Raw genomic sequence first — 438,566 nt, 5'->3', positions numbered from 1 at the left:
GGTCAACCGCGTGACCGGCGGTCGGTCCGCCATCGAAACCTCGTACGTCACCCGCGACGAGATTCAGGACATGATTCAGACCGGCGAGCGCGAGGGCGTCATCGAGGAGGACGAACGCGAGATGCTCCAGCGTATCTTCCGGTTCAACAACACCATCGCCAAGGAAGTCATGACGCCTCGCCTCGACATGACCGCCGTTCCGCAGGATTCGAGCATCGACGAGGCCATCGAAACCCTCGTCCAGTCGGGCCACGAGCGCGTTCCCGTCTACGAGGGGAGCTTGGACAACGTCATCGGCATCGTCACGGTGCGTGACCTCGTGCGCGAGAAGAACTACGGCGAGACGATGCCGGACGGGTTGAAACTGAGCAACCTGATTCAGCCGACGCTTCACGTCCCCGAGAGCAAGAACGTGGACGAACTGCTGACCGAAATGCGGGAAAACCGGATGCAGATGGTCATCGTCATCGACGAGTTCGGGACGACGGAAGGCCTCGTCACGATGGAAGACATGGTCGAGGAGATCGTCGGCGAAATCCTCGACGGCGAGGAGGAAGAGCCCATAGAGCGCATCGACGAGGACACCGTCATCGTTCGCGGCGAGGTCAACATCGACGAAGTGAACGAGGCCATGGATATCGAACTCCCCGAGGGTGAGGAGTTCGAAACCATCGCCGGGTTCATCTTCAACCGTGCGGGCAGATTAGTGGAAGAGGGTGAAGACATCGACTACGAGGGGGTTCGACTCCACGTCGAACAGGTCGAAAACACTCGTATCATGAAAGCCAGACTCACCCGATTGGACGAGGAGACGGAACCGAATACGGTGGAAAAGAGCGTCGAATCCGGCGCGGAATAACGGTCGCTCGTCGGGTTTCGTTCCGTATAAAAATGACCTCGTACGGTCGGATGGCGGGTCGAATTACTCGACGGGCGTGACTTCTTCTTCCACCCTCTCTTCTTCCGCGTGGTCGAACTGTCCTTCACCGAGCGCGATGAGGAACGTGCCGATGAGGTCGAGGGGCAACGTGAAGAACGTTACCAACCCGAGCACGCCTGCGGTCATACTTCCGTACCAGTTACGACCTCTGAACGCCGACGCGCCGCCCGCGAACTCGATAACCGAGAACACGAGGATGACACCGCCGGCGACTCCGGCGGCGAGACCACCCAAACCGAGGAGTGGTACGCCAGCGCCAGTGATGAGCAGTCCGAGGCCGACGATGGCACCGATGACCCCTGCTAACATCAGCAGGAAGCCACCCGCTTTGTACGTTCGTGGGGTGTAGGTTTCCTCACGCTCAACTATTCGTTCCGTTGTTGCCATACTGTTTCCCCCGAGTAGACGAAGGTGATGTTTTCACTTATCGCCGTCGTCCGTTCTAGAAATTGGATTCTTTCTGACTCGGTACTCGTCCGGTTACTTTTCCCTGACAAAGTACGATTTCGTAAACGAACGTCGTACTTTTGCCGATAAGGCGTCTATCCCGAGGGGAGGTGAATCGATGGTGAACATTCCACATTTACGCTTCCTAGACGACGACGAACAGGAAGAGAGAGCACATCCGCTTGGTATCCGAACGCTCCGAAAATCCGGGGGGGTCGGTTGTCGTCACTATTCCGCCGGACGTCATGGACCTCGTCAACATGGACGTCGATGACGACGTCGTCGTCCACGCCACGTCCGACTCCATTACACTGACGAAACTCCCGAAGCAGGAGTAGCGATTTTACTTTCCGGCGGTAATCGAGCGTTGAACGCCGAACCGTGAATGAGAACTGTTAATAGCGCGCCATCGTCATTCAATGTCATGAAGGGAATTTATATAATAATCGTCTGCTGGCTCGTGTTCTCGCTCGTCGGCACGACGTTCCTATACTGGCACGATTCCACGCAGCGCCTCACCGAGTGGTGAGTTGCTATCGACGAGTCATAGCGCAGCCTAGCGGTTCGTCTTCGAATCTCTCTGACCGTCCGACGACGGATGAAATACGATCAGTTTAAAAGGAAACGTTCGTCTCCATCCCGTCGGTGGCGTCGTCCAACCCGTCCTGTTGGATATCACTTGTCATCCTATCGGATATCTCTCGGTCCTGTAGGATGTTCTCGAACTCGTTGACGTATTGCTGATTCACCGCCCGTGCTTCGGCCTTCGCTTCGATAACACGCCTGTAGCGCCGAACGGTCGCCTCCTCCACACCGAGTTCCTTGGCGCAGTCGGCCGTCGTCGCGTCCCTTCTGACGAGCGTTCGAAGCGCCTCGATTTCGAACGGCGCTTCGGTGTCCGACATCCGGAAGAGGTGGAGGTCGATTCGGGCACTGCTGACGGTTTCTTCGAGGGATTTGTCCCCGAGCTCGCCGGCGGTTTCGATGTCCTCGTCTCCGGCGTAGAACCCGCGCACGACCGTCGTCAATTCCTCGTCGCTGAGCCTCGTGTCGAACCCGTAACGCTCGCGCATCTCGGCCACGACGCCGAGCAACTGCTCTTCGACTTTCTCCTCCGTGCCGAGTGACCCGTGCGTTTCCTCCTGTCTTTCTGTGACTGCCTCTTCGTCCGTCATATCGAGGAACATGTCACGGAGCTCCTCGGTCTTCTTATTCATAGCGCGTACCTGATGCTCGGTACATATAAAAACCTGTTGGGCAGCGCGTGAAGTTTCGTTCCGTTGGCTGAAACAAGCAGCGCCGTCAACCGAAGTTATCATGGCGGTTGACGAGCGACCCTATTTCATGTCCACCGAAACTGGGTCGGTCGAACTGGTCGGCGAGCAAACCGTCGGGAACATCGCGCGAACAGCGCTGTTCGCCGCCATCGTCGGCGCGTTCGCACAGGTCTCGTTCCCGAATCCGCTCGCTCCGGCGATTCCGGTCACGCTTCAAGTACTCGGCGTCTTCCTCGCGGGTATCTTCCTCGGACCGCTCTGGGGGTCCGCGTCGCTCGTCCTCTATCTCGTCGCGGGTGCTGTCGGCGCACCGGTCTTCGCCGGTGGCTCCGCCGGATTGGTCGATGTCGTGGGTGGCCTCACCAGTGGGTACCTCCTCTCGTACCCCTTCGCCGTGTTCGCCATCGGCGCTATCGTCCACGACGGACTGACGCTCCACGACCCGAAACGGGCCGGCGTTTTCCGCCTCGTCGGCGGAATGGTCGTCGGAACGGCCATCATCTACGCCTTCGGGACCGTCGGGTTCTCCTACTTCGGCAACTACGCGCTCGCCGAGGCGTTCACCCTCTCGGCGGTGGCGTTCATCCCCTTCGAGGCGTTCAAAATCGCCGCCGCGGTCGGCATCGTCCGGAGTGACCGCGTCACGGCGGAATGATAACGACGCGAAACCTCGTCCACCGGTTCGGTGACGCGGCGGCGCTCGGCGGCATCTCGATTACGATTCCGGACGGGGAGTTCGTCGTGATTTCCGGGCCGAACGGGAGCGGGAAGACGACGCTCGTCCGGCATTTCAACGGCCTCCTCACGCCCGACGAAGGGACCGTGTTGGTCGACGAAACGCCGGTCGAAGACGACCTCGTGACCGCACGGACCCGCGTCGGAATGGTATTTCAACACCCGCGAGACACCTTCGTCTCCGCGACTGTCGGTGCGGACGTGGCGTTCGGCCCGGAGAACCTCGGGCTTCCCCGGGACGAAATCGACCGTCGCGTCGAAACGTCGCTGTCCGCGGTCGGAATGGCGAATCGCCGCGACGCCCGCATCGACACGCTCTCGGGCGGGGAGTGCCAGCGCGTCGCCATCGCGGGGGCGCTAGCGATGGAACCCGACCATCTCGTACTCGACGAACCGTTCACCGGACTGGACGGCCCGGCCCGGGAGTCGGTGGTGTCACACCTCGAAACGCTCTCGCAGGAGGGAACCGGCATCATCGTCGTGACCCACGACTTGCGGGACGTCTGGTCGCTCGCTGACCGGACAATCGCGCTTCGTGACGGAGAAATCGTGGTCGATGGGTCTCCGGGGGAAACGGCATCCGAACTCGTACGCCTCGGAATCGAGACGCCATGACGCTGGCCTACCGCTCGCAGGGAGCGTTCGTCGAACGACTCGACCCGCGCGTGAAACTCCTGTTTCAGGCGGTCTTCGCGGCCGTCGCGCTCGCGAAGACGACTCCCGTTGGACTCGCCTTGTTGACGTTGGTCGTCGCCGTGGCTCTCGTGGGGGCGGCCACGTCGCCGCTCTGGGTGCTCCGTGAGTTCAAGTATCTGTTTCCCTTCCTCGTCGGCGGTCCCGCCTTCGCCGCGTTCACGCTCGGTCCGCCGTGGGTGGTTCCGGTGGACGCCCTCGCACCCGCGTTGGCGAGCTATCGCGTCCTCCTCGTTCTCTGTGTCAGCGCGGCCTACGTCCGAACGACGCCGGTTCGGGAGTCGCGCGCGGCGATTCAATGGCTCGTCCCCGGGCGAGTCGGTCAGTTCTTAGGCATGGGCGTCGCCTTCGTCTTCCGCTTTCTTCCGGTTCTGCAGGCCGATTTACGTGCGATTCGGAACGCCATGGCCGCCCGTCTCGGCGACGAGCGTCCGCTCACCGACCGGATGGAGGTAGTCGGCGCGGCGGGACTGTCGCGGGCGTTCGACCGCGCCGACACGTTCTCGCTCGCGCTCCGCGCCCGCTGTTTCGCGTGGAACCCGACCCTCCCTCGTCTTGCGGTTTCGAGCGCGGACGTTCTCGCCGTGATTTTGGTCGCGGCTCTTCTCGGTTGGACGCTCGTGTAAACTACAAACCGATTTTTCATTCTCGCACGACGGCGGCGGGTGAGGTGGGTGGCAAGATTTAAGCAAGTCGTCTCCTCCTGATAAAACATGGCAATCTTCGCGCTCGCGGAGGCGGCGGGTCCGACGCGCCCGACGTTCTGGAGGATCGGTCTGATGGGTGAGGCGATATTCTACTTCCTCGCCATCGTGACCGTCCTCTTTTTCGTCTACGGCGTCTACAACCGCTTCGCGAGATACACCGACGGTGAAACGGATTGGTTCGACCGGTTGGACGACCTCCCGGGACGGGTGACGCGTGCGGCGAAAATCGTCATCACGAACGAAAAGCAGTTCAACCGCGATTTGTACGGCGGCTTGATGCACTCGTTCATCCTCTGGGGCTTTCTCACCTTGCTCATCGGGACGACGATTCTCGCCATCGACATGGACGGCTACCGGAAGTTCACCCACTACTTCCTCGGCGGCGAGAAATCGTTCTTCGTCGGGTACTTCTACCTCTCGTACTCGCTCGTGATGGACGCGATGGGACTGCTGTTCGTCGTCGGCGTCTCGATGGCGCTCTACCGGCGCTACTGGGTCCGCAACGAGCGCCTCTGGGGCAAGCACACGGGCCGCGAGGACGACCTGTTCATCTGGACCCTGTTCCTCCTCGGCGTCGGCGGCTACCTGACCGAAGGCGTGCGCATCCTCGGCACCAGCACGGTCCGAAACGTGGACTTCGAGACGGTGAGCTTCGTCGGATGGTTCGTCAAGGACCTGCTCTCGATGGCGGGCGTCACTCCCGAGATGGCGATGACGTGGTATCCCGTCACCTGGTGGGCACACGCCCTCGTCGCGCTCGTCTTTATCGCGGCGATTCCGTACGCCAAACCGTTCCACATGCTGTCGTCGTACGCCAACGTCGTCACCCGCGACGAAAAGGCGGGTAAACGCCTGCCGGGCGTTCCCTCCGACGCCAGTCCCGACGAAATCGGCGCGAGTTCCATCGACGACTTCTCGTGGAAACAGTTGCTCGACCAGGACGCCTGTACGAAGTGCGGCCGCTGTTCGTCCGTCTGTCCCGCGAAGGCGTCAGGTCGTCCGCTCGACCCGCGCGACGTGATTCTCGACCTGAAACAGTATCGCGAAAATCTGGACGCCGGTGTGACCGACGAGAAACCCATCATCGCGGATGGGGGTTCCAGCGTCATCGACAGCGAGACGATGGAGTCCTGTATGGCCTGCATGGCCTGCATGGACGCCTGTCCGGTCGAAATCGAACACCTCACCTCGTTCACGGAGATGAACCGTCGCCTGACCGAATCCGGCCAGATGGACGTCAACGTGCAGGACGCGATGATGAACGTCTTCCAGAACGGCAACGCGTTCGGCGACCCCGAGCGACGCCGTCCCGAGTGGACCGAGGAACTCGATTTCGAGATTCCCGACGCCCGCGACGAGGACGTGGAGTTCCTCTGGTACGTCGGCGACTATCCGTCCTACGACGAGCGAAACCGCCGCGTCGCCCGTTCTTTGGCGACCATCTTCCACGAGACGGACGTCTCCTACGGCATCCTCTACGAAGAGGAACGGAACGACGGCAACGACGTGCGCCGCGTCGGCGAGGAGGGCCTGTACGAGATGCTGGTCGAGGACAACGTGGCCGCCTTCGAGGAGTGCGATTACGACAAAATCGTCTGCACCGACCCGCACAGCTACAACACGTTCAAAAACGAGTACCCGGAGATGGACGAGGACTTCGACTCCCCGGTCTACCACTACACGCAGGTCGTGGAGGAACTGTTCCAGTCCGGCCGCATGGGCCTCTCGGGCACCGAACTCGACTACACCGTCACGTACCACGACCCGTGCCACCTCGGCCGCTACAACGACGAGTACGAGGCCCCCCGCGAAATCGTCAAAGGAACCGGCTGTACGCTGGACGAGATGCCGCGCAACCGCGCCAACTCCTTCTGCTGTGGCGGCGGCGGCGGCGGCCTCTGGATGGATTTCGAGGAGACCTCCAAACCGAGCGAGGAGCGCATCCGCGAAGCCCTCGAAGACACCGACGCCGCGAGCGGCGTCGAGAAGTTCGTCGTCGCCTGCCCGATGTGCATGACGATGTACGAGGACGGCCGGAAGACCGGCGGCTACGAGGACGACATCGAAATCGTGGACGTGGCCGAACTGGTCGTGGAAGCGCTGGGCGCTGAAGAGAAAATCACAGTCTCGAACTGAGTTCTCTATTTTTGATTTCGGTTTCGCTCGTCAGTCTCCCGACAACCAGCAGGCCGCACAACCAACAGGACGCGCGGCGAGAGCGAGGTTGCCTCGCAACCTCGCTTGAGCGCCCGGGGAGGTATGGGGACCCGAGGACGGGCGGCCGTGCGGTTCCGGCCGCCCGTCCGCACGCGGTGCGGTCGTGTTCCCTAGTGACTGTCGTCCCGATGCTACAGTTCAATGACTCTCGAATCTCATCCCGGAGAACTCCGACCCCCGACGAACCCCGACTATTTCTTCTTCGGAGAACATTGGAACACTAACAACTATGCGAAGTGAATCCCATTGTGCGAGCGATGAATTCCTTCCTCGTCGGCTTCGCGGCGTTTAGCTTCGTCGCGCAACTCGTCATGCTCTACGGTAGGTATGTCCAAGGTGCACCCCGAATCTCCCTCGTTACGGGGGTCGGGTACGCGTTCTTCTGGGCGTACCTCGCCGTCACGGAGTTCTTCGAACTGGAGTTCGCCACCGCTGGGTTGGCGGTCTTGCTCGTGATTCTCCTCCCGCTCACGGTGGTTAGCGTTCGTCGTCAACGTCGAGACAACAGAACGCGGTCCGCCTGAACATCGACCCTAGTCTACTTTTCCGCCTTCTCCTCCCGCGCCGCACCGACGGCGCGCGCTATCAGACCGGCTTGTCCGCCCGCCACGAACCCCGCGTCGATGTTCACGACCGAGAGGACGGTACACGACTGCAACATTCCCGAGAGTGCGGCCTCGCCGCCGCTCGCGTGCCCGTAGCCGTTCGACACCGGCAGGCCGATGACGGGCGTGTCCACGAGACCGGCAATGACCGTCGGAAGCGCGCCCTCGCGTCCGGCGGCGACGACGAGGGCGTCCGCCGAGCGGAGGGCGTCCACCTCGTCCAGCACGCGGACCAATGACGCGACGCCCACGTCGTGTAGCTCCTCGACGGTCGCGCCCATCTCCGATGCGATGACCGCGGCCTCCCCGGCGGGAATCGCGTCGCTCGTCCCCGCACTGACGATGCCGACCGTCGCGTTCACCTCGGGCGGTTCGAAGGTTTCGGCATGGGCGACGAGGACGTTCGCTCGGGTTCGGACTCGGACCTTCGCGTCCGGGTGGTCCCCGTCGAGTCGCCGCTGTACCGCTTCGACGTGGTCGTCGTCGGTCCGCGTGACCACCGCTCTGCCCGCGGTTTCGACGGCCGTGGTCGCGAGTTCCGCGACTTCGCCCGGCGTCTTTCCGTCGGCGAGTATCGCCTCCGGGACGCCACGACGCCGCTCGCGGGCGGCGTCGAACCGCCCGGCCTCGTTCGTTGCGTATCCAGACAACATCGCTTCCGCTTCGGCGACGCTGGTTTCCCCGTTCGCCACCGATTCTAGTAGTTCGCGCATATTCACCACTCTGTGGCCCTCCTACTCCGGTCTATCGTCTGCGGCCTCTCGACTTTACTCCACTTAAAGCTTTTGGCGCGCCCGACAGAGTAGGTCACATTCTTCTACTCGTGGCTGTTGACCGCATAATTTGGGAAGCTTTATTAAGCGGGCTACGGAACGTCAATCCTGTATGGCAGACCTTATTGTCAAAGCGGCTGTGAAAGAAGCGCTCGACGACAAAAACGTTGCCTCGGACTTCTACGACGCACTTGACGTCGAAGTCGAGGAACTCCTCGAGGACGCTGCACGACGCGCAGAAGAGAACGACCGAAAGACGGTCCAGCCGCGCGACCTGTAAAAACGGAACACCCTTCATTCATTTATTTCGCCGCCCAGCGACGGCGTTCCTCGTAGTACCAGTTCAGTGAACCGACACGGCTTGACGAGGAGAGCGCCGGCGTTCTACGGCCGTCTCACTTCGACGCCGTCCTCGTGGCCGACGTGTACCTCGTCGGCCATCCCGACGAACAGTCCGTGTTCGACCACACCCGGAACCGCGGAGAGGGCCGAAGCGAGGTCCGCGGGCGCGCTTATCTCCCCGAACGCACAGTCGAGGACGAGGTTGCCGTTGTCGGTTACGACCGGTCCGTCCTTTCGCTCCGCTTCGCGTAGAACCGCTTCGCCGCCCAAACGACGAATATCGCCCGCTACTGCCGTCCGTGCGGCGGGCAGCACTTCCACCGGAACCGGACGGTCTAGTCGCTCGGCGGCCTTGCTCGGGTCCACCACGACGAGGAACCGGTCCGCCGCGCCGTCCACGATTTTCTCCCGTGCGTGCGCCGCGCCACCGCCCTTTATCAGGTCGCCGTCCGCGAACTGGTCCGCGCCGTCGATGGCGACGTCGATTCCCGACACCGAATCGAGGTCCGCGAGCGGAACCCCCGATTCCCGTGCTAGTTGCCGCGACTGGAAGGACGTCGGAACGCCGCTGATATCGAGTCCCGAATCGACCATCCGACCGAGCGCCCGAATCGCGTGGGCCGTCGTGCTTCCCGTTCCAAGTCCGACCACCATTCCGTCTTCGACCCTGCTCGCCGCGCTCTCACCCGCGTTCCGTTTCGCCTCGTCGCTGCCACCCGTCGTTTTCATGTTCGTGGCAATCGGCGCGCCCCGCAAAAAGGTTCCTAGCCCGTCGGCGCGTGACCTTCCCGTTAAATAAACTGTACGTTCGAACCCATAGTTACAGGCTCGTTTCCTCGCTATGCTCATCCGGATGTGGTTTCCCACATTCCGAGGATGGGATTCGGTTCCCCTCGTACGCCTTTCGCCCGAGTCAGTCTTCGAACGGGAGAACATCGGGTTCCTCGACGACTACTCACCAGTGGTAGTCGGCTTTCGGATGTCGCCGTCCGTATCCTTCCGTCCACATCGCCGCACCCGTCATCAACCGTCGTTTTTTGCACCTCCCAATAGCACTATCCCCCTCGGTCGCGTACCCCCGGCCATGACACGCGAACAATTAGTTCACGCGGCAGAGGAACTGAAACAGGCCAGCGCGGACACCTCCGGCGAGGTAAAAGAACGACTCGAATCGCAGGCCGACACGCTTCACTCGCTCGCGGAGGCCGACCACGGCCCGGACCACGGCCGACTCGACCGAATCATGCACGCCCTTTCGGAACTCAAAGGCGACGTGGACGAGGAAACCGCAGGACGCATCGAGAGCGCCTACGACCACGTGAAAGCCCACCGCGAAACGGTCAGCGGCGTTTGAAAAACGTTCAGCAGACCGGTTTCGGGTTGACGCCCATCGACTCCAACGATTCGGTGTATTCGTCGTAGGCGGCGGTGATCGCTCCTACGGCCGCCTCTTTTGCGGTTTCCCATTCTTCGTCCGAATCACAGCGCTCGCCGAGGAGCGCGAGCGCGTCGTCCAACTGGTCGCCGAGGTCGCCCTTCAGGTCGCGGAACAACTGGGCCGTCTTGGGGTCGGCCTGCCCCGTGAAGAAGCCAGTCATCTGCTCTTTGGACTTCTCGCTCGCCAGCGTGCGCCCGACGAATCCGCCGAGGCGTGCAATGGTGTCGTCCAGTCCGCGGAGGTACTCGTGGAGCGCGGGAACGTCCCCCATTTCGTGGTCGTCCACCTTCCCGGAAACCCGTTCGTAGTGGCCGTTCTCGACCTCCGCGATGTCCGCGAACAACTCGCTCGCGTCCGAATCGTCCTCGTCGTCGGCCCATCCCTCGAACGTCCGTGCGGCGGCGTGTTCCGAATCCGCGGCGGCGCGGAACACCTCGTCGGCGTCCATCTCGCCGCCGGTCGCGGCGTAGAGCGATTTCGAGGAGCCGAGACGGGAGAGGGCGGTTTCGTTTTCTTTGCGAACGGCTTCGAGAAAGTCCTCCGTATCCATGCGCCACGGTACGAAGCCATCCGGCTTGTAATCACCGACGGCGGAAAACATCGGTTCGGTGAATCGAGATTGAAAGCGGCCGTCAGGACATCTCGTCCAACGGGACGAAGGCGTCCGCGTCGGCGGTTATCCAGCTCGCCATGCGTTCGAGGCGGGTGGCTTCCGCCGGGTAAATCGTACATCTGTTCGGTTCCCCGTCGTACTCGACCACGACGGACGACAGTTCGAAGGACTGGGAGGCGGCGACGTTCTGTTCCGGTTCGGACGGTCTGTCGACGGTATGGAAATGGCCGGTCATTGTGTCCTCGTTGGGCGTCCCGACGACGCCATACTATTGAGATTCGACCCGCTCTCAATAATCCCTGCTAGTTGTTCTCAATAGCACTCCGGAGCGATGAGTATCTCCGGACTGATGGGGATGTCACTGTAGCGGGACGGACTCCTTCGAAGAAAACTGGCGTCGGTGTTTCCGTCGCCGGGGTTAGTTTCCGGTCTCGATAGGCGCGTCCACGAGGTTGCCCCATTCGGTCCACGACCCGTCGTAGTTGACGACGTTGTCGTAGCCGAGGAGTTCCGACAGTGCGAACCACGCGATGGACGAGCGCTCGCCGATACGGCAGTAGGCGACGACCTCTTGGTCGTTCGTGACGCCCTCGCTCTCGTACAGGTCACGGAGTTCGTCGGCCGTCTTGAACGTCCCGTCGTCGTTCACCGTGGCCGCCCACGAGATGTTCGATGCACCGGGGACGTGGCCGCCGCGCTGGGCCGTCTCCTGCAGTCCAGGGGGCGCGAGGATTTCGCCACTGTACTCCTCGGGCGAGCGGACGTCCACGAGCGGAACGCCGCGGTCGATGGCCTTCTCCACGTCGTCGCGGTAGGCACGAATGCCCTCGAACGGGCCACGGGCGTCGTACTCGACTTCGGGGTACGACGGTTCCTCGTCCGTCGTCGGGTAGTCGTTGTCGAGCCAATAGTCGCGTCCGCCGTCGAGGAGTTTCACGTTCTCGTGGCCGTAGTACTTGAACTGCCAGTACGTGTAGGCGGCGAACCAGTTGGAGTTGTCACCGTACAGAACGACGGTGGTGTCCTCGCCGATGCCGTGGCTGCCGAGCAGGTCCTCGAAGTCGTCCTTTTCGAGGATGTCACGCGTGGTCTGGTCCTGGAGTTGCGTCTCCCAGTTGAAGCCGACTGCACCCGGCGCGTGGGCGTCGTCGTAGGCTTCCGTGTCCACGTCGACCTCTACGAGTCGATAGTCCGATTCGTCGCTCTGGAACTCGTCGAGGTGGTCTTCGACCCACTCCGCGCTGACGAGAACGTCCTTAGCGTAGTCACTGTCGCTCATGCACGTTCTTCTTTCTACGCTCGGGTTATATTCTTGTTACTGCCGGAAGGTTCCGCCTTCTGTCGAGCTTCCCGGCAAGAATCTCCGCAAAACGGTGGCGAATCGTCCGGTTCCCCGTCACGAGTGGCCGACCGACCGGGCACATCCACCAAAAACCGGCAACATATTCCGGTAGCTCCAGTCGCACGCCGGATTCGACGGAACCCGGATGGCTAAGACGCTGGAATCGCTATCGGGCACCAATGCACGAGAACGTCGTCGTTTCGGCCGATTGGCTCGCCGAACGACTGGACGAGGTACGGGTCGTGGACGTCCGCGACGCGTGGGAGTACGACGGAATCGGCCACCTCCCCGGTGCGGTCAACATCCCGTTCGACACGTTCCGGTCGTCCGACGCGGACGACGCCGGAATGCTCCCCGGCGTCGAGACGTGGGAGGGACTCCTCGGGAACGCCGGCATCGACGAGGAGGATACCATCGTCGCCTACGACGACATGCACGGTGTGTTCGCGGCGCGATTTCTCGTTACCGCGGAACTGTACGGTCACGAACGCCTCCATCTCCTCGACGGCGACTTCAGTTCGTGGCAACGCGACCACGAGACGACGACCGACACACCGTCCCCCGACGCGGTTTCCTATTCGACCCGTAAGCCGGACAGCACTCCACTCGTCGGGCGCGAGGACGTCGAAGACGCGATAGACGACCCGGACACCGTGTTGGTCGACACCCGCGACCCCGAGGAGTTCGCCGAGGGCCACCTCCCCGGTGCGGTCAACGTCGATTGGCTCGACCTCGTGGACGACGAGACGCGCGGCGTCAAATCCCCCGACGAACTCCGGGAAATCCTCGAATCGAACGGCGTTACCCCCGACAAACACGTCGTCCTCTACTGTAATACCGCCCGACGAATCAGTCACACCTACATCGTTCTCACCTCGCTCGGCTACGACGACCTCGGCTTTTACGAGGGGAGCCTCACCGAGTGGACCGCGAACGACGGTGAACTCGAACGGGAGTAGTCTGTTTTCGAAGGAGTATTTCTTCCGCCACTTTTCGCCGTTCATGTCGAGCAACCCGTCAAAAGAAGCCCGGAACGGAGTAAAGTGATCGGCCGTTCCCTCCTCGGTAACGGCCGTGGAAGCCGCTGTAACGGCCACTACCCTTCGGTATCGCTTACGCCCGTGCGGTGAGCAGAGATTGCACGTCTGACCCTAACGGCGATAGTTTTCCATTGGCCGCCGAAACAGTCGCGGCCATTTATCTTCGGTTCCGGCCTATAGCCTGTCACCCCGGGAGGGGGGAAAAGGATGACTGAAAGAGAACAACAAGACGCAGAAAATGTCGAATCGAATGAACGTCGCTCGTTCATGAAGAAAGGTGCGCTCGCGACGGGCGCACTCGCGTTGGGATTAGGCAGTGCCGGCACCGCGGCGGCGCAGTCCAGCAACGTGCTGGTTTACACCTACGACTACCACCCGAACGTGCAGTTCCGGGTCGTGAACTCGTTGGAAGCGGCGACGACAGTCCGCCTCCTCGAACGACCCGGTGGCGGCAACGTGCCGGAGATCAGCCAGCCGGACGACTACGACGGCTACATCATCCGCTATCTCCTCGGTGGCGATGGCGGTGGTGGGCAGGGTTCGATCACCACGTTCATGTTCAAACAAGGTGGCCAGTCACTGAGCCAGGGCGACACGCGGCGGTTCAGCGAGGATGGGTCCATCTTCAGCAGCGAACTCAACCTGCTGAGCACCAACCTCAGAAGCTGATCGGTTCGACTGTATTGGGGGGTAACAACGACGCGATTCCGCACCCATTTTTCGGCCGTCGAAACACCGATGTCGACAGTAGAGTTACGGACGCCACGACCGATTTCGATACCTCGAACGAATACATGAGAGACGCATTCAATACGGAGACGCCGCCATCGGAGAGCATTTTCACCGAGTTCGACGCCTCCGTCCGCTCGCTGGTCGCCGCTCGACCGTCCGGAACCGTACTGGTGTTCACCCGTGATTTCTATCCGAACGTCCCGTTTCGAATCGTCTCCCAACTGCCGGCATCCATCACGGTGACCATCCTCGACGAACCGTCCGACGACGTCCAGGTGATTTCACAACCTGACGAGTACAACGGCTACGTCATCACCTACGAGTTCTACGAGACGCCCATCTTCGTCTTTCTGTTCTCCCGCCAGTATCTCCCGACGGGGACTCGGTTCCGGTTCAGCGACGATGCCACGTATTTCAGTGCCAATTTAGACCTTCTCGAAGTGTCCGTGGCGAGTAGGGGATAGCGGCCACTCCGAACGCTTCAGAGAGGAGACCGATTCCGATTTCGTATAGCATCATCTGATTTATTTGGAATTTCGCTCGTTCTCATCGTTTCGACGATTTCTGTGTTCCCCACACATCACGGCCGTTAAGTATCACCGACTACAACCACCGAGTAATGAAACGACGAACCTTCCTTTCGGTGGGCGCGACGGCGGTTGCCGGTCTCGCCGGTTGTTCGGGGAACTCCGAAGACTCCGGGAGTCCCGATTCGACTACGACCGGCGGTCCCGCCGCGAAGACGACGGCGCAAACCGAACTGAGCGGCACGCTGAACGTCGCAACGTACAGCGCGCTCGTCGACGCACCGAGTTCGTCTCCCGGCGCATGGTTGAAAAAGGAGTTCGAGAAGGAGTACCCGAAAGCCACCCTGCAGTGGCAAACGCCCGAAAACGAGGTCAACTACTACATCCAGCGGAAGGCACAGGGCGTCGGCATCGACGCGGACGTGTACGTCGGGTTGAACGTGGACCAACTCATCACCATCGACGACAAACTCGGCGGCAAGCAGTTGTTCGCGCCCATCGCGGACTCCCTCTCGAACTACGGCCACGTCAAGGAGGGACTGACGTTCGACCCGGAGAAACGGGCCGTTCCGTACGATACGGGCTACGTCAGCCTCGTCTACGACGAAACGAAGGTCGATGACCCCGGCACGTTCGACGCGCTGACGAAACCGAAGTTCGAGGGGACACTGTTGACCGAAAACGCCCAGCAGGCCGCGACGGGACGGGCATTCCTCCTCTGGACGATTCACCAGATGGGCGAGAAGAACTACCTCGACTACTGGAAGCGACTCTCGAACAACGACGTGCAGATTCTCGGGTCGTGGGACGCCGCCTACACCGCCTTCTCGAACGGCGAGCGACCCATCGTCGTCTCCTACTCCACCGATCAGGTGTACGCCCACCGCGAAGGGACGAACCTGAAGAAACACCAAGTCGGCTTCCTGAACGGACAGGGCTATGCCAACCCCGAAGGGATGGCGAAGTTCGCGGGCACGGACAACTCGAAACTCGCCGACGCCTTCCTCAACTTCATGCTCTCGAAGAAGGCCCAGTCGAAGATTCCGACGCTCAACGTCTCGTTCCCGTCGACGGACTGGGCAGAACCGGGCGCGGAGTTCGAGAAGTACGCCAAAGCACCCGAGCAACCCGTTACCTACTCCTACGACCAACTCAAGGGCAACGTGGAGGGATGGGTTGATGAGTGGGCGCGTCAGATTGCGAGCAAGTAGATGAAACCCGGGCGCTGGCTCGAACGACACTCGCTCGCCCTCCTCGGCATCGTCACCAGCGCCCTGCTCGGCGTCCTGTTCTACTACCCCGTCGCAATCGTTTTCGCCGACGCGGGTGGCCTGAACGCCTTCCGCGACGTACTCACCGACCGGTTTTACATTTTCGACATCTTCGGCTTCACGGCGTATCAGGCCCTGCTTTCGACGATTGCCAGCGTCGCTCTCGGTCTGCCGGGTGCGTACATCCTCACCCGCTACGAGTTCCCCGGTCGGCGCACGGTCCGATCGCTGACCATCCTCCCGTTCGTCATGCCGTCCATCCTCGTCGCCATCGGGTTCGTGGCGATGTTCGGCCAGAACGGTCTGTTCAACGACGTGGTCGGGGTCGTCGGCCTTGGCCCATACTCGCTGCTCTACAACCTCCCGGCGATCGTCGTCGCCCACGCTTTCTACAACGCGCCGCTCGTCGCCCGCGTGACGAACGCGGCGTGGGAGAGCGTCGACGCGCGAGAAGTCGAAACCGCTCGAAGCCTCGGCGCTGGTCGGTTTCGAGCGTTCCGCGACGTGCTCGTCCCGCAACTCCTCCCCGCGGTTCTCACGGGTGCGCTCCTCACGTTCATCTTCACGTTCATGTCGTTCCCCATCGTGCTCGCGCTGGGCGGATTCCAGTTCCAGACCGTCGAGGTGTGGGTGTACGCGCTCGTCCAGCGACTCGACTACTCCGAGGCGGCGGTCCTCGCCGTCCTCGAAACAACCCTGTCGCTCGCCTTGACCTACGGATATCTCCGATACGAGGCCCGGCAAAGCGCCGTCTCGCGTGCCAGCAGGCCCCTCTCTCGCAAACGTCTCTTTTCGGGTGACGGCACCCTCGCCGGAACGCTCGAACGCGCCGGAGTCGCGGCCTACCTTCTCGTCGTCATCGTCCTCTTTCTCGGACCGCTCGTCAGCACCGTCCTCGAAAGCGTCACCGGCCCGTCCGGGTTCACCCTGCGCTACTACGAGTTCCTCGTCACGCGGCAGGTGTCCGGCGCGTCGTTCCAGACGAAACCCGGCGTCGCAGTTCGGAACTCGTTGATTTTCGGCGTCGGAACCCTCCTCGTCGCGCTCCCGATGGGCGTCGTCATCTCGGTGCTGACGCGGGCAGGGAAGAGCAGACTCGTGGAGGCCGTGGCGATGGCCCCGCTCGCCGTGAGCGGCGTCATGGTCGGCTTGGGGATGCTCCGCGGACTCGTCTTCGGAATTCCTATCTCGGGAACCAGAATACAGGTCGGCGGAGCGGTGGCAATCGTCGCCGCGCACGCCGTCGCGGCCTATCCGTTCGTCACGCGCAACGTCTCGCCCATGCTCGCCAGAATCGACCGACGAACCGTCGAGTCGGCACGGGCGCTCGGCGCGACCCGCGTCCGTACGTTGGTCGATATCGAACTGCCGCTGGTGGCGGTCGGACTCGCCGCCGGGGCCGCCTTCGCCTTCGCCATCAGCATCGGCGAGTTCGACTCGACAGTTATTCTTGCCACCGGCAGTAGCAGTTACACGATGCCGGTCGCAGTCGAACGCTTCCTCGGCAAGCAAACCCTCGGGCCAGCGACGGCGATGGGGACCGTCCTCCTCGTCGTCACCGCCGTCAGTTTCGTCGTCATCGACCGCCTCGGCGGGAGGTGGGAGGGTGGTTGAACTCCGCCTCGACGGCGTCCGCAAGGAGTACGACGGCTTGACAGCCTTGAAGGACGTGTCGTTTCACGTCGCCGACGGCGAGTTCTTCACCCTCGTCGGTCCCTCGGGATGCGGGAAGACGACGACGCTCCGAACCGTCGCCGGGTTCGAGGACCTCACCGCCGGTACGGTTCGATTCGCCGACCGCGAGATGGCGGGCGTCCCGCCGGAAGACCGCGGCGTCGGACTCGTGTTCCAGAACTACGCGCTGTTCCCGCACATGTCCGTCGCGGAAAACGTCGGCTACGGCCTCCGGTTCCGCGACCCACCCGGTTCGGTGACGGACGAGGAGCGCGTCCTCGAACTCCTCGAACTGGTCGGCTTGGCCGGATTCGAGGACCGCGACCCGGACGAGTTGTCCGGCGGCCAGCAACAGCGGGTCGCCCTCGCACGCGCCCTCGCTCCCGGTCCCGACGTCCTCCTGTTGGACGAACCGATGAGCGCGCTGGACGCCCGCCTCCGTGACGACCTGCGAACACAAGTTTCCCGAATCCAGTCCGAACTCGGAATCACGACGGTGTACGTCACGCACGACCAAGAGGAAGCCCTCGCCATCAGTGACCGCGTGGCCGTCATGAACGACGGGAAAATCGAGCAGGTCGGTCGTCCCGAGGACGTGTACCGCAGACCGGAATCGCGCTTCGTCGCGGAGTTCGTCGGCGAGAACAACGTCTTCTCGGGCGAGACTCGTGCACACGAAACGAGAGGGTCCCGCGTCGCCGTCCGCGACCACGAGTACCTCCTTCCCGGTTCGACGGCGGAGTCGGTGACGTTCTGCGTGCGCCCCGAAGCGCTCCGACTGGACGGCGGCGAGAACTCGTTTTCGGCGACCGTCGAGAACGTCGAGTTCCTCGGCGAGGCGTTTCGCGTCCACCTCGACTGGGACGGGAAACCGGTTACGCTCCGCGTTCCCGAGGCACCGGAGGACGAGCGGGTTCGCGTCGGCTTCGGCCCCGAAGACGTTCACGTCATCGACGGCGGAACGGCCGAACTCGTCGAACAGCGGTAAAAAAAGACTGATTGTTGAGTCGTTACTCGGCGCGGAATTCGACGGTTCTCGTTCCGCTCGCGCCGCGGTCGTCCGTGACGCGGAGCGTAACCTCGATGCTCGCGCAGTTCGGCACCGTCACGTTCGCCGTCGTTCCCGTCGTCTCGAACTCGCCGTCACCGTCGAGGTCCCATTCGTATGAGACGATGTGACCGTCGTCGTCGGTCGAGTTCGACGCGTCGAGGGAGACGGTTTCGCCGCCCTCGAACACGGTGTCCTCGGCGTTCGGCGGTTGCGTCGTTATCACTGCGTTCGGCGCGGAGTTCTGCTCGTAGAGCGAGTCGTTCGCCAACCGCTCTTCCGAGGTCGGCATCTCGTCGCTCGCGGTGAGGACGAAGAGTTCGCCCCTGGGCGAGTACGTCTCGTCGTCGCTGGTCCACGCGAACACGTCGCCGTTCGCGACGGCGAGTCCGCGGACCATCTCGTCGTTCGTGTACCGCGGGACCGCGTAACTCCAACTCTCCGTGCCGGAGTCCGCGTCCAGCGAGTACACGACGCTGCTCGAATACACCGTTCCGATGAGCTTCGAGGGGTGCGTTCCGTATCCGTAACCGGAATCGTTCTCCCACGCGTCTTGGCTCGCGTACTCGCCACCGACGTAGACCTGCCCGTCCGCGACGGTGGGCGGTCCTTGGATGTCGGCGGCGGTTTCGAAGCGCCAGACCTCGTCGCCGGTCTGGGCGTCGTAGGCATGGACGGCACCCATCTCTTCGCTGTTCTTCGGTTCGTCACGGTCGTAATTGTCGTCCGTGCCGACGTACACCGTGCCGTTATCGACGGCTGGCGCGGTGATGCGGTCGACGCTGCTGTCCGACAGGCTGTGTTCGGCGGTCTTCGTCCACAGGACGCTGCCGTCGTCGGCCGACAGGGCGTACACCGTGTCGGGATTGGCAGTCAGGTAGACGACGTCGTTCGAAACGGCGTATCCCGAAACGTCGCGTCTATCGGCCGGAGACGAGACGCTCCACTGCTCGTTGCCCGTTTCGGCATCTAACGCCGTCACGTCGCTACCGAGCGCGTAGACGGTTCCGTCCGCGACGCTCAACGAACCGCTCACGTTCGATGCCGTCCAGAGGGTCGTCCCGCTGTCGGGGTCGACCGCTTCGACGCCATCGTCCGTCGTGACGTAGAGGCGACCGTCGGCGTACACCGGTCCACTACCGCTGTCCCGGTGCCACTTCGTCTCGCCCGTCTTCGCGTCGAGGGCGAACAGGCCGCCCGTTCCGCCCTCGCCGTTCCGATACTGCTCTTCGGCCACGGAGGCGCTGACGAATACGGTATCGCCGACGACGACGGGTGCGTCGTAGACGGCACCGAGGTCGGTCCGTTGCCAGAGGAGGCCGCCGGTCGTCGCGTTGGAAGCGACGAGTTGGCCGTTCTCCTGATTGTAATCGCTGTACGTCCTCGACCCGACGTACACCGTGTCGTCGTGGACGACCGCGCCGTTTGCACCGCTCACGTCGCGGTTCCACACTTCGTCCGCGTACTGCCCGCTCGGTCCGGCGTTGTCCGTCGAACCGGTTCGGGCGGGGTCGTTGCGGACCTGCGACCAGTCGTCGTCGGCTAGTCCGGTTCGGGTGGGCGAACAGTCCGTCGTCAGCGTCACCGTCGTCGTGTCGGTGTTGCTGTCGTCGTCCGTCACTCGGAGCGTCACGGTGCGCTCGCCACACCAATCGGTCGTCACGTCGGCGGTTTCGCCGCTACGCTCGTAGGAGCCATCGCCGTCGATGTCCCACTTCGTGGAGACGATTTCGCCGTCACGGTCGCCCGACGTCGAGGCGTTCAGCGTGACCTGTGCACCCCAACCGAAGGTGATGCTTCCTGCCTCTTCTGGAGCAGTCGTGATCTGTGCGACCGGCTTTTCGTCGTTGGCCTGCGGTTCGTCGTCGGCCAGTCGGTGACGGTCGTCCGGTCGCTCGTCGCTCGCGTTGAGCGCGTAGAAGTCGTTCAGCCCATCCTGCGGATACACGTACTGGTCCTGCGTCCAGACGTAGAGGTGGCCGTTCGCGGGAACGGTGGCTCGGACGGCGTAGTTGCCGCCGTCCTCGCCCATCGCGTAGCTCCAGCGCGCCGAACCGTCGTTCCGGTTCAGGGCGTACACGGTTTGCGAGGAGTAGATGGAATCGGTACCTTCCGACGGGTTGCCGTCGATGTTCTCCTCGGCGTCGTACTGTGACGGGTAGTCGCCACCGACGTACACCGTGTCGGCGGTGACGGTGGGCGCGCTATCGACGTCCATCGCGGTTTCGAAGCGCCACTGCTGCTGTCCGTCCTGCGCGTCGAGGGAATGAACCGTTCCGACTTCCTGTCCGTCGCTTTCGTCGTTCGTGTAGTCGTCGTCGGTGGCGACGTACACGTGTCCGTCCGCGATTGCGGGTGCGGTGACGGTATCCGGTTCGCTGTCATCGACGCCGTTGTCGAGTTGCTCGTGCCAACGCTGGGTACCGTCGTCCGCCGCGAACGAGTACACCTCGCTCGGCTGTACGGTCCAGTAGACAGCGCCGTTCGTGACCGCCAGACCGGACGGCTTCGAATCGGCATCGTTCGTCCACTCGCGCGACCAATCGGTCGTGTTCAGGGCGATGAGTTCGCCGGAGTACGTGGAGTTGTACTCCCACTCACCGTCGACCTTCGTTCGGGTCATCGTCCGCTTGCGGACGGACAGGTAGGCGGTGTCGCCGACGACCGCGTAGTCCTCTATCCGGTTGTACACGCTCACGTTCGGCGACTCGTCGCCATCGGCGTCGAGTTCGAAGCTATCCGCCGTCTGCCCCGTTTCGGCGTCGATGGCGTAGATGGTGGTCCCGCTGTGGGCGTACACCGTGTCGCCGACCACCGTGGGCGTTCCCGTCCACGTCTTCGTCTCGTTGTTTCGCCACTTCGTCTCGCCGGTATCCGCATCGAGCGCGAACAGACCGGGCGTGCCGCTCTCGTTCAGGACGTTGTCGGTGTCGGTCACGCCGTCGGCGGTGACGTACACCGTCCCGTTGGCGAACGCGGGTGACTCGTCGACACCGCCGAGGTCGGTCCGGTTCCACCGAACCTCCCCCGTCTGTGCGTCGTAGGCGACGACCTTTCCGTTCCGCCGGTTGTACTCGTCGAACGTTTCGACGCCGAGATAGACCGTGTCACCCTCGACGACGGCACCGCTCGGTCGTCCGTCGGGGGTGACCGACCAGTCCGTACCGGCGTACGGGCCGCTCGGCCCGGTTCCGGTCGTTGCACCTGTTCGTCCCGAGTTTGCGCGATTGGCGGTCCAATCGCCGTCCGTTACCGTCGGCGACGATTTGGCGAAGCTCAGTGCGGCCCCGCCGAGCGTAATCGTCGAGACGACGAGAAGCCCCGTGAGGAGCAGGCTCAGAGAGGTTCGTCTGCTGTTCTTTCGTTTCATATTTCTGCGCTCATGTACTCTATTTGCCTCCTGTGTCCGTCTCCCGTGCACCGATTCGCATCGGCGTGACGGAATAGAGAAGAGGCTACGTGATTACTATACGTCGAATAAACGTCTAATTCAGCGTTTAGAAGCGAACTAAATTACATTTCACTTGATTTTAGCTGACACGACGTAACCGGACTCGTGCCCCTGTTCTTCGCCGAAAATAATCATTTAAAAACAATTAAAACCGACAACTACTGCGAAAAATCGAAAGTCTCCCGTTTCGCGTTATCTATTCGTAGTATCCGTCGTCCGGGTGTCGTACGTTCCTCTGGTATTGGTATCGTACGTTCCGTACGTTCCCTCGGTAGTTCCCCTATTGGTGGTTCCTCCGTTATACGTCCCCCCCGTCGTCCGGGTATTGTACGTTCCGCCCGAGGTTCCGGTGTTGTTCGTCCCCTGCGTCGTTCCCGTTCCACCCGAGGTTCCGGTGAACGTTCCGCCACCACCGAACTGCCCCGACCTGTCGATGTTTCCGTTCATGCTCTCGGGGTGATACCGGCAGCGGTACCGTCGAATTCGGTCGGTCGGTTTGAAGGTGAACGACCGGGTTTCCCCCTGCGTCGACGACGACCCGGTTCGGTAGAGTACCTGTCCGTTCTCGCCGTTTTTCTGGCCGATTATCTGGAACTCGTGTTCCTCTCCGTCGAGATTTATCCAGGTGACTTTGTACCGTTCGGTGGGGAGGAATCCGAGCGTCGGGTTCCGTCCCCCTTCGATGGCTTTGGGAGCCAATCCGAGCCAATGGCCGACCCGCGCGCCGAGGATGATGTTCCGTTGATTTTCCTGTCCCCCGTTTCCACCGGACTGATTCGCCTGGTCCGTCGTGCTCGATGCGTTCGACGTTTCGACCCTGTCCGTCGTGTACGTCCCCGAATCGGTGGTATCCTGTGCAGTCGTCAACCGTCCGAGAACGCCGAGTCCAGTCAGCGCACCCGCCGCTTTCAGCAGTGTTCGGCGCTGTGATTTGGGTGTTCCTGTCATATGTTCCTCCGGGCGTGGAACACCTCCTCGACGCAAAAAGCGCGCACACCGTTCGTGCCGACAATTCGAACTTATACGCTCGAAACGGTCGTTATTCTCGCTCAGTCGCCGTCCCAGAACCGCTCCAAGCCGAACGAGAGCATGTCCGGACTGACCGGTTGGAACTCCTCGCGCTCCGTCTCCGGGAAGAACTCACGAACGCTGTCCCACGATTCGCGGGCGTAGCGACTGTCGACCAACACGCGAATCCCGCGTTCGTCCGACCCACGGATGACCCTGCCGAGCGCCTGCCGGGCCTTCCTGACCGCTGGGACGGTCAGCGCGTAGGTGAACCCGTCGCCGAACTTCCGCTCGTAGGCGGTTCGCACGGCACGCGTCCGCGGACTCGCAGTGTTGATGATGGGGACTCCACAGACGACCGCCGCGCGGAGTCGGTCCCCGCGATAATCGACGCCCTCCGTCAGCGTCCCGCGAAGGCTCGTTACGAGTACTTTCTCCTCGCCGCCGAAGAACTCGTCTTTCAAATCCTCCGTCGCCTCGTCCGCGCTACTCTCGTCCAACAGTACCGGTTTGTCCACGACGCTCCGAAGGTGTTCCGCGGCCCACGTTGCTTCCGCATAGTTCGGCATGCCGACGAGGACGTTGCCCGGCGAGCGCGCCACATCCCGAATCGCGTCGGCGTACACCTGTCGCGCTCGCGTTTCCTCGCCCGGCGCACCCCGGTTGTCGTACGTGAATTTCGGGGCGTCCACCGCGAAACTCTCGCGGTTCGATTCGGGGAAGTTCAGGCCGTAGGTCCGCTCCACGACCGGCCTGCCGTCGTTTTCGAGATGTCCGAGGCCGGACACCTCCTCGAAGATTTCGAGCGGTTCCAGCGTCGCGCTCATCAGGATACCGCCGCCGAACTCGCCGAGTTGCTCGCCGATTGCGTCGCTCGGGACGCAGTTCTGCATGGCGAGTTGGACGTTGTAGGCCCGCCGCCACGAGTCGTTCGGTTCGCGGTCGTTCCACGTCCGTTCGAGAATGATTTCGCGGAAGTACTCCTCGTGGTCGTTGCGATACCACTCGCCGAGGACGCGGCCCGCCGGAAGCGCGGCGCGTTCGCTGTCCTCCTCCTCGGCCTCGTTGAGGATTCGCGCGACGATTGCCCCGACCGCCTCCGCACGTGCCCACGTTCCGCCGTCGTATCCGGCGTCTTCCGCCCACTTCGAAATCTCGTCCGGTTGGGGGACGGTCGGGTCGCGGAGCGGTATCTCCTCGTCCGGCAGGTCGGTGAGGTTCGCCTTCCAGCCGCGATGTTCGCGCTCCAGATGGGCCGTCACGCGCCGGTCGAGTTCGTCGCGCAAATCGCGGATGAAGTCCCGCGTGTCCTCCAACTCGCGGAGCGTGACGTTCGCGTCTTCGAGTTCCGTCCGGACCAAGTCCGCGTCGGCGGTGGTCTGTTTCGAGTCCCGGTCGTCGAACTTGACGGGTTGGATGATGCGCGTCAGTTCGGACTCGGCGTCTCGGAGCGTCGAATCGCCGACGGACTGGCTCACGAGGTCGCGGACGCGCGGTTCCAGCATGTGCGCTTCGTCGCAGACGAGAAACGTGGAGTCGTCCACGAGCGCGCCCGTGAACGTCGCCGTGGTCACCGGGTCGAAGGCGTGATAGTAGTTGCCCACGACGACCTCGACGTGGCCGAGGAGCGCCCCCATCATCGAGTGCGGGCAGGTCCCCCACTGGACGGAGTTGGCGACGAGGTCGGCGGGTTCGATGAGGCCCATGCTCTCGAAATCGAATGGAACGGCTTCGATGGGGTCGCCGTCCTCCGGCATGTCGTCCAAGAACTGCGCGTAGAACGGACAGTACTCCACGTCGCTGTACTCGGGCATGTGGGGCGGGTACGGCGTCGGTTCGTCCGCCGTTTCGAGGAAGGACGCGCCGCTTCGCTGCGTGCCCGAATCGGCCAATCCCGTCTGCTGACTTCGGGCTTGGGACGCGAGGTTCTGTGCCGTCACCGCTCCGCCCTCGCCGGTCAGGTCGCGGGTTCGTTCCCGGAGTCCCTCACAGCGGTCGTAGACGTTCCCATCGTCGATGTTCCCCGCGTTCTCCCTGCTGTAGGGGCACACGTCGGCCTTCCCGACGAGCGTCATCGCGGAGATGGGCTTCCAGTCGTCGGGGAGGTTCGCGTTGATTGTCTTCAGGTCGGTTTCGAACTGGCGGAGTTGCTGTTTGACGCTCGTGAGGACGAACACGCGCTCGTACTGGCTGTCCGGGTCGCGGACGAGGTCCAGTCCCGCCGTCAGCGCCAGCATGGTCTTGCCAGTCCCACAGGCACCTTCGATGACCGTGAAGCCGTCGTCGCGGGCGGTTTCGATGGCCGTCTCGATACCGTCCCGCTGCTCGTCGTATGGGGCGTTGTGTCCGAATATCGTCCGCCAGTCCGGCATCATTCTGTCTCTGTCTCCCCCCTGCTTAGGGCTGTTGACCTGAGGTGGTCCCGTCTCGGTATTTAAACCTGAGCACGCGGCGAAAGTGATAGCGGGAAAAGGGGTGAATTGGTGTGCGTGGATAGCGACGCGACGACCTTAGCCGAGAAGTAGGCCGACCCCGATGACGGTGAGGACGATGCCCATTACCCGCGTCCACAGTACTTTCCATTCCGCCGGTTCGACTTCCGATGAGCGTCGTTTGCTTCCGATGGCGTCCATCTGTTCCTGAAATCGCGCGAATCCGTACGGTTTTGCGACCTGTGCGATACCGATGAGGGCGATGAGGAGTCCGAGTGGATTTCCCATACGTACCCCCCGGTTCGTGCTCTCCGGTAAATTCTTTGTGGAGATTTGACGTTTGTACCTACCTCCCGTTCCCGGCGTGCCCGACCGAGGACGGAGCGTTTACCCGCCGCGAGCAAGTACGCCACGGTATGACCGACTTCGAAACCACGGAGGCCGACTGGCGCGACGAACTCCTCGCCACCCGCGAGGAGAAGGACGATTTCTTCGGCAGTCACCCGCAGTCACCTATCCCGCCGGGAGAACGCGAGGAGTTCGACGGCCTGTCGTACTTCGACCCGGACGCGAAGTATCGCGTGACGGCGACGGTGGAGGCACACGACGACCCGGAACCGGTCGAACTCGAAACGACGGCGGGGCCGTCACAGCGCTACCTGCGAACCGTGACGCTTCACTTCGAGGTGAACGGCGAGGAAACCTCGCTCGCGGTGTACCAGCAGGACGGCCAGGACTCGCTGTTCGTTCCGTTCCGGGACAAGACGACGGGCCAGCAGAGCTACGAGAACGGGCGCTATCTCGAACTTCATCCCGACCGCGACCTGACCGACGGCGAGGAAGTCGTCGTGGACTTCAACCTCGCGTACTCCCCGTTTTGTGCCTACAGCGAAACGTTCTCGTGTCCGCTCCCACCCGAGGAGAACTGGCTCGACGTGCTGATTCCCGCCGGCGAGAAGACGTGGGACGACCACTGAAGCGCTGTCACTCTCCAGTAGAAATCGAGGGGTTCCAAACTGGCTTTTGGATTCCCAAAAGGAATATTTTCATATGCCATCGAACGGTGTCAGTATAACAGGTTGTTCTTGCTTCCCAAAACAAATTTTAGCTATTCACGAATTTGGGTCGGATTTTGGAAAACATATTTATGCATTCTCCCCGAAGAACTGCATGCCGACGAGGCAGTCGTCGGCTGACAGCATGCCAAACTGTGACCACTGTGGCGCGCACGTCTCCGAACGATTTGCGCGCGTCTTCGCTGACGAATACGGTTACATCCGCGCTTGCCCTGCCTGCTCGGCGAACGCCGGTATCGCCGAGGTGGCACGAGAGCGTGCGCAATGAGTATAGCCCACTGTGGCTGAAGGGGCGGAACCGACAGGACAAAGACGAACCACGCGAAGCCTGTCAGGTGTGACCGAACACTGGGTCTACGTCGTCGAATGCAGTGACGACACTTTTTACACCGGATACACGACCGACGTTGCCCGCCGGGTGGCCGAACACGACGCGGGAGACGGAGCGAAATACACCCGCGGTAGAACACCCGTTACGCTGTGCCACACCGAGCGATTCGACTCGAAATCGGCCGCCATGTCCCGCGAATACGAGATCAAACAGCTCCGGCGCGCGCAAAAGGAACGCCTCATCGACTGAGAGCTTTCGAGACCGGTTTCAGTCGTCCGCCGCCGCTTCCGCTTCGGATTCGTTCGCTTCCGACGACGTCACGTCGGGGTCGAGGAAGGCGTACTTGACCGCCTGCGTCCCGAGTTTTCGCACCCGCTCCTCCAAATCCTCGTCCACGAACTCGCCGTCCTCGAACTGCTCGTAGGCCTTGCGAATACCGACCTGGTGCGGGAGCACCCATCCGTGAACGCCCCGAACCGTGATTCGCATGTGGTCGAGCGTGCTTCCGTAGGACCCGCCGCCGGCGACGGCGAGGAGGCCGACGGTGGTGTCCTCGAATTCGTCGAAGCTACAGTAGTCGTGGACGTTGCGGAAGGCGGACGTGTACGACCCGTGGTAGACCGGACTGCCGAGGATGACCGAATCCGCGTTCCGAATCTTCCGTTTGATTTCCACCGCCGCTTCCGGTTCTTCCTCGTCCGGGTCGAAGATGGGGAGGTCGTACTTCCGAACGTCGATGAGTTCCGTCTCGGCCCCCGCTTCTTCCGCGGCATCGAGGACGTGCTTCAACGCTGTTCGTGTGTGACTTCCGTCGCGCATGCTACCGCATACCGCGACGACTGTCGGCTTGGATTGCATTATTGACCTCGTTGGGGACGAGTACGTTTAACGGGCTTGCTCCGTCCCCGACGTCGTTGCTCCCGTCTGAACAGTCTCTTTTCCCAACAGTGGAACGGAAACGATACCCTTCTATTCCGTCGTTACATCATGGATTGAAGGGTCGGTTGTGGTTACACACCGTTCCCGAAAGCGCGCTTTGGTTGGTGTTTTGCCATCTTCTGTGCGACAGTCGCACACGGTGGTTTTTTCGACCCCGACGATGACGAACGATGTATGGATACCCCGATTTCGTTCGGAACCGACGGCTGGCGAGCGACCCTCGACGAGTTCACGTCGCCGCGGGTGCAGATCGTAGGCCAAGCGGTTTCCGACTACCTCCGCGAAGTCGAAGACCGGGCGGGAGAGACGGTCGCAGTCAGCTACGACGCTCGCGAAACGTCGCGCGGTTTCGCGGAAGACCTCTGTCGCGTCCTCGCCGCGAACGGGTTCGACGTCATCATCCCCGAGCGTGACACGCCGACGCCGATTCTCGCGTGGACGCTCGTGGACCGCGACCTCGCGGGGGGACTGATGATAACCGCCTCGCACAACCCGCCCGAGTACAACGGCGTGAAGTTCATCCCGTCCGACGGTGCGCCCGCCCTCCCCGAAGTAACCGACGAAATCATGGCCCGCCTCGCCGAACCCGACCCGCTGCCGGAATCGGAACACGGCCGGGTCAGTGAGGAAGACCTCGTCGCCCCGTACGCCGACCACGCCTTCGACCTCGTCGACGCCGATTTCGAGGACCTCTCGGTCGTCTACGACGCCATGCACGGGAGCGGCCGCGGCGTCACCGACGAACTCCTCGAACAGGCCGGTGCGACCGTCGACTGTATCCGCTGTGAGCGGGACCCCGAGTTCGGCGGGTCGTCGCCGGAACCGAGCGAGGAGAACCTTCAGGAACTGATCTCGGCGGTCGAGGACGGCGATGCGGACATCGGCATCGCGAACGACGGCGACGCCGACCGAATCGCGGTCGTCACCCCGGAACGCGGCTTCCTGGACGAGAACCTGTTTTTCGCCGCACTGTACGAATATCTCCTCGAAGACGAGTCGGGGTCGGCGATTCGAACCGTCTCGACCACGTTCCTCATCGACCGTATCGCCGACGCACACGGCGAAGAGGTTCACGAAACGCCGGTCGGGTTCAAGTGGGTCGCACAGGCCATTGCGAAACACGACGCCCTCGTCGGCGGCGAGGAGAGCGGCGGGTTCACGATTCGCGGCCACATCCGCGAGAAGGACGGCGTCCTCATGGCGCTCCTCGCCGCCGCAATCGCGGACGAACGCCCATTCGACGAGCGGGTGGACGACCTGCTCGCCGAGTTCGGCGAGATTAACCAGAGCAAGACCAGCCTCGACTGCCCGGACGCGGAAAAGGAGCGCGTTCTCTCCGACCTCGAAGCCGAACTGCCCGACGAGGTCGCGGGCCACGACGTGGCCGACGTGGTGACGAAGGACGGCTTCAAAATCCTCCTCGACGACGGGTCGTGGCTGCTCGTCCGCCCGAGCGGTACCGAACCGAAGATGCGAATCTACGCCGAGGGCGAGAGCGACGAGCGGGTCGCTGACCTGCTCGCCGCCGGGACGGAACTGGTCGAACCGATAATTTAGATTTTCGGAACCGCAAAACGGCTCTCGAAACCGTATTTTGGAAAACGTTCGTCCATTCCTGTCGACTCGCACCACTCTCAACCGAACGACAGCACGTCGCCGGGATTGAAGTAGTACAGCGCGGCCAATCCGATGCCGAAAACCGCCACTAACAGGCTCAACAACTCGCCCGTCGCCCCGTCGAATCCGTCAGCGAGCGCGTAGTAGGCCATCGCCAGCGAGAATCCGATCCAGATGAGCGAGAGACGGCGGCGTTTCGTCTCGTCCATGGTCGCCGTTGGCGAACTCGCGGTATCAGTCTTCGCTTTCGAACCGTCCCCACAACCGACCTTCCCCTTCGGTTTCCCCGTTCGTCTTTCCCCCATCTCCCTTTCCACGCTCCTCGATGTCGAATCCCAACGACTCGTAGAACGGCCGCACTCTCGGCGCGAAATCGGCCGTCAGCACGCCCTCGCGTTCGACGGCGGCGGCGACGAGTTCGCTCCCGATTCCCTGCCCCCGTCGCGCCCGTCGCACCGCGATTGCGTCGATGTGCGTGGGTTGATTTTCGCCGTCCAGCACCGCCGCACCGAGCAGTCTTCCTTCTTCTCCGACCACTAACACGTTCCCCGTCTCGATTCTTCCCTCGACTTCGCCTGCGTCGATTTCGAGCATCGCGCCGTTCACGATTCGTAACACGGTCAGGCGGTCTGCCGCTGTCGCGGGGCGAACGGTCATCCGCCCTTGATGAGCCGGAGGATTTTCACGTGGTCCGTGTCGACGGGTTGGTCCTCCGGCACGGGCCGCCCGTCAACCATTACGGACACCTCGTGTGGACTCAAGCCCACCTCCGACACCAAGTCGGCGTAGGTTTGGTCCTCCACGTCGAACTCGTGGCTCCCCTCGCCGACCACCTCGACGGTTACGTTCATTGCTGTGCCTTACCGTTCTCGGTCCTTCAGCGTATCGAAGCGACGGAAATAGTATCTCAGTCCGCTGGCGTCTCCTCGTCGGTTTCCCTGCGCGTCGTTTCGGCGTACTCCGGCGTACTCCGCCGTCCGCGGTACCGCGACCGGAGCGCCATCGCCAGCGCGCCGAGTCCCAAGAGGAGGACGACCAACTGAACGATGCCGCCGACTATCGGAATCCGGTCGAGAGCCGAGATGACGAACACGCCGAGCAGCAGGCTGAGCCAGCGACTGGCCTCTCCCGCGAGCGAGAGCAACCAGACGCCGACGATGAACGACCCGTACACGCCCGCGACCCAGAGGAAGACGGCGAAGAGGAGCGCCCCGATAATCGAGATGGGGATTCCGATGAGCGTCACGGCGAAGACGATGAGAACGATGGGAACGAGTATGAGCAGGAGCACGCCGACGCCGATGGAGAACAGCGGGTTGTCCCGTCCCTTGTCCGCCACGCCGTCCGAAAAGGTCGGGAACACCGCCAACAGCAGTACGCCCAACAGGAGGTTCACGAAGAAGCCGTAAATCACGCCGACCCATCCGGGTACGCTCGGCACGGACGCCGGACCGGCGCTGTTCAGTGACTCGTCTTGTCGAACCGTCCCGCCGACGGTCGCGCCCTGCTCCCGGTTGAACGTCCCGACGTCGTAGACGAGGTTGCCGCCGACGTTCGCCGTGTCGGCGAGCGTGAGCGTCTCGGTCGACACGCGGGCGTTCCCCTCGACGGTCCCCGCGATGAGCGTGTACCCGGACGACCCCTCGAGCGACTGCCCGACGGTGGCCGACCGAGCGATGACGAGGTTTCCGGTCTGTGCGTCCACGTTCCCGGTGACGGTTCCCTCGATTCGGACGTTTCCGGCGAACGCCGACACGTCGCCGTTGACGGTACCGCCTTGGGCGATGAGGACGTTTCCGCTGAAGGCGTTCAAGTCGCCGTTCACGGTCCCGCGGATTACGACGGTGCCGCCGGTCGCGGTGAGACCGCCGCGGACGGTTTCTCCCTGCCCGACGACGATGGACCCGCCGGTACGTGTCTGTTCTGCCGCCGCCGTCGCGGGCGCGACGGCGAGCAAGAGTATCATCAGAAGGATACCCACGTGTGCGCGCATGGCCCGTCTGTCGGCGTCCGGGCGAATAGTAATTGAGTCGTTGTGCCGGAGAATCGTGCGTTGTTCGTCGGAATCGACGGCCTAATCGAATCGCTTCGATTTCGAAAACCGAATACCCCGAGCGCGGAGTCTCGGGGAGTTTAAGGACGATAGGTTCCTCTGCTGGACCATGAGCGAGGCCGACGCGGAAACCGTCCCCGGACGTGGAACCATCTGGGTCGAGAAGTACCGGCCCCAAACCCTCGATGACGTGGCAGGCCACGACGACATCACGGCTCGACTGCAGAGCTACATCGAGCAGAACGACCTGCCCAACCTGCTGTTCTCCGGACAGGCCGGAATCGGGAAGACGACCTGTGCGGTCGCCATCGCCAAGGAGTTGTACGGCGATAGCTGGCGGAGCCACTTCCTCGAACTGAACGCCTCCGACGAGCGCGGTATCGACGTGGTGCGCGACCAAATAAAGAACTTCGCCCGCCACGACCCCGGCCAAGTGGAGTTCCAAGTCATCTTCCTGGACGAGGCCGACTCCCTGACGAGCGACGCACAGGCCGCCCTCCGTCGGACGATGGAGCAGTTCTCGGACAAGACGCGCTTCATCATGTCGTGTAACTACTCCTCGAAGATCATCGACCCCATCCAGTCGCGGTGTGCGGTGTTCCGCTTCGGTCCGATTCCCGACGACGCGGTGGCCGAGTACGTCCGCTACGTCGCCGACGAGGAGGGAATCGAAACGACCGACGACGGCATCGAAGCGCTGGTCTACGCCGCCGACGGGGACATGCGAAAAGCCATCAACGCCCTGCAAGCCGCCGCCGTCATGGGCGAGCAAGTGGACGAGGAGAGCGTCTTCGTCATCACGAGCACCGCTCGCCCCGAGGACATCAAGGAGATGGTCAGACACGCCATCGACGGCGACTTCACACGCGCGCGGTCCATCCTCGACGAACTCCTCACCGAGCGCGGGATGGCGGGCGGGGACATCATCGACCAACTCCACCGCTCCATTTGGGAGTTCGATTTGGACGACGAGGACGCGGTGCGCGTCCTCGAACGCGTCGGCGAGGCCGACTTCCGCATCACCGAAGGCGCGAACGAGCGCGTGCAACTCGAAGCGATGTTGGCGTCGCTGGCGCTCGACTGACCGGAACGATAATTCGTCGTCGCTCACTACGTCCCCACATGACCCTCCGACGGCGAACCCTCCTCGCTGGAACGGCGCTCTTTCTGTCCGGATGTGCTGGCCTCAGTGGCGGCAGTAACGATACTACGACCACGGCGAACTCGAAATCGAAAACGCTCGACGACTCTCCCGCCGCACAGGGCATCGAGAAGCAGCCCACGCTCGGTCCGAAACCCGGAACCGGGGGCAAAACCATGATAGCGTTCGAGGACCCGTCGTGTCACTACTGCGGGCAGTTCGAGCGCGACACGTTCCCGAAAATCGAGGCGAACTACATCGATTCCGAGAAACTCTCGTTCGTCTCCAGATTCTCCGTCGCGCCGATTCAGCCGTGGGGGACGCCCGCCGCGGAGGCGCTCGAAGCCACCTACGACCGAAAGAAGTCCGCGTTCTGGACGCTCAAAGAACACTACTTCGCCGAACAGGACACCTTCTCGGAATCGAACGTCCTCTCGAAGACCGAATCCTTCCTCGAATCGAACACGGACGTGGACGCGGCGGCCGTCGTGGACGACGCGAAAAATGAGGCGTACAAAGCGGCGCTCTCGAAGGACCAACAGGCGGCGTCCGCGGCAGGGGTGGAAGGCGTCCCGTCCTTCTTCGTCTTCGACGGCGAGACGCTCTCCGCGAGCATAACGGGTGCACAACCGTACTCCGTCTTCGAGAAGGCGCTCGGAGAGTAACCTTTCGTCGCTGTCGTGTCATCTTCCGATTAAAAAATCCACTGATGGTTTCAGTCGGATTTTTTACGTCTCGGTACAGTCTCCCGGGTATGGCGCACACAGTCCCCACGAGTGCTGCTCTCCAATTCGAACGAGCGCGACCGGAGGTGAATCGATGAGACCTGCCATCGAAACCGACGGGTTGACCAAGCGCTTCGACGACACGACGGTCGTCTCGAACCTCCAACTGACCGTCCCGTCCGAGTCCGTTTACGGCTTTCTCGGCCCGAACGGCGCGGGGAAGACCACGACGATGCGAATGCTGACGACGCTGACGCCGCCGACGAGCGGTACCGCCCGCGTCGCCGGTCACTCCATTGCCGACCGGGACGCCGTCGTTCCGCATATCGGCTACATGCCCGAGGAACCGCCGTTGTACGACGAACTCACGGCTCACGAGCAGTTGCGGTACATCGCCGGGCTTCGCAACGTCGAGGCCGACGACCGAATCGAAGCCCTCCTCGACCGATTCGACCTCCTCGACGACGCGGACGAGCGCGTCGGCACCTACTCGAAGGGGATGAAACAGAAGACGGCACTGATTCAGACCATCCTCCACGAACCCGAGGTCGTCTTTTTGGACGAACCCACCTCCGGCCTCGACCCGCGTGCGGCCCGCACCGTGCGCGAACTCATCTCCGAACTCACCGCCGACGGCATGACTGTCTTCCTCTCGACGCACATCCTTCCCGTCGTGGAAGAACTCGCGGATACGGTCGGCGTGCTGTACGACGGGTCGCTCGTCGCCGAGGACTCGCCGGAGCGACTCACCCACCGCGCGGAGGAAGAACAGACGCTCGAAGACGTGTTCCTCGACGTGACGAGCGAGGAACCCGCCGCGGCGCCGGTGGAGCAATGAACTGGACTCCCGGACGGAGCGCTCGAATCGCTCGCATGGAGTATCGCCGGAGCGTCCGCGCCATCGGCAAGAAGCCGGTGCAGATGCTCGCGTTCGGGCTGTTCGCCCTCGTCTTCATGGGCGTACCCACCGTTGCCGGGTCCTACTTCGCGTACAAGTTCGGCGGGGAACTCGCGACGACGGACCTCCCGCTGCTAGATTTCGCACGCGGCGGCCTCGCCGTCTGGTGGCTCATGATAACCGTGATGCTGACCTCGCGCGTCGTCGGGAAGACCGGCCGAATCGACCAGGAGGCAGGCATGTTGACGACCGTTCCCGCGCGAGACGTGGTCGGCGGCTTGCTCGGCGCGGAGTTCGCCCGCGTGGCGTCCATCGCGGCGATTCCCATCGTAGCGATAACGACGGCGTTGAGCATCGCACTCGGCACGCCGCTCCCGCTCGTTACCGTCGTTCTCGCCCTCCTCGGATTGCTCGCGACGGCCTTGCTCACGGGCCACATCCTCGGCCTGCTCATCAAACTCGCCCTCGAACGGTCGGAAGTCCTCGCCCAGTACAAATCCGTCTTGGCGGTCCTCGCGTTCGTCGCCTACATGGCCGTGGTCATGTCCAACACGCTCGGAACGGTCATGACCTCGCTTTCCGGAATGCTCCAGAACGCCCCGACGGCGTGGTTCGGCGACCTCCTCGTCTTCGGGATTCCCGGCGCGTCACCGCCGCTTGCGCGGGTCGTTGGCGCGATTGGCCTCGTCGCCGTCGGCCTACCGGTTCTGTTCGTGTTCGACGTTCGATTGGCGACCCGACTCTGGTACGGCGACCGGGTGCAACCCGAGAACAAGCAGTACGAATCCAGCGAGTCGAACGCCGACTTCCTCGAAGGTATCGCGTCCCGACCGACGCGCTCCGTGGTCGCCAACGTCTGGCGACGAACGAAACGCTCTCCGATTCGCCTCCTCTACGTCGTCTATCCGGTGTTCTTGGTCACCGGGCCGATACAGGAAGCTATCCAAGTGGGATATGTCACGAGGACGCTCCCGGTCGTCATCTCCCTGTACGGCGCGTGGGCCATCGGCGGCGCGACGCTCAATCCTCTCGGCGACGAGGGGGCCATGCTGCCAGTAACGCTCACCTCAAGCATCCGCGGCAAGGAGTTCGTCGTGGGACACGTCCTCTCGGTGACCATCGTCGGTCTCCCCATCGTCGTCCTCGCCACCGCGCTCACCGGATTCCTGAGTCCGCTCGAATCGGCACGGTGGCTCTCGTTGACCGCGCTTAGCGTCCTCCTCGGACTCGCGGGGGCCGTCGTCGCCATCGGTATCGGAACAACCTTCCCGCGGTTCGGCGAGGTCAACGTCACCAAGAGTCGGACGGCCGTCGTGCCGAGCAAGACGGCGTTCGCGACCTACTCGCTCGCGGTGCTCCTCGGCTACGGCGGTGCCGTCACCGCCATCACGCCCGGAACGGCGGCGTCCGTTTCCAGCATGTTCGAGTTCGTAACCGGCGTTCTCGGATACGCAATAATCATCTCTCCGCCTACCGTCAAACTCATCGGCGGCGCCATCGCGGTGCTCCTCGGCGTCGTCGCGCCGCCGCTCGCCTATCTCTACTCCGTCCGTCGCTTCGAAAGCTACACGCTCGGTGGCGATGATTCGGACAATTTCCTCTTCGAGTTCGTCGGCGAGTTGCTGTAACTCTCGGCCCGTTCTCCGTTCGATTCGGTATCGCCGTCCTTTGCGTTAGAAGGGAAAGACGCTTCTTTCGCTTCTCCCGGCCTGAACGTCCTTGCGGAACTGTTTTACGCACCGATGGGCGAAGAACTACCAAGAATGAGCCAACTTGAGGAGGAGTATCGCCTCGATTATTTCGAGGAAAACGGCTTCGTGCGAAAGGAATGCTCCGAGTGTGGAGCACACTTCTGGACGCGCGACCACGACCGAAAGACGTGCGGGGAACCGCCCTGCGAGGAGTACGGGTTCATCGACAACCCGAGTTTCGACGAGACGTACTCGTTGACGGAGATGCGGGAAGCGTTCCTGTCCTTCTTCGAAGACCACGACCACCAGCGAATCGACCCGTATCCGGTGGCGGCGAACCGCTGGCGGGACGACATGCTGCTCACCATCGCCTCCATCGCCGACTTCCAACCGTTGGTCACGTCGGGTGAGACACCACCGCCGGCCAACCCGCTGACCATCAGCCAGCCTTGCATCCGGATGCAGGACATCGACAACGTCGGGAAGACCGGTCGGCACACGATGGCCTTCGAGATGATGGCCCACCACGCGTTCAACGCCCGGAAAGACATCGACGACCCCGAGCAGTACGCGTACGAGGGTGAAGTGTACTGGAAAGACCAGACGGTCGCATACTGCGACGAGTTCTTCGAGTCGATGGGCGCGAACCCCGAAGAAGTCATCTATATCGAGGACCCGTGGGTCGGCGGCGGCAACGCCGGACCCGCTATCGAAGTCATCTACCGAGGTGTCGAACTCGCCACGCTCGTCTTCATGTCGATGGAACAGGACCCCGAGGGCGAGTACGAGATGAAGGACGGCAACCGCTACAGTCCGATGGACACGTACATCGTGGACACCGGATACGGGCTCGAACGGTGGACGTGGGTGTCTCAAGGAACGCCGACGGTGTACGAGGCGGTCTATCCCGACATGATAGACTTCCTCAAGGAGAACGCCGGCATCGAGCACTCCGAGGAGGAGAAGGAACTCGTTCACCGTGCCTCGAAGCTCGCGGGGCACATGGACATCGACGAAGCCGAGGACATGGAGGCCGCCCGCGACAACATCGCGGACAAAATCGGCGTCTCGACGGCGGAACTCGTCGAACTGTTGGAGCCGCTCGAAGCGATTTACGCCATCGCCGACCACTGCCGGACGCTCGCCTACATGTTCGGCGACGGCATCGTCCCGAGCAACGTCGCGACCGGGTATCTCGCCCGGATGGTGCTCCGACGGACCAAGCGCCTCTCCGACACCGCCGGTGTCGATGCGCCGTTGGACGAACTCGTGGACATGCAGGCCGAGCGGCTCGGCTACGAGAACCGCGACACCATCCGCGACATCGTTCGGACGGAGGTCGAAAAGTACCGCGAGACGCTCGAACAGGGCGGCCGCCGCGTTCGCCGCCTCGCAAAACAGCACGCCGAGGAGGGCAAACCCATCCCGACCGAGACGCTCGTGGAGTTGTACGACTCCCACGGCCTGCAACCGGACATGGTCGAGGAGATAGCCGACGAGTTCGGTGCCTCGGTTTCGGTCCCGGACGACTTCTACAGCCTCGTCGCCGAACGTCACGACAGCGGAGAGGCCTTCGAAGAGGAAGAATCGGAAGACGACCGATTCATCGACCTGCCGAAGACCGAACGCCTCTACTACGAGGACCAGTACCGGACCGACTTCGAGGCCGTCGTCCTCGACGTGTTCGACCGCGAGGAGGGCTACGACGTCGTCCTCGACCAGACGATGTTCTACCCCGAAGGCGGTGGCCAACCCGGCGACCACGGGTCGCTTTCGACCGACGAGAAGACGGTGCAGGTCACGGATACGCAAATCGAGAACGGCGTCGTCCTCCACCACACCGACGAATCCGTCGACAAGGGAGCCATCGTCCGCGGGAAAATCGATGCCCAACGCCGCCGCAGGCTGATGCGCCACCACACGGCGACCCACATCGTCGTCCACGCGGCCCGACAGGTACTCGGCGACCACATCCGACAGGCCGGTGCCCAGAAGGGAACCGACAGTTCGCGCATCGACGTTCGTCACTACGAACGCATCGACCGCGAGACGGCCAAACAAATCGAACTGCTGGCGAACGAAATCGTCATGGAGAACACGACGGTCCAGCAGGAGTGGCCCAACCGACACGAGGCCGAAGAGGAGTTCGGGTTCGACCTCTATCAGGGCGGAATTCCCGGCGGGACGAACATTCGACTCATCCACGTCGCCGAGGACGTACAGGCCTGCGGTGGAACCCACGTTCGCCGCACGGGCGACATCGGGTGCATCAAACTCCTGAACACCGAGCGCGTGCAAGACGGGGTCGAACGACTCACCTTCGCCGCCGGCGACGCCGCCATCGAGGCGACACAGGAGACGGAGGACTACCTCCGGACCGCCGCCGACACGCTCTCCGTTTCGCCTGCCGAGGTACCCGAGACGGCAGAGCGCTTCTTCGAGGAGTGGAAGGCTCAAGGCAAACAGATAGATGACCTGAAAGAGCAACTCGCCGAGGCCCGCGCCAGCGGTGCGGGCGGCGGCGAGGAAATCGAGATAGGTGACACGACGGCCGTCATTCAGCGCATCGACACGGACATGGAGGAACTCCGTGCTACGGCCAACGCGATGGCCGAGGACGGTAAAATCGCCGTCATCGGCAGCGGCGCTGACGGCGCGCAGTTCGTCGTCGCCATTCCGGACGATTCGTCGGTGAACGCCGGTGCCGTCGTCGGCGAACTCGCCTCCTTCGTCGGCGGTGGCGGCGGCGGCCCCGCCGACTTCGCACAGGGCGGTGGTCCCGACGCGGACAAATTAGACGAAGCGTTGGAGAACGCTCCCGACGTGCTGAAGCAGGTCGAGAACGCCTGAGCGTCGACTTCTGAACTTGCCTCGTTTTCGCGTATTTCGGACTCCGGAGCGACGGCTCCGATTTTCGCCGGCTCGGACCGACAGCACGGACCTCCAAGAGGAGGCCAGAATTAATAAAAAACAACTACAGAATAACAACACCTATTAACAAGATGTTCTAGATTGTTAAAACGGCATGGACACGATATCACGACGCGGGATGCTAGCAGCGACAGGAGCGGGAATGGCAGGACTCGCGGGCTGTACCCTCGGAAAAAGCGATGAAACGGAGGCTCTCGACATCGGTTGGGTGCCGATATACTCGAACATCCAACATTTCGTGATGACCGAACGCGGGTACTACGACGAACTCGACGCGGAACTCTCGACGACGGAGTTCTCGTCCGGTCCCGCCGCCGTGAAGGCGTTCGCTGCCGGTGATCTCGACATCGGCTTCTTCGGCGTCACGCCCGCGATGGTTCTCACCGACAAGGGTGTGGACGCCGATGTTCTCGTGGCGAACTCACGGAACGGGTTCAAAATGGTTGCAACCGACGATTTCGCCGACCGATACGACGACGAGGGTGCGGCCGCGTTTCGGTCGTACACGGACGAGAACGGTTCGAAACCGGTCTGGGGAACCGCACCTGACGGTTCCGTTCCCGATATCATCACCCGCTATTGGCTCGAAAAACACCTGAAGGCTGGACGAACGACGGAAGTGGTGAGCAAGCCGAAAGTCCCACCCGCAAAAGCACCGCAGGCGGGCCGCTCAGATGATATTACCGGGACGACCGTTCAGGAACCGTATGCAACTCTCGTCGGGGAGTTGAGCGGCTATCGGGAGGTCGAATGGTCCGGAGACGTTCTCCCGAACCATCCCGTCACCGTCGCGTTCGTCTCGAACGGCGTTTCGGACCCGTTGAAGCGAAGATTCGTCGAGCAGCACGTTCGGGCGACGGATGCGGTCCACGACGACCCGCAGCGTGCGGCGGCGGACGCCGCGACCGTTCTCGACCTCGATACGGACCTCGCCGAGCGTGCGATGCGGTCGAAGGCGTCGGACTTCCTTTCGAACCCGCACGAAATCACGTCACAATCCGTAACGATGTCGAAATTCGTCGCCGAGGTCGGCAACATCGGCGGGGAGATGAGCGCGACCGAACTGTTCGACGTTTCGGTGTACGAGGACGTGGCATGAGCCTCGGAACGAGTCCGTCTCGGAACGTGGGACGTCTGTCCAGTTCGACGAGAGTCGGTCGGGTCACTGCGGGAACGCTGGGCGTCGTCGGTTTTCTCGGCATTTGGTCCGGTCTCGCGGCGCTCGTTCGGCCGGAGTACCTCCTCCCGGGACCGATTCCGGTACTGTCTGCACTCGTAATCGAGTTCGCTACCGACGCCCCGTTCACGGTCCCGATAGCGAGTTCGTCCGTTACGTTGCCACGGGCGTTGGCGCGACTCGTCCAGACGTCGTTGCATCTCGTTCCCGGCTTAGTTATCGGTGCGGTCGTGGGGAACGCAGCCGGTCTCTTCGTGGGCTACTCGCCGCGAATAGACGCCATCGCGACCCCCGCCATCCGGATACTCCGCCCGATTCCGGAACTCGCGTGGATCGCCTTCGCTATCGTCTGGTTCGGAATCGGCCACGCGGGTGCGGCGTTCATCGTCGCCATCGGCGCACTGTGGATCAACTACTACGGCGCGTACTCGGGCGTCCACGGCGTTCGTGACGGGTACAAGGAAGTCGCAGCCAGCCTCGGGGTCCGAACACACGTCGGCATGCTCCGGCACGTCGTCCTTCCCGCCGCGTCACCGTCGATAGTCAACGGCTTTCGAACGAGCATCGGTCGATGTCTCATGATCGTCGTCGGCGCGGAACTGTTCGGCGCACCCGGCGTCGGGTACGAAATCATCAACGCGTCCAACAACCTCGACATGGCGCGAAGCATGGCTTACATGCTTCTCATCAGCGCCGTCTACATCTGCGTGGACACGGGGTATGCGAAGATGGAAGCGAGGTGGTTCGCATGGCGTCTCTGAACGAAAACGATGAATCGATCGCCGAGACGCTCGCAATCGAGGTCGACGGCGTATCGAAACGGTACGACAGTCACACGACCGTCGAGGCCCTCCGGGACGTATCACTGACAGTCACGGACGGTGAGTTCGTCTGTCTTGTCGGGCCGTCTGGATGTGGCAAGACGACGCTCTTCCGTCTCGTCGCCGGACTCGAAGCGCCAACGAACGGAGAGATTCTGGTGTCCGGCGCTCGGGTTTCGGGACCGGGGGTCGACCGCGGAATGGTGTTTCAGGAGTACAACCTCTTCCCGTGGAAGACGGTCGAGGACAACATCCGGTTCGGTCTGGACCGCCCCGCCTGCGACTGTTCGGATTGTGAGGCCCGGGTCGCGGAACTCGTCGATTTGGTCGGGTTGTCCGGTTTCGAGGATGCCTACCCGAAGGAGCTTTCCGGTGGAATGAAACAGCGCGTCGCCGTCGCCCGCGCGCTCGCTGTCGACCCCGAAATCCTCCTGCTAGACGAACCGTTCGGGAGTATAGACGCACAGACGCGCGACCGACTACAACGCGAACTGCTCGACATCTGGCAAAGAACCGGAAAGACCGTGTTGTTCGTGACTCACGAAATCGAGGAGGCCGTCACGCTCGCCGACCGAATCGTCGTCTTCGGGCGCGACCCCGGACACGTCGTTACGACTATCGATGTCGACGTGGAGCGACCGCGCGAGCGAACGAACCGGGAATTCGTGGCCACTGTCGAGCGGATTCGAAAACGAATCGAATAACCGGGGCGTTCCGGACGCTTCGGACCTTCGGCTGTGGACTCCCCGTATCGCCTCCGATGACTCTCACCGCATCACCCACTGTTCGGTGGTCTTCGGGAGACGCCGCCGGGACCGATGGACCTCCCACGTTCCGGTAGCAGCGATAGAACGGCCCCGCACCCAGAGATAAATCACATACTGCGATATAGAATCGGCCACGTTCGGAAACGACGGGTTCGATATCGATGCGAACGCTGGCTTCCCACGGGAAATTCCTGATAGCTCTCACGACCGACTGGATTCGGTCAGAACGCGTTGAGGACGACGAACGAGAGGTACAGTTGCCCGATACCGGCTACTATCATCAGTCCGCCCGCGACGCGTTCCAAGGCGTACGAATACTTGCCCAGCTCGCGCCACCAGTCGACGCCCGCCGCCATCAGTAGCGTCACGCCGCAGAGCGGAATCACGACGCCCAACGCGTAGCTTCCGAACGAGAGGACGCGCCCGGAAAACGGGAGCGTCAGCGTCTGGGCGACGACACCGAGGAAGACCGGTGCGACGCACCCCGCCGCCGCGAGAGCGTACCCGCCGCCGAAGAGGGCGAATCCGGTCGTCGATGCGGGGCGTGCCGGGAGCGGGACGCGAATCGTGGGCTGTTTTCCCGCGACGACGAGCAGTCCGACGACGAGGAGAACGACGCCCGCGATGGGTTCGAACCACGTGAGATACCGGACGAGTTCCTGTCCCACCACGAAGACGGAGAGTCCGACCGCGCCGAGTGTGACGAGCGCACCGACTGCGGCACCGATAGCGGGCAGCAGCGCCGACGAAACCGTCTCGTCGTCCCGCTGTTGCAGGTAGTAGCCGATGTAGCCGGGGAGCAGCGGAAAGGCACACGGTGCGAAGAAGGTGGCTATCCCCGCACTCGCCGCGAATGCTATCGTGGGCAGGAGCGTGGAAGCACTCATCTCTTTTCCGCCGCGGCGATTTGCGTGCGAAGCGCGTCGATGCCCGCCACGCCGTGATGCGTCCACGTGACCGTTCCGTCCGGTGCCGCGACGCCGACGAACGGGAGTCCGCCCGCGTTCAGCGCGGCCATCACCGACGAGTTCGGGTCCAGTCCGAGGGTCCAGTTTCCGTCGTTTTTCGCCCACCACGAGCGGACGTCTTCCTTCGTCAGCGTGCCGCCGATTCGCTCGTTCGTGATGGAGACGAAGCGGACTTTCCCGTCGTACTCCTCGTGCAGTTTCGTGAGGGCCGTCATCTGCTTCTTACACGGGGTACACCACGTGGCGAAGAGGTCGATGACGGTGACGGTTTCGGGAACCGGCACCTGCACCGTTCCGTCCGTCGACCCCCGTGCGCGCATCGTCTCGACGCGTTTCGGCAGTCCGTCGTCCTCGGAGAGGCCGTTCAACGCGACCCACGCGCTCCCGCCGGTGATTCCCAATCCCGCGAGTCCGGTGAGGAGGCGGCGTCGGTTCATTTGCGGACGGTTTCGAGGTCGTCGATTATCTGTTGTTGCTTCGGCGACTGGCCCCGATATGCCCGTTCAACGTAGCCCTTCCCGTTGACGAGTATGATGAGCGCGGAGTGGGTGAACATGTACTTGTCCTTCGATTGCTTCTTCGTCGGTTCGAAATGGACGCCGAACTTATCGGTAATGATGCTTTTCGCCCTCGCTTTCGACTTCGGCCGGAGGAAGTTCCAGTCTCCCACGGACAGGTCCACGTTCATCTTCTCCGCGTACGCCTGCAACTGCTCGGCGTCGTCGCGCTGGGGGTCGAACGTCACGGGAAGGAAGGTCACGTCGTTCTCGTACCCGTTCTGTGACGCGTGGGTCTGGACGTTGCGGAGCGTCGAGATGAGTACCGGACAGATGGTCTTGCAGTGGGTGTAGAAGAACGTAAGGACGCTCGGCGTTTCGACGTCCCGAAGCGAGACGGTCCGGTTTTCGAGCGGTGCGGGAATCGTCACGTCCGGGACCTTTTGGCCCCACGCCGGATACGGGAGGTCCGAACTGCTGACTTCCCTGTCGGGTTCGTCGAGCGCCACGTTCGGGTTCGAGTCGCCGAACGACCCCAAACAACCGGCCGCTGTGACCACCGCTCCCGTCGCCGCAACGGAACGGAGGTACGTCCGTCGATGCATGTTCGACGGTTGCGACGGAAGTAGCAAAGGCAGTCTGGTTCAATCATCGAAGGTCGGTGTGATTTTCCGACCCGTTTGGTGTACTTCTACGACTGAGACAAATCCGACACAAACGTGGCGTAGACGGGAGCTATTACGCGTTCGCGCTGGTCGCCCGTTTGATCACGACCAAGGCGATACCGGTCAGCACGAGGTCGAGGGCGATGAGGATGGCGATGGACGGCAGAATCGTGTCCCACTCCCAGCCGGTGATGACGAGCGCCCGTGCAGCATCGACACCGTAGGTGATGGGATTGACGGCGCTGATGTACTGAATCCACTGCGGCAGTCGGTCCACCGGGAGGAACGCACTGGAGACGAACAACAGCGGGAGTTGCAGGAAGTTCACGGCGATGATGGTCGATTCCGTGTCGCCGGTTTGAATGCCGACCACGTTCGAGAGCGCCGTGAACCAGATCGAAAACAGGATGCCGATGAACATCAGTGCGAGGACGCCGAGGAACCCCGTGGCGATGTTCGCACCGAGCAGTATACCGACGACGACGACGATGATGATCTGAACGCAGATGCGGGCGACTTCGGCGAGGGTCTTCCCCAAAAACACGGCACTGCGGTTCATCGGCGAGACGAGCGCCTTGGCGAACATCCCCGTCTCGATGTCGTTGACCAGGCCGATGCCGGAACTCGCCGCCGCGACGAGCGACACCTGAATGATGATGGCTGGAAGGAGGAAACTGATGTACTTGATGTCCCCACTGGGTCCGCCGATAGCGCCGCCGGTGACTTGGCCGAACACCTGCGAGAACAGCACGAGGAAGATGAGCGGTTGCACGATGGACGAGGTGACGATGAACGGATTTCGAATCGACTTGAGGAGCCACCGGCGCATGTTCACCCACGTGTCGCCGAGGAAGCCGTTGCCCGGCGCGAGCTTCTGGTCCCCGCTCGTTCCCGCGTCGGCACTCATGCGACCACCTCCGTGTCCGACTCGGCTTCCTCCTCTTCGACGCCTTCGCCGGTGACCGCGAGGAACACGTCGTCGAGCGTCGGCGACCGGACGTCGAAGCCGTCGACCTCGACGCCCGCATCACGAAGTTCGGCGAAATACTCCGCCCCGTGCGTTCGAATCGTCGTCGCACCGACCGAAATTCCGGTGTTCGTCTCGGTCACGACGGCATCGTGGAACACGTCGCCCGATTCGGCGAGACGTGTCGCCACGTCCACGTCCGACGGCGCGATTTCGAGTTCGAGGATGTCGCCGCCGACCTCGTTTTTGAGTTCGTTCGGGGAACCGGTCAGCGCGATTTTACCGTCCTTGATGAGTGAAATGCGGTCACAGAGTTGGTCTGCCTCCTCCAAGTACTGTGTCGTCAGGAACACGGTGGTTCCCTCGCGGTTTATCTCGCGGAAGTAGTCCCAGAGTCGGTTTCGCGCCTTGGGGTCCAATCCCGTCGTCGGTTCGTCGAGGAAAACGACCGGCGGTCGGTGGACCAACGCGGTAACGGCGTCGAGTCGTTTCTTCATCCCGCCGGAGAACGTCTTCGCCGACTTGTCGGCCACGTCTAACAGGTCGGCGAGGTCGAGGAGTTCGTCGGCGCGTTCGGCGCGCTCGTCCTTCGGAATGCCGTAGGCGGCCGCCATGTACTCGACGTTCTCGCGCGCGGTCAACTCCTCGTCGATGCTCGTCTCCTGTGCCATGTACCCCACGGAGCGACGCACGCTCTTCGGGTCGTCTCCGACGTCGTAGCCGTTTACCGTGACGGACCCGTCGGTCGGTCGCAACAACGTCACGAGCGTCCTGATGGTCGTCGTCTTTCCGGCACCGTTCGGGCCGAGGAAGCCGAAGAACTCGCCTTTCGGGACGCGAAGGTCGACACCGTCTACCGCTTTCGTGCCGTCGGGATAGACGACGCGAACGCCGTCCGCGCGGATGGCTTCGCTCATCGTTCTCTCCCGTTCGGACTCTCTGCCACCAGTGACGTGACGAAATGCCAGAACATACACCTTGCTTTCGTTTCTGTAGCCATATACTATCGAGTTGGTAGTCTCGTATCTACTACGAAATCTGTAGCGTTGGCTCCCAGCGACCGTCACTCCTCACCGTCGAGGTCGTGGACGGAGGCCCATTCGTAGAGGTGGATGAACACGGGCGCGAGGTCGTCGGCCGCGGCCGTGGGTTCATACTCGACTCGCGGCGGAATCTCATCGTACGACCGTCGCGTCAACAATCCCGCCTCCGTGAGTTCCGAGAGGCGTTTGGAGAGCGTCGTCGGCGACACGTCGAGGTGGTCTTCGAGGTCGCTGAACCGCAGCGGCTCGTCGCTCCACGAGAACGTGTGGAGGACGGGAAGTGCGTAGGCGCGACCGAGGAGCGTGAACAGTTCCGTGATGGTTTCCTTTTCCGCCGTCTCTCCGTACTCGTCGAGGTTAGCGCGATACTGCCGTCCGCGTTCGAGGACCGCTTCCGGGTCGGGGAAGTCGTCGTCGCTCATGGGGTACACTTCGCATTCTGTAGTAATAGCGTTCTCGCCGTTTTGTCCCGAAATCGGAGAACTCAGTTTTTCGCTCATTGTTGTGAGTCGGAAACTCGCCACAATCCCGGGAATTCTCACATTTGATATAGCGAAATTCGATTTATTCTTTGCATCCGCGGCTTCCGTACTCGAACGCATAAAACGGGATAGAAGGCCACGAGACGGCTGGAGAATCGGTATTTCGCTTCGATTCTCCGTCAGTGTAAGCCCGAGAACCGACGTCGCCGTTTTCGCCACCGTGTCCGTCGTCCCCTCGGGTGCGTACACGCCCAACCGCCACTGGGTTCGCTGGGAGGCTTGCAGACCCTGTACCAAGGCGACTGGTCCGCCAAACGCCGTATCTCGCCGTTGACGACGACGCGACTGGGCGATTCGGGGATGTTCGGTTCGCCGGGATGTCGAGGAGGGCGTGTTCCGGTTCATTCCCGTCGTCGAATCCGAAACGGATGCTTTGAAACGCTCGAATACCCTACGTACCACCAAGAATGCCGGTTGTCGAAAACGACGGAATTTCGCTCTACTACGAAACGGACGGCCCGACGGGTCACGACACGGTGGCGTTCATCGGGGACGTCGCGTTTGGTGCATGGCAGTGGGGCTGGCAACACGCCGCCGTGGCCGGCCCGTTCGAATCGTTAGTGTGGGACATTCGAGGCACGGGGCGCTCGTCCGCGCCGGACGGCCCGTATTCCGTCGCGGAACTGGCGGGCGATTTGGAGGCGGTGTTGGCCGACCACGGGGTCCGAAAAGCGCATCTCGTCGGCGCGGGACTGGGCGGGATGGTCGCGCTCCAGTACGCGAAGCAGTTCTCGCGCGCGAAGACGCTGACGCTTATCGGCACCGCGGCGAGCGGGTCCCGAATCGCCCCGGACGTTGAGGAACGACTGCTCGCCGAGAAGACGCCCGACGCGCTGTACGAATCGCTTCGCCCCGTGGTAAGCGAGGCGGTCTTCGTCGACGGACTGGATGAGGTGGTGGAGTGGCGACTCGCGGACGACGCCGACCTTTCGGCCCAACGCGCCCAGTTCGCGGCGATGGAGGGCTTCGACGTGAGCGACAGTCTGTACGAAATCACGACGCCGACGCTGGTGATTCACGGGACCGACGACCGCGTGGTTCCTGTCGATGCGGGGAAATCACTAGCCGACGGGTTGCCGCGCGGAGAACTACGGACGTTCGACGGAGCACCGCATCTCGTCCACGTCGAGCGGTCGAAGACGGTCAACGACGAACTGCTCGACGTTCTGGCCACGAACGCGGAGAAAACGTTCGATTGATTCGCGCACTTCGAAATCGAACCGTTCGTACGCTTCTATAGGCTACACATCTCGGACGAATCGTTTGCGGCTACCCGTCCCGGCACTTCTGGCATGCGCCGTTCTCGACGTAGACGCTAAGGGTCTTTCGTCCACACTGGTCACACTCGACGAGCACCTCCTCCGGGTCGGGATCGTTCTCACTCACTGTTCGTCACCTCGTTCACGACATTGCAGCGCTTGCACATCAAACTATTTTATATGTCCCGATACGTGACCGAAGTTAATCGCCATCAGTGCCCGCCGCCCGAACGGCTAACCTCGTGCACGTCGCAGACGAGATATGTCACTCCTCTCGGCGCGAAACGCGGATCGCTGGGGGAATCGGACGGCCATCGTGGACGAGGACGAACGGGTTTCATACGCCGAACTCGACGCGCGTATCAGGTCGATGGCGGGACGACTCGCGGCGCTCGGTATCGAACCGGGCGATTCGGTCGCCCTCGTCTCGCGGAATCGCGTGGAGTCAGTAGTTTCCATGCTCGCCGTATGGCGTGTCGGCGGCGTGTTCGCGCCTGTCTCCCACCGACTGACGCCCGCCACCGTCTCGCGGCCGATAGACCGAATCGACCCGGACCTCGTGCTGTTCGAGTCGGCACAGCGTGACCTCGTTCGGGAGTTCGACGCCCGCTCGTTCGAGGAGGTCGAACACGTCTCACCAACCGGCTTTCACCCGGTCGAGCGAGAGGACGGGGAAGCCGCTCTCCTCGTCCATATCGAAGACGGTACGCGGGTCGTCGAACTGTCGAAACGGGCCGTCGAGTGGAACTGTCGCATCGCGACCGCAGGTTGGGGACTCGGCAGGGACGACTGTACTATCGCTCTGTGGCCGTTGTCGCGTCCGGACTGCTTGCTCGGATTCGCGCTCCCGCTTCTCACCGTCGGCGGCCGCGTCGTGATTCGGCGCGCGTTCGACCCGGACGACGCCTCGACCGCAATCCAGGAACACGGCGTGACCTGTCTCGTCGCCGGTCCGACCGAGTTCCGAGAATTAGCCGACGCCGGTTTCGACGGGATTCCGTCGGCGCTCGAATGGATGGCCGCTCGTGGTCGCGTCCCGCCGGACGTTCGGGAGGCGTTTCCGATTCCCCTTCTCCCCGTCTACGGCCGCGCGGAAACCGGCGTCAACGTCCTCCGCGGGACGCCGGTTTCGGGCGCGGTGGCGTCCCCGTTTCCGAACTGTGCGGTTCGAATCGATGGGGACGACGTGGGTGAGATAGACGAGGCGAACGACGGGGACGACGGAATCGAGATGGGCAAACTCCTCGTTCGGAGTCCGGCGACGGCGACCGGCTATCTCGACGGCGAGGCGTTCGGCGATTGGGTACCGTTGGAGGGAATCTTTCGACGCGAATCGAACGACACGCGTGGGTATCTTCTCGTCGGCAACGGTGGCGATTCGTCCGAGGACGGGAAGCGGCGTCCGCGTATCCATCCGCGGGCGGTCGAAACCGTACTCGAATCACATCCCGGCGTGCAGGAGGTCGGCATCGTCGAAACCGTCTCCGAAACGGGTGGAACGGTATCGAAGGCGTTGGTCGTCGGCGACGTGTCCCCGGGCCGGCTCCGCGAGTTCGCGGAGGAACGACTCGCGCCGTACGAGGTTCCGCGGGCCATCGAACCGGTTCCGTCGCTTCCGCGGCGTCCGACGGGCGAACTCGACCGTGCGGCGCTGCGCGAGCGTTTCGTGACACGGAGTTGAGTGATTGACTCGACAGAGAGAAATCACGTGACTCCGTGTCATCGGCGTCGAAATCCCCTGTAGCGAAACGCATTTTACGCTTCGGATTACTAGTGTCACCCGAATGAATCGGCTCAGAATCGCATTTTTGAACGCTTCACACGGCGACGAAAGCACGCGGCGAAACTTCCGCCGCGAACTCGATGCGGACCTCGTAGAGTTCGACGCGACCGAACATCATCTCCCCGACAGCTTCGACTTCGACGCGGCGGTCATTTCCGGTTCGCGGGCGTCGGTATACTGGGACGAAAGTTGGATTCCCCCCCTCAAATCGTGGGTCGGCGACGCCGTCGAAACCGGCATGCCGATGCTGGGTATCTGCTACGGGCATCAACTGCTCGCCGACGTTCTCGGCGGCGACGTTCGTGACATGGGCGAGTACGAAATCGGCTACCGAGCGGTCGAGCATTCCGGCGACTCGGTGCTGTTCGAGGGAATCGACCGTCGGTTTACCGCGTTTACCACCCACTCCGACGAAGTGGCGGAGCTCCCGCCGGGCGCGAAACCGATCGCGGAAAACGACTACTCCAATCACGGTTTCCGAAAGGGAGACGTGTTCGGCGTCCAGTTCCACCCCGAGTACGATACGAAGACGGCGGAGAAAGTCACCCGCGGTAAAGACCTCGCGAAAGAGCGTCTCCAAGCGGTTTTGGACGGCATCAACGAGGACAACTACACGGCCGCGTGCGAGGCGAAAGCGGTGTTCGAGAACTTCACCGACTACGTCCGTACGGCACAGGACCCCGCCGCGGACTGACACGATTTTCCGATAGGGTGATAAATAACCTGAATACTGAACCACCAGAGTCACCCTTGTAGGACGAGTGGTTTCACTCCATGGCAGACCAGACGACAAACGACGACGGTGGCTCATCACGCGCCACCGCATCGCCTGCTGGGCCGAGTGCCGACGTCCCTCCGCTGTCACAGGACGCCCTCTTCGATGCCCTTTCGTCCCGTCGAAGCCGATACATCCTTCACGACTTGCGGTCCGAAGACACGCCGGTCACGCTCGACGAACTCGTCGACACCGTCGCCGCGTGGGAGACGGACAAATCCATCGACCTCGTCTCGGACGAACACCGCCGCAACGTCCTCATGTCGCTGCAACACACGCAGCTCCCGAAACTGGCGATGGCCGGACTCGTCCAGTACGACGACGAGCGGAAACTCGTCGATGCGGGAATTCACTCCGACCAAGCCGACGCCTACCTCGACATCGCGGTTGCGCGGGACGGCGCGGTTCCGACGCCGGAGTAATGCAATTTTGCCGATAGCGTGAAATCGTTCGGTAGCGGCGCGTACGGCGTGAACCGTTCGTTTCGGTCCCGTCGAGTGTAGTTTTTTGTCGTTCGGTTCCCCGGAGTAGGAGGGCTTTTTATCGTTCCCTTCGGAGGGTTTTGCATGCTCGATTATCTGGAATTGGAAGCCGACCTCGGACAGGAAGAGCGGATGGTCCGGGACACCGCCCGTGAGTTCGTCGAAGAACACGTGAAACCCGACATCGGGGAACATTACGAAGCGGGAACGTTTCCCGAAGACATCATCCCCGAGATGGGTGAACTCGGGTTTTACGCGCCCAACCTCGATGGCTACGGCCTGCCGAACCTGAGCGAAACGGCGTACGGCCTGTTGATGCAGGAACTCGAAGCCTGCGACTCCGGCCTGCGCTCGATGGCGAGCGTACAGGGCGCGCTCGTGATGTATCCGATTCACGCCTTCGGGTCCGAAGCACAGAAGGAGCGTTGGCTTCCCGACCTCGGCGAGGGGAAGGCGGTCGGCTGTTTCGGACTGACGGAACCCGAACACGGGTCGGACCCGTCGGCGATGGAGACCTACGCGGAAAAGGAGGGCGACGAGTACGTCCTCAACGGCTCGAAGACGTGGATAACGAACTCCCCGATTTCGGACGTTGCGGTCGTCTGGGCGCGCGACCGCTCCGCCGAGGACTCGCCGGTTCGCGGCTTCCTCGTGGAGACCGACCGCGACGGCGTGACGACGAACGAAATCCACGACAAACTATCGCTTCGTGCCTCCATCACGGGCGAAATCAGCCTCCAGAACGTCACCGTTCCCGAGGACGCCGTCCTGCCGGGCGTCTCCGGCATGAAGGGGCCGCTCTCCTGTCTCACGCAGGCTCGCTACGGCATCGCGTGGGGTGCGGTCGGTGCGGCCCGCGACTGCTTCGAGACGGCCCGCCAGTACGCGACCGACCGCGAGCAGTTCGGCGGTCCCATCGCGCGGTTCCAACTCCAGCAGGGGAAACTGGCCGAGATGGCGACCGAAATCACCACGGCCCAACTGCTGGCCCACCGCCTCGCCGAGTTGAAAGAGCGCGGCGACATGCGACCCCAGCACGTCTCGATGGCGAAACGGAACAACGTCAGCATGGCCCGCGACCAGTCCCGCGTCGCCCGCGAGATGCTCGGCGGCAACGGCATCACGACGGACTACCCGCCGATGCGCCACATGGCGAACATGGAGACGGTGTACACCTACGAGGGGACCCACGACATCCACACGCTCGTCCTCGGGCAGGATTTGACGGGTATCGCCGCCTTCGAGTGAGCGGAGTTCTCGTGAGTGACGAAGGAATGAACGAGAGCACGGAAGAACGGTGTTCTTCCGGAGCGACGAGGGCTTGCGGGAACTTTGTTCCCGCAACGTTCGGGTAGTACCAATTTATTCGGTCCTCCTCGATGCGCTTCGCGCATCTCGTCGAACCGCTCGCAAAAATCTACGCTAAAAAGGCCGACGGTTCACTTCGTTTCGCCGTCGGTGAACCGCGCTCACTGCGTTCGCGCGGATGCTCGATTTTGAAGTTTGATCCGTCTTCGGAATTGGCGGCTCTTTCACCGGTCGAAGTATACGACTTTTCACCACGCACTCTGTCGTTGCAGGTAGAGAAACAGCAGACCGACGAGGAAGAATGCGACGAGCAATGCGATGACTCCGCCCAATGTAGCGATGAGGCTCTGGGGATCTTCAGCAGTGGTCATGAAGGTCCCGAAAACGGTCAGGCAGAGGGCCGTACCTAAGATGATTCGAAAGTCCGTCAACGTAATTTCGGTCATTACCGGTCCGTTCGTCCTCCTTTTTATTTATCAATTCTTCCTCGACGGCATCGATTCTCAGCGGACGGAACGAACCGAATCGCCGTCAACCACGATTTTATGCTCTCGCCCCACAATCGCCTTGCATGAACGGAACGGGCGAAATCGAGGCGATTCACGTCGTCGATGAATCGGCGGGCCAAACGGAGGATATCGAGGCTGTCGAAGCGGTAGAAGGTGCGGGACTCCGTGGTGACCGTCACTTCGACCCAGACACCTCGGGGAACGACATCACGCTCATCGAGGCCGAGGCGCTCGACGCCATCGAGGCGGAGGCCGGAATCGCGCTCGAATCCGGTGAACATCGACGGAACGTGACGACGCGGAACGCGGCGCTGAACCATCTCGTCGGCGAACGATTCCGCGTCGGTGAGGCGGTCTGTGAGGGCGTCGAACTCTGTGAACCTTGTTCGCATTTGGAATCGCTGACCGAAGACGGAACGCTCTCGGCGCTCGTCCACCGGGGCGGGCTCCGGGCCAGTATCGTCGAATCCGGCGAGATTCGGGTCGGCGACGGCATCGAGCAACTGTCCTGAGGGGCCTAGCGGCTGAGGAGTTTACCCCACCACGCCCTGTGGTCGGCATTCCATCGGTACACCGGTTCGCGGATTCGGGCGCGGGTCGATTCGGGAAGGTATCGAAAGAGGGCGATGGCGTGTCGGGAGGGGTCGTCGAGTCGCGCGAGTACTTCTTCCATCGCCGCGCCACAGGAGTACACTCGCTCGCGGGTGAGGAGGTGTGCACATTCCTCGAAATTCGCGGGCAGGCGGGCGCGCTGGTCCGGCGTGAGGTCCGAGAAGCCGACGAGTTCGAACTCGCCGTGGTCGTCCGCGTACTCCGCGACCCACGTACAGAATCCGCAATCGTCGTCGTAGACGAGACGCGGTGGCGCTGTTTCCATGACTCTCCGTTGGTTCCTCGTTCGAATACGAGTTCCGACGAACACTCTTTTCCCGACACATATGTCAGCAATCCACATGCAATAGCTCCGAACGCTTACCTGATATCTCAGTAAACGAATGACTTCCCGAGTCTTTATTTACATGGTCGTATATAAATTACCCATGCGCCGTAGAAGATTTCTGCTGGCGTCTGGAACAACACTCGCTGGGGGGGCCTTGGCGGGGTGTACCGGTTCCGGGCCGAAGAACGGTGGGAACGGGGATGATTCGAACGAAAAACAGACGGAGGGGTCGAAACCGTCGAAGAAAACGACCTCGGGTGGAAAAGACGGGGGTGATGGAAAAGCGACCGTCGACGGTTTCCAACTCGTCGAGGCCAACGTGCCCAACGAAGTCACCATGGGTCAGGAGTTCGTGCTCTCGCTGACCCTCAAGAACGTCGGCGACAAGAAGAAGGCGTTCACATCGCCGGTTCAGGTGGACGGTAACGCGCCGGGTTCACAGCAAACTGGGCAGTTGAAAACCGATAAAATAGCGCCCGGAGAGACGACGAAGTGGTCCACCAAACTCACGTATCCGTACGTGGCGACGGTCAAATACCGTATCGAGAAGCTGAAAAAGACGTTCACTATCGACATCGTCGGCGAGGAACTCTCGCTCGGCCAGACGTTCCTCAGTCCGACGGAAGTGGCCGTGACGATACAGGACATCACCCTTACCGACCACTATCGATACGAGACGGGCAGTGGTGGGTCCGAGACGGCGGAAGCGAGCGATGGGAAACAGTGGGCTTTCGTCACCGTCAAAGCCGAGAACAAGTTCCGCATGAAACAGACCCTTCCGAAGGGCGAGCAGATTCACTTGTTCGTCGGTGGCGACAAGGTTTCGGCGGCGGACATCGCAAAGGAGGACGGAAAGTACAAAGTCAACCGGTTCGGCGACCGAAGCGTCGCGTCCGGTGAAAGTCTATCAGGGTGGCTCGCATACGAACTCGCCGCCGATAAGACGGTGGACGATTTGACCGTCGAGTGGAAAGGCAGCGACGGCAACGGGTCGTGGTGGGCACGCTGGAACAGTAACTAGTTCCACGCGGCTCCGTCCGGGTCCACGAGTCGCTCTTCACGGTCGATGGCGGCTATCTTCGCCATGTCCTCCTCGTCCAATTCGGGGGCCGAGAGGTTCTCTCGGAGGTGACTCTCACCCGTGGCTTTCGGGATGGGAACGACGTTCTCCAGCCCTTGCAACCACGCGATGCTGATCTGTGTCGGCGTCGCGTCGTACTTCGCCGCGATATCGCGGAGTTCGGGAACGTCGTCGGCATCGCCCTGCATGATGGGTGCGTAAGCGACCAACGTGATGTCGTGTTCCCTCGCATAGTCGTGCAGTTCGTCCTGTTGAAGCAGCGGATGCATCTCGACCTGATTGGCGGTGATGGGTGCGTCGAGTAGCTCACGCGCCTCGTCGAGTAGTTCGGGCGTGAAGTTGCTCACGGCGACGTTGCGGGCCGTTCCCTCGTCGTACAGCGTGTCGAACGCCGGGAGGGTGTCCGCCGCGTCGTAGGCTTTCATCGGCCAGTGGACGTAGAGCAGGTCCACGTAGTCGGTACCGAGTCTGTCGAGGCTTTCTTCCGTACTGGAAAGCACGTCGTCGTGTGCGAGGTTGTCCGGGAGGACTTTCGTGGCGAGAAAGACTTCCTCGCGCGGGACGTCTGCGTCGGCGATTCCGTCACCGACCCCCGATTCGTTGTCGTACATCTGTGCGGTGTCGATGTGTCGATAGCCGAGCGAGAGCGCGGTCCGTACCGTCTCCGCACACTGGTCACGGTCTTCGTTGCCGGACGTTCCCAGGCCGGGCGATGGAATCTCCGTCATGGACCTGAAAATGGAGGCAAAAGCGAAAAAGGTCGGTATCGCGGAAGCGTTGGCTGATTCATGTACCGTTCGTCCCGTACCCGCGTTCCACTGGAAACGATGGGGGTTGTCGGCATGGCACCAATCCTCACGTCTGACATGTGTCTGCCGCTTGGCGCGCACCCTCGGAAAATCCCCTTTCGTGTCAGGGTTTCGGACGCAGTGTGGGGGTTTGTGAATCCTTCTCGAACCCCTCCATTTCCGGTGGAAAAGTTACATGGTGGTTTTGGAGGAGTTGCGCTCCGCACGAAACCGCTATCGGTAGGCGCAGGGGACTGTTTCCGGTGGAACTCCGGAAAGGGAGTCGGGCGTTCGATAGTCGCCATCGATGACGGAGGCTCCCCCACAGCGTCACCTGCAACACGACGGTTTCGAACCACGTGTCGTGCATCTTCTCGACGCTTTCCGCGCCGGGGTGGCCGCTCTCCGCGTTTCAATCCATCGTCCCGGTGACGGTATCGCAGGTGAGACAGTACACTTCGATTTCGTCTTTTTCGTCTCCCATCCGCATCCAGTGTTGGGTTTGCTCGCCGCATTCGGGACAGTCGCGGAGGAGTTCGCCGTCCTCGCTTTCGCCCGGTGCACCGAGGGCGAGAGCGACGACGCGCTCCTCGCCTTCGTTTTTCCCTCGTTGATAGTCGCCAGGTGCGAAGCGAACGAGTTCGCCCGCTTCGACCACCACGTCGTCGCCCTTCGTCTCGAACGTCGTCGTGCCGGATTGGACGTAGAAGACCTCCTCTTGGTCGAAGTGCGTGTGCAGTCCGGGAGAGAAGGTATCGCCGGGCGCGAGTTCGTAGTAGTTGATAGCCATATTCTCGGTGTCGAGGGCGTCGCCGACGGGTCGGGTCAAGTCGGCCGAACTCATGTGTCCGTCGACGTCGTCGATGGTTACTTTCTCCATACGTGCCGCTCGTCGGCCCATCGGAAAAATCTCTTCCCTAACGTGAACGCAATCAGTCGAAACGGCCGGTTTCCGCTCCGCAGTTGAGACAGTAGGTAACGAGTTCCTCCCTGCTGTCCGCCATCTCGATCTCGTTCTGCGTCCGTTCTCCGCACTCCTCGCAGCGACGGTACATCTCCACGTTCTCGGTGTCCCGTGGTGCGCCTAACGCGAGGGCGACGACACGTTCCTCGCCCTCGTTGACGCCGCGCTGGAACTCGTCGGGTGCGAAGCGAATCAGTTCGCCCGCTGAAACGACGACGTCCCCGTCCTCCGTCTCGAACGTCGTCGTGCCGGATTGGACGTAGAAGACCTCCTCTTGGTCGGCGTGTGCGTGATAGCCGAACGCGAAACTCTCGCCCGGTGCGAGTTCGTAGTAGTTGATGGCGAGGTTGTCCGCACCGAGTGCCTTCGAAATCGGCCGTCGAACGTCGGCCGCACTCATTTGACCGTCGACGTCATCGACGTTAACTTTCTCCATGGGGTCCCTTCACAGGTGATACCGTAAAACCCCCGCCGATGAATGGTGGTATTTAAAACCATCGCCGAGCGAAAAACCCACACGGCGTTTTCGGGGCCTCTCCCGCGTGTTTTTAGCCCAACCTAAAAATCTTAGACGAGGCAAAAGATTAAGTAAGGTACCGAGATTTAAGTACTGGTTTCGCGTCCACTCCGATAGGTGAGAGACCATGGCTATTGACCCACAATTTCACGAAAACCGCGAAAAGGTAGACGACCACGAGGGCCACGACGTGTGGGGTCCGGTGGACGAACCGGACAAGCTCGGCATCCACGGCACCCACGTCGCAGTGGACTTCGACCTCTGTATCGCTGACGGGGCCTGCCTCGAAGACTGTCCGGTCGACGTCTTCGAATGGGTAGACACGCCGGGCCACCCCGAGAGCGAGGAGAAGGCAGACCCCGCCAACGAAGCGCAGTGTATCGACTGCATGCTCTGTGTGGACGTTTGCCCGGTCGATGCCATCGACGTCGACGCAGGCCGCGCCTGAGTAAGCGAAAATCCTCCTTTGTGTTATCCGCGCGTTATTTATATATCGGTCTACAAGTAGTTGTATGAATCCCCGAAGCTCTCCAATGCCCGCGAGGTGGAGGCAGTCGTGAGCCCCACCATCGGGCGAAAAGAGGACGACGTCCTCGACCTCGATTTGGACGAAGCGGAAACCCCGTTCGACCCCGCGGACGTTCTCGGAACGGAACACGAAGGCGATACGCTCACCGTCTATACGGTGAACGGCGGCGGTGCGTCCCTCGTTTTGTCCGCCAGTGAGGATACCCGTCAGCGTCCCGTTTCGGTAGACGAGGGGGAGTTGACGACACTGGTCAGAACGGGCCTTTCCTACCTCTTTCGGGACGGTATCCGAACCGTGCGCGTCCGGGCAGACTCGGAGTCGGTTACAGACGCGCTGTCGGTACTCGGCACTGCTTCCCTCTATCAGTACGACGAACTACGGTTCACGGCGAGTAGCGGGAACTAGTTTCCCTCTCCGCCGTCGCCCCCGTCCACACCATCTATACCGTCTATGTCGAGTTCGCTCTGCAGCTTTTGCATCACGTCCGAATCCGACAGCGATTCGAACTGCTCCCGAAAATGGGTGTCGCAGAGGCCGACCTGTACGCCACCCACTTCCGGTGCGAACGTCGCTTCTCGGGTACAGTAATGACACCGCATGGAACGGTGTACGGTTTCCACGGAATTGAACCCACCGCTCTCCGACGCCGTCGATGTCAAAGCGTCACCACGCTTCTGAAATGCCGATACTCCTCCTTCGAAAGTCCGGCCTTTCCAAGGAAGTCCTCGTGGGCGTCGCTCCCGCCCGTCGGCACGAGGTTGTGGTCGGCGACCGCCCGTTCTATCGGCCGCGTATCCACTTCACGACCGTAGGGATAGTATCTCTCGACGGCGTCCAACTCGCTCGTCAGCGCGAGCGCCGATGTGGGGTCGTCGTAGCGGTACGGATGGGCTAATCCGACGAGGCCGCTCGCGCCCGAGAGGAGGTCCACGCCGCGCTCGAAACTCGGCACGTCACGGGCGACGTAACACGGTTTTCCCGCGCCGATGAGGTTCTCGAATGCGCCGGAAAAGTCGTACTCCGTCTCCGGGTGTGCGGCGATGGCACGGGCAATGTGCGGTCGTCCCAACCCCTCGCGCGATTCGAGGTCGAGGGAGATCCCGAGGCGCGCCTCCACGCAGTCGATTATGGTCTGTCCGCGCTCCTTGCGGTCGGTCTGCAATCGTTCCAGTTCGTCGGCGAGTTCGGGCGTCGGGTAGACGCCGTAGCCGAGGAGGTCCACGTGCTGTCCGTCGGGCGCTTCGACCCGGAGTTCGATTCCGTGGACGACAGTGATTCCGTCCACGACGGATACCGGGGTCGGGAGGTCGGGATGCAGCCGGTCGTGGTCGGTGATGGCGACGACCGAGACGCCCGCCGACCGGGCGGCCGACGGAACTTCGGAAAGTTCCATCGACCCGTCGGAGTTGGTCGTGTGGACGTGAAGGTCCGCGAAAACGCTCATACCCCACGTCGGTTATCTCGAACGAAGGTGTTTGTGGTTCGACCGCGAATTTTGCCGGCCGGGACGGCGACTACGGAGAGAACTATACTGATTGTACATCCTTATATTCGACCCTACTCCTTGGCGGCAAAGTTTATAATGATCTTTGAGGAATGATGGTTTGTAATGACGCTCAAGCAAGCAAGCGAACTCCTCGAATCGCACCAGTATCCGGCCGACACGGAGCAGTTGATCGCATCTCACGGCGACTACGTTATCGACCTTCCGAACGGAACCGAAACGCTCGAAGAAGTGCTCGCACGGGTCGGAAACGAGACGTACGATTCGTCACAACAAGCCCAAGAGGCGATGTACAACGGCCTCAGCAGCAAGGCCATCGGCCGCCGTCACTACAGCGACCGCGACCCGACGACGATGGGGACGTTCGGTCCCGACCAGATCTCCTTCTGACCCATCAAACCCATTCGAGGGCCCCGTTCAGCGAGAGCGGGACCGACCCCTTCTCGTAGGCTTCGATGTTCCCGGACGGACGGGCACGGAAGACGACCGCCGGTCGGTGGCGGACGCCGGGTTGTTCGCCGACGACGGCGGCCCACTCGTCGTCCCTGAAGCCGGTGCAATCGACGAACAGCACAGCGCCGCCGCCGTGTTCGCTCAACTGCCCGTTCGTCTTCGTCTCCGCCGTCTCGCGCACCGCCGCGACGGGCGTGTCGGCGGCCCGCCGCGTCGGCGGCCGTGGGCGCGTCACTTCGACCAGCGACGATTGGTCGCCGTTGGGCGGGTCGGCGCGGAAGTCGAGCGAGTGACCGGTCGTCACTTCGATTTCGGGTTCGACGCCGTATCCGGCGTCGGTCAGCACCTTCGCCACGGTGAATTCACTCATCGTGGAACTCATCCGGTTCTCGTCGAAATACTCGCTCGTCCCGAGTTTCGAGGCCATCGTGTACCGATAATTGTCCAACGCGCCGGTACTGAGGAACCGTTCGTAGAACGAGAGCGCCTCGTCCCGTGTCGCGTCGGGAAAACCTGCCGCGTACTTGCGGAAGAACGCCCGTGAGGTCTCACGCCCGTCCTTCGAGAAGAAAACGGGAAGGAAGAACCACGAGAGATAGTCGTATTCGGCCAGCCACGGCGATTCGACGGTCAGATCTGCGAGGAGTTCGCGCTGACTCCACCGCGCGATGGGGTACGGAACCTCGTCGAAGGTGAACTTGTTCGTTCGCCACAGTGCGGGGGGCGTCTCGGTGTTGCCGAGCCAATAGGCGAGTTCGTCGTTCCAGAGGAACAGCGCTACGTCGCCGTTGTCCATCTCGAACCGTCGGGCCTCGAAGCCGTTCGGTTCCACGTAATGGGGTGTCGTCGAACGCGCCCCGAGGTTCGAATCGAGGTGCGAGTACAACTCCGTCGTTATGCGGTCGTCGTCCCACCGCTCCGTAGAGCGGCGAAAGCGGAGCGGGCTTGCCACGGAGGAACCTAGTAACCGAGAATGTTTACGTGTTATGCACCTCTCGGGTCGTCTCCGACCGTCGTCACCTTCCATCCCCGTCGTTTTCCCCATCGACTCGCTCGGTCCGTTTTTCCTGCTTCCCCCTTGCGTCTGACGATGGTACATCGTGAACGAATAATGTGATTATCCGTTACATTAATAACCAGGCCACGCCAAGGTATGAGTGTGGTTGTCATGTCAATGGGTGCCTATGACGAAGAAGAACACGAACGCCGTGAGCGGAAGAACAGTACCGTCGATACGACCTTCGATGACGTACGGTCGGATTATCACGGAACTGTCGAGTACGACTCCGGCGATTCTGCCGAAGATTTGCTCAAGCAGTTCGAGAAGATGAAGTCCGAGTAGCACGACCCTTCTTCGCGGCGAGTTTACCAACCGGGAGTCCCCGGTGCACCGAAGTCCGTTTCGACCTGTTCTGCGGTCGATGAGTCCGGAACGTCAGATTCGGTTCGCGCCATCGCCTCCCACTGGCGAATCGACCGACCGACCCACGAGTCAGCGCCCCGCGCCGTCTCCAGGACGGATTCGTACGTCTCGTCGTCGATGGTCGTCGTGCCGGGTCGATTAGCGACAGCTGTGGCGACGAACCGAAATCGGTCGTCGTCGGTCAACTCGTCGGCGAGTAACCGTTCCACGAGTCCTACCAACTCACCGGGGTCGGGATGGACGAACACCTTTTCTCCGATGGCTTGCGGCCCGAGCAGCAGCCCGGAGAGCGTTCGAGGCGGTTCGTCGTCCACTAACCGATTCCCGTCGAACGCCGTTTCGACCCGTTCGCACTCGGTTTCCTGTTCCAATTTGAGATTGTGGCCGGGATACTCCGCGCACTCCATGGGATACAACTCGTCGCCGTGAATCCGACACTGGAGCGTTTCCGGGTCGAGGAAGGCACAGGTCGGAAGCCATCTCGGCTCCCCCGTTTCGAACGGTTCGACCGGTTTGGGTGGCTTCCGAAGGCCGAGAAAGAACGCCGGATTTCCCTCGATGGCGGCCAGCGTCACGCCGTCCACTTCCGGTCCGGATTCGTCCCGCCAGAGACGCGGCGTCAGCGCGTCGGCGAGTCCCGCCTCGACGAACGCCTGCACTTCCTCACGCACGAGCGGAACGAAGTTGTACGCCGTGTCGAGCGGTTTTCGCGGTCCACGTCGTTCGTGGTCCGTGGCTTCGGGAGCGATGTCGCGCCAGTCGATACAACAGCCAGCACACCCCTCACAGTTCACCTCCATACCGACCGAAGTACGGTCGTCGGTCGCATAAACCGTCTGGTGGAACTATCTTACTTCACGACGAAACCCACGTATGGTGACCGACACGGTACGCGTCTGGTTGGTCGAACGGACGTACTCGGACGACGAACAGAACCTCATCATCCTCGTCTACGCGACGCCCGACGGGTCGCGTTACTTCCGAAAGGAGCGTGCGCTCCCGAGTTTCACGGGAACAGCGCGGGAAACCACCGCCGCGCTCGACGTTCCGGCGGACCAATTGGGAACGGTCGAGGACGAGGAAACCCGCGACCGATACGCGACGGAAGCCGACCGCATGGCGACCGAATACGAACCCACCGAAGCCGTGTGAACGATTGTGTAATGGAGAGATATATTGAGCAAATACATGAATATATGGGCCAACAAAGAATAAAAATATACAAAAGAATGCAATAATTTATATCCTACCAGCGGTCTGTTTCAACCGATGCGAAGACGAACGTTCATGTCCGCGCTCGCGGCAGCGACCGCAACGGGACCGATAACTGCAACCCTCAGCTCCGACGTACGCGCCGCTTCGGGCGATATTTCGCCGCTCGAATGTCACTCGACGTCGAGCTTTCTCGACGGCACGGGTGGCGAACTGACCGACAGTTCCGTCGTCGCGGTGTGGGCGGAAGACACCGCCACGAACCACGACGCCGATTCGAACGGCGACGCGACCCTCTACAGCAGCGGAACGCCGATTCCGCTGGTCGTCTCCGACTCGAACGTCGTCGCGTTCGGTTCGATGCTCGTCGAGGACGAGACGAACTGGCAACGGGGCAACGAGGAGTTCGTCCTCAACGCGTGGGACGCCGAACTCGGCGGTTCGGGCACCGTTCTCTTCGACGAGGGCCACGGCCAGTACTACGACCTCGCGTCGTTCTCGAAGTTCGAGAGCTACGCCGAGAACAACGGCTACACGGTGACGGCGACGTCCTCCCTCTCGGCGGACCTCGGAAGCGCGGACGCGGCGGTCATCACGTCTCCCGCGACGGCGTTCTCCTCCTCGGAACTCGCCGATCTCCAGAACTTCGTTTCCGGCGGTGGGGTGTTGTTCGTCCACGACCAGTCGGACTACAACGACAACGATACCACGGCCAATCTGAACGACTTCGCCAGTTCCCTCGGCCTCCCGTTCCGGTTCAACGACGACGAGGTGCTCGACGCCTCGAACAACGGCGGCGCGGACTACAAACCGCTCACGAGCCAGTTCAACACGGCCTTCGACTACTTCACCGACCGCGAAGGGCTCGGGTTAGACAAGAGCAAGACCTACACCGTCGACGTCACCAAGGTTGCGGACGGCGACACGGCGACGGTGGAGTTCTCGGACGGTTCGACCGAGAGCATCCGAATCCTCGGCATCGACACACCTGAGAAGGCGGCGAACAGTTCCGCCGAGCGGATTCAGGAGTGGGAGGGCATCGAGACGCTGAGCTATCTCCAGACGTGGGGCTCGAACGCCACCGACTTCGGGAAGAACGAGCTAAGCGGTGCGACCGTCGAACTCTCGTTCGACCGGAACGAACCGCTTCGGGACACCTACGGCCGCGTCCTCGGCTACCTCCACTACGACGCGACGGGCGACGGTTCCCGCGACGACTTCTACAACCTCCGCGCCGTCGAAACCGGTCACGCCCGCGTGTACGGGTCCGGTTCCTCATACCACGACGACATCTGGCGTGCCGAGGACACCGCACGGTCGAACGGCACCGGCGTGTGGGGCCAGAGCGACCCCGACGCCTCCTCGGAGATCCGTAACCGTGCAGTGGACGACCTGTTCCTCCCGCAAGCCGCCAGCGTCAAGACCGCCTCGGGTGGCGTGAGCGATTCCCGCGTCCCGATTTATGCGGAAAGCACCGCCACACAGTCCGGCGGCTACGCCTACGGCGGCGACATCCCGCTCGCGGCGGTCGACGAGTCCGCCAACGTCGCCGTAGTCGGTAGCCCGCTCATCGACGAGAGCTACGAGAGTTCCGAGGGCTTCGCCGTCGATACGTCGGGCTACGAGAACTTCGCCTTCCTCACGAACCTCATCGACTACGTGAGCGACCGCAGCGGCGATGTCCTCATCGACGGCGGTCACGGCCAGTTCGACGCGAGCTACGCCGTCTCGAACGACGACGCGGCGTACTACCAGCGCTACCTCGAAGGCGTGGACCTCTCGTTCGACCAGGCGAACGAACTCGACACGTTCGACCTCTCGCGCTGGCAGGCCATCGTGGTCACCACCCCCGCCGACGCGTTCACGCAAGCCGAAATCGACGCGCTCTCCTCGTTCGTCGCGGACGGCGGCGCTGTCGTCCTCGTCGGTGCTGGCACGGCACCGTCGGATGCCCGCACCAACCTCAATGACCTCGCGTCCGCGCTCGGTACCGACCTCCGAATCAACGGCGACCACGTTACCGACGGCACGAACAACGTCAACGGCGACTCCGGAATCCCGACGACGACCGTCTTCGATACGTCCTTCCCGCTGTTCGACGCCTACGACGGTTCGACCGGCGGCAGTGGCAGCGGTGACATCTCCATCGTCCAAATCCACGAGGACGCATCGGGTAACGACAACGACAACCTCAACGACGAGTACGTCGTCTTCGAGAACTCCGGAACCGGTTCCATCGACCTCTCCGGGTGGACCGTCGAGGACGAGGTGTCCCACACCTACGCATTCCCAAGCGGGTTCACGCTCGACGCCGGTGCGCAGGTGACGCTCCACACCGGTACCGGTTCGGACACGAGTTCCGACCTCTACTGGGGGAACACCGGGTCCGCGGTCTGGAACAACGGCGGCGACACGGTGTCTGTCTACGACGATAGCGACGCGCTCTACACGAGCAAGTCGTACTGAAGCGTCCGCTTCGTTTCGATGTTTTATATTTGAGACGTTCGGGAGCGACTGCCCTGATTTTGACGGGAACGGCCGCTGCTGGACGGAAATCGATGTATGCTATGACTCTGACATATATCGAATAGTGCTATATCGAACGAAACGTTTCGACTCACGGCTGATACCGCTTCGGAACGGCGTACGGGTCGGAGGTCCGTGTTACTCCTCGTTTCGGTCCGATGGGACCGTCACATCGAACACCGCTGGGTCGGCATTCGCGACAGCGGGGAGTTGCCGGAGTCGCGGTCGCACGAGAACGTACAGCCCCGTGAACCCGAAGCCAAATGCGGCTATCCCCATGGTCGTCGTCGTTCCTACCACTGCGGCGACGACGCCGCCGATGAGCGACCCGAGCGGCAGCGTGGCTCCGGAAGCCGTCCCCTTGATGGAGGACACGCGACCGAGGAGGTCGGACGGAAACATGGTCTGGTTCAGCGTCGCCATGAGTACGCCGTTGATGCCCGCGGGTATCCACGCGAGTCCGAAGAGGACGACGGTGAGCGCGGGCGACTGCACGTACACCGCGGCGAACCAGCAGCACGCGGCCACCGAGTTGCCGACGAGCAACAACCGGCCGTACGCGACGCCTTCGAAATAGGGGGCGACGAGCGACCCGACGAGTCGCCCGATGCCGAGCGCACCGAGCAGCAGGCCGTAGACGGCGGGGCCACCCAGCGAGTCGCCGAACGCCGGGAGGATTGCCAGCGTCACACCGGTCGCCAGGTTGGCCACCGCCGTCGTGAGTATCAGTTCGACGAAGACGGTTCCCCGGAGAACGTCGCTCCCCGCTCGCAGGTCGTCGATGTACGACCCGAGTATCGACCCGTCGGTTCGCTCCGATTCTCTCTTCGCCGTGTCATTCGGGACCGCGACACCGGCGAACAACAGTCCCGCGACGGCGAACGTTGCCGAGTCAAACAGGAACAGCGTCGTCGCGCCGAAGACGGCGATGAACGCGCCGCCGAGCGCGTCGAACACCATGTCGAGTCCGAGCGTGACGGTTGCGAGCGCGGAGTTCGCCCTCGATAGCCGCGAATCGGCCACGATTCGCGGGACGAGCGTCGTCTGCATCGGTGACATCAGTAGCGTTGCCAGCGTCAGTATCGGAACCACGGCGAGCAGAACGCCGACGCTCATCCATCCCGTCACCACGGCGAACGGGAGGACGAGAACGACGACGCCCTGCAAAACCTGTGACCCCACGAGCACGGGTTTGAGCGGGAATCGGTCGACTATCGGTCCGGCGAGTATCTGCAAGAGCCACGGGAGCAACAACAGCGAGTTCGCGATTCCCGTGAGAACCGTCGAACCGCTGAGTTCGAAGACGAGCCAGAGGACGGCGACGGTGTAGAGGCTGTCCCCGGCGTTCGTCACGAACTCCCCGGTGAAGAACCGCCGAAAATCGCGGTTCCGCCACAGCGATGGCACTTTTCCGTCCGCGTCGGTGGTGGTCATTCCTGGCCACCTCTGGCGGTCGTTATTCGTGGTTGGAGCGGTTCGTGGGACCGCGAGCGATGCGTCTGTCGTTCGAAGGGCGATGCGTGGACCGGCGAGTCACGGCCGTGTGTCGGCGACTCAGTTACTGTCGGCATATGCGTGTGTGTTCGGTCGAGAAATTGCGGCTACAGAACGTAGCGGAACGAAACCCGAGTGCTGCGGCTATCGGGCCCGCTCCGAGGCGGGGGGAACGAGCGGGTCGAACACAGGACGACGCGCAAGCCGTGGAATCATAGAACGGTTCGTTCCGAAACGTGTGCGGTAGTGTATTTAGTTCTGACGGAGGTATGACATGCCGTCACGGACCGCTACTCGCCCATTCGACCATTTTCCAGGCCAACCTCTCCGAACATTCTTTCCCCGTGAGCAACCAACCGACACCAATGACGACCGACAAGTGCGACGGTTGTGGGGCGGACGTGCCGATTGCGGGCGGTATCGCCAATCTCTGGAGTTCGAACCCACAGACGACGGGCGGGATGACGTTGGAGTTCGAGGACGGAAGCGAACACTTCCTCTGCTATGCCTGTATCGAGGAGTTACCGGACTATCCCTCGGGGGCGGACGTGGCGACGCTCAGAGCCGACGAGTAACCGAGTGAGGACCGAGCGGAAAACTGGACACAATATTGACGCTTGTCCGGCCCTTGACTAGGGTAGGATGCGGGGTAGTCGAATCGGGTCGGTCTGGGGGATTTCGGTCCTCGTCGATATCAGCCTCCTGTTGGCGCTTCCCGTCGTCGGGTGGTGGGTTCAGCGCGGCGTCTCGGTCCGCGTGTGGATAGACGTTCTCACGGAAATCTCGCCACACACGGTCCGATATTCGGCCATCGACACCGGGCTGACCCCGTGGTTGGTCGGCGCGGTGGTGTTCTTCGGCTTCTTGGCGAGCCTCCTCGTTCACGATTTGGTGCAGACGTGGCTGGCCCGCCGATACGGGGTCGAGACGCGCTACATCATGCTCTGGGTGTTCGGTAGCCTCTCGCAGTTCGATTACAGCCCGCGGTACTTCGAACGGGAAACACGAATCGCTCTCGCCGGACTGCTGACCAGTGCGCTTCTCACCGGCCTCTTCACGGCGGTCCTGTGGGCCATCCCGGGCGACCCGCAGGTCGTGGTGGTATCGGTGGGTCTGTTGGCCATGTTCAACGGCGTCGTTTGGCTCGTCAACCTGTTTCCCATCTTCCCCTTCGACGGCGCACTCTTGCTTCGGTCCCTTCTCCGTAGGGTCACTTCGACCATGCTGGCGACGCGAATCGTCAGCATCCTCGGGCAGGTCGTCGCGGTGGTCGTAATCTTCTACGCCGCGTTCGTCCTCGAACACCTTCTCTTCGGCCTCGTCGCGGTGTTCTTTTTCTTCTCGGCGATGGACGAACGGCAGTTCGTCAGAAATCGGCTGTTTCTCGCCGATACGTCCGTCTCGGAGTTCGTCCGACACAGGGAATCGTGCGTCCCGTCGAAGACGTTGGTGGACGACTTTCTGGTCGAGGAACGACTCGACCTGAGCGACGAGCGGGCGTTTCCAATCTGTGACGGGGACGGCACGCCGCTCGGCGTCCTCACGACCGACGCGTTACGGTCGTGGACGGACCGAACGGGTGTCTCGGCGACGACGAACGTCGGAAAACTCGTTTCGGAAGACGTCGCCTCGATTCCCGAAGACGAAACCGCTCTCACGGCGTACCTGCTGTTTCGAGACGGGACGAAGTACGTTCTCGTCTCGTATCGCGACGATATCGGCGTGCTGACGGCGTCGGAGTTCCTCCACATGCTCGGCGTTCGCCAGCAGATAGCGGGTGTCAATCTACGAAGGCTCCCGTAGGTCTCTTTTCCCGACCGCCTCCGTTCTCCGTCCCGCGAGACCGGCGGGTTTTACGACCCTCCTTCCCGTTTTACCAACAGTGAACCCCGAGCGGATTTTTGACGAGTTCCCCGCGCCTTCCTTTCGTGGCAACCAGCAGGAGGCGCTCGCCGACGTTCGGTCGGCGTTCGAGGGAGACAACGACGTGGTGTTGGTCCGGGCACCGACGGGGAGCGGCAAGTCCCTGCTCGCTCGGGCGATTGCGGGATGTGCTCGACGCGTAGACGAGGCGGACCCGAGCGATTCGACCGGCGCGTACTACACGACGCCGCAGGTGTCGCAGTTGGACGACGTGGCCGAGGAACCCCTCCTCGACGACCTCAAAATCATCCGCGGGAAGCGAAACTACTCCTGTATCCTGCCCGGCGAACACGACACGCCGGTCAACCGAGCGCCCTGCGCTCGGGAGAAAGGGTACGACTGTTCGGTGAAACATCGGTGTCCGTACTTCTCCGACCGAGCCATCGCCAGCAATCGGGAAATCGCGGCGATGACGCTGGCGTACTTCATGCGGACCGCCGGGTCGGAGGTGTTCCGCAAGCGGGACGTGGTGGTCATCGACGAGGCGCACGGACTCGCCGAGTGGGCCGAGATGTACGCGGCCATCGACCTGAATCCCCGGACGGTGCCCATCTGGGACGACCTGAAGGTGCCCGAAATCAGCGGCCTCGACAGGGCGGTGGAGTACGCCGAGCGACTCGCGGGGACCTGCAAACGACGGAAGGACGACCTCGTCGCGCAACCGGAACTCACTCCCGGCGAGGTGGCCCGACGGGACCGGTTTCAGGAACTCGTCTCCGAGTTGGACTGGTTCGTGGACGACTACCGCGACACGGACAGCGCGACGGAGTGGGTGGTGGACCAACCGGACGGCGCGGGCGGACCGATTACTATCAAGCCGATGAACCCCGAGCGCTACCTCGCCCACACCGTCTGGGACCGGGGCAACACGTTCGCGCTCCTCTCGGCGACGATTCTGAACAAGGAGGCGTTCTGCCGGCAGGTCGGTCTCGACCCGGACCGTGTCGCCCTCGTGGACGTGGGTCACACCTTTCCGGTCGAAAACCGACCGCTGTACGACGTGACGCAGGGGAAGATGACCTACGAACACCGCGAGGAGACGCTCCCCAAAATCGCGCGAACCGTCGTCAGAATCATGCAGGAACACCCCGACGAGAAGGGAATCGTTCACGCCCACTCCTATCACATCCAGAAAAATCTCGCGGAGCGACTGGAGGCGTTCGGCGTCGGCGGACGGGTGCGTGCCCACGGCCGGGACTCCCGCGACGCCGACCTCGATTCGTGGAAAGCCACCGACGACCCCGACGTGTTCCTCTCGGTCAAGATGGAGGAAGCGCTGGATTTGAAAGGTGACCTCGCCCGCTGGCAGGTGCTCTGCAAAGCGCCGTTCTTGAACACGAGCGACTCGCGGGTCGCCCACCGACTCGAACACGGGCAGTGGGCGTGGTACTACCGCGCCGCGCTTCGCACCGTCATTCAGGCCTGCGGGCGGGTGATTCGTGCGCCCGACGATTACGGCGCGACGTATCTCACCGATTCGAGCCTCCTTCAACTGTTCGACCGCGCTCGAACCGATATGCCCGACTGGTTCGCGGAGCAGGTGGACCGAATGGCCTATCCCGAGTTACCCGAGTTCGACCCGCGTTCGGCGGGCGGTTCCGGCGGGAGCATCGGCCACGGTAGCACCCGGCAGTTCGACGGTAACGGCGGTGGCAACAGCGGACGGAACGATTCGTCCGATGGAAACGAGACGGGTGATTCCGATTCCGGGTCGAACTCGCAGCGGAACTCCCGCTCGCGCCGTTCCCGGAAGAAGAGTCCCATGGCGGACGTGTGGGACACGGAATAATTTCCACGAAGTCCATCGAACGGCTCAGATGAGCGTGACGGTGTAGGCGACTGCCGAACTCAGCATCAGCAGGACGAAGAACAGCGAAATCAACTTTTGTCTGTCCATACGTGACCGAACGGTTCATCTTTAATAGGTTTTTCCCACGACAGTTCGACCCGCTCCACACGACGCGTTACTCAGTCCACTCGCGCATCGACCACGACGTGCCACACGCCCTCGCTGTGGCTCTTGACGCGGCGTCTGTCGAGGAGTTCGACCTCGCGTCCGCGTTCGCGGGCCGCCGATTCGAGCCGTGAAACCGGACGCTCCCACAGTCGGTTTTCGGGCGTCGTCTCGTGCATGTGGACGACTCCGCCGGGTTCGAGGGCGTTCAACGCCGTGTCCAGATACTCGTGGGCGTCGTAGTAGCCCATGACGACGCGCTCCACGCTCACGTCCGTCATCTCCCGGCAGTCGGCGCGGTAGGCGTCTATGCGGTGGGGAACGTCGTTCAGCATGGCGTTCTCCACGAGATACTTGAACGACGCCGGGTTGCGCTCGACGGCCGTCACCTGCGCCCCGGCGCGGGCCATCGGGAGCGTGAAATAGCCGATTCCGGCGAACATGTCGAAGACGCGTTCGTCCGGCGAGACGACGTCGCCCATCCGTGACCGCTCGCGCTGGTTGCCGGGCGCGAACATCACTTCACGGAGGTCGAGGGCGTACTTCGTCCCGTGTTCGGTGTGGACGGTTTCGGTGTCGCTCGACCCCGCGATGACGGTCACGTCAGGTTCCCGGTGTTCGCCGGAAATCCCGCCGCGGGCGAGGACGGTTTCGGCTTCCCCGTGAAGGGCGAGGAGTTCCTCGCCGACCTCCTCGGGACGCGGGCAGTCGTCGCACTGGACGAGAATCACGTCCCCGATGACGGCCCACGACTTCGGGGAACGGTCGATTTCGTCGTCCGTCCAGCCGCGTTCCCGGAGCAGTGATTCGAGGTCGGTGTGTCGGAACTCCGGGTCGGACTGTTCGACTACCCTCTCGAACCCCGTTTCGGTCGGTCGTGCAGTCACGGGCAGTTCGACCAGTTCGTCGTCGTGTTCGCGGACCTTCCGGGAGGCGTCGTAGACGCCGTCCGCTTCCAGTTCCGCGATGGTGTCCTCGGCGCGAGGTTTCGCCACGAGGACGGCGAGGTTACGCATCCGGGACCACGTACAGGCCCGTCCGACTCTTGAACACCGGGACCGTCTCCGCGTCCTCGTCCATGTAGGACGGTTTGGCGATCGTCTCGGTCTGGTAGGTCTCCGGATCCAGCACCTGTACCGCGCGTTCGTCCGTCACCGCGACGAGCGTCGTCTCCTCCGCGTCGTCGACGGTGCCCAACTTGCGGGCGTCGGCGGCGTCTTCGTTTCCGAACCGCGCCTCGTACTCCTCGCCGGTGGTAATCCGTCGGCCCTTCAGGTTTCCTTGCACGCTCCTGACGAGGACCGGTCCGTCGTCGTCCGGGTCGATGATGTCGCCGGGTGTGAACGGCGGCAGACGGACGGCGTAGGTCACGCGATACACTCCGTTGCCGTCCTCGTCCTCCGTGACGAGGGTTTCCGCATCGGAAAAGCTCCCGCCGAACTCCTCGACCAGTTTGCTCGAAATCTTCTTGCCGATGTTGGTGGTCGAGACTTTGATGTTCAGGCCGTCGGGCGTCTCGTCCATCTCGGTGACGAAGGCGTTTCTGTCGCCCGTGGCCTCCATGTCCGTGACGATTTCGTTGGCGATTTCGCGGGCGCGCTTCTCCTCTTCCGGCGTCGGCGTCCGGTCCACGCCGCGCACCTGCACGATGCTCGCGTAGTAGTCCCCCGCGATTCGTCCACAGCGGGTACACGTCTGGCGGGCGATCATCACGGGCACCATGATTTCCTCCTCGATGAGCGTGTCACGGACGACGCCGGAGAAGTAACAGTGCATTCGAATCGTGTTCGGGTCTATCTGTTCGGGTTCCACCTGCCACGACACGTCGCGGGCATCGACGTGGACGGCGAGCGCTTCGCTCACTTCCTCGATGGCGATGTCGGTGTAGTCTCGCGCGCCCACGTCCACCCAGCGTCGACCGCGGTACACCGCACCGCACTGTGCACACACCCGGACTTCGATTCGCTCCGGCGCGTCCACGAGGTCGAACCGGTCGAAGTAACACGAATCACAGAGCTTTCGCTCGCGTGGGGAGGCGGAGGTCGGATAGTCCCGGTCCGTGATATCGACCTCGATGGGGTCGCCACAGTTCGGGCAGAATTCTCCAGAGTCGGTCATTGACGGTTCTATGTCGTTCTCGCTTTTAAGCCTGTAGAAGGCTCACGACAGGACGTACTCGTCCTCATTGACGGAATCGCGCCACGAATGTGTCGGCGTCCACCCGAGCATCGACTCGGCTTTCTCGGTCGAAAGTGCCGAATCCGACCCCGAGATGGTACTGCGTTCCGGAACCCCGCCGAAGAACTCGGTCAGGGCGTCTTCGATGGGTTCGTCGAGGTAGTTGTCCGCCGCCGAGACGATGAACGGTTCGTGTCCGTCGAAGTCCACCGTGATGGCTCGCTCGATTGCCGTCACGACGTCTCGAACGTCCACGTACGACCAGAAGTTCCCCGCACCGGTTGCGAGGTTGTCCCGCGCGTCGAGACAGTCGTACTCCGAGGGGAACTGCACCCACGACCCCCGAATCGAGGCGACGGGGACGCCGTATCGTCGGGCGACCATCGCTCCTATCTGCTCGCCGACGGCCTTCGAGGTTCCGTACGGGTCCTGCGGCCGAAGCGGGTGTTCCTCGTCCAACGGAAGATACTCGGGAAGGGTCGGCTCCCCCGCGAGCTGGAAGCCGTAGGCGCTCTCGTTCGACGCCCACGCGATGCGGGCGTTCGCCCGTCCCGCGGCCGTGAGGACGTTGTAGGCCCCGATGACGTTGTTCTCGAAGATTCGCATCCCGCTGTGGCGTTCCGGTGACGGCAGCGTCGCCCAGTGGACGACCGCGTCGGGATTTTCCGTCGAAATCGCTTCCGCTGTTTCGACCTGTTCGGTCAAATCCGCCGCGCGAAAGGAAATTCCTCGATATCCCCCAAGCTCCCAGTTCGACCGCGAGAGACTGATACAAGTAACGTCCCACCCCGTCTCGGCGAGGTGTTTGGCGAGCCAGCAACCGGTCCGGTCGAGGCGGCCGGCTAAGACGACCGTGCCGGTCATCGAGGTACCCTCGCCGGTTCAAACGAGAACATACTCGCTTTAATCCGTCTCCGGGCGTAAGCGTTCTGGCCTCAACGAGACTGAATATCTCTCCTTTGTGTCATAGAACGAGTGACGAATAAAAAGGCACGACTCCGATTGCTACTCATTCACATGGGTCAACGAATCTTTAAACGGTCGGAATCCCTAGACTGAAGTATGAAATGGAAGGCAGATTGGGGACTTCGAGCCCGGATGGGCCTGACGATGTTCCTCCTGTTCGCACTGTACATCGTGTTCATTGGTCTGTTGTCGCTTACGAAGCTCGGATTCTCGTTCATAATCCTGATAATGGCGGCCTTCTCGATAGGCCAGTTCTTCTTCAGCGATAAACTGGCGCTGTGGAGTATGGGTGCCCACGAGGTGAGCGAAGACGAGTATCCGGACCTCCACGCGACCATCGGTCGGCTCTGCCAGCAGGCCGACCTGCCGAAACCGAAGGTCGCGGTCGCTGATACGCGCGTGCCGAACGCCTTTGCGACTGGACGGTCCCAGAAGAACTCCGCCGTCTGCGTGACGAGCGGGCTCCTTCAGACGCTGAATCAGGAGGAATTGGAGGGCGTGTTAGCCCACGAACTCGCCCACGTCAAGAACCGCGACGTGATGGTGATGACCATCGCGTCGTTCCTCTCGACCATCGCGTTCCTCGTCGTTCGCTGGGGCTGGCTGTTCAGCGGTGGCCGCGACAGCCGGGGTAACAACCAAGTTCCCGTCTTCGTCGCCATCCTCGCGTCGCTCGCGGTGTGGATAATCAGCTACTTCCTCATCCGCGCGCTCTCGCGCTACCGCGAGTTCGCCGCCGACCGCGGTGGGGCGTCGATTACGGGCAAGCCGTCCGCGCTCGCGTCGGCCCTGCTGACCATCGACGGCGGGATGGACAGGGTTCCGAAGGAGGACTTGCGCGAGCAGTCGGAGATGAACGCGTTCTTCATCATTCCCGCGAAGGCCGGGTTCATCAGCAAGCTGTTCAGCACGCACCCGAGCACCGAAGCGCGGGTCGAGCGACTCCGCGACATGGAACGCGAGATGGAGTCGTACTGACGCTACGAGTGACGCTACGGCGTCTTGATGTAGGCGTACCCTTTTTTCGCCTGTAGTTTCGTGAGTTCACCGACACCCGCGGGAACGACTTCGACGCCGGAGAGGAGGTCTTCTTTCGCGTAGTTGAGTTTGTTCATGCTGTTGTGACACGCCTTGAACTTCACGCCCTCCTTCGCGAGCGATTTCACCGTTTCCGCTTCGGTGGAGTCGGTCGTGAGAAGCTTGACGCCCACGCCGTTCGCGACGAGCGCGATGGTTTCCGTGTCCGTCGAGTCGTCGTTCAACAAGTTGGCGACGTTCGCCACTGCGTGTTTCTGATAGTCGTCCCCTTCGCTGAAGTGAAATACTGAACTCATCGTGGTCTCCGTGGGTTCTTCCGTCTCCGTGGTTTCGTCGTCCGTCTCGGTCGTCGTCTCCGTCGACGTCTCGGTTTCCGTCGTGGTGGCAGTGCCCTCGCTCTCGGCGGGCATGTTCGAACACCCCGCGAGTGCGACGGCGGTGCCGGCACCTGCCAGTTCGAGAAACCGGCGTCGGGAATGCGTTCCCATCGGTTTTACGAACGGTTCGAATACTCTTTATTAACTGCCACATAAGCATCGCCTCCCTTTTTCCGCTCCGACTCCGTACACCTCGGTATGGGACTATTCGACGGCATCCGGGAGGTACTCGGCATCCGCGCCGAGACGGACGCGGGGCGCGCGGCCGACCCGGAGGACCTCTTCGGGATGAGTACGGCCTACGTCACGATGGAAGCCGACCTCGGTTACGAGTCGGTCGGGCAGGCCGCCCTGTGTTTTTCCGAGGTCGATAGCACCGACTTTCAGGACGCGGTCGACGAAGTGCACGCCATCCTCGAAGCGGGAAAGGAGGAAACTGGAACCGAGGCGACCGCGCACGTGGACAGTCACGGCTACTCGTGGTTCGTCCTCGAGGACGACGACCCGGAGGACCTCGTAACGAGCGTCCACTTCGCGGCGGACACGTTCGTCGAGCAGGGCTACGGGTCGCGCCTCCTCGCCGCGATTTTCGGCTTCGAACGCGACGGGAACTACGTCTACTGGCTGTACTCGTTTCGTCGCGGGGCTTACTATCCGTTCGCACCGCAGCGGGGACACGAGCGCGACTCCGCCGCCGAGTTCAAACTCCGAAGCAACATGGACGGGGAACTCGAAATAGAATCCGACGAGCAGTACTGGTATCCGCTCTGGCCCGATTCCTCCCACAACCATCCGTGGGAGTAGTTCACTCACTCATTCTTCTTCGTATCTAAAGGCTTCCCTTCCGATTCGTGTCCCCCGACGCCACCCCTCATTTTCACTTTCACTCCGCTGTTAACGGGGGTTTATATGATGACGGGAACAAGGCAGGAGTACGATGGCAGACGTAGACCTCGAAGCACTCCCCGGCGTCGGTCCAGCAACGGCAGAAAAACTCAACGAAGCGGGATTCGATTCCTATCAGAGTCTCGCGGTTGCGAGTCCCGGCGAACTCAGCAACACCGCGGACGTCGGCGAGAGCACGTCCGCCGACATCATTCAGGCCGCCCGAAAGGAGGCCGATATCGGCGGGTTCGAAACCGGCTCACAGGTGCTCGAACGGCGCGAGCGAATCGGCAAGCTCAGCTGGCAGATAGACGAGGTGGACGAACTCCTCGGCGGCGGCGTCGAGACACAGTCCATCACTGAAGTGTACGGTGAGTTCGGCTCGGGGAAGTCCCAGATCACCCATCAGCTTTCCGTGAACGTCCAGTTGCCGCCCGAGCAGGGCGGCCTGCACGGTAGCGTCATCTTCATCGACTCCGAAGACACGTTCCGTCCCGAGCGTATCGACGACATGGTTCGCGGCCTGCCGGAAGAGGCCATTCAGGCCACGATGGACGACCGCGAAATCGAGGGCTCGCCGGACGACGACGAGGCGATGGACGAACTCATCGCCGACATCCTCGACAAGATTCACGTCGCCAAAGCGTTCAACTCCAACCACCAGATGCTCCTCGCGGAGAAGGCACAGGAACTCGCCGGCGAACACGAGGACGGCGATTGGCCCGTCCGACTGGTCTGTATCGACAGCCTCACGGCCCACTTCCGCGCCGAGTACGTCGGCCGTGGACAACTCGCCACTCGCCAGCAGAAACTCAACAAACACCTGCACGACATCGACAAGGTCGGCAACCTGTACAACACCGCGGTCGTGGTGACGAACCAGGTTTCGTCCAACCCCGACTCGTTCTTCGGCGACCCGACCCAGCCTATCGGTGGGAACATTCTCGGCCACAAGTCGACGTTCCGCATGTACCTCCGCAAATCGAAGGGTGACAAGCGTATCGTTCGACTCGTGGACGCGCCGAACCTCGCGGACGGCGAAGCGGTCATGCGTGTCCAGGACGGCGGTCTGAAGCCGGAATAGACGAACCGCACCCCGCGATTCTACCACCGATATTTTGTTCTCTCGATGGTGGCTTCCAAAAAATGCGGATGGCGTCTACTGGGTTCGTTCCTCGCCTTGCGAGCGGTTCCCCGGTTCGGCTAGCTCCCGTGGACTCCCCCCATCGGCAGATTCCTCCGATATCGTCTCCGCTTCGGACCCGTCCATACGGTAGCCGACGATGGCCGTCGCAAGCGACCCGACGATGGCGGTGTAGGCACCGTACGCGAAGTCTATCGACACCGCGTCCTGGAATATGTTGCCCTGCATCTGTGTGTTGTACTGGTCGATAGAATCGTATATGTTCGCCGTCGTCCCGAGAACGATCAGGAGGAGGAGGATTCCGCCGACTAGCCACGCCAACCGCTCCTGTCGTTTCTCCAGGAACAGGGTCGAAATCGCGATTCCGACGGCGAGAGCGAACATGAAGATACCCGTATCCATCTTCATTCCCGTGACCTGTGCGCTGAACAGCCCCGAAACGCTCACCCATGGAAGGAAGAGCGACGAGGCGACGAGGCCGGGCCATACCATTCGCAGTTCGGCTGATTCTCGCAACTGTTCGGCCGTGATTTCGTCGTTTGCCATCCTTCAGAACTCCTGAGCGGAAACGGGACGCGTTTTCACTCATCCGTGATGAGTCGGACAGGTTATATATACCTTCGAGATAGTAGGGCGGGATTTCGATACCTTTCTTCGCTGTGGCTGTTCGGTTCGATATCGGCGCGGAAAATCGGATTCGAACGAATCGAAAAAGTCACCGACATCGACGGACGTGGTTGGTTATTCGGTCGTCGTCTGCCCGTCGTCCTTCTCGCCCTCGTAAATCTCCGCTCCGTCTTGGACGATCTTCTCGGCCAACACCGCGCATTTGACACGCATCGGGCTGATTTCGACGCCGAGCATGTCGATAACGTCGTCGCGGTCCATTGCCTCCACCTCGTCGAGCGTCATGCCGGGAAGCTTCTGCGAGAGCATGCTGGCGCTCGCTTGGCTGATGGCACAGCCGTCGCCGCGGAACGCGACCCGTTCGATGGTTTCGCCGTCGTCTTCGAGGGAAACGTCGAACTCCAGTTCGTCGCCACAGGACGGATTGACCCCCTCGTGGCTGAACTGGGCGTCGGCCAACTCCCCGTAGTTTCGCGGGTTCCGATAATGGTCGAGAATCTGCTGCCGGTACATGTCCGAACCCATGCTCATAGTTGAATCCGAATAGGACGGAGCCACCTAAAAGGATTCCGACGATTCGGCCCCTGTCGCTGTCGTGAGACCGTGCTTCTCGGCGTCCAACTCGTCGGCCTTCGCGATGTTCCGAAGTAGTGGATGTGCGAGCCAACAGAACGCGATGCACAGGAATCCGAACCCCGCAGTCGTCATGACAGGGGTGGTCCCGAGGGCGTCCCCGCCGATACCGCCGAGGAGGGACCCGAGCGGCATCGCGCCGACGGACGCGCTCGAAAGGACCGACGAGACGCGGCCCATGAGGTCCTCGGGGACGACGGACTGTATCATCGCTGCGAAGATGACGTTCGTCGCGCCGACCGGAATCCACGCGAGGAAGAACAGGGCCATCGTCGCCGGAAACCAGCCGATGAGGACCGCGGCGAGCCACGTGATACCGCTGAAGACGAACCCGCCGATGCTCAGTTTGGCGAGCGAAAACCGCTTGAGCGGCGTCGCGGCGAGCGACCCGACGAGCATTCCGCCGACCACCGTAGCGAGGAGGAACCCGTACGCGTCCGACCCGCCGTTGGCCTGCGCGTAGGCGGGCAGCACCGCGAGGGTGCTGCCGATGGTGGCGTTGACGACGAGACTCCCGGCGAGTACCCAGACCAGTACCGACCCACGGACGTACCTGATTCCGTCGAAAAGTTGAGTGCGGTACTCCTCGATGGCGGCGCTGAGCCCATCGGTTTGGGCGATATCGGTATCCGTCTCCATATCGGACTCGGATTCGGATTCGGATTCAGTTTCGGCGGGTGGGATTCGAACGGCGAGGAAGACGAGCGTCGCGGCGAGGAAGGTCACGGAATCGAGGACGTAGAGCGCGATCGCGCCGACCAGCGCGACGACGATGCCGCCGAGCGCGGTGAAGGCGAAATCGACGCCTTGGTAGGCGAAGGAGAACGCCGAGTTGGCCTCCACGAGGTCGTCTTTCTCGACGACGCGGGGGAGGGCGGCCTGCTGTGCCGGGTAGACGAACTGGTTGATGAGCGAGAGCAGGGGCATCACGACGAGGACGACCCAGACGGAGAGCCAGCCCATCACGTACGCGACGGGAACGCAGAGGACGAGAAGACCCTCTGCGACCTGCGTGGCGACGAGAATCCGCCGGAGTTGCCAGCGGTCCACCAACGGTCCGGCGAGGAACTGGAGCGTCTGTGGAAGCATGGTGAGAAAACCCGCAAGACCCGTGTAAAACGACGACCCGCCGAGTTCGAAGGCGAGCCACATGGCCGCGACGGCGTAGGCGCTGTCTCCGGCGTTCGTTATCAACCGACCGACAAACAGACGACGGAACGTTCGATTCCTGAATAGAGAGCGCATGAAACGAGACAGGAGCGACGGACGGATATATGATTCCAGAACTACATTTCTGTTGTCGGAACGACCGAAATCATGTTCTGTTGGAAATCTGATTCATTCGACGGTGACGGTCAACTCCTCATCGACTGTTAGCGTGAGTTCGTCGCCGTCGAGCGTGACCGTGCACGCCGCTACCAGCGGCGATTCGGAGAGTATCGTGGCGTTCTCCGGGCGGGGCCATTCGAGTTCCCACAGGGAGTCTTTGGTGAGGTCGATACCGTGGTCGTAGTGGAACGCGACGATCGCTGGATGTTGCAAGAGGTACGTTCCGACGTTACCGGTCGCATAATCCCCGCAGCGCTCACAGCGAAACTCGATGCCCACCTCCTGTTCGTCGTCGAAGTACTCGGACTCGGTGGTGAGCGACCCGACCGTTTTCCCCGAGCAGTTCAGGCAGACGCCGTCCGCCATCAGCGAAAACACGTTGCGGAGCCACCGCTCGAACGTCCGTCGCAACTCCGACTCGTCGCGCCCTTCGAACGCGCCCGGCGGCAACCCGAACGTCGAGCGGTTCCGCTCGCACGTTTCACAGCGAACCGTGACCGTCTCCTCTTCGTACTCCGCAATGAGTTCCGTTCCGCAGTCGGGACAGTGTGCGTCGAGTTCGAACGTCTCGGCTTCGGCGCGCTGGGTGTAGGTCCCCGAGAAAATCGCGCCCATGATTCGGAACCCAGCGTAGGTGAGTTCGTACTTCTCCTCCTTTCCCCGGACGAACAGACCGACCAGCTTGTTCAGATGGTAGTTGAACTGCCCGCTGTCTCGAATCCCCACTCTGTCGTGCAGTTCCGAGAACGAAAGCGGGTCGTCTGCGTCCCACAGAGCTTGAATGATCTCGATTCGCGTGTCGTTACCGAGGAGGGAGAAGGCGTCTTCGGGGGACAAATCCCGCTCGTCCGCGTTCATGCCCGGTGATGGACGGGACGTGTGAAATAGCTTTCAACACGTGTCCGTCTCCCGACTCGACGGTGGACGCTTCAGCAGTCGCCCGCGGCCTCGCCCTCGAACCGCTCGATGAACGTCTCGACGAACTCCCGGCGTTCCTCGGCCAATCGTCTCCCCGGGTCGGTGTACATCCGACCCGGGAGTCGGAGTATCTTCTTGTGAAAGTGGTTCATCGCGGTTGCCCCTGCTCGTGTCCCGTCGGCATCGAGGGGTAGTTCGGGGTCATGCAGGGATTGGCCGTGTTCGCCGCTGTAGCAGAAGTTGCGCGCGATTCCGACCGCACCGAGCGCGTCGAGGTTGTCGGCATCGGAGAGCAGTTTCGCGTCCAGCGTCTCGGCGTCCACGTCGTTCGAGAACCGATGTGCTCGGATGCAGTGCTGGATTGCGCCGATTTCCGCGTCCGTCACGTCGAACTCGCTCCCGCCGAGGAGGCGGGCCGCTTCCTCCGCGCCCCACTCGGCGTGGTCGTCGATTTCGCCGCGGTCCTCGCGTCCGCGGCCGATGTCGTGCAGCCACACCGCGGAAAACAGGATTCGCTCGTCGTGGTCGTACTCCTCGGCGAGCGTTTCGGCGAGGGCGGCCACCCGCTGAACGTGATGCCAGTCGTGAGCGGGTGCGACGTTTTCGAAATACTCCTCGGCATGCGGGCGGATTTCGTCCGGAAGGGTTCGCGGCGACATGCGGTTTCGGAGGTGTTTCGATGGGTTCGTTAAAAGCGATGTGACGGACGACTTCGATGGCGAAACTGACTGATTCGTACCTCCCTTCGTTTGGGTGTGTTCTCTGTCGTGGCGTCCGTGACTTCGACTGCTAGGGTCCATACCGCAACCGCATGTGGACGGGTCGCGCGAGTTGCGCGACCCGTCCTCGACGTCCCCTGACCTCCCCGGGTACGCAGACACCTGCACCGACCGCTGGCACAGGTGTCCGCTTCGCGCGTCCAGAAATCAGATGCGTCGCTCTCGGCTGATTGTGTTCGAAACCGCTCGAAAAACGAAATCGACGCCGCTTACTGGGCGAACAACTGTCGGGCGTCGTCCACGGCGTCGACGAGTTTGTCGATTTCCTCGCGGGTGTTGTAGATGTAGAAGGAGGCCCGCGCGGAGGCCGCGATGCCGAGTTTGTCGTGGAGCGGTTGCGTGCAGTGGTCGCCCGCACGAATGGCTACCGCGTGGTCGTTGAGGATGCTGGAGAGGTCGTGGGCGTGGACGCCGTCCACGTTGAACGAGACGAGTCCGCCGCGGTCGTCGCCCGGCGGGCCGTAAATCTCCACGTCGCCCTCCTCGGTCAGACGGTCGTAGGCGTACTCGGCGAGTTGTTCCTCGTGGCGCTGGACGCGCTCCATGCCGATGTCCTCCAAGTAGTCCACGGCGGCCGCGAGTCCGATTCCCTGCGCGATGTTCGGCGTTCCGGCCTCGAACTTCCACGGCAGGTCCTCCCACGTCGAGTCGTCGTAGGTGACCTTCCGAATCATGTCGCCGCCGAAGAGGTACGGTTCCATCCCGTCGAGGATGTGTTCCTTGCCGTACAGCCCGCCGATACCGGTCGGGCCGACCATCTTGTGACCCGAGAAGGCGTAGAAGTCGGCGTCGATGGCTTGCACGTCCACCGGGCGGTTCGGGACCGCCTGTGCGCCGTCCACGAAGATGTAGGCGTCGTGGTCGTGTGCGATGTCCGCGAGTTCGCCGACGGGGTTCGTCGTCCCGAGCGTGTTCGAGACGTGGACGACGCTAACCATCTTCGTGTCGTCCGTAATGAGCTCCTCTGCGGCTTCCATGTCGAGGTAGCCGTCCTCGGTCACGGGGATGTACTTCACGTCCGCGCCGGTCTTCTTCCCGAGTTGCTGCCACGTCACGAGCGACGCGTGGTGTTCCATCTCGGAGAGGACGACTTCGTCGCCGGGGCCGAGTTCGTTGAGGCCCCACGCGTAGGCGACGAGGTTCTCGGATTCGGTCGTGTTCTTCGTGAACACCATCTCCTCGCGTCCGTTCGCGCCGATGAACTCGGCAAGTTTGTCGTGGGCCTCCTCGTAGGCGATGGAGGCCTCCTGACTCAACTGGTGGATGCCGCGGTGGACGTTCGCGTTGTAGTTCCGGTAGTAGTCGCTGATGCTCTCGATGACGGCTTCCGGCGTCTGCGTGGTCGCCGCGTTATCGAGGTACACCACTTGATTCCCGTTGAACTCCCGCTGGAGGATGGGGAACTCCTCGCGGATACGCGCCACGTCCAGCGCGTCGGATTGTTGTGGCTCCATTGTGTACGAATTGGGTTTCGAGTGGGAACACTTCTTCGGTCTAGAAGAACGGAAACGGAAATCGATTACGACCGGGCAATGCGGATTAAGGACCTTCGACCCCTCGTTTTCGGTATGGTCTCCAAACGACGACTCGGCGCGAGCATGATCTTTCTCGCCCTCGCGTTCGTCGGCGTCTTTCACGCGTTCGTCGCCGTCGCCTTCCACACCGGACTGCTGACCGTCGCTATCGGAACGATAGTCGGGTCGTTGCTGTGTCTGGTCGCGGTGAACGTCCCGGCGTACCTCGACTGATTATACTCGCAAGAACTGTGCGTGCCGGGTCGAATCCAGTTCGAGCACGTTCGCTTCGTCCACGAACCCGGCGTCGACTGCCAGTGCCACGGCGTCGGCACCGACGATGTTCGCCACGTCCGCACGGTTGAGGCTGTTGACGACTTCGTCCTCGTCGACCTCGTCGCCGCCGTAGAACTCCTCCGTGACGGTGAACGTCAACTCGTCCGTCTCGAACGTCTCCCCGAGCACGTCGGTGTCACAGACCGCGACCAACAGGCCCTCTCCGGTGTCGCGCTCCTTGAGTATCATTCCTGAATCAGTTCTTCCTCCGCCTCCCGACGCATCTCTTCTGCCTCCTCGGCGAGCTTCTCCGCCTCTTCGTCCTCACCCAGTTCTTCCAATGCACGGGCCTTCTCCTCGATGACCTGTGCGTTCCGGAAGCCGAGGCGGATCGCGTTGTCGAAGCAGTTCACGGCGTCCTCCACGAGGCCGCGTTCGAGGAGGAAGAAGCCGCGGTTGAACCACGCCTGCGGGAATCGCTGGTCGATTTCGACGGCACGCTCGGAGTGTTCGAGCGCCTGCTCCGTTCGTCCTGACTCCCAGAGCGCGTAGGCGAGGTTCGTCTCCGCCGTCGCTGCGTGTTCGCTGTCGTCGTCGATGTGGAGCGATTCGCGGTACGCGCCGATGGCCGCGTCCCACTCTTCGAGTTCGGCGTGGGCGACGCCCTTGTTGGTCCACGCTTCCTGTGCGTCGAGGGAATCCTCGTCGGCGAACTGGGCCGCCCGCTCGAACGTCTCGGTCGCCTGTTCGAAGCGGTTTATCTGCATGTAGCTCAAGCCGACTTCCATGAGGTCGGCGACGGACACCCTGTCCCGTGGAATCGCCTGCTGGTCGAGGAGGTCGGTGACGACACGGGAGTCGACCGGGTCCACCTCGTCCGGGTTCACTTCGAGTTCGGGTGGGTCCAGGTCGAACTCGTCGTACGGGTCGCCGAAGCCTTCTCCCTCGGAGAACTTGTGACTTCGCTCGTCGGTCATTACCCGCCGATTGGAGCGGCGCACTGTTAAGGTCTGCGCACGTGACCCGTCGAGTCCATTCGTTTCGAAATACCCAAAAACCGCCCGAAGAAGCTCCTACATCAGGATTTCGTTCGTCGGTTGCTGATAAAGGCGGTTTTCGTCGTGTCAGTCTGGACTACCAACCTTTATAAACCTTAAATACGTCATTTAAGTCGCGCTATGACCGACCCCAAGGAAACCATCAACATTGAAAACGTGGTCGCCTCGACGGGCATCGGGCAGGAACTCGACCTTCAAAGTGTCGCTATGGACTTGGAGGGCGCGGATTACGACCCCGAGCAGTTCCCCGGTCTCGTCTACCGTACCCAGAATCCCAAATCGGCCGCACTTATCTTCCGCTCCGGCAAAATCGTCTGTACCGGCGCGAAGAGCACCGCGGACGTACACGAGAGCCTCGAAATCGTCTTCGACAAGCTTCGTGAGCTGAACATTCAGGTCAACGACGACCCCGAAATCGTCGTCCAGAACATCGTCACGAGCGCGGACCTCGGACGCAACCTGAACCTCAACGCCATCGCCATCGGTCTCGGTCTGGAGAACATCGAGTACGAACCCGAGCAGTTCCCCGGCCTCGTCTACCGTCTCGACGAACCCGAAGTCGTCGCTCTTCTGTTCGGCTCCGGCAAACTCGTCATCACCGGCGGCAAGAAGCCCGAGGACGCCGAACAGGCCGTCGATAAAATCACCGACCGCCTCGAAGAACTCGGTCTGCTGGAATAACGTCTCCTCTCTTCCCTTTCGCGGTTTTCGACCCCGGAGTAACATCGCCATACACAAGCCGATTCGCTCCCGAACCACGGGTATGGCACTGCTGGGTGACTTGACGCCGCTCGTCGGAACGTACCTCCTGCTGGCGGGTTTCCTCTCGGTGACGGGGTTCATCGCCGCGCGAAACGTCCTCGGGAGCATCCCGTTCAGGCGTGCCCTCGTCATCGGGCCGCCGATAGCCGCCCTGCCGTTTCTCCTTCAACAGTACTTCCCGCCGCTCGTGATTCTCATCGCGCTCGCGCTGGACCTCTCGCTCTTCCACGTCGTCTTCCGCCTGAAGTGGCGCACCGCCGGGTTCGTCACCTTCATCCATATCGTCGTCACCATGCTCGGCGGCATCGTCATCGGCGGATTGGCGTATCTCATCTCCATCGGGCCGCCGTCGCCGCAGTAACCTCCCCGAGAAAGCATTTATCCTCGACCTTCCTCCCAAACGGTATGGACCTCCCCCGCCGTTTCGAACAGGTCGGCATCGTCGTCGGGAGCGTGCTGCTGCTGACGCTTCCGTTCTCCTATCTTCCGATGTTCTTCTCCAGCACCCCCGTTTGGCAGGCCCTCCTCGTCACGTACGTGCCGGGACTCGTCATCGGTGTTCTCGTCGCGCTCGATATCTTCCCTGTCTCGTACGGACAGGTCTGGCTGTTCTCTATCGTCTGTTGGCCGACGACTATCCTTCTCTGGGGGGTTCTCGAAGTCGGAAACGCTTGGGAACCGACTGCGTTTGGCGCGTGGGTCGTCGCCCTTCTCGTAGGCGCAGTCGTCGCGTGGGCGAAGCCGAAAATCCGGTTCCGACGGAGCGGGGCGTAGATGGGGGAACTCGCCGAAGAGATGGGGAAATTCGCCGACCTTTTCTGGTATTACGTCGGTGCTGGTGCGGTGTTTACCTCACTACTCTTCATCGGACCCGGAGGTGGATACGGTAGTTCGCTGTACGACCTCTCGCTCGGAGCGACGATTCTGATGACCTGCCTCTGTCTGTACTATCGTCCGGAAAAACCGAAACGTGTCGCGCTGTTCGGTTGGTTGACACTCATCGGAACCGCGGTTCTCGGCATCCTCACCGGTACCGACGGCGTTCGAGCGCCCGTTCCGACGCTCGCAAAGTGGGTCGTCGCCATGCTGTTCGCGTTCCTCGTCGTGCGGTTCCATCTCGACCGAAAAATCCCCGCGGCCGTCACCTAACGCTCGTATCGGACGAAATCCAATTCCTTGCGCTCGTCGCGCTCGACTTCCGTCCACTCCTCCGGGTCCCACTCGGGAAAGCGGGTGTCGCCGTCGTATTCCTCGTGAATTTCGGTGAGCAACAGTTCGTCGGCGTGTGGCAGGAACTGCTCGTACACCGTCGCGCCGCCGGTGACGAACGCGACGTCGTCCAGTTCTGCCACCGTCTCCATCGCTTCCTCGACGCTGTGGACGAGAACGACTTCTTCGGGCAGGTCAGGGTTCGACCGACTCAGGACGACGTTCGTCCGTCCCGGAAGTGGTCCGTCGAGTTGCCCCGCGATGCTCTCGTAGGTCGTCCGACCCATGATGACCGGATGGCCCATCGTGATTTCCTTGAAGCGGCGCATGTCCTCCGGGTAGTGCCACGGCATGCCGCCGTCGCGGCCGATGACGCCGTTCTCGGCGACCGCTGCAATGCAGACGAAGCGGGTCATTCTGCCACGCTGAATTTGATACCGGGATGGGCGTCGTATTCCCGGAGCGCGATGTCGTCGTAGGTCAACTCGTCGATGGAATCCGCCATAATCTCGATTTCGGGACGGGATTTCGGGGTGCGCGAGAGTTGGGTCAGGAGGCCCGGAACGTGGTCCATCGCCTCCGTCTCCTCCTCGGGGGCTTCGGATTCGAGCCATTCACGGACCTCCTCGTACTCCGATTTTTCGGTGACGTCGGCGAGACGCGTCCGGAGTTCTTCGATGTTGTCGCGGTACCACTCGCCGCGTTCGCCTTCGCCGCAGTAGACGTGTGCGTCCACGATGGTATGGGCGAACTTCCCGACCTCGAATCCGGTCTGGCGAGCGAGCACCGTCGCCATGAGGGCGTAGGCCGCGATGTTGAACGGAATTCCGAGCGCCACGTCACCCGAGCGCTGGGTGAGATGGAGGTTGAGGGTGTCGCCCTGCACGTTCACGACGAAGGTGTAGTGACACGGTGGAAGCGTCGAGACGGTCGCGTTCGCAGGGTGCCACGCGGAGACGACGAAGCGACGGGAGTTCGGATTCTCGTTCAGGCCGTCGATGACGTACCGAATCTGGTCGAACGTTCCGTCCTCGTTCAGCCACCGGTGGCCCGCATCGGGCCACGATTCGCCCGGTAGCCCTTCCTTCGGAACGGGGAACCGTCGCCAGAATCGGCCGTAGGCCGTGTCGAGGTTGCCGTCCTCGTCGGCCCACTCGTCCCAGATGCCGGTCTTTTCGCGGAGGTTTCGGACGTGTTCCTCGCCGGAGAGATACCAGAGGAGTTCGTGGAGCATCGAGTCCCAGCGAAACCCGTCCATTTGCTTCGTGGTCAGGAGCGGGAACCCCTCGCGCAGGTCCACCTCGTAGTGTTGGCTGAAGGTCGAAATCGTGTCCACGCCGGTTCGATTGGGCTTGTACGTCCCGTCCCGGAGGACGTCCTCGACGAGTCCGAGATACTGCTTCATGGGTGGGTGTTCCCACTCAACGATATATAAAAGACCCTCTCGATGACTCGGTTTCCAGTCTGTCAGTCAGACAACACGACCACGTATCGCGTCAGCGACCGATGGACGCGACGCTCGAACTCGTCTTCAACGTTCCATCCCGCGTCCCTCGCTTCGCCCCCCCACGAGCGGTCGCCGACGACGACGGCGCGGGATGCGACCCGGCGCGCCTCGGCGAGCGCACCCGACACGAGGTCGTCGAGGTCGAGATTGGCTATCTTCGACTGGCGACCGTACGGCGCGTCGAACACCACGCCGTCGATGGCGTCGTCCGCGAGCGGCAGGTGGGTCGCGTCGCCGCGAACCGTGGCCGCGTCGGCGTCCGGTGCGTAGTGGGCGAGGTTCCTCGCTGCACCGCGGACCATCTTGTCCTGTGCGTCGGCCCCGAGCGGTCGGGCACCGACCAGCGCCGCCTCGATGAGGACGCCGCCGGTCCCGCACATCGGGTCGAGAATCGTCGTCCCCTCCTTCGCTCCCGCGATGTTCACCAGCGCGCGGGCGAGGAGCGGGTCCATGCTCCCCGGTTGGAAGAACGGCCGGTCGGTCGGCCTGCGCGTCCCGTAGTCGCGCACGCTCTCGGTTGCGGTCCACCCCAGCGCGCAGAAATCCTCGGAGAACGTCGCCCGGAGTTCGTGGTCGGGGTCGTCCAAATCGACCGCGAAGCCGCGGTCCACGAGGACCTGCCCCAACTCGCGCTCGGCCTGCTGGGTGCTGATATCGGCCGTCTCGCGTACCGTCCGCGCACGCACCGCGACCGTCCCTTCGCGGTCTATCGGCGCGGCGGAAAGCAGCATCTGAGCGCTCGTCACGTCGGCGTCCGTCGTCCCGACGAGTTCGTTCGCCCGGTGGGTGTATGCGAGGTTGGAAACGCGCTCCGTGATAGTCGCCGCCCGCGCGAGACCGGGCGCGAGGAGTTCGACCCCGGTCGCCGCGCTCGCCGCTTCGCACGCCGCGAATTCGTCGTCTTGTCCGCCGAGTTCCAGTACGTACACGAGTGATATCTCCGTCGTCCGGTTTCGTTCGAGGGGAGTAGTGCCGTCGTCTTGGGGATTCCGAATCGCGCGTCGAAACAGTCCGTCTCTTTGTACTGATTTGGTGCCGTTTCCGAAATCGTGACCGCTACCACTCACTCGACGGTATTTTCACGATTGTCACGACCCCCTTTGACGTCGATTCTGTGACCCAACTGCTAGGGACCATGACCGCAACCGCATGCGGGAGGGCGGTCGGAACCGCACGACCACCCTCCCTCCGCGTCCCCCTGCCTCCCCGGGCACGGGAACGATTCGCGCCGACCGCGCGAATCGTTCGCCATCGCGCGTCCCGAAAGCGGTCGTGTCGCCACTCGCGGTCGAGAGTGCGAAAAAATCCGAGGTCGATTACTCCTCTTCTTCTTCGTCGCCGAGAAGCCGTTCGACCATCCGTTCGGGGTCGAACTGCTCGATGTCGTCGTAGCCCTGTCCGGTTCCGAGGAACAGGATGGGTTTGCCCGTGACGTGGGAGATGGAAATCGCGGCACCGCCCTTCGAGTCCGCGTCGGCCTTCGTCAGAATCGTGCCGTCGATTTCGGCGGCGTCGTCGAACTCCTTCGCGCGCTGGACCGCGTCCTGTCCGGCCACGGCCTCGTCAACGAAGAGGGTCATGTCCGGGTCCACGACGCGTCCTATCTTCTCCAACTGGTCCATCAGGCCCTCGCTGGTGTGCAGGCGACCCGCGGTGTCGCCCAACACGATGTCGATGTCGTGGGCGTCGGCGTACTCCACCGCGTCGTAGATGACGGCGGCGGGGTCGCCGCCCTGTTCGTGGGCGATGAGTTTCGTGTCGAGCGTGTCCGCGTGCTCTCGAATCTGCTGGTTCGCGCCGGCACGGTAGGTGTCGCCGTTCGCCATCACCGAGGAGTAGCCGCGCTCCTCGAAGTACCGCGATAGCTTGGCGATGCTCGTCGTCTTCCCGACGCCGTTGACGCCGGTGAAGATGATGACGAGCGGTTTGTCGGCCTCGGCGACGCGCTGGTCGAAGTCGAACTGCCCGACGCTGATGATCGACAGCAGGGAGTCACGCAGTGCGTCTTCGACGACGTCACCCGTCTCGGCGTTGAACTTGCGGGTCGCGCCGACCAGGTCGTTGCGGATGCCTTCCAGCATCTCGCCGGCAACGCTCATCTCCACGTCGCTTTCGAGGAGCGCCATTTCGAGTTCCCAGAGCGGGTCCTCGACGTCCTGCTCCTCGATGACGATTTCACCGCGGGCGAACGACTTCGCCTTCTGTGCGAATCCGCCGCGCCCGCTGTCGGCCTCTTCGTCCTCCAAATCGGAGTCGTCGTCGGCTGTCTTCGTTTCTGCCGGCTCGGACTCCGGTTCGGTTTTCGTTTCCGTCTCGGTCTTCGCGGGTTCCGCTTCGTTCGTCTCCTCGACCGCTTCAGCCTCGGCATCGTCGGCCTCTTCGGCCTTCTCCTCGGTCGTCTCTTCGACGTCCTTACGGAACCCGCTCAGCTTATCCTTCAGACTGTCGAACATCGGCGGTTACTCGTCCTCGTCTTCCTGCTGTTGCATCTGCTGCATCTGCTGTTGCATCTGCTGTTGTTGCATCTGCTGTGCCTGCTGCTCCAACTGGTCGCTTTCCGCTTCGACCTCGCCGATCTCCTCCTGCAGGTCGGCGATCTGGTCGTCTAAAAGGTCTTTGCGGCTCTTGAGCGAGGCGACCGCGCCCTCTTGGTCGCGCTCCGCGGCGTAGCCGCCGCCGAGTTCGACGACGATTTCGTCGATGTCTTCGACGTTCGCGCGGATGTACGCGCCGCCGCCGAGCGGAACTTGCACGGTGGAATCGGTGTCGATCGTTTCGATGGCCTCGATGGCTTCATCGACTTCGCCCTTCTCGTCGCGCAGGTCTTCGACTTCGCCGTTCAGTTCTTCCTTCTCGGCTTCCAACTGCTGGAGCTGCTGTTGCATCTGCTGCATCTGCTGATTGCCGCCGCCCATCATTGTGCTCCACGCTCCGTTCCGCGAGTAATCGTGCTCATGTCCACACCTGCGTGAGCGAGCGGGAAGAATGTTGCTAACTCGGACCGAAAACGCAACGAGTCGAAAATCAGTCGATGTAGCCCAGTGCGTCCTCGATACGGCCGAGTTCGGGGCCGGTCGTCTTCTCTCCAACTACGTAGCCGTGGGCGTTGGCGAGGAGTCCCGACCCGACCAGCGGCCCGCCGTAATTGATGGTGCCGATGTCGGCCGGGACGTCGAGGATTTCCTCGATGGCATCGAGTTCCGAGTCGGTGGCTTTCGGGTGGCAGAGAACGCCCCTGTTCGTCGCCACACCGGCCGTTCCGACCGTTTGAACGCCTGCGATGGTGCCCCGTTCGACCGGAACGTCGAGTCCGTCCGAAACCGCTTGCACGGCCTCCCGAGGGAGGTCCGGGTGGACGTATGCTCCGGTGTCGTTCGCGAGAACGACGTTGCCGGCGGCGTTGATGCGCCCCGGGAACTCCGTGAGTGGAACGTCCACGATGTTCTCGATTCGCTCGCGCTCGTGGTCAGTGGTGCGGCTGCTTACGAGCAGTCCGTTTTCGTTGCCCACCACGAGCGCGCCGACGGTGGATGACCCACCGAGCGTCGTTCCGACGACGTCGACTTCCAACTCGTCGCCGAGGGAGTCGAGGAGTTCGTCGTCCAAATCCGGGCGGACGAGGAGATACTCGTCAGTCACACGTGCGAAGACGCCGATGTACGCCGAGCCGTTGAACGCGGTACGAAGCACCGCTCTACTCTTCGTACTCCGCCTCGACGACGGACTCGCCCTCTTCTTCGAAGCGGGCGGCGTGAACACGGAGCTTTCGCGGCGGGTTCTTCCGACCGCGCGACCAGATAACCTCGTTGATGGAGGGGTCGAGACGCACGTCGTCCTCGTCCACCTTGAAGTGCTGGGCGAGGTGCCCGCGCACCAGTTTCATCGCCTTGTTCGCTCGTTTGTGCTTTGCCTCTGCCGTCACGTCTCGGAGCGGAACCGTCACGACTCGCTCCTCGAAATCACTTGCGCTCATTATTCGTCAGTGTCGCTACGCCGCCAGCTGCGGCGCTTCGGGTTTCGCATTACGTCGCGATCCGTCTTCATGATGACCCACGCCGGGATGCGGCTGTTCTGCCGTTCCAGCTTGGCCAGTCGCTTCTTCTTGGCCTTCGACTTCTTGCCCATAGTGGTTGCCACTTTTCCGCCGTCGCATAAAATCTTGTTCCTTTCAAACGGCCTCACAGGGGGAACGCCGCGACGGTCGAATAGCTCGGGCCGTCCGCGCCGAGTTCGCTTTTCGTCAATCGAATCTCCTCGACCTCCATTCTCCCGACCGTCGGTTCGAGTTCGCGGACGTTCCGCTGAACGAGTTCCTTCCCGCCCGCGTGTTGCATTCTGGCGATGGTGACGTGCGGAACGAAGTCGTTGTCGTCGGGCGAGAAGTCGAGGTCATACAAGCGTGATTCGACGGCATCGTTGAGGAGCGTCATCTCTTCCGCGCCATCCCCCACGCCGACCCACAGGACCCGGATGTACTCCGTATTCGGGAACACGCCCACGCCTTCGATTTCCGCGTCGAAGGGACCGAAGTCGATGTCGTCCTCGACGGCCGCTCGGAGCGCGTCCTCGATTGCGGGCAGACGGTCTTCGTCCACATCGCCGAGGAACGAGAGCGTGACGTGGGCCTGTATTGGGTTCGTAAACGAGAGGCCGTCGGCGTCGCGGAACCGGTCTTGGACGCCTTCGACGCTCTCCGCGAGGTCGTCGGGCAGGTCGATGCTCACGAACAGTCGCATACGAGACCCTTCGTCGGCAGCGGGCTTGAACGTTGACGCCCGATAACGGGACCAACTCCGCAACGGGATGGACCCCCGTTGTAGGGGAAGAGGATTTATGCGCTCCATTTCCTATCACTCACACGTGGACTCCCCGTTCAGCGTTCTCGGACTCGATTCGGATGCCGATGACGAGAAAGTCGTCGAGGCCTACCGACGACGAATAAAGGAAGCCCACCCGGACCACGGTGGGTCTCACCGCGAGTTTCAGCGGGTTCGAGCGGCGTATCAAGCGATTCAGAGGGGAGACGTCGGTGACGAGGGTGACGAGGAAGCTGCCGACACCGAGGACGCCGAGGAGCGAGCGCGAGACCGCAGACCGGAGTATCCGGTGGTCGAGTTCCTCAACTACGAAGTTATCGACGATTACGGGTGGAGCGTGGACGACGATAGACTGTTCAACAAGGCCGCCGCGGTGGGACTCGACGAGGAAGATTTCGGAGAGTTTCGCGTCCGTCCCAACGAAACCCTTCTCGAAGCGGCCGAAAACAGGGGATACGAGTGGCCCTTCGCCTGCCGCGGCGGTGCTTGTGCGAACTGTGCGGTGGCGGTCGTCGAAGGCGAGATGAGTATGCCTTCGAACCACGTCCTCTCATCCGAGATGATGGACCGCGGGATTCGACTCTCCTGTCTCGGCGCACCCATCACGGACCACATGAAGGTCATCTACAACATCAAACACCTACCGGGCTTGGACGAACTCCGATTGCCGCCCCAGCAGTTCGGGCAGGCGCGGTCCAGCGACTGACGCCGACGGACTAGAAAAAGGCTTTAAACGACTACGAACCCAAGGAAGCACAACGATGGTGCTCGACAATCTCGGCAGCTCTCTTCGCGGCTCACTCGACAAACTGAGTGGGAAATCACGCGTCAGCGAAGACGATGTCGAGGAAATTGTAAAGGAAATTCAGCGTTCGCTTCTCCAAGCCGACGTGGACGTGAGTCTCGTCATGGACCTCTCCTCGTCCATCAAGGAGCGCGCGCTGGAGGAAGAACCGCCGGGCGGGACGACGGCCCGCGACCACGTCCTCAGTATCGTCTACGAGGAACTCGTCGGCCTCGTCGGCGAGAGTACGGAAATCCCGCTCGAAAACCAGACCATCCTCCTCGCCGGGCTGCAGGGTTCGGGGAAGACGACCACCTCCGCCAAGATGGCGTGGTGGTTCTCGAAGAAGGGACTTCGTCCCGCCGTCATCCAGACGGACACCTTCCGGCCCGGTGCCTACGACCAGGCGAAGGAGATGTGTTCCCGCGCGGAAGTCGACTTCTACGGCGACCCCGACAACGAGGACCCCGTGGACATCGCGCGGAAAGGTCTCGAAGAGACGGCCGACGCCGACATCCACATCGTGGACACGGCGGGTCGCCACGCGCTCGAAGACGACCTCATCGACGAAATCGAGGAAATCGAGTCGGTCGTGGACCCCGACCGGAACCTGCTGGTCCTCGACGCCGCAATCGGACAGGGTGCGAAGGACCAAGCCCAGCAGTTCGACGAGTCCATCGGCATCGACGGTGTCGTCATCACGAAACTCGACGGGACGGCGAAAGGTGGCGGTGCCCTGACAGCGGTCAACGAGACGGATTCGTCCATCGCCTTCCTCGGGTCCGGTGAGACGGTCCAAGACGTGGAACGGTTCGAGCCGAACGGCTTCATCTCGCGCCTGCTCGGGATGGGCGACCTGAAACAGCTCACCGAGCGCGTCGAGCGCGCCATGTCCGAGACGGAGGAAGAAGAGGACTGGGACCCCGAGGACATGATGAAGGGTCAGTTCACCCTGGACGACATGCGCCATCAGATGAACGCGATGAACAAGATGGGGCCGCTCGACCAGGTCATGGACATGATTCCCGGCTTCGGTGGCGGAATCATGGACGAACTGCCGGACGACGCGATGGACGTGACGAAAGACCGGATGCGGAGTTTCGAGATCATCATGGACTCGATGACGGACAAGGAACTCGAAAACCCGCGCTCCATCGGCGCGAGCCAGATTCGCCGCATCGCTCGCGGGAGCGGGCAGGACGAGGAGCGAATCCGCGAACTCCTCCAGCAGCACAAGATGATGGCCCAGACGCTCAAACAGTTCCAGGGAATGGGACAGGGCGGCGACATGGAGCGGATGATGAAGAAGATGCAGGGCGGCGGCGGTGGCGGCGGTGGCGGTATGGGCGGCATGGGTCCGTTCGGATAGCCGTTTTTCCATTCGATTCAGTCGGATACCACGTCCCGCCGCAAGTGAAACCGCAACACACCGCTTTTTTGTCCCGTGGCCACCTCCACAGCAATAGATGACCGTCCGGGAAGTCGCTGCCGAGGCATACCGAGAGGCCCTCCCCGCGCTTGCGGCGAGCATGGTGGGCGGGCTGTTCGCCGGTGTCGTCCTCGGCGGGATGCGCGCCGAACTCCGCCAAATTGCGGGGTTGTTGGTTCTCGTCCCTGCGCTACTGGCTACCCGCGGGAACGTCTACGGGTCGCTCGGCGCGCGCCTCGCGTCCGGTCTCCATCAGGGGTTGGTCGAACCGTCGTTCGTCCCGGACGACGAACGGGTGTGGGCGGCAATCGTGGCCTCGCTGGCGAACGGCATCCTCGCCAGCCTGTTCGCGTCGGTGGTCGCGTTCGTGGTCCTGAAAGCCCTCTCGGACTCCGTCGCGCCGCTCCCGACCCTCCTCGCAATCGCGCTCATCGCAGGGTTGCTGTCGGGCGTAGCGCTGACGGTGGCCGTCGTCCTCGTCGTCTTTGCGGGGTATCGCCGCGGGCAGAACCCGGACACGCTCGTCGGCCCGCTCGTGACGACGACGGGCGACGTGTTCGGCATCTCGTTTCTCCTGCTTGCTGTCCGAATCGTCGTCGCACTCGGGGGCGGCTAGATGCCGACGCGTTGGACGGTTCGGTCCATCATGCGGGCGATGCTCCCGGTGTTGCTCGTGCTCACGACGGTCGAAATCGGGAGCGGACTCGTCCTCGGGTCGTTCGAGAGTACCCTGTTACAGTATCCGACGCTCCTCGCCTTGGTGCCCGTGACCATCGGAACGGCGGGTAACCTCGGGAGCATCCTCGCCGCACGACTCTCCACCGCGTTTCACCTCGGAACACTCTCGTTCGGACGTGAAGACGAGGTACTTACCGGAAACGCCGTCGCCACGATTCTCCTCGCGGTCACGATTTTCCCGGTGGTCGGATTCGGTGCGTGGACGCTGACGTGGCTCATCGGCGGGACGAAGCTCGGGCTACCCATCGTGGTCCTCGTCTCGCTGGTCAGTGGCATCGTGTTGGCGTTCGTCGCCATTCTCGTGACGCTCGTCGCCACGTACGTCGCCTATCGCTTCGAACTCGACCCCGACGACGTCGTGATTCCGGTCGTGACGAACGCCTGTGACGTACTGGGCGTCATCGTCCTGTTCGTCGTGGTGCAACTGATAGTGTAAAAGTGCCCGCTTACCGCTCGTTGCCGGTGTCTATCGGTTTCCCGTCCTCCGTCGGCGGTGCGACGTAATCCACGAACTCCTCGACGGTCGGGTCGTCGACCTGCATACGAACGTGGAGTTCGCCGAGTTCGTCGGGGTTGCCGACGGCGAAATTGACCACGCCCTGAAACGCGGCCTGCTTTTTCAGGTCGAACGAGAGCGTGTTCCCCTCCCGTCCCGAGAAGAACTCGCCTCGCGCCGTGTCGAGGATTTCCCGTCGGTGGAGGAGTTCGGAGAAGTGTTCGACGCTGTGGGCTTCGGCGACGAGTTTCTCCCCGCCCGACTTCACCTCCGCACCGGGGAAGACGTTCTCGATTGCGTCTTCGATTCGTGCCGCTATCTCCGTGTCGTTTACCGGTGCCGTGATTCGGATATCGACGCTGTAAATCATGAGTTCTCCTCCGCTTCGACGTTCTCGAGCCCCGACCGTCCCGTTTCGAGGAGGGCGCGAATCCGCCGACGAAATCCGTCGAGCGTTCCGGTGTTGTCGATGACGGCGTCGGACCGCGCCATCGCCCGGTCGAGACCGAACCCGAGTTCCCGCTCGTCGCGCTCTCGCAATCGCGCCTCGTCGGCGTCGGAGTGGTCGCGCCCGCGCTCGCTCAATCGGTCCGCACGAACGTCGAACGGCGCTTCGATGCTCACCAGCACGAAATCGTCGCCGAAGGCGTCCTCGAACCGTTCGACCTCGACGCCCGAGCGAATCCCGTCGACGAGGACGGTGTCGCTCGCCGTCAGTGCCTCGTCTATCTGCGGGAGTGACGCCTGTGCGATGGCGTCCGGGCCGTTCTCCTCCCGGAGCGCTTTGGCGATTTCGCCGTGGTGTTTCGCCGGGTCGAGACCACGCTCGCGACACGCCGCGCGGATGACGTCGCCCATCGTGACGACCGGGATGTCCATCTCCTCGGCGACGGTGGCGGCCTCGCCCTTGCCGCTCCCCGGAAGACCGACGGTTCCGATTACTCGCATCGGTTTGATTTTCTCGTGAACCGTGCTTAAGGGCTGTGTTTGCGGGGAAGAATCCCACCTTCTTATGAAGGTTCACCGATAATGCTGTACCGAGGGCACGTAGCTCAGTCTGGATAGAGCGTCGGACTTCTAATCCGACGGCCGTGGGTTCGAATCCCATCGTGCTCGCTCGACTTCGCTTACGCTCGTCTCGCTCACACGATGTAGTCACCCTCGCTACCCTCGCGTGACTCCCATCGTGCTCGTCAACCTTTTGCTGTGCTCAGTCGTTTTACTCCTTCGCTGGCAAAACGTTGATGAAAAGCACCGGAAGACGTTCCTGCTCACTCGCTCACGGCGTTGCCGTTCGCAGCGAGGCGCGGAGCGCCTCGCTTTTCGTTGCGCGGGCATGCAACTTCCGAGCCATTCGTTCGCACGGGAAGACAAACCGCGTCTTCCCTGCCCTCGTTCGTTTCACTCACGAAGACACTGCGTCACCCCCTCCGGGGGTTCCTTGGCCTGCTCGCTTACGCTCGCGGTTCTACTACTAGCATACACCGCACCGCCACCGAAGACGAGCGACGAGCACAGGATTCGAATTAGGAAAGTCGTATAATAAGGAAGCAGCTGAAGGAAATGACTCGGAACCTCACTCCGACGGCTTGTGTGCCTTGAGCGAGAAGGTGAGCGGGTAATCCTCGTCGGGAATCTCCCAGTGACCGTCCGGTCGCTCGCGCATCCGCCCCGGGAGCTGCTCGAAGGAGGAAAACGGGTGTTCGCGGAGTTCGTCGACGACGACCCCGGCGTCGACGAGCGCCGTGACGATTTCCCCCAGCGAGTGTGACCACTCGTGAGTGACCGTGTTGTCGACTTCGGCCCCGAAATCGGCGTACGTTCCCTCCTCGTCGAACGTCAGCGGGTCGTCCGAGAAGTACGGCCATTCCGAACGGATAGTCCCGTCATCGTCGACGTCGAGGTCCATGAAGACGTGACTCATCGGATGGAGTTCGGCGATGAAGAACCGTCCGCCCGGTTCGAGGAACGTCGCCACGACCTCCGCCCACGCTTCCACGTCCGGTAGCCAGTTCAACACTCCGTACGACGTGAAGACGACGTCGAATTGCTCGTCGAGAACGTCGGGCAGGTCGTACACGTCCGACTCGATAAACGTCGCTCTGTCGTCGAGTCCGACCTCCGAAGCGAGGGTTCGTGCGGTTCCGATGGCCGTCGCCGAGAAGTCGACCCCAACCGCCCGCCGTGCACCCTCGCGCACCCACGACAGCGTGTCCATACCGAAGTGACACTGGAGGTGTAGTATCGTTCGTCCGGTGACGTCCCCGACCCCTCCCCGTTCGAGCCAATCGAGGGTCGTCTTCCCGTCGCGGAACCTGTCGACGTCGTAGTATCCCGTCTCGGGATGGAGTTCGGCGAGTTCGTCCCAGTGGACGCGATTGTCGTCCATTCGATTCTCGTCGGTCATACCTCTCCTGTCGAAGTCCCGTCGAATAACCGTTCCGAAGGCTCGCACGCCGATATCTGCATACGAACAGGTTTCCCGTCGAAGTCAACGCGAAAGCCCATCATGGAAAAAGCAGGTCACGAAGTGGGAAGGAGGCCGGGAGGGCTATCCGTCGCGATGTCGTGTACTAGCCGAGCATGGAGTACGAAATCACGAACCAGCCAGCGTTCGCCGAACTCGTACTGACACTGGACGCGGACGAGGAGGTTCAGGCCGAGTCGGGGTCGCTGGTCAGCCATTCGGCGACGGTGGGCGTGCCCTCGGATACGACACCGTCGCTCGAACGTTCGGTTTCCGGCGGGGAGGCGGCGTTTTCGACCACGTTCGCCGCGGACAACCCCGGAACGGTCAGGCTCGCGCCGCCGTTTCCGGGCGACATCTTTCACTACGAACTCCGGGACGAGACGCTGTACGTTCAGTCGTGTTCGTTTCTCGCGGCGGAACCCGGCATCGACTTCGACGCGCCGTTTGACGAGGAAGGGACCTTCGTGGAGTGCTCCGGCGACTTCCTTCTCGAACTCTCGGGGGCGGGGCTCGCGTTCCTCTCCAGTTACGGGGCCGTCTCGGTGGTCAGCCTCGACCCCGGTGAGACGTACCTCGTGGACACGGGTCACGTCGTCGCGTTCGAAGGGTCAGTGGACTTCGACGTGACGCGGGCCGATAGTGTCCAGTCGCCCACGGGCGGCGGCGATGGTCTCCTCTGTGAACTCGAAGGGCCGGGGACGATTTGGACGCAGTCTCGAAGTCCGGTAGCGCTCCTCAGATGGTCTCTCCCCAACGTATCGAACGATGAGTGAGTCCGACTGCCTGTTCGAAATTCTCCGCGGGTCGACGGGTAGATAACAGGTGGTTGATGACAAGTGGCGGAATTTGCGCCGCGCACGACGCTTATTTATGGGGAGGTAGAACGGGTGAGTATGCGAGAGGATTTTCTCCTACTCAACCCGGGTCCGGTACCCCTCGCGCGCGACGTTCGACAAGTGATGAGCGAGCCAATGGTGTCACACCGCTCCGCGGAGTTCGAGTCGGTGTACGAGGACGCCCAAGACGGTCTCGATTACGTCTTCGAACGCTCTTCGCTCGACGGAACGCCGACGACGAGCGGCGGTACCAGCCTCATCTTCAACGGGACGGCGACGATGGCGATGGAGGCCGCCGTCGCCAACCTCGCCGGTGAAGACGACGAAGTGGTCGCCGTCGCGAACGGCAAGTTCGGGCGGCGGTTCAAGCGAATCGCCGACCGGCACGCGGACGTGACGCCGGTTACGTCCGAATGGGGTCATCCCATCGACCCCGAGGCTGTCGCCGAAGCGGTCACCGACGACACGAAAGTCGTGACGATAGTTCACAACGAGACGAGTACGGGACTGTTAAATCCCGTCGCCGAAGTCGGCGAAATCGCGGCGGAACACGACGCCTACTTCGTCGTGGATGGCGTGACGTCCCTCGGCGGCGACGAGTTCCTCGTGGACGAGTGGAACGTCGACGTAGCGGTGACGGATGCCCAGAAGGCCCTCGCGGCCCCGCCGGGAACGAGCGCGATGTACGCGACGCCTCGCGCACAGGAGGCCTTCGACGGCGAGAACGCGCCGTTCTACGAGGATTTGGACTGGCACCTCCGCAAGGCCGATTCCCACCAGACGCCGTTCACCAGCGCCGTACCGCTGTTCCGCGGCCTCGCGCTCGCCGTCGGCCACATCGAGGAGGAGGGAATGCCGGAACGCATCGCACGCCACCGCCGACAGTCCGCCGCGTTCCGGTCGGCGTTCACCGCGATGGGACTGTCGATGTTCCCCGAGCGAAACGACGCCTCGGAGTACTCGAACACGCTCACGGCGATTGCGCTCCCCGTCGGCGTCCGGGAGAACCCGGACGACTTCTTCGACGCCGTGGTCGAACGCGGAGCGAGCATCAGCGGCGGACAGGCCCACCTCGGCGGCGAAATCTTCCGCGTGAGCAACATGGGCAACCTCTCGTCGGAACAGGTCCTGCGCGGTGTTCGCACCATCGGCGAGGCCTTCCTCGACGTCGGCGAGAACGTGGACTTGGAGGCCGGAATGGCCGCCGCCCGCGAACAGTTGCGATAACGACGGGGGACGCAGGTCGGTTTTTTGAGAAGGAGCAGGGAGTAGCGTTCGGAGTTCCCTCAGCGGTGTCTCTATTCGTCCGGGAACGGAACCTCGACGAGGTCGCCGTCGTCGGGGGCGAAGACCTCGCCCTCGAACTCCTCGCGGGCCTCCGTCAGGTGCGCGGAGACGTTTCCGGCGTAGCGCGAGGAGACGTGGGTGATGGCGAGGCGGGCCGCACCGGCGCGGCGGGCGACGTTCGCGGCCTGTCTCGCGGTCGAGTGGGCGGTCTTCTTCGCGCGGTCCTTCCGGTCGTCGGCGAACGTCGCGTCGTGGACGAGCAGGTCGGCGTTTTCGGCGGCGGAAACGACCTGCTCGGTGGGGCGGGTGTCGCCGGTGTAGACGAACCGGCGGCCGGGTCGCGGTTCGCCGACGACCTGCTCGGGGCGGACGACGGAACCGTCGTCGAGTTCGACGGGGTCCCCGGCGTGGAGTTGCTGGAACTTCGGACCGACGGGGACGCCGAGTTCCTCCGCCCGTTCGCGATCGAAGCGACCCTTCCGCTCGTCCTCGACCAGCGCGTAGCCGACGGAGTTCGCGTCGTGGTCCGTGCGGAAGGCGCGGACCTCGTACTCGTCGCGGCGGACGGCGACCTCGCCGGGTGCGACCTCCGTGATGTGGACGGGGAACGACGGTTGGTGGCCCGCCGTGCGAACGAGCGCGTCGATGTCGCCCCCGGTTCCACGCGGCGTGTAAATCATGAGCGGGTCGTCACGGTCGTTGAAATCCCACGTCTGAATCAGGCCGGGAATTCCGAGGATGTGGTCGCCGTGGAGGTGCGTGATGAAGAGGTCGGAGACGGTGAACCCGGTTCCGAAGCGCATCATCTGGCGCTGGGTTCCCTCTCCGGCGTCGAAGAGCAGGCGGTCACCTTCCCGGTTGACGAGGATAGAACTCGGGTTTCGTTCCGTCGTCGGCACTGCCCCACTGGTTCCGAGGAAGGTAACGCGCATCGACATCTACTCGCAAATCGAAGGCCGACGATTAAACAGCCTTCGAAAGCGTCGCTGGCGCGCTCGGAAACTGGCTGTTGTTTTTCTCGTCGTTGGACGGACCAATGCGAGAAGGAGCGACCTAACCCGTCGAATCGGCGTCTTAACTCGTGAACGGTGGACGCCGTTTATCGGTCGTCTCGTCGTCAAATCGTTCGCGGAATGGGAGAGATATGACACGAATCCCGAGAACAGTGAGTGCCGTACTCGTGTCCCTTCTCGTCGTCTTCGCCGGCGGTGTTGCGACATCGCTAGCGACGTCGGGCGGAGGGGGGTCGAATACGGCACCTGAAACGCAGGTTACGGGCCTGAACGATGTGACGCAGATGAACACATCGGAGGCAAACGTAACGATAGACGACCAACAAAGTGACGGCGAGACGCTCGTCATCTCGTCCGTGACCATGCAAGAGGGTGGCTTCGTCGCCATCCACGACCAGAGCCTGCTCGACGGGAACGTCGTCGGCAGCGTGTTGGGCAACTCCGTATATCTCGAACCAGGGACGCACGAGAACGTCAGCGTGACGCTCGCGCGCCCCATCAACGACACGGAGACGCTCATCGCGATGCCGCACATGGACACGAATTCGAACGGCGTCTACGACTTCGTTATCGGAAACGGCACCGTTGACGGACCGTACACCGCAAACGGCGAAGTCGTCGTCGACGACGCGCAGATTTCGGTGGGCCAGCAGGGTCCCACGATGGGCAACGAGACGAATCAGACGGGACAGCAGTTCGTGTTCCGTATCGAATCGCTCTCCATCGCCGAGTGGTCGTTCGTGGTTGGTGACAGTACCCAACCCGACCGCACCGAAGTCGTGAGCGGTATCGACTTGAAAGACGAGACGGTTCACGTCAACACGACCGCGCTGCTCCAGAACGGGTCGGCGTCGGACGTCGTCCAGCGTGGGCCGGACATCTCACAGAGCGACGTGAATGACGTCGCGGACCAAGCCAACGCGGCTTCGACGGGCGACCTCGATACCGTCCGCGTGGTACTCCGCGACATCACGATTCAGAACACGACGTTCATCGTGGACGCGCCGCAGAACGTGAGCCTTCCCGACCTCCCGCACATGCCGGGAGAACCGGGTGTTCCCGAACAACCGACGATGTCGAATCTGGACGCGAACGTCACGTTCGACAACCAAACCAGTGACGGACAGACAGTGACGGTCGATTCCGTCACCATGTCCGAGGGTGGTTTCGTCACCATCCACGATTCGAGTCTCCTCGACGGCAACGTCGTCGGGAGCGTCGTCGGTACGTCGGAGTACCTCGAACCGGGAACGCACGAGAACGTCAGCGTGACGCTCAACGAGCCGCTGACCGAGAGCCAGACGCTCATCGCGATGTCGCACCTCGACACCAACGACAATCAGGTGTACGACTTCGTGACGTCGGGCGGCAGCGCGGACCTGCCGTACGTGGTGGACAACAACATCGTCGTCGACCCGGCGTACGTGACCGTCGAGGGCGGTGGCGGTGCGACGACGACCACGACGGAGACACCGACGACCACGTCAACGACGACGGCAGCGCCCACGACGGGCACGTCGACCACGACGCAGGTCGGTGGCGGTGGAGCGGCCACGTCCACCACGTCGACGACCGGAACGACCACGACGAGCGGTTGTGGCTGTGCGAACACCACCACGGCGGCCGAAACGACGACGCAATCGACGAGTACGACCCAAACCACGACTGCGCAGGGCACGACGGCAGAGGGTACGACTACGACGACACAAGCCGGAAACGCCAACGTGGAGAACGTCAGCGACCTCGGACCGTCGTTCTCGGTGAGCAACCTCGAAGCACCGTCGAACGCGACGGTCGGTGACACGATATCCGTGAGCGCGACCATCACCAACCCGACCAGCCAGCAACTCACGCAACCCGTGGACTTCCGGTTGGCGGGGACGGTGGTTCAGCGCCAGAACGTTACGTTGGACGCCGACCAGAGTACGACCGTTACCTTCGAGGTTCCCACGACCGGTGTTGCACCCGGGACGTACCCGCACGGCGTGTACGCCCGTAACTTCGGTCAGATAGCGACGATAACGGTCGAGGCCGGTGAAAACGCGACGACTACGACGGCGACGACCCAAGCCGGAACCACGACGAGTGCAGAGACGACGAGTGCAGGAACCACGACGGTCGCATCGCAGACGACGACCGCCGAAAATGCGACGCAAGCGGAAACGACGACGGCCGGAGCTGCGACGACCCAAGCCGGAACAACGACCAGTGCTGGTAACGCGACGACCCATGCCGAAACGATGACGAGCGCCGGAAACGAGACGACCCAAGCCGGAACCGCGACGAGCGCAGGAACCGACACGACGAACGCGAGTGTCGTCGTCTCGGTTCTCGACGCATTCGGGGACCTCGTATAACGTCCTCTGTCGTTTCTTTCGACGGGCGCGTTCATCAGCCGCTTTTTTCGCCGCGATACAACCGACCGATTCTTGTCCGACGACTCCCTACCGATTCCCAATGGAGTCGCCGCTGTGGACCGAAACGCATGCGCCTGCCCTCGCCGACCTGCCCCAACCGGAGGTACGCGACTATCTGGAGCGGGCGGTGAACGAGCCGATAAACCTCGTCCTTCACGGCCCGGAGGGAAGCGGGAAAACCGCCGCCGTGCGCGCATTGGCTCGCGAGGCACACGACGACCCGGACAACGACCTCGTGGAGATCAACGTCGCGGACTTCTTCGACCGGACGAAAAAGGAAATTCGGGACGACCCCCGGTTTTCCAACTTCCTGCAGGGTCAGACCGAGTTCTCCAAACAGTACCGACAGGGATCGGGCAAGAAGAAGTACAAGCGCAACTGGTCGAAACGCGAGATGATAAACCATATCCTCAAGGAGTACGCCGGTTACGCGCCGTCGACGGGGTCGTACAAGACCATCGTCCTCGACAACGCCGAATCCATCCGCGAGGACTTCCAGCAGGCGCTCCGTCGCGTGATGGAGCAGTACCACGAGACCACGCAGTTCGTCATCACCACGCGTCAGCCGACGAAACTCATTCCGCCCATCAAGTCCCGCTGTTTCCCCGTCTCGATGCGCAAGCCGACCGGCGGGGAAATCGAGGCCATTCTCCGGTCGATTTTAGACGAGGAGGAAGTCGAATACGACGACGGCGGGATTCAGCTCATCTCGGGGTACGTGAAAGGCGACGTGCGGAGGGCCATCCTATACGCACAACTGCTGTACGAACAGGAGGGCCGCGTTCACAGCGAGGATTACGAGGTCATCCGCGAGTTCGGCATCAGCGGGCGTATCGGCGACATGCTCGACAAGGCAGAACGCGGCGATTTCAACGACGCCCGCAAGGATTTGGACGACCTGCTCGTGGACGACGGCTACAGCGGCGAGGAGGTACTCGAAGCCATCATGGAGGCGTTCCGGCAGAACCGCTATTCCGGCGACGAACTGGCCGAACTGGTCGTCCTCGCGGCGGAAATCGACATGGACTTGGCAGGTGGAACGAGCGACCGGTTACAGATTTCGCACCTGCTGGCCGAGTTGGGCGCGTAGAAATTGGGTCGTTCTCTCCTCTTCTCGTTCCCTCTTTTTCCCGTCCTCTCTTTTTTCCGTCGTTCTCTACGTGTTTCCGGACGCGCCAAGCGATCGCAAAATAGCCGTCGGAACGGACGGGTCGTCAGTCCACGAGGCGTTCGATTTCGGTCACGAGGATGCCGCTGGCACCGAGTCCCTTGACCTCGTTGATGGTCTCGAACACGTCCCGCTCGTCGACGACGGTATGGACGGCGACCTTGCCGTTCCCCGCGATGTCCATGACGGTCGGTCCGCCGAGGCCGGGAATCACTTCCCGAATCTCGTCGAGTTTGTCCTCGGGGGCGTTCATCATGAGGTAGCGTTTGCCCTCGGCCGAGATGACCGACTGGAGCGCCATCGTGACCTGTTCGACCTTGTCGTCGCCGACCACGTCCTCGCGGGCGAACAGCCGAACCGAACTCGACAGCACCTCGTCGATGATGCCGAGGCGGTTGACCTTCAGCGTCGTCCCGGTGCTCGTGATGTCGATGATGGCGTCGGCCATGTCGACGTGCGGGGTGAGTTCCGTGGCACCCGATACCTCCACGATTTCGGGCGACACCTCGGTTTCGGCGAAGTACTGCTTCGCGACGTTCGGGAACTCCGTGGCGACCGTTTTGCCCGCGAGGTCGGCCACCTCCTTGATGTCTCCCTCCTCGGGTGCGGCCAGCACGAGACGGCACTGACCGTAGCCCAAATCGAGGATATCGGAGACGTTGCCGGGGTTCGCCTCTCGCATCTGGTCGAGACCAGTGATGCCGATGTCGGCGGCACCGTCGCTCACGTACTCCGGGATGTCGGCGGCCCGGGCGAACAACAGCGTCACGTCCGGGTCGACGGTGCTCGCGTACAGTTTGCGGTCCGCACCGTCTACGACATGCAGCCCGGCGTGTTCGAGCAATTCCATCGACGGGTCGTGCAACCTGCCCTTGTTAGGGACCGCGATTCGCATTATCTCGGCTTCGGTCGGCCAGACGGATTACTCTTGCTTTCCCGGTTCAAACTGCAAATTGTGCCATACCGTACCGTATCACGGGGGAATCCAGCAGAGTCATGCGAGGGGGCGAACTATTTCGCCCCATGACGACGCTCGAAATTTCCGGTGGGCAGGTACTGCGACCGGACATGACCGTCGAACGCGCGGACGTGCTGGTGGATCAGGACGACGGAACGATTCTCTCCGTCGGTGACGTCGCGGACGCGGACGAGACGCTGGACGCGAGCGACGGCCTCGTGATTCCGGGATTCGTAAACGCACACTGCCACGCCGCGATGACGCTCCTTCGCGGGTATGCGGACGACAAGCCGCTCGAAACGTGGCTCCGGGAGTCCGTGTGGCCCGTCGAGGCCGCTTTGACGCCCGAGGACGTGCGTGCCGGAACCGAACTCGGCATGCTGGAGATGATCAAATCGGGGACCACGGGCTTCGCGGACATGTACTTCGAAGTGGATCAAGTCGCCGAGGCGGTCGAGGAAGCGGGGCTTCGCGCTCGAATCGGCCACGGCGTGGTCACGATTGGAAAGGACGAGGAGGCCGCCCGCGAGGACTTTCGGACGAGCCTCGACATCGCCGCGGAGTTCGACGGCGCGGCGGACGGGCGAATCACGACGGCCGTGATGCCCCACAGCCTCACGACGGTCGGCGAGGAGTATTTAGACGAGTTCGTCCCCGAAGCGCGCGAGGCGGGCGTCCCGCTCCACTACCACGCGAACGAAACGCGGGACGAGGTCGCCCCCATCGTCGATGAACGGGGGAAACGACCGCTCGAATACGCCCGAGAGAAGGACATGACCGACTCGTCGGATTTCGTCGCACACGGCGTCCACGTCAACACGACCGAAATCGACCTGCTGGCGGAGACGGGCACCGCGGTCGTCCACTGCCCCGCCTCGAACATGAAACTCGCCAGCGGGATGGCCCCGGTACAGGCGATGTTGGACGCGGGTATCACGGTCGGACTCGGGACGGACGGCGCGGCGTCGAACAACGACCTCGACATGTTCGGCGAAACACGGGACGCGGCCATGCTCGGGAAACTCGCCGCGAACGACGCCAGCGCGGTCCCCGCCGAGTCGGTCGTGGAGATGGCGACCCGCGGAAGCGCGACGGCGCTCGGGTTCGACAGCGGCCGAATCGAGGAGGGCGCGAACGCCGACCTCGCCGTCGTCGACCTGTCCGCGGCCCACCTCGTCCCCCACCACGACCTCGTGAGTCACCTCGCCTACGCCGCGCGCGGAAGCGACGTGAGACATACGATTTGTGACGGGGCGATTCTCATGGCGGACCGCGAGGTACTGACGTTGGACGAGGAATCGGTTCGTGAGACTGCCGAGGAGAAGGCACACGAACTGGTCGAGCGCGCGATGGAGTGAGTTTGGCCGAGCGCTTCTCGATGTTTCTGGCGACTCGATAGCGACGAATCAGTCAGGATAGTGGAAAGTTTTATCGACATAGAGTAAAGAACACTTTCCATGGAAACCGCGGACGAACGCACACTCGAAATCGGGCGGCGAAGTTCGCAGACGGCTTTTATCGCGCTATCAGCGTTGCTACTGTCCGTCGTGGTCACCCACATCTACCAGCACGGCCTCGAAGACTTTCAGACGGTCCGATTCGAATTTCTCGCGTTCCTGCTCGGGCAGGTCGTCTACTTCGGGTCGGGGCAGTACTACGAGCGTGTGATGTGACGATGGAAAACGACCTCAAAATCAGACGCGCCAAGGCGGACCTCACACAAGCCGACCTCGCAGATGTGGTCGATGTTTCCCGTCAGACCATCAACGCCATCGAAGGTGGCCGGTACGACCCGAGTCTCGAACTCGCGTTTCGACTGGCGGGCTACTTCGACTGCACTATCGAGGACATCTTCGACCCGCCGAACAGCGACTGACCGTCGACTGCTGATTCCCTTCGGTACCGTTTTGAACGCCCTCGCCAATCTCGAAGGTATGGGAACCTATCCACCGATAAGCGAGCAGTTGGACGATTTGGAGTCCGCTCGCGTCGAGGGGCACCGCAAGATGGACTGGGCGCGCCAGCACATGCCGATAATGACGACGATTCAGGAGGAGTTCGTCGCCGACAAGCCGCTTTCCGGCCAGCGCATCGGCATGGCGATGCACGTCGAGGCGAAGACCGCAGTCCTCGTGGAGACGCTCGCGGAGGGTGGCGCCGAAGTCGCCGTCACCGGGTGCAATCCGCTCTCGACCCACGACGACGTGAGCGCCGCACTGGACGAACACCCGAACATCACCTGCTACGCGAAGCGCGGCGTGGACGACGAGGGTTACTACGAGGCCATCGAGTCCGTCATCGACCTCGAACCCACCATCACGGTGGACGACGGCATGGACATGGTCGCGGCCATCCACGAGGACCATCCCGAACTCATCGAAACCGTCGTCGGTGGCTGTGAGGAGACGACGACCGGCGTCCACCGACTCCGTGCGATGGACGAGGACGGCGCGCTCGATTACCCCGTCTTCGCCGTCAACGACACGCCGATGAAGCGCCTGTTCGACAACGTTCACGGCACGGGCGAGTCGTCGCTGGCGACCATCGCCATGACGACCAACCTCTCGTGGGCCGGGAAGAACGTCGTCGTGGGCGGCTACGGCTACTGTGGCAAGGGCGTCGCGAAGAAGGCGGCGGGCCAGAACGCGAACGTAATCGTCACGGAAGTCGAACCGCGCCGCGCGCTCGAAGCCCACATGGAGGGCTACGACGTGATGCCGATGGCCGAGGCCGCCGAAGTCGGCGACGTGTTCATCACGACGACGGGCAACCGCGACGTCATCACGAAAGAGCACTTCGAGGTCATGAAGGACGGCGTCCTCCTTGCCAACGCGGGACACTTCGACGTGGAGGTCAACCTCGACGACCTTTCGGACCTCGCGGTCGCCGAACGCGACGCCCGCGACGGCGTCCACGAGTACGAGATGGAGGACGGCCGCCGACTCAACGTCATCGCTGAAGGCCGCCTCGTCAACCTCGCCGCGCCCATCGCGCTGGGCCACCCCGTCGAGGTCATGGACCAGAGCTTCGGCGTGCAGTCGGCCTGTGTCCGCGAGATGGTCGAGAACGGCGAGAAATACGATGCAGGCGTCCACGAGGTCCCGGACGAACTCGACAGGGAAATCGCGGAAATCAAACTCGACGCGGACGGCGTCGAGTTCGACTCGCTCACGGACGAGCAGGAAGAGTACATGGGTAGCTGGCAGCACGGGACGTAGTCGGGTTCGTTCGGACTCCGAACTCCCGTACCCATCGGCAGCGGGTTCTGTGCGAGACAGTCCCCGACCAAACGTTTTCTTCTCTACGGACTAACAGGAGACCATGAGTCTCGACCACGTCGCGCCGGGCAACGACGAGGAGGAGGCGTATCTCGACGCGCTCTCGATGGCCTGTGACCACTACGACGTCGACGCCGAGTCGAAGTACGTCCACTTCTCGAACCCGGCGGTTCGGGTTCACTACCTGACCGCGGGCGACGGCCCGCCGCTCGTCCTCCTGCACGGCCTCGGTAGCACCTCGGCCGTCTGGCTGCCGCTCTTCGACGCGCTCACCGACCACTTCACCGTGATTGCTCCCGACCGCCCCGGGAGAGGTCTCTCGACGCCGACGGACTACCGCGAGACGGACCTCCGGACGTTCGGCGTCGAGTACGTCGTGGACCTGCTGGACGAACTCGGAATCGAGAAGACGAGGGTCGTGGGCAATTCGCTCGGCGGATTTCAGGCGCTCGCGCTCGCCAGCGACCGTCCGAACCGCGTGGAACGGCTCTGTCTCGTCGGCGCGCCCGCCGGTCTCTCACGGAGCGTCCCGTTCGGTTTCCGACTGTTCGACGTGCCGAAACTCGGTCGCTGGCTGTTCGACTACTCGGAGGCGACGACGGTGGCGGACGCTCGAAAGACGAACCGCCAGATGAATGTCGAGGACGATTCGGCGCTCCCCGACTGCTACTTCGGTCCCGAGATTCGAACCGAGACGGTCCCCGGCCAGCGCGAGAGCCTCTGGTCGCTGTTGGAGTCGCTCGGGTCGATTCGCGGAATGGCCCCCCGGTTCGACCTCCGGAACGACCTCCCGACCGAAGTTCCGACGCGGTTCGTCTGGGGGACCGAAGACTACTTCTGGAAACCGGCGGTCGGCCGTCCCGTCGTGGGCGAGATGGAGAACGCCGACATGGTAGTGCTGGACGGCTACGGTCATGTCCCGTGGCTGGAACCGGGTGACGCCGCCGAAGAAGCGACCGTGACGTTTCTGACCGACGACGAGACCTGAACCTTCGCCAGTTCACCTTCACCGCGCTATCGGCCGTTTTATTGCCCGCCACCGCCGACCATCGACCGAACACATGGCGAATCGGAAAGGCGACAGACGGGAGCGCGAACTCGTCAACAGACTGGACGACACGGGATTCGCGGTCATGCGCGCTCCCGCCAGCGGGGGTGCGACCCAGCGCGAACTGCCGGACGTACTGGCCGGGAACAGGAACGTTTTCTACGCCATCGAGGCGAAATCGAGTGCGGGGGACCCGATATATCTCACGGGGGAGGAAGTCGAAGCGTTGGTCTACTTCTCGCAGAACTTCGGCGCGAAACCGAAGATCGGCGTTCGGTTCGACCGGGAGGCCTGGTACTTCTTCCACCCCGCCGATGTCCACCAGACGAAGGGCGGGAACTATCGGGTGAAGAAGGAAACCGCGCTGGAGGAGGGCGAGACGATGGACGACTTGTGGGCGGAAGACGACGGGGTGGAGTCGAAACACAGCGTCTCGGACGTTCTCCACGCGGTCGAACAGGGCGTCCTCTCGGTGGACGAGGCGACGGAGATTCTGGAGTAGCCGTCGCTCCGCGATTCACTTCCTCCGCGAAAAATCGGTTCGACTACTCCGTTTCCCGAAAGTCGGTCAGTTCCGACTGGTCGCCCGGACGCTCGGCCCGCTGAAGTCGCGAGCGCGGGAACGAGTAGCGCCGCACGTGTCGTGGTTCGACCTGTTCTGGTCGAAGCCCCGACGGAATCGGGTAGAGTACTTCGACGACCGGGTCGTCCGCCGGGTAGCCCTCGTTCGTCGGGTACGCCGCGACGGTGCAGTCGCGGCCCGGGACCTCGACTTGGTCGGCCCGGTGGTCGGTCATCCCGACGACGACTAACAGGTCGCCGGTCGCGCGGTCCATCACGGGCTCGCCGGGACGGAGTTCGCAGTGTTCACAGAAGTGTGGCCCCGTGGCCGCCGTCTTCTCGTCCACGAAGATGACGGACTGACAGCGGGCACACTCGACTGCTTCCTTTCCCGGGGGCGGGACGCGACCCTCGTTGATTTCGATTGCGACCCGACGGAGGTGCTTACACCGAACGCCCCGCATCATGTGGTCGGGGCAGGTACAGCGCCCGCCGAGCAGGTCCACGAAGTACGTGTTGTCGCTCTGGCTTTCGACTTCGTACAGTCCGCCACCGAGCGGCGTGACGGACATACGCTCCGCTCTGGCGCGTTGCGAGCGAGGATTCGTCTCCTCGGTCTCTGCCAGCGGAGCCAGCGATACTTTTCCGGAAGCGGCTGTGTCTATCATGGGTGCTTCCTCCGACGTGAAACCGAACGACGAAAATCGGCTCGTACCGGCCACTCTACTGCGGTTTCGACGTATTACGGTACGCACCGAGCGACCCTAAGGCTTTCACCTGTCAACGCAAGTCCCGTCTTTTCTCGCCCCGCGAAACGACGGTAATGGCTCGTTTCCGTGTCGCGGGAACGTTCCCGCCCTTCGGGAACCTTCTATGCCGTTCACGTTCGTGCCGATTTGCCGCTAATACGGACTCGTCCCCATGAACGTGGGAAAAAATCGGACGGCAACTTCGAAGCGGAGAACTTTTGACGCAACCCCGGAAAACGAAGAGCATGAATCTCGAGGACGACACGGTTCGCGACATCGTCGTCTCCGTCGTGTCGGTCGGCGTCTTTATCGTAGCGATGTTTGTCGTGGGCTCGCAGTTCGAAAGCGGCGGAATCACCGGTACTGGCGCGCTCGAAATGGTCGGCGTCATCACGCTCTTCGTCCTCGTCATGACGGGCGTCGGCTTCTGGCTGGCGAATCAGCACTGACGTTCGAACCTGCTCGTGCTAATCGCATCAACTCCCGCTGGTCATACCGATATCTACCGGTCGCGCCAATCCGTCACGGTCCCGTTTTCGTCCAGTGCGTCCTCGTAGTAAACGAGCGGATGCGTCACGGTCTCACAGCGCTGGTCCTTGTTGACGCAGTCATCGTACGCTTGGAGCGTCGCACAGCTCGGCGGCGCGAACTGCGCCGTCCGTTCGTCTCGGAGTCGTTCGATTCTGGCGCGCAGACGGTCCCCGCGTCCCGACGACCGAACCTCACAGAGCGAGAGGATTTCGTCCGCGTCGAGCCCGATGCTGGTGAGAAACGAAACTAACGTGAACTCGGAGTGGGCGGGAAGCGTCTCTGCGTCACGAGCCCGCGAGAGAAGCGCCGTCATGCACGGCGGGAACAACTCCGGGGCCAGCGTGTCGATGTCGTGCGAGAAGTCGGCGTCGGTAAACGACGATTCCAGTTCCGAGAGTTCGTCGGCGAGTTCCTCGCCGATTTCGTCGGGGACGGGAAGCGGGAGGTCAGCGGCGATGCGCGTCTCCACTGCCGTCCGAAGCAGTTCGTGAAGTTCCGCCTGTGAGACGACCACGATGCCGTCTTCGAGTTGGCGCGCGACGAGTCGCCACTCGTCCCCGAACTCACCGACGAGCGAGATGTAGGTCGAAACGGCGACGCCGAACCCGTCCTCCCGCGTCGTGATGTCCTTGGCGAGTTCGAAATCGGCGAGAAACGCATCGAGCGTCAGCGACGCTCCTTTCGTACTCTTCAGCCCGTCGTCCGGCGTCTCGAAGTCGGCGGTGAACCGTTCGTAGGCCGTCGTCGCCTCTGCGTTGGCGTACTTTTCGACCGCACCCGGTGCGTCGAGGAGCGAGACCAACATTCGGGCGATGGGATAGGAGAGCACCTCCGCCGTCGTCGCCCACCGCCGGCCGTCGTCCGGCGCGCGCACGGTTCCGTCGAGGAGTGCTCGTCGCACGCGCTCCACGCCGCGTTCGACTGCCGGGTGGCGGTCGCCCTCCCCCGCGATGACTTCCGCGAGGTCGAGGTTCGCGTCCCGAACCGCCTCACGAGCGGACGCGAGAAACGGGTATCGGGCGTGGAGCGAGTTCATTAATCGACCTTACGAGCGATGCCCGATAAACGCGACGGTCGACGGTAACGGGGGATTTCCATCGTCCGTCGACTGGAAATCCCGCATTTCCTCGATTCGGTCGAATCCAATCACCTATTACCGACGCGTGAGAAACGGGTTTCGTGCCACGCTTCGCATATCCGTGCCCCGACTGTCGAACCACGACGAACCTTCACGGCCCGGACTGTCGGTTCGACGGCGAGCCGTGGACGGACATCGAAAAAGCGTACACGGACATCATCGCCGTGCTTTCGGCCGACTCGTTGACCGAGGAGGAACTCCGCGAGGCGGTTCACGGACGCTGGGACGCCACCCACGTCGCGGCGCTCGACCGGCTTCGTCACGAAAAGCGAGTCGTCGAGAGCGACGGTGCACTGCGCCTCCTCACCGCCGACGAGTTCCGCGAAACCGTCTCCGAGCCGAGTTTCGAGCCGATGAGTACGATTTACGAGAAAGGGAGCGTGCCCGGATGTCACGACAACGCCGTCTTCGCCATGATCGCTTGGTACGAGATGGTCGGCCTGTCGTGGCCGGAGACGCGCGAGAACGTCGTCGAATGGCTCCACAAGAGCGGTACGTGGGGCCGCGGCGGCTTCGAGGAGTCCACGCCCGAGGAATTAGCCGAAAGCAAACGACACGTCTACGAGGCGGGCTACGGGTGGAAAGAGAAAGCGCAGTCGGCGAAAGCGGTCATCGACCGAAACTTGTAGAATCGAGATCCGACGTCCGTCAGTCGCTCTGGATGCGCGGTGCGAGCATGTACGTCACTTGGCCCTTTCCTTCCGCGATTTCGAAGTGAAGTTTGACGGGGAACTCCTCGCCGAGGTCGATGCTCACTTCGCTGTCTTTCGGAATCGCCTTGTTCATATCCTTCAGGTAGTCGAGGCTGAACAGGGAGTGTGCGGGGCCGACCGCGAGGTCGATGAGGTCGTCGCGGTCGAGTTTCAGGTCGACATTGTCCGTGTCGCCCTCGGCTTCGACGTAGAAGACTTCGTCGTCCTCGTTCACGCCGAGCGCGATGTGGTCGGACACCATGTCGGCGGCCTTGACCGCTCGATTGATGTCGGAGCCTTCGACGACGATGGTCGCGGAGAGGTCGAGGTCCGGGATGTCGGGTTCCTGGCGGATGGAATCGGGGTCGATGAGCGCGAGGGTGTACTCCAACCCGTCGATTTTGATATGGAGTTTGCGCGTTTCCTCGTCCAATTCCATCTCGATGAGTTGGTCGGAACTCGCCATACCCGCGATGCTTTCGAGGCGGTCGAGGTTGACGCCGAGAACGCCGCCGTCCGCTTCGTAGGATTCGAACGCTTCGGCGTCGAGTTGAAGGTCCACCATCCCGACGTTGGCCGGGTCGACCGCTTTGATGGTGAGGCCATCCTCCTCGAGGTGGATTTTGGATTCATCCACAAGAACGCCCACGGAATCAATCGTCGTCCGGAGCGTATCCGCGCTCACGATAGCCTTGAACATGTTGATGGTGGCTATGAAAGGCTGGCATAAAAAGTCACCCGTTCGCGCGCGCGACGCACAGTGGCGACAGTCCCCGAGTGACGCCCTCACACCGGTCCTTTCTTTTCTCTAACACTCATGATAATATACAATAATTTGATAAACTTTTTACGATAGAAGATTCTTTGAACAAATATGTCGCAGGAGTGGCGGCCGGAAGAGTACACGCTCGACGAAGACGACCCTCGATGGGGAATCTGCAACTACTGTAACAAGAAGGTCTTCGTCGGTGGAAAGAACAAATCCGACCTCGTTCGCCATGAGACCGAGTGTGAGTACCGGGACGGGTAGTGTCCGTCGGTCACCATCATTTTTCACCCGACAGAAACCGCCGGGACGCCGAACGAAGGGCGTAAACATCCGCATAGACTACCGTCTCCCAACGAATGGCCCGTAAAGACCACTATTACAACAAATCCAAGCAGCAAGGCTACCGCTCGCGAGCGGCCTACAAACTCAAGCAGTTGGACGAATCCGCACACCTCCTCCACGAGGGCGAGACCGTCGTGGACCTCGGGGCCGCCCCCGGCGGTTGGCTTCAAGTCGCCGCCGAGGAGGTCGGTGATGATGGAACCGTCATCGGCGTGGACCTCCAGCGAATCAAGGACATCGACGGCGTCGAAACCATCCGCGGCGACATGACGGAGGAAGACACCCAGCAGGAAGTCATCGACGTCGCGGGGTCCGCCGACGTCGTCCTCTCGGACATGGCACCGAACATGACCGGCGAGTACAGCCTCGACCACGCTCGCTCGGTCTATCTTGCCCGGCAGGCGTTCGAGACGGCGCTCTCCCTGCTCGATTCGGGCGGCGACTTCGTCGTCAAGGTGTTTCAGGGACCGGACCTGAACGACCTGCGCGACGACATGGAACCGGAGTTCGAGTACGTTCGAACCATGAGTCCCGACGCCTCGCGTGACGAGTCCTCCGAGGTCTACCTCGTCGCTCGGAAACGCCTCACCGCGCCCGTCAGACCCGGCGACACCCTCGAAGTGACCATCGAAGGTGTGGGAAGCGAGGGCGACGGCGTGGCGAAAGTCGAGGAGTACACGCTGTTCGTTCCGAACACCGAGGAGGGTGAGACGGTCGAAATCCGCGTCGACGACGTGAAGCCGAAGTTCGGCTTCGCACAGCGACTGGACCGAGACTGAAGTCCGCGTTCAGTCCGCGGAACTCGGCACTCGACCCGCGGACGTCTGCGACCGCAGGAACCCGACGACGGCGTAGACGAACGGCGTGTCGAGGAGCGCAACGAGCAGTTTGAAGACGTACTGGCCGACGACGAGCGAGAGGATGACGTTCGTCGGGAGTTGCGGCCCGATACCGACGAACCGCGGCAGCGCGAAGAACGCGACGCCGACGAAGATGACGGTGTCGATGGCCTGACTGCTCGCCGTCGAACCGATGTTGCGCGCCCAGAGGTGGTCGCCGTCGGTGAGGTCACGGATTTTGTGGAAGACGATGACGTCCCAGTTCTGGCTGACGACGTACGCACAGAGGCTCCCGACGACGATGTTCGTGCTCGCGCTGAGGACGGTCCGGAACTTTCCGGGGTCCACGCTGGACTGTGCGGCGGGCGCTTCGATGGTGGACCAGACGAGCACCAGCATGACGAATATCATGACGAAGGCGACGTTCACGAGCCGCTGGGCCGCCTTTCGCCCGTACACCTCGGCGTAGCAGTCGGAGGCGAAGAAGGTCAACGCGTAGGCCAGCGCCGCCCCCGGAAGAATGAGCGCGTCGCCCGTAATCGGCAGGGTAAGTGGAATGGTGAACTGAAGCACCTTCGCCGCCGTGAGTTGTGCCGTCACGAGCGCCGTCACGAACAGCGCGGTGAGGACGAGTTGACCGGTGGCGAGCGCGGAATGCGGTTCCCTTCTCCCTTCAGTCATCTTCGAGTCTCCCGTGGCGTTCGTCTATCTCGTCGAGGATGTCGAGCATCTTCCGAACCGACGCCCGAATCGCCTCGCTCCTGTTGACGAACTTGCCGTCGTCACCGACGTGGTCGTCCAAATCGGCGAGAAGTTCGTCGGGGACTTCGACGCTTATCTTGGTCATACCGGGATATTCCGCGAAGAATACTTAAGCCCAACGTCAGGCGCGTCGTCCGCCGAGGGTTCCCAGCCAGAGGACGCCGAGTCCGAAGACGTAGGCGACGGCGACCGGGATGGCGACGAGGAACATCGTGTAGAGGCTGTCGGGCGTCACCAGCGCGGCGACGGCGAAGATGCCGATGACGGCACCGCGCCAGTATTCGAACATCGACTCGAACGTGACGATGCCCGCCCAGTGGAACAGGAACATCGTGACCGGCACGTCGGCGAGGAGACCGATTCCCACCGTCGTGAGGAACACGAGCCAGAAGAACGCCTTCACCCGGTAGTAGATGAGCATGTGGGCGTCGTGGGCGTCGACGACGAGCCACGAGATGATGTTCGGGGCGACGATGGTGTAACCGATGTAGCTCCCGGCGATGAGGCCGACGAACAGCGTCGCGCCCCACAGGAAGAACACGTTGCGGTTCCCCCTGACGAGTTTGCGCTCCTTCATCGCGGGCCAACTGTAGTAGAGCACCATCGGGAGTATCGACACGGCGGCGAGCAACGTACTTATCTTCACCTCGAAGATGAGCGCCTCGACCGGGTGCAGGGTGACGACGTTGAGCTGTTGGCCGTTCGCCAGTATCGACTGGGGGACGCGACTCGTGAAGTCCTGGTTGATGTAGCCGATACCGCCGTTGTAGAGGTAGACGAAGACGCCCGCGAGGACGAGCATGAACACGCCGACGATGCGGAACAGCTTCGACGTGAGGCTCTGGAGGATGAACGCGAAGTCGTAGTAGTAGCCGCCGATGTCGTCCTCCGTCGTCTCGTCCTCGGTGAACGCGTTCGTCATGCCCGCGGCGGTACGTTGGAGGACGTTGCCGTCCTCTTGGGTCTCTTTCGGCTCTTGGGCCACGTCCTCGGCGAGGGGTGTGCCGTCTTCGTCCTCCCGGATTTCGGCGTCCTCCTCGGTCTCCTCTTCTTCCTCCGGGTTCGCTTCGTCGAAGCGGTCGAAGATGGCCTGTGCCTTCTCGGGTTGGTCCGCCTCCATCGCGGCGCGGGCGTAGTTGAGCGACTCGCCCTCGTCCATCTCGGCGAACACTTCGGGCGGGGCGGCCCGGACACCTGCGGCGTCGAGTTCACCGATGTCGATTGCGGCGGGTGCGCCACTTTCCTGCCCGACTCCGGCGTTCGCTTCGAGCGACACGAAGAGGTAGTAGAGAGCGGCGAGGACGAGCGCGACGAATCCGACGGCTCCCGCGACGAGGAAAATCGCCGTTCCGCGCGGCATGCCGACTATCTGTTCGACGGGCGAAAGCGCCGCGGGTCGGTACTCCGCCGGAAACGCCGGAAGGAGTTGGCTGTTTACGTAACTGACGCCCGCTCGGGTGAAGAATAGATACGTCACGCCGCCCGCGATGAGCGCGATACCGAGGAGGTAGTTCCACCGCTCAGCCACCGACCGTCTGATGCTTATCTCGCTACTGCCGCGTTTGATGGTGACGAGTATCTTCGACAGATAGAGGCTGAACGCGTAGAGGATGACGAGCGGAATCGCCCACATGACCTGCGTGAACGGGTCCGGCGGGGACGCGACTGCGCCGAAGACGAAGATGATGAGGATGGCGTAGCGCCACTTGTCACGGAACGTCTCGTATTTCACGATGCCCGAGTAGCTCAGCCCGCTCATGATGAGCGGCAGTTCCGCGGCCAGACCGAACGAAAGCGAGATGATGAGGACGAACTCGGTCCACTGGACGATACCGTACTTCGGACTCAAGTTCGCCTGCACCGCGTTCTTGGCGAGGAACTGGAACATCAGCGGGAGATAGACGGAGTACCCGTAGGCGAGTCCGCCGAGGAACAGCGCCACCGCGAGGACGACGAGGGGAACGATTTTCCAGTATGAGATGGAGAATTCGGGATACCATTCGCGCTCCCGAATCGAATCCCGACCGAGATAGAGGAGAACGGGGATGGCGAAAACCACGCCGGAGAACATCGCTATCTTCGCTTGGAGGAGGATGACGTCGAACGGCGTCACCGCGACGATTTCGACGTGTCGCATCACCTGCCGTGACATGCTGGCGGTCGTCACGTCGCGCAGGAACGGCCACACCTTCCACGACATGGCGTAAAACGTGCCGATGAAGCCGATGACGAATACGATGAAGACCTTCTGAAGGTGTGTCTGTGCCGTCGAAAGCATCGCTCCGATGGTTTCACGCCCGGAAGCGACGGTGTTGGCGGTATCCTCGTCGATGAGACTGTTCCCCGAGGTAGACATTGCTTGCGGATGGTAACCTCCTGCCAGTTATCAATCTTCCCGTCTCGCAAGATGAAGAAAGCCTATAATAACTCGGCTGCTTATCCTCGGGTGAATGGGCGAAGAATCGGATGCGACGTCAGGCAGTAATATCTCGAACGTTCCGGCGTCGGACGAAGCGCCGGAGCCGCCGGATGAGGACCTGTACACGCCTGAGGACCCGGAGCCAGCAGTGGAGCGGCCGAGCCAGCCGACGGAGGACGAGGAGATGCCGCTCGCCGACCACGTGGAGGAGATGATAAAGCGGCTCGCCATCGTCCTCGTCGTCGCGGGAGCCGTCAGTCTCCTCACGCTGCCTGCTGCTGACCACGTCATCAACTTCCTCTGGAATCAGATACTGCCGGTCCAGAAGGCCCGCCCGCGGCTCTACGCCCCGCTGGCGCTCGTCATGACGAAACTCAAGGTCGCCAGCCTCGCGGGCCTCATCATCGCGCTCCCCGTCATGGTGTATCAGACGTACCTCTTCATGCGTCCCGGACTCTACCCCCACGAACGTCGCTACTATCTCGCAGCGGTGCCGACGAGTCTCGTCCTTGCCTTCATTGGCGTCAGTTTCGCCTACTTCCTCATCCTCCCCGCCATCTTCACCTACTTCCTGTCGTACTCTCAGCAGGCGAACGTCGCCATCGCGTTCGGCCTGACGAAGACGTTCAATCTCATTCTGATGATGATGGGCGTCTTGGCCGTCGTGTTCCAGATTCCGCTCCTCATCATGCTCGCCATCATGATGGGCTTGACGACGCGCCAGTGGATGGCGAACCGTCGGCTGTACTTCTGGGGCGGGTTCGCCGGGTTCGCGTTCCTGTTCAGCCCCGACCCGACCGGTATGGCCCCGTTCCTCGTCGCAATCACGATGGTCGGCCTGTTCGAAGGGACGCTGCTCCTCCTCAAATGGACGGGCAAGTGACGGTTTAGGATCGTTCTCGCGTCGTCCCCGACCTCTCGGAATCACGAAACGGTACCTTTCGATATTCGTAACCGGGTTATAACTAAGGGAGTCAGTATCCAGTGTGGATGTAGCGTTCGTACCTGCCCTTAGCTCGCGTGCCAGCAGCTACAGACCGCAGTTCGCGTGCCAGCAGACTGCCACCCTTTGGGTGCGAACGCCCGACGCTCTTTCTACTGACTTCCCGTCGGATAGTCGGTACTGAACACGTCCTCGACTAGCGGTTCGTTCGAGTTCGAGTCGGATGATTGTTCGTTATCCGACCCGTGCGTCTCGTCCTCCGCTTGTTCGCGGGTCGTTCCTCCCCGCTCACTATTCGATGCCCGCTCGTCTGCCGACTCGCGTGCATCGCTTTCCGGACTCACGCTCCCAGTCCGATAGCCGTGCAAATCGAGCGTGACGTGGTCGAACCCGAGTTCCGTTAGGTGGTCCCGAGCGGCGCGAACGAACTCCTCGTCCAACGCTCGGGGCAGTTCGTCCTCGCCGATTTCGATGCGCGCCAGTCCGTCGTGGTCCCGCACCCGGAACTGTGTGAACCCCCACTGACGGAGCACCGTCTCGGCCTGTTCGATACGTGAGAGACGCTCCTCGGTTACTTCCAGCCCGGTCGGGATGCGCGAGGAGAGGCAGGCCATCGCGGGCTTGTCGGCGACGGAGAGGTCGTATCGCTCCGCGATTTCGCGGACCTCCGCTTTTGAGATGCCGTGCTGGAGGAGCGGCGAGTAGGCGTCCAGTTCCTCGACGGCCCGGAGTCCGGGGCGGTGGCCCGCCGACACGTCGTCGGCGTTCGTCCCGTCGCAGACGACCCCGATACCCAGTTCGGCCGCCCGGTCGAACATCGCACCGAGTCGCATCGTCCGGCAGTGGTAACACCGGTCGTCGTCGTTCTCGACGAAGTTCGGGTCGTCCAACTCGCTGAACTCGGCGATGACGTGGCGAATCCCTATTTCGTCGGCGACCCGTTTTGCGTCCCCGAGTTCGGCCTCGGGCAGTGTTTCGCTCTTCGCGGTACACGCGACGGCGTCGTCGCCCAGCGCGTCGTGTGCGATGGCGGCGACGACGCTCGAATCGACTCCGCCGCTGAACGCGATGAGAACGCCCTCACGCGCCGCGAGGTCCGCCTTCGCGGCGGCCAGTTTCTCCGAAAGGGTTGACATACCTCGTGGTTGTTGCGAGCGGGCAAAAGTGCCTCGTCCCGACGGAGGACCTCATCGTCCGTCGAGTTCGTCTCTCCCGACGCGCGTCGGGAACGTTTTTTATGTATGACGCAATATCACGGAGCGAATGGACCTTGAGGCGGTACCCGGCGTCGGCGCGAAGACCGCGGACGCGCTCGCGGAGCTCGATGACGCCGAGCGAGCGCTGGAAACCGGCGACGTCGCCACGCTGGCACGAGCGCCGGGCATCACGGAAGGGCGGGCCGCCGCCATCGCGCGCGGTGCCATCAGGATTCGACACGACGACGACGGCGGCTTTCTCGCCACCGACAGGGCGCGGGAGTTGTACCGCGACGCCCTCTCGCTCGTGAAAACGCGGGCCGTCACGACGTACGCCGAAAAGCGCCTCGAAACGCTGTACCCCAGTTCGTCCGCGTCTCGAATCGAGGAGGTACACGAGTTCACCCGCCGGGCGATGGAGCGCACGCCGACGGCCGCGGTTCGGGAGGCGCTGGCGGGCGTCGAACCGCTCTCTGCTCCCCGAGGCGTTCGCGTCACCGACCGCTGTTTGGCGACGACCGACGCCGAACGGTACGCGAAAGCGCGCGAAGTGATTCCAGAACTGCCGGTCGAAGTGGTGGAGGACACCCGGGAACTGGCGGAACTCGCGCGCGGCTACTCCACCGTCGTCGCGCTCGACGAGGCGTTCACGGGCGTCGCATTGGACGGCGACGTTCGCGTCGAACCCGACGCGCTCGAAACGCCGGCGGAACTCGTCCCCGAACGCCCTCTCGCCTTCTTCGCCGGGAACCGAGCGACGTTGCTCGCCGCCGCGGAAGTGCACCGCGTCGCGGGACTCGACGCGCCGCTCGACATCGACGGGTTGGAGTCCGCACTCGCTCGCGTCACCGCCGATGGCGGCGTGACGGGCGACGAGGAACTCGCTCGGTTGACGGACGCGGTGTCCGATTTGGACGCCGCCGTCTCGATGGCGGAGAACGTCGCCAACGACCGACTCCGCGAGGCGATTCGGGAGCGCGACGTGACCATCGAGGGTTCGGACCTGCTCTCGCTGGTCGAACGCGGTGCGGGCGTGGATTCGCTCCTCTCGCGCGAGTTGGGGGACGAGTACGACGCGGCAATCGCCGCCGCCCGCGAGCAGTTAATCGAGACGTTAGCGCTGGACGTCGGGGAGTCCGAAGTCGCTCGGCAGGCGTTTCCCGACGACCCGACGTTCCCCGTCGAACACGACGAGAGCGTGGTTTCGCGGCTTCGCGAGCAATTAGAGGCCGAAAAGTCACGGCGGGCGGCGCGACACAAGCGCGAACTCGCGCGCGAACTCGCGGACGAACGCGAGGCGGCGACGGAACTCGTTCGCGCCGCGCTCGAACTGGATGTCGAACTCGCCATCGCGCGGTTTGCCCGCGATTTCGAGTGCGTCATGCCCGAGTTCGAGGGGGACGGGTTCGACATCGCGGGCGGACGCTCGCCTCTCCTCGACGTGGTGTTCTCCGCGGTCGAACCGGTGGATTACGGCGTCTCGGGCGTGGCCCTCCTCTCAGGGGTCAACAGCGGCGGAAAGACGTCGACGCTCGACCTCGTGGCGCTCGTGGTCATCCTCGCCCACATGGGCCTGCCGGTGCCCGCGGAAGCGGTTCGTCTGCGGCGATTCGAGGAACTCCACTATCACGGCAAAACGCAGGGCACACTCGACGCGGGCGCGTTCGAGAGCACGCTCCGGGAGTTCGCGTCCCTCGCGGACGGGCAGGCGGGTCGCCTCGTTCTCGTGGACGAACTCGAAAGCATCACCGAACCCGGTGCGAGCGCGAAAATCATCGCGGGGATTTTAGAGGAGTTGAGTGAACGCGACGTGACCGGTGTGTTCGTCTCCCACCTCGCCGACGAAATTAGGGACGTGGCGGACAGCGCCGTGGCGGTGGACGGAATCGAGGCCACGGGATTGGTCGACGGCGAATTAGTGGTCGAACGTTCACCGGTGAAAGACCACCTCGCCCGTTCGACGCCGGAACTCATCGTGGAGAAATTAGCCGACGGCGGCGAAAACGGCTTCTACGAGCGGTTGCTGGAGAAGTTCGAGTAGCGGCGTTTCGGCGGATGTGTGGCGTGCCGAGCCGGTTCGGTGTTCGAAACGTTTTTTACCGACAATATCCCGCATGAGTTATGTCCTCCTCCCGCGTTTTCTGGCTCTCGTTCGGGATATTCGGTCTTAGCTCAGCGGCCAGATGGGTCGTCGAATACGGTTCCGAGTCCCAAAGCACGGTTTCGCTTATCGGCGGTGCTTCCGCGGCCGGGATAACGCTAATCGCTATCTACGGAACGCTCCGACCTGACGATGCGGGGGGTCCCGGAGCCAGCAGTCCGGTGACTTACTGCGCCGTTTTGGCCGCGGTACTGTCCGTCGCCAGTCTCCCGATTACGGTGCGTTAATCGACTGAATTCCGTCGGTTTCCACCGACTGCCGCCCTTCGAACAGCCAGAACCGTTACTTACGATGCTGTCGTTCGCGTTTGTGCCCCGACGCGGGGGAGGAGAGATTCAACATGGCACAACAGTTCGAATGCACACAAGTGGATTGTGAGTTTATGGTACGGGCGAACGACGAGCAAGAAATCGTCGATATGGTGCAGGAACACGCCCGAGAAAAACACGGTATGTCGATGGACCGGAACGACGTGCAAGGTGCGATAGAGCAACGCTAATCGCTCACGCGTCGTTTCTCGGCTCTTTTGTCGCTGGCGAAGGATTAAGTACCTACGGGAGCGTGGTGAAAGTGATGGCAGACGACCCCGAGGAGGGGATGTTGTCGTGGGACGAGTCGGTGTTCCGCGAGGAACACGTCTTCGAAATCGACTACGTTCCGGAGACGTTCAAACACCGCGAATCCCAGACACAGAGTCTCCAATACGCGCTTCGGCCAGCAGTCCGCGGGTCGCGCCCGCTCAACGTCATGGCGCGCGGTCCGCCGGGGACTGGCAAGACGACGTCGGTTCAGAAGCTCTTCGACGAACTCTCGGCTCAAACCGACGTTCGGACGGTTCGCGTCAACTGTCAGGTGGACTCGACGCGATACGCCATTTTCTCGCGCATCTTCGAGGGGATATTCGACTACGAACCGCCGTCCAGCGGCATCTCGTTCAAGAAGTTGTTCCGCCAAATCACGGACAAACTGGTCGAGGAAAATGAGGTCCTCGTCGTCGCGTTAGACGACGTGAACTACCTGTTCTACGAGGGTGAAGCCTCCGATACGCTCTACTCGCTCCTTCGTGCCCACGAGGCACACAGCGGGGCGAAAATCGGCGTCATCGTCATCTCCTCCGACCTCAACCTCGACGTCATCGAGGAGCTGGACACTCGCGTTCAGAGCGTCTTCAGACCCGAGGACGTGTACTTCCCGGTGTACGACCGGGAGGAAATCGTCAGCATCCTCGGCGAGCGCGTCAAACGCGGTTTCCACGAGGGCGTCATCGGCCGGGAGGTGCTGGAACGTGTCGCCGAACTCACTACCGAGAGCGGCGACCTTCGCGTCGGCATCGACCTCCTGCGACGGGCGGGCCTGAACGCCGAGATGCGCGCCAGCCGAACCGTGAGTTTGCAGGACGTGGAGGACGCTTACGAGAAGTCCAAGTTCGTCCACCTCTCCCACAGCCTGCACGCCTTGAGCGACAACGAAGTCGCGCTCGTCCGCGTCATCGCCGAACACGACGGCGAACAGGCGGGCGAGGTGTACGACGTGTTCCACGAGGAGACCGATTTGGGCTACACGCGTTACTCGGAAATCATCAACAAACTCGACCAACTCGGCATCATCGACGCCACCTACACCAACGTCGACGGCCGCGGGCGGTCGCGGTCGCTGTCGCTTCGATACGACCCCGAAGCCGTGTTGGCGCGGTTGGACGACTGAGAATCGTCTAATCGGCGCTTTTTTCGATGTGTTTCGACCGTCGTACAATCGTCGGTTATCACGCAAGCGACCTTCTCAAGTACCTCGAATCCCTACGAAAGATACCATGAGCGACACCCAGTCCGGCCCGCTTCGACCGGACAACCCGGACGCCGAAACAGAGTTCCGAGTCGACGCGCCGTTCGACCCCGCGGGGGACCAACCCGAGGCCATCGAGCAGTTGGCCGAGGGCTTTGCCGACGGGATGGAAAAACAGACCCTGTTAGGCGTCACGGGGTCGGGGAAGACGAACACGGTTTCGTGGACGATGGAGGAAGTCCAGAAACCGACGCTCGTCATCGCGCACAACAAGACGCTGGCGGCGCAGTTGTACGAGGAGTTCCGGAACCTCTTCCCGGACAACGCGGTGGAGTACTTCGTCTCCTACTACGACTACTACCAACCCGAAGCGTACGTCGAACAGACGGACACCTACATCGACAAGGACGCGTCCATCAACGAGGAAATCGACCGCCTCCGTCACTCCGCGACGCGCTCCCTGTTGACTCGGGACGACGTCATCGTGGTGGCGTCGGTGTCGTCTATTTACGGTTTGGGTGACCCGCAAAACTACGAGGACATGCGCCTCCGATTGGAAGTCGGCCAGACCATCGAACGCGACGAACTCCTCGCCCGTCTCGTGGACCTGAACTACGACCGGAACGATATGGACTTCACGCAGGGGACGTTCCGCGTTCGGGGCGACACCGTGGAAATCTTCCCGATGTACGGACGGTACGCGGTTCGGGTCGAACTCTGGGGCGACGAAATCGACCGGATGGTGAAGATAGACCCGCTCGAAGGCGAGGTGAAGTCACAGGAACCCGCCGTGCTGGTCCACCCGGCGGAACACTACTCGATTCCGGAGGAGACGATGGCCGAAGCCATCGCCGAAATCGAGTCCGATTTGGAGCGTCGAATCCGCTATTTCGAGCGAAACGGGGACCTGGTGGCCGCTCAGCGAATCGAGGAGCGAACCACCTTCGACCTCGAAATGATGAAGGAGGCGGGCTACTGTTCCGGCATCGAGAACTACTCGGTGTACTTCTCCGACCGCGACGTCGGCGACGCGCCGTACACCCTCCTCGATTACTTTCCCGACGACTTCCTCTGTGTCATCGACGAATCACACCAGACGGTGCCCCAGATTCGCGGCCAGTTCGCGGGCGACAAGTCGCGCAAGGACTCGCTCGTCGAAAACGGGTTCCGACTTCCGACGGCCTACGACAACCGCCCGCTCACGTTCGAGGAGTTCGAGGAGAAGAGCGCGAAGACGCTCTACATCTCCGCGACGCCTGCCGATTACGAACGCGAGGAGAGCGAACAGATCGTGGAGCAGATCGTTCGCCCGACACACCTCGTGGACCCGAAGGTGGAAGTCGCCGATGCCTCGGGCCAAATAGACGACTTGATGGCCCGAATCGACGGCCGAATCGAACGCGACGAGCGCGTCCTCGTCACGACGCTGACGAAGCGGATGGCGGAAGACCTGACCGAGTATTTAGAGGAGGCCGGTGTCGCCGTCGAGTACATGCACGACGAGACTGACACGCTCGAACGCCACGAACTCGTTCGGGGACTCCGATTGGGCGAGTTCGACGTACTCGTCGGCATCAACCTCCTCCGTGAAGGGTTGGACATCCCCGAGGTGTCGATGGTCGCCATCCTCGACGCCGACCAGCAGGGCTTCCTTCGCTCTGAAACCGCACTCGTCCAGACGATGGGCCGTGCGGCCCGCAACGTCAACGGGGAGGTAATCCTCTACGCCGACGAGGTGACGGACGCGATGGACGACGCGATGGACGAAACGCAGCGCAGACGGCGGATTCAACGGGAGTTCAACGAGGAACACGGCTTCGAACCACGGACCATCGAAAAGGCCGTCTCGGAGGCGAACTTGCCGGGGAGCAAGACCGACACCGGCGGCGTCACTCGAAACGCGCCGGAGACGGACGAGGAGGCGCTCGAACAGATAACGCAACTCGAAGACCGGATGGAGGAGGCGGCCAACAATCTGGAGTTCGAACTCGCCGCCGACATCCGCGACAGGATTCGGGACTTGCGCGAGGAGTTCGACGTGGGGACGGAAATCGGCGGGGTCGAACCCGAGTTGGACGAGTTCTGACCGGGGATTTCCGTCCCTTTCGTCTTCTCGTTTCTCGGCACTCGGAAGAAATCGACTTTTTCGGACGTTTTCACGCTTTGACGAGTCCGCGTCGAGCGACCTTCGGTAGAATCAGTTCGATTCGGGGTCGACTTCCGCACCGACTTGCGGAATTTCGTCCACGTCGTTGTCGAGTTCGGAAAGGGTTTCCTCGATGTCGTCCAATCCGAGCAGTTCTCTGGTTTCGGGGTCGAAATCGTTCGATTCGAGGACCTCCTCGTCTTCACGCACGTCGCTGCCGGTGAGGTGTTTGCCGTAGCGGCCGACGAGCGAGGAGAGTTCTTGCGGCAGGACGAACGTCGTGGATTCTCCCTCGCCGATGCTTTGGAGCGTCTCCATGCCTTTCTCGATGATGGCGCGTTCGCCCATCGATTGGGCGGACCGCGCACGAAGCACGGTTGAAACGGCATCACCCTGCGCTTCGAGAATCTGGCTCTGCTTTTCACCTTGCGCGCGGATGATGTTCGAGGACTTGTCACCCTCCGCCTTTTCGATGGCACCGCGACGCTCCCCCTGTGCTTCGAGAATCATGGCGCGGCGTCTCCGCTCCGCACTGGTCTGTTGCTCCATCGCGCCGGTGACGGCCTGACTCGGCATCACTTCGCGAACCTCGACGCTCTCGACGCGGACGCCCCAGTCGTCCGTCGGCGGGTCGATTTCCTTGCGGATTCGCGTGTTGATGACGTCTCGCCGACTCAGCGTCTCGTCCAATTTCATGTCGCCGATGACGGCGCGGAGGGTGGTCTGCCCGAGGTTCGAGACGGCGCGTTCGTAGTTGTCGACGCCGAGAAACGCCCGTTCGGGGTCCATGACGCGAACGTACAGGACGGCGTCCGCGATGACAGGCGAGTTGTCCTGCGTGATGGCTTCCTGTTTCGGCACGTCGAACACCCGCGTTCGCATGTCGAAGCGCCGCGTGGCGCTCACGAACGGCGGAATGAAGTGAATGCCGGGGTCGAGGAGACGGCGGTACTCGCCGAACACGGTCAGGGCGCGTTTTTCGTACGGGCCGACGATTTCCACGGCGCTGTTGACGGTTACTATCGCGAGGGCGAGCAGGAGGAGTCCCGCTATCGCCGCCGGGTCGAGGAACGGAAGGGCGAGGACGAAGAACACGGCGAAACCGATAGCGAAGAGGGCCTTCCCCGCGCCCACTCCCGCCGTCGTCTTGCCGAGGGTGTAGAACGGGTTATCCATGCTATTGGATTGTCGTTCAGTTCGCATAACAGTTCCCCACCACGAACGTTTCGCTGTCGAGAAATATAATCCGTTTCGGATTATATAAAATCCGTTGTAGAAGACAGAGTTAAATCGAGATGCGGTGAAGCTTCGCTCGCAATGATAGTCGTGGAAAACAGACTGTTCGTGGCCGAGGGGTACGCCGACCAGTTCGTGGAGCGATTCCGAGACAGTATGGGGAAAGTGGAGTCCCAACCGGGGTTCGTCAAGTTCGAACTGCTGACGCCCGCCAACGCAGACACGGATTCCTACATCTCTCAAACGTACTGGGAGTCCATGGCGGATTTCGAGGCGTGGACCGACACGGAAGCGTTCGAGGACGCACATTCGGACCACCCGCCGAAGGAGATGTTCACCGCACCTCACGAACTGGAAGTTCACGAGGTCGCGTTCGAACGGGCGGGCGAGTAGTCGCGCGGTCGGGACTCACAGTCGAGCGTTGGTGCGTGCTCACCACACCAACGCTCGACTTACAACCGACGGCGTAACGCCGCCACCGTCTTCTCGCCGACGCCGTCCACGTCCCGCAGTTCGTCGTCGGAGGCGGCGCGAATCCCCGCCAAACTCCCGAACCGGCGGAACAGTTTCCGTCTCATCTGCGGGCCGACGCCGGACACGTCGTCGAGTTCCGTCGAAACGTCGTCACGGAGCGTCTGGTGATACTGCACCGCGAAGCGGTGTGCTTCGTCGCGCACCCGCTGGAGGACGTGGAGGTGGGGCGCGTCGTTCGGCCAGTTGTAGGTTCCGGTGGGTGTAATCACGATTTCCTCGGCCTTGGCGAGTCCGACGGCGGGCACGTCCCACCCGGCCTCCTCCAGCGCTTCACGGGCGGCGGCGAGTTGTCCCTCCCCGCCGTCGATGAGGAGCAAGTCGGGGTCGGGTCGTTCGTCCCGTCCTTCGACCGCCCGCGTCGCACGCCAACGGACGAGGTCGTGCATGTTCGCGTAGTCGTCGTTCTTCTCGGTCAGTTTCTTCCGACGATAGTCGCTCTTCTCGGGCGACCCGCCGACGAGGACGACGTTGCTGCCGACCACCGAGGAGCCCTGTGCGTGGCTCACGTCGAACCCCTCGATTCGTTCGGCCGAGTCTAACGAAAGCGCGTCCGCGAGCGCCCTGAGTTCGTCCGGGTTGCCCGCGCCGCGGCGGGCGTTTTTCAGCGCCAAGTCCACGAGCGTCGCCTCCCGGCCCGCACCCGGTACGCGAACCGCGACCCCTTCGGCTTCCAACCAGTCGAGGACGTCGGTGTCGTCGGGCCGTTCGGAGAGCAGGAGCGCGTCCGGCAACTCGCGCTCGGCGTAGAACTGCGGGACGAACCCGCCGAGGACCGCCGCCGCGTCGTCGCCGTCCGGAACCGAGAGCGAGTGGTGGTCGCGGTCCACGAGTTGCCCCCGCTCGCTGTGCAACCGGGCTACCGTCGCACGTTCTCCTTCGACCGCGGCGCCGAGTACGTCCACGGTTCGCTCGTCCGTCGGCGAGGAAATCGCTCCCGCCTCCCCGCCGTGGAACGATTCGACGGCTTCCAACCGGTCGCGGAGGTTGGCCGCGCGTTCGAACTCCCGGTTTTGGGCTGCGTCCTCCATCTCGCGTCGGAGCGGCGCGGTCAGCACACCGTCCTCGCCGCCCAAGAATCGCTCGACGCTTTCCACGTCGCCGAGATACGCCGCCTCGCCGATTTCCCCCGTACACGGCGCGGTGCAGAGGCCGATGTCGTAGTCGAGACACGGCCGGTCGCGGTTCGCGAACTTGTGGTCCGAACAGCCACGGATGCCGTAGGTCTCCCGGAGTGCCTTGACGACGGTTTCGACCGTCGATTTGTTCGTAAACGGGCCGAACACCGTCGCCCCGGCGCGGTCCGGGTCACGGGTGATTTCGATTCGCGGGAACTCGTGGCCGGTCACTTGTACTAACGGGTAGGATTTGTCGTCCTTCAGGCGGACGTTGTACCGTGGCTGGTAGCGTTTGATGAGGTTCGCTTCCAACAGGAGCGCCTGTGTCTCCGTGTCCGTGACCGCGAAATCCAGCGCGTCGACGCGTTCGACCATCCGCCCGATACGGTTGCTCCGCGGGTCGGCGTACGACCGAACCCGTGACCGAAGGTCGACGGCTTTTCCGACGTAGCGAACCGTCTCGCCTTCCAAGAACTGATACACGCCGGGTTCGCGCGGTAACTCGCTTGCACGCTCCCGAACGGTGGCCGCGTCCATCGATTTCGACTAGTCGGCGCTCGGCTTTGAACTTGTCCCTACCGCCGCTCGAATTCGACGCGCGGCGTCTTCGGCTTCAGAGGCATCGACGGGGATTCGTATCGGGTCACGCCCCGCACGTTCGATTATCAACTCCTCCGAGCGCGTTATGAAGTAGAGAACGGCGAAGACGAGGGCGACGAGCACCAACGTGCCCCCTACGGGAAGCAGAATGCTCGCAAGCAGGGAGAACGCGCTCACCATGGTTCCGACCATCTGTTGGATGGCGAGAAGGGCCTGTTGATTGGCCGACTTCGCGTTATCAAATGCGGTGAGCAGGCCGCTGCTGTTGAGGAGGTACCCACACCCCACGAGAAGCAGGCCGTAGACGAAGCTCTTGACGCTCCACGAGCGGTAATCCGGACGACCGGCGGCTTGGACGCGTGCGTCGAGGACGTTCGGTCGGTCCTCGTGATCGAATCGTCTCTCACCCCCTTCGGGCATGAACGCGAGCAGACGATGGCTCGTCACCGCGATTCGTGCGCCCTCCAACTCGATTTCCTCTTCGATTTCCTCGCCCGCAAAGAGCATGTCGAGCAAACGGTCGTCCGACGCCTGTGACAGCGGGGACTGTTCCATCGTTTACCGGGACAATCACTGCGATAAATAAGGTTGCGGCTACGGGCTCGCTCGCCAGATACAAATCCGATACCCGCGAACGCACCGACATGGACGACGTGCGAGTGTGGCTGGTCGAGCGGACGTACAACGACCGCGACCTGCTGACTTTGGTGTACGCGACACCCGACGGGGAGCAGTACCTCAGGAAGGAGCGCGCGGGACGTCTCGGCGGCGAGACGACCGCCGCTATCGAAGTCGATGCCGAACGACTAGCACCCGTCACCGACGACACGGAGCGGGAGCGATACGCCGCCGAAGCGACGCGGATAATGGAAAAACGTGAACCAAGTGACACCGTGTAGCACGGAACAACAGTGCTATAAGCGCGTTGGCGAAACCCGAAACCATGACCGCCATCCGACTCGACGGCGTGACGAAGCGGTACGGTGACGTCACCGCCGTCAACGACCTCTCCCTCGACGTCGAAGCGGGGGAGGTGTTCGGCTTTCTCGGCCCGAACGGCGCGGGGAAATCGACGACTATCGACCTCCTTCTCGACTTCGTTCGGCCGACGAGCGGGTCCGTGACCGTCCTCGGCCGCGACGCCCGAGCGGAAAGCGTCGCCATCCGGGACAGGACCGGCGTCCTTCCGGAGGGCTTTTCGGTCTACCGTCGCCTGACTGGCAGACAACACCTCGAATTCGCCATCGAAGCCAAGGACGCGGATGACGACCCGGACGCGCTCCTCGACAGGGTTTCGCTCCTCGACGCCGCCGACCGGAAGGCGGGGGGCTACTCGAAGGGAATGGCCCAACGCCTCGGACTCGCGATGGCGCTCGTCGGCGACCCCGACCTGCTCATCCTCGACGAACCGACGACCGGACTCGACCCGAACGGCGCGCTCGCGATGCGGGAAATCATCCGCGAGGAGCGGGACAGGGGGGCGACCGTGTTCTTCTCCAGCCACCTTCTCGGACAAGTCGAAGCCGTCTGTGACCGCGTGGGAATCCTCCGCGACGGCGAACTCGTCGCCGAAGATTCCATCGACGGGCTTCGTCGGAATCTCGGCAGCGACGGAACCTTCCGAATCCGAACCGCCTCGCTTTCCCCGGCGGCGGTCCAGCAGGTCCGCGACATCGACGGCGTGGCGAGCGTCGAACGGGACGGCGACACGCTGTTCGTAACCTGCGGAACGGGGGACAAGACCACGGTCATCACCACGCTCGAAGCCGCCGGAGCGACCGTCGAGGACTTCGGCACCGAGGAGACGTCGCTCGAAGACCTGTTCATGGCCTACACGCAGGACGGGGTGGCACAATGACGTGGCAGTCCGTCGCTCGCAAGGATTTCCGCGACTCGCTTCGGTCTCGGTGGTTATGGGTACTGACGGCGCTGTTCGTCGTGGTGTTCGCCGTCCCGCCGATTTTCGCTTTCCTCATCGAGCGCGGGTCCGGAAGCGGGGCCGCCGGGCAGAACACCGACCAATACCTCTACCTGATGAAGCAGGGAACCGCCATTCTCATCCCGCTCATTTCCATCGTCATCGGCTACACCGCCATCACCGGCGAACGGGAGTCGGGGACGCTCAAACTCATGCTCTCGCTTCCGCACTCCCGCGAGGACGTGGTGTTCGGGAAGGTACTCGGTCGGAGCAGCGTCGTCGGTATCGCCACCCTCCTTGGTTTCGCCGTCGCCGCGGTCATCCTCCTGTTGACCAGCCTTCAGTTCAGACTCGTCAACTACCTCCTCTTCGCACTCCTCACCGTCCTCCTCGGCCTCGTGTTCGTCGGCCTCTCGGTCGGAATCTCCGCGGCCGCGAAGACCGGCCGCCGCGCGATGGTCACGGCGGTCACGTTCTACTTCGCCTTCCTCGTCTTCTGGAGCGGCCTCGCCAATCGCTTCGCCAGTTTCCTCGGGTCGTCCGCCGGCGTAGGGACCGCCGGACAGGTGAAGACCGTCCTCCTCATCAGACTGCTCAACCCGATAACCGCGTATAAAACGTTAGTCGATACTCTGCTCCTCCCGAGCCAGTTCAACGCACGGGTCGTGCTGTTCAACCGACTCTACCAAAGCGCCGTCGCCAACGTGCTCGGCAAGCCCCTCCCGATTTACTTCAGCGACGCCTTCGTGGTCGTCTATCTCCTCTTCTGGCTGTTCGTCCCCGTCGCGGTCGGGTACTCGGTTTTCGAGCGGACCGACCTCTAACCGTCGATTCCCTCCTCCGCGAGCAGGGACCAGAACTCCGATTCGTCGAGTATCGGCACGTCGTTTTCCTCCGCGTCGTTCGGCTTCGACTGTCCCGGATTTTCCCCGACGACGAGGTAATCCGTGTTGCCCGAGACGCTCCCCGTCGCGTTCGCGCCGTGACGCTCCACGAGCGCCGAGATGTCCGACCGCGGTTCGGAAAGCGACCCCGTGAACACGAACGTCAACCCGTCGAGTTCGTCACCGCCCGGCGTTTCCTCCCGCTCGGGTTCGACGTGTTCCAACAGGTCCTCGACGACCGACCGGTTACGCTCGGAGTCGAAGAACTCCCGAATCCCGGCGGCGACTTTCGGACCGATGTCCGGGACGGATTCGAGTTCGTCGGGGCTCGCGCCCATCAGGTCCCGCATGGAGTCGAAGTGGCGTGCCAACTCGTGGGCCGTCTCGGTTCCCACACGGGGGATGCCGATTGCCGAGAGGAAATCCCCGAGCGAGGGTCGTCTCGTGTCCTCGATTTCGCCGAGCAAGTTCTCCGCGCTCTTCTCTCCCCATCCCTCCAGTTCAAGCAACTCCTCTTCGTTCAGTTCGTAGAGGTCGGGTAGAGAGTCGACGAGGGCCGCGTCGATGAGTTGATCCACCCGCTCCTCGCCCAATCCGTCTATGTCGAGGCCGTCGTCGCTCCCGTAGTACGCCACCGCTTGCCGAAGTTGTGCCTCGCAGGCTACTCCTCCTGTGCAGTAGGCGATGGGGCCGTCGCGCTCGACCGGACTTCCACAGACCGGGCACTCCTCGGGGAGTTCGTAGTGACCCTCGCTGTGCTTTTCGACGACTTCCGAGACGTAAGGAATCACGTCCCCAGCGCGTTTTATCCGTACCTCGTCGCCGATATTGATGTCCTTCTCCGCGATTTCGTCGGGGTTGTGAAGGCTGGCACGCGAGACGGTTACACCGCCGACATCGACGGGTTCGAGGAGCGCGACGGGGGTGAGCCGTCCCGTCCGTCCCACCTGCACCGTCACGTCCATAATCGTCGTCCGCTCGGTGCGCGCCGGGAACTTGTAGGCGTACGCCCAGCGATACGAACGCGCGGTCATTCCGAGTTCCTCGCATTTCGCCCGGTCGTTCACCTTAATGACCACGCCGTCGATTTCGTAGTTTAGCTCCTCGCGTTCGGCCATCAACACGTCACGGTACTCGATACAGTCTTCGATGCCGTCCACGAGTTCCGTGCGGTCGTTCACTTTCAAACCGAACTCCGGCAGCGCCTCGTATTCGGACCAATGGGTCGGGAATTCGCCGCTCGAATCCAGCACGTCGTAGAAGAAACAATCGAGCGGGCGCTCGGCCGTCACCGATGGGTCAAGTTGTCGCAGCGACCCCGCCGCCGCGTTTCGCGGGTTGGCGAACAGGTCCTCGCCTCGCTCGACCCGCTCGCGGTTGAATTCGGTAAACGCGTCCAACGGGAGATACACCTCGCCGCGAACCGCGAGATAGTCGGGGTAGTCGCCGCGGAGATGGTGCGGGACGCTCGGGATCGTACGAACGTTCTCAGTCACGTCCTCACCGGTTTCGCCGTCGCCGCGGGTCGCGGCCCGAACGTACTCGCCCTCCTGGTAGACGACTTCCAGCGATAACCCGTCGAACTTCGGGTCACAGACGTACTCGACGTCGCTGAGTGTCCGCCGAACTCGTTCGTCGAACCCCCGGACGTCCTCCGCTTCGCCGCTCGACTCGATGGAGAGCATCGGCGCGACGTGTTCCACCGTGTCGAGTTCGTCCAGTGGTTCACCCCCGACCCGGCGGGTCGGGCTATCTGGCGTTTGAATGTCGAAGGCCTCCTCCAACGCTTGGAGTCGCGTAAAGAGTTCGTCGTACGTCCGGTCGCCGATTCGCGGGTCGTTTTCGACGTAGTAGCGGTAGTCGTGGTGGCGAATCGCCTCCCGAAGCAGCGCTGCCTGCTCGCTCGCTTTGGCTTCATCCATCTCCGCCACCGGTTCGAAATCGGTCTCCGGTTCCTCGACGTACGGGTTCTCGTCCGGGCTCACCTCTGCCATCGTTCGGGCATTGTTCGTCGCCCGGTAAATACCTCGGTACCTCCACTGCACGGAAAGTGAAGCCTGCAGTAGCAACCCCAGTTCTCACATTGCTCCTCGTTGGAACGATGGCTGATGACGGACTACAGCGTTCACGAACCGACGTTCAGTGGAACGACCGACGACGAGTGGAACGCTCCCGAGGAGAAGGATTTCGACACCGACGACCTGTCGGACATCGCCAGTCATTTCGTCCTCTCTTCGTCCGGCTTCGACGACCCGGAACGGTACGAGGACCTGAACCTCCCGGTCGTCGGACCGGACGGAAAGTTGAACGAGAACGCCATCCAAACCGCCTACAGCGGCGGCCACAGTGTCGAGTAGGTGGACGGCATCGACGACGACACGAAGTCGGATGCAAAGGACATCCTCTCGGACCTTGCAGACGATTTCGACGACCTCGATTTGGACGACTGAGCGGCCTGTCGGGTACCACCCCCCTGTCCAAGGAATCCAGTGTGAAGCTAAGTGCCACGGAAGTGGCGAGGCATGCGAACCGACCGGCTCGTCATCTCTCGAAGTGACCGTTTTCGGGAGCGTCGTTACAGCAACTCGGCGACGTTCTCGATGGCGTTCCGGCAGAACGGACAGCGATAATTCGTCGAGAATCCGCTGGACTGGGCGACGGTTCTCGTTTCCAGTTCGTGGAACCCGATGTTCCGCCGGCAATCCGGACAGGACACTTTTGACACGATTGTTGCTTTTCGACCGTACCCACTTAACTCCACGGGGCCGAAACAACTATATAGTAGATTCCGCCGTGCGTTGTAGCATGTACACCGTTGAGCGGGGTTTTCCGATATCCGTCCAGAGGGGTCTAAATGGCGCTTTTCGGCCGTTACTCGTGAATCACCGGTCGGTAAACGAATGCGAACAGGTGGCACGGTCGGCTTCGCGCGAGGGGGCGTCACACTCCCGCCTCGACCACTCACGCGACGATTGTCAGGTCACGCCGGGGTTGCTCCCGGCATGGTATATAAACGCTCGCCGTCCGCTCCTCGTAGAAACCTGCACTAAAAACATCCATCCGGTCCCGGTGTTTCCTCGCGGAATTATCCCTCGAACCCGTCCTCAAATCGGAAGGTACCGTTTCGCTGAACGACTTCCCCGTCGACTTCGATGAACGAATCCTCGCTCATGTCCACGATGATGTCCACGTGGACCGCGCTCTCGTTCGGTTTCCGATCGTCGGGAACGCAGATGTCGTAGGCCATGCCGACGGCGAGGTGGACGGTGTCGCCCATCTTCTCGTCGAAGAGCATGTTGTAGGTGAACCGGTCGATGTCGCGGTTCATTCCGATGCCGAGCTCGCCGAGTCGTCGTGCGCCATCGTCGGTATCGAGGACGCCGGCGAGGACCTCCTCGTTCTTCTCGGCGCTGAAATCGACGACCTCGCCGTTCTCGAACTTCAGCCAGACGTTCTCGACGATGTTGCCTTGGTGGACGAGCGGTTTGTCGAACAGCACCTCTCCCTCGACGGAATCGGGGACCGGTGCAGTGAACACCTCTCCGCCGGGGAGGTTGTTCTTCCCCTCGTCGTTGATGGTCTTCATGCCTTCGACGGACATCGTGAGGTCCGTCGTGTCGCCCGAGACGATACGGACTTCGTCGGCGGGGTCGAGGAGTTCGACCATCTGTCCCTGGAACTCGCGCTGTTCGTCCCAATCCTTGTTCATCGCGCTGTAGACGAACTCCTCGTAGGATTCCGTACTCATCTCGGCGAGTTGCGCGCTTCCGGGAGAAGGATACTGGGTGAGACACCAACGCGACGAGAGGATTTCCTGCTGTATGGGCTGATACGCCTGATTGTACGCCGCGTGCGTCTCGGCGTCCACGTCGCTCATGTCGGAGGCGTTCTCGTGTGCACGGATGTGGACGATGGCGTCCGCGGCCTCGAACAGCGCGCGCTCGTGTTCGGGCGTTTCGAGGTCGTCCGGGTCGATGGAGCGCAGGAACGCCGCTCGTTTCCTGTCCCGCCGACCGGCGGTGACGAGCGGGAACGCACCGCGTTTTCCGAGGAGTTCCGAGAGTGCGACCGCGAGGTCGTCCGTCCCCGACGGTGCGCGAACGACGACCGTATCGCCCGCTTCGATGTCGAGGGAATGGTCAACTATCGTCTCGGCGTGGTCCCGAATTCGGTGGTCCATGGTGGAAAATTTCGCCGATACTGGGTACCACTTTCGATGTGATTTCTTCGGGGATACTCTGCTCCTACCCACGACTATTTGTCCGGCGGTGCGAAAGGAGCGGACATGCTAGACTTGCGGAGCGACACGGTAACGAAACCGAACGAAGAGATGCGAAACGCGGCCAGCGAGGCCGACGTCGGTGACGACGTGTATGGCGAAGACCCGACGATAAACGAGTTGGAAGCGACAGCGGCCGAACTGATGGGAATGGAGGCGGGCCTCTACGTGCCGACGGGGACGATGGGCAACCAAATCGCGGCACGCGTTCATACGGACCGAGGGCAGGAAATACTGGTCGAACGCGAGAGCCACATCTACAAGTGGGAACTCGGCGGATTGGCCCAACACTCGGCGCTTCAGGTGCGAACCCTCGACGGCGGCAAGCGCGGAATTCCGACGCCCGAGCAGGTTCGCGACGGCTACGTCGAGGAGGACGCTCACCGACCCGGAACCGGCCTGTTGACGCTCGAAAACACGCACAACAGTAAGGGCGGCGTCGCAATCGCCCCCGAGAAAATCGACGCAGCGGCGGAAGCGGCCCACGACCTCGGCCTTCCGGTCCACCTCGACGGTGCCCGCGTGTGCAACGCCGCGGTGGCGCTAGACGTACCGCCGTCCCGAATCACCGAGAACGTCGATTCCGTGATGTTCTGTCTTTCCAAAGGGCTGGGTGCACCCGTCGGGTCGATGCTCGCCGGGGACGAGGAGTTCATCGCGCGTGCCCGGCGGGTTCGAAAACTGCTCGGCGGCGGGATGCGACAGGTGGGCGTGCTGGGAGCGCCGGGTCTGCTCGCATTGGAGAACGTCTCCCGACTCGAAGAGGACCACGAAAATGCCCGCGTTCTCGCGGAACTCCTCGCCGACGTGGACGGCCTCACGGTCCAGTCCCCCGAGACGAACATCGTCCTCGTGGACACCGAGGATGCGGGACTCTCCGCAGCGGAACTCCTCGACGCATGCGAAGAACGCGACGTTGTAGGGTCGGAGTTCGGTACGTACGTCGTCCGGTTTTGTACTCACTGGAACGTGGACCGGGAGGACGTGGAGACGGCGGCGAGACGGGTTCGAGACGCGCTGTAACCCTCCAAAAGCATTTACCGTCGGAATCTGCACACAGGTGTATGCAAACGACCGACTACCTCTTGCTTGGGATTTTATTGACTATTTTTGGCGGAACCGCGTTCCTCGGCCACGCCGTTCTCTCCTACGAATGGGCAGTGACGACTATGTGGCTCGGACTCCTCGTCGGCGTCGGCGGGACTATTCTCGACGAATTCGTATCGACTGGCCCATAGCCGCAACACTGACAAATTTTCAATAAATAGCTATCGCTGACCCTTCTGCATCCCTTCCTGAAACCCCGTCAGCGTCCGTCGAATGAAGAGGTAGACGAAGAAGACGAAGGCAAGCATAATGACGAGAAGCGCGACGAACAGCGGGTCGTTCAGCGTGTTCCCGATGATTCCGAGTGGTTCCATACCACGTCTATCAGTTCACGAACCAAATTCGTTTCGCCGTTCTAGTGACAAAGTTGATTGACGAGCGGATTCATATGCACAATAATGGCCGACCTCTTGCCCTCCAGTTCCGACGTGGAACCCCCTTCGGGTGGGACTCCCCGAGTGCTCGGAGTGGACAGTGACGACGCCGACGATCTGCTCGGCGCGCTCTCGTCCGACACGGCGCGCAGCCTCCTCTCCGAACTGCACGACCAACCCGCGACGGCGTCCGAACTGAGCGAGCGTGCCGACACGTCGCTTCAGAACGCCCAGTACCACCTGAAAAAGCTGGAAGACGCGGACCTCATCTCCCCTGTCGATACCATCTACTCCGAGAAAGGCCGCGAGATGACGGTGTACGCCCCGTCCGACGGCCCGCTCATCCTCTTCGCCGGCAAGGAAGAACAGACGTCCGGACTGAAGGACATCCTCTCACGCGTCCTCGGGGTCGCCGTCCTCCTCGGACTCATCAGCGCCGCGATTCAGTACGCCGTCTCCGAAGGCCTCTTACGAATCGGCGAGAAGGCCACCGAATCGTCCGGCGGCGGAGGGATGGGGACGTTTTCGACCGAATCGACGGCCACGACAGCGGACGCCACGGGCAACGTTCTGGCGACGATTCCACCGGGCGTGTTGTTCTTCGCGGGCGGTCTGCTCGTTCTCGCGCTCGGTGCGGGGTGGGTGTATTTCGCGCGAAATCGATAACTAAAACGCTTTTTTGAGCTTACGGAGGGTACATTATGTCGCACCGCATAGGATGAAGTGGAGCCGCCCTGCTTCGGCCCTCCCCCGATACGCCATCAACTTTCCAGCCCTTCAACGGGGAACTCCTCCACGATTTCCCCATCCCGATCGTACACCCTCCCAGCGAAGCCCTTCACGGTCGATTCGAGTTCGATGTGCGTGGGCCGATGTCCCCGCGGTCGTGCGTGGCTCCCCGGGTTCAACAACAACACCTCACCGGCTTGCTCGACGAGGTATCGGTGCGTGTGCCCGGACACCACCACGTCCGCTCCCCGCTCCCTCCCGAACAGTTCGAGCCCCGTGTTTCCGCCCCGTCGCCGATGCGTGAGCGCGAACCGAACCCCGTTCTCCTCGAACGTTCGCGCTGCCGGAAGACGGTCCGCGACCGTTTCAGTTGCGTTGTTGCCCCGAACTGCTACCAACCGCGAGCTTTCGGCTTCGAACGCATCGAGCGCCGCCGCCGTCGTGAAGTCGCCCGCGTGGACGACGAGGTCCGCGTTCCGAACGGCGTCGAGGGTCCGCCCGGTCAACTCGTGGCCCGTCGCGCTATGCGTATCCGAAACTATCGTTATCACGGTCCGACGTTGGAAGCCACTCGGTTTCCCTCTTGCGTCGTATCACGTCGTCCGCTAGCTCAGCACGTACACCACTGAACTGCCGTCCTCCATTCCGTCGCTCCGTCGTAAGGACTTTGACACCTCCTCGCCGCTAGTGACATAATGGCGAATAGCAAGTCCGTCGTGATTGCTGCCCTCATCGCAAACGCGGCGATTGCCGTGTTGAAGTTCTTCGGTTTCGTCCTCACCCAGAGTCCGGCCATGCTCTCCGAGACGTTTCACTCCATCTCCGACACCGGAAACCAGGTGTTTCTCCTCATCGGTATCTGGTTCGGCGGGCGGAAACCGACCCGCGCCCATCCCTTCGGCTACGGTAAGGCACAGTTCTTCTATAGCTTTCTGGTCAGCGTCCTCCTCTTCGGCATCGCCGGATGGGAGAGCGCGAAACACGGCTACGAGGCGCTGGTCCACCACGAGACGGTCAGTGGTGAGGCGGTTCACCTCCTCGGACAGGCGTTCCCGCCGGTTTACGTGAACTACGCCGTCCTCATCGGGGCCATGATGTTCGAGGGCTACGCCTTCAGCAAAGCGTACCGGTCCACCAAGCTCGAAATCGACCGCCGGAACTGGAGCGGGTTCCGCGAGGCGTTCCACAAGACGAGCGACGTTTCGACGCTCACGGCGCTCACCGAGGACACGGTTTCGGTCAGCGGTGCCGGGTTGGCACTGTTCGGCATCTGGCTGTCGCAAGTCACCGGCAACCCGATTTTCGACGCTGCTGCGGCACTCCTCATCGGGATTCTATTGATGGGGTCCGCAATCGCGCTGGCGTGGGAGAACAAACGCCTCCTCCTCGGCGAGAGCCTCCCGAAAGAGGAAGAGGACCTCCTCAGGTCGAAGTTGGACGGGTGGAACGGCGTCACCGAAATCATCGACTTCCGAACGGTCTACTTCGGCCCCAACCGCATCATCGTCACCGCCGACGTGGCCTTCGACCCGACGCTCGACACCGGCGAAATCGACGAACACATCACCGACATCGAAAACGAACTGTTCGAAACCAACGAGAGCGTAAAGAAGGTGTACATCGAACCGGAAGTGCAGGAAACGGCATCGGAATCGGTGGTCTAGCCCCGCTCGAAAACGGTCCGCTTCGGGTGGAAAAACACGCGTTTCTCTCACGTAGGCAAGGGTTTTTGAACCAAGCCGCGAATATCCCGTATCGTGTCCACGACGAACGAGTACATGCGGTTCTTCCCGTACGACGCCCCCTACGACAATCAACAGGAGGCGATGGACCGCATCTACAACGGACTTTCACGCGGACAGGACGTACTCTTCGAAGGCGCGTGTGGGACGGGAAAGACGCTCTCCTCGCTCGTTCCCGCACTGGAGTTCGCGCGCGAGGAGGACAAGACGGTCGTCATCACGACCAACGTCCACCAGCAGATGCGCCAGTTCGTCACGGAAGCGCGCGAGATAACGCGCAAGGAACCGCTTCGAGCCGTCGTCTTTCGGGGGAAGGGGTCGATGTGCCACATCGACGTCGATTATCAGGAGTGTCAGGTGCTGCGGGACAACACCTACGAAGTCGTCGACAAGGAACGCGACAAACGGGAACTCGAACAGCGCCAGAGCGAACTGCTCGAAGACATGCAGGAAGGCGATTCGACCGCCGCCGAGGCCCGCAGCGCGGTGATGGACGAACTCGACCAGATTCAGGACGAGGTCGAGAATCTGAAAGAGAAGAACGTCTGTGAGCACTACTACAACAACCTCACGGGGAACACCGAGGAGTTCTACCAGTGGCTCTACGACGGGGTTCGGACGCCCGACGACATCTACGAGTACGCCGAGCAACAGGGGATGTGCGGCTACGAACTCCTGAAGGACGGAATGGAGGGCGTGGATTTGGTCGTCTGCAACTACCATCACCTCCTCGACCCGATGATACGCGAACAGTTCTTCCGGTGGTTGGGCCGCGACCCGGAAGACGTCATCACCATCTTCGACGAAGCACACAACATCGAGGGGACCGCTCGGGACCACGCCTCGCGCACGTTGACCGAGAACACCGTCGACAGCGCGCTGGACGAACTGCAAGAGAGTGACGACTTCCGGAGCGAGGCGGGATTCAACGTCCTCGCCGCGTTCCAGCGCGCGCTGAAAGCAACCTACGAGGACTCCTTCGGGTTCGGCGAGCGCGAAGCGGTCGCCGAGAATTGGCAGGACGTGGCCGTCGCCAACGAGAACAAACGCGACGACCTCACCCTCAACTTCCTGCAGGAGTACTCCGGGACGGGAATCGATGCGGAGTTGGACGACGCGCTCTCGCTCGGCAAGGAACTCGACCAGAAGTACGAGGACGCGTACAAGGAGGGCGACGCGACGACGCGAAAAGAGTGCCAGACGTTGCAGGCCGCGGCGTTCGTCAAATCCTATATGGACGAGGGGGCCGAACTCGGCCAGTATCCGGTCGTCGCGGTTCGACGCGACGAAGGGACTGACCAAGTGTACGGACGAGCGGAGCTGTACACCTGCATCCCGCGCGAGGTGACACAGGCCCTGTTCGACGAGGTGTACGCGACGGTGCTGATGAGCGCGACGCTTCGACCGTTCGACGTGCTGTCGGACGTGTTGGGACTCTCGGAACCCGTCTCCTTGGCTTACGGACTCCAGTTTCCCGAGGAGAACCGTCGGACCTTCGCGGCCGAAACCCCGGCGCTGTTCGCCAGCGAACGAAGCAACCCGGAGACGCAGGAAATCATCGCCGACGCGTTGGCCGACGCGGTCCGGTTCACCGCCGGAAATACGCTCGTCTTCTTCCCGAGTTACGCCGAGGCGGAACGCTATCGTGACCTCGTGGGAAGTCGAGTCGATTCGAACGTGTACTTCGATGAGGCTGGGACTCCAGTGGAGGAACTCCGCCAACGGTTCACATCGGACGACAACGGCGTCCTCTTCACCTCGCTGTGGGGGACGTTAGCCGAGGGCGTCAGCTTCGACGGTGACGACGCCCGAACCGTCGTCGTTGTCGGCGTCCCGTACCCGCATCTCGACGACCGGATGGACGCGGTGCAGGACGCCTACGACACGGTGTTCTCGGACCGCTCCGGACGGAATTCGGGATGGGACTACGCCGTGGAGATTCCGACGATTCGGAAGACCCGGCAGGCGCTCGGGCGGGTGATTCGCTCGCCGGAGGACTTCGGCGTCCGCATCCTCCTCGACAAACGTTACACCGAAAAGAGCGTCCGGGAGATGGGAAAGTACAGCGTCCGGGAGACGTTCCCGCCCGAGGAACGCGAGGAGACCATCGACATCGCACCCGGGAAACTCAAGTTCGCCATGCTGAATTTCTTCAGGGACAACGATGCGTGGAACGGCGAACCACCACAGCCATAGCGGGCAGGAAAATCAGGCCGGGAGCGAGAGCCTCGCGGCGGTTTCGTCGTACTTCGCGTCCCACAGATGGAGTTCCGTGACGGTCCACGAAATCGGGTCGATGTCCCGTTCTGCGAGTTGCCGCGCCGTCTCGACGCTCCCGCCTCGCGCCAGCGTGACGTGCGGGACGTACTCCTCGCCTTCCAACCCCTCGATGGTTCCGAACTCCTCGGTCAGTTCGCGGTGGAGACGTTGCAGGCCGGGGCTGTCGATGGCGAGGTAGACCACGGGACCGTCGCCACGGGTCGGCGTTTCGAAGCAGTCGATGCCCGAAATTCGCGCCTCGAACGCGGGCGTTCCGACGAGCGCGGTCCGAACCCGCATTTCCAATCGGTCGTAGTTCTCGTCGTTCCCGAAGCGCTTGACGACGAGCGTCTGCTGGTCACGGAAGGTGTCGAATCCGTAGAGCGCCGGGCGAAGGTCTTCGGCAAGTCGGGCGACGTCGCCGGGAACCGGTACGTTGAGGCTGAACACTGTTCGGTTCGAGAAGGGGGCAGAATATGAGCGTGGCGTTTGCAGTAGGTTCGTCGTCAATCAGTTCGGGACGAACCGTTGTAGGCGCTAGCAGACCAGTCTTCGGTTTTGAAACCGACCGAGACAGACCGGTTGGTGAGTGATATCGTCGGTTCGCTCGTTGGTGGCTGATTCACTGCTATCGCTCCGTCTGCAGTGAACTGTCCATTTCTATTCTCTTCGAGGTCATGAACGGATAGATACGCAACGGCACCCGGTTCGAGTGGTTTGGAAAGTTCGACGTCACCAAACGTGTGGGCCGAACGGTTGAACAAACTGAATCGGGCGGTCGTTCCCGCGGGAACGACCGTTCCTCCGTCGTGTTCGATGGCGATGATATTGGACTCGGATTCGGATTTTACTGAGATGTGCGGAACGTTGTTGACCCAGTTCGGTTTTGCCGGTGGGGATTCCACCTCGGAAAATCGGTATGAGAAATCGACCGCAGTGGGGCGACTACCTGTCGTTTTGAGAGTTCCAGAGAGTTCGTGAACGAGTCCCCGCTCGTCTACGAACACGGTCGCAGAAAGTGATTTCACATCGGGAAGTTCGGTGTGGGTACTCGCTCTGTACCGATACAGTTTCGTCCCGTTTCGAACCGTCGTCCCGTTCCACGTGAAATCCGAGTTCGAGAGGATTTGGCTCATCCGATTGTTGTTCTCGACAGTCTCCATAACTGAATTCGAGAGGTTGGTCGTGGAACGGTACCGGGTCCCCTCCCGTGTCGGGACGTAATACGTCGCGGTAGCATTCGACACGTAGACCTTGTACGAACCACCCATGCCGATGAATCCGGGTGTATCGCCCCGTTGATCCACGAGAAGTCGCCCGTCCCCGATGTGCGCAACGAGGGACGAATTTGCCCACTTCGGTGGGCCAGTGCTCTGGTTCGGTCGAATACGAACCTTCTTCCGATAGTTCGTCCCGTCGAGTACCGCCTCGTGTGCGGAGAGCATTCGTTCGGCGTCGAATATCCACTGTCCGTTCGCGCCGGGCGGCGGCGAGAGCGAAGCGGACGAAGTCGTGGTCGGTGCCTCCCGAGTGGACCCGGAATCGGACCACGGGAGGAATCCCGCACAACCGGACGAGAGCACGAGGAGGACCAACAGGAGGGAGGGCAGTCGTCTCATTCCTTCGACTTCATGCTGAAACATAATAAATTACGGTTGCCGGAAACGAACTGCTGGCAATCGTTGCCGTCCCGAAAGGCTTTAAGAGGTGAGGAACAGAAGGGTTCGATAATGTCACGGACTCGCGGCACCGGGGTCGTCCCTTCGGTGAGCGACGAGTCCGTCCGCAACTCCTTCTGCGTGCGACGACGACCGGGGCTTCTCCAGTCCCAATAATACCTATTCCACCTCGACCCGTCGTTCGTTCAAAGCTCACTCATGTGTGATTAACTCGTCTTTAGTCTATCTTCTGCCTTTATTTCTCAGAAACTTGAGAAGAATTTAAGTACCTGTAGCCCCTGGCGATTCGTACAATGAAAACGGTTGCACTCGCCTTCTCGGGCGGACTCGACACGACAGTATGCGTCCCACTCCTCGAAGAGGAGTACGGCTACGACGAAGTTATCGGCGTCACTGTCGACGTGGGTCAACCCGAAGAGGAGTTTGCAGAAGCGGAGGAAACTGCGGAGGCATTGGATTTGGACCACTACGTCGTGGACGCCAAGGACGCGTTCGCGGAGCAGTGTCTCGACGCGGTGAAGGCCAACGCAACGTATCAGAGCTATCCTCTCGGCACCGCACTCGCCCGTCCCGTCATCGCGGAGGCGATTCTCGACGTGGCGAAGGAAAACGACTGTGACGCCGTCGCTCACGGCTGTACGGGCAAAGGAAACGACCAGTTGCGCTTCGAGGCGGTCTGGCGTGCCTCCGACTTGGAGGTCATCGCTCCCGTGCGCGAGATGGGGTTGACACGCGAATGGGAGATGGGCTACGCCGACGAACACGACCTGCCGGTCGAGGGTGGCAACGAGGGCGTCTGGAGCATCGACACGAACCTCTGGAGCCGCTCCGTCGAAGGTGGCAATCTCGAAGACCCCGGCTACGTCCCGCCGGAGGACATCTATGAGTGGACGGAACAGCCGAGCGCCGAAACCGAACTCGTCGAAATCGAGTTCGAGGAAGGAAAACCGGTCGCCGTCGACGGCGAATCGATGGACGCGGTGTCGCTCATCGAATATCTGAACGAACTCGCCGGGAAACACGGCGTCGGCCGCACCGACCTGATGGAAGACCGCATGCTCGGCCTGAAGGTGCGCGAGAACTACGAGCACCCCGCCGCGACGACGCTCCTGAACGCCCACGAGGCGCTCGAAGGCTTGGTGCTGACGAAGGAAGAGCGCTCGTTCAAGACGGGAATCGACCAGCAGTGGGCCGAGAAGGCCTACGAGGGCCTCCTCTCCGCGCCGCTCGTGGACGCCCTCGACGGCTTCATCGACACCACGCAGGAGAAAGTGACCGGCACGGTCACCATCAAGTTCGAAGGTGGACAGGCCCGTGCGGTCGCCCGCGAGAGCGAACACGCCGTTTACTCCGAGGACGCCGCCTCGTTCAACACCGAGACGGTCGGCAAAATCAAGCAGGACGACGCGACGGGCGTCGCGAAATACCACGGCTATCAGGCACGCATCGCGAACGATGAGTGAGGGCGACGGCGCGGGGAACGGAAGCGAAATCGACAGCGGAAGTGGCGACGGCGACGTCGTTCGCGGCGACCGCTTCAGCGGCGGTCCCGCCCGCGGGTTCCTCTCGTCGCTCGCAGCGGACCGGCGCATCTTCGAGGCGGATCTCGAAATCGACCGCGCACACGTCGTGATGCTGGCCGAACAGGGCATCATCGGAGACGAGGTTGCGGGCGAACTCCTCACCGCGCTGAACGTGGTCGAGGTCGACGGTCACGACTCCCTGCCCGAAGGTGAGGACGTCCACGCGGCCATCGAAACGGCCGTCGTCGGACAGGTCGGCCACGAGGGCGGGAAGATGCACACCGCCCGCAGTCGCAACGACGAAGTGGCGACCTGCATCCGCTACCGCCTCCGCGAGGACGTTCTCTCGCTCGTGGAAACGACGATTGTGCTCCGCTCGGCCCTGCTCAACGCAGCGGAATCGCACGCCGAGACGGTGATGCCGGGATACACGCACCTACAACCCGCACAACCGACGACCGTCGGGCATTTCCTCTCTTCCTACGAGCAGGCCGTCGCCCGCGATACGGCCCGCTTACTCGACGCCTACGGAAGAATCAACCAGTGTCCGCTCGGCGCGGCGGCGTTCGCGGGAACTCCCTTCGACGTGAACCGCGAGCGCGTGGCCGAACTCCTCGGATTCGACGGCGTCCTCGAGAACTCGATGGACGCGGTTTCGACCCGCGATTTCCTCGTCGAGACGGTCGCGGCGGCGGCGAACCTAGCCACGACAGTCTCCGGCGTGTCCGAGGACCTCGTGATTTACTCGAACCGCGGCTTCGTGGAACTCTCGGACGACTACGCGTCCACGTCGTCCATCATGCCGCAGAAGAAGAACCCGGACACGCTGGAACTCGCCCGCGCGGTTGCAGGCGACGCTCACTCCGGACTGTCGGGACTGCTCACGACGCTGAAGGGGCTTCCCCGCGCGTACAACCGCGACCTGCAACGCGCGACCCCCCACGCGTGGGACGCCATCGACGCCGTGACCGATGCGACGGAAGTCGCGGCTGGCGCGGTGGCGACTGCGACGTGGAACGAGGGCGTGCTCGCGGACGCGGCCGAGGAAGGGTTCTCCACCGCGACGGGTGTCGCCGACCTGCTGGCGATGTGCGGTGTCCCGTTTCGCACGGCCCACGAGGTCGTTGCGACGGCGGGCGAGGCGGACTACGACGCCCTCGATTCGGCGGCGGAAGACGTGCTCGGCGCACCGCTCTCGGAGTTCGTCGCGTCCGAAGAGGTCGAATCGGCGCTCGATGCGGAAACGAGCGTCGCCATGCGCGATTCGGTCGGCGGCCCGGCGAGCGACTCGCTGGCGTCCGCGTTGGCCGACGCCGAGGCGACGCTCGTCGCCGACGAGGCCGCGGTCGATGAACTGGAAGAATCGCTCGAAACGGCCGGAAAAACGCTCCAGACGGAGGTAAACGAGTATGCCTAAATTACCGCGACCCCCGCGTGGGGAATTACTTGATTACTAACTCATAGCCGCGACATATGCCTTTCTCACGCCGTTAGACGCCAGTCTGTGCCTTTTATTCATAATTAATAACGATGGATTTAAGTCCCGTAAGGCGATACGGGAGAGTACAATGGTAGAATGCGTTGAGTGTGGAGCCGACGTGGCTTTGCACGACGATTTGGAAGCGGGCGAAATCATCGACTGCGGTACCTGCGGTGTCGAACTGGAAGTCATCGACGTGAACCCGCCAGTCCTCGACCGAGCACCGGAGCTCGAAGAGGACTGGGGGGAGTAAATTGCACATCGCAACCTCACAGCATTCGCTGGCTCACGCTCGCACCCACAGGGGACTGCTCGCATGAATATCGGAATCCTCTACTCCCGTATCCGCCTCGACGAGAAGCTCCTGCTCGCCGAACTGCGTGACCGCGGGCACGAAGTGACGAAAATCGACGTCCGCAAGGTGACGTTCGACCTGACCGAGCCACCTGAGGCCTTCGAGGGACTCGACCTCGTCGTCGACCGCTGTCTGGCGACGAGTCGGAGCCTCTACGCCACGAAATTCTGCGAGGCGTACGGGATTTCCGTCGTCAACAGTCACGAGACGGCCGAGGTGTGCGCCGACAAGGCGAAAAACAGCCTCGCGCTCGCGGGCGCTGGCGTCCCCACGCCCGAGACGAAGGTCGCGTTCACGACCGACAGCGCGCTGGAAGCCATCGAGGAGTTCGGCTACCCCTGCGTCCTCAAACCCGTCGTCGGGTCGTGGGGCCGCCTCATGGCGAAAATCGACTCGCGCACCGCGGCGGAAGCCATCCTCGAACACAAGGCGACGCTCGGCCACTACGAGCACAAGGTCTTCTACGTACAGGAGTTTGTGGACAAGCCGGAACGCGACATCCGCGTTCTCGCGCTGGACGGGAAACCGGTCGCCGCGATGGTCCGCCACTCGGACCACTGGCTCACGAACGCAGCGAAGGGCGCGGAGACGGACGAGTTCGAACTCGACGCCGACGCGAAATCGCTGGTGAAGAAGGCGAGCGACGCGGTCGGCGGCGGTCTCCTCGGCGTCGATCTGATGGAGACGGAATCGGGCTATACGGTCCACGAGGTCAACCACACCGTCGAGTTCAAAGCGCTGAACGACGCGGTGGAGAAGGACGTACCCGCTGCGGTCGTCGATTGGCTGGAAACGAAGGTTCCCGCCGAGGTGGTCGCCTGATGGCCGCAGCGACCGACGCAGAGGGGACGGAGAACGCGGGCGGCGAAACGCTCTCCGCGACCGTCATCGGAGCCAGCGGGTTCACCGGCGGGGAACTGCTCCGCCTGCTCGCGGGCCACCCGAACTTCGAGGTGGCACAGGCGACGAGCAGGGAGTACGCGAACAAGACGCTCGGGTCGGTTCACCCGAACCTGCGCGGACTTGACCTGCGCTTTTCGGAGCCATCCGACCTCGAATCGGTCGACGTGCTGTTCGCGGCGACGCCCCACGGCGTCTCGATGGACCATATCGACTCGTTCCGCGAGGCCGCCGACACCGTGGTCGATTTGAGCGCGGACTTCCGCCTCGACACGGAAGCCGAGTACGACGAGTGGTACGACGGCCACAGTTGTCCGGAGTATCTGGACGACGCCGTCTACGCTCTACCGGAACTCACCCGCGAGGAACTGCCCGGCGCGGACCTCATCGCCGCTGGCGGCTGTAACGCCACCGCGACGCTCCTCGGTCTCTCGCCGCTGTTCGACGCCGGAATTCTCTCCGGCGACGAGCAGGTCGTCGTGGACGTGAAGGTCGGTTCGTCGGAGGGCGGTGCGTCGCCGAGCAAGGCGAGCAGCCACGTCGAGCGCTCGGGCATCGTTCGCCCCTACGCGCCGACGGGCCACCGCCACGAGGCCGAAATCGAGGGAATTCTGGGGACCAGCGTGTCGTTCACCGCCCACGCGGTGGACATGGTTCGCGGAGCGGCCGCGACGTGTCACGTGTTTCCGGACGCGCCCGTCTCGAAAGGCGACCTCTGGAAGACCTACCGGGGAGCCTACGAGGACGAACCGTTCGTCCGCCTCGTCGCCGGTGGAGGCGGCGTCTATCGCTATCCGGAACCCAAGGTCGTCGCCGGGACGAACTACGCCGAGGTCGGGTTCGAACTCGACCCGAGCAACGAACGCATCGTCGTCTTCAGCGCCATCGACAACCTGATGAAGGGGTCGGCGGGGCAGGCAGTCCACGCCGCCAACGTCGCGCTGGAATTCGAGGAAACGGCCGGATTGGAATTCGAGGGACTGCATCCCGTGGGAAGCCCATGACAGACGAATACAGCCGCGACGAGTTGCTGGCCGCACACGACCAACTGATAGACAACGACAACGACGACGGCCTCCGAGCGGACGGCGGAATCGTCGAGGACGAACCCGCACCGGTCGTCGTCAAAATCGGTGGCGCACGGGCGGTCGACCCGGACGGCGCGCTGGCGGACGTTGCGCACCTCACCGCCAACGGACAGGACGTCGTGGTCGTCCACGGCGGTTCGACGGCGGTGGACGACACGCTCCACGCGCTCGGCGAGGAACCCGAGTACGTCGAATCGACCAGCGGGGTCATGGGTCGGTTCACCGACGAGAAAGCGATGGAGGTCTTCGAGATGGTGATGCCCGGCAAACTCAACACCGAGTTGACGGCGAACCTGCAGAACGAAGGCGTCCGCGCCATCGGACTCTCGGGCGTCGACGGCGCGCTCCTGACCGGGCCGCGCAAGTCGGCCGTCAGGGTGGTCGAGAACGGGAAGAAGAAGATACGCCGCGGCGACCACTCCGGGAAAATCGAGGACGTGAACGCCGACCTCCTCGAAACGCTTCTCGACGGAGGCTACACGCCCGTCGTGACGGTTCCCATGCTGGCCGACGACGGAACGCCGGTCAACGCGGACGCCGACCGTGCGGCGGCGGCGATCGCCGGCGCGCTCGGCGGCGAACTCGTCGTACTGACGGACGTTCCCGGCCTCCTCGAAGACCCCGACGACGAGACGACGCTCATCGAACAGGTGGGCAGTCCGGCGGAGATGGAAACCGCGAAATCGGCCGCCGAGGGGTTCATGACGAAGAAGGTCATGGCCGCGACGGAAGCCCTCGAAGGCGGCGCGGAATCGGTCGTCGTCGCGGACGCGAACAATCACGACCCGATTACGGCGGCGCGGAAGGGGCACGGAACGCGCTTTACACCCGCTTCGCTGGGGGTGTCGCCATGAGCGGCTTCGTCTACAACGAGAAGCCGATTCGCATCGCGAGCGGCGAGGGGCCGTACCTCTACTCGGAGGACGGAACCGAGTACCTCGACTTCGGCGCGAGTTATGCGGTCGCGCCGGTCGGCCACTGCCACCCGGACGTGGTTTCTGCCGTCCAAGAACAGGCCGCGGAACTGCTGTTCGTCCACGCGTCGTATCCCACCGACGCCCGCGACGACCTCTACGCGAAATTAGCCGCCGTCGCCCCCGAGGGCCTCGAAAACGTCTGGCTCAACAACTCGGGCACGGAGGCGAACGAGGCGGCGCTGAAGTTCGCCCGGAGCGCGACCGGGAAGTCCAAACTCGTCGCCGCGAAACGCGGCTTCCACGGTCGGACCATGGGGTCGCTGTCGGTGACGTGGAAGAAGAAGTTCCGCGCGCCGTTCGAACCTCTCGTGGACGACGTGGAGTTCGTCACCTACGGCGACGAGGAGGAGTTGGCCGACGTAGTGGACGACGACACGGCGGCCGTCATCCTCGAACCCGTACAGGGCGAGGGCGGCGTCAACCCGGCCACGAAGTCCTACCTTCGGACCGCCCGCGAGGTGACCGACGACACGGAGACTGCCCTGATATTCGACGAGGTGCAGACCGGACTCGGCCGGACGGGTTCCTTCTGGGCCTGCGAACACGCCGGCGTCACCCCCGACGTGCTCACGACGGCGAAGGGGTTGGCGAGCGGCCTCCCCATCGGCGCGACGCTCTGTGCCGACTGGATAGCCGAGTCCGCGGGGTCACACGGTTCGACTTTCAGCGGCAGTCCGGTCGTCAGCGCGGCGGCGGAAGCGACGCTCTCGGTGCTCGTGGAGGAGAACTTGCCGGAACACGCCGCCGAGATGGGCGACTACCTCCGGTCCGAACTCGAAGCGGCCGACTTGCCGGTCCGCGAGGTCCGCGGGAACGGCCTGTTGGTCGGTATCGAGGTGAAACGCGGCGCGAACCGCCTGCTCAAGGAACTGGCGCTGTCGCACGGGATTTTGACGCTTCCGGCGGGACGGAGCGTTCTGCGCCTTTTGCCGCCGCTGACGGTCGACATCGACCACATCGACAGCGTCGTCACGGCGCTCGAAGACGTGCTGGGAGGAAACGAATGACGGGAGCGATGATGGACTCTATTTCAGTATCACAGGCCGACGCACACGATTTGCTGGTCGAACTGGTCGAAACGCCCTCGGTTTCGGGCGAGGAAGCGGACTGCGCCGAGCGACTCGCCGCCTTCCTCGAAGCGAACGGACGCGACGTCCGGATAGACGATGTCGGCAACGTCCGTTCGCCAGGAAACGGAATTCTCCTGACTTCGCACATCGACACCGTGCCCGGAGAGGTTCCCGTCGAACTGGAAGACGGAATCCTCCACGGTCGCGGAAGCGTGGACGCCAAAGGACCGCTCGCCGCGATGGCGGTCGCGGCGGTGAAGACCGGCGCGAGCTTCGTCGGCGTCGTCGGCGAGGAGACGAACTCGCGCGGCGCACACCACCTCGTTTCCGACGTGGAGGACCCCGAATTCGTCGTCAACGGCGAACCCAGCGGCTGGGACGCCCTGACGCTCGGCTATCGCGGCTATCTGACCGGAAACTACTCCGTGAGGGTGGAGTCCGTACACACCTCGCGTCCGGAACCGAACGCCATCCAGTACGCGACGGAGTGGGTGACGCGCGTCGAATCGGCGTTCGACTCGGCGGAGTCCGACGCCGACCAAACTTCGACGGCGACGTCGGTGACGGTGAAACCCGTCGAGTTCGACGGCGGTCTGACCTCGGACGGTTTCGCCACGGAAGCGACGGTCGAAATCCAGTTTCGCATCCCGTCGGGCATGACGGCGGAGGAGATTCGGTCGGTCGCCGAAGCCGAACTCGACGCCGGAACGGTGTCGTGGAACACCCCGATTCCGCCGACGCTTTCCAGTCCGCGGACGGAACTGGGTCGTGCGTTCCGCGTCGCCATCCGCGAGGCGGGTGGCGACCCCTCCCTGCTCCGGAAGACGGGGACGAGCGACGCGAACATCTACGCCGATGCGTGGGACTGTCCGGTCGTCACGTACGGACCGGGCGACTCCTCGCTCGACCACACGCCCGAAGAACACATCGAACTGGCCGAGTTCGACAGGTCGATTTCGGTGTTAACTACCGTCTGCGAGAAACTGGAGGTGGACGCATGACGCGTCACTTCCTCGACGTGGACGACCTGTCCCCGGACGAGGTGGCGGAGGTGCTGGCGCTCGCGGCGGAGTACAAGGAAAGCGGGTCGCCGCCCGCGCTCTCAGGCCGGACGCTCGCCATGTTGTTCGAGAAACCGAGCACGCGTACCAGAATCTCGTTCGAGACGGGGATGACGGACCTCGGCGGTCACGCCATCTTCCTCGGGCCGAACGACACGCAACTCAACAGGGGCGAACCCGTCTCGGATACGGGACGTGTGCTTTCGCGCTACGTGGACGCCGTGATGGGTCGCGTGTTCGAACACGAGAGTTTAGTCGAGATGGCCGAACACGCGACGATTCCGATAATCAACGGGCTTTCGGACATCGCCCATCCGTGCCAAGCCCTCGCCGACTTGCAGACGATTCAGGAGCACTTCGGCGGGTTCGAGGACCTCTCGGTCGCGTGGGTCGGCGACGGCAACAACGTCGTCAACTCCTTCGCCATCGCGGCGTCGACGGTCGGTCTCGACCTGACGATTGCGACTCCGGAGGGGTACGAACCGTCTCCCGCCGCCGTTTCGACGGCGGCCGACCGCGGTCCGAAGCCCACGGTGACGAACGACCCGGACGCGGCGGTCGCGGACGCGGACGTGGTTTACACGGACGTTTGGGTCAGCATGGGCGAAGAGGACGAACGCGAGTCGAAACTGGCAGCGTTCGACGGCTTCCAACTGAACGAGGACCTGCTTCCCGACTCGATGCCGGTCATGCACTGTCTGCCCGCCCACCGCGGCGAGGAGATAACCGGGGCCGTCCTCGAAAGCGACCGCTCGCTGTCGTGGGACCAAGCCGAAAACCGGCTTCACGCACAGAAGGCGCTCCTCGCCTTCCTCGCCAAAAAACCGTAGCCAGCGCCGTCCGGCGCTGACGAACTCCCTCGCATAGCACGTCGCCGTGGGTGACTCCGAAACGACCGCGGACAGGACGACCGCTGCCCGATGAGCGGGTAGCCTTTTGCCCGTGTCATGCGAAGTACACTGGGGGAAACAGTATGACTCGACTCGGTTTTGCGGGGGACGTGATGCTCGGACGATTGATAAACGAACGGCAGCAGGAGCGGAGCGTCGCCGGAATTTGGGGGAACGTGGAAGACTCCCTCCGCGCGCTCGATGGCCTATTCATCAATCTCGAATGTTGCCTCTCTGCGGGCGGGACGCCGTGGACGGACACGTATCGTCCGTTTCACTTCCGGGCCGACCCGGACTGGGCGATTCCGGCGCTCGAATCGGTCGGCGTCGATTGGGTGAATCTGGCGAACAACCACGTCCTCGACTACGGTCCCGACGCGCTCTCCGACACGATTCGGTACCTCGACGACGCCGGAATCGCCCATTCTGGTGCCGGTGCCGATTTGGAAGCGGCCACCGCTCCGGCGTTCGTCACCGTGGACGGCCTCGACATCGCGTTCGTCTCGTTCACCGACAACACGCCGGAGTTCGCGGCGAAATCCGACAAAACCGGGACCTCGTACGTGAACTTCGACGTGACCCATCCGCAAGCGGTGCGCCTCGTCGGCAAGTCGCTCGCACGCGCTCGAGAGACTAACCCGGACATCCTCGTAGCGTCGCTTCACTGGGGACCGAACATGCGAACCGAACCCACCGTCGAGTTCAGGGAGTTCGCTAATTGGCTGTCGGAGGAAGGCGTAGACATCATACACGGCCACAGTGCACACCTCTTTCAAGGCGTCGAAGTCGTGGACGAAACCCTCGTCCTCTACGATACAGGGGATTTCGTGGACGATTACGCGACCGATTCGGAACACCACAACGACCGGAGCTTTCTCTTCGACGTTGGCGTCGCTGACGGCGAACTCTCCGAACTTCGACTCCACCCGACGGAAATATACGACCTCGCGGTCCACGAGGCGGAACACTACGCTGGAACGTGGAGCGTCCAGCGGATGGACGCGCTCGCGTCGGCCTTCGGCACCGAGTTCCAGCGCGAAGACGACGACCTCACGCTTTCGTTGTAACGTTGTCCCTTCTCAACCGACGTCGCTGGCGAACCTCGGGAAGGCCGGTCGAAGATTTGGATACCGACGTGGCTCGAAATCGAACAGTCGAGTGATGAGCACGGCCAAGTGGAAATGAGGCCACTCAACCCGACCATCGAAGGGGGTCGTACCCGGTCGGCGGCGATTATATCAGTAATCGACCCATAGAACTATTCATTCTCAGATCATGGATTTACTATGCCGAATACGGACGAATACGAACGCGGTGACCGAGTAGAAATCCGGGGACGGAGCGCGGTTGATGACGAAACCGAGGAAGGGACTATCGTCGAAATCGGCCAGTTCGCACTCTCGCTGCCGAGCGATGACCCCGTGGACTCGGGCACCAACTACAGCGACAGCGCACTCATTCAGTTCGCTGACGACGAGTACGGCGTGGTCCAGAGTTCTCGACTGGTTCGGAAAGTGGAAGGGGAGTAACGCTTCCCACGGACCGTCGAACCGTTTCGTACGGCTCTCGAACGTTATCTCCTTTCAGTTCGAGCGGGAAACGACTGGTAATCGTCCTCCTGTCGTGAATCCGATTCTGTGTCCGGGTAGTTGCTGTCAAAGACTGACCATATCTCTACGAACTTCTATGCAGTCGTGACCAAGCCCACTGAAGAATATATCCCATCGCAATTTTCGACCGCAGAGCGGTACCGATGACCACCACTGCCAGCGTTGCCACCGTCCGCGCCTTTTTCACCTCGGAACCCATCCACCCGCTCAATGAACCTGACGCTCTCGAATCCGACGGCACCGGTCCCTGACAGCGCTGATGACGGCGTGTGGCTGGCCTGCATCGACTGCGAGTGGACGGGTGCACCATTCGACGAGATTCGCTACCGCTGTCCCGACTGCGACGGCCTGCTCGAAGTTCGCTACGCCGACCACCCGACGTTCGACGATTTCGAGGGGAGCGGAGTCTGGCGCTACGCCGACGCCCTGCCCGTCGAATCCGGAGTGAGCATCGAGGAGGGCAACACCCCGCTCTACGAGGTGTCCACCATCGAGGAGGAGGTCGGAGTCGACGCGCTCCGCGTCAAACACGAGGGGATGAACCCGACCGGGAGTTTCAAAGACCGAGGGATGACGTTAGGCGTCAAAGTCGCCGAGAAACTCGGCGTCTCCCGCCTCGCGTGTGCGAGTACCGGAAACACCAGCGCGGCGCTCGCCTGCTACGGCGCACGGGCCGGAACCGAGGTCCTCGTCCTCCTTCCGGCCGGAAAAGTCGCGGCCGGAAAGGTCGCACAGGCCAGCCTCCACGGCGCACGAATTCTCGAAGTGGACGGCAACTTCGACGACTGTCTCGACATCGTTTCGGACCTCGCCAACCGCGGTGAAGCCTATCTCCTCAACTCGCTCAACCCCTTCCGATTGGAGGGTCAGAAAACCATCGGGCTGGAAATGATAGAGCAGTTCCGCGACCAGACGGGAGAACTTCCGGACCGAATCGTCCTTCCCGTCGGCAACGCCGGAAACACCAGCGCCCTGTTCAAGGCGTTCCGTGAACTCGTCGCCGCCGGCGAACTCACGCCCGAGGAGGTTCCCGTCCTCACCGGCGTGCAGGCCGAGGGTGCGGCCCCGATGGTCGAAGCCGTCGAAAACGACGCCGACGAGGTGCGCCGCTGGGACGAAGTGGAGACCATCGCGACCGCCATCCGTATCGGCAATCCCGTCAACTCCCCGAAGGCGCTCCCTGCGATTCGGGAGACTGGCGGCACCGCGATTTCCGTCACCGACGAGGAGATAACCGACGCACAGCGTGCGCTCGCACGGGACGGCGTCGGCGTCGAACCCGCGAGCGCTGCGAGCATCGCTGGCCTCCGAAAACTCCGCGAATCGGACGAAATATCGGCGGACGAGAACGTCATCTGCCTGACGACGGGCCACCTCCTCAAAGACCCCGACGCCGCGGCCGCGGCGGGCGTCGAACCGGAACCGGTTCCGGCGGACACGGACGATGTCCTCGACGTGCTATAGGATTTCGGGACTCGCTATTCTCGTCCCACCCGTGCCAGCAAGAACACGATAGTTGCACTGACGAGCAGACACGCGAGCAGTCCGGCGAACGCCGTTTCGTATCCCGAGCGTCCGGCGACGTACCCGACGTACGTCGGGCCGAGGCTGCCGAGTCCGATGTAGACGGTTCGCGTCGCGCCGAGGTCGCCGCCCATGCTCCCGTCCGGAAATACGTCCATCAGATACGCCTGCATGACGGGCGGGTAGGCCATCAGTCCGACCGCGAAAATCACGACGCACGACGCGACGACGGGCGTCCTGCTCGCCGCGAGGAGTCCCGCGAGGGCGGCCGTCGCTACGATGAGCGACCCGGCGGCGACGATGGGACGCGATATCCGGTCGCCGAGCGACCCCGAAATCGGTTTCACGAGCGCACCGACGACGAACATGGCGGCGAACCCGGCACCTGCGAGTCCGGCCGAGAACCCCTTCGATTCCTGGAGGAACGTCGGGAGGAACCCGGCGGACGACTGCCAGACGAACGCGAACAGGGAGTAGGCGACCAGTATCGCCGTCGTCTTCCGGTCGCCGAGCCTGCGGGCGGTCGTCACGACATCGCGACACGCCGCAACGACCGCCGTTCGGGAGACGGACGGGGGCGTATAGGCTTCGCGGCTCCACCGGTGGAGCAGGACGAACACGACGGCGAGCACGGCGATAACTGGCGCGAACGCCGCCCGCCACATCGCCACCGCGAGCACCGCGACGGCGAGCGCGGCCGCCACCGCACCGCCGGTGTCCCCCGACGACGTGTGTAGCCCGAACGCCTTGCCACGCTTGGCGACGAACAGGTCCGAAATGAGCGCACGGGCGGGGGTCGGATACAGACCCGCGCCGCTCCCGACCAGCGCCGCGCCGAGGAGAAATACCGTGTAGGTCGGCGCGCTGGCGAGGGTGGCGAACCCGACGACGAGCGGAGTGAGTCCGGCGGCGAGTAGCGTTTTGCGCGTGAGACTGTCCGAGAGACGACCGCTCGGATACTGCCCGAGCGCGTACAGGCCCCAAAGTAGCGTGAGCGCGAATCCCGCCTGAACCTCCGTGATACGGAGCCGGTCCATGACGGTCGGGAGCATCGGCGAGAGCACGAGCCGCCCCGCCTGAATCGCGGTCCAGCCGAGAGAAACCGTCAGAAGGAGTCGCCCCGAGTATCCCGAGAACAGGCGCTCCGAACGGTCCTCTTCGTTTCGGTACCGTTTCGGCGTCGTTTCCCGTACCGTGCCCGCGGTTCCTTGGTCGTCCGACACGTCTCGAACGTCGGACGGCGGCTACTTGAGTCCGTCTTTCGCGGCAGAGCAAGCGGTCAAGGGGGCGTTCGCTTGGTCATCATATCCACTGCTGGCTTCGTCTCCGTATAAAAAGTTCGCCGCAGCGAGTTCGGTTTTTCAGTTTCCGTTCAGTTCGATGCTCCGAACTTCGATGATGCGCTCGTCCGCTTCGAGCGCCTCCTTCGCCGCAGGGCTGAGTTCGCTGTCGAGATTGTACACCGACAGCGCCTCGCCGCCGTTGTTCTCGCGGGCGTTGAACATGCCCGCGATGTTGACGTCGTGTTCGCCGAGAACGGTGCCGACGTATCCGATGACGCCGGGTTTGTCCTGATTACGGGCCGCGAGCATGTGGCCGTGCGGAATGGCGTCGACGCGGTAGCCGTCGATGCGGACGATTCGCGGGTCGTCGTCGGCGAAGAGGGTTCCCTCGACCGTGATCTCCTCGTCGTCGCTTTCGACCGTGACGGAGATGAGGCTCTGGAAGTCGGCGGCCTGCCGGGTTTTGCTCTCGGTCACTTCGACGCCGCGTTCCTCGGCTATCTGCGGCGCGTTGACGGCGTTAACCTGCCATTCGAGCGGTTGGAAGACGCCTTTCTGGGCACTGGCGGTGACGAGGTCCACGTCCTCCTCGGCGATGTCGCCCTCGTAGTTCACCTCGATGCGCTCGATGCGCTCGTCGAGTAGTTGCGTGGCGATTTTGCCCGCCGTCTCGGCGAGTTCGATGTACGGACGGACGCGGGGGAACGCGCTCTCCTCGACGGACGGCGCGTTGAGCGCGTTGATGACCGGTTCCTCGCGGAGCGCGGCGACCACCTGGTCCGCGGTACTCGTGGCCACGTTCTCCTGTGCGGCTTCCGTACTCGCGCCGAGGTGAGGCGTGAGGATGACGTCGTCCACGTCGAGCAGTGGGCTGTTTTCGGGGAGCGGTTCCTGGGCGAACACGTCCAGTGCTGCACCTGCGAGGATGCCGTCCTCCACTGCTTCGGCGAGCGCGTCCTCGTCCACGACGCCGCCTCGGGCGCAGTTGATGAGATAGCCGCCTTCGACCTGTGCGAGTTCCTCCGTGCTGATGAGCCCCTCCGTTTCGGGGGTAAGCGGCGTGTGTACGGTCAGGAAATCGGCACGGTCGAGACAGTCGTCCAGTTCGACCAGTTCCGCGCCGAGTTGTTTGGCGAGGTCCTCGCTGATGTACGGGTCGTACGCGACGAGGTTCATGCCGAGGCTGTCGAGTTTCTTGGCGACTTCCTGCCCGACCCGGCCGAGGCCGACGATGCCGAGCGTCTTGCCGTTCAGTTCCGTTCCGAGGTAGTCGCCTTTCGCCCACTCGCCGCCTTTCATCCGCACGTGTGCTTGTGGAATCGAGCGCGCGGCGGCGAACGCCATCGCCACCGTGTGTTCGGCGGCGGCGCGGACGTTGCCCTCCGGCGCGTTCGCCACCATGACGCCGTGTTCCGTCGCGGCGTCGATATCGATGTTGTCCACGCCGATACCCGCGCGCCCGACGATGACTAGGTCGGATGCGGCCTCGAACACGTCGCGGTTGACGTCCGTCCCGGAGCGGACGATGAGTCCGTTTACGTCAGAAACAGCGTTCAATAGTGCGTCGCCTTCTACGTCGTAGGCCGTCTCTACCTCGTAACCGCTTTCGCGAAGTCGGTCGAGACCCGCGTCCGCGATTGGGTCCGTGACGAGAACCTTCATTGCTGGAGAGAATACACCCCACACCCGTTAACCCTTTCTCTCACAGCGAAGATTGCCAATATGTTTTCTTATTTTCATTTTTGAAAATATATTGTCAGGTGGGGGAAAATCACCGGTCAGTGGCGCTACTCGTTCCGCTCGCGTCGGCCGGTCGTCGGTCGCTCCGTTTTCTCCCGTTCCGTTCCGCTCCTCCTATCGTCTCCCTCCGACTCGGCCGCGAAACACGACCGACAGTAGTCGTTGTGTCCGCTTTCGACCAGCGCGACCGGGACGCCATCGACGACGAGTTCCTTCACGAACCGCCGCCGAGTACCGTTTCCGTCGCGAATGCCACAGACATCACACTTCACGTCATCGAGCGTGATTCGCTCCGTCACGACGCGGCGACCGACGCCGTACCGTCCCCGGTCGTAGGCGCGTTCCGCCCGACTGAGTCGGTAGGACAGAAGCGCCGCCGGGACGAGGACGACGCACAGCAGGAGCGCGGCCTTCCAACTCACCAACGACCGGACGACGACGCCGAGGAGAATCGCGAGCACGGCGAACCCGGCCGCGGCGAGGACCAACTTCGTCAATCGGGTCGTGGCGTCGTTGGCCATTAGGTCGAGGCGTTCGTCGAATTGGTGGACGACCCTGACGACGAATCGTCGTTCGGTCCGCCGATGTTCCGCACGAACTGCGGATAGCCGTCACTGCCGACCGGAATGTAGACCGTATCGGTATCGTCGAGTTTGTCGATGTACTGCTGTGTGAGGACCTTCTGGTCGAGCGATTCGCTCAGGATGCGGTTCGCTTCCGCCTCCCCGTTCGCCTCGATCTTCCTCCGGTCGGCTTCGAGTTTCTCGACTTCGAGTTCGTTCTCCTTCTGCTGGCGGCGCTGTTTCGTTATCTCCTTCTGCTCGACCGCCTGTTCGTACTGTTTCGGCAGGTTGACCTTCCGAATCTGGACCGCTTCGAGGATGAGGGCGTCGCGGGCGAAATCCTTCTTCAGGGCGCTCTGGGCGGCTTGCTTCAGTTTCGTTTGGCCTTTTCCGGTGTAGATTTCGGTCACTGGGAGCGCACCCGCCTCGGTGCGGAGTACGGACCGAATGCTCGGACGGATGAGTCGCTGCTCCGCGGATTCGAGCGTCCGGTAGTTCTTGTAGAACTTCACTGCCTGTCCCGCGTCCACGCGATACCGAACGGTGATGTCGATGTCCACGCGTAGTCCGTCCTCCGTCAGGACGGTGATGGAGTCGTCGGTATCGGACTTGCTCCCTTCGCCCTGTTGGCTGGACATGGTGTAGGACTGGGGACGCGTGGAGAGTGACACGGTGTCTTGTGAAACCGGGTTGATGAAGTGGGCACCCGGTTCGAACACCGTTCCCGTCGCGGCACCCCACTTTTTCACGACCTGCACGTTCCCCTCTTCAGTGGGCGTCCACGAGAGGAATCCAACCACTGGGGCGGCGATGAGAACGATGACGAGGGCGATGAGGAGCGTGTTGCTGAAGATACTTCGGAGGTCGATATCCGGGACGTTCGGTCCCGAGGAACCGTCGGGGTCTATCGGAATGTCGCTATCGGAACTCATTCAGGTACGTTCGCATATCTCGACAGATATGTTATAGCTCTTGGTGTTTGTCGCCGATGACGTGCATCGAACTTTATACCGCTGGGTTGTGAAGCACGACTCGAATGACGTTAGTCGCGTTCGATTTCGACGGAACGCTTTCGGATTCGGAAATGACCGTCCTCCTCGGGAAGCAGGTCGGTGCGGCCGACGAGATGGCGGACATCACCGCCCGAGCGATGAACGACGAACTCAGTTACGCGGAGAGTCTCCGCGAACGGGCGGCCCTCCTCGAAGGGTTGCCGGTCAAAAAGGCCGCAGACGCGTTCTCGGAGGTGACGCTCCGCCCCGGTGCCGCCGAAATCCTCGGCGAACTGGAGGAGAAGGGAACCCACGTCGCCATCCTCACCGGCGGATTCGAGTGGGGCGTCCAAGACGCGCTCGAACGCGAGGGCGTCTCGGTGGACACCATCGTCGCCAACCGGTTGCTGGACGACGGTACGAAACTGACGGGTGAAGTGGAGGGACCGCTCATCGAGGGGACGAAGGACGACGCGCTCGAAGCGCTCGCGGAGGAACTGGGCGTGGACATGGTGAACACCGTGGCAATCGGCGACGGCGCGAACGACCTTCCGATGCTCGAAGTCGCGGGATTGGCCGTCGGATTCGAACCGAAACCCGCCGTCGCACCCGCCTGTGACACCATCGTCTCGCACATGAACGAACTCCACGACGTGCTGGGACGAAAGAACGCGATTTGAACGACGTATCCTCGACAGAAAATCAGAATTTCGGCGTTAGACGAGCTGAAACACGTGATATCCTGTGTCTCGATACCTTTAATATCTCACACGTCGTCTAATACATTCGGTGATTGTCATGGAACGATACACTCCCTTTGAGGACATGGACCGAATGTTCGAACAGATGCGCGCCCGAATGTGGGGCACGAGCGACTTCCGCGGGGAACCCCGAAGCGGGACGCGCGTACACGACGGCGGAACGCACGTGGACTTGAAAGAACACGACGGTGGGTTCGTCCTCGTGGCCGATCTCCCCGGATTCGAGAAGGAGGAGATAGAACTCTCGCTCACGGACGACACGCTCACCATCGTCGCGAAGCACGAGGTGACGGGCGAGGACTTCACTCGCGCCCGCGAACTCTCGGAACGCGTGACGATGCCCAAGTCGGTCGAGAAAGACGGTATCGAGGCGACCTACCGCAACGGCGTCCTCGAAGTCAGACTCCCCATCGTCGAGGAGGAAACCGACGACGGCGACCGCATCGAGATTTCCGACTGATTTTTTCGGCGCGCATCACGGACTAGCGGCGGCACTGTTTCGCGAAGCATCGCCGCCGAAATCGCGAAGCCGAGGTTTTCGCCGCCGACGATTCCGGCGGTGTTGACGCCGACGACGCGGCCATCACAGTTCACGAGCGGTCCGCCGCTGTTGCCCGGATTGATGGCCGCGTCGGTCTGGACGACACCGGAAATGGCCGCCCCGTGGCGCGATGGAAGCGTCCGATTGACCCCGCTGACGACGCCCTGCGTGATGGTCCCTTGGAGGCCGAGGGGACTGCCGAGGGCGGCGACGGACTGTCCGGGTTCCGCTCGGCGCTCGGCGACCGGGAGCGAATCGACGTAAGATGGGACGTTTCGAATGCGGAGGACCGCGAGGTCGCGTCGGGGCGCGGTGCCGACCACGTCCGCGTTCCGCCACTGACCGCGATTGAACTGGACGCGGAGTCGGGTCGCCCCCGCGACGACGTGCTGGTTCGTGACCACGTAGCCGACGCCGTTCGACAGCTCGTAGACGAACCCGGACCCTTCGCCTGCACCACGTCGCGTTTCGACGCCGACGGAGACGACGGAGTCGATGCTTCGGTCGTAGAGCGTCGAGAAATCACACGCTTGCTGTCCTGCCCCTTGCACGTTCGGTGCCCGTCGTTCCTGCTGTAATTCTCCTGTCCCCCGTGCGCTCTCTGCCCGAACGATTCCGTTCACCGGGACGAACCCCCAACTCGCGGTGACGAGCAGGATTGCGACGACGGTGACGATGGCGACGGTGAGCGTTCGAGACGGCAGAAGCGGTCGAGTTCCCATCTCGCACTCTGGACGGTGTGGACGCTAATTAGTGACACGGCCGAAGAGGACGGTTATTGGGCGAACAGGCTGGCGTGAACCGGCGCGAAGTCGCTCGAATCGGAGGAGAGGAACCGTCGAATCGGCGGGCCGACCAGTTCGGGTTCGGTGAGAAATGCGTCGTGGCCGTGGTCGCTGTGGAGCGAGCGATGTGTCGCTTCGACGCCCGCCGCTTGGAACGTTTCCATGAGGTAATCGGACTGTTCGACCGTGAAGTGCCAGTCGCCGGAAATCGATATGAGGAGCGCCTCTCCATCGAAGTCAGCGAGCGCGTCCGCGTCCGAGTCGCATCCGGCGGCGAGGTCGTAGTTCTCCATGGCGTGCGTGAGACGGAGATAGCTGTTCGCGTCGAACCGCCGAACGAACTTCTCCGCCTGATAATCGAGATAGCTCTCGACGTCGCGGTAGGAGTCGGCACCGAACCCGGGGATGCCGTCGTTCGACGGGAACGACCCCGGCGACCCGTCGGCGAAGTCCCTACCGAACTTCTCGTCCATCGAGTCCTTCGAGAGGTACGTGATGTGACCGAGTTGCCGGGCGAGGGCCAACCCCGTGTCCGGGTGGTCGGGATAGTAGTCCCCGCCCTGCCACGCGGGGTCGGAGGTGATTGCCCGACGTGCGACGGCGGAGAGGGCGACGAGTTGCGGGTCCAGACGGGCCGCGGTGGCAACCGGAACCACGCGCTCGACCATCTCGGGGTATCGCTTCGCCCATTCGAGGGTGTTCATGCCCCCGACGCTCCCGCCGACGACGGCCCGCAATCCGTCGATGCCGAGTTCGTCGAGGAGTCGTTTCTGGACGCAAGTCCAGTCACCGACGGTGACGGCGGGGAAGTCGGAGCCGTACGGTTCGCCCGTCTCGGGGTTCGTGCTGGCCGGACCGGTGGTGCCGTAGCACGACCCCGGAACGTTCGCGGCCACGATGAACTGTTCGTGCGTGTCGATGGCTTTACCGGGGCCGACGATTTGGTCCCACCAGCCTTCGCCCTGTCCGTCGGCGGCCCCCGTCACGTGGTGGCTTCCGGTCAGCGCGTGACAGACGAGGATCGCGTTGTCGCCGGTGAACTCGCCGTAGGTTTCGTAGGCGACGTGCAACTCCGGAATCTCCTCTCCGCACTCGAACTCGAACGCCCCGAGCGACAGCGAGGAGTCGAACGAGTCGGCCGAATCTGCCGTCGACGAGTCGTGTGTCCGGCGCGCGTCGTTCGTGTCGCTCGTATCGGTCATCGTGTCGGGTCCTCGGTTCGTGTAGATTCGTCCGTTTCCGTCCGATTCGTCGCCGTCTCGATGGCCCTATCGAGATCCGACAGGATGTCCGCGGGGTTCTCGATGCCCACCGACAGGCGAATCAGGTCGCGCGTGACGCCCGCCGCCCGCTGTTCGTCGGGCGAGAGTTGGGCGTGGGTCGTGCTCGCCGGGTGGATGACGAGCGTCTTCGCGTCCCCGATGTTGGCGAGGAAGGAGGCGAGGTCCACCGCCTCGCAGAACGTCTTGCTCGCCTCGTATTCCCCGAGGCCGAAGGCTATCATGCCGCTGTACCCCCCGTCCAAATACCGACTCGCGTTGTCGTGCGTTCGGTGCTCGTCGAGGCCGGGATAGGCGACCCACGCCACTTCCTCGTGGTCCGCGAGATACTCCGCCACGATGGCGGCGTTCTCGCAGTGTCGGTCCATCCGAAGCGGCAGCGTCTCGATTCCTTGGAGGGTCTGCCACGCGTCGAACGGGGACTGTTGGTTGCCGAGGCTTCGAACCGACCGAAGCCTCGCGGCGGCGGCCAGCGGCGCGTCCGAAAAGTCTCGGGAGAAGTTCACACCGTGGTACGCCGGGTTCTCGCCGCCGATTTCGGGGTAGTCGCTCCAGTCGAAATCGCCGCCATCGACGAGGACGCCGCCGACCGTCGTCCCGCTTCCGTGGAGCCACTTCGTCGTTGACTCCCAGACGGCGTCCGCGCCGTGTTCGAGCGGCCGACAGAGCGCGGGCGTGGCGAACGTGTTGTCCACGACGAGCGGGACGCCGTGGTCGTGTGCGATGTCGGCGACGCGCTCGAAGTCGGGCGTGACGAGCGACGGGTTGCCGACGGTTTCGACGTGGACGAACGCCGTGTCCTCGTCGATTTCGTCCCCGTAAGCGTCGTAGTCCAGCGTGTCCACGAGGCGGGCATCGATACCTCGACGGGACGCGGTGTGGGCGAAGTAGGCCGTCGTGCCGCCGTAGGTGTCGGTGGAGAGAACGACGTTGTCGCCCGTTTCGGCGAGGACGAGCGTGAGGGCGTCCAGCGCGGCCATGCCGCTGGCGGTGGCGACCGCACCGGTTCCGCCTTCGAGCGAGGCGATGCGCTCCTCCAACATCTCGACCGTCGGGTTGCTCAAGCGGGAGTAGATGTGGCCGTCGGCTTCCAACGCGTACAGGTCGGCGGCGTGGTCCGCGTCCTCGAACGCGTAGGACGTGGTCTGATAGAGCGGCGGAGCGACCGCTCCCGTCGCGGGGTCCGGCTCCTGTCCCGCGTGAACGCTTCGAGTATCGAATCGGGACCCGTCGTTGCTCATGTGTAATACGCATATTCACGCAGAATTTTATAACCAGTAGTTACGGCAACGTTTGCTGATCGTGAGTGTCCGTGACATAGGCCTGTCCCCTGATAGGACGGGAGAACGCAACTCCGACGAATACAGCCCGTAGCGCCGTTTTACGACGCGGACATCGAACACAGCTACGTCCTCGAACCCGCGAACGACACCGCTATAGTCGCGGAGTAACTCGCCACAATCGATGCGAAAGCGCACGTTCACGCTCCTCGGACTCGGCGCGTTCGGCCTCACCGTCGTCAGTTTCGTCCTCCTCGGGTTCGGCCGCCTCGTACTCTCTTACCGGACCGCGCGCTATCTCTCCGCTCCAACGATGTTCCTCTCGTTCGCGCTCCTCGTCTGCCTGTTCGTTTACTCCGTTCTCGTCTACGTCGGCGTCGCGGAACTGGAGTGACGCGAACGGGGTGGGGAACGTCTATCTTGTGTCGAGGGAGTTCCACCACGGGACACGCTACCACCCGCGCCGGATTTATATTTCGAGGGTCCGTACCACGACCCGTGAGCGAGCGCACGAGTGCCCTTGACACCCTCGTTTTCGGTGTCGATATCCAAAGCGGGGACGTTCGGGGCGATTCTCCCTCTTACGCACTGGTCGTCTACGACGGCGAGGAGATGGACCGCGATGTCGTCTCTTACCGCAAGCTTCGGCGGCTCATCGAACGCGACGAACCGACGTTCGTCGCGACGGACAACATGTACGAACTCGCCGCCGACAAGAACGCCCTCGTCAACTTCCTCGGAAGCCTGCCGGACGAAACCCGTCTCGTACAGGTGACGGGCGCCGAACGACCCGAACCCCTCTCGCGGGTCGCATCGCGCCACGGCGTTCCCTACGGTAAGAAACCGATGCGCGAAGCGGAGGCCGCGGCCCGCCTCGCCGCGATGAACGTCGGACAGGAAGTGTCCGCCTTTACCGATACGACGCGTGTCAAAGTCTCTCGGGGGCGTTCGACCGGAAAAGGCGGGTGGAGCGCCGACCGCTACACCCGCCGGATTCACGGCTCGGTGAAAGAACTCTCCCGGAAGGTCGAATCCGAACTGCGGAGCGCCGGACTCGACTACGAGCGCGAGGTGACGGAGAAGTACGGCGGCTACTCCAACGCGACGTTCGACGTGGAGGCCCGCCCGAGCGACATTCCCGTTTCGTCCCGCCGCTCCGGTGACACTCGGGTCGAAGTCGAACGACTCCGCCGCGACGGTATCGAGTTCGAACCCCTCGCGAAGCGCCGCGACCACGTCATCGTCGGCATCGACCCCGGCACCACGACGGCCGTCGCGATGACCGATTTGGACGGTACCCTCCTCGACGTGTTGAGTACGCGAACCGCCGACACCGCCGACGTCATCGAATGGATAATCGAGCGCGGACGGCCCGTCATCGTCGCGGCGGACGTGACGCCGATGCCGGAGACCGTGGAGAAGTTCCGCCGGAGTTTCGACGCCGCCGGGTGGACGCCCGAGCGCGACCTGCCGGTGGACGAAAAGCAACACCGGACGCGGGAGGACGGGTACGACAACGACCACCAACGCGACGCGATGGCCGCGGCGTTCTTCGCCTTCGACAGCCACGAGGACCAGTTCGAGCGAATCGCCCGAAAGGTGCCGCCGGGAATGAGCAGAGGGGAAGTCACCGCCCGCGTCGTGGCGAACGACGAGAGCGTCGAGAGCGTCCTCCGGGACCTCTCGGACGACCCGGAACCCGAAGAGGAGGAATCCGAACATACGGTCCGCGAACTCTCGGCCGAGGAGAAGCGAATCAAGCAACTCGAATCGCAGGTCGAACGGTTGCAGTCGCACACGACGGAGTTGAACGGGACGGTCGAGGAGAGGGACGAGCGAATCGAGGAGTTGGAAACCGAACTGTCGGACACGCGACGAGAGGAGCGCCAGAACGCCCGCGAGCGCCGGGACATTTCGCGGCTCCTGCGCGAGAACAACCGATTAGAGGACGAACTCGACGACCGCAACGACAAAATCGAGGAGTTGGAGGGCAAACTCGCCCGTCTCAAGAAACTGTGGAAACTCGACCACTCGAACTTCAGCGACGTCTCGGAGAAGCAGGCGGGACTCGCCGCCGTCAAACCGGTCGCGAAGTTCACCAACGACGCCATCGACGCCGCCCACGAGAGCTACGGACTCGCCGAGGGCGACGTGGTTTATCTCCGCGATGCGAGTGGCGCGGGTCGTTCGACCGCCGAGCGATTGGCCGATATCGGCCCGCGGGTCGTCCTCAAGGCGGGCGGAATTTCGGACGTTGCGGACGAGGTGTTGTTCGACCGCGACGTCCCGGTCGGTCCCGCGGACGAGGTGTCGATTCAGGAGATAGACGAACTCGCCGTGGCGCGCGAATCCGAGGTGGAAGCCGTCATCGACGACTGGCACGACCGCGCCGAGGAGCGACAGAAAGAGGAGACGGCCGAGCAACTCGACCAACTCATCAGCGAACACAGGGCCGAACGGCGGGCGGACGGCCGCGGGTCGTCGTCTTCGTTCGGCAACTAAGCTCTTGTTCGCCCTGTTTTTCACGTCGTCCAGTCCGTCGTCAGCGTCCGAAGGACGCTCAACCCCCAGATGGCGGCTCCGAACCCGACGGCCAGCACGGCCGCGTAGAGGAAGACGTATTCGGGGAGCGTGGTCCCGACGCCCTCCTGCAGGCGAATGGCGGGATACAGCGCGAGTCCACCGACGACGGCCAACCAGAGGCCGATCCGTGTTCCGTTCATACCTCCGCATTTCGCCCCGGACGACTTGGCTGTTGGGACGTACGATTCTCGGTAACGCGATGACGCAACCCTAAAGCCAGTGAATCATCTTTTTCCGGGCATGGATGCCTACGAGTTGATCTCACGGAACGCCGAGGAGTTGGTGACCGAAGAGGAAGTGCGCGAACTCGCGGAGAACCCCGAGGGCAAGCGCGCCTACGTTGGCTACGAACCCTCCGGCGTCCTCCACATCGGGCACATGCTCACCGCGAACAAGCTCATCGACTTGCAGGACGCGGGCTTCGAAGTCGTCATCCTCCTCGCCGACGTCCACGCCTACCTGAACGACAAGGGGTCGTTCGAGGAGATTCGGGGGACGGCCGAGCGGATGAAGGAGCAGTTCATCGCCTACGGGTTGGACGAGGAGAACACGGAGTTCCGGTTCGGCTCCGAGTTCCAGATGGACGACGACTACGTCCTCGACCTCCACTCGCTCGAACTGGAGACGACGCTCAACCGCGCGAGCAGGGCGATGTCCGAAATTCAGAGCGGCGACTCCACGAAGGTCTCGCAGGCGGTCTACCCCCTCATGCAGTCGCTCGACATCGAGTACCTCGATTTGGACCTCGCCATCGGCGGGATGGAACAGCGCAAGGTCCACATGCTCGCCCGCGACACGCTCCCGAGCATCGGCTACGAGTCGCCGACCTGCCTCCACACGCCGCTCATCGCGGAACTCTCCTCCGGCGAGGGGAAGATGTCCTCCAGCAAGGGCGTCACCATCTCCATGGAGGATTCGACCGAGGACATCGAGGAGAAGGTCAACGGCGCGTTCTGCCCGCCGACCCGCGACCCCGACGGGGACCTCGAAAATCCGGTTCTCCAAATATTCGAGTATCACGTCTTCCCGCGCTTCGAGAACGTCGTCGTCGAACGTCCCGACAAGTACGGCGGCAACCTCGAATACGACGACTACGAGTCGCTCGAAGACGACTTGGAGAGCGGCGAACTCCACCCGGCGGACGCCAAGGGAGCGCTGGCGTCATACTTGGACGAACTCATCGAACCCGGCCGCGAGAAGCTTCGAGAAGCAGAATAACCGACTTTCCTCTCCGTTTCGTTTTCCGACTGCCGTTTCGGCTCGAACGTTATTTCCCACCGATTATTCGAATCCGCCGCCCATCATTCCACCCATCCCGAAGTTGGCCAGCAGGCCGGAGACGAGTCCCCACGCGGTCAGGACGAATCCGACGACGACGAGGCCGATTCCGGCCGCGATGATGAGGCTCTGAACGGCGATAACGGCGATTCCGGCGACGAGCGCGAGCAGACCCACGATACCTTTCGCACCGAGTTTGTCGAACATAGGCCGGATTGCGTCTGCCACCGCCTTAAAACCGACAGTTGGCGAGACGAGCGTTACAGCTTCGTCTCCATGACGTACCCCCACCGTTCGACGTCGTTTTCCTCGTAAAATCGCCGAGCGGACTCGTTTTCGAGTTTGGCCGCCAGCGCGACGTACTCACAGCCTCGTTCGCCCGCCCACCCCTGTATCCACTCGAGAAGGGTGGACCCGTGTCCTTCCCCTCTGTGTCCCTCGGCGATGACGAAGTCGTGTATCCACGCGTGCCGGACGTGGTGCAAAACGCGCTGTATGGAGACGCCTGCGACGCCGACCAACTCGTCCTCGTACGCGCCGAACAGCCGATATCTCGGTTCCTCCCGCCACGCGCGAATCTCGGCGAAGTCGGCGTCCGTCCACAACTGTTGGAGGACGGGAATCGCGGTTCGCCACTCCTCGTCCGTTGCCACCTCCTCGACGGTCAAAGTCGTCATTCCCGACCCGAACGACGGACGGCGGATTTAAAGGTGTACCACACGAACGTGGGGGTGAAACATGAGTGACAGCAGTGGACGGAACAACCTCCGAATGCCGGACGACGACGAGGTATTCGCCACAGTCACGAACATGCTCGGTGCCAACCGGGTGAAAGTGCGCTGTGCCGATGGCAAGGAACGAACCGCTCGAATCCCCGGAAAGATGCAAAAACGCGTCTGGATTCGTGAGGACGACATCGTCCTCGTCGAACCGTGGGATTGGCAGGACGAGAAGGCGGACATCACGTGGCGCTACGAGAAGCAACAGGCGGACCAACTCCGACGCGAAGGACACATCAACTGAGTAGGGACGGACTTTTGTCGAATTCATACCCCGGTAGCGACTGCGACGGCCATTTTCAGCGGTGACTGCTACCACACTCCAATCGGAAATCACGGCCGTTTCCGTGCTTCGGTTAAATACTCGCTTCCTTGTGACGTGTATGTCCAAACAACTCGCTGCCGAAGACGTCGCACACGACGCGGAGTTTCCCGAACTCATTGAAGGACTGCAAACCCGGCGCTCGGGCCACAACTTCGACCCGGAGGAGGACATCTCCGACGAGACGCTCGAAGCACTCATCGAGGACGCGGCAATCGCGCCCTCCTCGTACAACCTCCAACCGTGGGAGTTCGTCGCCGTGCAGGACGAGGAACGACTGGACGAAGTCGTCGAACTCGCCTACGGCCAAGAACACATCCGCGATGCGGGGACGGCCATCCTCGTCGTCGGCCACACGAACGCCAAGACGGCGAACCGCGTGTTCGAGGATTGGGTCGACGCGGGCCGCATGGACGAGGAAACCGCCCAGCAGACGAAGGCACAGACGGCCGAGATGTACGAGGACGACGGAATGGGTCGGGATTACGCGATTCGGAACGCCAGCCTCGCCGCGGAGAACCTCATGCTCTCCGCGCACGCACGCGGCCTGACAGCGACGCCGATGATCGGATTCGACCAGGAAGGAATCGCGGAGTTCCTCGGCCTGCCCGACGACGAGATTCCCGTGATGCTGCTCGCGGTTGGACCGAGCGGCGGCGAGGAACCGGACCGACTGCCGCGTCGGTCCGTCGACGAAATCCTGCACCGCGAATCCTACTGACCGAACGGGCCACCCTTTTACGGTTCCTCCACATAGTCGGAAGTAGATGAACGAGGAGTACGGATTGCTCGACCCGGACAACGCGGACGCCCCCGGCGACGAGTGGGAGGAGATAGACGTCTCCGACACCGAAGCGGACCGCATCGCACGGCGGCGTGACCGTGAGTTCAACCAGTTCAGAGAACGGATCAAGGACTCTGACCAGTTCAAAGTCGAGCAGTCCGTCTTCGATGACGCGACGTTGGCTGCACTGTACAAACTCGTTCAGGACGGCTACGTTGAGGCGTTCGGCGGGCCGATTTCGTCGGGCAAGGAAGCGACCGTCTACAGCGCACTGGGCGGCGACGACGAACACGAGGAGGTCGCGGTCAAAATCTATCGTATCAGCGCCAGCAACTTCCGCGACATGCGTGAGTATCTCGTCGGCGACCCCCGATTCGAAGAGCTCGGTGGGGACAAAAAACGGATCGTCCTCGCGTGGGTTAGAAAGGAGTCCGCCAACCTCAAACGCGCACGAAAGGCAGGCGTTCGCGTCCCGGAACCCCTTGCGGTCCAGCGAAACGTGCTGGTGATGGAGTTCATGGGGAACGACGGTCGTCGCGCGCCCACGCTCGCGGACGCGAGACTCGAAAACCCCCAGACTGCCTTCGAAGTCGTTCGGGAATACATGCGCCGACTGTTCGATGCGGGCCTCGTCCACGGCGACCTCTCGGAGTACAACATCCTCGTCAGCAACGGCGAACTCTGTATCATCGACGTCGGTCAGGCCGTCACGTTCCACCACCCGAACAGCGGCGAGTTCCTGACGCGGGACTGTGAGAACGTCGCCTCGTTCTTCCGGCGGGAAGGAATCGACATCCACGGCGACGAACTCGAAACGTGGATTCGGGAGAACGCCGAGTCGAAACTGTGATTTTCCGCCGAAATATCGTAGCGATGCGTTGACTGTAGCGCGTGATACGAACACCCGAAACGGCGTGCGACAACTACCATTGTCTTCGTCCTTTCACCGGAAAATCTCCGATTTCCGGGCCGACGAACCCCTGTACGGAGGTGAGAAGGCTTTTGGTCCAGATTTTGCCAGGGAAGTAGGCCAGAACCAGCGTCGCGCGGCGCTGGTTCTTGTCCCTGACCGTGGTTCGAAAATCGGAGATTTTCGTCATCACGAAAGAGCGAAGCTCTTTCGAACGACAGCAAAAGGTGGTAGGGAAGGGCTTAAACGGCCTCATGTGATAGAATTTCGTATGAAGCACGTGACGATTCCGCAGGATAGGATTGGTGTTCTCATCGGCCAAGGTGGTGAGACGATGCGCGAAATCGAAAGCCGTGCAGAGGTGCGTCTCGATATCGACTCGGACGACGGTTCCGTTCGCGTCGAACAGACGGGTGACCCCGTTCGCGGACTGAAAGCGCCGGAAATCGTCAAGGCCATCGGACGCGGATTCTCGCCGGAGGAGGCGCTCGCCCTCCTCGACGACGACATGATGCTGTTCGACCTCGTGGATATCGAAGCCGCCGCACGCAACAAGAACGACCTTCAGCGACACAAAGGCCGTCTCATCGGCGAGAACGGCAGAACGCGACAGTTGATGGAGGAACTGACGGGCGCGGACGTGGTCATCTACGGAACGACGCTCGGTATCATCGGGCAACCGCCGCAGGTCGAGGCCGTCCGAAGCGCCGCGGAGATGCTCCTCGACGGTGCGCCACACGGGTCGGTGTACTCGTTCCTCGAACGCAAACGCAACGAGATGAAGCGGCAAGGGATGGAGTACCACCAGTTCAGCGGCTAATCCTTCGATTCACATATAAATACTCCGTGTTATTTCGTGGCGCTTGCCTGCGAGAGACCTGTGTGCCACGTTCTCACTCCGCCATGGGAACATTTATATAGAATCGCAATCAACGAATCTGATGACTATGTCACAGCCAATGGGCAATCAGCCGCTTATCGTTCTTTCCGAGGACAGCCAGCGAACCTCCGGACGGGACGCACAGTCGATGAACATCACCGCCGGAAAGGCGGTCGCAGAGTCCGTACGTACCACACTCGGCCCGAAAGGGATGGACAAGATGCTCGTCGATTCGATGGGCGACGTCGTCGTCACGAACGACGGCGTGACCATCCTCAAGGAGATGGACATCGAGCACCCGGCGGCGAACATGATCGTCGAAGTCGCCCAGACGCAGGAGGACGAGGTCGGCGACGGGACGACCAGCGCCGTCGTCGTCGCCGGTGAACTCCTCCAGAAGGCGGAGGACCTCCTCGAACAGGACATCCACGCCACGACCCTCGCACAGGGGTACCGACAGGCCGCCGAGAAGGCGAAGGAAGTCCTCGAAGAGAACGCCATCGAGGTCGACGCCGACGACACCGAATACCTCCAGAAGATCGCCGCCACGGCGATGACCGGCAAGGGCGCGGAGAACGCGAAAGACCACCTCGCCGAACTCGTCGTTGACGGTGTCCAGAGCGTCGCAGACGAGGACGGCGTCGACACGGACAACATCAAAGTCGAGAAGGTCGTCGGTGGCACCATCGACAACTCCGAACTCGTCGACGGCGTCATCATCGACAAGGAGCGCGTCCACGACAACATGCCGTACTTCACCGAGGACGCCGACGTGGCCCTCATCGACGGCGCGCTCGAAATCGCGGAGACGGAGATCGACGCGGAAGTCAACGTCACCGACCCCGACCAACTCCAGCAGTTCCTCGACCAAGAGGAGAAACAGCTCCGTGACATGGTAGACTCCTTGGTCGATGTCGGCGCTGACGTCGTCTTCGTCGACGGCGGTATCGACGACATGGCCCAGCACTTCCTCGCACAGGAAGGCATCCTCGCCGTCCGCCGTGCGAAATCCAGCGACATGCAGAAACTGGCTCGCGCGACGGGCGCGACCCTCGTCAACAGCGCCGACGACATCACGGAAGACGACCTCGGATTCGCCGGAAGCGTCGCCCAGAAGGACGTCGGCGGCGACCAGCGCATCTTCGTCGAGGAAGTCGAAGAGGCGAAATCCGTCAGCCTCATCCTCCGCGGTGGCACGGAACACGTCGTCGACGAAGTCGAGCGCGCAATCGAGGACAGCCTCGGTGTCGTTCGCGTCACGCTCGAAGACGGCAAAGTGCTCCCCGGCGGCGGTGCACCCGAGACGGAACTCGCACTCGCCCTGCGCGACTACGCCGACAGCGTGGGAGGCCGCGAACAGTTGGCCGTCGAAGCCTTCGCGGACACGCTCGAAGTCATCCCGCGCACCCTCGCGGAGAACGCGGGACTCGACCCCATCGACTCGCTCGTCGACCTCCGCAGCAAACACGACGCCGGCCAGACCAGCGCCGGACTCGACGCTTACACCGGCGACATCGTGGACATGGAAGAGGACGGCGTCGTCGAACCCCTCCGAGTGAAGACCCAAGCAGTCGAGAGCGCGACGGAAGCGGCCGTCATGCTCCTTCGCATCGACGACGTCATCGCGGCCGGTGACCTCTCCGGCGGCAAAGTCGGCGACGACGATGATGAAGGCGGCGCGCCCGGCGGTGCCCCCGGCGGCATGGGCGGCATGGGTGGCATGGGTGGTATGGGCGGCGCGATGTAAGAGAGGTTTCGAAGAAACCTCGAATGTCGAGCGGGCTTCGCCCGCGAGACCATATTCGGCCGAAGGACGAATTTCATCGCACCACCTTCACCCGCGAAACGAACCGTTCACGATAGAACGTCATTTCGACCCGCTTTCCGGGTCGGTTTCGGCTGAACTCCCGCGGTAATCGTTATTTTTCGCGCGTCGAATCGTACCGTTCGGCGAGCAACAGGTACGGCTCGATGGCTTTCGCGTGTTCTTCGAGCGTCACGAGGTCGTCTTCGATACGAACCACGCCGGAGTCTTCGAGCTTCGGAAGGTGGCTGTGATAGAGTTGGGCGAACACCCGTCTCGGGTCGGTATTCGGCCGGTGGGCGGAAATCCGCTCGGCGAGCGCGTCCACCGTGAGCGATGGTCCGTGTTCGAGGAGTTCTCGCAATACGAGCCTGCGTCGCGCACTTGCGAGCGTGGAGAAGATGACGGACGGGGCGGGCGTGTCGATATTATCTAAGGGAGACATCTGTGGAGGTTCCATTGATAGTGTGTATGCATCGATACAGTCGTGTCTGAAATCGTGGTGCGTGCGTACTGATACTTGTACAATGTGTTCGAATCAATCTGAAAGCTAGCCTTATATTTCAGGCTGTTTATTTCATTGCTTCTTTTTCTCCCCGAGAACAGTGTTCTCGACGAGGCGGGATTGTGCTCGTCGAAGTCGTTCGGAAACCGACTGTTTGCTGATATCGAGTCTCGAACTCAACTCGGAGAGGGTGGCGTCACGCGGGACGCCGAAATATCCCGAGTCGTATGCGGCGACGAGGGCTTCGCGTTGTGCTTCCGTGAGATGGAAGGCCGATTCCTTCTCCCCCGGCGTGTACAACCGGTTGAGGGAAAACTCGATTCCTTCCCGATTACAAAACCGTTGAAATTCGACCAGCGCGTCCCGTTCGGGAAACCGAACCCGTCGTGTCCATGTGCCCGATGCACCGTGGCCCGCCATCGGAACGGCACCGATTTCCTCGTAGGCGGGGTACACCTCGATGAGTTCGTCCCGATCCATCCACAGTCGGTACAGCTTCCGAACGTCCAACTCTTCGACTATCTCGTGCGATTCGATGGTCGGGTCACGACGGAGTGCGTCGTCGAACGCGTCGAAATCCCCGCCCGTGGCCCACACGATGAGAAGTGCGGTCTCGTCGGAACTCGCCATCTGCTGTTCGAGTTCGACGGTCATCTCCGGGATGTCGTTGAGCGTCGCTGTGAGGACGAGGTCCGGCGCACGGATGGTGAACTCCGCAATGACACTCATTACCGAGGAGACTCACCCGGGGTTCTAAGTAGTATTGGTCGATTATTTCTCGTCGAGTTTGAACTGCTCGTGTTCGCTCGCGGCGTTGAGGACCACGCTCGTGTTACTCTCCTTGATATCCGGGTCGATGAGCAGTTTCTTTATTTGCTCGTTCATCCCGTCCGTGTCGGTGAACTTGCCGATGGCGATGATGTCGTAGTCGCCGGTGACTTCGTAGACGCTTATCATTTGGGCGTGGCCCTGCAGTCGTTCGGTGACTTCCGGAAGGGCGTTCCCCTCGACTTTCAACTGGACGACCGCGGTCACGTCGTAGCCCAACTCGTCGTAATCCACGCGCGGGGAGTACCCTTGTATGACACCCTGCTCTTCCAAATGTGCGAGGTGATTCGAGATGGTCGTGACCGACACGTCCAGTTTCTCCGCGAGACTTCGGAGGCTCGCTCGCCCGTCGCCAAGTAGTTCGTTTACGAGTTTCGCATCCAGATTTTCGTACGTCATTACACCTACCAACTCACTCCACCCATTAGAATTTTACGAATATCCAATTCTAGGCCAAAATCGCACAGTTGGCCAACCGATACTGTTTTAATGGTGGATGTATTTTCGTAGGGTGTCTATAAAGATGACAGACGGAAATATTGCCACCAATGAGGATACAGGGCTATCCGCAGAGGAACAGGAAGTTCTCGATGCCATCGAGACCGAAAACGTCGATTTCGTCCGTCTCCAGTTCACCGACATCACTGGAACGGTGAAGAACGTCAGTATTCCTGCCCACCAGGTCGAAAAAGCGTTCGAAGAGGGAATCTGGTTCGACGGTTCGTCCATCGAAGGATTCGTGCGCATTCAGGAAAGCGACATGCGTCTCGAACCGGACCCATCGACGTTCGCAGTCCTTCCATGGCGCTCCAACGGCGACTCGGCGAGCGCACGTCTCATCTGTGACGTCGTGAACACCGACGGTACTCCGTTCGCTGGCGGACCGCGGCAGGTGCTGAAACGCGTCCTCGACAGGGCCGACAAAATGGGCTACACCGTCAGCATCGGTCCCGAACCCGAGTTCTTCCTCTTCGAGAAGGACGAGGACGGAAACGCGACGACCGTCCCGCACGACTCCGGCGGGTACTTCGACCTCGCGCCGAAGGACATGGCGAGCGACGTTCGCCGCGAAATCATCTTCACGCTGGAGAAGATGGGCTTCGAAATCGAAGCGAGCCACCACGAGGTCGCGGACGGTCAGCACGAGATCAACTTCAAGTACGAGGACGCGCTCGCGGCGGCGGACAACATCGCTACCTTCCGCGCCGTCGTTCGTGCCGTCGCGGAACAGAATGACATCCACGCGACGTTCATGCCCAAGCCCATCAGCGAAATCAACGGCTCGGGAATGCACAGTCACATCAGCCTCTTCACCGAGGACGGCAACGCGTTCGACGACCCCGACGACGAGTTCAACCTCTCTGAGACGGCGTACAACTTCATGGGCGGCATCCTGAACCACGCGGAAGCGTTCACCGCCGTCACGAACCCGACGGTCAACTCCTACAAGCGCCTCGTCCCCGGCTACGAAGCGCCCGTCTACGTCGCGTGGAGCGACACCAACCGCTCGGCGCTCATCCGCGTTCCCGACGCCGCAGGTGCGAGTTCGCGCTTCGAAATCCGTAGCCCGGACCCGTCGTGCAACCCCTACCTCGCGCTCGCCGCCGTCATCTCGGCCGGGCTCGAAGGCATCGAAAACGACGCCGACCCCGGCGAACCGGTTCGTGAGGACATCTACGAGTTCGACGACGAGAAGCGCGAGGAGTACGGTATCACGACGCTCCCCGGTTCCCTCGACGAAGCGGTCGACGCGCTCGAAGCCGACGAAGTGGTCACGGAAGGCCTCGGCGAGCACGTGACCGAGAAGTTCATCGAAGCTAAGCGCGCTGACTACGCTGACTACCGCGTCTTCGTCTCCGACTGGGAGAAGGAGAAGTACTTGGAGAAGTTCTAACCGTCGATTCCCCGGCGACCAACTATTTTTGGATACGCGACGATTCCTCCCTGAACGACCGCGTTGATGACGAACACGGCGACGTGCGGAATCGGTACCTTCAGCCCGATAACCGATAGACCGCCGAGGACGAGCAGGCCGACCGCGCCCGCCCAACGCCCGACCGTCCCGTCCGGCGGGCCGACTAATTCCCACGCTACGAACGCGCCGATAGTGCCGCCGAGTGCAGTGACGGCGTCGACGAGGCCGGTTTCGGCGAGGGCCGTTTCTACCGGCGACAACAGCACAGCGACGGCGTAGGCCGCGAGCGCACACAGTACAGCGACGCCGAACGCCGCCCGTGGTTGTCGCTTCAATCCCCAAATCACGACGGCGAGGTAGACGAGTCCGATGCCGACGCCAGCCACCACGTCGACCGCGAAGTGGACGCCGAGTACGAGACGCGAGAGGCAGACTACTGCGACGATGACGCTCGCGGCAGCGAGTCTCGCTCTCCGGGACCAGCGGTCGAGCGAGAGCGCGAGGAGGAACCAGAACACGGTCGAACCGAGCGCGTGACCGCTCGGGAATCCGTACCCGGTCGCCTCGGCGAACCGAATCGCATCCCGTGGCCGTGCTAGCGCGAAGAATCCCTTCAACGCGAGCGTCAGCGAGAGGGCACCCAGCGTCGCACCGAGGAGGAACCCGAACGTGTCGCGCTCATCGGTGTACCAGTACAAGAGCGCACCGAGGACGAAGAACAGCCACGCGTCGCCAAGCTGCGTGACGACGGAGAACACCTTCGGTATCCAGTGTGGCAGTGTCCTGTGAAGGAGTTCGACGACGCCCCAACCACGCGTCATGATTACGAACGCCAGTCGCTGATTCGACCGCCGACGCGTCCCGGAACGCCTGCGGCGCTCACGCCGAATCCGACGAGCATCATGAGCGTGTAGAGACCGAGCGTGGAGAGCCAGATGACTATCATCGCCCCGATGGCCCACCCGCTGTCGAGCCATCGGAACGCGCCGAGCGTCATCGCCGTCCCGTAGAGGAGAACGATATACGGGCCCCACCCACGTGCGTGGCCGCGCCGCATCCGTCTACGGACGTATCCCTTCAGTTCCGACTCCAGTTCGGACTTTTGAACTGTGCGCTCATCGACATCGTGCTCGAACTCCTCGAACTCGGACTGTAGCCGTTCTACGTCGTCGTGGAGTTCGAGGATATCCGGTGCGGACTGCTCTGTATCGTCGGTCATGTCCTCTCCTTTGACTCCCTGCTGTCTTTCTGTGGTGCCTGCCACGCCTTTAGTTTTCCTGAAGTGCCGTCCCGCGAGAACCGCGTTGATGACCGCCCCGAACAGCAGGACGATGCCGCCGAGGTAGAGCCACGTCACCAACAACAGTGCCCCCCCGAGAACGCCGTAGGCGGAAAACTGCGCCGCCGAATCGACGTAGATGCTGAACACCGCTTGGAGGGCGGTCCACCCGAGCGTGGCGAACATGGTCCCCGGAAGGACTTCTCGAATCGTAACGTCGGTGTCGGGGAAGAAATAATACAGGGGTAAGAAGACGGGAATCAGTCCGAACAGGAGCGCGACGGACACGAGCGTCTTCTCGAACGGCAGCCACGACAGGCTCGGGAGGAGGACGTTGACCACCGCGACACCGGCGACGCCGAACGCGATGACCGTCAGCACGACGGCCGCGTCCGTCATCGTCTCGACGAACGGTTCGGTCTCGTCGACGTTGTAGACCCGTGAAAACGCATCGTCCAGCCCTCGAAACACCCGCAACGTACTCCAGACGAGGACGAGCGACCCGACGATGGTCGCGCTCCTTCGACCCGACGCGCTGGAGAGCGAATCCTGCACGATGTCCTTCGCCTTCGGCGAGAGCAACGTCTGGAACGTCTCAACGACGTTGCTGGCGAACGCATCGCCGCCGACGAACGAAGCGATAGCGAGCGCCAACAGCAGGGCCGGGAGAATGGAGACGAACGCATAGTAGGCGATTCCCGCCGCGAGAAACGTGATTTCCTGTTCCCGCGCGTAGTCGATGGTTTCGCGTGCCGTCGTTCCGATAGTCACGGCAGGTACTTCCACGAAATCAACCAAAAACGTTGGCTACTGGCGCGTCGCCTCGCGAATCTCGGCGACGTCGGCGGGCGTCTTGAACGTCGTCCCGCCGTAGTGGGTGCGCGAGGCTTCGTACCCCACGTCTCGAAGGCGTTCCAAGAACTCGTCCATCCCGGACGCCGAACGCGTCCACTCCTTGCAGAGGCGGTGTTGGTCGTAGTGAGTCGGGCGGTGGAGTTCCCCCGAGAGTTGGGTCAGGAGTTTGTTCGCTTTCTTTTCGGTTCCCATCCTATCGGTCACGTTCTCCCGCACGCTATCCACGAACTCGGCGTCGTGCGTCGGGCCGAGCCACACCGGTCCGGCGGTGAGGAGGCGGTTGCTCTCGCAGGCCGGACAGGCTTCGGGCGGGTCGGCGATGAGTCCGTACTCGTGTTCGCGGTGGAGACAGTCCTCGCAATGATAGAGGTGGCCGAGTTCGTCGATGGCCCCGTTGGCCGTCGTCGCCCCCTCGTCGAGTTCGAGGTAGGTCCGAACGTAGTGACTGGTCGCGTGCGTCAGGAGCGGCGTGACACCCTTGTCGTAGCGTGCGGCGGTGCGGGCGAGCGCGGAGAGGAGGATTCTGACGCCCATCTCCGCGTGGTAGTCGGTGTTCCGAGGAATCGCGCCGTACTTCCGGACGCCGCTGTGGAAGTGCGCGCCACAGAGCGGCGCGGTGTCCGTCGCCGTCACGCAGACCAAATCGCGGGTGTTGGCGAAGGCGGCGTCGGCGAAGGGAATCGGCGTCCCGAACGGGTCGATGTCCACCACGTCGAACACCTCCTCGTGCATGAGCGCGTTGGCGTTCCGGTGGACGACCGTTCCCGGCAGGTCGTTGCGCTCGAAGTTTTCCCGGCAGAGTTCGACCGCGTCCGGGTCGATGTCGGCACAGGTCACGTTCCACTCGTTCGCGGCGGCGCGGACGCCCCGAATCCCCGAGGCCGCCATCGCGTCGAGATAGTACTCGGCTCGCGGTTCGCGGTCACGGTACGTTCGCAGGACGGCCACCGTCAGGTCGCGGTTTAGCTCCTGCACCGGGTTGAAAAACACGTCGTCGATGATGGCGTCCCCATCCTGTTCGGGGACTTCCACCTCGACGCCTCCTTCGCGGACGTTCATGTGTTCTCGTCGGCGTTCCGTCCCGAAAAGGGATACGGGTTGCCGACGGGCGGTGGTCGGCGGCCGTCCGTTCGGTCGAGCGACCCGACGCCTCCTCGCTACCGGAACGGGTTTATTACGTCCGTCCGAACCGATTGCCCGTGCGTTCGGCTTCGAACTCCCCCTGTCGTTCGCGCTCCCCCGAGGAGTGGATACGATGAACCGCGTCGAGGAGTGGGAGACCGAACTGGCGGACGTGCGGACGCTCACGCCGGACATCGTGGGTCGCATCCTGTCGGCACACGACGACCGTGGGAGACAGGCCATCGAAGCCGTCTCCGAACGCCGGGTCAAGGAATACCGCGACTTCGTCGTCGTCGTCGGGTTCGAGGACGAATACATCGTGGAGGACGGATGTACCTGTCGGGACAGCGAGTACAATTTAAACCCCGAGGACCCCACCGACCTGTGCTGGCACGTCCTCGCCGCAAAAATCGCCCGCCGAATCGACGCGATGGACCACCACGACATGTGGTACTCCGACGTGCGCGAGTTCCTGTGATTCGATTTCCGTTTTATCCGTCCAGACAGTAGTCCACGAAGTTTTCGAGGATTCGAAGCCCCGTCTCGCCGCTCTTTTCGGGGTGGAACTGCGTTCCGAAGACGGTTCCCGGCTCGTTGGCGATGACGCTCGGAAAGTCCGTGCCGTAGTCCGTCGTCGCCACGACGGCGTCGTCGTCCTCGGGGACGGCGTAGTAGGAGTGGACGAAGTAGGCGTACTCGCCGCCCACGCCATCGACGAGCGGATGGTCGCGTTGGACGGACAGTTCGTTCCATCCCATTTGTGGCACCTTCTGCTCGCCGGTGAACCGGACGTTCGTCCCCGGAATCAGGTCGAGGCCGGTCACGTCACCTTCCCCGGCGTGTTCGGCCTCCTCGCTCGTCGTCAACAGCATCTGCATGCCGAGACAGATGCCGAACACCGGCGTTCCGCTCTCGGCGGCATCGACGAGCGCCTCGCGGTACGGTCCGGCGTTCTCGACCCCTTCACGGAACGCTCCGACGCCGGGCAGAACGATACCGTCCGCCGTCTCGAACGTCGCCGGGTCATCGGACACTTCGACGCTCGCACCGGCGCGTTCGAGGCCCTTGACCGCGCTTCGGAGGTTGCCGAGGCCGTAATCGACCACGACGACGGACGCGGCCCGCTGCTTCGCGTGGGTGCTCCCTTCCATGGTAACGGATTGTGCCTCCCGATACAAACGGTTTCGCGTTTCTCCAAAATATGACCGTATTCTCGTGACTATGATTGACACACGTATTGAGCGCCGAAATGACCAGATAAATAACCCTTTCACACCTCCGAATGAACGACGAAGGCCGCGAACTCCTCACGCACTTTCTGGACCTCCCTCGCGGCGTTCTCGAGCGGATGGGCAAATCGGCTTGGAAGTGACTTCGGCCCTCTCGGAGTTTCGTTCCACATCTCCAACTATAAATAACTCCACGCAGTGACTTCGAATATGAATCCCTCGCCCTCCTCGTTCTCCAGACGTGGATTCTTGACGACGACGGCAACGCTCGGCGCGGCAGTCGGCGTCGGCAACGCACAGCGGACGACACAACGAACGACGACGTTGGGAACGACGACGTCCTCCGAGGACGCGCCGAAACCGGCGTGGACGTTCCCCGAATCGGTAGGGAACCCCTCGGGGGAGCAGGTGAGTCGACTCGCCTATCCCATCGTCGTGGAAAACGGTGTTTTAGTCACCATTTCGGTTGGAGAACGGAGCGACGGCGGACAGCCCCGGTACACTCTTTACGGTCTCGGTGTCGAACGCGGTCACGAGAAGTGGACTCACGACTTCACGTCGATAATGATTCCTGTCGTCGAGGACGGTACGATGTTCGTCTCCGCGACGGACGGCAGGAACTCCGAGGGCGAAGCGCGACAGTTCGTCGCCGTCGACGTGCAGACGGGGAAAATACAGTGGCGCAATCCCGTGGGTTGGTACTCCCGGGGAATGCAAGTGGACGACGAGCGCGTGTATGTGGTTTCTGACAAGGACAATTCGGTCCTCGCTCTCGATGTGGAGACCGGTGAGCAAGCGTGGTCGTACGGCATCGGCGAGAACCACGTTTCGAACATCCTCCTCTTCGACGGGACTCTGTACGTCAGCCAACGGGGAATCCTGTACGCCCTTTCCGCTGCCGACGGGACGAAACGATGGGAAAAGTCGTGGGGGCATAGCGGCATCCGTCTACAATCAGTCACGAAAAAGACCGTCTATTGCCGTGTCGGGGCCGAACTGCGGGCGCTCGACCCCGCCGATGGGAGCGAGCGCTGGTCAGTCGCACACGGTACCACGATGGTCGCTGATGGCGGGCGAGTGTACTTGTGGTACGAGACCCTCCGTGCCATTGACGCGGAAGACGGGACGATAGACTGGCAGTACGACGACGTGACTCCCGTCAGTACGGACCCGGTCGCCGCCGATGGTGCGGTGTTCGGCGCGAACCGACAGGGTTCGGTTTACTCGATAACGACCGACGGAACGAAGCGGTGGACGTTCGAGACGGACGTTCCCGACAACTACTACTCCGTCACGTTGGACGTCCGAGACGGACTCGTCTACGCCATGCTCGGAAAAACTCTCTACGTGCTCTCCGCCGAAGACGGTTCGTTGGAGTGGTCGTTCACCGGTCCGGGTCGGGCGGTCAACACCATCGTCACGCACGACGACGTCTTCTTCGGGGCCGCCGGCGGCCTGTACGCGTTCGACCGCCACCACTCGCTTCTCTCCACGGTCGTCGACGGCACGAGCGATTTCTTCTCGTCGGTTCCGGGGATGGCGCTTTCGGCCGGCGTCCTCGGCACGGCGGCGTTCGCGGCCTACCGACGGTTCAATGATGACGAGGAGGCGGCCACGGCGAACGCCGGGGAAGCGGAACCAGAACCGGAGTACGGCCGCCTCGAACGCATCGCTGTGGACGAGTTCACCGAGACGTATCGCGTCAGAAAGCGCACCGACGATGGCCCCATGGTCGTCGCGGAACGGCGACTGACCGACCCGGACGTCGCCGAAACGTTCCGGTCCGCCGCGGAGCGCTGGGCCGAGATGAGCGACAGACCCGGCGTCGTCCCCGTCCTCGATACCGACGACGAGAGCATCGAACTGCCGTACTACGGGGACGGGTCACTCGCCGACCCCTCCCGGTCGGTCGAGGAGCGACTCGGCGCGCTCTCGGACGCTAACGCAGTGGTCCACGACGCACACGGTGGCGGCCTGATTCACGGCGGCTTGACCCCGGAGTCCGTTTTCCTCGACGGCGACGTCGTCGCCGTGGCCGATTGGGAACTCGCCGCCGCGCTCGCGGAGTTCCGTGAACGGTCGCCCTACGCCGCGCCCGAACAAGTCGCGGACGGGGAAACGGACGAGCGAACCGACGTGTACCGTCTCGGCGCGATTGCGGCCTTCGTTCTCACCGGGGAGACACCGGACGACGGAGCGTTACGCATGCTAAACCCCGAACATCGTGCCGCCGTCGTGGCGGGGGCCGATTCGGACGAGTACGAGTCGCTCCGTTCCGACGCCGTCTCGTCCGAACTGTACGACGTCGTCTCGACGGCGATGGCCGAGGACCCGGACGACCGATACGAATCCGTCGTCGCGTTCGACGACATGCTTCGCTGGGCGGCGTTTCGGACTTGAGTCGGACGAGCAAGAACGAAATAGTTCGCCCGCGTTGTACGATTGGGGGAAAGGGAGTGGTAACAGCATTACTCGTAGTCGGATTGATAGTCGCCGTCTTCGTGGGCTACAACATCGGTGGGTCCTCGACGGGCGTCGCGTTCGGTCCCGCAGTCGGCAGTCGAATCATCGGCAAAGTAGGTGCGGCGGCGCTGTTTACGGTGTTCGCCCTCTGGGGCGGTTGGACGGTCGGTCGGAACGTCATCGAGACGATGAGCAACGGCATCGTCCCGGCGAGTCAGTTCACGTTGACGACGAGCATCGTCGTCCTGTTCTTCGCCGGGTTCGCGCTCCTCATCTCGAACCTCTTCGGCGTGCCCGCGTCCACGTCGATGACGGCCGTGGGTGCAATCGTCGGATTGGGATTGGCGTCGAACACGCTCAACGAGTCGCTGATGTTCACCATCGTCTCGGCGTGGATCGTCGCGCCGCTTTCGGCATTCATCGTCGGTTTGGCCATCGGCCGGTACCTCTATCCGCATTTGGACGCTCGGTTCTCGTTCTCACGAATCGAAGGCGGGTTGTTCACGTTCGACCGCTCGGGGTCGATTCCACGGCCGAAGTTCGGCCGTAGCGTCGGCAAACGCGAAGCGGGCGGTGCGGCGTCGGTACTCATCATCGCCTGTTACATGGGATTCAGCGCGGGGGCGTCGAACGCGGCCAACGCCGTCGCCCCGCTCATCGGCAACGGGTCTATCACCGCCAGCCAAGGAATCCTACTCGCAATCGGAGCCATCGGCCTCGGCGGGTTCACCATCGCCCGGCGGACGCTCGACACCATCAGCGACGGTATCACCGACTTGCCGATTCTGGCGGCGCTCATCGTTTCGCTCATCGGCGCGACCATTATCACGATTCTCTCGCGCCTCGGCATCCCTGCGAGTCTCGCGGTCAGCACCACGTCGTGTATCATCGGGCTCGGATGGGGGCGGGCCAGTCGCGCGGTAACCGTCGCGGAAGTGGCTGACGCCGCTTTGCAGGGCGAACAGACGCCCGCCGCGGAACTCTCTTCGGGTGCGTTGATAGCGGAGACGAGCGAATCGGAGGTGCCACCCGGACCGACCATCGGCGACGTGGCGGACGGAGACGTTCCCGACCCGAACACCGTGGTGGACGGCGGCGAACATGGCCAGGTGCCCCCCATCGGCGAGGAGAGCGTCGAGGAGTTGGCGGCCGAAAACCTGTTCGACTCGGCGGCGACGAGTCGAATCGTCCTCCTGTGGGTACTCTCGCCGACCCTCTCTGCGGTCGGGTCGTTTCTCATCTTCGAGTTCGTATTGCACGTCGGGTGAGTTCGTTTTACCCGTCTTCGTACCAAGCGCAGAGAGAACCGCTTTACTTGGTTTCCACCGTTTTGAGTGCCATGACCGAACAAGTTCTCGTTCCGGTGGACGGGTCGCCGAAATCGAGGGAGGCGTTCGAATACGCGGTCGCCATGCCGGACGTCGAACTCACCGTCATCACCGCCGTCAACCCCTTCGACATCGACCCGCTTTCGCCGGGCTATCAGTCGCCGCTCGGCAAGGCGGGGATGCCGGCCTACTCGCAGGAGTGGTATCAGGAGGAATGGGACAACGCACACGAACTGCACGAGGAACTACGCGAAAGCGCCGACGGCGTTCCGGTCGAGAGCGTGGTCAAGATGGGACAGCCCGCGCGGCAGATTCTCCGCTACGCCCGTGAACACGACGTCGACCACATCGTCATCGGGACGCACGGGCGAGACGACATCTCGAAGATACTCCTCGGGTCCGTCGCCGACAGAGTGATGCGTCGTGCACCGATGATGGTGACTGTCGTTCGCTGATTTTCCTCGCGTCGACGATAGTTTATTCCCCGGAAGGCCCCGATTGAACTCTCCGCTGTTTCCGGTTTCCTTCTTTCCTCCCGACGAAAATACAACCGATGACTGTATGTTTGAAATCGGACATTTTCACTCGTTTTCACCGTTATAACTAGCTCCTACTCGGGTAGTATTCTCTTCAGGTGGCTCATAACGAAATGCGAAACGATGCTTTACCAGGTCGTACTATGCGAGGAAACAAGCGGTCACTCGGCAAGCTAAAACGCAGAGGATATCTGAAAGGAATGGCGGCGACCGGTATCGGAGCCGGTGTAGCCAGTCGGTTTTCGGACGTGACGGACGCGGCGTCCGGCGACGTCGTGCACGCGGACGGAGATGACGTTTATCTCATCTTCGGCGTCGATACCGAAGACGTCGACCTCGAATCGTGGTTGTCGGACCACAAGGACGACGTTCACGCGAGTTCGCAGGAGTCGTCGTCCGAGGTCATCCAGTATCAGGACGTCTCCCAGCTGAACGTCAATCAGCAGGAGAACGCCATCGCCATCTCGATAGACGGCGGGCAGGCGGACGCCATCCAGCGCACGTACCAGAACAACCAGAACGTGCAGGCGGGCAAAGCGGTGTCGAAGAACGCGAAGGGAGGCCACAAAAAGCGGACGTTCGAGGACGTCGCAAACGCCTTCATCGTCTTCGCCCACGAGTCGGGTTCGAGCGAGTTCTCGGGCTGGGTCGTCAGCGATGAGGAGTACCAAAGCGAACAGTCCGCGGAAGCCGACATCGACCAAGAGCAGGAGGTCGACCAAGTCAACTACAGCAGCCAGAGCCGCGCCGTCGCAGTCGCGGAAGGCGAAAGCTACGCTCGGTCCTATCAGCGCAGCTTCCAACTCAACGAGAACGTTCAGGACGCGGAAGCGCTCGCGGCCAACGTCGGCGACGGCGATGACCAGAGCGCCGACTCGTCCGTCGAACAGTCACAGGACGTCGACCAACTGAACTACAACGAGCAGGGCGTCGCGGTCGCGCTCGCCGTCGGCGAAGGCAGCGTCGCCAAAGCGTGGCAGGTCAGCTGTCAGTTCAACCGGAACAAACAGATCGCCTCGGCCACCGCGCTCAACTTCGACCCGACTCCCGTCGACGACTACATGGCGACCGCCCAGATGACGGGCGACTACTCGGATTCGGACGTGAAACGGTGTTCGGACGGGTCGACGCAGGCGAACGAGCAGGGTGCCGAATCCGAAATCGACCAGTTCCAGGACGTCAGCCAGCGGAACTCCAGCATGCAGAACGCGGCCCTCGCGGTCGCACTGGACGACAGCGAGTCGATGGCCACGCAGGCCAGCTATCAGGGCAACTTCAACGCCCAAATCGCTTCCGCGACCTCGGTCAACGTGGAGGAGGGAGGCATGCAGGTCGAGGGCGTGATGAAGGGTACGGACGCGAAGGGCGACGGCTCGTGGGCGGTCGCGTACGACAACGGCCACGACCAAGTCAACACGCAGGAAGCCCTCTCCGAAATCGAGCAGGTACAGTACATCGAGCAGCTGAACGTGAACGAGCAGAACAGCGCCATCGCCTTCTCCATCGACAACGGCGACGCGACGGCGGAACAGCTCAACTACCAACGGAACGAAAACGTCCAGTACGCGGAATCGAACGCGCGCAACGAGAGCGACCAGGACGACGGGAAGTGCAAGAAGGACGGCAAGAAAAAGCACCACCACGGCAAGAAGAAAAAGTGCAAGAAGGGCGGCAAAGACGGCAAGAAAAAGCACCACCACGGCAAGAAGTGCAAGAACTGAGCGGTTTCGAGGCTCGTCCTCGAAACGCCTCGTAGGTGACGAAGAGAAAGGCCCGCCGATTCAGTCGTCATTTTCTCGCGGTCCGTGTCCGACCCCGTAGCCACGGCGTCGTCGAAGTCCGTCTCCCTTGTCCGCTCAGAAATCGCCGAGGTTGGACTGCCCGCCGTTCGCACCCGCCATCGTCGCCGCCTTGTCGAGGGCGCTCTCGAACGTCGATTCCTGACTCCTGTCGTAGAGCGTCGCCGCGGGGTGGAGACAGACGAGTACGTCGCGTTTCGTCCCGCCGAGTTCGACCGTCTCTATCGACCCGGATTCCTTCGTCACGGCCACGTCGCGGTCGAGGACGTGCTGGCTCGGCACCTTCCCGAGCGTGACGATGACGTCGGGGTCCACGAGGTCGATCTCCCGCTCTAAATACTCCCGACAGTTGCCGAGTTCCTCTTTCGTCGGATCGCGGTTCTCCGGCGGCCGACAGCGCACGCAGTTGGTGATTCGAACGTCCGCTCGCGACAGTCCTTTGTCGCGAAGTTTGTCGTCCAACACGGACCCGCTCCTGCCGACGAACGGTTCGCCTTGGTCGTCCTCCTGTGCGCCGGGCGCTTCCCCGACGAACAGTACGTCCGCGTCTTCGGGTCCGACGCCGTTGACGATTCGACTCCGGCACTCGACCAGCGCCGGACAGCGCGTACAGTCGGTCACGTCCAGTCCCTCCATCGTTCCCATGCTCGCTCGAACGGGCGGAATACATTAAGTATCCTCGGCCTACGTCCCGACAATCGACCGGAGAAAGTCGATGGTTGCGCCGCATTTCGGGCCTCCCGACTCAGTGGTCCGTCTCGCCGCGCCATTCGTCCGCGGCGCGGGCGGCTAATCGCGCCACGCGGAGCGGTTCGGGGCGTCCGCCTTCAGGTGTAAACGCCCGGACGACATCGCGGGCATCTCCCTCGCTCAGACCCACTTGCCGGACGAACACAGTCTCGTCGTTGACGGCGAGTTCGCGCCGCGGCGGTTGGGTTCGATAGGTCTCCCGCCGTCGGTCCAGTTCGTCGCCGGAGAACTCGGCTTCGAGCGAGTCGCGGAGGCCGTCGCTCTCCTCGAAGGTGACGGCGATGACCGGGCGGTCTATCGCCTCGTGGAGGCGATGCATATCCACTACGTTGTACCACGCGAGTGCGATGCCGCCGACGAAGACGTAGCGGACGTCCTCGCGGTCCAGTCGTTCCGTGAGGTCGATAATCCCGTCGGTGACATCCGTTCCACCGACCGTACAGTTCCCAAAAACAAACCCGTCAGTCACCCTGCTCGCGCGGGTGACGACGCCAGCGAGCGTGCTGGTGTCGCGGCGATACGATTCCGCGACCCCCAGCGCTCGAACACCGGACTTCACGCTACTCTTCGTCTTTTATCTCGTCGAGTCGGTCCAACAGTTCGTCGTTCGATGCCCCAATCTCGAAATCGACGCTTCCCTCGTGTTTGTGTTCCGACGTCGCAACGCCGCTGTCGTCGTCTAAATCCGCGCTATACTCCTGGTTCTCCTGTTCTGATTCGTCGTAGCTCCCGAAGCCCATACAATACATAGTATGCGCTTCGCACACTAAAAACGCTCGCCGCCCGTCAGAATTTTGGTAGAAGGCCCGAAATCCCCCGATATGCAAGTCATCACCGTCACTGCCGACGCCGAGACGTTCACCTGTAACGCCTATCTCGTCCTCGGCGACCGTTCGATTCTCGTCGATGCCGGGGCAATGGAAGGCGTCGTGGACGTCATCCGCGAGCACACGGACACGCTCGACGCAGTCGTCCTCACTCACCAGCACGGCGACCACGTCGCGCAACTCGATAACGTGCTAGACGCGTTCGACGCGGACCTCCTCGCGTACGGGCCACACTCCCGCCGCGACGGTCCCATCGCCGACGGCGACACGGTTCGAATCGGCGACGAGGAGTTCGAGGCCGTCCACACGCCCGGCCACGCGGACGACCACCTCGCCTTCATCAGCGATTCGACCATCTTCAGCGGCGACGTCGTGGTTCACGACGACGGCGCGTTCGACTACGGCAGTTTCGGACGCACCGACATGGCGGGCCAGTCCCGCGAGGAACTCATCGACAGCATCCGCGAAATCCTCGACCGGATGCCCGACTCCGTCGAACACATGTACGCCGGCCACGGCGAGGAGTTCCACGGAGATGTTCCCGAGAGCCACGCTCTCGGGAGCCAGTCAGAACGGCAGGACCGTTCTGGCGACGTGCGCGACGTTATCGAGACGGCCTTAGAGCGAGCGGAGAAACGCGAACCGAAGTATCCCGAGTAACTTCGGAATATCCGATTTAATTGTAGTATGGTATCATATTTCACGAGTCCTTTTCTCGCAGCTAGTCAGTGTTCGAAGTATGCCCGGACCCGTTTTCCTACGCGGCGACCGAATCGAACTCAGAACGGTCGAAGAGGACGACTTGGACTTCCTGCAGGACACCATAAACGCGCCGAACGTCCGTCGGTTCCTCGGTAGCCGTTCGCCCATCAACGGCGGACAGGAACGGGAGTGGTACGAAGAGCGCGCCTCCGACGGCGATAGCGACCACGTCCACCTCCTCATCTGCCACGACGGTCAAGCGATGGGGTCCATCGGTCTCCACCCGAAGGACCCCACGGGCGTGAACGCCGAAATAGGAATCCTGCTCGCCGAGGAGTTCTGGGGGGAGGGATACGGCACAGAGGCCAGTCGCCTCATCACGGACTTCGCGTTCCGCGAGCGCCGCCATCACCGCGTCATCGCCCGCGTGTTCTCGGGCAACGTCGGTTCCGCCCGTATCTGGGAGAAACTCGGCTTCCGCCACGAGGCGACCCACGTCGAATCCGAATTCCTCGACGGCGAGTACGTGGACGTCGAGTTCTACGCGGTCCTCGAAGACGAGTGGTTCGGGCGGGGCGAATAGGTCGGACACCGGGAAACGCGCCGCTCGGAACGTGTGCCATTCGAAGAAAAACCGACGGACCGCTTACGCGCTGCGCGCTTCCTTGCTCTTCGGGCGAAGCTTGTTGTAGCCGCATTTGCGGCACTTGTCCGCTCGCTGCGGGTTGCGAGCGTTACAGCGCATGCAAATCATCTTCTCGAGCGTTCGTTTCTCTGCTGCGTCGAAACTGGCCATACGGTGCGTTTGCTTCCCCGCGCGTTTAAACGTTATTGAGTTGCCGCGTCGCTACTCCTCCCCGGCGTCCAGATACTCCCCCTGGACTGCGACGACCTCCGTCGAATCGGCACAGTCGGCGTAGCGGCGAAGCGGTTCCGCGTTCAGTTCGAGGAACGTCTCCCCCCAGCGGAACTTCGACAGTATCTCCTCCGCCTGTTCGCGCTCCCCGAGGATGCAGAGTCCCGCCGCGAACGCCTCCACGGTGTTCAACTGGAACGGCTTCCCGTAGTTGACGGGATTCGAGGCGACGAGAAACGGCAACGCCCGGTGGAGTCCGGGCATCCCGAAGAGCGCCTTCTCGGCGCTCTCCCACGAGCAGTCGAGGGCGACGAGCGTGTCCGTTTCGGCGCGGTCGGCGGGTGACAGTGCCTGCTCCGCGTGCGGATTGAGCACGATTCCGTACGGCGTCGCCCGCGTCGACCGATGGAGTTCGGTCAGGTCGAACCGCGCGAGTTTCCGCGCCGTACACTTCTTCGGGTCGTCATCACCCTCGTAGCGGACGTGGAGGTTCACTGGACGAGGGTTGGCGTGGCTCGGTGAAAAGTGGCGCGAAGAAGGCTCCGCGGGGGATGCGGTGCCGTGCGGAGCCGTATGGAAACAGTTCCTCTGTCGTACAGGCGTACCGGATTCCTCCGGCATCCTGACTGAACTGCGAGGGCGCTATAGCCGTTTATATGACCGCTATAGCGACCTCGAATTCATTCCATGGCCTATCGAGAACTCAATACCGTCCGCCGAGGGGATAAAGAGGGTCCTCCACGTTCTCCCGCGTATGGACCCCGAAGTGGTCGTTCGCGCGTACTACGATTCCATCGACGCACACGACTACGAGACGTTCGCCGAACTGTTGGCCCCCGACGTCGTACACGACCGCCCCGACAGGACCATCGAGGGGCGCGACACCCTCGTCTCGTTCATGAGCGACGACCGCCCGAACAAGGAGACGAGTCACGAACTCTCGCGGGTCGAGGAAAACGGACCCACCGCGGCCGCCGAGGGTTGCTTGCTCGATGCCGACGGCGAGGAGATGTTCGGGTTCGAGGACGTGTTCACCATCGAGGAGGGTCAAATCACGCGGATTCGGACGCAAACACGATAGTCGCCCCTCCCCCGAAAATCGTAGAAACCGTCCGGAGCGTCCGGTGAAAAATCAGTACCCGGACGTTGTTTACATATCAACCCGTCACTTTTCGACATTTGGTACCCTGTTGCACACTTGATGGCATCATCACGAACGTCGGCGAAACGAGGCAAGCGGAACAAGGTCATGGGCACGATAGCCGTACTGGCCGTCGCGTTGTTGGTCGCCGCGGCGACCGGGTCGTATCGGCTGTTCTCCTACGGTGCCGCGCTGTTCATCGTGGCGAACTTCGCTGCGGCCGCCGTAGAGCGAAACGACGGCGAACTGAACCTCACCCCGTACACGGGGTTGGTAGTCGGATTGGCGGTGGTGTTCGCGGCCGGATTCACGCTGATATGGCTGCAATGGCATCCGGGCGTGACGGACTACACGTACCTCCTCGGTCTTCCGACGTCGACGCTTTCGTACTTCGTCTTCCTCTGGTTGCTTCCGATTCTCGGCGCGCTCTACTACGCCTTCGTCTTCCCGGACATCGGGAGCGACGACGTGGTCGACGACCTGATGGACGACGTGCGGCGGGTCCAGCGGGGAAAGCAGTTCCCGCTGTCCGTCGCCCGAACGGAACCCGACGGCGGTGACGCCAGCGACGGTGAACCCGGCGGTAAGTCGCCGCAGACGGACGGAGGCGACCGGCGATGAGTCCTATGCCTTTCGTCCCCCTACAGGAGATTCCGGTCACGGACAGCCCGTACGTCCTGCTGTTCGGCGGTGCCTATCTGCTGGTCGTGTTGGCTATCGGCGTCTGGGGCTACATGCAAACCGAGAGCACCGAGGACTTCCTCATCACCGGGAAAAGCATCGGTACGTGGGTCCTCGCGCTGACGGCGTTCTCGGTCATTCAGTCCGGGTTCGGCTTCGTCGGCGGTCCCGAACTCGTCTACTCGTTCGGGACGACGGCGCTCTGGATCTTCTTCACCGCGCCGCTCGGGTTCGTCATCACGTGGGTGCTGCTGGCGAAACGAATGCGCCTGCTCGCGGACATCCGCGACGTGATGACGCTCGCCGACGGGATGTACGTCAGATACGAGAGCGCGTGGGTTCGCGGTCTCACCGCCGTCGCCGTCATCGTCGGCGTCATGGCCTATCTGGCGACGAACCTCGCCGCGCTCCAGTACGTCATGCGCGCGATTTTCGGCCTCCCGGTGATGTGGGGCCTGCTCATCGGCGCGCTCATCCTCCTGCTCTACAGCATGCTCGGCGGCATGATAGCGGGCGTCTGGACCGACTTCGTGCAGGCGATAACGATGATAGTCGGCTCCCTGTTCGTCTTCGCCTTCGCGCTGTCGTTCGGCGGCGGCATGGGGTCGATTTCGCGCAACCTCGCCACCGCCGACCCGGCGTTCGTCTCGCCCTTCGGTGCGATGGGCGCACCCGCGGCGACCATCTTCACGGCGCTCGGGTGGTGGATTCTGTTCTCCGTTGGCGCGGCGGGACAGCCACACCTCGTCACAAAGTTCTACATGAGCCGCAACCTCAAAATCCTGCGCTGGGGCGCGCCCATCGCGGCGGCGACGTACGCGATTTCGAGCCTCCTCGCCTTCTCGACCGGACTGTCGATGCGCGCCATGGTCGAGGCGGGCCAGACCGCGGCCCCGAAGAGCGCGTCGGTCGTCGGGCCGGTTTTCGTCCTCGAACACACGCCCGGCGTCGTGGCCGGACTCATCCTCGCGGCCCTGCTCGCTGCCATCATGAGCACCAGCGACTCGTTCCTCAACATCGGTGCGGCGGCGGTGTCCCGCGACATCCCACGGGCACTCGGCCGCCCCATCGAAGACGACAAGACCGAACTTCGCGTGACACAGGCCGCGCTGGCGGGCTTGACCATCGCCTCGACGCTCATCGTCTTCTACTCGCAGACGTTGGTCGGCATCCTCGGGACCATCGGTTGGGGCTTTTTCGCGGCGGCGTTCTTCGCCATCGCGGCCCTCGGCCTGAACTGGAAGGGCGCGACGAAGGAGGGGGCTATCGCCGCGCTCCTCGGCGGGTTGGGCGTCAACCTGTTCTACAGTGCGGTGCCGAGCATCGCGGATGTCGTCGCCGGGATGGACGATTCGCTTCCGACATTCGTGGTCTCCGGCGCGGAGTGGATTGCGACGACCGTTCCGAACCTCTATCCCTTCCCCGGTTCGTTTCCGGTCGGAACGGTGGCGCTCCTCGTCGCAATCGTACTCTTCATCGGCGTCTCGATACTAACACAGGACCGGCAGACGGTTCCGGAGGACATCGCCCTCCTTCTGGAGGGATAGAATGAGCATGACAGAGACACGAGACGGCGAGGACGAAACGCGAATCGCCCACCTCTCCGGGTGGTTCCGCCAGCGACCAACGTCGATGGAGTACTGGGACCTCCTCGTCACGGACGAGCGACTCGTCTGGTGTTTCGTCGGCGAGTCGTTCAAATCCATGCTGTTGCGGGCGGACACGGGCGAACGCGGTCGGAAGGAGGTTTCGGACGCCACCCCGGACCGCGTCCTTTCGTTCAGCGAGCGAAACTTCGCGGTTCCGCTCGATTCGGTTCGGTCGATTCGTCTGCGAGAGGGTACCCTGTTCCGGCGGGCGAAACTGACGGTTTCGTGGACCGACGGCGAATCCTCTTCGTTCGAACTCTCGGCGACGAAAACGGCGGACTCGCAGGTCGACGACGTGGAGGCGCTCGAAAACGATTCCCGACTTTCGCACGTCGACGTTGCCGTCGAAACGGCGGACGGGTTGTTCTGATTTCGGATTCGGATTCGATTTTTCGTCGATTTCGGGAGTCCGGATTTCTCGTCGGCTACTCGGGTGTCAACAACTCCTCGGACTCGATTTCGGGGAACGAGGCCACGACGCGTTCGAGTACCTTCGCCTCCGCCCGTCGGAGGTTGTTCGACGCCGCCGTCTTCGAAACGTCGAACTCCTCGGCCAACGTGCCCAGGTTCGCGTCCCGCGGCGTTCGGAAGTACCCTCCGTCGACGGCGGTTCGGAGGGTTTCACGCTCCGTTTTCGACAGCTCACGACAGCCGTCGAGGACGTTTTTGGCCGCTCCGAGGTGTTGGATGACGTCGAGGTACTCCTCGAACGACGTGGCGTTTCGGCTCTCGACGCTGAAGTCGTTTCCCGTCTCCAACTCGGCGAGGGCGTTGTCGGTGTTGTCGGCGGAGTCGAACCCGACGCTCCAGAGTTCGCTTCCGTCCCTGATTCGAAACGGGCCGGTGATGTAGCCGTCGTGTTTTCGAATCGTCCGCATCGCGTTGGTCTGCCCGATGAACGACTTGATGACCGCGGTATCGCCCCTGCGTGAGAGCAGTTCGAACTCCAACATCCGGTCGTGGTCCTGCAATGCGGACAGGCCGTTCGTCAGCGCGCCGCGGTCGTCCCCCTGTACGAGAATCCTCGTCTCCAACTTCTGCTGGGCGGCGTTGAAATCCCAGTGCATGGTGTGAAACGAGACGTCCGTCTCGTCCGTCACGTCGATGTATGGACAGTCGTACTGCACCATGTCCATCGTTACCGAAATCATATCCCAACTCATCGTTCGTTATGGAAATAAATACCGGTGCTTGCCTTTTGAATCCTAAATCCGTTCGGTCACGTTCGTGACGGGTCGTCAGTTCCCGTTCCCGTGTTCCCAGAAAACTCCACGAATCGAAAAACGAACCGCGTGTCGTGGTGCGTCGCGCTTCGCACGCGACGGGTCCTTACTCGCGTTCGCCCGACCCGAGCGCGCTCTCGCCGACGGGTTCGTGGCCCTCGATGACTTCCGTACCGCCCATGTACGGTCGGAGCGCTTCGGGAACCGTCACCGTGCCGTCGTCGTTCTGGTAGTACTCCAGAATGGCGACCATGACGCGGGGCAGCGCGAGTCCCGAGGCGTTCAGCGTGTGGAGGTATTCGGTCGATTCGTGGCGTTCGGGGCGGTAGCGCAGGCCCGCCCGTCGGGATTGGAAGTCCTCGAAGTTCGAGGCGGTCGAGACTTCGAGCCAGCGGCCGCCTTCCTCAGGTCCGTCGTCCAAGTCGTCGCCGGGTGCCCACACTTCGAGGTCTATCTGCTTGGTCGCCTTGAACCCGAGGTCGCCGGTGCAGAGTTCGAGGACCCGGTACGGCAGTTCGAGGCGGCGCAGGACTTCCTCGGCCTCGTCCAACAGGATGTCGAGGCGCTCGTAGCTCCCTTCGGGTTCCACGAAGTTCACCATCTCGACCTTGTTGAACTGGTGGACGCGCACGATACCGCGCGTTTCGGTGCCGTGTTCACCCGCTTCGCGCCGGAAGTTCGGCGTGTAGGCCTGGTGTTTCAGCGGTAGGTCGTCGCGCAGGAGGATGTCCCCGGCGTACATGTTCGTCACCGGCACCTCCGCGGTCGGACAGAGCCAGAGGTCTTCGCCCTCGATTTTGTAGGCGTCCTCGGCGAACTTCGGCAGTTGGCCCGTCCCCGTCATCGAGTCGCTGTTGATGGGAATCGGCGGGAAGATGTCCACGTACTCCTGCTCGCGGTGGACGTCCAGCATGAACTGCATGATGGCGTGTTCCAGTCGCGCCCCGTCGCCCTTCAGGAAGTAAAAGCCGCTCCCGGTGGTTTTCGCCGCCCGCTCCTCGTCGATGATGTCCAACTCCTCGCCGAGGTCGTAGTGCGGAACCACGTCCGCGGGCAGGTCGCGCAGGTCGTCGAAGCCCTCCCGTCGCTGTTCCACGTTGTCGTCCTCGTCCTCGCCGACCGGGACGCTCTCGTGTGGCACGTTCGGAATTTCGAGGATTCGCTCCTCTAATTCCTCCTCCAGTTCGCTCGTCTTCGCTTCGACCTCCTCCAACTCCGATTTCACCGCGCTCGAACGTTCGATGGCTTCCTGTGCTTTTTCCTCCTTGCCTTCCTGTTTCAACTCGCCGATGCTTCGGCTGACCTCGTTTCGTTCGTGGCGCAGGTCGTCACCCTGTGCCTTCAGTTCGCGCCACTCGGCGTCCAAATCGAGAAAGCCGTCCAAATCCACGTCGTCGCCGCGGTTTTCGAGCCCCTCCCGAACTTCGTCCGGGTGGTCCCGGATAAACTTCCTGTCGAGCATTCCTGACTCGGGTTTCAACACCCCTGCAAAAAACCGTGTCGCTATATCGAGACGATGTGTCAGGGTATTCGCGTCGTGGTGGCTCTTCTCCCACTTCGAGTGTAACGACCGAGAAGCAGACTTCGAACGCCCCCGCCACGCTCGCTACGAGGGAAACCCGTGGCCAACGCTCCCAACGACATCGATAAGAAGTCCCCGAAAGCCCCCACCCGCTCGCGATCGCTCGCCAACATCTCGACCCGGCACAAACCGCGTGCCTCGCCGAGAGGGGTCGGCGAGTCGACCATGCAAGCGCGCGAGCGGGTGGCCCCTTTCAATCCACCCGGACACCGCGACCGCACAGCACCGCGACAGCCACGTCCTCCCCAACCGATTCGCTTCGCTCATCCCTCGCGTGGTAACCAACCAACCCCGAGGACACTTCGTCCTCGGGGTTGCTGGCGCACGCGCCGATATCGTTCGGTCAGTATCGCGCACGTCGGATGTCCTCATTGCTTCGCTGGATTACGCTTCTGGCAGGTTGCGCCAGCGCGTGTCCGCGAGGCGTGAGCGCCGCGAACGGCGAGCGCACTGCCGCGCTGGCGGGGAGGTGTGGGGACACCGGCGGTGCGGATGCGGATATGGGCGCCGCCAGCAGTCTCTCGAAACGCGGAACCGACGCGAGTAACCTCCGGTCCGATGAAACGAGAACGCCCTCGCAGGTCAAGCACGAAGCACGTGGAACGCGAATCGTTTTTCCCGTCTGCCCACGCGAGGTACGGTAATGGCAATCGGCGACCTACGGGAAGTCACGACGGGAGACTGCTCGGACCTGTACTACCTCGACACCGGAATGTACGACACGGAGGCCTACGGCGCGGTGTACGTCCTCGACACCGACCGACCGGCCATCGTGGAGACGGGCATCGGAACCAACTACGAGGCAATCCTCGACGCGCTGGACGAGTTAGACATCGCGCGGGAGGATGTCGCGGTCATCGCACCGACGCACGTCCACCTCGACCACGCGGGGGGTGCGGGTTTTCTCGCAGAGGAGTGCCCGAACGCGGACGTGTACATCCACGAAATCGGCGCGCGCCACCTCGTGAACCCCGAGTATCTGGTGAAGGGGACCAAGCAGGCCGTCGGCGACCAGTGGGAGTTCTACGTCGAACCGAAACCCGTCCCCGAAGAGCGCATCGTGGAGGTGGCGGACGGGGACACTATCGATTGCGGGAGTCACGAGTTGGATGTCATCCACGCGCCGGGGCACGCGCCGCACCAGACGATATTCTACGACGAGGCGAACGACGCCGTGTTCACCGCCGACGCCGCCGGGATTTGGGTGCCGAGCGTCGCGGAAATCCACGAGACGTCGCCGCCGACGGACTTCGATTTGGACCAGTGTTTGGACGACGTGGAGACCATCCGCGAACTCGCGCCGGGGACGCTCCTCTACACGCACTTCGGCCCGCGAGAGTACTCCGACGCGGCGATGGACGAGTACGGTGAGGTCCTCTCGAAGTGGGTCGCGGCCGTGGACGCCCAACGCGCCGCGAAGGAAGACGACGAGGAGATAATCGAACACTTCGTGGAGGAACAGGACATGGACGACGTGTGGGGAGAGCGGAAGGCGCGCGCCGAAGCGGTGTTAAACACCCGTGGCGTTCTTCACTACCTCGATACCAACGACGGTCTGTGAAACGCGCAAAACCGAAACAACCCAAATAAACTTTCGCATCGTTCTACACTACATTAATGGGTGATAACTCGCTAGTGAGGGGTATGGAGTGGCGTGACGGAGAGAAGGAGTTCACCGACCCGGTTATCGAGCGGACGACGTTGTCCAGAATGTTCGAGGACAGCGCCGAGCGACACGAAAACCGCCCCGCACAGCAGTACAAGGGCGGCGTGTATCGCCGTTCGCTCACCGAAACCGTGCTTCCGGCGGCACCGGACGGCGAGTTTCGGTCGCTTTCGTACGCGGCCATGCGGGACATCGTTCGCAACCTCGCCGCCGGGTTCCGTGACCTCGGCGTCGGGTCCGACGACAGAATCGGTATCTTCGCCGACACGCGCATGGAGTGGGCGCAGACTGACTTCGCCCTGCTCGCGGCGGGTGCCGTCGTGACGACCGTGTATCGAAGTTCCTCCGTCTCGCAGGTTCGGTACCTCCTCGGCGACCCCGAGGCAACGGGCGTCGTCGTCGAAAACGAGGATTTGCTGGAGCGCGTCTTGGAGGTCGAAGACGACCTCGACCTCGAATTCATCGTCGTGATGGACTCGCTTTCGCGCGAATACGACCGCGACGACCTCTTCACGCTCGCCGAGGTCTACGACCGTGGTGTGGAAGTCTTCGACCTCGACGAGTACGAATCGTGGCTCGAATCCCGCGAGGTGGACGACCTCGCCACGCTCATCTACACCAGCGGAACGACGGGCCAACCGAAGGGCGTGAAACTCTCCCACTGGAACTTCCGGTCGAACGTCAACCAGTGTTACCGACGGTTCGGTCCCCGACCGGACAAGGAGGTCCCCGTCATCGACCGACATTCGAGAGCCGTCTCGTTCCTCCCGCTCGCACACGTTTTCGAGCGAACCGCGGGTCATTTCATGATGTTCGCCGCCGGGGCGACGGTCGCCTACGCGGAAAGCCCCGACACGCTGCAGGACGACTTCCAGGCGGTCGAACCGACCACCGGAACCAGCGTCCCCCGCGTCTACGAACGGATTTTCGACGCCATTCGGTCACAGGCCGATGAGAGCGATACGAAGCGCCGGATTTTCGACTGGGCGACGGACGTGGGCGTCGCGTATCACGAGGCGGACTCGCCGAGCGTCGGCCTCCGGGCGCGAAAACTGCTCGCCAACAAACTCGTCTTCGACAAGGTCAAGGACGGACTCGGCGGCAACATCGAGTTCCTCATCAGCGGCGGCGGCAGTCTCTCGGCCGATTTGTGCGCGCTCTATCACGGGATGGGGTTGCCCATCCTCGAGGGCTACGGACTCACGGAGACCGCCCCCGTCATCTCGGTCAACCCGCCCGAAGCGCCCGAAATCGGAACCATCGGCTACCCCGTCGTGGACGAGGAGGTGACAGTCGACGGGTCGGTCGTCGGTGAGGCGTTCTCGGACGCGGCGGGCGAGGTGGGCGAACTCCTCGTCAAGGGGCCGAACGTCACCGCTGGCTACTGGAACAAACCCGAGGAGACGGAGCAGGCCTTCACCGACGACGGGTGGTTCCGAACCGGCGACATCGTCGAAATCCGCCCCGACGGCTACATCGCGTTCCGGGAACGCGCCAAGGAACTCCTCGTCCTCTCGACCGGCAAGAACGTCGCTCCCGGCCCCATCGAGGACGCCTTCGCCGCCAGCGACGTCGTGGAACAGTGCATGGTGATGGGCGACGGTCGGAAGTTCGTCAGCGCGCTCATCGTCCCCAACGTGAAGGAGGTCCGCGAACGGGCCGCCCGCGAGGGTATTTCCCTCCCGGACGACGACCGCGACCTGTGCCGGAACGACACGGTGTACGAGTGGGTCGAAGCGGAAGTCGAGCGCATCAACGAACGCTTCGAATCCTACGAGCGGATAAAGCAGTTCAGGCTCGTCCCCATCGAGTTCACGGAGGGAAACGACCTCCTTACGCCGACGATGAAGAAGAAACGGCGCAACATCCTCGACCGTTTCGCCGACGACATCGAGGCCATCTACGCCGACTGACGGTCGAATTCCCGCGCCGGGCCGACCGGCCGCGTGCCGTGAGCTAACACCCTCGCGTCGGGTTCACCCTTTCGGGACAAAATATGACAAACGACCACATTCAATCTATCGAGGGAAACGATTGTCCATTCTATTGCGCTCCTCCCCCCGCGCAGTACCACATTCATACCACGCAATTTAATACCCGTCCACACTCTCCTTCCCGATACATGGAGGGCCAGCAGTGAGTGCGCAGTTGCTGTACGTCGTCACCGCCATCATCGGACTCGGCGTCGTCTCGCAGGTGCTCGCGGACCGATTTCAGGTGCCGAGCGTGCTGTTTCTCATCTTCGCGGGGGTGGTCTTCGGCCCGGTCGGACTCGGCCTGCTCGACCCGTCGGCGTTCGGCGACGCGCTCTCGTCCATCGTCGGCCTGAGCGTCGCCATCATCGTCTTCGAGGGGGCGTTCCACCTCAAGGTGAACAAACTCCGGGAGGCACCGTCGGCCCAGATACGTCTCGTCACGATTGGAGCGCTCGTCTCGTTGCTCGGGACGGCCGTGGTCGTGCGATACGCGCTCGGACAACCGTGGGACCTCGCCCTGCTCATCGGGTCGCTCCTCGTGGCGACCGGCCCGACGGTCATCACCCCGATTCTCTCGGTCGTGCCGGTGCGTGACCGCGTCGGGGCCGCCCTCGAAACGGAAGGCATCGCGAACGACGTGACCGCCGCCATCCTCGCCGTGGTGATGTTCGAAGTCCTCGTCCTCACCGGGACGAACTCGTTCGACGTCGGCGAGTTTCTCGCGTCGTTCGTGCGCCGACTGGGAACCGGCGTCCTCGTCGGTCTCATCGTCGCCGGACTCCTCTGGTACATCCTCCGCAACCTCAATCTCTCGCGAGGGAACGCGCCACAGAACTCCCGACTGCTGATCCTCGTCGGCGCGCTGACAGCCTACGCCGCCGCCGATATAGTCGCCAAGGAAGCAGGTATCGCGGCCGTCGCGACGGCGGGAATTCTCCTCGGCAACGCGAACCTCCCGTACGAGGAGAAGATAGAGGAGTTCAAGGGCGACATCACCCTCGTCGTCCTCTCGTTCGTGTTCATCACGCTGGCGGCCCAGTTGAAACCCCACAACCTGTTCGACCTCGGCGTTGGCGGTATCGTCGTCGTCCTCGCCGTGATGTTCGTCATCCGGCCGCTGGTCGTCTTCGCTTCGACCTCGGGCGGCAGATTCACGCGGGGCGAAAAGACGTTCATGAGCCTCGTCGGCCCACGGGGCATCATCCCGGCGTCGGTCGCCACGCTGTTCGCGATTCGCATCCGAAACGAGGCCGACGTGATTCCGAACGCGAACGAGGCGGCGACGGTGCTCATCGGTACCGTCTTCCTCGTCATCGTCGTGACCGTCGTGTTCGAGGGCGGATTCGCTCGACACATCGCAGAACACCTGAACGTGATTCCAATGCGCGTACTCATCATCGGAGGCGGAAAGGTGGGCCGGTCGCTCGCCGCACGCCTCGAAGACCGTGGAGAGAACGTCGTGCTGATAGAGCAGGACGAAACGATAGTGCAGACCGCCCGCGAGGAGGGATACACCGTCCACGAAGGCGACGGAACCGACACGGACGTTCTCAGGGCCGCCGGGGCGGATAACGCGAAAATCGTCGTCGCCGCGACCGGTGACGACGACGTGAACCTCCTCGTCGCGCAACTCGCCGAATCGAAGTTCGACGTGGAGACCATCATCGCCCGGGCGAACAACCCGGACAACGTGGACGCCTTCGAGGACCTCGGGGTTCGAACGATCTCCTCGTCGCTCGCCACCGCGTGGGCCATCGACAACGTCATCGAACGCCCCGCGCTCTCGAACTGGATGACGGAACTCGGACGGAGCGGGGACGTACAGGAGATAGAGATAACCGAACCCTCCATCATCGGGAAAACCATCGACGAGCTGGACGCCGAACTGCCGAACGGCGTCCTCATCGCGCTCGTCGGGCGGGACGGGAACTCGCAGGTTCCGAGCAGGGATTTCACGCTCCAGAATGGCGACCATGTGACGTTCCTCGGGCGCAAGTCGGCCGTCAGGGACGCCATCTCGCTGTGTCATCCCCGATAGACGACGCCCCGTCTCGACTTCGATTTCGTCGTGCGAGTTCGAGGTTGGCCGCCGAGAGAAGAGCGAACGCGGCGAGGAGCAACGCGGCGTACGCGAGGACGTTGAGGAGGGTGAACGGATACATTCCCATCTGGTTACAGAGGATTACCACCCCGCCGATGACGGCCAACGCGAGGTAGTATCGACTCCAGTTTCCCCCCTTCGACGACGGATTGACGAACTTGTCGAGTTCGGTCGCGGTGTCGCTGAGCCGTACCTGTCCGCGTTGGCGGTCGTAGACGATGACACCCGCGTCGGCCATCTTCGGCAGGTGGGTCTGGTACAGCGACGTGTACACCGATTTCCGCTCCTTCGAGGAGACGAGTTCGACACTGGTGTCCTGTTCCCACGCGGCGACCACTTCGGCGAGTTCGCCGATGGAAACCGTCCCCGATTTCGACCGCAGGTAAGAGAGGGCGTACCGACGCCGTGGGTTGGTGAGGATTTCGAACGCCGTATCGCGTGAAATCGCCTCCGCTCCCGTCGGTGGTTCGGTGGTCATTCTCGACAGCTTTGGGACGTCAGCGCCGTGCGATACACTACCGTCCCTTGGACAGCCGAGCGCAAAAAGATATTCGTCCGTTTACAACTTTTCCCCGTAGAAACAAGTCCGACCAGCACCAGTCAAAGCCGGTCTCTATCCTTGGCACTGACCCCCCGGTCTTCAGCCATCGACCTTCACGACCGCCACGTCCCGATTTCGGAAGACGACCGAGGTTCCCCTTGACTCGCCGAATCGGTCCAGCATCTCCGTCCACTGCGTCCGACTCAGCGTTTCGCGGGCTATCCAACTGCGAGTTCCTTCGCGGGTGAGGTAGACGTAATCGGGTGACACGTCGTCCCGAGCGAGTATCTCGCGGATGCAACTGGCCGACGCACAGGTCGAACTGTTGCGGTACAGGGTGATTTGGCGTTCGCGCTCCTCGGGCGGCAGCCATTCGGCCCCCCACGGGGAAGCGACGACGGTTCGATGGGCGAACACGGGGAACCACTCCGCGGCGTCGCCAGCGACGAGGACCGTCGCGTCCTGCGGGGTTCGATTCCGTATCCACCGCATCGCGGCCATGTCGTCGCCGTCGACGTACGACGGAAGCGGGTCCTGCTGGAGTCGGTGGAGCGGGCGTTCGGGAACGGGTCCGTAGTTCGCGGCGTAGAGGCCGCCGGTCGCCACGCCGTAGGTCGAGAGCAGGAGGAGTAAGACGAGCGAAAGGCGCGGCAACCGCCCTCCGTCCGTCGAGATTTCGTCCCGCTCCAACGCCACTTCTCCGACGCTGGGCAGCCAATCGAACATCACGGCGGCGACGACGAACGCGCCGACGAGCATGAGAAACCGCGGCTTGGGAAACATCACGACGGTCGCGGTGAACCAGACCGGGAGGAAGTAGCGTTTCCGCACCGCCAGCGCGACCACGCCGACGAGCGTGAGGACGTGCCAGACGGGCAGAAACCGCGTCCGGCGGGCGTAGAGGAACTTCGAGGGGAACCAGAAGATTCCCTGCCCGATTCCGAGGCGCGACCCGGCGGTTCGGGTGAGGAGGCCGATGCCGTGGACGGCGGCGATGTGACCCCACCACGGAACCGCGAGGAGCAAGCCACCCGCCGCGACGAACGCGCCGCGCTTCAGTCCGTCAGGCGAACGGTCGAAGACGGCGAAGAAGACCAGATAGCTCGTCCCGAAGAAGATGGGGTACGACGGATGGGTGAGAATCGTCAGGCCGAACAGGACCATCCCCGCAACGGTCCACCGAACCGGTTTCTCCGGCGTCCGAAACAGTCGCAGGCCGACGTACAACCCCGTCACGGTGAACAGGTACGCGGGAGCGCGGACGATGCCGCCCGCCGAGAGGTGCCACTTGAACACGGCGGGACTGACCGCGACGACGAGCGCCGCGAGTCCCGCACGTCGGTTTCTGTCGGGGTCCCCGGCGAACACCTCGCGTCCGAGAAAGAACGCCGGAACCACGGTCAGAACGGTGACGACGCCGGGGAAAAAGCGCGTCAGTGCCAGCGGGCCGACGCCGAAGAAATCGCGGATGAATGCGACGACGTAAAACGCGAGCGGCGGGTAGCCGAAGGGGATTCCGTTCGTCGTGTACCGCGGAACTCGCGCCGGAAGGCGGTAGCCGTTGTCGCGTATCGCGTCGGCCATCGCGAGGTACAGGCCGCCGCCGGTGGCGGGATACGGGTGGGTCAGCAGATACGCGGCAAAAACGACGAGGCTGGCGAGGAGCGCGGGAACCATCCACGCGAGCGTTGCGGAGGAGGGACGACTTCGGGACACGTCCGAGAACTCGACGCACGGCGTAATTATTCTATGGCCCGATGTCAGTGGATGGAACGCCAGAAAACGAGTTAGTCACTCGTCGCCCCCGCGAATCTCCGATTCGCGGTGATTACTCGCGCTTCAACGTAATCGCCGCGCCTTGGCCAAAGCCGACACAGAGCGTGGCGAGGCCCTTTTTCGCGTCGCGCTTTTGCATCTCGTGGACGAGCGTCACGGGGAGGCGCGCGCCGGAGGCACCGAGCGGGTGGCCGATGGCGATAGCGCCGCCGTTGACGTTGAACTTCTCGTCCGGGACGCCGAGTTCGCGCTGGCTATAGAGCGTCTGGCTGGCGAACGCCTCGTTCAGTTCCACGAGGTCGAAATCGTCGATGCTCTCGCCCATGCGCTCCAGCAGGCCCTTCGTGGCCGGGACGGGGCCGACGCCCATTATCGTCGGGTCCACGCCCGCGACGTTGTTGTCGCCGACGGTCGCCAGCACGTCGAGGCCGTGGTCCTCCGCGAACGCCTCGCTCGTGACGAGGAGCGCCGCCGCGCCGTCGGAAATCTGGGAGGCGTTGCCCGGCGTCACGGTGCCGTCGGCCTTGAACACGCTCGGGAGGCCCTGCAGGGCTTCCATGCTCGTGTCGGGGCGGATTCCTTCGTCCGCCTCGACCAGACCCTCCTCGGTTTCGATGGGGACGAGTTCGTCGTCGAATCGCCCGGAGTCCGTCGCATCGGCGGCGCGCTGGTGGCTTCGGAGCGCGTACTCGTCTTGGTCCTCGCGGGAGACTTCGAACTCCTGCGCGACCTTCTCGCCGGTCATCCCCATCTGGAGTTCGGGGAGGTTGTACTCCTCGGACATCCGCGGGTGGATGCTTTGACCTTCGTAACCGCCGCTCATCGGGACGCGGGACATGTTCTCGACGCCGCCCGCGATGATGGCCGTGCGCTGCCCCGCCCGAATCGCGTCGCTCGCGCTGATGAGCGCCTGCATCGAGGACGCACACCAGCGGTTGATGCTCGTTGCGGGGACGCCTTCGCCGAGGTCCGAAAGGAGCGAGATGACGCGTGCGACGTTGTTGTCCTGCTCGCCGCGCTGTTGGGCGACCCCCCACATGAGGTCGTCCACGTGGTCGCTCGTCAACCCCGTCTCGGACAGAACCGTGTTCACGAGCGGAATCGAGAGGTCCTCGCTTCGAACGTCCGCGTACACGCCACCCTCTTTGCCCTGTGGGGTCCGAACTGCCTTCGCAATGACCGGTGTGGTATCGTTCTCCATAGCTCACGATTCTCGCTCGTGGACCTTAAGTGGCCGTAGAACTCGGAGTAAATGAGAAACAGTTTGTAAGTTTATTGACCATCGGGGGCCTTCAGAAACTATTTGGCCGGACCCATTCCATATCGTCTATACTATCCGACGATGCAAGGTTCTGACACCGCCCAGAAGCGTACTCGCCCCCTCACGTCGAGCGACGAATCGAGCCTCCTCCACCGACTGCTCGAACCGGTTCCATTAGTCGTCCTAATCACGGTGTTCGGACTCGCACTTCGCCTCGTAAACCTCGGCACGCGAGTAGCCCATCAGGACGAATCCCGCGTGGCCTACTGGAGTTACGCGTTCATGAAGAACGGTGTCTGGTACTACCGCCGCATCATTCACGGTCCGTTCCTGTTGCAGATGGACTCCATCGTGTTCGCGCTGTTCGGCGCGAACGACTTCACGATGCGACTCATCGTCGCGCTCATCGGTGGTCTCCTCCCGCTCGCGGCGCTCCTGTTCCGGAAGCGACTCAGGGCGTCCGAAACGGTCGCACTCGCCTTCCTCTTCGCCACGAACCCCCTCCTCCTCTACTACTCGCGGTTCATGCGCAACGACGTGATGCTCGCGGCCGTGATGGTGTTCGCGCTCGGGTTCGTCGTCCGCTACTTCGACACCCGACGCCTCCGCTACGTCTTCGCGGCCGTCGCGTGTTTCACGCTCGGGTTCACGATGAAGGAGAACGCCCTCCTGTATGCGGCCTGTTGGGCGGGTGGAGCGGTTCTGCTCTACGACCACCGCCTCATGCTTCGGCGCGTCGGCAACGAGGGTATCGGTGCGGCGATTCCCTCGCGTGTCCGAACCGGTGCGGTTCGACTGTTCGAGCGGGACACCGCCGTCGTAATCTCGATTCTCAAAGGACTCGGTATCGCACTCCTCGCGGCCGTCGAAGCGCTCGCCATCATCGTGTATTTCTACGCACCGCGTTCCCAGAGCCAACCCGGTCCGGGCCTCTGGAAGTCCCTCTCGCAACCGTCGATGATTCCGGAGGTGTTCACCGCCGCGACCATCAAGGCGGGGAACCAGTTTCTCGGATGGCAACACCACTCCGACCACTCCTATCTCCCGTATCTCGATCACTTCCTCACGTCGCTGAAAGTGGGCGCGCTCGCGCTCTGCATCCTCGCCGTCGTGGGCTTCATCGTCGACCGCTACTCCGGCGACCGCCCGCGGGACATCGTCTCACTCGGCTTCTACTGGGGCGTCGTCAGCATCCTCGGCTATCCCCTCGTGATGGACATCAAGGCGGGATGGGCGACCGTCCACGCCATCGTCCCGCTCGCGTTCCCGGCGGCCGTCGGCCTCGCGCTGATCTTCCGCTGGGGATGGGAAGCGTACGAGGACCACGACGACGTGAGCCTCGCCGCCGCCGCGGTTCTCCTCCTGCTCATCGTCGGTTCCGTCGTCCCGACGGCCTACAGCACGTCCTATCAGAACCCACAGAGCCCGGACAACCAGTTCGTCCAGTACGCCCAGTCCTCCTCGACCGATGCGAAGCCGCTCCTCCACGACCTCCAGCGCATCTCACGCGAGAACGAGGGGACCGACGTGCTGTTCTACGGAAGCGAGTTCTACTCGCCGAACGAGGCCGCAGACGACGTGTATCCGGTCAAAGGAGGGGAGGGCGGCGACGGGTGGTTCGCCCGTCTCCCGCTCGCGTGGTACCTCGAAACCGCCGACGCGGACATCAACAGCACGACGAACCCCGCCGCGCTCGGCGGCGACAAACCGCCGATAGTCATCGCCCCCGCCAACGTCTCCACCTGTTCCAGCCAGGACAGCACGTCGGAGGACATCGAGGGCTATATGTCGGGATACACGCGGTACGAGTTCCAGCGCTTCGGCTTCGACAGCGGGTGTACCGTCAGCACCATCGTCATTTACGTGCAGCAGGACAGCCTCGACGATTCGGCCGCGTAATCACCGCCTACTTTTTCCGAAGCTTCCACGCGGCGGCGCTTCCGGCACCCACCAATGCGGATAACACGCCAAAACCGGGTTGTCCGGTCCCGTTCGTCGTTTCTTCCGCCGTCTGAGTGTTCCCCGCTCCGGCCGCGACTCCGTCCGTCGTGTTCGTCTCGGCGCGCGCGTCGTTCGTCCCTCGCGTCGTCTTCGTGGCCGTCTCCTTCGTAGCCGTCGTCCCCGCCGCTTTCGTTTCCGAGAGCGCGTCCCGAAGCGTGACGATGTCGATGTTTCGGTCCTTCGCCATCCGAATGGCCGTTCGAATCCGACTGGCAGGAAGTCGTTCCCGCCACCAACTGTGGCCCCCGAGGATTCCCAGCGCGTCCTCGTCGGCCACGGAATCGAGAAACGTCCCGAGTTCCGTCTCGGTCATCTCCCCCTGCCGAAACATCGCCCGCGAAAGGTGCGGAAGGGTGACGTCCTCCAGTTTCTGAACTTGACCGCGACCACCGATGGCTCGCCCACCGTTCGCGACGGCGGTGTAGTACTCGCCGACGAGTTCCTGCGTCCGAGGGCCGTAGCCGCCATACGGCATCACGATGTTCGTGACGGTCACGCCGTATCCTTCCAGTTGTCTCTTCGACTTCCCGAGCGCGGAACGGAGTATCTCGTCGGTGTAACGCTCGGTGACGCCGTCGCTCGCCGAAAACGACGTTCCGACGCTCGATTCGAGTTCGACGTACTCCCCCTCGCCGTCGGACCCCTTTCCTGCGACCGTGACCGTGGCGGACTTCGACCCATCGCTGACGAGCAGTTCGTCGCCCGGCAGTTTTCCGTGCAGGTTCGTCTCGACGCGGAGCTTTTCGTCCTCGGGAGACACGTCGCTCGTCACCGCGATGTTCGTCAGCGCGCGGTGGTGAACGCTGTGGGACATGATCTCCCATCCGGCGCCCTCCAACTCCCTGAGTTGGGCCGCGCTGAGGTTGTCCTTCGTCCCCACGCTCGCCGACGGAACGGCGGAACATCCCGGGACGCCCTCCTTCCGGTGTGCTTTGCGGTACGCCTGCGTGTAGTCGTCGGAGGGACCGTCGTCGTAGGTGAACACCAGTTTCCCGTTCGACGTCGCGGCGGCCCCAGTGGCTTGGCCGACGAACGCCGTGCCGCCGATGGCGAGTCCGACCGTTCGGAGCGCCCCTCGGCGCGTCGTCGTGATGGTTGAATCTGGCATCGCCAATCACTCCCGTGAAACCCGAGTCACGACCGAACGAATCGCCCGTGCTGCGCGGGTACCTTCCGCGAGTTGGCCGCTCGCTCGTTGGGCCGAGTGTGCGCCACTCGCGGCGACCTTTGCGGCTTCGGCGGCGATATCCCAACAGGGCCGTTCTATCGTCTGCACCGGGGAAACCGCCCACCTGCTCGGATGTGCGAGGACGTACAGCGACGAACACGTCCGAGATTCGAGCGCTTCCACGACGTCGTCCGTCGACCGAATCGCCCCGAAATCGGACATCGTCGCGTCCCAGTCCCGCCCTGTATCCGAGAGGTAAAGGAGGTCGGACTCCCCACGTGAATCGAACTCCAACGCGCTGTACGCCTCGCCGACCAATCCGTGATCCGCGGTCGTCCGTGCGTCCTTCCACATCTCCGTGTTGAGGTGCGGGGAGAGCGGACTCCCGTGCGCACACGCCGTTCGGATGTCCACGTGTTCACGGAACGATTCGAGGTTCGTCCCGAACCGTCGATGGGATTCCTCCACGTCCCCTCGGGTTTTCGCGAGGTCCTCGTAGTGGTAGCCGACCTCGTGTCCCATCGATTCTATCCGCCGGGCGACGTCGGGGGAGAAGGTGTTCGTCCTGAAGTAGTACGTCGCTTCGACGTCCCGGTCGGCTTCGACGGACGCCAACGCGACGGCGTTTCCGACCCGCCGGTCGACGTCGTGTCGCAGGACGACGTAGGGTTCGTCCACTGAGTCCGCTTCGAGGTAGTCGGCTAGAGTGTAAAACCGGTACCCAGCGTCCAACCCGGCGTCCAGTATTCGTTCGTAATCCGATAAATTGAATCCTGACAGTTGCATGGCTTCGACTGTCATTCCGATACGCCATCACTTTGTTACGAGCAATCTATCAATAATACAGGAGCGGTAGGGTCTGTCTGAACGGATTCATACGCGTCGTAAACGATGCTCACGCTGAATTGAACGGCGAAGAGAACTGATTGAAATGCAGTGAAGTGTGGTATTTTCCTCGTAGACTAGTCCGACGCGCTTAAGATTCTCCCGTGATTACCCACGGGAGAATGAACAGCGGGGCGCTGGACGTAATCGAGTTCTTGCTCACTGCACAGATCTACAGCGAGAACCGAAATCTGGACGAAAACGACCTGCCACCGAAGATTCGGCAGGTGTTCTGGCACGACGGAACGATAGAGCGACCGCTTCGAACGACCGTCGAGACGGCGCGCGAGGCGACCGAACTCGACCAACCGTGGGAAGCGGTTTCCGAACTGATGTTCACCGACCGGGACACGTTCTCGGGAAGTATCGAGATAACCCAACAGGAGATGGCGGAGGAGTGGTTCGTGGACCGCGACGAGGAGCGAATCGCCGCGAACCCGACGCTCGCCTACGCGCTTTCGGACTACGACGATGTGGACGTATCCTACGAGGAGGTCCGCGAAGTGAACCGGCCGGTACAGTCCGACCGGGCGTGGATAGACAGCCTGCTCGAAGAACACTTCGACGAGGACGAAGACGAGGACGGGGAGAGCATGCTCGACCTCGTGGACATCCACGCACCCGAGGAGGTCGAACTGACGCTCAACGACCTCGTCCTCACGGAGGACCAGGAGGCCGAAATCCACAAAATCGTAAAGGCCATCGAGCACCGCGAATATTTGGCCCAAATCGGCCTGCGCGAAATCGGGAAACTCCTCTTCGTCGGACCGCCGGGAACGGCGAAAACCTCGACCGCACGGGCGTTGGGCTACGACTTGGACCTCCCGTTCGTGGAAGTGAAACTGTCGATGATAACCAGCCAGTATCTCGGCGAGACGGCCAAGAACGTCGAGAAGGTGTTCGAGGTTGCAAAGCGGCTCTCGCCGTGTATCCTCTTCATGGACGAGTTCGACTTCGTGGCGAAAACCCGCCGGAGCGACGAACATGCGGCCATCAAACGCGCCGTCAACACCCTCCTCAAGAGCATCGACAACATCTCGCTCATCGATGACGACGTGTTGCTCATCGGTGCGACCAACCACCCCGACCAACTCGACGCGGCGGCGTGGCGACGCTTCGACGACATCCTGAACTTCCCGAAACCGGACGAGGGGATGCGTTCGGACATCCTTCGGGTCATCACCCGGCGGATGCGCATCGCCGACTTCGACCCCGACGAAATCGCGGAGATGACCGAGGGTCTCACCGGGAGCGACCTGCGGTTAGTCCTCCGCGAGGCGGTCCTCGAAGCGCTCACGGAAGAACGGACGGAACTCACACAGGAGGACCTCCATTACGCGATTCAGGACTTCGAGGAGCGCGACCACTTGAAGGACATGGACATGATAGACGGCGACCACGACGCGCTCGTCGCCGGTGGCGATATCAGCGGTCACTCCCACGACCACTGACCCTCCCCGGATGTTGACGGACCGGGACATTTAGCGTCCGTCACCGTTCATCTTGTACCGATGGAAGTCACCCTCCTGGGGACCGGCGACACGACGGGCACCCCAACGGTCGGCTGTGATTGTGACACCTGCTGCGAGGCGCGGGACCGCGGCGTGGAGCGTTCGCGGTTCTCGGTTCACGTCCGCAACGAGGAGACGGACGAGTGTCTCCTCATCGACGCCAGTCCGGATTTTCGCTCGCAGTTTCTCGATAACGACGTCTCGCTGCCCGACGAGATACTCATCACGCACATCCACTTCGACCACCTCGACGGGTTGGGGAACGCCTATCGACTGTTCGATTCGTTGCCCGTTCACGCGACGGACGAAACCGACCCGAAGACGGGCGAGAGCGTCGCCGACACGATTCGGGACAAGTTCGACTACCTCGACCAAATCACGGTCCACGACAGAGAACCCCTCGTGTCGTTTTCGGCCTGCGGGTTCGACGTGACGTTCGTCCCGGTCGAACACCCGCCGCTTGTCTGTTACGGCGTCGTCGTGGAGAAAGACGGTTCGAAACTCGCGCTGACGGGCGACACGGGCTATTCGATTCCCGACGCGTCTCGGGAGGCCCTGTCGGGTGCCGACCTCTTTTTGGCCGACGCCATCGTCCCCGCGTCGCTCTGTGAGTACCATCCCGCGGGTGGCCGCCATCACACCGACGACGGCGTTCCGCGCACCTTCGGGTACAAACACATGACGCGCGAAGGGGCGCTCTCGCTGGCCGACGAACTGGACGCGGAGATAACGAGATTAGTACACGTGTCGCACTTCTATTCCGAAGAAGAGGCCTTCGAGGAGCCGTTGGCAGTGGACGGCGAGCAGTACCGGATTTAGTCCCGCTGGTCGGAGACCAACAGCATCATCGCGGCGAGGAGGCTGACGAGTGCAACGACGACGTTGAACCCGGGAAGCGACGTGGTGGAGTCGCCGGAATTGCCGTCCGTTCCGCCAAGGCTTCCGTTGTTGCGCTCGTCGTTGTCCTGCACTCCCGAACCGTTCTCGGTGGTCGTGTCGGCCGGTTTCTGCCCGTCGGCCCACCCGTCGATGGAGTTGAGGTAGGCGTTACACTGCTTCATCGACTCCGCGTCGTACTTCTGGGTGGCTCCCTTGAACGCGTAGCTTCCGGTGGCGTTCTGGTCGGCGATGGTCGGGCTTTCGGCCCGTTCGTTGGGGATGCGCGCCACGTCGTAGACGAGCCACGGCGTGTAGAACTCCCAGACGACCTTCCCTTTCGGGGTGACTTCCAACACCCGCTCGTGTTTCGAGTCGCCGATGAGGGTGTTTCCGTTCGAGAGCCGGTCCGAATCGCGCGGCCACGAGAGGTCGTCGCCTTTGCCCATCGACCACGTTCGGTTCCACCCGTCGCCCTCCTTCTCGTACTCGACGATGCGGTTGTTCTCGGAGTCGGCGACGAGGAGCGTCGGAGTACCGTCCTCGCTCTCCAAGTAGTCGGGGTTGTGCTGCTTGTCGAGGACGTCCTTTTCGCCGTAGGACCCGAGTTGCATGTCGATGTTCCCTGTCGAGCGGTTGATGACGATGGCTTGGTCGAGGTTGCGCGGCGAGGCGAGATACTCGCCCGGTCCGATCTTGTCCACGTCGTTGACGTGCGTCCAGTCTTTCGTGTAGTTCCCGCCGACGCTCGAATCGTAGTGGTCGCGGAAGAACCAGCGCCAGACCACCTCGTCCTTCTGGAGGTCGTAGACGAAGATGCTGTCGTCGTTGCGCCCCTTCTCCTCGTTGTAGTTGCGCAGGTTGGCGACGAGGAGTTGCGTCCCGTTGTTGATGAGGTCGACGTCGTGGGTGTCCTCGATAGGGAGCGTCTCCTTCCAGACGTGTTCCTGCGTTCGAGGGTTGAACTCGTAAACGACCGTCTTCCCCTGCGTCGTCCCGGTGACGAACAGGTTGCCGTTCGGCATCGGGTCCACGTCGTAGCCCCAGACCATGCCGTGTTCGCCGGTGTGGTGGACCCACTTTACGGTGCCGTCCGGGCCGATTGCGACGAGTTTCGCTTCCCGCTTCTGTCCGCCGTCCACCCACGAGTAGCCCTGTACGGCGACGACGGTCGTTCCGTTCGCAGGGCCGGTGATGGTTCCGACACACGGGTTATCGGCGACGCTTCCGTTATCCGCAGCGCTTCCCTGTCCGTTCGACTGCGCGGCGAGCGTCGGTGCGAACAAGGAGAGACAACACAGGAGTATCGCGCCGACGGCCAACGACTGCCGCCGGGAGGGCGTTTGCATACACCCTCATTCTTGACCCCGGTTCATGTATGTTTACACTTCACGCCCCGACGGAAACGGGTTGTATTTTACATGTCTCGGCCGAATCTGTCGAGTCCGACCTGCCGACGCGTCCGTCCTGTCGGCTCGCCAACCCACGGCGTCCGGGCGTCTCGCTCCGTATCGGTATCGACCGCCGGCGCGTCGGCGGGGTCGTGTCCCGGACAGTCGTTTCCACAGCGTGCGGGGTTGACGACCTGCCCCTTCCAGTGACAGTACGGGAGCGCGCCGGAACGCGGTTCGATTTCGCCACAGGCGGGGAAATCGTACGTCCGCCAGCCCTTTCCGTAGGCACGCTCCGCCATGCGCCGCCGCCGTTCGGCTTTTTGCTTCGCGCTCGCAACGCGAACGTCCGTTCGGCCGACGCGCTCCTCGATGAGTTCCGTCCCCGCCTCGTTCGTGTCGAGCGGCGTCGGCTCGCGAATCACTTCGACTTCTCCCCCGCTTTCCTCTCCTCCACGTCCTACCTCTTCGCCGTGGAAGCGCCAGACGCCGACCTCTTCGGGGATGCGGTTCAGGTGTGCCCCCGTGACGTAGCTCTCGGTCGCCAGAATCACCTCGTCCACGAGGCCGAGGCTCACGTCCTTGCGGAGTTGCGTTTCGAGGTCGCCGGGGTCCGAGAGGTCGGGTTTGTTCTCGATGCCCACCAGTCGCCCGAACCAGTCGGGATAGCGGGCGACCTGCCGGACGTACTCCCGCCCGCCCCGTCGCTCGCGTTCGAAGAAGCCGATTTCGACCGCCCGCTCGACCACCTCCCGGGCGTACTCGGGCGACGTGTCGAAGGCGTCTCGCCAGTAGCGCGCTTCCCCGACGCCGACGTCGCTCTCGATTGCCGCGTCGGGAATCCGCTCCGCCGTGAGTTTCGTCCGAGCGTCGAAGTCCGGGCCGGGTTCGACGCACAGCACGTCGATGATTCGATTCGAGGGCGCGTGGACGCCAGCGCCGACCTGCCGGGCGATAACGTCCCCGGTCGTCGCTTCTAAATGGGCGCACAACGCCAACTCGAACGGAAACTCTCGCACGACTCCCCAGAGGGATTCGGTCGGCAAAAAAGCCGCGGGAGGGGTGGAATCGGGGGTGTTTCGTTCGTTTGGCTTCCTGAATACCAAACAATCACCGTGGCGCGTGCTGGCGAGAGGACGCGGCCACTCTCGGTCGCGTCCTCTCGCTGTAGCGTGCGAGGGATGAGTACCGCAACGGAGTGAGGAACGGAATCGGGTAGGGAGGGTGTGGCTGTCGCGGTGCTGTGCGGTCGCGGTGTCTGGGTGGACTTCTGAAAGACGGAGTCTTTCAACTCCCCGTTCGTTTCTCGCGGGGATGAAAGGGGCCGCCCGCTCTCGGCGCGCGACCGCGAGCGTGGCGGGGGCTTTCGAAGTCTGTGCAACTGAATCACCGCTACTGGAACTCTCAACTACAACAGGTGGTGGGCGTGGCGGGGGCGTTCGGGGACTCCATCGACGCGATAGGGACGACATCGAAAACCGATAGCGAACTGCACGGGAAAGAAATAGCGTCCGAAACTAATCGAAAACGGAACTGTTCGACGAATCGTCTCAGAGTCGAAACGCGGTGAGGGCCGCGGTCACGACGCGGACGACGAGGAACGGGAGGGCGAACGCGATGCCGATGCTGGCGGCCCAACCGAGGAGTATCACCGGGACGTTCGCTCCGATTGCCTCGACCCCGTAGACGAACGCGGTGCCGACCGCGAGGGCGCTCGCGATACCGATTGCGAGAATCAACAGGGTGGCGAGCGCTCGGCGAACGATGTCGTTTCCGGGAGTCGGTTCGGCGAGTCCGGGGATTGCTTCGTACTTCATGGGGGCTCTCCTCAGGTGAACAGAGGGGAGACACCGACAAAACTGTTAGCTGAAGAACACTTCTGTAGGATGCGTTACTGAAACGCGCTCCTGTAATCTAACTGTCAGACGGTGCCCTTGGCGTCGGCGGAAGAGGTTCGAGTGCGGTCGATTTCGACCACGGTCATGTCGCCGTCGAGGGTCACGTCGAGCGCTTCGTCGTCGAGCGAAATCGAGACGTGGATTCGCCACGGGTCCTCCGACTGAACCGTCGTGTTTCCGTCGTCCACGCACCACGGGAGCGCCCAGAACGGTTTCGTACAGAGGTCGATACCGTGGTCACTGTAGAACGTGACGACCTGCGACTGGTCGAGCAGCGACAGTCCCGCCGTCGAGTGGAGTCGGTGATGGCACTGTGCACACTCGTGGTCCACCCGAACCTTCGTGCCGAGGACCTCCTCGGTGTCGCGACTCACCGTCGTCTCCATTCGGCCGTTGCACTCCGGGCAGACGCCGTCGGCGGCGAGGCAGTGGAGGTGACGCACGCGCTGGTTGAACGCGTCCATGATTTCGGCGTCCGTTCGGTCGTTCAGGCCGCCGGGCGGGAACGGGTAGTTGCCGTGGGCTTTGCCACAGTCCGGGCAGGCGACGGTCAGGGTCTCCTCCTCGTAGGCCGCCCGGAGGTGGGCGTCGCAGTCCACGCACGTCTCGTCGAGTTCGATGGGGTCGAGGTGCGGATGTTCGTTGAACGACCCGGCGAGTACCGCGCTCACGACCTTCTTCCCGGCCTGTCGGAAGTCGTAGCCCGCGTCGGTTCGGACGACGAAGTGGTCGGTCAACTGCTTCAGGTGGTAGTTGAACTGCGCGCTGTCGCGCATCCCGACCTGTTTGCGCAGTTCCGAGAAGCCGACCGGCCGCTCCGGGGCCTGCCAGAGCGCCTCCAAAATCGAGAGGCGCGTCTCGTTGGCGATGACCGAGAACGCCTCTGCCGGAGCGAGACAGTCCTCACACTCCTGTAATCCGGTATCGCTGCTCATACCGGTAATAGTATCGGTAGGCAGATAAAACGTTACCTGAATTACATTTTTGTAACGTTCCTGTCAGGAGCGCGCGCGATACGAGAACAGTAGGTTTATCAGTCGTTCGGGCCGAATCTACGACAAATTACTTCAGGAGGTCAACGTTGACAGGAACACACAACCAACCGGAGGTGAACATCGGACTCGTCGGCCACGTAGATCACGGAAAGACAACGCTCGTGCAGGCGCTTTCCGGCGAATGGACCGACCAGCACTCCGAGGAGATGAAGCGGGGGATTTCCATCAGACTCGGATACGCGGACGCGACGTTCAGGCAGTGCCCGGACGTCGATGCACCGGAGTGCTACACGGTAGACGAGACGTGCGCCGACGGTTCGGCAAGCGACCCGATTCGTACAGTATCGTTCGTGGACGCGCCCGGCCACGAAACACTCATGGCGACCATGCTCTCGGGAGCATCGCTGATGGACGGCGCAGTGCTCGTCGTCTCGGCCACGGAGAACGTTCCGCAGGCCCAGACGGAAGAGCACCTGATGGCGCTCGACATCATCGGCATCGAGAACATCGTCATCGCACAGAACAAGATCGACCTCGTCAGTCCCGACCGCGCGCGACGCAACTACGAACAGATTCAGGAGTTCGTCGAGGGGACGGTTGCGGAAGACGCGCCCGTCGTCCCGATAAGCGCTCAGCAGGAGGTCAACGTCGACCTGCTGATTCAGGCCATCGAGGAAGAGATTCCGACGCCGGACCGCAACCCGAACGACGACCCGCAGATGTACGTCGCCCGCAGTTTCGACATCAACCGTCCCGGCACGACGTGGGACAACCTCACCGGCGGCGTCCTCGGCGGTAGTCTCGTGCAGGGAAAGCTCACCGCGGGCGACGAACTCGAACTTCGCCCCGGACGTGAGGTCGAAGAAGGCGGCCAGACGCAGTGGGAACCGATCCAGACCGACGTTCGCTCCCTCCAAGCGGGCAGCGAGATGGTGGACGAGGTGACGCCCGGTGGACTCCTCGGCGTCGGAACCGGTCTCGACCCGAGCCTCACCAAAGGTGACGCGCTCGCCGGACAGGTCGCCGGAACGCCCGGTAGCCTCCCGCCGACGTGGGAGCAGTTCACGATGAAGATCGACCTGCTCGACCGTCTCGTCGGCATGGACGAGCAGAACGTGGACGAAATCAGCACGGGCGAACCGCTCATGCTGACCGTCGGGACCGCGACGACGGTCGGTGCCGTCACCAGCGCGCGCGACGACGAGTGTGAAGTCTCGCTCAAACGTCCCGTCTGCGCACCCGAAGGGGCGAAAATCGCCATCAACCGCCGTATCGGCGCGCGTTGGCGACTCATCGGCATCGGAACGCTCACGACCGAGAACTGATGGTTCACACCGTCGTCATGGATACCAGTGCCCTCATGATGCCCGTCGAATCCGGCGTCAGGGTGTTCGACGAACTCGACCGGCTGTTGGGCCGGTTCGAATGCGTCACCCCTCGCGCCGTCGTGAGCGAACTCGACGGCCTATCACGGGGCAACGGAAAGGAGGCAACCGCGGCGAGTGTGGGTGCCGACTTGGCGACACGGTGTCGAACCGTCGACCACGAGGAATCGTACGCGGACGACGCGTTGGTCGAACTCGGACCCGAGTTCGACTTCGTCGTCACGAACGACGCACCCCTTCGGACGCGCCTGCTCGACGCTGGCGTACCGGTAATTCATATAAGGGGGAAGAACAAACTCGCAATCACTCAACCATAGCATGTACAAACGGGCCAGATTGAAGGATACGGTCGAAGTACCGCCCCAGTTCCTCGCGGACGTCACGCCGGGACTGGTGAAGCGGTTACTACAGGATAAACTCGAAGGACGGATGGACGAGGACGTCGGCAGCGTCGTCAGCGTCACCGAAGTACACGATATCGGCGAGGGCGCGGTGCTTCCCAACCGCCCCGGCGTCTACTACGAAGCGGAGTTCGACGCGTTGACGTTCGACCCGCAGATGCAGGAAGTCGTCGACGGCGAAGTCGTCGAAGTCGTCAACTTCGGGGCGTTCGTCGGTATCGGACCGGTGGACGGCCTGCTCCACGTCTCCCAGATTTCCGACGAGTACCTCGCGTTCGACGAGGAGGGCCAAGCGCTCGCCTCGCGTGAGTCCAACCGCGCCCTCGGCGTCGGCGACTCCGTTCGAACGCGTATCGTCACGAAGAGCATCGACGAGCGCAACCCGCGCGAGAGCAAAATCGGCCTCACGGCGAAGCAGGTCGGTCTCGGCAAGCACGGGTGGCTGAAAGAGGACCGACAGGAACGCCACGCGACGACGGAGAGTGAATAACCATGGCAAGCAACCGAGTCGCCTGCCGCGACTGCCACGCCGTCATCGAAGCGGACGAAGAGATATGCCCCATCTGCAACTCCACCAGCCTCACCGAGGACTGGAGCGGCTACGTCTCCATCGCCCACCCCGAGGAGAGCGAAATCGGGCGGGAGATGGAAGTCACGAAGCCGGGAAGCTACGCGCTGAAAGTCAGATAGGGACGTGTCAGAAACCGTCGTCTCGCTTCCGCGTGCGTTACGCGGTGAGCTAAAGGAGCCACTCGGACCGATTTTCACCGACGCCGAGCGACTGCTCGAATCGGCTGACGGACCGCTCGTCGCGGTCGGCGACGTCGTCACCTATCACCTCGAATCGGTCGGCGTCACGCCCGACGTCGCGTTGGTCGACGGAATCACGAAACGCGAGCGCGTCGACCCCGAAGTTCGAAACGCGGTCAGCGACGACGCCCGCCAAATTCGGGTCGAAAACCCGGCAGGCGTCCTTACGGACGACCTCCTCCGGGCGCTCGTGGAGTCGGTCGAGTCGCCAGTCCCGACTGTCCTCGTGGTCGACGGTGAAGAGGACCTCGCGGCGCTTCCCGCGGTCCTCGCGGTGCCGATCGGGGCGAGCGTCGTCTACGGGCAACCCGACGAAGGAATGGTTCTCGCGCGGGTCACGCCCGAGTTGCAGGCCGAGGTCGGAGACCTATTGGCGCGCATGGACGGCGAGACGGACCGTCTGTTCTCGCTCCTCGGCTACGACGCCTGACGGGGACCGTCGGTGGGAGACGAAACGGTTTATTCGATGGCTCGCTCCGCTGTTCGACGGAATCATCGAATACCGTGTCCACGGTGGAGAAGTAGAGCGATGGCACTTCCCGCATCGTGACCTGCGCTCGCCGTGGCTTCCCCGCTGACCGGCCGCCGGTGGAATCGCACACTTCGAAATCCTTTTACACGCTTCGGGGAGAAGAACACTATAACTGAGTGTTACACATGGAAGTCGAAATCCTCTCACAGGAGCAGAATCCAATGCTCCACCGGACCGAAGTGCGGTTCCAGATCGTTCACGACGAGGCAACGCCGTCGCGCCTCTCCGTCCGCGACAGCCTCGCGGCGAAACTCGACAAGAACGCCGACGAAGTCGTCGTTCACGAGATGAACACCAAGTTCGGTATGCGAAAGACCGTCGGCTACGCGAAGGTCTACGACAGCTCCGAGCACGCCCGCGACATCGAGCAGGACTACATGCTCGACCGCAACAAGATCACGGCCGACTCCGAAGGCGAGACCGAACCCGAAGCCGAGGAGGCTGAATAATGCCGCGACACGAACTCTACAACGACGACGGTACGACCGAGCGAGAGCAGTGCCCGCGCTGTGGCGACTCGTTCCTCGCGGACCACGGTGACCGGCTTCACTGCGGCAAGTGCAGCTACACCGAGTGGAAGTAAATGCGAATCCTCGGCGTCGAGGGCACCGCGTGGGCGGCTAGCGCGTCCGTCTATGATTCGAATACCGATTCCGTTTTTATCGAAACCGACGCTTACCAACCGGAGAGTGGCGGCATTCATCCGCGAGAAGCCGCAGAACACATGAGCGACGCGGTTCCTCGCGTCATAGAGAGGGCTCTCGCTGAAGCGGACGGCGACATCGACGCCGATGAGCAAAGCTCATCGAGCAAACGGGCGTCGCCCATCGACGCCGTCGCCTTCTCCCGAGGGCCGGGACTCGGACCCTGTTTGCGTATCGTCGGGACGGCGGCGCGCGCGCTGTCACAGGCCATGGACGTGCCTCTCATCGGCGTGAACCACATGGTCGCCCACCTCGAAATCGGTCGGCAGCGTTCCGGCTTCGACTCCCCGGTATGTCTCAATGCGAGCGGTGCCAACGCTCACGTACTGGGATATCGAAACGGTCGATACCGGGTCCTCGGAGAGACGATGGACACGGGTGTCGGCAACGCCATCGACAAGTTCACTCGCCACGTCGGGTGGTCGCATCCCGGCGGGCCGAAAGTCGAGGAAGCCGCGAAGGAGGGCGAGTACATCGACATGCCGTACGTCGTGAAGGGGATGGACTTCTCGTTTTCCGGCATCATGAGCGCGGCGAAGCAGGCCGTGGACGACGGTCACGCCGTCGATGACGTCTGTTTCTCCCTGCAGGAGAACGTCTTCGCCATGCTGACGGAGGTTGCAGAACGCGCCCTCTCGTTGACCGACCGGGACGAACTCGTCCTCGGCGGCGGCGTCGGAAACAACGCGCGCCTTCGCGAGATGCTCGCCGAGATGTGTGACCAACGCGGGGCAAAGTTCTACGCCCCGGAGCCACGGTTTTTGAGCGATAATGCCGGAATGATAGCCGTCCTCGGCGCGGAGATGTTGGCGGCGAGCGATACGATTCCGGTGTCCGATTCGGCGGTGAACTCGAACTTCCGTCCCGACCAGGTGGCCGTCACGTGGCGCGGAACGGAAGCGGACGACGCCTTTCGCTCCGCGGAGGAGGACGAGGTTTGCGGCGCGGAAGCGACGGTTTCCATCGGCCCGGAGCGCGTGACGAAGCGTCGAACGCCCAAGTCTTACCGTCACCCTTCGCTCGACGCGACGCTCCGCAAGAAACGGACGACGCTCGAAGCGCGCCTCACCAGCGACGCGCGGCGTGCTGGCGTCCCGACGCCGGTCGTTTACGACATCGACCTCGCCGAGTCGGCAATCGAGTTCGAGCACGTCGGCCACGGCGACCTGCGGGACGAACTCACCGCCGACCGGGTGCGCGACGTGGGCCGACATCTCGGTACGCTCCACCGGACCGGCATCGTCCACGGCGACCCGACCACGCGGAACCTCCGGTGTGCCGCCGACCGGACCTACGTCATCGACTTCGGCTTGGGCTACTATTCGGACGACGTGGAGGACTACGCGATGGACCTCCACGTCTTCAGCCAAAGTCTCGCAGGCACCGCGAACGACGCCGAGGAACTCCAGCGAGCCTTCGAGTCGGCTTACGAAGCGGCGGGCGACACCGCGGTTCTCGACCAACTGCGCGAAATCGAAGGCCGCGGCCGGTATCAGTAACGGCGATTTTTCACGAGGATTTTCCCAACCGGCTTTTCGGCGCTGCGACACGAAATCGGACGGACAGGCCACGGCCTGTCCGTCCTGCTGACTGCGGTAGCGGGCGGTGGTTCCGTGGGTGGTGAGTGAGAACAGAGCGTGTGGACGCTTCCGCGTCCACACGCGGCGCGGTTGGGGTGGGTGTTCCCTAGAAATAGCGCTCGTCGCTGTCGTTTCTTCGCCATCGTCGTCTACGCAATCCACCCACTCACCCACCGACCCTTCCAATCGAATGCCCCAAACGCTATAATAGGCGCGACCCATGTCTATCGCATGTCCGACAAGGAAACCTCCGGAACGCTCTTTGGAGTCCCGTACAACTTCGAACGACCCAGCATGGGGCGCATGCTCTCTTCGTACTGGAAGCCCGGCGAGGGAATGTTGGTCGAAAAGCCGTTCGGCGTCGGCTACACGCTCAACCTCGCCAACTGGCGCTCGTGGGTCATCCTCGCCGTCGCCGGCGTCCTCTTCTGGATGGAGAGCGAGAAGGAAGGCGAGACGGAGTCCGAAAACGAACCCGTCGAAGTCATCGTCGACGACGACTGATTCGACGCTTCTTTTTCCCCACGCGACCCTCTCTCGCGTATGATTCGGTTCGTCACCGGCAACGACGGTAAAGTACGCGAAGCGCGCGAGTATCTCGACGACGAGGTTCGCCAAATCGACTACGACTACACGGAGGTCCAGAGCGACGACCTCGCCGAAATCGCGCTCCACGGCGCGCGCGAGGCGTTCGAGGAGACCGGTAACGACGAACCCATCGTCGTGGACGACGCGGGTCTGTTCATCGACGCGGTCGGTGGCTTCCCCGGTCCGTACTCCGCCTACGTCGAGGACACGCTCGGCGTCGAGCGCGTCTGGCAACTCGCCGAGCGGGAGGAAAACCGCCGCGCACACTTCCGCTGCGTCGTCGCCTACTACGACGGCGAGAGCGCCGAAACGTTCTCGGGGTCGGTGCCGGGAACGCTCGTCGCTCCGCGCGGCGACGGCGGGTTCGGCTACGACCCCATCTTCGAACACGAGGGGAAGACGCTCGCGGAGATGAGCACCGAGGAGAAAAACACCATCTCCCATCGCGGGCGGGCGCTGGCGAAGTTCGCGGATTGGTTGGCAGAGCGGTAACGACGACTCGCTCCGCGTCGTCCACGACTAATCCCGCACGTCTCCGTCCGGTCCGGGATACTCCCCGCCGACCACGACGTCGTACAGGCTCTCGGGGTCGAACAGGGTCACGAACCCGTCGGGCCGTTTCACGCTGACGGAAATCCTGCCCTGAAGCGTGGTTCCGGTTTTCGCGCTTCGCAGCGAATCGTCGTAGGAGAGGATGTGCGCCGCGTTTCCGGCGTGGGCGCTGGCGAGTGCGGGATGGTCGCCGGGCGTCTGTTCGACTCCGATTCTGGTTCCTTCTATTTTTCCCCGCCAGTCGCGAGCGAGTTCTCCGTCCGCAAGTTCGCGGATGACGGCTTCGGCGTCGTCGAGGAGTTCGTCGCTGGCGACGAGTTCGACCCACGAGTGACCTCGAACGATGTCCATCGCATCGCGGGCGTCGCCGCCGACTAACACGTCCGCGGCCAGCACGTCGGCGTCGACGACGAGACGGGCCGGGTTCGGGTCACTCATCGCGTCGCTCCGCGAGGGTGCGTCGAATCGTTTCGCGGTCGGTTTCGGTTCCGTCCGCCCGGTCGAACAGTTCACGCCACGTCATGGTCCGATGTGGGGTCTCGAGCGGGAAAATTGATGTGGATGTTCCTTTAGCACGCGACCCCTCTCACCGGTTTGATTAGGTACATCGGTGCAGTCCAGCAACGGCTTCACCCACCGACGCAATCGGCGTGATGGAGAAAGGTGACGCCTGCTCTCCCGACGCGACTGATTCGGCATTCGGGGGCTGTAGAATCGACTTACGACCGCTTTTCGTCGTCGGCGACCCACGACCCTTCGACGCTTCGAATCTCGATGTTCGAGTTCGAATAGCTGGCTTGCACGCGGTCGCCGACCTCCGCCCGGTTGAAATCGTCACGGTGTGTCGTCCCCGTGTAACAGCCGAACGAGTCGGACCCGCTCGACCAATCGGGGCTGCACACGCCGACGAGGTAGCCGACTTCCTCGTACTCGTCCGTCAAGCGGTCGTGAAGCGCCGAGGAGACCTGCAACCGGGTCGGGTCCGTGAACTGCGTGGCCCACTGCTCGGCGACGGTGATGACGGGGTCGTCGGCCAAATCGCTCAGTCCGACGCTGACGACCGTTTCGTCGTGTAATCCTCCCTTTTGACGTCGCTTCCCGGAGATTTCCTTGCTTTCGATGTAGCCACCGGCGGCACCGAGTGCCGAACAGCCAGCGAGACTTCCGCCTGCCACGCACGCGGACAGGGTCGCTAACACGTCACGTCTCGAAGGCATACCGATACCTCGTTCGTGAAGCACTAATAAATTATGCTAGTAGTTACCATGTGTCTGTCCGGAACACGGACGACGAAAAGGGGTCGTCTCAGGCCGACTCGTTGCCGAGGATGTTCGTCTTCACCGTCGTCCGGTAGTTGAGCGAATCGAGGTCGATTCGCTGAGTGAATCCTCGATACTCGATGACGACGTAGTAGCTGACGTCGAGCGTACTCTCCTCGCCGCGGCGAAGGTGGGTCTTCCACCACGGGCCGAGTTTCGAGTTGTCGAGCGTCACCGTGTCGTTCACCGTCACCTCTCTGTGCGGGCCGATTTCGACGTTCTTCCGCGTCGACTCGTCGGAGAGCACGACGCCGTTCATCGATATGTTCGATCCGATTTCGACGATGTGAACCGAATCGCTTCGCTCGTTCTTCACGGTGGCGGACGATTCGATGGGCGTCTCCGCCATCGTCGCGTGACCCCAGTCCGCCTGCACGTTCTCGATGCGGCCTATCGGTTGTCCGGCGACCGAGTATGTTTGACTCGCGTTCGAATCGACCGCTCCGAGCATGTCGGTGCGGATGGTTCCGCGGTCGGCTTTTCCACCCACGGGGAGACGGGCGAATCCAGCATCGACGGTCACGTCGCGTTCGAGGGTTCGGGTCGTCCTTTCGTCGTTGTTGACGTGGCTGACCCACCACCGCTGTATCTTCTCGTCCGTGATCTCACCGGTGATGTCGAAATCGGTCGTTCCCGGTTCGATCTTCTCCGTCGTCTCGCTCTCGACCAGCGATACGTCGTTCATCAGCACGCGGTACGTGGCGTCGACCGAGAGGTGGTCGGCGAACACCGACCCCGGTTCGTTCGGGTTGCTCACCGTCGCGTGGGTTCGAACGCCCGTGTTCCCCGTTTCGGGGACGACCCACTCGCTTTCGAGCGACTGGAGCGTCGGCGGGGCGAACGACTGTGCCCCGTTTCGTGGGACCTCCTTCGTCGTCGTCTCGCCGCCGCCGAGGACGTCCGTCGTGAAGACGATACGCTTGCTCAGGAACGGCAGTTCGACTTTCTTCGTCTCACCGTCTTCGGTGATGGTCGCGTAAAACTGCACGTCCATCGTCGTCTTCTCGCCGTTCTCGACGTGGCTTTGCCACCACTCGGGGAGTTTTCCGTTGTCGAACGCCGAGTCGATGCTGAACGACGACGTCTCCTCGGATTCCACGTGTACTTCGTCGTCCGTCGTTCCGCTGGCGACCGTCACGTCGTTCATCGTGATGCTGTAGCCGAGTTGGGAGAACACCACCTCGCCGCTGGTCGGGTTTTCGACGGTTGCGCTGACGTGCAGGGGCGTTTTCTCCGCCGTCGCGTGACCCCACGAGGCGTCCGTCTCCGTCACCCGCAATATCTCCTCGTCTCCGGCGGTCATCGTGCGCATCTCGGTACTGTCGAACGCGCTGAGGAGGTCGGTTTCGAACGTTTTCTCCTGTACGGGGAGGTCCTTCGAGAACAGTGGAACGCTGATGGACGGCGTGATGCTGACCGTCGTCTTCTCGCCGTTGTTGATGTGGGTCGCCCACCACGCCGGTATCTTCCCGTTGTCCATGTTGGTCGTCATCGAAATCGTGGACTCCCCGGACGGGAGGCCGAGGTTGCTGACTTGCCCCGAGGCGACTGTCACGTCGTTCATCCCGACTTCGTAGTTGACGTCCGCCACGCTCGGTATTCCGACCGAACTGGGGTTGTTCACCGCGATGTTCGTCCGAATCTCCGTCGTTTTCGGGGTGACCGCTCCCCACTCCGTTTGGACGCTTTCGACGCTCGGTTGCCCGACCGTCACTATCCCGGACGTCAACGCGATTCCGACCCCTCCCGCAGTCACGATACAGAGGGTCAACATGGCGACGAGTGCCTTCCCGATGATGCTACGAACCGCCATCGTATTCCTCCATCTTCGATATATCCTCTATCACACAGTTCATCATCGGGTCAATTCGCACCCACTACCAAATAAATTTACCTGTAATTATCCACACGACACAGTGGGAACTGTCGGTAGAACAGTCGGATTTTCGTGTGTTTCGAACGTCGTTAACGAGTCCGAATTATCGTATAACAAACTGTTCTCGTCAGCGGAAACGCCCGCTCCGGGTCAGTGTTCGGCGGCGCGTCTCGCGGAGGGCGTGTATGACCCCGCGGATAGCGGCGGAGGCATACGGCCGTCTGACGCGGTTTTAAGTCCTCGCCATACTCATCCGGAAACGGGCGCGCACAACACCCTCTCTCCCATCCTCCCACTCCGCGCGCCCGGCACACACCACCCACAGCACCCTGAAATCCCTCGCTCTCCCACCCCCTCCGCTCGGTACTCCCCCTTTGCGTGGTGCGACGTTTTACCCTCGTAGGACACGCTTTCATCATCGTAGACCCGCCCTGATTGGGTCAGAGGCTACCTGTTTCCCCGACAAACAGCACATAACAAAGGGGTATCCAGCCATTCGTACAGTTGCGCCCGACGGCTCGGGCGCGAAGCGTGTCGCAGTCTCGCGGTGGGTCTCCCGGCGGGGCCGGGGGCTCTGGCGACGGGTTGGCTTCCCGTTACAGTGTCACCAACCCCCCCACGAAAGTTCTCGTCCCGGACGACCCTAGAACCCCGCGCTGCCCAATCGTTTTTCGCTTCGTGACGACATATCCGAAGACACGTCGCCGTCGCTCGTCGCGCCGTACTTCTCGAAAATACGAATCCGGTTACTCCTCGAAATCGAACACCGAACGGTACTTCTCAGGCGCTCGCCTGTAGTCGCTCGCGTACCGAAGGGAGCGCCTCCTGTGCAGCGATGAGTGCGACCCGATCACCCGCTTCGAGTTTCGTCCCCGGGAGGGGAATGGTCATCCGTTCTTTGTTCCGACCGTGGGCGTAGATTCGCGCGTCGGTCGGTAGTTCCACCGCGTGAACGCGCGTGCCCACGAGCGACGAGTCGTCCGGAATCGTCATCGTCGTCAACTGCAGGCTCTCGGTCAGGTCCGCGATGACGTCGAAATCCCCGCCCAGCATCGCCGTCTTCGCGCCCGCGGCCCCGAGTCGTTCGGGATAGATGACCTCGTCCACGTCGTCCGCGTATTTGTGGTAGATGTCCTCTCGATAATCCTCGTCGATGCGCATGACGGTCCGACAGCCGTGATGTTTGCCGACCATGCAGGCCGCGAAGTTGACGTTCAGGTCGCCCGTCAGCCCGCCGAGAGCGTCCGCGGTGTCGACGCCCGCCTCGGTCAGGATGGTCTCGTCCGAGCCGTCTCCCTCGATGACCTCGAATCCGTCATCGCGCGCTCGGTTCGCTTTGTCCGGGTCGTCCTCCACGATAACTACATCGTGACCTTCCTCGGAGAGGATTTGAGAGGTCCGTATTCCCACGCGTCCGTATCCCACGATAACAAATTGCATGGGTTCGAATAGCACGGCAGGGACAAAAACGTTGGTGTCAGAATCGAGATCGTTTGGCGACTCACCGTGAGTCCACTTCACCATCCACCCCGAGCCAGCGATAACGGGTAACTGACGGTTTCTCCAAGATGGGAGCTACCGCTGAAAGGAAAGTGTCGAAGAAAGCCTAGGCCGGGATTTGAACCCGGGCTCTCGTCCTTACCAAGGACGCGCTTTACCGCTAAGCTACCCAGGCGCGGGCAATAATTTCTACACGCCGAATCGGGTTTAGGCGTTTCGATTCGCGTCAGGGATCGGTGGCCGACGACGGGGTTTCGTCGCCCCAATTCGGCTGTCTCCCCGACAGTTTTGTCAGCACATCTACCGCCTCATCGAAGAGCATCTCCGGCGAGTCGCGGTTGGCGACCGTAACGGCGAGGCGTTCGGCGTATCGTCGGATACCGGTGGGAACGTCGCCGCCGGTGGCCGTCGTCCCCGCGACGATAGCGAGTTCGAACACGTCGGTTTCGAGCGCGTTCTCGGCCCGGCGCTCGGTCTGGTCCCGACCGAACGATTTGACGGTCCGAACGGCCGTATCGGCCGCTTCCGTTCGAGCCAACAGGGAAAATCCGCGCGACACCATCACGTCCGCCGCTAGGATGGCGACGTTGCTCTCGGTGTGCGGTGGGTCGTCGGTCCACGGTTCGTCGCGTGCGAGCGTTCGGGTGAGACCCAATCCTTCGTAGATGAGTTGGACCCCGGCGGCACGGGTCTCGACTTCCGTGGCGCTAGCTCCGCTCTCGACCGCTTGTGCGCTCAGCACCGTCAATACCCCCGGAACGACCGTCGATGACTTCAGCAGTCCGTCGATGTGGTCGCGGAGGTGCGCTGGCGTGATATCCCCGATAGCCTCGCGCGCAGCTCCGCGCGCCCGGGCGGCCTCTTCCATTGTCGGAACTTACGACGGAATCGCCAAAGACCTTTGGAAAGCGACTCCAACCGATTCCCATGATTCGCATCGCTGACGACCCGAAAATTAGGATCGTAACCATCGACCGCCGGGAGCGAAGAAACGCGCTCACCCTCGCCGGGTTGGACGCCCTCGCCGAAGCAGTTCGGGAGGCCGAACAACCTGTCGTCTTTCTCCGTGGCGCGGGCACGGCTTTCTGTGCCGGTGCGGACCTCGACGTGGTGGCCGGGTCGGACGAGGAGTCGGCGAACGCGCTCGCCACCCACGGCCAGCGGGTAGCGGACGATATCGAGGGCGCAGAAAGCGTCGTCGTCGCCGGAATCGACGGCCCGGCGCGCGGCGGCGGCGTCGAACTCGCGCTCGCGTGTGACCTGCGGATAGCCACCCCCGACGCGACGTTCGCCGAACCGGGCGTCGGCCTCGGCATCTTCGGCGCGTGGGGCGGGACGGCCCGCCTCCCGGAAATCGTCGGGATGGGTGACGCGCTCGACCTCGCACTTTCGGGGCGCGTCATCGACGCCGCCGAAGCCCACCGGATGGGACTGGTTTCCCGCGTCACCGACCGACCGCGCGCTGTGGCCGACGAACTCGCGGCGAACGACCCCGACGCACTTCGTGCCATCAAGGGCCGAATCCGTGACCGCTCGTCGCGGTCCGACCAACTGGCCCGTGAGGCGGATGTGTTCGGAAAACTGGTCGCGGCGAACGCCGACGACATCGCTGCGCGACGCGAGTGATAGCACGGGTAGACGGTAGAGAAGCGGGAAAAATAGGAGAGGAAAGAGTAGGACGAAAGAACGTGCGGGGGATATCTACAACGACTCGGGCGCTGGCGGCGCGGCGCGTTTGTGCTCGCTTCGCTCGTACATCCCGCCGATTCGTCGCACGTCCTCTTCCGTCGCACCCTCGACCTGCCGCGCCGTCGCCGAGACTGACAGCGGGCCGTCCACGTGCAACGCCAGAATTGCATCGAGCGTGTCGTAGTCGATACCCAACTCCTCCTCGTCGGTCTGTCCGGCCCACAGCCCCGCAGTCGCTTCCTTTTCGGCGAGTTCGTCGGTCACGCCGACGTGCTTTGCGAGTTGGCGCACCTGCTGTTTGTAGAGGTTTCCGATGGGATGGCAGTCCACCGCGCCGTCGCCGTACTTCGTGAAGTACCCGACCAGCGCTTCGGTTCGGTTGCCGGTTCCGAGGACGACCGACCCCTCGGTGTTGGCGACGAGGTAGTTCATCACTGCTCGAGTTCGGGCACGTGCGTTGCCGACCGCCATTTGATGTCCTTCCGCCTCCGAGTAGGCGTCGAGGAACGTGTCCACGATGGGATTGATTTCGAACACGTCGTAGGTGATGCCGAGTTCCGTGGCGACCCACTCGGCGTCGCTCATGTTGTCCTCCCGGCTCACCGCGCCGGGCATGACGAGTCCGTGGAGGTTCTCCGTTCCCAGCGCTTCCGCCGCGAGGTAGGCCGTCAGCGTGCTGTCGATACCGCCCGACAGGCCGAGGACTGCCGAGTCAGTTCCCGCGTCTGCCACCGTCTCGCGGATGAACGACACGATGTGGTCGCGGTGTGCGTCGAGTTCCTCGTCCGACAGTTCGAGGTCTATCATGTACGCCAGTAGGAACGCAGGTGACTAAAACCTCCCCTCCTCGTCACATTTCTGGACGAACGTCCGAAACGCTACGTTGAAGTGAGCACGGAATGAACGGGAAAGTGAGGTAACTGCTCGCTTTCGTTATCGAGTTCAAAGCACCGGTGGTGAGCAAATCCGATGGATTTGCGAATCACGGTGCATACTCGACGCGAAGCGAGAGTATGCACCGGTGGTCTAGTGGCAGGACATAAGCTTCCCAAGCTTATAGCCCGGGTTCAACTCCCGGTCGGTGCATCCTTGCGAGGAACGAACGTGATGAGCGGATGCGCCCGCGGGCGTTGAGCAAGCGAGTCGCAGTCGAGCGAAGCGAGGTCGTCTCGCTCGGTTCACTCCCGGTCGGTGTATTTTCGAATCGCCGCTCGTCAGCGGTAGCGTTCGTCCCTTCGCACCTCCAAAACTTCTTCTACTCCGTCCGCATCAAATTTCATCGGCCGCCGCCACCACGGTCCCTTTCCGGAATCGCTCGACAGTTCGGTCACGATTCGGTTGGCCGTCGCCCCCGTCTCCGGACTGCTCAGCGGAATCGCGGTTTCGTACAGTCCCGATTCGTCTTTCCCACCTTCTACCAACACCTTCGCGTCGAACTCCTCGCGCTTCAGGTGGGCGTTGTTCTCGAAGACCGCTCGCGTCTCCGCCGGGAGTTCCGCGAACTCCTCGCCGGAAATCGGGTCGCGTGCCAGACGGAACTGGCCGATGATGTACGTCCCCCACTTCGGTGAAATCCACTCTCGATTCGGTTCTCCGGCCGTCGAGAGCGTCGCGTAGAAGAGGACGTAATCGCCCGCAGTCAGCGACAGCAGCGGTCGGGCTTTGACGCCGAATGGGTCGCCGTAGGTGTAGCGTTCACAGCAGGGGTACTCCGCGAACTCCGGGTCGAGGTGGACGGGCAGTTCGTCCGCTCCGTCCGGGAGTTCGACGGTCGTTTCGAGGTCGGCATAGGTCGGAACCCGTCGTTCGGTCGGTTCCGATTCCGGTATCGGGAGATACTCGAACCGCCCGTCCGGGAAAATCGGGCCGCGAACGCCGGGTTGGTTCGTGTTGGCGGCGACGTTGATGGCGACGGCGCGAGGCATGTCTCACGGTGGGTTGGCGGTCGGGAAAAACGTGACTACCACACGCCGAGCGGGCCGATACACTCGCGACAGAACGTGTACTCGGTCCCGTTTTCCGTGCCGCAGTGCGGACAGACGCGCATGTCGCCGTTCTCGTCGCTGAACTCTTCGAGGATACTCTCCCGCCGAATGTCGTCGGGAATCCCTCCGTCGGGTCCGGACGGCGTAGACGCGAACAGCGGCGAATCGTCCTCACTCCGTAGATATCGGTAGATAAGGAGCTGTAGGCCTACGAACAGGACGACGTACAGGATTATCCACCCCCAGACGTTCATGGGATACCATGTCATACGCCACCATGATACTTGGTAGCTTCGCACGACAGGATTCAGAAGTGTTTTTGAATTGAACGGATTTACGGATTACGCAGGTTGGAGTTTGAGGATACGGTCGTCCTGGGGTGCGGGATTCTCGGCCCGGCCATCTCGGTTGCTCGTCATCACGTACAGGTCCCCGTTCGGTCCGGTGAAGGTGGTTCGAAGACGTCCGTACTCGCCGTTCAGCAGGCGCTCCTGTTCGACCACGTTTCGTCCGTCGATTCGCACTCGATGGAGGTGCGTGCCGACGAGCGACCCGAAGAAGAAGTCGCCCTTCCACTGTGAAATCGGGCCGTCGTAGAACGTCGCCCCGCCGGGTGCGATGGTCGGGGTGTACGTCGCTATCGGGTCCGTGTACTCCCTGCTCTTTCCGGTCACGTCGGGCCACCCGTAGTTGTTCCCCGCTTCGAGGACGTTGATTTCGTCGTTCACGTCCGGACCGTGTTCCGTGCTGAACAGGGTTCCGTCGCGGAACGCGAGCCCTTCGGGATTCCGGTGCCCGTAGGTGAACACCTCGTTGTCGAAGGGATTGTCGCGGTGTGGTTGCCCATCCAACGTTAGCCTGAGGACCTTCCCGGCCAACGAGTCCGTGTTCTGTGCCTGCTCGCTGTCCGACGCATCCCCCGTGGTGACGAACAGCGCATCGTCGTGAATCAGCAGCCTCCCACCGTCGTGGTTCGACGCCGCCGGAATCCCATCGAGGACGACCATCTCCCGTTCGAAGCCATCGCTGACGCGATGGCGGACGACCCGATTCTGCAGGGTTCCGCTCTTCTCGTACGTCTGACACGTGTACGCCAAATCCTCCTTTTTCGGGTGAAACGCGAGGCCGAGTAACCCGCCTTCGCCTGCCTCCTCGATTCGGTTGGTCATGTCGGCGATTATCTCGTGGTTGTTGTCCCGAATTCGTCGGATTCGACCCGGTCGCTCGGTAAAATAGAGGTCGCCGTCGGAGGAGAAATCCGCACCCCACGGAACTTCGAGGTTCATGGCGACCGTTTTGACACGCACTCCCCGCTCCCCGTTCATCGTCGTCGTGCCCGTGGAGCGTCCGGGGGATTTCATACACCCGGCGAGTCCTGCGATACCGAGTGCCAACGATTGGAGGTACGTGCGTCGTCGCATACTCCACATGACGGATTGATAGGAGAAAAGCGATACGGGTTACTCCGACGAATCGAGAGTGCGTTGGAACTCGTCGAACTGTTCGAAGTCCTCGGGTAGTTCGTAGTCGATGCGCCGTGACTCCTTCTCCGTCGGCGGAATATCGTCCAACGGAGCGGCCTCGTCTTCCCATTCGGGCTTGATTTTGATGCTCTTTGCGGGCGTTCCGACAGCGATGTGATGTGCCGGGATGTCGCTCTGAACGACGGAGCGTGCGCCGACGACGGCGTCTTCGCCGATTTTCATTCCGGCACGTACCATCGCGTCGTAGGTCACGCGGGCGTCGTCCTCGATTATCGTGTGGAAGTTCGTCACGTCCGTCTGGTCGGTGATATCGTGGTCGTGACTGTAGATGTGTACGTTGTCGCTGATGGAACAGCGGTTGCCGATGGTCAACTTGCCCCGGTCGTCGAGGTGGACGTCGTCGTGGATGACCGTGTTGTCGCCGACCGAGATGTTGTGGCCGTAGGTCATCGAGACGCCCTTGAAGATGCGGAGGTTCTCGCCCGCCTCCTCGAAGAGGTGGTTTGCGAGCATCTCGCGGAATCGGAGGGCGAACTCGACGTTGTCGGCCATCGGCGTCGCGTCGAACTGCCGCCAGAGCCACTGGAGGTGTTTGGACGTTCGGAACTTCTCCTCGTCCTTCTCGGCGTAGTATTCGCTTTCCAGCGTCGAGTTACAGGGGTCGTAGCTCTGGAGGCGAACGCGTTCCGCGTTCGACACCGGTTCGCCGTTCTGCCACGATTCGTAGGCGTCCCGGTCGCCGTGCAGGTCGATGAGCACCTCCTTCACCACCCTGCACGTGTCCTCGTCACTTGCGAGTCGTTCGTCCACTTCGTCGATAAACCCGCGTACGCCCGCTTCCGCGGACTCGGGGAGTGTGACGTGTCGCTTTGTCATTGGCTTATTTCACTCTCTATTTTCTTATCGCTTAGTAACTCTTCCGTGGGGAAGGGGGTTTTGGTTGCGGCGGCGAGTGCCCGGTCTTCGATTTTCGCCTTCGTTTGGAATTGGAAGAAGGGTACCGAGTTCTTTGTGGCTCGTTTTCCGGTCCGAACCGATGTCCGTGTCGAATTAAAAACGGCAATATTTGTCGCCTTAGCTACTCAAGCCAAGAAGACGTGTCGCGGGCGGTCGGCCAGAACGTCTCGGCCCCAGCTAACCGTGTTCCTGAAGTCGTCGCTTCGGAAGAAGTCCATCGCGTCGTCCTTCGAGCGCCACTGGCTGGCGATGAACATGTCGTTTTCGTCCTCGTGGTTCGAAAGCAGTTCGGAGTCGAAGTGCCCCTCCATATCCGCGAGGACTTCGCCGACCGTTCCGAACTTCTCGACGAAATCCTCGCGGTGTTCGGGCTTGACGGTGTAGAACATCCCCATCGTGCCGAAGCCACTCTCCTCGCCTGCGTGGCCACCGCCACGTTCACCAGCGCGGGCGACGACTCCGGGCAAGTCGGAGAGGAATCCGCCCGCCGTCTCGGCCGCGCTCTGGGTGTCCCAGATGCTCACGACGGCGGCGCGCTCGTCGCCCTCGTAGACCGCCGTCTTGACGTGCGTGTCGTAGTGGTCGAAGTTCTTCCGCAGACCGTCGACTTCCTCGAACAGTTCGTCCGCGTCGGCCTCGGAGTACAGTACGATGGAGTACACGTCCTCGCCGTGTGGCTGTCCGGCGTAGATGTCGAGGTCTTGGAGTTCGCCGCGGATGCCTTCGGCTTCTTCCTCACCCGTTCCGTGCGGGCTATCCGATTCTTCCTCTCCGTGGCCGTGGCTTTCGTCGTGTTCGTGCCCGCTCCCGTGATGTCCGTCACCGTGTGCGTGCCCGTCGCCGTGCGGATGTGCGTCCTCCGGCGTCGGAATCTCCTCGCCGGCCATGAACGCGGGGAGGTCCTCCGGCGGAAACCGCCGCCCGAAGGAGAACGAACCGAACTCCGCGAAGCGGGAACTCGCCTCGTCGAAGCGCATCTCGTAGAGAATGTCCTTGATGTGCGTCGGGTCGTTGCTGAACAGGTCGACGCCCCACTCGTAGTCCTCCATGCCGATGCTGCCGGTGATGATTTGGGTTACCTTTCCGGCGTAGGTCTTCCCGATTTCGCCGTGGCTCGCCATCATCTCCGCGCGCTCGTCGTACGGCGTGTCGTACCAGTTTGCGTCCGGCACGCGGAGTTTGCTCATCGGATAGAAACAGACGAACTCCGCGTCCGGGATATCGGGATAGAGTTTGCTGGCCACGTAGCGGGCCATGCCGGTGTCCTCGATGTCCTCCGGGTCCTTCACCATCTCGTCGGAGGTGTAGCTCCCGACTTCGGTGACGGAGGTGTAGGAGTCGGTCCGCTCCGTGAAGTCCGCGAACTGGGTTCCTTCGAAGGCGCGTTCCGCGGTGTCGAGGGCAGCGACGGTCGGCCGGAAGTGGAGTATCAGCAGGTCCGCTTCGTGGCCCATGATGCTGAACACGGCCGAAGAGCCGTCCTCCGCATCGCTCACGTTCTCGTGTGTGCCCAAGAACTCGACGCCATCCGCCAGTGCGGCCTCCCGAGTCCGCTCCGGGGCGTCTCGCCACGAGTCCCAGTCGACGGTTCGAAAGTCGTGAAGCGCATACCACCCCTCGCGGGTCGGTGGTGCTTTTTTCGGCATATGTGAGCGTTGGGAGCGACCGGACAAGGAACTTTTGAGTTTCGTTCGTGTATCGCTTCGTTCTCCTCCGGTATGCGTCGCCCCGACCGAAAGCCTTTCAAAATCTCGACTGAAACCCACACCCGATGCGGAAAAGTGGCCCGCCGAAAGGCCTGATATCGTACCTCGTGCTCGAACTTCTGGACGAAAAACCACGGTACGGGTACGAGATACTGAAAGAGATACGCGAGATAAGCGGCGGCCACTGGGAACCGTCCTACGGGTCGGTGTACCCCATCCTCTACAAGTTCGAAGACAAGGGATGGACCGAACGAATCGAGCGTGAGGACGAATCGGACCGAAAATACTTCAAACTGACCGAGGAGGGGCGGGAGGAACTCGACGAGAAACGCACGGAAAGCGGGACGAAGGCCCGCGAGTTCGCGGACGTCATCCTCGGTTTCTACCACGTCTACGTCTCCTTTGCGACCGACGACCGGTTCGAAGTCGAAAGTCCCGAGGGGGAATGGCAGTTCGACGAGACCTTCAGTGCGTGGATCGTCGAGCAGATAATTCGTCACCACGAACGCGACTTCGGCGATTTCGAGCGTATCCCCGACACGCCGGAGGAGTTCTACGAGCGGATGGGTCTGGAAGACTGACCCGCTACCGAATTCGAAAACGGCTCTGTTTTTCTTCGACCGTTCAGGCCAACAGTCGCGGCCCGAACACCATGAGCAGGAGACTGGCGAGCATGACCAGTCCGATGGTCGTCGTTATCATGGTGGTGACCTGTCGGCCTTGACTCGTCGGGAGACGGGAGACGATGGCCTCGGCACCCATGCGGAGGATGTGCCCGCCGTCGAGCGGGAACGCGGGGATGCAGTTGAAGAAGCCGAGGTTCAGGTTGATCCATCCCGTCCAGAACAGCACGTTCGCCAAGAGGAAGGCACCGCCGCCGAGGGCCGACAGCGGTCCCTGTACGGCGTAGAAGTTGCTGTTCCATCCGACGAAGCCCGCGAAGTTGTACCCCACGGGCATGGAGAGGCTGGCGAACGGGAGCAACAGCGTCCCCGCGATACCGAGGAAAAATGTGGTCAACGGCCCGTTGCCGCCGTTTCCGCCGAACACGGAGACGAAGCTACCCGAAACGAGGTCGTGGAACGTATCGGCCGGGTAGAGTTGGGTTCCGAAACTGCTCACGGAGATTCCGGACACGCCCGGCGCGACGAGGATGCCGACGATGGCCTTCCCGTTGCCGTTGTCCTCGAGCGTCACGTCGTAACTGTGGCGCACGTACGTTCCGCTCTGGTTGACGTAGGCCTCGACGGTGACCGTCTGTCCCGCCTCGTAGTCGCCGAGCGTCGCGCTCAATTCGCTGCTGTTCAGGATGCGCTTGCCGTCTATCGACGTGATGACGACGGCGTCACCGGAGTTCAAGTCCGTCTGCTTGCCGATGGGTCCGTCCGCCTGCACGGTGGAGAGCGCACCAACCGGTCCGCTCACTTTCGTCCCGTTCACGGTCAGGGTGGAGACGTTTTTGCTCGCGAGTTGTCGGGTCAGCGTCCGCTCCGTGTACACCGATTTTCCGTTGACCGCCGTGATGTTTTCCCCCTTCTCGACGCCCGCCGCGAAGGGCGAATCTTGTGCGACACCGGTGATGAGAAGCGACCGCTGAATCGTCGTTTCGCGCTTCTCGCCGTCGCGGTTCACCGTCACCGACACCGACCGACCTTGAATGTCGGCGAGTTTGTCGTGGAGGTCGCCGTTGCTCTTCACGGCGGTCCCGTTCACTCCGACGATTCGGTCGCCGCGCTGGACGTTCGCGTTGTCCGCCGCGGACCCCGGAAAGACCCCACCGACCGCCGCACCGGACGCGACGGAAATCGAGGCCATCACCGGTCCGAACAGGAGCAGGAAGGCGATGATGGTTATCGCGAAGTTGTTCGTCACACCCGCCGCGAACATGCGGCTCTGACTTCCCCTGTCGGCGTCCTTTCTGCTCTCCTCGTCCGGTTCGACGAACGCGCCGACCGGGAGGAACGCGAGGAGCGCGAGTCCCATCGACTGGATTTCGATGTCCTCGACGCGGCAGAAGATGCCGTGGCCACCCTCGTGGACCACGAGTCCGATGAGGAGGCCGAGCATGATTTCCGGGGCGACGGACAACGGCAGGAAATCGTTGACGCCCGGAATGACCAGCACGTTACGGGGTTGCGTGACCGCCGTCGGCGCTGGCGGATTCTGCACGACGATGACGGCCTGCACGACGAGGAGCAGGAAGGTCCCGACCATCACGACGAGCGCGATTCCGAGTCCGAAGTTCCCCCACGCCCGCCAGAACCGTTTCGGCCGTGCGAGACGGTCGATGAGCTTTCTTCCTCGTCGCGTGTGCAGAGTCAACACCGGTCCCTGCATACCGATATAGGAGGGCAACAGATCGTTCGCCCGTAGTCCGAGCAGGATGAACCAGTAGGCGGCGAGTCCGAGAAGGACCCAGAGGAGCGTATCCATTGATGAAACGAAGGGGGCCGTCGCTCAAAGGCGTTTGGGAACGAACGTGAAAAAACTTCGAAACGCGGTCCGTTATTCCGCGGTCTGCCAGTCTTCTTCGAATTCCTGCTCTTCTTCGCCCTTTCCGCTCCGTTTCTGCTGGAGCTTTCGGGCCGCGGCGAGACCGGCGGCGGTGCCGCCGAGAACTGCAGCACGACGGGCGAAGGTGCGGGCTTTGCCGCGTCCCTTCGTCTCCTCCGCTTCCGGTTCTTCGACGTCCGCTTCCGCTGCTTCGGTTTCCGCCTCGGGTTCCTCTGCCGTCTCGACTTCGGATTCCTTGACGAGTTCGGTTCGCTTCAACGCTGGCTTCTCGAGATTGAGTTCTATCAGGGCCATGATATTATTTCGGTTTAGTCGTCGACGTAATTGGTCGCCAATCGACTGTGCGTCCTTCCGTACCACTGGGAGGTACTTTGTTATGTCCTTGCTAGATGGACGTAATAAGGTACTACCTTCCGAGCAACTTAGTTCTGTTGGCGATCAGTCTTGGCGTCGCAGACGCCGCAGAACGAACTCCTCGTCCAGGTTCGAGAGGAACGGGCCGAGTTTCGGTCCCTGCTCCTCGCCGAAAAAGAGCTGATAGCCGACGCCGAAGAAGTCGCCGATATCGATGTCGTGGCGCTTTGCCGTCTCGTAGATTTCGCCCTGAATTTCGTCGCCGTCGTGGCCCGCCCCGATGAACGCGGCCAGTTCCGTCAGCGCGGCGTCCGTCTCGCTGTCGAGGTCGACGTCCGGAAGCTCGGTTCGCTTCAGGTCGTAGTCGTACTCGTTGCCCGTGCGCTGTGCCCACGCCTCAGCGCGCTCGACACGCGCGAGGGCGGCTTCGACGGCCCACTCGGGTGCGTCGTCGGAGATGTGCCCTTCTCGTCGCGCGATTTCCTCGCGGAGTTCCGGGTCGTCCGTCATTCCGAGAATCGCGGCGAACGTGTACGGAATCCGTATCCGCTCTTCCCGCGGTTCGTCCACGACCATCGGGTACACCCGCTCGGCGAGCGCCCGTTCGCGCTCGTCGGCGTCCTCCTCGCCGAAGTAAATCCGCTCGAAGCGGTCGAACTCGTCCACGAGCAGGTCGAGGCGGTCGATGTCGAAGTCACGCGCCTTGTTCGGGTCCTTGGTGAAGAAGTATCGCAACACATCGGGTTCGAGCAGTTCCAACACCTCGGAGACGAGTACGATGTTGCCCTCTGAGGAGGAGAACGGCTTGCCGTTGAGCGTGAACCACTCGTAGGTCATCGGAACCGGCGGTTCGAAGTCCATCACGTTCCGAGCGATGTCCTCGCCGCTCGGCCACGACCCTTCCGCGTGGTCCTTGCCGAACGGTTCGAAGTCCACGCCGAGCGTCTTCCACTGGGCGGGCCACTCGAAGCGCCACGGGAGCTTTCCGTCGCGCAGGGTCGCCGTGCCTTCGTGTCCGCAGCCGTCGATGACGTTGTCGCCCGCCTTCAGGTCGGTGCAGACGTACTCGACGGTGCCCGCGTCCACGTCGAACCCCGTCACCGTCTCCGTCACCTTGCCGCACTCCTCGCAGATGGGGTTGAACGGGATGTACTCTCCGTCCACCTTGTCCTGATACTCCGCGAGTACCTCGCGGGCTTTCTCCGAATTTTCGAGGAGGTCGCGTGTCACGTCTTCTAACTCGCCGGACGTGTACATCTCGGTGTTCGACACCACGTCGATGGGGACGCCCAAGAGGTCCGCACTCTGCTGGATGAGCTTCGAGAAGTGTTCGCCGTAGGACTCACAGCAGTCGAACGGGTCCGGGATGTCGGTGTACGGTTTCCCGAGGTTGCGTCCGAGGGCTCCCGCGTTCACGTCACCCAGTTCGACGATGTTGCCGTCCAAGTCCGCGAGCTTTCGGGGAAGCTTTCGAAGCGGGTCGCGGTCGTCGGCGGTGAAGACCTGTCGTACCTCGTGGCCCCTGTCGCGGAGCACTTCGGCGACGAAGTAGCCCCGCATGATTTCGTTGACGTTGCCGAGATGGGGAACGCCCGACGGCGAGATTCCACCCTTGATGACGACGGGGTCGTCGGGGTCTCGGGCCTCGATTCGGTCGGCCACCTCGTCGGCCCAGAAGACGTGGTGGGTTTCCGATGCCGTCTCGTCGCGTTCGTCCATCGGTGCCGTCCCGGCGCTCATTCTTGTACCCAGTAGGTCATCTCGTCAGCCGCTCCTTCCGGAATGATGTCCGTTCCGCTGTGTTCCCCGTTGAGGACCGCATCGGCGATTCGCTTCGGTTCCTTTCCGTCGAGAACGATGGTTCTGACGCCCGAGCGCCCGATGAGTTTCGCGGCCAGCAAGTCCACCGGCGCGGAACTGCCCGCGGTCATTTCGAGGTCCGCGATGACGTCCACGAGTTCGCTCGCCGAGAGTTCGTCGTACTTCGTCGCGTCCGCGACTTCGTTCGGGTCGTCGCTGTACACGCCGTTTACGCTCGTGGCGTACACGAGGAGGTCCGCGTTCGTGTACTCCGCTAACGCGGCGCTCACGGCATCCGTCGTCTGTCCGGGCATCACGCCGCCCATGACGGCGATATCGCCGCGGTGCATTGCGGTTCCCGCCTTCTCATACGTTTCCGCCGGACTCGGGGCGGCCTGCTCGCCGAGGGCGGCGATGAGCAATCGCGCGTTGAGTCGCGTCACGTCGATACCGATATCGTCCAGTTCGATTTCGTTCGCGCCGAGGTTTCGCGCGGTTCCGATGTACTCTCGCGCGACGCCGCCGCCGCCGACGACCGCGCCGATGGTACACCCCTCCGTTGCGAGCGATTCGATGACTTCGGCGTGTCCACGCACCCGTTGTGACTCTAAGTCCGGCGCGAGCACGCTACCGCCGATAGAAACGACCACCTTCATGCTATCGCCGTCTTACCCGGACGCGGCCTTAAGCGTTCTCAACTTCCGACCGAAGGCTAAAAGCGCCTCGCTCCCGCCTGTACGTTCATGAAGGTAGTTGGTGTCGTCGGCGACGGGGCGGACGCCGTTGCCGACCGACTCGCCGAGCGGTTCGACGAAGGGGGAACGGTGGGGACCGTCCGACGTGAATCGTCGCGCTCGCACGCTTCCGACGCCCCCGAGAAGGTGGACGATTCGGCGGCCGAAACCGAATTCGAACTCGGCCCCGACGGATGGCGCGCACATGGGACGAACGGCTCACTGACCGACGTTCTCGACAGGCTCGCACCGACGCACGACTACGCCGTCGTCTCCGGATTTCCCGCCGTCGACCTGCCGTACGTCGTGGTCGGCGATGCGGACCATGCCGGAACGCTGCTCGTGCATGCGGACAGTCCCGACGCCCTCGACGTAGAGGAGGTCGTACGCGAACTCGCAACGACCGAGCCCTACGAAACGCTCGAATCGCTCGTCGCACGGGCGAAACGCGACCCGAAAGCGGAGCGTTCGGGCGCGATTGCCACGTTCACGGGCCGCGTCAGGGCGAAGGAGTCGGACGATGACACGCCGACCGAGTTCCTCGATTTCGAGATGTACGAGAGTGTCGCCGATGACAAGTTGGACGCCATTCGGGCGGACCTCGAAGCGCGCGACGGGGTTTTCACCGTCCTCATGCACCATCGAACTGGCCACATCGACTACGGTGAGGACATCGTCTTCGTCGTCGTCCTCGCCGGCCACCGCGAGGAGGCGTTTCGAACCGTCAAGGACGGTATCGACCGGTTGAAGGCAGAAGTGCCGATATTCAAAAAGGAGGTGACGCTCGACGAACAGTTCTGGGTCCACGAGCGATAACGCCCGTAATATTTCCCTTCCCTGATGGTTTCTACCGATATCGGATACCGGGATATTTCTATGAAATAAAAGCCGAGGAGGGGTTTTAAACGATTAGAGTAGGTTAAAACAGGTTGTAAAACGTCCCTTTTGCTCCCTTTCACGCCGCTTTGCATTCAATTCAGCTGAAGATTCCCGAAACTACCCTAAGCTTCCTCCCTTTATAACATATCCCCGTTCCATGGTGAAACTGGAGTCAGCACATGAGCGCTACCACCCAAGCCGCCGCCGAAAGCCCTGAACCGGAATCCAAGGAAGCCCGTCTCAAGCAGTACCTCTGCGAGAAAGCGAGCGATGGCGAGCTCTACTTCAAGAGCAAGTTCATCGCCGACGAAGTCGGTCTCTCCTCGAAGGAGATCGGCGCGCTGATGGTCAAACTGACCGACTGTGCCGAACTCGAGGTCGAGAAGTGGTCGTACACGAGTGCGACCACGTGGCGCATCGCTCCCGCGTAACTTCGGCTCACGGGTCCCCGTGTGCAACCGAAATCCCCCCGACAGCTTCCCGAACTCCACGCCCGAATCCCACCTCGCTCCCCACACCTCCCACCAATCCCACACCGTTCACACGACGGTCACACTCTCACCACGGCTTACCCTCGCTCCCGCGAGAATCCTATCGAGGCTCCCGAACGCAATCCACCCTCGTCTTCCCTGACAACGACCGCGCCACACGGTTCACTCCTGAACCGGTTCCCCTCACAGCCCCTTCCATTCCCCCGTCCTGCCACCTCAATCCCCCTCTTCACCCCGTCCCTTCCCCTACTTTCCGCCTTCGACGCTTTTGTAGTTCTCCAACGGGTTCGTTCGATTAGTGTCACTCGTTTCCGCGCTCACGTCCGCCGTTCTGCCCGTTCTCGCCGTCGCCGCCGTCGGTTTTCTTCTCGGAACCGTCCGTGATATCGAGGTCAGTGCCCTCGGAACCGTCACGATTTACGTGCTGACACCTTCGTTAGTGTTTCACAGTCTCACCACCACCTCGCTCGGCGGAGAAACCGTGGTCACGCTCGCCGTCGGCGTTCTCGCCTTTACCCTCGGGATGGCCGTCGTCGCCGAACTCGTCGGGCGTGTCCTCGGCGAGTCGGAACCCGTGCTCGGCGCGCTCGTCCTGTCGAGCACGTTTCCCAACGCCGGCAATTACGGGATTCCGCTCTCGCAGTTCGCCTTCGACGACGTCGGGCGCAGTACCGCCATCCTCTACATCGCTGCCCAGTCGGTGCTGACCTACACGCTCGGCGTCTACATCGCTTCGCGGGGCGACGAGACGTCGAACCTCGCCGCCGTCCGGGAGGTGTTCAAACTACCGCTCGTCTACGCCGTTCTCGCCGCCGGACTCGTCCGATTTCTCGGCGTCGTCCCGTCCCCCGACTCCGCGGTGATGAGTACGCTGGAACTGACCGGCAACGCCGCCATCCCTATCATGTTGCTCATGCTGGGGATTCAGTTGGCGAACACCGACTCCGGGGCGGCCGTCGCACGCGTCGGCGTCTCGAACGCGCTGAAACTCGTCGTGGCCCCGGTTCTCGCCGTCGGCGTGGTCTTTCTCCTCGGATTCGAAGACCTCACCGTCGCACGCGTGTTCGTCCTCGAATGTGCGATGCCCGCCGCCGTGACGCCGCTCATCCTCTCTATCGAGTACGACCGTAGTTCGGGCGTCGGATTGACCGCCCCGGAGTACGTGAGCACCGCCATCTTCGTGAGCACGCTCGTGAGCGTTCCGGTCCTGACCCTTCTCATCGCCGTCCTCCAGTCCGGTGCCGTCGTCTAGGGGTTTATAGCCGTTCGTTCCGTAGTACGAGCGAATGGCTTCAACGGAGCCGCCCGACGCAGGGCCCTCGCTAGAACGGTTGCGCTCGGTGTTTCGAGTGTACGACGTTCGAACTGATGGCGAGCAGTTGGTTTATTACGGGGAACCGCTCGTCACCCAAGAGCGACTGATGCAGACCATCTGGCCGCTCTTCCGGGAACAGGGGTACGAAGTCTCGCTTTCGACGCGGATGGGGGAGTACGTTCTCGTCGCCGAACCGATTCGCCTCGGCCCGGACGGTGTTCCGTGGAAGAACGTCCTCCTGTTCCTCGCCACCGTTCTCTCGACGCTGTGGGCGGGGGCGCTGTGGTACCACGTCGACCCCGTTTCGAACCCGATAGGGGCGGTCACGACGGCGTGGCCGTTCGCGTTCGCCGTCATGGGTGTGCTCGGTACCCACGAGTTCGGCCACTACATAATGAGCCGCTACCACGGCGTGGACGCGACGCTTCCCTACTTCATTCCGATGCCGACCCTCATCGGGACGATGGGGGCCGTCATCCGGATGAAGGGTCAGATGCCGGACCGCGAGGCGCTCTTCGACATCGGCGTCTCCGGACCGCTCGCCGGTCTGGTCGCAACCGTCATCGTCACCGCAATCGGGTTGACGCTCGACCCGGTGACGGTTCCCGATTCGGTGCTGCACAGCGCGAACACCATGGAGGTGCAGTTCGGCTACCCGCCCCTCTTGAAGGGTATCGCCGCCGTGATGGGACAACCGCTCACCTACGACGACCCGGCGAAATCGGTCAACCCGGTCGTCATCGGCGGATGGGTCGGTATGTTCGTCACCTTCCTCAACCTCATCCCGGTCGGCCAACTCGACGGCGGACACATCGTCCGCGCGATGATCGGTGAACGACAGGAGAGCATCGCCGCACTCGTTCCCGCGGTTCTGTTCGGCCTCGCAGCGTACGTCTTCTACGTCCTCGACGTGAGCAACGCGACCGTGCTGTGGGTCATCTGGGGCTTCCTCTCGATGTTCTTCGCCTACGTCGGTCCGGCGACGCCCATCGACGACAACGCCCTCGATACGCGGCGGAAGCTCCTCGGACTCCTCACGTTCGCCCTCGGAATCCTGTGTTTCACGCCGACGCCGATCAAGATAATTCCGTAACCGTCGGCCGTCCGCCGCTCGCTGATTTTTCGGTTATCGACGTTCACCGACTACTGGCGCTACGACCTGATAACTACTGACAGCACGGCCTACTAACCGTCTCCCCCGTGCGTATAGCCGCGGTCGGGGAGCGGTTCGCCGTCGATGGCGACGTTGGATTCCGACCTTTCGTCCTCGTCCGTCACCGCTCCGACGACGGAAATGGGCGTGGGTGATGCGTCCCGTGCGTCCCCCACCTCGTCCGCTGGAACGGTGAACACGAGTTCGAAGTCCTCGCCGAAAAAGAGGCTCAAATCCCGCTCTTCGTCCGCACTGTCCGCGACTTCACCGACGCTCTCCGCGACGGGAATCGACTCGCCGTCGAGTTCGAACCCGCACTCGCTCGCCTCCGCGAGTTGGTGGACCGACCGCGCGAGGCCGTCGCTCGAATCCATCATTGCCGTCGCAAACGGCGCGAGCGCCCGTCCCGCACCGACCCGTGGCTCGAATCGGAACAGTTCGTTCGCCCGCTCCGTCTCGCCCGCTTCGAACAGGCGGAGTGCCGCCCCGCTTCGGCCGAGCGTGCCGGTCACACAGAGCGCGTCTCCCGGGTTCGCACCCGAACGTAGTACCGGGGCGTCCGTTTTCCCGAGAACCGTCGTCGAAGCGGTGAACTCCTCGAACGTGTCCAAATCGCCGCCGACGTACCGCGCGCCGACCGACTCACACACGTCTCGCGCGCCCGTGACGAACGATTCGAGGTCGTCCGGTTCGAACGTCGGTGCGGCGTAGACGGCGACGCCCGCGACGGCGTCCGCACCCATCGCGGCGACGTCCGACAGTGAGGCACCGACCGACCGCCAGCCAGCGGTGTACCGAGTCGTCCCCCGCGGGAAGTCCGTCGTCTCGTGTAGCATATCCGTCGTCAACACGTGTCCGTCGATGACTGCCGCGTCGTCGCCCGCGTGGTCGAGTTCTCCCGCCAGTAGACGGAGCGCGGCCCGTTCGTCCATACCCGTTCTTCTCTCACGATGGGGAAAAAGACGAACGGTCTTCGCTGGCTTCAAGCCACCCCCACGATATTGAAAAGTAGATGCGTCTCGATTTGGGTGACGTGCGGACGATACTCGTCGGCTTCGTAGCCGCGCTTGCCGTCCTCATCGTCATCTTTTCCCTCGCCGGTATCGAGGAGGTGACGGCCACGTTGTCGATGGCCGACGGTCGAGTTATCGCCCTCGTCGCCGTCGTTGCCCTCGGATGGCTCTTCGCGTGGTCGATGTCGCTCCGTACCGTCCTCCGCGTTCTCGGGATTCGAATCTCCGTCCTCCGTGCGTTCTTCCTCTATGCGGGTGCGACGTTCGCCAACAACGTCACGCCGTTCGGTCAGGCGGGCGGCGAACCGTTCGCCGCCCTCCTCATCTCGCGGACCACGAACGCCGACTACGAGTCCAGCCTCGGGGCCATCGCGAGCGTGGACTCCATCAACTTCGTCCCCTCCATTTCGTTCGCGCTCGTGGGCGTCGCCTACTACGCGACGGTCCTCACGCTCGGCGACACGGTGGTGATGATAGCGCTCGCCATCGTCGCGATCGCCGTCGCAGTTCCCGCCGCCGCCGTCTTTGGATGGCGAAACAGGACCAAGGTCGAGTTCGCTATCGCGAACGGCGTGGTGCACGTGGTCGGCGCGTTCGCCCGATTCGTCCCGCGACTTTCCCCGCCGACGAAGCCTGCGGTGGTCCATCGACTACGCGGGTTCTTCGACGCCATCGAACGCGTCGCCGGGGACCGCCGCGGACTGTTGCTCTCCGTTTTCTTCTCCGCGCTCGGATGGCTCCTCTCGTCCGTGTCGCTGTGGCTGTCGTTCTACGCGCTCGGCTACACCGTCCCGTTCGCAGCGGTGTTGTTCGTCGTCCCCATCGGCAGTATGGCCAGTATCGCGCCGCTTCCGGGCGGTCTCGGCGGCGTAGACGCCGCGCTGGTCCTTCTGCTCGTTCCGATGGCCGGCGTTTCGGTACCCACGGCCAGCGCGGCGGCCATCATCCACCGCGGTGCGACCTACTTCCTCCCGGTCCTCATCGGCGGCACCACGACCGCGATGTTGGAGGCCGACAACGCCAAAACCGGCAGCATCAACAGCGATTGATGGGAAACGCTCGCCCCCGTCGAACTCCGTAACGATGGCTTTAAACGCCGCCGCACGGAAATCTGTCGTATGACGACGCTCTACGACGTTCCGGCGGATGCGCTTATCGACGCGCTCGCCGACAACTTCGAGGATCGATTCGACCGACCAGACTGGGCCGAATTCACGAAAACGGGCGCACAGCGCGAACTCCCGCCCGAACAGGAGAACTTCTGGTACGTCCGTGCGGGAAGCCTCCTCCGAAAGGTCGCCATGAACGGCCCGATCGGTGTCGAACGCCTCTCGACCGAGTACGGCGGAAGCAAGAGTGGTTCGAACCGCTACGCCGTCGCACCGGACCACCGCACCGACGGCAGCAAGAAGGTCATTCGAACCATCCTCCAGCAACTCGAAGAGGAAGGCTTCATCCAGTCCAACGAACACCGCGGCCGCGAAATCACGGCCGAGGGTCGAAGCCTTCTCGACGACACGGCCGGCGAAGTCCTCTCGGACCTCGACCGACCGGAACTCGAACGCTACGCGTAAACTGACCGCCGTCTTTTCGGTTATCTTCCCTCCGATAGTCTCCCGTATTCGACTATTCGAGACACATCACCGGTGTTCCTCGCGGAACGACCGTCTCCGTAATTGTTTTTGGTCGTGCGCGGTAAACGAACGATAAGGTATGAGTGGAAATCCCGACGATGACCGACTCGAAGAGCTTCGGAAACAGAAGATGGAGGAGCTACAGGACCAACAACAGCAGGAAGAGTCCCAACAGCAGGCCCAGCAACAGGCGGACGCGCAGAAACAAGCGCTCCTTCGCCAGTATCTGACCGACGGCGCGCGAAAGCGGCTGAACTCGGTTCGAATGAGCAAACCGCAGTTCGCGGACCAAGTCGAACAGCAGATACTCGCTATCGCACAGAGCGGCCGTATCAACGGCAAAATAGACGACGCGAAGATGAAGGAGTTGCTCCGCGAACTGAAACCCGACAAGAAGAGCTTCAACATCAAGCGCCGCTGAGATGGAACTCGGACTCCTCTACAGCGGCGGCAAGGATTCGACGCTCGCCGCCCTCTTGCTGGACGACTTCTACGACGTCACTCTCGTCACCGGCCATTTCGGTGTGACGGACGATTGGAAAAACGCCCGCAACACCGCCGAGACGACGGGATTCGACTTCGAAACGGTCGAACTCGACGGCGACGCCGCGGTGACGGCAGTCGACCGGATGGTCGAGGACGGCTACCCGCGAAACGGCATCCAGCACGTTCATCTCCACGCGTTGGAAGCCGTTGCGTCGATGGGCTTCGACGCCATCGCGGACGGCACCCGCCGCGACGACCGCGTTCCGACCGTCTCTCGCGCACAGGCTCAAAGCCTCGAAGACCGACACGACATCGACTACATCGTTCCACTCTCCGGGTTCGGTCGCGGGGCGGTCGACCGCCTCGTCGCGGCGACGCTCGACGTGGAATCCGGGCCGAGCGACGAGATTCGAAAGGCCGACTACGAGGCCGAACTTCGAACCCTCCTCGTCCGCGAACACGGTGCGGAAACCGTAGACGAGGTGTTCCCTGCTCACGAACAGACCTACGTTACGGGATTCACCGAGCGACCTTAACTCCCGCATCTGACCATATTCCACCGATACCGTCCCCGAACGTCGGCCCTGTTTTTCGTGACGGTTTGTCAACGAACGCGTGAGGGTGCGGTATCATCCGACGAACTATACCCTCGGCTTCTGTATCGAGTGTCGATGCGTGCCTTTCGAGTTGCTTATGATGGTCGTCCGTTCTACGGATTTCAGCGGCAGTCGGACGTTCCGACGGTCGAGGACGCGATGTTCGAGTCGCTTCGTGCGCTCGGTGTCACCGACACCGTCCCGGACGGCTATGCCGCCGCCGGTCGGACGGATTCAGGGGTGTCCGCCCTCGCACAGACGGTCGCGTTCGAATGCCCCGAGTGGCTCACGCCCTCGGCGTTCAACAGCGAACTCCCGGGTGAAATTCGCGTGTGGGCGAGTACGGACGTCGTTCCCGCGTTTCACGCGACTCACGACGCCTACTATCGGGAGTACGTCTACCACTGCCACGCGCCGCGTGCGAACCTCGGATTGGCGAAGGATGCATCCGAGCGACTGTCGGGCGAACACGACTTTCACAACCTGACGTCGGACACCGATGGAACGGTCCGGGACCTCGACGTGCAGGTCGTTCAGGACGGCGATTACCTCGTCTTTACGCTCTCCGCGGGCGGGTTCGCCAGAAACCTCGTTCGCCGAGTCGTCTCGCTGATTCATTCGATTGCGACCGGTGACGCCGAGATGTCGAAGATAGATACCGTCCTCGCGTCGAACCCCCTCGACGGAAACGAGGGCGTCCCCTGCGCGCCTGCCCATCCGCTCTATCTCTCCCACGTCGAGTACGACTGTGAGTTCTCGGTGGACGGCGCCGCGGTGAAGACTCTCACCGACGTGTTCGGGGACCTCGCCGTCGAACGTCGGAGCAGAAGCCGCGTGGCACACGATATCCGTCTCGGCGTGGAATAGTTTTATCCCGGTTCCTCACTTTTTCGCGCTCATGGTTGACGATGAACTATTGTGGGACGTAACCATAGACGTCGTTCTCGGCGTCGTGGCCATCTCCGCCGGACAGGTCCTCGGCGGTATCGCCGCGAGCGCCTTCGGCTTCCTCGGAATAATTCTGTATGCTCTCTTCGCGCTCCTCTCGCTCGTTATCGGCGTCTACCTCGTCGTCCGCGGTGCCGGAAAACTCGTCGAGGAAATCGTCCGTCGCGAAGTCACACACCGGGCCTAATTCCAGTCCTCCGGCCAGACACCGGCCGCCCGCATCCCTTCTTCGTACTCCTGTTCGCGGAGGTTTTCCACGAGGTCCTCGGGTTCCGGTCGTGGAATATCCTCACGGACGGCCACCTCTCGGACCAAGAGCGCCGCCAACATGGCGTGTTCGCGGAGGTTTCGGTCGTCCACCTTGTCCCGCGTGTCCGCGTGGGTGTGACCCCAACCTCGGCCGCGTTCGCCGGGCGCACTGTTGTCCGGTTCGCTGTGCAGTTGCAGCGCCGGAACGCCCGCCTTCAGGAACGGCCAGTGGTCGCTGAACGGGTGGACCCCTTCCTGAAGCAGGATGGGCTGATTCGACTCCTCGGAGACGGCTTCGACGACCGAACGCATCGTCTCCGAACCGTGGAGGTACGCGCGCATGTCGCGGAACCGCCCCGCCCCGTCGATGTTCACGACCGCCTTGACTCGGTCCGTGTCGAGCGACTCGACCAACGCTTCGGCACCCAACAGGCCGATCTCCTCACAGCCGACGCCCACGACCCGGACGCGGGTGTCGAGGTCCACCTTCGAAAGCAGGTGAGCCAGCGCGACCACCACGGTGATCCCACACCCGTTGTCGAGGGCACCTTCCGCGATGTCGTGTGCGTCCAAGTGCGCGACGACGACCACTTCCTCGTCCGTCTCCGGGCCGAGTTCCGCGACGGCGTTGTGGCTCGTTCCCGGTTCCGTTTGTGCGTCCACGATTAATCGCGCCGTCGCGTCCTTCTCCGCGTATTCGGTCAACCACGCGCCGGACTCCTTGCTGACGCCGACGGCCGGGAGCGCGGCCTCGTCGCCGAACGTGAGCGAACCGGTCGGCGGAAGCTGTCCCGGCACGTGGTTGTGGAAGATGAATCCCTCCGCACCCGCGGCCGCGGCGTAGCCGAACTTCTCCATCCGGTGGATGAACCGACTGCCCTCCGGGGTCGTCGTGCTGGCGATGGCTATCTTCCCGGCCACGTCTTTTTCGTCAATCTCGTCCGGCATGCCGTGGCCGACGTCCACCAATTCCCCCCGGACATCCCCCGCAATCGAATACGGGAGCGCGATGGTCTCGAACGACCGTTCGACGGGGTCGGTCCGCGCGAGTTCCGCCGACCCGCGACTCCAACAGTTCATGTCGAACGGTTCGAGGTGGGCGTTCCGCGCCCCTGCCCGTTCGAACCCCTCCACCACCAACTCCGCCGCCCGTCGCTCACCGGGATGCCCACCCATCCTGTTTTCGAGTTCGGTCAGCTTCGTCAAAAACGTCCACGGATAGTCGTCCTGCCACATCTCGCCGAGCGCGCCGCATATCTCCTCGGACATACAGGCCATCCGTCGTCATCGGTTAAAAACCTCTTTTTGGCGGAACTCCTGCCGCCGGAATATCAACGTTTACGGATGGGGTAGTTCTACGTATGGTATGAGTTCTGTTCCCGAACGGAGCGATATCGACGCCCAATACAAGTGGGATTTGGAGAGTATCTACGCGACAGACGAGGAGTGGGAGGCGGCGTACGAGGACGTGGAGGAACGCCTCGGCGAGTTGGAGAAGTACGAGGGACAGGTGACGGACGACGGCGAAACCCTGCTTACCGTGCTTCAACTCTCGGACGAACTCGGGCGCGAGGTATCTATGGTCGCCTCCTACGCTCGAATGCGGAGCGACGAGGACACGTCCGACCAGGAGTATCAGGCGCTCGCCACGCGTGCCCAGTCCCTCGCGTCGCGCGCCGGGAGCGCGACGAGTTTCATCGAACCCGAAATCCAGTCACTGGACCGCGACGAACTCGACCGGATGATAGACGAGACGGACGGGTTAGAGACGTACGAACACGCCTTGGACGACGTGATTCGGATGAAAGAACACACCCGTTCGGCCGAAATCGAGAACCTCCTCGCGGAGTTCGGCGAGGTCACGGGCGCGCCGAACGACATCTACAGCATGCTCTCGAACGCCGACATGACGTTCCCGACGGTCGAAGACCCCGACGGGGAGTCGGTGGAAATCACCCAGAGCAACTTCGTCAACCTCCTCAAGAACCCCGACCGCGAGTTCCGACGGACGGTGTACGAGGGTTACTTCGACGAGTGGAGCGACGTCCGAAACGCCGTCGGCGCGGCCTACAAGAACAGCGTCAAAGCCGACGTGAAATACGCTCGCGCCCGGAACTACGACACCGCACGCGAGGCGGCGCTCGACGGGCCGAACGTCCCCGTCGAAGTGTACGACAACCTCCTCGACACCGTTCGGGACAACCTCGACAAACTCCACCGACACGCGGAACTCAAGCGTCGGAGCCTCGGCGTGGACGAACTGCGGATGTGGGACGTCTACATGCCGATGACCGACACCGAAAGCCCGGACCTCGACTACGACCAAGCGGTCGAGTACGTCGTGGATGCGGTGGGTGCGCTCGGCGAGGATTATCAGTCGCGCGTCGCGGAGGGAATCGAGTCCCGATGGATAGACGTGTACGAATCGCAGGACAAGCGGAGCGGTGCCTACAGCGGCGGCACCTACGACACCCAGCCGTTCATCCTGATGAACTATCAGGACGACATCGCGTCGATGTACACGCTGGCACACGAACTCGGCCACTCGCTGCATTCGAAGTTGACGAGCGAGACCCAACCGTACGCCTACAGCGGGTACGAGATATTCGTCGCCGAAGTGGCGAGTACCGTCAACGAGGCGCTGTTGACCCACCATCTGCTCGAAACCGTCGAGGACCCCGACTTCCGCCGTCACGTTCTCAACGAGTACCTCGAACGGTTCCGCTCGACCCTGTACCGGCAGACGCTGTTCGCAGACTTCGAGTATCGCGCCCACCAAATCGCGGAGAACAACGAGGCGCTCACCCCCGACAGGTTGGACGGGATTTACGGCGACCTGAAACGCGAGTTCTACGACCCCGCCGCCCTCGACGAGCGAATAGAGCGCGAGTGGATGCGTATCCCGCACTTCTACCGCGCCTTCTACGTCTACCAGTACAGCACGGGAATCAGCGCCGCCGTCGCACTGGCCGACAAGATTCTGAAGGAGGGCGAACCCGCCGCCGAGCGGTACCTCGACTTCCTCAGCAACGGGTCGCGTGAGTATCCCCTCGAACTCCTCCGCGGTGCGGGCGTCGATATGGGTTCGCCGGAACCGATTCAGCGCGCGCTCGACGTGTACGGGGAGCAGTTGGACGAGATGGAAGCGCTGCTCTGAGAAGGACGGTTCCGCACGTTTCGCGTCATCTCTGTTCCGTATTCCCCGTGAAACCCCGAGAGTGGGCGTCGATATTCGACCGATACCAACCTTCCGAATCCACCCGCGACCCAAAGGCACTTTTAATGTGGCGCCATACGCTTGAACAAGAAATGTCACGCAGTCCATCCGTCCCAGACAGACCAACGCTCGAATTGGACCCGGAGATGTCCGACGAAGAGCGCCTGTCGGCGCTCCAAGAGCATTTCACGGATATCACGAAGGTCAACGAGAAACTCAGTGAGCGCGTCGATGCGGCGGCCGACCGGCGGGAGGACCTCGCGGGGGAGGTCGACAAACTCCAGCGCGAGAACGAGATGCTGAAGACGACCTCCCTGTACGTCGCAACCGTCGAGGACGTGACCGAGGACGGCGTCATCATCAAACAGCACGGGAACAATCAGGAGGTGCTGACCGACATGGCGGTCCAACTCCGCGAAGACATCGAGGCGGGTGACCGCGTCGCGGTCAACGATTCGTTCACCATCCAGCGGTTGTTGGACACCGAAAAGGACGCGCGGGCACAGGCGATGGAAGTCGATGCGTCCCCGTCCGTCACCTACGGGGACATCGGCGGCATCGACGACCAGATTCGGGAGGTCCGCGAAGCGGTCGAGGAACCCCTCATCAACCCCAAGCAGTTCGAGGAGGCCGGTATCGAACCGCCGAGCGGCGTCCTCCTCTACGGCCCGCCCGGAACCGGGAAGACGATGCTGGCGAAAGCCGTCGCCAACGAAACGGACGCCACGTTCATCAAGATGGCCGGGTCCGAACTCGTCCAGAAGTTCATCGGCGAGGGTGCGAAACTCGTCCGCGACCTGTTCTCCCTCGCGGCCGAGCGTGAACCCGCCGTCATCTTCATCGACGAAATCGACGCCGTGGCGTCGAAACGCACCGACTCGAAGACGTCGGGCGACGCCGAAGTGCAGCGGACGATGATGCAACTGCTCTCGGAGATGGACGGCTTCGAGGACCGTGGCAACATCCGCATCATCGCGGCGACCAACCGCTTCGACATGCTGGACAGCGCCATCCTCCGCCCGGGTCGCTTCGACCGCCTCATCGAAGTCCCGAATCCGACGGCGGAGGGTCGCCGTCGCATCCTCGAAATTCACACGGGCGGCATGAATCTCGACGACGACGTGGATTTCGAACGGCTCTCCGAGGCGACGGAGGGCTTCAGCGGTGCGGAAATCGAGAGCCTGACGACGGAATCCGGCATGTTCGCCATCCGTGACGGACGGACCGAAGTGACCATGAACGACTTCGAGGGCGCGCTCGAAACGATGGAAGCGGGTGACCAGTCGACGGTACCGAACCTGCGGTACGCGTACTAAAGCCCAGCTTTTACGACGGTCGAAGGGAAGGGCCAGCGCGATTCGCGCTGGCCCTTCCTGTCTCCCTGTAAAAGCTGGACCAAAAGCTCTCCTCTTTCATTTTGACGAACGACTCGCCGAGCGAGTCGTTCGTCTCCATTCAATCGTCGGCCCGGAAAATCGGAGATTTTCCGGAGAGAATGCTGGCTTCCGCGGTTGTGTCATCGGCGGTTTCTGATGGTTGAGTCGGTTGCCGATTTCCGTTGTTCGTGTCGATTGCTATTTTCTAGCGGTTGTGTCCATTCGAGAAACGACGACGTTTGTCGACGATTCCCTCTCGGCGGGAAATCGACCTGCCATCCGAGAACTATCTTCCCACGTCGAAGGAGGTGTCTTTTTTACGTCCGCCGATGCGGGGTTTCGTATGCGAGTTGACCTCGGCAACGCTCTCGACACAGTTGCCTCGCCCGGCGTTTCACGTGACGCACTCTCCCGGTTGGACGAACGCGTCGCCGACGCCCACGAGCGAATCGAAACCGGACGCGCGAACGACGAACACGGCTACGCGTCGCTGAACCTCCCGCAAACGACCGACGCGGACGAAATTCGAACCGCAGTCGAACCGTTCGCCGACGCGGAAACGGTGCTCACCGTCGGCATCGGCGGCAGCGCGCTCGGCGCGGCGACGCTGGCGAACGGACTCGACTCCGACGTGGACGCCTACTTCCTCGACAACGTGGACCCCGAACACGTCGCGTCGCTCCTCGACAACCTTTCGCTCTCCGACACGGCGGTCAACGTCGTCTCACGCTCGGGAACGACGGCCGAGACGCTGGCGAACTTCCTCGTCGTCCGCGACGCGATGGAGGACGCGAACGTGGATTGGACGGAACGCACCTTCGTCACGACGGGCGAGGAGGGGAATCTCAGAAACCTCGCCGACCGTCACGACTTGCCCGCACTCGACGTCCCCGACGGCGTTCCGGGGCGATTCTCGGTGCTCTCGACCGTCGGACTCGCCTGTGCCGCGATTCAGGGCCACGACATCGACGCCGTTCTCGACGGTGCGCAGGCCGAGGCCGACCGGCTTTCGGGGTCGCTGTTCGAGTCGCCGGCCTACGCCTATGGTGCGGCGGCCTACGCACTGGACGAACGCGGCGCGGGAATCAACGCGATGATGCCCTACGCGGAATCGCTCGAAACCTTCGCGGAGTGGTTCGCGCAGTTGTGGGCCGAAAGCCTCGGCAAGGACGGATTGGGTCAGACGCCGGTGCGGGCGCTCGGCGCGACGGACCAGCACTCACAACTCCAACTGTACCGCGCCGGTCCCAGCGACAAGATGGTGACGTTCGTTCGACCGACCGAGCGAGAGGACCGCTCGATTCCCGAAACCGACCTCCCCGGCCTCGAATACCTCGGCGGTGGCAGTCTCGGGGAACTCCTCTCGGCCGAGTTCGAGGCGACAGAAGCGAGTCTCGCGGCGTCGGGCCAACCCAACGTCCGCCTCGAAATCGACCGTGTCGACGAGTACGGACTCGGCGAACTCTGTTATTGTCTGGAAGCGGCGTGCGTTCTCGCGGGCCAACTCTACAGCGTCGAGACGTTCGACCAACCGGCGGTCGAGTGGGGGAAGCGCGCCGCTCGCGGCCTTCTCGGCGGCGGCGACTTCGAGGAAGCCGACGAAGTTGCAGAAAAGTCCACGCTTACGGTAGAATAACCGCCGTTCACAAAGCATATACCGACCGACGAACTTCGCTCGTATGTCCATTGCGCCGGACCCCGAACGGCGCATTTTCAGTATGAACAGGCGACATTTGATTCGTATGGTTGTTGTGGCAGCCGTTCTCCTCTCAGCCGTTGCTGGCGTGACGTCCGCGCGGATATCTCACAGGACCGATGCGATACGTTCTACTCCGTTCAACCACGAGGAGACCACCGCGAACAACAGTTCGGTGTCGATTTCTCACGAGGAGACCCCCCTCGTTCTCGAAGCCGCGGGCGACCAGTCGATTACGGGGAACACTACGCTCGACCCGGGAACGAACCTCGAAGTGCAGATTCACGCCACGAATCAGTTCTTCATGTCCCAATCGGTGGCGGTTTCCTCCGACGGCACGTTCGCCGCGGTGTTCAACTTCTCCGATTTCGAACCCGGTACGAAGTTCGGCGCCGTCGTTGGACTACCGCGAAACAATTCGACGGACCTCGACACCTTGGCCACTATCGATGGCGTCCTCCAAAACCGGTCGAAAACGTCGGTGAACGATACCGTGACGACGACCGAAACGATAACGTCCACGACCACGACCGAAACTACGTCGATGACGTCGGAGACGTCGGAGACGAACGCTTCGGAAGCGGTCGGAACCACCACTCGAACCCTCAGCACGGACCTCGAAAAGGCGGCGGACGAACGAACCGAGAGTGAGGGGCAACCGGGATTCGGCGTCCTCCTCGCGCTCGTCGGGCTTTCGGGTTTCGGCTTGCTGCGTCGAACCGACTGATCGGTCGGAGAACATTTACCGTCGTGGACGCATCGTTCCGACATGGAAGACGGTACCGCGACAGGCGTCGGCGAGTCTTCGAACCCGACATCGCTCGGGGAGATGGTGCGTGCAGTACTTCAAAGCGGTGCGCTCGGATTTTCGGGGCTGCTCGCCATCTCCGTCTGGGCGTCGATTCTTCTCGTTCTCGCCGGTGGTCGGGTCGGGACCATGGTTCAATCCGGTCTCAGTATCGTTTCGTTGGGCCTCGGAACGGGGACCGTCGCCGTCCTCTTCCTCGCCGGGCGGGGATTGGGTCGCTCCTATCTCGATTTCAAAATCCCGACTCGGCGTGACCTCGGCTACACTGCCGCGGGAATCGTCGCAATCTTCCTCGTGATGTTCCTGTTGTCGTTCCTGCTGACTCAACTCGGCGTCCAGACGGCGAGTCACAGCGTCGAGCAACAGGCGAAAAACGGCAACCCGGCCATCCTCTTGCTTTTCGTCCCCCTCTCGTGGCTCGTCATCGGCCCGTGCGAGGAGTTGCTGTATCGAAACATCATCCAGAAGTCGCTGTACGACTCCTTCTCGGATTACGGTGCCGTCGTCGTCGCGAGCATCGTGTTCGCGCTCGCCCACGTCCTCGCTTACGCGACAGGTTCGACGCCCCTCGAACTGGCGGGGACGCTCCTCGTCATTTTCTTCCTCTCGCTCGTCCTCGGAACGGTGTATCTGAAAACGGGGAACCTCACGGCGTCGGCGCTCGTCCACGGGACGTTCGACGCCATCCTGTTCGCAGTGATGTATCTCCAGTTCGCTGGCTGAGTTCGGTCGAACGTGGACTGCGTCGTCTCGTCCAGTCAGTTGGGATTCTTCCGCGAGAGCGGACTGCCACAGATGGGACACCGGTCCTTGTTCTCGTCGAACTCCCGACCGCAACCCGAACACTGGAACGACCAGTCGCGTTGTTCCTCGATACCGTCCTGTGCGATGACCTCGACGGTCACGTCCAATCGGTCGGCGACGTTCTGCATCGCGTAATCGTCGGTGACGAGGGTTCCATCGAGTTCGAACGCGGACGCGACGAGTCGGATGTCGGTATCCGAGAGCACGTCCAAATCGCCCGTGTGGTCCGCCGCCCGCTGCACCTTCTCGACGGCGTCGTCGCGGGGGATGTGAATGTGCATTCCCGAACCCTCCATGGCGTCGAATCGGAAGGCGTGTTCGCCTTCGAGTTCCTCCTGAACCATCGGAATCGACGCTGTCTGTTGGGTGGTGTGATACTCGTTGATGAAGGCTGAGGAGTCTAAAACGTACATTTACCGCTGAACGACGATGTAGTCTTTAACCGCTTGCACTCGGTTTACGGGTAGTTCGAAATGACCGTCTTCGTTGATGTCGAGGTCGACGGTGTCTGTATCGAGCTGTTCGTCGGGTTCGACGACGAGGCTCGACAGCCCCCCCGTCTTCAGGTTCATCGTGATGTTGTAGAGCATTCCCAGTTCCGTACCGTCAGAACCCATGACGGCCTTTCCCGAGAGATTTTCCGCGAGTATGCTCGGCATACGAGGTGATTACCGACCGCTACTACATAAACTCCACGGGGAGTAGCCGTCCGCTTCGACGGAATGTCCGGCGAATCGGCGGACGGCCGGACGAGCGTGGCGATGGAGTTAAATGCCGTGCGGGGCTGTTCTGTGATAAGAACTTCTCCCGGGTGGTAGGTATGTCGGACACAGATACACACGAAACGGAAACTCGATCCCTCAGGACTCCCATCGTCGCAGTCCTCGGTCACGTCGACCACGGCAAGACCAGCCTGCTCGACAAGATTCGCGGCTCGACGGTCATCGAGGGCGAGGCGGGAGCGATTACACAACACATCGGCGCGACGGCCGTGCCGCTCGACGTGGTGTCGAAAGTCGCCGGGAAACTGGTCAACCCGGACGACTTCGACCTGCCGGGGCTGCTGTTCATCGACACCCCCGGTCACCATTCGTTTACGACCCTTCGCTCGCGAGGCGGGGCACTCGCGGACATCGCCATCCTCGTGGTGGACGTAAACGACGGCTTCCAGCCACAGACGGTGGAAGCCATCAACATCCTCAAACAGTCACAGACGCCGTTCATCGTCGCCGCGAACAAGATAGACACGACGCCGGGATGGAACCCCGAGATGGACGCTCCGGTCAAGCAGACGTACGACGCCCAAAGCGACCGGGCGCGTTCGACGCTCGACAGTAGCCTATACGAACTCATCGGCGAACTCAGCGACGCGGGCTTCTCGGCGGACCTCTACTGGCGTGTGCAGAACTTCCAGAACAACATCGGCGTCGTCCCCGTCAGCGCGGAGACGGGTGAGGGCGTCCCCGACGTACTCACGGTGTTGATGGGATTGGCCCAGCGCTACATGCGCGAGGACATGGAGATAGACGTGACTGGTCCGGGTGCCGGAACCGTCCTCGAAGTCAAAGAGGAGAAGGGATTCGGGACGACTCTCGACGTGGTGCTGTACGACGGCACCATCCGAACCGACGAGACCATCGTCGTCGGTGGGATGAACGAACCCATCGTGACGGACGTCCGCGCCCTCTTGAAACCACGACCGCTGGCCGAAATCCGAACCGAAGACCGGTTCGAGAAGGTCGATTCCATCGCGGCGGCGGCCGGGGTGAAGATAGCGGCACCGAATTTAGATGACGCGATGGCGGGTGCGCCCGTCCGCGTCGTCCGTGACCGCGAAATCGAGGACGTCATCGAGGAGGTCCAAGCGGAACTCGCGGAAGTCGAGGTCAGCACGCAGGAGGAGGGTATCGTCGTGAAGGCGGACACCCTCGGCAGCCTCGAAGCCATCGTGAGTACGCTCGAAGAGGAAGAAATCCCGGTCATGCGCGCGGAGGTAGGCGACGTGGCCCCGCGGGACATCCGCTTTGCGACGACGGCGGACGAACGGAAACACGAGACGATTCTGGCGTTCAACGTGGACGTACTCGCCGACGCCGCGGAGGAGGCGGAACAGCGTGACGTCCGACTGTTCGACAGCGACGTCATCTACCAACTCATCGAGGAGTACGAGGAGTACGTGGACGAGATGGAGCGCGCCCAGCAACAGACCGTCCTCGACAACATCACCCGCCCGGCCCGTTTCCGTATCCTCGAAGACCACGTGTTCCGACAGAACGACCCGGCGGTCGTCGGCGTCGAAGTCATGTCGGGTACGGTGCGAAACAACTCCTTCGCCGCCAAGTTCGAGGCGAACGAACCGAAGCGCGTCGGCAGCATCAAGGGGATTCAGGAGCAGGGCGAGGACGTGGACGAGGCCCGCGCGGGAAGCCGTGTCAGTGTCGCCATCGACGGTCCGACGGTCGGTCGGCAGATAGACGAGGGCGACGAGTTGTGGGTGGAACTCCCAGAGAAACACGCCAAGATTCTGGAACAGGAGCTATCGGACGACATTCCCGGCGACGAACTGGAAGCGCTTCGGATGTATCTCGACAAGCAGCGCAAACGCGACCCGTTCTGGGGCAAGTAAACCCGACGTGGACGGCACGGTACGGGAGTTACGCTTTAGTTTTTCGCGGTAATAGTTTCTTCCGGAGGGATGAATCGTGCGTGTGAGAAACCGATTCGACAGACGTATCGCCCGCTGGCCGGTTTCGTACTACGACCTCGTTTTGCTCGCCGTGCCGTCCGTGTTGCTCGTCGGGTTGGTTGCGGCGGCGACGCTCTCGATTTCATTTCACCTCGGAATAACCGTCGCAAGCATCGTATCGGCAGGCTTCATCGCCGACGCGATGTTCAATCGACCGCCGTCCAACCGACCGCCTAGCGGGCGGTCGGCGTGATTTTGTCCTCGATTGCCTGCTTGACTTGCAGGGCGGCGCTGGCCGCGAGACCCCGGGCGACTTCGTCGCGCTCTTTCGCGTCGATGAGTTCGTCGTCGTCGAGTTCGTGTTGTTCCGGTTCGAACCCGGCGCTGACGATGTGGCCGACGGGTGGTTGCACCGACACGGACGCCTGCGGACCGGTGAGGCTGTTCGTCACCTGCGAACCGATGACGTACTCCTCGGGGAGGTACTTGCGAGTCAGCGTTGCGATATCCGCAACGCTATTCCGTAGGTGGCGCCGCTGCTCGGGAGTAAGTTCATCGATATCGACGGCCGCTTGCTGTCCGGCAGGCGTCACGTCGGGGGTGCCAGCGTAGGGAGTATTTCCATTCATGCGGTCTACTGCCCTTTGATAAGGGGGAGTGCCGTATAAACCCGTCGTCCCCGGAAACTAACAAATCGGCTCGCTTTCGCCGTACACCGCGAGGACGAGGGCGGTGACGTACGTGCCGGATTCGGCGTCGGTGCTGACGATTTTCGTCTCCTCGCCCGAAAAATTCCAGTCGCGCAGGTCGCGGCCCGCGTCCAATCCCGCCCGGACGCGTTCGTCGATTTCCGTCGCGTCGGTGTCGCCGGAGGCTTCGTAGAACAGTCCCGCACCGTCGCTTTCCGTCCATCCCAATCCGGCCGAGACGTGTCCCGGTCCGGCGCGCGTCGCGCGTGCCTCTACCACTGTCAGGCGATTTCCGGCGGGTCCGAGGTCGGGTGCGGTCCCGACCGTTTCGACCGGCGTGTCGGCGGGGATGACCGACGAGACGGAGACGAGGTTGTAGTTGTGAACGTTCGCCTCCGCCAGTGCGGCGTCGTACGACGACATCCTCGTCGGTCCGCTCGCGGTTCCCCAGACGACCCGAATCGTGCTCATGTTCGGTGGTCGGTCCGTCGTGGGAAAGGGTCTGTCGATTAGCGCTCGACTTCGACCGAACTCCCGAGGTACTTCGAGACCACTTCCGACACCGAATCCGCCTTGAACGCCGCCAAATCCTCGGCGATTTCGGCCTTCAGCGCGTCGTAATACTCCTCGTTCGTCTCGAAGGCGCGATACTCGACGCTCGTCACGGGGACGCCGAGCGCCTCGCTCGTCAACTTCCGAAAGTAGCGTTCGTCGCCGATGTTCCCGCGCCAGAGGTTGTCCCGGAAGAACTTCCATCCGTCCTCTCCCGGCGGGTCGGCGCGGCGGTACAACCGCGTCTCGAACTCCTGCGGGTCGAGACTGACCCCCGAGACGTCCGGTTCGAGGCGGAACCGAACAGCGAAGACGTAGCGGGCGTCCATCAGCGCAGGTCGTCGAACCGCTCCGCCATCTCCACGTCGTCGTCCGTGATGCCGCCCTCCTCGTGACTCGTCAACCGAACCTCGACTTCCTTGTACCCGATGACCATCTCGGGATGATGGAACTCCTCTTCCGCGACTTCGCCGACCTCCGTGGCGAACGAGACGCCGTCCAGATACTCGTCGAACTCGTACGTGCGAACGATTTCGTCACCCTCGCGCTCCCAGTCGTCCGGTTTCTGCTGTTCTATCTCATCGTCCGAGAGCAAATTCGCCATATGACCCGTGACGGGAGGAATGTAAATAAAGGCACTCGCCCAGCTTTTACGACGGTCGAGCGTTCGGCGCGGGTCGAATCGACCCGCGCCGAACCGTCTCCCTGTAAAAGCTGGACCAAAAGCACGGCGTCATCCCGCTCGGGCGCGTCTTCGACGCGCCTCCGGAAGACCAGAGGTCTTCCGTGCCTTGCTCCACTTCGTTCAGCAAGACTTCGGGGATTCCTTGGCCCGGAAAATCTTCGATTTTCCGGTGTCTCACAATCGCGGCGCGATTGTGATGGCTCGAAAGACAGTCAGTCTTTCGGTGAAACGCTAGCGACTGGCGGTCGTGTTACTGGCTGATTTTTGTTGGTTGTGTCGGTTGCTGTCTCGGTGGTTGTGTCGGTTGCTGTCTCGGTGGTTGTGTCGGTTGCTGTCCCGGTGGCTGTGTCGTCTTCCGATTCGAAGAGAACCTCTGTTGGCTTTCAGCGGTCGTGAAAATCTGCTCCAGTCCTCAGTCGTCCGCCGTCGATTCGAGGTGTTCGGCGACGAACGCGGGCGGTTCGTCGCGGAACTCGGGGTCGAAGAGTTGGAGCGCGGTGTTGATGGTCGTCCAGTCGTCGTTCGCGGCGGCGTCGCGGAGGCTCTTGGTCGGCGGCGCGAGGAGTTGGGACACCAGCGCGTCGGCCAGCGATTCCACGATGGCGCGCTGTTCCTCGTCGAAGTCCTCCGATTCGAGGCGCGACAGCGCCGTTTGCAGTTCGCGCTCTTTGACCTGTTCCGCCCCGGCGTACATCCCGGCGATGACTTCGTCGGCCCGCTTTCGCTTGTACTGTTCGAGCAGGTTCTCGAACTCGCGGTCCACCATCGCCTCGACTGATTCGGCGGCGGCGCGCCGCCGCGCGCGGGTCTCGTCCGTCACCGATTCGAGCGCACCCATGTCGTGAACGACGATTCCATCGAGCGCGGAGACGGCGGGCGAGACGTCTCGCGGTTGGGCGATGTCCACTACCAACAGTTCACCGCAGTCGTCGAGGAGGGTCGCGTCGAGGACGTGCCCGTCGCTTCCGGTAGCGGTGATGACGACGTCCGCACGTGGCAGACAGGCCGGGAGCGCGTCCAAACCGACGGCGCGACTGTCGAGCAAGCTCACAGCGTCCGCGACGGTTTCCGCGCGTTCGATGGAGCGGTTGGCGACGATGAGCGTCTCGACGCCCGCGTTGGAGAACGCGTGGGCCGCGATGGTGCCCATCTCCCCGGCACCGATGACGAGCGCCGTCGCGCCGTCCAACTCCCAGTGGTCGTCCGCGAGCGTCACGGCGGCGCTGCCGACGGAGACGACGCCCTCGTTGATGGCCGTCTCGGTGCGCGCGCGCTCGCCGACGTGAATCGCCTTCGTGAGCGCCTCTTCAAGCATCGGCCCGACCGCACCGACGGTTTGAGCCGACGTGTAGGCGTCGCGTACTTGGCCGATTATCTGGTCCTCGCCGAGGACGAGCGACTCCAACCCCGCGGCGACGCGGAGGAGGTGTCGAAGGCTCTCCTCGTGGCTCATCTCGACGACCGCCGAGTCGTTCGCGTCGGGGACGAAGTCGGCGAGAACCGTCCGTCCCGTCGCCGGTGCATCCGTGACGACGTAGGCCTCGAAGCGGTTACACGTCTGTAACACGAACGCTTCCGAGACTTCCCGCTCCCCGGCGAGTCGTGCGACCGTCTCTCGCTCGTCGGTGTGGCAGGCGGCCGCCACGTCGTCGAGACTGGCTCGCTCGTGGGAGATTCGAATCCCCGAGATGACACCGGTACTCGGCGTCACAGGTCCTGCCTCCGGTGAATAGAAGATACACAGTTCATACGAAACACTCCGGACGTTCTTATGCCGTGATTGGGAAGGCGCGTACGTAAAGCCTTCTAACTTCCCTCGTGCGTGTCACCCTTCGACGCCCGTCACGTCGAAGCCGAGGTCGCGGATGTCGTCCACTATCGCGTCCTGATCGGCGTTTGCTTCGTAGTAGAACACGATGTCGAACGTCCCGTCCCGAAGCAGTTGTTGGCATTCCCAAACGAACTCCTCGTCGGTGAGCGTCAGTCCTTGGTGTTGGTTCGACGCGAAGTCCGTATCGTCGCTTCCGGAATAGACGTAGGTATCGCGCGGGTCGTGGCCCGCGTGTTCCGCGATGACGTCGCCGATATCCACCGATGCTTGGTGCATCTCGATGTCCTCGTCGCTCCCGAGGTCGGTGCGGACGATGGCTCCGTTGAGTTCGATGTCTCCCGGTTCGAGCAGTCGCTTCGTGCGCTCGTAGAGGTCGTCGTCGATGACGCTGTCCATACGTACCGATAGGCGTGGCTGCCGTTATACGACCTACGGTTATCGTCGCGGCTCGAAAATTGATGGTTTCGCGCGGCAGCGTGAACTCCCGCGAGAATCAGTTACTACTGATGCTGTTTACAGGCGCTGGACGTTTGTCGCGCGTGGTCCTTTGTCTGCCTGTTCGATGTCGAATTCGACTTCCTGCCCTTCCTCGAGGTCCGGGCCACCGACGTCTTCCATGTGGAAGAACACGTCTTCGTCTGCATCGTCAGTCTCTATAAATCCGTAGCCGCCGGTGTCGTTGAAGAAGTCAACCGTACCTTTCGCCATTGCATTCTACAAGAGTAATTCCATACTTAAAAAGGTATGCAACTCCAAATGACGGTTGTTATCAATTGACACGATTGTCGGAGGACAAGGCTGATACTCGTCGGGTGAGTTGGAAGGAACAAGACGATGTTGAGGTGGGTTCGGCGGCAACTGGAGACGGCCTACGAACGGCAGTTACGGCGAAGCGTTTCGGGTGCGCCCGCACACGTCGCGGTAATTCAGGACGGAAACCGGCGCTACGCCAGCAAACAGGGCGAGAAGGCCTCCGACGGCCACCGCGAAGGCGCGAAAACGACCGAACGCGTTCTCGACTGGTGCGACGAAATCGGTGTCGAGGAACTGACGCTGTACACTTTCTCCACCGAGAACTTCGAACGCCCCGAACACGAACGCGAATCGTTGTTCGACCTGCTCGAAAACAAACTGTACGAGTTCGCCGACGCGGAACGCGTCCACGAAAGCGGCGTTTGCATCCGCGCCATCGGGGACGTGGCACAGCTCCCGCTGCGCGTCAGGGAGGCCATCGAGTACGCGGAGAGTCGAACGAACGACCACGACAACTTCGTCCTCAACATCGCACTTGCCTACGGTGGCCGGAACGAACTCCTACGTGCGGCCCGCGACGTCGCCCGCGAAGTCGAATCGGACGAGTTGGACCCGGAGGACGTCTCCGTCGAAACCATCGAGTCGCGGCTGTACGCCCGCCCGCTCCGCGACGTGGACCTCATCATCCGAACCGGCGGCGACGAACGAACGAGCAACTTCCTCCCGTGGCACGCGAACGGCAACGAGGCCGCCGTGTTCTTCTGTACGCCGTACTGGCCCGAATTCTCAAAAATCGACTTCCTGCGCGCAGTCCGCACCTACGAATCCCGCGAACAGTCGTTTCGACAGGCAAAAGTGCAGCGCGCGCTCGCGCTCGTCCGTGCCGTCGGCGGCGTGGAGTTGGACGAAGCGCGCTCCATCCTGCAGAAGTTCGCGGAGTACGTTCCTGACGGCGCGACGGTAGAGGAGGTAGAGGGCGGCGACGAACGACAGTCGACGAAGTGATTTTTCTAAATCGAATCCAACAGCGAGTCGCTCAGTCGTGACAGCGAACCGATTCCACCCGTCTCGACGTTCCTCGTCACCGGCGTCGGACCGGACGTGACTATCGGGGTGCCACTCACTCGGAGGTGAGCGTCGTGTATCTCCGCCCCGCGGCCGTTCTCGATGGTGATTCCGTCGCGGTTGCCGAAGTAATGTTGGACGCTGATATTCGAAAACCGACATCCGTCCCGCCCGGTGAGCAGGACGGCGGTTCCGTCCGAGGCGGCACCGTAAATCGAGACGTTCTCGCAGGTGACGTCGTGGTTCGACGGGAGGTGGTCCATGCTCGGCATCGTGGACGGGTCGTATTCGGTGGTCGGAACGCGAATGCTGATGGCCGGGACGCTGCAGTTGGTCTGGACCGTCGTGTTCGCGATTCGCGCGGTCCCGAACTGCTTTTCGACGACGATGCCCCCGGAGCTGTACGTCCCGGTCAAATCCGTTATCTCGACGGTGCAGTTATCGACCACGGCGTTGGTTCCCTCCTCCAACCAGATTCCCCGCATGTTCGGCTTCGCCGCGGCGTTTCGTGGGTTATCGACCCGTGCGGTCGCGTTTTCCACCCGCGCGCCGCTCGTCCCCCCGCCGATTCGTATCTGGTCGATGCCGTTGTTCGCATACGTGCCGCCGCGGACCAACAGCGGCCCTGAATGCGGGGACGCATACAGCCCCTCGGCCCAGTGTTCGACCCGACAATCGACGAATTGCAGCGAGCCCTCGCCGCTGTGGGTGAAAATCCCGTTCCCTTTCGTGGACCCCCCTCGCATGCGAACGCGCTCTACGAGGAGCGACGCGGACCGCCTGGGAACTTCGAGTTCGAGACCGCTCCGCGGGGTCGTCCCGTGGTGCCCTTCGAACTCGATGTCCCGGAGAACGTTTTCCTTCCCCGTGACGGAGAACGCGACGACGGGAGTCGCCGTGGGGTCCGTGTAATCGAACGTGAACCCGTCGAACAGGATGTTCCGGACCGGTTCCCCGTAAATCCAGTTCCCCTGTTCTTCCGGTGGAACGAGCAGCGTGGCGTCGTTGCCGACGAACCCGCAGTTCGAACGCCCCGAAAGGTCGAGTTTCGAGAGTCGGTACGTCCCCGGCGGGAAGTAGAGCAGCGCCCCGTCGCGTATCGACTTGTTCACCGCCGAATCGACCGTTTCGGTTCCCGTGTCGTCCACGTCCAACTCACCGACGTCGATGACCTCCTCGAACCGGTCGCGATACGGACCGACGACCGACTCCTTGCTCGGGGCGGACTTCCCGCCACAGCCCGCGACCATCGTCGCCAGCGCGACACCGGTCGCTCCGAGATACGCCCGTCTCGTGGTCCCGTCGCTCGGCGTTCCCATCCCACTCGCTGTGACCGTCGTCTTCTATTTGAGAATGGGGGATGTAACGGATGCAACAGTGAGTGCCGAAAATATAAGGGAACCTTTCCACGCCGAAACCGAACGCGCTTCGGTGGATGGCTGGCCCTACCGCCCGAACCGGCGCTGTCGATTCTTGTAATCGAGAATCCCACGAAGGTAGTCCCGCTTGCGGAAATCGCGCCAGTTCACGTCGGTGAAGTACAGTTCGGAGTACACCGACTGCCAAATCATGAAGTCCGAGAGGCGTTCCGCGCCGGTCTTGATGACGAGGTCCGGGTCCGTCGGGAAGACGAGTCGCGATTCGATTTCCGCCTCGTCGATGTCGTCCGCGGCGACCGACCCCGCCTCGACGTCCTCCGCGACAGCGCGCACCGCCTCGGCGAACTCGTGTTTGCCGCCGAGGCCGATGCTCACCTGAATCGGCGCGTCGACGGGCGTGAGGTCGTCGGGACCGCGAACGGCGATGGTTCGAGGCGCACGAACGTTCTCCAGTTCGCGCTGGAGGGTCGGAACCGCGCCGGAATCCAGCACGCTCACGTAGACGGTGATGCGCTCCGCGCCGTAGTCGAACGCCCACTGGAAGAACGATTCGAGCGTCTCGTATGCTCCCTGCTCCAACAGGTCGCGTTCCGTGATGACGACGGCGATGTGACTCGGCGGGTCGGCGTCGTGTCGCCGGACGCGGGCCGTGAGGTACTGGTCGTAAAGTCCCACTGCGATGGGGTTGCCGCTATCGACGCTTAAACATCACGCCCTGCGACCTTCGAGAAGATTAAGTGCCCGTCCGCGAAAACGAAACTCGTGACTACGAGCATTCGGCGGGCGGCGGCGTTCGCGGCAGTCGCGACGCTGTCCCTCGCCGCCTCGGTGCTGGTGGCGGGCGTGGCGGCGCTGTTCGCCGCGGTGGGTGCGGTCGCGCTCGTCATCGACGACGGCCCGCTGTTTGACCTCTTCGCACGGCCGAGCGACCGGAGCGAAGGACGACTCCGCGGCCTCGCCGCGTTCTCCTTTGGGACTGCCGGCCTCGCCATGCTCGTCATGCTCGTCGATTTACCGACGAGCGTTTTCGTCGCCGCCGTCTGCCTCCTCGCCTACGGGAACCTGACCGAACAGGTCGTCCGAATCCGAAGCGACGCGACCATCACCGCGACGGCCGGATTCACAGTCGGTGGGTTCTTCGCCGCCACCCTCGCCCAAATCATCGTTCGAAGCGTCCAAGGGAGTCCCGTGGAACCGGTGGTTCCCGAAATAGTCTTCCTCGCCGCGAGCGGCGCGCTGTTGGCGGGACTCCTTCGCTCCGTCCTCTTCGAGCGCGACGACCCGCTCGTCATGTTTTCGGTCGCCCTCCTGTTGTGGCTCTTCACCGACCTCACGATGACCGTGACGGAACTCGACATCGTCCTCGCTATCGCCATCACGGTCGGGTTCGGCTACGTCTCGTGGGCGCTCGATACGGCGTCCGTGACCGGGATGCTCACCGGCATCCTCCTCGCGCTCCTCACCATCGTTCTCGGCGGCTATCCGTGGTTCGCTGTCCTCATCTCCTTTTTCGCGCTGGGCGGGCTTTCCACGAAGTTCAGATACGAACAGAAGCGAAAGAACGGCGTCGCGGAGGCGAACGAGGGCGCACGCGGCGGCGGGAACGTCCTCGGAAACGCCGCAGTGGCGTTAGTCGCGGTCCTCGCGTTCGCCGCCAGCGACCGACTCCCCGTCGCCGAGAGCGTCTTCCTCTACGCCTTCGCGGGGAGCATCGCCGCCGCCATGAGCGATACACTGTCGAGCGAAATCGGCGGCGTCTTCGACAATCCGCGACTCATCACGACGTGGCAACCGGTCGACCCCGGCACCGACGGCGGCGTGACGTGGCAGGGCGAGGTGGCCGGTGCGCTCGGTTCGACCATCGTCGCGCTCATCGCGCTCACGCTGTTCGGTTCCATCGGGACGGTCGGCGGTGCCGTCATCGCGTTGGCGGGTATCGGCGGCATGACGGTCGATAGCCTCCTCGGCGCGACGGTGGAGGGGGAAGGACTGGGCAACCAGAGCGTCAACTTCCTCGCCACTCTTTCGGGGGCCTTCCTCGGTGCCGGACTCGCGTTGGTAGTGGGTCTGGCAGCGTGATTCGACCCGCGACGGCGGACGACCTCGCCCGCCTGCAACGGATTCGAAATTGGCTCCCCGAACCCACGCCGGGGCTCCTCGAAACGGCCATCTCCGAGGAGGGGTCGGTTCTCGTTTCGACGGCTGACGGCGTTCCCGTCGGCTACGTTCTCACGATGGTCGCGACCGACGCCTACATCGCCGAACTCGTGGTGCAACCGACTCACAGAGAGGAGGGTCGGGCGACGCGACTTGTCGGCGCGACGCTGGATATGGCCCGCGACAACGGGTGTTCCAGCGCTTCATTGACGGTTCACGAAGAGAACGAGGCCGCACAGTCGCTGTACGAGTCGCTGGGATTCGAACGCCGTGGTCGAGAACCGGAGTACTACGCTGACGGCGGGGACGGACTGCTGTTCGAAAAGCGGTTGTGACTCCTAGTGCAGCAGTTGGTCTGCGGTGATGATACGAACCGTCGTCGGCTTTTTCACGAACTCGCCCTCCTCGCGGGCGATTATCTGTTCGACGCCGCGCTGGGCGGACACGTCGAGGATTCGCTGACTCAGGACGCCGTCGATGACGACCGCGTGCGGCACGGGGTCCGCCTCCGCAATGGTCGCAAACGTTTCGGCGGCCGGTGCGTCGGCCAGAATCCCGAAGTCGTCGTCTAGCAGTCGCACGGTATCGGAGTGCCCGTCGACGACCGCCTTCGTGTGGCCTCGGAGCGTCATCGGTTCGCGTTCAGCCTCGGATTTCGCTTCGCGTTCCGAGGCCGATTTCGGGTCGCGGTCGTCGGGTTCGTCGTCGTCCGACACGCCGGGTTCGTCTCCGTCACCCTCGCTGTCGGTTTCGGCTTCGGTTTCGATTTCGCGTTCGGCTTGCGTTTCGCTCCCGCGTTCGACCGCGGCGTCGCTTTCGGCGTCTTCGTCGTCCTCCGTCTCGATGGAGGGTTCCATCGGTTGCACCACGGTCTCGTCGGTTTCGGGTGCGGGGAACGTGCTGCCGTCGGTCGCGGCCATCACCGTATCGTCCGTTTCGAACCGGTCGAACCGCCGTTTCCCCCGCAGTGAGGCCATCACTTCGTCGCGGGAGAGGTCCTCGACGGACTTCCCGCGCGGCGCGATTGCGACGTAGTCGATGTCGCCCACCTGGTCGAGTTCCTTCAGAATCAGGTCGCCACCGCGGTCGGCGTCGAGAAAGGCAGTAGTGGTTCGCGCCTGCGTGAGGTCCGCGACGGTGTCGGGGACGTTCGTCCCCTCCACCGCGATGGCGTTCTTGACGCCGTATCGGAGGAGCGTCAACACGTCGGAGCGCCCCTCCACGACGATGATGGCGTCGCTGTCGGTGACGTTCGGTCCAGCCGGGAAGCCTTCGTATTCGGTGATGTCCTCGATGCGGACGCTCTGGCGAACTTCGTCCAGAATCTCCTGGCTGGTCATCACGCTGTCGTCGAACGAGGAGGTGAGCAGGTCCTTCGCTCGGTCCACGACTTCGCGGCGTTTCGCGGCGCGAACGTCTTCGATGTTGGCGATGCTGACGCTGGCGCGACAGGGGCCGACGCGTTCGATGGTCTCGAGCGAGGCCGCTAAAATCGCCGTCTCGACCTTGTCGAGACTGCTCGCGATGGTAATGGTGCCGAACGACTGGCCGTGTTGGCTTTCGACGTGAACGTCGATTCGACCGACTTTGGATGACTGTTGGAGGTCGCGTAAATCGAGGTCGTCGCCGAGGAGACCTTCGGTTTGGCCGAAGATTGCCCCGACGACGTCACTGCGTTCTACCACCCCGTCGGCGGTAATGTCTGCGTGAATGAGGTATTTCGCTGTATCGTCCATGAGTGATGAACTGCCCTCGTGGAGGGCGTGATTGTGATGCGTCCATGAGCGTCGCCATGGATACGTCTCAATTTGGCGCTCCAACGCCCAAATACCTGTCGTCACGGGGGTTCAGTCCGGTGATTTCACGACAATTTTTGCGATAAATCCATCCTCGTCGACACACGGTGAATTGTCCGTTCCTACCGATTCAATTCTCGGAGGTGTTCTCCGCCGTGTGCGAGCGACGCCAACGGGTCCTCGGGGTTGTCGTGTTCGTAAATCAACCAATCCGCTCCGATTTCCTTCGCCGCGTTCGCACAGGCCGTCAAGTCGACGTCGCCGTCGCCGAGTTCGACCGGTTCCCCGTGGCGCGTGTCTTTCATGTGGACGAGCGGAACGCGGTCCCCGAGCGACCGCAGGAGGGCGGTCGGGTCCTGACCCGCGGCGACGGCCCACCCGACGTCGAGTTCGATTTCAACTTCGGATTCCGAGCAGAAGACATCGAAGCCGGTTTCCCCGTTTACGGACGCGAACTCGTGGTCGTGGTTGTGATAGCCGAGCGAGGTGCTGTGGCCCTCCACCCGTACCGCGAGTTCGTCCAATCGGCGGGCCGTCCGGGTCGCCGCTTCCGTGCTCTCGAAGTGTGCGGCGTCGAGGTAGGGGACGACGATCCACTCGCATCCGAGCCGGTGGTACTCGCGTGCGACCAGTCCGGGGTCGTCCTCCAACTCGCCGATGGGAACGTGGGCGGCGGCGACCTCCAATCCCGCATCGTCGAGCGCGTCGGTGACATCCTCCGGGTCGGCATCGCCCAGTCCCGCGAACTCAACGCCGTCGAATCCGGCCTCGCCGACGCGTGCGAGCAGGTCGGGGAGCGGTTCGTTCAGTTCGCGGAGCGTGTACAGTTGAATCGCGGTTCGCGTCATGGTTTCTACGTGGAACGTCGACGGATTTAGTGATTGTTCTCCCGGCTCCCCTGACGTGTTTGCCATCCGGTTCCGTCTCTATTCGTTCCTTTCCCCGGCTTTCCGACCCTCCCTCGACCATTGCTCAACCATCGCTCTACCATCGCTCACTCATCGACTGGAGCGGTGCGATACCCCCTTTCGAAGAGTATTTCTCTTCGAAAGAGGTGTACGAAAAACTTTGGCAACCCTTATCACCGTTCGTTCATACGTTCGGATAATGATTAGCGATATCGGACGAATCGGTTGGACCGTCGTTTTCGCGGTACTCATCGTCTTCACCGTCCCGTGGTTCCTCTGGGGTGACGGGCAAGTCGTCTACGGCCTGCCGGTCTGGCTCTGGTGGCACATCGGTTGGATGGTCGTCGTGTCACTCGTGTTCAGGGCGTTTGCAAACCGTGCGTGGGGCATCGGCATCGAGGAGGGAGCATGAGCGATACGGCGCTCCAGTTGGGCGTCATCGGCGGCTATCTCGTCCTCTCGCTGCTCGTCGGCCTCCTCGCGTATCGGCTGACGGACCGGAGCGCGGAGGACTACTACCTCGCCAGTCGAACCTTCGGAACCGTCGTCCTGCTGTTCACAACGTTTGCGACCCTGTTGTCCGCGTTCACGTTCTTCGGCGGCCCGAACGTCGCCTACGGGTCCGGTCCGGAGTGGATTCTCGTCATGGGGCTGATGGACGGTGTGCTGTTCGCGGTGCTCTGGTACGTCGTCGGCTACAAGCAGTGGCTCCTCGGGCGCGAACACGGCTACGTAACGCTCGGCGAGATGCTCGGCGACAGATTCGGGTCGCCCGCGCTGCGCGGCCTCGTCGCCGGAATCAGCCTCTTCTGGCTGTTCCCCTACGTGATGCTCCAGCAAGTCGGGGCCGGAACCGCGCTCGAAGCGCTGACCGGCGGCGACATCTCCTACGCCGTGGGTGCGGGTCTCGTCACCGTGTTCATCATCGCCTACGTCGTCCTCTCGGGGATGCGCGGCATCGCGTGGACCGACACGCTACAGGGCGCGTTCATGCTCGTCATGGTCTGGGCCGCCACGCTCTGGGCGCTGGCCGAGTTCGGCGGCATGAGTGCCGCAACCGCGGGGATGGCCGAATCGAACCCCGGATTCCTCTCGCTCGGCGGTGTCCCGTACTCCCCGCAGTGGATGCTCTCACAGGCCATCGGCATCGCCTTCGGCGTGGCGATGTTCCCGCAGGTCAACCAGCGTTTCTTCGTCGCTCGCTCGAAGAAAGTCCTGAAGCGCACGTTCTCGCTCTGGCCCGTCCTCGTCGTCCTGCTGTTCGTCCCGGCGTTCATGCTCGGCGCATGGGCGCGCGGCCTCCCCATCGACGTGCCCGAGAACGGCAACGTCCTTCCCATCGTGCTCTCCGAGTACGCACCCGCGTGGTTCGCCGCGCTGGTCATCGCCGGCGCGATGGCCGCCATGATGTCTTCGAGCGATTCCATGCTCCTCTCCGGGTCGTCGTACTTCACCCGCGACCTCTACCGCCCGTTCGTCAATCCGGACGCGAGCGACGGTTGGGAGGACACCCTCGGACGCATCGGCGTCGCCGTCTTCGCAATCGCCGCGTTCGTCGCAAGCCTGTACACCCCCGGCACCATCACGACCATCGGTTCGACCGCATTCGGCGGGTTCGCCCAACTCGCGCTCCCCGTCATCGTCGCTCTCTACTGGAAGCGCGTGACGCGAACGGGCATGTTCGTCGGCATCGTCGGCAGTCAGGTCTTCTACCTCGCCAGCGTGTTCCTGCCGTTCGTGCCGGACACCTACGGCGGGTGGTTGGCCTCCGTCGTCGGGATGGTCATCGGACTCGTGCTGACCGTTTCGGGGTCGGTGCTGACCTCGCCCGCGCCGACCGAAGAGCGAGACCTCTACTTCGACCTCCACGCCGACTAGCATCTGGTGGTTTTGGTCGATGTAAACCGGCTAGTCTCGTTACACCCGTCTCTGAACGTTTCACTCGTTTTGATCTCCACACGGACAACGATCGCGGGGTTTTGAACTTCCAGAAAGCCCCCGACCGCTCGCGGTTGCTGGTGCGAGATATTCTGGCCGCTCCACAACGCACGGCCAGAATAGTGGCCCGCACAGCAACCACGCAAGCGCGACCGGACGGCCCCTTTCAGTCCCACCATGACAGCACAGCACTGCACGGCCACACCCTCCCCAACCGATTCGCTTCGCTCATCCACCGTCAGAGCTTTGCTCTGACGAACCATTCGTTCGTTTCTTCGTCACTCACGAAGACCTCGCACGCTTCAACGAGAACGGCTCTGACGTACTGTCCTCGCCGTCTCGCCAGCGCGCGCCACAGCGACAAGGCGGGGACACGAAACTGGTATTTCCATTCTGGCGCGTGCGTCAGCAGGCCTCTGGCCTGCTGATTATCATGCGAGGGATGAGCACCGCAACGAAGTGAGGAGCGCAATCGGCTGGGGAGGTGGTGGATCTCGCGGTAGCTGTGTCTGGGTGGATTGAAAGGGGCCGCCTGCTTGCGCTTGCGTGGTTGCTTCAGCGCCCCCTCTCGATGAGGTGTGCGGTTTGCACTGAATCGAGATGCCGCTGAATAACCGTGAGCATGGCGGGGCTTTCTGGGACGTTAATTCAGTCATTGCAGCCACACCAAACCATCGTCCGTTCGTAGCGAGCGGGTATCGATTTCGAAATATCTCCCACGGAGTCGCCAAATCCGTTGACGACGGCTTTAAACCCGTTTCGTGAGAATTTCCGTCCATGCAAACGCACATCGTCCCGGTCGGCTTCGACTACGACCGGCTCATCGCGCCCCTCGTGCGCGACCAACTCGACGTGGACCGCGTCATCCTCTTGGAGGGTGCGGTGGGGAGCGAGGCCAACGTCGAGTACTCCCGCAACCTCTCCCGAAAGCTGGGCAAGGACTTCGAGAACCTCCTCGGCGCGGAAACCGAGCGCGTCGTCATCGAGGACGTGTACGACTACGACACCGCGTTCGAGCAGGCCTACGACCGCATCAACGCCGAACTCGACGCCGGAGGCGAGGTGTGGGTCAACATCAGCGCCATGCCCCGGACGGTCAGTTTCGCGTTCGCCACCGCGGCCCACTCCATCATGGTGGAACGGCAGGAGGACCGCGAGAAGATTCACACCTACTACACCGCCCCCGAGAAGTATCTGGAGACGGAACTCGCCGAGGAGTTGCGCGAGGAGACCGACCTCCTCGAATCCGTGTTGAACGGCGAGGTGGACGAGGAGCGAATCGAGACGCACCTCGAACGCGCCCGGGACCTGCTCTCGGAGTTCGACGAGCGGGGAACGACCATCGGCGCGAAGCGCGTCGGGACGGGGCACATCGTGGAACTCCCCGTCGCCTCGTTTTCGAACGTCAAGCCGTTCGAGGAACTCATCCTGTTCACGCTCGGCGACCACGGCCAGTTCGAGAGCGTGAGCGAACTCGCTCACACCTTGGCCCGCGACCTGAACGAGGAGTACACCGACAGCTTCCGGTCGAAGGTCATCTACAACGTCGACCGACTCGGCCCCGGCGGGAAGGGCTACATCGAACAGGAAGAGGAGGGCAAATCCTACCGCACCCGACTCTCACGAATCGGAGAACTGTGGGTGCGGTCGCACACGAACGGGGACGCGTAGGCACTGGTCCGGAGTTTCGTGTCTACCTACCGACTCGTCTCCAACTTTGCCACCCGCGTCGTGAGCGCTAAAAACGTCGCCAGTAGGGTGATGGTTACCGCACCGGCGGCCGCGATTCCGTGGGCGGGCGAGGGATGGGTGTATCCGGCGGCGACGATTTCTTGGGCGGGAAGGCCAGTGTGGTGGGGCGTTCCGACGATGGGAACGAAGTAGTCCACGATGTCGTTGAAGCCGTACCAGACGACGGCGACGAAGATGGCACCCACGGGGAAGTCGCTGTAGCGGTGGATGAGGAACGCCTCCACGACCATGGCGAGGTGGCTACAGAACAGGAAGGCGTACATCGGCCAGCCGACGCCGATGAAGCCCGAGAAGAACGCGGCCAGCACGAACGGCGTCCACAGGCCGAGTTGGATACAGCCGAAGAAGGCGAACATGTTCACCCACTCGTTGTTCCGCCCGAGTTTCCACAGGGCGAGCGAGAGCGCGATGAACAGCGTCGCCATCGGACTGTCGGGGACGAAAACCCACATCGAAGCCGGTTCGATGGCGAACTGCCACGTGATTATCGGGTCCGAAAACGGGTGAAAGCCGTAGTACCAGAACCCGAACGCGGTCCCGACGAGGTTGATTATCACGATGGGCCACGCCATTCGCAACCCGAAATCCTCCAGCCATTGCGGGAGTGGTGCGACGTACCACGGTAGGTCTTCGAGCGGCGGGAGGGTCGTCATATCCACGGCGAGGAATTGTCGGGGCAAAGAGGCTTCGGTTGGCGTGGCGACGGGTTTGCCGTTCCGCAATCGGTACGTCTTAACCCTCCCCTTCGCTAAGGCCATACATGGCAGAGCCAACCGACATCGAGGAACTGAAGCGCGGCACGGAACTGGTCAAGCGCGGCTTCGCCCGCATGCAGAAAGGCGGCGTCATCATGGACGTCGTGAACCCCGAACAGGCCCGCATCGCGGAGGACGCGGGTGCGGTCGCCGTCATGGCGCTCGAAGCCGTCCCGGCGGACATCCGAAAGCGCGGCGGCGTGGCGCGAATGGCCGACCCCGCCGACGTCGAGGAGATAATCGACGAAGTGTCGATTCCGGTGATGGGAAAGGCGCGAATCGGTCACACGACGGAGGCCCAAATCCTCGAATCTATCGGCGTGGACATGATAGACGAGTCCGAGGTGCTCACACCGGCGGACGAGAAGTACCACATCGACAAGCGCGAGTTCACCTCGCCGTTCGTCTGCGGCGCGCGCAACCTCGGCGAGGCGCTCCGCCGCATCAACGAGGGCGCGGCGATGATTCGAACCAAGGGCGAGGCCGGAACGGGCGACGTGAACCAAGCCGTCCACCACCAGCGGACCATCAAGGGCGCGATTCGTGAGCTTCAGGGCAAGACCTACGAGGAGCGCGAGATGCTCGCCCGCGAACTCGAAGCACCCGCGGAACTCGTCCACGAGACGGCCGAGGCGGGACGACTGCCCGTCGTCAACTTCGCAGCGGGCGGCATCGCGACGCCCGCCGACGCGGCGCTGATGATGCACCACGGCTGTGACGGCATCTTCGTCGGCTCGGGTATCTTCGGTGCGGAAAGCCCGCCCGTCATGGCGAACGCCATCGTCGAGGCGACGAACAACTGGGACGACCCGGAGCGCCTCGCCGACATCAGCAAGGACATCGGCGCGGGCATGAAGGGCGAGGCCAACGTGGACCTTCCCGAAGAAGAGAAGATGCAAGGCCGCGGAAACTGAGCGACGCACTGACGCACGTTCTCGCCGCGTTCTCCCCGATTTCAATTCGGAACGAGTGACGACCGCGTCAGGCGGTTCGTGTCCGTCAGTCGGTTTGCGCGTAGGTCATCCGAACTAACGTTTCGACGCCGCCCTCCGGAATCTCCATCTCCGGGTCGAATAGCTCGAAGCCGACCGACTCGTAGTACGGCACCAGTCCGCGACGGCAGAGCAGGGAGAGGCCGACGACGCTCTGGAGGTCGGGATGGTCGACGACCGCTTCCATGAGGACTTTGCCGAATCCTTCGCCGCGGCGGTCGGCGGCGACGATGACATCGAAGACGTTCGCGTAGTACGTGAAGTCGGTCAACACCCGCGCGGCGGCCACGAGGTCACCGTCACGGGATTCGGTCGTCTCGCACTCGACGCCGACGGCGACTTCCGTTTCCGAGAGCGCGCTTCGAACACCCTCCACGCTCCGGTCCTCCCACCACTCGTACTCCTCGTACAGTTCGGTCAGTTCGCGGGCATCGTCGGGCGTGAGGTTTCGAACGCGACTCATTCGTCACACCGGTTTCCCGTGCCGAAATAATTCTCTTTTGATACGTTGGGGGCTGTTAGCACGACTGCCCGACGGCTTCCCCGTCGGCACCGTTGACGGCGAGAAGACGCACCGAAAAATCGACGGTTGGGGAACCGGACGCTTACTCGAAGTCGCGGCGCATGGCGATTTCGAACCACGGGCAGAGGCGCAGTTGACGGTACCAGCGCGGGTTCTCGTGCAGGCGCTCGTAGGGAACCCACATCACGCCGCCGACTTCCTCCTCGACGGGGTCGAGCGATTTGTCCTTCAGGGTGAGTTTGAGGACGGAACAGACCTCGTGTTCGACGCCCTCCTGCGGGTAGTAGCGCTTGTACTCGAACTTGTCCGTCACGCGCAGGTCGTCGTACTGGTCGGGCGAGACGCCGAGTTCCTCTTCGAGACGCTGCCGTGTGGCCTCCTCTTGGGACTGGCCGGGTTCGGGGTGGGACGCGACGGTGCCGTCCCAGTAGGTGTCCCAGAGGCGCTTCGTCGGGGACCGCTGTGCGAGGAGGATGTTGTCGTCCTCGTCGAAGATGAGCGCGGTGAACGCTCGGTGGCGAACGCCGTCGCCCATGTGGGCGTCGAGTCGGTTCACGATGTCCACTTCGTTGTCGTCGCCGTCCACGGCCACGACGTTCTGGCGGGAGTTCTTGTGGCGTTCTTCCGTCTCGGCGTTCTCCGCGGTTCCACCCGCCGGGTTGGCGGCGTTGTCAGTGCTCATACCGCTATAGAGAACCATCCGTTTCAAACGTTCTTCGGAAATCGTTCGAGACGAACTCGTGCTCCGACCGAATTCGTGGCGTTCTACCGACCGGAAGTCGCGCCATTTACCTTCGCGCGAGTTCGAGTATCGCCCAATGACCGACGCCGCTACCGCCGGAGAGGAGGACTACTCCGGGTTGCTTGGCGCGTTCCGTTACAGTTTCCGCGTCTCCGACTCGCTCGTTTTCCGGTTGTACGTCCTCCTGAGCTTCGTTCTCGGGGTGATTCTCGCGTTCACCTTCGTCCTCGCATTAGTGCGGTGGTTCTACCTCACGCTCGGTCACTCCGCGTTGGAGACGACGTCGAACGCTTTCCTCGGCGTCATCGCGCTCTTCGTCCTCGGCCCGCTGTTCGCGCCCGTCCTGTTCGTGGCTCGCCGGCACCGACGCGACGAAGGGGAAGATGCGAAATACGATACCCTCCTCGCGCTCTCCGGCGTCCTCTTTTTGATTTCGCTGTACGTCGGCGTCGTTATCTCCGTTCCGTCGCAGTACCAGTCGGCGAACGCCGATACGCTCGGAAGTTTCCTCTACTCGCTTCCGCAGTTGTCGGGGCTCCTCCCGCCCATCGTTGCGGCGTTATTCATCTTCGCCCTCCATCGGTTTTTGCGGTAGCGGACCCGGACCGGAGCGCAACCCGGAAAAGGCACCGCGACATACTCCCGGCCATGACCGAAAAGACGAGCACGTTCCTCGTCACCCACGCCGAAGACGACTCGGCGGTGTTGAAGGACGTTCACGACGGACAGGTACACACCCTGTCGAGCAACCCCGGCGTCGAGGCGAACGACGCCGTCGAGGCGACGGTCGAACCCGAACCCCCGATGGAAGTGACGTGGTCCGTCGTCGAAATCGACGAACGGCGACCCCTCACGGTTCACGAGAGCGACGAACCGCCGACGAGCCACGAGCGGGACGTCGCCACCGAACAGGACGTCGGCGACGTGGAACGCACCGAACGCGCCGGAATCGGCGAGATTCACGTCCTGTCGGTTCCGTCGGAGGAAACCGAAGATGCCGTCGCCGACGTCCTCGAAGACGAGGGAACCCTTTCGCGCGCGGCTCGGCTCGGCGTGAACCGGGTGGAAATCCGATCCGAGGACGGAACCGTGAGCGTTCGGTACCTGCCGTAGAACCTCTTCGGCTATCCGTTGTCGCTCACGCCCAGAATCGCGTCACAGTGCGGGCACTCCCAGACGGTCGCCGCGCTGAACGTGTGACGGGCGGTCACGTTTCCTTTCAGCAGGTTCTCCACTTCGTCGCCGCAGTCGGGGCAGTGGGACATCGAATCTCCCTTTTCATTCACGAATAATAACAGTATGTGTCGAGGACAGCGGGATGAAATCACCCGGATTTCGAAAACCGTTCCAACTCACCGTTGCCTTCCTTTCTCATCACGTCGCGGATGAAGAGGCGCGTTTCATCGAGTAGTCCCGATTCGTCCTCATACGTTCGAACGGTGGCGTCCCAGCGGTCGCCGATAGCACCGACCATCGCACTGCTCATCCCTTTTTCGTGCAGGAATAACTCCCGTTCGCGCTGTTTTTCACTCATGTCTTCGAGTACCGCTCCGACTTCGATACCGACGCCGAGATTCTCCCCACGATTCGGAACGATAAACAGCACGACGTCGCTAACGCGTGCAAATTCGAGACTTTGAGCTCCGGCGTCCATTGGTAGCGAACCGGAAACGAAAGGAGCGCGGTGCTGACGGCCTGTATTCGTACTACGTGGCGACGTCGCTCGGGAAAGCAGTGATGAAACACGGCATCGGTGAACTCATTCGCGAAGAAACCGACATCCTGACTCGCTACAGCTAATCTTTTCTACCTCACCCCAAAACCCCTCGCCCATGGCAATGCAACCGCACCTGCTCGTTGACGAGGGCGACCTGAACGACATCGCGCTGATTCCCGGCGACCCGGGGCGCGTGGACCGAATCGCGGCGCAGTGTGACTCCTCGGAGGTCGTCTCCGAGAACCGCGAATACAAGGTCGTCAACGCGGAGTACGAGGGCACCCCGCTGACCATCTGTTCGACCGGAATCGGTTGTCCGTCCGCGACCATCGCCATCGAGGAGATGCACGCCGTCGGCGTCGACACCGTCATCCGCGTCGGGACGACCGGTGCGCTCCAGGAGGACATCGAAATCGGCGACATGGTCGTCGCCACGGGCGCGGCGAAGGACGAGGGGACGACCCGACGCTACGAGAAGGACACGTATCCGGCGGTGCCGGACTATCACGTCCTCTCGGCGCTGGTCGATTCGGCCCAGAACAACGACGAGGACGTCCACGTCGGCCCCATCGCGTCCGACGACGCCTTCTACGCGGAAACCGACGAGTACGTCCGGTCGTGGGAGGAAGCGAACATCCTCTCCGTCGAGATGGAAGCGGCGGCCGTCTTCTCCGTCGCGCGACGCAAGGGCATGCGCTCGGGAGCCATCTGTACCGTGGACGGCAACCTCGTGAAGGGCACGCAGAAGGGAACCGACACCGAGGACGACGAACTGCCCGAGAAGGCGAAGGACAACGTCGAGCGCGCGATTCGCATCACGCTCGACGCCGTCGTCTCGTTAGCGTAAGCGCGAACCGACGTGGAGGGTCCGCGAAACCGACCACAAGAGTGTAGCGACTCCCCGTCGTGATGCAATTCATGGGTGGAGGGGAAGGGGGCGACGAGGCGGTCAGCGACGAGTCCGTAGTGGGGGACGTTCGCTCGCCCATCTCCCCGCCGTCCCTCCGGTCGCTCCCGGCGGACAGCGACCTTCGAATGGTGGTGCTGGCGGTAGCTATCGGCATCATCGCCGGACTCGGCGCGGTGTTCTTCCGGTTCGCCATCTGGGTCGTCCAAGAGATATTCTACGGCGCGGCGCTCAACCCCGGCAGCGTCGAGTTCGCGCTCGTCCCGATTCCGAACGCCTTCTCGGCGCTCTCGATGCTCGGTCCCGTTCGATTCCTCTTCTTTCCCGCAATCGGTGGCCTCATCGTCGGGGTCATCATCAAACTGACGACGCCCGAAGTGAAGGGCCACGGCGTCCCGAAGGTCCTCGAATCGATTTTAGTCCGGGGCGGGGAAATCGACCCGAAGATTTCGGTGTACAAGACGGTCGCCTCCTCTATCGCCATCGGCAGCGGCGGGTCGCTGGGTCGTGAAGGGCCCATCGTCCAAATCGGGAGCGCGGCGGGGTCCTTCTTCGGTCGGTACGTGGACCAGAAGTACACCCGGACGTTAGTGGCGGCGGGGGCGGCGGCGGGCATCGCGGGGACGTTCAACGCGCCGTTGGCGGGGGTCATGTTCTCGTTGGAAATCCTGCTCGCCGAGTACTATCTCCAAAACGTCATCGCAGTCGTTTTGAGCGCCGTGACGGCTACCGCAGTCGCGCGGTCGTTGCTCGACTTCACGCCGAATCCCGGCGTCCGTGAGTTTCTCGTACCCATCCAGTACCACCTCGTCTCGCCGTTGGTCGAATATCCGTTGTACGTCGTGCTCGGTCTGCTCGTCGCCGTCGTGGGTGCGGGCATCGTGAAACTGCTCTACCGCACCGAACACGTCTTCGAGCGCCTCGACCTGCCTTCGACGACGAAACCGGCACTCGGCGGGGCGCTCCTCGGCTTGTCGGCCCTCGTCACGGCGGCCGTGTTCGGCGTTCCCCCGCTTCGCGGCGCGACGTGGCTGTTCGGCGTGGGGTACGGAACGATTCGCCACAGCATCCTCGGTAATTTCGGGTTCGCACTGCTATTGGTCCTCGCGGTGATGAAAGCGGTCGGTTTCTCGCTCTCCGTCGGGAGCGGCAGTTCCGGCGGGGTCTTCTCGCCGTCGCTCTACATCGGTGCGATGCTCGGCGGCGCGTACGGAACCGTCGTCCACGCTTTCGTGCCCGCCACCGCGGGGCCGGGCGCGTACGCCCTCGTCGGCATGGGTGGCATCTTCGCGACGTCCGCCCGCGCGCCGCTGACGGCGACGCTCATCATCTTCGAGTTGACCGGCCAGTACACCATCATCCTTCCGCTGCTCCTCGTCTGCGTCCTCGGCAACGAACTCTCGAATCGCCTCCTCCACGGGAGTACCATCTACATAGAAAAACTTCGAGAACGGGGCATAACGGTACAGGAGCGACGTATCGGCAGTTTGGAGGACCTGACGGCGAAGGACGTGATGACGACGAACGTGGATACGCTCCCCGCCGATTTGTCCGTCGAGGACGCGATTCCGACGATTCGAACCAGCAACCACGGCGGCTTTCCCGTCGTGGATTCCGAGGGACGCCTCGCTGGCATCGTCACGCTCACCGACCTCGAACCGTTCATGGCGGGTCAGGTCGAAGGGGAAACCGACCGCCCGGAGGCAGAACAGACCGTGGCCGACGTGTGTACGAGGGACGTGTGTACGGTGACACCGAGCGAGAACCTGCTTTCCGTCGTTGACAAGATGGAATCGTTCGATATCGGACGGTTACCGGCGGTCGAAGACGGGAGCGTTGTCGGTATCGTTACTCGGAGTGACGTGTTGGATGCGTACGACCGAATGCCGTCTTTCGTTTAAGAACGTCCACTTTTTCGGTCGTCTGCATATCGAAAGGGAAATCCCCCCTCGCTCGCTATAGACACACAAATGGGGTTATTGAGTTCATTACCTTTCCTCTCACGGTCGAAATCAAGCACGGGTGATAGCTCCCGTGGGTTATCGCTCCGTGATGAAGAAATCCAGATGAATCTTATCGCGATCATTATCGGAATCATCGCCGGACTCGGCGCGGTCGTTTTTCGATTTACGATTTGGGCGGCACAGGAGGTCTTTTTCGGAAAAACACTCAACCCGGGAAACGTCGAATTCGAACTGATAGACGTTCCCAACGTGTTCGGTTTGCTGTCGTTTCTCGGTCCCGGACGGTTTCTCTTGCTCCCCGCAATCGGCGGGCTTCTCGTCGGGGTCATCGTCATCCTGACGACGCCCGAGGTAAAGGGTCACGGCGTCCCGAAGGTCATGGAATCCATGCTCGTTCGCGGGGGAAAAATCGACCCGAAGATTTCGGTGTACAAAACGGTCGCTTCCTCGCTCGCCATCGGCAGCGGCGGGTCGCTGGGTCGTGAAGGGCCAATCATCCAAATCGGGAGCGCGGCGGGGTCCTTCTTCGGACGCTTCATGGACCAGAAGTACACCCGGACGTTAGTGGCGGCGGGGGCGGCGGCGGGCATTGCTGGGACGTTCAACGCGCCGTTGGCGGGGGTCATGTTCTCGTTGGAAATCCTGCTCGCCGAGTACTATCTCCAAAACGTCATCGTCGTCGTCCTCGCGTCCGTGATGTCCACGGCCGTCGCTCGGACCATCCTACAGTTCACGCCGAATCCCGGCGTCCGGGCGTTCCTCGTTCCCGTCGATTACCACATGGTCACGCCAGTCGTGGAGTTTCCCCTCTACATCGGATTGGGCTTCCTCATCGGCCTGTCCGGTGCCGCAGTCGTCAAGATGCTGTACGGCACCGAACACTTCTTCGAGCGCCTCGACCTGCCCGAGTACGTAAAACCCGCCATCGGCGGTCTGCTCCTCGGTGCCACCGTTCTCATCAGCACCGTCATGCTCCACGAGTCGGCGCTGACGACCGCGGATTGGCTGTTCGGCGTCGGATACGCGACCATCCACTCGGCCATCGCGGGCGACCTGACGCTCAAAATCATTCTCGCGCTGGCGATTCTGAAACTGCTCGCCTTTTCGTTCTCCGTCGGGAGCGGTAGTTCCGGCGGCGTCTTCTCGCCCGGCCTCTACATCGGCGCGATGATCGGCGGCGGCTTCGGTATCATCGCAAGCATGCTCTTCCCCGGAACCGCGGGACCGGGTGCCTACGCCCTCGTCGGTATGGGCGGCGTGTTCGCGGCAACCGCCCGCGCGCCGCTGACGGCGACGCTCATCATCTTCGAGTTGACCGGCCAGTACACCATCATCCTCCCGCTCCTCGTCGTCACCGTCATCGGGAGCGTCGTCACCCAACGGCTGCTCAACCGCGGAACGATTTACACCGAGAAACTCCGCGACAAGGGTATCACCGTGCAAGAGCGTCGTATCGGCAGTTTGGAGGACCTGACGGCGAAGGACGTGATGACGACCAACGTGGACACGCTGAACACCGGTGACAGTTGCGAGGACGCCCTCCTCATGTTCCAGCGCACGAAACACCACGGCCTTCCCATCGTCGACGAGAACGGCGGTTTAGCCGGCATCATGACGCTGACCGACCTCGAATCCGAACTCACCAATTCCATCATCCACACCATCGAGGGTAACGAAGAAATCGACCTCCCCGACGAGGAGCGCGCCCCGGTCGAGAAGATAGGGACGACCGACGTGTTGACGGTTCCACCGTCTGCGAACCTGCTGTCCGTGGTCGACATCATGGAGAAGTTGGACGTCGGCCGCATCCCCATCGTCGGCGAGGACGACCATCTCGTCGGTATCGTCACCCGGAGCGACATCCTCGACGCCTACGACAACATCCCCGAGTTGGCTCGCGGGACCGAGGTCGACATTCCCGTCGTCGCCGAATCGAAACTCCCCAACGTCAGCGCCGGCAAGCAGGACTGAGAATCGGTGCGAGACGGCAGGAACGAATATAGTTCACGCTGGTAAACCATTCGTTGATGCGCAACTGGTTGTGGTCGGTATTCGAGCGGTCGTTGTCGCGCGTTCGTCGCGTCAGACGCCGCGAGACCAAGGAGTTTCGCCGTTGGTTGGAGACGAGCACGAATCTCCGCCATCTAACAGCCATGGTCGCCCTTCCCGTCCTGATAGCGGGAATTACGGCGCTTTCCGACCGCGTCGAGGAGCTATCGTTTCTCCTCTATCCGCCCCTCGCCTCGGGAACCTACACCCTGTTCAGCGACCCCGACGGCCGCTACGCTTCGCCCCGGAACTTCGTCGGCGGCCTCGGGACGGGCGCGGTCTGTGGCTGGTTTTCGGTCTACTTCTCCGAGACGTTCCTTCACGTGCCGGAAATCCAGCCGCTGGAGGCACATCCCATCACCGCTGGATTGGCCGTCTTTCTGACCATCGCGGCGACGTGGTCGCTTTCGCTCGAACTCCCGGCGGCGTTCTCGACGTCGCTCCTCGCCGTCGTCGTCGGCGTTCACGAACCGACGTACGTGGCGAGCGTCATCGTTTCGAGCCTCATCGTCGTCTCCGTCTTCAGCGTCTGGCACACCGAGTTCTACCAGAAACGCTCCCGCTATCTCTATCAATCCACGAAGGGCGACGACCACGTTCTGGTTCCGATGCGAGGGGAGTACGCCGAGGATGCGGCCATGTTCGGCGCGAAACTGGCGTCCGCACACGACGCCGGGAAGGTCGTGTTGGTGGATATCGTGGACGAGAACGCCATCGAGGAGGTTCGGGAAACCGCCGAAGCGCCGGACGCAAAGGACCCGACGCTGGTCAGGGGACAGGCCACGGAACTCGAAACCGAAGAGGTGGCCGAAACGCACGCGGCGGACGACGTGGCCACCGACCTCGAACGACAGGCCCAGCGGATTCGAACTCGGATTGGGGTGCCCTGTGAAGTCGTCGTCGCCGCGGACGGAACGAACGAGTCTCGGACGATACTGCGGACCGCCCGCGAGACGAACTGTGACCTCGTGGTCGCCCCCTACGAGGAGAAACACGGCGGCCTGTCGCCGTTCGTTCGCAAACTGTTTCGCGGGCGCATCGACGCCATCGTCTATCGTCCCGCACCGGACACGGACCCTGTGGACGTTCGGGAGTGCCAATGGAAGCGGGTTCTCGTCCCCATTCGACGAGCGGGTGATACGGCCCACGCGATGATAGATTTCGCCCGACGGCTCGCCGGAGCGACCGGAACGGTGAGCGTCTGTACCTGTATCGACCGCGAGTCGAAGCGACGACGCGCCGAATCCACTTTGGCGGACCTCGTGGAAGCGTTCTCGGGGTCGTTCGAGACGCGGATTTCGCGGCGGAACATCGACGACTTTCTCACCGCGAACGACGACCACTACGACCTCGTCATCATCGGGGCGAGTACCGACCGAAGCGCCGCATCGCGGTTCATCTCCCCGCCGACGTTTGAGAGACTTCACGACGTCGAGTGCGACGTTGCCGTCGTCCATCGGGGTTGATTCGTCTCCGTCATCCACCGAGGCTGACCGCCATCCGAGATTCTCCCCGTTAGAAGTCGTCTAACGTCTGATTCGATGGTTCGCCCGATAACTGGTCGGCCAACTCCTCGACGTGGTCCCCGTCGAGCGCCGCCTGAACGAGCATGCGACCGATGAGCGCCGGACTGACGACGATGTCAGCGCCCGCCCGACGCAGCTTTTTGACGTTCTCGCGGTCGGTAGCGGCGGCCACGATTCGAACGTCCGCGTTCAACTGTCGAGCGGTCAGGACGGCGAGCGAGTCGGCGGCGTCGTCCTCGGTGGCGACGAGTACCGATTTCGCCCGGTCGATGCCGACGCGTTCGAGGACGTTCTCGTCGCTCGGGTCGCCGTGGACGACCGTTTTCTTCCGTTCGCGAAGTTCGTCGACGAGGTCCGTGTCCTCCGCGACGACGACGTATTCGGTCGAACCGTCGAGTTCGTCGAGTATCGATTCCGTGAGCAGGTGTCCGTAGCCGAGGACGAGCAAGTGGTCTTCCATGAGGTCGATGTTCGAGTTGGGTGATTTGCCGAGCGCGCTGGCGAAGCTGTTCTGCACGATGGGCGCGAAGAGGATGCCCAGCGCCGCCGCGAAACTGCCGGTTCCGAAGACGATGACGGTCATGCTGAACGCACGGGCGACGGTCGTTTCCGGTTGAACGCTTCCGTAGCCGACCGTGCTGGCGGTGAGCAGGGTGAAGTAGAACGCGTCGAACCACGTTTTGAGGTTCCTGAAATCGCCCTGCAGCGCGTACGCGCCGATGGTGCCGTACAGTTGCGCGCCGACGACGGCGGCCGCCGTGGCTATCTGGGCGGTCGAGAGTTCCATCGGTCGCTGGAACCGCCCCCGAACGACGAACAGTACGGGTACCGTCACGAGCGCGAAGGCGACGAGCGGGAGCGAGTACGGAGTTGATTGGAGGAGCCCGTGGACGACCGTAACCGGAACCAACAGTGCACACGCGTACCACGCGGCCCGGAATCCTCGACCCAATCCCATCGCCGCGATGAGCAACAGGAAACCGACGATGGTGCCGGTGTACGTGGTGGTTTGTCGGATGGCTAGGGGAACCAGTCCGCCGAACAGTCCGTCGGCGGTCTGTCCCGCTGCAGTCGTGACGAGGCCGGTCGCTATCGATAGCAGCGCGACCCCGATGACTAACCACACCGCTACGCGTGCCGACGTGAACCGCCGCCGGAGACCCCCCTCCATACGACAGTTCGTGCGACGGCCGCCGCGATAAATGGGGTGGCCGAACGGTCACTCTTCCGGGGGTACGTATCGACGGTACGCGGCGATGGTGCGGTCGAAACCTGCTCCTTCGATGACGAAACCCGTCGGTACGTCTTTGGTATTCGACCGTTTGTGCCACGGTATGAGCTACTCACTGCCGGTGCAGGTCCTCTTCGGGCTATATCTCGGGGCGCTGACCGGCGTCGTTCCGGCCCTCGTCGCGTGGACGCTCGGGTTCGTCTTCCGGTACGTGACGGGCGTCTCCGTTCCCGGATTCGGTGTCGTCGTCCTTTGCGTCGCTATCGCCGGCGTGCAGGGCGGTCTGCTCGGCCTCCTCGACCCGGCCATCTACCAATCACCGATCATCGTCGTCGCGCTCGTCGTCGTGATGCTGTCGAGCCAGTACGCCCACGCCAAGGGGGATTCGATGGGGGCGACGTTTCCCCGTCGAATCGGATTTCGGCAGTTACGCGAAAACCGCCTGTCGAGCGACGTCATCGAGCGCGTCGGGCGGTTCGGACAGGTCCGCGTGCGAGCGACGGGCGACGTCGGCGACATCGAGGGGTATCCGCCGCTTCCCGACGACCTCAGAACGGCCATCGCCGAGGACGAGTGGACGTTCCCCGGTGACCTTCCCATCCCGGAACTGGAATCCCGATTGGCGGACCGCCTTCGGACCGACTACGACCTCGCGGACGTGACCGTCGAAATCGACGCGCGAGCGGCGGCGACGGTGAACGCGGCACCGCCGGAAGGGTCACTTTCCCGTCGCGTCCCGCCCGGCAAACGCGCGGTTTCCGTGGATACTCTCGTACCGACGGGGCTGTCGCGCAACGATACCGCCGTCTTCACGCTCGAAAACGAGGAGATAGGCGGCACCGTACTGAGCGCCAAAACGAACGGCAGCGACCATGGCGCGAACGAAGAGACGGACGCGCAATCCCCTCTCGCGCCGACTACCACCGGTGGGGACGGGCGCGTTACGGTCGCCGTCTCGAACGGGGAGGCACGTCGACTTCTCGACGACACGCCGACCAAACTCCGCGTCGAGTCGCGGGGCACGCGATACGAGTTCGAACTCATTCGCCTCCTCCGACGCGCGGGCAAGCGCTGGGAACGGGTTTCGATTCGCGCGGGAAGCGAGTTCGACGGCCTGACGCTCGGTGCCGCCTCGGTTCGGGCGACGTACGGCGTGGCGGTACTCGCACTCGAACGCGGAGGTGACTGGACGGTCGCACCGACCGGAACGACCGCCCTCGAGGCCGCTGACGACCTGTACGTTGTCGGCGACGACGAGTCGATTCGACGGTTCTCGGAGGCGGTCGCATGATGCCCCTGTTGGCGACGAGCCTCGTGGTCGCGTTCGTCCGTATCGTCGGCCTCGGACTCCTCTCGGGTGCGGCCGCCGGTGCGGTCGCGTTCCTCCATCGCTGGTACACCCGCGAACGGGTGCCGAGCGGCCTCGCGGTACTCGTGGGCGTCGGAGCCGTGGGTATCTGGCTCGGAACGTGGCGGACGCTCCAGCCGTTCATCCTCGCCGGGAGTCAGGACATGCTTACGTTCACGAACGCGCTGATTACGGTCGTCTCGTTTCTCGTCGCGGGGCTGACCGCCCTCGGAAGCGCCCGCGTCGGCGACTGGGCGGCGACGGACGTCGTCGCCCTCCCGGACGGAACCGACGACGTGAGCCGTCTGGTGCGAACGGTCGGTCGCGTCGTCACGGTCACGCTCCCCGAACACATCGACGACATGGACGGTCACGATACCGTTTCGGCCGAAACGAAAGCCGAAGTCGCGGGGTCGTCGTTCGCGTTCCCCCGCGGTCTCACTGTCACCGAGCTCCGGGACCGGCTCGTCTCCCGATTGAAAGACGACCACGGCGTCGGCTACGTGGATGTCGACCTCAGCGACGACGGGCGTGTCGACTACCTCGCGCTCGGCGGACGGGTCGTGGGACTCGGCCCACTGCTCGCACCGGGGACCGTCGCCGTTGCGGTTCGTGCCGACCCCGCGTTCAGCGCCGGAATCGGCGACTCGGTCGCCGTGTGGCGTGACGACGATGGTGATGAGAAGTCCGGCCCGACCCGGGTGACGACCGGCGAAATCCGGGGCGTCGTCGGCGACGTGGTGACGCTCGCGGTGGATGAAGCCGAGGCGACGAAACTCGATTCGACGGACCGGTACCGGTTGGTGACGCTTCCCGTCGAATCGCGCCCCGAACAGGAGTTCGCCACGCGACTCCGGGCGGCGGACGAGACGATGGCCGTCGTCGCCGTCTCCCCCGGAAGCGACCTAGTCGGCGTTCCCGTCGGCAGCCTCGATATGGCCGTCGTCGCGGTCCGTCCCGACCGCGCCCCCGTCGAGGTGCTGCCCTCACGGAGTCGAATCCTCGAATCCGGGGACTCGCTGTACGTCGTGGTCCGGCCGACCCAGTTGCGTAAAATCGAACGTGCGGCGGACGCTACGGCCGAGGAACTCTCCCCCGAACTTACGTAGGATGCCGGGACCACTCCGGTCCGATGGTGAGCGTGACGATGGTTTCGATGATGGCGGCGAAAGTAGTGACGCCGGTTATCCCGATGTTCGCCACCTTCTCGTGGCCGTTTCGCTCTCCAGCGCACCGACCGTCGAGACACCCCGTGGAAAGAAAGTCACTTCCCGTCGCCGACCGTTTCGTTGTCTATGCAGTGGAAACTCTTCGCGGACTTGGCCGAACTCGCCGAGGGGAAGGAGGTACCCGTGGACGCCGAACCGGGGGACAGCGTCGGCGATGCCTTGGACGACCTTCTCGCTCCTCGGCCGGACCTCGAAGCCCGCGTACTGGACGACGATGGCCGCCTCCGCGACCACATCAACGTCCTCCGAAACGGGACCGACGTCTTCGCTGAAGACGGGTTGGATACCGCCCTCGAACCGGGCGACGAGTTGGCGCTCTTTCCCCCCGTGAGTGGTGGATAGCGCGTGAGCCTTCGCGTTCTCCTGACGAACGACGACGGCGTCGATGCACCCGGTATCGACGCCCTGTACGACGAACTCACGTCCGTGGCCGACGTGACCGTCGTCGCTCCCGCGGAGGACCAGAGCGGCGTCGGCCGGTCGAACTCCCACACCGTCGAAGTGGACGAGTACCAGCGTGGCCTCATCGTCCACGGAACGCCCTGTGACTGCGTCGCGGTGGGCCTCGGAACGCTCGACGTGGAACCCCACATCGTCGTCGCGGGATGCAACGACGGGCCGAACTTCGGCGCACACAAACTCGACCGCTCGGGGACCGTCGGTGCCGCAAAGGAAGCCGTCTTCCTCGGCGTTCCGGGAATCGCGGTTTCGGCCTACGACCCCGATGACGGCGTTCTCCCTCGCTTCGAACGCGAGGATTTCGCTCAGGCGGCGCGGGTCACTCGCTCCCTCGTCGAGCGCGCTGACGCCATCGATTCGGGGACGTATCTGAACGTCAACGCTCCCGTCACCGACGGAACGCCGCGGGTTCGCCTCACTCGACCGGCGCGCGACTTCGACGTTCGAATCGAGGAGACGGGGGAGGACGGGGAGGCTCTCGCCCTCGTCGACCGGTTTTACGACCCGCTTCGGACGGACCGACCGGAGTCCATGGACGACCCCGTCGGAACCGACCGCAGGGCGCTGGCGGAAGGAGAGATCAGCGTCTCGCCGCTCGGCGTCGACCACGAAATTCGGGACGAAAACACGGTTTCGGGCGTCCTCGGTGCGCTCCGCGGGCGGTAGTCGTTAACGACGTGCAAAATGACCGCTGATTCGTCAGCGGTAGTCCTTGGTCAGGTCCATCCCCATCACGAAATCCGGGTCGTCGGCGATCTTCACTCGGCAGTAAGCCGCGTCGGAGACGCCACGCGGGGTTTCGGGGATGAGAACACGCGTTTCGTCCGCGCCGCGGCTCGCGGCGTCGCGGGAAATCGCGGCGAACAGCGAGCGGGCCGCATCCGCGTCCGTCCAAGCGCCGATGGCGTATTCGACGAACACCTTTTGCGCTCCGTTCTCGTCGGGCAATTCTTGCTCGCGTGCGACGCAGGCGAACCCGCGAGTTCCGTCCTCCTGCACGACGAGTAGTTCGCCGTCTTCCGCACTGCGCTGGAGGTCCTCGCGGGTCAGTTCCGACAGCGCCCACGTCTCCTCGAAGTCGAGCGCGAGGCCGCGGAGGTACGAACCTGCGTCGCTCCGACTCCAGTAGCTCCACGCGGCGTTCACGTCGTCGGTGACTTCCATGGCGGGGTCAGCGTCGGCATCCGGTTCGGGATGTGCCCATCGAAACTCCGTGATGGGGTCGTACCCGGTCGCCCGCGATTGGCCGAGTCCCGCGACGTTCCACGAGAAGACCATGTTGCGGAGCGTCGTCGCTCCGCGTTCGCGTGCCCAGTCGAACAGTTCGTGTGTCATGCGGTTCGCGACGCCGTGCCCGCGGAAGTCGGGATTGACGCGCATTCCCTGACCCCACGCTTCCCAGTCCGAGAGCGACACGCACTGGACGATGCCCGCGATGTCGTCCTCGGCGTCGGCGACGACGGTGTAGCGGTCCTCGCCGTCTATCCAGTCGTGGTAGACGCGCGGGATGTAGTCGCCTCCGTCGCGGTCGGCCCACGTGTCTTCCGTGAACGCGACGACGGCCTCGTAATCGTCGTGGGTTGCTTCCCTGAGTTCGATTTCGGTTACTCCCATGGCACCGAGCGTTCGGTAATCTCGTCCGCGAGTGGCTTCTGCATCGTCGTTTCGGGGTCGTCGCTGTTCGCCAGCGCCCACATCAACTTCACCTTCGCCGTACCGGGAAGCATGTCTTCGCCCTCGACGATACCCGCGTCGAGCAGGTCGCGCCCCGTGTCGTACACGCGGTCACAGACGCGTCCGTCGAGACATTGGCTGGTCATGACGACCGTGGTCCCGTCGTCCACTAATTCGCCGATGCGGTCCACCCACCCGGAGTGGACGTGGCCCAGTCCAGTCCCTTCGAGAACGAGTCCAGCCTTTCCGTCGGCGTAGTCGAGCGCTTCGACGCTCATTCCGGGAGTGAACTTCAGGAGTTCCACCTCGCTTTCGAGGTCGTCGTAGAGCGCGAGTTCCTGTGCGCCTCGTTCCTCGTAGTCGCGTCGGAACGTGACCTCCTCGGCGTCGTAATCCACTTCGCCGAGCGGTTCCGCGCCGACGGTCTCGAAGGCGTCGCGGCGGGAGGTGTGGTTCTTCCGAACGCGCGTTCCACGGTGGAGCGCGCAGACGTCGTCGCTCTCGGTCGCGTGCATGCAGACGAGGACTTCCGCGCAGTCGGCCTTCGCGGCTTCGACCGAACAGACCGCGTTCATCACGTTGTCCGAGGACGGTCGGTCGGCGGAGCGCTGGCTTCCCGTGAACACGACCGGAACGGGCGTATCGAGCATGAACGAGAGCGCGGAGGCGCTGAACTGCATCGTGTCCGTCCCGTGCATGACGACGACGCCGTCGGCACCGTTCTCTACTTCGTCGTACACCGCTCGTGCCAACTCCTGCCAGACGTCGGGCGTCATGTTTTCCGACAGGATGTTCGCGACGACGCGGCCGCGGTAGTTCGCCCGTCCTGCGAGGTCCGGCACCGCGCGAAGCACGTCCTTCGCGTCGAACTGCGCCGTCACCGCGCCGGTCCGGTAATCGACGGTCGAGGCGATGGTTCCGCCGGTGCTGATGAGCGAAATCGTCGGTAACTCGGGGTCGAATTCGACGACCGAGGAGTCGTCCGACGTCTCCTCTTCGATATCGTACACTTCCGATTCGAGTAAGTCTACGTTCGCCGCTTCGCGGTCGATACCGACGTTGTACCCGCCGTCGAGTTTGACGACGAGGTCGTCCGGCGTCGTGGAGGGAAGCAGTACGCCCTCGTAGGTTTCGTCCGCTCGCTCGACGCGAACGCGGTCCCCTGGATTCATACCACGAGGTAGCGTGGCGTTCGACTTGAATCCACTCGTTTCGGGGAAAGGCACATTACCCACGGGAGTCAATTCGGAAACATGACCCAGCGCACTCGGACGCGCGAAGCCGACGACGACATCTCCGACCTCCTCAGCGACATCGACGGCGATAGCGAGCAGCGGACGGGGGGCGAGAGCCGTCGCAGTCGTGCAAAAAAGCGCGTCGGGAACCTGTTCTCGGTTCGCTACTTCGGGCTCGCGGCGGTCGTGCTGACGGTCGCGATGTTCGTCGGCGGCGTCGTCCCGCTTATCGGCAGTTTCACCGGCCTCGTCGCCATGTTCGCCGCGTCGTTCCTGCTCGGTGCGCTGACGAGCGACTCGAAAATCGCCGAAACCGCGCTCGCCGGTGCAGTCGCTGGCGGTCTGACGTTCGCCCTCAAACATCTCGTCGCCCTCACCGTCGGCGGGTTCACCGTCGCTGCAATCGGTATCGTCTCCGGCCTCCTCGTCGCCGCGTTGGGCGCGTACTTCGGCGGCGACCTGCGCGACGGCCTGACCCGCGACATATAATTCACGACGTTTTAGGCGTCGGGTGCTTCCCCTCTCTCCGTTATCGTCCGCCACTCGTCCTCCAACACGCTCATCTGCACCAGCGTCCAGTACTCGTCCTCGTGTTTGCGTGCGTCCCGAAGAACCCCCTCTCTGCTGAACCCTGCTTTCTCGTAACACTCTATCGCCCCGTCGTTGAAATCGAACACTCGTAGGTCGATTCTGTGGAGGCCGAACGTTCGAAACCCTATTTCGAGGAGTTTTCGAATCATCGCCGTTCCGTACCCTCTTCCCCGCTTGTCTGGACTGACGATAACTCGAGAAACGGATGCGGAAGCGTTTCGTCGGTCGATGTCGTTTAACTCGACATAGCCGACCATCTCCTCGTCGTCGGTGACGGCTTTGTACGGCCTCCGTATCGGCTCTTCTTTTTTCGCTTCCGCGATGTGCTCGGAGAGTTGGGCGGTATCGAGAGGGTAGGAAAACACTGGCCCTGCCCATCGGAGTAGGAACGACGGGGACTCGACCCACTGTATCAACCGGTCAAAATCGTCCGCGGTAACGGACCGTAACTCGATTCGTGACCCCATGCGGCGAAGTGGATACTCGTTCGAGATGCTTCTTTAGATGCGGGCAAATATCCACGGCGTATCGAGCAGACCTAATTCTTCGTCCGGAGAAGTACACTATCGCGATTTTGTTTGCGACCTCTAACCGGCCAGCGTCCACGTGTCGTTTTCCCGGTCTAATTCCACGATTCCCCGTTCCGCCATGCTTCCGAGGTGGTTTTCGACGATTCGCGCCGGGGCCTTCGCCTCCTGACTTATCTCCGCCGTCGTCTCCGCACCGGCCGCGAGCGCGGCCAAAATCTCGGCTCGAATCCTGTTCTCGCCGTTTCCGTCCACCGCTTCGCTGAGCGAGTCGAGGACGTTCGTCATCCGCCCGTGAACCCACCGCTGTGCGAGCGACAACTCGCCCTTTAAATCCTCTAAACAGTTGAGTTCGGCCGCGAGGTCGGCGACCTCACTCGCCTCCGTGTCGCTTATCTGCTCTACGTCCTCCTCCACGTCGGCGTCATCGGATTCGACGCGTTCGTTCAGATACTTGACGTTCAGTGTGAGGTACTGACACGAACTCACGTCGAGGTTCGGACTCGCGGGATAGGCGCTCTTCATTCCGAACTCGTACGGGGAGACGTCGACTTCGAGTCGGAGGTTCCGGGAGATATTGAAATACTTGCGGCGCTGGTCGTCGGTCCGACTCTCGACTAATCCTGCTTCCTCTAACTTCCGAAGGTGGTCGATGACCGCCTTCGGACTGACACCGAGATAGTCACTTATCTCGGTGACGTAACAGGGTTTGTGTGAGAGGAGTCGCAGGATACGTCTTCGGTTTTCGTTTCCGAGTATATCGAGCAACGCGGCAGAGTCCATTCGCGCTCACATCTTGGCAACCCGAACGGAAAAGGGTGTCTCTCGGCGTCAAAGGGTCAAATCGGCCTAACTGTTGCGTCTGTCGGCCGTTTATCTCGCTTCCGGTCGGTTTCAGTTCCCGACGCTGACGGTTCCGTTGCCCGCACCGTCGCCAACCGTCCCGTTTCCGATACCAACGGAACCGTTGCCGACGCCCGCATCAACCGACCCATCTCCGTTTCCCGCACCACCACTCGTGGTACCATCGCCACTGCCGTTTCCGACGCCCACGGTCCCGATACCACCGATGCCCGTTCCCGGGCTTTCACCGCTCTCGTTACCCGTCTCGTTTCCTCCCGGTCCCATCGTGGAGTTGTTCTCCTCGCCGATGAGGTGAACGCTGTGCATCGACCGGGCGACTTCTACCATCTCGGGACCGCCGGCGGTGTCGGCTTGCTCACTGAGGTTATCGACATCGTTGATCCGCGTTCCCACGGTGACGGCACGGGGTCTGGTCGCGTTGATGGCGTGTTGAATCGAGCGAATCTCACCGATCAACTGGCTCATCTCCGACTGGTATTTGAGTTGGCTGATCTGCCCGTTGTTTCGGGCCTGAATGAGCTTTTGCTTCCTGTCTTGGAGGTCCGACAGTTGGTTTTTCATGTCGCCGACGTTGTTGCTGACGAGGGATTGTTGTGCGGATTTGTTCTTCGTCTGGTTGAATCGGGCGACCCACATCCCGGTGTCGACGGTTCCCTTCGCCTGCGAGGTGCTGACCTGCATGAACGAGGAAATTTCGGCACCGAGCGTGCTGTTGTCGGTGTTGTTCGCCTGCTGATTGGCTTGGAACGACGTCGTAGCGACGTCCGTCTGGGCATCCGGCGTCGGTGCCGCAGCAGTCGGGACGGCGAGAGCGAACCCGGAGAGCGTTAGCACGACTAGGAGGACAGCGCGGGCGGAGTTCATCACTACATTATTACTAATCCTCTCCTTAAAAAGGGGGTAATTCGTTCGTTCTGTTCACGAATCGAAACGAGGAAGCGAGAGAAGAGAAGAACGTTCAAAAGCAACGCTCAGTCGGCCAATCGACGCATAGCATGGGACGCCGCGAAGACCGAAATGAAGGAGAGTGCAACAGTTATTAAGGGGAGGACAAGGCCGACTTCGTACCGAAGCGGTGGGTGGTAGCCGAACCCGTAGTCGAGAACGTCACTGGCGAGCGACACGACGAGCGCGGCGGCCAGCGCGCCTCTCGTCGTCGTGCCGTAGCTCGGGATGAGGTACGCCTCTGCAACGAACCCGAGGTGGGTGATGATGATTCCCCAGTAGTCCCAGAGCGCTCGTTGGTCCCACGGCGGACCGAAGTAGAGCGAAAACCCGAGATTGAGCGCGATGAACGTCCAGATACCGAATTTGAACAACCAGACGAACGCGAACGTGTTGAGGTACACGAGCGGGAGGTTCTGTGGCGAATCGGAGAGCCGGTTGCCGAGATTCGGCAGCAACGTGAAGAGCGAGGCGGCCATGAGCGCGAGCGCAGTCGGAGAGTCTGCATACAACGGCCAGAGGAACGTCGGAAAGTTCGGCATCGTCCGAATATAGAAATCGAGACCGACGAGAATGGCCGCGGCGTTGACGACTATCAGCCAGACCAGACTCGGCGTGTTTTCGAGATAATAGCGGGCGTACCGCTCGGGGATTGCCATGTTGTATCCGTGTCGGGAACTACTAAAAGAACTGCTATCACCGTCCCGAACCCGGAACGCGTGGAACGATTGTCAGGTGCTTTTGTTCTTCAACATAACTGTTCTGGATAACTACTATATAACTATTAGTCCTTGTGTGGTATTGACTAACATGTTCGAATCGTTCTCGAGCGGCTACTACCTCGGTCGGTTGTACGTCGAACCACACGACGGCGACCACGCAGTCATGGCCTCCGACGACCACGAGTCCGTGAATCAAGCCCTCTACTCCGCCGGAGAGGGGATAGAGCGCTTGGACTGGCCGCTCGTCATGAAGATAGATCAACAGCACTTCCCCGTCCACGCCGAGGACGGCGTCCCCGACAACACGCTCGCGCTTCCCGATTCCGTCCTCGAAAACACCCGAATTCGAAACCCGCCCGAGTTGAAGGAAGTGCTGTTGGCGAAAGCGGACCGCGCGGCGCAACTCATCCGGTATCAGCGTGACCATCCTTGATTCGGAACCGGCGGTGCAGTCTGAACGATACCGACCGACACGTCCTCGTCCGTCATCCGGTACGCAAAAGAGTACGGACCCCCTACTTCCGGGTATGGTTTCGGCCGCCACGATGCTCGGACTTTTCGTCATCATCCTCGTCAACACCGTCATCACGGCGGTTGTGATTCGCTTTTTCCGCCTCCGTCTCTCGACGCGATGGGGGGCCGTAGTCTACACGCTCTTGCTCGTCCCGCTCGTCTACGTCGTCACGACGATCGTCTTGAGCGGCGTAATCGGGTTCGGCGGTAGCGGCATCCGCGACATCGGAACCGCCCTCATCCTCATCTGGGTGTTACCGTTCTCGCTCGGCGTCTCCATCGACCTGTTCTGGATGCCGCCGCCCGAGGAGGTCGAACTGCCGGACAACGCGCGCGAACAGCAACAGGGTCGCTGACGGCACCACGGCCAACCACCCCACGCCGACGGCGGCCGCGAGCGGTTCCCAGAGGTAGAGCAAGCTTACCGGCCCGACCAGTAGTGCAGTGAGGCCGACGCCGACGAGCGCGCGGACCCACGGCGCAGGCGACCCGAACCAGACCGCGAGAATCGCGTCCAACAGGTCGAACAGCAACAGCGCAGCGACGATGTGTCTCGTCCGTACACGAACTCGGGAGGAGCGCTCCGGTCGCTCCGGGAGTTCGAACAGCGGAAAAACGAGTCGAATCCGTTCGGGAAGCGTCAGCGGCGGCAGGCGCATCGGCGGCAGCGTGAACCCGAGTCCCGAATCGTCGTCCCCCTCGCTCATAAGGGACGTACGCCCTCCACCGTCAAAACTACTCGTCCGCGTCCTCGGTGACGCGCTCGATGGTGGAAACGACGCTCTCGATGACCGCTTCCGGCGATTGGGTCGCATCGACCCGGACGAACCGACCGGGGTTCGCGTCTATCAGTCGTTCGTAGTTCGACTGCACCTGCGCGAGGAAGCCAGCCTGTTCGAACTTGTTCGTCGCGCCGCTTCGTGCCGCACCCGTTTCGGGGTCGACGTCGAGGTAGATGGTGCAGTCCGGCGGGCGCGTCCACGGTTTGTGGACGCCGATGATGTACTCCATCGGGCGGGGGACGACCCCATCCAGCGCGACGGCCTGATAGGCGTACCGCGAGTCCGAATACCGGTCGGAGATGACGAGTTTGTCGTCTTCGAGCGCGGGGCGAACCGTGTTCGCGAGGTGGGCCGCGTGGTCGGCCGTGTAGAGGAACAACTCGGCGACCGAATCCGCGTCGTCGTCCTCGATGGAACGATTTACGGCCTCGCCGTACCACGAATCGGTCGGTTCGCGGGTGAACACCGCGTCGGGGAACTCCTCGCGGAGTACCTCCCAGACGGTCGACTTTCCGCTCCCGTCCAACCCTTCCAGCGTTAGCAGCATGCCCGGACGTTCGAGTCGCTAGGTAAAACGTTCGGGGTTTCGGCCGGGAACCGTCGGACGGACCCACCTCGTTGGCAGGTAGCTTTAGGTCCTTTCGCCTACAGTTCCGCGCTATGAAGGTTCTCGTGACCGGCGGCACCGGATTTATCGGCCAGCGTCTCGTCCGCGAACTTCTCGACCGAGGACACGAGGTGACGGCGCTCGCGCGAAATCCCGACGAAGCGGATTTTCCGACCGACGTCGAGAAAGCGATGGGCGACGTGACGGCCTACGCGTCCATCGAGGGGGCGTTTTCCGGACAAGACGCCGTGGTCAATCTCGTCGCGCTCTCGCCGCTGTTCAAACCGCCACGCGGGCGTAGCCACATGAGCGTCCACCTCGGCGGAACACGGAACATCGTGCGGGCGGCGGAAGAACACGACGTCGAGAAGGTCGTTCAGATGAGCGCCCTCGGTGCCGACCCGACGGGGCCGACCGAGTACATTCGGGCCAAAGGACGTGCCGAGAAACTCGTGAGGGAGTCCGACTGTCGGTGGACGATATTCCGACCCTCCGTCGTGTTCGGGGAGGGCAGCGAGTTCCTCTCGTTCACGAAGAAACTCACGCCGCCGTATCTCGCTCCCCTCCCCGGCGGTGGCAGGACTCGATTCCAGCCGATTTGGGTGGGGAACCTCGCGCCGATGTTGGCGGCCGGAATCGAGGAGTCCCGTGACGGCGATACCTACGAACTCGGTGGCCCGGAAGTCCTGACGCTCGCGGAGGTCGCCAAACTCGTCCGGCGGGCCGAGGGGCAGTCCGTCACCGTCCTCCCGATTCCGATGGAACTCGCCGGAGTCGGATTGAAAATCGGCGGCGCGATTCCGGGGTTCCCGATGGGCGGCGACCAGTACCGCTCGCTGGAATTTGACAACACTGTTATGAATAATGACGTCGCCTCGTTCGGCGTTCAACCCGAAGAATTGACAACCCTTGGAGAATACCTACATATTGATTCCAGTCCGCGGACATAACAGAACGGGCACCAGTCTGGATATATCCAGACTTAAAGAGAGGGTATATGATAGTTTTACCGTCGGATGAAATACTACACGATAACCCATCTTCGTCTTGCGTTTTCTAACCTTGTATGTCGATATCTTGAAACGGAACATACCACAAAGTTTATTTTCTCTTTCCGTCTGTTCTTCTCTCAACGGAGAACGGTACCGAAAAATGAAACTCGCGATGATCGGATTTGGTCAGGCAGGCGGGAAGATAGTCGACAAGTTCCTGGAATACGACCAGCGAACACGGAGCGGCATCGTCCGTGCGGCAGTCGCAGTCAACACCGCCCGCGCTGACCTCATGGGTCTACAGAACGTCCCGGAGGAAAATCGGGTACTCATCGGACAGTCCCGCGTCAAAGGGCACGGCGTGGGTGCGGACAACGAACTCGGCGCGGAAATCGCCGAGGAGGACATCGACGAAGTACAGGGCGCTATCGACAACATCCCCGTTCACGAGGTGGACGCATTCCTCATCATCGCCGGAATGGGCGGCGGTTCGGGGAGTGGCGGCGCGCCCGTCATAGCGAAACACCTGAAACGAATCTATACCGAACCTGTCTACGGATTGGGTATCCTTCCCGGCGGCGACGAGGGTGGCATCTACACCTTGAATGCGGCACGCTCGTTCCAGACGTTCGTCCGCGAAGTGGACAACCTGATGGTGTTCGACAACGACGCATGGCGTCAGTCCGGCGAAAGCATGGAGAGCGGCTATGCCGAAATCAACGAGGAAATCGTTACACGGTTCGGAATCCTCTTCGGTGCCGGGGAAATCGGTGGCGGCGACGACGTCGCCGAAAGCGTCGTGGACTCCAGCGAAATCATCAACACGCTCGCCGGCGGCGGCGTGTCCACCATCGGCTACGCCGCGGAGGAAGTCGAGATGCAGAGTTCCGGCGGTCTCCTCTCGCGCTTCACCGGCGGAGGCGGCGGACGGACCGAGGACACCGCGCACACGACCAATCGTATCACGAGCCTCGTCCGCAAGGCGGCGCTTGGCCGGTTGACCCTCCCCTGTGAAATTCAGGGGACGGAACGTGCGCTCCTCGTCATGAGCGGTCCATCCCCCCACCTGAACCGGGAAGGTATCGAGCGCGGCCGGAAATGGCTCGAAGAGCAGACCGGCAGCATGGAAGTTCGCGGCGGCGACTACCCCGTCAACGAACCCAGCGTCGCGAGCGTCGTCCTGCTTTCGGGCGTGACGAACGTCCCACGTATCAAGGAACTCCAGCAGGTCGCCATCGAGGCACAGGACAACATCGACGACATCCAACAGGAGAGCCAAACGAACCTCGAAAATCTCGTCGAGGATGATGAGGATGAACTCGACCCGTTGTTCTAAGCTGTTTGCCCTGTTGCTCGTCGTCACGCTCGCCCTCTCGGCAGTCGCGCCTGCCACGGCGATTTCGACGGCGGACGACGGCATCCCGAACGACGCCACTGTCGGCGACTCGGTGACGGCGACGATGACGTTGACCGACCTCTACACCGATTACGAACAGTGGACGTTGGAGGGGCGAACCGAACTGACCGACGTGACGTGGACGGTCACGACTTACGACCAAGCGGGCAATCAGAAGGCAAAGGAGTCCTACGATGGCCAGTCGTTCGACCACTCGCTTGCCCTCGACACCGACGCGAGCAAGGCTGTCGTGAAGGTGTCCGGCACCGTGCCCGAAGTCGCCAACTTCACGTTCGACCCACAGCAGTCGTTCACGTTCGCCACGCTGAGCCAGTCCCGAGAGGGTGGCAACAGCGAGGAGATCGAGACGTGGACGGCCAACTACCACACCGAGGACAGCAAAAGCGCTCGTGACGCCATCGTCGGCGCACAGGGGGCCATCGAGAACGCGCCGTCGGGTGCGAACACGGCGGACGCCGAGAGCGTCCTCGACAACGCCATCTCGGCCTACGAGGCGGGGAACTTCGACAACGCCATCGACCTCGCGGGCAAAGCCAAAAAGAGTGCCAACTCGGCGGCCGACAAGGCACAACAGTCCGAACAGCAGAGCAAACTGCTCATGTACGGCGGCGCTGCGGTCGTCCTCCTCCTCGTCATCGGCGGCGCTGGGTTCTGGTACCGTTCCCAGCAACAGGACAACTATCGCCTGCGCTGACCCGATTTCACACGTTTTCGTAACCCTTCGTTAGCTGTTTTCGCAACCACTTAACCCACCACCCGAGTACCAACGGCTATGCAGGTGGTGGTGCCGTTCGCCGCGAACGAACCGAAGACGAGGCTCGCCGGGACGCTCACGCTCGAGGAGCGGCGGGCGTTCGCGCTGGCGATGCTCGACGACGTTCTCGCGGCGATTCGTTCGACCGGCGGGGTGCCACGCGTACTGTCGACCGGTCACGTCGATATCGACGCGCCGCTCGAAGTCGATTCCCGTCCGTTGACGCCCGCCGTGAACGACGTACTCACCGCTGACGGCCCCATCGCAATCGTGATGGCGGACCTCGCGCTGGCGACGCCGACGGCACTGGAACGGCTCTTTTCGGCCGAGGGGGACGTCGTCATTGCGCCGGGCCGCGGCGGCGGCACGAACGCGCTCGTTTCCCGTCACCCCGAGTTTCGGGTGGACTACCACGGCACGTCGTACCTCGACCACCTCGAAATCGCGGACGAAATCGGCGCGTCCGTCACCGAACTTGACTCACACCGCCTCGCGACGGACGTGGACGAGGTGTCCGACCTCGCGGAGGTGCTGATGCACGGAACCGGTGCTGCCCGCGATTGGCTACTGGACGCGGACTTTTCGCTCTCCGTGACGGGTGGTCGGGTGTCCGTCACGCGGTAATTCTCGAACGGAAAACACCCTCAGATAGCCAGCCGAATCCACCCGAGCCACGGAATCCCGAGTTTCGCCTTGCCGACGACCCACGACGACTTGACGGGGGCGCTTATCGGCCCGCCGAGGTCATAGGATTGGTCGTACACGCCGTTGTCGTCGCCTTTAGTGATGAATCCGGCGTGCGGTGCGGGACAGTTCCGAAGTTCCTCGCAGTTGTCCGCGGTACCGACGTACGCCTCGTTCGCCCGGTCGTACCAGTTCTCGTCCTCCCGCACCCAGAACCGCGCCCGATGGATTATCGGTGTTCTTCCAGTGTCCCCGTCCGGGCGGTAGACGATGACGTCGCCGTAACTGTGGAACTCCCGATAGCCGGACCCTCTCCCGGCACGGTACGGCACGACGCCCGTGTCTCCGTACGACCCGTCGCCCGCGAGTCGCCCTTCGTCCATCACGACGACGAGGTCGCCTTTCTTCATGTGCGGTTGCATGCTTCCGCTTTCGACGGCCACCATCGGCGGCCACACGCCGGTTATCGCGAAGAGGAGGACGCCGATTCCGACGACCCACATCGCCGTTTTCACCACGTCACGAACGATGGCGACAGGTTCCTCCTCGGTCGTTCTGAACCACTGGAACAGCTCCTTTGGCCCGGCATCGGTTGGAGGGGACATTCACGTTCCACTCGTCTGTATCGTTGCTTGAAACTTCGGATAGGGTGAAACGGCTTCGGCGTTCCGTTTCGAAGCTCCAAACCCTTTTACCCCCAACCCCGTAGCCCACACCATGATTTCGGGGGCCGACGAGTACGACATCGACATCACCTTCGACGAAGCGGACGTGGACAGACTCCTCGCCGTCACCCCGGCGGACGCCTCGCCCGCCGACGCGTTGACCTACGCGAAGAACGTCTTCGTCCCGCTGACGACGGCGTGTCGGTACACCTGCACCTACTGCACGTACTTCGACGCGCCGGGGGAGGCGTCCCTGCTGTCGCGCGAGGAGGTTCGAGAGATACTTCGGACGGGTGCGGACGCAGGGTGTACCGAGGCGCTGTTCACGTTCGGCGACGACCCGGACGAGCGGTACACGCGGGTTCACGAGCAGTTGGCCGACTGGGGCCACGATTCGATTCACTCGTACCTCCGCGAGGTGTGTGAAATCGCGCTGGAGGAGGGCCTGCTTCCCCACTCGAATCCGGGCGACCAGACGCGCGAGCAGATGGAACTCGTCGCGGACGTGAACGCGAGCATGGGCGTGATGTTGGAGACGACGGCGGACGTGGACGCCCACGCGGGGCCGCGCCGGAAGAATCCGGGGCAGCGCCTCACAACGATTCTGAACGCCGGCGAACTCGACGTGCCATTCACCACCGGTCTGTTGGTCGGTATCGGCGAGGACTGGCGCGACAGGGCCGAGAGCCTCCTCGCCATCCGCGAACTGCACGAACGCCACGACCACGTTCAGGAGGTCATCGTCCAGAACGTGGTCCCGAACGAGCGCTCCCGCTTCGAACGACCGTCGGTCGAGACGATGCGCCGGGTCGTGGCGATGGCGCGGGTGGCGCTCCCGGACGAAATTTCGGTGCAAGTGCCGCCGAACCTGTCGCCGACGCGGGAATTGTTGGACTGCGGCGTGGACGATTTGGGCGGCGTCTCCCCCGTGACGGACGACTACATCAACCCGGACTACGCGTGGCCGGCCTTGCGCGAACTGGAGGACATCGCGGAGTCCGCCGGCGTTCCCCTTCACGAACGCCTGCCCGTCTACGACCGATTCGTCGATAATGGTCGAATCCCCGACCGGATTCGAGCGGCGCTCGACGCGGACGATTCGGCAGGTGAGCGGTATCGCTCGCTCGTAGAAAACACATAACGCACCGCTCACGATTTCGGGACGGCGTCGCTCGTCAGTCGAGCAACGGCGTCCCGTCGGCACACGGACCGAGCGTCGGGCCGAACGGCGGGTCCTCGGGGTCTATCTCCCGAATCTGTCGATAGTCGGTCGAACGCTCCGCCGGGACGCGCCCGATGGCGGTTATCATCTCGACGTACTCCTCGAACGAGCGGAACTCGCCGAACTGGCCGCCTGCCCGCTTCGTGATTTCCTCGGAGAGGATGGTGCCCATGAAGTCGTTCGCGCCACACGAGAGCATCTTCAATCCCTGTTCGTCGCCGTACTTCACCCACGACGATTGGATGTTTTCGACGTTGTCCAGAAACAGCCGGGAAACGGCGATGAGGAGTTCGTCCTCGTGGGTACTCGCGCCGTTTTCCACCATGCCGCGTTCGTACAGCGGCGTGTTCCGGTGGACGAACGAGAGCGGAACGAACTCCGTTATCGCGCCGGTTCGGTCCTGTAGCTCACGAATCCGCTCTAAATGGAGGACGCGGTGCATCTCGTTTTCCACGTGGCCGTACATGATGGTCGCCGTAGTGTCGAGACCGACGTTCGCGGCGGCTTCCATCGCTTCCATCCACTCCTCCGTCCCGATTTTGCCGGGACAGATGACGCCGCGCACCTCGTCCACTAAAATCTCCGCGGCGGTGCCCGGCACGCTGTCGAGTCCGGCGGCCTTCAGTTCGCGGAAGACCGCCTCGTAGTCCCAGTCCGTACCGCGACGGGCGTGGTAGGCCTCCTCGGGCGTCATCGAGTGAACGTGAACGCCGGGAAGGCTCATCGCTCGAATCTGTTCCGTGTACGTCGCGGGGTCGATTTCGTACTCCTCGGGCGACTTGAAGTTCAAATCGCCGCGCTCGCTCGCTTCGAGGAGTTCCAAGTGGTCGTCGTTCAGCGCCATTCCGGGGTGTAGACCGCTGACCGACGTCACCTCGTAGATTCCTCGCTCGCGCGCATCGGCGACGATTTCGCGGGACTCTTCGGGCGTCTTCGTGAATCCACCGTGTTCCTCGTTCGAACCGACTTCGAAATTCTGGGCGGTGTCCTTGAAGTTGCAGAACAGACACCCCGTGTTGCACGCTGTGGTGACGTTGTTGTTCAGGTTGGCGACGAACGTGACCGTGTCGCCGACGACCGCCTCGCGCCGCCGGTCCGCGGCCTCCAGCACGCGCTCCTTTCGGGTGAGGTCGATGCCGGGGTGGTCGGTGCCGGTCGTCAGCAGTTCGACGCCGTCGGCGACGGTCAGTCGTTCGCCGTTCCGCGCCCGCGCCAGCGCGTTCTCGAACGATTGGTCGGTTTCGGGAACGTGTTCAAAGCCGAACTGTTCCCGAGGAATGTTGCTCTTCGCACGCACGTTAGCCATTGCTCTGTAATCCCGGCGGACCCCCAAAAATCGCCGGGTCACGGCAGTCGATATCGCATACATATGTACATCTTTCGGCCACATGTCGGCGAAGTTCAGCACGAAGATGGAAACTACTTAGTCGGGGCACGGCAGAACCAACACCATGACGAGTGTGAAGGAGTTCCGGGTCGAACGCGAACCGACGCCGGACTCGCTCGGGCGCGGGTCGTTCGTGTTCACGGACGACTACTCGGTGTTCGATTGGGGCAAGATGCCCGATACGATTCCCGACAAGGGTGCAAGCCTCTGTGCGATGGGCGCGTCCAACTTCGAGGGATTGGAAGCGGAGGGCGTTCCGACTCATTACCGTGGCGTCGTGTCCGACGGCGACGTCGTCCCCCTTTCGGAGGTCACGGAACCACCCACCGAGATGGCCATCGACCTCACGCAGGTTCCGAACTTGCCACGCGAGGGACGGGACTACGATTACGACCTCTTTCACAGCGGTGCGGACGAGAACTACCTCATCCCCTTGGAAGTCGTCTTCCGCAACAGCGTTCCGGTCGGGTCCAGCCTTCGCCGCCGCACCGACCCTAGCGACCACGGACTCGACTTCCCGGAGTGGCCCGACGGAGCGGTCCAACTCGAAGAACCCGCCGTCGAGTTCTCGACCAAGTTCGAGGAGAGCGACCGATACCTCTCGCGGGACGAGGCGGACGAAATCGCCGGAAAGGCGGACGTGGACGAACTCGAGCGAGTCGCCCGCGAGGTGAACGATTTCGTCACGCGGCAGGCCGCGAACGCCGACCTGACTCACGAGGACGGGAAGATAGAGTGCCTCTACTACGACGGTGAGATTCGCGTCGCCGACGTGGTGGGAACGTTCGACGAAAACCGGTTCACCTTCCACGGCCAGCAGGTCAGCAAGGAGTTCATCCGTCAGTACCACAAACGCGAACAGACCGCGTGGGCCGATGCGGTTCGAGACGCCAAGGTCGAGGCGAAAGAGCGTGACATGGCCGACTGGAAATCGCTGTGTTCGGTCGAACCGCAACCGCTCCCGGACGAGGTCATTACCGCCGCCCGCAACCTGTACACCGCCGGAGCGAACGCGTACATCGACAGGGACCTGTTCGACGCGCCGTCGCTGGAGGACGCGGTGATGTCCATCAAGGACCTGTAACGCTCGACATTCGAACGACGAAACGACCGCCGTCGCCGAACCTTTTTATGCGAAAGCGAACCATGGAACGACAGTACGCGTCACCTTCCGACCATGCCCCACGAGAGAAACGACGTTCGTCGCGCCTACGACCGAATCGCGGATGACTACCTCGCCGAGCGAAGCGGCGGTGAGGAGGAGAGCGAGGATATCGCCCTGCTGTCGGAGTTCCACGGCCACCTCCCGGACGACGCGCGCATACTCGACGCCGGGTGTGGCGCGGGTCGACCAATCGCGGAACTGTTGGCCGCCGATACGGACCTCGTCGGCATCGACTTCTCCCGCGAGCAGATATCCCGCGCCCGCGAGAACGTCCCCGCGGGACGGTTCTTTCAGGCGGATATGACCGCGCTCGGCCTCGCGACCGGCACGTTCGACGGCATCTGTGCGTATCATTCGGTGATTCACGTTCCCTCGAACGAACATCCCGACGTGGCACGGGAGTTCTATCGCCTGCTGTCTTCGGGCGGTTATCTCCTCATGACGGTCGGGTCCACCGCGTGGGAGGGAAGCGACGACGATTGGCTCGATACCGGCGTCGAGATGCACTGGAGCGTCCCGTCACCGGACGAGAGCATTACGACGCTCGAAAACGCGGGGTTCGACGTTCTCTGGCGGCAGACAGTAAACGACGTTTTAGGGAGCGACACCTGCTTCGTGCTCGCTCGAAAACCGACGTCGAAATCCGAAGAATAGCGTCAGTCGTTCGATTCGCTCACGGCGACCGTCCCGTCGATGGGGCCGTCGGGCGTCACGTCGTCGAGTTCTGCCGGCAGTCCGAGGCGATATCGTTCGCTGTCGTTCCCGTCTCGGAGTTCGGTCCGACCGCGACGAATCTCCACGTCGTCGTTCAGATGGAGGCGCACGGCTTCGTGGAGGGCGTCGGCTTCGAGGGGTTGTCCTCGTTCGCGCAACTCGTCGACGTTCGCGCTGTCCGGGACGTTGAACGCCCGCTGGGTGATGATGGGTCCTTGGTCCAAGTCGGTCGTCACGTAGTGGGCGGTGACGCCAGCGATACGAGCGCCCGCCTCCTTCGCCTGTCGATACGCCTTCGCGCCGGGGAACGCGGGAAGCAGACTCGGGTGGATGTTGATGATGCGTCCCTCGTAGCGGAAGACGACGTTGGGGCTCAAGATGCGCATGAAACGCGCGAGGACGACGAGGTCGATATCGTAGTCGTCCAACAGCGAGAGTAGATGTTCCTCGTCGTGGACGCCGCGTTCGTCCCCGACGTCGTGGAACGGGATGCCGTGTTCCTTCGCGACGGGTTCGAGGTCGTCGTGATTCCCGATGACGACACCGATTTCGGCGTCGAACTCACTTCGTTCGTCGAGGAGGCGGCGGAGACAGTGCGATTCCTTCGTCACGAGGAGGGCGACCTGCCGGGAGTCGCGTTCCGATGGAAACCGGGCGCGGACGTCTACCCCGAGGTCGTCGCCGAGTTCGGAGAGGTCTCGGCGGAGTCGGTGTTTGCTCACGGACATCTCGCTCGTCTCGACGTGAATCGTCATGCGGAAGACGCCCTCGCGGACGGCTTGGTCGACGTCCTCGATGTTGATTCCGCGCTCGAAGAGGAGGGTCGTGACGCGGGCGACGAGTCCGGTATCATCGTCCCCGACGACGGTGATTTCGGTCAGCTCTCGGTAGTTCATCGCTTCACCTGCCGGTTACGGGGTACTGCCATGGAAGAAACGTATCGGGTCTCGGCGGCAAAAACGTTTGTGACGGTGCAAAATTTCCCGTCCACGTTGACACGTAGCAGGGAGAGCCTACTCGAAAACGGGCCGACGACAACTGTCGCGTGAACGGGATTACGCGTGGCACGAACGAGGACGGACGCGAACGGGGGCAAACGACTCATTGGCTGTGGGACGGCTCACCGACGGGAACAACACGAATGTGTACAACGAATTCGTTCCAAAAGAGCTTTTGAACACGAACGCGCACGGTCAACCGATGACTGCTTACACCGCGACGGTGACGGTTCGGTTGAAACGGGGCGTCCTCGACCCCGAGGCCGAAACGACCCGAGGTGCACTCTCCCGACTGGGCTTCGAACTGGACTCGCTTCGCTCCGCGGACGTGTTCGAAATCGACCTCGACGCCGATACCTCCTCGGACGCGGAGGAGCGTGCCGGAGAGATGGCCGAACGTCTCCTCGCCAATCCCACGATTCACGACTACACGGTCGCGGTCGAGGAGCGATGACGGTCGCCATCGTCCAATTCGGTGGGAGTAACTGCGACCGCGACGCGGTGCGTGCGCTTTCCCACCTCGAAATCGACGCGGAACTCGTATGGCACGAGGAGGACCTACCCGAGGGCGCGACCGGCGTGATGCTTCCCGGCGGGTTCTCCTACGGCGATTACCTCCGCGCGGGGGCCATCGCCGCCAACTCGCCCATCATGGCACAGGTGCGCGACGCCGCCGAGTCGGGCGTTCCCGTCCTCGGCGTCTGTAACGGCGCACAGATCGGCTGTGAGTCGGGTCTGACGCCCGGCGCGTTCACGACCAACCGGAGCGCACGCTTTCAGTGTGAACACGTCTACCTCCGCGTCGAGAACGCCGATACCCCGTGGACCGCCGCCTACGAGGAGGGACAGGTCATCGAAGTCCCCATCGCCCACGGCGAGGGGAGGTTCGAAATCACGGACGAGAAGTACGACGAACTCGACGCCGACGACCGTATCCTCTTCCGCTACTGCGACGAGAACGGCGTCGTGACCGACGAGACGAACCCGAACGGGTCGAAGGGGAACGTGGCCGGAATCGTCGGCGACTCGGATTCGGTCGCGGTCATGATGCCCCACCCCGAGCGCGCGACGCTTCCCGACATCGGCGGCACCGACGGAGAGGGCGTCCTCTACGGCTTCGACTGAGGTTCGAGATTCCTTTTTTGACGGCTACCGCCCGGACGTGAAGACGCCGGTTATCCGCGGTAGTTCGCGGGAAATCGCTTGCCGCTTCAGTAGACAGAATCCCGTGAAGACGATACAGAATCCGGCGACGGTCAGCGGCGTCACCGGTTCCTGCAGGAAGAACCACCCCGTAATCGCGGCGAACACCGGCGCGACGTAGGAGACGAGGTTGATTTCGACGGGACCGAGGCGGTCGAGCAAGTCGAAGTAGATGAGGAATCCGACGGCACTGGCGAAAATGGAGAGATAGACGACAGCGGCGATGGCCTCCGGCGTCCACTCGATTGCCGAGACGGACTCGCTCGGGCGGGCGATGCTGATGACGTGCATCATGACCGCCCCGAGGAGCATCGACCACGCTTCCATCGTCTCGATGGGAAGGTCGGCTTCGATTCGCTGTGTCAGAACGCTACCGAGCGCGAACGAGAACGCGGCGAGGAACACGAGGAGTTGCGGGACGATGGTCGTCGCCAGCGATTCGCTCGACCCGTTGTTGGCGAAGCTCAGGACGGCGACGCCGACGAACCCGAGGAGCAGACCGGCGATTCCGGCGGGCGTGAGTCGCTCGCTGGGGAGGAACACCCGCGCGAAACCGGTCGTGAGAATGGGACTGAGGCTGACGATGACCGCCGCGGCGGCGCTCGGGGTCTCCTGCTCGCCGACGAACAGGAACGCGTGATAGGCCGCAATCATGAGCGCGCCGCCGACGAAGACGAGTTTCCACTCGCCGCCCGTTTGTGGACGCCAGCGGTCGGTCGCGTACACCGCGTAGGCGAGCATCAGGACGCCCGCCACGTCGTAGCGGATCGCCGCGAACAGAACCGGGGGGATGAACTCCAATCCGGCCCGAATGGCCATGAACGCGGACCCCCAGAACGCGGCGAGGACGATGAACAACAGAAGGTTTCGATACCGGCTCACTCTACGAGGTCTCGTGCGAGACGGGGAGTAGGTTTCGAAAACCCCCTTCGAATGCCGGGTTCAGTGACGGCGTTTCGACAGGGCTCACCGCGCTCGTCGCTCGTCGCGGAGCGCCCGCAGCACGTCCTGCCGGGCGATGATGCCGACGAGTTGCCCGTCCTCTATCACCGGTAGGCGGTTGATGTCGCTCTCGGCGTCGGCCAGCAGGTCGAGAATGTCGTCGATGTCGTCCTCGGGCGTCACCGTCACCACGTTCTCGGTCATAACCGTTCGAACCGGTTTCCCGGCATTTCTCACGAGGTCGATACCCGCGTCCAACTCGTCCCACGAGAGGTCGAACCCGTATTCGAGGCTTTCGAGGAACGGCGGGAACCCGATGGGAATCCACAGCGTTCGGTCGCTCGGTTGGAACAGGTGGACGAGGTCGTGTTGCGTGACGATACCCACGACGCGGCCGTCGTCGGTGACGGGAAAGCCGTTGAACTGGACCCGCGCGAGGCGCGTCAGCACGTCGCCGATTTCGTCGTCCGGCGAGACGGTTTCCACGTCGGTCGTCATCAACTCACGGGCGGTGATTGCCATACGTGAACGGTGGGACGCACGCGGCGTAAACGTTGTCACGGGGAGTTGGTCGTCCGTCTGATTCCGCTGGCTTTGCAAATGCGACTGCTGGTGAAGCAGTTCCCTACTGGAATACAACAGTTTCGTGAGTAGTCACAGACGTCAAATAACCGCGACAGCAACCACACCGCCACGACCACGCCCTCCCCAACCGATTCCTTCAGTCGTTTTACTCCTTCAGTCATCCCTCGCACGGCTTCAACGAGACGGCGCGGCCACTCTCGGCCCCGCCGTCCCGCCAGCGCGCGCCAGCGTGGCAAATTACGATACGCGAAGCCGACTTACGATACGCGAAACCGACCGATTTCCCGCCTCACTCCTCGGGGTATCGCTCGTACTCCGCGCCGACGGCGAGTTCCATGGTGTGGGGTCGAACGCCGAGCGTCAACCCGTCCCATTCGCCCATCTCGCCGTCCAAACTGAACTCGACAGGCGAGTCCTGTTCGACCTCTATTTCCAGCGTGGGCGTCTTGAGGTAGGTCACGTTCTCCGTTTCGCTGCCGAACAGGCGTTGCATCGTCGCCTCCTGAAGCAGGTTCGCGGTGGGCATGTTTTCGATGACGGTCACGTCCAACAGTCCGTCCTCCATGTTCGCCTGCGTCCGGCCCTTCGCCGGGAACCGTCGCCCGTTGCCGACGAGGACGAACACCGCGTCGCCGGACCACGTCACGTCGCCGTCGTCGGACGCGGCTATCCTGAGCGGAAGCCCCTCGTAGTCGGTCATCAAGCGGAGGGTGTTCACGACGTAGGCCAGCACGCCGAGGCGCGCCTTCTGCTCCGGGTCGGTTTGGTGGCTCGCGTCCGCGGTCAGTCCCCCGACACAGGAGTTGACGAAGGGTCGCCCGTTCGCGGTTCCGAGGTCGATTCGCCGCCGTTCGCCCGCATCAAGGACCTCGAAGGCGTGTTCGATGTCGGTGACGCCGATGTTTCCGGCGAAGTTGTTCCCCGTTCCGGCCGGAATCACGGCGAAGGTCACGGCATCCAGCGCGTCGGCGTCGTCCAATCCGCGGACGACTTCGTGTATCGTCCCGTCGCCGCCCGCGGCCGCGACCACGGCGGCACCGTTCTCCGCGGCGTCGCGTGCAAACCCGCGAGCGTCCCCCTCGCCCTGGGTTTCGAGGACGGTACAGTCGTACTCCGTCGCGAGGCGCTGGACCTGCTCGCAGTGGTTCGCGTCGCCACTGATGGGGTTCAACACGACGACGCGTTCGTACTCGATGGCCTCCTCGCTCGCCACGAGGTCGTCCACCGCACCCTCCTCGTCGGCTTTCATGCACTGACTGACCGGCGGAAAAACCAAAGACCTATCGGCAGTATAGATACGGACGTGTTCGCCCTCGACCTACACGCTCACACGCGATTCTTTCACGGCCACGAACGTGCTGCCGCGCTGTTCGACCCACTGGGTGTCAGACTCCTCGAACTCGGCGCGCGCTACCGCGGTCTGGACGGCGTAGCATTGACGAATCACGATTACTATCAGCCGTTCGCCGGACGCGTCGTGAAGACGATTCCGGGTATCGAAATCTCCACGACGAAAGGGCACGTCCTCGTCGTCGGTCCCGACCCACCCACGCGCACCGAACCGGGGACTCTCACGCCGAAGGAAACCGTCGCCCTCGCCCACGAACGGGGTTGTGCAGCCATCGTCGCCCATCCGTACCGAAACAGCACCGTCCGCGAGGTGGACGCCGAGTTCGACGCCATCGAAATCAACGGCAAGCACCCGCGAACCGAGGAGTGGGCGCGCGAACTGGCGGACCGCTACGACCTGCCGCTGGTCGGCGGCAGCGACGCCCACTACCCGGTCGAAGTCGGGCGCGCGTACACGATGGTCGATGCGGACGTCTTGACGCCCGAGAGCGTCGTCAGCGCGATTCGGGACGGCCGCGTCGAACCGCGGGTCAAGCGGGGGACGTTCGACCAACTCGTCCGCCGCGGCTATCGGAAGGTGCACGAGGGAAAGGACAACCTCCACCGCCCCGAGGAGGAGTCCCCGGGCGTCGGCGAACCGCCGCAACCGGAAGACTAGCCGAGTCGCTCGTCCAAAATCGCTCTTCGATTCATTTCGTGAAGCGACTCGATTCCTTATCACTCACCCCAGTCGCTCGTCCAAAATCAATCGAGTCTTCGTACTCACGACTTCCTCCATCTCTCGCGCGCGGGTGATGAGTTGGTTCACGCCTTGGGTGTCGGAGGCGTCCACGACGAGGACGATGTCGTCCTCGCCGCTGACCTGCCAGACGAAATCGACCTGTTCCCACTCCGCGAGCGTGTCGGACATCCTCGTCGTGTCGACGGCCACGTCCACGCCGATTTCTATCATCGCTTTTACGTTTCCGGTGTGGGTCGTGACGGTGAATCGTTCGATAACGCCGTCCTCAGTCATCCGTTCGACTCGATTTCGAACGGTGCCTTCCGACGTACCGACCGCTTCTGCTATCTCTGTGTACGGAGTTCGGGCGTCTCGCCGGAGGAGATTCAGTATCTGTCGGTCGAGTGCGTCCATGGAGATATGCAGGTAGTGTTGCCCGCTACTTGACGATTACGAATTTCGTAACGATGTTACGAAAGCAAGGTTTATAGGCCCGGATTGCATATGAATCTCGTAATGCCGGGTGCCTACGTCGCGCTGGAGGGTGGCCATGTGGTGGAAGCCCGTGGTCGTTCTCCGGGAACGGCTTGCGGTGAACTGGTTTTTACAACAGCATACACGGGTTACGAGGAGAGCCTCACCGACCCGTCCTACGAAGAACAGATACTCACGTTCTCGTATCCCCTCATCGGGAATTACGGCGTCCGAGAGGAACGCTTCGAGAGCGACCGAGTACACCCACGCGCCGTCGTCGCGCGTGAACTCACCGAGGACGTCGCGGAGTGGCTCGAAGCCGAGGGCGTTCCCGCGGTGGACCACCTCGACACCCGCGACCTGGTCGGCGGGATTCGAGAGCAGGGCGCGATGAAGTGCGGAATCGCGGTCGGCGAGAACGCCACGCCCGAGGACGCGCTCGCGGAACTCGAACGCTGTCCGGGCATGAGCGACCACCACGACATCGGTGAGCAGGTCAGCGTCCCCGAAACCGAGGTTCACCTCGGTGATGGCGACGAGGACGGCAGTACCGTCGCGCTCGTGGACTGTGGCGCGAAGGGAAGCATCATCGACTCGCTCGTCGAGCGCGGCGCGGACGTCCACGTCCTCCCGCACGATGTGACCGCGGACGAGGTGGAAGCCATCGAGGCCGACATCCTGTTCATCTCCAACGGTCCGGGCGACCCTGCGAACTTCGAAGCCGCCCAGGAACTCGTCGAAACCTTCGCCGGGGAACTCCCGCTCGCGGGCATCTGTCTCGGTCAACAGATAATCGCCCGCGCGCTCGGTGGCACGACCGAGAAGATGGACTTCGGCCACCGCGGCGTCAACCAACCCGTTCGCGACCTCGAATCGGGACAGGTCGTCATGACCACGCAGAATCACGGCTACACCGTCGCCGACCCCGGCGACCTCGAAGTCACGCAGATCAACGTCAACGACGACACGCCGGAAGGGTTGGAAAACGACGAACTGGACGTTCTCACGCGCCAGTACCACCCCGAAGCCAACCCCGGACCGAACGACACCCTCGGATTCTTCGACGACGTGCTTTCGATGGCACCCCGAAAACGACTCGTCGCTGCCGACTAACGGGTGCGAACACTACCGTCCGTCCACCGGGCGGTAACGCGGCGTATCGATTTTACTCCTCGATTTCGATTCCGATCTCTTCCTCGCCGGGAACCTGCCAGTCGAGTTCGACCAGCCCTCGCGACGTTCCGCGCTGGCCGTCACGACTGACCACTTCGAAGGTTCGGTTCTCGGCCTCGGGCGTGAACAGCGCGCCGATCATCAGTCGGGCGACGTCCGCACGCGGAATGCTTCCCGAGACGGTTTCGCCGCCTTCCCCGACCAACACGTCGCCTGTCGCGGGCGCGTTCGTCAGCCCACCGGGGCGAACGATGGTGTACGGGACGCCCGACGTTCGGAGCACGGCCTCCGCGTGATTCTTCTGGTTGAGAACGTGCCAGAGGAGGAGTCGAAGCGGCACGGGCGCTTTCTCTCGGGAGTCGCCGACACCGATGGAACTCTCGAAGACGAACCGCTCGACGTCCGCGGCGACGGCGGCGTGGACGAGGTTCTCGACGCCCGCGCCGTCGACGAGGTCTCCACCCAGTAGCACGTCGAGTCCCGGCGACGACCCGACGGCACAGAGGACCGCATCGCAATCAGCGACGGCGCGGGAAGCGTCAGCGGGGTCCAACAGGTCGCCGACGATAACCTCGTCCGCGCCGTCTTCGGACAGTTCCCGTTCCTTCCGGCGCGAACGCGTCATCGCCCTGACCGTGACGTCCGTTCCACGGAGCCCTCGGAGGAGTTCACGGCCCGTCTCACCGCTCGCACCTGCGACGAGTACGCGCTCGATTTCGTTCGACATAGTGTCGGCGTCTTCGTGTAGAGCGGGGAAATGTTTCGCGGCCAACCCTGTTAGGGTCGGGAGAAAAGGGCGAAACCACCGCATCCCTTCCGAGCGGTGTATCGGTACTCTGCGAAAAATCGGAACCGTTTCGCGACCTCTCCTTCTCGCCCGGTTAGCGGCCCCACTCGCGTTCCACTTTCGGCCTGTCACCGACCGACTGTACGCACAGCGGTTCGTCGCGCGCCGCGAGCGCTTCGAGCGCCGCCGTCGCGCTGGCGACGGTCGTGAAGTACGGGAGGTCTTCCTCGACGGCCATCTCCAGCGCCGCACGGTCGTCGCTCACGAGGAAGTCGATTTTCCCTTCCCGGACCGCTTTCGCGGTGTCCTCGAACTCGGCGAGTTCGTAGTAGTCGCCGAAGCCGTCCACGTCCAGTTCGATGGCCGCGACGCCCTCCGTCGGGAGTGCGTTCGAGGCGGCGGATTGTGCCTTCTCGTAGGCCTTGCCGAACGAGTCGGCGGTTCCCATCACCTCGCCGGTCGATTTCATCTCCGGGCCGAGGCGCGGGTCGGAACCGGACAGGCGGTCGAACGGCAAGACGACTTCCTTCACGCTCGTCTGTTCCGGTATCTGTTCGACCACGTCGAGTTCGGGAAGCGTTTCGCCGGCCATCGCCTTCGCGGCGAGTTTCGCTATCGGCACGCCCGTCGCCTTGGAGACGAACGGGACCGTCCGCGAGGAGCGCGGGTTGGCTTCGAGGACGTACACCGTTCCATCTTGGACGGCGAGCTGCACGTTCAGCAGCCCGACCGTGTCGAGTGCGCGGGCGATGTCTTCGGTCACGTCGCGGACGCGGGAGAGCGTCTCCTCGTCCAGCGAGCGCGGCGGAATCATGCAGGCCGAGTCACCCGAGTGAACGCCTGCGGTTTCGACGTGCTCCATGACGCCGCCGATGACGATGTTCTCGCCGTCGGAAACGGCGTCCACGTCCAATTCCACGGCGTCGGCGAGGAACTCGTCCACGAGGATGGGTTTGTCGGGCGAGACGCGAACCGCCTCCTCGATGTACTCCTTCAGTTCCTCGTCGTCGTACACGACGTCCATCGCGCGGCCACCGAGGACGTAGGACGGACGCACCAGAACGGGGTAGCCGATGTCGTGTGCGAGTTCGAGGGCCTCCTCCTCGCTGGTCGCGCTGCCGCCGGTCGGCTGTTCGATTCCCAAGTCGTCCATGAGGCGGTTGAAGCGGTCGCGGTCCTCCGCGAGGTCCATCGCGTCGACCGTGGTCCCGAGAACGTTGCAGTCGAGGTTCCGACGTTCGAGTTCCTCCTCTAACGGTTGGCCGATGTCGACCGAGGTCTGGCCGCCGAACTGGACCATTACGCCGTCGGCGTTCGTCGCCTCGATGACGTCGGCGACTTCCTCGGCCGTTATCGGTTCGAAGAACAGGCCGTCGGAGGTGTCGTAGTCCGTCGAAACCGTCTCCGGGTTGTTGTTCACGACGTGGGCCTCGATACCCATCTCGCGGAGTGCGCGGACCGCGTGGACCGAACAGTAGTCGAACTCGACGCCCTGCCCGATGCGAATCGGGCCGCCGCCGACGACCACGACGCTCTCCACGTCGGGGTTCACTTGCAGTTCGTCGTTGCCGAACACGTTCGTCTCGCGGGCGGACCGCGCGGAGTAGTAGTACGGCGTCGAGGCGGCGAACTCGCCCGCACAGGTGTCGACCTGCTTGAACGAGCGCTCGGGTGCGGCCGTCTCGACCGACCCGACGTCGGCACCGGCCATCGCCGCGACCTCCTGATTCGTGAATCCCTTCTCGGCCGCCGGGGCGAAATCGCCGTCCTGTGCGGCCACGACCGACTCGGCGATGCGACCGTAGCGCTCGACGTACCACGATTCGATGCCGGTCAGGTCCGCGACCTGTTCCGCGGTGTAGCCCCGTTCGAACGCTTCGAACATGGCGTACGGGCGGTCGGGCGTCGGCTTTTCGAGGTATTCGTCTTCGAGTTCGTCGTCATCGATTTCGTCCCACTCCGCGTCGGGTTCGTACTCCGAACTGCGGAGGGCTTTGAGCAGGCTCTCCTCGAACGTTCTCCCGATGGCCATCGCCTCGCCCGTGGATTTCATCGCAGTGCCGAGTTCGAAGTCCACGTCGTCGAACTTGTCCTTGGGCCAGCGCGGCACCTTCGTCACCACGTAGTCGATTGCGGGTTCGAACGCCGCCGTGGTTTCGCCCGTAATCTCGTTCTCGATTTCGTGCAGGCGTTTGCCGAGCGCGACTTTCGCCGTGACGCGGGCGATGGGGTAGCCGGTCGCCTTCGAGGCGAGAGCGGAGGACCGCGAGACGCGGGGGTTCACTTCCACGACGCGGTACTCGCCGCCGGGCGTGCCGTCGTCGTGCCACGCGAACTGGATGTTACACCCGCCCTGAATCCCCAGGTCCCGGATGACCTCGAGGGCCGCGTCGCGCATCTCCTGATGCCCCTCGTCGGGAATGACCTGCGAGGGAGTGACGACGGTGGACTCGCCCGTGTGAATCCCCATCGGGTCCAAATTCTCCATGTTGCAGATGATGATACACGAGTCGTCGGCGTCGCGCATCACCTCGTACTCCAGTTCGACCCATCCGGCGATGGATTCGGTGATAAGCACCTCGCTGTTGCGCGAGAGGCGGAGTCCCTTCCGCACGCGCTCTTTGAGTTCGTCCATCTCGTGAACGACGCCGGATCCTGACCCGCCGAGGGTGTAGGTCGTGCGCGAGATGACGGGCAGGCCGCCGACGGTTTCGACGGCGTCCTCGACGCGCTGGCCCAGCGCCTCCTCGTCCATCTCGGTGGCGGTCTCTCCTTCGTCGAGCGAGATGGTCGTCGAGTATGGCATCGGTTGGTCGAGTTCCTGCATCCGCTGGCGGAACAGGTCGCGGTCCTCGGTGGCGTAGATGGTATCGAGGGGCGTCCCCATGATATCCACGTCGTACTCTTCGAGGATGCCCTCCTCGCTGAGTTCCGCGGTGACGTTCAGTCCTGTCTGTCCGCCGAGGCCAGCAATGACGCCGTCCGGGCGCTCCTTCCGGATGATTTCGGCGATGGCGTCCGTCGTGATGGGTTCGATGTACACCTCGTCGGCCATCTCGGGGTCGGTCATGATGGTCGCCGGGTTGGAGTTTACGAGAACGACTCGCGCCCCCTCTTCCTGTAGTGCACGGCAAGCCTGCGCGCCGGAGTAGTCGAACTCCGCTGCCTGCCCTATTTGGATTGGTCCGCTTCCGATGAGCAAAATCGTCCTGTCCTCGGTGTCCTTACTCATGGCTGTTATCGGTGTGAAGTTCGTACATCGTAATAAGCCCCACGAATCATTACGAGGTACGAAACTGCATTTCGAATTTCGGAAACGAACTCGTGAGTTTTCGTCTTCCGGGGAGATTTCGACGATTCCGGGACGGAAACGACGGGACGAGGGGAAGAACTGAACGAAGATACAGCGATAACCCTCGTTTTCGACGGAAAGTGGGTTCGGACATCGGCCGGTTCGACGGGACACTCGTACACTTCGGACGCAAATCTTTCCTCCACTTCCGCGACCGATAGCGTCGCGCGCGGGCGACCGACCTCGCACCACGCGCACGCGTCGATGGTCCGGTTCGTAGCTCGGGGGACGCGGACGGACGAACGAAACCGAGTGTCGTCGTTCGTCTTTCACTTCCGCTCGTCGGAGTCACATCAGCAGGTAAAGGGTTTTACAGCCTGAACCACTACGTCGAATCATGTGGAAACGGATGCTGGCGCTGTTGCTGTTGATTCCGTTACTGGACGGGTTGTTCCTCATCTTCGTCGCCTCGCAGATCGGCTGGATGGTCACCGTCCTGCTCGTCGTGCTGACCGCCCTCATCGGAATGCTGCTGGTACGTGCCGAAGGCAGACACACCATCGAAAAGATTCAGTCCGACCTCGCACGCGGGAACGCCCCGACGAACCGCATCATCGACGGCGGCTTCCTGCTCGTCGCGGGTGCCTTCCTCCTCACGCCCGGCCTCATCACGGACACGCTCGGGTTCCTCTTCGCGCTCCCGCCCACGCGTGCGGTGTTCCGTACGGTGGCCAAGAAGTGGATCATCATGCCGTACATCGACAAGCAGACCGGCGGGTTCGCCTCGGGGAACGTCTACACCTTCGGCTTCCCCGACGGCGGCAACGTCACCGGTGCCGGAGACTCGGGTACCACCACCTCCTCGAACGGTTCGGACGGTGACACCTATCGGGTGGATTCGGACGCCTACGACATAGAGTTCGACGACGACGCCGAGGAGAAAGGAAACCCTTAAAAATCACAACCGGCAATGAGTAAATGCGCCAACCGGGGCCAATAGCTCAGTTAGGTTGAGCGCTCGGCTGATAACCGGGAGGTCCGCGGTTCAAATCCGCGTTGGCCCACCTTCAACGGGGGCCGAGGACAAACTCCCCAGCCACCTAATCTTGCGGTTCACAACTCCTCCGAGAGTCCTCTCTCGGTTCGATTTTCCACACCGCCACAGCCGTCAGCGACCGGTCTCGTCGCTCTGCACTTTCCGCACCACCCAGACGAACGAGACGACCGCCAACCCCGTCAACAGGTGCTTCGCCAGTCCTCGCCAGTTCGGATAATCGTTTTCCGTACTCTCGTTCTCCATGGGGTCCCGTCGGGAGCGTCGCTGAAATCGGTTGTGGCGCTCGAATCGTCCGTCGAAAATCGGAGATATCTCGGTCAGTTGAATTCGCGTTCCCGCTCCTGCCGCGTTTTCACGTCCCCTATCGTCTCGTTCTCCAACAGCAGGTCCACTCGCCGTTCGAACTCCTCCTCGTCGATTTCTCCGCGGGCGTATCTGTTCCGGAGGGTGTCGAGGGCGTCCTGCTGCGTGTCACCGTATCCCTTCGACCGGTCGTTCCGGCTATCGCGCTTCCAGTCGTCACGCTCCCACTGTCGTTCCCCTCGTCGCTCCCGGCGGTGCCGTCGCCGTTTCGAAAACGACTGCGTGAGAATCGTCACGAGCGGAAGCACGACGGCGAACCCGAAGGCGAACACCATCCAGAACCAACTGTAGCCGAGAAACAGCGCTAACAGTCCCACACCGAGGATTGTCAGCGCGAGTACCGCCGGAATCTGGTCGGTGAGCGTGACGGGCGTCTCATCCATACCCGTCGGTTCACCGTGTATCATAAAAATGCTGTCACTCGTTAGACCGCAGGTTCTTACGCCGTGCAACCCAATCCCAAACATGGCAAACCGCGTGCCATCGGGACCGAAGGGGATACCGATTTTGGGGTCCAGTCTGCAGTACGCGGACGACCCGTTGGGGTTCATGGAGCACGTCGCACACGAGTACGGCGACGTGGCCCGTATCGACGTGTACGGAACGGAGGTCTACCAAGTGACCGACCCGGCGGCCATCCGGCGCGTCCTCGTGACGAACGCCGCGAACTACCGGAAGCCGAATTTGGGCGGTGACGAGGGTCTGGGCGGCCTCCTCGGCGACGGTTTACTGACCAGCGACGGCCATCACTGGCAACGCCAGCGCAAGACGATGCAGCCGTCGTTCTACGGTGCGGAACTGGACGAGTACGGGGATATCATCGTCCGCGATACGGTCGAACTGGCCGACTCCCTCGTGGACGGCGAACACACCGACATCCACGTCGAGATGTCGGAACTCACGCTCAGAATCGTCGTCGAGAGCCTCCTCGGCGCTCGAATCGACGGCATGGAACGCGCCATCCGCGAGGCGCTCTTCGAAGTCGGCGAGCGCTTCCAACCCGGTCCGCAGGGATTCGTTCCCGAAGAGGTGCCGACGCCGCGAAACGTGCGCTACCGTCGCGCCGTCGAGAAACTCGACCGCATCCTCCGTGAAATCCGCAGGCAGCACGACTACTCCGGCGGCGAGAGCGACCTGCTCGGCGTGTTGCTCGACCGGGAGGAGGCGGGGGACCTCGACGCCGAGAGCGTTCGCAACGAGATGATGACGATGTTGCTCGCAGGCCACGACACGACGGCCCTGACGCTCACGTACGCGTGGTACCTCCTCTCGAAGCATCCCGAGGTCGCAGCGCGGTTCCACGACGAACTCGATTCGGTGGTGGACGGGACGCCGACCGTCACCGACCTCGCTGACCTCGACTATCTCGACAAAATCGTGGCCGAGGCGATGCGACTGTATCCACCCGCCTACGTCATCTACCGACAGACGGCGACGGCGGACGAACTCGCGGGGTTCCACGTCCCGGCGGATACCATCGTCTCCGCGCCACAGTGGGTCGTCCACCACGACGAGCGTTTCTTCCCCAACCCGTGGGAGTTCCGACCCGAACGCTGGACGGACGAGTTCCGCCGCGAACTCCCGCCGTTCGCCTACTTCCCGTTCGGCGGCGGCCCGCGCAAGTGTATCGGCGATGGGTTCGCCATGCGCGAGGCGAAACTCGTGTTGGCGACCCTCGGAACACGCTTCGCTTTCGACCTCGTGTCGTCAGCGCCGTTGTCTCTCGTCCCGCTCGTCACCCTGCACCCGGAGAATCCGGTTGAAGTAACGGTGCGAGCGCGGTAAGGCGGACGACGCTTCTCCGTTCAGTCCATCTCCCGGATGACGAACGAGATGCCGATTCCCGCCGCGAGGAGGACGACGAGGTCGAACATCGCGTTGAACAGCGACCGGACCAACTAAATGATCTATGTTCTGTCACTTGTCTCGTTGCCAGTCCCAAACCGTGCGATTCAGGCGGGTGGAGGACGAACGCGCTGGCATGAGCACACAGAACGCCGCGAGGAAGGTTCGCTTCGGCCTGGCGATGGCGCTCGGCGTCATCGTGCCGGGCATGCTGAAGTACGTCCTGACACAGAACGGCTACGGACTACTCGGGACCCTCATCTTCTACTCCGGCTATCTCACGGCAGCCATCCTCATCTGGTACGTCTGGGTCAGACCGCTAGAGTTGACGGGGTCGGGCGGGGCATAGCGGAAGTTTAAAGGAGAACTCACCCCGACTGTCGGGCAGGAATGTTCGAGTTCGTCCCACTGCCACTCGTCGACGACTTCCTTCTCAAGATCAACGTCGGAGACGCAGTTTTCGCCCTGTTCGCGCTTTCGCTGCTGGCTTCGATTCCGCTGAAATCACGGAAGGTGCTGTCGCTGAACTCAATCCTGTTCGGCGTTCTGTTCCTTCTCATCGTCTCGATGGGTGCGCCCCCGACGTACGCCTACCTCGGCGTCGTGTTGTTGGTCGTCGCACCGTTGTTGTACACGACGGCCGGTCATTAGATAGAACGTCTTTTTTCCTTGGAGGCCGACCGTTCCGATATGGCAGACGACCTGACAGCCACGCTTCACACGAATCACGGCGACATCGAGGTTCGACTGTTCGACGAGCGAGCGCCCCGCACCGTCGGGAACTTCGTCGGTCTGGCGACCGGCGAGCGGGAATGGACCGACCCGCAGTCGGGCGACCGAATGACCGACCAACCGCTCTACGACGACGTACTGTTCCACCGTGTCATCGACGGCTTCATGGTTCAGGGTGGCGACCCGACGGGAACCGGCCGCGGCGGTCCGGGCTACCAGTTCGACGACGAGTTCCACCCCGAACTCTCCCACGACGGCCCGGGCATCCTCTCCATGGCCAACTCCGGTCCGAACACCAACGGCTCGCAGTTCTTCATCACGCTCGACGCCCAACCGCACCTCGACAACCGCCACGCCGTGTTCGGCGAGGTCATCGACGGCATGGACATCGTCGAGGAAATCGGCAACGTCGACACGAACCCGCAGGACAAACCGCTCGACGACGTCGTCCTCGAATCCGTCGAGATTCACGACTGAACGCCGACGCGAACGCTTCCTTTTTGCGGTCCGATTTCCATCAGGCTGGGTGATTTCTGCCCGTCCGCTCATCACCATCGATTACACAGTGATACACATGACGACGAATTCGAACTTCGAACTCGCGGAGCACAGTTGGCCGGACGTCGAAACCGCACTCGACGACGGAACGCGAACCGCCATCGTGGCCGTCGGGGCGGTCGAACAGCACGGCCCGCATCTCCCGTTGATAATGGACACGCTTGCGGGCGACGAACTGGCGGCCCGAATCGCCGAAAAACTCGGCGACGCGCTGGCCGCGCCGACGATTCGACCCGGCTGTTCGGGGCATCATATGGAGTTTCCGGGGACGATAACGATTCCGGCGACGGTTCTCATGGACCTGATTTCCGCCTACTGTGAATCGCTGGACGAACACGGCTTCGAACACGTCGTCCTCGTCCCGACCCACGGCGGTAACTTCGCGCCCGTCAACACCGTCGCACCCGAAATCGCCCGCGATATCGACGCGAACGTCATCGCGCTCGCGGACCTCGGGGACCTCATGGAACTCCAGAACGAGGGGCTCCGGAAGGGTGGCGTGGAGTACCAAGAGGACGTGATTCACGCGGGGGCCGCGGAAACCGCGATGGTGCTGGCGATAGACGAGGGACTCGTCAAGGCGGACGAACTCGAAGTCGGCCACGAGGAGGAGGTTTCGGTCTCTCGCTTGCTGAGCGAGGGGTTCAGGTCCATCACCGAAACCGGCGTTCTCGGCGACCCGCGCGAGGGAACCGCGGAAGCCGGTGAGGTGATTCTCGACACGATAGCGACGGCGTACGCGGAGCGAATCGAAGCGGAGCGCGAGGCCGTCTGAGTTTCCCCGGACGACGGACGCGTCCATTCGGCTGGATTGAAAAACGACTGACACCGAACGGCCCTCGCAACACGCCGATTCCGAAACCACTTCCCTCGTTCGCACCGATGGTCCGCCATGGACCAGTCTGCGGAACGGACGAAGATCAAGTGGCGCGAGTGGGGTGACGCGGCGTTCGAGGAGGCACAGGACGCCGACAAACCGATCCTACTCTCGCTCTCCGCTCGGTGGTGTTCGTGGTGTCACGAGATGGACGAGAAAACGTACGCCGTGCCGACGCTGGCGGCGAACGTCAACGACTCGTTCGTCCCGATTCGGGCGGACATCGACCGTCACCCGCGCGTCAGGGAGCGCTACAACATGGGTGGCTTCCCGACGACGGTGTTCCTCACGCCGGAGGGCGAACACCTGACCGGTGCGACGTTCCTCGACGCGAACACCATGCGCCAAGTCGTCGGGCAGGTGCGGGACCTCTGGAAGCACAAGGGTCGGGACGCGTCGCAGGTCCCGCGAAACGTCCGCGACCAGAACCCGCCGTCGGGCGAGGTGACGGACGAAATCGAGCGCCTGCTGGTCGGCCAACTGGAAGACCGGTTCGACCCGACGAACGGCGGGTGGGGCGACGACGCCAAGTTCCCGCTTCCCCGAACCGTCGAATTCGCGCTCAAACGCGACCGGGAGCGGGCGCTCGCCACGCTCTCGTCCATCACGGCGAACCTCTACGACGACTACGAAGGCGGCTTCTTCCGCTACGCCGGAACCCGCGATTGGAACGACGTTCACCGCGAGAAGATGCTCGACGTGAACGCCGCGCTCCTGCGCACCTACGCGAACGCTTACTTGTATACGGGCGAGGAGCGCTACCGCGACCCCGCCGCAAAGACCGTCGAGTACCTCACCACGACGCTCTGGGAGGGCGACGCCTTCGGGGGAAGCCAGCGACCCGGCGACGACTACTACGAGGGCGACGCGAGCGACCGGGAGAGCGAGGAGGCCCCGGCGGTCGATTTCACCGCCTTCGCCGACCGGAACGCGCTCGCCGCCGACGCGCTGCTCACTTACACCGCCTACACGGACGACGAACACGCCCGCCGCTACGCCGAACGGACCCTCGATTTCCTCTCGTCGTACGTCGATGACGGTACTGTCGTCCACTACCGCGACGGCGACGAGGAGGGAGAACGCGGCCTCCTCGCCGACCAAGCCTCCGTGCTTCGAGCGTTCGTCACCGCCGCGCAGGTCCTCGGAGACGAAGCGACCTACCTCGATACCGCTCGCGCCGTCGCCGACCACGCCATCGACACGCTTCAGACGGACGACGGCGCGTTCATCGACGGCCCGGAAGAGGGTCCCGGCCTCCTCGACCGGTCGCTTCGCCCCGTGGACGACAACGCGACGCTTGCGGACGCGCTGGTCGATTTGGCGATTCTGACCGGCGAAGAGTCCTACGAAATCGCGGCACACGACGCCATCGGTGCCTTCGCCGGTGCGGCCGACAGGATCGGCGTGCAGGTCGCCGGCTACGCGACCGCCGCGTCCCGGTTGTGTCGTCCGCCCTTGCGAGTCGTCGTCGCCACCGAACCCGGTTCGAATCTGCACCGCGCCGCGCTCCGCCTCGCCGACCACGAGAAGGTCGTCGTCCTCGACCCCGACGGCGAGTACGAACGAGGCACCGCCCACCTCGTCGACGGGGAAACGGTCTCCGAACCGGCCGCGTCTCCCGCCGAACTGAGTGAACTGGCATCGAGTTTTTTCTGACGGTATCGCCCGAAGATGATCGCCCGTTCGGTCGAATGGTCGGGAACGCACGTAGCGTTTTTATACTGTCGGCCTAATGTCAACGATTATGGCAAGTCTCCGCGATTTGGGTCTCTCGGAATACGAAGCCCGAGCCTATCGGGCGCTGTTGAACACGGGTCCGACGACGGCGAAAGACCTCTCCCGCGTGAGCGAGGTCCCGATGGGACGGATTTACGACGTTCTCAACAGCCTCGAAACGCACAACCTCGTCCGCAGTCAGAGCGCGAGCCGTCCGAAAAAGTACGTCGCGGTCGAACCGAGTACCGCGCTCGACCGACTGCTCGACGACAAATTGGACGAACTGAACGCGAAAGCGGACCAGTACGAGGACATCGTCGACGAGTTGAGTACGGAACTCGACACCGTCGAACCACCCATCGAGGAGGGTTTCTGGACGGCGGCGCTCGGTCCGGAGGAGTCGCTCGAACTGCTCATCGAACGGTTGGACGCGGCGGAGCGTCGAATCGTCATGGTCGCCGGGCGCGTCTCGCCGACGTTCGACATCGGCGACATCGGCGATACCGTCACCGAGCACATCGAACGGGCGCTGTCCCGCGACGTGGAAGTGTCGGTCCTCATGTCGCCGAAACTCGTCGACACGCTTCCCGAGAGCGTCGGACAGCGCTACGCGTCGACCCTCTCGGACCATCCGCAGTTTTCGGTCCGAACGACGCCCGAACTGGACGGCACGTTCAACCTCATCGACGACATCGAAGTGTGCATCGAGGTGGCGAACCCGCTGTCCCCCGGCGAGGCGTTCGCCATGATAGACCTGAAGGACCCCGAGTTCGCCGCGAACGTCAACAGCCAGTTCTCCTCGCGGTGGGAGGTCGCGGAACCGCTTCACTTCTGACTACTCGCGCCGAGCGAGACCGACGAGGTGGCCCGCCTCTTCGAGGACGATTTCGGACACGCCGAGTCGGACCGCGTTCTCGCTGCCGGGCAGACAACTGACCACGGTGCCGTCCGCCACGCCCGCCGTCGCCCGCGTCCCGACGATTTTTGTCCCGATGTCGTCGTAGGAGCGTCGGCGGAACAGTTCGCCGAATCCGGGCAGTTCCTTGTCGAGGAGCGGGCACACGGCCTCTATCGTCACGTCGTCCGGGGTGACGCCCGTCCCGCCCGTCGTGACGATGACGTTCACGTCGTCGCGGCCGACGATGTTGTTCACCGTCTTCTGCACCCGGTCGTGGTCGTCGGCGACGAGTTCCCTCGTAACGATTTCGTGGCCCGCTTCCTCGACGAGTTCGGTGATGGCGTCGCCCGCCGGGTCGTCGTCCACCGACCGCGAGGAGGAGACAGTGACGACCGCGAACCCGAGTTCGCTCACGTCGTGGGCGTGGTGGTCGGGATGGTCGTGTTCGTCGTGGTCGTGGTCCCCCTCTTCATTGTGGCCGTGGTCATGCTCGTGACCGCCATGACCGTGCTCGTGATTGCCGTGCTGGTCATCGTTCCGTCCATCATCGTCGCCGCTGCTGTCGTGGTTCGTCATGCTCGACCGTTGGACGGGGCTCCCCAAAAGTTCACACGAACCCCGATTTGCACACAGTTTTAGTCTTCGCGGCTAACGGTGTACGTATGAAAGCCGTCCAGTTCACGGAGCACGGCGGAACCGAGGTCATCGAATACGGCGATTTCCCCGACCCGGAACCCGAACGCGATGAAGTCCTCATCGACGTGAAGGCGGGCGCGCTGAACCACTTGGACGTGTGGACCCGCCGCGGTCTGCCCGGAATCGACCTCGACATGCCCCACATCCCCGGCAGCGACGGGGCGGGCGAAGTCGTGGAGGTCGGCGAGGACGTGACTCGATTCGAACCCGGCGACCGCGTCGCCCTCTCCGCGGGCGTCAGTTGCGGCAAGTGCGAGTTCTGCCGCCACGGCGAACATTCGATGTGTGTCAACTACCACATCATCGGCGAACACGTCCGCGGCGTCCACAGCGAACTCGCTGCGGTTCCCGAGGACAACCTGATTCCCGTCCCCGAGGACGTCGCGTGGGAGACGGCGGCGGCGGCCCCACTCGTCTTCCAGACCGCGTGGCGGATGCTCATCACGCGCGCCGAAGTCACGTCGGGCGACAACGTTCTCGTCCTCGGCGCGTCCGGCGGCGTCGGCCACGCGGCGGTCCAAATCGCCGACTACGCGGGGGCGACGGTGTACGCCACGGGGAGCAGCGAGGAGAAACTCGAACACGCCCGCGAACTCGGTGCCGACCACGTCATCGACTACGAGGCCGAGGATTTCGCCTCGCAAATCCGCGAGTTGACCGGCGGTCGCGGCGTGGACGTCGTCGTGGACCACATCGGAAAGGCCACGTGGCAGGATTCGCTCAAGAGCCTCGCCAAGGGCGGCAAAATCGTCACCTGCGGCGCGACGACGGGCGGCCAACCGGAGACCGACATCAACCGAATCTTCTGGAACCAACTCTCGGTCATCGGGTCCACGATGGCGAGCCTCGGCGAGGTGGACGACGTGATGGAACTGGTGTGGGACGGCACCTTCGAACCCGCGATTCGGGAGGTCCTCCCGATGAGCGAGACGGTCCGCGCCCACGAAATGCTCGAAAACCGGGAAGGCTTTGGTAAAGTGGTGGTAAAACCCGATAGCGAGCTATGATGACCGAGGACAGCGAACAGCGGGAGTTCGGACGGAGCGGGTGGATTCTGGTCGGCGTGATCGTACTGGCGTTTATCGTTTCGCCGCTCCTCATCTACCTCGACCCGCCGTATCTCCCGTTCAAGTTCGCGTACCTCATCCTGCCGCTCATTCCCGCCCTGCTGCTCGGAGGGACGGCGGTCTGGTCGGCCCAAAAGCGAGTGTAGTTCGGCTCCGGACGACACCGGGACGTTGTGGCGTCCCTAATTTTTCCGATATTATATCGTTTCGACTATTTCTTGTAGAACTGTAATATCCGAAATACACAAATTTTTCATGGTGTGGGGGAATGACACACACTGAATGAGCGTCATCCACGTCTCGGAGAATCAGGACGGAACGACACATCGACAAGTGGAACTCAAACTCTGGCATCCGGGGTGTTGGACGCTAGAAGTCACCGACGAGTACGACGGCACGCACATCCTCGAAAAGTCGCTTTACCCGACCGACGAGACGGTGAAAGGCGATTTTATCATCGTCACGAACGGCGACCACGACATCGAGACGTTCGTGGAGGCCATCGACTCCCATCGCGTCGTCGAGAGCACGGCTATCCTGAAACACAGCGGCGACCGCGCCCGTATCGTCGTCACCTACGCGCGTTCGTCCAGCATCGTCCCCGAAATCGTCAACTCCGAGTTCATGCCCATCGAACCCGTCCACATCACCGGCGGGCGCGAGTACTGGACCGTTCTCGTCCGCTCGGACCAACTCGAATCCGTGTTCACTAAACTCGAAGACGAATACGACGTGCAGTTGGAGTCGATTCACGAGGTGGACCCGAACGACAACGTGGAGTTCGCCAACACCAGCGACCGGATTTACGACTCGCTTTCGGCCCGCCAAACGGAGTGTCTCTTCTCGGCACACGAGGCGGGATACTACAACTGGCCGCGGGACGTGACCGCGAACGACATCGCCGCCGACTTCGGCATCAGCGGGCCGACGTTCCTCGAACACCTCCGGAAGGGCGAACAGAAGGTCCTCAACGCCTTCCTCACGAAACTCGCCAAGCGAAACTACTGAGCGTCGTCGCGATAGCCGCATCAGGTACCGCTTTGAGGGTTGGCCCGAATGGAATCTCGTGTCACCATCCCTCACACTCTCCGACGTACTGGACGTGAAGTACCCCGGTCCCCCGGCGTGGTCCGCGGACGGCGACTTTCTCGCGGCGACGACCTACGAAGACGACGGAAACGTCCTGTTCGTGACCGACCCGGACGGCGACCGCTCGTGGCGATTCGTCCCCGAGGAGGGCTACGTCACCGAGTTCACGTGGTCGCCGCCGACCTCCGAACTCCTCGTCGCGACCGACGCGGGCGAGTTGTTCCTCGCCGACCCGGACCGACGAACGACCGACCGGATTCTCTCCGGTACGGAGGCCACGGGGTCGTACACGTGGTCGAACGACGGAACGCGCTTTTCCTTCTACCGCGACGGCCGCCCCGTCGTCCGGGACGCGACGACCGGCGCGGAGCGGAGTTTCGACGTCCCCGAGCGGGGGCCGTTTCTCGGCGAGGAGTTCGACGCCGACCACTATCCCGGCGAGAACCACGTCTTCTCGAAGCGGGCGACGTGGAGACGAACCTTCAGGAAGGTCGAACGAGTGTTGGAGGACGAACGATGAACGTCTTCATCTCCGCCGACATGGAGGGAATCACGGGAATCGCCGACCCGAGCGACGTGGTGAAGGGCGAGGCCGACTACCCCGCTGGACAGGACGCGATGGTCGCCGACGTGAACGCCGCCGTCGATGGCGCGCTCGCCGGCGGTGCCGAGGAAGTGGTAGTCAACGATTCGCACTCCTCGATGACGAACCTGCCCCGCGAGTCGCTGCACGAATCGGCCCGCCTGATTCGCGGCGGCACGAAACCGTGGTCGATGATGCAGGGACTGAGCGAGGACCACGACATCGCCTTCTTCGTGGGCTACCATGCCAAGGCCGGAACGCCGGAGGCCGTGCTGAACCACACCTACTACGGGCAGGTCCTCCTCTCGCTCCGCGTGAACGGGACGGAGGTCGGGGAACTCGGCTGGAACGCCGGACTCGCGGCCTCGCTCGGCGTTCCAGTCGGCCTCGTTACGGGCGACGACGCGACCGAATCCGAGGCTCGTGACCATCTGGAAGACGTCGAAACCGCCGTCGTCAAGGAGGGAATCGACCGGTTCACTGCGAACTGTCTTCCCCCCGAACGGGCACGGAATCGGATTCAGGAGGGCGCGGAGCGGGCGGTCCGTCGAGCGTCCGACCTCGCGCAACCGACGCCGGACGAACCGGTGACTATCGAGGCCGACTGGGCGGCGACGAATCAGGCCGCCAGCGCGGCGGGGATTCCGTCGGTCGAACGCGTCGCTGGTCGGACGACCCGCGTCGAAGCGGACTCGTACGTCGCGGCGTTCGAGGCGTCCGTGGCGATGTTGCACGGCGGCGGCGCAGGGAGAAACGAGTTCTACGGATAGGCGGTGGCGGTCCCACACCGATGATTTTTCCAACCCGGACGCGGAAATCCGCGCTCGTACGCGAGCCGTCGGGTCTGTCCTTTTCACCGTGATACGTCAACGGGTGAAGTGGTACGAAAAGCGAAATCGAGGAGAGGAGCAACACCCGAACTAGCCGCTCGAAGGACACTTTTCCGATGGATTCGGGGAACCGGTCCATGGAGCGAACTGCCCCCGTTTTCGTTGAAAAAGCTTCGTGCTCAGTCGACCAGTTCCGAAACGAATGCGTCGATTCGCTCCCGCGCCCGCTCCTCGTCGTCGCCGACCAGTCCGCCGAGGAGGGCGGAGAACACCACATCCGTCCCGTTCTCCCTGCGGACGATTCCCGAGAGCGTTCTGCTCCCGGTGAGCGTCCCGGTCTTCGCCCGAACGCCGGAAACGTCGGCGAACCGTTCCGCCAGCGTTCCCTCACCGGATGCGGGAAGCGAGTCGAAGAACGTTCCCGACCACGGTTGCTCCGCGGCCCATTCGAGCGACCGCACCAGCCCTCGCGCCGAAATCAGGTTGTAGCGCGAGAGGCCGGACCCGTCCCGGATTCGAACGCGCCCCGCGTCGCGCGCGTCGAGGAAGTCGCCGACGACGCGTTCCCACGCGTCCCACGACCCGTCGCCGTGGACTTCGCGGGCGACGGTCCGGGCTAACTGCTCCGCGAGGAAGTTGTCCGAGGGGACGTTCATCTCGCGGACGAGGTCGGCGACGGGCAGCGATTTCACCCTCGCAACCGTCTCGCTCGACTCGACCTCGTCCGCGACGCGGAAGCCGCCGTCGTGGTCGACACCCGTCGCTTCGAGCGCGTCACGGAACGCGAGGAGACAGTGGCGAACCGGGTCGCCGACCGGCGCGGTTTCGGTCCGCTCCTCTTCGGGTGGTTTCCCTCCTACTCGAATCGCGTTCCTCGGACAGTCACGGAACATCCGCAACTCTTCCGCGGTTTCGTCGAACTCCGTGTGGAGTTCGACAACGTCGGTATCCGGCGTGACCTCGACGTCGGTGTCGGACACCGTTATCGAAACCGTATTGCCCGAGAGCGCCAGCGCGGTGCTCTCCGCACCGTAGCCGTGCCGGCCGTCCTCCCACATCCAACCGGGTCCGCGCGTCTGGCCGTCGAACCACCCCGTCTCCGCGACGACGTCTCCCACGCCGTCGATTCCGGCGTCCCGGACCGATTCGCCGAGCTTTGACAGGTCCGTCGGCGACAGTGACGGATTCCCCCGTCCCGACAGCACGAGCGAATCACCCGCCCGCGAGACGCGCGTCTCGAAGCGATAGTCCGGACCGAGATGATGGAGCGCGAGAGCGGCGGTGAGGAGTTTCGTGTTCGACGCGGGCGGGAGCGGCACGTCCGGGTTCCGCGATGCGAGGACGACCCCGCCGCGTTCGCGGGCCAGTACGCTGGTGGCGAACGAATTCGAATCGAGGATGACAGCGTCGGAGTCCACTCCGCTCACCACGTGAACGGTTCCCGTCCGTCGGCGTCGAGGTGGCAGGCCGAGCGTTGTCCGTCGGCGACCGATTCGAGTTCCGGCACGTCGGTTTCACACGGCGACCGGTACGTTTCGAGCGCCTCCCGTGCGCCGTCCCAATCTCCGCTCGATGCGGCCGAAACGGCCTGTTCGACCGTCTCGTCGACCGCAATCGGGAGCCTATCCGTGAAGTAGCCCGACCGAACGGCGGCGGGTTCGACGTCCGTTTTGATCGATTCCGCTCGAACGTCCGCTTTCAGGTCCATGTACTCGCGGTACGTCTCTCGTGTGAAGGGTTCGGGGACGATGACGTCCGGACACCGCGTGTGAAACTTGCACCCCGACGGTGGATCACTCGGACTGGGCACGTCGCCGACGAGTTTCGGTTCCACGCCGCGCGTGTCGGGGTCGGGGTTCGGGACGGCATCGAGCAGCGCGCGAGTGTAGGGATGGTGCGGTTCGGTGAAGATGCGGTCGACCGGACCCGTCTCAACGAAGTCGCCGAGGTACATGACCGCCACGCGGTCGGCGACGTTCCTGACGACGCTCAAGTCGTGCGTGATGAACAGGTATGTCAGGTCGTACTCGTCCTGTATGTCCTGCATGAGCGAGAGAATCTGGGCCTGCACGCTCATGTCCAACCCGCTCACGGGTTCGTCGGCGACGACGAGGTCCGGGTTGATGGAGAGCGCCCGTGCGAGGTTGATGCGCTGGCGCTGCCCGCCCGAAAACTCGTGCGGATAGCGACCGTAGTGTTCCTCCTTCAACCCGACCTGTCCGAGCAGTTCGACGACGCGCTCCTGTCGTCGCTCTTCGTCCCATCCGGCCGCTTCGAGCGGGTCCGCGATGATGTTTCCCACCTTTCGGCGCGGATTGAGGCTCGATTGCGGGTCCTGAAACACCATCTGGGCGTTCCGTCGGAACTTCCGTTTCGCGTCCGAATCGAACGTCGTCGTCCGAATCCCGTGGAACTCCACCGCGCCGCCGGTCGGTTCCGTCAACCCGAGGAGGGTTCGGGCGAGCGTCGATTTGCCACACCCGGATTCGCCGACGACGCCGAGCGTCTCGCCGGGTTGCAGGTCGAAGCTCACGCCGTCGACCGCTCTGACTCGTTTGTCGTCCAACGTCAGCGGAAAACCGCCGTCGGAGTTCCACCGAAGCGAACTGATGAACCCGGTGTTCACCGGGAAGTGTTTCGTCAGGTTCTCCACCCTGAGGAGCGGTTCGGTCTGCTCTTTCGGAGACTGTGTCGCCTGTTGGCTCATGGTTTCCCTCGTGTCGCTCGCTCGTGCAGTCGCGGTACCTCACCGCCGTACTCCCCCTCGTAGAGGATGCACGCTGCATCGTGGTTCGGTCCCACGTCGAGTCGCGGCGGTTCGATTCGCGAACAGTCCTCGACCGCCACGGGACAGCGCGTGCGGAATCGACACCCCGACGGCGGGTCGATGGCGCTCGGCATCGTCCCCTCGATTGGGTCGAGGTTCTCCACGCGCTCGTCGGGTCGGACGACCGACCGCAGCAGCGACTGGGTGTACGGATGTTTCGGATTGCGATACAGTTCCTCGTACGGTGCTTGTTCGACCACTTTCCCGAGGTACATCACGGCCACCCGGTCGCACGTCTCGCGGACGACCCCCAGGTCGTGGGTGACGTAGACGACCGCGGTGTCGTACTCCTCCTGAATCTCGTCGAAGAGGTCGAGGATTTGGGCCTGAATCGTCACGTCGAGCGCCGTCGTCGGTTCGTCCGCGATGATGAGTTTCGGGTTACACGACAGCGCCATGGCGATGAGGACGCGTTGGCGCATCCCACCCGAGAACTCGTGCGGGTACTGGTCCACTCGCTGTTCCGGGTCCGGGATTCCCACGTCGTCCAGCAGTTCGATGGCTCGCTGGTAGGCCTCCTTCTCGGTGGCGTCGGTGTGATACTCGACGATTTCGGCTATCTGGTTCCCGACGGTGAAGACGGGGTTCAGCGCCGTCATCGGGTCCTGAAAGACGAACGAGATTTCGCTCCCGCGGACCTCCCGCCGGAGTTCGCGCTCGGAACACTCGGTCAAATCGCGCCCGTCGAACCGAACCGAGCCGTCGACCACTTTTCCGGGCGAGTTGACGAGGCCGAGCAGGCTCTTCACCGTGACGCTCTTTCCGGCCCCGCTCTCGCCGACCAGTCCGAGCGTCTCGCCCCTGTCGACCTCGAAACTCACGCCGTCGACCGCCTGCACGATGCCGCTCTCGGTGTAGAAGTACGTCCGTAGGTTCTCGACTTCGAGTAGGCTCATCGGTTTCCTCCGTCTTCGTCGGGTCGTTCACCGACGGTCGTTCCGCCGTCCGTGGCTGTGCCATCCGTCACCGGGTCGAGTTCGTCCCTCGTCCGGTCGTCGCTGGGCAGGTAGTCGTCGCCGAGTTCGTCCCAGTCGGGCTCCCAGAGCGTGGTCCGCGGGTCCATCGCGTCGCGGAGGCCGTCGCCGAGCATGTTGAAACCCATCACGGTGAGGAATATCATCAGGCCGGGGAACACGGCGGCCCACGGCGCGATGATCATGGCCTGCTGTGCGTCGTTCAGCATCCGTCCCCACGAGGCCGTAGGCGGCTGGACGCCGAGCCCGAGGAACGACAGCGCCGCCGCGCCGATGATGACGCCGCCCATCGAGAGCGTCGCCTGAACGATCACCGCGGTCAGTCCGTTCGGAACGATTTCGCGGAACAGGATGGTTCGGGTCGGCAGCCCCGCGGCGCGTGCCGCTTCGACGTACTCCGCCTCCCGAAGGGAGAGCACTTCCGAACGCATCACGCGGGCGTACGCCGGAATGCCGATGACCCCGTAGGCGAGGAAGAGGTTGTACACGCTCCGGCCCATGATGATCATCAGCGTCATGGCGAGGATGAGGCCGGGAATCGAGTACAGCACCTCCAGCGCTCGCATGATGACGTCGTCGACTCTGCCCCCGAAGTAGGCCGCCGTCGCGCCGCAGGCGACGCCGCCGAGGAAGCTGATTCCGACGGAGATGACGCCGATGGCGAGCGCGACCCGACTGCCGTAGATGACCCGCGACAGCACGTCACGCCCGAAATTGTCGGTCCCCATCGGATGGGAAAGGGACGGTGGCGAGTAGCGGTCCATCGTGTTTATCTGGTGTGGGTCCGCGTGGATGGCTGTGATGAGCTGTTTGTTGAACACCACGAGGTCGATGGTCGAGAAGACGGCCAGCACGACGAGGACGCCGACCATTATCGCACCGGCGATAGCCGTCGGGCTGTGTCGTAGCTCTCGAATCGTCCCTCGTAGGCGACTCTCCGTGTCGATTTCGGCTTCCGTAATTGGTTGATTCGTACTCATATCAGTCGTATCTGATTCGCGGGTCGATGTATGCGTAGGCCAAGTCCGTCAGCAAAACTCCCATGAGGAACAGGAACGCGAATATCAGGGTGAGACCCATGATGACGCCGTAATCGTTGTGCGTGATGCCGTTGAAGAACAACCGGCCGATGCCCGGAATGGCGAAGATTTTCTCGGCGATGACGCTCCCGTCCAGCAGGAACGACAACTGCAGTCCGATGATGGTGACGAGCGGCAACAGCGCGTTCCTGAAGGCGTGCTTGAGCAGGATGCGCCGCTCGGGAAGCCCGTAGGCGCGCGCCGTCTGGACGTAATCCTGCGATAACTCCTCGACCATGCTCGAACGCGTCATCCGCATCAGCGTCGCCGTCTGTGCCGTCGAAAGCGTGATGACCGGCATGATGAGTCGCTTCACGGACTCAACCGGGTCTTGGGCGAACGGGACGTACCCGGACGCCGGGAGCCACTGAAACTCCAAGGCGAGGAGGAAGATGAGCATCAGTCCCAGCCAGAAGTTCGGCGTCGAGAGTCCGACCAGTCCCAAGAAGCGCGACACGTGGTCGCCGAGCTGGTTGTGCCGCGAGGCGGCATAGACGCCGAGCAGGAGCGAAATCGGCAGCGCGATGACGTAGGACAGACCCATCAGCGTCAGCGTGGGGGCGATGCGCTCCATCATCAGGTCGGTGACGGGTCGTTTCCGCATGAACGACATGCCGAGGTTGCCGTGCAGGATTCGCCCTAAGTAATCGAGGTACTGTTGCCACAGCGGTCGGTCGAAGCCATACTGGTGAATGAGTTGGTCCGCGAGCTCCTTGCTCGGGTTCAGGCCGAGGTAGATTCGAACCGGATTGCTCGGAAGGTTGTGCATCATGACGAACGTCAGCGTGAAAACCCCCAGCAGGACCGGTATCATTTGAAGGAGCCGCCGGGCGGTGTATCGATACATGCTCATGATTTCGTGTACGGAAAGGGGTGGGGAGTTACTTGTTCAGCGAGGCGTTCGACCACTCGTTACACAGCGGCTGTGAGACGAACGCGGTCGGCTCGTAGTCGTTCACCTTCTTGCTCCACGCGGTGGCGGACTGCTCCGAGTACACGGAGATGTGGGGATACTCCGACATGAACGTCTCCGCGGCGTCGATGTACAGCTGTCGGCGCTCGTCGCGGCTCTGGAGTTGCCGCGCTTTGCGAATCTTCTCGTCGGCCTTTTGAAGCTTCTTGCTGTCGGGATACGCTTCGTACAGCATTCCGGCGGACGCGTTGCCGACGTAGTTGTCCGGGACCGGACTGTCGTCGTTGCGGGGGTTGCGGAACAGGTAGTAGTAGAACCCGTCGGGGTCCTGCCCGCCCGACCAGCCGTAGAAGGTGACGTCGTACTCGCCCGTGTCGAGTTGGTCGAGCCACTCCCCGATGGACACCTCCTGCACTTCGGCGCTGATGCCCACCTTGTCCATCTCGTTCTGGAGCATGATGGCCATGTTCTTGAACTTCCCAGAGGTGTGCGTGGACATCTTCACGTCGAAACCGCCGCCGTAGCCCGCCTCCTTCAGTAGCTGTTTCGCCTTGTCGTGGTCCTTCGCCGGGAAGTACTTCTTCTTCCATTCCTTCCATGGGAAGTCCCACGCCTCGTTGACCTCCTTGGGCATGTAGCCGTAGGAGCGCTTTCCGAGTTCTCCCTTGGTCACTTTCAGCATCTCGTCGTAATCGACGAGGTACTGCATGGCCTCGCGCACCTTCCGGTTCCCGAACGGCTCGTGTTTCGCGTTGAAGATGAGGCCGTTGTAGTCGAACTGCGAGATGCGCTTCATCTCGATGTTGTTCTGGCTCTGTGCCTTGCCGAGCAGGTCCTTCGGGACGCCCGCTTGGTGGACGTTGCCCGTCGCCAACTCGACGAACTGCACGGACGCCTGGGGGATGATGCGGTATTTGAGCTGCTTCAGGTTCGGCGCTTCGAGGAAGTAGTCGTCGTGTCGTTCGAGGGTGAGGTCGGACCCCGACTGCCAGTCCTTGAGTTTGAACGGCCCGCTCCCGACGGGCTTCTGGGCGAACTTCTTCTGGCCCATCTGCTCGGCGGCCTTCTTCGGAACGATGGCGGCGTTCATGCCCGCCAACGTCAACTCGAACAGCGCGTAGGGGTGTTTGAGGTTGAACGTCACCTCGTAGTCCCCGGACTTCTCGACGCTCTCGATGAACGCGAGGTTCTCCTGATTCGTGGACTTGTTGTCCGGATTGAGTACCCAGCTAAACGAGTACTCCACGTCGTCCGCCGTGAGTTCGTCTCCGTTGTGGAACTTCACGCCCTGTCGAATCGGGACGGTGTAGGTCGTCTCGTCCTGCTTTTTCGGCTTCTCCTTTGCGAGATGCGGGACGACTTCGCTCCCGTCGGGTTTGACGGCCAAGAGCGCGTCGAAGACGTAGTTCAGCATCCCGTTCGCCCACGCGAGTTCGTTCATTCGCGGGTCGAGGGTCGTCGCGTCCTCCGGGGCGGTGTTGACGAACGTTCCGCCCTTCACGCTGGCGCTGTTGCCGCCGTCGTTTCCACCGGTGTCCGTGTTGCCGGAGTCGGTCGTTCCCGCTCCGCCGGGGTTGTCACCGGTCGTACTTTTACCACCACAGCCAGCCAGTGCCGTCGCACCGCCGAGCGCGCTGACCGTCAAAAATCGGCGTCGGTTCAACGAGGGTTCGTATTTGTCTGTCATAGTATCGGTCGTCGGGACGAAAGCCCCGGTTCGTGATACCTAATAGCAAAGATGGACGTGGCATATAACGCCGCCCTTTCATACTAGGGTCAACGGGAAACGACCGTTACCTCTACGCTATCGCGTACATTTTGATACTCATGATCAGTCGCAAGAAACGCCGTGAGCGTGTGTGTTCCGGGTTTCGGTTTCCAGACATCGCCGTCGGTTCCGGAGCGGCGGACCTGTCCGTCCCATGTCCCTTCGAACAGTCTGACACCACGGCGTCGAAACGAGACCGTCCGCGGCGTCTCCGGCGGTTCGAACCCCCGTTCGTCGGCCTCCGGAATTCCGTCCACCGACCAGCCCCAGAGTTTCGCTCTCGGTAACCGAACGCTCAACGGCACTGGAAAGCGGTTTTCTATCCTGATCAGAAACCTGCTCGGTTCGCCGACGACGATTTCGCGTGGTGCACGGAGTTCGACGGAGAGACACCGGAGTGCGACCCGATTCGGGACCAACCCGGCGAAGAACCCTCCCGACTCCTCGATGCCGCCCACCGGGTCGGGCGACAGCGTCTCTGACGGTTTCATGGCTTCGTCACGGTACCCATCACGCAAAGGTCTTTCTCACGGGCGCGTCGGTTCGTCCAACGATTCGGGAACGATGTCCTTGCCGAGTACGTCGTCGCACGACTCGCGCGCCCTGATGAGGTCGTACGTGCCGTCGCTCCGAACTAACACGACCGGTGGTTTCGGTTCGGCGTTCGTGTGACTCGCACTTCCGAGCGAGTACGCGCCGATGCGGTCCACCGCTACCACGTCTCCGGGGCCGAGTTCGGGAAGCGGAACGTCCTCGCTCACCACGTCGCCGGTGTAACAGAGCGGTCCCGCGACGTGGTACGTTCGCGTCGCCTCGCGGTCTTTCACCGCGTAGACGGGGTACGGCCAGTAGGACGACACCGCGTTCGTGCCCCCATCGAGGACGGCGAAATCGGCGTAGGGCGTCTCCTTGACGACGCCGACCGTCCCCAGAAAGGTCCCGGCGTTGCCGACGAGACGCCGTCCCGGTTCGACGAACAGGCGCGGTTCGGCGAGGTCGTATTCCGCACACGTTTCCCGAATCGTCCGGGCCATGTGCGCCACGATGGTTTCCGTGTCCGGGACCGCCTCGTCGTAGGGAACGGGGAACCCGCCGCCGAGGTCGATGACCTCGATTTCGACGCCGAGTTCGTCCCGTACGTCCGCCGCGAAGCCGAGCATCTCGCGCGCCGCGACGCCGTAGGGTTCGACGCCGCGAATCTGGCTGCCGACGTGTAACTGGACGCCCGCGAGCGAGACAGCGTCGGATTCGGCGGCCTGCCGTGCGACCGCCATCGCCCGTCCGCTCTCGATGTCGAGGCCGAACTTGCTCTCGCGGGTCGCCGTCGCCACTTCGGGGTGGGTCGGTACCTCCATCGCGGGGTTGCCGCGAATCAGCACGTCGGGAACCGTTCCGGTCGCCTCCGCGGCCACGATTATCTTCTCCAACTCCGTCGCGTTGTCCACGAGGAGGTGGGAAACGCCCCAGTCGAGCGCCCGCTCGATGTCCTCGGGCGCTCGGTTCATCCCGGTGAGGAGTACGTCCTCGGCGTCGAACCCGGCGCGTTGCGTGGCGGTCAGTTCACACCGCGCGTAGGCTTCCGCCTTGCACCCCGCATCCCGAAGCACCGAGAGGATACCGAGGTTGTAGTTTGCCTTCACCGCGAAGTGGACCTCGGAGTCGGGGTAGTGTTCGTCTAACACGCTCCGAAGCGTCCCGTAGTTCGCTCGCAAGTCCTCCTCGAAAAAGGCGTACAGCGGCGACCCGAACGACGACACGAGGTCGTCGGCGTGTCTGCGCAACCGCTCTTTCCGTTCGCTGAGTTCCATGTTCGAACTTCCCACAAGGGGCCGATAACGGTTGACCCTCCCATGCTAGGTCGGAATCGCCCCCCGATTCCCCGTCTGCCGCCATCGAAACCTCCCCGACGCGAAACTATTTGTAGGTGTGAGAGACCAGTGTGTCGGCATGGCCACGAAACCGGAGTCGGTGACCGATGCGTCCTGAAACACCGAACATCGACACGCGCGACGAACTGTCGGCCGTCATCGCCGAGTACGGCGAAACCGTCGACGGCCACCTCGGCGTCTTTCTCGGATTTCCGTCCGGCCCGAACGAGTTCGACGTCGTCTGTTCCGGCGACGAAACGCGCGTCTTCCAGAGCGCGAGTACCATCAAACTCCCCGTCCTCTACGCCCTCTACGAGCGGTACGATGCCGACGACCGACTCGCGGAACTCGACCGCCCCTGTCCGCTCTCGCCCGAAAATCGCGTCGGCGGAAGCGGATTGTTGCACCTCCTCGACGCCACGCCGACGGTCGAAGACCTCGCGCGTGCGATGATTTCGGTGAGCGACAACGCCGCGACGAACCAACTCATCGACCGGTTGGGGATGCCGGCGGTGAACGACGCCGCGGCCCGCCTCGGCATGGAACGAACCCGCCTCGCGCGAAAGATGATGACGACGCTCGAAGACACTGAGTTCGAAGAGTTCGACGTACACGTTCCCGCGGGCGAACCGACGAACGCGACCACGCCGCTCGATTGTGCGCGGTTCTTCGCGGACCTCGTGTGCGAGACGACGCTCTCTTCGACCGCCTACGAACGGATGACCGTCCCGCTCGACGAACAGAAGGACGCGTCGATGGTTCCGCGCTATCTCCCCTACGAAACCGACGTCGCACACAAAACCGGACGGCTTCCGACCGCCGCCCTCGACGCCGGATTTCTGTCGGTTTCGAATCGGGACCGACCGCTCGTCTTCTCAGTCTTCGTCGACGGCGTCGGCGGGACGGAATCGGAAACTGAGGGGGCGACTCCCGACACGGGTGCCGACGCAGCGGACGCCATCGCCGAAATCGGCGACGCAGTGTTTTCGTGGCTCAGATGAGGCGTCGAGCGAGTTCGAACGTCTCGTCCAAGTCGGCGATGTACGAGTCGCTTTCCGGGTCGAGACTGTTGATAACGACCGCTTCTGCACTGCCGTAGGCGTGAACGTACTCGTCGCCGCCGAGGCTGACGGCGACGTGGCCGGGGAAAAAGAGCAAGTCGCCCGGACGGAGTTCGTCGCGTTCGACCGATTGGCCCATGACTCGCTGTTGGTCCGCGTCGCGCGGAAGGATGAGGCCGTTGACCCGATAGGAAATCCACGCCAATCCCGAACAGTCGATACCCTCGCTCGTCATGCCGCCCCAGTCGTACTCCGTCCCGAGGAACGCCCGTGCGACTTCGACGACATCCTCTCCGGTGGGGTTCCCGGGTGTCCGCTGAACCGCCTCGTTCGGTGAGACCTCTTCCCCGGTTCGGAAGACAGCAGTCGATTCGCTTTCGCCATCGATTCGGCAGGGGGTTCCAGCGTACACCGTCTCTCCGCCGGTCGTCGTCGTATCGTGGGCAACGACGGCGTTCGTGTCTTCGACTTGCACTTCGCCGAGGACGCTCTCATCGACCCAACCGAGATAGCCGTCGGGTGTCAGCACTCGCGCCCAGTCGCCGTCGTGGTCGAAGACGGCGACTCGCGCGCCGTACAGAACCTGTGTTACCTGCTCCGCGTCGTCGTCCGCGTCCCCCAGAACCGGAACGACGGGCCGCGTGACGGTCCCGTCCGTTCGGAGCGGTTCGAGAACGGTGAGTTCGCCGCTCGTCGCTCGTCCCGTCGCGCGGGCGACCTCCTCGCGTGCTTTCAGTTCGAGACGGGGAGTGGAAACCGTCCCGCGGAGTTCGATTCCGTCGCCGTCCGACTCGGGAGTTACGTCGAAGACGACCACCCGCGAATCGGGTGCGTGTCTCGTCTCACAGCGCTGTAGCGCCAGTTTCGCGCGATGGGTCGGGTCCGATGGTCCGGTCCCGTCGATGGGTTCCGTCTCGTCCATGTCCCCTCTGTTCGAAGCGACGTAAAAAATCCATACCCTAGTTGGCTACCGTCCGAGTCGGAACCCGTTGTTTACTCCAGACACACCACTTCCGGTTCGAACCGCCCCCCGGTCCAGCGCCACGACCCGACGAACGGGTGTGACCCGTTCAGCGAGACGATGACGTACGAGTATCCGTCCCACGTCGCGTCCGCGGCGTCGGTTTCGCTGGGTTCGTCCGGACCGAGCGGATGGGAGTGGTAGAAGCCGACGACCTCCCGGCCGTCTTCCTCGATTCGGTCCATGACCGCGAGTTGCTCCTCCGGGTCGATTTCGTAGTTCGTTCGCGTGTCCGCCGCGACGTTTTCGGCGTGGAACACCTCCTCGACGGCCGTGTGGTCGCCGCGAGTTCCGGCGAGAATGCCGCAGATTTCGTCGGGGCGGCCTCGGCGCGAGCGACTGATGAGCGTATCGTACGCTTCGCGCGAGAGGGCGAGCATGGAAGTGGATTCGATTCGAAGCCGTATAAACGGGGAGGCCACCCCCAACCGAAACCCACTTGCGCGGGTAGCGGTAATCGACTGACGCGCGAGGGTTGCCAAGCTAGGCCAACGGCGGCGGGCTTAAGACCCGCTCGTGTAGACGTCCATGGGTTCGAATCCCATCCCTCGCATTCCCCGGAACCGTCCGAATTATAACTTGTTGTAAAATACGAAGATGTTCGATACGAAGATGTGAGACGCTATCACGCCTGCCGAATACGTGTGCAACCTTCCATCTATGATTATTGAACGTTTCAAAGTACGTTCTTGAATCCTACACAAACAATACCAATCAGCCAAAATTATTGAACGATATTTACCTTTGTGCCGAATAATCGTAACAATAATCAACCGGTGCTGAAAATCGATGAGCATCGACCCATGGTTTCGGTTCAGACGCGAACGTCGGTGCCCCGTGTACTCATTCTTTTACTCATCGCGGGGCTCCTCGTCGTCGGGCATTCCACCCCGTTAATCGGAGGCGGTGGCGGTTCGGCGCTCGCACTCGCGCCGACGACGAACTCGACGGCGACCACCACTAACACGACGATCAATACGACCACTACCAACACGACCACTACCAACACGACGACGCCCTCGTCCACGACGACCGGAACGACTACGACGGAAACGACGACTAGCACAACCACGACTACCGATACTTCGACGACTACGACGACCGGTACGACCACAGCGACAACCACGTCCACCACGACTACAACGACGCCTCAGCCGACGACGACCACGACTACTACGGCCACTACGACAACGACTACGACCACAACGACCACAACGACGACCACGACAGCACCGCCGCCGACAACGACGACCACGACAGCACCGCCGCCGACAACGACGACCACGACAGCACCGCCGCCGACAACGACCGTTCCGTCGACTTCCACGACGTCTACCACGCCCCCACCGTCTACCAGCACAACGCAACCATCTACCACCACGTCGTCCACGACAGCAACGCCGACCACCCGAGTATCGACGACTACTACGACGCCAGCGACCCTCACGACGGAAACGACCCGAGCATCGACCGAGGCGGATTCTTCCACGTCATCGGAGACTTCGACCGAAACGACCGATACCGCACGCGAAACGACGCCGATGGTGACGACGACCGAGAAGGAGACGACGAACGCCATCTCCGCCCCGAACGGTTCGACGGCGAACGGAAACACGTCGGAGAGCGCCGGAAACTTCGCCCCACCCAGTGACGGCGGTGGCGGTTCCGTGGGTTGGTCCGTCGGAGAGATTTTGGCTCTCTTCGTGGTTTGTCTCGGGTGTATGCTTATCGGCGTTCCGTGGATGTTCTCCCGTGCGTATGAATGGGTAGAATGAATCTCGATGGCGATTTCGTGATTCGCTTATCAAGCGCGGGAACCGACTAAATACCGCACGTTCGAACCCAATGTCAGATAAATGACGATGGGTTTTTCACTCTCGCTCACAGAACCTTAAAAAGTATATGAATGAGGATGGTTCCCCTGACACGCGCGACGTTCACCGCGTGCAACACGACCTCTCCAGCCCGCAGTCACTCAGTACGACGGTGACGGTGGCTGTCGCGGACGTGGCGGGCGTCGAACCGGCGGACATCCCCGAGCAGCTCTACGACGTCATCGACCCCGAGGCCCTCGATAAACTCTTCAAGTCGCGCGACGACGGCACTTCTCGACGCGGGGGCCGACTCTCGTTTTCGCTCTACGGCCACCACGTGACCGTCCGCGGTGATGGAATGATCACCGTCCAACCGGGCCTCGCGCGCATCAAGCAACTCGGCGGCAACCTCCTCGTCGTCGGGTCCGTTCCGGATTCCGTCGTGGACGCCGCCAGCGTTCCGCTCCTCGGCGATTCGACCCGCAAACGGACTCGGCTCTTTGCGCTTCACGACCGCAGTATCTCCACCGCTCGCGACCGTCTCTCCTCGGCGGGTTCGGCCGGGTCGGACGCCCACATCGTCGACTATCACTCCGGCGCTCGTTCCGCGGCCGCTGGCAGCGTGATGCGGACCGACCCGACCGTCGAACACGTGGGGGGAGACATCGAGGCGTTCCGTGACGAAATCGTCGCCACCATCGAACGACTCGATTCGGAACGCAGCGGGTTCGCACCCGCGGAGCTTCGCTTCTGCTTCGACACGCTTCGCCCGTTGGTGGAAAACAACGACGAAGCCGAGGTCGACGCGTTCCTTGAAACCCTCTGCCATCACATCAAGGACGTTTACGGCATGGGTCATTACGTCCTTCCCATCGACCGGGACTCGTCATACGTTCGCGCCATCGCACACCGGTTCGACGCGATAATCGAACTTCGGGCCGGCGACAGAGGCCCGGAACAACGCTGGCATCTCCGGGAGACGAGCTATACGACCGAGTGGTTCGACCTCTGAAACCCGCAAACCATGAGTGACGTACCCGTTCCCGACACCGTCGGCCGAAGCGTAGAGCCGATATTTCGACCCCGAGAGGACCGACCGGGACTGACCGTCATCGACCCGCTCGACCGGTGTCTGTACGTCATTGGAACATCCCGACACGTGGACCCTCACCCGGTTTCAGTCGAGGGGTTCGACGCGCCCGTCGGTGCGGTGGCGCGCGTTCGAACCGACAGAATCGAGTTTCCGTCCATGGTATCTGCCTTCGTCCGCGACACGTCGGGCGAACTCCTCGTCACTATCGACCACGAGACGGCAGCCACGCTTCCGTCCGACGAGTACTACATCGAACTGACGACGACGGTCAAGACGTATCTTCGAGTGAATTCTTCGCTCGATTTCGACATCGGAGAGGACGAACTCACCCTCTCGTTCGGCGACGAAACGGCCGTCGAAATCGGCGCTCGCTCCGCTCACACCCGCCCGGCGGGGACGGTAACGACGACGACCGACCCGGTTGACGTGATGGCGGCGGTTTCCTCGTTCGGGTCGGCGTTGAAGACGACCAGCCCCGAACGGTCGTTTCCCACCCTTCGCGGCCATCCCCCGACGGTCGAGTTCGGCGACGAACTGCACGTACCGGACGACATGCAACCCCCCGAAACGGGCGTGACCATCGAAGTCCCGCCCGCATTCGAATCCATCTTTCCGGTCGCCTCGCTCGCGTACTACCTCGGTGCGACGGTCGTCCCCGGGAACACACCCCGAATCGTCACGGAACAGGGGACGTATCCACTCACCCATCCGAAACGCGGCTTCGAGGGCGAAGTGGGACGCGTCCTCAAACAGACGCTGTTTTTCGACTGCCTCACCCGAACCGAGGGCCTCTACCGGATGGAGTTACACGAACGACGCGCGGTCGAATCGCTCGTCGACCTCGACTTCGAAACGCTCTACGACGCGTCGATTTCCGACCGTCTGGACGCGTATCTCGACGTTCCCTTTTCGATTTTCGAGGACACGCTCCCGACGTGGCGACTCTCGGTGCAAACGACCGCTGAGCCGGGAAACGTGGCCGAACTCCCGTACGTTATCCGGGACCTCCCGACAATCGGCGTGGCGACGACGGACCACGAGTCCAGCACGACGGTAACGTCGGCAACGGATGTCGCGGCGTTCACCCGGTCGACGGAGGTGGACCGTCGGTATCCGTCGGAGCCCATTCCCAACGAGGAGTACGTCGTTCCGCCGGAGACGGAAACGCTCGAACATGCGTGGCTCGGAACGGGTGCGCCGGTCGGCGGCAACAAACTCGCCAAGTCCGGGTTCGAACATCGCGTCGGCCGCGACGGGTCGGCGGACGACCCGCGAATCACCATCGTCTGCAACGACCCGAAGATGCGAGCGGAGTATCGGGACACGCTGTACAGCCACGACGACCTGCCGTTCGACGTAACGGTTGACCGGAACTGCTCGACGGCGGAACTCCGGGACCACCTGTGCAGGCCGACGGACTTCTTCCACTACATCGGCCACGTCGAGAACGAGGCGTTCGTCTGCCACGACGGCCTCCTCCGCCCCGACGACGTGACGGACGTCAACGTCGATATGTTTCTGCTGAACGCGTGCCGGTCCTACGTCCCCGGAAAGCGCCTCGTCGAGGCGGGGAGCATCGGCGGCATCGTCACCTACAGCGAAATCGGAAACGCGGGTGCGACGGTCATCGGCCGAACCATCGCTAAACTGCTCAACGCCGGGTTTCCGCTCCGCTCTGCCCTCTCGATTGCGAAACGACGGCGCCTCGTCGGAAACCAGTACGTGGCCGTCGGCGACGGTAGCGTCCAAGTCGTCCAATCGGAGAGTGCGCCGTTGGTATTCACGGTCGAACCGCTCGGGGACGACGAGTACGAACTCGGAGTCCGAACGTACTCGACGAACCGCCACTCCGTCGGTTCGTTGGTCGTTCCCTACATCGATGACGAACGGATGGCCTACCTCCTCGGCGGCGCCCTGCCGACGTTCACCGTCTCCGGCGAGGAACTACAACGGTATTTAGGCTTCGAGGAGACGGCAGTCGTCTACGACGACGACCTGTACTGGACACCGGAGGTCGACGTCGAACGCGACTTCTCGTAACGCCCTTCCGTTCGCCGGTCCTACCGACAGTCAATGACGAAAACGAACGCAGTCGAACGTCCGTTTCGCCTGCACGACGGTTTCGAGCGGGATGACGACACCTTCGTCGTGACCACGACGCCGTTCGACGGTCGCGTGTCCCTCTCCGACCCCGTCGAAGTAACCGTCCGAATGCCGACGCTTTCGGCCGTCGTCTCCGACGATTCGGTCGCCGACGTGGTGGAAACGGGCTGGTTCGAAACGCTCGAACTCCGGTTGGAAGACGCCCACACGGTCGTTTCGGCGGACGAGGTGACGCCACCGACGATAGAACGCTCGGACGACGTCGTCGTCCTCGAAGTCGCGTTTTCGGGCTACCCCGACAAGGCGGCGGAGGACGCGAAGGCCATCGTCGATTTCGCCGAAGGAACGTGGATGCAGGGTCTCATACCGGGATACGACTACGACGAACCCGCCGCCGGGATGTTGGACCGGGCACACCAGTCGTACGACTAGCTATCGGTAAGTGATAAATCGCGTGCGCCGACATCGACTGACGGAAGAGGCTACCGAACGCGAAAAGCTACCGGACGCGAAGTGCGTCGTCTGCGATTCTCTCCTGTCCGAGGTCAGTCCATCGAGATGTACGTTTGAGTGTCCTCGACACCCTGAACGCCCTGAATTCCGTCGGCGGCGACGGTCTTCACTTCCGCGGGGTTCTCGACGTTCACCTTCACGATGAGGTCCACGTCTCCGGCGACGATGTGGGCATCCTCGACGCCGTCGATGTCGAGTATCGTGTTTTTCAATCGGTCCGCCTCGCCCGTATTCGCCTTGACCATGATGTATGCGGCGACCATCTCAGACACCTCCCGCTCCCGCTGCCGCCCGACTGCCGTTGCCGACGAGGATTCTCCGAACGTCGTCTAACACCCCGAAATCGGCGAGGACGGCCACTCTGTCCCCGACTTCGAGTGAGTCGTCGGGCAGCGGGATGCCGATTCTATCGCCGTGTTTCCCGAACGCGAGAATCCGCGCGTCGGCCGGCAGTTCGAGTTCGCTGATGGAGTACCCGCGCATGGGGGACTCCTCGGTGATAGTGAGTTCGACCACCTGCAGGTTCTGTGCGATATCGGCGATGGCGCGGATGTTCCCACCGAGGAGAGCGTTTTTCGCACCGATAGCGCCTAATCGTTCCGGGTAGACCACCTCGTCCACGTCGCTCGCGAACTTGCGGTAGATGTCCTCTCGGTAGTCGTTGTCGATGCGAAGGATGGTCCGACAGCCGTGATGTTTGCCGACCATGCAGGCCGCGAAGTTGACGTTCAAATCTCCCGTCAGTCCGCCGAGGGCATCCGCCCTGTCGAGGTCCGTCTGTTCGAGAACCGACTCGTGCGACCCGTCCCCTTCGATTACCTCGAAGCCGTCGGTGCGCGCACGTTTCGCTTTGTTCGCGTCGTTTTCTACCAGCACCACCTCGTGACCCTCCTCCCGAAGGACGCGGGCGGTTCGTAGGCCGACCCTCCCAGCACCTATGATAACGAATCGCATGTCACTCCGTACGATAGAGGGGTTGAATAAGCTTTCTCCGGAGAGGACCCCGTACTCAATGCATCTCGAGAGCGGATGGTTCGCGGTACGGAACGGAGATGTCCGGAGAATTCGCGTCGTCAGTTCGACCCGGGCAAAGGTTTTTCTCGCATGATAGAGTATCACACGGCATAATGGTACACGCGTTTATCATGGTGAACACGGCCGCCGGAAAGTCCCAAGGGTTGCTCGAATCGGTGCGTGGCCTGGAGAACGTGGGAGAAGCGCATATCGTCGCCGGGGACTACGACATCGTCGTCGAGGTGGACACGGACGAAGTGTACGAGGTCCTCCAGACCTCCTCGTCCGCCATTCAAGGCCTCGACGGCGTCGTGGACACGAAAACGTATATCGCCATCGACTGATTCTAGACGACGTTCGAACCCCATTGGTCACGGTGTCGTTTTTAGGGACCCGTCCACGACCACGCTCGTTTCGTCGCACCCGCCGCCACGCCGAATATCACCATCGCGTTCACCGGATGAATCGCGGCGACGTAGGTACCGAACTGATGGGCCGTCGCATACTGAACCCCGACGAGCAGATAGAGGACGACCGGTGTCCATTTGAGTGGCCGTGGTAGTCCCCCCAGATACGCGACGACGAGCAACGGAACGGGGACGAACTCGAAGACGTGGACGAATCCCGTGTGAAGTGTCCAGTTCGTCGGGTCGATGAAGACCGCCATTCCCGCGACGTATAGCTGGACGAGGACGCAGACGGTAAAGAGTGCCATCAGGCCGGCGTACCCGTAGCGGGACCACCGCGTTCGTCGGGAAACTCGGTCGCTATCGGACATGGGTCTCTGCCTTTCCCTCGTTTTCCACCGCTTCCCTTTCAACCGTCAGGAGTTCGTACCCGAGGGCGATGCTTGCCAGATAGAGCGGCGATTCGACCCACACGCCCGGATAGCCGATGGCGGCGAGCGGACCGAGGAGGAAAATCGCGGGCACGATACTGACGAACAACGCCGCCGTCAGTCCGTTCACGGCCGTCCGTCGCCACAGCACGACCCCGAAGAGGCTTCCGAACAGGCGTATCGCGATGTACGCGATTCCAATGAGGGCCCCGACCGGAACGAGCGGCGACCCGAAGACGATGCGACTCGTGAGCAATAGGATTGTCGAGGCCGCATAGCTCAACAGCGAGACCAAAAATACGGTGGCGACAGTGCGACCACGGCGACCGTAGTCGAACCCGTATCGGGCGTTCGCCGCCAGCAACGGGACCGCCAGCAGCACGTAGCCGACGGGGTAGAGGGCTCCCACCGCCCCGGGTTCGAACCCACCTCCGGTTCGACCGAACGAAAGCGCGAGCAGGCCGACGCCCCCGACGATGCCGCCGACTCCGGCCGACTTCGTTCGTTGAGCCGTCCACCACTCCGGGGACGAGATGCTCCGTTCGTTCGGTGCCGTATCGGTTGTCATCGTCACGCCCCCGTTGGATTCGGCCGTTCGTCAGCGTCCGTTCCTCCGTTCCCGTTCGCGACCACGATGGCACCCTTCATCCCCATCGATTCGTGGGGTTTGCAGTAGTAAAGCACCGTTCCGGTCGATTCGAACGAGTGTCGGAAGGTCGCCTTCCGCTCCGGATGTCCACTTTCGAACTCGCCGTCCGACGCGACGACGTTGTGATAGCCGCTCCCTTTCCACTTCCACGTGACCGTCGTTCCCGATGAAATTCGAATCGCCGCCGGTTCGAACGCGTACTCGTTCCCCGACGGGCCGACTTCGACGGTGACGGCCTCCTCGCCGGTCATATCCGTCACGGACCCGTAGTTGTCCGTCCCCGAGAGCCACTCCTCCACGCTCGGTCCTCCATCGTCGGAACCATTCGGTCCGCCGTCGTTTCCGTCGCCGGTACACCCGGCGAGGAGGCCGACGGCGGCGAGGCCTCCGGCCGCCCGGAGGAGCCCCCGTCGATTGGTCGCTGTCGGTTCGAATCTCTCTTCGTGCGCTCGGTCACGTTCAGTCGGCGACCCGGTGGCGTCGCGTCGCCGTCGCTGGTCGGTTCGTTTTGCAGCCATCGTCTGTCTCCGGTAACACCGTCACTGGGGACGGGGATAATCCGGATAGCACGGTCGCAGCCTCGGCGAGCCTCCACAACAGCTATATACCAAAAGTAACTCTGCCGGGTTGAAATCGTGCCGAGTGGCGGCGTTTTCGTCTCCCCGTTGGTTCTCTCACTCCGTCGCTTCGCCGCCTCGGCACGCAGAACCGGTTTCGGCGACGGATAGACATTTGAGGGTTGCTCACCGAAGATAGACCGATGTCGGTTCACCCTTCGTCCCGTGCGAACGACACCGGCCGCTTCGGGCGGCTACTCCGCGCCCCGATGCGGCTTCAGACGTACCGTAACCTCTGTTACGTCTTGCTGATGTTTCCGCTGGGTCTCGCCTACTTCACCCTGTTATCGGTCGGATTTCCGTTCGCCGTCGGACTCGTCGTCGTTCTCGTCGGGATTCCGCTCGTCGTCCTGTTGCTCGCATTAGCCGTCGGGTTGGCGGACGTCGAACGACGGCTCGTCGGGTCGTTGCTCGACGTCGAAATCCCGTCGTCTCCCGCCGAACCGCGGCCTGGCCACTGGAACCGTACGAAACACCTCGTCACCGACACTCGCACGTGGAAGGCCGTCGCCTATCTGCTCAGCGAGTTCGTCTACGGGACGTTCGCCTTCAGCCTCATGTGGTGGCTGGTGGCGACGGCGGGGAGTTTCCTGCTCGCGCCGTTCTACTACTCCCGCTCGTCGGTCGTCGCGTTCTCCCCGATTCCGACCCGCCGTTTCACCCTCGACGTCCTGTTCGGGTGGGACAACCTGCTCGTCGGTCTCACGACGACGTTCGAACTCGGGTCGTGGCACGTGGAGACGCTTCCGGGTGCCCTCCTCGTCGCGTGTCTCGGCGCGTTCCTGCTGTTGTGCTCGTTCTCGCTGCTGAACGGCCTCGCTCGTCTCTGGGCTCGATACGCGCGAATCATGTTGCGGACGTCGCCGCCTGAACCGGACGCGGACCGAACGTAACTGAACCGCTCACGCCCGCCTGAGGGCGTACAGAATCGACACCACGCCGCAGAGGTGGGAGACGGTGAGGGACAGCAGGATTTCCGCGTCGGTCGCTCCCGCCGAGGCGGTCAACAGGACGTTCACCGCGGCGGGAACCGCCGTGAGGAGGACGATTCCGAGGGCCAAATACAGCATCGGTCTGCTCTCGTTGCGCCGGTAGCCGCGATAGGCCACCGACGCGACGAACAACCCCACGATGCCGGTGATTCCGGAGAAGCCGAGGGCGAGCGTCTCCGCGTTCGCGGCCGCGAAGGGAAAGAGGGAGAGCCCTGCCTTCTCTCCCCCTTCCTGTGGCGGCCGGGGTCGTGTGACGCCGTAAATCGCGTACAGCACGGCACCGAGTCCGAGCAGTTTGCTCGCGTTGGCGGCCGCCGACCGGTCGACGGCCGAGACACCGGTGAGATTCGTCAGGACGAGTTGTAACGCGATCGGACCCGTCGTGAGCAGTATCAGCCCGAGTGCCAGCCACAGTCGCGCCCCGTCCCGGTTCCGGCGATAGCCGCGAACCACCAGTCCCGCGACGGCGAGCGACAGCACGGAGGTGAGGAGCAAGCAGACGAACACGAGAGCGATAACGAGGGGCGACCCGCCCGTCGCTGTCGTCTGGAGCGTCGAAATCATCGCAACCCCTCGAACAGGTCGGTGAACCGGTCGGCGGCGTTCTCCTCACGATACGTGACCTCGATTTCGAATCTGCCGTCGACCAGTTCGATTTCGATTCTGTCGAGGCGCGCGCTGTACGTCTTGTAGTGATGGCCATCCCTGTCGAGTTCCAGTTCCTCCGCGAGCAGGTCGCGTTCCTGCAGTCGTTCGATACGGCGATACACAGTGGAAACCGATGCGTCGCACGCGTCGCTCAGTTCGTTCGCGGACATGGGTTGCTCGCTCGTATGGCGGAGGATGGCATGGGCGTACTCGTCTTCGAGGAGCGCGGCGATGGCCCGTACCTCGCTCTCCTCGGTCATTCCACTCGGCGGGTATGGGTTCGTCCGTGGAGATGACGACGGTCGGTTCCGGCGGTCGGTACGGGCATGAACTCGGTGGGTGTTCGAACCCGTTCGACTTAAACGGACAGCCACGGTCGCCGGTTCTGCGACTCGGGAAAAACGCGGTTTCTCTCAGTGTTCCAGTTCGTACACGTCGTGGTCTTCGAGGAACGAGTCGAGCCACTCTCGCTGCTCGCGGAGGCGCGGCGGAACGTCCGCGTACACCCGGTCGAACACGTCGTGCGGGTCGGGGTCCTCGACGGCTTCGGCTTCCTCGACGGCTTCGGCTTCCTCGACGGCCTCCGCGAGGATTTCGTCCGCCTCGTCGTAGGCAGCCTCGACGAACTCGTCGTCGACGAGGTCCCGCTCGCGGAGCCACGTCTCGTAGCGTTCGAGGGGGTCGGCCTTTCGCCACTCCGGCAGGTCCCGTTCCACGTCCTCGTACTTGCTGGGGTCGTCGCTCGTGGTGTGGGCACCCTGTCGGTACGTGAGACTCTCGACGAGGACTGGTTCGCCCTTCCGGGCGGAGTCGAGCGCGTCGGCGACCGTCTCGCGGACCGCCAACGGGTCGTTGCCGTCCACCTGCACGCCATCGAAGCCGTAGGCTTCTGCCTTGACGGCGATGCTCTCGCTCGCGGTCTGTTTGTGTCGCGGAAGGCTGATGGCCCAGTTGTTGTTCTCACAGAAGAAGACGACCGGCGCGTCGAACACGCCCGCGAAGTTCAGTCCCTCGTGGAAGTCGCCCTCGCTCGTCGCGCCGTCGCCGAAGTAACACAACACGGCGTCCTCGTCACCGCGGTAGTTCATCGCCATGCCCGCGCCCGCCGCGTGTGGGATTTGCGTGGCGATGGGAACCGCTTGCGGGAAGGTGGGGACGTCGTGGTCGGAGTTGAACTCCGGGCGTCCACGGCGGAACAGCAGGATGTCGCTGATGGGGACGCCGCGTGCGACCTGCATCCCGTTCGAGCGGTAGGTCGGAAAGAGCCAATCGTCGTCGGCCATCGCCAGCGCGGCACCGACCTGCGAGGCTTCCTGTCCGCGGTACGGCGGCCAACTGCTCATCCAGCCACGTCGTTGGAGGGCGATTGCGCGCTCGTCGAATCGCCGGGCGAGAACCATCCGTTCGAACGTCTCCCGGGCGGCTTCCGCTGAGAACGGCGTTTCATCCAACTCGCGTTCCCCGATGATTCGGTTCATGCATGCGGGGATGTATCGCGGTTTCAAAGTCGTTCCGAAAGCGGCCACCTCGGCTAACGGGTGCGTGGATTCTTGGACGGAACTGCAACGACGAGACCGTTCCTGACTTACGCAACGAATCGCCGATAGCCGTCCCGAACGAGCCTTCCGGCACCGCCCAGCGTCAGAATCACTGCGCCGAACACGACCGCATCGTGGACGACCGGAACCGTCGGGAACGGGGTGTACTTTCCGAGAATCAGCAGGACGGTGGCGAGAAGCCACAGGGCGTACAATCCAAGTGCGAACCGTCGGAGGGAATGGTTCATCGCTAGTTATTGTTGGTGAGACTGAATAAGTATCTTCCGCACCAAAACCGACGAAAACATACCCCTATCTCACGGAAGCGGACAGAGACTCGCCGTCAGCATCGCCACGTCGTCCGAATCGTTTCGCGCGCCGTGGACTACGCCGCGTTCGTGGAGGACGACGCCGGGAGCGGAAACCGTCTCCTCCTCGTCGTCCTGAATCACCGTCACCTCTCCCGAGAGGACGTGAAAGACGTTCGTGCTGTCGCCGTGTTCGTGCGGGCTGAGTTCCGCTCCGGAACCAAGCGCGAAGGCCTTCACCAGAACGTCGTCGGTGACGACCAGTTCCTCCGTCAGCACCTCGCCGTCGTCCGGGTCGAGGTCGGGGGTGCGGTCCAACACGCTACTCCTCCGCGTACTCCGCGTTCTCGTCGATGAATCCAGACTTGAAGCTTATCCACGCTAACACGCTGATGAATATCATCGGCGGGAGGATGGCGAACCCCCAGAGCGGGTTGAGTCCCCACCCGAGGATGAGTACCAAGTCTATCAGTCCGAGCGCCATAAACGGAAAGACGGCTTTCGTCGCGCGCCACCGGTCGATGTCGCGCGTCTCGGTCGGCAGTGGCGTTCCCATACCGTGTACTGCGTCGCCGATAACCAAAAATCACCTGTTTACGCTCAAGTGGCTGGCCGTCGTACTCCCCGTATGGTGACGCAACTCGCGGACGACGTGTGGTGGCTCGACCTCGGGAGCGTGAACTGCTATCTCGCCGACGACGGTAGCGACCTGACCCTCGTGGACGCCGGGACGCCCTTCGACAGCGGCGACATCATGCGCGGCGTCCGGGAGGCGGGGTACTCCATCAACGACGTGGACCGGGTGCTGATAACCCACTACGACCTCGACCACGTCGGCTCGCTCGCGCGCCTACCGTTCGACGCGCCGATACACGTCGGCGAAGCGGACGCGCCGCTCCTCTCCGGGGCCGACGCACCCGACTGGCACAACCACAAGGGAGCGTTCCAACTCGCCACGCGCCCGCTCCTCTCCAGTCCCGACGAGGAGGTCATCACCGTCGAGGACGGCGACGAAATCGGGAGTTTCACTGCCTACGCCACGCCGGGCCACTCGCCCGGCCACATGGCCTACGTCAGCGAGTCGCTGGACGTGGCCTTCCTCGGCGACCTCGTTTTCGAAGACCACGGGAAACTGACCGCTTCCGCGTGGGCGATGAGCTACGACACCGAGGCGGTCCGCGACAGCATCGTGTCGCTCGAATCCCGAACCCCCGATTTCGAGGTGGCCGCGATGGGCCACGGCGTCCCCTTCCTCCGCGACGGGAGCGAGCGCCTCCGCGAACTCGCCGACTCGTTGTGAATCGTCGAACGCGCGAACGAGGGGGAAACGCCCTGACCGCCAATCGAGCAAACAACGTGGCGCGCGCTGGCGGGGCGACGCGGCCACTCTCAGCCGCGTCGCCTCAGTGAAGTCGTGCGAGGGATGACGAAGGGAGCCAGCGACCGAAGGAATCGGCTGGGGAGGGAGTGGCTGTCGCGGTGCGGTTTCATCGACGTCTGTACTTGGGCTCACAGCAATACCGACCACGAGTCAGAGAGCAACTAAAGTCAGAAAACGAACGGGGACTTTCGAGCAAGCCATCCCCAAAAGTGACCGACAGCGGCGGCACGTAGAACCTCACGTAGCAAACTCGGAACCGAACGAAAACGATGCGAAAACACAGTCCATATTCGTCACATCCGCTACTTCGTGTTCGTCACATCCGCCGGTACATCCCGCGCGAAGCGGGTGCGGTGTACTCGAAGCCGAACTGCTCGTAAAAGCCCTCCACGTCGGCCATGAGGTTGACGTAGGCTCCTTCGGGTGCGGTCTCCTCCAAGTACTCCATCAACCGCTCCATCATACGGGACCCAAGCCCCTGCCGCTGGTGGTCGGGGTGGACCGCCATGTCCCCGATTTGGTAGACGGACCCGCCGTCGCCGATGATGCGGGCCATGCCGACGACATCGTCGGTTTCGTCGTCCACGACGGTCACGCCGAACACCGAGTTCGGCAATCCTCGTTCGACGGCTTCCACGCTTCGCGGTGCCATGTCGGCGGCGTCGCGGAGGGCGACGAACTCTTCGGGGGTCGGCAGTTCGTCACGGACTTCGTAGCTCATGAAAAAATCTCGTCGGGACAGGGATTAACCCTGTCCCTTCCGACCGATACCGTCGATTCCATTCTCCGCTTCCGTCTCCTGCTTTTCGTCCGTGGCTGTCGTCGCTCAGGCCGCCAACTCCTCGGCGACCGCACTCGCATCGAGGAGGTTCGGGTCCACGATGAGGTCGGCCTGACTGCGGGCGAATTCGGGGATGGAATCCTCGTCGTAGACGACGACGCGAACGTCCGGGTTCACGTCCTTCGCGACCGCGATCGCCGTTGCCTGTCCGACGTCCGTGAGGACGAACAGGTCGGCGTCGTGGATGGCCGCGTCTTCGAGCGCGGGGCGGGAGGCGACACCGTCGACAGTCGTCAATTCGACGCCCTCCGATTCGAGGGCGCGACCGAGTTCTCCGTCGTCCGGACCTGCGATGACTGCGCGCATCACTCGTACTCGATGGTCGCCGGAGGTTTATGTGTCACGTCGTAGACGACGCGGGCGACGTTCTCGTTCTGGCCGGTGATGCGCGATTGAATGCGCTGGAGCGTGTCCCAGTCGAGTTCCTGTGCGCGGGCGGTCATGCCGTCGCGCGACTCGACCGACCGCACCGCGACGATCCAGCCGTGAACGCGGTTGTCACCTTTGACGCCGGTTCCCTTGCCGACGACGGCGGCGAACGCCTGCCACGGGTCGTACTCCTCCAGTTCCTCCTCCACGACGTGGCACGCCTCGCGCGCGACCTGCGCCTTCTCGGGCGTGACTTCGCCGACGACGCGGACGGCCAGTCCCGGACCGGGGAACGGCATGCGTTCGGCGATTATCTCCTCCATGCCGAGCGCGCGAGCGACCTCGCGCACCTCGTCCTTGTAGAGGTCGCGGACGGGTTCCACGATGCCGTCGAAGTCCACCACGTCCGGCAGGCCGCCGACGTTGTGGTGGGACTTGATGCCGCCCTCGCTCTCGATTCGGTCGGGGTAAATCGTCCCCTGCACGAGGTAGTCGGCGTCCGTGACGCGCGCCTCGCGCTCGAACTCGCGGATGAACTGCTCGCCGATGACCTTCCGCTTCTCCTCGGGGTCGATGACGCCCGACAGCGCGTCGAAGAACCGGTCTTCGGCTTCCACGACCTCCAACGAACTCATGTAGGAGAACGTCTTGCGAATCTGGTCGGTCTCGCCCTTGCGCATCAGCCCGGTATCGACGTAAACCGGCGTGAGTTGGTCGCCGATGGCCTTGTACGCGAGTCCGGCGGCGACGGACGAATCGACGCCGCCCGACAGCGCGATGATTGCGTGCGAGTCACCGACCGCTTCTCGAATCTCTGCGACTGCCTCTTCAATGAATTTACCAGTGTCTACCATCAGGCTTCTACCTCCTCTCGCGTCTCCGCTTCGTCGAGGACCGCATCGAGGAGGCCGACGAACGGCGGACTCGCGCGGTCGGGTCGGGAGCGGAACTCCGGATGGAACTGCGTCCCGAAGAAGTACGGGTGGTCGTCCAATTCGAGGATTTCCATCCGGTTCCCGGCGCGACCGGAGAAGACGAGGTCCTCGCCTTCGAAGTCCTCGAAGTATTCGGGGTTCACCTCGTAGCGGTGGCGGTGGCGCTCCGTGCAACTCGTCGCGCCGTACACCCGCTCCGCGAGGGTTCCTGATTCGATGTCGGTCTCGTGTGCACCGAGGCGCATCGTTCCGCCCATGTCCTCGACCTCGTACTGTTCGGGGAGGATGTCGATGACGGGGTGTGCCGTGTTCGCGTCGAGTTCGGCGGAGTTCGCACCGTCCAATCCGAGGACGTTCCGGGCGTACTCCACGACGGCCATCTGGAAGCCGAGACAGAGGCCGAGGAACGGAACGTCGTTCTCGCGGGCGTAGCGGATGGCCTCGACTTTGCCCTCGGTTCCGCGACTGCCGAACCCGCCGGGGACGACGATTCCGTCGGCCTCCTTGAGACGCTCCTCGTGGTCGTCGTCCATCTCGTCCGCGTCCACCCAGAGGACGTTGACGTCGACGTTCTTCTCCAATCCGGCGTGTTTGAGCGCCTCGTGGATGGACATGTAGGCGTCCTCGAGCGCGTACTTGCCGACGAGCGCGATATCGACTTCGCCCTCGGTTTCCCGCGTGACGAGTTCGCGCCACGCGGTGCTTCGCTCGTCGCTCGGAACCGCCTGCTCCGTCAGGGAGAGTTGCTCCATGACGTACTCGTCCAGGCCCTCTTCCTCGACGACGAGCGGGACGTGGTAGATGTCCTCCACGTCAGGGTTCGAGAACACGGCGTCGGTCGGCACGTCGCAGAACAGCGCGATTTTCTCCTTCGTCTTCGGTTCGAGTCCGTCGCTACAGCGCCCGACGAGCACGTCGGGTTGCAGGCCGATGCTCCGGAGTTCCTTCACGCTGTGCTGGGTCGGCTTCGTCTTCTGTTCGCCGTTTTTCGAGTGCGGGACGAGCGTGACGTGGGTCAAGAGGAAATCGTCGTCGTCCTGTTCCGTGGCGAACTGGCGCAGCGCTTCGAGGAACGGCATGCTCTCGATGTCGCCCACGGTGCCGCCCACTTCGACGATACACACGTCGTGGCCCTCGGCGGCCTCGCGGATGCGGCGCTTGATTTCGTCCGTGATGTGCGGGATGATCTGGACCGTCTTGCCCAGATAATCCCCGGCGCGTTCCTTCTCGATGACGTACTGGTAGGCCTTGCCGGTCGTGATGTTGTGGTCGAAGGTCATGTCGATGTCGAGGAACCGTTCGTAGTTCCCCAAGTCGAGGTCGACCTCGCCACCGTCTTTCAGTACGTACACTTCACCATGCTGATAGGGATTCATCGTCCCCGCGTCCACGTTCAGATACGGGTCGATTTTCACGGCGGTCACGTCGAACCCGGCATTTGCGAGCAGTCGCCCAGTGCTCGCGGCGGTAATGCCTTTGCCAAGTCCGGACATGACGCCCCCTGTGACGAAAATGAACTTCTTCCCCATCTCGGGGTCGTAGTTTGTCTCGGGGTCAGTCGGCATACTGACTTTCCGCAACCGTTCTTCAAAACCATTTCGGAGGCGTCGTCGTTCGACAGGATGTGGCATATGTTGGATACTTCGAAGTTCGACCTTGAGATGAATCCGAGTTCGAAAAAACGGAAGTGGAGATGACGGTAAAAGCCCCGCCAGCGTGCGCCACTACGGACCGTTCGAATGCGCGAAGTCGAATCGACACCTTCGGCGCGTACGCCGGTAGGCCCGAGGCCATCGCGGCCGAGGGGCGATTGGTTATCACGCGAGGGATGAGTGAAGTGAGGAACGAACGAAGCGAATCGGTTGGGGAGGGTGTGGCTGATGCGGTGGCGGTGCGGTCGTGTGACGTCTGTGCTCGTCGTCTTGGGGAAAGCAGGACCAGTGTGTCGAGAGCACGAGGCCTTTCAAAGCGATTCGACCAGAAACTCACCGAGTCGTCCCGCCACCTTCTGTTCCTGTCCGATGAAGAAGTGGTCCGCGCTGAACTCCTCGGTTTCGAAGCCCAGTTCTCGCGCGCGCTCGACCAGCGGTTTCCACTCCGCGGTGTCGTCGCGCGTGCCGTAGAGGACCTTCAGCGGAACGTCCACATCGTCGAGCGCGGCGGCGGCGTCCAAGTCGTCCGCGAGTCGGGACGCGGGCGCGAGGAGGCCGATGGCGGCCGCGTTCTCGTCCACGCCCGCGAGGGTCGCTATCGCGCCGCCGAAACTGAAGCCGAAGATGCCGACCGAATCGTATCGCTCGCGCGCCCAGCGGAGCGCGTTGCGCGCGTCCTCTCGTTCGCCGTAGCCCTCGTCCCAATCGCCGTAATCGAAGCGCAGGCAGGCCACGCCGCGTTCCGTGAGGTAGTCGGAGAGCGCGACTAGCCTGTTGTCGTTTCGGTTGCCGTTGAACTGCGGATGGGGTGGACAGGCGATAACGATGGTCTCTGTCCCGTCTTCGGGTTCGTCCAGCGACGCACGGACGTCGCGCGCGCCGGGGACGACGACTTCGTTCAACACCATGCGGGCGTGTTAGCTTGGTGAGGATTTTAAGGGTCGGGTTCTGAATATAGAAGTATGGGAGTACTTTCACGCATGTCGTACGTCGTCCGCTCGAAGATAAACGCCGTCCTCAATCGGGCAGAGGACCCGACCGAGACGCTCGATTACTCCTACGAGCAGATGCGCGACGAGTTGCAGGACGTAAAGCAGGGTATCGCGGACCTCACGACGCAGAAGAAACGCCTCGAAATCCAGAAGCGACGCCTCGAGGAGAACGTGGAAAAGCACAACCAGCAAGCGCGGCAGGCGGTCAAGCAGGACCGCGAGGATTTGGCCCGGCAGGCGCTGGAGAAGAAAAAGCAGAAAATGAACCAAATCGAGGATTTGGAGGGCCAAATCGCGCAACTCCAGAACACGCAGGATAACCTCGTCCAGAAGAAGGACGAACTCCAGAACCGTATCGAGGAGTTCCGCACGAAGAAGGAGAGCATGAAGGCCCGTTACGAGGCCGCCGAGGCCAACAGCCGTGTCTCGGAAGCGATGACCGGCGTCGGCGACGAGATGCAAGACGTCGGGATGGCCATCGAGCGCGCCGAGGAGAGGACACAGGACATGGAAGCCCGTGCGGAAGCGATGGACGAACTGCAGGACACCGGCGCGTTCGAGGATGCGCTTTCGGATAAAAGCAGCCTCGACCGCGAACTCGAAGAGATGCAGTCGTCGGGCGAGGTGGATTCGGAACTGGAGACGCTGAAGGCCGACATGGGCATGGAGGACGAACCCGAGGAGGAAACGACGTCCAGCGACGACGATATCGACCTCTCGGACCTCGAAGCCGACGTGGCGGCCGAGGAGACGGAAACTGAGACGGAAACCGAGACGGAAACCGAGCAGACCACCGAGGAGAACAACTCGTAGCTACCTCCACCGAAACCGATTTGTAACGGTCTCCGAGGAAACCGACCGTCCTTCCCTCCGGCAAGAACGACCGGATTCGGCAAGTGTCTATTTCACACTACTTGCTCTCCATTTCCGTATGAGTGATTCCGACGGGAGCGCGCAACCCGGGGATACGATGCGCGAACGAGCCAACGAAAGTCGGCTCAAGTTGTGGATTTTAATGGAAGCGAACCGGTGGTTCGTCGCGGGAGCTATCCTGCTCGCCGTTTTCGTGTCGTTGCTCGTTCTCGGCGTTCTCGACCCGTCGCCGCTCCAACAGTATATCGGACCGAGCGACGACGCGGTGGACACTGTGTTTCAGGGCTTCGTCGGCGCGATTATCACGGGCGTCACCCTCGTCGTGACGCTCAACCAACTCGTCCTTTCGCAGGAACTCGGCCCGGTCGGCGACCAGCGAAGCCGGATGGAGGGTGCGATGGAGTTCCGGCGGGAAATCGAAGACGCGCTCGACGTTCCGACCGCACCGCCGGAACCGGCGTCGTTCATGCAGGCACTCCTCGACGAGACCAAATCGCGGGCGAACACGCTCGCCGACGCGGTGGAGTCGAGTCGGGACGAGGAGCTAAAGGACGAGATTCGAAGCTACGTCGATGGACTGACCGGCAACGCGAACGAGGTGAGCGACTCGCTCGAAGACACGCAGTTCGGGACGTTCGACGTGCTCTCTGCCATCCTCAACTTCAACTACTCGTGGAAAATCTTCCTCGCGCGGAAGATCCGCAACGAACACGCGGACGACCTCACCGACGAAGCGGACGAGGCGTTCGACGACATCATCGAATCGCTGACCTACTTCGGCCCCTCGCGCGAACATCTCAAAACGCTCTACTTCCAGTGGGAGTTCGTCAACCTCTCGCGGGCCATGCTGTACACGGCGGTTCCCGCGCTCGTCGTCACCATCTCGATGATAATCTACTTCGACGCGAAGGCGATTCCGGGTTCCACCTTCGGCATCAGCAACGACGTGCTGACCGTGAGTCTGGCCTCCACGATTGCAATCGTCCCGTTCATCATCCTGTTAGCCTACATCCTCAGGATTTCGACGGTGGCGAAGCGGACGCTTTCGATCGGGCCGTTCATCCTGCGGGAGACGAAGCGCAGCGACGAGTTGGACTGAGTTCGGTAGATTTGCCATCTTCTCAAAAGGAATCGTTAATCATCCACAACGCGATATAGTCGGTACAATGGCCCGTCATTCACGATTTTCGAAGGGTACCAAAGCGGGTGTTCTCGGGGCGATACTGGGTATCGCCCTTTCGCTCGATCTCATGTTCGTCCCATTCGGAACGAGCGAAGTATGCACTTCGAGCGGGGGTTGTAGCGTCGTTCGGGGACCGTCCGGAATCGACTACGTCCTCGGCGTGAATGGGGCCGACCCAGCCCTCTTTTTCATTTCACTGTTCATCCTCGTCTTCGCCCTCATCGGCGGCTATGGCGCATGGAACGAGAACCGAGTACTCGTCTGGCTCACCGCCATCGCCCTCCTCGTGCTGACGGTCCTCGGTATCCTTACAATCGGCCTGTTCGTCGCGCCAGTGGCACTGCTCTTCGTGCTCGCCGGGATTTGGCTACGGGACGCTCACGACTCCGAATCATTCGGACGCTCGGTGCCACGTTCGTAATCCGTATCGTTCCACCGAAACCACTGCCGAGTCGGTGCCCGATTCGCGTCCGCTACCCAGCAATTCCGATGAAATCTGTGTCCAATCGAGTATTCCGGCAGAATCGGCGAACGGTAACCGAGTCGCCTCAGTCCAAGAACGCGAGTTCGGTACTCTTCTCCTCGCGCTCAGCTTCCAAGTGCTTGCGAAACTCCGAAAGCGACACGTCCTTCTCCTCGCGCTCCTTGCGGTCGCGGACCGAAATCGTTCCCGCCTCCTCCTCGTCGCCGCCGACGACGATCATGTACGGCACGCGGTCGTCGTGGGCCTGCTGAATCTTGCGTCCGACGGTCCACGAGCGGTCTTCGACCTCGACGCGGAAGTCGTCGAGTTCGTTCGCCACGCGGTGGGCGTAGCCGAGGTTGTCGTCGCTGACGGGCAGGACGCGGACCTGCTCGGGCGAGAGCCAGAGCGGGAACTTGCCGTCGAAGTGCTCGATGAGCACCATGAAGAAGCGCTCGTAGCTACCGTACAGCGCGCGGTGAATCATGACCGGGCGCTCCTCTTCGTTGTCCTCGGTGACGTAGCTCAGGTCGAAGCGCTCGGGCATGTTGAAGTCGAGTTGGACCGTCGGGCCGTCCCAGACGCGCCCGAGGGCGTCCTCGAAGCCGAAGTCGATTTTGGGGCCGTAGAACGCGCCATCCCCCGCCTCGATGTCGTAGTCCATGCCGGAGGATTCGAGGACGGAACGGAGTTGCTCTTCGGCGTGCTCCCAGAGTTCGTCGCTGCCGACGGACTTCTCGGGGCGGGTGGCGAGCGCGACTTCCACGTCCAAGTCGAACGTCTCGATGACCTCGAAGATGAGGTCCATGACCTTCCGAATCTCGCGCTCTATCTGGTCGGGCCGGACGAACAGGTGGCCGTCGTCGATGGTGAACGACCAGACACGCGAGAGGCCGGAGAGTTCGCCGCGCTGTTCCTTGCGATACACCTTGCCGTTCTCGAAGTAGCGAATCGGCAGGTCGCGGTAACTCCAACTGTGCTGGTCGAAGATGGTCGCGTGGCCGGGGCAGTTCATCGGCTTCAGGCCGTACTCCTCGTCGTTCACGTCGAGGAGGAACATGTCGTCCACGTAGTTGTCGTAGTGGCCGGACTTCTTCCAGAGTTCCGTGCGGAACAAGTGCGGCGTCTCCACCTCGTCGTAGCCCGCACCGCGGTTGAGTTCACCGGCGTAGTCGGAGAGTTCGCGCAGGATGGTCTTTCCGTTGGGATGGTAGAGCGGCAGGCCCGGCCCCGTCGTCTCGTCGATGGAGAACAGGTCCAGTTCCTTGCCGAGTTTGCGGTGGTCGCGCTCTTCGGCCTCTTCGACCCGTTCGAGGTACTGTTCGAGGCCCTTCTCGGTCGGGAACGCCGTCCCGTACACGCGCGTCAGCGTGTCGTTCTCCTCGTCGCCGCGCCAGTAGGCCGCCGAGGTTTCGAGCAGCGTGAAGCCGCCGACTTCGCCGGTCGAGGAGACGTGCGGTCCCTTACACAGGTCGGCGAACTCGCCCTGTTCGTAGAAGGAAATCGGGTCCTCGTCCGCCGCTTCGGTGTCGAGGATGTCCTGTTTGTACTCGTTGTCCTCGTAGAAGTCGAAGGCCTCCTCGCGCGACTTCTCGGTGCGCTCGATGTCGAGGTCCTCCTCGATGATGTCGTGTGCCTCGGCCTCGATTTCGGCGAGGTCGTCGCTGTCCAGTTCGACGCCCGCGATGTCGTAGTAAAACCCCTCGTCGGTCCACGGGCCGATGGTGAGTTTCGCTTCGGGGTGGAGTCGCTTCAGCGCCTGCGCGAAGACGTGGGCCGCGGAGTGACGGAGGACGCTCAGGTACTCGTCGCTCTGGTCGGTGACGATGACGAGTCGGCAGTCCTCGGACAGCGGCGTCGCCTTGTCCACGAGTTCGCCGTCCACGACTCCTGCCACCGTGTCCTTGCCTAGTCCCGGGCCGATTTCGTACGCCACGTCCTCCACGGTCGCGCCTTCCTCCATGTCGAGTTCGGCGCCGTCCGGGAGCGTGACAACGATATCGCTCATGCGGTTGGGTACGCGCCACGCGCCAGATAAGTGTGTTGAGACGGCGCGAGGAACGGCGATGGACGGCGGTTCGATATCCGGTTCACCGGCGGGTTTACTACCTCGAAAAACGCTATCGATAGTCGGAAATGGAAATCGCAATCGTCCTCTTCGAGGGATTCGACGAGTTGGACGCCATCGGCCCGTACGAAGTGTTCGAGAACGCGGGCGACGCCGGTGCGGACCTCACGGTTTCGCTCTGTACGCTCGCGGAAACGAAACGAATCACCGCGAGCCACGGCCTCCGCGTCGAACCGGACGCGACGCTGGACGAGCGCTCGCCCGACCTCGTCGTCGTCCCCGGCGGCGGATGGAACGACCGGAGCGAAGCGGGAGCGCGGGCGGAAGCGGAGCGTGGCGACCTACCCGACGCATTAGCGACGCTCTACGAACAGGGAGCGATGGTCGCGGCGGTCTGTACCGGCGGAATGGTGCTTTCACGCGCCGGACTGCTCGACGGCCGCCCAGCGGTCACGCACGCCGGAGCCGTGCCTGACCTCCGCGATTCGGCGGCGCGGGTCGTGGACGCTCGCGTCGTGGACGACGGCGATATTCTGACCGCTGGCGGTGTCTCGTCCGGTATCGACCTCGCGTTTTACGTCGTCGAGCGCGAGTTTGGCGCGGAAATCGCCCGTACGGTCGGCGAGGAGATGGAGTACGACCCCAGCGACGACGTTCACGCGACCGACGGTCGATGAACGAGCGTCGGACGTTCGGCGGATAACCTGATAGTGGTGACAGTCGAATGAACCCTATGCGCAAATCACCGAAACCGAAGGACGTGGACAAACCGGTGTTCAACGTGGACGACCAGAAGGTCGGCATCGTGACCGACGTCCGGGACGGGGTCGCCTACGTGGACCCGCACCCCAGCCTCCTCGACGAGTACAAGATGCTCCTCGGGTGGAAGGACGACGCGAAGGACATCTACCCGCTTCCGCACAGCGCCATCCACGGCATAACGGACAAGGAGGTCCGGCTACGGACCCACGATACCGAACACGAGAAAAAGGAAGAACCATAAATATAGAATATCTGATAGTCACGTCGAAAATCCACAGTCTCAAGTCGTGTGGGTGTGTGCCATGACTATCGATGCGCGTTCAGACCCTCGGCGATGGAACGCCTGACCTCGCCGTCGTCGCCTGCCTGCACGGAAACGAGCGCTGTGGCAAAACGGCCATCGAGCGCGTGCTGGCGGAAGATCCCACCTTTTCCCGTCCGGTTCGGTTTGCCATCGCTAACGAGGAAGCCATCGCGGAGAACGTTCGGTTCATCGACGAGGATTTGAACCGTGCGTTTCCGGGCGACTCCGAGGGAGAAACGCACGAATCCCGGCTCGCGGCGGAACTCCTCCCCGAGATTCGTGACTGCGGCGTTCTCGACTTGCACTCGACGAAGTCACATCCGGAGGCGTTCGCGCTCCTCGCGCGGATGAACGACCGGACGAAACGGATAGCACGGGCGACGGGCGTGGGCAGGGTCGTAGACATCAGCTACGTCGTCGGTGGTCTCATCGACTACGTGGACGGCGTGGCGGTCGAATGCGGCCTTCGTGGAACGGAGCGCGCCGAACGAAACGCCGAGCGAGTCCTGCGGAACTTCCTCGGCGAAACCGGGGCAATCGACACGCTCTCGGACAGCGGGGACCCCGAACTGTATCGCGTCTTCGACGCCGTGAAAGGGGGCGACTACGAGTTCGTCGGCGAGAACTTCGTCCGCGTCGAGGAGGGCGAGGTGTTCGCCAGAGAGGGGGGCACGGGCGGAGACGAACTCCGCGCCGACAGAGCGTTCTATCCCGTCCTGATGTCCACCGACGGCTACGAGGATATGATCGGATTTCGGGCGGAGCGGGTCGGAACGCTGGAGCGTTGACGACCTACCGTTTTCGAACGCCGGTCCCGGTGCGTCCGGTTTCGAGGTCGATGACGCCGTTCGGCATCGGGACGCCCTCGTACTCGTCCTCGGCAAGCAGGAGCGAGCCGTCCAAATCGGCGTAGTCGAGCAGGGGAACGAGGTGGCACGCCGCCGCGATGCTGGCGTTGCTCTCGACCATACACCCGAGCATGAGTTCCAAGCCGTGGGCGTTCGCGGCGTGAATCATACGCATCGCTTCGCGGAGGCCGCCGCACTTCATCAGTTTCAGGTTGGCGATGTCGGCCTTGCCCGCGATTTTCGGGATGTCCTCCAGCGTGACGCAGGACTCGTCGGCCGCGATGGGGAGCGCGGCGCGTTCGCGGACGAAGGCCATTCCTTCCGGGTTCTCGGCGGGAACCGGTTGTTCGACGAACTCCACGCCGAAGTCGGCGAGCGCGTCGATTTTTCGCACCGCCTCGCGCGGACTCCATGCCTGATTCGCGTCCACGCGAATCGTCGCGTCGGGCGCTTCCTCCCGAATCGCGCCGACGATTTCCTCGTCGCGGTCGGTTCCGACCTTCACCTTCAGCGTGCCGTATCCGGCTTCGACGGCCTCCCGCGTCTTCTCGGCCATCACGTCGGTCGGGTCGATGCCGATGGTGAACGACGTTTCGAGCGTCTCGCTCCCGTCGAGTCCCCAGTAACGATACAGCGGCAGTCCGGTGCGCTTCGCCACGAGGTCGTGGAGCGCGATGCTCACCGCACAGCGCGCCGCCGGGTTGCGGTTCACCGTTTCGCGCATCCCCCGCTCGATTCGGTCGAGCGCGTGGGGGTCGTCCACCCGCTCGACCACGGCGAGGAGGCCCGGCATGACGGCTTCGACCGTAGCCGCCGTTTCGCCGTAGTGCTCCGAGGGGGCGGCCCCGCCGATACCGACGTTCCCGTCGTCGTCTTCGATTTTCACGACGACGTTTTCCGCGGCGGTTTGCGTTCCCCGCGAAATGGTAAACGCGTGTTCGAGCGGGAGCGAAATTCGCTCGAACTCGGTCGTGAGACTCACAGAATCGCCTCCAACACGGCGTCGGCGTCGAATCGAACGAGGTCGGCCGCGGGCGCTCCGAGCGCGGATTCGTACTCGGCGATCGCCGCGCGGGCGTCCTCGTCGTCATCGATGCCGGACGTGTTGATGGCTCCGGCGACGATTTCTGTCCCGTGCACCGGTCGGGCGAGGCCCTCGTAGAGCGAGACGTACTCCGAAATCGGCGGCAGGGAAACGGACTCGTAGCCGTGGATGACCTCCTTTCCGGCCTCGTGGCAGAGGACGAGTTCGTCCGGCATGGAACCGTGGAGAATCCCGCACGTCACGGCTGAGTAGGCCGGATGGACGATGCTTCCTTGGCCCTCGACGAACAGGTAGTCGTACTCGTCGCCGCGTTCCAAAATCATCTCCTCGACGGCCCCCGCGGTGAAGTCGCTCACCACGCGGTCGATGGGGTTGCCCCACCCGTCTATCATGATTCCCGTCTGTCCGGTCGGGATGAAGCCGACGCTCTCGCCGCGGTCACGGGCCGCCTGCACGAGTTCGAGCGTCGCGGTCATCTTGCCGACCGAACAGTCCGTCCCGACGGTGAGGACGATTTCCGCGTCCACCTCGTCCGCTACCCCTTGGCTGACGGTGAGGTCGTCGTGGGGCTTTCGCACGTCCCAAATCTCACAGCCGTTTTCCTCGGCGAGAGAGACGAACTCCTCGTCGTTTTCGAGGAAGTAGTGGAGGCCCGAAATCACGTCACAGCCCCGTTCGAGCGCGTTTCGGACGTCCGGTCGCCACGACTCGTCGAACCCGCCGCCGATGGGTGCGATGCCGATGACGAGCGCGTCCACGTCGGAAACGTCGTCCATTCCCGCGACTATCGGCGCATCCTGTACGTCCGGAACGTGGTCGGAAACGCGCTCTCCGTCGCGTTCGCGGTCGAGAACTGCGGCGACTTCGTAGTCGGCGTAGCGTAGAATCCCGACCGCCGTCTTCGCACGACCGGGGAACTTCTCGTGTGCCAATATCGAAACCTGCATGCGTGTGCGGTGGTGGCACGGTGGCTTAAAGCCGTCTCTCCCGGTAACGTAGAAGTCGTATCTGGCTGTCGGTTTTCGGGGACGCTGATTCCGCCCCGAGGCGAAGGTTTTTGTCCGTGCTTTCGATAGGCTTTGCATGGTCACAGTGCGGGCACCGGCTACGAGTGCCAATCTGGGGTGTGGGTTCGACGTGTTCGGATTGGCATTGGAACGACCCGCCGACATCGTTCGGGTCGAACGAGCAGCGGAGACGACGATAGAGGTCACGGGCGTTGGCGAACGATACATACCGACCGAACCGGCGAAGAACACCGCGGGCGTCGTCGCTCAGGAACTCGACACGCCCGCACACATTCGAATCAACAAAGGGGTCCGACCCTCGTCGGGACTCGGATCGTCGGCCGCCAGCGCGGCCGCCGCGGCCGTCGCCCTGAACGAACTCTACGACCGCGGACTCACGCGGCGCGAACTCGTTCGCGTCGCGGCGGAGGGCGAGGCCGCCGTCTCGGGCGAAGCCCACGCGGACAACGTCGCGCCCTCGATTCTGGGCGGCTTCACCGTCGTCACGGACGACACCATCACGCAGGTCGATGCGTCGGTTCCGGTCGTCGCCTGCCTGCCGGAAATCGTCGTCTCGACCCGGGACGCGAGACGGGTCGTTCCCCAATCCGTAGAGATCGACGAGTTAGTCGGCACCGTGGGCCACGCCGCGACGCTCACGGCGGGGATGTTCCGCGACGACCCGGAACTCGTCGGGGCGGGCCTCGAAGACGGGTCGGTCACGGGGTCGCGGGCGTCGCTCATCGACGGGTTCGACGCGGTTCGGACCGCCGCGCTCGACGCCGGTGCGACGGGCGTCGCGGTCAGCGGGGCCGGGCCGAGCGTCCTCGCCGTCTGCTACGAGAACGGACAGAGCGCAGTCGCGAGCGCGATGTTGGACGCCTTCTCCGACGTCGACGTGGACGCACGCGCCTATCCGACCGCAATCGGGGGCGGCGCGACGATAGAAGAGCGGTGAGTCTTCCCGACGAAGCGTAACGACCACGGTTTTCCGCGGAGACGGTTCCGATATGACGAGTAGTGACCGCTGTCCCGACTGCGGCGTTTCGCTCGAACCGGTCAAGTTCGGCATGAACGACGCGTGGAAACCGTACGTGAAGACGAGTGAACGACGGGAGGGATTTCTCGGGTCGCTCGGAATGAACGAGAAAAAAGAGGTCGAGACGGGCATGTGCCCCGAATGTGGTCGTCTGCTGTTTCACGCCGACTTGGACTGAGACGGTTCACACCCGAAACAGCCGCGTCGCCCAGAACTCGTAGAAGGCGTCGTCTAACGCGTCCCTCGGTTTTCCGGTCGCGTCCACGGCTTCGGTCACGTCGGCCGCGTCTCGGAACTCGGAGAGGAGCGTCCGCTGGCCGACGACGTAGAGGCGTTCCGCATCGCGGGCGGCTATCTCCTCGTGGCACTTCTCCAGGTGGTCGGCTATCTGCTCGTCCCGAATTCGTTCGAACCGCGCCTGTGAGAACCCCCCTTTCGAGTGGTCCCCCTTCACGTCGCTTTCGAACCCCGTCACGGACAGGCGTTCCCGGCCATCGTACTCGCCGATGGCGAACACGTCGGAACGGACGAGCGCGAACGCGAACCGACCCTCCGGGCGGAACCACGACGATTCGAACTCGAAGCCATCGCTCCACGAAGCGAACGGTTCGGGCAAATGTGGCGGGACGAGCGCGGCGCTGACGAGCCCCGCATCGTCAGTCACGGCCAAACAGGGTGCGGCGCGTGCCACGAGCGACCCGTGGTCCCCGAACGCCTCGCCGACTGCCTCCGGCACGTCCTCGTCCACCATCGCAGTCAACGCGCCTTCCGGTCCCGTTTCGAAGCTTCCGAGACGGGCCAACACCTCGTCCACCCGCTCCCCGTGAAGCGTTTCGGTGCCCCGGAACGCCACCGACTCCTCGTCGTCCCGCAGTCGCTCCACTCGGTCTTCGAGTTCCACGATACGGTTTTCGAAGCTGTTGACCTGTTCCTCGGCGGTTTGACGTTCGGTGACGGCTTCGGCGCGGCGTTCCTCTTCGGCTTCCACCCGCCGTTCGAGGTGGTGATTTTCTTCTTCGAGGGAGTCGATTCGCTCTTTCAACTCGGCGCGCCCGAGCAACTCGTCCAGCATCGACTCGAAGGGCGTGTCCCGGGGTCTTGTAGTTTCGCGTCCGGTCAGAGTTCGTACCGATACGGCGAGGACCGAATCACGGTCACGTCGCCGGTCTGTGCCCGCCGTCCGAGGACGGTCGCGATTTCGTGCGTGCTCTCGAACTCCTCGTGAGCGTCGTCGCTCTCGTCGAGGAGGTGGAGAATCTCCCGTGCCGTCAACGGCTCTCCGGCCCCCCGTTCGGCCACGACCTCCCGAATCCGTTCGAACGCACTCCCCCGAAGTGACATGGTAGTCGTATCGGCCGTCAGGTACTTAAAATTCAGTCAGACAACGACCCCCTAACCGGACGCGACCCGCTTACGCCGGTCGGTCGTGCGGCCCGGAGAAGTCGCGTTCCTTCCGATACTGGTCCACGAATGTCGGAACGTCGAAGTTCAGCATGTCCGCCTCGAACTGGCTCATCGCGTCGTCGTCGTCCGCGTGACTGACGGCGTGTTCCATGAGTTCGACGAGGAGTTCGACGACGACTTCGTGCAGTCGCCGCGAGTCGAAGTCCGTCACCCACACCATCGCGTACCCGAGGTCCGGGTTTTCGGCTACGTCCTCGCTGACGACTTCCTCCGGAAACTCCTCCATGACGACGCCCATGATGTGCAGGGTGCCGAATTCGACGTTCTCGTCCGTCGTGTCGATGGTCTCTTGGAGGATGTCCACGAGAAATTCGGGGACGAAGCGTGACGGCGGGTGGACGTCCATGACGACCGCATGCGATTCGCCACAGTCACAGTCGTACTCGCGCATTCCCATGTCGAGCGTTTCGGTCGGCACCGACTCGCCACAGGGAAGGTCGAGCGTCGCACCGTCTCCTCCCGGTACGCGCGGTTCTGCCATACGCTCCGTTCGTCCCTGACGAGTTTAAACGACGTGATTGCGCTCGGTCGCCCGAAACCGCCACGAATCGGATACGTATCCTTCCCGTAGAGGTAGCGCTCAATAGCAATCCCCCGTTCCTGCCCCCGATACATACCCCTCTTAGCGAGCTATTTGACGGCGGAAAAAATACGGACCTCTATGGCTCAGGCCAGCGGGGTTCCCGACCGACTGCGCCCGATAGACGAACGAATCCTCCGACTGCTCGACGCGGAAGGGATACAGGTCCGAATCGACATCGAGCGCCGACTGTCGCTTTCGAACTGCGTCACCGCGACTCGCTGTCGTTCGCTCGCCGACCGCGACCTCGTTCGAAACTCGAACTGGTGTTGCTATCAGATTACCGAGGAGGGAAAACGGAGTTTGCGGGCGGACCCCTAACGGGTCTGGATTCGACGGCTACGGCCAGTCGTCGCGCACGTCCTCTTCGTTCGCTGCACCTTCGCCGTCGTCGTCGGACGCGAGGTCCCACTCGGCCGCCTCGGCGGCGTCCTCGACGTGGAGGAACTCCCAGTCGTGGTCCTCGGCGAGTTCGCGGTCCTCGTCGGTGATGCCGACGAAGACGTGGCGGTCGGTGTCGAACTGCGATTTTACGCTGTCGAGGCTCTCGGCACGGCCTTTCGGGCCGGAGAAGAAGTCCTGTCGGATGCGGTTCTTCCGGGTAAAGTTCGTCACCACGTAGGTCGGTTGGTCGGAGATGACGCCGACGTAGCGGGTCCAGCGTCGGGCGTCTTCGAACACCGCTCCGGGACTCGCCAACGCTTTGAGCGCAGACAACTCGAAGGCGAGCGTCATCTCGCCGCTTCCGCTCATGCTCATATCCTTACATCCCGTCGTGCGGGAGAAAACGGCTTCGGTTGTTCGTTCGCGTGGGTGCCGCTTAGGCCACGTCGATTCGGTAGTAGTCGTTGAACACCACGAGCGCGTCCCTGTCGAACTCGTCCGCCAACGCACCGGTCATCTGGACGACTTTCTCATCGCCGTCGAACTCCGCCAACACCTGTTGTGTCTCCTCCGTGAGTTCGTCGAAATGGTACACCTGAACGCCCGCTGGAACGGTTTCGGTGCGGCTGATGATGAGTGCCGCCGTCTCTCCGACCGGTGCAGTCTTCAGACTACTCGTGCTGTTCGAAGCCATTGATATATGTTACCAATTGACTTGGAGCCTATTAAGCGTTGCGGGAACTGTATGAAAAAACATGTTACAATGAGCTACGCGAGAAGCACCCAAAAGTAGCGGTGTATTTGACGAATTCGTCGTCGTCGTAAAGATTCACGTCGTGACAATCGTTATCCGGTGGAATCGACCGCGACAAAAATACCGAACCCCCATCGTTCCGCGCTACGAATCTACTGTTCCTGTGGATGTGCGAGCTTCTCCGGGTCGAAGTCCTTCTCGAGGAGGATTTCCTTCTGGTCGGCACATTCGACTTCGTTGCGGATGAGATCCTTGTACTTGCCCTGCGGGGCGATGTCGCCGATGAGGACGCCGCCGATGAGTTTGCCGTCCTTGAACGAGAGGCGACGCCATTCCGTGTCGCTGTACTTCTCTTCGCACTCGTCGTCGCCTATCGTCGGGAAGCCGAAGGAGAGGAACGGGAAGTCGAAGTGGGTGATGGAGTAGGAGGAGACCCAGCGGAACTCCTCTTCCTCGTCGTCCGCGACCATGTTCTTCGCGGCGATGACGCCCTGCTGTTTCGCGCTGCCCCACGACCCGTTCTGGGCGTACTCGTCCAGAATCACGTCGTAGTACCGCGTGATGTCGCCGGCGGCGTAGATGTCGTCCACGTTCGTCTGCATGTACTGGTCCACGACGACGCCGTTGTCCGTCTTGACGCCGCTCCCCTGCAGGTACTCCGTGTTGAAGTTGAGACCGATGGCGATGCCGACGAAGTCGCTCTCGTACTCGTTGTCGTCGGCGTCGATGGTGGCGACGACGTTGCCGTCGTCGTCCGTTTTGAAGGCGTTGACGCCGCTTTCGAGGACGGTTTCGACGCCCTTCTCTTCGAGGGCCTTGTGAATGATTTCCGCGCCGTCGAGGCTCAGACCGTAGCGCCACCAGCGATTGCCGCGCATGATGTACTTCGCGTCGACGTCCTGTTCGGCACAGATGGCCGCGAGGTCGATACCGAGGAGACCGGCACCGATGACGGTCCCGGTGTCCGCCGCTTCCGCGTGTTCGGCGATGCGACGTGCGTCCTGGAACGTCCAGAAGTGGTGGACGCCGTCGGCGTCGCTGTTGTCGACGGGGAGTTGGGTCGGCGTCCCGCCCGTGGCGACGAGGAGTTTGTCGTAATTGTACGTCCCGCTCGCGTGGGTGTGGACCTCGTGTGCGTCCGCGTCGATGTCGGTGACGAACGTGTTCAGTTCGAGGTCGATATCGCGCTCGTCGTACCATTCGGGTTCGTGAATGGAGATGGGCGCTTCGGGGAGTTTGCCCTTGGCGAACTCCTTGATGAGGATGCGATTATACAGTGCTTCGCCCTCGTCGGTGATGACGGCGATATCGGCGTCGGGTTTTTCCTCGCGGATGGTTTCGGCTGCGGAACTACCCGCGATGCCATCCCCGATGATCACGTACGATTCGCTCATGACTGAGACGTTCTGCGTCGGGGTTAAAGTGGATTGCTATCTCGATATTGCTGTCAAACGCCAACACACCCTAGTCGGGACGTTGAAGGCCGTCGCGTCCCAAACAACGAGCATGAAAATCCGTCAGAACGCGCGCCATTTCGCGTCGAGAAAAGCCCTCGAACTGCCCGTCGTCCGGGACGTAGCGAAGACGGGGTTGGTGAACATGCACACCAAAATCTTCCTGAAGAAGGCCGACGAGGAACACCGGGAGGAACGCCGCGAACACCTCGACGCCTTCTTCGACGCGACGATGGATTCGTACCTCGCCGCGCTTCAGGAGGGTGCGCCGGAAGCGGAGGCCCGCGAAATCACGCACATCCAGTCCAACTTCGACTTCTACAACCACGGCTGGACCGAGATGATGGAGTTCCCGAGCGACGAACTGGAAGAACACTACGAACGCTACGAGACGTTCTTCTCGAAGCACGGCATCACCATCGCCGACCCGTTAGGCGAGTTCGCGCCCACCGAGATGCCGGAAGCGCCATCCACCCCCGAAAAACTGGACGACCCGGTTCACCCGCACGCGGAAGGCGGTTTTGCCGACGACGTGTACGTCCAAGGAGACGACGGCGAAATCCGGGTCGGCGGCCAGGACGAACCCGAGGACGTGGACATCTCGGACGCGGTCGGCGTCGACGAAGGCGAAGCCTGATTCCCGACTTTTCGGCTCAGTCTTCGTCCTCGCCCAATCGAACCATCAGCACCGGCACGTCCGCCCGTCGGGCGACTTTTTCCGTGACGCTCCGTCGAAGCGGGTAGAGGATGCCACGCCGTCCGTGGGTACCCATCACGATGAGGTCGATGTCCTGTTCGTCGGCGTACCGTCGAATCGCACGGTGCGGTTTGCCCTCCGCGATGGACCCCGCCGTCGTGCGGATGTCCTCCCGCTCCGCTCGCTCGATAAGGTCCTCCACCATCGCCTTCGACTCCTTTTCGAACTCCTCGTACATCGCCTCGCGCTTTTCCCCGTCGTCATCCGTCTCGCCCGTATCGACGACTGACACCGTGTAGAGGGCGGCGTCGTACGTCTTCGCGGCGTCGAGGGCGTACGGAATCGCGTTCGCCGCCGCGTTGCTTCCGTCGATGGGGATGAGGATTCGGTCGTACATGACACCGATAACACGCGCCGAACGTGGATAGGGATAGTGGCGATTCCTTTCGTGTCCAAAACGCCGTCACTCCACCGGGTCGATTCCCTCGGCGGCCTCGGCGGATTCGGTCTCCTTTTCGGTCTCGCCACGCCAGCGGTCTATCTCCTCGTCGTACTGCTTCAGTCGGTCGCTCACGCGGTCTTTGAGGTCGTCGTCGTTGACGTTCACCTCGAAGATGTACCGGTTCCCACCCCGAGTGCGCTCCACGTTCGCACTCACCAGTTCGTTGTCGAAGTACGCGGGCGATACCTGCGTCATGACGTGTTTGTACACCGTCTCCTCGACGGTTCGAAGCGCCTTCCGGCCCACCGTGTCGGCCGCACGGGTCGCGTATTCGACGGTGTCTCGTCCCTCCTCGACGGCGTCGTCGATGTCACCTTCCGCGAGTTCGGACACCGTGTCCTCCAACTCCTCGCGCGCCGACCCGGCGTCTTCCGTTGGGGATTTTCCCTTCCTTTCACCCTCCCCGCGTGACGCACTCGCCTTCTCCGCTGTCTTCTCGTTTACGTCCTCTCTCAGTCGCTCGTGCGCTTTCGGACGCCATTCGTTCCAATCGTCGAAATTCTCCCCCTCGATTCCCTCCTCCTCCAGCGCCGTGGTGATTCGCTCGCCGTGTTCCACGATGGCCACCCAATCCCCCGTCTCCTTGAAGCCAGCAATACTCTCCTCCATGTCTCACTCTACGCCGTCGACGGCTATCTACGTTTTCGCCGGGTTCTCTGCGTCGAGGGATTGAGGTAACGCTTCCCGACGAATCGTTAGCCTCGATACGTCGGACTACAGCATTCCGACGCCGACGAACGCGCCGTAGGCGAGCGCGAACGAGAGGAGCAGCGAGACGACCCATCCGAGGACCGTGTAGGACATCTTCTTTCGGCTGACACGGCCGCTTCCGGCCGCGTAGCCGCTCCCGATGATGGCGCTCACGACGATTTCGTTGAACGAAACGGGGATGCCGAACAACACCGCTGTCTGTGCGATGGCGAACGCCGGAATGAGTGCGGCGGTCGCCCGACGCGGGCCGAGCGACGAGAAGTCCCGTGCGAGGGCCTTTATCATTCGAGGCGAACCCATCCACGCGCCGAACATCACCCCGAGGCCGCCAAACAGCAACACTACAGCGAGCGAGATGCCGATGGGAATCGTCATCGGTGCAAGCGGTCCGACGGCGAGTCCGACCTGACTGCCCCCCGCCGAGAAGGAGACGAGCGCGCCGATACCGAACAGGAGGTGTCGTTGCCCCATCTTCACGTCGGCGCGAACGTCCAACAGGAACAACCCGCCGATGAGGAGCGCGACGAACGCCGTCGTCACTGTGACGCCGATGAGCGACGGGAGCGGCAGACTCTCCGCGGCCACCGCCGCGACTGACGCCCCACCCGACTCCGGCGCGAGGAAGGTAAAGGGCGAGTTCGCGAGAACGAGTCCCGCAATGGCCCCGAACAGGGGAATCGAATACTCGTCCGGCACGTCGTCGCGCCGAATCAGTCGAGCGAGGAAGTACGCGATGCCGCCGCAGAACAACGGCGTCAGTATCCACAGCAACAGGATTTGCTGGTACTTCGCGTAGGCGGGCGTCCCGCCGAGCGCCAGACCGACGCCGATGACCGCGCCCGTCGCCGTGAACGCCGTCGCCAGCGGATACCCGGCGAAAATTCCGATGGCGACGAGTCCGGCGGCGACGATCAACGCGATGACGGCGGCGATAGGTGTGAGCGTCACGCCGTTTATCAGTCCAGCCGCGATGGCTTCCGTCACGTTCGCGCCCTGTAACACCGCCCCCAGTATCCCGAACAGGCCGGTGAAAAAGGCCGCTCGCATGACCGTCGTGGTCCGAGCGCCGACCCCCGGCGCGTAGGGCGTCCACCCCGCACCGACCGTCCACGCCATGAAGAAACTCGCTATCGCACCGATACCCACGACCCCTAACTGCGCGGCCCCCACCATGTTTACTACTGGCGACGAGCGGGCAAGACCCTACCCGTGGCGTATTCCGGGTGGTTATTACCGTTACTCCCCGTCGTTCGGACGGACGACCACTTTCCTGCCGGAAATCCGGTCGGCACACTCGTAGCCCGCGAGGATGCCGCCGTTCAAACTCCGCTCGGGGTACTGGGCCTTGCTCGCCATTCCGGCGTAGTAGATGCCGTCCGCGATGTCGTCGCCGAGGTCGTAGGGGACGACCATGTCGAGGTACCCACGCTCGTACACCGGCGCTGCGCGCGGATTACGGGCGAGGCGGAAGTTCGTCACCGACGAGCGGTCCCAGTCGGGGAACATCTCCTCGATGTGGCTCAGCCACAGGTCCTCGACCTCGTCGTCGTCCATCCCCCACAACTCCTCTTCGTAGTCCTGAATGTAGCTGGCGACGTAGACGAGGTGGTCGCCGCCGTACTGCTCCGGCGGGATGTAGTTGGTGTGTTCGATGAGCGCGCCGAACGGCGCGTCGTGGCCGATGTTGAGCCAGTAGGTGTCCGTCAGCGGTTCGTTCATCGTCACGAGCGCACAGACCGCGCCTTGGAAGTCGATATCGCACTCGTAGCCGGTCAGGTCTTCGAGGACGTTCGGCATCGCGGCGACCACGACGCTTTCCACGTCGTGCGTTTCGGCCGCGGTACCGCCGTCGGCGGCCGCGACTTCGGCGTTTTCGGTCGCTTCCGTCGTCAGCGACGCGACTTCGCCGCCCTCCGTTTCGATGTCCGTGACGTACACGCCGGTCGTGATGTTCTCCCGGCCGACTTCGTCCACGAGCGCGTCGATGAGGCGTCCGAAACCGCCGCGGAGGTAGCCGAGCGGTTCGCCGCGAAGGAGGTCACGTTCCCCGCGGAACTTGATGCGGCCGAGCAGCCACGCGGCGCTGACCTTCTCCTTTTTGCTCCCGAACTTCGCGTCCAGCAGCGGGCCGAAGAAGTTCTCGTAGACGCCCCGCGAGGTGTGTTCCAAGAGGAAGTCCTTGATTGGAACGTCCTCGTAGTCCTCCAACCGCTCGTAGCTGTCGAACTTCGGAATCCCGCCGCGAACGTCGATTTCCTGCGTGAGCATGCCGAGGCGGAACTTGTCGTAGAAGCTCATGTGCGGGTAGGCCATGATTTCCCACGGTTTGTCGAGCGGGTGGACGACGCCGTCCACGTAGTAGGCATTCTTGCCGATGGGCCAGTCCAAATCGTCGTCCAAGCCGAGTTCCCCGATGAGGTCGATGATGGTCTCTTCCGAGGCGGAGAGATGGTGATAGAACTTCTCGATGCGGTCGCCGTTCGTCTCGTAGGTCGCGGCGAGTCCCCCGAGGTCCTCGCTCGCTTCGAATACCTGCACGTCGTAACCGTGCTGCTGGAGGCGGTAGGCGGCGGCCAATCCGGCGATTCCCCCGCCGACGATACCTATCATAACCGATGGATTCGTCGCCGCGTGGAATACGTCTTACGACCCCGCAATCCGATAGGTGTGATGGACGGACGATTTTCCTTTCACTGACGTTTCACACCGAGTCTCGACGTGCAGAACTGTTGTTGCCCGGATTTCACCTCGAAAAACGACGACTCCAGCGGCGACTACACCGCAACCGCGACGCCCCAACGATTGCTTTGTGGAGGTTTTCGGGGCCGGGTCTGCTGGGCGAATATAACCGCACCGCAGACAGGAGGATGATCGGAACCGCACGACCACCTCCTTCTGTGACCCCATTCCTCCCCGCATGGGAGGACGCTTCGCGGCGAGCGCTCACCGTCCTCCCGGCGCGTCCATTCGGTTGAATGGCGGGTCCGAAGCGCGTTTTCACGGTCGCTTTCGGGACGCGCGCCGAGGACGCCCGAGCCATGCGGCGAGGGCATCCGAGCACCGGGGAGGTCAGGGGCCGCGCGGGCGGACGGCCGTGCGGTTCCGGCCGTCCGTCCGCGGTGGCGGTGGGGTCATGGTCCCTAGCAGTTGCGCTCACGATGGACGAGTTCGCTCGGAATACCGAACAGCCACGAACTCCACAAAACGTCTCCCGTCGAAGTAGAAAGTCGAAAAGAAGCGCCCCACGGCAAACGAAAGGACCGAAAAACCGTCGTACTACTCGCTCGATTCGGCGACTTCCTCGCGGAGCGTCTCCACCTCGGCCACGCGCTCGGCGTGGGCGTTGTGCTGGTGGATGGACTCGTCGTTGCTCTGTTTCATCGTCACGACCGCGTCGTCGGGCAGGTCGGGGAACGTCTCCACGACGCCGTGGGCCATGTCGCGCACGCAGTCTTCCACGAACTTCGCGTCGGCGTGCGCCTGAAACGTCATGTGGTCCTCGTCCGGGCGCTTCGCGAGGTTGTAAATCCGGGCGCTCATCGAGTCGCGGGCGACTTCGATGAGTTCGTGGAGGTCCACTTCGGGCACGCCGGAACTCTCGACGGTGAGGGTTGCGTGGCCGCGCTGGGAGTGGCCCGCCTGCGGAATCTCCTGTAGGAACTCCTTGACCTCCCGTTCGCCGACGCCGAGGTCGAGGAGTTTTTCCTTCGCTCGCCCGCTCATCATCCCTTGCGAGCAGGGACAGACCGTCATGCCGGTGACGCGCGCGCCGATTTCCTCGGTCGTCTCCTCCTCGATCGCCGTCGCGCTGGCGATGATGTCCACCATGGCCTGCGTCGGGCGCTCGCTCTCCGGCGTCGTGTCGCGCACCATGAACTCCGCTTCCATGCTGACCTCGGCCTTCGAAGTGTACTCGTGCTTTTCGAGCAGTCGTTCCGCGGCGTCGCCGCACACGTCTTCGAGGCGGTAGGTGGGTTCGCTGACGGCGTCTTCGAGGACCTCGTCCACGACCTCCATGTTCCGGCTCATGTCCGCGCCCTTGCGCCAGCTCGGCAGGTCTACCAGCACGTCGAACTCCGCGGTAAGGACGTAGGGTCGCTTGTCCGGTCGGGCGACCTCGACCAGTTTCTCGACCCCCGTCACGCCGACCCGATTCAACCCGACCGTTACGTCCGGTTCCGTCGCCTGTACGTCGGGAAGTTGCCCTTTCATTGTCGTTTCCTTGTGAACAGCGGAATTAGAGGCTTCCGTTTCCGGCAGCTACTCGAGCTTTCCGAGGGCTTCGAAGAAGTTGGGGGACGGCCCGGCGATTCGCGCCGGTTCGGACGCGAGCGCGACCGTGATGGTCTCCGGTGGTTCGATACGGACCTGCGTTCCGTCACTGCCGACGACGGCGGCGTCCGCGTTTCGTACCCGAATCACGACTTCGTGGTCCGGTTCGAACACTAACGGCGGCATCGGATGTGACGCACACATCTCGATGAGGATCAGGCCGTCAACGCCGGGGTGAACCAGCGGCCCGCCTTCGCTGAGGTTGTACGCCGTGCTTCCCGTGGGCGTCGAAACCAGCAGGCCGTCCGCGTGTCCGGTGTTGTACTCCACCTCGTCGACGTGAATGTCGTAGTCGATTCCCTGTCCGTGCCCGCGCTGTGCCCCCTGTATCACGATTTCGTTCAGCGCGGGGTGAACCGACCAGTCGCCTTCGCCGGTCGCTCGGAGCCGTGGCACTTCCCACGACGGAATCTCGCCCGATTCCAGATACTCCTCGACGACCGCACCCACTTCGGCCACGGCGTCTTCCGGCGCGACGGCGTTCAGAAACCCGACTTCGCCGAGGTTGACGCCGAGTATCGGTGTTCCACCCGCGCCGCTCGCCGAGAAGAGGAAGGTTCCGTCGCCGCCGATGCTGACGACGAGGTCGTTTTCCGCCATCCGGCTCACGTCCACGCCGTCGACCTCCAACCGCTCGGCAGTGGCGGCGTCGAGGTGAACCGTCACGGAATCGGCTCGGAGCGTCTCTCGCAATCGACCCGCCAGTGTCGCGGCCCGCTCGTTTCCCCGCTGTGCGACGATGCCGACGTTCATCACGGCCCCGTTCTCTCCCGGTGTTCAAAAAGCCGCCGACACGAACATTAATTTACGACGGGTGCCAGTGACAGGACGATGAGAACTTTCGCTCGGAAGCGGACGAGGACGAGCGGGTCGTCGGTTCGCGGCGCACGTCGAATCCGAACCGAGGAGGGAGTGACGACGTGAGCGACGACGATTGGTTCGAGGCCGCGCTCCGAGACGACGGGGAATCGGAGGGCGAACCGGACGACGGCGCGACCGAGGAATCGGAAGACGGCACGGAGGAGATGGAGGGATACGTCGAATTTCCGGACGCACCTTCGGAGGAGGCGAACACCGCCAAACCCAAACCGAACGCCGATGTGCCGACCGACCCCACAACGGACGACACGACGGCCGACAAATCGAATGCCGACGACGCGCCGTTGTTCGACGACGATTTCGCCAGCGCGTTCGCGTCCGCGCCCGGTGCCAGCGGTGAAAGCGAATCTGACTTCGGCGGTGGCGGCGGGTTCGGTGGCAGTGACGCCGGTGGCTTCGGCGGCGGTGACGACGCTTCTTTCGACGACGAGACGTTCGACTCCGCGATTCCCCGAATCGACATCGGTATCGCCGGCTTGGACAGCATGATTCAGGGCGGCGTCCCCGAGCGGACGCTGATGGTCGCCATCGGTAGCGCGGGGACGGGGAAGACCACGTTCGGGCTTCAGTTCCTGAATCACGCGCTTTCGAACGGAGAGAGCACCGTCTACGTCACGTTAGAGGAGAGCCACGAACGAATCGTGGCCAGCGCGACGGAGAAAGGGTGGCCCTACGACGAGTACATCGAGGAAGGAAAACTCGCCGTCGTGGACTTGGACCCCATCGAGATGGCCAACTCGCTGTCGAGCATCCGGAGCGAACTCCCCGAACTCGTGCGCGAGTTCGGCGCGTCGCGACTCGTCCTCGACTCCGTCTCGCTCCTCGAAATGATGTATCAGGGCCAAGCCACCCGCCGCAACGAGATTTACGACTTCACACGAAGCCTCAAGGAGGCGGGCGTGACCACCATGCTCACGAGCGAAGCCAGCGACGAGAACCCCTACTCCTCCCGTCACGGCATCATCGAGTACCTCACCGACGCCGTGTTCGTCCTCCGCTACGTGCGGAGTACCGACGACTTCATCGAGACGCGACTCGCCGTCGAAATCCAGAAGATTCGGGACGCGAACCACTCCCGCGAAATCAAACCCTACGACATCACGGACGAGGGTATCAGCGTGTATCAACAGGCGAATCTGTTCTAGCACCTTTTTATCGAGGGTCGCTCTGCGACCCTCGATAAAAATCTGCACCAAAAGCGCTCCTCCTCACTTCGCTCCGGAAGACGCTTTTCGTCTTCCGTGCCCTCGTTCGTTTCACTCACGAGGACTCCGCTCCGTTCAGTCGTCGGCCCGGAAAATCGAAGATTTTCCGGTAGGTTAGCTAGCGACTGGCGGTTGTATCACCGGCCGTTTCTGGCGGTTGTGAAACCCCGACTCTTTGAGACCCCGAGAGCGTGACAGAAACGACGCAGTACATACAGAGCGCGTATCGTTCAAAGCACAACGAACGGATTATGCGGGGCATCCGATGATACAATCTGCCCAGAGGACGTATCCGACGACCGCGGCGATACTCAGGAATAATACGAGGAGAAAGAGGGCCAACAGTCGGTTGTAAGTGGGTGGTCGGTCATCCGGCGTATCCATATTCTTCCCCTTATTCTCTGTCCTATGACGAGATAATTATTCGGCCTCGATGACCCATCCTCTGTATTCAGCACATCGACCCAAACGCCATATTCTGACCGGTCCAACAACTAAAATAACGCCCTTAGAAACTGTAAAGTTTATAGCTGAACTATCGAACGACCGTCACGGGAACGGACGACCGCCTGACCACCGTTTCCGCGACGCTGCCGAGGAGGATTCGGGAGACGCCCGAGCGCCCGTGACTGCCCATGATGATTTGGTCGAACTCCTCCGCGTAGTCCACGATTGTCTGGGCCGGTTGCCCGACTTCGGTCTTCGTGGTGAGCGTGACGCCGTGCTCGTCCGCTAGCTCCTGTGCCTCCTCGAACACCGCTTCCGCGTTCTCCTTCGACTCCTCGTACCACTCCTCCGAATAGCCGGGCATGCCGACGGTGGAAGTGTAACCGACGTCGATGGGGTCGATGACGTTGATGACGCCGATTTCGGCACCGGGGAACTCCGCCAGCGCGTAGGAGAGCGCCTCGGTCGCCTGTTCGGACCCGTCGACCGGAACGAGAATTCTCTTTGCCATACCGAATAGTACGGGTGCTGTTTACATATCTTTTTGTCCGGCGTCCGACCGATTCAATCCCGTCCGTGACGGGTGACGCATTTGGGCAACCCGGTAATTTCGACGGGCTCGGAGTTGTCCGGCGAGTAGACGACCATCTGACCCTTCTCCATGTACGGCACCTTCTTCTCCAAGGTGGACGGGATGTTCACGCTCTTGATGGCGTCCTCGTCGCCCAAATTGAGGACGACGGTCGTGTTTATCTGCTTGAACACCGCGTCGTCGATGTCCTGTGGGTCCTGCGTGATGAGGAACAACCCGAGTCGCTCCTTGCGGCCCTGCTTCGCCGCGTCGGTGAACTTGCCGATGACCTTCCGGGCCTGCACGCTGTCCGCATCGGAGAGGAAGTTGTGCGCCTCGTCCATCCCGACGAGGAGCGGCGTCTCCTTGATGGTCGGGTACTCCGGCGCGTTCGAGAGCTTTTCGTCGATGAGGAGGCTCGACACCGCGAGGACGACCATCTCCTTGGCTCGACTCGACGGCAGGTGGTACGTCGGCACGACCGAGAGCCTACCGGACCGGACGAACTGCGGGACGAGTTCGGTGATGGATTTGGCCGACTGGTCGAACACGCCGCTCGGAACGGAGCGAACGCGGCGTTTCACCGCGTCGAACGTCGCCTCGTGGACGCGTCCGCTCTCGTCCAGTTCCTCGCGGAGCGCGGGGTCGTCGAGGTAGGAACAAAAGTCCTGATACGTCCCCGACTCGCCGCGACTGCCGAAGAACCGATTCAGGAGGTGTGTCAGCGCGCCGTACTGGTTGTCGTTGAGGCTCGCCCCCGCGACGAGCCACTGGTTGTCGCTGACCATCGAGAACGGAATCGTGAACTCGACCTGTTCGGCCTCGTGGTGGCTCGCGGCGTACGCCGAACCGCCGACCTTCGGGACGAACGCGACGGTTTCGTCGTGACCACCGTGGGCGATGCCTTCGCGCTCCCATGCGCGCTCGTCGTCCGCGTTCACCGTTGGGTTGTCGTCGTGCATCTGGGCGTACTCGTCCTGCGGGTCGAACTGCACGACGGCCATCCGGGCGTTTCGGCCGTCGTCCATGGGATACGTGCGCTCCGCGGAGAGGTACTGTCGGAGGATGTTCTTCGCGCCGTGGGTCTTCCCCGACCCGGTGCCGCCCGCCACGAGCGAGTGGCGAAACACGAGCGGGTCGCCCGAGTCGTAGTCGTCCTTTACGCGATAGTCGATGGTCGGCGGTTCCGCCGCCGTCCGCACCTTTTCGCCCCCAACGGAGAGGTGGCCGAGGAACACGCCGTCCTCGGGTATCTTCAGCCCCGTCTTGATTTCTCCCTTGTCGCTGGCCTGCCGAACCACCGTCTCGGGTTTCGGCACGCGGTCGGTCATCCGTCGTTTCAGTTCGCCGTCGTCGGAAAAGAGCACGGCGATGGGTTCGAGCGTCGCCATGAACTTGTAGTCCCGCTCGTCTATCTGCCCGTTGCGCATGGCCCGCCGGGCGTGAATCTCGGTCGCGTCGTCGCTGTGGAACTCCTGTGCGTATTCGAGCGTCGTGATGCGACAGAACAGTTTCTCGCCGTCCGGATAGGGCACGAGGAGGTACTTCCCGATTCGAACCTCGCCCCGGTTGGGCGCGGTGATGTACGCTCGGAGGCAGGTTTCGTCGCTCTCCTCGCCGATGGAGAGGCCTTCCGAAACGGCGAGGCTCCCGAGGCCTCGGTCGTCGCCGACCGGGTCGAGGTCCATCCGGTCGAAATCGTCGGCTTCCTCCCTCGTACTCGCCGCCTCCGTTCGCTCGTCGTCCGTTCTCGACGACGGTTCCGACGCCGACGAGTCGTCGGTGTCGTTCCCATAGTTCGAGAAGTCGCCCAAATCGCTCATGGACCTGTCATCTCGGGCGCGAGTGAAACGTGTTTCGCACGGACCCCGTGTTGTGTGTTCCTGTAATGGACGGAAACGAACCGTTTCCGCGCTGCTTCTCACGGTTTGACACCACTTTCCCACTTGGCTTTTATTCTCGGGACTCCTACGTACGGGTATGTTGCTCGTTCGTGGTGAGGCAGGCGGAACGACCCTCACGGGGACGTTGTACGAACGGGGTGAACGCTCACCCTCGTTCAAGGGCGCACCGGACGAAGACGCGCCGTACGTCTGGGTCTGTGACGAGTTCTATCAGGTCGAGAGCGGTGGTACCGCCCAGATGGTCTCGGGCAAGGAGGTACACGTCGCGTTCGAGACGCCGATGCCCCGCGGGTTCGACACCCGCGACCAAGCCCTCGCCGCCGCGGAAGAACACGTCCGGACGCAGTTCGCCCGTATCGGCGTGGACGCTGACGACGTGGAGTTCTCGATGGAGAAAGGGGAACTTCAGTAGTCGAGTCCCCAGCGGATGTCGTCGTAGTTCCGGTCGAGTTCGGTGTCGAACGACTTCTCGAAGCTCTGTATCAGCGACTTCGTGCTGTTCCGGCCGATTTGTGCCAGCGAATCCGCCTTCGTGATGACCGTCGGGGGTCCCTTCGAGATGGCTATCTCCTTCAACAGTTGGCGTTCGATACGCCGCCGACACGTCTCGTCGGCCGTGAAAATCCGCGGTGCCTCTATCTTGAACAGCAACCGCCGTCGCGGGTCGTAGACGACACAGAACGTCACTTCGTACTGTTCCGGCGCATACTCCCGGTCGATGTACCGTTCGGCCTTCTCGCTTCCGAAGAAGGCGTCGGACCCGGCACGCGAGACGAACCAGTTCGTCAGGGTCAAATCGTCGGTGAACCGCTCGTACTCCCCGTTTTCGTACTCGCCGCGTTCGAGAATCTGCGAGAAGAAGGCGGCGTCGTGTGCCCACGGGGCGTGTATCCCGTTTTCTCCCTCTTTCTCCCGTAGCACCCGCGTTATCGACCGCGCGGAGATGTTCTTCACGAACCCCGCGAGCGGCACCTCCCGTTCGGCGAACGTCTCCACCAGTTCGACGTAGTTTTGGAGAATCGTCCGCACTTCGTCCGACTCCTCGAACAGGTCGGGGAGTATTCTCCCCCTGTTACGCCAGCGGAGCAACCCTTTCGGATACATCGGCCCGTCCAGCAGGAGGAGGTCCGAGACGTTCGCCGCGTGGTCGAGTGCGTGTCTGCTCTCCGCGCGATACAGCGCCAGCGCGTGAACGATGTCCTGCTCGTAGTCGTCCCGACGCGGTGCGTGGATGATTCGGCGTTTGCTCCCCTCGCTGTAGGTGTCCCAGTCCGTGTCGAAGTTCCGCTGCACGTCGTTCGTGTGGACCGCCTTCACGACCGTCCGCGAATCGTGCAGGTCGAGGTCCGACGGCGACGAACTCATCGCCGCGTGCGCCACGTCCACGACCAATCCGTTCTTGAAGGGTTGCGGGTTGATGGTCCCCGAATCGAGTCCGTGCATCGTCCCGAACTGGTCCGCTTCGAGCGCCAACTCCTCGATGTTCGCGCGTCGCCGCCGGAGTTCGGAGAGCGGTGCTAGTATCTCGGTCCCCTCGTGAAACAGCGGGTCGAGGTAGTTCTCCCAGACGTTCCGTGCGAGTTCCCGATGGTTGCGCTCTTCCCCTTCGTACTCTATCCTGTCCGCCAGTTCGGCGATGCCGTCGAAGTGAACGGGGTCGAGTGTCATGCCCGCTTCAACCCGGTCCACCCCGAAAAAAGGTACCGTTCTCCGATTCCCGGAGATGCGTCAATTCCGACCGCGCCCGAACGAACGGGTTACTCCCGGCGAGAACGCTCGGCGTGTTCGACGAACTCGGTGGTACAAAATGCTAAATTTCGGACGAACGACAGCCCGATAGCTGTCACCCGCCCGCCTTCCGTCTCGCGAGTATCACCCCCACGACGATGAGTATCCAACCGACGTCGTTTCGATTGGCGATTATCGTCGCACCGGCGGTGATGAGCGCCACGGAAACCCCGTTCGATGGTGCCCTGTTGGGCATAGTATCACCCGTCCCTGTCAACGAGCGAGTACAACCAGCACCGCTACCGTAGTTAAAGGGATTCTTACGCGGAGTGAAAGTGAACGAAAACGGCCGGAGAGCGTCGCCTACGTTTCAGCCGTTCAGGCGAAGAATAGTTACCCCGCGATGCCGTCGGTTCGCCCATGAAAGCGGGACTCATCGTACTCGACGGATGGGGATTAGGCAGCGAAGACGGCGGCCGGAACGCCATCGAGGCCGCGGACACGCCGAATTTCGACCGCCTCGCACGCGACGGGGCGTACGGAACCCTCGACGTGACGGGTCGGCGGGTCGGCCTCCCGGACGGCCAGATGGGCAACAGCGAGGTCGGCCACCTCAACATCGGCGCGGGACGCGTCATCAGACAGGAGTACACCCGCATCAGCGACGCCATCGCGAACGGTGAACTGGGCGAGAACGAGGCCATCAACGGCGCGTTCGACTACGCGGCGGAACACGACGGGCGCGTTCACTTCATGGGATTGGTCAGCGAGGGCGGCGTCCACTCCGACCAGCAACACCTTTACTCGCTCATCGAACTCGCGGCGGAGCGGGGAGTCGAGGCGACGACGCACGCCTTCACGGACGGGCGGGACACGCCGCCGAAGAGCGGGGCGGGCTTCCTTTCCGGCCTCGAAGACGTGGTCGAGGAGCAGGGGACCGGCGACATCGCCACCGTCTCGGGGCGCTACTACGCGATGGACCGCGACCAGAACTGGGAGCGAACGAACCGCGCCTACGACGCCATCGTGAATCGGGAGGCCGAGTACGAGAAAGGAAGCGCCGTGGAGGCCGTGGAAGCGTCCTACGAGCGCGGCGACACGGACGAGTTCATCAAGCCGTCGCTCGTGAGGGGCGGGCACGCGCTCGAAGAAGGTGACGCAGTGATGTTCTTCAACTACCGCTCCGACCGCGCTCGGCAACTCACGCGAATGATTGCGGACATCGACCCGGCGTGGTCGTTCGATACGAACCCCCCTGACGTCGAGTTCGTGACGATGACTCAGTACGACCCCGAGTTCGACCTGCCGGTGGCGTTTCCGCCTCACCAACCCGAGCAGACGCTCGGCGAGGTTCTTTCGGAGAACGGCCTGACACAGCTTCGGCTTGCAGAATCGGAGAAGTACGCCCACGTCACCTACTTCCTGAACGGCGGGCGGGAAGTCGAGTTCGACGGCGAGATTCGGCGCATCATCGAGAGCCCCGACGTGCCGACCTACGACCTGCAACCCGAGATGAGCGCCGAGGGCGTCACGGACACGGCTATCTCGGTCATCGACGCGGAGGACCCCGACGTGCTGGTCCTGAACTACGCGAACCCGGACATGGTGGGCCACACGGGTGACTTCGACGCCGCCGTCGAAGCCGTCGAAGCGGTGGACGAACAACTCGGGCGACTCGTGGACACGCTCGAATCCCACGGTGCGCACGTCCTCATCACCGCGGACCACGGCAACGCGGACGACATGGGGACGCCGGAGAACCCTCATACGGCACACACGTACAATCCCGTCCCGCTCGTCTACGTCTCCCCCGAGGGCGACGACGATGGAAAGACGGTCCGCGAGGACGGGTCGCTGTGCGACCTCGCGCCGACGCTCCTCTCGCTCATCGGCGTCGAGCAACCGCCGGAGATGACCGGCGAGTCGCTGTTGGAAAACTAATCGTATCGGAGCACGCGCGTGTCGATGGCGTCACAGCGCGGGCAGATGTGTTGATAGTGGATTTCACGGCCGCGTTTCGTGACGCGCCAGTGACCCTCCGTATCGACGTAGCCACATTCGATGCACTTCCGTTCCTTGTCCTCGTAATGCTGCCGTAGTCGCTCGAATGGCGAACGACTCGATTTGGCTGCCATGTGGTATCGTATGGTATGGCACAATATAACAATAACGATTGTTTATATTCGTTGGACGCTCTACCACAAAACCCTCGTATCGACCGACGTCGCCGAACTCAAAACAGCCGTTCCAGCGTCTCGAACGTCTCGTCGCTCGCCGCCGCGAGAAACAGGTCATCGTCGTTCTTCAGTCTCGCACCGCTTTCCTCCGCCAACAACCATCCCGCGTGCTGTTCCACTTCGTCCGGGTGGAAGCAGACGACGGCCTCGATTTTCCCCCTCGCGAGCAGTCCCCAATCCAACGCGGGTGCCCAACTCGTCCACACCCGCTTGCAGCGTCCGGCGATTTCCGCGCTCAACGCGTCGGCTTTCGTCCGTAGCGCCTCGTCCCGAACGGCGTCCAGACCGAGGACGAACGCGACCGTCGCGTGGTCGCTCGCCACGTCGCCTTCTGCGCGAATCGGATCGCCGTTCATGCTGGCCCCGCCGTCCCGTTTGGCGACGTATGTGCGGTCGTGGAGCGGGTCGCGAATCACCGCTATTATGGGCACGCCATCGCGGAGGAGAGCTAATGCGGTCCCGAAGTACGGTATCCCCGAACAGAAGTTGTTCGTGCCGTCGAGCGGGTCCACGACCCAGCGGTAGTCGCTCGCGCCGGACCGTCGTCCCGACTCCTCGGCGTAGATGGCGTGGTCCGGGTACGCGTCGGTCAGTACGTCCAGCACGCGGCGCTCCGCCGCACGGTCTGCTACGGCTTTCACGTCGTCCGGGCCGTGGTCCGCCGCGAGCGACTCCGTTTCGAACGCCGAAACCAGATACTCCCCCGCGGCGTCGCACGCCCGCACCGCCACTTCCTCGAACGAATCGAGGCGATTTTCGTCCATACGAATACGTTTCACCGTGGGGTGAAATCCCTCCCGGTGGTTCGTTTTCGACTCCGTTCCGTTTCACACCGTCTCGGCAGGCCGTCCACTGCCGACTTCTCATCCGGTACGGAACGAGAAATCGAGCGACGGCGCGCTGTGGGTCAACGCACCGAGGGAAATCACGTCGACGCCGGTCCCAGCGTACGCCGGCACGTCCTCGATTCCGATGCCGCCGCTCGCCTCCGCGAGGACGCCATCGGGAAGCAGTTCGACGCCGCGCTCGACGTCCTCCGGCGGGAGGTTGTCGAACATCACGATGTCGGCACCCGCGTCCGCCGCCCGGCGGCAGTCCGCCGGACGCTCCACTTCCACCTCGATTTTCGCGGCGAACGACGCCAACTCGCGGAAGTGCGCAATCGCGCCGTCCATCCCCATCTCCTCGATGTGGTTGTCCTTGACCATGACCATCCCCGAGAGCGTGAGTCGGTGGGTGTCGCCGCCACCGGCCGCGACGGCCCGTTTTTCGATGCCGCGGAGGCCGGGCGTCGTCTTTCGCGTTCCCGCAATCGCCACGTCGTCAGTGACGGTTCGCGCGGCGGCCACCGCCTCCGCCGTCTTCGTTGCAACGCCCGACGCGTGACCGACGAGATTTACCGCGACTCGCTCGCCCCGGAGGACGGCCGTCGCCGGACCCTGAACCTCGAACACCACGTCGCCCGCCTCGATGCTGCTGCCGTCTGATACCGCGGAGTGAACCCCGCAGTCGAGGTAGTCGAACACGGCTCGCGCGGCGTCCGTTCCGGCGACGACACCGGACTCCCGAGCGACGAGTCGTCCGACCGTCTCGCCGGGGACGTGGTTCGTCGCGTCGTGATGTCCCACGTCCTCGCGGAGCCAGCGTTCCACGTCGCTGTCAGTCAGCATGGACCTCCTCGACGTGGTGACAGCCGACGGATTCGGCGTCCAACGCGTCCCGAGCGACGAGCAGGGCGACGACGCTCGCGTTCCTGAGTTCGTACAGGTCGCGCGCGGTGCGGGTTCTAGCGTAGGCGTCCACCTCGCCCTTCAACCGCCGCAGCACCGCCGTCGCCCGCCGCAGGTCGTCGGGGGTCCGCGAGAGGCCGACGCACTCGTCCATCACCGTCCGTAGCCGGGCGAACTTGTCCCGAGCGAAGCCCGCCGGAAGCGCCGGGTCGCTGTTCAGCAAGTCGGGAGCTTCGACCGGTTCGGGACCGGCTTCGACGTTCGCCGCCGTCTCCCCGGCGCGGAGTCCCCACACCAACCCTTCGAGCAGGCTGGTCGAGGCAAGTCGGTTCGCACCGTGGACGCCGGTTCGAGAACATTCGCCGACCGCGAACAGGCGGTCGAGGTTCGTTCGACCCCTGTCGTCCACGTCGATGCCGCCACAGAGGAAGTGCTCGCTCGGCGCGACCGGAATCGAATCGTGGGGGACGGCCCGCTCGTCGCATTTCGCCGCGAGGTCCGGGAACGTCCCCGCGAAGTCGAGCGGCGTGGTATCGAGCGTGACTTCTCCGGTTCGTTCGCGTTCGCGCTGGACCGCGCGGGCTACCACGTCGCGCGGTGCCAACTCGGCGGCGGGATGCACGTCGCACATGAACCGTTCGCCGTCGGCGTTTCGGAGGACCGCACCCTCGCCGCGAACCGCTTCGCTGACGAGGAAGGGATTCTCTCCGGAATACGCCGTCGGATGAAACTGCACGTAGGCCATGTCGGCCGTCTCCGCCCCGGCGAGCGCGGCCATGGCGATGCCGTCGCCCGTCGCCGACGCCGGGTTGGTCGAGTGGCCGTACAGCGCCCCGACGCCGCCGGTCGCGAGTATCGTCGCCCCCGCGAAAACCGGGCGGTGTTCGCCTTCGTGTTCCAGCACCGCGCCGTGGATTCGTCCTTCGTGCGTCACGAGCGACAGCGCGGCCGTGTCCTCGGGAAGCGTCACACGCGGGTGGTCGTCCAAATGGGACAGAAACGGCCCGAGGACGTGTCGGCCCGTGCTGGCGTCGACGTGCAGGATTCGTTCCTCGGAGTGTGCGGCCTCGCGCCCGTAGTCGAATCCCTCGCCGTCCGTATCGAACGCGACGCCGAGCGTATCGAGAAGCACGTCTTCGACGGCGTCGTTCGCGTTTTCGACCAACACGTCCACTGCATCCGGGTCGGCCGTGTTCGCGCTCGCCGTCAGTACATCGGCGTGGAGCGATTTCGGGTCGTCGCGGGTCACGGCGATGCCGCCTTGCGCCCAGTGCGTCGAGGCGTTTTCGGGCCGCGTCGCCTTCGTGGCGAGGAGTACTTCTGCACCTTCCCGCGCCGCGGAAAGCGCGGCGCTACACCCCGCGATGCCGCTGCCGACGACGAGGACGTCGGTCGTTTCGGCACCGTTCACTTCCCCGCTCATAGGTCCAACATCCTGTCGAGCGCCAACTTGGCGAGGTCCTTTTCGTCCGGCGCGACTTCGATGACGTTCCGCTCGCGCCCCTCGACCAACTCCTCCAATACCCACGTCAGGTAGTTCGGGTCGATTTGGCGCATCGCGTTGCAGTCCATGCACGCGTCGCCACAGAGGGGAAACACGTCCACCTCCGGATGCCAACGTTCGAGGTGTTCGACGAGGTGAATCTCCGTTCCGATGGCCCACGTCTCATCGGGGTCCGCCTCCGCGATGGACTCGCAAATCGTCGCCGTGCTGCCGACGACGTCGGCCGCCTCCACGACCTCGCGGCGGCATTCCGGATGGACGACCACCTTCGCCTCGGGGTGATTCTCCCGCACTCGCTCGACGTGTTCCACGCCGAAACGCTCGTGGACTTGGCAGTAGCCGTCCCACAGGACGATTTTCGCGTCCGCCACGGCGTCCGGGTTCTGCTCCTCGGGGTCCCACGGGTTCCACATCGCCGTCTCGTCCTCCAGTCCGAGACGATGGGCCGTATTCTCGCCGAGGTGTTTGTCGGGCAGGAAGAGGACCTTGTCACCCCGCTCCAGCGCCCACTCGAAGACGCGGTGGGCGTTCGAGGAGGTACAGACTGCACCGCCCTGCTCGGCACAGAAGGCCTTCAGGTCGGCGTAGGAGTTCATGTACGTTATCGGGACGATGTCGGTGTCGGGCGCGGCCGCCTCGATGTCCGCCCACGCGGAATCGACCTGCAACGCTTCCGCCATCCCGGCCATCGGACACGACGCCTCCATCGACGGGAGGATGACCGTCTGGTCGTCGTCCGTGATGATGTCCGCCGACTCGGCCATGAACGTGACGCCGCCGAAGACGACGTACTTCGCGTCCGCCTCCGCGGCACGCACGCTCAACTGGTAGGAGTCGCCGATGTAGTCCGCGTGTTCGACGATCTCCCGCCGCTGGTAGTTGTGCCCGAGGACGACCACGTCGTCCCCTAATTCGGCGAGCGCCCGCTCGATGCGCTCCGTTCGCTCTTTTTCAATCAGTCCGCGGTATTCCGAGGGAAGTTGCTCCAAATTGTCGTACTTGAACAGACTGAGTTTTGTTTCGATGTTTGCTGTCTCCATTCTTGGCACGTTGAGGCACCTGCAGTGGCCTAGCCAACAACAGAAGGTATTGAAAAAATTTTCTCTTCAAACGGTGTCATCTGATTCTCCCATCAATTCATTTACGATACCGTAGACTATTCGTTCGAACGTACCTTTCAAAAAGCGGCCCTCAACCCTCGTTCGTTACCGTCGGCCGTCCCGCGTGTCGCGCCGTGCGGCCCGTTCCGCGCTCTCCCAGTCGCGGTGTTCTTCCTCCTCGTGGTTCCTTTCCGTCTCGATGAACCACCAGAGGAGGAGCGGGGCACCGAGCGCGAGGAGCAAGAACACGGGGAGGACGGCACCGATTCCGGCGTCGAGGACGGGGAAGGACATGAGGAAAATCGGGGGTCCCCCCGGCTTAATCGTTCCGCCCGTCGAAGACAACGGTTCCGTCCACGACCGTCATCGCCACGTCGATGTTCTCTATGTCGTCGGCGTGTTCCCACGGCGAGCGGTCGAGGACGACGAAGTCGGCCTGCTTCCCTTTCTCGACCGTGCCGAGGTCGTCCTTGTCGAACCCGGCGTAGGCCGCCCCGAGCGTGTACGCCCGGAGCGCCTCCGTCACGGACAGGCGCTGTTCCTCGACGGGTGCGTTGACGGTCTGGTGAATCCCGAGCAGGGGGTCGAGGGGCATGCAGTCGCTCCCGAACGCGAGGTGGGCACCGGCGTCGAGTAGCGTTCGGTAGCGGTTGGTCTGCGTCCGTCGCTCCTCGCCGAGTCGGGCGTCGTACAGGCCGTCCGGTTGCGCCCACTTCAGGAAGTTCGGCTGAACGGACGCGATGACGCCCGATTCGGCGAACCGCTCTATCTGTTCGTCCGTCACGAGTTCGACGTGTTCGACGCGGTGGCGCTTCTCGCCCGCGCCCCCCGTTTTCTCGAAGGCGTCTAACACGGCCTCGATGGCCTCGTCGCCGATGGCGTGGGCCGTCACCTGAAAGCCAGCGCCGTCCGCCCGCTCTACGATTTCGTCTAACTCCTCGGGAGCGACGACCCATTGGCCAGTTGCGTCGTCCGTGTCGGCGGCGTCGTCGGCGTCGGCGTACGGTTCCGAGAGCTTCGCCGTTCGGCCGCCGAAACTGCCGTCGGTGAAGGACTTTATCGCACCCGTCGTCACCAGCGAACTGCCGTGATTCGTCACGAGTCCGATTTCGTCCGCGGCCTCGATGTGGTCGCTCCAGTAGTTGATGCGAACCCGCAGGGTCAGGTCGCCGTCGAGTTCGAGGTCGCGGTACACCTTCGGCGCGCGCGACTGGCGAACCATGTCGTGAACGCCCGTGACGCCCTTCTCGTGAGCGTCTCGCTGTGCCGCGAGGAGGAGTTCCCGCGTCGTCTCGGCGTCGGGTTCGATGGTTTCGTACACGACGTTGACTGCGTCCTCCACGATGACGCCGGTCGGTTCGCCGTCCTCCGTTTCGACGTCCTCGTCCGGCATCTCCTCGCCGAGTCGGTCGAGGACGACGCCGTTGACGGAGGCGACGTGCAGGTCCTCGCGGAACGCGACGACGGGGCGGGTTTCGCTCACCGCATCGAGGTCCTCGCGGGTAAGGTAGCGTGATTCGTCCCACATGCTCTCGTCGAACCCGTAGCCGAGTATCCACTCGCGGTCGCCCCCCAACTCGGCTAACAGGTCCACGCAATCGCCGGGCGAGTCGGCGGCCGAGAGGTCGGCGTTGACGAGATAGCTCCCGACCGTCTGCATGTGCGTGTGGGCGTCGATGAACCCCGGCAGGAGGACCCGTCCGTCGAGGTCGACGACCTTGGTTTCGGTGCCGTCAAGGAACGCGACTTCGTAGGCCGAATCGACGCGGACGATTTTCCCGTCCCGGACGGCGACCGCTTCGGCCGTTTCGTCGCCGTCCGTCAGGGTGTGTACCTCCGCGTTCGTGAGAATCACATCCGCTGGCGCTGTCATGCTTTCGTGGTCTGTTCGGACGGCGATAACTGTTCGGGGTACGGCAGAACGCGAGGAGAACGTTCCGTGCCCCGCCCGCAGACTGATGTGCGTCGCCGTCGTCACGACGACCATGAGCGTAACCGGGCTGTGTCAAATCTGCGAGACGGCGGAAGCGACACACGACTGTGACCGTTGCGGAGCCCTCGTCTGCGACGACGACTGGAACCGACAGAGCGGCTTCTGCGTCGAGTGCGCCGCGGAACTCGGCGTCGGCGAGGACGAAAACAGAACGCCGACCGGACCGGGGGCGGAGGACATCACCCCGCCGGATACCGAGGACGAAACGCACCAGTTCTGACCGCCGTTCGCGGCTATCGGTACTGGTTCAGTTGCTTCTTCAGTCGCTTCGCGGCCTGTCCCGACGCTTCGGCGAACCGCTCCCCGGCGTCCTCGCCCGCGAAGATGATTCCCCGCGAGGAGTTCACCAATCCTGCTCCGTCCGCGAGGGCGTAGGTCGCCGCCGCTTCCACATCGCCGCCCTGTGCGCCGACGCCGGGGACGAGGAACGGGAGGTCCGGGACGCGCTCGCGGAGTTCTTCGAGTTCGTCGGGCGTCGTCGCGCCCACGACGAGGCCGACGTTCCCGTTGCCGTTCCACAGGTCGGCGAGCGAGGCGACCCACTCGTAGAGCGTCTCGCCGGACGCGAGTTCGAGGTTCTGCATGTCCGACCCGCCGGGGTTCGAGGTCCGACAGAGGATGAAGACGCCCTTCTCCTCCTGTGAGAGAAACGGGTCGAGCGAGTCACGGCCCATGTACGGGTTGACCGTGATGGCGTCGGCCGAATCGAGGAGTTTCGCGTACTGGCGCGCCGTGTTGCCGATGTCGGCGCGCTTCGCATCGAGGAGGACGGGTACGTCCTTTCCGTGTGCGTACGCGACGGTTTCCGCGAGCGCCGCCCACCCGTCCGCGTCCTCGTAGAACGCGACGTTGGGTTTGTACACCGCCGCGTGTTCGTGCGTGGCGTCGATGATGCGGCGGTTGAACGCCCAGCGCGGCAGGTCGTACTCGTGGAGATGGTTGGGAATTCGATCGATGTCGGCGTCGAGTCCGACGGAGACGATGCTGTCCGTCGCCGCGATGCGGTCCGCGAGGCGGTCGAAGAAGTTCATGGTCGGAAAATTTTCGTCGGGGGTCATGGAGTTATCGAACTGGTAAAGGTACTTCGGTCCCATGTATGTCCCATGTGCGTGACCGCTGTAGGGTTAGACCTCGATGAGACCCTCGCCGTAACCGACAGACCGCGGGAAAAACTGCTCGCGGACGCGACGCAAGCGGTGAACGCCCCATCGCTCTCCCGTCAGGAGTATCTCGACGCCCACAGTCGACACCTGACGAGCGAATCGAGAAAGCCCATCTTCGCGGACCTGCTCGCGGATAGCCCCGAGACGGGCGCGGACGAACTCACCGACGCGTATCAGCGCGCGATTCTGGATGCGCTGGCACCGCTCGGCGACATCCCGTCACTGCTCGCCGAACTCCGTCGGGAGTATCGCGTCGGCCTCCTCACCAACGGTCCGGTCGCCGCCCAGCGCGGCAAACTCGCCGAATTAGGGTGGGAAGACCACTTCGACGCGACGGTCGTCACCGGGGAACTCGACGCGGGAAAGCCCGAACCCCACGCGTTCGAGGCCCTTTGTGAGGCCCTCGACGTCTCCCCCGACGAGATGGTGTACGTCGGCGACAACCCGGTGATGGACGTTCGCGGCGCGAACGAGGCCGGAATTCGAACGGTGCAGGTGTTGTACCCGGACGGGCCGGACCCGGAACCCGTCGCCGACGCGTACGTCGACCGCGACGAAATCGTCACCGCGCTCCCCGAAATAATCGCGTCGCTCGACGCGTGTAGCCCCGACCCCAATTAAAGCGACTCGATTACGGCGTCCACGGCGCGTTTGACTTCCGCACCGCTTTCCACGAAGACGAGGACGCGGGGCGGGCGAACCGCCTTCGGTCGGACGCGAATGCCCGATTCCGCAGCTTTCCGCTCGACGGCCTCTATTTTGTCGGTCAGTTCGATGCGAACCCTGTCCGGGTGGACGAACACTTTCGCCACCGGGTCGCCGTTCCGTTCGAGTTCGTAGGCGAGCGTTCCTTCCTCGCTCGGTTCGACGTCCGGGTCCGCGTTCACGACGGCGACCGAATCGAGCGGCGGGTCCTCCCGTCCGTCGAACTCGGAGGAGAGCAGTTGTGCGATTCGCACCCCGTCGGTTATCCTATCCTCGACCATACCCGGCGTTGGCGGGGCGGCCGTTTACGCTTTGAGGTCCGCGAGCGCCGCATCCGCCTCGGCGCTCACGTCGATATCCTTCCGTCGCGCGTAGACGATTGCCGCCGCTTCGACCGTGAGGGCGACTTCCCGCTGGAGCTCGTTGATTTCGGCGACGGCGGTCTGTTTGCTCGTCCCGTGGGAGACGATCTTGTCGAGGACCTTCTCGAACGTCGATTGTTCCTGTAGCAGGCTCTCGTCGGGGACGAAGTTGTCGGGAATCTCGACGCTCGACGGGTCGAACTCGGTGACCAGTTCGTCATCGTCGTGGGACAGCAGTCCCTGTCCGCTGGCGACGTCCACGAGCCGCTTGGCTTGGTCGGGGGAGAACCAATCCCGGTCGAGCGACAGTGATACCACGAACTCGCTTTCACGCATTCGTTCGCGGCCGTTCTGCTGAAACGGCGCGGCGACGGCGATCCGCAAACTCATCGTCCGGCGAAACTGGACACGGCGGCCTAAATCTGCCGATGTGGGATTGCGAACCGAGTCATTGAAGTATTTCGTAGGCTACTTTCCCGATATGAAAGACCAAGGACGCTCCACGCGAAAGCGGACCGGTGGACGACTGAAGCCCCTCCGAAAGAAGAAAAAGCACGAACTCGGCCGAGAGCCCACCGAGACGCAGGTCGGCGAACCGCGCTACCGCACGACCGACGCCCGCGGCCGTAACTCGAAGATTCGCGCGCTCACGACCGACGTCGCCAACGTCACCACCGGCGACGAGACGGTCAACGCGACGATTCAGGACGTCCTCGAAAACGGCGCGAACCCGAACTACGCCCGCCGAAACATCATCACGAAGGGCGCCGTCATCGTCACGACCGAAGGCAAGGCCCGCGTGACCTCGCGTCCCGGCCAGACCGGTCAGGTCAACGCCGTTCTCGTCGACGACGAATAATCGAACTCTGTCTTTTTCGATTCGCGAACCGCAGAGCGACGGTTCTTCTCCACGTTTGGGAACGGAGCCGACACGCGAGCGTCGATACGAAGTGAAAATCCGGTTACCGGCTCTCAGGGGCGCGGTGCGGCCTTTTGGAGCGCCGTCTCGGCGATGTTGCCGCCGTAGTCGGCACACCGGGACAACGAGTCGACGACCAGACCGAGGAGTTGGGCCTGCTGCGGGTCTTGCTCCCGGAGGAGTTTGTCGATTGCGCGCGCGTGTTCGTCGAGGTGGAGAATCGCTTCGCGCGCCTCGTTGGCCATTTCGGTCGCCTTCTCGCTGTCGTCCATCAGGAGCGCGTCCATCGCCATATCGATGACTGCGGTGGAATCCTCGTGGAGTTCCTCGTAACTCCGGATGACGTCCGCGTCAACCTCCGGCAGCTGGAGGGTGAGCCGCCCGATTTTCGCGGCGTGGTCGGCGATGCGTTCGAGCTGGCGAGCGCTCGAATGGTAGTCGAAGCACACCTCGCGGCTCATCCCGAGTTCCTCCGTCGCCTTCGCCGTGCGGAGCGTCGCCCGGAAGATGCGCGAGACGACGAACCAGAGGCGGTCCACGTCCTCGTCGCGCTCGATGACGTCGCGCGCGATGTCGTCGTCGTTCTCGGCGATGGCGGTGATGGCGTCGTCCAACATGGAGAGCGCGATGAGTCGCATGCGCGTGACCGCGTTGTGAATCGAGAGTTCCGAGGAGTCCAAAAGGTCCTGAATCACGACCTTGTTCCCGGTCTCTTCGAGCACCTCCAGACCGACGAGGCTCTGGGTCGCGGCGCTGATGGTCCGGCGCTGTTCGGTCGTGATACGGGTCGCCTCCAGCGTGATGATGTCGAACCCGCTCACGTACATCGTGAACACCGCACGGCGAAGCTCTTCGTCCTGAAGCTTCGTGATGTCTATAGAGCCTTCCAACTGTCCCCTCTCGTTTTTCGGCGTGAGTAACAACGAGTCGGACTCGGGATAGAACTCGACGACGCTCCCGGCCTCGACGCCGTTGTCCGTCGCCCACGTCTTCGGAAGCGAAACGGTGTACGTCGAACCGCCCGTCACCTGAACTTTGCGCGTCTCCATACCGACTGCTTGGTTTGGCAGGGACTATAAATCCAACTATCTCTATATACTCGTTCGGAACATAGATTATTTCCGTAGATAATATAGTGTCCCATCGGTTCATCTCCGATGAGATATCTTTTCAACAGCTCAGAGAAGCAAAATTATAGAATACATATGGGGTACGAAGGGATAATATCCGATAAAAACCGCCAAAATCCCCGAATATAGCAGCTCAGTGGTCGGTGTGTCACTAATTGACGTTTGTATAAGAGTGTCGTATATAGCAGTATATAGAAATAATAGCAACGTATTATTACGTTCTGTTCTTGGGACTCAGTGTATGTCAGGTAAGTCGTCAAGCGGCGTTTCGCGGCGGAAATTCCTCGTGGCAGCCGGAACGTCGAGTACACTCGCACTCGCCGGGTGTACCGACAACGGATCGAGCGGTGAAACCACCGACGGAAGTGGCAGCGGAGACGGCTCCGGCGACTCCAGCGGAGACAGCTCCGGAAGCGGGGACAACTCCGACGGCTCGGGTCCCCTCACCGCTGGCGGCTCTTCGACGGTGTACCCAATCACGAACAAAGCCTCCTCCGTCTGGAACTACAACCCTCCGGCCGACGACAAGGAATACTGGCCGCAGGACAAGTACGGCATCAGCACGGACAAGAACTTCGCCGACTACTGGGCGGGCCTCTACGGCTTCGAAGCCGGTGGGGACGGACAACCTCCGTTCAAGGTCAGCATCGGCCTGAGCCACTCCGGTGTGGGCCTGACCAAGCTCCAGAAGGGTCAGGTCGACATAGGTGACGCCAGCGCTCCCGTCGACGCCGAACTCGACGCGAGCAAATCCGAGCTCAAGAAGTTCAAGAATCACGTCGTCGGCGTGGACGCCCAGCCCATCGTCGTGAGCAAATACCTCTACGATAACGGTATCAAGCAGCTGAAAGCCGAAACCGTTCGCAAAATCTACAAGGGCGAGATCAAGAATTGGAAGGAGGTCGACAGCTACTCCGGCAAGGACATGGAAATCCAGGCCATCGGCCGCTCGGTCGGTTCGGGGACCGACACGTCGTTCCGCGCGAACATGCTCGGTAGCGGGGACGCCAAGATGCCCGGCGTCGACATTCGGAAGGGTGAGAATCAGGAGGTCGCAAACGCCGTCAAGAACGCCAACAACGCCATCGCGTACATGGCGCTCGCGTTCGTCTCGAAGGACGTTCCGGCGATTGCGCTCGACTTCGACGGCACCGTCTACAAACCCGGCAAGAACCTCTCGGACAAGGGATACCCGCTCGCGCGTGACCTCCACTGTTACACCTACAACGGAACCTCGAAGAAGGAGGCCGCATTCCTCCGCATGATTATGGAGGAGTTCGGACAGGGACAGTTCGTCAAACCGTCGGGGTATGCCACCCTTTCGAAGAGCCGACGAAAAGAGGAACTTTCAAAGCTTCCTGAACCCACCTCCAAGTAACTCCATCAGAATCCATGGCTAACGCACCCAGATTATCGGCGGTTCGGCGCTCGGTCGATGAACTCGATACACCGGCTCAAATCGCGGCCGTCGTGGGTGCGCTATCGCTCGCTGCCGCGTTTATCGCGTTCATCGTGGCACCGACGTACGTGGCTTTCCCACTCATCGCGTTCGTCGCCACAGTGCTCTACGGATGGGTCACGTATCAGGCGGAAACGGCCCGAGCGCTGACGCTGTTGACGACGATTTCGACGGTTATCATCCTTGGTCTCATCACCGCGTATCTGTTCATCCAATCCGTGCCGGTCGTGCAAAAGATGGGGCTGACCTTGATCACCGGCACCGTCTGGCGGACGTCCGCGAACCGATACGGTCTCCTGACGATGATGTGGGGGACGTTCGTCACGACCATCATCGCAACGCTCGTTTCCGCCCCTCTCGGCATCGCGGGTGCCATCTTCATCAGCGAACTCGCGTCCGATTTGGTCCGCGAGGTGACGAAACCGGCAATCGAACTGCTCGCCGGAATCCCGTCTATCGTCTACGGATTCATCGGTTTCATGGTTCTCAACCCGTACATGGCCAACGAACTCCTGCTGCCGACGGGTGGAAGCCTGTTTTTGGTCGGTATCATGATCGGATTCATGGCCCTCCCCACGGTTGTATCCGTCGCTGAGGACTCGCTGACTGCCGTTCCTAACTCGATGAAACAGGGGTCAATTGGACTCGGCGCAACGGACTGGCAGACGACGAAGAGCGTCACGTTCCCGGCCGCCATCTCGGGAATATCGGCGGCCGTCATCCTTGGCGTCGGCCGTGCCGTCGGTGAGACGATGGCCGCAACCGTCATTCTCGGTAATGTGACGAAACTTCCCGCTCCACTGTACGACGTGTTCGGGAACACCATCACGCTCACGTCAGCTATCGCAAGCCAGTCCGGCGTAGCTATCGGGCGACCGACCCAACTCAGCGCGCTGTTCGCTGCCGGTGTCGTGTTGTTCGTCGTCGTCCTGACGCTCAGCCTCGTCTCACAGGCTATCGAGCGTCGCATGACCCAGAAACTTGGGGGTGAACAATGAGCGAAGCATACTCACGAGAGAGTAGAATCGTCACCGAGACGGGCGTTCTCGGGCAAGTTGCGACCGTGCCGTTCGTCGTTGCTCTCGGCATGCTGCTGCTAGGTGGTGCGCTGCTCTTCCAGTGGGTGTCGATAACCACGTCGATAGGTGGTGTCAGCGTGGCCACTATCTTCGGTGGGCTTCACATCATCATCGCGCTGTCGTTGTTCCTCATCGGCGTCCTCTCGTGGCGGGGGACAGTCGAAACGACGCCCAGTCCCAGCGTCAGTAGCGTCGTCGCCTTCGCCGATGGCTCAATCGCGGCCGCCATCGTCGGCCTCGTCGTTTCCCAGACGCTCGGACTGGGTTGGTTCGCGTGGATTCCCGCCGCGGCCATCGCCGGTATCGCCGTCTTCGTCGGGACTCTCCTCCTCCGCGAGGACCTCGGCGTCACGATTCCCGCCGGCATCTTCGAACTCGTCTTCGGTCTCGTCGTTCTGACGGGCGTCATCGGTTCGGGATGGTCGTGGACGCCGAACGGTTTCTCGGCGACCCTTCCGGGATTCATCGCCATCGCGATACTCGGACTGTTCGGCGGACTCATGACCGCGTGGTCCTCGGCGGCCGCATACCGTGGATTCGGTGCCCGTGGCCGCGAGTTCGGCGCATACGTGCTCATCAGCATCAACACGGCGATGCTGTTGTTCATCCTCGGGCGAATCATCCTGTTCATCGTCCAGAAAGGACTCGACCCGATGCTGAAAGGTGCCACCCTGTGGCCGCCGGCGATTCCGTTCATCACGAACGGGAACGGGCTACAGTACGACGTCAACGGCATCTTCCCCGCCGTCGTCGGGACCATCTGGCTCGTCATCGGAGCCGTCTGCTTCGCCGTTCCGCTCGGCGTCGGTGCGGCGGTATACCTCACCGAGTACGCGGAGCAGGGCCGATTCACGTCGATAGTCGAAATCGCGACGAACGGCCTGTGGAGTACGCCGAGCATCATCTTCGGCCTGTTCGGCTATGCGTTCCTCGTCCCGCGACTCGGAAACACGCCATCGCTGCTGGCTGGACAGGTCGTATTGGGTGCGATGCTTCTCCCGTTGGTGCTAATCACCAGTCGGGAGTCGCTGCAGAACGTTCCCGACGAGTACCGTGATGCGAGCGCCGCGCTCGGCGTGAACCAGTGGGAAACCATCAAGAGCGTCGTCCTTCCGGCGGCGGTGCCGGGCGTTCTCACGGGCGTCATTCTCGGCGTCGGTCGTATCGCCGGAGAGACGGCTCCCATCCTGCTTATCCTCGTGCAGAATCCGTTCCCGTCAGAAGCACCGTCGGTCCTGTCGTCGTTCACGTTGCAGGCGACGCCGCCGTTCATCGTCAACGACGCGTTGTTGCAACCCGCGAGCGCGCTTCCGTATCAACTGTTTGCGGTCATCACGGCGGGTGTCTCCGCACCTGAATCGGTCGGGTGGGCGACGGCACTCGTCCTGCTCATCGTCGTTATGTCGTTCTATGCGGTCGGGATTGCCATGCGCATCTACTTCAGGAGGAAACTTCAACAATGAGCGAGACAATCAAGAAGATGGATTCAGAGGAGAACAGTTCCGGGTCGCAGACGACCAAGGGCGAAACCGAAGAGCGGATTCAGTCCGATTGGATCGAATACGACTTCGACGGACAGCCAGCGTTGTCGGTGGCGGACTTGGACGTCTACTACGGCGACGACCAGGCGATTCGGTCCGTTTCGATGGACATCCCGGAAAAGAGCGTGACCGCCCTCATCGGGCCGTCCGGATGCGGTAAATCCACGTTCCTCCGGTGTCTCAACCGGATGAACGACCGAATCAAGGTCGCCCGAGTGGACGGCGAAATCGAGTTCCACGGGCAGAACATCTACGACGGCGACGTGAACCTCGTCGAACTCCGCAAGCGAATCGGGATGGTGTTCCAGCAACCGAATCCCTTCCCGAAGTCCATCCGGGACAACATCGCCTACGGCCCGCGAAAACACGGCGAACTCGACACCGGACTGCTCGCCAAACTCCTCGGACGTGACGACAGCGAGGAGGAAGAGGAACTCGTGGAGCGCTGTCTGAAGCAGGCCGCCATCTGGGACGAGGTGAACGGCCGCCTCGACGACAACGCGCTCGGCCTCTCCGGCGGTCAACAACAGCGCCTCTGTATCGCCCGTTGTCTGTCGGTCGAACCCGAAGTCATCCTGATGGACGAACCGGCGAGCGCGCTCGACCCCATCGCCACCTCGAAAATCGAGGACCTGATTCAGGACCTCGCCGAGGAGTACACCGTCGTCATCGTCACCCACAGCATGCAGCAGGCGGCCCGCATCTCCGACCAGACCGCCGTGTTCCTCACGGGCGGTGAACTCGTCGAGTACGACGACACCGACAAGATCTTCGAGAACCCGGAGAGTCAACGCGTCGAAGATTACATTACCGGGAAGTTCGGATAACAACTATGCCACGAGAAGACTATCAGACGCAACTCGAAAGCCTTCGAGAGAACGTCCTGTACATGAGCGAGGTCGTGATGGAACGGCTCCGTCTCGGCCTCAACGCGCTCGAACAGAAGGACCGCGAACTCGCCCACGAGGTCATCGAGGGCGATGACGAGGTGAACGAACTCTACCTCGAACTGGAAAAGGACTGTATCGACCTGTTCGCGCTTCAGCAACCGGTCGCAACCGACCTCCGCATGATAGCGGCGTCGTTCAAAATTATCACCGACCTCGAACGTATCGCCGACCTCGCCGTCAACCTCGGCGAGTACACGCTCGAAGCGGACCACGACGTGTTCCCCGAAGTCGACATTCAGGAACTCGGAAACGTCACGCTCGACATGCTCGAAGTGACGATGGACGCCTACGACGAGCAGAACACCGAGGACTGCTACGCCGTCGCCGAGCGCGACGAGGCCTTGGACGACCTCTGTGAGCGCGCCAGCGCCCTCGTCGTCCGCGACCTCATCGAAACCGAACTCGAGGAAAACACGGAACAGGAAATCGAGCGGCTCCTGCAGGACGTGTCGCGTCTCCTCCTCACCATCCGCGATTTGGAACGCATCGGCGACCACGCCGTCAACATCGCCGCTCGAACCTTCTACATGGTCGAGAACGACGACGAACTCATCTACTGAACCTTTTACGACGGTCGAAAGCCAGCGGGCGGGCGAATTGCCCGCCCGCTGGCAGTCTCCCTGTAAAAGGTTCATCAAAAGCACGGCGCTCCTCCCGTTGGTCGTCGCTTGGCCCGCTCACTCGGCTCACGGCTCCGCCGTTCGCCTCGTTCGCGGAAGGAAATCTAGCGACCGGCGGCTGTGTCCTGCCACGTCTCAAATTTTGGACTCAGTATTCGTTCACTCACCACAGGAATCCGTTTCGGTCGATGGCATATCCAACCCTCCGCCTTGACGGACGCGGATGGTCACGGAAAAACAGTTCCCCTGCCGATTTTTCGCCGGGAACCGATGTTCGTACCAGTCGGTCCGGTCATCGACTCGTGCCCCGACCGTGTCTGTGCCCGCTGTAGACATCCACTCCCCCTGTATCACCGGTGCCGGATTTTCGCGGGTTCCGAACTTCGAACCCTCTTCAAGGGAGTAGTTCGCGGTGTGGACTCGTTCGCCGTCCCGAGAAATTCGAACGTGAACGGTGTGTGAGGGTTCATCGAGGTTGAGCAGTATCAGTTCCGCGAGACGCGCCCTTTCGCGTCGAGCGAGCGCCGAGCACCCGCTCAAGCCACCGACCACACCGCCCGCGGAGAGGGCACCAAATCGTCGGAGGAGGGACCGTCGGGAGGGAGATTTCATGTCCTGTGTCTGTATCGGTCGAGTAAATATTTTCTCTATAGTGGTTCCGAGAACAGAAGAACAAACGAAATTCCCACGAGAATTAGCGGCCCGGTCAACCGTTGGGCCACCAGTTCGTCACCGGAAAATCTCCGATTTTCCGGGCCGACGACTGAATGGAGTTCAGACACCTCGCGGAGCGAGGTGTCCGAAACGAAGTGAAGGAGGAGTGCTTTTGGTGCAGATTTTGCCAGGGAGGTAGGCCGAAAGCGGGCGCGTTTCACGCCCGCTTTCCGGCTCCCGACCGCAGCAAAAGGTGCTATTGGAAACCGATGCGGCCGCCGGTCTGGCGCTGTGGTCCGGACGACCCGCCCTTGAACTCCTGTTCCATGTCGGAGTAGTAATCGAGGAGGTCCTCCGTGACGGTGGCGCGGACGCTCTCCATCGCGGCGCGGAAGTGTCGCATTTCGACTTCCTCCGCGTCGTCGTCCTCGCGCAGGGCCTCGATTGCGGCCTCGCGGGCGATGGATTCCAGGTCGCTGCCGACGTAGCCGTCGGTCATCTCCGCGAGTTCGCGGAGGCTCACGTCGGGCGCGAGCGGACTGTCCTCGGTGTGGATTTTGAGGATCTGCTCGCGGCCCTCCTCGTCGGGTTGGCCGATCATGACGAGGCGGTCGAAGCGACCGGAGCGGATGAGCGCCGGGTCGATCATGTCCGGGCGGTTGGTCGCGCCGATGACCATCACGTCGCCCTTGTCCTCCAAGCCGTCGAGTTCGGTGAGGAGTTGGTTGACGACGCGCTCCGAGACGTTGCTCCCGACCTCCTGTCCCCGTCCGGGGGCGAGGCTGTCGAGTTCGTCGAAGAAGATGACCGTCGGGCTGACTTGCCGCGCCTTGCGGAACGTCTGCCGGATGGCCTTCTCCGACTCGCCGACCCACTTCGACAGCAGTTGCGGGCCGCGCACGCTGATGAAGTTGGCGTTCGTCTCGTTGGCGACGGCTTTCGCCATGAGCGTCTTCCCGGTTCCGGGCGGCCCGTAGAGCAGGACACCGGACGGCGGTTCGATTCCCATGCGTTCGAACTTCTCGGGCGAGGAGAGCGGCCATTCGACGCTCTCTTTGACCTGACTTTTCGCGTCGTCGAGACCACCCACGTCGTCCCACGACACCTTCGGGAGTTCGACCAGCACTTCGCGCATCGCGGAGGGTTCGACCTCGTTCAACGCGCCGCGGAAGTCCTCGCGCTTGACGATCATCCGGTCGATGAGCGACGGCGGGATGGACTCCTCGTCCAAGTCGATTTCCGGCAGATAGCGCCGGAGCGCCTTCATCGCGGCCTCCTTCGTCAGGCTCTCGATGTCGGCACCGACGAACCCGTGCGTGTCGTTCGACAGGCCGGGAAGGTTCACGTCGTCGGACAGGGGCATCCCGCGGGTGTGAATCTGCAGGATTTCCGTCCGGCCTTCCTCGTCCGGCACGCCGATTTCGATTTCGCGGTCGAAGCGGCCGGGGCGACGGAGCGCCGGGTCAACGGAATCGACGCGGTTCGTCGCGGCGATGACGATGACCTGTCCGCGCGCTTCCAACCCGTCCATCATCGTGAGCAGTTGTGCGACGACGCGGCGTTCGACTTCGCCGGTCACGTCCTCGCGTTTCGGTGCGATGGAGTCGAGTTCGTCGATGAAGATGATGGAGGGAGATTCCTCGGCGGCGTCCTCGAAGATTTCACGGAGCTGTTGTTCGGACTCACCGTAGTATTTCGAGATGATTTCCGGTCCCGCGATGGAGAAGAAGCTCGCGCTGGTCTCGTTGGCGACGGCTTTCGCCAACAGCGTCTTCCCGGTCCCCGGTGGACCGTGGAGGAGGACACCCTGTGGCGGCTCGATGCCGAGTTTTTGGAAGATCTGCGGGTGCTTCATCGGGAGTTCGACCATCTCCCGAACGCGTTGAATCTCGTTCTGGAGACCGCCGATGTCCTCGTAGGTGATGCCGCCACCGGTCTTCTCGAAGCCCGAAATCGGCTCCTCACGGAGTTCGACTTCCGTATCTTCGGTGATGAGACAGACGCCCTGTGGGTCGGTTTCGACCGCAATGAGCGGAATCGCCTGTCCCGGCGAGCGCATGAACGGATGGTTCGTGCTCGACATGACGGGCACGATGTCGCGTTCGACGACGGGGCGTTTCAGAATCTGTCGTTTGACCATTCCGGCGGCGTCGCTACCGAATTGGACGCTCGCCTCCTCGGGCGGTGCGAGAACGAGTTTATCGGCCTTGTCGGCCTCCGCTTTGCGGATTTCGACGCGTTCGCCGATACCGACATCGGCGTTTTGGCGGGTGAACCCGTCGATACGTACCGTATCGGTGTTCCAGTCCTGCCGGTCGGCACGCCAGACTTTGGCCGCAGTCGTATCTCCTCCTTCTATCTCGATGATATCTCCGGGGCTCAGCTTCAGATGCAAGAGCGTGTCCGGGTCGAGACGGGCGATGCCGCGTCCCGAATCGTTCGGATACGCCTTCGCCACCTCCAGTTGCACTTCGTTCATGATTGTTCAGTCACGGGGGATAGTTTTGGGTGATAGTTCGCGAGGCATAAGTCCTGTGCTACCGGGAGGATTGGCCACCCCACCGGCCGCGATGAACAGTACCCGCGTGCGATGGCTGACACTACGTGGGGGCAGTACAAAGGGATAGTGGTGCCGACATGACCGCAGAGGTTTTCGCGCTTCGGAACAGGGACGTGGTATGAGAACGCTTGCGTTCGACGGACGAATGGGAGCCAGCGGGGATATGATTCTCGGGGCGCTGCTCGATGCGGGGGCGACGCGGGACGCGCTCGAACCGGTCGAGGACGCCCTCGACGTGGAGTACGACGTCGAATCGGTCGTCAAAAACGGGATTTCGGCGACGGGCGTCTCCGTCCTTCTGACCGACGACGAGGAGGTATCGGAAGACGGTGACGAATCGGAAGACGGGCACGCTCACGCACACGATGACCATGGTCACGAGCACGACGACCATCATCACGGAGACGAACACCACCACGAACACGACCACACTCACCACGAACACCACCACGAACACGACCACACTCACCACGAACATTCCCACCAACACGCGGAAGGTTCCGGTCCGGCCCGAACCTACCGCGAGGTCATCGACGTGCTCGAATCCATGGCGCTCGACTCCCGTATCGAACGCGACGCGAAGGCCGTTTTCCGGATTCTCGGCGAGGCGGAGGCGAGCGTCCACGACACCGACCTCGATTCGACGTACTTCCACGAAGTCGGGACCGACGACGCCATCGCGGACATCGTCGGCGCATCACTGCTGTTCGCCGATCTCGACGCCGACCGAATCGTCACGACGCCCCTCGCGACCGGCGGCGGCGAAGTCGGGATGAGCCACGGGACGTTCCCGATACCCGCACCCGCGGTCGTAGAAATCGCGGCGGATGCGGACTGGTCGCTTTCCGGTGGTCCCGTGGAAGCGGAACTGCTCACCCCGACCGGTGCCGCGATTTTGGCTCACTTCGCGGACGGCGTCGAGACCTTGCCCACGCTGAACGTCGATGGTTCGGGATACGGCGCGGGCGGTTACGACTTCCCCGAACATCCGAACGTGTTGCGCGTCCTCGCCGGGGAGTCGAGCGGAGGACTCGTGCGCGACGATGTCACCGTCCTCGAAACCAATTTAGACGACGCGTCGCCGGAGGTATTGGGCGGGCTTCAAGAATCTCTCTCGGACGCGGGCGCACGCGACGTCTCGATTCTCCCCGCCACGATGAAGAAAGCGCGCCCGGGCCACCTCGTGAAGGTCATCGTCAAACCCGAAGACGCGGAACGGGTCGCCCGGAAACTCGCCGGGGAAACCGGAACCCTCGGCGTCCGCGAGGCGGGTGCTAACCACCGATGGATTGCCCATCGGGAGTTCGAGACGGCGACGCTGGAAATAGAGGGAACGAAGTACGAGGTGACGGTCAAACTGGCGAGTGACGAGTCCGGGTCAGTCTACGACGTGAGCGCGGAGTTCGAGGACGCCTCGGCCGTGGCGAACGAGACCGGAATTGGGGTTCGAGAGGTCATGCGGCGGGCGGAAGGGGAGATTCACGAAAACCTATAACCGACGATGGGGCGTATCTGACAGTATGGCCCGCGTTCGCGTCCAGTGTCCGTACGAGGGATGTGACGGGATGGGCGAGTTCGAAACCGACCCCGACAGCGAAATCATCGCCCGCGAGAAGGGACACGTCGAGGTCGACAGGTTCCAGAAAATCGGCAAGCAACTGCTCTCCGGTACCATCGTGAAGGAAGAACACCTCCGGTGTCCGGCGGACGAAACGCATCAGTACACTGTCCTCGTAGAGCTCTGAGTCGGCTTTTCCCGTTCTCCCTCCCGGTTTCCTTGCTTTCTTCCTCCCTCACTCCTCCCGGTGTTCCGCTAACGCCTCCTCGATGGTCAACTCCCCGGCGGCGACCCGTCTGGCCAACTCTTCGTCGATTTCGCGGTTGTCGGCGGAGTGTTCGCGGGACCGGCGTTTGATGACGCCGAGTTCGCCCTGCGTGGGTTCGATGTCGCGGTCCTCGACGATTTCGCCGTCCAATCTTGCGATGTTGACCGCGGCGAGGACGTCGCCCATGCCGCGTGCGCCGGTGCCGAGATACGGCGTGGTTCCGGTTTCGTCCACGAGTTCGACCCGGACGTCTTCGAGTTCGCGGATGAGCTGTGCGCCTTGGAGGCGCGCGCCGTCGCCGATTCGGACCACGGGGTCGATGGCGTCCTTCGCCTCCTCTCGAACCACATCCGCGGCGTCCGCGATGGGAACGTGAAACGACGCGACCACCACGTCCCCCGAAAGCACGGCGATGCCGGGTCGGGTTCCGGGGTCGATGCCGATGACGGTGCGTCCCTTCTCGCCGCGGAGCATGGCCAACGCCTCTTCGACCGCCTTTCGGGGATGGTTCGGGTCCGCCACGACCGTCGGCAGTGCGGTGGTCACCTCGTCGTCCGCACCGCGAATGACGATGCGAGCGGCGTCGGGGAGTTCGCCGCTCGGTTCGACCGTCGTGAACCGGACGCCCCTGTCGCGTAGCTCGCCCACCACGTCGTGGTACACTTCGAAATCCTCCGTCGCAACGACGACTGTCACTACGCTCACTTCGTCCGGGTGGAATAAAGTCACCTCGGTCTCCCCCGAAAACCGGAACCTTTTGCGTGAGAAGCGCCAATCCCGGCATGTGACCGACGCCGAGAAACTGACGACAGGGTGCCCACCGGTGGACGACTTGCTCGGGGGCGGCTTGGAGCGCGGAACCGTGACACAGGTGTACGGCCCGCCCGCCGCCGGGAAGACGAACGTCGCACTGGGGACCGCGGTCGAGACCGCACGGGACGGCGGTACCGTGGTGTACATCGACACCGAAGGGCTGTCCGTGGACCGCTTCGAACAGATTGCCGCCGCGCGCGCCGACGACGTGGACGAAGTCGCGTCCCGAATCGTCATCAAGGAGGCCCTCGATTTCGGGGAACAGCAGGAGGCAGTCAAGGACGTCTCCGAGTTCGCGGAACGGGCGGACCTCGTGGTCCTCGACAGCGCGACCGGGTTCTACCGCCTCGAACGCGGCGAAGACCGGGAAGGCGGCGAGGCCCTTCGCGGGGTCGCCCGCCAAGTGACACACCTCCTCTCGCTCGCACGCAAACACGACATCGCGGTTCTGTTGACGAATCAGGTGTACACCGACCCCGACTCTGACGGCACTCGACCGCTCGGGGGACACACGCTCGAACACTGGACTGGCGTCGTCCTTCGAGTGGACCGCTTCCGCGGCGGCAACCGCCGTGCGACCCTCGAAAAACATCGCTCGAAACCCGCCGGTGGTCGCACCCAGTTCCGAATCACGGACACGGGACTCGAAGGGGCACAGGAGAGCGTCTAAGCGGCGGGTGGACGACCGAGAGGTTGCTTTCGGGTAAAAAGAAAAAACGGTGAACGGGAGCGTCGACGAGAGGACGGGGCGACTCCCCGGTTACGAGTCGCCTCGTCGTTTTCGGCTACAGTTCGTTGAGTTTTCGGAGCAGTTGACCCTCGTACTCGCGGTCGCTCTGGACGCCCTTCAGTTCGAGGACGTTGCGTTCCAACACGTCGCGGGCGACGTTGAACGCCTGTTCGGCACCGTAGCCCTCGCCGGACCCGGCGACCTGACCGCGGTTGGTGCGGAGGCGGATTTTACACTGGATGAGCGGCGTTCCACGGAGTTTCTCCTTGTGTTCGTGGAAGCGCACGTGCGCGTGGCGCACCTGCATGTCCTGATACTTGTCCGTGATCTCCTCGACGCTCTCTCGGATCGCCTGTCGGGAGATGGTGTCGAGGAGGTCGATGTTCGTAATCTGTACGTCCATGTGGTCCTCCTCGGTGTAGGTGAGCGCACGAAGCACGTCGGTCTTCGTGAGGACGCCGCCGACCACGCGGTCATCGTCCTCGGACGTCACGGCCAGTCCGGCGTAGTCCTTTTCGAACATGCGTTCAACCGCGTCCTGCACGCTGTCGCCGAGCGAGATGGTCTCGACGGGACTGTTCATCACGTCGTAGACCGGCAGGTCGAGCATTCGGTCGCTGTCGCCCATCCGCTCGCCCCGCGTCGGCTTGTCCATGCTCCGGGTGACGAAATCCACGATGTCGTGGGTCGTGACCATCCCGGTCAGGAAGCCGTTTTCGTTCACGACGGGGAGTCGGGAGATGCTGTGTTCGCGCATGAGATTGATGACGCGGCCGAGCGTCTCATCCTCCGAAATCGTGACGGGATTTTCGGTGTAAATCTGCTGGACGGTGAGCGCGTCGAGGTTTTCGAGGACGCTTTCGAGAATCGTGTCCTCGTCGATGATGCCCCAGAGTTGGCCGTCCTCGAAGACGGGTGCGACCTTGGACCCGCCCTCGACGAGTGCACGGGCAACGTCGCGCACGTCGTCGGTGCGGTTCACCTTCGGCGCGGGTTTCGTCAGCGTCGCCACCTTCGTTTTGTCCTCGATATGCGATTGGAGGAGTTGTTTCTGGGTGATGACACCGCTGTACGTGCCCGCTTCGGTGACCACGATCCCTTTCGGGTTCTCCTCTTCGAACATCGAGCGGGCCTTACCCAGTCGCTCTTCCGCTTCGATTTCGAAGTAATCGGTGGTCGCAATGTCAGAGATATCCATCGGCGTTTTGAATGACGCGTCCATTCGTCTTGAACTTTGTCGCGGGATGGGCATTTCGGCTGGGTTTTTTGTGGCGCACGTCGTACCATCGAACGTGCTCCCTGACATCGGCGCGGCCTTCGGTCCATACACGTATATTGTCAGCGAACTGGTGTTCGGAGCGTTCGCCCTTTGGCTGCTCGTTCGAGCGGATGCCCTCCCGCGCGCCGGGAAAACCATCCTCGTTCTGTATCCGTTGGCCTACGTCTGGGACTGGTACACCCTTACGATCGGCGTGTTCGCCATTCCACTTCGAACGGGCATCGAACTGGTCGGTATCCCTCTCGAAGAACACATCTTCATAGTCGTCGTTCCGGCCCTCGTGTTGGGGATTCACGAGAACCTGCATCGCCGCTGAGATAACCCGAAAAATAGGCCGGTAACTGCCCATTACCACCAGACGGCAGCGAGGTTTGAGTTTTTTTCCACCGTTTGTAACCACCCGTTTACGGCTGGTAAATGGTGAATAACAAAGAACAAACCCGGTAATGTTTGAATCCATGTTGGGTTACGAACACGGGGTGGCGTAGTAATGAGCACAATCGGTGACTCCTCCGGCGCAGGTGACAACGATATTGATAACGAAACAGACGACTCGGATTCGACGGTTGCCAAGCAGGTCTCGGATATCCTCGACTCCAATCGCTCGCACGACGAACGTGCGACGCCGCTCTCGCGCGATATGGTCTTCGACGTACTAAAAAATCAGCGGCGACGGTACGCCCTTCACTACCTGAAACAGGCGGAGGGAACCGTCCAGTTGAGCGACCTTGCGGAGCAGGTTGCCGCGTGGGAGAACGACACCACCGTCGGCGCGATTTCGGCGGCCGAACGGAAACGGGTCTATACCGCTCTTTACCAGTCCCACCTCCCGAAACTCGACGACGCAGGAATCGTGGATTATAACCAAAACAGGGGTATCGTGGAACTCGCCACGGCGGCAGAACAACTCGACCCATATCTCGAAACGGACACGCGGGACGACATCTCGTGGTGTAAACGGTACCTCGCAATCGCGGGCGTCGGATTTGCGCTCCTTACTGCGGCATGGCTCGAAGTACCTCCGCTCGCCGGAATCGGTGACATCGGACTCGCTCTCCTCGTCGTCGTCGCGTTCACCCTCGTCGCCGTAGCGCACACCTACGACGCACGACGTACGCCGTCGACCGGCGAACAGGCACCGGAAATCGTGACCGAATAAGACGATCGGTTTTCACTTCCGCTCCGCCCACCAGCGGTCGCTTTTCCGGTTTCGATAGGCGACTGTTGACGTCTCGAATCGACGCGTCGAATCACAATATCGAGTCACAACGATTCTCTGAAACCCTCGTTACGAGTGGTAGCCTCGCCGTAGGACCGGCGGAGCCGATGTTTCAGGGACAGTATCCTTTCCACAAAGCAGATACGGATACCCGTGAAAAAATTCACCCCATGCCGTCCCTGATCAAAGACGACGCGGTGCGCTATCCCGCCCGCCTGAAGGGAGCGCTCGGAGTCCCGACGTTCCTCGTCGGTGCCGTCTACCCCATCGTGTTCGGTGCCATCGGTGGCGGCCTGATGCACGAGGTTCACGAACGAAGCGTTCGACAGGGAGCCACGGTCCCGAGCTAACATGGTTTCGCACGAAAACAAAGTCATCCTGTTCGCCATCCTCGTCGCCCTCCCGGTGACGTTGGGGGCGCTCCGGGTGGTCAACGACTACTGGTTCAGCGTTCCACTCTGGGTCGCCGGCGTCGCCATGGTTCTCGTGGCCGTCATCGTCCCGCAGTTGTATCTCGGCTACACCGAGGGGTAGGCGGAACACGAAAGAGAACCGCACAGCGAACGCTCATCGACGACTGTTCGTACTGTGACGACCCGATTACGACGATAGCGGTCACAGACCCCGGTACATGCACCTGTGGCCGTGCGGTCTTCGGATGCTGAGATAGGGTGTTTCGGTGGTTCGACCACCGTCTCGGTCGGGAACTACGGAGGACGGTTCTCACCCAACGAACGGGGTATTTACCTCGAATCCTCCCGTCTCGACACGTCTCTAACCAGAATAGGGAACTCGTCGCTTTGGAGTTACAATCACTCTTTGGACGACCGCTATTCGTGGTCTTCGACCGTTTCAAGGACGGCTAGAATTTCTTCGAAACGCAGGCCACGTGTGACAGTGCTGTCCTCTCGATTCCAGTCGACGAATCCGGCGTCGTCTAGTTTGGGGAGGTGAACGTGGGTATTCCTGACGAGGGACCGTTCCAGTTCCTCGTTCTTTCCCTCGAATTCACGTTCGTCACGCGGACTGTCCGTCGCGAGTTTCGAAAGTATTCGACGCCGGTTTTGGTGAGAGAGTGCATCGAATATCTGATCGAGAGTCGCGTTTTGCCGCGTCTTCTGGGTAGTCGTCTGTTTCATTGTTTGGTTTCTCTTGATTTCAGAACACATGAGTTTTTCAACAAATACCACGCATCGGCCACGCGAAGCAAAACGAGGAACGTCGGTTTAACCGGCGTATCGGTTTGAGCGTCCCCTACGTCATCGGGGAACGGACGTACTGTGACATGTGCTATTCTATGGCTGTAGAAAAACGGGTGAATCAGGGTAAAGTTTCGGCTTGCACATCACACTACCATATCGAAGTAAAGCGTGCCCGCTCTCGATTTTCTTCTGTTTCGAGCGGATTCGGATAGATTTGAGCCACGCCGAGACGTTCCTGCTCGCTCCACTTCGTTTCCGTTTCGCGGGCTTCCGTCTCGTCTATTTCAAACTGCCACTGAAGACTTTCCGCGCAACCGCGACTCGCTTCGCTCGTCAGGTGGCAACGCGGAAAAGTATGGGTTTGGGCAGATTTGAACTGCCGGCCTCCTCCATGTCAAGGAGGTGTCATAACCAACTAGACCACAAACCCAGTCGGCTTCGTCTGAACGCATTCATCAGTTACCCGCAAGGGTAATTGAATGTTTCGAAACGCGGTTCTGTCTGTCGATTTCACACACACCCGTTCCGACGACACCTTTATGGTGATGTACGTATGTGTTCATTACAACCCAAACACGTTCATTGGTGTTCCACTATGCAGGATTACATCGAACTCGTCACCGACGGGCAGGACCTCACGATATCGCAAGCACGGGAGGCGGCGTCCGCCGTCTTCGACGGGGCCACGGAGGCCCAAATCGGCGCGCTCCTCACCGGCCTGCGCGCCAAGGGTGAGACGGAGGCCGAAATCGCCGGCTTCGCGCAGGGAATGCGCGCGGCGGCACGGACGATTTCGCCCGACCGAACGCCGCTCGTGGACACCTGCGGAACCGGCGGCGACGACTACAACACCATCAACGTCTCCACTACCTCGGCCATCGTCGCCAGCGGCGCGGACGTCCCGGTGGCGAAACACGGCAACTACTCGGTCTCTTCCTCCTCGGGAAGCGCCGACGTGCTTGACGAAGTCGGCGTCGTCGTGGACTCCGAACCGCCAGCAGTCGAGCGCGCCATCGAGGAGCAGGGAATCGGCTTCATGCTCGCGCCCGTGTTCCACCCCGCCATGAAGGCCGTCATCGGCCCGCGGAAGGAACTCGGCATGCGGACCGTCTTCAACGTCCTCGGCCCGCTGACGAACCCCGCGGGGGCGGACGCGCAGGTCGTCGGCGTCTACGACCCCGACCTCGTGCCTGTTTTGGCCCGCGCGCTCTCGCACATGGACGTCTCCCACGCGCTCGTCGTCCACGGGTCCGGCATGGACGAAATCGCGGTCCACGACGAAACGACGGTCGCGGAAGTCGAAAACGGAACCATCGAGGAGTACACGCTCTCGCCCGCGGACCTCGGCGTCGGGGAACACGACGTGTCCGCCGTCGCGGGCGGTTCGCCGTCCGAAAACGCGGCGGACCTCCGCGGAATCGTCGAAGGAACCGTCGATGGCGCGAAGCGGGACATCGTACTGGCGAACGCCGGGGCGGCGATTTACGTCTCCGGACAAGCCGATTCGCTCGTCGACGGCGTCGAACAGGCTCGGAACGCCATCGACTCGGGAAGCGCCGGCGAGCAACTGGCCGCCATGACGGGGGCGCTCTCGGCATGACGCGGGTGAAAATCTGCGGCCTGACGAACGAGGAGGACCTCGAAGCCGCCATCGACGCAGGTGCGGACGCCATCGGCCTGCTGGTGGACGTGCCGGTCGATTCGCCGCGCGAAATCAGTGCAACCCGCGCCGCAGAACTGGCCCGCGAAATCCCGCCGTTCGTTTCGACGGTCCTCGTGACGATGCCCGAGACGACGGAGCGAACCGTCGAAATCGTTCGACTCGTCGAACCGGACGCCGTCCAAGTTCACGGGACGAGCGTCGGCGACCTCGCGTACCTCACGGCGAACGCCGATGCAGACGTGGTCTGTGCCATCGACGCGGCGACCGACCGCCCCGAGCGATACGACAGCGTGGCCGACGCGCTGTTGCTCGATGCCGCGGAAACGGGCGGCACCGGCGAGACGCACGATTGGGACCGCGCACGGGAACTCACCGAATCGCTCTCCTCGCCCATCGTCCTCGCGGGCGGCTTGACGCCGGAGAACGTCGCGGACGCGGTTCGAACGGTCGAACCGTTCGCCGTGGACGTCGCGAGCGGCGTCGAATCTAACGGCGGACGAAAGGACCACGCCGCCGTCGAATCCTTCGTCACGAACGCGAAACGACGTCAAGAGGAACCCATTCACCAATGAACCGGAAGGAGTTCGATGCACTTGCGAACGGGAGCAACGGCGACAGCGACGGAGTCGGTGGCAGCGGCGGCGGCGACGGCGACGAGGGTGCTATCCTCCACGTCGCCGCCGAACTCGACGTGGCCGTCGACCCGCTGACCGCGTACTCGGCGCTCGGCGGCGGCGAGTACGATTACCTCCTCGAAAGCGCGGACAAAGTCGCCTCCAGCGACCCCTACGGCGCGTTCGACGCCGGACGAGGCGGCTCCGGAACCGACCACGACAGGCGAGCGCGGTACTCCTTCGTCGGCTACGACCCCGTCGCCGTCGTTTCCATCGACCCGGACGAAACCCACCTGACGACGTTGGACGACGACTGGGGGACCGAGCGGATGAACGACGAGTCTGACGGCGACGTCCTCGATGCGCTCCGCGAGACGCTCCCTGACGTGCCACGTCGCGGGTTCCCCAACGGCGAAGGGTTCTGTGGAGGACTGGTGGGATTTCTCGCCTACAACGCCGTCTACGACCTCTGGTTGGACGAACAGGGCGTCGAACGCCCCCAAACCGACCTGCCCGACGCGCAGTTCGTCCTGAGCACCAAGACGCTCGTCTTCGACCACGCGGAGGAGACGCTATCGCTCGTGTTCACGCCGTTCGTCTCGCCGGACGACGACATCGACGAACGCTACGACGAGTTGGTCGCGGAACGTGAGCGGGTTGCGGACGTGCTCGAATCGGCGGACCCACCGTCGTTCGGCGAATACGACCCGACGGACGGAACGGCGGGGCCGCAAGCCGAGTACGAGGCGGCTGTGGAGCGAGCGAACGAACACGTCGCGGCAGGCGACATCTACCAAGGCGTCATCTCGCGCAAGCGAACCGTCGAGGCGGGAATCGACCCGCGGGCGCTGTACGCGGCACTTAGGGACGTGAACCCCTCGCCGTACATGTACCTCCTCGGCCACGGCGATTTGAGCATCGTCGGCGCGAGCCCCGAGACGTTAGTGTCGGTGCAGGACGGAGAAATAGTCTCGAATCCCATCGCCGGGACGTGCTCCCGCGGCGGCAGTCCGATGGAGGACCGCCGCCTCGCGGGCGAACTCCTCGCCGACGAAAAGGAGCGGGCGGAACACGCTATGCTCGTGGATTTGGCCCGAAACGACGTGCGCCGGGTCGCCCAGTCGGGGAGCGTGAGCGTCGAGGAGTTCATGAACGTCATCAAATACAGCCACGTTCAGCACATCGAGAGTACCGTGACGGGGACGTTGGCGACGGACTGCGACGCGTTCGACGCGGTTCGAGCGTCGTTCCCGGCGGGGACGTTGACCGGCGCGCCCAAAATCCGAGCGATGGAGATAATCGACGACCTCGAACGGACGCCTCGGGGCGTATACGGCGGCGGCATCGGCTACGTCTCGTGGACGGGCGACGCCGACTTCGCCATCGCCATCAGGACGGCGACCATCTCGCACGGAGCGACGGACGAAATAACGGTGCAGGCGGGGGCGGGAATCGTCGCCGACAGCGACCCCACCGCCGAGTTCGAGGAGACGGAACAGAAGATGGGCGGCGTCCTCGCCGCGCTTGAGGCCCTCGAACGACCGCCGGAGACGGAACTCGCGGAGGTGCCCAAATGATTCGCGTGCTGTTCGTGGACAACTACGACTCGTTCACTTACAACCTCGTGGAGTACACCGAGGACGCGCTCCGGGCGAGCGGCGAGGAGTTCGAAACGACCGTCGTGAAGAACACGGCGTCGCTGGACGATATCCGAGACTTCGACCCCGACGCCATCGTCATCAGTCCGGGTCCGGGACACCCGGCGAACGAGCGCGACGTCGGCATCACGGTCGCCGTGCTCCGCGAACTCTCGCCCGAAATACCGACGCTCGGCGTCTGTCTCGGGTTGGAAGCCGCGATTCACGAGTACGGCGGCGAAATCGGGCGTGCGCTGGAACCGGTCCACGGGAAGGCGTTCCCGGTCGACCACGACGGAAAAGGGGTTTTCGAGGGAATCGAGCAGGACTTTCAGGCCGGACGGTATCACTCGCTCGTCACGACGAGCGTTCCCGACCCGTTCGAGGTGAGCGCGACGACGACCCACGACGGGACGGACCTCGTGATGGGTATCCGCCATCGAGACTACCCCATCGAGTGCGTGCAGTTCCACCCCGAGAGCGTTCTCACGGCGTGCGGGCGGGAGTTGATTGCGAACTTCCTCGCGCCCTATATCGTCAGCACGCCCGCGCCGTAGAGCGCGGCGACGACGAGGACGCCGACGATGGCGATGCGAAAGAGAATGCTGATGGCGAAACGGATGGCCACGACGAGCAGGACGACGGCGACGACGGCCGCCACGATTCCGACGGGTTCGATGGCGAGGGGTAGCATGCGAGAAATGAGCCCCTACTGATTGGTAAACGTATCGATAGTGTCGGTTTTCGTGCGGACGAAAAACGCGCGAAGGAATGGGAGTAATCTCCCATTACCGTAAGAAATATCGGATTTCCGGTCACTTTCGCTCCGGTCTGAACACTCTTATAGTCCTCCGTACCTTACTCAGAGATAGGCGCAAGGAAAGTCACAGAGGCATCACTATTAAACTACACTTGGAATAAAGAAAGTAAACTTAATTGGGGATGGGTCGAATGCATTCTTCGTCACAAATGAAACGGGTCTACGTGCGAAATCAAGAGCAAATCGACGTGCAGAGTAGCGAACGAACGGTGGTGGCGCGCACATGAGCGGCGCGCACGAGGCGGACGCCGACGACGTAACCCTCCCGGTGAAGCGAACCGAGGGCGACACCCTCGAAGACCGGATGACGGGCAACGCCTACAACAACATCCTTCCGGCCCGGTATCTCCGGAAGGATGCGGACGGCAACCTCGTCGAGTCACAGGACGACCTGTTCCCGCGCGTTGCGAAGAACATCGCGCTCGCGGAGGCAGTCTACGAGGCCGAAAAGCAAGGCGTCTCGCTCACCGTCACGCCGGAACAGTTGAAACCCGGCCACCCACGGCGCGACGAACTCGCGGCGGAAGTGTTCGGGAAGGGAACCACCGCCGAGGACGACGTGGAGACGACGCTTTCCGTCTACAACGTCAACAAGTTCGCCTACGAGACGGTCGTTCCCGAACTTCCCGACGACATCCGCGAACACGTGGAGTCCGTCCGGGACGAGTTCGACGACCTGATGGGACAGCTCTCGTTCGTCCCCAACTCGCCGACGCTGATGAACGCGGGCGACGAACTGCAACAGCTTTCGGCGTGTTTCGTCGACTCACCCGACGACGACATCACGAACATCCACCAGACGGCCAAGGAAGCCGCCGAAGTGTTCCAGTCCGGCGGCGGCATGGGCTATGCCTTCTGGCGACTCCGACCGTACGGTGACGCGGTGGGTTCGACGGGCGGCATCGCGTCCGGTCCCATAACGTTCATGCGCACCTACGACCAGATGTGCGAGACCATCGCGCAGGGCGGTGCCCGGCGCGGCGCACAGATGGGCGTCATGCGCGTCTCGCACCCGGACGTCATCCAGTTCATCCACTCGAAGAACAAGGACGTGAGCCTCGCGAACACGCTCCGCCTGAACGACCCCGACGACTACACGCACACGTCGTTCAAGGAGGCGTTAGAAGAAGCCCGCGAACTCATCGACGACAACGGCCGCGTCCCGAAACACCTCCGGAACGCCGCCGAGGGCCACCTCTCGAACTTCAACATCTCGGTCGGTGTCACGGACGACTTCATGGACGCGCTGTACAACGACGAGGAGTTCGTCTTCACCAACCCCCGCACCGAAGAACCACACGTCGCCACCGAACACACCGAGGAGATGTACGACATGTTCGGCCTCGGCGACTACGTCACGCCGGGCGAGGTGCTCTCCATCCCCGCAACCGTCCTCTGGGACCGCATCGTCGACGGTGCCTGGGAGAACGGCGAACCCGGAATCATCTATCTCGAACGGGTGAACAAGGAACACTCCTTCGACGTCGAGAAACACCCCGACCACCGGATTCTGGCGACGAACCCGTGCGGCGAACAACCCCTCGAGGAGTACGAGGCCTGTAACCTCGGCCACATCAACCTCTCGACGCTCGCCGACCTCGACGCGCCCGACTGGCGCGTCTGGTACGAGAACAACGGCGACGACTACGGGTCGCTCTCGGAAGCCGTCGACGCCTTCCTCCGCGAGGGAATCGACTGGGACGAGTTCGACCACCGCATCGAGTACGGCACCCGCTTCTTGGAGAACGTCGTCACGATGTCCGACTTCCCGGTCGAGAAGATAGAACAGAAGGTCCGGGACATGCGGAAGATAGGACTCGGCGTCATGGGTCTGGCCCAGTTGTACATTCAACTCGGCGTCCGGTACGGCAGCGAAGAGGGCAACGAGATTGCCAAGCAGTTGATGACCCACATCAACCACGAGTCCAAGTGGGCGTCCCACGAACTCGCGGAAGCGCGCGGCTCGTTCAACGATTGGGAGGACTCGAAGTACGCGAACCCGACCGAGTACGCCGACTGGTTCGAAGGCCAAACCGGCCTCGACGCCGAGAAGTGGAAAGACGGCTTCGCGGTCCGCAACCACAACACAACCACCATCGCGCCGACGGGCACCACCTCGATGGTCGGCAACACCACGGGCGGCTGTGAGCCGATTTACAACGTCGCCTACTACAAGAACGTCTCCGACGACGTGCAGGGCGACGAGATGCTCGTCGAGTTCGACGACTACTTCCTCCGCACGCTGGAGGCGAACGACATCGACGTGGACGCGGTGAAAGAGGAGGCGCAGACGCAGATGGCCAACAATCAGTTCTCCGGCGTCGAAGGGCTGGAAACCGTCCCGGACGCCATCGGCGAACTGTTCGTCGTGACGGGCGACCTGACCGGCAAGCAACACGCCGCGGTGCAGTGTGCCTGTCAGCAGGGCGTGGACTCGGCCATCTCGAAGACTTGTAACTTCCCGAACTCCGCCAGCAAGGAGGACATGGACGAGGTGTACCGCTACATCTACGACCACGGCGGCAAGGGCGTCACGGTCTACCGCGATGGCACGCGCTCGAAGCAGGTGCTCACCACGCGCGCCGACAACGCCGAGTTCGCCGACGAGAAGGAAGCGGCCGAAACCATCGTGACACAGATAGAGGAGGTCTTCGGCGGCGTCGAAGGCTTCATCGAGAACGAGGACGTTCGGGCCGCGCTCGGCACCGAACTCGACGACCTGCTAAACGAGGGTGTTACGGGCGGCGCGTACGCCCAAGAGCGTCCGCGGCCGGACGTCCTCCACGGCGTGACCCAGCGTGTGGACACCGGCTACGGTAAGATGTACATCAACATCAACGAGGACGAGAACGGCGAACCGTTCGAGTTGTTCGCCACTATCGGCAACTCCGGCGGCTTCACCAACTCCTTCACGGAAGCGTTGGCGAAGGTCATCAGCTACGCGCTCCGCAGCGGCGTGGACCCGAACGAAATCGCCTCCGACCTGCAGGGCATCCGCAGTCCGAAAGTCGCGTGGGACAAGGGCGAACAGATAAACTCCATCCCGGACGCCATCGGCGTCGCGATGCGGCGCTACCTCGACGGCGAAATCGAGAAGGCCTCCTACCCGCAACAGAAGACGCTCGAAGAGACGGCGGACGAAACCGAACCCGACGGCGGTGCGGTGGAGACCGAGACCCAAAAGGACGCCTCGCAGTCGCTCATCGACGCGGGTGAAAGCCCGGAATGTCCCGAGTGCGGGTCCCTCTCGCTGTACTTCTCGGAAGGCTGCAAGACATGTGAGTCCTGTGGCTGGAGCGAGTGCTCGTAAATAGCTTCCGTAGAAGATAATCCGTCTTTCCGCTTTTTCGCCCCTCTGTCTTCCGTTTTCCGCTTTTCCGCTCGTCTTCCCTTCCGTTTCCCGTTATTCCCGTTTCCCGCTACTTCACCGTCACCCACGTCAGGAACACGAGCGCGACGAGTTGGAGCGCGCGGAGAACCAACACCGCCTGTTGGACCGCCGGGTCGCCGGAATAGAACATCTTCATCCCGAAGAAGTAGTAGATGGCGACGGCGTTTTCGGCGAGCATCACGAGGGCGAAGGCCAGCAGGCCGAGCACGAGCGAGGTTCGGAACTTCAGATAACTTCGTACCCACACGGCGACCAACACTGCCAGTAGGAGGATGTTTACGACCGCCAGTCCGCTTGCGATTTGTATCGAATTCATTCTATCTGTTCCATTATCTCCTCGAACGCGTCCCGATGGTGTTCGAACCGGTCGGTGAGAAAGTAGAGCTTTCCGTACGCGTTGTCTCCGGGTTCGACGACGCCGTGGTCCACGAGCATGTCGAGGTGGTGCCGAACCGTCTTGTACTCCACACCGAGCGATTCCGCCAGCTGATTCGCGTTCCGTGGGCGCTCCGAGAGGGCGCGAATGATGCGTGCGCGGTTCTCACCGCCGCGTGTCGCCGTGAGTAGGTACCAGAGCGCCTTGTCCATCGAACGGTCACTTGGTTGGGAGTCATGCAGCCAGATATATCTACGGCTCGATACTCTTCGAGACCCATCCCGTCGCCCCGTTCGGATAGGCGTTCGCTTCGTCCTTCGACTGTAGATTTCCCCGCCCGTCCGTCGCACGGACGACGACGTCGTGCGCTCCCGACGCTTCGTAGGTGTGTTCCCACTGCCGCCACACGTCCGTTCCCGGAAGCGGCTCGGAGAGCTGTGCGCCGGTCCACGACCCTCCGCCGTCAGTGGACACTTCGACGCGTTCGATGCCGCGTGTGCCAGCATAGGCGTGTCCGCCGACTTGCACCCGACCGCCGTCCAGATGATTGACGGCGTGCAGTTTGGCGACGGTGTTGACCGGCCCGGTGCCGTGCCAGCCGCGTTTCTCCCAGTAACCTTCGGCTTCCTGCTCCAGCACTTCGATTTCCGAGAGCCATTTGACGTTGATTTCGCCCCAGTGGCCGGGAATCAGCGCCCGGACGGGATGGCCGTGGGACCGCGGGAGCGGGTTCCCGTTCATCTCGTAGGCTAAAAAGCCGTCTTCGAGCGCCGCGAGGGGGAACTCCTCGTAGTAGTCGTCCGCGGCGCGGAACATGACACAGCACTCGTCGGGCATCCTCGCTCCTTCGAACAGCGCCGAAATCGGGACGCCCGTCCAAAGCGCGTTGTCCATCTTCTTTCCGTTCAGCGACTCGCCGACACAGCGGAGGGTGATGAACCGGTGTTCTTCGGGCATCGATTCGAGATCGTCGAGGGTGAAGTGCAACTCCTCCTCGACGGCACCCGTCACCGTGAGTTCCCAGTCGTCCGCCGACACCACCGGGTCCACGCTGTTGATGTCCACCTGATAGAACTCCGTGCTCACTAACCCTTCGAGTCCGTCGATGGCGAGCGATTTCGCGTCGGCCTCGTCGAGGAGCGACTGGACGTCTCCGCTCACCGGTCCGGTTCGCTTCGGCGTGTCGTCGCCACGTCCGGCCCCGAGCGCGCCGCCGACGCCGCCGACCGCGACCGCTCCGGCGAGCGCCCGGAGGAGGCTCCGTCGCGTTTCGGACACCGGTTCCTCTGCGGTCGAACGGAACCGGGCCGCCGCGACGACGATTCCGGCACCCGCTCCGGCGGCCAGCGCGGAGACGGGAGCGCCGGTCAACGCTAACGCGGGTGCGACACAGAGGAGGCCGGCGACCGGCGCGGCGGGAACGTCCGCGGCGTCCGCTATTCGCACGCCGACCGCCGTAGTCGCCGCGAACAGGAGCGTCGTCAGGACGAGCGCCAGCAGGAACCCGAGTTGGTCGCCGAGGTCACCGAGCGTCTGTATCGACCACGTGATGACCGCGTTAGGCGTGGTTTCGACCACGAACGCGCTGACCGGCGCGGCGACGAAGAAGGGGGTAAAGCCGACCACGGCGTACGACCCGGCGACGGCGGCGACGCCGGCGAGGAGGCTGATCGCTCCTTCGGTCGCCACGTCCACGAGCGGGTTCGCGGAGGGTTGGTCGGCTGTCATGGTTTACCGGCTCCGTGCGACGTACAGTGCGCCGGCGGCGAGTGCGACCAGCGCAACTCCGACGCCGAATCCGGGGAGGGAGGTATCCGAATTTCCGCTCCCGCCGTCGTTCGTGTTGTCGTCGGTCATCCCGTCATCAGTCATCGTCTCGTCGGTCATCTGATCGTCGGTCGTTCCGTCGTCCGTCATCGTCTCATCAGTCATCCCGTCGTCGGTCGTCCCGTCGTCCATGGTATCGGTGGTCGTCATTTCGTCATCGGACGTTCCATCGTCCATCGTGTCCGTCGTGGTCATCTCGTCGTCGCCCATCGAATCCGTCGTCGTCATGGAATCGTCCATACTGTCGTTCATCGTTCCGTTACCCATGGTGTCCGTCGTCGTTGTCGTTTCCTGCTGTGCGAGTGGCGCGTTCGAAACGTCGTTCGCCGCCGCGCTTACCGTCACGGGAACGGCACAAATCGTCAGTACGACCGCCAGTACGAGCATGCGTTTGGAGTGCATGTTCGCATCGAGCCCTCCGTATTAAATAGCCGTTTTTCGAACTCTCACCCGGTCTCTCCCGATTTCCACCCACTCTCTTCCAAATCTCTTCCAAAATCGAGATGTGTTCCACAATTAGGAATGGCGTCGAATTCGGCACCGTTCGCGCGGACGGAAAACGTGATACGGGTGGGAAATCCTTACACGTCTATGGAGGAGACGCCGAAGGGACGGCCCTGTCCACTGTGCGGTGCGTCGATGTTCCACCGTCACTGCAAGTACATCTGCCCGCAACACGGCGTCGTCTACGACTGCGCGGACACGTTCTACTAATCGTCGGTGACGAACCGGTATGCGGGGCCGGCCAGCAAGAGAAGTCCCCCGGCGCCGACGACGGCCACGACGAGCCAGTTTTCCCCGATTTCGTGTACCGAGAGCGTATCGAGTGAGCTTCCGGCGAGTACGGCGACGACCATCCACGGGACTTCACCGATTGCGGTGCCGAGGAGAAAGGAGCGGACTGGGACGTTCGACAGTCCGGCGGCGGCGGACACCGCGTCGGAGGGTGCGGGCATGAGACGCGAGGCGACCATGCCGCGAAGGTCGCCGGTCGCGTCGAAAAATCGCTCACCGGAGTCGCCTAAACGACCGAACAATCCGGAGTCGATGCGGAAGTACCGCGCCGCCGCGAAGGGCAGATACGCGCTCAGCACGGTTCCGCCGAGCGCGACTGGAAATCCGACGACCGGCCCGTACACGTAGCCGACGGCGACGGCGACGACCGTCGTCGGCCACGCGAACAGCGGTCGGACGAGGTAGACGGCGAGAAACAGTCCCGCGGCGAGGAGCGGATTGTGAGTCACGTGCCGAACCTGCTTCAGGACGAACTCCGGCGAGAGGAGGACCCCGGCGATGACGACCATCGCGACCAGCCCGATACCCGCTACCTGTCGTCGATTCCCGGCGAACTCCATTCGACCGACGGTAGTCAGGGGAAGTGCTAAGTTCTTTCCACCCGAGCGCGGAACGTTTAATCCGATTCGCTCGAATTCGTAGACGATGGAATCGGACGACGACCCCGTGGCGATGGGGGTCGAACTGTTGAGCAAGGTCGAACACGCCGAGTTGTCGGTCGCGGAGGCGGTGGACCGCATCGAAACCATCACGACCGACCCGACGACGACGCGGACGATTCTCGACGAGGCGGAAAAACGCGGCATCATCGAACGCGAAAACGGAATCGTTCGACCGACGGGCGGCGGGTTCGTCCGCTTCAAAAGCCAAGTCGTGACCAAGGAGGGCGACTTCACCTGCCGACGCTGTGGAACCGGCATCTCGACGGGCCACTTCATCAAACTCGACGCGGGCGAACTCGGCCCGTTCGGGTCGTCCTGTATCCGGAAAGTAACCGGCAGGGAGTGAAAATCGTTCGGGACTATCGTTCGCGGCTGAGTTCCTCGATGAGTCGTTCTATCGTCTGCTGCTGGCGTTCGAGGAGGTCGTTCTGCCGTTCGACCGTTTCGGTCAGCGCGACGAGTTGTGCTTCCACCGGGTCGTCCAAGTTCTCGCTCGCGGATTCGAAGCCCGAATCCGCGAATCCGGTCGGCCCGTCGGCGTTCGACCCGTCGGCTTGTATCTCCCTTTCCGTAGCGCTCGCCGCGGTTTCGGTGTCGGCCATCACCGATTCGGCCGACGTTGGCTCGGCGGGCACAGTCTCGGCGATGCTTCCTGCCACCTTTCCGTTCACGCTTTCACCTTCGCTTCCGCCGCCACCGAGCGGGTCCGCCGAGGGCGTCTCGACTATCCGTCCGTCGTCGTCCAGTTCCGGCGGGTTCGCGTTGAGAGGTTCGACGCCGCCGCCGAACACGTCGTCGTCCTCGGTGAACGAGACGCTCCCGTCGGATTCCGGGTCCGAGTCGTCGGGAACGACCGTCTGCTCGAACTCGGCGTAGCTTCCGACGTCGTGATAGGAGAGGAGTCCCTGTTCGATTCGTTCACGGACCTCCCGCGCTCGCTCGCTCGGCGTTTTTATCCGCTGTGGTCGTCCCTCCGCCTCGATGATGATTTGCGAGGAGACGGTGCCCTCCTCGACGCCGAGTCCAGTGACGTCGGCGAAGTGGAACTGCTCGAAATCCGTGTCCCAAATCGCCTCGCCGACGTGTTTTACCACGCGTGCGCTCGTGAGGACGAGCGTCAGTTCGCTGAACTGGTAGGTCTGGAGGACCTGTTCGTTCGAGTCGGTGACGCCCGCGCCGTTCAGGACGCCCGCGATGACGGGGTGAAGCGCGTCGTGGAGGCGCTTCGTGGGAATCTTGAACGTCTCTTCGCCGTCGATGCCGTAATCGAGCGTGATGGTCGATTTGCGACGCCCCTCCGAGACGCTGATTCGCTCCGCATCGTGCGGATACTCCTCGACGGATTCGTCGCTCAGCAAGCCGTCGGCGCGATAGATAAGCGTCCGCGTCGGTGTCACGTAGAGTACATCTTCGCCCCCGAGGGACACTTTCGCGGCCACGTGTTCGTCTCCAAGGCTGGACTGGACGATTCCCGGAACGTTCATAATGGGGAATGGTCATGCGCATATCTTAAAACCGATGGGTACACACGACAAGAACAAAACGGGTGTCTTTTCTGATGGCTTTCATCGACACTTTCCTTCCCTCGAAATCGCGTGACGCGGTGGCAATCAACGCCCTTCGGTTCCCCCTCATCCCCGATGGAGATGGGAACTTTAAAGAGTACCAGTTGCCTATCCGTAATCGAGCCCGGGTGGCTTAGCTGGACATAGCGCCGCACTCATAGGGTTCTGAGATTTGGCGCTCAGGCCTTGGAAGCCTCCCATGCGCCCGTGAGGCCCCGCCAGGTCTCGAATCTGGGACATGCGGAGATCGAGGGTTCGGAGCCCTCCCCGGGCATGTTTTCGCTTCTCAATGCTGGTAATTGGAGAACGGAGAGTTTCGTCCCCCGACTGACAACTCCAGATAACCCGCGAAACTACCCCGTTTCGAAAGTATTGAAAAAAGAATCTTCGTTTCCCATCCTATCTGAAAGTATGGCAGATGGATTATTTGTGGGTCCACTGGATGTATCTAATATTGGATTTTCTCCCTAATGACCGGATACGATACCAGTCATCGCCGTGACGACTGTGACAACCGGTCACAAAGATGTGTACTCACGAAGAGAGGTCCCACCGTCACATCGCTGCGTAGAGCGGGTTCGAACTGCGATTGTCGATGACGTGGACGAGTTCTCTTTTCGAAAGTAAATTCAACTGCCAATTACGTATTTGTTAGGTGTTATTACGAACATGAACTCGTTCCGCCAACACATTTTAAGGCTACATTTTGTGTTGTACTGGATGTATCATGGAGCACACTCGGAGAAAAGTTCTCACCGGTATCGGAGCAGCAATCGCCATCGGCGCGGGCGCACCACAGGCGTTCGGACAGGAAAGCGACACCCCGGAGTTTCAAGTATTGGGGGTCTCTTCGGCGGGCGAATACGTCGTGTTCGTCAACATGACCACCGCGGAAGTCGACCTTTCCGGTTGGACAGTCGACTTCGAATACGGGAGTGACGGGTCGAGCGAGCAGGGAACGATCCCGAACGGAACGACCGTCGATGCCCGGGACACGATAAAGATCGCATCCGGAGCCGATCCGGCTCCGGACGATGCCGTCGTCATCGAAGACCCGTTCGACGAGAAGGTCATCGACACCGACGGTAGCGACGTCATCGCGCTCCTCGATTCCGACGGCAACGAAGTGGCCAACAGCGAAGATGACCAGTTCGGCAGTGGTGACAGTGGTAGCAGTGGTGACGACGGAGGCGACGACACGACGACTGACGAGGAGACGACCACCGAGGAAGAAACCACGACAACCGAGGAAGAGACCACTACCGAAGAGGAAACGACCTCCACGGAAGGCGAAGAGACGACCACCGAAAAGGAAACCACCTCGACGGAAGACGAGGAGACGACGACCACCAGCGACGAGACCACATCGGACGACGGTACTGACCAGTCCGACAGCGACGAGTCGGACGACACTACCGAGGACGGTTCCGGTGGGTCGGACGGCGAAAGCGGTCAGATGTCGAGCAGTTCCGAGTCGGACTCGAAAACGGACGAGTCGAGCGACGACAACTGTTGAGGACGACCACCGTTTTTCCGATACCACGTTCCATGTTCTCGGGTGGTCGGGTCGCCGCTATTTTCCAGCCCGTTCGGCTTTTGAATTCTCGAATTCGAACCGGATATTCACGTTCGTGCGACCGTAGGGATGACAAGGAGTCGCTTCCATCTCCCTTTCTTCCGCTTTCAAGGACCGCATAACAATACGCGATCCGGACATCGGTTCTCTTGCGAACGTCGTGCTGAAGCCAGTCCCGTCGCGTCGTTCGCCTACGGTCGGCAACCATCGCCGCCTCGGAAGTCCGTCACAGCCACGTGCGGACCGTTTCCCGATGGCGCGATGAATCGAGTCCCCGGGGGGGTTTCCGGGGCGAGAACGGGTTGCTCGCCGGTACGAGCACCATCGATGCGCCAGTCATGATTTCACGTCATCGATGGCGGCCACACCGTGGCCCCGGTGGTTCGAATCCACCCCCGTTCGTTTCTCTACACGTTACACTGCTCGTTTTCGACCCGGGAATGGTTCCGATCCGCGAAAAAATAGCCGCGCTCACTCGTCCCGTTCACCGTGAAAATCACCGACGACGGTGATCAGGCGACCTGGAGTTCGAGCGAGTCGTTCGATTTCTTCTTCCCGTCGGACGAACCCTCCGAATCGTCGCTCGTTCGTAGGGTCTTGCCCGACTTGACGGTGAGATGTACCGATTCGACCTGTCCCGGTTTCCACGTGACCTTCGAATCGGTCGTGGCGGTGGTGCCGTCCACGGAGAACGTCACGGGTGCCCCCGCGTCGTCCTTCGTTCCGGCGACGACGAGTTTCTCCGCCGTCCCGCCCGCGGCCCCGAGGGTACCGTCCTCGCCGACCGTGAACGTTCCGCGCTTCTCGCCGCCGACTTTCACCGTGACGGTCGTTCCGGCGTCGGCCGGTTCGCCGTCCACGGTGACGGTTCCGTAGAAGGTCGACGGAAGCGTCGGGAGCGGTTCCACGGACTTTCCGTTCGCATCGACCGACACGTCCGCCGGCGACACCGTCTTCATCGTCGTCATCGAGGCGTCACTCTCCGGCAGTCCGCGGTCGTCGGTCGCGATGTCCAGTCCGTCGTACAGTTCCGCCATCGTCGGGTTGCTCGTGAGGTACGTCGGGAGCGTGCCGGACGATTCCGAGTAGACGTAGTACCCCGAGAACGCGCTCACGTTCGGGCCGGGTTCGGAACTGCCGAGTTCGTACGTTCCGCTCAGTTCGCTCCGCGGCCCGGGTTGGTTCGTGGGTTGCGTCGCGTACTCCTGCACGAGCGTCGGATTCCCGGAGGAGACACCGAACGCGTCGTCGGCACCCGCGTACTGCGGTGCTGCCACGAAGTTCCAGCCTTCGACGAGGGACGCCTGTCCCGGCGGGGACGGCGGCCCCTGCGTGTGCGCGAAGGTCAGCATGGCGCGAGCGTCGCTCGTCGTCGCGACCAACAGTGCGTCGAGCGCATCGACCGACGAGTCGGCGGTCAACTGCTCCCACTGACCCGAATCCGCGTCGTAGCCGTAGACCGTTCCGTCGAACGAACCCAAAATGTCGCCGACCGTCTGGTCCGTCGGGCCGGGAATGCCCACGGTGTAGTACGTCGCCTGTCCACCGCCCGCGGTCGCGGGCATGTCGAGGTCGATACCGATTTGCGTCGGCGAATCGGTGTTCACGTCTTCCGGTTGGGCGGTCAGGAACGGTTCGTAGACGACGCCCCCGGTGAACGTCGTGTTCGCAGGACCGCGCTCGCCGTAGTAGTTCAGTCGCGCGTCGAACGTCTCGTCCGCCGTCGATTCGACCGCGACGCTCGTCCCTTCGAGGTCGTTGAACCGAAGCGACACGGACTCGGCGTCCGCGCCGTCGACCAGAACGCCCGTCTCGGCGGCGACGTCGTTCCCCCGCACGTCGGTCGCGCTAGCTGCGTCGTTTCCGGTACCGAATCGAAGCCCGGTCGTCGCGTCTTCCACCGTGTTGTCGGTGACGGACGCACCGGGTGCGTTCGCGTCGATACCGACCGACGCGCCTCGGACGGTGTTCCCGTCGAGGACCGCATCGTTTCCGGCGTCCACCGCGATTCCAGTCGCCGCGTTACGGACCGTAACGCCCCTGACGGTCGCGGTGTCCGCGCCGTCGACCGTGATCCCGCTCGTCCGTCCGTCCGCGTCGACCGTGAGGCCGTCGATGGTCACGTCGGGTGCGGAGACGTTGACGACGCTTCCGGTGGCGTTCTCGGGTGCCGCGACGACCGGCGAGGCACCGTCGGCGCTGCGGATGGTCAGGTTCGGCGTGTTCACGTCCACTTGCTCCGTAAACGTGCCGTCGCCGACGACGATGTCCGCGCCCGACGGCGCGAGGTCTATCGCTTCCTGAAGCGACTCCACGTCACCGGGGACGTCTATCGGCGCTTCGTAGACCGCGGTCGGGCCTGTTCGAATCGTGACCCGTTCCGCGTCGGGACCCGCCGTCGCCGTCGTTTCGAGCGAGAA

General features: G+C 62.6%; 481 protein-coding genes, 7 tRNA genes and 1 pseudogene (2 of these 489 cut by a window edge). 249 read left to right on the top strand and 240 right to left on the bottom strand.

Features of this window, described 5'->3' with window-relative positions:
* On the top strand, positions 1–859 hold the 3' portion of the coding sequence (locus AC1XDK_RS04820; protein WP_483348628.1) for a hemolysin family protein. Its footprint begins 533 nt before the window's first position; the window shows 859 of its 1,392 coding nt (coding positions 534–1,392); its start codon lies beyond the left edge, outside the window; the stop codon is at positions 857–859.
* 63 nt (positions 860–922) lie between these two features.
* On the opposite strand, the gene AC1XDK_RS04815 is transcribed toward AC1XDK_RS04820, so the two are convergent.
* A complete protein-coding gene (locus tag AC1XDK_RS04815; protein WP_483348627.1) occupies positions 923–1,327 on the bottom strand; it encodes a hypothetical protein in 405 nt (134 codons plus the stop codon).
* 242 nt (positions 1,328–1,569) lie between these two features.
* Here AC1XDK_RS04815 and AC1XDK_RS04810 point away from each other — a divergent pair, with 242 nt between their 5' ends.
* A complete protein-coding gene (locus AC1XDK_RS04810; protein ID WP_483348625.1) occupies positions 1,570–1,725 on the top strand; it encodes a hypothetical protein in 156 nt (51 codons plus the stop codon).
* Positions 1,726–2,001: 276 nt separating this feature from the next.
* Here AC1XDK_RS04810 and AC1XDK_RS04805 read toward each other — a convergent pair whose 3' ends face one another.
* Positions 2,002–2,604: a conditioned medium-induced protein 4 gene (locus AC1XDK_RS04805; protein ID WP_483348624.1), complete on the bottom strand. Its 603-nt coding sequence runs from the start codon at positions 2,602–2,604 to the stop codon at positions 2,002–2,004.
* 127 nt (positions 2,605–2,731) lie between these two features.
* Here AC1XDK_RS04805 and AC1XDK_RS04800 point away from each other — a divergent pair, with 127 nt between their 5' ends.
* The 5 genes from AC1XDK_RS04800 (at position 2,732) to AC1XDK_RS04780 (ending at position 7,540) form a co-directional block, all read left to right on the top strand.
* Positions 2,732–3,319, top strand: a complete 588-nt coding sequence (locus tag AC1XDK_RS04800) for a biotin transporter BioY (RefSeq protein ID WP_483348623.1) — start codon at positions 2,732–2,734, stop codon at positions 3,317–3,319.
* Positions 3,316–4,014 carry an energy-coupling factor ABC transporter ATP-binding protein gene (locus AC1XDK_RS04795; protein ID WP_483348622.1) on the top strand — a complete coding sequence of 233 codons (699 nt, stop codon included), beginning with the start codon at positions 3,316–3,318 and terminating at the stop codon, positions 4,012–4,014. The genes AC1XDK_RS04800 and AC1XDK_RS04795 overlap by 4 nt, the downstream gene beginning before the upstream one ends.
* Positions 4,011–4,718 (top strand): energy-coupling factor transporter transmembrane component T family protein, encoded by a 708-nt coding sequence (locus AC1XDK_RS04790; RefSeq protein ID WP_483348621.1) that lies wholly within the window; start codon positions 4,011–4,013, stop codon positions 4,716–4,718. Before AC1XDK_RS04795 ends, AC1XDK_RS04790 begins: the two co-directional genes overlap by 4 nt.
* Positions 4,719–4,805: 87 nt before the next feature.
* On the top strand, positions 4,806–6,935 hold the full coding sequence (locus AC1XDK_RS04785; RefSeq protein ID WP_483348620.1) for a heterodisulfide reductase-related iron-sulfur binding cluster: 2,130 nt from the start codon (positions 4,806–4,808) through the stop codon (positions 6,933–6,935).
* Positions 6,936–7,273: 338 nt separating this feature from the next.
* Entirely contained in the window at positions 7,274–7,540 is a 267-nt protein-coding gene (locus tag AC1XDK_RS04780) for a hypothetical protein (protein WP_483348619.1), read from the top strand.
* A gap of 14 nt (positions 7,541–7,554) precedes the next feature.
* Here the strand turns inward: AC1XDK_RS04780 and larB are convergent, their stop codons facing one another.
* The gene (gene larB, locus AC1XDK_RS04775; protein ID WP_483348617.1) at positions 7,555–8,334 is read right to left on the bottom strand and encodes a nickel pincer cofactor biosynthesis protein LarB; all 780 of its coding nucleotides are present in this window, start codon (positions 8,332–8,334) and stop codon (positions 7,555–7,557) included.
* 172 nt (positions 8,335–8,506) lie between these two features.
* Between larB and AC1XDK_RS04770 the strand changes: the two genes are divergently transcribed.
* On the top strand, positions 8,507–8,674 hold the full coding sequence (locus AC1XDK_RS04770) for a DUF1931 family protein (protein WP_018128851.1): 168 nt from the start codon (positions 8,507–8,509) through the stop codon (positions 8,672–8,674).
* A 104-nt stretch (positions 8,675–8,778) separates the two neighbouring features.
* On the opposite strand, the gene rpiA is transcribed toward AC1XDK_RS04770, so the two are convergent.
* Complete coding sequence (gene rpiA, locus AC1XDK_RS04765) at positions 8,779–9,465, bottom strand: ribose-5-phosphate isomerase RpiA (protein WP_483348616.1); 687 nt, start codon at positions 9,463–9,465, stop codon at positions 8,779–8,781.
* 355 nt (positions 9,466–9,820) lie between these two features.
* On the opposite strand from rpiA, the gene AC1XDK_RS04760 reads away from it, so the two are divergent.
* The gene (locus AC1XDK_RS04760) at positions 9,821–10,090 is read left to right on the top strand and encodes a DUF7553 family protein (RefSeq protein ID WP_483348615.1); all 270 of its coding nucleotides are present in this window, start codon (positions 9,821–9,823) and stop codon (positions 10,088–10,090) included.
* 7 nt (positions 10,091–10,097) lie between these two features.
* Here AC1XDK_RS04760 and AC1XDK_RS04755 read toward each other — a convergent pair whose 3' ends face one another.
* The 3 genes from AC1XDK_RS04755 to AC1XDK_RS04745 all read right to left on the bottom strand — a co-directional run bounded on the left by AC1XDK_RS04755 (position 10,098) and on the right by AC1XDK_RS04745 (position 12,066).
* Positions 10,098–10,724, bottom strand: coding sequence for a rubrerythrin family protein (locus AC1XDK_RS04755; protein ID WP_483348614.1), 627 nt, complete (start codon positions 10,722–10,724; stop codon positions 10,098–10,100).
* 82 nt (positions 10,725–10,806) lie between these two features.
* The gene (locus AC1XDK_RS04750; RefSeq protein ID WP_483348613.1) at positions 10,807–11,022 is read right to left on the bottom strand and encodes a DUF7511 domain-containing protein; all 216 of its coding nucleotides are present in this window, start codon (positions 11,020–11,022) and stop codon (positions 10,807–10,809) included.
* A 183-nt stretch (positions 11,023–11,205) separates the two neighbouring features.
* Positions 11,206–12,066, bottom strand: a complete 861-nt coding sequence (locus AC1XDK_RS04745; RefSeq protein WP_483348612.1) for a sulfurtransferase — start codon at positions 12,064–12,066, stop codon at positions 11,206–11,208.
* Positions 12,067–12,308: 242 nt separating this feature from the next.
* Here AC1XDK_RS04745 and AC1XDK_RS04740 point away from each other — a divergent pair, with 242 nt between their 5' ends.
* The 6 genes from AC1XDK_RS04740 to AC1XDK_RS04715 all read left to right on the top strand — a co-directional run bounded on the left by AC1XDK_RS04740 (position 12,309) and on the right by AC1XDK_RS04715 (position 18,361).
* On the top strand, positions 12,309–13,088 hold the full coding sequence (locus AC1XDK_RS04740) for a sulfurtransferase (RefSeq protein ID WP_483348611.1): 780 nt from the start codon (positions 12,309–12,311) through the stop codon (positions 13,086–13,088).
* A 288-nt stretch (positions 13,089–13,376) separates the two neighbouring features.
* Positions 13,377–13,838: a twin-arginine translocation signal domain-containing protein gene (locus AC1XDK_RS04735; RefSeq protein ID WP_483348610.1), complete on the top strand. Its 462-nt coding sequence runs from the start codon at positions 13,377–13,379 to the stop codon at positions 13,836–13,838.
* Positions 13,839–13,963: 125 nt separating this feature from the next.
* Entirely contained in the window at positions 13,964–14,365 is a 402-nt protein-coding gene (locus AC1XDK_RS04730) for a hypothetical protein (protein WP_483348609.1), read from the top strand.
* 155 nt (positions 14,366–14,520) lie between these two features.
* Positions 14,521–15,639, top strand: coding sequence for a thiamine ABC transporter substrate-binding protein (locus tag AC1XDK_RS04725; RefSeq protein ID WP_483348608.1), 1,119 nt, complete (start codon positions 14,521–14,523; stop codon positions 15,637–15,639).
* Positions 15,640–17,313 carry an ABC transporter permease gene (locus AC1XDK_RS04720; RefSeq protein WP_483348607.1) on the top strand — a complete coding sequence of 558 codons (1,674 nt, stop codon included), beginning with the start codon at positions 15,640–15,642 and terminating at the stop codon, positions 17,311–17,313.
* Positions 17,306–18,361, top strand: coding sequence for an ABC transporter ATP-binding protein (locus tag AC1XDK_RS04715; protein ID WP_483348605.1), 1,056 nt, complete (start codon positions 17,306–17,308; stop codon positions 18,359–18,361). Before AC1XDK_RS04720 ends, AC1XDK_RS04715 begins: the two co-directional genes overlap by 8 nt.
* A gap of 22 nt (positions 18,362–18,383) precedes the next feature.
* Here AC1XDK_RS04715 and AC1XDK_RS04710 read toward each other — a convergent pair whose 3' ends face one another.
* The 4 genes from AC1XDK_RS04710 to AC1XDK_RS04695 form a co-directional block, all read right to left on the bottom strand.
* A complete protein-coding gene (locus AC1XDK_RS04710) occupies positions 18,384–21,791 on the bottom strand; it encodes an outer membrane protein assembly factor BamB family protein (RefSeq protein WP_483348604.1) in 3,408 nt (1,135 codons plus the stop codon).
* Positions 21,792–22,064: 273 nt separating this feature from the next.
* Positions 22,065–22,820 carry a hypothetical protein gene (locus tag AC1XDK_RS04705; protein WP_483348603.1) on the bottom strand — a complete coding sequence of 252 codons (756 nt, stop codon included), beginning with the start codon at positions 22,818–22,820 and terminating at the stop codon, positions 22,065–22,067.
* Positions 22,821–22,921: 101 nt separating this feature from the next.
* Positions 22,922–25,252: an ATP-dependent DNA helicase gene (locus tag AC1XDK_RS04700; protein ID WP_483348916.1), complete on the bottom strand. Its 2,331-nt coding sequence runs from the start codon at positions 25,250–25,252 to the stop codon at positions 22,922–22,924.
* A 138-nt stretch (positions 25,253–25,390) separates the two neighbouring features.
* Positions 25,391–25,600, bottom strand: coding sequence for a DUF6199 family natural product biosynthesis protein (locus AC1XDK_RS04695; RefSeq protein WP_483348602.1), 210 nt, complete (start codon positions 25,598–25,600; stop codon positions 25,391–25,393).
* A 128-nt stretch (positions 25,601–25,728) separates the two neighbouring features.
* Between AC1XDK_RS04695 and AC1XDK_RS04690 the strand changes: the two genes are divergently transcribed.
* The 3 genes from AC1XDK_RS04690 (at position 25,729) to AC1XDK_RS04680 (ending at position 26,968) form a co-directional block, all read left to right on the top strand.
* Complete coding sequence (locus AC1XDK_RS04690; protein WP_483348600.1) at positions 25,729–26,289, top strand: DUF1684 domain-containing protein; 561 nt, start codon at positions 25,729–25,731, stop codon at positions 26,287–26,289.
* A 223-nt stretch (positions 26,290–26,512) separates the two neighbouring features.
* A complete protein-coding gene (locus AC1XDK_RS04685) occupies positions 26,513–26,656 on the top strand; it encodes a DUF7563 family protein (protein ID WP_483348915.1) in 144 nt (47 codons plus the stop codon).
* Positions 26,657–26,725: 69 nt separating this feature from the next.
* The gene (locus tag AC1XDK_RS04680; RefSeq protein WP_483348599.1) at positions 26,726–26,968 is read left to right on the top strand and encodes a GIY-YIG nuclease family protein; all 243 of its coding nucleotides are present in this window, start codon (positions 26,726–26,728) and stop codon (positions 26,966–26,968) included.
* Between the two features lie 18 nt (positions 26,969–26,986).
* Here the strand turns inward: AC1XDK_RS04680 and AC1XDK_RS04675 are convergent, their stop codons facing one another.
* Complete coding sequence (locus AC1XDK_RS04675; protein ID WP_483348598.1) at positions 26,987–27,577, bottom strand: NADPH-dependent FMN reductase; 591 nt, start codon at positions 27,575–27,577, stop codon at positions 26,987–26,989.
* 255 nt (positions 27,578–27,832) lie between these two features.
* Between AC1XDK_RS04675 and AC1XDK_RS04670 the strand changes: the two genes are divergently transcribed.
* Positions 27,833–29,215, top strand: coding sequence for a phosphoglucomutase/phosphomannomutase family protein (locus tag AC1XDK_RS04670; protein WP_483348597.1), 1,383 nt, complete (start codon positions 27,833–27,835; stop codon positions 29,213–29,215).
* Between the two features lie 77 nt (positions 29,216–29,292).
* On the opposite strand, the gene AC1XDK_RS04665 is transcribed toward AC1XDK_RS04670, so the two are convergent.
* The 4 genes from AC1XDK_RS04665 to AC1XDK_RS04650 are packed head-to-tail and all read right to left on the bottom strand — an operon-like array spanning position 29,293 to position 31,268.
* Entirely contained in the window at positions 29,293–29,484 is a 192-nt protein-coding gene (locus AC1XDK_RS04665) for a hypothetical protein (protein ID WP_483348596.1), read from the bottom strand.
* Between the two features lie 25 nt (positions 29,485–29,509).
* The gene (locus tag AC1XDK_RS04660; RefSeq protein WP_483348595.1) at positions 29,510–29,932 is read right to left on the bottom strand and encodes a GNAT family N-acetyltransferase; all 423 of its coding nucleotides are present in this window, start codon (positions 29,930–29,932) and stop codon (positions 29,510–29,512) included.
* On the bottom strand, positions 29,929–30,126 hold the full coding sequence (gene samp2 / locus AC1XDK_RS04655; protein ID WP_483348594.1) for a ubiquitin-like small modifier protein SAMP2: 198 nt from the start codon (positions 30,124–30,126) through the stop codon (positions 29,929–29,931). The genes AC1XDK_RS04660 and samp2 overlap by 4 nt, the downstream gene beginning before the upstream one ends.
* Positions 30,127–30,182: 56 nt before the next feature.
* Positions 30,183–31,268: a DUF8173 domain-containing protein gene (locus tag AC1XDK_RS04650; protein ID WP_483348593.1), complete on the bottom strand. Its 1,086-nt coding sequence runs from the start codon at positions 31,266–31,268 to the stop codon at positions 30,183–30,185.
* A 169-nt stretch (positions 31,269–31,437) separates the two neighbouring features.
* Between AC1XDK_RS04650 and AC1XDK_RS04645 the strand changes: the two genes are divergently transcribed.
* The 8 genes from AC1XDK_RS04645 to AC1XDK_RS04610 all read left to right on the top strand — a co-directional run bounded on the left by AC1XDK_RS04645 (position 31,438) and on the right by AC1XDK_RS04610 (position 41,416).
* Positions 31,438–32,412, top strand: coding sequence for a replication factor C small subunit (locus AC1XDK_RS04645; protein ID WP_483348592.1), 975 nt, complete (start codon positions 31,438–31,440; stop codon positions 32,410–32,412).
* Positions 32,413–32,450: 38 nt separating this feature from the next.
* Positions 32,451–33,134 carry a DsbA family protein gene (locus AC1XDK_RS04640; RefSeq protein ID WP_483348591.1) on the top strand — a complete coding sequence of 228 codons (684 nt, stop codon included), beginning with the start codon at positions 32,451–32,453 and terminating at the stop codon, positions 33,132–33,134.
* 154 nt (positions 33,135–33,288) lie between these two features.
* Positions 33,289–34,032 (top strand): ABC transporter ATP-binding protein, encoded by a 744-nt coding sequence (locus tag AC1XDK_RS04635; protein WP_483348590.1) that lies wholly within the window; start codon positions 33,289–33,291, stop codon positions 34,030–34,032.
* Positions 34,029–35,720 carry a hypothetical protein gene (locus AC1XDK_RS04630; RefSeq protein WP_483348589.1) on the top strand — a complete coding sequence of 564 codons (1,692 nt, stop codon included), beginning with the start codon at positions 34,029–34,031 and terminating at the stop codon, positions 35,718–35,720. Before AC1XDK_RS04635 ends, AC1XDK_RS04630 begins: the two co-directional genes overlap by 4 nt.
* A 135-nt stretch (positions 35,721–35,855) precedes the next feature.
* On the top strand, positions 35,856–38,633 hold the full coding sequence (alaS, locus tag AC1XDK_RS04625; protein ID WP_483348588.1) for an alanine--tRNA ligase: 2,778 nt from the start codon (positions 35,856–35,858) through the stop codon (positions 38,631–38,633).
* Positions 38,634–38,808: 175 nt separating this feature from the next.
* Complete coding sequence (locus AC1XDK_RS04620; protein ID WP_483348587.1) at positions 38,809–39,813, top strand: CmpA/NrtA family ABC transporter substrate-binding protein; 1,005 nt, start codon at positions 38,809–38,811, stop codon at positions 39,811–39,813.
* A complete protein-coding gene (locus tag AC1XDK_RS04615; protein WP_483348586.1) occupies positions 39,810–40,652 on the top strand; it encodes an ABC transporter permease in 843 nt (280 codons plus the stop codon). Before AC1XDK_RS04620 ends, AC1XDK_RS04615 begins: the two co-directional genes overlap by 4 nt.
* Complete coding sequence (locus tag AC1XDK_RS04610; protein ID WP_483348585.1) at positions 40,640–41,416, top strand: ABC transporter ATP-binding protein; 777 nt, start codon at positions 40,640–40,642, stop codon at positions 41,414–41,416. The genes AC1XDK_RS04615 and AC1XDK_RS04610 overlap by 13 nt, the downstream gene beginning before the upstream one ends.
* A 284-nt stretch (positions 41,417–41,700) precedes the next feature.
* On the opposite strand, the gene AC1XDK_RS04605 is transcribed toward AC1XDK_RS04610, so the two are convergent.
* The 7 genes and pseudogenes from AC1XDK_RS04605 to AC1XDK_RS04575 all read right to left on the bottom strand — a co-directional run.
* On the bottom strand, positions 41,701–42,366 hold the full coding sequence (locus AC1XDK_RS04605) for a cytochrome c biogenesis CcdA family protein (protein WP_483348584.1): 666 nt from the start codon (positions 42,364–42,366) through the stop codon (positions 41,701–41,703).
* On the bottom strand, positions 42,363–42,884 hold the full coding sequence (locus AC1XDK_RS04600) for a TlpA family protein disulfide reductase (protein WP_483348583.1): 522 nt from the start codon (positions 42,882–42,884) through the stop codon (positions 42,363–42,365). Before AC1XDK_RS04600 ends, AC1XDK_RS04605 begins: the two co-directional genes overlap by 4 nt.
* Complete coding sequence (locus AC1XDK_RS04595) at positions 42,881–43,549, bottom strand: SCO family protein (RefSeq protein ID WP_483348582.1); 669 nt, start codon at positions 43,547–43,549, stop codon at positions 42,881–42,883. Before AC1XDK_RS04595 ends, AC1XDK_RS04600 begins: the two co-directional genes overlap by 4 nt.
* Before the next feature lie 133 nt (positions 43,550–43,682).
* On the bottom strand, positions 43,683–44,516 hold the full coding sequence (locus AC1XDK_RS04590) for an ABC transporter permease (protein WP_483348581.1): 834 nt from the start codon (positions 44,514–44,516) through the stop codon (positions 43,683–43,685).
* Positions 44,513–45,493: an ATP-binding cassette domain-containing protein gene (locus AC1XDK_RS04585; protein ID WP_483348580.1), complete on the bottom strand. Its 981-nt coding sequence runs from the start codon at positions 45,491–45,493 to the stop codon at positions 44,513–44,515. The genes AC1XDK_RS04590 and AC1XDK_RS04585 overlap by 4 nt, the downstream gene beginning before the upstream one ends.
* Before the next feature lie 146 nt (positions 45,494–45,639).
* Positions 45,640–46,041 carry a winged helix-turn-helix transcriptional regulator gene (locus AC1XDK_RS04580; protein ID WP_483348579.1) on the bottom strand — a complete coding sequence of 134 codons (402 nt, stop codon included), beginning with the start codon at positions 46,039–46,041 and terminating at the stop codon, positions 45,640–45,642.
* 246 nt (positions 46,042–46,287) lie between these two features.
* Positions 46,288–46,478, bottom strand: a pseudogene (locus AC1XDK_RS04575) (HD domain-containing protein); the annotation flags it as partial.
* 90 nt (positions 46,479–46,568) lie between these two features.
* Here AC1XDK_RS04575 and AC1XDK_RS04570 point away from each other — a divergent pair.
* The 5 genes from AC1XDK_RS04570 to AC1XDK_RS04550 all read left to right on the top strand — a co-directional run bounded on the left by AC1XDK_RS04570 (position 46,569) and on the right by AC1XDK_RS04550 (position 51,708).
* Positions 46,569–47,360: an alpha/beta fold hydrolase gene (locus AC1XDK_RS04570; protein ID WP_483348578.1), complete on the top strand. Its 792-nt coding sequence runs from the start codon at positions 46,569–46,571 to the stop codon at positions 47,358–47,360.
* 322 nt (positions 47,361–47,682) lie between these two features.
* Positions 47,683–49,101 carry a class I adenylate-forming enzyme family protein gene (locus AC1XDK_RS04565; RefSeq protein ID WP_483348577.1) on the top strand — a complete coding sequence of 473 codons (1,419 nt, stop codon included), beginning with the start codon at positions 47,683–47,685 and terminating at the stop codon, positions 49,099–49,101.
* Positions 49,102–49,204: 103 nt separating this feature from the next.
* Positions 49,205–49,897: a type 1 glutamine amidotransferase gene (locus AC1XDK_RS04560; RefSeq protein ID WP_483348576.1), complete on the top strand. Its 693-nt coding sequence runs from the start codon at positions 49,205–49,207 to the stop codon at positions 49,895–49,897.
* A gap of 80 nt (positions 49,898–49,977) precedes the next feature.
* The gene (locus AC1XDK_RS04555; RefSeq protein ID WP_483348575.1) at positions 49,978–50,400 is read left to right on the top strand and encodes a DUF7344 domain-containing protein; all 423 of its coding nucleotides are present in this window, start codon (positions 49,978–49,980) and stop codon (positions 50,398–50,400) included.
* A 144-nt stretch (positions 50,401–50,544) separates the two neighbouring features.
* Complete coding sequence (locus AC1XDK_RS04550; protein ID WP_483348574.1) at positions 50,545–51,708, top strand: acyl-CoA dehydrogenase family protein; 1,164 nt, start codon at positions 50,545–50,547, stop codon at positions 51,706–51,708.
* A 308-nt stretch (positions 51,709–52,016) separates the two neighbouring features.
* Here AC1XDK_RS04550 and AC1XDK_RS04545 read toward each other — a convergent pair whose 3' ends face one another.
* Entirely contained in the window at positions 52,017–52,214 is a 198-nt protein-coding gene (locus tag AC1XDK_RS04545; RefSeq protein ID WP_483348573.1) for a hypothetical protein, read from the bottom strand.
* 125 nt (positions 52,215–52,339) lie between these two features.
* Here AC1XDK_RS04545 and AC1XDK_RS04540 point away from each other — a divergent pair, with 125 nt between their 5' ends.
* A complete protein-coding gene (locus AC1XDK_RS04540) occupies positions 52,340–52,789 on the top strand; it encodes an MOSC domain-containing protein (RefSeq protein WP_483348572.1) in 450 nt (149 codons plus the stop codon).
* Between the two features lie 5 nt (positions 52,790–52,794).
* Here the strand turns inward: AC1XDK_RS04540 and AC1XDK_RS04535 are convergent, their stop codons facing one another.
* Positions 52,795–53,154 carry a DCC1-like thiol-disulfide oxidoreductase family protein gene (locus tag AC1XDK_RS04535; protein ID WP_483348571.1) on the bottom strand — a complete coding sequence of 120 codons (360 nt, stop codon included), beginning with the start codon at positions 53,152–53,154 and terminating at the stop codon, positions 52,795–52,797.
* A 163-nt stretch (positions 53,155–53,317) separates the two neighbouring features.
* On the opposite strand from AC1XDK_RS04535, the gene AC1XDK_RS04530 reads away from it, so the two are divergent.
* Positions 53,318–54,238 (top strand): DUF4352 domain-containing protein, encoded by a 921-nt coding sequence (locus tag AC1XDK_RS04530; RefSeq protein WP_483348570.1) that lies wholly within the window; start codon positions 53,318–53,320, stop codon positions 54,236–54,238.
* Here AC1XDK_RS04530 and AC1XDK_RS04525 read toward each other — a convergent pair.
* The 3 genes from AC1XDK_RS04525 to AC1XDK_RS04515 form a co-directional block, all read right to left on the bottom strand.
* Positions 54,235–55,026, bottom strand: coding sequence for an aldo/keto reductase (locus AC1XDK_RS04525; protein ID WP_483348569.1), 792 nt, complete (start codon positions 55,024–55,026; stop codon positions 54,235–54,237). The two genes, AC1XDK_RS04530 and AC1XDK_RS04525, sit on opposite strands and share 4 nt — an antisense overlap.
* A 472-nt stretch (positions 55,027–55,498) precedes the next feature.
* Complete coding sequence (locus AC1XDK_RS04520; RefSeq protein WP_483348568.1) at positions 55,499–55,966, bottom strand: cupin domain-containing protein; 468 nt, start codon at positions 55,964–55,966, stop codon at positions 55,499–55,501.
* A 52-nt stretch (positions 55,967–56,018) separates the two neighbouring features.
* The gene (locus AC1XDK_RS04515; protein WP_483348567.1) at positions 56,019–56,486 is read right to left on the bottom strand and encodes a cupin domain-containing protein; all 468 of its coding nucleotides are present in this window, start codon (positions 56,484–56,486) and stop codon (positions 56,019–56,021) included.
* Positions 56,487–56,694: 208 nt separating this feature from the next.
* Between AC1XDK_RS04515 and AC1XDK_RS04510 the strand changes: the two genes are divergently transcribed.
* Together AC1XDK_RS04510 and AC1XDK_RS04505 are read left to right on the top strand one after the other, a co-directional pair.
* Positions 56,695–57,015, top strand: a complete 321-nt coding sequence (locus AC1XDK_RS04510; protein ID WP_007976309.1) for a 4Fe-4S dicluster domain-containing protein — start codon at positions 56,695–56,697, stop codon at positions 57,013–57,015.
* 108 nt (positions 57,016–57,123) lie between these two features.
* Positions 57,124–57,501 carry a hypothetical protein gene (locus AC1XDK_RS04505; RefSeq protein ID WP_483348566.1) on the top strand — a complete coding sequence of 126 codons (378 nt, stop codon included), beginning with the start codon at positions 57,124–57,126 and terminating at the stop codon, positions 57,499–57,501.
* On the opposite strand, the gene AC1XDK_RS04500 is transcribed toward AC1XDK_RS04505, so the two are convergent.
* A complete protein-coding gene (locus AC1XDK_RS04500) occupies positions 57,498–57,695 on the bottom strand; it encodes a DUF6757 family protein (protein ID WP_483348565.1) in 198 nt (65 codons plus the stop codon). The genes AC1XDK_RS04505 and AC1XDK_RS04500 overlap by 4 nt on opposite strands.
* A gap of 56 nt (positions 57,696–57,751) precedes the next feature.
* Positions 57,752–58,540, bottom strand: a complete 789-nt coding sequence (locus AC1XDK_RS04495) for a PHP domain-containing protein (RefSeq protein WP_483348564.1) — start codon at positions 58,538–58,540, stop codon at positions 57,752–57,754.
* 165 nt (positions 58,541–58,705) lie between these two features.
* On the opposite strand from AC1XDK_RS04495, the gene AC1XDK_RS04490 reads away from it, so the two are divergent.
* On the top strand, positions 58,706–58,990 hold the full coding sequence (locus AC1XDK_RS04490) for a DUF5789 family protein (RefSeq protein ID WP_483348563.1): 285 nt from the start codon (positions 58,706–58,708) through the stop codon (positions 58,988–58,990).
* A gap of 4 nt (positions 58,991–58,994) precedes the next feature.
* Here the strand turns inward: AC1XDK_RS04490 and AC1XDK_RS04485 are convergent, their stop codons facing one another.
* Positions 58,995–60,005 carry a DUF5784 family protein gene (locus AC1XDK_RS04485; RefSeq protein WP_483348562.1) on the bottom strand — a complete coding sequence of 337 codons (1,011 nt, stop codon included), beginning with the start codon at positions 60,003–60,005 and terminating at the stop codon, positions 58,995–58,997.
* A gap of 216 nt (positions 60,006–60,221) precedes the next feature.
* On the opposite strand from AC1XDK_RS04485, the gene AC1XDK_RS04480 reads away from it, so the two are divergent.
* Complete coding sequence (locus AC1XDK_RS04480) at positions 60,222–60,395, top strand: DUF5786 family protein (RefSeq protein ID WP_231186327.1); 174 nt, start codon at positions 60,222–60,224, stop codon at positions 60,393–60,395.
* A 23-nt stretch (positions 60,396–60,418) separates the two neighbouring features.
* On the opposite strand, the gene AC1XDK_RS04475 is transcribed toward AC1XDK_RS04480, so the two are convergent.
* Positions 60,419–61,276 (bottom strand): YkgJ family cysteine cluster protein, encoded by an 858-nt coding sequence (locus AC1XDK_RS04475; protein WP_483348561.1) that lies wholly within the window; start codon positions 61,274–61,276, stop codon positions 60,419–60,421.
* Between the two features lie 73 nt (positions 61,277–61,349).
* On the opposite strand from AC1XDK_RS04475, the gene AC1XDK_RS04470 reads away from it, so the two are divergent.
* Both AC1XDK_RS04470 and AC1XDK_RS04465 read left to right on the top strand, forming a co-directional pair.
* Complete coding sequence (locus tag AC1XDK_RS04470) at positions 61,350–61,628, top strand: DUF7967 family protein (RefSeq protein ID WP_483348560.1); 279 nt, start codon at positions 61,350–61,352, stop codon at positions 61,626–61,628.
* A gap of 117 nt (positions 61,629–61,745) precedes the next feature.
* On the top strand, positions 61,746–64,154 hold the full coding sequence (locus AC1XDK_RS04465; RefSeq protein WP_483348559.1) for a DUF4350 domain-containing protein: 2,409 nt from the start codon (positions 61,746–61,748) through the stop codon (positions 64,152–64,154).
* A gap of 198 nt (positions 64,155–64,352) precedes the next feature.
* On the opposite strand, the gene AC1XDK_RS04460 is transcribed toward AC1XDK_RS04465, so the two are convergent.
* Positions 64,353–65,648 carry an MFS transporter gene (locus tag AC1XDK_RS04460; RefSeq protein ID WP_483348558.1) on the bottom strand — a complete coding sequence of 432 codons (1,296 nt, stop codon included), beginning with the start codon at positions 65,646–65,648 and terminating at the stop codon, positions 64,353–64,355.
* Between the two features lie 425 nt (positions 65,649–66,073).
* Between AC1XDK_RS04460 and AC1XDK_RS04455 the strand changes: the two genes are divergently transcribed.
* The 3 genes from AC1XDK_RS04455 (at position 66,074) to AC1XDK_RS04445 (ending at position 69,420) form a co-directional block, all read left to right on the top strand.
* A complete protein-coding gene (locus tag AC1XDK_RS04455; protein WP_483348557.1) occupies positions 66,074–66,283 on the top strand; it encodes a DUF7561 family protein in 210 nt (69 codons plus the stop codon).
* 67 nt (positions 66,284–66,350) lie between these two features.
* Positions 66,351–67,511, top strand: coding sequence for a site-2 protease family protein (locus AC1XDK_RS04450; RefSeq protein ID WP_483348556.1), 1,161 nt, complete (start codon positions 66,351–66,353; stop codon positions 67,509–67,511).
* Between the two features lie 79 nt (positions 67,512–67,590).
* Positions 67,591–69,420 carry a helicase C-terminal domain-containing protein gene (locus AC1XDK_RS04445; RefSeq protein ID WP_483348555.1) on the top strand — a complete coding sequence of 610 codons (1,830 nt, stop codon included), beginning with the start codon at positions 67,591–67,593 and terminating at the stop codon, positions 69,418–69,420.
* A 179-nt stretch (positions 69,421–69,599) separates the two neighbouring features.
* Here the strand turns inward: AC1XDK_RS04445 and AC1XDK_RS04440 are convergent, their stop codons facing one another.
* Genes AC1XDK_RS04440 through AC1XDK_RS04430 form a run of 3 tightly spaced genes read right to left on the bottom strand, consistent with a single transcriptional unit; the run spans position 69,600 to position 72,627 of the window.
* Positions 69,600–70,601 carry a class I SAM-dependent methyltransferase gene (locus AC1XDK_RS04440; RefSeq protein WP_483348554.1) on the bottom strand — a complete coding sequence of 334 codons (1,002 nt, stop codon included), beginning with the start codon at positions 70,599–70,601 and terminating at the stop codon, positions 69,600–69,602.
* On the bottom strand, positions 70,594–71,703 hold the full coding sequence (locus AC1XDK_RS04435; protein ID WP_483348553.1) for a 60S ribosomal export protein NMD3: 1,110 nt from the start codon (positions 71,701–71,703) through the stop codon (positions 70,594–70,596). Before AC1XDK_RS04435 ends, AC1XDK_RS04440 begins: the two co-directional genes overlap by 8 nt.
* A 42-nt stretch (positions 71,704–71,745) precedes the next feature.
* Entirely contained in the window at positions 71,746–72,627 is an 882-nt protein-coding gene (locus tag AC1XDK_RS04430) for an NAD-dependent epimerase/dehydratase family protein (RefSeq protein ID WP_483348552.1), read from the bottom strand.
* Positions 72,628–72,825: 198 nt separating this feature from the next.
* Between AC1XDK_RS04430 and htpX the strand changes: the two genes are divergently transcribed.
* Positions 72,826–73,707 (top strand): zinc metalloprotease HtpX, encoded by an 882-nt coding sequence (htpX, locus tag AC1XDK_RS04425; RefSeq protein ID WP_483348551.1) that lies wholly within the window; start codon positions 72,826–72,828, stop codon positions 73,705–73,707.
* Positions 73,708–73,721: 14 nt separating this feature from the next.
* On the opposite strand, the gene AC1XDK_RS04420 is transcribed toward htpX, so the two are convergent.
* Entirely contained in the window at positions 73,722–74,255 is a 534-nt protein-coding gene (locus AC1XDK_RS04420; protein ID WP_483348550.1) for a DsrE family protein, read from the bottom strand.
* A gap of 87 nt (positions 74,256–74,342) precedes the next feature.
* On the opposite strand from AC1XDK_RS04420, the gene pspAB reads away from it, so the two are divergent.
* Together pspAB and radA are read left to right on the top strand one after the other, a co-directional pair.
* Complete coding sequence (gene pspAB, locus AC1XDK_RS04415) at positions 74,343–74,948, top strand: PspA-associated protein PspAB (protein ID WP_483348549.1); 606 nt, start codon at positions 74,343–74,345, stop codon at positions 74,946–74,948.
* Between the two features lie 133 nt (positions 74,949–75,081).
* Complete coding sequence (gene radA / locus AC1XDK_RS04410) at positions 75,082–76,113, top strand: DNA repair and recombination protein RadA (RefSeq protein WP_483348548.1); 1,032 nt, start codon at positions 75,082–75,084, stop codon at positions 76,111–76,113.
* A 75-nt stretch (positions 76,114–76,188) separates the two neighbouring features.
* Here the strand turns inward: radA and AC1XDK_RS04405 are convergent, their stop codons facing one another.
* The 6 genes from AC1XDK_RS04405 to AC1XDK_RS04380 all read right to left on the bottom strand — a co-directional run bounded on the left by AC1XDK_RS04405 (position 76,189) and on the right by AC1XDK_RS04380 (position 81,913).
* Positions 76,189–76,719 carry a hypothetical protein gene (locus AC1XDK_RS04405; protein ID WP_483348547.1) on the bottom strand — a complete coding sequence of 177 codons (531 nt, stop codon included), beginning with the start codon at positions 76,717–76,719 and terminating at the stop codon, positions 76,189–76,191.
* Between the two features lie 195 nt (positions 76,720–76,914).
* A complete protein-coding gene (locus AC1XDK_RS04400) occupies positions 76,915–77,331 on the bottom strand; it encodes an iron-sulfur cluster assembly scaffold protein (protein ID WP_483348546.1) in 417 nt (138 codons plus the stop codon).
* A gap of 27 nt (positions 77,332–77,358) precedes the next feature.
* On the bottom strand, positions 77,359–78,678 hold the full coding sequence (locus AC1XDK_RS04395; RefSeq protein ID WP_483348545.1) for an MFS transporter: 1,320 nt from the start codon (positions 78,676–78,678) through the stop codon (positions 77,359–77,361).
* 93 nt (positions 78,679–78,771) lie between these two features.
* The gene (locus AC1XDK_RS04390) at positions 78,772–79,620 is read right to left on the bottom strand and encodes an ArsR/SmtB family transcription factor (RefSeq protein ID WP_483348544.1); all 849 of its coding nucleotides are present in this window, start codon (positions 79,618–79,620) and stop codon (positions 78,772–78,774) included.
* A 71-nt stretch (positions 79,621–79,691) separates the two neighbouring features.
* Positions 79,692–80,339 (bottom strand): HD domain-containing protein, encoded by a 648-nt coding sequence (locus tag AC1XDK_RS04385; protein WP_483348543.1) that lies wholly within the window; start codon positions 80,337–80,339, stop codon positions 79,692–79,694.
* A gap of 329 nt (positions 80,340–80,668) precedes the next feature.
* Positions 80,669–81,913 carry an aminotransferase class V-fold PLP-dependent enzyme gene (locus AC1XDK_RS04380; RefSeq protein ID WP_483348542.1) on the bottom strand — a complete coding sequence of 415 codons (1,245 nt, stop codon included), beginning with the start codon at positions 81,911–81,913 and terminating at the stop codon, positions 80,669–80,671.
* Positions 81,914–82,027: 114 nt separating this feature from the next.
* On the opposite strand from AC1XDK_RS04380, the gene AC1XDK_RS04375 reads away from it, so the two are divergent.
* A complete protein-coding gene (locus AC1XDK_RS04375) occupies positions 82,028–82,207 on the top strand; it encodes a hypothetical protein (protein ID WP_483348541.1) in 180 nt (59 codons plus the stop codon).
* Here AC1XDK_RS04375 and AC1XDK_RS04370 read toward each other — a convergent pair whose 3' ends face one another.
* Together AC1XDK_RS04370 and AC1XDK_RS04365 are read right to left on the bottom strand one after the other, a co-directional pair.
* Positions 82,208–82,498, bottom strand: coding sequence for a DUF424 domain-containing protein (locus AC1XDK_RS04370; protein ID WP_483348540.1), 291 nt, complete (start codon positions 82,496–82,498; stop codon positions 82,208–82,210).
* Positions 82,495–83,226: a tetratricopeptide repeat protein gene (locus tag AC1XDK_RS04365; RefSeq protein WP_483348539.1), complete on the bottom strand. Its 732-nt coding sequence runs from the start codon at positions 83,224–83,226 to the stop codon at positions 82,495–82,497. Before AC1XDK_RS04365 ends, AC1XDK_RS04370 begins: the two co-directional genes overlap by 4 nt.
* A gap of 201 nt (positions 83,227–83,427) precedes the next feature.
* On the opposite strand from AC1XDK_RS04365, the gene AC1XDK_RS04360 reads away from it, so the two are divergent.
* The 4 genes from AC1XDK_RS04360 to AC1XDK_RS04345 all read left to right on the top strand — a co-directional run bounded on the left by AC1XDK_RS04360 (position 83,428) and on the right by AC1XDK_RS04345 (position 85,218).
* Positions 83,428–83,988, top strand: a complete 561-nt coding sequence (locus AC1XDK_RS04360; RefSeq protein WP_231185757.1) for a TATA-box-binding protein — start codon at positions 83,428–83,430, stop codon at positions 83,986–83,988.
* 82 nt (positions 83,989–84,070) lie between these two features.
* Complete coding sequence (locus tag AC1XDK_RS04355) at positions 84,071–84,430, top strand: DUF7473 family protein (protein ID WP_483348538.1); 360 nt, start codon at positions 84,071–84,073, stop codon at positions 84,428–84,430.
* 44 nt (positions 84,431–84,474) lie between these two features.
* Positions 84,475–84,843 (top strand): hypothetical protein, encoded by a 369-nt coding sequence (locus tag AC1XDK_RS04350; RefSeq protein ID WP_483348537.1) that lies wholly within the window; start codon positions 84,475–84,477, stop codon positions 84,841–84,843.
* Positions 84,844–85,218, top strand: coding sequence for a hypothetical protein (locus AC1XDK_RS04345; RefSeq protein WP_483348536.1), 375 nt, complete (start codon positions 84,844–84,846; stop codon positions 85,216–85,218).
* Here AC1XDK_RS04345 and AC1XDK_RS04340 read toward each other — a convergent pair.
* The 9 genes from AC1XDK_RS04340 to thpR all read right to left on the bottom strand — a co-directional run bounded on the left by AC1XDK_RS04340 (position 85,215) and on the right by thpR (position 91,521).
* Entirely contained in the window at positions 85,215–85,694 is a 480-nt protein-coding gene (locus AC1XDK_RS04340) for a dihydrofolate reductase (protein WP_483348535.1), read from the bottom strand. The two genes, AC1XDK_RS04345 and AC1XDK_RS04340, sit on opposite strands and share 4 nt — an antisense overlap.
* Positions 85,691–86,683: a thymidylate synthase gene (thyA, locus tag AC1XDK_RS04335; RefSeq protein WP_483348534.1), complete on the bottom strand. Its 993-nt coding sequence runs from the start codon at positions 86,681–86,683 to the stop codon at positions 85,691–85,693. The genes AC1XDK_RS04340 and thyA overlap by 4 nt, the downstream gene beginning before the upstream one ends.
* Before the next feature lie 62 nt (positions 86,684–86,745).
* Complete coding sequence (locus AC1XDK_RS04330) at positions 86,746–87,714, bottom strand: methyltransferase domain-containing protein (protein WP_483348914.1); 969 nt, start codon at positions 87,712–87,714, stop codon at positions 86,746–86,748.
* Positions 87,715–88,101: 387 nt separating this feature from the next.
* Complete coding sequence (ftsY, locus tag AC1XDK_RS04325) at positions 88,102–89,238, bottom strand: signal recognition particle-docking protein FtsY (protein WP_483348533.1); 1,137 nt, start codon at positions 89,236–89,238, stop codon at positions 88,102–88,104.
* A gap of 6 nt (positions 89,239–89,244) precedes the next feature.
* Positions 89,245–89,703 (bottom strand): prefoldin subunit alpha, encoded by a 459-nt coding sequence (gene pfdA, locus AC1XDK_RS04320; protein ID WP_483348532.1) that lies wholly within the window; start codon positions 89,701–89,703, stop codon positions 89,245–89,247.
* A gap of 106 nt (positions 89,704–89,809) precedes the next feature.
* On the bottom strand, positions 89,810–90,475 hold the full coding sequence (locus AC1XDK_RS04315; RefSeq protein WP_483348531.1) for a translation initiation factor IF-6: 666 nt from the start codon (positions 90,473–90,475) through the stop codon (positions 89,810–89,812).
* A gap of 4 nt (positions 90,476–90,479) precedes the next feature.
* Positions 90,480–90,758 (bottom strand): 50S ribosomal protein L31e, encoded by a 279-nt coding sequence (locus AC1XDK_RS04310; protein ID WP_483348530.1) that lies wholly within the window; start codon positions 90,756–90,758, stop codon positions 90,480–90,482.
* Positions 90,758–90,910 carry a 50S ribosomal protein L39e gene (locus tag AC1XDK_RS04305; RefSeq protein WP_026177798.1) on the bottom strand — a complete coding sequence of 51 codons (153 nt, stop codon included), beginning with the start codon at positions 90,908–90,910 and terminating at the stop codon, positions 90,758–90,760. Before AC1XDK_RS04305 ends, AC1XDK_RS04310 begins: the two co-directional genes overlap by 1 nt.
* A gap of 53 nt (positions 90,911–90,963) precedes the next feature.
* Positions 90,964–91,521 carry an RNA 2',3'-cyclic phosphodiesterase gene (gene thpR / locus AC1XDK_RS04300; RefSeq protein WP_483348529.1) on the bottom strand — a complete coding sequence of 186 codons (558 nt, stop codon included), beginning with the start codon at positions 91,519–91,521 and terminating at the stop codon, positions 90,964–90,966.
* Positions 91,522–91,645: 124 nt separating this feature from the next.
* Between thpR and fer the strand changes: the two genes are divergently transcribed.
* From fer to AC1XDK_RS04280, 4 genes are all read left to right on the top strand, one after another.
* Positions 91,646–92,308, top strand: coding sequence for a ferredoxin Fer (fer, locus tag AC1XDK_RS04295; protein WP_483348528.1), 663 nt, complete (start codon positions 91,646–91,648; stop codon positions 92,306–92,308).
* Between the two features lie 55 nt (positions 92,309–92,363).
* Positions 92,364–93,755 carry a signal recognition particle protein Srp54 gene (locus tag AC1XDK_RS04290; RefSeq protein ID WP_483348527.1) on the top strand — a complete coding sequence of 464 codons (1,392 nt, stop codon included), beginning with the start codon at positions 92,364–92,366 and terminating at the stop codon, positions 93,753–93,755.
* Between the two features lie 97 nt (positions 93,756–93,852).
* Positions 93,853–94,431 (top strand): magnesium transporter, encoded by a 579-nt coding sequence (locus AC1XDK_RS04285; RefSeq protein ID WP_483348526.1) that lies wholly within the window; start codon positions 93,853–93,855, stop codon positions 94,429–94,431.
* Entirely contained in the window at positions 94,432–94,989 is a 558-nt protein-coding gene (locus tag AC1XDK_RS04280; protein ID WP_483348525.1) for a magnesium transporter, read from the top strand.
* 10 nt (positions 94,990–94,999) lie between these two features.
* Here AC1XDK_RS04280 and AC1XDK_RS04275 read toward each other — a convergent pair whose 3' ends face one another.
* Together AC1XDK_RS04275 and AC1XDK_RS04270 are read right to left on the bottom strand one after the other, a co-directional pair.
* On the bottom strand, positions 95,000–95,419 hold the full coding sequence (locus AC1XDK_RS04275) for an RNA-binding domain-containing protein (protein ID WP_483348524.1): 420 nt from the start codon (positions 95,417–95,419) through the stop codon (positions 95,000–95,002).
* Positions 95,416–95,997 (bottom strand): AAA family ATPase, encoded by a 582-nt coding sequence (locus tag AC1XDK_RS04270; RefSeq protein WP_483348523.1) that lies wholly within the window; start codon positions 95,995–95,997, stop codon positions 95,416–95,418. Before AC1XDK_RS04270 ends, AC1XDK_RS04275 begins: the two co-directional genes overlap by 4 nt.
* 93 nt (positions 95,998–96,090) lie before the next feature.
* Here AC1XDK_RS04270 and AC1XDK_RS04265 point away from each other — a divergent pair.
* Positions 96,091–96,165: transfer RNA gene (locus AC1XDK_RS04265), tRNA-Arg, on the top strand.
* 460 nt (positions 96,166–96,625) lie between these two features.
* Here AC1XDK_RS04265 and AC1XDK_RS04260 read toward each other — a convergent pair.
* Complete coding sequence (locus AC1XDK_RS04260; protein ID WP_483348522.1) at positions 96,626–97,456, bottom strand: class I SAM-dependent methyltransferase; 831 nt, start codon at positions 97,454–97,456, stop codon at positions 96,626–96,628.
* 176 nt (positions 97,457–97,632) lie between these two features.
* Between AC1XDK_RS04260 and AC1XDK_RS04255 the strand changes: the two genes are divergently transcribed.
* Positions 97,633–98,292, top strand: coding sequence for a TIGR00266 family protein (locus AC1XDK_RS04255; RefSeq protein ID WP_483348521.1), 660 nt, complete (start codon positions 97,633–97,635; stop codon positions 98,290–98,292).
* A 120-nt stretch (positions 98,293–98,412) separates the two neighbouring features.
* Positions 98,413–99,582, top strand: a complete 1,170-nt coding sequence (locus AC1XDK_RS04250; RefSeq protein ID WP_483348520.1) for a pyridoxal-phosphate-dependent aminotransferase family protein — start codon at positions 98,413–98,415, stop codon at positions 99,580–99,582.
* Between the two features lie 71 nt (positions 99,583–99,653).
* Here the strand turns inward: AC1XDK_RS04250 and rnz are convergent, their stop codons facing one another.
* Complete coding sequence (rnz, locus tag AC1XDK_RS04245; RefSeq protein WP_483348519.1) at positions 99,654–100,580, bottom strand: ribonuclease Z; 927 nt, start codon at positions 100,578–100,580, stop codon at positions 99,654–99,656.
* Positions 100,581–100,786: 206 nt separating this feature from the next.
* Here rnz and AC1XDK_RS04240 point away from each other — a divergent pair, with 206 nt between their 5' ends.
* A complete protein-coding gene (locus AC1XDK_RS04240) occupies positions 100,787–103,012 on the top strand; it encodes a DUF7282 domain-containing protein (RefSeq protein ID WP_483348518.1) in 2,226 nt (741 codons plus the stop codon).
* A 100-nt stretch (positions 103,013–103,112) separates the two neighbouring features.
* The gene (locus AC1XDK_RS04235; protein WP_483348517.1) at positions 103,113–104,162 is read left to right on the top strand and encodes an AAA family ATPase; all 1,050 of its coding nucleotides are present in this window, start codon (positions 103,113–103,115) and stop codon (positions 104,160–104,162) included.
* 124 nt (positions 104,163–104,286) lie between these two features.
* Here the strand turns inward: AC1XDK_RS04235 and hisG are convergent, their stop codons facing one another.
* Complete coding sequence (hisG, locus tag AC1XDK_RS04230; RefSeq protein WP_483348516.1) at positions 104,287–105,135, bottom strand: ATP phosphoribosyltransferase; 849 nt, start codon at positions 105,133–105,135, stop codon at positions 104,287–104,289.
* A gap of 128 nt (positions 105,136–105,263) precedes the next feature.
* On the opposite strand from hisG, the gene AC1XDK_RS04225 reads away from it, so the two are divergent.
* The 6 genes from AC1XDK_RS04225 (at position 105,264) to hjc (ending at position 110,026) form a co-directional block, all read left to right on the top strand.
* Positions 105,264–106,556 (top strand): amidohydrolase, encoded by a 1,293-nt coding sequence (locus AC1XDK_RS04225; RefSeq protein WP_483348515.1) that lies wholly within the window; start codon positions 105,264–105,266, stop codon positions 106,554–106,556.
* A 99-nt stretch (positions 106,557–106,655) separates the two neighbouring features.
* Positions 106,656–106,871 carry a hypothetical protein gene (locus tag AC1XDK_RS04220; RefSeq protein ID WP_483348514.1) on the top strand — a complete coding sequence of 72 codons (216 nt, stop codon included), beginning with the start codon at positions 106,656–106,658 and terminating at the stop codon, positions 106,869–106,871.
* Positions 106,872–106,873: 2 nt separating this feature from the next.
* Positions 106,874–107,074 carry a helix-turn-helix transcriptional regulator gene (locus tag AC1XDK_RS04215; RefSeq protein ID WP_483348912.1) on the top strand — a complete coding sequence of 67 codons (201 nt, stop codon included), beginning with the start codon at positions 106,874–106,876 and terminating at the stop codon, positions 107,072–107,074.
* Between the two features lie 58 nt (positions 107,075–107,132).
* Positions 107,133–108,416: an adenosylhomocysteinase gene (locus AC1XDK_RS04210; RefSeq protein WP_483348513.1), complete on the top strand. Its 1,284-nt coding sequence runs from the start codon at positions 107,133–107,135 to the stop codon at positions 108,414–108,416.
* A 103-nt stretch (positions 108,417–108,519) separates the two neighbouring features.
* Entirely contained in the window at positions 108,520–109,464 is a 945-nt protein-coding gene (locus AC1XDK_RS04205; RefSeq protein ID WP_483348512.1) for an alpha/beta fold hydrolase, read from the top strand.
* A 73-nt stretch (positions 109,465–109,537) separates the two neighbouring features.
* Positions 109,538–110,026 carry a Holliday junction resolvase Hjc gene (hjc, locus tag AC1XDK_RS04200; protein WP_483348511.1) on the top strand — a complete coding sequence of 163 codons (489 nt, stop codon included), beginning with the start codon at positions 109,538–109,540 and terminating at the stop codon, positions 110,024–110,026.
* Between the two features lie 43 nt (positions 110,027–110,069).
* Here hjc and AC1XDK_RS04195 read toward each other — a convergent pair whose 3' ends face one another.
* The gene (locus tag AC1XDK_RS04195; RefSeq protein ID WP_483348510.1) at positions 110,070–110,753 is read right to left on the bottom strand and encodes an SWIM zinc finger family protein; all 684 of its coding nucleotides are present in this window, start codon (positions 110,751–110,753) and stop codon (positions 110,070–110,072) included.
* A 326-nt stretch (positions 110,754–111,079) separates the two neighbouring features.
* Between AC1XDK_RS04195 and AC1XDK_RS04190 the strand changes: the two genes are divergently transcribed.
* Positions 111,080–111,283: a DUF7472 family protein gene (locus AC1XDK_RS04190; RefSeq protein WP_069450295.1), complete on the top strand. Its 204-nt coding sequence runs from the start codon at positions 111,080–111,082 to the stop codon at positions 111,281–111,283.
* A gap of 53 nt (positions 111,284–111,336) precedes the next feature.
* Here AC1XDK_RS04190 and AC1XDK_RS04185 read toward each other — a convergent pair whose 3' ends face one another.
* The gene (locus tag AC1XDK_RS04185) at positions 111,337–112,401 is read right to left on the bottom strand and encodes a DNA primase large subunit PriL (RefSeq protein WP_483348509.1); all 1,065 of its coding nucleotides are present in this window, start codon (positions 112,399–112,401) and stop codon (positions 111,337–111,339) included.
* 143 nt (positions 112,402–112,544) lie between these two features.
* Here AC1XDK_RS04185 and AC1XDK_RS04180 point away from each other — a divergent pair, with 143 nt between their 5' ends.
* Positions 112,545–113,132, top strand: a complete 588-nt coding sequence (locus tag AC1XDK_RS04180) for a DUF7474 family protein (protein ID WP_483348508.1) — start codon at positions 112,545–112,547, stop codon at positions 113,130–113,132.
* A 19-nt stretch (positions 113,133–113,151) separates the two neighbouring features.
* Here the strand turns inward: AC1XDK_RS04180 and AC1XDK_RS04175 are convergent, their stop codons facing one another.
* A complete protein-coding gene (locus AC1XDK_RS04175; RefSeq protein WP_483348507.1) occupies positions 113,152–113,895 on the bottom strand; it encodes a DNA polymerase sliding clamp in 744 nt (247 codons plus the stop codon).
* A gap of 174 nt (positions 113,896–114,069) precedes the next feature.
* Here AC1XDK_RS04175 and AC1XDK_RS04170 point away from each other — a divergent pair, with 174 nt between their 5' ends.
* Together AC1XDK_RS04170 and AC1XDK_RS04165 are read left to right on the top strand one after the other, a co-directional pair.
* On the top strand, positions 114,070–114,225 hold the full coding sequence (locus tag AC1XDK_RS04170; RefSeq protein WP_483348506.1) for a hypothetical protein: 156 nt from the start codon (positions 114,070–114,072) through the stop codon (positions 114,223–114,225).
* Positions 114,226–114,320: 95 nt separating this feature from the next.
* Positions 114,321–115,085 carry a 23S rRNA (uridine(2552)-2'-O)-methyltransferase gene (locus AC1XDK_RS04165; RefSeq protein ID WP_483348505.1) on the top strand — a complete coding sequence of 255 codons (765 nt, stop codon included), beginning with the start codon at positions 114,321–114,323 and terminating at the stop codon, positions 115,083–115,085.
* Positions 115,086–115,094: 9 nt separating this feature from the next.
* Here AC1XDK_RS04165 and AC1XDK_RS04160 read toward each other — a convergent pair whose 3' ends face one another.
* The 3 genes from AC1XDK_RS04160 to tatC (AC1XDK_RS04150) are packed head-to-tail and all read right to left on the bottom strand — an operon-like array spanning position 115,095 to position 118,263.
* Positions 115,095–115,826, bottom strand: coding sequence for a queuosine precursor transporter (locus AC1XDK_RS04160; RefSeq protein WP_483348504.1), 732 nt, complete (start codon positions 115,824–115,826; stop codon positions 115,095–115,097).
* Positions 115,819–115,992, bottom strand: a complete 174-nt coding sequence (locus AC1XDK_RS04155; RefSeq protein ID WP_483348503.1) for a ribbon-helix-helix domain-containing protein — start codon at positions 115,990–115,992, stop codon at positions 115,819–115,821. The genes AC1XDK_RS04160 and AC1XDK_RS04155 overlap by 8 nt, the downstream gene beginning before the upstream one ends.
* 36 nt (positions 115,993–116,028) lie before the next feature.
* Positions 116,029–118,263 (bottom strand): twin-arginine translocase subunit TatC, encoded by a 2,235-nt coding sequence (gene tatC / locus AC1XDK_RS04150; RefSeq protein ID WP_483348502.1) that lies wholly within the window; start codon positions 118,261–118,263, stop codon positions 116,029–116,031.
* A 94-nt stretch (positions 118,264–118,357) separates the two neighbouring features.
* Here tatC (AC1XDK_RS04150) and tatC (AC1XDK_RS04145) point away from each other — a divergent pair, with 94 nt between their 5' ends.
* Positions 118,358–119,209, top strand: coding sequence for a twin-arginine translocase subunit TatC (gene tatC / locus AC1XDK_RS04145; protein WP_483348501.1), 852 nt, complete (start codon positions 118,358–118,360; stop codon positions 119,207–119,209).
* 212 nt (positions 119,210–119,421) lie between these two features.
* Here tatC (AC1XDK_RS04145) and larE read toward each other — a convergent pair whose 3' ends face one another.
* Entirely contained in the window at positions 119,422–120,405 is a 984-nt protein-coding gene (gene larE / locus AC1XDK_RS04140; RefSeq protein ID WP_483348500.1) for an ATP-dependent sacrificial sulfur transferase LarE, read from the bottom strand.
* A 127-nt stretch (positions 120,406–120,532) separates the two neighbouring features.
* Here larE and AC1XDK_RS04135 point away from each other — a divergent pair, with 127 nt between their 5' ends.
* From AC1XDK_RS04135 to uvrB, 5 genes are all read left to right on the top strand, one after another.
* On the top strand, positions 120,533–122,506 hold the full coding sequence (locus AC1XDK_RS04135) for a MutS-related protein (RefSeq protein WP_483348499.1): 1,974 nt from the start codon (positions 120,533–120,535) through the stop codon (positions 122,504–122,506).
* Positions 122,507–122,586: 80 nt separating this feature from the next.
* Positions 122,587–122,853: a hypothetical protein gene (locus tag AC1XDK_RS04130; protein WP_483348498.1), complete on the top strand. Its 267-nt coding sequence runs from the start codon at positions 122,587–122,589 to the stop codon at positions 122,851–122,853.
* A 113-nt stretch (positions 122,854–122,966) separates the two neighbouring features.
* Positions 122,967–123,125: a DUF1059 domain-containing protein gene (locus AC1XDK_RS04125; protein ID WP_483348497.1), complete on the top strand. Its 159-nt coding sequence runs from the start codon at positions 122,967–122,969 to the stop codon at positions 123,123–123,125.
* Positions 123,126–123,199: 74 nt separating this feature from the next.
* Positions 123,200–124,330 carry an ORC1-type DNA replication protein gene (locus tag AC1XDK_RS04120; protein ID WP_483348496.1) on the top strand — a complete coding sequence of 377 codons (1,131 nt, stop codon included), beginning with the start codon at positions 123,200–123,202 and terminating at the stop codon, positions 124,328–124,330.
* 106 nt (positions 124,331–124,436) lie between these two features.
* Positions 124,437–126,494, top strand: coding sequence for an excinuclease ABC subunit UvrB (gene uvrB, locus AC1XDK_RS04115; RefSeq protein WP_483348495.1), 2,058 nt, complete (start codon positions 124,437–124,439; stop codon positions 126,492–126,494).
* Positions 126,495–126,605: 111 nt separating this feature from the next.
* Here the strand turns inward: uvrB and AC1XDK_RS04110 are convergent, their stop codons facing one another.
* On the bottom strand, positions 126,606–127,730 hold the full coding sequence (locus tag AC1XDK_RS04110) for an SPFH domain-containing protein (RefSeq protein WP_483348494.1): 1,125 nt from the start codon (positions 127,728–127,730) through the stop codon (positions 126,606–126,608).
* A gap of 141 nt (positions 127,731–127,871) precedes the next feature.
* Between AC1XDK_RS04110 and AC1XDK_RS04105 the strand changes: the two genes are divergently transcribed.
* On the top strand, positions 127,872–128,183 hold the full coding sequence (locus tag AC1XDK_RS04105) for an antibiotic biosynthesis monooxygenase family protein (protein WP_483348493.1): 312 nt from the start codon (positions 127,872–127,874) through the stop codon (positions 128,181–128,183).
* A 59-nt stretch (positions 128,184–128,242) separates the two neighbouring features.
* Here AC1XDK_RS04105 and AC1XDK_RS04100 read toward each other — a convergent pair whose 3' ends face one another.
* A complete protein-coding gene (locus tag AC1XDK_RS04100; protein WP_483348492.1) occupies positions 128,243–129,976 on the bottom strand; it encodes an excinuclease ABC subunit C in 1,734 nt (577 codons plus the stop codon).
* A gap of 9 nt (positions 129,977–129,985) precedes the next feature.
* Positions 129,986–130,594, bottom strand: coding sequence for a hypothetical protein (locus AC1XDK_RS04095; protein ID WP_483348491.1), 609 nt, complete (start codon positions 130,592–130,594; stop codon positions 129,986–129,988).
* Positions 130,595–130,683: 89 nt separating this feature from the next.
* Between AC1XDK_RS04095 and AC1XDK_RS04090 the strand changes: the two genes are divergently transcribed.
* Genes AC1XDK_RS04090 through AC1XDK_RS04080 form a run of 3 tightly spaced genes read left to right on the top strand, consistent with a single transcriptional unit; the run spans position 130,684 to position 132,781 of the window.
* Entirely contained in the window at positions 130,684–130,938 is a 255-nt protein-coding gene (locus AC1XDK_RS04090) for a DUF7967 family protein (RefSeq protein WP_483348490.1), read from the top strand.
* A 44-nt stretch (positions 130,939–130,982) separates the two neighbouring features.
* Positions 130,983–131,897 carry an ABC transporter ATP-binding protein gene (locus tag AC1XDK_RS04085; protein WP_483348489.1) on the top strand — a complete coding sequence of 305 codons (915 nt, stop codon included), beginning with the start codon at positions 130,983–130,985 and terminating at the stop codon, positions 131,895–131,897.
* Positions 131,894–132,781, top strand: coding sequence for an ABC transporter permease (locus AC1XDK_RS04080; RefSeq protein WP_483348488.1), 888 nt, complete (start codon positions 131,894–131,896; stop codon positions 132,779–132,781). Before AC1XDK_RS04085 ends, AC1XDK_RS04080 begins: the two co-directional genes overlap by 4 nt.
* On the opposite strand, the gene ligA is transcribed toward AC1XDK_RS04080, so the two are convergent.
* Positions 132,778–134,835, bottom strand: coding sequence for an NAD-dependent DNA ligase LigA (ligA, locus tag AC1XDK_RS04075; protein ID WP_483348487.1), 2,058 nt, complete (start codon positions 134,833–134,835; stop codon positions 132,778–132,780). The genes AC1XDK_RS04080 and ligA overlap by 4 nt on opposite strands.
* 114 nt (positions 134,836–134,949) lie before the next feature.
* On the opposite strand from ligA, the gene AC1XDK_RS04070 reads away from it, so the two are divergent.
* Complete coding sequence (locus AC1XDK_RS04070; RefSeq protein ID WP_483348486.1) at positions 134,950–135,198, top strand: hypothetical protein; 249 nt, start codon at positions 134,950–134,952, stop codon at positions 135,196–135,198.
* Positions 135,199–135,416: 218 nt separating this feature from the next.
* On the opposite strand, the gene AC1XDK_RS04065 is transcribed toward AC1XDK_RS04070, so the two are convergent.
* Both AC1XDK_RS04065 and AC1XDK_RS04060 read right to left on the bottom strand, forming a co-directional pair.
* On the bottom strand, positions 135,417–135,566 hold the full coding sequence (locus AC1XDK_RS04065) for a hypothetical protein (protein ID WP_483348485.1): 150 nt from the start codon (positions 135,564–135,566) through the stop codon (positions 135,417–135,419).
* A 360-nt stretch (positions 135,567–135,926) separates the two neighbouring features.
* A complete protein-coding gene (locus AC1XDK_RS04060; protein WP_483348484.1) occupies positions 135,927–137,021 on the bottom strand; it encodes an aminopeptidase in 1,095 nt (364 codons plus the stop codon).
* 105 nt (positions 137,022–137,126) lie between these two features.
* Here AC1XDK_RS04060 and AC1XDK_RS04055 point away from each other — a divergent pair, with 105 nt between their 5' ends.
* Together AC1XDK_RS04055 and AC1XDK_RS04050 are read left to right on the top strand one after the other, a co-directional pair.
* Complete coding sequence (locus AC1XDK_RS04055) at positions 137,127–138,143, top strand: threonine aldolase family protein (RefSeq protein ID WP_483348483.1); 1,017 nt, start codon at positions 137,127–137,129, stop codon at positions 138,141–138,143.
* 41 nt (positions 138,144–138,184) lie between these two features.
* The gene (locus tag AC1XDK_RS04050; protein ID WP_483348482.1) at positions 138,185–138,358 is read left to right on the top strand and encodes a hypothetical protein; all 174 of its coding nucleotides are present in this window, start codon (positions 138,185–138,187) and stop codon (positions 138,356–138,358) included.
* Positions 138,359–138,388: 30 nt separating this feature from the next.
* On the opposite strand, the gene AC1XDK_RS04045 is transcribed toward AC1XDK_RS04050, so the two are convergent.
* Positions 138,389–138,541 carry a DUF7859 family protein gene (locus tag AC1XDK_RS04045; RefSeq protein ID WP_483348481.1) on the bottom strand — a complete coding sequence of 51 codons (153 nt, stop codon included), beginning with the start codon at positions 138,539–138,541 and terminating at the stop codon, positions 138,389–138,391.
* A gap of 84 nt (positions 138,542–138,625) precedes the next feature.
* Between AC1XDK_RS04045 and AC1XDK_RS04040 the strand changes: the two genes are divergently transcribed.
* Complete coding sequence (locus tag AC1XDK_RS04040) at positions 138,626–139,267, top strand: ArsR/SmtB family transcription factor (protein ID WP_483348480.1); 642 nt, start codon at positions 138,626–138,628, stop codon at positions 139,265–139,267.
* Between the two features lie 95 nt (positions 139,268–139,362).
* On the opposite strand, the gene AC1XDK_RS04035 is transcribed toward AC1XDK_RS04040, so the two are convergent.
* The gene (locus AC1XDK_RS04035; protein ID WP_483348479.1) at positions 139,363–139,881 is read right to left on the bottom strand and encodes a metallophosphoesterase; all 519 of its coding nucleotides are present in this window, start codon (positions 139,879–139,881) and stop codon (positions 139,363–139,365) included.
* A gap of 144 nt (positions 139,882–140,025) precedes the next feature.
* Between AC1XDK_RS04035 and AC1XDK_RS04030 the strand changes: the two genes are divergently transcribed.
* The gene (locus tag AC1XDK_RS04030; protein ID WP_483348478.1) at positions 140,026–140,994 is read left to right on the top strand and encodes a cation diffusion facilitator family transporter; all 969 of its coding nucleotides are present in this window, start codon (positions 140,026–140,028) and stop codon (positions 140,992–140,994) included.
* A 93-nt stretch (positions 140,995–141,087) separates the two neighbouring features.
* Entirely contained in the window at positions 141,088–143,268 is a 2,181-nt protein-coding gene (locus tag AC1XDK_RS04025) for an ATP-dependent DNA helicase (protein WP_483348477.1), read from the top strand.
* A 12-nt stretch (positions 143,269–143,280) separates the two neighbouring features.
* Here the strand turns inward: AC1XDK_RS04025 and AC1XDK_RS04020 are convergent, their stop codons facing one another.
* Together AC1XDK_RS04020 and AC1XDK_RS04015 are read right to left on the bottom strand one after the other, a co-directional pair.
* Positions 143,281–143,781 (bottom strand): 2'-5' RNA ligase family protein, encoded by a 501-nt coding sequence (locus AC1XDK_RS04020; RefSeq protein ID WP_483348476.1) that lies wholly within the window; start codon positions 143,779–143,781, stop codon positions 143,281–143,283.
* A gap of 56 nt (positions 143,782–143,837) precedes the next feature.
* Positions 143,838–144,950: a DUF7537 family lipoprotein gene (locus AC1XDK_RS04015; RefSeq protein ID WP_483348475.1), complete on the bottom strand. Its 1,113-nt coding sequence runs from the start codon at positions 144,948–144,950 to the stop codon at positions 143,838–143,840.
* 353 nt (positions 144,951–145,303) lie between these two features.
* Between AC1XDK_RS04015 and AC1XDK_RS04010 the strand changes: the two genes are divergently transcribed.
* The 12 genes from AC1XDK_RS04010 to thrC all read left to right on the top strand — a co-directional run bounded on the left by AC1XDK_RS04010 (position 145,304) and on the right by thrC (position 157,428).
* Positions 145,304–146,473: an argininosuccinate synthase gene (locus tag AC1XDK_RS04010; protein WP_483348474.1), complete on the top strand. Its 1,170-nt coding sequence runs from the start codon at positions 145,304–145,306 to the stop codon at positions 146,471–146,473.
* Positions 146,466–147,950, top strand: coding sequence for an argininosuccinate lyase (gene argH, locus AC1XDK_RS04005; protein WP_483348473.1), 1,485 nt, complete (start codon positions 146,466–146,468; stop codon positions 147,948–147,950). The genes AC1XDK_RS04010 and argH overlap by 8 nt, the downstream gene beginning before the upstream one ends.
* A 151-nt stretch (positions 147,951–148,101) precedes the next feature.
* The gene (gene lysW / locus AC1XDK_RS04000; protein ID WP_231185630.1) at positions 148,102–148,266 is read left to right on the top strand and encodes a lysine biosynthesis protein LysW; all 165 of its coding nucleotides are present in this window, start codon (positions 148,102–148,104) and stop codon (positions 148,264–148,266) included.
* A 63-nt stretch (positions 148,267–148,329) separates the two neighbouring features.
* Complete coding sequence (gene lysX, locus AC1XDK_RS03995; RefSeq protein ID WP_483348472.1) at positions 148,330–149,190, top strand: lysine biosynthesis protein LysX; 861 nt, start codon at positions 148,330–148,332, stop codon at positions 149,188–149,190.
* The gene (gene argC, locus AC1XDK_RS03990) at positions 149,190–150,272 is read left to right on the top strand and encodes an N-acetyl-gamma-glutamyl-phosphate reductase (protein WP_483348471.1); all 1,083 of its coding nucleotides are present in this window, start codon (positions 149,190–149,192) and stop codon (positions 150,270–150,272) included. Before lysX ends, argC begins: the two co-directional genes overlap by 1 nt.
* A complete protein-coding gene (locus AC1XDK_RS03985; RefSeq protein WP_483348470.1) occupies positions 150,269–151,210 on the top strand; it encodes an acetylglutamate/acetylaminoadipate kinase in 942 nt (313 codons plus the stop codon). Before argC ends, AC1XDK_RS03985 begins: the two co-directional genes overlap by 4 nt.
* Positions 151,207–152,340 (top strand): aspartate aminotransferase family protein, encoded by a 1,134-nt coding sequence (locus tag AC1XDK_RS03980; protein WP_483348469.1) that lies wholly within the window; start codon positions 151,207–151,209, stop codon positions 152,338–152,340. The genes AC1XDK_RS03985 and AC1XDK_RS03980 overlap by 4 nt, the downstream gene beginning before the upstream one ends.
* A complete protein-coding gene (locus AC1XDK_RS03975) occupies positions 152,337–153,404 on the top strand; it encodes a [LysW]-lysine hydrolase (protein WP_483348468.1) in 1,068 nt (355 codons plus the stop codon). Before AC1XDK_RS03980 ends, AC1XDK_RS03975 begins: the two co-directional genes overlap by 4 nt.
* Positions 153,401–154,294 (top strand): ornithine carbamoyltransferase, encoded by an 894-nt coding sequence (argF, locus tag AC1XDK_RS03970; protein ID WP_483348467.1) that lies wholly within the window; start codon positions 153,401–153,403, stop codon positions 154,292–154,294. The genes AC1XDK_RS03975 and argF overlap by 4 nt, the downstream gene beginning before the upstream one ends.
* Positions 154,295–154,437: 143 nt before the next feature.
* Entirely contained in the window at positions 154,438–155,421 is a 984-nt protein-coding gene (locus AC1XDK_RS03965) for a CapA family protein (RefSeq protein WP_483348466.1), read from the top strand.
* A gap of 219 nt (positions 155,422–155,640) precedes the next feature.
* Entirely contained in the window at positions 155,641–155,883 is a 243-nt protein-coding gene (locus AC1XDK_RS03960; RefSeq protein WP_483348465.1) for a hypothetical protein, read from the top strand.
* Positions 155,884–156,174: 291 nt separating this feature from the next.
* On the top strand, positions 156,175–157,428 hold the full coding sequence (gene thrC / locus AC1XDK_RS03955; protein WP_483348464.1) for a threonine synthase: 1,254 nt from the start codon (positions 156,175–156,177) through the stop codon (positions 157,426–157,428).
* A 14-nt stretch (positions 157,429–157,442) separates the two neighbouring features.
* Here thrC and AC1XDK_RS03950 read toward each other — a convergent pair whose 3' ends face one another.
* The 4 genes from AC1XDK_RS03950 to AC1XDK_RS03935 form a co-directional block, all read right to left on the bottom strand.
* Positions 157,443–158,711, bottom strand: coding sequence for an MFS transporter (locus tag AC1XDK_RS03950; RefSeq protein WP_483348463.1), 1,269 nt, complete (start codon positions 158,709–158,711; stop codon positions 157,443–157,445).
* Positions 158,712–158,849: 138 nt separating this feature from the next.
* The gene (gene serA / locus AC1XDK_RS03945; RefSeq protein ID WP_483348462.1) at positions 158,850–160,433 is read right to left on the bottom strand and encodes a phosphoglycerate dehydrogenase; all 1,584 of its coding nucleotides are present in this window, start codon (positions 160,431–160,433) and stop codon (positions 158,850–158,852) included.
* A 125-nt stretch (positions 160,434–160,558) separates the two neighbouring features.
* On the bottom strand, positions 160,559–161,032 hold the full coding sequence (locus AC1XDK_RS03940) for a DUF8108 domain-containing protein (RefSeq protein WP_483348461.1): 474 nt from the start codon (positions 161,030–161,032) through the stop codon (positions 160,559–160,561).
* Positions 161,032–162,006, bottom strand: a complete 975-nt coding sequence (locus AC1XDK_RS03935; RefSeq protein ID WP_483348460.1) for a prohibitin family protein — start codon at positions 162,004–162,006, stop codon at positions 161,032–161,034. Before AC1XDK_RS03935 ends, AC1XDK_RS03940 begins: the two co-directional genes overlap by 1 nt.
* Before the next feature lie 104 nt (positions 162,007–162,110).
* Here AC1XDK_RS03935 and serB point away from each other — a divergent pair, with 104 nt between their 5' ends.
* Positions 162,111–162,746 (top strand): phosphoserine phosphatase SerB, encoded by a 636-nt coding sequence (serB, locus tag AC1XDK_RS03930; RefSeq protein ID WP_483348459.1) that lies wholly within the window; start codon positions 162,111–162,113, stop codon positions 162,744–162,746.
* A 118-nt stretch (positions 162,747–162,864) separates the two neighbouring features.
* Entirely contained in the window at positions 162,865–163,287 is a 423-nt protein-coding gene (locus tag AC1XDK_RS03925; RefSeq protein WP_483348458.1) for an Hsp20/alpha crystallin family protein, read from the top strand.
* Here AC1XDK_RS03925 and AC1XDK_RS03920 read toward each other — a convergent pair.
* The 3 genes from AC1XDK_RS03920 to AC1XDK_RS03910 are packed head-to-tail and all read right to left on the bottom strand — an operon-like array spanning position 163,203 to position 166,674.
* Entirely contained in the window at positions 163,203–164,090 is an 888-nt protein-coding gene (locus AC1XDK_RS03920; RefSeq protein ID WP_483348457.1) for a S1C family serine protease, read from the bottom strand. The two genes, AC1XDK_RS03925 and AC1XDK_RS03920, sit on opposite strands and share 85 nt — an antisense overlap.
* Positions 164,091–164,143: 53 nt before the next feature.
* Positions 164,144–165,355 (bottom strand): homoserine O-acetyltransferase MetX, encoded by a 1,212-nt coding sequence (metX, locus tag AC1XDK_RS03915; RefSeq protein WP_483348456.1) that lies wholly within the window; start codon positions 165,353–165,355, stop codon positions 164,144–164,146.
* Positions 165,352–166,674 (bottom strand): O-acetylhomoserine aminocarboxypropyltransferase/cysteine synthase family protein, encoded by a 1,323-nt coding sequence (locus tag AC1XDK_RS03910; protein WP_483348455.1) that lies wholly within the window; start codon positions 166,672–166,674, stop codon positions 165,352–165,354. Before AC1XDK_RS03910 ends, metX begins: the two co-directional genes overlap by 4 nt.
* Positions 166,675–166,897: 223 nt before the next feature.
* Between AC1XDK_RS03910 and AC1XDK_RS03905 the strand changes: the two genes are divergently transcribed.
* Both AC1XDK_RS03905 and AC1XDK_RS03900 read left to right on the top strand, forming a co-directional pair.
* Positions 166,898–167,107, top strand: a complete 210-nt coding sequence (locus AC1XDK_RS03905; protein WP_395283415.1) for a hypothetical protein — start codon at positions 166,898–166,900, stop codon at positions 167,105–167,107.
* 104 nt (positions 167,108–167,211) lie between these two features.
* Complete coding sequence (locus AC1XDK_RS03900; RefSeq protein ID WP_483348454.1) at positions 167,212–169,215, top strand: DUF460 domain-containing protein; 2,004 nt, start codon at positions 167,212–167,214, stop codon at positions 169,213–169,215.
* A gap of 20 nt (positions 169,216–169,235) precedes the next feature.
* Here AC1XDK_RS03900 and AC1XDK_RS03895 read toward each other — a convergent pair whose 3' ends face one another.
* Positions 169,236–169,436 carry a hypothetical protein gene (locus AC1XDK_RS03895; protein WP_483348453.1) on the bottom strand — a complete coding sequence of 67 codons (201 nt, stop codon included), beginning with the start codon at positions 169,434–169,436 and terminating at the stop codon, positions 169,236–169,238.
* Between the two features lie 100 nt (positions 169,437–169,536).
* Between AC1XDK_RS03895 and AC1XDK_RS03890 the strand changes: the two genes are divergently transcribed.
* Positions 169,537–170,514, top strand: a complete 978-nt coding sequence (locus AC1XDK_RS03890; RefSeq protein ID WP_483348452.1) for a tyrosine--tRNA ligase — start codon at positions 169,537–169,539, stop codon at positions 170,512–170,514.
* A 63-nt stretch (positions 170,515–170,577) separates the two neighbouring features.
* Here AC1XDK_RS03890 and AC1XDK_RS03885 read toward each other — a convergent pair whose 3' ends face one another.
* Positions 170,578–170,781 (bottom strand): DUF7470 family protein, encoded by a 204-nt coding sequence (locus tag AC1XDK_RS03885; protein WP_483348451.1) that lies wholly within the window; start codon positions 170,779–170,781, stop codon positions 170,578–170,580.
* Positions 170,782–170,834: 53 nt separating this feature from the next.
* A complete protein-coding gene (locus tag AC1XDK_RS03880) occupies positions 170,835–171,251 on the bottom strand; it encodes a GNAT family N-acetyltransferase (RefSeq protein ID WP_483348450.1) in 417 nt (138 codons plus the stop codon).
* A 61-nt stretch (positions 171,252–171,312) separates the two neighbouring features.
* Here AC1XDK_RS03880 and eif1A point away from each other — a divergent pair, with 61 nt between their 5' ends.
* The 5 genes from eif1A (at position 171,313) to thsA (ending at position 175,996) form a co-directional block, all read left to right on the top strand.
* On the top strand, positions 171,313–171,597 hold the full coding sequence (gene eif1A, locus AC1XDK_RS03875; RefSeq protein ID WP_483348449.1) for a translation initiation factor eIF-1A: 285 nt from the start codon (positions 171,313–171,315) through the stop codon (positions 171,595–171,597).
* 139 nt (positions 171,598–171,736) lie between these two features.
* Positions 171,737–172,396 (top strand): nitroreductase family protein, encoded by a 660-nt coding sequence (locus AC1XDK_RS03870; RefSeq protein ID WP_483348448.1) that lies wholly within the window; start codon positions 171,737–171,739, stop codon positions 172,394–172,396.
* A 46-nt stretch (positions 172,397–172,442) separates the two neighbouring features.
* Positions 172,443–173,309: a serine/threonine-protein kinase Rio1 gene (gene rio1, locus AC1XDK_RS03865; protein WP_483348447.1), complete on the top strand. Its 867-nt coding sequence runs from the start codon at positions 172,443–172,445 to the stop codon at positions 173,307–173,309.
* 331 nt (positions 173,310–173,640) lie between these two features.
* Complete coding sequence (locus AC1XDK_RS03860; RefSeq protein WP_483348446.1) at positions 173,641–174,189, top strand: KH domain-containing protein; 549 nt, start codon at positions 173,641–173,643, stop codon at positions 174,187–174,189.
* Between the two features lie 139 nt (positions 174,190–174,328).
* The gene (thsA, locus tag AC1XDK_RS03855) at positions 174,329–175,996 is read left to right on the top strand and encodes a thermosome subunit alpha (protein WP_483348911.1); all 1,668 of its coding nucleotides are present in this window, start codon (positions 174,329–174,331) and stop codon (positions 175,994–175,996) included.
* Positions 175,997–176,168: 172 nt separating this feature from the next.
* Here the strand turns inward: thsA and AC1XDK_RS03850 are convergent, their stop codons facing one another.
* The 3 genes from AC1XDK_RS03850 to lrp all read right to left on the bottom strand — a co-directional run bounded on the left by AC1XDK_RS03850 (position 176,169) and on the right by lrp (position 177,785).
* Positions 176,169–176,498 carry a DUF7344 domain-containing protein gene (locus AC1XDK_RS03850; protein WP_483348445.1) on the bottom strand — a complete coding sequence of 110 codons (330 nt, stop codon included), beginning with the start codon at positions 176,496–176,498 and terminating at the stop codon, positions 176,169–176,171.
* A gap of 132 nt (positions 176,499–176,630) precedes the next feature.
* Positions 176,631–177,287 (bottom strand): helix-turn-helix domain-containing protein, encoded by a 657-nt coding sequence (locus AC1XDK_RS03845; protein ID WP_483348444.1) that lies wholly within the window; start codon positions 177,285–177,287, stop codon positions 176,631–176,633.
* A gap of 42 nt (positions 177,288–177,329) precedes the next feature.
* On the bottom strand, positions 177,330–177,785 hold the full coding sequence (gene lrp / locus AC1XDK_RS03840) for an HTH-type transcriptional regulator Lrp (protein ID WP_483348443.1): 456 nt from the start codon (positions 177,783–177,785) through the stop codon (positions 177,330–177,332).
* Between the two features lie 124 nt (positions 177,786–177,909).
* Here lrp and glnA point away from each other — a divergent pair, with 124 nt between their 5' ends.
* Positions 177,910–179,280, top strand: coding sequence for a type I glutamate--ammonia ligase (gene glnA / locus AC1XDK_RS03835; protein ID WP_483348442.1), 1,371 nt, complete (start codon positions 177,910–177,912; stop codon positions 179,278–179,280).
* Here glnA and AC1XDK_RS03830 read toward each other — a convergent pair.
* Genes AC1XDK_RS03830 through AC1XDK_RS03820 form a run of 3 tightly spaced genes read right to left on the bottom strand, consistent with a single transcriptional unit; the run spans position 179,277 to position 182,494 of the window.
* Complete coding sequence (locus AC1XDK_RS03830) at positions 179,277–180,122, bottom strand: phosphatase PAP2 family protein (protein ID WP_483348441.1); 846 nt, start codon at positions 180,120–180,122, stop codon at positions 179,277–179,279. The two genes, glnA and AC1XDK_RS03830, sit on opposite strands and share 4 nt — an antisense overlap.
* Positions 180,123–180,124: 2 nt before the next feature.
* Positions 180,125–181,351: a YihY/virulence factor BrkB family protein gene (locus AC1XDK_RS03825; RefSeq protein ID WP_483348440.1), complete on the bottom strand. Its 1,227-nt coding sequence runs from the start codon at positions 181,349–181,351 to the stop codon at positions 180,125–180,127.
* A 36-nt stretch (positions 181,352–181,387) separates the two neighbouring features.
* On the bottom strand, positions 181,388–182,494 hold the full coding sequence (locus AC1XDK_RS03820; protein ID WP_483348439.1) for a tRNA (guanine(26)-N(2))-dimethyltransferase: 1,107 nt from the start codon (positions 182,492–182,494) through the stop codon (positions 181,388–181,390).
* Between the two features lie 196 nt (positions 182,495–182,690).
* Here AC1XDK_RS03820 and AC1XDK_RS03815 point away from each other — a divergent pair, with 196 nt between their 5' ends.
* Positions 182,691–183,035: a hypothetical protein gene (locus tag AC1XDK_RS03815; protein ID WP_483348910.1), complete on the top strand. Its 345-nt coding sequence runs from the start codon at positions 182,691–182,693 to the stop codon at positions 183,033–183,035.
* Positions 183,036–183,048: 13 nt separating this feature from the next.
* Here AC1XDK_RS03815 and hisH read toward each other — a convergent pair whose 3' ends face one another.
* On the bottom strand, positions 183,049–183,708 hold the full coding sequence (hisH, locus tag AC1XDK_RS03810; protein WP_483348438.1) for an imidazole glycerol phosphate synthase subunit HisH: 660 nt from the start codon (positions 183,706–183,708) through the stop codon (positions 183,049–183,051).
* Positions 183,709–183,996: 288 nt separating this feature from the next.
* Here hisH and AC1XDK_RS03805 point away from each other — a divergent pair, with 288 nt between their 5' ends.
* The 4 genes from AC1XDK_RS03805 to AC1XDK_RS03790 all read left to right on the top strand — a co-directional run bounded on the left by AC1XDK_RS03805 (position 183,997) and on the right by AC1XDK_RS03790 (position 189,834).
* Positions 183,997–186,186 carry an outer membrane protein assembly factor BamB family protein gene (locus AC1XDK_RS03805; RefSeq protein ID WP_483348437.1) on the top strand — a complete coding sequence of 730 codons (2,190 nt, stop codon included), beginning with the start codon at positions 183,997–183,999 and terminating at the stop codon, positions 186,184–186,186.
* Between the two features lie 56 nt (positions 186,187–186,242).
* Entirely contained in the window at positions 186,243–187,517 is a 1,275-nt protein-coding gene (locus AC1XDK_RS03800) for an inorganic phosphate transporter (RefSeq protein ID WP_483348436.1), read from the top strand.
* 71 nt (positions 187,518–187,588) lie between these two features.
* Entirely contained in the window at positions 187,589–188,032 is a 444-nt protein-coding gene (locus AC1XDK_RS03795) for a universal stress protein (RefSeq protein ID WP_483348435.1), read from the top strand.
* Between the two features lie 224 nt (positions 188,033–188,256).
* Positions 188,257–189,834 (top strand): hypothetical protein, encoded by a 1,578-nt coding sequence (locus AC1XDK_RS03790; RefSeq protein WP_483348434.1) that lies wholly within the window; start codon positions 188,257–188,259, stop codon positions 189,832–189,834.
* Positions 189,835–189,969: 135 nt separating this feature from the next.
* Here AC1XDK_RS03790 and AC1XDK_RS03785 read toward each other — a convergent pair whose 3' ends face one another.
* The 3 genes from AC1XDK_RS03785 to AC1XDK_RS03775 all read right to left on the bottom strand — a co-directional run bounded on the left by AC1XDK_RS03785 (position 189,970) and on the right by AC1XDK_RS03775 (position 191,402).
* A complete protein-coding gene (locus AC1XDK_RS03785) occupies positions 189,970–190,557 on the bottom strand; it encodes a uracil-DNA glycosylase (RefSeq protein WP_483348433.1) in 588 nt (195 codons plus the stop codon).
* A 100-nt stretch (positions 190,558–190,657) separates the two neighbouring features.
* Positions 190,658–191,221, bottom strand: coding sequence for an endonuclease dU (locus tag AC1XDK_RS03780; RefSeq protein ID WP_483348432.1), 564 nt, complete (start codon positions 191,219–191,221; stop codon positions 190,658–190,660).
* 1 nt (position 191,222) lies between these two features.
* Positions 191,223–191,402: a DUF5786 family protein gene (locus AC1XDK_RS03775; protein WP_483348431.1), complete on the bottom strand. Its 180-nt coding sequence runs from the start codon at positions 191,400–191,402 to the stop codon at positions 191,223–191,225.
* A gap of 81 nt (positions 191,403–191,483) precedes the next feature.
* Here AC1XDK_RS03775 and AC1XDK_RS03770 point away from each other — a divergent pair, with 81 nt between their 5' ends.
* Positions 191,484–192,149, top strand: coding sequence for an MBL fold metallo-hydrolase (locus tag AC1XDK_RS03770; RefSeq protein WP_483348430.1), 666 nt, complete (start codon positions 191,484–191,486; stop codon positions 192,147–192,149).
* 79 nt (positions 192,150–192,228) lie between these two features.
* A complete protein-coding gene (locus AC1XDK_RS03765) occupies positions 192,229–192,774 on the top strand; it encodes a GNAT family N-acetyltransferase (protein WP_483348429.1) in 546 nt (181 codons plus the stop codon).
* A 63-nt stretch (positions 192,775–192,837) separates the two neighbouring features.
* Here AC1XDK_RS03765 and AC1XDK_RS03760 read toward each other — a convergent pair whose 3' ends face one another.
* A complete protein-coding gene (locus AC1XDK_RS03760; RefSeq protein ID WP_483348428.1) occupies positions 192,838–192,987 on the bottom strand; it encodes a 50S ribosomal protein L40e in 150 nt (49 codons plus the stop codon).
* A gap of 51 nt (positions 192,988–193,038) precedes the next feature.
* The gene (locus AC1XDK_RS03755; RefSeq protein WP_483348427.1) at positions 193,039–193,542 is read right to left on the bottom strand and encodes a DUF367 family protein; all 504 of its coding nucleotides are present in this window, start codon (positions 193,540–193,542) and stop codon (positions 193,039–193,041) included.
* 259 nt (positions 193,543–193,801) lie between these two features.
* Between AC1XDK_RS03755 and AC1XDK_RS03750 the strand changes: the two genes are divergently transcribed.
* The 4 genes from AC1XDK_RS03750 (at position 193,802) to AC1XDK_RS03735 (ending at position 196,888) form a co-directional block, all read left to right on the top strand.
* Complete coding sequence (locus tag AC1XDK_RS03750; RefSeq protein WP_483348426.1) at positions 193,802–194,128, top strand: nuclear transport factor 2 family protein; 327 nt, start codon at positions 193,802–193,804, stop codon at positions 194,126–194,128.
* Between the two features lie 120 nt (positions 194,129–194,248).
* Positions 194,249–194,809 (top strand): hypothetical protein, encoded by a 561-nt coding sequence (locus AC1XDK_RS03745; protein WP_483348425.1) that lies wholly within the window; start codon positions 194,249–194,251, stop codon positions 194,807–194,809.
* Complete coding sequence (locus AC1XDK_RS03740; protein ID WP_483348424.1) at positions 194,806–196,416, top strand: sodium:solute symporter family transporter; 1,611 nt, start codon at positions 194,806–194,808, stop codon at positions 196,414–196,416. The genes AC1XDK_RS03745 and AC1XDK_RS03740 overlap by 4 nt, the downstream gene beginning before the upstream one ends.
* A 7-nt stretch (positions 196,417–196,423) precedes the next feature.
* Complete coding sequence (locus tag AC1XDK_RS03735; RefSeq protein ID WP_483348423.1) at positions 196,424–196,888, top strand: hypothetical protein; 465 nt, start codon at positions 196,424–196,426, stop codon at positions 196,886–196,888.
* A 55-nt stretch (positions 196,889–196,943) separates the two neighbouring features.
* Here the strand turns inward: AC1XDK_RS03735 and AC1XDK_RS03730 are convergent, their stop codons facing one another.
* Together AC1XDK_RS03730 and serS are read right to left on the bottom strand one after the other, a co-directional pair.
* The gene (locus AC1XDK_RS03730; protein ID WP_483348422.1) at positions 196,944–197,669 is read right to left on the bottom strand and encodes a helix-turn-helix domain-containing protein; all 726 of its coding nucleotides are present in this window, start codon (positions 197,667–197,669) and stop codon (positions 196,944–196,946) included.
* A 178-nt stretch (positions 197,670–197,847) separates the two neighbouring features.
* A complete protein-coding gene (gene serS / locus AC1XDK_RS03725; protein ID WP_483348421.1) occupies positions 197,848–199,203 on the bottom strand; it encodes a serine--tRNA ligase in 1,356 nt (451 codons plus the stop codon).
* Positions 199,204–199,685: 482 nt separating this feature from the next.
* On the opposite strand from serS, the gene AC1XDK_RS03720 reads away from it, so the two are divergent.
* From AC1XDK_RS03720 to AC1XDK_RS03705, 4 genes are all read left to right on the top strand, one after another.
* Positions 199,686–199,967, top strand: coding sequence for a hypothetical protein (locus AC1XDK_RS03720; protein ID WP_483348420.1), 282 nt, complete (start codon positions 199,686–199,688; stop codon positions 199,965–199,967).
* The gene (locus AC1XDK_RS03715; protein WP_483348419.1) at positions 199,967–200,884 is read left to right on the top strand and encodes an MBL fold metallo-hydrolase; all 918 of its coding nucleotides are present in this window, start codon (positions 199,967–199,969) and stop codon (positions 200,882–200,884) included. The genes AC1XDK_RS03720 and AC1XDK_RS03715 overlap by 1 nt, the downstream gene beginning before the upstream one ends.
* Before the next feature lie 83 nt (positions 200,885–200,967).
* On the top strand, positions 200,968–202,902 hold the full coding sequence (locus tag AC1XDK_RS03710) for an AMP-dependent synthetase/ligase (protein ID WP_483348418.1): 1,935 nt from the start codon (positions 200,968–200,970) through the stop codon (positions 202,900–202,902).
* Between the two features lie 223 nt (positions 202,903–203,125).
* On the top strand, positions 203,126–205,003 hold the full coding sequence (locus AC1XDK_RS03705) for a cation:proton antiporter domain-containing protein (protein WP_483348417.1): 1,878 nt from the start codon (positions 203,126–203,128) through the stop codon (positions 205,001–205,003).
* On the opposite strand, the gene AC1XDK_RS03700 is transcribed toward AC1XDK_RS03705, so the two are convergent.
* The 3 genes from AC1XDK_RS03700 to AC1XDK_RS03690 form a co-directional block, all read right to left on the bottom strand.
* On the bottom strand, positions 204,969–205,544 hold the full coding sequence (locus AC1XDK_RS03700; protein ID WP_483348416.1) for a DUF7344 domain-containing protein: 576 nt from the start codon (positions 205,542–205,544) through the stop codon (positions 204,969–204,971). The genes AC1XDK_RS03705 and AC1XDK_RS03700 overlap by 35 nt on opposite strands.
* A 162-nt stretch (positions 205,545–205,706) precedes the next feature.
* On the bottom strand, positions 205,707–207,323 hold the full coding sequence (locus AC1XDK_RS03695) for an ArnT family glycosyltransferase (protein WP_483348415.1): 1,617 nt from the start codon (positions 207,321–207,323) through the stop codon (positions 205,707–205,709).
* Between the two features lie 112 nt (positions 207,324–207,435).
* Positions 207,436–208,584: a thiolase family protein gene (locus AC1XDK_RS03690; RefSeq protein WP_483348414.1), complete on the bottom strand. Its 1,149-nt coding sequence runs from the start codon at positions 208,582–208,584 to the stop codon at positions 207,436–207,438.
* A 141-nt stretch (positions 208,585–208,725) separates the two neighbouring features.
* Here AC1XDK_RS03690 and AC1XDK_RS03685 point away from each other — a divergent pair, with 141 nt between their 5' ends.
* On the top strand, positions 208,726–210,543 hold the full coding sequence (locus AC1XDK_RS03685) for a flippase activity-associated protein Agl23 (protein ID WP_483348413.1): 1,818 nt from the start codon (positions 208,726–208,728) through the stop codon (positions 210,541–210,543).
* A 7-nt stretch (positions 210,544–210,550) separates the two neighbouring features.
* Here AC1XDK_RS03685 and AC1XDK_RS03680 read toward each other — a convergent pair whose 3' ends face one another.
* Together AC1XDK_RS03680 and AC1XDK_RS03675 are read right to left on the bottom strand one after the other, a co-directional pair.
* Complete coding sequence (locus AC1XDK_RS03680; protein WP_483348412.1) at positions 210,551–211,753, bottom strand: polysaccharide deacetylase family protein; 1,203 nt, start codon at positions 211,751–211,753, stop codon at positions 210,551–210,553.
* Positions 211,754–211,759: 6 nt separating this feature from the next.
* Positions 211,760–212,614 carry a hypothetical protein gene (locus AC1XDK_RS03675; RefSeq protein WP_483348411.1) on the bottom strand — a complete coding sequence of 285 codons (855 nt, stop codon included), beginning with the start codon at positions 212,612–212,614 and terminating at the stop codon, positions 211,760–211,762.
* 206 nt (positions 212,615–212,820) lie between these two features.
* Here AC1XDK_RS03675 and AC1XDK_RS03670 point away from each other — a divergent pair, with 206 nt between their 5' ends.
* Both AC1XDK_RS03670 and AC1XDK_RS03665 read left to right on the top strand, forming a co-directional pair.
* Complete coding sequence (locus AC1XDK_RS03670) at positions 212,821–214,149, top strand: ATP-binding protein (protein ID WP_483348410.1); 1,329 nt, start codon at positions 212,821–212,823, stop codon at positions 214,147–214,149.
* Between the two features lie 60 nt (positions 214,150–214,209).
* On the top strand, positions 214,210–215,028 hold the full coding sequence (locus tag AC1XDK_RS03665) for an MBL fold metallo-hydrolase (protein ID WP_483348409.1): 819 nt from the start codon (positions 214,210–214,212) through the stop codon (positions 215,026–215,028).
* On the opposite strand, the gene AC1XDK_RS03660 is transcribed toward AC1XDK_RS03665, so the two are convergent.
* The 4 genes from AC1XDK_RS03660 to AC1XDK_RS03645 form a co-directional block, all read right to left on the bottom strand.
* Positions 215,025–216,434 carry an arylsulfotransferase family protein gene (locus tag AC1XDK_RS03660; protein ID WP_483348408.1) on the bottom strand — a complete coding sequence of 470 codons (1,410 nt, stop codon included), beginning with the start codon at positions 216,432–216,434 and terminating at the stop codon, positions 215,025–215,027. The two genes, AC1XDK_RS03665 and AC1XDK_RS03660, sit on opposite strands and share 4 nt — an antisense overlap.
* A 68-nt stretch (positions 216,435–216,502) precedes the next feature.
* Positions 216,503–217,495 carry a DUF5787 family protein gene (locus AC1XDK_RS03655; protein ID WP_483348407.1) on the bottom strand — a complete coding sequence of 331 codons (993 nt, stop codon included), beginning with the start codon at positions 217,493–217,495 and terminating at the stop codon, positions 216,503–216,505.
* A 531-nt stretch (positions 217,496–218,026) separates the two neighbouring features.
* Positions 218,027–218,293, bottom strand: a complete 267-nt coding sequence (locus AC1XDK_RS03650; protein WP_483348406.1) for a hypothetical protein — start codon at positions 218,291–218,293, stop codon at positions 218,027–218,029.
* 104 nt (positions 218,294–218,397) lie between these two features.
* On the bottom strand, positions 218,398–219,309 hold the full coding sequence (locus AC1XDK_RS03645; RefSeq protein WP_483348405.1) for a winged helix-turn-helix domain-containing protein: 912 nt from the start codon (positions 219,307–219,309) through the stop codon (positions 218,398–218,400).
* 146 nt (positions 219,310–219,455) lie between these two features.
* Here AC1XDK_RS03645 and AC1XDK_RS03640 point away from each other — a divergent pair, with 146 nt between their 5' ends.
* The 10 genes from AC1XDK_RS03640 (at position 219,456) to AC1XDK_RS03595 (ending at position 225,861) form a co-directional block, all read left to right on the top strand.
* Positions 219,456–220,694 carry a translation initiation factor IF-2 subunit gamma gene (locus AC1XDK_RS03640; RefSeq protein WP_483348404.1) on the top strand — a complete coding sequence of 413 codons (1,239 nt, stop codon included), beginning with the start codon at positions 219,456–219,458 and terminating at the stop codon, positions 220,692–220,694.
* A complete protein-coding gene (locus tag AC1XDK_RS03635; protein WP_483348403.1) occupies positions 220,694–221,071 on the top strand; it encodes a PIN domain-containing protein in 378 nt (125 codons plus the stop codon). The genes AC1XDK_RS03640 and AC1XDK_RS03635 overlap by 1 nt, the downstream gene beginning before the upstream one ends.
* A 1-nt stretch (position 221,072) precedes the next feature.
* Positions 221,073–221,645, top strand: coding sequence for a DNA-directed RNA polymerase (locus tag AC1XDK_RS03630; protein ID WP_483348402.1), 573 nt, complete (start codon positions 221,073–221,075; stop codon positions 221,643–221,645).
* A gap of 2 nt (positions 221,646–221,647) precedes the next feature.
* The gene (gene spt4 / locus AC1XDK_RS03625; RefSeq protein WP_483348401.1) at positions 221,648–221,845 is read left to right on the top strand and encodes a transcription elongation factor subunit Spt4; all 198 of its coding nucleotides are present in this window, start codon (positions 221,648–221,650) and stop codon (positions 221,843–221,845) included.
* A 4-nt stretch (positions 221,846–221,849) separates the two neighbouring features.
* A complete protein-coding gene (locus AC1XDK_RS03620; RefSeq protein WP_483348400.1) occupies positions 221,850–222,395 on the top strand; it encodes a GTP-dependent dephospho-CoA kinase family protein in 546 nt (181 codons plus the stop codon).
* Between the two features lie 227 nt (positions 222,396–222,622).
* On the top strand, positions 222,623–222,946 hold the full coding sequence (locus AC1XDK_RS03615; protein ID WP_483348399.1) for a 30S ribosomal protein S24e: 324 nt from the start codon (positions 222,623–222,625) through the stop codon (positions 222,944–222,946).
* A complete protein-coding gene (locus AC1XDK_RS03610) occupies positions 222,946–223,080 on the top strand; it encodes a 30S ribosomal protein S27ae (RefSeq protein ID WP_007976639.1) in 135 nt (44 codons plus the stop codon). Before AC1XDK_RS03615 ends, AC1XDK_RS03610 begins: the two co-directional genes overlap by 1 nt.
* The gene (locus AC1XDK_RS03605; RefSeq protein ID WP_483348398.1) at positions 223,081–224,700 is read left to right on the top strand and encodes a bifunctional N(6)-L-threonylcarbamoyladenine synthase/serine/threonine protein kinase; all 1,620 of its coding nucleotides are present in this window, start codon (positions 223,081–223,083) and stop codon (positions 224,698–224,700) included.
* Positions 224,701–225,012: 312 nt separating this feature from the next.
* Positions 225,013–225,285 carry a DUF5808 domain-containing protein gene (locus tag AC1XDK_RS03600; RefSeq protein ID WP_483348397.1) on the top strand — a complete coding sequence of 91 codons (273 nt, stop codon included), beginning with the start codon at positions 225,013–225,015 and terminating at the stop codon, positions 225,283–225,285.
* 39 nt (positions 225,286–225,324) lie between these two features.
* Positions 225,325–225,861, top strand: a complete 537-nt coding sequence (locus AC1XDK_RS03595) for an XTP/dITP diphosphatase (RefSeq protein WP_483348396.1) — start codon at positions 225,325–225,327, stop codon at positions 225,859–225,861.
* Between the two features lie 27 nt (positions 225,862–225,888).
* Here the strand turns inward: AC1XDK_RS03595 and AC1XDK_RS03590 are convergent, their stop codons facing one another.
* From AC1XDK_RS03590 to AC1XDK_RS03565, 6 genes are all read right to left on the bottom strand, one after another.
* Positions 225,889–226,359 carry a DUF7384 family protein gene (locus AC1XDK_RS03590; protein ID WP_483348395.1) on the bottom strand — a complete coding sequence of 157 codons (471 nt, stop codon included), beginning with the start codon at positions 226,357–226,359 and terminating at the stop codon, positions 225,889–225,891.
* A gap of 281 nt (positions 226,360–226,640) precedes the next feature.
* A complete protein-coding gene (locus AC1XDK_RS03585; RefSeq protein ID WP_483348394.1) occupies positions 226,641–227,138 on the bottom strand; it encodes a hypothetical protein in 498 nt (165 codons plus the stop codon).
* A gap of 88 nt (positions 227,139–227,226) precedes the next feature.
* Positions 227,227–229,053, bottom strand: a complete 1,827-nt coding sequence (locus AC1XDK_RS03580) for an LEA/WHy family protein (RefSeq protein ID WP_483348393.1) — start codon at positions 229,051–229,053, stop codon at positions 227,227–227,229.
* 843 nt (positions 229,054–229,896) lie between these two features.
* Positions 229,897–230,556, bottom strand: a complete 660-nt coding sequence (locus tag AC1XDK_RS03575) for a potassium channel family protein (RefSeq protein ID WP_483348392.1) — start codon at positions 230,554–230,556, stop codon at positions 229,897–229,899.
* 163 nt (positions 230,557–230,719) lie between these two features.
* A tRNA-Thr gene (locus AC1XDK_RS03570) sits at positions 230,720–230,791 on the bottom strand.
* Positions 230,792–230,842: 51 nt separating this feature from the next.
* Positions 230,843–231,484 carry a DUF7114 family protein gene (locus AC1XDK_RS03565; protein WP_483348391.1) on the bottom strand — a complete coding sequence of 214 codons (642 nt, stop codon included), beginning with the start codon at positions 231,482–231,484 and terminating at the stop codon, positions 230,843–230,845.
* Positions 231,485–231,543: 59 nt separating this feature from the next.
* On the opposite strand from AC1XDK_RS03565, the gene AC1XDK_RS03560 reads away from it, so the two are divergent.
* The gene (locus AC1XDK_RS03560; RefSeq protein ID WP_483348390.1) at positions 231,544–232,242 is read left to right on the top strand and encodes an enoyl-CoA hydratase/isomerase family protein; all 699 of its coding nucleotides are present in this window, start codon (positions 231,544–231,546) and stop codon (positions 232,240–232,242) included.
* Positions 232,243–232,317: 75 nt separating this feature from the next.
* On the opposite strand, the gene AC1XDK_RS03555 is transcribed toward AC1XDK_RS03560, so the two are convergent.
* Positions 232,318–233,112 (bottom strand): NAD+ synthase, encoded by a 795-nt coding sequence (locus tag AC1XDK_RS03555; RefSeq protein WP_483348389.1) that lies wholly within the window; start codon positions 233,110–233,112, stop codon positions 232,318–232,320.
* A gap of 208 nt (positions 233,113–233,320) precedes the next feature.
* Here AC1XDK_RS03555 and AC1XDK_RS03550 point away from each other — a divergent pair.
* A tRNA-Gly gene (locus tag AC1XDK_RS03550) sits at positions 233,321–233,391 on the top strand.
* Positions 233,392–233,519: 128 nt separating this feature from the next.
* Here the strand turns inward: AC1XDK_RS03550 and AC1XDK_RS03545 are convergent.
* From AC1XDK_RS03545 to AC1XDK_RS03525, 5 genes are all read right to left on the bottom strand, one after another.
* Entirely contained in the window at positions 233,520–234,230 is a 711-nt protein-coding gene (locus AC1XDK_RS03545) for an Nmad3 family putative nucleotide modification protein (RefSeq protein ID WP_483348388.1), read from the bottom strand.
* A 35-nt stretch (positions 234,231–234,265) separates the two neighbouring features.
* A complete protein-coding gene (locus tag AC1XDK_RS03540; protein ID WP_483348387.1) occupies positions 234,266–234,559 on the bottom strand; it encodes a DUF7577 domain-containing protein in 294 nt (97 codons plus the stop codon).
* A 72-nt stretch (positions 234,560–234,631) separates the two neighbouring features.
* The gene (locus tag AC1XDK_RS03535; RefSeq protein ID WP_483348386.1) at positions 234,632–235,711 is read right to left on the bottom strand and encodes a PQQ-dependent sugar dehydrogenase; all 1,080 of its coding nucleotides are present in this window, start codon (positions 235,709–235,711) and stop codon (positions 234,632–234,634) included.
* A gap of 39 nt (positions 235,712–235,750) precedes the next feature.
* Positions 235,751–236,650 (bottom strand): acyltransferase, encoded by a 900-nt coding sequence (locus tag AC1XDK_RS03530; RefSeq protein ID WP_483348385.1) that lies wholly within the window; start codon positions 236,648–236,650, stop codon positions 235,751–235,753.
* Positions 236,651–236,856: 206 nt separating this feature from the next.
* Positions 236,857–238,377, bottom strand: coding sequence for a heme-binding protein (locus AC1XDK_RS03525; RefSeq protein WP_483348384.1), 1,521 nt, complete (start codon positions 238,375–238,377; stop codon positions 236,857–236,859).
* A gap of 125 nt (positions 238,378–238,502) precedes the next feature.
* On the opposite strand from AC1XDK_RS03525, the gene AC1XDK_RS03520 reads away from it, so the two are divergent.
* Complete coding sequence (locus tag AC1XDK_RS03520) at positions 238,503–239,018, top strand: PadR family transcriptional regulator (protein ID WP_483348383.1); 516 nt, start codon at positions 238,503–238,505, stop codon at positions 239,016–239,018.
* A 43-nt stretch (positions 239,019–239,061) separates the two neighbouring features.
* On the opposite strand, the gene AC1XDK_RS03515 is transcribed toward AC1XDK_RS03520, so the two are convergent.
* The 4 genes from AC1XDK_RS03515 to pyrH form a co-directional block, all read right to left on the bottom strand.
* Positions 239,062–240,870 carry a site-2 protease family protein gene (locus AC1XDK_RS03515; protein WP_483348382.1) on the bottom strand — a complete coding sequence of 603 codons (1,809 nt, stop codon included), beginning with the start codon at positions 240,868–240,870 and terminating at the stop codon, positions 239,062–239,064.
* 72 nt (positions 240,871–240,942) lie between these two features.
* Positions 240,943–241,245 (bottom strand): hypothetical protein, encoded by a 303-nt coding sequence (locus AC1XDK_RS03510; RefSeq protein WP_483348381.1) that lies wholly within the window; start codon positions 241,243–241,245, stop codon positions 240,943–240,945.
* A 144-nt stretch (positions 241,246–241,389) separates the two neighbouring features.
* The gene (lysS, locus tag AC1XDK_RS03505; RefSeq protein ID WP_483348380.1) at positions 241,390–243,045 is read right to left on the bottom strand and encodes a lysine--tRNA ligase; all 1,656 of its coding nucleotides are present in this window, start codon (positions 243,043–243,045) and stop codon (positions 241,390–241,392) included.
* The gene (pyrH, locus tag AC1XDK_RS03500; RefSeq protein ID WP_483348379.1) at positions 243,042–243,761 is read right to left on the bottom strand and encodes a UMP kinase; all 720 of its coding nucleotides are present in this window, start codon (positions 243,759–243,761) and stop codon (positions 243,042–243,044) included. The genes lysS and pyrH overlap by 4 nt, the downstream gene beginning before the upstream one ends.
* A gap of 87 nt (positions 243,762–243,848) precedes the next feature.
* Here pyrH and AC1XDK_RS03495 point away from each other — a divergent pair, with 87 nt between their 5' ends.
* The 4 genes from AC1XDK_RS03495 (at position 243,849) to AC1XDK_RS03480 (ending at position 247,617) form a co-directional block, all read left to right on the top strand.
* A complete protein-coding gene (locus AC1XDK_RS03495) occupies positions 243,849–244,655 on the top strand; it encodes a molybdopterin synthase (protein WP_483348378.1) in 807 nt (268 codons plus the stop codon).
* A 242-nt stretch (positions 244,656–244,897) separates the two neighbouring features.
* Positions 244,898–245,149 (top strand): DUF7123 family protein, encoded by a 252-nt coding sequence (locus AC1XDK_RS03490; protein WP_483348377.1) that lies wholly within the window; start codon positions 244,898–244,900, stop codon positions 245,147–245,149.
* Between the two features lie 358 nt (positions 245,150–245,507).
* Entirely contained in the window at positions 245,508–246,461 is a 954-nt protein-coding gene (locus AC1XDK_RS03485; protein WP_483348376.1) for an AEC family transporter, read from the top strand.
* 34 nt (positions 246,462–246,495) lie between these two features.
* Positions 246,496–247,617, top strand: a complete 1,122-nt coding sequence (locus AC1XDK_RS03480; RefSeq protein WP_483348375.1) for a site-2 protease family protein — start codon at positions 246,496–246,498, stop codon at positions 247,615–247,617.
* A gap of 92 nt (positions 247,618–247,709) precedes the next feature.
* Here AC1XDK_RS03480 and thiL read toward each other — a convergent pair whose 3' ends face one another.
* A complete protein-coding gene (thiL, locus tag AC1XDK_RS03475) occupies positions 247,710–248,609 on the bottom strand; it encodes a thiamine-phosphate kinase (RefSeq protein ID WP_483348374.1) in 900 nt (299 codons plus the stop codon).
* A gap of 80 nt (positions 248,610–248,689) precedes the next feature.
* Here thiL and AC1XDK_RS03470 point away from each other — a divergent pair, with 80 nt between their 5' ends.
* The 6 genes from AC1XDK_RS03470 (at position 248,690) to AC1XDK_RS03445 (ending at position 252,541) form a co-directional block, all read left to right on the top strand.
* A complete protein-coding gene (locus AC1XDK_RS03470; protein ID WP_483348373.1) occupies positions 248,690–249,739 on the top strand; it encodes a lysylphosphatidylglycerol synthase transmembrane domain-containing protein in 1,050 nt (349 codons plus the stop codon).
* 69 nt (positions 249,740–249,808) lie between these two features.
* Positions 249,809–250,264: a 30S ribosomal protein S19e gene (locus tag AC1XDK_RS03465; RefSeq protein WP_483348372.1), complete on the top strand. Its 456-nt coding sequence runs from the start codon at positions 249,809–249,811 to the stop codon at positions 250,262–250,264.
* Positions 250,265–250,403: 139 nt separating this feature from the next.
* Positions 250,404–250,745: a DNA-binding protein gene (locus tag AC1XDK_RS03460; protein ID WP_483348371.1), complete on the top strand. Its 342-nt coding sequence runs from the start codon at positions 250,404–250,406 to the stop codon at positions 250,743–250,745.
* 1 nt (position 250,746) lies between these two features.
* Positions 250,747–251,346 carry a DUF7411 family protein gene (locus tag AC1XDK_RS03455; RefSeq protein ID WP_483348370.1) on the top strand — a complete coding sequence of 200 codons (600 nt, stop codon included), beginning with the start codon at positions 250,747–250,749 and terminating at the stop codon, positions 251,344–251,346.
* Positions 251,347–251,481: 135 nt separating this feature from the next.
* A complete protein-coding gene (truA, locus tag AC1XDK_RS03450; protein WP_483348369.1) occupies positions 251,482–252,273 on the top strand; it encodes a tRNA pseudouridine(38-40) synthase TruA in 792 nt (263 codons plus the stop codon).
* Positions 252,274–252,304: 31 nt separating this feature from the next.
* Positions 252,305–252,541, top strand: a complete 237-nt coding sequence (locus AC1XDK_RS03445) for a hypothetical protein (RefSeq protein WP_483348368.1) — start codon at positions 252,305–252,307, stop codon at positions 252,539–252,541.
* On the opposite strand, the gene AC1XDK_RS03440 is transcribed toward AC1XDK_RS03445, so the two are convergent.
* On the bottom strand, positions 252,538–253,872 hold the full coding sequence (locus tag AC1XDK_RS03440; RefSeq protein ID WP_483348367.1) for a M28 family peptidase: 1,335 nt from the start codon (positions 253,870–253,872) through the stop codon (positions 252,538–252,540). The genes AC1XDK_RS03445 and AC1XDK_RS03440 overlap by 4 nt on opposite strands.
* A gap of 97 nt (positions 253,873–253,969) precedes the next feature.
* On the opposite strand from AC1XDK_RS03440, the gene pepF reads away from it, so the two are divergent.
* The 5 genes from pepF (at position 253,970) to AC1XDK_RS03415 (ending at position 260,423) form a co-directional block, all read left to right on the top strand.
* Positions 253,970–255,760, top strand: a complete 1,791-nt coding sequence (gene pepF, locus AC1XDK_RS03435) for an oligoendopeptidase F (protein WP_483348366.1) — start codon at positions 253,970–253,972, stop codon at positions 255,758–255,760.
* A 152-nt stretch (positions 255,761–255,912) separates the two neighbouring features.
* A complete protein-coding gene (gene pan2, locus AC1XDK_RS03430) occupies positions 255,913–257,136 on the top strand; it encodes a proteasome-activating nucleotidase Pan2 (protein WP_483348365.1) in 1,224 nt (407 codons plus the stop codon).
* Between the two features lie 403 nt (positions 257,137–257,539).
* Positions 257,540–258,832 carry a glucose-6-phosphate isomerase gene (locus AC1XDK_RS03425; RefSeq protein WP_483348364.1) on the top strand — a complete coding sequence of 431 codons (1,293 nt, stop codon included), beginning with the start codon at positions 257,540–257,542 and terminating at the stop codon, positions 258,830–258,832.
* A gap of 106 nt (positions 258,833–258,938) precedes the next feature.
* On the top strand, positions 258,939–259,619 hold the full coding sequence (locus AC1XDK_RS03420; RefSeq protein WP_483348363.1) for a BGTF surface domain-containing protein: 681 nt from the start codon (positions 258,939–258,941) through the stop codon (positions 259,617–259,619).
* A 42-nt stretch (positions 259,620–259,661) separates the two neighbouring features.
* Positions 259,662–260,423 carry a CPBP family intramembrane glutamic endopeptidase gene (locus AC1XDK_RS03415; protein ID WP_483348362.1) on the top strand — a complete coding sequence of 254 codons (762 nt, stop codon included), beginning with the start codon at positions 259,662–259,664 and terminating at the stop codon, positions 260,421–260,423.
* Between the two features lie 35 nt (positions 260,424–260,458).
* On the opposite strand, the gene AC1XDK_RS03410 is transcribed toward AC1XDK_RS03415, so the two are convergent.
* A complete protein-coding gene (locus AC1XDK_RS03410; RefSeq protein ID WP_483348361.1) occupies positions 260,459–260,917 on the bottom strand; it encodes an NOB1 family endonuclease in 459 nt (152 codons plus the stop codon).
* On the bottom strand, positions 260,918–261,163 hold the full coding sequence (locus AC1XDK_RS03405) for a PRC-barrel domain-containing protein (protein WP_483348360.1): 246 nt from the start codon (positions 261,161–261,163) through the stop codon (positions 260,918–260,920). It lies immediately after the preceding gene.
* A 161-nt stretch (positions 261,164–261,324) separates the two neighbouring features.
* Here AC1XDK_RS03405 and infB point away from each other — a divergent pair, with 161 nt between their 5' ends.
* Together infB and AC1XDK_RS03395 are read left to right on the top strand one after the other, a co-directional pair.
* On the top strand, positions 261,325–263,130 hold the full coding sequence (infB, locus tag AC1XDK_RS03400) for a translation initiation factor IF-2 (RefSeq protein WP_483348359.1): 1,806 nt from the start codon (positions 261,325–261,327) through the stop codon (positions 263,128–263,130).
* Between the two features lie 82 nt (positions 263,131–263,212).
* Positions 263,213–263,443 carry a DUF8015 family protein gene (locus tag AC1XDK_RS03395; protein WP_483348358.1) on the top strand — a complete coding sequence of 77 codons (231 nt, stop codon included), beginning with the start codon at positions 263,213–263,215 and terminating at the stop codon, positions 263,441–263,443.
* Here the strand turns inward: AC1XDK_RS03395 and AC1XDK_RS03390 are convergent.
* The 7 genes from AC1XDK_RS03390 to AC1XDK_RS03360 form a co-directional block, all read right to left on the bottom strand.
* A complete protein-coding gene (locus AC1XDK_RS03390) occupies positions 263,424–263,819 on the bottom strand; it encodes a DUF5811 family protein (protein WP_483348357.1) in 396 nt (131 codons plus the stop codon). The genes AC1XDK_RS03395 and AC1XDK_RS03390 overlap by 20 nt on opposite strands.
* A gap of 57 nt (positions 263,820–263,876) precedes the next feature.
* Positions 263,877–264,350, bottom strand: coding sequence for a pyruvoyl-dependent arginine decarboxylase (locus AC1XDK_RS03385; RefSeq protein WP_483348356.1), 474 nt, complete (start codon positions 264,348–264,350; stop codon positions 263,877–263,879).
* A gap of 38 nt (positions 264,351–264,388) precedes the next feature.
* A complete protein-coding gene (gene lwrS / locus AC1XDK_RS03380; RefSeq protein ID WP_483348355.1) occupies positions 264,389–264,760 on the bottom strand; it encodes an LWR-salt protein in 372 nt (123 codons plus the stop codon).
* Complete coding sequence (locus tag AC1XDK_RS03375; RefSeq protein WP_483348354.1) at positions 264,760–265,035, bottom strand: 4a-hydroxytetrahydrobiopterin dehydratase; 276 nt, start codon at positions 265,033–265,035, stop codon at positions 264,760–264,762. The genes lwrS and AC1XDK_RS03375 overlap by 1 nt, the downstream gene beginning before the upstream one ends.
* Positions 265,036–265,528: 493 nt before the next feature.
* A complete protein-coding gene (gene hemA / locus AC1XDK_RS03370) occupies positions 265,529–266,827 on the bottom strand; it encodes a glutamyl-tRNA reductase (protein ID WP_483348353.1) in 1,299 nt (432 codons plus the stop codon).
* A 114-nt stretch (positions 266,828–266,941) separates the two neighbouring features.
* Complete coding sequence (locus tag AC1XDK_RS03365) at positions 266,942–267,343, bottom strand: DUF5778 family protein (protein WP_483348352.1); 402 nt, start codon at positions 267,341–267,343, stop codon at positions 266,942–266,944.
* Positions 267,344–267,460: 117 nt separating this feature from the next.
* Positions 267,461–267,655, bottom strand: a complete 195-nt coding sequence (locus AC1XDK_RS03360) for a cold-shock protein (protein WP_231185499.1) — start codon at positions 267,653–267,655, stop codon at positions 267,461–267,463.
* A 126-nt stretch (positions 267,656–267,781) separates the two neighbouring features.
* On the opposite strand from AC1XDK_RS03360, the gene uppS reads away from it, so the two are divergent.
* On the top strand, positions 267,782–268,705 hold the full coding sequence (gene uppS / locus AC1XDK_RS03355; RefSeq protein WP_483348351.1) for a polyprenyl diphosphate synthase: 924 nt from the start codon (positions 267,782–267,784) through the stop codon (positions 268,703–268,705).
* A 5-nt stretch (positions 268,706–268,710) separates the two neighbouring features.
* On the opposite strand, the gene AC1XDK_RS03350 is transcribed toward uppS, so the two are convergent.
* Positions 268,711–270,084: a hypothetical protein gene (locus tag AC1XDK_RS03350; protein ID WP_483348350.1), complete on the bottom strand. Its 1,374-nt coding sequence runs from the start codon at positions 270,082–270,084 to the stop codon at positions 268,711–268,713.
* A 126-nt stretch (positions 270,085–270,210) separates the two neighbouring features.
* Positions 270,211–270,819: an undecaprenyl diphosphate synthase family protein gene (locus AC1XDK_RS03345; protein ID WP_483348349.1), complete on the bottom strand. Its 609-nt coding sequence runs from the start codon at positions 270,817–270,819 to the stop codon at positions 270,211–270,213.
* Positions 270,820–270,906: 87 nt separating this feature from the next.
* Between AC1XDK_RS03345 and AC1XDK_RS03340 the strand changes: the two genes are divergently transcribed.
* On the top strand, positions 270,907–272,223 hold the full coding sequence (locus AC1XDK_RS03340) for a DUF92 domain-containing protein (RefSeq protein ID WP_483348348.1): 1,317 nt from the start codon (positions 270,907–270,909) through the stop codon (positions 272,221–272,223).
* A complete protein-coding gene (locus AC1XDK_RS03335) occupies positions 272,220–272,636 on the top strand; it encodes a GNAT family N-acetyltransferase (protein ID WP_483348347.1) in 417 nt (138 codons plus the stop codon). Before AC1XDK_RS03340 ends, AC1XDK_RS03335 begins: the two co-directional genes overlap by 4 nt.
* A gap of 3 nt (positions 272,637–272,639) precedes the next feature.
* Here the strand turns inward: AC1XDK_RS03335 and dnaG are convergent, their stop codons facing one another.
* Together dnaG and AC1XDK_RS03325 are read right to left on the bottom strand one after the other, a co-directional pair.
* A complete protein-coding gene (dnaG, locus tag AC1XDK_RS03330) occupies positions 272,640–274,037 on the bottom strand; it encodes a DNA primase DnaG (RefSeq protein ID WP_483348909.1) in 1,398 nt (465 codons plus the stop codon).
* Between the two features lie 182 nt (positions 274,038–274,219).
* Entirely contained in the window at positions 274,220–274,945 is a 726-nt protein-coding gene (locus AC1XDK_RS03325; RefSeq protein WP_483348346.1) for a sugar phosphate isomerase/epimerase family protein, read from the bottom strand.
* 259 nt (positions 274,946–275,204) lie between these two features.
* Between AC1XDK_RS03325 and AC1XDK_RS03320 the strand changes: the two genes are divergently transcribed.
* From AC1XDK_RS03320 to AC1XDK_RS03310, 3 genes are all read left to right on the top strand, one after another.
* Complete coding sequence (locus AC1XDK_RS03320) at positions 275,205–275,417, top strand: DUF3311 domain-containing protein (RefSeq protein ID WP_483348345.1); 213 nt, start codon at positions 275,205–275,207, stop codon at positions 275,415–275,417.
* Positions 275,414–276,883 carry a sodium:solute symporter family protein gene (locus AC1XDK_RS03315; RefSeq protein WP_483348344.1) on the top strand — a complete coding sequence of 490 codons (1,470 nt, stop codon included), beginning with the start codon at positions 275,414–275,416 and terminating at the stop codon, positions 276,881–276,883. The genes AC1XDK_RS03320 and AC1XDK_RS03315 overlap by 4 nt, the downstream gene beginning before the upstream one ends.
* Positions 276,884–277,720: 837 nt before the next feature.
* Positions 277,721–278,614: an HFX_2341 family transcriptional regulator gene (locus AC1XDK_RS03310; RefSeq protein WP_483348343.1), complete on the top strand. Its 894-nt coding sequence runs from the start codon at positions 277,721–277,723 to the stop codon at positions 278,612–278,614.
* Positions 278,615–278,640: 26 nt separating this feature from the next.
* Here AC1XDK_RS03310 and AC1XDK_RS03305 read toward each other — a convergent pair whose 3' ends face one another.
* Positions 278,641–279,348: a DUF1405 domain-containing protein gene (locus AC1XDK_RS03305; protein ID WP_483348342.1), complete on the bottom strand. Its 708-nt coding sequence runs from the start codon at positions 279,346–279,348 to the stop codon at positions 278,641–278,643.
* Between the two features lie 107 nt (positions 279,349–279,455).
* Here AC1XDK_RS03305 and pdxS point away from each other — a divergent pair, with 107 nt between their 5' ends.
* Positions 279,456–280,364 carry a pyridoxal 5'-phosphate synthase lyase subunit PdxS gene (gene pdxS / locus AC1XDK_RS03300; protein ID WP_483348341.1) on the top strand — a complete coding sequence of 303 codons (909 nt, stop codon included), beginning with the start codon at positions 279,456–279,458 and terminating at the stop codon, positions 280,362–280,364.
* 85 nt (positions 280,365–280,449) lie between these two features.
* On the opposite strand, the gene AC1XDK_RS03295 is transcribed toward pdxS, so the two are convergent.
* Together AC1XDK_RS03295 and AC1XDK_RS03290 are read right to left on the bottom strand one after the other, a co-directional pair.
* The gene (locus tag AC1XDK_RS03295; RefSeq protein WP_483348340.1) at positions 280,450–280,905 is read right to left on the bottom strand and encodes a GNAT family N-acetyltransferase; all 456 of its coding nucleotides are present in this window, start codon (positions 280,903–280,905) and stop codon (positions 280,450–280,452) included.
* A gap of 142 nt (positions 280,906–281,047) precedes the next feature.
* Positions 281,048–281,647: an NUDIX hydrolase gene (locus tag AC1XDK_RS03290; protein ID WP_483348339.1), complete on the bottom strand. Its 600-nt coding sequence runs from the start codon at positions 281,645–281,647 to the stop codon at positions 281,048–281,050.
* A gap of 136 nt (positions 281,648–281,783) precedes the next feature.
* On the opposite strand from AC1XDK_RS03290, the gene AC1XDK_RS03285 reads away from it, so the two are divergent.
* A complete protein-coding gene (locus tag AC1XDK_RS03285) occupies positions 281,784–282,302 on the top strand; it encodes a DUF8056 family protein (protein ID WP_483348338.1) in 519 nt (172 codons plus the stop codon).
* Between the two features lie 53 nt (positions 282,303–282,355).
* Positions 282,356–282,820 (top strand): DUF5812 family protein, encoded by a 465-nt coding sequence (locus AC1XDK_RS03280; RefSeq protein WP_483348337.1) that lies wholly within the window; start codon positions 282,356–282,358, stop codon positions 282,818–282,820.
* 11 nt (positions 282,821–282,831) lie between these two features.
* Here the strand turns inward: AC1XDK_RS03280 and AC1XDK_RS03275 are convergent, their stop codons facing one another.
* Positions 282,832–282,972, bottom strand: a complete 141-nt coding sequence (locus tag AC1XDK_RS03275) for a hypothetical protein (RefSeq protein ID WP_483348336.1) — start codon at positions 282,970–282,972, stop codon at positions 282,832–282,834.
* A 59-nt stretch (positions 282,973–283,031) separates the two neighbouring features.
* The gene (locus AC1XDK_RS03270; protein ID WP_483348335.1) at positions 283,032–283,361 is read right to left on the bottom strand and encodes a DUF7509 family protein; all 330 of its coding nucleotides are present in this window, start codon (positions 283,359–283,361) and stop codon (positions 283,032–283,034) included.
* On the opposite strand from AC1XDK_RS03270, the gene AC1XDK_RS03265 reads away from it, so the two are divergent.
* The 5 genes from AC1XDK_RS03265 to AC1XDK_RS03245 all read left to right on the top strand — a co-directional run bounded on the left by AC1XDK_RS03265 (position 283,361) and on the right by AC1XDK_RS03245 (position 289,810).
* Positions 283,361–283,507 (top strand): hypothetical protein, encoded by a 147-nt coding sequence (locus AC1XDK_RS03265; protein ID WP_483348334.1) that lies wholly within the window; start codon positions 283,361–283,363, stop codon positions 283,505–283,507. The genes AC1XDK_RS03270 and AC1XDK_RS03265 overlap by 1 nt on opposite strands.
* A gap of 32 nt (positions 283,508–283,539) precedes the next feature.
* A complete protein-coding gene (locus AC1XDK_RS03260; RefSeq protein ID WP_483348333.1) occupies positions 283,540–284,271 on the top strand; it encodes a guanosine phosphorylase in 732 nt (243 codons plus the stop codon).
* Between the two features lie 71 nt (positions 284,272–284,342).
* The gene (locus tag AC1XDK_RS03255) at positions 284,343–286,232 is read left to right on the top strand and encodes a chloride channel protein (protein ID WP_483348332.1); all 1,890 of its coding nucleotides are present in this window, start codon (positions 284,343–284,345) and stop codon (positions 286,230–286,232) included.
* 165 nt (positions 286,233–286,397) lie between these two features.
* The gene (locus AC1XDK_RS03250; protein WP_483348331.1) at positions 286,398–288,266 is read left to right on the top strand and encodes a chloride channel protein; all 1,869 of its coding nucleotides are present in this window, start codon (positions 286,398–286,400) and stop codon (positions 288,264–288,266) included.
* A gap of 56 nt (positions 288,267–288,322) precedes the next feature.
* Complete coding sequence (locus AC1XDK_RS03245) at positions 288,323–289,810, top strand: HPP family protein (RefSeq protein WP_483348330.1); 1,488 nt, start codon at positions 288,323–288,325, stop codon at positions 289,808–289,810.
* 49 nt (positions 289,811–289,859) lie between these two features.
* Here the strand turns inward: AC1XDK_RS03245 and AC1XDK_RS03240 are convergent, their stop codons facing one another.
* Positions 289,860–291,041 (bottom strand): NAD-binding protein, encoded by a 1,182-nt coding sequence (locus AC1XDK_RS03240; RefSeq protein ID WP_483348329.1) that lies wholly within the window; start codon positions 291,039–291,041, stop codon positions 289,860–289,862.
* Between the two features lie 163 nt (positions 291,042–291,204).
* Between AC1XDK_RS03240 and AC1XDK_RS03235 the strand changes: the two genes are divergently transcribed.
* From AC1XDK_RS03235 to surE, 4 genes are all read left to right on the top strand, one after another.
* Entirely contained in the window at positions 291,205–292,392 is a 1,188-nt protein-coding gene (locus AC1XDK_RS03235; protein WP_483348328.1) for a potassium channel family protein, read from the top strand.
* Positions 292,389–293,558, top strand: coding sequence for a TrkA C-terminal domain-containing protein (locus tag AC1XDK_RS03230; protein WP_483348327.1), 1,170 nt, complete (start codon positions 292,389–292,391; stop codon positions 293,556–293,558). The genes AC1XDK_RS03235 and AC1XDK_RS03230 overlap by 4 nt, the downstream gene beginning before the upstream one ends.
* Positions 293,559–293,744: 186 nt before the next feature.
* Positions 293,745–294,020 carry a ubiquitin-like small modifier protein 1 gene (locus AC1XDK_RS03225; protein ID WP_483348326.1) on the top strand — a complete coding sequence of 92 codons (276 nt, stop codon included), beginning with the start codon at positions 293,745–293,747 and terminating at the stop codon, positions 294,018–294,020.
* Positions 294,021–294,023: 3 nt separating this feature from the next.
* Positions 294,024–294,803: a 5'/3'-nucleotidase SurE gene (gene surE, locus AC1XDK_RS03220; protein ID WP_483348325.1), complete on the top strand. Its 780-nt coding sequence runs from the start codon at positions 294,024–294,026 to the stop codon at positions 294,801–294,803.
* Positions 294,804–294,836: 33 nt separating this feature from the next.
* On the opposite strand, the gene AC1XDK_RS03215 is transcribed toward surE, so the two are convergent.
* Entirely contained in the window at positions 294,837–295,751 is a 915-nt protein-coding gene (locus AC1XDK_RS03215) for a GNAT family N-acetyltransferase (protein WP_483348324.1), read from the bottom strand.
* A complete protein-coding gene (gatD, locus tag AC1XDK_RS03210) occupies positions 295,742–296,983 on the bottom strand; it encodes a Glu-tRNA(Gln) amidotransferase subunit GatD (RefSeq protein WP_483348323.1) in 1,242 nt (413 codons plus the stop codon). The genes AC1XDK_RS03215 and gatD overlap by 10 nt, the downstream gene beginning before the upstream one ends.
* 81 nt (positions 296,984–297,064) lie before the next feature.
* Between gatD and AC1XDK_RS03205 the strand changes: the two genes are divergently transcribed.
* Positions 297,065–297,535, top strand: a complete 471-nt coding sequence (locus AC1XDK_RS03205; protein ID WP_483348322.1) for a hypothetical protein — start codon at positions 297,065–297,067, stop codon at positions 297,533–297,535.
* Between the two features lie 11 nt (positions 297,536–297,546).
* Here AC1XDK_RS03205 and AC1XDK_RS03200 read toward each other — a convergent pair whose 3' ends face one another.
* The 4 genes from AC1XDK_RS03200 to AC1XDK_RS03185 all read right to left on the bottom strand — a co-directional run bounded on the left by AC1XDK_RS03200 (position 297,547) and on the right by AC1XDK_RS03185 (position 300,632).
* The gene (locus AC1XDK_RS03200; protein WP_483348321.1) at positions 297,547–298,104 is read right to left on the bottom strand and encodes a GNAT family N-acetyltransferase; all 558 of its coding nucleotides are present in this window, start codon (positions 298,102–298,104) and stop codon (positions 297,547–297,549) included.
* 120 nt (positions 298,105–298,224) lie between these two features.
* On the bottom strand, positions 298,225–298,947 hold the full coding sequence (locus tag AC1XDK_RS03195) for a metalloregulator ArsR/SmtB family transcription factor (protein ID WP_483348320.1): 723 nt from the start codon (positions 298,945–298,947) through the stop codon (positions 298,225–298,227).
* 111 nt (positions 298,948–299,058) lie between these two features.
* Positions 299,059–299,892 carry a hypothetical protein gene (locus tag AC1XDK_RS03190; protein ID WP_483348319.1) on the bottom strand — a complete coding sequence of 278 codons (834 nt, stop codon included), beginning with the start codon at positions 299,890–299,892 and terminating at the stop codon, positions 299,059–299,061.
* Positions 299,893–299,999: 107 nt separating this feature from the next.
* On the bottom strand, positions 300,000–300,632 hold the full coding sequence (locus AC1XDK_RS03185; protein ID WP_483348318.1) for a DUF1405 domain-containing protein: 633 nt from the start codon (positions 300,630–300,632) through the stop codon (positions 300,000–300,002).
* 151 nt (positions 300,633–300,783) lie between these two features.
* Between AC1XDK_RS03185 and AC1XDK_RS03180 the strand changes: the two genes are divergently transcribed.
* A complete protein-coding gene (locus AC1XDK_RS03180; protein ID WP_483348317.1) occupies positions 300,784–301,128 on the top strand; it encodes a DUF5802 family protein in 345 nt (114 codons plus the stop codon).
* Positions 301,129–301,222: 94 nt separating this feature from the next.
* On the top strand, positions 301,223–301,564 hold the full coding sequence (locus tag AC1XDK_RS03175; protein WP_483348316.1) for a DUF7991 family protein: 342 nt from the start codon (positions 301,223–301,225) through the stop codon (positions 301,562–301,564).
* On the opposite strand, the gene AC1XDK_RS03170 is transcribed toward AC1XDK_RS03175, so the two are convergent.
* Positions 301,463–301,915, bottom strand: coding sequence for a hypothetical protein (locus tag AC1XDK_RS03170; RefSeq protein ID WP_483348315.1), 453 nt, complete (start codon positions 301,913–301,915; stop codon positions 301,463–301,465). The genes AC1XDK_RS03175 and AC1XDK_RS03170 overlap by 102 nt on opposite strands.
* 28 nt (positions 301,916–301,943) lie before the next feature.
* On the bottom strand, positions 301,944–302,537 hold the full coding sequence (gene tmk / locus AC1XDK_RS03165; RefSeq protein WP_483348314.1) for a dTMP kinase: 594 nt from the start codon (positions 302,535–302,537) through the stop codon (positions 301,944–301,946).
* 113 nt (positions 302,538–302,650) lie between these two features.
* Here tmk and AC1XDK_RS03160 point away from each other — a divergent pair, with 113 nt between their 5' ends.
* The 4 genes from AC1XDK_RS03160 to cofC all read left to right on the top strand — a co-directional run bounded on the left by AC1XDK_RS03160 (position 302,651) and on the right by cofC (position 306,384).
* The gene (locus AC1XDK_RS03160) at positions 302,651–303,547 is read left to right on the top strand and encodes a complex I NDUFA9 subunit family protein (protein ID WP_483348313.1); all 897 of its coding nucleotides are present in this window, start codon (positions 302,651–302,653) and stop codon (positions 303,545–303,547) included.
* Between the two features lie 202 nt (positions 303,548–303,749).
* A complete protein-coding gene (locus AC1XDK_RS03155; protein ID WP_483348312.1) occupies positions 303,750–304,925 on the top strand; it encodes a tubulin/FtsZ family protein in 1,176 nt (391 codons plus the stop codon).
* Positions 304,903–305,700 carry a hypothetical protein gene (locus tag AC1XDK_RS03150; RefSeq protein WP_483348311.1) on the top strand — a complete coding sequence of 266 codons (798 nt, stop codon included), beginning with the start codon at positions 304,903–304,905 and terminating at the stop codon, positions 305,698–305,700. The genes AC1XDK_RS03155 and AC1XDK_RS03150 overlap by 23 nt, the downstream gene beginning before the upstream one ends.
* A gap of 78 nt (positions 305,701–305,778) precedes the next feature.
* Positions 305,779–306,384 (top strand): 2-phospho-L-lactate guanylyltransferase, encoded by a 606-nt coding sequence (gene cofC, locus AC1XDK_RS03145; RefSeq protein WP_483348310.1) that lies wholly within the window; start codon positions 305,779–305,781, stop codon positions 306,382–306,384.
* 20 nt (positions 306,385–306,404) lie between these two features.
* Here cofC and AC1XDK_RS03140 read toward each other — a convergent pair whose 3' ends face one another.
* Positions 306,405–307,049 (bottom strand): S24/S26 family peptidase, encoded by a 645-nt coding sequence (locus AC1XDK_RS03140; RefSeq protein ID WP_483348309.1) that lies wholly within the window; start codon positions 307,047–307,049, stop codon positions 306,405–306,407.
* A 112-nt stretch (positions 307,050–307,161) separates the two neighbouring features.
* On the opposite strand from AC1XDK_RS03140, the gene cofG reads away from it, so the two are divergent.
* Entirely contained in the window at positions 307,162–308,250 is a 1,089-nt protein-coding gene (gene cofG, locus AC1XDK_RS03135; RefSeq protein WP_483348308.1) for a 7,8-didemethyl-8-hydroxy-5-deazariboflavin synthase subunit CofG, read from the top strand.
* 34 nt (positions 308,251–308,284) lie between these two features.
* Here cofG and cofH read toward each other — a convergent pair whose 3' ends face one another.
* Positions 308,285–309,637, bottom strand: coding sequence for a 7,8-didemethyl-8-hydroxy-5-deazariboflavin synthase subunit CofH (gene cofH / locus AC1XDK_RS03130; RefSeq protein ID WP_483348307.1), 1,353 nt, complete (start codon positions 309,635–309,637; stop codon positions 308,285–308,287).
* Positions 309,638–309,782: 145 nt separating this feature from the next.
* Between cofH and AC1XDK_RS03125 the strand changes: the two genes are divergently transcribed.
* Positions 309,783–310,802: a phosphoribosylaminoimidazolesuccinocarboxamide synthase gene (locus AC1XDK_RS03125; RefSeq protein WP_483348306.1), complete on the top strand. Its 1,020-nt coding sequence runs from the start codon at positions 309,783–309,785 to the stop codon at positions 310,800–310,802.
* 93 nt (positions 310,803–310,895) lie between these two features.
* The gene (locus AC1XDK_RS03120; protein WP_483348305.1) at positions 310,896–311,537 is read left to right on the top strand and encodes a class I SAM-dependent methyltransferase; all 642 of its coding nucleotides are present in this window, start codon (positions 310,896–310,898) and stop codon (positions 311,535–311,537) included.
* Between the two features lie 2 nt (positions 311,538–311,539).
* On the opposite strand, the gene AC1XDK_RS03115 is transcribed toward AC1XDK_RS03120, so the two are convergent.
* Positions 311,540–312,493, bottom strand: a complete 954-nt coding sequence (locus tag AC1XDK_RS03115) for a formyltetrahydrofolate deformylase (RefSeq protein WP_483348304.1) — start codon at positions 312,491–312,493, stop codon at positions 311,540–311,542.
* Positions 312,494–312,797: 304 nt separating this feature from the next.
* On the opposite strand from AC1XDK_RS03115, the gene purS reads away from it, so the two are divergent.
* Positions 312,798–313,049 carry a phosphoribosylformylglycinamidine synthase subunit PurS gene (gene purS / locus AC1XDK_RS03110; RefSeq protein ID WP_231185450.1) on the top strand — a complete coding sequence of 84 codons (252 nt, stop codon included), beginning with the start codon at positions 312,798–312,800 and terminating at the stop codon, positions 313,047–313,049.
* Positions 313,046–313,720, top strand: a complete 675-nt coding sequence (gene purQ, locus AC1XDK_RS03105) for a phosphoribosylformylglycinamidine synthase I (protein WP_483348303.1) — start codon at positions 313,046–313,048, stop codon at positions 313,718–313,720. The genes purS and purQ overlap by 4 nt, the downstream gene beginning before the upstream one ends.
* 24 nt (positions 313,721–313,744) lie before the next feature.
* Here the strand turns inward: purQ and AC1XDK_RS03100 are convergent, their stop codons facing one another.
* The 3 genes from AC1XDK_RS03100 to AC1XDK_RS03090 form a co-directional block, all read right to left on the bottom strand.
* Entirely contained in the window at positions 313,745–314,680 is a 936-nt protein-coding gene (locus tag AC1XDK_RS03100; RefSeq protein WP_483348302.1) for a DMT family transporter, read from the bottom strand.
* Between the two features lie 84 nt (positions 314,681–314,764).
* Complete coding sequence (locus AC1XDK_RS03095; RefSeq protein WP_483348301.1) at positions 314,765–315,262, bottom strand: CBS domain-containing protein; 498 nt, start codon at positions 315,260–315,262, stop codon at positions 314,765–314,767.
* A 352-nt stretch (positions 315,263–315,614) separates the two neighbouring features.
* Positions 315,615–316,574 carry a diacylglycerol/lipid kinase family protein gene (locus AC1XDK_RS03090; protein WP_483348300.1) on the bottom strand — a complete coding sequence of 320 codons (960 nt, stop codon included), beginning with the start codon at positions 316,572–316,574 and terminating at the stop codon, positions 315,615–315,617.
* A gap of 54 nt (positions 316,575–316,628) precedes the next feature.
* On the opposite strand from AC1XDK_RS03090, the gene AC1XDK_RS03085 reads away from it, so the two are divergent.
* Positions 316,629–317,333: a PHP-associated domain-containing protein gene (locus AC1XDK_RS03085; protein WP_483348299.1), complete on the top strand. Its 705-nt coding sequence runs from the start codon at positions 316,629–316,631 to the stop codon at positions 317,331–317,333.
* 63 nt (positions 317,334–317,396) lie between these two features.
* On the opposite strand, the gene AC1XDK_RS03080 is transcribed toward AC1XDK_RS03085, so the two are convergent.
* Positions 317,397–317,810, bottom strand: a complete 414-nt coding sequence (locus AC1XDK_RS03080; protein ID WP_483348298.1) for an Lrp/AsnC family transcriptional regulator — start codon at positions 317,808–317,810, stop codon at positions 317,397–317,399.
* A 102-nt stretch (positions 317,811–317,912) separates the two neighbouring features.
* Between AC1XDK_RS03080 and carA the strand changes: the two genes are divergently transcribed.
* Entirely contained in the window at positions 317,913–318,983 is a 1,071-nt protein-coding gene (gene carA, locus AC1XDK_RS03075) for a glutamine-hydrolyzing carbamoyl-phosphate synthase small subunit (protein ID WP_483348297.1), read from the top strand.
* A 52-nt stretch (positions 318,984–319,035) separates the two neighbouring features.
* Here the strand turns inward: carA and AC1XDK_RS03070 are convergent, their stop codons facing one another.
* Positions 319,036–319,770, bottom strand: coding sequence for an SDR family oxidoreductase (locus tag AC1XDK_RS03070; RefSeq protein ID WP_483348296.1), 735 nt, complete (start codon positions 319,768–319,770; stop codon positions 319,036–319,038).
* A 154-nt stretch (positions 319,771–319,924) separates the two neighbouring features.
* The gene (gene carB, locus AC1XDK_RS03065; protein ID WP_483348295.1) at positions 319,925–323,062 is read right to left on the bottom strand and encodes a carbamoyl-phosphate synthase large subunit; all 3,138 of its coding nucleotides are present in this window, start codon (positions 323,060–323,062) and stop codon (positions 319,925–319,927) included.
* 457 nt (positions 323,063–323,519) lie between these two features.
* Here carB and AC1XDK_RS03060 point away from each other — a divergent pair, with 457 nt between their 5' ends.
* Positions 323,520–324,077 (top strand): FxsA family protein, encoded by a 558-nt coding sequence (locus AC1XDK_RS03060; RefSeq protein WP_483348294.1) that lies wholly within the window; start codon positions 323,520–323,522, stop codon positions 324,075–324,077.
* Positions 324,078–324,112: 35 nt separating this feature from the next.
* Positions 324,113–324,186, top strand: a tRNA-Ile gene (locus AC1XDK_RS03055).
* A gap of 104 nt (positions 324,187–324,290) precedes the next feature.
* Here the strand turns inward: AC1XDK_RS03055 and AC1XDK_RS03050 are convergent.
* A complete protein-coding gene (locus AC1XDK_RS03050; protein ID WP_483348293.1) occupies positions 324,291–324,422 on the bottom strand; it encodes a hypothetical protein in 132 nt (43 codons plus the stop codon).
* A 74-nt stretch (positions 324,423–324,496) separates the two neighbouring features.
* Positions 324,497–324,925, bottom strand: coding sequence for an SHOCT domain-containing protein (locus tag AC1XDK_RS03045; RefSeq protein WP_483348292.1), 429 nt, complete (start codon positions 324,923–324,925; stop codon positions 324,497–324,499).
* 82 nt (positions 324,926–325,007) lie between these two features.
* On the opposite strand from AC1XDK_RS03045, the gene AC1XDK_RS03040 reads away from it, so the two are divergent.
* Positions 325,008–326,327, top strand: coding sequence for a cytochrome P450 (locus tag AC1XDK_RS03040; protein ID WP_483348291.1), 1,320 nt, complete (start codon positions 325,008–325,010; stop codon positions 326,325–326,327).
* A 20-nt stretch (positions 326,328–326,347) separates the two neighbouring features.
* Here the strand turns inward: AC1XDK_RS03040 and AC1XDK_RS03035 are convergent, their stop codons facing one another.
* Positions 326,348–326,440 (bottom strand): DUF8060 family membrane protein, encoded by a 93-nt coding sequence (locus AC1XDK_RS03035; RefSeq protein ID WP_483348290.1) that lies wholly within the window; start codon positions 326,438–326,440, stop codon positions 326,348–326,350.
* A gap of 83 nt (positions 326,441–326,523) precedes the next feature.
* Between AC1XDK_RS03035 and AC1XDK_RS03030 the strand changes: the two genes are divergently transcribed.
* From AC1XDK_RS03030 to AC1XDK_RS03005, 6 genes are all read left to right on the top strand, one after another.
* Positions 326,524–326,736, top strand: coding sequence for a DUF7996 family protein (locus tag AC1XDK_RS03030; protein ID WP_483348289.1), 213 nt, complete (start codon positions 326,524–326,526; stop codon positions 326,734–326,736).
* A 41-nt stretch (positions 326,737–326,777) separates the two neighbouring features.
* On the top strand, positions 326,778–327,038 hold the full coding sequence (locus AC1XDK_RS03025) for a DUF8006 family protein (protein ID WP_483348288.1): 261 nt from the start codon (positions 326,778–326,780) through the stop codon (positions 327,036–327,038).
* A gap of 39 nt (positions 327,039–327,077) precedes the next feature.
* Complete coding sequence (locus AC1XDK_RS03020; protein WP_483348287.1) at positions 327,078–327,596, top strand: peptidylprolyl isomerase; 519 nt, start codon at positions 327,078–327,080, stop codon at positions 327,594–327,596.
* Between the two features lie 97 nt (positions 327,597–327,693).
* Positions 327,694–328,452, top strand: a complete 759-nt coding sequence (locus AC1XDK_RS03015) for a creatininase family protein (protein ID WP_483348286.1) — start codon at positions 327,694–327,696, stop codon at positions 328,450–328,452.
* A gap of 117 nt (positions 328,453–328,569) precedes the next feature.
* The gene (locus AC1XDK_RS03010; protein WP_483348285.1) at positions 328,570–330,210 is read left to right on the top strand and encodes a DUF255 domain-containing protein; all 1,641 of its coding nucleotides are present in this window, start codon (positions 328,570–328,572) and stop codon (positions 330,208–330,210) included.
* Positions 330,211–330,298: 88 nt separating this feature from the next.
* Positions 330,299–331,105: a TrmB family transcriptional regulator gene (locus AC1XDK_RS03005; RefSeq protein ID WP_483348284.1), complete on the top strand. Its 807-nt coding sequence runs from the start codon at positions 330,299–330,301 to the stop codon at positions 331,103–331,105.
* Here the strand turns inward: AC1XDK_RS03005 and AC1XDK_RS03000 are convergent, their stop codons facing one another.
* Entirely contained in the window at positions 331,106–331,744 is a 639-nt protein-coding gene (locus AC1XDK_RS03000) for a MogA/MoaB family molybdenum cofactor biosynthesis protein (protein ID WP_483348283.1), read from the bottom strand.
* A gap of 86 nt (positions 331,745–331,830) precedes the next feature.
* On the opposite strand from AC1XDK_RS03000, the gene AC1XDK_RS02995 reads away from it, so the two are divergent.
* From AC1XDK_RS02995 to AC1XDK_RS02975, 5 genes are all read left to right on the top strand, one after another.
* A complete protein-coding gene (locus tag AC1XDK_RS02995; protein ID WP_483348282.1) occupies positions 331,831–332,871 on the top strand; it encodes a zinc-binding dehydrogenase in 1,041 nt (346 codons plus the stop codon).
* Positions 332,871–333,077, top strand: a complete 207-nt coding sequence (locus AC1XDK_RS02990; protein ID WP_231185426.1) for a DUF7977 family protein — start codon at positions 332,871–332,873, stop codon at positions 333,075–333,077. Before AC1XDK_RS02995 ends, AC1XDK_RS02990 begins: the two co-directional genes overlap by 1 nt.
* Positions 333,078–333,213: 136 nt before the next feature.
* On the top strand, positions 333,214–333,939 hold the full coding sequence (locus tag AC1XDK_RS02985) for a helix-turn-helix domain-containing protein (RefSeq protein ID WP_483348281.1): 726 nt from the start codon (positions 333,214–333,216) through the stop codon (positions 333,937–333,939).
* Between the two features lie 58 nt (positions 333,940–333,997).
* Positions 333,998–334,540 (top strand): TolB family protein, encoded by a 543-nt coding sequence (locus AC1XDK_RS02980; RefSeq protein WP_483348280.1) that lies wholly within the window; start codon positions 333,998–334,000, stop codon positions 334,538–334,540.
* Positions 334,537–335,373, top strand: coding sequence for a M55 family metallopeptidase (locus AC1XDK_RS02975; protein WP_483348279.1), 837 nt, complete (start codon positions 334,537–334,539; stop codon positions 335,371–335,373). The genes AC1XDK_RS02980 and AC1XDK_RS02975 overlap by 4 nt, the downstream gene beginning before the upstream one ends.
* Before the next feature lie 239 nt (positions 335,374–335,612).
* Here AC1XDK_RS02975 and dacB read toward each other — a convergent pair whose 3' ends face one another.
* The 8 genes from dacB to lysA all read right to left on the bottom strand — a co-directional run bounded on the left by dacB (position 335,613) and on the right by lysA (position 344,802).
* Positions 335,613–336,851 (bottom strand): D-alanyl-D-alanine carboxypeptidase/D-alanyl-D-alanine endopeptidase, encoded by a 1,239-nt coding sequence (gene dacB, locus AC1XDK_RS02970; RefSeq protein ID WP_483348278.1) that lies wholly within the window; start codon positions 336,849–336,851, stop codon positions 335,613–335,615.
* Between the two features lie 5 nt (positions 336,852–336,856).
* On the bottom strand, positions 336,857–338,140 hold the full coding sequence (locus tag AC1XDK_RS02965; RefSeq protein ID WP_483348277.1) for an ABC transporter ATP-binding protein: 1,284 nt from the start codon (positions 338,138–338,140) through the stop codon (positions 336,857–336,859).
* Positions 338,137–339,156 (bottom strand): ABC transporter ATP-binding protein, encoded by a 1,020-nt coding sequence (locus tag AC1XDK_RS02960; protein ID WP_483348276.1) that lies wholly within the window; start codon positions 339,154–339,156, stop codon positions 338,137–338,139. The genes AC1XDK_RS02965 and AC1XDK_RS02960 overlap by 4 nt, the downstream gene beginning before the upstream one ends.
* Positions 339,153–340,214 carry an ABC transporter permease gene (locus AC1XDK_RS02955; RefSeq protein ID WP_483348275.1) on the bottom strand — a complete coding sequence of 354 codons (1,062 nt, stop codon included), beginning with the start codon at positions 340,212–340,214 and terminating at the stop codon, positions 339,153–339,155. The genes AC1XDK_RS02960 and AC1XDK_RS02955 overlap by 4 nt, the downstream gene beginning before the upstream one ends.
* 1 nt (position 340,215) lies before the next feature.
* Positions 340,216–341,166 carry an ABC transporter permease gene (locus AC1XDK_RS02950; RefSeq protein ID WP_483348274.1) on the bottom strand — a complete coding sequence of 317 codons (951 nt, stop codon included), beginning with the start codon at positions 341,164–341,166 and terminating at the stop codon, positions 340,216–340,218.
* Between the two features lie 28 nt (positions 341,167–341,194).
* Complete coding sequence (locus AC1XDK_RS02945) at positions 341,195–342,913, bottom strand: ABC transporter substrate-binding protein (RefSeq protein ID WP_483348273.1); 1,719 nt, start codon at positions 342,911–342,913, stop codon at positions 341,195–341,197.
* Positions 342,914–343,002: 89 nt separating this feature from the next.
* Entirely contained in the window at positions 343,003–343,485 is a 483-nt protein-coding gene (locus tag AC1XDK_RS02940) for a DUF7974 family protein (protein WP_483348272.1), read from the bottom strand.
* Positions 343,486–343,521: 36 nt separating this feature from the next.
* Positions 343,522–344,802: a diaminopimelate decarboxylase gene (gene lysA, locus AC1XDK_RS02935; RefSeq protein ID WP_483348271.1), complete on the bottom strand. Its 1,281-nt coding sequence runs from the start codon at positions 344,800–344,802 to the stop codon at positions 343,522–343,524.
* Positions 344,803–344,969: 167 nt separating this feature from the next.
* Between lysA and AC1XDK_RS02930 the strand changes: the two genes are divergently transcribed.
* A complete protein-coding gene (locus tag AC1XDK_RS02930; RefSeq protein WP_483348270.1) occupies positions 344,970–345,863 on the top strand; it encodes a serine hydrolase in 894 nt (297 codons plus the stop codon).
* Here AC1XDK_RS02930 and AC1XDK_RS02925 read toward each other — a convergent pair.
* A complete protein-coding gene (locus AC1XDK_RS02925) occupies positions 345,856–346,845 on the bottom strand; it encodes a C40 family peptidase (protein ID WP_483348269.1) in 990 nt (329 codons plus the stop codon). The two genes, AC1XDK_RS02930 and AC1XDK_RS02925, sit on opposite strands and share 8 nt — an antisense overlap.
* 71 nt (positions 346,846–346,916) lie before the next feature.
* A complete protein-coding gene (locus tag AC1XDK_RS02920) occupies positions 346,917–347,324 on the bottom strand; it encodes a desampylase (protein WP_483348268.1) in 408 nt (135 codons plus the stop codon).
* 88 nt (positions 347,325–347,412) lie between these two features.
* Between AC1XDK_RS02920 and AC1XDK_RS02915 the strand changes: the two genes are divergently transcribed.
* Positions 347,413–347,497: transfer RNA gene (locus tag AC1XDK_RS02915), tRNA-Leu, on the top strand.
* A gap of 261 nt (positions 347,498–347,758) precedes the next feature.
* Here the strand turns inward: AC1XDK_RS02915 and AC1XDK_RS02910 are convergent.
* Both AC1XDK_RS02910 and AC1XDK_RS02905 read right to left on the bottom strand, forming a co-directional pair.
* On the bottom strand, positions 347,759–348,058 hold the full coding sequence (locus tag AC1XDK_RS02910; protein WP_483348267.1) for a hypothetical protein: 300 nt from the start codon (positions 348,056–348,058) through the stop codon (positions 347,759–347,761).
* A 36-nt stretch (positions 348,059–348,094) separates the two neighbouring features.
* A complete protein-coding gene (locus tag AC1XDK_RS02905) occupies positions 348,095–348,523 on the bottom strand; it encodes a hypothetical protein (protein WP_483348266.1) in 429 nt (142 codons plus the stop codon).
* Here AC1XDK_RS02905 and AC1XDK_RS02900 point away from each other — a divergent pair.
* The 4 genes from AC1XDK_RS02900 (at position 348,489) to AC1XDK_RS02885 (ending at position 352,386) form a co-directional block, all read left to right on the top strand.
* A complete protein-coding gene (locus AC1XDK_RS02900; protein ID WP_483348265.1) occupies positions 348,489–348,719 on the top strand; it encodes a hypothetical protein in 231 nt (76 codons plus the stop codon). The genes AC1XDK_RS02905 and AC1XDK_RS02900 overlap by 35 nt on opposite strands.
* A gap of 127 nt (positions 348,720–348,846) precedes the next feature.
* Entirely contained in the window at positions 348,847–349,770 is a 924-nt protein-coding gene (locus AC1XDK_RS02895; RefSeq protein ID WP_483348264.1) for a DUF7504 family protein, read from the top strand.
* Between the two features lie 12 nt (positions 349,771–349,782).
* Entirely contained in the window at positions 349,783–351,891 is a 2,109-nt protein-coding gene (locus AC1XDK_RS02890) for a hypothetical protein (RefSeq protein ID WP_483348263.1), read from the top strand.
* A gap of 33 nt (positions 351,892–351,924) precedes the next feature.
* On the top strand, positions 351,925–352,386 hold the full coding sequence (locus AC1XDK_RS02885) for a DUF5813 family protein (RefSeq protein WP_483348262.1): 462 nt from the start codon (positions 351,925–351,927) through the stop codon (positions 352,384–352,386).
* A 113-nt stretch (positions 352,387–352,499) separates the two neighbouring features.
* On the opposite strand, the gene AC1XDK_RS02880 is transcribed toward AC1XDK_RS02885, so the two are convergent.
* Complete coding sequence (locus AC1XDK_RS02880; RefSeq protein ID WP_483348261.1) at positions 352,500–352,730, bottom strand: Lrp/AsnC family transcriptional regulator; 231 nt, start codon at positions 352,728–352,730, stop codon at positions 352,500–352,502.
* A gap of 1 nt (position 352,731) precedes the next feature.
* Positions 352,732–353,421 carry a potassium channel family protein gene (locus tag AC1XDK_RS02875; protein WP_483348260.1) on the bottom strand — a complete coding sequence of 230 codons (690 nt, stop codon included), beginning with the start codon at positions 353,419–353,421 and terminating at the stop codon, positions 352,732–352,734.
* Between the two features lie 173 nt (positions 353,422–353,594).
* Here AC1XDK_RS02875 and AC1XDK_RS02870 point away from each other — a divergent pair, with 173 nt between their 5' ends.
* Complete coding sequence (locus AC1XDK_RS02870; RefSeq protein WP_231185403.1) at positions 353,595–353,825, top strand: Lrp/AsnC ligand binding domain-containing protein; 231 nt, start codon at positions 353,595–353,597, stop codon at positions 353,823–353,825.
* Positions 353,826–353,866: 41 nt separating this feature from the next.
* Here AC1XDK_RS02870 and AC1XDK_RS02865 read toward each other — a convergent pair whose 3' ends face one another.
* Genes AC1XDK_RS02865 through AC1XDK_RS02855 form a run of 3 tightly spaced genes read right to left on the bottom strand, consistent with a single transcriptional unit; the run spans position 353,867 to position 355,486 of the window.
* Positions 353,867–354,259 carry a DUF6220 domain-containing protein gene (locus AC1XDK_RS02865; protein ID WP_483348259.1) on the bottom strand — a complete coding sequence of 131 codons (393 nt, stop codon included), beginning with the start codon at positions 354,257–354,259 and terminating at the stop codon, positions 353,867–353,869.
* Positions 354,249–354,887: a hypothetical protein gene (locus AC1XDK_RS02860; RefSeq protein WP_483348258.1), complete on the bottom strand. Its 639-nt coding sequence runs from the start codon at positions 354,885–354,887 to the stop codon at positions 354,249–354,251. Before AC1XDK_RS02860 ends, AC1XDK_RS02865 begins: the two co-directional genes overlap by 11 nt.
* A 2-nt stretch (positions 354,888–354,889) precedes the next feature.
* Positions 354,890–355,486, bottom strand: a complete 597-nt coding sequence (locus AC1XDK_RS02855; protein WP_483348257.1) for a halocyanin domain-containing protein — start codon at positions 355,484–355,486, stop codon at positions 354,890–354,892.
* Positions 355,487–355,728: 242 nt separating this feature from the next.
* Between AC1XDK_RS02855 and AC1XDK_RS02850 the strand changes: the two genes are divergently transcribed.
* Positions 355,729–356,478 (top strand): sensor domain-containing protein, encoded by a 750-nt coding sequence (locus AC1XDK_RS02850; protein WP_483348256.1) that lies wholly within the window; start codon positions 355,729–355,731, stop codon positions 356,476–356,478.
* A gap of 9 nt (positions 356,479–356,487) precedes the next feature.
* Here AC1XDK_RS02850 and AC1XDK_RS02845 read toward each other — a convergent pair whose 3' ends face one another.
* The 6 genes from AC1XDK_RS02845 to AC1XDK_RS02820 form a co-directional block, all read right to left on the bottom strand.
* A complete protein-coding gene (locus tag AC1XDK_RS02845) occupies positions 356,488–357,141 on the bottom strand; it encodes a DUF7521 family protein (protein ID WP_483348255.1) in 654 nt (217 codons plus the stop codon).
* Complete coding sequence (locus AC1XDK_RS02840) at positions 357,138–357,485, bottom strand: ArsR/SmtB family transcription factor (protein ID WP_483348254.1); 348 nt, start codon at positions 357,483–357,485, stop codon at positions 357,138–357,140. The genes AC1XDK_RS02845 and AC1XDK_RS02840 overlap by 4 nt, the downstream gene beginning before the upstream one ends.
* A 153-nt stretch (positions 357,486–357,638) precedes the next feature.
* The gene (locus tag AC1XDK_RS02835; RefSeq protein WP_483348253.1) at positions 357,639–358,703 is read right to left on the bottom strand and encodes a thiamine pyrophosphate-dependent enzyme; all 1,065 of its coding nucleotides are present in this window, start codon (positions 358,701–358,703) and stop codon (positions 357,639–357,641) included.
* 107 nt (positions 358,704–358,810) lie between these two features.
* Positions 358,811–359,011, bottom strand: a complete 201-nt coding sequence (locus AC1XDK_RS02830; RefSeq protein WP_483348252.1) for a hypothetical protein — start codon at positions 359,009–359,011, stop codon at positions 358,811–358,813.
* Between the two features lie 69 nt (positions 359,012–359,080).
* Positions 359,081–359,392 (bottom strand): cupin domain-containing protein, encoded by a 312-nt coding sequence (locus AC1XDK_RS02825; protein WP_483348251.1) that lies wholly within the window; start codon positions 359,390–359,392, stop codon positions 359,081–359,083.
* A 1-nt stretch (position 359,393) separates the two neighbouring features.
* The gene (locus tag AC1XDK_RS02820) at positions 359,394–359,627 is read right to left on the bottom strand and encodes a DUF8142 family protein (protein WP_483348250.1); all 234 of its coding nucleotides are present in this window, start codon (positions 359,625–359,627) and stop codon (positions 359,394–359,396) included.
* Between the two features lie 72 nt (positions 359,628–359,699).
* On the opposite strand from AC1XDK_RS02820, the gene AC1XDK_RS02815 reads away from it, so the two are divergent.
* On the top strand, positions 359,700–360,371 hold the full coding sequence (locus AC1XDK_RS02815; RefSeq protein WP_483348249.1) for an MBL fold metallo-hydrolase: 672 nt from the start codon (positions 359,700–359,702) through the stop codon (positions 360,369–360,371).
* 397 nt (positions 360,372–360,768) lie between these two features.
* On the opposite strand, the gene AC1XDK_RS02810 is transcribed toward AC1XDK_RS02815, so the two are convergent.
* The 5 genes from AC1XDK_RS02810 to AC1XDK_RS02790 all read right to left on the bottom strand — a co-directional run bounded on the left by AC1XDK_RS02810 (position 360,769) and on the right by AC1XDK_RS02790 (position 365,157).
* A complete protein-coding gene (locus AC1XDK_RS02810; RefSeq protein ID WP_483348248.1) occupies positions 360,769–361,173 on the bottom strand; it encodes a GNAT family N-acetyltransferase in 405 nt (134 codons plus the stop codon).
* 105 nt (positions 361,174–361,278) lie between these two features.
* Positions 361,279–361,599, bottom strand: coding sequence for a DUF7126 family protein (locus AC1XDK_RS02805; protein ID WP_483348247.1), 321 nt, complete (start codon positions 361,597–361,599; stop codon positions 361,279–361,281).
* Positions 361,599–362,516, bottom strand: a complete 918-nt coding sequence (guaA, locus tag AC1XDK_RS02800; RefSeq protein ID WP_483348246.1) for a glutamine-hydrolyzing GMP synthase — start codon at positions 362,514–362,516, stop codon at positions 361,599–361,601. Before guaA ends, AC1XDK_RS02805 begins: the two co-directional genes overlap by 1 nt.
* A complete protein-coding gene (locus AC1XDK_RS02795; protein WP_483348245.1) occupies positions 362,516–364,162 on the bottom strand; it encodes a CTP synthase in 1,647 nt (548 codons plus the stop codon). The genes guaA and AC1XDK_RS02795 overlap by 1 nt, the downstream gene beginning before the upstream one ends.
* 398 nt (positions 364,163–364,560) lie before the next feature.
* The gene (locus AC1XDK_RS02790) at positions 364,561–365,157 is read right to left on the bottom strand and encodes an alpha/beta hydrolase (protein ID WP_483348244.1); all 597 of its coding nucleotides are present in this window, start codon (positions 365,155–365,157) and stop codon (positions 364,561–364,563) included.
* Between the two features lie 54 nt (positions 365,158–365,211).
* Here AC1XDK_RS02790 and AC1XDK_RS02785 point away from each other — a divergent pair, with 54 nt between their 5' ends.
* The 3 genes from AC1XDK_RS02785 to AC1XDK_RS02775 all read left to right on the top strand — a co-directional run bounded on the left by AC1XDK_RS02785 (position 365,212) and on the right by AC1XDK_RS02775 (position 367,718).
* On the top strand, positions 365,212–366,054 hold the full coding sequence (locus AC1XDK_RS02785; RefSeq protein ID WP_483348243.1) for a PspA/IM30 family protein: 843 nt from the start codon (positions 365,212–365,214) through the stop codon (positions 366,052–366,054).
* Between the two features lie 118 nt (positions 366,055–366,172).
* Positions 366,173–367,213, top strand: coding sequence for a DUF7972 family membrane protein (locus AC1XDK_RS02780; RefSeq protein WP_483348242.1), 1,041 nt, complete (start codon positions 366,173–366,175; stop codon positions 367,211–367,213).
* 67 nt (positions 367,214–367,280) lie between these two features.
* Complete coding sequence (locus tag AC1XDK_RS02775; protein ID WP_483348241.1) at positions 367,281–367,718, top strand: hypothetical protein; 438 nt, start codon at positions 367,281–367,283, stop codon at positions 367,716–367,718.
* Between the two features lie 127 nt (positions 367,719–367,845).
* Here the strand turns inward: AC1XDK_RS02775 and thrS are convergent, their stop codons facing one another.
* Positions 367,846–369,768: a threonine--tRNA ligase gene (gene thrS, locus AC1XDK_RS02770; RefSeq protein WP_483348240.1), complete on the bottom strand. Its 1,923-nt coding sequence runs from the start codon at positions 369,766–369,768 to the stop codon at positions 367,846–367,848.
* A gap of 128 nt (positions 369,769–369,896) precedes the next feature.
* On the opposite strand from thrS, the gene AC1XDK_RS02765 reads away from it, so the two are divergent.
* The 3 genes from AC1XDK_RS02765 (at position 369,897) to AC1XDK_RS02755 (ending at position 371,682) form a co-directional block, all read left to right on the top strand.
* On the top strand, positions 369,897–370,505 hold the full coding sequence (locus tag AC1XDK_RS02765; protein ID WP_483348239.1) for a DJ-1/PfpI family protein: 609 nt from the start codon (positions 369,897–369,899) through the stop codon (positions 370,503–370,505).
* A gap of 47 nt (positions 370,506–370,552) precedes the next feature.
* The gene (locus tag AC1XDK_RS02760) at positions 370,553–370,831 is read left to right on the top strand and encodes a PRC-barrel domain containing protein (protein WP_483348238.1); all 279 of its coding nucleotides are present in this window, start codon (positions 370,553–370,555) and stop codon (positions 370,829–370,831) included.
* A gap of 71 nt (positions 370,832–370,902) precedes the next feature.
* Positions 370,903–371,682: a M14 family metallopeptidase gene (locus AC1XDK_RS02755; protein ID WP_483348237.1), complete on the top strand. Its 780-nt coding sequence runs from the start codon at positions 370,903–370,905 to the stop codon at positions 371,680–371,682.
* A gap of 4 nt (positions 371,683–371,686) precedes the next feature.
* On the opposite strand, the gene AC1XDK_RS02750 is transcribed toward AC1XDK_RS02755, so the two are convergent.
* Complete coding sequence (locus tag AC1XDK_RS02750) at positions 371,687–372,724, bottom strand: dipeptide epimerase (RefSeq protein ID WP_483348236.1); 1,038 nt, start codon at positions 372,722–372,724, stop codon at positions 371,687–371,689.
* A complete protein-coding gene (locus AC1XDK_RS02745; protein WP_483348235.1) occupies positions 372,721–373,734 on the bottom strand; it encodes an N-acetyltransferase DgcN family protein in 1,014 nt (337 codons plus the stop codon). The genes AC1XDK_RS02750 and AC1XDK_RS02745 overlap by 4 nt, the downstream gene beginning before the upstream one ends.
* A 136-nt stretch (positions 373,735–373,870) precedes the next feature.
* On the opposite strand from AC1XDK_RS02745, the gene AC1XDK_RS02740 reads away from it, so the two are divergent.
* Both AC1XDK_RS02740 and AC1XDK_RS02735 read left to right on the top strand, forming a co-directional pair.
* Complete coding sequence (locus AC1XDK_RS02740) at positions 373,871–374,752, top strand: homoserine kinase (protein ID WP_483348234.1); 882 nt, start codon at positions 373,871–373,873, stop codon at positions 374,750–374,752.
* 52 nt (positions 374,753–374,804) lie between these two features.
* Positions 374,805–375,011 carry a hypothetical protein gene (locus tag AC1XDK_RS02735; protein WP_483348233.1) on the top strand — a complete coding sequence of 69 codons (207 nt, stop codon included), beginning with the start codon at positions 374,805–374,807 and terminating at the stop codon, positions 375,009–375,011.
* A gap of 6 nt (positions 375,012–375,017) precedes the next feature.
* Here the strand turns inward: AC1XDK_RS02735 and AC1XDK_RS02730 are convergent, their stop codons facing one another.
* The 3 genes from AC1XDK_RS02730 to AC1XDK_RS02720 all read right to left on the bottom strand — a co-directional run bounded on the left by AC1XDK_RS02730 (position 375,018) and on the right by AC1XDK_RS02720 (position 376,778).
* Positions 375,018–375,905 carry a Vms1/Ankzf1 family peptidyl-tRNA hydrolase gene (locus AC1XDK_RS02730; protein ID WP_483348232.1) on the bottom strand — a complete coding sequence of 296 codons (888 nt, stop codon included), beginning with the start codon at positions 375,903–375,905 and terminating at the stop codon, positions 375,018–375,020.
* Positions 375,906–375,949: 44 nt separating this feature from the next.
* The gene (locus tag AC1XDK_RS02725; protein WP_483348231.1) at positions 375,950–376,174 is read right to left on the bottom strand and encodes a hypothetical protein; all 225 of its coding nucleotides are present in this window, start codon (positions 376,172–376,174) and stop codon (positions 375,950–375,952) included.
* Between the two features lie 70 nt (positions 376,175–376,244).
* Positions 376,245–376,778: a DUF5815 family protein gene (locus tag AC1XDK_RS02720; protein ID WP_483348230.1), complete on the bottom strand. Its 534-nt coding sequence runs from the start codon at positions 376,776–376,778 to the stop codon at positions 376,245–376,247.
* A 180-nt stretch (positions 376,779–376,958) separates the two neighbouring features.
* Here AC1XDK_RS02720 and AC1XDK_RS02715 point away from each other — a divergent pair, with 180 nt between their 5' ends.
* Positions 376,959–377,198, top strand: a complete 240-nt coding sequence (locus AC1XDK_RS02715; protein ID WP_483348229.1) for a hypothetical protein — start codon at positions 376,959–376,961, stop codon at positions 377,196–377,198.
* A gap of 18 nt (positions 377,199–377,216) precedes the next feature.
* Here AC1XDK_RS02715 and AC1XDK_RS02710 read toward each other — a convergent pair whose 3' ends face one another.
* The 3 genes from AC1XDK_RS02710 to AC1XDK_RS02700 form a co-directional block, all read right to left on the bottom strand.
* Complete coding sequence (locus AC1XDK_RS02710; RefSeq protein ID WP_483348908.1) at positions 377,217–377,630, bottom strand: DUF7124 domain-containing protein; 414 nt, start codon at positions 377,628–377,630, stop codon at positions 377,217–377,219.
* A 67-nt stretch (positions 377,631–377,697) separates the two neighbouring features.
* Entirely contained in the window at positions 377,698–377,955 is a 258-nt protein-coding gene (locus AC1XDK_RS02705; RefSeq protein WP_483348228.1) for a DUF7979 domain-containing protein, read from the bottom strand.
* Between the two features lie 212 nt (positions 377,956–378,167).
* The gene (locus AC1XDK_RS02700; protein WP_483348227.1) at positions 378,168–379,409 is read right to left on the bottom strand and encodes an NAD(P)/FAD-dependent oxidoreductase; all 1,242 of its coding nucleotides are present in this window, start codon (positions 379,407–379,409) and stop codon (positions 378,168–378,170) included.
* A gap of 112 nt (positions 379,410–379,521) precedes the next feature.
* Here AC1XDK_RS02700 and AC1XDK_RS02695 point away from each other — a divergent pair, with 112 nt between their 5' ends.
* Entirely contained in the window at positions 379,522–380,106 is a 585-nt protein-coding gene (locus AC1XDK_RS02695) for a DUF6149 family protein (protein ID WP_483348907.1), read from the top strand.
* A gap of 16 nt (positions 380,107–380,122) precedes the next feature.
* Here AC1XDK_RS02695 and AC1XDK_RS02690 read toward each other — a convergent pair whose 3' ends face one another.
* From AC1XDK_RS02690 to AC1XDK_RS02665, 6 genes are all read right to left on the bottom strand, one after another.
* Positions 380,123–380,563, bottom strand: coding sequence for a universal stress protein (locus tag AC1XDK_RS02690; RefSeq protein ID WP_483348226.1), 441 nt, complete (start codon positions 380,561–380,563; stop codon positions 380,123–380,125).
* Between the two features lie 66 nt (positions 380,564–380,629).
* Positions 380,630–381,277, bottom strand: a complete 648-nt coding sequence (locus tag AC1XDK_RS02685; RefSeq protein ID WP_483348225.1) for a DUF5828 family protein — start codon at positions 381,275–381,277, stop codon at positions 380,630–380,632.
* A 105-nt stretch (positions 381,278–381,382) separates the two neighbouring features.
* Positions 381,383–382,552, bottom strand: coding sequence for an inorganic phosphate transporter (locus AC1XDK_RS02680; protein WP_483348224.1), 1,170 nt, complete (start codon positions 382,550–382,552; stop codon positions 381,383–381,385).
* 63 nt (positions 382,553–382,615) lie between these two features.
* A complete protein-coding gene (locus AC1XDK_RS02675) occupies positions 382,616–383,989 on the bottom strand; it encodes an NAD(P)/FAD-dependent oxidoreductase (RefSeq protein ID WP_483348223.1) in 1,374 nt (457 codons plus the stop codon).
* A gap of 666 nt (positions 383,990–384,655) precedes the next feature.
* A complete protein-coding gene (gene mptA / locus AC1XDK_RS02670; protein WP_483348222.1) occupies positions 384,656–385,591 on the bottom strand; it encodes a GTP cyclohydrolase MptA in 936 nt (311 codons plus the stop codon).
* A 48-nt stretch (positions 385,592–385,639) separates the two neighbouring features.
* The gene (locus tag AC1XDK_RS02665; RefSeq protein ID WP_483348221.1) at positions 385,640–386,464 is read right to left on the bottom strand and encodes an NAD(+)/NADH kinase; all 825 of its coding nucleotides are present in this window, start codon (positions 386,462–386,464) and stop codon (positions 385,640–385,642) included.
* Between the two features lie 167 nt (positions 386,465–386,631).
* Between AC1XDK_RS02665 and AC1XDK_RS02660 the strand changes: the two genes are divergently transcribed.
* Positions 386,632–387,735 carry a KaiC domain-containing protein gene (locus AC1XDK_RS02660; protein WP_483348220.1) on the top strand — a complete coding sequence of 368 codons (1,104 nt, stop codon included), beginning with the start codon at positions 386,632–386,634 and terminating at the stop codon, positions 387,733–387,735.
* A 309-nt stretch (positions 387,736–388,044) separates the two neighbouring features.
* Here AC1XDK_RS02660 and AC1XDK_RS02655 read toward each other — a convergent pair whose 3' ends face one another.
* The 3 genes from AC1XDK_RS02655 to AC1XDK_RS02645 all read right to left on the bottom strand — a co-directional run bounded on the left by AC1XDK_RS02655 (position 388,045) and on the right by AC1XDK_RS02645 (position 390,636).
* Positions 388,045–388,179 carry a hypothetical protein gene (locus AC1XDK_RS02655; protein ID WP_255666015.1) on the bottom strand — a complete coding sequence of 45 codons (135 nt, stop codon included), beginning with the start codon at positions 388,177–388,179 and terminating at the stop codon, positions 388,045–388,047.
* Between the two features lie 151 nt (positions 388,180–388,330).
* Positions 388,331–388,753: a universal stress protein gene (locus AC1XDK_RS02650; protein ID WP_483348219.1), complete on the bottom strand. Its 423-nt coding sequence runs from the start codon at positions 388,751–388,753 to the stop codon at positions 388,331–388,333.
* A 53-nt stretch (positions 388,754–388,806) separates the two neighbouring features.
* The gene (locus AC1XDK_RS02645; protein WP_483348218.1) at positions 388,807–390,636 is read right to left on the bottom strand and encodes an ATP-binding protein; all 1,830 of its coding nucleotides are present in this window, start codon (positions 390,634–390,636) and stop codon (positions 388,807–388,809) included.
* Between the two features lie 157 nt (positions 390,637–390,793).
* Between AC1XDK_RS02645 and AC1XDK_RS02640 the strand changes: the two genes are divergently transcribed.
* Positions 390,794–391,129: a DUF7113 family protein gene (locus AC1XDK_RS02640; RefSeq protein ID WP_483348217.1), complete on the top strand. Its 336-nt coding sequence runs from the start codon at positions 390,794–390,796 to the stop codon at positions 391,127–391,129.
* Here the strand turns inward: AC1XDK_RS02640 and AC1XDK_RS02635 are convergent.
* Together AC1XDK_RS02635 and AC1XDK_RS02630 are read right to left on the bottom strand one after the other, a co-directional pair.
* A complete protein-coding gene (locus tag AC1XDK_RS02635) occupies positions 391,123–392,385 on the bottom strand; it encodes a DNA double-strand break repair nuclease NurA (RefSeq protein WP_483348216.1) in 1,263 nt (420 codons plus the stop codon). The genes AC1XDK_RS02640 and AC1XDK_RS02635 overlap by 7 nt on opposite strands.
* Positions 392,386–392,560: 175 nt before the next feature.
* On the bottom strand, positions 392,561–392,701 hold the full coding sequence (locus AC1XDK_RS02630) for a hypothetical protein (protein ID WP_483348215.1): 141 nt from the start codon (positions 392,699–392,701) through the stop codon (positions 392,561–392,563).
* A 164-nt stretch (positions 392,702–392,865) separates the two neighbouring features.
* Between AC1XDK_RS02630 and gpmI the strand changes: the two genes are divergently transcribed.
* A complete protein-coding gene (gpmI, locus tag AC1XDK_RS02625; RefSeq protein ID WP_483348214.1) occupies positions 392,866–394,386 on the top strand; it encodes a 2,3-bisphosphoglycerate-independent phosphoglycerate mutase in 1,521 nt (506 codons plus the stop codon).
* Here the strand turns inward: gpmI and AC1XDK_RS02620 are convergent.
* The 7 genes from AC1XDK_RS02620 to AC1XDK_RS02590 form a co-directional block, all read right to left on the bottom strand.
* Positions 394,383–394,580: an HVO_0649 family zinc finger protein gene (locus tag AC1XDK_RS02620; RefSeq protein ID WP_483348213.1), complete on the bottom strand. Its 198-nt coding sequence runs from the start codon at positions 394,578–394,580 to the stop codon at positions 394,383–394,385. The two genes, gpmI and AC1XDK_RS02620, sit on opposite strands and share 4 nt — an antisense overlap.
* Before the next feature lie 98 nt (positions 394,581–394,678).
* The gene (locus tag AC1XDK_RS02615; RefSeq protein WP_483348212.1) at positions 394,679–395,446 is read right to left on the bottom strand and encodes an inositol monophosphatase family protein; all 768 of its coding nucleotides are present in this window, start codon (positions 395,444–395,446) and stop codon (positions 394,679–394,681) included.
* A gap of 99 nt (positions 395,447–395,545) precedes the next feature.
* Entirely contained in the window at positions 395,546–396,352 is an 807-nt protein-coding gene (nadC, locus tag AC1XDK_RS02610) for a carboxylating nicotinate-nucleotide diphosphorylase (protein ID WP_483348211.1), read from the bottom strand.
* Positions 396,342–397,835 (bottom strand): L-aspartate oxidase, encoded by a 1,494-nt coding sequence (locus AC1XDK_RS02605; protein WP_483348210.1) that lies wholly within the window; start codon positions 397,833–397,835, stop codon positions 396,342–396,344. Before AC1XDK_RS02605 ends, nadC begins: the two co-directional genes overlap by 11 nt.
* The gene (nadA, locus tag AC1XDK_RS02600) at positions 397,832–398,965 is read right to left on the bottom strand and encodes a quinolinate synthase NadA (protein WP_483348209.1); all 1,134 of its coding nucleotides are present in this window, start codon (positions 398,963–398,965) and stop codon (positions 397,832–397,834) included. The genes AC1XDK_RS02605 and nadA overlap by 4 nt, the downstream gene beginning before the upstream one ends.
* A 156-nt stretch (positions 398,966–399,121) precedes the next feature.
* Positions 399,122–399,310 (bottom strand): hypothetical protein, encoded by a 189-nt coding sequence (locus AC1XDK_RS02595; protein ID WP_483348208.1) that lies wholly within the window; start codon positions 399,308–399,310, stop codon positions 399,122–399,124.
* A gap of 25 nt (positions 399,311–399,335) precedes the next feature.
* Positions 399,336–400,889, bottom strand: coding sequence for an amidohydrolase (locus tag AC1XDK_RS02590; protein WP_483348207.1), 1,554 nt, complete (start codon positions 400,887–400,889; stop codon positions 399,336–399,338).
* On the opposite strand from AC1XDK_RS02590, the gene AC1XDK_RS02585 reads away from it, so the two are divergent.
* Entirely contained in the window at positions 400,888–401,229 is a 342-nt protein-coding gene (locus AC1XDK_RS02585; protein WP_483348206.1) for a hypothetical protein, read from the top strand. The two genes, AC1XDK_RS02590 and AC1XDK_RS02585, sit on opposite strands and share 2 nt — an antisense overlap.
* A 13-nt stretch (positions 401,230–401,242) precedes the next feature.
* On the opposite strand, the gene pyrF is transcribed toward AC1XDK_RS02585, so the two are convergent.
* Positions 401,243–402,040: an orotidine-5'-phosphate decarboxylase gene (gene pyrF / locus AC1XDK_RS02580; RefSeq protein WP_483348205.1), complete on the bottom strand. Its 798-nt coding sequence runs from the start codon at positions 402,038–402,040 to the stop codon at positions 401,243–401,245.
* 72 nt (positions 402,041–402,112) lie between these two features.
* On the opposite strand from pyrF, the gene AC1XDK_RS02575 reads away from it, so the two are divergent.
* Positions 402,113–402,793, top strand: coding sequence for an HAD family hydrolase (locus tag AC1XDK_RS02575; protein ID WP_483348204.1), 681 nt, complete (start codon positions 402,113–402,115; stop codon positions 402,791–402,793).
* Here AC1XDK_RS02575 and AC1XDK_RS02570 read toward each other — a convergent pair.
* Positions 402,790–403,158: a DUF7993 family protein gene (locus AC1XDK_RS02570; protein ID WP_483348203.1), complete on the bottom strand. Its 369-nt coding sequence runs from the start codon at positions 403,156–403,158 to the stop codon at positions 402,790–402,792. The two genes, AC1XDK_RS02575 and AC1XDK_RS02570, sit on opposite strands and share 4 nt — an antisense overlap.
* A 24-nt stretch (positions 403,159–403,182) precedes the next feature.
* On the bottom strand, positions 403,183–403,629 hold the full coding sequence (locus tag AC1XDK_RS02565) for a DUF2240 family protein (protein WP_483348202.1): 447 nt from the start codon (positions 403,627–403,629) through the stop codon (positions 403,183–403,185).
* A gap of 91 nt (positions 403,630–403,720) precedes the next feature.
* On the opposite strand from AC1XDK_RS02565, the gene AC1XDK_RS02560 reads away from it, so the two are divergent.
* Positions 403,721–404,098: a 30S ribosomal protein S8e gene (locus tag AC1XDK_RS02560; RefSeq protein WP_483348201.1), complete on the top strand. Its 378-nt coding sequence runs from the start codon at positions 403,721–403,723 to the stop codon at positions 404,096–404,098.
* 113 nt (positions 404,099–404,211) lie between these two features.
* Here AC1XDK_RS02560 and AC1XDK_RS02555 read toward each other — a convergent pair whose 3' ends face one another.
* Complete coding sequence (locus AC1XDK_RS02555; RefSeq protein WP_483348200.1) at positions 404,212–405,207, bottom strand: PhoU domain-containing protein; 996 nt, start codon at positions 405,205–405,207, stop codon at positions 404,212–404,214.
* A 322-nt stretch (positions 405,208–405,529) separates the two neighbouring features.
* Here AC1XDK_RS02555 and AC1XDK_RS02550 point away from each other — a divergent pair, with 322 nt between their 5' ends.
* The 5 genes from AC1XDK_RS02550 to phoU are packed head-to-tail and all read left to right on the top strand — an operon-like array spanning position 405,530 to position 410,877.
* Positions 405,530–406,666, top strand: a complete 1,137-nt coding sequence (locus tag AC1XDK_RS02550) for a PstS family phosphate ABC transporter substrate-binding protein (RefSeq protein WP_483348199.1) — start codon at positions 405,530–405,532, stop codon at positions 406,664–406,666.
* Between the two features lie 14 nt (positions 406,667–406,680).
* Positions 406,681–407,745, top strand: coding sequence for a phosphate ABC transporter permease subunit PstC (gene pstC / locus AC1XDK_RS02545; RefSeq protein WP_483348198.1), 1,065 nt, complete (start codon positions 406,681–406,683; stop codon positions 407,743–407,745).
* Positions 407,742–409,289 (top strand): phosphate ABC transporter permease PstA, encoded by a 1,548-nt coding sequence (pstA, locus tag AC1XDK_RS02540; protein ID WP_483348197.1) that lies wholly within the window; start codon positions 407,742–407,744, stop codon positions 409,287–409,289. The genes pstC and pstA overlap by 4 nt, the downstream gene beginning before the upstream one ends.
* Positions 409,286–410,194, top strand: a complete 909-nt coding sequence (pstB, locus tag AC1XDK_RS02535) for a phosphate ABC transporter ATP-binding protein PstB (protein WP_483348196.1) — start codon at positions 409,286–409,288, stop codon at positions 410,192–410,194. Before pstA ends, pstB begins: the two co-directional genes overlap by 4 nt.
* A gap of 5 nt (positions 410,195–410,199) precedes the next feature.
* Entirely contained in the window at positions 410,200–410,877 is a 678-nt protein-coding gene (phoU, locus tag AC1XDK_RS02530; RefSeq protein ID WP_483348195.1) for a phosphate signaling complex protein PhoU, read from the top strand.
* Between the two features lie 219 nt (positions 410,878–411,096).
* Here the strand turns inward: phoU and AC1XDK_RS02525 are convergent, their stop codons facing one another.
* On the bottom strand, positions 411,097–411,549 hold the full coding sequence (locus AC1XDK_RS02525; RefSeq protein WP_483348194.1) for a hypothetical protein: 453 nt from the start codon (positions 411,547–411,549) through the stop codon (positions 411,097–411,099).
* Between the two features lie 298 nt (positions 411,550–411,847).
* On the bottom strand, positions 411,848–414,070 hold the full coding sequence (locus AC1XDK_RS02520; RefSeq protein ID WP_483348193.1) for a CDC48 family AAA ATPase: 2,223 nt from the start codon (positions 414,068–414,070) through the stop codon (positions 411,848–411,850).
* Positions 414,071–414,269: 199 nt separating this feature from the next.
* On the opposite strand from AC1XDK_RS02520, the gene larC reads away from it, so the two are divergent.
* Entirely contained in the window at positions 414,270–415,646 is a 1,377-nt protein-coding gene (gene larC, locus AC1XDK_RS02515) for a nickel pincer cofactor biosynthesis protein LarC (RefSeq protein WP_483348192.1), read from the top strand.
* A gap of 25 nt (positions 415,647–415,671) precedes the next feature.
* Entirely contained in the window at positions 415,672–415,896 is a 225-nt protein-coding gene (locus tag AC1XDK_RS02510) for a hypothetical protein (RefSeq protein WP_483348191.1), read from the top strand.
* Positions 415,897–415,944: 48 nt separating this feature from the next.
* Here AC1XDK_RS02510 and AC1XDK_RS02505 read toward each other — a convergent pair whose 3' ends face one another.
* A complete protein-coding gene (locus tag AC1XDK_RS02505; protein ID WP_483348906.1) occupies positions 415,945–416,673 on the bottom strand; it encodes a RuvC family protein in 729 nt (242 codons plus the stop codon).
* An 88-nt stretch (positions 416,674–416,761) separates the two neighbouring features.
* Between AC1XDK_RS02505 and radB the strand changes: the two genes are divergently transcribed.
* A complete protein-coding gene (gene radB / locus AC1XDK_RS02500; protein WP_483348190.1) occupies positions 416,762–417,460 on the top strand; it encodes a DNA repair and recombination protein RadB in 699 nt (232 codons plus the stop codon).
* A gap of 115 nt (positions 417,461–417,575) precedes the next feature.
* Here radB and AC1XDK_RS02495 read toward each other — a convergent pair whose 3' ends face one another.
* Positions 417,576–418,718: a CBS domain-containing protein gene (locus AC1XDK_RS02495; RefSeq protein WP_483348189.1), complete on the bottom strand. Its 1,143-nt coding sequence runs from the start codon at positions 418,716–418,718 to the stop codon at positions 417,576–417,578.
* Positions 418,719–418,812: 94 nt separating this feature from the next.
* Between AC1XDK_RS02495 and AC1XDK_RS02490 the strand changes: the two genes are divergently transcribed.
* From AC1XDK_RS02490 to AC1XDK_RS02475, 4 genes are all read left to right on the top strand, one after another.
* A complete protein-coding gene (locus AC1XDK_RS02490; RefSeq protein WP_483348188.1) occupies positions 418,813–419,115 on the top strand; it encodes a lycopene cyclase domain-containing protein in 303 nt (100 codons plus the stop codon).
* 174 nt (positions 419,116–419,289) lie between these two features.
* Positions 419,290–419,958 carry a DUF7344 domain-containing protein gene (locus AC1XDK_RS02485; RefSeq protein ID WP_483348187.1) on the top strand — a complete coding sequence of 223 codons (669 nt, stop codon included), beginning with the start codon at positions 419,290–419,292 and terminating at the stop codon, positions 419,956–419,958.
* 230 nt (positions 419,959–420,188) lie between these two features.
* Positions 420,189–420,368, top strand: a complete 180-nt coding sequence (locus AC1XDK_RS02480) for a hypothetical protein (RefSeq protein WP_483348186.1) — start codon at positions 420,189–420,191, stop codon at positions 420,366–420,368.
* A gap of 1 nt (position 420,369) precedes the next feature.
* Positions 420,370–420,552, top strand: coding sequence for a DUF7987 family protein (locus AC1XDK_RS02475; RefSeq protein ID WP_483348185.1), 183 nt, complete (start codon positions 420,370–420,372; stop codon positions 420,550–420,552).
* A gap of 296 nt (positions 420,553–420,848) precedes the next feature.
* Here AC1XDK_RS02475 and AC1XDK_RS02470 read toward each other — a convergent pair whose 3' ends face one another.
* The gene (locus AC1XDK_RS02470; protein ID WP_483348184.1) at positions 420,849–421,157 is read right to left on the bottom strand and encodes a DUF7344 domain-containing protein; all 309 of its coding nucleotides are present in this window, start codon (positions 421,155–421,157) and stop codon (positions 420,849–420,851) included.
* A 419-nt stretch (positions 421,158–421,576) separates the two neighbouring features.
* A tRNA-Val gene (locus AC1XDK_RS02465) sits at positions 421,577–421,650 on the bottom strand.
* Positions 421,651–421,815: 165 nt separating this feature from the next.
* On the opposite strand from AC1XDK_RS02465, the gene trpD reads away from it, so the two are divergent.
* Genes trpD through trpG form a run of 4 tightly spaced genes read left to right on the top strand, consistent with a single transcriptional unit; the run spans position 421,816 to position 425,691 of the window.
* The gene (gene trpD, locus AC1XDK_RS02460) at positions 421,816–422,820 is read left to right on the top strand and encodes an anthranilate phosphoribosyltransferase (RefSeq protein WP_483348183.1); all 1,005 of its coding nucleotides are present in this window, start codon (positions 421,816–421,818) and stop codon (positions 422,818–422,820) included.
* On the top strand, positions 422,817–423,455 hold the full coding sequence (locus tag AC1XDK_RS02455) for a phosphoribosylanthranilate isomerase (RefSeq protein ID WP_483348182.1): 639 nt from the start codon (positions 422,817–422,819) through the stop codon (positions 423,453–423,455). Before trpD ends, AC1XDK_RS02455 begins: the two co-directional genes overlap by 4 nt.
* Positions 423,452–425,074 (top strand): anthranilate synthase component I, encoded by a 1,623-nt coding sequence (trpE, locus tag AC1XDK_RS02450; RefSeq protein ID WP_483348181.1) that lies wholly within the window; start codon positions 423,452–423,454, stop codon positions 425,072–425,074. Before AC1XDK_RS02455 ends, trpE begins: the two co-directional genes overlap by 4 nt.
* Positions 425,071–425,691 (top strand): anthranilate synthase component II, encoded by a 621-nt coding sequence (trpG, locus tag AC1XDK_RS02445; protein WP_483348180.1) that lies wholly within the window; start codon positions 425,071–425,073, stop codon positions 425,689–425,691. The genes trpE and trpG overlap by 4 nt, the downstream gene beginning before the upstream one ends.
* Here trpG and AC1XDK_RS02440 read toward each other — a convergent pair.
* Positions 425,664–425,828, bottom strand: coding sequence for a hypothetical protein (locus tag AC1XDK_RS02440; RefSeq protein WP_483348179.1), 165 nt, complete (start codon positions 425,826–425,828; stop codon positions 425,664–425,666). The genes trpG and AC1XDK_RS02440 overlap by 28 nt on opposite strands.
* A 349-nt stretch (positions 425,829–426,177) precedes the next feature.
* On the opposite strand from AC1XDK_RS02440, the gene AC1XDK_RS02435 reads away from it, so the two are divergent.
* Positions 426,178–429,264 (top strand): adenosylcobalamin-dependent ribonucleoside-diphosphate reductase, encoded by a 3,087-nt coding sequence (locus AC1XDK_RS02435; protein WP_483348178.1) that lies wholly within the window; start codon positions 426,178–426,180, stop codon positions 429,262–429,264.
* A 109-nt stretch (positions 429,265–429,373) separates the two neighbouring features.
* Here the strand turns inward: AC1XDK_RS02435 and AC1XDK_RS02430 are convergent, their stop codons facing one another.
* From AC1XDK_RS02430 to AC1XDK_RS02415, 4 genes are read right to left on the bottom strand one after another with little or no spacing between them, the layout of a single operon-like run.
* Positions 429,374–429,661, bottom strand: coding sequence for a DUF8036 family membrane protein (locus tag AC1XDK_RS02430; RefSeq protein WP_231185322.1), 288 nt, complete (start codon positions 429,659–429,661; stop codon positions 429,374–429,376).
* Positions 429,658–429,933 carry a winged helix-turn-helix domain-containing protein gene (locus AC1XDK_RS02425; RefSeq protein WP_231185321.1) on the bottom strand — a complete coding sequence of 92 codons (276 nt, stop codon included), beginning with the start codon at positions 429,931–429,933 and terminating at the stop codon, positions 429,658–429,660. The genes AC1XDK_RS02430 and AC1XDK_RS02425 overlap by 4 nt, the downstream gene beginning before the upstream one ends.
* Positions 429,934–429,973: 40 nt before the next feature.
* Positions 429,974–431,449: a molybdopterin-dependent oxidoreductase gene (locus tag AC1XDK_RS02420; RefSeq protein ID WP_483348177.1), complete on the bottom strand. Its 1,476-nt coding sequence runs from the start codon at positions 431,447–431,449 to the stop codon at positions 429,974–429,976.
* 3 nt (positions 431,450–431,452) lie between these two features.
* Positions 431,453–431,950: a PGF-CTERM sorting domain-containing protein gene (locus AC1XDK_RS02415; RefSeq protein WP_483348176.1), complete on the bottom strand. Its 498-nt coding sequence runs from the start codon at positions 431,948–431,950 to the stop codon at positions 431,453–431,455.
* A 189-nt stretch (positions 431,951–432,139) separates the two neighbouring features.
* On the opposite strand from AC1XDK_RS02415, the gene AC1XDK_RS02410 reads away from it, so the two are divergent.
* On the top strand, positions 432,140–432,262 hold the full coding sequence (locus tag AC1XDK_RS02410; RefSeq protein WP_483348175.1) for an HVO_2523 family zinc finger protein: 123 nt from the start codon (positions 432,140–432,142) through the stop codon (positions 432,260–432,262).
* Here the strand turns inward: AC1XDK_RS02410 and AC1XDK_RS02405 are convergent.
* Positions 432,259–432,903: a TVP38/TMEM64 family protein gene (locus AC1XDK_RS02405; RefSeq protein ID WP_483348174.1), complete on the bottom strand. Its 645-nt coding sequence runs from the start codon at positions 432,901–432,903 to the stop codon at positions 432,259–432,261. The genes AC1XDK_RS02410 and AC1XDK_RS02405 overlap by 4 nt on opposite strands.
* 85 nt (positions 432,904–432,988) lie before the next feature.
* On the opposite strand from AC1XDK_RS02405, the gene AC1XDK_RS02400 reads away from it, so the two are divergent.
* Positions 432,989–433,351: a DUF5830 family protein gene (locus tag AC1XDK_RS02400; protein ID WP_483348173.1), complete on the top strand. Its 363-nt coding sequence runs from the start codon at positions 432,989–432,991 to the stop codon at positions 433,349–433,351.
* Between the two features lie 13 nt (positions 433,352–433,364).
* Here the strand turns inward: AC1XDK_RS02400 and AC1XDK_RS02395 are convergent, their stop codons facing one another.
* Positions 433,365–434,489 carry a DUF7115 domain-containing protein gene (locus AC1XDK_RS02395; protein ID WP_483348172.1) on the bottom strand — a complete coding sequence of 375 codons (1,125 nt, stop codon included), beginning with the start codon at positions 434,487–434,489 and terminating at the stop codon, positions 433,365–433,367.
* Positions 434,490–434,692: 203 nt separating this feature from the next.
* Between AC1XDK_RS02395 and AC1XDK_RS02390 the strand changes: the two genes are divergently transcribed.
* Both AC1XDK_RS02390 and AC1XDK_RS02385 read left to right on the top strand, forming a co-directional pair.
* Positions 434,693–434,844, top strand: a tRNA-Met gene (locus AC1XDK_RS02390).
* A gap of 453 nt (positions 434,845–435,297) precedes the next feature.
* Positions 435,298–436,086 (top strand): lamin tail domain-containing protein, encoded by a 789-nt coding sequence (locus tag AC1XDK_RS02385; RefSeq protein WP_483348171.1) that lies wholly within the window; start codon positions 435,298–435,300, stop codon positions 436,084–436,086.
* Between the two features lie 572 nt (positions 436,087–436,658).
* On the opposite strand, the gene AC1XDK_RS02380 is transcribed toward AC1XDK_RS02385, so the two are convergent.
* Positions 436,659–438,566, bottom strand: partial view of a S8 family serine peptidase gene (locus AC1XDK_RS02380; protein ID WP_483348170.1) — the 3' portion only. Its footprint extends 2,925 nt past the window's final position; the window shows 1,908 of its 4,833 coding nt (coding positions 2,926–4,833); its start codon lies beyond the right edge, outside the window — the gene reads right to left on this strand; its stop codon occupies positions 436,659–436,661.

It is taken from the genome of Haladaptatus sp. HS23 (assembly GCF_056892285.1).
The sequence above is the reverse complement of the archived record's forward strand: the minus strand, read 5'-3'. Positions and strand labels throughout refer to the sequence as shown.

Excerpts from the sequence above, each read along its gene's own strand:
- AC1XDK_RS04815 (WP_483348627.1), bottom strand. The coding sequence starts at position 1,327 with ATGGCAACAACGGAACGAATAGTTGAGCGTGAGGAAACCTACACCCCA.
- AC1XDK_RS04805 (WP_483348624.1), bottom strand. The coding sequence starts at position 2,604 with ATGAATAAGAAGACCGAGGAGCTCCGTGACATGTTCCTCGATATGACG.
- AC1XDK_RS04800 (WP_483348623.1), top strand. The coding sequence starts at position 2,732 with ATGTCCACCGAAACTGGGTCGGTCGAACTGGTCGGCGAGCAAACCGTC.
- AC1XDK_RS04795 (WP_483348622.1), top strand. The coding sequence starts at position 3,316 with ATGATAACGACGCGAAACCTCGTCCACCGGTTCGGTGACGCGGCGGCG.
- AC1XDK_RS04790 (WP_483348621.1), top strand. The coding sequence starts at position 4,011 with ATGACGCTGGCCTACCGCTCGCAGGGAGCGTTCGTCGAACGACTCGAC.
- AC1XDK_RS04785 (WP_483348620.1), top strand. The coding sequence starts at position 4,806 with ATGGCAATCTTCGCGCTCGCGGAGGCGGCGGGTCCGACGCGCCCGACG.
- AC1XDK_RS04780 (WP_483348619.1), top strand. The coding sequence starts at position 7,274 with ATGAATTCCTTCCTCGTCGGCTTCGCGGCGTTTAGCTTCGTCGCGCAA.
- larB (WP_483348617.1), bottom strand. The coding sequence starts at position 8,334 with ATGCGCGAACTACTAGAATCGGTGGCGAACGGGGAAACCAGCGTCGCC.
- AC1XDK_RS04770 (WP_018128851.1), top strand. The coding sequence starts at position 8,507 with ATGGCAGACCTTATTGTCAAAGCGGCTGTGAAAGAAGCGCTCGACGAC.
- rpiA (WP_483348616.1), bottom strand. The coding sequence starts at position 9,465 with ATGAAAACGACGGGTGGCAGCGACGAGGCGAAACGGAACGCGGGTGAG.
- AC1XDK_RS04760 (WP_483348615.1), top strand. The coding sequence starts at position 9,821 with ATGACACGCGAACAATTAGTTCACGCGGCAGAGGAACTGAAACAGGCC.
- AC1XDK_RS04755 (WP_483348614.1), bottom strand. The coding sequence starts at position 10,724 with ATGGATACGGAGGACTTTCTCGAAGCCGTTCGCAAAGAAAACGAAACC.
- AC1XDK_RS04750 (WP_483348613.1), bottom strand. The coding sequence starts at position 11,022 with ATGACCGGCCATTTCCATACCGTCGACAGACCGTCCGAACCGGAACAG.
- AC1XDK_RS04745 (WP_483348612.1), bottom strand. The coding sequence starts at position 12,066 with ATGAGCGACAGTGACTACGCTAAGGACGTTCTCGTCAGCGCGGAGTGG.
- AC1XDK_RS04740 (WP_483348611.1), top strand. The coding sequence starts at position 12,309 with ATGCACGAGAACGTCGTCGTTTCGGCCGATTGGCTCGCCGAACGACTG.
- AC1XDK_RS04735 (WP_483348610.1), top strand. The coding sequence starts at position 13,377 with ATGACTGAAAGAGAACAACAAGACGCAGAAAATGTCGAATCGAATGAA.
- AC1XDK_RS04730 (WP_483348609.1), top strand. The coding sequence starts at position 13,964 with ATGAGAGACGCATTCAATACGGAGACGCCGCCATCGGAGAGCATTTTC.
- AC1XDK_RS04725 (WP_483348608.1), top strand. The coding sequence starts at position 14,521 with ATGAAACGACGAACCTTCCTTTCGGTGGGCGCGACGGCGGTTGCCGGT.
- AC1XDK_RS04720 (WP_483348607.1), top strand. The coding sequence starts at position 15,640 with ATGAAACCCGGGCGCTGGCTCGAACGACACTCGCTCGCCCTCCTCGGC.
- AC1XDK_RS04710 (WP_483348604.1), bottom strand. The coding sequence starts at position 21,791 with ATGAAACGAAAGAACAGCAGACGAACCTCTCTGAGCCTGCTCCTCACG.
- AC1XDK_RS04705 (WP_483348603.1), bottom strand. The coding sequence starts at position 22,820 with ATGACAGGAACACCCAAATCACAGCGCCGAACACTGCTGAAAGCGGCG.
- AC1XDK_RS04700 (WP_483348916.1), bottom strand. The coding sequence starts at position 25,252 with ATGCCGGACTGGCGGACGATATTCGGACACAACGCCCCATACGACGAG.
- AC1XDK_RS04695 (WP_483348602.1), bottom strand. The coding sequence starts at position 25,600 with ATGGGAAATCCACTCGGACTCCTCATCGCCCTCATCGGTATCGCACAG.
- AC1XDK_RS04690 (WP_483348600.1), top strand. The coding sequence starts at position 25,729 with ATGACCGACTTCGAAACCACGGAGGCCGACTGGCGCGACGAACTCCTC.
- AC1XDK_RS04685 (WP_483348915.1), top strand. The coding sequence starts at position 26,513 with ATGCCAAACTGTGACCACTGTGGCGCGCACGTCTCCGAACGATTTGCG.
- AC1XDK_RS04675 (WP_483348598.1), bottom strand. The coding sequence starts at position 27,577 with ATGCAATCCAAGCCGACAGTCGTCGCGGTATGCGGTAGCATGCGCGAC.
- AC1XDK_RS04670 (WP_483348597.1), top strand. The coding sequence starts at position 27,833 with ATGGATACCCCGATTTCGTTCGGAACCGACGGCTGGCGAGCGACCCTC.
- AC1XDK_RS04665 (WP_483348596.1), bottom strand. The coding sequence starts at position 29,484 with ATGGACGAGACGAAACGCCGCCGTCTCTCGCTCATCTGGATCGGATTC.
- AC1XDK_RS04660 (WP_483348595.1), bottom strand. The coding sequence starts at position 29,932 with ATGACCGTTCGCCCCGCGACAGCGGCAGACCGCCTGACCGTGTTACGA.
- samp2 (WP_483348594.1), bottom strand. The coding sequence starts at position 30,126 with ATGAACGTAACCGTCGAGGTGGTCGGCGAGGGGAGCCACGAGTTCGAC.
- AC1XDK_RS04650 (WP_483348593.1), bottom strand. The coding sequence starts at position 31,268 with ATGCGCGCACACGTGGGTATCCTTCTGATGATACTCTTGCTCGCCGTC.
- AC1XDK_RS04645 (WP_483348592.1), top strand. The coding sequence starts at position 31,438 with ATGAGCGAGGCCGACGCGGAAACCGTCCCCGGACGTGGAACCATCTGG.
- AC1XDK_RS04640 (WP_483348591.1), top strand. The coding sequence starts at position 32,451 with ATGACCCTCCGACGGCGAACCCTCCTCGCTGGAACGGCGCTCTTTCTG.
- AC1XDK_RS04635 (WP_483348590.1), top strand. The coding sequence starts at position 33,289 with ATGAGACCTGCCATCGAAACCGACGGGTTGACCAAGCGCTTCGACGAC.
- AC1XDK_RS04630 (WP_483348589.1), top strand. The coding sequence starts at position 34,029 with ATGAACTGGACTCCCGGACGGAGCGCTCGAATCGCTCGCATGGAGTAT.
- alaS (WP_483348588.1), top strand. The coding sequence starts at position 35,856 with ATGAGCCAACTTGAGGAGGAGTATCGCCTCGATTATTTCGAGGAAAAC.
- AC1XDK_RS04620 (WP_483348587.1), top strand. The coding sequence starts at position 38,809 with ATGGACACGATATCACGACGCGGGATGCTAGCAGCGACAGGAGCGGGA.
- AC1XDK_RS04615 (WP_483348586.1), top strand. The coding sequence starts at position 39,810 with ATGAGCCTCGGAACGAGTCCGTCTCGGAACGTGGGACGTCTGTCCAGT.
- AC1XDK_RS04610 (WP_483348585.1), top strand. The coding sequence starts at position 40,640 with ATGGCGTCTCTGAACGAAAACGATGAATCGATCGCCGAGACGCTCGCA.
- AC1XDK_RS04605 (WP_483348584.1), bottom strand. The coding sequence starts at position 42,366 with ATGAGTGCTTCCACGCTCCTGCCCACGATAGCATTCGCGGCGAGTGCG.
- AC1XDK_RS04600 (WP_483348583.1), bottom strand. The coding sequence starts at position 42,884 with ATGAACCGACGCCGCCTCCTCACCGGACTCGCGGGATTGGGAATCACC.
- AC1XDK_RS04595 (WP_483348582.1), bottom strand. The coding sequence starts at position 43,549 with ATGCATCGACGGACGTACCTCCGTTCCGTTGCGGCGACGGGAGCGGTG.
- AC1XDK_RS04590 (WP_483348581.1), bottom strand. The coding sequence starts at position 44,516 with ATGAGTGCCGACGCGGGAACGAGCGGGGACCAGAAGCTCGCGCCGGGC.
- AC1XDK_RS04585 (WP_483348580.1), bottom strand. The coding sequence starts at position 45,493 with ATGAGCGAAGCCATCCGCGCGGACGGCGTTCGCGTCGTCTATCCCGAC.
- AC1XDK_RS04580 (WP_483348579.1), bottom strand. The coding sequence starts at position 46,041 with ATGAGCGACGACGACTTCCCCGACCCGGAAGCGGTCCTCGAACGCGGA.
- AC1XDK_RS04570 (WP_483348578.1), top strand. The coding sequence starts at position 46,569 with ATGCCGGTTGTCGAAAACGACGGAATTTCGCTCTACTACGAAACGGAC.
- AC1XDK_RS04565 (WP_483348577.1), top strand. The coding sequence starts at position 47,683 with ATGTCACTCCTCTCGGCGCGAAACGCGGATCGCTGGGGGAATCGGACG.
- AC1XDK_RS04560 (WP_483348576.1), top strand. The coding sequence starts at position 49,205 with ATGAATCGGCTCAGAATCGCATTTTTGAACGCTTCACACGGCGACGAA.
- AC1XDK_RS04555 (WP_483348575.1), top strand. The coding sequence starts at position 49,978 with ATGGCAGACCAGACGACAAACGACGACGGTGGCTCATCACGCGCCACC.
- AC1XDK_RS04550 (WP_483348574.1), top strand. The coding sequence starts at position 50,545 with ATGCTCGATTATCTGGAATTGGAAGCCGACCTCGGACAGGAAGAGCGG.
- AC1XDK_RS04545 (WP_483348573.1), bottom strand. The coding sequence starts at position 52,214 with ATGACCGAAATTACGTTGACGGACTTTCGAATCATCTTAGGTACGGCC.
- AC1XDK_RS04540 (WP_483348572.1), top strand. The coding sequence starts at position 52,340 with ATGAACGGAACGGGCGAAATCGAGGCGATTCACGTCGTCGATGAATCG.
- AC1XDK_RS04535 (WP_483348571.1), bottom strand. The coding sequence starts at position 53,154 with ATGGAAACAGCGCCACCGCGTCTCGTCTACGACGACGATTGCGGATTC.
- AC1XDK_RS04530 (WP_483348570.1), top strand. The coding sequence starts at position 53,318 with ATGCGCCGTAGAAGATTTCTGCTGGCGTCTGGAACAACACTCGCTGGG.
- AC1XDK_RS04525 (WP_483348569.1), bottom strand. The coding sequence starts at position 55,026 with ATGACGGAGATTCCATCGCCCGGCCTGGGAACGTCCGGCAACGAAGAC.
- AC1XDK_RS04520 (WP_483348568.1), bottom strand. The coding sequence starts at position 55,966 with ATGGAGAAAGTAACCATCGACGACGTCGACGGACACATGAGTTCGGCC.
- AC1XDK_RS04515 (WP_483348567.1), bottom strand. The coding sequence starts at position 56,486 with ATGGAGAAAGTTAACGTCGATGACGTCGACGGTCAAATGAGTGCGGCC.
- AC1XDK_RS04510 (WP_007976309.1), top strand. The coding sequence starts at position 56,695 with ATGGCTATTGACCCACAATTTCACGAAAACCGCGAAAAGGTAGACGAC.
- AC1XDK_RS04500 (WP_483348565.1), bottom strand. The coding sequence starts at position 57,695 with ATGCGGTGTCATTACTGTACCCGAGAAGCGACGTTCGCACCGGAAGTG.
- AC1XDK_RS04495 (WP_483348564.1), bottom strand. The coding sequence starts at position 58,540 with ATGAGCGTTTTCGCGGACCTTCACGTCCACACGACCAACTCCGACGGG.
- AC1XDK_RS04490 (WP_483348563.1), top strand. The coding sequence starts at position 58,706 with ATGACGCTCAAGCAAGCAAGCGAACTCCTCGAATCGCACCAGTATCCG.
- AC1XDK_RS04480 (WP_231186327.1), top strand. The coding sequence starts at position 60,222 with ATGTCAATGGGTGCCTATGACGAAGAAGAACACGAACGCCGTGAGCGG.
- AC1XDK_RS04475 (WP_483348561.1), bottom strand. The coding sequence starts at position 61,276 with ATGGAGGTGAACTGTGAGGGGTGTGCTGGCTGTTGTATCGACTGGCGC.
- AC1XDK_RS04470 (WP_483348560.1), top strand. The coding sequence starts at position 61,350 with ATGGTGACCGACACGGTACGCGTCTGGTTGGTCGAACGGACGTACTCG.
- AC1XDK_RS04465 (WP_483348559.1), top strand. The coding sequence starts at position 61,746 with ATGCGAAGACGAACGTTCATGTCCGCGCTCGCGGCAGCGACCGCAACG.
- AC1XDK_RS04460 (WP_483348558.1), bottom strand. The coding sequence starts at position 65,648 with ATGACCACCACCGACGCGGACGGAAAAGTGCCATCGCTGTGGCGGAAC.
- AC1XDK_RS04455 (WP_483348557.1), top strand. The coding sequence starts at position 66,074 with ATGACGACCGACAAGTGCGACGGTTGTGGGGCGGACGTGCCGATTGCG.
- AC1XDK_RS04450 (WP_483348556.1), top strand. The coding sequence starts at position 66,351 with ATGCGGGGTAGTCGAATCGGGTCGGTCTGGGGGATTTCGGTCCTCGTC.
- AC1XDK_RS04440 (WP_483348554.1), bottom strand. The coding sequence starts at position 70,601 with ATGCGTAACCTCGCCGTCCTCGTGGCGAAACCTCGCGCCGAGGACACC.
- AC1XDK_RS04435 (WP_483348553.1), bottom strand. The coding sequence starts at position 71,703 with ATGACCGACTCTGGAGAATTCTGCCCGAACTGTGGCGACCCCATCGAG.
- AC1XDK_RS04430 (WP_483348552.1), bottom strand. The coding sequence starts at position 72,627 with ATGACCGGCACGGTCGTCTTAGCCGGCCGCCTCGACCGGACCGGTTGC.
- htpX (WP_483348551.1), top strand. The coding sequence starts at position 72,826 with ATGAAATGGAAGGCAGATTGGGGACTTCGAGCCCGGATGGGCCTGACG.
- AC1XDK_RS04420 (WP_483348550.1), bottom strand. The coding sequence starts at position 74,255 with ATGGGAACGCATTCCCGACGCCGGTTTCTCGAACTGGCAGGTGCCGGC.
- pspAB (WP_483348549.1), top strand. The coding sequence starts at position 74,343 with ATGGGACTATTCGACGGCATCCGGGAGGTACTCGGCATCCGCGCCGAG.
- radA (WP_483348548.1), top strand. The coding sequence starts at position 75,082 with ATGGCAGACGTAGACCTCGAAGCACTCCCCGGCGTCGGTCCAGCAACG.
- AC1XDK_RS04405 (WP_483348547.1), bottom strand. The coding sequence starts at position 76,719 with ATGGCAAACGACGAAATCACGGCCGAACAGTTGCGAGAATCAGCCGAA.
- AC1XDK_RS04400 (WP_483348546.1), bottom strand. The coding sequence starts at position 77,331 with ATGAGCATGGGTTCGGACATGTACCGGCAGCAGATTCTCGACCATTAT.
- AC1XDK_RS04395 (WP_483348545.1), bottom strand. The coding sequence starts at position 78,678 with ATGCGCTCTCTATTCAGGAATCGAACGTTCCGTCGTCTGTTTGTCGGT.
- AC1XDK_RS04390 (WP_483348544.1), bottom strand. The coding sequence starts at position 79,620 with ATGAACGCGGACGAGCGGGATTTGTCCCCCGAAGACGCCTTCTCCCTC.
- AC1XDK_RS04385 (WP_483348543.1), bottom strand. The coding sequence starts at position 80,339 with ATGTCGCCGCGAACCCTTCCGGACGAAATCCGCCCGCATGCCGAGGAG.
- AC1XDK_RS04380 (WP_483348542.1), bottom strand. The coding sequence starts at position 81,913 with ATGGAGCCACAACAATCCGACGCGCTGGACGTGGCGCGTATCCGCGAG.
- AC1XDK_RS04375 (WP_483348541.1), top strand. The coding sequence starts at position 82,028 with ATGGTCTCCAAACGACGACTCGGCGCGAGCATGATCTTTCTCGCCCTC.
- AC1XDK_RS04370 (WP_483348540.1), bottom strand. The coding sequence starts at position 82,498 with ATGATACTCAAGGAGCGCGACACCGGAGAGGGCCTGTTGGTCGCGGTC.
- AC1XDK_RS04365 (WP_483348539.1), bottom strand. The coding sequence starts at position 83,226 with ATGACCGACGAGCGAAGTCACAAGTTCTCCGAGGGAGAAGGCTTCGGC.
- AC1XDK_RS04360 (WP_231185757.1), top strand. The coding sequence starts at position 83,428 with ATGACCGACCCCAAGGAAACCATCAACATTGAAAACGTGGTCGCCTCG.
- AC1XDK_RS04355 (WP_483348538.1), top strand. The coding sequence starts at position 84,071 with ATGGCACTGCTGGGTGACTTGACGCCGCTCGTCGGAACGTACCTCCTG.
- AC1XDK_RS04350 (WP_483348537.1), top strand. The coding sequence starts at position 84,475 with ATGGACCTCCCCCGCCGTTTCGAACAGGTCGGCATCGTCGTCGGGAGC.
- AC1XDK_RS04345 (WP_483348536.1), top strand. The coding sequence starts at position 84,844 with ATGGGGGAACTCGCCGAAGAGATGGGGAAATTCGCCGACCTTTTCTGG.
- AC1XDK_RS04340 (WP_483348535.1), bottom strand. The coding sequence starts at position 85,694 with ATGACCCGCTTCGTCTGCATTGCAGCGGTCGCCGAGAACGGCGTCATC.
- thyA (WP_483348534.1), bottom strand. The coding sequence starts at position 86,683 with ATGAAGCAGTATCTCGGACTCGTCGAGGACGTCCTCCGGGACGGGACG.
- ftsY (WP_483348533.1), bottom strand. The coding sequence starts at position 89,238 with ATGTTCGACAGTCTGAAGGATAAGCTGAGCGGGTTCCGTAAGGACGTC.
- pfdA (WP_483348532.1), bottom strand. The coding sequence starts at position 89,703 with ATGATGGGCGGCGGCAATCAGCAGATGCAGCAGATGCAACAGCAGCTC.
- AC1XDK_RS04310 (WP_483348530.1), bottom strand. The coding sequence starts at position 90,758 with ATGAGCGCAAGTGATTTCGAGGAGCGAGTCGTGACGGTTCCGCTCCGA.
- AC1XDK_RS04305 (WP_026177798.1), bottom strand. The coding sequence starts at position 90,910 with ATGGGCAAGAAGTCGAAGGCCAAGAAGAAGCGACTGGCCAAGCTGGAA.
- thpR (WP_483348529.1), bottom strand. The coding sequence starts at position 91,521 with ATGCGACTGTTCGTGAGCATCGACCTGCCCGACGACCTCGCGGAGAGC.
- AC1XDK_RS04290 (WP_483348527.1), top strand. The coding sequence starts at position 92,364 with ATGGTGCTCGACAATCTCGGCAGCTCTCTTCGCGGCTCACTCGACAAA.
- AC1XDK_RS04285 (WP_483348526.1), top strand. The coding sequence starts at position 93,853 with ATGACCGTCCGGGAAGTCGCTGCCGAGGCATACCGAGAGGCCCTCCCC.
- AC1XDK_RS04280 (WP_483348525.1), top strand. The coding sequence starts at position 94,432 with ATGCCGACGCGTTGGACGGTTCGGTCCATCATGCGGGCGATGCTCCCG.
- AC1XDK_RS04275 (WP_483348524.1), bottom strand. The coding sequence starts at position 95,419 with ATGATTTACAGCGTCGATATCCGAATCACGGCACCGGTAAACGACACG.
- AC1XDK_RS04270 (WP_483348523.1), bottom strand. The coding sequence starts at position 95,997 with ATGCGAGTAATCGGAACCGTCGGTCTTCCGGGGAGCGGCAAGGGCGAG.
- AC1XDK_RS04260 (WP_483348522.1), bottom strand. The coding sequence starts at position 97,456 with ATGACCGACGAGAATCGAATGGACGACAATCGCGTCCACTGGGACGAA.
- AC1XDK_RS04255 (WP_483348521.1), top strand. The coding sequence starts at position 97,633 with ATGGAGTACGAAATCACGAACCAGCCAGCGTTCGCCGAACTCGTACTG.
- AC1XDK_RS04250 (WP_483348520.1), top strand. The coding sequence starts at position 98,413 with ATGCGAGAGGATTTTCTCCTACTCAACCCGGGTCCGGTACCCCTCGCG.
- rnz (WP_483348519.1), bottom strand. The coding sequence starts at position 100,580 with ATGTCGATGCGCGTTACCTTCCTCGGAACCAGTGGGGCAGTGCCGACG.
- AC1XDK_RS04240 (WP_483348518.1), top strand. The coding sequence starts at position 100,787 with ATGACACGAATCCCGAGAACAGTGAGTGCCGTACTCGTGTCCCTTCTC.
- AC1XDK_RS04235 (WP_483348517.1), top strand. The coding sequence starts at position 103,113 with ATGGAGTCGCCGCTGTGGACCGAAACGCATGCGCCTGCCCTCGCCGAC.
- hisG (WP_483348516.1), bottom strand. The coding sequence starts at position 105,135 with ATGCGAATCGCGGTCCCTAACAAGGGCAGGTTGCACGACCCGTCGATG.
- AC1XDK_RS04225 (WP_483348515.1), top strand. The coding sequence starts at position 105,264 with ATGACGACGCTCGAAATTTCCGGTGGGCAGGTACTGCGACCGGACATG.
- AC1XDK_RS04220 (WP_483348514.1), top strand. The coding sequence starts at position 106,656 with ATGGAAACCGCGGACGAACGCACACTCGAAATCGGGCGGCGAAGTTCG.
- AC1XDK_RS04215 (WP_483348912.1), top strand. The coding sequence starts at position 106,874 with ATGGAAAACGACCTCAAAATCAGACGCGCCAAGGCGGACCTCACACAA.
- AC1XDK_RS04210 (WP_483348513.1), top strand. The coding sequence starts at position 107,133 with ATGGGAACCTATCCACCGATAAGCGAGCAGTTGGACGATTTGGAGTCC.
- AC1XDK_RS04205 (WP_483348512.1), top strand. The coding sequence starts at position 108,520 with ATGAGTCTCGACCACGTCGCGCCGGGCAACGACGAGGAGGAGGCGTAT.
- hjc (WP_483348511.1), top strand. The coding sequence starts at position 109,538 with ATGGCGAATCGGAAAGGCGACAGACGGGAGCGCGAACTCGTCAACAGA.
- AC1XDK_RS04195 (WP_483348510.1), bottom strand. The coding sequence starts at position 110,753 with ATGATAGACACAGCCGCTTCCGGAAAAGTATCGCTGGCTCCGCTGGCA.
- AC1XDK_RS04190 (WP_069450295.1), top strand. The coding sequence starts at position 111,080 with ATGAATCTCGAGGACGACACGGTTCGCGACATCGTCGTCTCCGTCGTG.
- AC1XDK_RS04185 (WP_483348509.1), bottom strand. The coding sequence starts at position 112,401 with ATGAACTCGCTCCACGCCCGATACCCGTTTCTCGCGTCCGCTCGTGAG.
- AC1XDK_RS04175 (WP_483348507.1), bottom strand. The coding sequence starts at position 113,895 with ATGTTCAAGGCTATCGTGAGCGCGGATACGCTCCGGACGACGATTGAT.
- AC1XDK_RS04170 (WP_483348506.1), top strand. The coding sequence starts at position 114,070 with ATGTCGCAGGAGTGGCGGCCGGAAGAGTACACGCTCGACGAAGACGAC.
- AC1XDK_RS04165 (WP_483348505.1), top strand. The coding sequence starts at position 114,321 with ATGGCCCGTAAAGACCACTATTACAACAAATCCAAGCAGCAAGGCTAC.
- AC1XDK_RS04160 (WP_483348504.1), bottom strand. The coding sequence starts at position 115,826 with ATGACTGAAGGGAGAAGGGAACCGCATTCCGCGCTCGCCACCGGTCAA.
- AC1XDK_RS04155 (WP_483348503.1), bottom strand. The coding sequence starts at position 115,992 with ATGACCAAGATAAGCGTCGAAGTCCCCGACGAACTTCTCGCCGATTTG.
- tatC (WP_483348502.1), bottom strand. The coding sequence starts at position 118,263 with ATGTCTACCTCGGGGAACAGTCTCATCGACGAGGATACCGCCAACACC.
- tatC (WP_483348501.1), top strand. The coding sequence starts at position 118,358 with ATGGGCGAAGAATCGGATGCGACGTCAGGCAGTAATATCTCGAACGTT.
- larE (WP_483348500.1), bottom strand. The coding sequence starts at position 120,405 with ATGTCAACCCTTTCGGAGAAACTGGCCGCCGCGAAGGCGGACCTCGCG.
- AC1XDK_RS04135 (WP_483348499.1), top strand. The coding sequence starts at position 120,533 with ATGGACCTTGAGGCGGTACCCGGCGTCGGCGCGAAGACCGCGGACGCG.
- AC1XDK_RS04130 (WP_483348498.1), top strand. The coding sequence starts at position 122,587 with ATGTCCTCCTCCCGCGTTTTCTGGCTCTCGTTCGGGATATTCGGTCTT.
- AC1XDK_RS04125 (WP_483348497.1), top strand. The coding sequence starts at position 122,967 with ATGGCACAACAGTTCGAATGCACACAAGTGGATTGTGAGTTTATGGTA.
- AC1XDK_RS04120 (WP_483348496.1), top strand. The coding sequence starts at position 123,200 with ATGGCAGACGACCCCGAGGAGGGGATGTTGTCGTGGGACGAGTCGGTG.
- uvrB (WP_483348495.1), top strand. The coding sequence starts at position 124,437 with ATGAGCGACACCCAGTCCGGCCCGCTTCGACCGGACAACCCGGACGCC.
- AC1XDK_RS04110 (WP_483348494.1), bottom strand. The coding sequence starts at position 127,730 with ATGGATAACCCGTTCTACACCCTCGGCAAGACGACGGCGGGAGTGGGC.
- AC1XDK_RS04105 (WP_483348493.1), top strand. The coding sequence starts at position 127,872 with ATGATAGTCGTGGAAAACAGACTGTTCGTGGCCGAGGGGTACGCCGAC.
- AC1XDK_RS04100 (WP_483348492.1), bottom strand. The coding sequence starts at position 129,976 with ATGGACGCGGCCACCGTTCGGGAGCGTGCAAGCGAGTTACCGCGCGAA.
- AC1XDK_RS04095 (WP_483348491.1), bottom strand. The coding sequence starts at position 130,594 with ATGGAACAGTCCCCGCTGTCACAGGCGTCGGACGACCGTTTGCTCGAC.
- AC1XDK_RS04090 (WP_483348490.1), top strand. The coding sequence starts at position 130,684 with ATGGACGACGTGCGAGTGTGGCTGGTCGAGCGGACGTACAACGACCGC.
- AC1XDK_RS04085 (WP_483348489.1), top strand. The coding sequence starts at position 130,983 with ATGACCGCCATCCGACTCGACGGCGTGACGAAGCGGTACGGTGACGTC.
- AC1XDK_RS04080 (WP_483348488.1), top strand. The coding sequence starts at position 131,894 with ATGACGTGGCAGTCCGTCGCTCGCAAGGATTTCCGCGACTCGCTTCGG.
- ligA (WP_483348487.1), bottom strand. The coding sequence starts at position 134,835 with ATGGCAGAGGTGAGCCCGGACGAGAACCCGTACGTCGAGGAACCGGAG.
- AC1XDK_RS04070 (WP_483348486.1), top strand. The coding sequence starts at position 134,950 with ATGACGGACTACAGCGTTCACGAACCGACGTTCAGTGGAACGACCGAC.
- AC1XDK_RS04060 (WP_483348484.1), bottom strand. The coding sequence starts at position 137,021 with ATGGACCACCGAATTCGGGACCACGCCGAGACGATAGTTGACCATTCC.
- AC1XDK_RS04055 (WP_483348483.1), top strand. The coding sequence starts at position 137,127 with ATGCTAGACTTGCGGAGCGACACGGTAACGAAACCGAACGAAGAGATG.
- AC1XDK_RS04050 (WP_483348482.1), top strand. The coding sequence starts at position 138,185 with ATGCAAACGACCGACTACCTCTTGCTTGGGATTTTATTGACTATTTTT.
- AC1XDK_RS04045 (WP_483348481.1), bottom strand. The coding sequence starts at position 138,541 with ATGGAACCACTCGGAATCATCGGGAACACGCTGAACGACCCGCTGTTC.
- AC1XDK_RS04040 (WP_483348480.1), top strand. The coding sequence starts at position 138,626 with ATGGCCGACCTCTTGCCCTCCAGTTCCGACGTGGAACCCCCTTCGGGT.
- AC1XDK_RS04030 (WP_483348478.1), top strand. The coding sequence starts at position 140,026 with ATGGCGAATAGCAAGTCCGTCGTGATTGCTGCCCTCATCGCAAACGCG.
- AC1XDK_RS04015 (WP_483348475.1), bottom strand. The coding sequence starts at position 144,950 with ATGAGACGACTGCCCTCCCTCCTGTTGGTCCTCCTCGTGCTCTCGTCC.
- AC1XDK_RS04010 (WP_483348474.1), top strand. The coding sequence starts at position 145,304 with ATGAAAACGGTTGCACTCGCCTTCTCGGGCGGACTCGACACGACAGTA.
- argH (WP_483348473.1), top strand. The coding sequence starts at position 146,466 with ATGAGTGAGGGCGACGGCGCGGGGAACGGAAGCGAAATCGACAGCGGA.
- lysW (WP_231185630.1), top strand. The coding sequence starts at position 148,102 with ATGGTAGAATGCGTTGAGTGTGGAGCCGACGTGGCTTTGCACGACGAT.
- lysX (WP_483348472.1), top strand. The coding sequence starts at position 148,330 with ATGAATATCGGAATCCTCTACTCCCGTATCCGCCTCGACGAGAAGCTC.
- argC (WP_483348471.1), top strand. The coding sequence starts at position 149,190 with ATGGCCGCAGCGACCGACGCAGAGGGGACGGAGAACGCGGGCGGCGAA.
- AC1XDK_RS03985 (WP_483348470.1), top strand. The coding sequence starts at position 150,269 with ATGACAGACGAATACAGCCGCGACGAGTTGCTGGCCGCACACGACCAA.
- AC1XDK_RS03980 (WP_483348469.1), top strand. The coding sequence starts at position 151,207 with ATGAGCGGCTTCGTCTACAACGAGAAGCCGATTCGCATCGCGAGCGGC.
- AC1XDK_RS03975 (WP_483348468.1), top strand. The coding sequence starts at position 152,337 with ATGACGGGAGCGATGATGGACTCTATTTCAGTATCACAGGCCGACGCA.
- argF (WP_483348467.1), top strand. The coding sequence starts at position 153,401 with ATGACGCGTCACTTCCTCGACGTGGACGACCTGTCCCCGGACGAGGTG.
- AC1XDK_RS03965 (WP_483348466.1), top strand. The coding sequence starts at position 154,438 with ATGACTCGACTCGGTTTTGCGGGGGACGTGATGCTCGGACGATTGATA.
- AC1XDK_RS03960 (WP_483348465.1), top strand. The coding sequence starts at position 155,641 with ATGCCGAATACGGACGAATACGAACGCGGTGACCGAGTAGAAATCCGG.
- thrC (WP_483348464.1), top strand. The coding sequence starts at position 156,175 with ATGAACCTGACGCTCTCGAATCCGACGGCACCGGTCCCTGACAGCGCT.
- serA (WP_483348462.1), bottom strand. The coding sequence starts at position 160,433 with ATGAAGGTTCTCGTCACGGACCCAATCGCGGACGCGGGTCTCGACCGA.
- AC1XDK_RS03940 (WP_483348461.1), bottom strand. The coding sequence starts at position 161,032 with ATGGCCAACGACGCCACGACCCGATTGACGAAGTTGGTCCTCGCCGCG.
- AC1XDK_RS03935 (WP_483348460.1), bottom strand. The coding sequence starts at position 162,006 with ATGAGTTCCGATAGCGACATTCCGATAGACCCCGACGGTTCCTCGGGA.
- serB (WP_483348459.1), top strand. The coding sequence starts at position 162,111 with ATGACGTTAGTCGCGTTCGATTTCGACGGAACGCTTTCGGATTCGGAA.
- AC1XDK_RS03925 (WP_483348458.1), top strand. The coding sequence starts at position 162,865 with ATGGAACGATACACTCCCTTTGAGGACATGGACCGAATGTTCGAACAG.
- AC1XDK_RS03920 (WP_483348457.1), bottom strand. The coding sequence starts at position 164,090 with ATGGGAACTCGACCGCTTCTGCCGTCTCGAACGCTCACCGTCGCCATC.
- metX (WP_483348456.1), bottom strand. The coding sequence starts at position 165,355 with ATGACCGATACGAGCGACACGAACGACGCGCGCCGGACACACGACTCG.
- AC1XDK_RS03910 (WP_483348455.1), bottom strand. The coding sequence starts at position 166,674 with ATGAGCAACGACGGGTCCCGATTCGATACTCGAAGCGTTCACGCGGGA.
- AC1XDK_RS03905 (WP_395283415.1), top strand. The coding sequence starts at position 166,898 with ATGCGAAAGCGCACGTTCACGCTCCTCGGACTCGGCGCGTTCGGCCTC.
- AC1XDK_RS03895 (WP_483348453.1), bottom strand. The coding sequence starts at position 169,436 with ATGAACGGAACACGGATCGGCCTCTGGTTGGCCGTCGTCGGTGGACTC.
- AC1XDK_RS03890 (WP_483348452.1), top strand. The coding sequence starts at position 169,537 with ATGGATGCCTACGAGTTGATCTCACGGAACGCCGAGGAGTTGGTGACC.
- AC1XDK_RS03885 (WP_483348451.1), bottom strand. The coding sequence starts at position 170,781 with ATGTTCGACAAACTCGGTGCGAAAGGTATCGTGGGTCTGCTCGCGCTC.
- AC1XDK_RS03880 (WP_483348450.1), bottom strand. The coding sequence starts at position 171,251 with ATGACGACTTTGACCGTCGAGGAGGTGGCAACGGACGAGGAGTGGCGA.
- eif1A (WP_483348449.1), top strand. The coding sequence starts at position 171,313 with ATGAGTGACAGCAGTGGACGGAACAACCTCCGAATGCCGGACGACGAC.
- AC1XDK_RS03870 (WP_483348448.1), top strand. The coding sequence starts at position 171,737 with ATGTCCAAACAACTCGCTGCCGAAGACGTCGCACACGACGCGGAGTTT.
- rio1 (WP_483348447.1), top strand. The coding sequence starts at position 172,443 with ATGAACGAGGAGTACGGATTGCTCGACCCGGACAACGCGGACGCCCCC.
- AC1XDK_RS03860 (WP_483348446.1), top strand. The coding sequence starts at position 173,641 with ATGAAGCACGTGACGATTCCGCAGGATAGGATTGGTGTTCTCATCGGC.
- thsA (WP_483348911.1), top strand. The coding sequence starts at position 174,329 with ATGGGCAATCAGCCGCTTATCGTTCTTTCCGAGGACAGCCAGCGAACC.
- AC1XDK_RS03850 (WP_483348445.1), bottom strand. The coding sequence starts at position 176,498 with ATGTCTCCCTTAGATAATATCGACACGCCCGCCCCGTCCGTCATCTTC.
- AC1XDK_RS03845 (WP_483348444.1), bottom strand. The coding sequence starts at position 177,287 with ATGAGTGTCATTGCGGAGTTCACCATCCGTGCGCCGGACCTCGTCCTC.
- lrp (WP_483348443.1), bottom strand. The coding sequence starts at position 177,785 with ATGACGTACGAAAATCTGGATGCGAAACTCGTAAACGAACTACTTGGC.
- glnA (WP_483348442.1), top strand. The coding sequence starts at position 177,910 with ATGACAGACGGAAATATTGCCACCAATGAGGATACAGGGCTATCCGCA.
- AC1XDK_RS03830 (WP_483348441.1), bottom strand. The coding sequence starts at position 180,122 with ATGACGCGTGGTTGGGGCGTCGTCGAACTCCTTCACAGGACACTGCCA.
- AC1XDK_RS03820 (WP_483348439.1), bottom strand. The coding sequence starts at position 182,494 with ATGAACGTCCGCGAAGGAGGCGTCGAGGTGGAAGTCCCCGAACAGGAT.
- AC1XDK_RS03815 (WP_483348910.1), top strand. The coding sequence starts at position 182,691 with ATGAACCGCGTCGAGGAGTGGGAGACCGAACTGGCGGACGTGCGGACG.
- hisH (WP_483348438.1), bottom strand. The coding sequence starts at position 183,708 with ATGGAAGGGAGCACCCACGCGAAGCAGCGGGCCGCGTCCGTCGTCGTG.
- AC1XDK_RS03805 (WP_483348437.1), top strand. The coding sequence starts at position 183,997 with ATGAATCCCTCGCCCTCCTCGTTCTCCAGACGTGGATTCTTGACGACG.
- AC1XDK_RS03795 (WP_483348435.1), top strand. The coding sequence starts at position 187,589 with ATGACCGAACAAGTTCTCGTTCCGGTGGACGGGTCGCCGAAATCGAGG.
- AC1XDK_RS03790 (WP_483348434.1), top strand. The coding sequence starts at position 188,257 with ATGCGAGGAAACAAGCGGTCACTCGGCAAGCTAAAACGCAGAGGATAT.
- AC1XDK_RS03785 (WP_483348433.1), bottom strand. The coding sequence starts at position 190,557 with ATGGGAACGATGGAGGGACTGGACGTGACCGACTGTACGCGCTGTCCG.
- AC1XDK_RS03775 (WP_483348431.1), bottom strand. The coding sequence starts at position 191,402 with ATGGGCTTCGGGAGCTACGACGAATCAGAACAGGAGAACCAGGAGTAT.
- AC1XDK_RS03770 (WP_483348430.1), top strand. The coding sequence starts at position 191,484 with ATGCAAGTCATCACCGTCACTGCCGACGCCGAGACGTTCACCTGTAAC.
- AC1XDK_RS03765 (WP_483348429.1), top strand. The coding sequence starts at position 192,229 with ATGCCCGGACCCGTTTTCCTACGCGGCGACCGAATCGAACTCAGAACG.
- AC1XDK_RS03760 (WP_483348428.1), bottom strand. The coding sequence starts at position 192,987 with ATGGCCAGTTTCGACGCAGCAGAGAAACGAACGCTCGAGAAGATGATT.
- AC1XDK_RS03750 (WP_483348426.1), top strand. The coding sequence starts at position 193,802 with ATGGACCCCGAAGTGGTCGTTCGCGCGTACTACGATTCCATCGACGCA.
- AC1XDK_RS03745 (WP_483348425.1), top strand. The coding sequence starts at position 194,249 with ATGGCATCATCACGAACGTCGGCGAAACGAGGCAAGCGGAACAAGGTC.
- AC1XDK_RS03740 (WP_483348424.1), top strand. The coding sequence starts at position 194,806 with ATGAGTCCTATGCCTTTCGTCCCCCTACAGGAGATTCCGGTCACGGAC.
- AC1XDK_RS03735 (WP_483348423.1), top strand. The coding sequence starts at position 196,424 with ATGACAGAGACACGAGACGGCGAGGACGAAACGCGAATCGCCCACCTC.
- AC1XDK_RS03730 (WP_483348422.1), bottom strand. The coding sequence starts at position 197,669 with ATGATTTCGGTAACGATGGACATGGTGCAGTACGACTGTCCATACATC.
- serS (WP_483348421.1), bottom strand. The coding sequence starts at position 199,203 with ATGCTCGACAGGAAGTTTATCCGGGACCACCCGGACGAAGTTCGGGAG.
- AC1XDK_RS03720 (WP_483348420.1), top strand. The coding sequence starts at position 199,686 with ATGTCCTCATTGCTTCGCTGGATTACGCTTCTGGCAGGTTGCGCCAGC.
- AC1XDK_RS03715 (WP_483348419.1), top strand. The coding sequence starts at position 199,967 with ATGGCAATCGGCGACCTACGGGAAGTCACGACGGGAGACTGCTCGGAC.
- AC1XDK_RS03710 (WP_483348418.1), top strand. The coding sequence starts at position 200,968 with ATGGAGTGGCGTGACGGAGAGAAGGAGTTCACCGACCCGGTTATCGAG.
- AC1XDK_RS03700 (WP_483348416.1), bottom strand. The coding sequence starts at position 205,544 with ATGACCACCGAACCACCGACGGGAGCGGAGGCGATTTCACGCGATACG.
- AC1XDK_RS03690 (WP_483348414.1), bottom strand. The coding sequence starts at position 208,584 with ATGGAGAACGATACCACACCGGTCATTGCGAAGGCAGTTCGGACCCCA.
- AC1XDK_RS03685 (WP_483348413.1), top strand. The coding sequence starts at position 208,726 with ATGCAAGGTTCTGACACCGCCCAGAAGCGTACTCGCCCCCTCACGTCG.
- AC1XDK_RS03680 (WP_483348412.1), bottom strand. The coding sequence starts at position 211,753 with ATGCCAGATTCAACCATCACGACGACGCGCCGAGGGGCGCTCCGAACG.
- AC1XDK_RS03675 (WP_483348411.1), bottom strand. The coding sequence starts at position 212,614 with ATGACAGTCGAAGCCATGCAACTGTCAGGATTCAATTTATCGGATTAC.
- AC1XDK_RS03670 (WP_483348410.1), top strand. The coding sequence starts at position 212,821 with ATGAACAGCGGGGCGCTGGACGTAATCGAGTTCTTGCTCACTGCACAG.
- AC1XDK_RS03665 (WP_483348409.1), top strand. The coding sequence starts at position 214,210 with ATGGAAGTCACCCTCCTGGGGACCGGCGACACGACGGGCACCCCAACG.
- AC1XDK_RS03660 (WP_483348408.1), bottom strand. The coding sequence starts at position 216,434 with ATGCAAACGCCCTCCCGGCGGCAGTCGTTGGCCGTCGGCGCGATACTC.
- AC1XDK_RS03650 (WP_483348406.1), bottom strand. The coding sequence starts at position 218,293 with ATGAAGTACGAAGCAATCCCCGGACTCGCCGAACCGACTCCCGGAAAC.
- AC1XDK_RS03645 (WP_483348405.1), bottom strand. The coding sequence starts at position 219,309 with ATGAGCAGCGATACCGGATTACAGGAGTGTGAGGACTGTCTCGCTCCG.
- AC1XDK_RS03635 (WP_483348403.1), top strand. The coding sequence starts at position 220,694 with ATGGTTCACACCGTCGTCATGGATACCAGTGCCCTCATGATGCCCGTC.
- AC1XDK_RS03630 (WP_483348402.1), top strand. The coding sequence starts at position 221,073 with ATGTACAAACGGGCCAGATTGAAGGATACGGTCGAAGTACCGCCCCAG.
- spt4 (WP_483348401.1), top strand. The coding sequence starts at position 221,648 with ATGGCAAGCAACCGAGTCGCCTGCCGCGACTGCCACGCCGTCATCGAA.
- AC1XDK_RS03615 (WP_483348399.1), top strand. The coding sequence starts at position 222,623 with ATGGAAGTCGAAATCCTCTCACAGGAGCAGAATCCAATGCTCCACCGG.
- AC1XDK_RS03610 (WP_007976639.1), top strand. The coding sequence starts at position 222,946 with ATGCCGCGACACGAACTCTACAACGACGACGGTACGACCGAGCGAGAG.
- AC1XDK_RS03605 (WP_483348398.1), top strand. The coding sequence starts at position 223,081 with ATGCGAATCCTCGGCGTCGAGGGCACCGCGTGGGCGGCTAGCGCGTCC.
- AC1XDK_RS03600 (WP_483348397.1), top strand. The coding sequence starts at position 225,013 with ATGTCCGACAAGGAAACCTCCGGAACGCTCTTTGGAGTCCCGTACAAC.
- AC1XDK_RS03595 (WP_483348396.1), top strand. The coding sequence starts at position 225,325 with ATGATTCGGTTCGTCACCGGCAACGACGGTAAAGTACGCGAAGCGCGC.
- AC1XDK_RS03590 (WP_483348395.1), bottom strand. The coding sequence starts at position 226,359 with ATGAGTGACCCGAACCCGGCCCGTCTCGTCGTCGACGCCGACGTGCTG.
- AC1XDK_RS03585 (WP_483348394.1), bottom strand. The coding sequence starts at position 227,138 with ATGCCTTCGAGACGTGACGTGTTAGCGACCCTGTCCGCGTGCGTGGCA.
- AC1XDK_RS03580 (WP_483348393.1), bottom strand. The coding sequence starts at position 229,053 with ATGGCGGTTCGTAGCATCATCGGGAAGGCACTCGTCGCCATGTTGACC.
- AC1XDK_RS03575 (WP_483348392.1), bottom strand. The coding sequence starts at position 230,556 with ATGCAATTTGTTATCGTGGGATACGGACGCGTGGGAATACGGACCTCT.
- AC1XDK_RS03565 (WP_483348391.1), bottom strand. The coding sequence starts at position 231,484 with ATGGAAGAGGCCGCCCGGGCGCGCGGAGCTGCGCGCGAGGCTATCGGG.
- AC1XDK_RS03560 (WP_483348390.1), top strand. The coding sequence starts at position 231,544 with ATGATTCGCATCGCTGACGACCCGAAAATTAGGATCGTAACCATCGAC.
- AC1XDK_RS03555 (WP_483348389.1), bottom strand. The coding sequence starts at position 233,112 with ATGATAGACCTCGAACTGTCGGACGAGGAACTCGACGCACACCGCGAC.
- AC1XDK_RS03545 (WP_483348388.1), bottom strand. The coding sequence starts at position 234,230 with ATGCCTCGCGCCGTCGCCATCAACGTCGCCGCCAACACGAACCAACCC.
- AC1XDK_RS03540 (WP_483348387.1), bottom strand. The coding sequence starts at position 234,559 with ATGACATGGTATCCCATGAACGTCTGGGGGTGGATAATCCTGTACGTC.
- AC1XDK_RS03535 (WP_483348386.1), bottom strand. The coding sequence starts at position 235,711 with ATGCGACGACGCACGTACCTCCAATCGTTGGCACTCGGTATCGCAGGA.
- AC1XDK_RS03530 (WP_483348385.1), bottom strand. The coding sequence starts at position 236,650 with ATGACAAAGCGACACGTCACACTCCCCGAGTCCGCGGAAGCGGGCGTA.
- AC1XDK_RS03525 (WP_483348384.1), bottom strand. The coding sequence starts at position 238,377 with ATGCCGAAAAAAGCACCACCGACCCGCGAGGGGTGGTATGCGCTTCAC.
- AC1XDK_RS03520 (WP_483348383.1), top strand. The coding sequence starts at position 238,503 with ATGCGGAAAAGTGGCCCGCCGAAAGGCCTGATATCGTACCTCGTGCTC.
- AC1XDK_RS03515 (WP_483348382.1), bottom strand. The coding sequence starts at position 240,870 with ATGGATACGCTCCTCTGGGTCCTTCTCGGACTCGCCGCCTACTGGTTC.
- AC1XDK_RS03510 (WP_483348381.1), bottom strand. The coding sequence starts at position 241,245 with ATGGCCCTGATAGAACTCAATCTCGAGAAGCCAGCGTTGAAGCGAACC.
- lysS (WP_483348380.1), bottom strand. The coding sequence starts at position 243,045 with ATGAGCGCCGGGACGGCACCGATGGACGAACGCGACGAGACGGCATCG.
- pyrH (WP_483348379.1), bottom strand. The coding sequence starts at position 243,761 with ATGAAGGTGGTCGTTTCTATCGGCGGTAGCGTGCTCGCGCCGGACTTA.
- AC1XDK_RS03495 (WP_483348378.1), top strand. The coding sequence starts at position 243,849 with ATGAAGGTAGTTGGTGTCGTCGGCGACGGGGCGGACGCCGTTGCCGAC.
- AC1XDK_RS03490 (WP_483348377.1), top strand. The coding sequence starts at position 244,898 with ATGAGCGCTACCACCCAAGCCGCCGCCGAAAGCCCTGAACCGGAATCC.
- AC1XDK_RS03480 (WP_483348375.1), top strand. The coding sequence starts at position 246,496 with ATGGCTTCAACGGAGCCGCCCGACGCAGGGCCCTCGCTAGAACGGTTG.
- thiL (WP_483348374.1), bottom strand. The coding sequence starts at position 248,609 with ATGGACGAACGGGCCGCGCTCCGTCTACTGGCGGGAGAACTCGACCAC.
- AC1XDK_RS03470 (WP_483348373.1), top strand. The coding sequence starts at position 248,690 with ATGCGTCTCGATTTGGGTGACGTGCGGACGATACTCGTCGGCTTCGTA.
- AC1XDK_RS03465 (WP_483348372.1), top strand. The coding sequence starts at position 249,809 with ATGACGACGCTCTACGACGTTCCGGCGGATGCGCTTATCGACGCGCTC.
- AC1XDK_RS03460 (WP_483348371.1), top strand. The coding sequence starts at position 250,404 with ATGAGTGGAAATCCCGACGATGACCGACTCGAAGAGCTTCGGAAACAG.
- AC1XDK_RS03455 (WP_483348370.1), top strand. The coding sequence starts at position 250,747 with ATGGAACTCGGACTCCTCTACAGCGGCGGCAAGGATTCGACGCTCGCC.
- truA (WP_483348369.1), top strand. The coding sequence starts at position 251,482 with ATGCGTGCCTTTCGAGTTGCTTATGATGGTCGTCCGTTCTACGGATTT.
- AC1XDK_RS03445 (WP_483348368.1), top strand. The coding sequence starts at position 252,305 with ATGGTTGACGATGAACTATTGTGGGACGTAACCATAGACGTCGTTCTC.
- AC1XDK_RS03440 (WP_483348367.1), bottom strand. The coding sequence starts at position 253,872 with ATGTCCGAGGAGATATGCGGCGCGCTCGGCGAGATGTGGCAGGACGAC.
- pepF (WP_483348366.1), top strand. The coding sequence starts at position 253,970 with ATGAGTTCTGTTCCCGAACGGAGCGATATCGACGCCCAATACAAGTGG.
- pan2 (WP_483348365.1), top strand. The coding sequence starts at position 255,913 with ATGTCACGCAGTCCATCCGTCCCAGACAGACCAACGCTCGAATTGGAC.
- AC1XDK_RS03425 (WP_483348364.1), top strand. The coding sequence starts at position 257,540 with ATGCGAGTTGACCTCGGCAACGCTCTCGACACAGTTGCCTCGCCCGGC.
- AC1XDK_RS03420 (WP_483348363.1), top strand. The coding sequence starts at position 258,939 with ATGGTTGTTGTGGCAGCCGTTCTCCTCTCAGCCGTTGCTGGCGTGACG.
- AC1XDK_RS03415 (WP_483348362.1), top strand. The coding sequence starts at position 259,662 with ATGGAAGACGGTACCGCGACAGGCGTCGGCGAGTCTTCGAACCCGACA.
- AC1XDK_RS03410 (WP_483348361.1), bottom strand. The coding sequence starts at position 260,917 with ATGTACGTTTTAGACTCCTCAGCCTTCATCAACGAGTATCACACCACC.
- AC1XDK_RS03405 (WP_483348360.1), bottom strand. The coding sequence starts at position 261,163 with ATGCCGAGCATACTCGCGGAAAATCTCTCGGGAAAGGCCGTCATGGGT.
- infB (WP_483348359.1), top strand. The coding sequence starts at position 261,325 with ATGTCGGACACAGATACACACGAAACGGAAACTCGATCCCTCAGGACT.
- AC1XDK_RS03390 (WP_483348357.1), bottom strand. The coding sequence starts at position 263,819 with ATGAATGGAAATACTCCCTACGCTGGCACCCCCGACGTGACGCCTGCC.
- AC1XDK_RS03385 (WP_483348356.1), bottom strand. The coding sequence starts at position 264,350 with ATGAGCACGATTCGGGTCGTCTGGGGAACCGCGAGCGGACCGACGAGG.
- lwrS (WP_483348355.1), bottom strand. The coding sequence starts at position 264,760 with ATGGACGCCCGCTACGTCTTCGCTGTTCGGTTCCGCCTCGAACCGGAC.
- AC1XDK_RS03375 (WP_483348354.1), bottom strand. The coding sequence starts at position 265,035 with ATGGCGAATTTGCTCTCGGACGATGAGATAGAACAGCAGAAACCGGAC.
- AC1XDK_RS03365 (WP_483348352.1), bottom strand. The coding sequence starts at position 267,343 with ATGGACAGCGTCATCGACGACGACCTCTACGAGCGCACGAAGCGACTG.
- AC1XDK_RS03360 (WP_231185499.1), bottom strand. The coding sequence starts at position 267,655 with ATGGCGAAAGGTACGGTTGACTTCTTCAACGACACCGGCGGCTACGGA.
- uppS (WP_483348351.1), top strand. The coding sequence starts at position 267,782 with ATGTTGAGGTGGGTTCGGCGGCAACTGGAGACGGCCTACGAACGGCAG.
- AC1XDK_RS03350 (WP_483348350.1), bottom strand. The coding sequence starts at position 270,084 with ATGGGAACGCCGAGCGACGGGACCACGAGACGGGCGTATCTCGGAGCG.
- dnaG (WP_483348909.1), bottom strand. The coding sequence starts at position 274,037 with ATGGACGATACAGCGAAATACCTCATTCACGCAGACATTACCGCCGAC.
- AC1XDK_RS03325 (WP_483348346.1), bottom strand. The coding sequence starts at position 274,945 with ATGACGCGAACCGCGATTCAACTGTACACGCTCCGCGAACTGAACGAA.
- AC1XDK_RS03320 (WP_483348345.1), top strand. The coding sequence starts at position 275,205 with ATGATTAGCGATATCGGACGAATCGGTTGGACCGTCGTTTTCGCGGTA.
- AC1XDK_RS03315 (WP_483348344.1), top strand. The coding sequence starts at position 275,414 with ATGAGCGATACGGCGCTCCAGTTGGGCGTCATCGGCGGCTATCTCGTC.
- AC1XDK_RS03310 (WP_483348343.1), top strand. The coding sequence starts at position 277,721 with ATGCAAACGCACATCGTCCCGGTCGGCTTCGACTACGACCGGCTCATC.
- AC1XDK_RS03305 (WP_483348342.1), bottom strand. The coding sequence starts at position 279,348 with ATGACGACCCTCCCGCCGCTCGAAGACCTACCGTGGTACGTCGCACCA.
- pdxS (WP_483348341.1), top strand. The coding sequence starts at position 279,456 with ATGGCAGAGCCAACCGACATCGAGGAACTGAAGCGCGGCACGGAACTG.
- AC1XDK_RS03295 (WP_483348340.1), bottom strand. The coding sequence starts at position 280,905 with ATGAGTCGCGTTCGAAACCTCACGCCCGACGATGCCCGCGAACTGACC.
- AC1XDK_RS03290 (WP_483348339.1), bottom strand. The coding sequence starts at position 281,647 with ATGAGCACTGACAACGCCGCCAACCCGGCGGGTGGAACCGCGGAGAAC.
- AC1XDK_RS03285 (WP_483348338.1), top strand. The coding sequence starts at position 281,784 with ATGACCGACGCCGCTACCGCCGGAGAGGAGGACTACTCCGGGTTGCTT.
- AC1XDK_RS03280 (WP_483348337.1), top strand. The coding sequence starts at position 282,356 with ATGACCGAAAAGACGAGCACGTTCCTCGTCACCCACGCCGAAGACGAC.
- AC1XDK_RS03275 (WP_483348336.1), bottom strand. The coding sequence starts at position 282,972 with ATGTCCCACTGCCCCGACTGCGGCGACGAAGTGGAGAACCTGCTGAAA.
- AC1XDK_RS03270 (WP_483348335.1), bottom strand. The coding sequence starts at position 283,361 with ATGGACGCCGGAGCTCAAAGTCTCGAATTTGCACGCGTTAGCGACGTC.
- AC1XDK_RS03260 (WP_483348333.1), top strand. The coding sequence starts at position 283,540 with ATGGCAATGCAACCGCACCTGCTCGTTGACGAGGGCGACCTGAACGAC.
- AC1XDK_RS03255 (WP_483348332.1), top strand. The coding sequence starts at position 284,343 with ATGGGTGGAGGGGAAGGGGGCGACGAGGCGGTCAGCGACGAGTCCGTA.
- AC1XDK_RS03250 (WP_483348331.1), top strand. The coding sequence starts at position 286,398 with ATGAATCTTATCGCGATCATTATCGGAATCATCGCCGGACTCGGCGCG.
- AC1XDK_RS03245 (WP_483348330.1), top strand. The coding sequence starts at position 288,323 with ATGCGCAACTGGTTGTGGTCGGTATTCGAGCGGTCGTTGTCGCGCGTT.
- AC1XDK_RS03240 (WP_483348329.1), bottom strand. The coding sequence starts at position 291,041 with ATGGAGGGGGGTCTCCGGCGGCGGTTCACGTCGGCACGCGTAGCGGTG.
- AC1XDK_RS03235 (WP_483348328.1), top strand. The coding sequence starts at position 291,205 with ATGAGCTACTCACTGCCGGTGCAGGTCCTCTTCGGGCTATATCTCGGG.
- AC1XDK_RS03230 (WP_483348327.1), top strand. The coding sequence starts at position 292,389 with ATGATGCCCCTGTTGGCGACGAGCCTCGTGGTCGCGTTCGTCCGTATC.
- AC1XDK_RS03225 (WP_483348326.1), top strand. The coding sequence starts at position 293,745 with ATGCAGTGGAAACTCTTCGCGGACTTGGCCGAACTCGCCGAGGGGAAG.
- AC1XDK_RS03215 (WP_483348324.1), bottom strand. The coding sequence starts at position 295,751 with ATGGGAGTAACCGAAATCGAACTCAGGGAAGCAACCCACGACGATTAC.
- gatD (WP_483348323.1), bottom strand. The coding sequence starts at position 296,983 with ATGAATCCAGGGGACCGCGTTCGCGTCGAGCGAGCGGACGAAACCTAC.
- AC1XDK_RS03205 (WP_483348322.1), top strand. The coding sequence starts at position 297,065 with ATGACCCAGCGCACTCGGACGCGCGAAGCCGACGACGACATCTCCGAC.
- AC1XDK_RS03200 (WP_483348321.1), bottom strand. The coding sequence starts at position 298,104 with ATGGGGTCACGAATCGAGTTACGGTCCGTTACCGCGGACGATTTTGAC.
- AC1XDK_RS03195 (WP_483348320.1), bottom strand. The coding sequence starts at position 298,947 with ATGGACTCTGCCGCGTTGCTCGATATACTCGGAAACGAAAACCGAAGA.
- AC1XDK_RS03190 (WP_483348319.1), bottom strand. The coding sequence starts at position 299,892 with ATGAACTCCGCCCGCGCTGTCCTCCTAGTCGTGCTAACGCTCTCCGGG.
- AC1XDK_RS03185 (WP_483348318.1), bottom strand. The coding sequence starts at position 300,632 with ATGGCAATCCCCGAGCGGTACGCCCGCTATTATCTCGAAAACACGCCG.
- AC1XDK_RS03180 (WP_483348317.1), top strand. The coding sequence starts at position 300,784 with ATGTTCGAATCGTTCTCGAGCGGCTACTACCTCGGTCGGTTGTACGTC.
- AC1XDK_RS03175 (WP_483348316.1), top strand. The coding sequence starts at position 301,223 with ATGGTTTCGGCCGCCACGATGCTCGGACTTTTCGTCATCATCCTCGTC.
- AC1XDK_RS03170 (WP_483348315.1), bottom strand. The coding sequence starts at position 301,915 with ATGAGCGAGGGGGACGACGATTCGGGACTCGGGTTCACGCTGCCGCCG.
- tmk (WP_483348314.1), bottom strand. The coding sequence starts at position 302,537 with ATGCTGCTAACGCTGGAAGGGTTGGACGGGAGCGGAAAGTCGACCGTC.
- AC1XDK_RS03160 (WP_483348313.1), top strand. The coding sequence starts at position 302,651 with ATGAAGGTTCTCGTGACCGGCGGCACCGGATTTATCGGCCAGCGTCTC.
- AC1XDK_RS03155 (WP_483348312.1), top strand. The coding sequence starts at position 303,750 with ATGAAACTCGCGATGATCGGATTTGGTCAGGCAGGCGGGAAGATAGTC.
- AC1XDK_RS03150 (WP_483348311.1), top strand. The coding sequence starts at position 304,903 with ATGAACTCGACCCGTTGTTCTAAGCTGTTTGCCCTGTTGCTCGTCGTC.
- cofC (WP_483348310.1), top strand. The coding sequence starts at position 305,779 with ATGCAGGTGGTGGTGCCGTTCGCCGCGAACGAACCGAAGACGAGGCTC.
- AC1XDK_RS03140 (WP_483348309.1), bottom strand. The coding sequence starts at position 307,049 with ATGTCCCCTCCAACCGATGCCGGGCCAAAGGAGCTGTTCCAGTGGTTC.
- cofG (WP_483348308.1), top strand. The coding sequence starts at position 307,162 with ATGATTTCGGGGGCCGACGAGTACGACATCGACATCACCTTCGACGAA.
- cofH (WP_483348307.1), bottom strand. The coding sequence starts at position 309,637 with ATGGCTAACGTGCGTGCGAAGAGCAACATTCCTCGGGAACAGTTCGGC.
- AC1XDK_RS03125 (WP_483348306.1), top strand. The coding sequence starts at position 309,783 with ATGACGAGTGTGAAGGAGTTCCGGGTCGAACGCGAACCGACGCCGGAC.
- AC1XDK_RS03120 (WP_483348305.1), top strand. The coding sequence starts at position 310,896 with ATGCCCCACGAGAGAAACGACGTTCGTCGCGCCTACGACCGAATCGCG.
- AC1XDK_RS03115 (WP_483348304.1), bottom strand. The coding sequence starts at position 312,493 with ATGAACTACCGAGAGCTGACCGAAATCACCGTCGTCGGGGACGATGAT.
- purS (WP_231185450.1), top strand. The coding sequence starts at position 312,798 with ATGACTGCTTACACCGCGACGGTGACGGTTCGGTTGAAACGGGGCGTC.
- purQ (WP_483348303.1), top strand. The coding sequence starts at position 313,046 with ATGACGGTCGCCATCGTCCAATTCGGTGGGAGTAACTGCGACCGCGAC.
- AC1XDK_RS03095 (WP_483348301.1), bottom strand. The coding sequence starts at position 315,262 with ATGGCAATCACCGCCCGTGAGTTGATGACGACCGACGTGGAAACCGTC.
- AC1XDK_RS03090 (WP_483348300.1), bottom strand. The coding sequence starts at position 316,574 with ATGAAAGCCGACGAGGAGGGTGCGGTGGACGACCTCGTGGCGAGCGAG.
- AC1XDK_RS03080 (WP_483348298.1), bottom strand. The coding sequence starts at position 317,810 with ATGGACGCACTCGACCGACAGATACTGAATCTCCTCCGGCGAGACGCC.
- carA (WP_483348297.1), top strand. The coding sequence starts at position 317,913 with ATGCCGGGTGCCTACGTCGCGCTGGAGGGTGGCCATGTGGTGGAAGCC.
- AC1XDK_RS03070 (WP_483348296.1), bottom strand. The coding sequence starts at position 319,770 with ATGTCGAACGAAATCGAGCGCGTACTCGTCGCAGGTGCGAGCGGTGAG.
- carB (WP_483348295.1), bottom strand. The coding sequence starts at position 323,062 with ATGAGTAAGGACACCGAGGACAGGACGATTTTGCTCATCGGAAGCGGA.
- AC1XDK_RS03060 (WP_483348294.1), top strand. The coding sequence starts at position 323,520 with ATGTGGAAACGGATGCTGGCGCTGTTGCTGTTGATTCCGTTACTGGAC.
- AC1XDK_RS03050 (WP_483348293.1), bottom strand. The coding sequence starts at position 324,422 with ATGGAGAACGAGAGTACGGAAAACGATTATCCGAACTGGCGAGGACTG.
- AC1XDK_RS03045 (WP_483348292.1), bottom strand. The coding sequence starts at position 324,925 with ATGGATGAGACGCCCGTCACGCTCACCGACCAGATTCCGGCGGTACTC.
- AC1XDK_RS03040 (WP_483348291.1), top strand. The coding sequence starts at position 325,008 with ATGGCAAACCGCGTGCCATCGGGACCGAAGGGGATACCGATTTTGGGG.
- AC1XDK_RS03030 (WP_483348289.1), top strand. The coding sequence starts at position 326,524 with ATGAGCACACAGAACGCCGCGAGGAAGGTTCGCTTCGGCCTGGCGATG.
- AC1XDK_RS03025 (WP_483348288.1), top strand. The coding sequence starts at position 326,778 with ATGTTCGAGTTCGTCCCACTGCCACTCGTCGACGACTTCCTTCTCAAG.
- AC1XDK_RS03020 (WP_483348287.1), top strand. The coding sequence starts at position 327,078 with ATGGCAGACGACCTGACAGCCACGCTTCACACGAATCACGGCGACATC.
- AC1XDK_RS03015 (WP_483348286.1), top strand. The coding sequence starts at position 327,694 with ATGACGACGAATTCGAACTTCGAACTCGCGGAGCACAGTTGGCCGGAC.
- AC1XDK_RS03010 (WP_483348285.1), top strand. The coding sequence starts at position 328,570 with ATGGACCAGTCTGCGGAACGGACGAAGATCAAGTGGCGCGAGTGGGGT.
- AC1XDK_RS03005 (WP_483348284.1), top strand. The coding sequence starts at position 330,299 with ATGGCAAGTCTCCGCGATTTGGGTCTCTCGGAATACGAAGCCCGAGCC.
- AC1XDK_RS03000 (WP_483348283.1), bottom strand. The coding sequence starts at position 331,744 with ATGACGAACCACGACAGCAGCGGCGACGATGATGGACGGAACGATGAC.
- AC1XDK_RS02995 (WP_483348282.1), top strand. The coding sequence starts at position 331,831 with ATGAAAGCCGTCCAGTTCACGGAGCACGGCGGAACCGAGGTCATCGAA.
- AC1XDK_RS02990 (WP_231185426.1), top strand. The coding sequence starts at position 332,871 with ATGACCGAGGACAGCGAACAGCGGGAGTTCGGACGGAGCGGGTGGATT.
- AC1XDK_RS02985 (WP_483348281.1), top strand. The coding sequence starts at position 333,214 with ATGAGCGTCATCCACGTCTCGGAGAATCAGGACGGAACGACACATCGA.
- AC1XDK_RS02975 (WP_483348279.1), top strand. The coding sequence starts at position 334,537 with ATGAACGTCTTCATCTCCGCCGACATGGAGGGAATCACGGGAATCGCC.
- AC1XDK_RS02965 (WP_483348277.1), bottom strand. The coding sequence starts at position 338,140 with ATGAGCCAACAGGCGACACAGTCTCCGAAAGAGCAGACCGAACCGCTC.
- AC1XDK_RS02960 (WP_483348276.1), bottom strand. The coding sequence starts at position 339,156 with ATGAGCCTACTCGAAGTCGAGAACCTACGGACGTACTTCTACACCGAG.
- AC1XDK_RS02955 (WP_483348275.1), bottom strand. The coding sequence starts at position 340,214 with ATGAGTACGAATCAACCAATTACGGAAGCCGAAATCGACACGGAGAGT.
- AC1XDK_RS02950 (WP_483348274.1), bottom strand. The coding sequence starts at position 341,166 with ATGAGCATGTATCGATACACCGCCCGGCGGCTCCTTCAAATGATACCG.
- AC1XDK_RS02945 (WP_483348273.1), bottom strand. The coding sequence starts at position 342,913 with ATGACAGACAAATACGAACCCTCGTTGAACCGACGCCGATTTTTGACG.
- AC1XDK_RS02940 (WP_483348272.1), bottom strand. The coding sequence starts at position 343,485 with ATGAAACCGTCAGAGACGCTGTCGCCCGACCCGGTGGGCGGCATCGAG.
- lysA (WP_483348271.1), bottom strand. The coding sequence starts at position 344,802 with ATGGAACTCAGCGAACGGAAAGAGCGGTTGCGCAGACACGCCGACGAC.
- AC1XDK_RS02930 (WP_483348270.1), top strand. The coding sequence starts at position 344,970 with ATGCGTCCTGAAACACCGAACATCGACACGCGCGACGAACTGTCGGCC.
- AC1XDK_RS02925 (WP_483348269.1), bottom strand. The coding sequence starts at position 346,845 with ATGGACGAGACGGAACCCATCGACGGGACCGGACCATCGGACCCGACC.
- AC1XDK_RS02920 (WP_483348268.1), bottom strand. The coding sequence starts at position 347,324 with ATGCTCGCCCTCTCGCGCGAAGCGTACGATACGCTCATCAGTCGCTCG.
- AC1XDK_RS02905 (WP_483348266.1), bottom strand. The coding sequence starts at position 348,523 with ATGGCGTTCGTCGTCTCCTTCTCGGTCGTCGTCACCATCGGCGTCGTT.
- AC1XDK_RS02895 (WP_483348264.1), top strand. The coding sequence starts at position 348,847 with ATGAATGAGGATGGTTCCCCTGACACGCGCGACGTTCACCGCGTGCAA.
- AC1XDK_RS02890 (WP_483348263.1), top strand. The coding sequence starts at position 349,783 with ATGAGTGACGTACCCGTTCCCGACACCGTCGGCCGAAGCGTAGAGCCG.
- AC1XDK_RS02885 (WP_483348262.1), top strand. The coding sequence starts at position 351,925 with ATGACGAAAACGAACGCAGTCGAACGTCCGTTTCGCCTGCACGACGGT.
- AC1XDK_RS02880 (WP_483348261.1), bottom strand. The coding sequence starts at position 352,730 with ATGGTCGCCGCATACATCATGGTCAAGGCGAATACGGGCGAGGCGGAC.
- AC1XDK_RS02875 (WP_483348260.1), bottom strand. The coding sequence starts at position 353,421 with ATGCGATTCGTTATCATAGGTGCTGGGAGGGTCGGCCTACGAACCGCC.
- AC1XDK_RS02870 (WP_231185403.1), top strand. The coding sequence starts at position 353,595 with ATGGTACACGCGTTTATCATGGTGAACACGGCCGCCGGAAAGTCCCAA.
- AC1XDK_RS02865 (WP_483348259.1), bottom strand. The coding sequence starts at position 354,259 with ATGTCCGATAGCGACCGAGTTTCCCGACGAACGCGGTGGTCCCGCTAC.
- AC1XDK_RS02860 (WP_483348258.1), bottom strand. The coding sequence starts at position 354,887 with ATGACAACCGATACGGCACCGAACGAACGGAGCATCTCGTCCCCGGAG.
- AC1XDK_RS02855 (WP_483348257.1), bottom strand. The coding sequence starts at position 355,486 with ATGGCTGCAAAACGAACCGACCAGCGACGGCGACGCGACGCCACCGGG.
- AC1XDK_RS02850 (WP_483348256.1), top strand. The coding sequence starts at position 355,729 with ATGTCGGTTCACCCTTCGTCCCGTGCGAACGACACCGGCCGCTTCGGG.
- AC1XDK_RS02845 (WP_483348255.1), bottom strand. The coding sequence starts at position 357,141 with ATGATTTCGACGCTCCAGACGACAGCGACGGGCGGGTCGCCCCTCGTT.
- AC1XDK_RS02840 (WP_483348254.1), bottom strand. The coding sequence starts at position 357,485 with ATGACCGAGGAGAGCGAGGTACGGGCCATCGCCGCGCTCCTCGAAGAC.
- AC1XDK_RS02835 (WP_483348253.1), bottom strand. The coding sequence starts at position 358,703 with ATGAACCGAATCATCGGGGAACGCGAGTTGGATGAAACGCCGTTCTCA.
- AC1XDK_RS02830 (WP_483348252.1), bottom strand. The coding sequence starts at position 359,011 with ATGAACCATTCCCTCCGACGGTTCGCACTTGGATTGTACGCCCTGTGG.
- AC1XDK_RS02820 (WP_483348250.1), bottom strand. The coding sequence starts at position 359,627 with ATGGGAACGCCACTGCCGACCGAGACGCGCGACATCGACCGGTGGCGC.
- AC1XDK_RS02815 (WP_483348249.1), top strand. The coding sequence starts at position 359,700 with ATGGTGACGCAACTCGCGGACGACGTGTGGTGGCTCGACCTCGGGAGC.
- AC1XDK_RS02810 (WP_483348248.1), bottom strand. The coding sequence starts at position 361,173 with ATGAGCTACGAAGTCCGTGACGAACTGCCGACCCCCGAAGAGTTCGTC.
- AC1XDK_RS02805 (WP_483348247.1), bottom strand. The coding sequence starts at position 361,599 with ATGCGCGCAGTCATCGCAGGTCCGGACGACGGAGAACTCGGTCGCGCC.
- guaA (WP_483348246.1), bottom strand. The coding sequence starts at position 362,516 with ATGGTAGACACTGGTAAATTCATTGAAGAGGCAGTCGCAGAGATTCGA.
- AC1XDK_RS02795 (WP_483348245.1), bottom strand. The coding sequence starts at position 364,162 with ATGCCGACTGACCCCGAGACAAACTACGACCCCGAGATGGGGAAGAAG.
- AC1XDK_RS02790 (WP_483348244.1), bottom strand. The coding sequence starts at position 365,157 with ATGGTGTTGAACGAAGTCGTCGTCCCCGGCGCGCGCGACGTCCGTGCG.
- AC1XDK_RS02785 (WP_483348243.1), top strand. The coding sequence starts at position 365,212 with ATGGGAGTACTTTCACGCATGTCGTACGTCGTCCGCTCGAAGATAAAC.
- AC1XDK_RS02780 (WP_483348242.1), top strand. The coding sequence starts at position 366,173 with ATGAGTGATTCCGACGGGAGCGCGCAACCCGGGGATACGATGCGCGAA.
- AC1XDK_RS02775 (WP_483348241.1), top strand. The coding sequence starts at position 367,281 with ATGGCCCGTCATTCACGATTTTCGAAGGGTACCAAAGCGGGTGTTCTC.
- thrS (WP_483348240.1), bottom strand. The coding sequence starts at position 369,768 with ATGAGCGATATCGTTGTCACGCTCCCGGACGGCGCCGAACTCGACATG.
- AC1XDK_RS02765 (WP_483348239.1), top strand. The coding sequence starts at position 369,897 with ATGGAAATCGCAATCGTCCTCTTCGAGGGATTCGACGAGTTGGACGCC.
- AC1XDK_RS02760 (WP_483348238.1), top strand. The coding sequence starts at position 370,553 with ATGAACCCTATGCGCAAATCACCGAAACCGAAGGACGTGGACAAACCG.
- AC1XDK_RS02755 (WP_483348237.1), top strand. The coding sequence starts at position 370,903 with ATGCGCGTTCAGACCCTCGGCGATGGAACGCCTGACCTCGCCGTCGTC.
- AC1XDK_RS02745 (WP_483348235.1), bottom strand. The coding sequence starts at position 373,734 with ATGCAGGTTTCGATATTGGCACACGAGAAGTTCCCCGGTCGTGCGAAG.
- AC1XDK_RS02740 (WP_483348234.1), top strand. The coding sequence starts at position 373,871 with ATGGTCACAGTGCGGGCACCGGCTACGAGTGCCAATCTGGGGTGTGGG.
- AC1XDK_RS02735 (WP_483348233.1), top strand. The coding sequence starts at position 374,805 with ATGACGAGTAGTGACCGCTGTCCCGACTGCGGCGTTTCGCTCGAACCG.
- AC1XDK_RS02730 (WP_483348232.1), bottom strand. The coding sequence starts at position 375,905 with ATGCTGGACGAGTTGCTCGGGCGCGCCGAGTTGAAAGAGCGAATCGAC.
- AC1XDK_RS02725 (WP_483348231.1), bottom strand. The coding sequence starts at position 376,174 with ATGTCACTTCGGGGGAGTGCGTTCGAACGGATTCGGGAGGTCGTGGCC.
- AC1XDK_RS02720 (WP_483348230.1), bottom strand. The coding sequence starts at position 376,778 with ATGGCAGAACCGCGCGTACCGGGAGGAGACGGTGCGACGCTCGACCTT.
- AC1XDK_RS02715 (WP_483348229.1), top strand. The coding sequence starts at position 376,959 with ATGGCTCAGGCCAGCGGGGTTCCCGACCGACTGCGCCCGATAGACGAA.
- AC1XDK_RS02710 (WP_483348908.1), bottom strand. The coding sequence starts at position 377,630 with ATGAGCGGAAGCGGCGAGATGACGCTCGCCTTCGAGTTGTCTGCGCTC.
- AC1XDK_RS02705 (WP_483348228.1), bottom strand. The coding sequence starts at position 377,955 with ATGGCTTCGAACAGCACGAGTAGTCTGAAGACTGCACCGGTCGGAGAG.
- AC1XDK_RS02700 (WP_483348227.1), bottom strand. The coding sequence starts at position 379,409 with ATGAGCGAATCGTACGTGATCATCGGGGATGGCATCGCGGGTAGTTCC.
- AC1XDK_RS02695 (WP_483348907.1), top strand. The coding sequence starts at position 379,522 with ATGAAAATCCGTCAGAACGCGCGCCATTTCGCGTCGAGAAAAGCCCTC.
- AC1XDK_RS02690 (WP_483348226.1), bottom strand. The coding sequence starts at position 380,563 with ATGTACGACCGAATCCTCATCCCCATCGACGGAAGCAACGCGGCGGCG.
- AC1XDK_RS02685 (WP_483348225.1), bottom strand. The coding sequence starts at position 381,277 with ATGGAGGAGAGTATTGCTGGCTTCAAGGAGACGGGGGATTGGGTGGCC.
- AC1XDK_RS02680 (WP_483348224.1), bottom strand. The coding sequence starts at position 382,552 with ATGGTGGGGGCCGCGCAGTTAGGGGTCGTGGGTATCGGTGCGATAGCG.
- AC1XDK_RS02675 (WP_483348223.1), bottom strand. The coding sequence starts at position 383,989 with ATGATAGGTATCGTCGGCGGGGGAATCGCCGGATTGGCCGCCGCCTAC.
- mptA (WP_483348222.1), bottom strand. The coding sequence starts at position 385,591 with ATGAAAGGGCAACTTCCCGACGTACAGGCGACGGAACCGGACGTAACG.
- AC1XDK_RS02665 (WP_483348221.1), bottom strand. The coding sequence starts at position 386,464 with ATGAACGTCGGCATCGTCGCACAGCGGGGAAACGAGCGGGCCGCGACA.
- AC1XDK_RS02655 (WP_255666015.1), bottom strand. The coding sequence starts at position 388,179 with ATGGATACGCCGGATGACCGACCACCCACTTACAACCGACTGTTGGCC.
- AC1XDK_RS02650 (WP_483348219.1), bottom strand. The coding sequence starts at position 388,753 with ATGGCAAAGAGAATTCTCGTTCCGGTCGACGGGTCCGAACAGGCGACC.
- AC1XDK_RS02645 (WP_483348218.1), bottom strand. The coding sequence starts at position 390,636 with ATGAGCGATTTGGGCGACTTCTCGAACTATGGGAACGACACCGACGAC.
- AC1XDK_RS02640 (WP_483348217.1), top strand. The coding sequence starts at position 390,794 with ATGTTGCTCGTTCGTGGTGAGGCAGGCGGAACGACCCTCACGGGGACG.
- AC1XDK_RS02635 (WP_483348216.1), bottom strand. The coding sequence starts at position 392,385 with ATGACACTCGACCCCGTTCACTTCGACGGCATCGCCGAACTGGCGGAC.
- AC1XDK_RS02630 (WP_483348215.1), bottom strand. The coding sequence starts at position 392,701 with ATGCCCAACAGGGCACCATCGAACGGGGTTTCCGTGGCGCTCATCACC.
- gpmI (WP_483348214.1), top strand. The coding sequence starts at position 392,866 with ATGAAAGCGGGACTCATCGTACTCGACGGATGGGGATTAGGCAGCGAA.
- AC1XDK_RS02620 (WP_483348213.1), bottom strand. The coding sequence starts at position 394,580 with ATGGCAGCCAAATCGAGTCGTTCGCCATTCGAGCGACTACGGCAGCAT.
- AC1XDK_RS02615 (WP_483348212.1), bottom strand. The coding sequence starts at position 395,446 with ATGGACGAAAATCGCCTCGATTCGTTCGAGGAAGTGGCGGTGCGGGCG.
- nadC (WP_483348211.1), bottom strand. The coding sequence starts at position 396,352 with ATGCTGACTGACAGCGACGTGGAACGCTGGCTCCGCGAGGACGTGGGA.
- AC1XDK_RS02605 (WP_483348210.1), bottom strand. The coding sequence starts at position 397,835 with ATGAGCGGGGAAGTGAACGGTGCCGAAACGACCGACGTCCTCGTCGTC.
- AC1XDK_RS02595 (WP_483348208.1), bottom strand. The coding sequence starts at position 399,310 with ATGTCCTTCCCCGTCCTCGACGCCGGAATCGGTGCCGTCCTCCCCGTG.
- AC1XDK_RS02585 (WP_483348206.1), top strand. The coding sequence starts at position 400,888 with ATGCTTTCGTGGTCTGTTCGGACGGCGATAACTGTTCGGGGTACGGCA.
- AC1XDK_RS02590 (WP_483348207.1), bottom strand. The coding sequence starts at position 400,889 with ATGACAGCGCCAGCGGATGTGATTCTCACGAACGCGGAGGTACACACC.
- pyrF (WP_483348205.1), bottom strand. The coding sequence starts at position 402,040 with ATGAACTTCTTCGACCGCCTCGCGGACCGCATCGCGGCGACGGACAGC.
- AC1XDK_RS02575 (WP_483348204.1), top strand. The coding sequence starts at position 402,113 with ATGTGCGTGACCGCTGTAGGGTTAGACCTCGATGAGACCCTCGCCGTA.
- AC1XDK_RS02570 (WP_483348203.1), bottom strand. The coding sequence starts at position 403,158 with ATGGTCGAGGATAGGATAACCGACGGGGTGCGAATCGCACAACTGCTC.
- AC1XDK_RS02565 (WP_483348202.1), bottom strand. The coding sequence starts at position 403,629 with ATGAGTTTGCGGATCGCCGTCGCCGCGCCGTTTCAGCAGAACGGCCGC.
- AC1XDK_RS02560 (WP_483348201.1), top strand. The coding sequence starts at position 403,721 with ATGAAAGACCAAGGACGCTCCACGCGAAAGCGGACCGGTGGACGACTG.
- AC1XDK_RS02555 (WP_483348200.1), bottom strand. The coding sequence starts at position 405,207 with ATGGAGACGCGCAAAGTTCAGGTGACGGGCGGTTCGACGTACACCGTT.
- AC1XDK_RS02550 (WP_483348199.1), top strand. The coding sequence starts at position 405,530 with ATGTCAGGTAAGTCGTCAAGCGGCGTTTCGCGGCGGAAATTCCTCGTG.
- pstC (WP_483348198.1), top strand. The coding sequence starts at position 406,681 with ATGGCTAACGCACCCAGATTATCGGCGGTTCGGCGCTCGGTCGATGAA.
- pstA (WP_483348197.1), top strand. The coding sequence starts at position 407,742 with ATGAGCGAAGCATACTCACGAGAGAGTAGAATCGTCACCGAGACGGGC.
- pstB (WP_483348196.1), top strand. The coding sequence starts at position 409,286 with ATGAGCGAGACAATCAAGAAGATGGATTCAGAGGAGAACAGTTCCGGG.
- phoU (WP_483348195.1), top strand. The coding sequence starts at position 410,200 with ATGCCACGAGAAGACTATCAGACGCAACTCGAAAGCCTTCGAGAGAAC.
- AC1XDK_RS02525 (WP_483348194.1), bottom strand. The coding sequence starts at position 411,549 with ATGAAATCTCCCTCCCGACGGTCCCTCCTCCGACGATTTGGTGCCCTC.
- AC1XDK_RS02520 (WP_483348193.1), bottom strand. The coding sequence starts at position 414,070 with ATGAACGAAGTGCAACTGGAGGTGGCGAAGGCGTATCCGAACGATTCG.
- larC (WP_483348192.1), top strand. The coding sequence starts at position 414,270 with ATGAGAACGCTTGCGTTCGACGGACGAATGGGAGCCAGCGGGGATATG.
- AC1XDK_RS02510 (WP_483348191.1), top strand. The coding sequence starts at position 415,672 with ATGGCCCGCGTTCGCGTCCAGTGTCCGTACGAGGGATGTGACGGGATG.
- AC1XDK_RS02495 (WP_483348189.1), bottom strand. The coding sequence starts at position 418,718 with ATGGATATCTCTGACATTGCGACCACCGATTACTTCGAAATCGAAGCG.
- AC1XDK_RS02485 (WP_483348187.1), top strand. The coding sequence starts at position 419,290 with ATGAGCACAATCGGTGACTCCTCCGGCGCAGGTGACAACGATATTGAT.
- AC1XDK_RS02480 (WP_483348186.1), top strand. The coding sequence starts at position 420,189 with ATGCCGTCCCTGATCAAAGACGACGCGGTGCGCTATCCCGCCCGCCTG.
- AC1XDK_RS02475 (WP_483348185.1), top strand. The coding sequence starts at position 420,370 with ATGGTTTCGCACGAAAACAAAGTCATCCTGTTCGCCATCCTCGTCGCC.
- AC1XDK_RS02470 (WP_483348184.1), bottom strand. The coding sequence starts at position 421,157 with ATGAAACAGACGACTACCCAGAAGACGCGGCAAAACGCGACTCTCGAT.
- trpD (WP_483348183.1), top strand. The coding sequence starts at position 421,816 with ATGCAGGATTACATCGAACTCGTCACCGACGGGCAGGACCTCACGATA.
- AC1XDK_RS02455 (WP_483348182.1), top strand. The coding sequence starts at position 422,817 with ATGACGCGGGTGAAAATCTGCGGCCTGACGAACGAGGAGGACCTCGAA.
- trpE (WP_483348181.1), top strand. The coding sequence starts at position 423,452 with ATGAACCGGAAGGAGTTCGATGCACTTGCGAACGGGAGCAACGGCGAC.
- trpG (WP_483348180.1), top strand. The coding sequence starts at position 425,071 with ATGATTCGCGTGCTGTTCGTGGACAACTACGACTCGTTCACTTACAAC.
- AC1XDK_RS02440 (WP_483348179.1), bottom strand. The coding sequence starts at position 425,828 with ATGCTACCCCTCGCCATCGAACCCGTCGGAATCGTGGCGGCCGTCGTC.
- AC1XDK_RS02435 (WP_483348178.1), top strand. The coding sequence starts at position 426,178 with ATGAGCGGCGCGCACGAGGCGGACGCCGACGACGTAACCCTCCCGGTG.
- AC1XDK_RS02430 (WP_231185322.1), bottom strand. The coding sequence starts at position 429,661 with ATGAATTCGATACAAATCGCAAGCGGACTGGCGGTCGTAAACATCCTC.
- AC1XDK_RS02425 (WP_231185321.1), bottom strand. The coding sequence starts at position 429,933 with ATGGACAAGGCGCTCTGGTACCTACTCACGGCGACACGCGGCGGTGAG.
- AC1XDK_RS02420 (WP_483348177.1), bottom strand. The coding sequence starts at position 431,449 with ATGACAGCCGACCAACCCTCCGCGAACCCGCTCGTGGACGTGGCGACC.
- AC1XDK_RS02415 (WP_483348176.1), bottom strand. The coding sequence starts at position 431,950 with ATGCACTCCAAACGCATGCTCGTACTGGCGGTCGTACTGACGATTTGT.
- AC1XDK_RS02410 (WP_483348175.1), top strand. The coding sequence starts at position 432,140 with ATGGAGGAGACGCCGAAGGGACGGCCCTGTCCACTGTGCGGTGCGTCG.
- AC1XDK_RS02405 (WP_483348174.1), bottom strand. The coding sequence starts at position 432,903 with ATGGAGTTCGCCGGGAATCGACGACAGGTAGCGGGTATCGGGCTGGTC.
- AC1XDK_RS02400 (WP_483348173.1), top strand. The coding sequence starts at position 432,989 with ATGGAATCGGACGACGACCCCGTGGCGATGGGGGTCGAACTGTTGAGC.
- AC1XDK_RS02395 (WP_483348172.1), bottom strand. The coding sequence starts at position 434,489 with ATGAACGTTCCGGGAATCGTCCAGTCCAGCCTTGGAGACGAACACGTG.
- AC1XDK_RS02385 (WP_483348171.1), top strand. The coding sequence starts at position 435,298 with ATGGAGCACACTCGGAGAAAAGTTCTCACCGGTATCGGAGCAGCAATC.